This is a genomic window from Mycolicibacterium moriokaense, from assembly GCF_010726085.1.
GTDB classification, from domain to species: domain Bacteria; phylum Actinomycetota; class Actinomycetes; order Mycobacteriales; family Mycobacteriaceae; genus Mycobacterium; species Mycobacterium moriokaense.
Genome location: NZ_AP022560.1, coordinates 459,077 through 914,895, shown reverse-complemented (window position 1 = coordinate 914,895; position 455,819 = coordinate 459,077). Strand labels below are relative to the sequence as shown.

Genomic DNA, 455,819 nt, shown 5'->3' with positions numbered 1-455,819 from the left:
TGCAGCTTCCAGGTGACCACCGTGCCGGCCCCCTGGCCGCCCTCGAGCACTTCGTACGCGCTGTAGTGCGAGGAGAGGATCTTGGGCCGCACGTGGACATAGTCGGCGACAGCCGCCAACACGGTGTCGGGCGCGGCGTCAATCAGGACGGTGCTGGACGCGCTGACCTGTCCCATCGGTGCAAACTCCTAGGTCGGGGTGACATGTGTCGGTGCGGTCGCATCGCCTGCAACCGCGGACTAGCGTATATCCGTGTCTGTGACGGAGACCGACGCACGTACTGCTCACTCCGCGGGAGTCGAGCGGCTCCTGGCCAGCTATCGGGCGATCCCGCTGAACGCGACTGTTCGCCTCGCCAAACCGACGTCGAACCTCTTTAGGGCCCGCGCCAAGACCACGGTCAAGGGTCTCGATGTCTCGGGCCTCGGTGACGTCATCGCGGTCGACCCCGACAAGCGCACCGCGGACGTGGCGGGCATGTGCACCTACGAGAACCTCGTTGCGGCCACGCTCCCCTACGGCCTGTCGCCACTGGTGGTGCCTCAGCTGAAGACGATCACGCTCGGCGGGGCGGTCACCGGGCTGGGGATCGAGTCGGCGTCGTTTCGCAACGGCTTACCGCATGAGTCGGTGCTGGAGATGGACATCCTGACCGGAGCCGGTGAGGTCGTCACCGCCAGTCGGAGCCAGAATGCCGATCTGTTCTACGCCTTCCCCAATTCGTATGGCACGCTTGGGTATTCGGTTCGGATAAAGATCGAGCTGGAGACGGTGCGTCCGTTCGTCGAGCTTCGCCATCTGCGTTTCCACACGCTGACCGACCTTTTCGCGGCGATGGATCGCATCATCGAAACCGGCGGCCATGACGACAGACCCGTCGATTACCTCGACGGCGTCGTGTTCTCGGCCGACGAGAGCTACCTGACGCTGGGTTTCCAGACGGCCACGCCGGGCCCGGTCAGCGATTACACCGGCCAGCAGATCTACTACCGCTCCATCCAGCACCCGGAAGGTGAAAGACACGACCGGCTGACGATCCACGACTACCTGTGGCGCTGGGACACCGACTGGTTCTGGTGCTCAAGGGCATTCGGCGCACAGAACCCGCGGATCCGCCGGTTCTGGCCGCGGCGTTATCGGCGAAGCAGCTTCTACTGGAAGCTGATCGCCTACGACCAGAGGTTCAACATCGCCGACCGGATCGAAAAGCGCAACGGCCGGCCACCGCTGGAACGCGTCGTGCAGGACATCGAGGTGCCGATCGGACGGGCCGCCGAGTTCGTCGAGTGGTTCCTGGCCAACGTGCCCATCGAGCCGATCTGGTTGTGCCCGTTGCGGCTCCGCGACGACACCACCTGGCCGCTGTACCCGATCCGCGCGCACCAGACGTACGTCAACGTCGGTTTCTGGTCGTCGGTGCCGGTCGGCCCCACCGAAGGGCACACAAACCGCCTGATCGAACGCAAGGTCAGTGAACTCGAGGGACACAAATCGCTGTATTCCGATGCGTACTACAGCCCAGAGGAGTTCGACGAACTCTATGGTGGAGAAACTTACAAAACCGTCAAGAAGACCTACGACCCCGACTCACGACTGTTGGACCTGTACGCGAAGGCGGTACAACGGCGATGAGTGCTAGCGCGGAGAGCGGAGGAACACGTTGACCACGTTCAAGGAACCCACCACCCAGGCAACAGGCCGGCTGACGCTTGCCGAGATCCTGGCGATCTTCGCCTCGGGTCAGGTCCCGCTGAAATTCACCGCGTACGACGGTAGTACGGCCGGGCCGGAGGACGCCAAGATCGGGCTCGACCTGTTGACGCCCCGCGGCACCACGTATCTCGCGACGGCACCGGGCGAACTCGGTCTCGCGCGCGCCTACGTGTCGGGCGATCTCGAGCCGATCGGAGTGCATCCCGGTGATCCCTACGAACTGCTCAGGGCGCTGGCGGACAAGCTCGAATTCAAGCTTCCACCCCCGCGGGTGCTGGCGAACATCGTTCGCAGCATCGGCATCGAGCACCTCAAGCCGATCGCTCCGCCGCCACAGGAGGCCCTGCCCCGCTGGCGGCGCATCGCAGAGGGCTTGCGCCACAGCAAGACTCGCGACGCCGAGGCCATCCATCACCACTACGACGTGTCGAATCAGTTCTACGAGTGGGTGCTCGGGCCGTCGATGACCTACACCTGCGCGTGCTACCCGGATGCTGACGCGTCCCTGGAAGAGGCGCAGGACAACAAGTACCGGCTGGTCTTCGAGAAGCTGCGGCTGAAGCCGGGTGATCGACTGCTTGACGTGGGTTGCGGATGGGGCGGCATGGTCCGCTACGCCGCGAAGCACGGGGTGAAGGCGATCGGCGTGACGCTGTCGAAGCAGCAGGCCGACTGGGCGCAGCAGGCGATCGCCGAGCAGGGTCTGTCCGACCTGGCCGAGGTCCACCACGGCGACTACCGCGACATCCGCGAATCCGGGTTCGACGCGGTTTCGTCGATCGGGCTGACCGAACACATCGGCGTGCAGAACTACCCGGCGTACTTCCGCTTCCTCAAGTCGAAGCTTCGCAACGGCGGGCTGCTGCTCAACCACTGCATCACCCGCCACGACAACCGATCCCCCGCGACCGCAGGCGGATTCATCGACCGCTATGTGTTCCCCGACGGTGAGCTCACGGGTTCGGGCCGCATCATCGCCGAGGCGCAGGACGTCGGCCTCGAGGTGTTGCACGAGGAGAACCTGCGTCAGCACTACGCGATGACGCTGCGCGACTGGTGCCGCAACCTCGTCGAGCACTGGGACGAGGCCGTCGAGGAGGTCGGGCTGCCCACCGCGAAGGTGTGGGGGCTCTACATGGCAGGCTCACGGGTGGGCTTCGAGACGAACATCATTCAGCTGCACCAGTTCCTGGCGGTCAAGCTCGACTCGCACGGTAACGACGGCGGCCTGCCGCTGCGCCCGTGGTGGACGCCCTAACTCCGGCGATTTGTGTGCGTTCGCGAGCGGTGAGCGCTCCTGAACGCACACAAATCGCTCAGGTGCCGTCGATGCGGCGGGCGCCGAGCTCGTTTTGAAGCAGCTCCAGCGCGGCTTCCTCGGGATCGCGCCGCGGCGCCTCGGAGGTGTCGCTGCCCGCTTCGGCGAGCATGCTCTCCTCTTCGTCGTCGTGCTGCTGCGGCGGGGGAGCGACGGGCGCGGACTCCTGCGGTTCGGGAGCGGGCGCACCGGCCGGTCCCGTCTCACATCGAATCTTCCAGTCGACGCCGAGTGCATCCTTGAGTGCCTCACGGATGACGTCGGCGTTGCGCTGTTCGGTCAACCGCTTGGCCAGAGGTGCGGACTCGTGGCTGAGGACCAGGGTGCCGCCCTCGACGGCGCGGACGACCGCGCCGGCCAGCATCACCTCGGTGGTACGGCTGCGCTGGCGGACCTTCTCACGCACCGTCGTCCACATGCTGCGCACCGCAGCCGCATTCGGCTCACCCGTGACGGCCGCGGGCGGGGGCGCGACGACCACCGGGTCGGAGGGCGGCCGCACCGGCGGCGGCGACTCGGGCTTCGGTTCCGATTTCGGCGGCCCTGGCTTGGGCTCCGGTGCGGGCTCGACCGCCACCGTCGGCTCGAGGGCGGGCTTGCGCACCGGCTCGGCGGGCGCCTGTGTTTCGGTCTTGCTCTTGCGGGCGAAGACCTTCGGCGCGCCGCCCTCGGTGTCGGGGATCGACATGTCCAGCCGCGTCTCGATGCGCTCGATGCGCTGCAACAGCGCGGCCTCGGTGTCGCTGGCCGACGGCAGCAGCAGCCGCGCACACACCACTTCGAGCAGCAGGCGAGGTGCGGTGGCTCCGCGCATCTCCCCCAGCCCGGCGTGCACCACCTCGGCGTAGCGGGTCAACGTCGCGGTGCCGATCCGCGTCGACTGCTCGCGCATCCGGTCCAGCACATCCTCGGGGCCGTCCACCACACCGCGGGCGACCGCGTCGGGAACCGACTGCAGCACAATCAGATCGCGGAAGCGCTCCAGCAGGTCGGTCGCGAACCGTCGCGGATCATGACCGGCGTCGATGACGCCTTCGACGGCCCCGAACAGCGCCGCGGCATCCCCAGCCGCCAGCGCGTCGATCGCGTCGTCGATGAGGGCCACGTCCGTCGCACCCAGCAGCGCCAGCGCCCGCGGGTAGGTGACCTGATTGCCGTCCGCCCCCGCCAGCAGCTGGTCGAGCACCGAGAGCGTGTCACGGGGTGATCCGCCGCCGGCCCGGATGACCAGCGGGTACACCGCGTCGTCGACCGTGACGTTCTCCTGCGCGCAGATCCGCTCGAGCAGCGAGCGCATGGTGCGCGGCGCCAACAGCCGGAACGGGTAGTGGTGGGTGCGCGAACGGATGGTCGGCAACACCTTCTCCGGCTCGGTCGTGGCGAACACGAAGATCAGGTGCTCCGGCGGCTCCTCGACGATCTTCAGCAGCGCATTGAAGCCGGCCGTGGTGACCATGTGCGCCTCGTCGACGATGAAGATGCGGTACCGCGACTGGGCGGGCGCGTAGAAGGCGCGATCGCGCAGCTCGCGGGTGTCGTCCACACCGCCGTGGCTGGCGGCGTCCAGCTCGGTGACGTCGACGCTGCCACCACCGTTGGGCGCCAGCGCGACGCACGAGTCGCAGACACCGCACGGCGTGGCCGTCGGCCCCTGCACACAGTTCAGCGAGCGGGCCAGGATGCGCGCCGACGACGTCTTCCCACACCCGCGCGGGCCGGAGAACAAGTAGGCGTGGTTGATGCGCCCGGCCGACAGCGCGGTGGACAGGGGTTCGGTGACGTGTTCCTGACCAACCACGTCGGAGAAGGTCGCCGGTCGGTACTTGCGGTAGAGCGCCACGCTCAGCAGGCTACCGAGGCCCGGTGACTCCTCGGCGTCGCGTGTGACCAAACCGGCGGTTTCGCTACGAGTCGGTGTTCCGCGCGAACTGGCGGGACCGGCAATCAGCTGGGGCACGCCCCGGCGAGCTGATCAAGAATCCGGGCTGGATCGATGCCGGCCTCCTCGTGCTCGCGGTGCTGTTTACCGCAGGCATCGTCGCCGCCGCCACGATCAACGTCCAACAGAGCACGCCGTTGCCCGCGGTGAGGTCATCAACAAGCTGAGCTAGCCATTCAGCAACGACTCGGTGGCCGACAGCAGCACACAGGTCGCCAGGCCGTCCATCGCCTCGCGCAGCTCCGGCAGCGGCGGGAATGACGGCGCGATTCGGATGTTCTTGTCCTCCGGGTCTTTTCGGTACGGGAACGTGGCACCGGCCTCGGTCACCGCGATGCCGGCATCCTTCGCCAAGGCGATGGTGCGACGCGCCGTCCCCGGCAGCACGTCCAAGCTGACGAAGTAGCCGCCCTTGGGTTCGGTCCACGATGCGATCTTCGAGGGGCCCAGCCGGTCGGCCAAGATCTCGAGCACGGTGGCGAACTTCGGGGCGAGCAGCTCCCGGTGACGCTGCATGTGCAGGCGCACGCCGTCGGCGTCGCCGAAGAACTTCAGATGCCGGAGCTGGTTGACCTTGTCCGGCCCGATCGACTTCTTGCCCGCGTACTGCAGATACCAGGCGATGTTGCCCAGCGAGCCGCCGAAGAAGCTCACCCCGGCACCGGCGAACGTGATCTTCGACGTCGACGCGAACACCAGCGGCCGGTTCGGGTTGCCCGCAGCTTCGGCCAGGCCGAGCACGTCGATGTTGGGCTCGAAGTCGTGGGTCAACGTGTGGACCGCGTAGGCGTTGTCCCACATCAGCCGGAAATCATTGGCGGCCGTTCGCATTTGAACCAGTCGCCGCACCTTCTCCCACGAGAAGGTGACCCCGGTCGGGTTCGAGTACACAGGCACGCACCACATGCCCTTGATCGCTGGGTCGGCCGCGACGAGCTCCTCGATCAGGTCGACATCCGGGCCGTCCTCGAGCATCGGGACGGTGATCATCTCGACACCGAGGGTTTCGGTGATGGCGAAATGCCGGTCATAGCCGGGCGCGGGGCAGAGGAACTTCACCGTGGGCTCCTGCGCCCACGGACGCGGCGAATCGACTCCGCCGTGCAGCATGGTGAACGTCAGGACGTCGTGCATGAACTCCAGGCTGGCGTTGTTGCCCGCGATCAGGTTGGGCACGCTGATGCCGAGCAGCTCGCCGAAGATGGCACGCAGTTCGGGCAGCCCGTGCAAACCGCCGTAGTTGCGGGTGTCGGTGCCGTCGCCGTCCTTGAAGGTGTCCTTGCCGGGCAGCTCCAGCAGGGCGTTGGACAGATCCAGCTGGGCGGCCGACGGCTTGCCCCTGGTCAGGTCGAGCTTGAGCCCCTTGGCCTTGAGATCGGCGTAGTTACGCGTCTGCAGCTCGTGCTGGGCGCGGAGCTCCTCGAGGCCGAGCGACTGAAACGACACGGGAGCGCCTTTCATCGGATGCCGGGGATCGCCGGGAAATCAAGGGGACCCCGCGCACCCGCCAGAGCCCATTGACCCTTGCTGCCTTCCGGCCCTGGGGGAGTTCACAGGATGGACGCCGCGCGGGGTCCAGGACAAAGTCTAGTACCCGGCGCAGGCGCGGCTCGACGGGTGCATCGGGACCACAGGACCAACGGGATTCGGGGTATCAGTGTGTTCCGCTACCATGACCGGCGGAGGATTCGCCTAGTGGCCTATGGCGCTCGCCTGGAACGCGGGTTGGGTTAATAGCCCTCAGGGGTTCAAATCCCCTATCCTCCGCACCCGGACCGAGGTGCGGCTAGTTAGCGAAGAACCTGGTCGCACCTCGGTCCACAAAACCTCAAGGAGGAGTATGCGGCGCTGGGTCGCGGTCACGTGGCACGCGACGTTCTCCTGTGTCGCCGCTGTCCTCTATTTCACCTTCGTCCTGCCGCGCTGGTGGGAGCTGATGGGTGTCACGTCGCACACCCTCGGCACCGTGCTGCGCATCGTCGCAGGGGCGTTGATCGCGCTGGCGGCGCTGCCGGTCGTGTTCACGCTGCTGCGGACCCGCCGACCGGAGTTCCGCACGCCGCTGCTGGCGCTGCGGCTGCGGACCGCATCGATCGTGCTGCACGTCGTCGCAGGCGTGCTGATCATCGGCACGGCGATCAGCGAGATCTGGCTCTCGCTGGACGATGCGGGACCGTGGTTGTTCGGCCTCTACGGGGCCGCCTCCGCGCTCGCCCTGCTGGGCATCTTCGCGTTCTACCTCGCCGATATCGCCGAGTTGCCGCCGCCACCGCCGAAACCGCTGAAGCCCAAGAAGCCGAAGGAACGCCGGGGCCGCAAGAAGGACGCTGCCAAGGACGCTGAGGACGACGCCGACGCTGAGGAGACCGAGCCCGACGAGAAGCCGGCGGAGGCCACCGCGGAGGCCACCGAAGAAACCGCAGAGGACGCCGACGAAGAGGCAGAGCCGGCGAAGTCCAACGGCAAAGCGCCTGATAGCGGTACGTCTGACAAGGTCGCACCGGCGCGTCGTCGCCGCAGGCGTCTGCGCGGCGGCGTCGCCGTAGACGATTAAGAACCGCAATATCGGGCAAAATGGGCAGATGCGCATAGTTCCGATGCGTCGCGCGCTCGCGACGCCCTTGATCGCGCTTGTCGCGGTCCTGGCGCTCGTCGCGCCGGTGCATCCGGCAACATCCACCGCTGCGCCGGGTGACCCGGTCGCCGCGGCCAGCCAGGTCGAGCCCGCCGTGGCGCGTATCGACACCGAGATCTACTACCAGAACGCGATCGGAAACGGCACGGGCATCGTGCTCGACCCCTCCGGTCAGGTACTGACGAATTTCCACGTGGTGACGGGTGCCGACCGCATCACGGTGAGCGTCGCCGGCCGATCGTTTCCGGCCGAACTGGTCGGTTACGACCGCCAGCACGACATCGCGGTGCTGCAGCTGATCGGTGCAGGCGGGCTGCCCGCCGCACCGATAGGTGACTCGGCCAGCCTGGTGGAAGGTGAGCCTGTGGTGGCGCTCGGCAACGCGCACGGCAGCGACGCCCCACTGACGCAGGAGGTCGGCACCATCACCGCCTTCGGCCGCACCGTCCACGCCGAGGACACCCTCACCGGCAGCAAGGACGAGCTGACCGGGCTGATCGAGTTCGCGGCGCCCGTCGTCGCGGGCGATTCCGGGGGCCCCGTCGTCAACGGAGCCGGTCAGGTCGTCGGAGTCACGACCGCGGCATCGGTGAACTTCCGGATGGGCCCGGGCGGCAAGGGCTTCGCCATCCCGATCAACGATGCGATTGCCATCGCGAATCAGATCCGATCGGGGGCGCCGTCCGCAACGGTGCACATCGGGCCGCCGACGCTTCTCGGCGTCGGTGTGCGCACCGCTCCGTTGGACGTACCCGGTGTGCTCGTCGCCGACGTCCTGCGCGGCGGCCCGGCCGAGGCAGCCGGGTTGGCACCAGGCGACGTCCTGATCACCTTGGATGGCACACCATTGGATTCGGCCACCACCTTGACGTACGTGCTGGACCGCCACTATCCGGGCGACGTCATCGATCTGACGTGGATCGACCGCAGTGGCCAGCAGCGCACCGGGAAGGCCGCCCTCGTCCCGCACTGAATCACGTTGTCTCACAACCATTCAGCTGCGTTGAGAGTGCGTTCCAGCCCGGCAATCACCACCTCGAGTTCGAACTCGAACTGAGTTTCGGCATCGCGCTCCGACGGTGCGGCCGCCCCGAGCACTCGGCGCAACGCCGGGTAGGTGTCGTGCGGCTCCCGCGATAGCGCCTCCGAGGTTTCCGCGCGGTGCCGGTGCGCGCCTGACGCGGTCTGCGCGACGACCGTCTGCGCGGCGGATTGGGCGATGTTGGATGCGGCGGTCAGGCCGCGCCGCGCACTGTCGGGATCCAGGCCCGCCGACAGCATCGCATCGAGAAGGCGGTCGGCCAGACCCAGCGCCGCCGAGGTGCTCAGGCCTCGCAGCTGGGCGAAGTCCGTCACCGTGCCGACCCGCAACAGCCCGTCGCGGTACGCCACCGCGTACGCCCGCAGCGTGGCCCGCCAGTCGCCGTCCGCAGGCAGCTCGACGCTGGCGAGTTCGCGCTCGAACTGGTCGAGCACCATCAGGGTCAGCAGACCCTCGCGGTCACCGACGTAGTAGTGCAGCGCCTTGCGGCTCACTCCGAGCTCATCGGCCACCGCTTGCATGGTGAGACCGCCGGGGGGAAGGCGGCGCGCGGCAGCGACGATCTGGTCGCGGCTGATCCGCGGCGGCCGGCCCCTGGTTCGCGCCATCTCCGCAGCCTAGTTTTTCGCCACTCGGGAAAAAAGCCTTCCCCGCAGGGGTAGGATTTCCTATGCTGAGCGAGTGCCAAACGCCCCTTACCGGGTCGTCCAGTGGACGACGGGAAATGTCGGAAAGAGTTCGGTCGAGGCGATCGCCAAGAACCCGAACTACGAACTAGTCGGCCTTTACGCCTGGTCAAAGGACAAATCCGGCCGCGACGCCGGCGAGCTTGCCGGAATTGGGCCGTTGGGCGTCAAGGCCACCAACGACGTCGACGCGCTGCTCGCCCTCAAACCGGACGTCGTGGTCTACAACCCGATGTGGATCAACGTCGACGAGCTCGTCCGCATCCTCGAGGCGGGAGTGAACGTCGTCGCGTCGGCGTCGTTCATCACCGGACACAACCTCGGCGACGACCGCGCCCGGCTCGAGGAGGCCTGCCAGCGCGGCGGGTCGACGCTGTTCGGTTCTGGCGTTAGCCCCGGTTTCGCCGAGCTGCTGGCCATCGTGGCCGCGACCTCGTGCGACCGGATCGACAAGATCACCATCGCCGAGTCGGCCGACACCACCCTCTACGACTCCCCGGACACCGAGCGACCCGTCGGATTCGGCACAGCCATCGACGATCCCGAACTGCAGCCGATGGCCGCGAAAGGAACCGCGGTGTTCGCCGAGGCCGTGCGCCTGGTCGCCGATGCGATCGGTGTGACGCTCGACGAGATCAAGTGCGTCTCGGAATACGCGCAGACGACCGAAGACCTCGTGATGGCGTCATGGACCATCCCGGCCGGCCACGTCGCGGGTGTCTACGCCAGCTGGCAGGGCATCGTGGGCGGCAAGACCGTGATCGACATCAACGTCCGATGGAAGAAGGGCCAGACCCTGGATCCGGACTGGCAGCTTGACGGTGACGGCTGGAAGATCACCATCGAAGGGCGGCCGACGGTCAACATGGCTGTCGGTTTCCTGCCGCCCCAGGACATGATCGAGAACGCCAAGAGCATCGAGGACTTCTTCGTCCTGGGCCACATCATGACGGCGATGCCGCCGATCCACGCGATCCCGGCGGTCCTGGCGGCTGCACCGGGCATCGTCACCTACAACGACTTGCCACTGCCGCAGGCACGCGGCGTCGTCTCAACGGCTTAACGCCGACCCGCAACCTTCTTCGGGAGTTCTGACTCCCGGTAGCGCGCACCGTATTTCGGCACTGCGAGCGGACCCGCATGTCGTGCGGCAACGATCGCGTTGCGCAGCGGGCGGGCCAGGCCTGCGAAGGAGCCCATGTCGAAGAGCATCGGCGTCAGCAGCCGATCGTGCACGAACGCGAACGCGCTGCCGGTCTCCGGGTCGGCCCACCCCAGCGTCCCGCCGAGACCGACGTGCCCAAAACCCTTGAGCAGACCGGGAACCGGTGACTCGTGGTAGCCGAGGTGAAACGGCATCGGCACGCCCATGTTCAGATCGGGCCACGGCCTCGGCTTTCCGATGAGCCCCTGTGTCAGGTCCGGCGACAGGAGCTGGACGCCATCGATGCTGCCTCCATTGGCGATAGCGGCGTACATCCTGGCGAGGCCACGCGCCGTCACCACCCCATTGGCTGCGGGGACCTCCGCGTCGAGGAACGGAATATCGCCCTGCACAAGGGATTTGATACCGGGAAAGTACATCGCGCCGAGCGCACCCGAGATCGGCAACCCGGCGACCTTCGGCGCGACGAAGTCGAAGACCGGGTTCGGGCGAGTGCCCTGTGGAGCCAGGATCTGCGCGACCTTCGTCGGTGAGCCGGCCGGCGGGCGGCCGAGATGTAGGCCGTCCGTGTTCAGGGGTTCTGCGACTTCGATGCGGATGAGCTCACGCATACCCATACCGGTCACGGCCCTGGCGAGGCCGGACAGAATCCACCCGTACGTCAGCGCGTGATAAGCCTGCCTGCCCAGCTGGTGATCGACCGGTGCGGCGGCGAGGCGCTGCTCCATCAGCAGGTGATCGAGCAACTCGTCCTTGGTCACACCCTTGAGATGCGCCAGCCCGGACCGGTGCCGCAGAACGTCGCGCACGGTGATCTCGTCCTTGCCGTTCGTGCCGAACTCCGGCCAGTACCGCGCGACGGGCTCGTCGTAGGACACGAGGCCACGGTCGACCAGGCGGTGAATCACCATGGCCGCGACCCCTTTGGTCGCCGAGAACACCATCGCCCCGGTATCGGCTGTCCAGACCTGCTCCCCGGCGCGGTCCGACCATCCCGTCCACACGTCGACGACGGGTCTGCCGTCGATGTAGACCGCCAACGCCCCGCCGCCGAACCGGCGGCCCGGGAACAGTCCGGCGAAAATTCGGGCGACGTTGGCGAATCGGGGATCAGCTGCACCCTGGACCCCGCGCGGCAGACCCTCCTTGGCCCGCAGAAGTGACGCCTTCGTCATAGGGCAACAATGCGACCACCCACCGCACCGTGGGTCAGAACCGCAAAATTCAGCCGCTCACACTCATGACGTGGGCCTGCAGCTGCGCGCCCGGCGGGCCCTGGACGACGACGTCGGTCAGGATCTGCGCCTGGTCCTTCTCGACGGTGAACTCGCCCTTCTGGGGTGCATCGCCGCCGACCACCTCGTAGAACACCGTGAACGGTGTCTCCGGCAGTGGGTGCAGCCCAATGTATTTCGGCTGGATCGTGTACTTGTACGTACACGACCCGGCCGGCACACAGGTCTGCTCGGTGACATTCACCGCGACGGTGAATTCAAACGGGGTCGGCACCTTCGGCGGTGCGGGCACCAGCGTCGAGCGCGGTGTCGCGTCCCGCTGCGACGGCTTCGGCGCACCCAGGCTTCCGAAGATCATCATGGCCGCGACGCCCACACCACTTGCGACGATGGCAGAAAGCGCCAGGACCGCGAACCACTTTCGCGCGGTCGACGAAACTCGCATGTACCTACTTAACCCGAGTTTTCGTCAATGCTGGGGACGCCGCCGCTTTCCGAGGAAGACCGTCAGGACGATCGCGCCGATGCCGACCGCCGCCGCCATCACCGCCGCCACGATGAGGGTGATGTCCCTGCCGCTCAGACCCGTGGGCTTGGAATCGCTGACCAGCTGCAGGTCGTAGTCGCCCGGCAGCGGGCCTTCCGCAGGTGCCTCCATGCCCGGGAAGCTCTGGGTCTGGTGCACCTCGAACTGGGGCACGCCCTGCTCGTTCTGTTTCCATTCACCCCACGCGGGCGTCACGCCGTCGAGAAGCACCTTGTGGGCACCGCCCTGCGAGGGGTCGGGACCGACATCGACGACCCTGCGGACCACGATCGGCCGGTAGGTCGCGTCGGTGTACTTGACCTGAACGGGAACGTCGGTCAGGGTGCGCACCGGCGGTGGCGGCGGTGGCGGCGGCTGCCCAGGCGCCGGGAGATACCCGCCGCCGAAGAAGTTGCCGACCGCGATGTCGATGGGGATGCCGAGCAAATTGAGCCGCAACGCGGTGAAGTTGTACGAGCCGAGATCGCGCACCTCGGTGACGATGCGCCCGAACGGCTCGATCACCAGCGTCCGCGGTACGCCCCCGACGTCGTAGACGATCTGGAGCGGATCGGGGTACGGATTGGAGATCAACGGCCGGTAGTACTTGTCGTACTGCACCCAGTCCGGCTGCCATTGCAGCACTTTCTGTTCGACGGCCGCGAGGCTGGCGCTGGTCGGGGTGCTCGCACCGTCGGTGCTCCCGTCCGGCGACAGGATCAGATTCTTGAGCTTGTCGATCTCCTCGGGCGGCGCAGGCGGCGGAACCTCCTCGACCGCCTTGGCGTTCATCGCGCGCTCGATGTTCTCGGGCAGCGCTTCCACCCGTTGCGGTTCGGGCGTCGTGGTGACGCCCGCGGCCGGTTCGATGCTTCCGGAGTCTTCGACGGTGGTTCCGCCGACCTGCTCCGTGGTGCCCGTGGTCGTCTCACCCGACGTGGCCTCTTCCGACACCGAGGTGCTGGCGTCGGTCTCGGATGTGCTGGTGCCACTGGGCGCCGATGTGGAGGTCGTCTCCAGCGCCGCTGAACTGCTGGGAGTTGTCGACGGGGCTGACGTGGTGGCGGTCGAGGTGGTCGCGGCGGTCGAGGTGGCACCTGTGGTCGCCGCTGTCGTCGCCGGGGTGGTCGCCGCCGTCGTCGCAGTGGTCACCGCTTCCGTCGTCGCGGGGGCCGCGCTCGTCGTCGCCGGTTCGGATTCAGCCGTAACCGGCGGCGCCGCAGTCGTTGTCACGACGGGCGCCTCCGTCTCTACTTGAGTCTCCACAGGTGCTTGAGTCTCTACCGGCACCGGGGTCTGCACCGGCGCCTGCGGCACCACCGGCGGCGCAGCGGTCGGTATCTCGATTACTGGCGGCGCCTCGACGACCGGCGGCGCCGTCGCGACCTCTTCGGTAGGCACGTACGGGGTTTCCACGACCGTCGTCTCATCGACGGGTTGTGCGAGAGCGGGAAACGATGCGGCGCCCAGCGCGGTCGACGAGACGGCTGCGACGGACGCCACCGCGACGGCTACGCCGCGAGCACGTCGAACACCACGTGAATCTTGCATCGTCGTTCTCTCTCAAAACTGGTGTGCTGGCGGTCAGGCGTGGAACCGATTGCCGACGGCGCGAGCCAGACACCGGCGTCGGCAACAAATGAAGGCGGCACAACGGATGTCGACGGACCCGCGTGGGACCGGCGGGGCACCGACATCAGCCACCCCCTTCAAGCTGGTGTTCCCCCGAACGCTCCAGATCGTGGAATTCTCGCAGGTCGCGGCGGGTCCTGCCACGGATTCATCGAAATCAGCAAATTTGGACGTCTGATGGCATCCTGGCCGGGATGCGATCGCCGACATGCGGGGTTGCCTTGCGTCCTCAAGGAATAGTCCGGCTAGCTACGCGCCTGACGTCACATCGCAGCGCTTCGGGAAAGGGTTGCGGTATGCCGACGGTCACTTCAATCTCTAATACGGGACCGGGCGGCTGCCCGATCGTGAAGACTGAGAACCCGCTGGTTTGCCGCAGTCACCAGGAGGCGTAGTGGAGGGCACGCCCTTCGGTAGGTACCGCCTCGTCGAGTTGATCGGCCGCGGCGGCATGGGTGAGGTGTGGAAGGCGTTCGACACCGCGACCCGGCGGGTAGTGGCGGTGAAGGTGCTTCCCGCACAGATGGCCACCGATCCCGTCTTCGAGCAGCGGTTCCGGCATGAGGCGTTCGCCGCTGCGGGACTGAGCAACCCGCACGTCGTCCCGATCCACAACTTCGGCGAGATCGACGGCCGACTGTATGTGGACATGCGACTGATCGAGGGCCAGGACCTCGAACATGTGCTGTCCAAAGGCCCGATGGAGCCCGCCCGAGCGGTGAAGATCATCGAGCAGATCGCGTCGGCGCTCAACGCAGCGCACAAGATCGGGCTAGTGCATCGCGACGTGAAGCCGTCCAACATCCTCGTCGCCGAGGACGATTTCTCGTATCTGATCGATTTCGGCATCGCGCGCGCAACCGGTGAGACGAAGCTGACGGCCACCGGCAACGTCGTCGGCACATGGCCGTACATGGCGCCCGAGCGCTTCACCACCGGTCAGAGCGATACCCGTTCGGACATCTACGCATTGACCTGCGTGCTCTACGAATGCCTCACCTCCAGCCGACCGTTCCCCGGCGAGAGTGTGGAGCAGCAGATCGCCGGCCATCTCACCGCTCCGCCACCGCGGGTGTCGAAGAAGATTCCCGGGGTTCCGGCGGAACTCGATGCTGTGATCGCCGCCGGTATGGCCAAGGACCCGGAAGACCGCTTCGAAACGACGACCGAGATGGCCCGCGCCGCACGGGAAGCGCTCACGAAAGGCGCACAGACGCGGCCGGTCAAACCGGGTTCGGTGCCGACCGCCGCCGGGGCCGCACCGGCCGCGGAGACACGGGCCTTCGTGGATGAGGACACCGTAAAGAATTGGAACCCAAAGCAGACCCGGCCGGCCGAGAAGTTCGACCCCGGGTCGGAGCCCACGCAGGCGCGACCCGCCGAGCAGACGTCGCCGCAGTGGGCGCCGACGCAGGCGGGTACCCCCGACCACGTCGAAAAGGCCTGGGCGCCAACGCAAGCCCAACCGGCCGACCAGGGACTGCAGCCCCCGTGGGCGCCGACGCAGGCCGGCACCCCCGACCACGTTGAAAAGGCCTGGGCGCCAACGCATCTTGGTGCACCCGCCGTGCATGCCGAGAACGCGGCCGCACCGACCCAGGCTCAGCCGGTCCAGCGCCGCGAGGGATCCCCACCAGAGAAGGGCGCCGACGACGATGCGCTCTGGCCCTGGTACCGACGCACCGCGGTGATCGTTCCGGTGGCGATCGTGATGATCGTCGCCGCCGTCGCGACCATCCTCATCGTCCTCAGCGGAGACGAAGAGCCCGCCCCCAACGGCACACCCCCGGGTGCGGGGCTGAACGGCACCTTCGCCGCCCAGTTCGGTGCCCCCACCCAGCCCAATGGCCAGCCGTTCCAGGGCGCCTCGGGTGGCAGCGAGACCTGGGTGATCAAATCGGCCTGCGACGATGGCCGCCCCTGCGTGGCGAGCGCGGCGAAGACCAACGGATCTCTCAGCTCGGCAACGTCATTGGTGCTCGACGAGGTGGACGATCGTTGGGAGTCGGTGAGCGCCAAACAGGCGACGTGCCAGGGCGCCGGCTCGACAGAGATCTGGGAATCACTATCACTGCAATCGCAGCCCGACGGGTCACTGAAAGGCGAGTTCATCGTCCGGTCGACGAACCCCAACTGCGCCAGCAACCGGCCTGTCACGTTCACCCGCACCGGAGACGCCACCGAGGGCGTGTCCATCGTCGACCCCGCCACCCTGCCCCCTCGCGTGGCCTCGCCCGCGCAGGCGTTGTATGGCCGCTACCAGGAGGTCGACACCTACAAGGACGGCAACCGCAGCGCCGAAGTGAACTTCGACATCCAGACGTACTGCCTGCGCACCGGCGACCGTTGCCTGAGCTATTGGTTCAATCCGACCGACGTCAAGATCCTCGTGTTCGAGAAGAACCAGTGGGTGCTGGCCAACCGGTCGTCGGACTCAACGTGCAAGGACGGCGGCCCGGCTCACCGCGAGATCACGTTGCAGTACCCACTGCCGACCCCAGCGCAGGACCCGATCACGTTGCTTACCGGGACCGGGCACTACACCCTCACCGGCAGTTGCCCGTTCAACAGCGATTTCGACTCGCAGGTCCAGCGCACCGGCAACTAGACGAGTCCGACGTTGGGCTAAGCCGTTCTGTCACAACGCTATCGGACGAAACGCTCTATTTCTTCAGCGTGAACTGGTTGACGTCGATGAAGCCGGCCCGGAACGCATCGGCGCATCCGGTCAGGTAGCGCATATACCGCTGGTACACCTCTTCGGACTGGATCTGCACGGCCTCGTCATGATGTGCCTCCAGCGCCGCCGCCCAATGGTCGAGAGTTCTGGCGTAATGCAGCTGAAGCGACTGCCTGCGCGCGATGTTGAAGCCCATCTTCGACGCGTGGAACTCGACGATCTCGATGGCGGGCAGCTGGCCGCCTGGGAAGATCTCGGTGGCGATGAATTCATTGAAGCTTGTCATCTCTTCATCCATGACCAGCCCGCGGTCGACGATCTGCTGCGGAGTCAGCATCGTGATCGTGTGCAGCAGCATCACACCGTCGTCGGGCAGCACCCGGTGGGCCATCGCGAAGAAGTCGTCGTAACGGTCGTATCCGAAATGCTCGAAGGCGCCGATGGAAACGATCCGGTCGACGGGCTCGTCGAACTCTTCCCAGCCGTGCAACAGCACCCGCAGGGTGCGCGTGGTGTCGATCTCGTCGAAGACCTTCTGCACATGGGCGGCCTGGTGCTTCGACAGGGTCAGGCCGACGACGTTGACGTCGTACTTCTCGACCGCCCGACGCAGCGTCGACCCCCAGCCGCAGCCGATGTCCAGCAGCGTCATACCGGCCCGCAAACCCAGCTTGCGCAACGATAAATCCATCTTTGCGATCTGCGCCTCTTCCAACGGGATATCGCGCAGCCGATCAAAGTAGGCACAGCTGTAGGTCATTGTCTTGTCGAGAAACAGCCGGAAGAAGTCGTCAGACAGGTCGTAGTGGGCCTGCACCTCGGCGAAGTGCGGTGTCAGATTTTCCGTCATGACGTTTACACGCCTTTCTGGCCCCCCAGGTTCATGCAGGCCTGCAGAACCACGTAGACAATGAAACCCCAACGGGCATACCTACGTGAACGATTCTCCCCCAGCTGGCATTTCCCCGACGTAAATATTGCCAAGCCCGGCTACACGTCGCTAAACCCGGTTGCCCTCGGCGTCCCAGTGGGAGGCAACCTTCTTGCTCGGCTGGACACGGGGCGGCTCCCCCGGCATCTTCGGATAGTTCGGCGGGTACGGCAGATCGCCGAGGCCGCGCTCCTTCTCGTCGGCGCGAACCATCTCCAACAGGGGCTCGATCGACTGCTTGACCGAATCGATGTCAGCCCACGGATCCGGCCGTCCCGCAATGAAATCCGGCACCGTCGAGATGGTGTAGTCGTCGGGATCGGCCTCGCGCAGTTCGTCCCAGCTCAGCGGAGTCGACACCGTCGCGATCGGGGTCTTGCGCGCCGAGTACGCCGACGCGAAGGTGCGATCGCGGGCGTTCTGGTTATAGTCGATGAAGATCCGCTGCCCACGTTCCTCCTTCCACCACGACGTCGTGACCGCGTCCGGCGCCCGTCGTTCTACCTCGCGCGCCAATGCGATTCCCGCACGGCGCACCGCGATGAAGTCCCAATCGGTCTTGATCCGCAAAAAGATGTGCACCCCGCGTCCGCCCGACGTCTTCGGATAACCGACCAGACCGAGCTCATCGAGCAACGGTTTGAGGACATCCACCGCGACCGTGCGGGCCTCGACGAATCCGGTGCCGGGCTGCGGATCTAGATCGATGCGGAGTTCGTCGGGGTGCTCGGTGTCGGGGCAGCGCACCTGCCAGGGATGCAGCGTGATCGTGCCCATCTGTGCGGCCCAGATGATCGCCGACGGGTGGGTGACCTTGAGCGCGTCGGCCGTCCGGCCCGACGGGAAGGTCACCACGCAGGTCTCGAGATAGTCGGGATGCTTCTGCGGTACGCGTTTCTGGTAGATCTCCTCGCCCTCGATGCCGTCGGGGAAGCGCTGCAGATGCGTGGGCCGGTCCCGCAGCGCGGCGAGCATCGGACCCGACGCGACGGCCAGGTAGTACTCGACCAGCTTGCGCTTCGTACCCTCTTTACCCAGCTTCGGATAGTAGATCTTGTCCGGATTGGTGAACCGAACCTTGACGCCGTCGACATCGAGTTCTTCTGCGGGCGTTGCCATCTCAAGACTCCATGACGTCGTAGAGGTCATAGTTCAGGGGTACGTCGAGCTGATCGAAGGTGCAGCTGGTCGGTTCGCGGTCGGGGCGCCAGCGGATGAATTTGACGGCGTGCCGGAACCTCCTGCCGTGGAGGCTGTTTCCCTCCATCTGGTCGTAAGCGACCTCGCAGACCCGTTCCGGACGCACCGGGATCCAGCGCTTGTCGGCCGCGGAGTTCCATCGACTCGGGTCACCCTCGCGCAGCTCGTCACCCTCGCGTAGGGGTTCGAGGTCGGCGAGCAGCTTGATGCGGTCCTTGGTGCTGAATGACGCTGCGCCACCGACCATCTGGAGTTCACCGTCGTCACGATAGAGACCGAGCAGCACCGACCCAACGCCTGCGCCGCTCTTGTGGATCCGGTATCCCATGGCGACACAATCGGCGTCGCGGGCGTGCTTGACCTTCACCATCTCCCGCTTGCCGGGCAGATACTTCCCGTCCAGTCGTTTCGCGATGACCCCGTCGAGCCCGGCACCCTCGAACTCTTTCAGCCACTGCGCACCCTGTTCGGGGTCTTCGGTCGTGCGCGTGACGTGGCACCAGGTCTTCTGGGTCACCGCGTCGGTCAACGCGGCCCGACGCACCCGGAACGGTTCACGCATGAGCAACGTGTCCCCGGTGGCGAGCGCGTCGAAACCGACGAAGTGCGCGGGCGTCTGCTCGGCCAGCATCTTGATCCGGCTCTGTGCCGGATGCACACGTTGGCTCAACGACTCCCAGTCCAGCCGGATCCGTCCGTCGATCTCGCGCGGCACGACGATCTCGCCGTCGAGCACACACCGCGGTGCCACCTCGTCGAGCAGGGCATCGAGCAGCTCAGGAAAGTACCGGCCGAGGTCCTTGCCATTGCGCGACTGCAGCACGACGTCATCGCCGTCGCGGAACAGCAGCGCACGAAAACCGTCCCATTTCGGCTCGTAGGACCACACCCCCGCCTCGGACGGCACCTTGGCCTGGGCTTTGGCGAGCATCGGCTCGAGCGGCGGGTGCAGGGGGAGGTCCATGGTGTCCATACTCACGTAGACCTCCGACGTCGGACAATGTCATCGGTAGACCTCTCAGCGCCGTCATAGTCATCGGGTGCAGGATCGGGGTGTGTCGATATCCACCCTCCACGATCCCGACCAGCGCGCCTTCGCTAGTGACAACTACGCAGGCGCCCATCCCGAGGTGCTGACCGCGCTTGCCGCCGCCAACGGCGGGCACCAGGTCGCCTACGGCGACGACAGCTACACCGAACGCCTTGCAGACGTGATTCGCGTCCACTTCGGCGAGCGCGCCCAGACGTTTCCGGTCTTCAACGGGACAGGCGCGAACGTCGTCGCACTCACCAGCGTGCTGCCCCGCTGGGGAGCCGTCGTGACGGCGTCGAGCGCGCACATCCACACCGACGAGGCCGGCGCCCCAGAACGGATGACCGGATTGAAACTACTCACCGTCCCCACCGCGGACGGCAAGTTGACACCCGACTTGGTCGCCCGCGAAGCCTGGGGCTGGGGCGACGAACATCGCGCCCAGCCACTCGCGGTGAGCATCACGCAGGCCACCGAACTGGGCACCGTCTACACGCCCGACGAGGTGCGCGCACTGTGCGAGTTCGCCCACGAGCACGGGATGGCCGTCCACATGGACGGCGCTCGGCTGTGGAACGCAGCCGCCGCGCTCGGCGTCGGCTTCCGCGAATTCACCACCGACGCAGGTGTCGACATCCTCAGCCTCGGAGGCACCAAGAACGGACTGCTCGGCGCCGAGGCCGTGGTGGTACTCGACCCGGATGGCTCCAGCGGACTGGTGTTCCTGCGCAAGCTGACCATGCAGCTCGCGAGCAAGATGCGGTTCGCGTCGGCACAACTGCTCGCTCTTTTCGAAGACGATTTGGGTCTGCGCAGCGCCGCACACGCGAACGCGATGACACAACGCCTGCGTACTGCGCTGGAGGCGGGCATCGCGGACGGCACGCTGCGCGGTCTCGCCTTCACCCAGGACAGCCAGGCGAACGCCATCTTCGCGACGCTGCCGACCGAGGTGGCCGACCGGATCCGGGAGAGGGTTCGGTTCTACGACTGGGACCGCGCCCGCGGCGAGATCAGATGGATGACCGCGTGGGACACCACACCTGAGGACGTCGACCGTTTCGTGGACATCATCGCCGAAGAGTTCGCACGCAGCCGATGAGCGCCGAGATCTTTTTGCCTGGAACATCCTTCGCCGATGCTGTGGACGCGGTCCGTCGCGGCGAGAAGAGCTCCGAAGAAGCCGCCGACGAAATACTGCGCATGCTGACGGACCGCGAGCTGCTGTGGCTGCTCGATGGCGACAAGCCGATGGTCAAGTCCGTCGTCGACGGTGCGCGGACGCGGACGAACTTCCTCGCCGTCACAGCGGGCCGTATCGACCGCATCGGCATTCCAGGGCTGCGCTTCACCGACGGTCCGCGCGGCGTGGGCATCGCGCCGTCGACCAGCTTCCCCGTTTCCATCGCCCGAGCCGCCACCTGGGACGTCGACATCGAACGGCGCGTCGCCGCGGCGATCGCCACCGAGGCCCGCGCCCACGGCGCCAACTTCTGGGGCGGTCTCTGCATCAACGTCGCCCCGTTCCCCGGCTGGGGACGCGCGCAGGAGTCATACGGTGAAGACCCGCTCCTTATCGGCGAAATGGGCAGCGCGGCAATCGAAGGCGCGAAACCATGGGTCATCACGAGCGTGAAGCACTTCGCGCTCAACTCCATGGAGGAGGCGCGGTTTCAGGTCGACGTCAGTGCGCCGGAGGACATCCTGCACGAGCGATACCTCCCCCACTTCCGGCGAGCCGTCGAGGCCGGTGTGGATTCGGTGATGTCGTCGTACAACTCGGTCAACGGCGTATGGGCCGGCGAGAACCCGCACTTGCTGACCGAGATCCTGCGCGATCAGTGGGGATTCACCGGATTCGTACACACCGACTGGGTCTGGGGGCTGCGCCATCCGGTCGAATCCGTTGCGGCGGGCCAGGATGTGGAGATGCCGTTCCGGCAGCAGCGTGCCCATGCGCTGCCGGCAGCGTTGCGTTCCGGCGAACTGGACCGGGCCGACGTCGTGCGGGCCGGCGCCCGCGTCCTGCGCACTCAGATCGAGTTCGCGGCACGGGCACAGCCCACACCGCCCCGCTCCGTGGTGGCCGGCGCCGAACATCGCGCGTTGGCCCGCGAGGTCGCCCAGCGTGGGACCGTCCTGTTACGCAACCAAAATGCCGACGGTACAACACTGTTGCCGCTCGTCGAGCAGGATCTGCACCGCGTCGCGGTGCTCGGCCGTCTCGCCGACCGGCCGAACCTGGGCGACACGGGATCGTCGAACGTCAGACCTCCGAACACAGTGTCGGTGGTGCAGGGGCTGCGGGAACGACTGGGAAGTCATCGCGTGGTCACGGACGCGCGCGGCGCTGACGCCGCGGTGGTCGTCGTCGGCCTGACTCCCAAGGATGAGGGCGAGGCGTTGATCGCCATCGATGCCGACACGATGGCGTTGTTCGGCGGGGTCATGCGTCGGCAATGGGTCGCCAAACTGGCCAGCAGGCTGTTCAAGTTTTCGCAGCGCTGGTGGACCTTCGGCGGTGATCGGTCTGATCTGCGGCTGCACAGCGAGGACGTTGCGCTCATCCGGGCCGTCGCCGCGGCGAACCCGCGGACTGTCGTGATCGTCATCGGGGGAGGCACCGTGATTGCCGACCCGTGGGACCGTGACGTCGCCGCGGTCCTGATGGCGTGGTATCCGGGCATGGAAGGTGGCCGCTCGCTTGCGGACATCTTGTTCGGTGATGTCGAGCCGGGAGGCCGGATGCCGGTCACCACTCCGGTGCGGCAATCTCAACTGCCGCAGGTGGATTGGCGTGCCCGCGCCGTCACCTATGACCGTTGGTGGGGGCAGCGCAAGCTGGATCATGACGGCGTGACCGCGGGGTATCCGCTCGGATTCGGCCTTGGCTACACAACGTTCACGATCGCCGACCTGACACTCGGGCCTGTGGACGGCGAGCACTTCGACGCCACGGTCAAGGTCAGCAACACCGGCGATCGCGACGGACGGCACGTCGTTCAGGTGTATGCGGTGCGTGAGGTTGACGGGCGACCTGTTCGCCATCTCGTGGGCTTCACTTCGGTTGCGGTATCGGCCGGGGAGAGCGTCCCGGTCACCGTCGACTGTTCCACTCGGCCGCTGCAGCGGTGGACCCACGCGGGCGTCGTGCTGGACGGCGGCGAGGTCACCGTGGAAGCCGGCGGCTACTGCGGCGATCCGAACGCGGCCAGGTCGCCGTTGCTGTTCTGACCGCACATCGCTCGCCATACGCCCGTACAGGGTCGTCGGATGTCAGAATACGAGGCATGGCGAAGCCGTCGCGGCGCGTGGGCGCCGAAACGTCCAAGACACGCGACACCCTGCTCGATTGCGTCGAGACGATGATGCTCGAAGAGGGGTACGCGAGCGTCACGTATCGCGCCCTGGCCGCCAAAGCCGGAGTAACCCCGAGCCTGGTGCAGTACTACTTTCCCACCCTGGATGACGTTTTCATCGCGGCGATCCGGCGGTATTCGGAACGCAACCTCGCCCATCTGAACAAGATTCTGGAGAAGCGGACCGAGGATCCGCTGCGCGCGCTGTGGGAGTACAGCTGGGACGAGGCGACCGGCGCGATGATGACGGAGTTCATGGCGTTGGGCAATCACCGCAAGTCCATTCGCACGGAGATCGCCGCGGTGACCGAGAGCGTGCGCAAGCTTCAACTCGATGCGCTTGTCGCGAAGTTCGGTGCAGACGCCCGACCGTGGGGCGATCTGTCGCTACCGGCGTTGCAGCTGTTGATCTCCAGCCTGCCGAAGTTCCTCAACCTCGAGAAGGGCGTCGGGGTCGAGACCGCGCATACCGACCTGACCGAGGCATTCGAACGTTATCTGGATTCGATCGAGCCGGCCCCCAAGCGGAAACCGGCTGCCCGCAAACGGACCCGCTGACCGCGACGCTGTCTGTCTCACCGCGAACCAGGGCTGTACGTTCGTATGGCAGCGATGCCATACAATCGTATAGCCTACCGTCGCGGAAAGGACAAGATGACGAACTCCGACGAACTAGCAGAGCTCCGCAAGCGTGTGCAGTATCTCGAGGACCGGACCGCGATCCTCGACTGCGTGATGAACCAGGCGCGGGGACACGATCGTCACGACGCCGAACTCATGGGCAGCGTTTACTTCGAGGACGGCATCGACGAGCACGGACCGACGGTGAAAACCGGCCCCGAATACGGCGAGTGGGCCAATCAGGCACACTCCGCGGTGTTCGAGGATCACCTGCACAACATCACCACCCACACGTGCGAGATCAACGGCGACGAGGCCCACGCCGAGAGCTACGTGATGGGCGCCATGCGGGTCAAGGGCGGCAAGATCGTGTCCCTGATGGGCGGCCGCTATCTGGACCGCCTCGAGCGCCGCGACGGCGTCTGGAAGATCGCGCTTCGCCGCTGCACCATCGAGTGGATGATCAGCGGTGACTCTTCGGTGCTCAACTCCGGCGCGGTCCAGGGATTCATCAAGGGTAAGTGGGACCGCAGCGATGCCTCCTACATTCGTCCGCTGAAGCTGGAGAGCGAACCTGTTGATCGGTGGTGACCAGTGAAGCTCGCGGGGCGCATCGCCCTCATCACCGGCGGAGCCTCCGGCATCGGTCGCGCGACAGCGGTGCGGCTTGCGGCCGAGGGGATGCGGGTGTGCGTCGTCGACATCGACGGTGATGCCGCGTCGCAGGTGGCCCGCGCTATCGGAGGCATCGGATTGTCCTGTGATGTCACCGATCACGAGCAGGTGGATGCCGCCTTCGCATCCTGCCTTCATTCATTCGGAGGTCTCGATCTGGCGTTTCTCAACGCGGGCATCACCATCCACTGGACGGGCGACATCGGATCGCTGGACCTCGCGCAGTACCGCCGATCGGTGGGGGTGAATCTCGACGGCGTGGTGTTCGGGGTGCGCGCCGCCGTTCGCGCCATGCGGTCGCTGGAGCATGAATCGGACCGCGCGATCCTGGCCACCGCGTCGCTGGCCGGCCTGATGCCGTGGCATCCCGACCCGGTCTACTCGCTTGGCAAGCACGGCGTCGTCGGGTTGATGCGGTCGATCGCCCCGAACCTTGCCGCTGAAGGCATTGTGGCGCACACGATTTGCCCAGGTATCACCGAGACCGGTGTGCTCGGTGACCGCCGACCCCTTGTCGAACGCATCGGGGTGCCTGTGATGGAACCCGATGCGATCGTCGACGGGGTGCTGACCGCACTGAACGCGCCGGTCGAAGCCGCCGGATCCTGCTGGGTCGTGCAGCATGGGAAGGCCCCGTGGACCATGGATTTCACCGCGGTGGAGGGCCCGGACAGCCGGCTCAACGTGCCGGTGCGCCCGCGCTAGCCGACGATCGCGGGCATCGAGTCCCAGCCCCGTACCGTCGCCGTCGGGGCTCGGACGGCGTTCTCCTCGTCGATCGTCCAGTCCGGCCAACGCTTCAGGATCTCCTCCAGCGCCACCCGTCCCTCGATCCTGGCCAGCGAGGCCCCGAGGCAGAAATGTGCACCGCGACCGAAGGTCAGGTGGTTGGGATTGCGCCGGATGTCGAAGACGTCGGGGTGGTCGGACCTGCGCTCGTCGCGGTTGGCCGCACCCGCCATCAGTAGGAGCGCGCTGCCGGCCGGCACGGTCTGGCCTTGGTACTCAACGTCTTTGACGACATAACGGGCGATGTGATGCACCGGCGGCTCAAGGCGCAGTACCTCTTCGATGGCCCCTGGAATCAAGGACGGGTCCGCCGCCAGCTCGCGACGCGCGTCCGGATGATCGGCCAGCACCTTGCCGAGCCAGCCGAACAGTCGACCGACGGTCTCGGTACCGGCGTTGGCGATGACACCGAGAAACACCAGTAGCTCCTCGGTCCGCAACTTCCGCTTCTGCCCGTCGACGTCCTCGAACTCGACATTGAGCAGTTCGGTGACCAGGTCATCGGACGGGTTGTCCTTGCGCCACGCCACGTAGTCCCGAAACATGTTGCCGTTGAAGTAGTTGTCCTTCTTCACCGGCAATGGCTCGCCGGGCTTGTTGCGCAGCCGCGCTCCGGCGACCTTGCGGACGCTGCGCTGCAGCGAGTCCGGCATTCCGACCAGCATGCCGATCACCCGCATCGGCATCTCCGAACCAAGGTCGAGGGTGAAATCGAAACGGTCACCGCCCGTCAGCGGGTCCAGGCATGCCGCGCAGAACTCCCTGATCTGCTCCTCGATCGCCTTCATCTTCCTCGGGGTGAACGCCCGCGACACGAGTAGGCGGTGCACCGTGTGTACCGGAGGGTCCTCGTTGATGAAAACCCCGTCCGGCATCACCGGTTCGGCCTTGACGACCTCGAGAATGTCACCCTTGGCGTTGCTGAGGTTGTCGACGTCCCGCAGTGCCGATTCGACATCCGCGAAACGACTCAGACCCCAGAAGTCGAACTTCTCGTTGTAGTACACCGGCGCCTCGTCACGCAGCCGTTTGTACACCGGATAGGGATCCCGATCGATCTCGACGTTATAGGGGTCGTAGTACAGAACGCTCACCTGTACGATCGTACAGCACGCTATCCACGCATAGGGAGAGTCGATGGACATCGGATTCGTCAGCCTGAACACGCCGCATGATCTCGCCCCCGGCGATCTGGCAAAGGAACTGGAACAGCGCGGGTTCGAGTCGCTGTGGGTCGGCGAGCATCCTCAGATCCCGGTGTCGTCTGGGGGTGCCATGCCTTTGGCGCTGCTGCACGCACAACAGCGGATGTGGGATCCGTTGCTGTCGCTGACCGCCGCGGCACAGTCAACCACCACGCTCCGTCTCGGCACTGCCGTAGCGCTGCCTCTCGAGCACGAGTTGTTCACCTTCGCAAAGCAGATCGCGACGCTGGACCAGTTCAGCGGCGGTAGGCTGCTGCTCGGCGTCGGGGTCGGGGTACGAGCGGAACTCGCCGTCGTCAATCCGGTTCCATGGGCGGACCGTTACTGGGCGCTGACCGAAATGGTCGCCGCGCTGCGGGTGCTGTGGACCGCTGACGAAGCCGAACACCATGGCGACTTCTACGATTTCGACCCGGTGTGGTGTCATCCCAAACCGCATCAGCAGCAGGGTCCGCCGCTGCTGGTGGCGGCCACCGGACCGAGGGCTGTCGCAGAAAGCCTCCCGTGGGCCGACGGGTGGCTTCCCGGTGACGCGGCATTCGGGGATGTGTCGCAGGCGCTGAGCGACTTCCGGCGTCGTGCAGAAGACGCGGGCCGCGACCCGGCGACCCTCGACCTGACCATCATGGCCTGGGGTGACCCGTCGGCCAATCGCCTCTCGCGTTATCGCGACCTCGGATTCAACCGGGCGGTGATCGGCGGCGGTCGCCGCGACGGCAATGACCCCTCGACCACACTTCCGTTCCTCGACCGCTACGCCGCGATGATCGACGAACTGCGCTGATTCACACCGGTTCACACCGGAATTGGCCGCACCTTCTCGTTGACCAACTCAATCAGCTGGCCGTCGGGGTCCCTGACCATGGCGGCGAAGCCTCCGCCCGGGTCGGCGACCACACTCCCCCCGGCGTCGGTCACCGCCGCCTGTGCCGCCGGCAGATCGGGCACCGCGATCGAAAGGTGCGTCAACCCGGCGCCCACCATCCCACGTTCGGGTTCATCGGGTGCCGGATAGCCGGAGAACGTCAGCAATTGCAGGATGACACCGTCGTTGCGCAGGTACACCGCCTCGAACCCGATCGGCGGCGCCAGGCCGAGCAGGCCCTGGGCCATCTGGTCGGGCACGGTGAGGCGCTTCACCTCGGTGAAGCCAAGGGCGGCATAGAACTTCAGGGACGCGTCGAGGTCTCGCACCCGGAGACCGATGTGGCTGACGTTCATCGTCAGACCCCCGCCGGGCCGGGTCCGCCGTGCATGTACAGCGTCTGCCCTGAGCAGTAACTGGACGCATCCGAGGCGAAGAACAGTACGCCATAGCCGATCTCTTCGGGTTCGGCGATCCGGCCCGACCCGTTCGTCTGGCCGATCATGTCGATGTCGAATCCCTGCCGCCGCGCGTCGGCTTCAAGGCCCGGGGTACGGACCGCACCGCAGGCGATGCAGTTGACCCGCACGCCCTTTCGCGTCCATGCCGCGGCCATCGATCCGGTCAGGTTCTGCAAACCGGCCTTGGCCGCACCGTAGATCGGCGCCTGCGGCATAGCCAACAAGCCGGCTCCCGAGGAGATGTTGACGATCGCACCCTTACCCTGCGCGATCATCGGCTTTGCCGCGGCGCGCGACAGATACCACGCGCTGGACAGATTGAGGTCCAGCACCTGGTGCCACTCCTCGTCCGTCCACTTCATCAGCGACTTCGTCTCGCCGCCACCTGCGTTGTTGAGCAGCACATCGACACGTCCGAACTCGCCGAGCGCCGCATCGATCAGGGCCTGACAGTCGTCAGCCTTTGTCACGTCCGTCGGAACGGCGAGAGCCCGTCGGCCGAGCGCCTCAACCTCGCGCGCCGTTTCCTTGAGGGGCTCGGCCCTGCGCCCCGCGAGCACGACGTCAGCACCGTGTTCAGCCAGCACGAGCGCCGAAGCCCGCCCGATACCGGTGCCTCCCCCCGTGATGACGGCGACCTTGCCTGCCATCGAAAATCTGTTACTCACAGAGTCACTCCCGCCTTCCCAGTCAGATGCAATACGACTGTACAGCATGGCCCTCGACATCAGCGGATGAGTCGAGTAAATAGATGGAATGCCGCATCCCACCGATGACGTCTGGGAAGTTCTTTCGACCGCTCGCTCGATCCGGCGGTTCACCGACGAGCCCGTTCCCCCAGAGATGCTGGAACGCTGCCTGCAGGCCGCCACCTGGGCGCCGAACGGGGCGAACGCCCAGCTGTGGCGCTTCATCGTGCTCGATGCGCCCGAACAGCGTACCGCCGTCGCCGAGGCCGCGCAGATCGCCTTGCAGTCAATCGAATCCATCTACGGCATGACACGGCCAGACCCCGCCGACAACAGCCGCGCCGCGCGCAACAATCGCGCCACCTACGAGTTGCACGACCGCGCAGGCGAATTCACCTCGGTGTTATTCGTTGCGTTCAAGAACGAGTTCTCCTCGGAGTTCCTGCAGGGCGGCTCGATCTATCCGGCGATGCAGAACTTCTACCTCGCGGCCCGCGCCCAAGGGCTCGGCGCGTGCATGACCAGTTGGGCCTCGTACGACGGCGAGAAGGCGTTGCGCGCCGCCGTCGGTGTACCCGACGAATGGTTCCTGGCCGGACACGTCGTCGTCGGCTGGCCGCGCGGCCGACACGGGCCCGTCCGTCGCCGTCCGTTGTCCGACGTCGTGTTCCACAACCGCTGGGATCCCGACCACGCCGACATCACCTACGGCAGGGGCGCTCGGCCCCGGGGCAAGTGAGCGCTACCGCATCACATGCCCATACTGCTGGTGCGGGTGAACATCGAAAAGCTCACGGTAGGAGGGTGGTTGGCGTCCTCCCTCGTCGGTGATCCCGTACTTGACGGCCAGTTCGGCGCCGATCAGCGTCTGCCCGGTGACGGCCATGACCTCCGGATCGCGGAACAGCTCCCAGATCACGTGCCCGGTCAGTTCCGGCGTCTCAGCGGTCTCGAGGATGTGGCCGAACTTCTCGGGATTGCTTGCGATGATCGCGCGGACCCGGTCGGTCAGCAGCGAGCCCATCCATATCGAGACGGCGGCGATCCCGGTGTCTTTGAAGTCGAACGCCATATCGGCCGCCATCTTGTCGACACCCGCCTTCGGGACTCCGTAGGCCGGCCCGAAGGCGTAATGCACAGCACCCGACGATGACGTGAAGACGACCAGACCCTTGCCGTGCGGCACCATCAGGGGCGCGGCATACACGGTCGCCACATAACTGCTGCGCAGTCCGACGTTGAGCGTATCGATGACGTTGATCGGTTCTTCCCAGAACTTGGTGCGCCCCATCATCTCGTCGCGGATGATCGCGGCGTTGTTGACCAGGATGTCGATGCGGCCCTGCTCGCGCGCCACCTGCTCGAAGAATGCGGAGACCTGGTCGTCGTCAGCGTGATCGACCGGTACGGGGATGCCGACACCCCCCGCGGCGCTGACTATTTCGGCTGTCTCGCCGATGGTTCCGCGCACAGTTCCATCGCTCGCGACGGTGCGGCCCGTTACGTAGACGATGCAACCGTGCGCTCCCAGCGCATGTGCGATTCCGGCGCCTGCGCCGCGGCTCGCTCCCGTCACCACGGCGACCGGTCGATTCTCAGTCATGCCGACTCCTTTCAGACCACCGCACCGCCGTTGACTCCGATGACCTGTCCGGTGATGTATCCGGCGCTGTCCGAGCACAGGAACGAGCACACGCCCGCCACATCCTCGGGGCCGCCGACCCGGCCTGCCGGAATAGCCTGCGTCAGGTACTCGTCCGGCGGAAGTTTGCCTTCGGCCTGCTGCTGGCGCAGCATCGGTGTCTCAATGGCGAACGGCGGCACGGAGTTCGCGGTGATGCCGTACCGGGCGTAGTCGCGCGCGACAGTCTTGGTCATTGCGATGACGCCGCCCTTGGTCGCCGAATAGTGCCCCTGCTTCGGCCCACCCTGCTGCCCCGCGGCGGACGAGATCGTCACGACCCTGCCCCAGCCCGCTGCGACCATGTCGGACAGTGCGGCCCGGATGCTCAGGAATGTCCCGGTCAGGTTGACTGCGAGATACCTGTTCCATTCGTCGACGGTGATCTTGTCGAAGCGGGTGAAGCCGCCGATAGCGGCACTGGTCACCAGGATCGCGACGGGACCGAATTCGGCTCGGACAGCGGCGAATGCGCGCTCAACCGCTGCCTCGTCTGCCACATCGACCGCCACGGCGATGGCCTGCGCACCGCGTCCGCGCAAGTCCGCGGCGAGTTTCTCAGCGGCATCAGCGTCGACGTCCAGCACGCCGACTCGGTGACCGTCCGCGGCCAGCCCAGTGCAGATTGCCTCACCCAGACCCGACGCGCCGCCGGTCACCACCGCCACTCGACTCACCGCTGCTCCTCGCCTCGCTGTACGAATGTATAGCACACCGCGACTCGGGTAACCAATGGTTGGACATGCGGCGACGAAGCGCGAGACGACTAGGCGTAGATGGCGCCGCGCAACCAGTCCCGGTCGCCGAGGTAGCGACCCGCGAGTTGCGCTGTGCGCTCGGCGAAACCGTCGGCGAACTCGATTGCGCTGTCGGCGAAGGCATGCGATGCCACCCATGCGGTGAGTTGCAGCCTGCGCAGCATCACGAACGAGGGGATCATCTCGAGATGCTCGGCGGGTAATTTTCGCTGCTCTTGATAGCCCGAGAGCCACCCTGCGATCATCGTCTCGGCCACCGGCGTGTCCTCGATGAACGACACCACAGCGCCGAGATCGGCGAGATGCCATGACCAGCCACAGTCGTCGAAGTCGATCACGGTGATGGGACCGTTCGGGACCTGCGGGTCGATCATCAGGTTCGCCATCCGCAGGTCCGCGTGGATCAAGCCGAATCGATCTGGAGTACAACCGAATTCGCTGAGGCGGCGCTGTAGCTCCGCGACGGTTCGTTCGAGCGTGGCCTCGTCGGCGGCGCTCAACCCGGGAGCGTCGCGCCAATTACCCCATCGACCGTTGGGGCCGATCATCGAGTCGAGGTCCCAGGAGAAGCGCGTGAAGTAGGACGGTGCCTCCCACTGCTGGACGTGATCGTGCATGGTGGCGGTGATCCGGCCGAGCTGGTCGAAGCCGACCGCCTCCGGCATCTCCTCCGCCGTGCAGCCGGTGATGAACGTCACGGCGTCGACGTTGAGCGGCAGCTCGTTGCGTACCACCGCGACCACCTCGCTGCCGTCCTGCGCCGGGACGAGCTGCGGCGTCACCACGTCGGTCTGCTCGCGCAGCGCCGCCATCCAGGCCAGCTCCGAGCGGATCGCGTCCAGCGAGTGGTAATCGGCCCGGTGCACCCGCAGCACCAGCGGATCGCCGTCGTCCACCAGGTACGTGGCGTTCTCCGACAGGCTGAGCAGGCGTAACGGCGCGTCGGGGGCCCGCCCGTAGGACGGCAGGGCTGCGCGCGCGTACAGATCGTGATCGGCGGGGAGTCCTGACACTCCCACAGTGTGACCCACGCGGGCCGATGCAGCAGACTGACAGCAATCATCTGCGTATGCCGGAGGCACTGGCCGTGAGCTTCTCGAACATCATGGACTCCAACAGCTACTCGGCGGGGTCGGGTGGTGATCCGCTGATCGCCGACCGTGAACGGGTCCTCGGCCCCGCCTACCGGCTGTTCTACGACCGTCCGGTGCACCTGGTCCGTGGGCAGGGCAGCCATCTGTTCGACGCCGACGGCGAGCGCTATCTCGACGCCTACAACAACGTGGCCAGCGTCGGGCACTGCCATCCGCACGTGGTGGAGGCGGTGTCGCGGCAGATGGCGACGCTGAACACGCACACCCGTTACCTGCACCGCGGCATCGTCGAGTACTCCGAGCGGCTGCTGGCCACGATGCCCGACGAAGTGGATCGGGTCATGTACGCCTGCACCGGGTCCGAAGCGAACGACCTGGCGCTACGCGTTGCCGAGATGCGTTCCGGTGCAACGGGTGTCATCATCACCCGCGACGCCTACCACGGCAACACGGCACTGGTGACCGCGATCTCGCCGTCGCTCGGCGGTGCGACCATCATCGGGCCCAATGTGCGGATCGTCGACCCACCCGATACCTACCGCATACCCGCGGACCAACTCGCCACCCGCTTCGCGGCGGACGTGGCGCGAGCCGCCGACGATCTGACGGCGTCCGGCTACGGTGTCAGTGCCCTGATCGTGGACACCGTCTTCTCGTCCGACGGCATCTACACCGACACCTCGGCGCTCGGACCCGCCGTCGCCGAACTGCGCGCCCGCGGCGGGGTGTTCATCGCCGACGAGGTGCAGCCTGGATTCGCGCGCACGGGTGACGCGATGTGGGGTTTCGACCGCCACGGCGTCGTGCCCGACATCGTGACCACGGGCAAGCCGATGGGTAATGGCATCCCGATCGCCGCGATGGCCGCGCGTGCGGACGTGCTCGAACCGTTCGCGGTGGGTGTCGCGTACTTCAACACCTTCGGCGGCAACCCGGTGTCGATCGCCGCGGCGTCGGCGGTTCTCGACGTGATCGAAAACGAGGGGTTGATGGCCAACGCCGCGACCGTGGGGCAAGCCCTGCGGACGCATTTGGCGGAAATCGACGATCCCCGGTTGGGCGACGTCCGCGGCGCGGGCCTCTACGTGGGCGTCGAGATCGTCGCCGATCCCGAGACGAAGACGCCCGACCGCGAGCAGGCCCGTCGGCTCGTCAACGCGCTGCGGGAGCGGCGTGTGCTGATCTCGGTGTGCGGCCACGACGGCAATGTCCTGAAGATCCGTCCACCGCTGGTGTTTTCGATGTCCGACGTCGACTGGTTTGTCACCGAATTCACGGCCGCCCTCGGCATCTAGCGCCCGTGCAGTATGAAATCCGCTGCGCGCCAAGCCATCGCCATCACCGGTCCGTTGAGGTTCCCCGCGACCATGGTCGGCATCACCGAGCAGTCCACCACGCGTAATCCGTCGACTCCCCTCACACGCAACTGGCTGTCGACGACGTCGTCCTCATTCGGGCCCATGGCGCACGTGCCAACGGCGTGATAGCCGCAGTAGCCGCCGTCGAGCGCCGCGTCCACCAGCTCCTCATCACTGCTCACCTCGGGTCCGGGATACGTTTCGTGGCTTATCCGTTCGGCGATCGGCGACTGGTCGAAGATCGACCGCATCGTGCGCAGCAGGTTCGCCGTCGCCGCGCGGTCGTCCGCGGTCTGCAAGTAGTTCGGGGTGATACGCAGGGGACCGGCCGGATCCGCGGAGGTGATCTCGACAAACCCCTGCGAGGTGGGGCGCAGCACCATGCCCAGGCAGGAGATCCCCGGTTCCCGCTCGATGACGACCGGCTCGCCGGTGTTGTACGGCGGTAGCGTCCAAGGTCCCATCATGACCTGCCCGCCCGGCCGTTCGGCACCCGGTTGCGCCTTGACGAAGCCGACGACGTCGAAGGACGGCGCCGCGAGCGGACCCTTGCGAGTGGCGAGGTACTTCATGCCGGTGAGGGCCTGCCCCAGGCTGGTGGCCAGGCGCTTGTTGTAGCCCAGGTCCTCTTTCAAGCGATACCGCAAAGTGGCGCAGCGATGTTCACGCATCCTGCGGCCGACGTTCTCCCGTTCGAGGCGTACGGGCACGCCGGCGCGGGTCAGCACCTCATGTGGGCCGATACCCGAAAGCTGCAGCAGCCGTGGCGAGTTCAGGCTGCCGAGGGCGATGATCACCTCGCGGGTGGCCCTGATCTCTTCGGTGCCCTCGCCGGTCGCCACTTCGAAGCCCACCGCGCGGTCGTCGTCGAACACCACCCGCCGCGCGGTGACTCCGGTGCGAACCTCCAGATTGGGCCGACGCAGTGCGGGTTTGAGAAATGCGGTGGCCGCGCTGACGCGACGTCCGTCGCGGATCGTTGAGGTGGCATAGCCGATCCGCGCCTCGTCGGACTCGTTTATGTCCTGCACCCGGCTCAGCCCAATGCCGGTCGCGGCCTCGATCATCTCCTCGCACAAGGGGTCCGGGTCGCGCGGTACGGAAACGTGCAGCGGGCCGCCGACACCGCGGCTGGCGGTTGCCCCGAACTCGTTGTCCTCGAAGGTCTTGAAGATCGGCAGGATGTCGTCCCAGCCCCATCCCTTGTTGCCGAGACGCTCGAGGCCGTCGTAGTCCGCGCGGTTACCGCGGTTGTAGATCATCCCGTTGATCGAGCTCGAGCCCCCGATCACCTTGCCGCGCATCCACTGCTCGACATGGGGTTTGGGGCCGAACGGCGTCGTCTCGTAGTGCCACATGAACTTCTCGCTGTCGAACAGCTTTCCCGACCCTTTGGGGATGTGCAGCCACGGGCTGCGGTCGGGACCGCCCGCCTCGAGCAGCAGCACGCTGATCCCCGGGTCCTTCGACAAGCGGTTCGCCAACACGCAGCCTGCCGATCCGGCCCCGGCGATGATGTAGTCGTAGCGCGTCACTGCAGCCCCTCTTCCCACCATCCTGTACGAGCGTATAGTACGCCGAGAAGTCCGACGAAGGAACCGACTCAGTCCTCGACGGCGGGCAGCACCAACGTGTCGATCACCTGCCGCACGTATGCGGAATCGACCCGTTGCCCCCGGATCACCCGCAGCAGGCTCATCGCGGTGGCGACGTCGGCGATCAAGGCCAAGTCCTTCTCGGCGGCGATCTCGCCGCGGGCCTGGGCTTGACGCAGGATCGCCGAGATGACGCGCGGCCCCCGCAACAGCATCAGGTGATCCAGCGCGGACGCCAGTTCCGGATCGTTGGCGGCCTCGACCGCGACGCGCAGGATCAGGTCGTTCGTCACGAGGGATTCGTCGTTGCGTTTCACACGCTCGACGAGCTCGTCGAAATCCCCACGCAGGCTTCCGGTGTCGGGAGCGCTGTTGTCGAGCAGATCGGGCCGCCAATAGACCAGGGCGTCGGCCATCAAGGCCGCCTTCGACGACCAACGCCGATAGATCGCCGCCTTTCCGACCCCCGCGCGCTCGGCCACGTCGTTCATGTTGGTGGCGTCGTAACCCTTCTCCGTCAGGCAGGCCAGGGCGGCATCGAGGATCGCGGGGTCGCGCGACCGGTCCAACCGGCCGTCCGTGCGCCGCCGCAGTTTCGATTCCGACATCGCGTGAGCCCCGGTTTTCACTGCATCGCCGATTCGGTGATCGGTGCGGTATCCGCCTGCCGCTCGTCCGTTCGGCGATACCGATCGAGGATCCGGAAGGTGTTCAGCGGCCACCAGAACCAGCGGCCGAGCGCCGCCGCGATCGAGGGCGTCATGAAGGACCTAACGATCAGGGTGTCGACGAGAAGCCCGATGCCGATCGTCATACCCAACTGGCCCACCACCCGCAGATCGGACACGATCATCGACATCATGGTGAACGCGAAGACCAGCCCCGCAGCGGTCACCACGCGGCCGGTGGCACCCAAGGCGCGAATGATGCCGGTGTTCAGCCCCGCGTGGATCTCCTCTCGGAGCCGCGACACCACCAGCAGGTTGTAGTCGGAGCCGACCGCCAGCAGAATCACTACCGACAGCGGGATGACGATCCACTGCACCCCGAGCCCCAGAATGTCCTGCCAGAGCAGGACGGAAAGACCGCATGCGGTGCCCAACGAGGCCGCGACCGTCCCCACGATCACCAACGCGGCAACCACGCTGCGAGTGATCAACAACATGATCGCAAAGATCAGGATCATCGACGCGATGCAGGCGATGAGCAGGTCGGTTTTCACACCGTTCTGCATATCGGCATAGAGCGACGCGGTTCCCGCAAGCGACACCTTCGCGTTCTCCATCGGAGTGCCTTTGACCGCGTCGGCCACGGCGTCCCTGATGCCTTCGACGTGTTCGATCCCGTCGACCGAGGCGGGATCCCCCTGATGCGTGATGATCATCCGAACGGCCTTGCCGTCGGGAGACACGAACATCTTCAAACCGCGTTCGAAGTCGGGGTTTTGGAACACTTCCGGCGGCAGGTAGAACGAATCGTCGTTCTTGGCCTGATCGAAGTAGTTGCCCATCATCGTCGAGCCCTCGGCGGCCTCCTGCATCTGCTTCTGGATGCCTGCCATGGTGCTGTGGGTCGCCAACATGAAGTCGCGCATGGTCTTCATGGACGCGATCGTGGGCGGCAACACCTCGAGCATCTGCGGCATCAGCACGTCGAGTTGGTCGATGTCACCGGCGAGTCCCTCGAGCTTGCCCGCCAGTTGGTCGATGCCGTCGAGTGAGTCGAACAGTGAGCGCAACGAAAAGCAGATCGGGATGTCGTAGCAGTGCGGTTCCCAGTAGAAGTAGTTGCGTATCGGGCGGAAGAAATCGTCGAAATTCGCGATGTGGTCGCGCAATTCGTTGGTGGTGTCCACCATGTCGTGGGTCCGCGCCGTCATATCATGGGTCACCCCCACGATCTGTTTGGTGATCTCGTACATCCGCTGCATGTTGGCGATGGTCTTACTCAGCTCATCGGCCTGTTCGAGCATCTGTGCGGTGTTGTCGTTGTTGTACTTGGCCGTTTGCAGAGTTGCCGAGTTCTGCATCGCGATCTGGAACGGAATGGAACTGTGCTCTATCGGCGCTCCCAGGGGACGGGTGATGGTCTGCACCCGCTCGATGCCGCGAAGGTGGAAGACGCTCTTGGCAACTCGGTCGATGATGAGCATGTCCGCCGGATTGCGCAGATCGTGATCGGCCTCCAGCATCAGCAGTTCGGGGTTCATCCGCGCCTTCGAGAAGTGCTGCTGGGCGACGGCCATGGCGATGTTGGACGGTAGATCGGCCGGTGTGAACTTGTCGTCGTTGTACTGCGGCACATACGTCATCAGAGCGGCGAACCCGACGACCGCGACGATCGACGTCGCAACGATGACCGGCTTGGGCCACCGGACCACCACCGTGCCGACTTTGCGCCAACCGCGCGTCGCCAGCGCACGTTTGGGATCGAGCAGACCGAATCGGGAACCGACGACCAGAATGGCGGGCGCCAACGTGAGCGCCGCAGCCACAACCACCAGTAACGAGATCGCGCAAGGCAACGCCATACTGGTGAAGTACGGCAGCGTGGTGAACGTCAGGCACATACATGCACCGGCGATCGTCAATCCCGAACCCAGGATGACATGCCACACGCCGTGGTACGCGTCGTAGTAGGCCTCCACCCGATCGAGTCCCCTTGACCTGGCCTCCTGATACCGGCCGAGCAGGAAGATGACGTAGTCCGTGCCGGCGGCGATGACGAGCATCGTCACCATGCTGACCGCATACGGCGTGAGCCCGATGATGTTCAAGTTGCCCGCTGTCGCGGTAACCCCCTGCGCGGCAAAGAGTTCGATACCCACCATCACCAACGCGATGATCGCGGTGGCGATCGAGCGGTAGACGATGAGCAACATGACCAGGATGACGCCGATCGAGACGAGCGCCATCACCGCCAGGCTCTTGTGCCCCGCGATGCTCGTGTCGGCGACGAGGACGGCGTTGCCGGCGACGTGGGCTTGTACCCCCGGGGGCGCAGGCACCGAATCGACGATCTCCCGCACCGCGGCCACCGACTCGTGGCTGGGCGTGGTGCCCTGCGCGCCGGTCAGGAACACCTGAACGTATGCGGCCTTGGCGTCGGGGCTCTGCACGCCGGCGGCGGTCAGCGGGTCACCCCAGAAATCCTGCGCGAACTGCACGTGTTCGTGATCGGCCCGCAGTTTCGCCAGGATCTGGTTGTAGTACTCGTGGGCGCTGTCGCCGAGCTTGTCTTGACCCTCGATCACGACCATGGCCGTTGAGTCGGTGTCGAATTCTTTAAACACCTTGCCGATGTTCATCATTCCTTGGAACGCCACGGAGTTCTTCGGGCTCATCGACACGGAATGTTCGTCGGCGACGGTGTCGAGCGGTGGCGAGACAACGGCGAGCACGGCGGCAAGAGCGACCCAGCCGATGATGATCGGTATCGACAGCGTCCGGATGAGACGCGGGACGATCGCGCGTCGGGGCGTGGAATGCGGTTCGCTCATACGGATTTCACCAGGCAGTAGATGAACGGCTTGTACTCGTCGGTGCTGCGGTCGTCGCGCACCTGACCGTCGACGACGACGCGACACCGCAGATCGGATACGCCGGTGTCGGCCTGGGCGACGATGTTGGCCGACATCGACGGCAATGTGGTGACGATCGTGTACGACCACGGCAGGGTGGCGTCGACGTGGTGCGGTTGGCCGTTCTCGTCGAGATAGTCGACGCTGACCGGTCCGCCCTTTGTCGAACTCGAGATCTCGTAGGTGATGTTCTTCGGATTGAACGGATCGGTGAAACCACCGCCCGCCGCGACGCCTCCGGTCAGCTCATGGCCCCCGATGTCGCCGCGGATGCGCAGTACCGCGTAAGCGCCGAGCGCGACGACCACCACCAGCAGCAGCGGCATCCACGCCTTGGTGAGTAACCGAAACACTCAACCTCCTCGCCCCCGACGACCCCGCACGGAACCCGAGTTCCGTGACGGTGACCGTGGGGGACGTTACTCCGCGGTTCGGGGAGTGTCTCGTCCACGTCCCCGTGGAGGTCGTCGCCCGCTCACCGGCTGCGGTTGAGCCAGGTTTCCAGCTCCTGGGCCGTCGGCGTCAACGAGGCGGCGCCGAGCTCGGTGAACAGGTTGAGTGACGTTCACCGTGTACACCTGGCCGTTCGACCCGGCCAATAGGTCAGCGCAGGCACGTGTTCGTTCGCAGCGAAGCGCACGTGGTAGCCGCCGCCCTGGTCGATGAGGAACCTCAGCTCTGCATCACTTCTCCTTGTGTCGGTAGACATGGACGAACTGTTGGACACGTCAACGGCGCGGAAAGTTTCACGGGGACTGGGCACGGGGACAATGAGGCGATGCGACTGCCCGTGATGCCGCCGGTCTCCCCGATGCTGGCCAAGCCGGTGAAAACGATCCCGCCGGGCGCGTCGTATGAGCCAAAGTGGGACGGCTTTCGGTCCATCTGCTTTCGCGACGCCGTCGAGGTCGAGCTGGGCAGCCGCAACGAACGCCCGATGACCCGCTACTTCCCCGAACTCGTCGCGGCCGCACGCGCCGAACTACCGACACGCTGCGTCGTCGACGGCGAAATCGTCATTGCCACCGCTGCGGGTCTGGATTTCGACGCGCTGCAACAGCGCATCCACCCGGCCGACTCACGCGTGCGGATGCTGGCCGAGAAGACGCCTGCGTCGTTCATCGCGTTCGACCTGCTGGCCCTCAACGACGAGGACTTCACGCAACGGCCGTTTTCCGAACGGCGCGCCGCGCTGGTCGCCGCGTTGGCGGGGTCAGGCCCGTCGATCCACGTCACCCCCGCGACCACTGACCTGCCCACCGCGCAGCGCTGGTTCACCGAGTTCGAGGGCGCCGGTCTCGACGGCCTGATCGCGAAGCCGTTGACGATCACGTATCAGCCCGACAAGCGCGTCATGTTCAAGATCAAGCCCGAGCGGACGGCCGACTGCGTGGTGGCGGGCTACCGGGTGCACAAGTCCGGTGACGACGCGATCGGCTCGCTGCTGCTCGGTCTCTACAAGGACGACGGCACACTCGCGTCGGTGGGTGTCATCGGTGCGTTCCCGATGGCGACCAGGCGCCAGCTTTTCAGCGAATTGCAGCCCCTGGTAACGACATTCGACGAGCACCCGTGGAACTGGGCCGCCCACATGTCGGGTGAGCGCACGCCGCGTCGCAACGAGGGCTCGCGGTGGAATGCGGGAAAGGATCTGTCGTTCGTACCGCTGCGACCCGAACGGGTCGTCGAGGTCCGCTACGACCACATGGAGGGCGAGCGGTTTCGCCACACCGCGCAGTTCAACCGCTGGCGGCCGGACCGCGACCCGCGATCGTGCACGTACGAGCAGCTCGAGCAGCCGGTCACCTTCAGTCTCGGCGATATCGTGCCCGGACTCGGCGCAGACGTGTGATGCTCGCGGGGTGATGATCCGCTCGACGGCAGCGACGACCGCCCTGGTGGCCGTCGCGGTCGCGTTGGCAGGTACGGCGTGGGCGGACGATCGGCTCGACGGCGATTTCACCTTCATCAACGGGCCGATATCGAATACCTGGACCATCACCACGCAGTGCAATCCCGAAGTCACCTGCGGCGGGACGATCTCCTCGTCGACCGGGCTGATCGAACAGATCAACCGGGTGGCCGGCGGCCCGTGGATCGTCGAACGCACCGACGTCCCGAATGGGCGGGTCTGCCCCGACGGGAGCACCGGTCCCGCCGATCTGATGTATTCGTTCGACCCCGCGACGCTGGTCGGCGCGCTCAGCTTCCGGTCGAAGCCCGGCGTCTGCGGTGATCCGGATTGGACGCAGGGCGAGAACCCGATCAGCCTCGTCCCGCAATAATTTGCGATTTCGGCGTGCTGGGTCACTCTCAGCGAGACTTAACACGCCGAAGTCACAGGGAATCGGCAGTTTGGAACCGCCTGACCGGGGCACGCAACCCCTATGTCTGTAACAAGTTTTCAAGACCTCCCGCTGGCCGACCGTGACCGGGAGTGGGACGGCGGCGCCGCCGAGAAGCGGGTGCGCAAGTGGGCCGGCGCGGAGGACGAACCCAACCAGAAGTACCGCGACGCCCACGTCTGGTACGACAGCGACAACAAGGACAACTTCACCGCATACAAGCTGCTGATCGCCGACGTGGTGGACGGCAAGCTGGAGGTCGTGCCGCGCGGGGTGATGGCGGCGGGCGGCATCATGGACGGTGCTCGCGGCGGGGTTGACCTGCCCAAAGAGGATGTCGACCGGGTCAAGAGCCACCTCGCGAAGTACTACAAGAAGATGGCCGAGACGCCGCCCTGGGAGCGCAACTAGCTAGATTGCGGGGGTGAATGCAGGCAGGTTCGCCCCGAGCCCGTCTGCCGATCTGCACATCGGCAATCTGCGCACGGCGGTACTGGCATGGCTGTTCGCCCGGTCGACCGGGCGGCGGTTCCTCGTGCGCGTCGACGATCTCGACGACCGGACCTTCACCGATATCGCCAACCGCCAACTCGACGATCTTGCCGCCATCGGGATCATCTGGGACGAGGAGCCCGAGTGGCAGACACAGCATGCCGACCGCTACGACGCGGCGATCGCGCAACTGGACGAACGCGGGTTGCTGTACGAATGTTATTGCAGCCGAAAGGATATCGCGCAGGCACCGCGGGCTCCGCATGCCCCGCAGGGTGCGTATCCGGGGACGTGCCGCGACCTCACCGACGCCGAACGCTCCGATAAGCGCGCCCAACTGAACCGTCCGCCCGCGCTGCGGCTGCGCACCGACGCGATCACGTACACGGTGCACGATGTGCTGCACGGCGACTACACCGGCATCGTCGACGACTTCGTGGTGCGCCGCGGCGACGGCGTACCGGCGTACAACCTGGCCGTCGTGGTCGACGACGCGGCGCAGGGCATCGACCAGGTGGTCCGGGGTGACGACCTGCTGCCGTCGTCGCCGCGGCAGGCGTACCTCGCGGCACTGCTCGGCTACCCCGAGCCGACGTATGCGCACGTCGCACTGGTGTTGAACGAAGACGGCGCGCGACTGGCCAAACGCGACGGCGCCGTCACGCTCGCCGAAATCGGCGTCGAAACCGCGCTGCGACAGATCGCCGAATCGCTTGGCTACCAAGCGAACACCGTCGAGGATATGCTGGGCCAGTTCGACCCGGCGAAGCTGCCGCGTCACCCGTGGATCTACACCCCCCATTAACTCGCGAGCAGACGCCAACTCCCCCAAAATGTCGGCGTGTTGGGGGTTTTCGCGTCTGCTCGCGGGGCTTGAAGGGACTTAGAGGGTCACCCGACCGGTGAACGACCCTTCGCCGCCCGCTCCGCCGCGGCCAACAACTCGTCACGAAACTGCGGATGCGCGATCGCCGCGAGTGCCTCACCGCGCTCGGCGACCGTCTTGCCCTCCAACTCGGCGGCGCCGTATTCGGTGATGATGACGTCGACGTGGTGGCGCGGCGTCGTGATCACCGCACCGGGCCCGAACCACGGCACGATCCGCGACTGCAACGTGCCGTCCTTGGTGAACGTCGACGGCAGGCAGATCAGCGAGCGGTCCGACAACTCTAGCCCGGCGCCGGCCACGAAATCCTCGGCGCCGCCGATACCGCTGAACTGATCGCCGTTGAGGGTGTCGGCGACGACCTGACCCTGGATGTCGACCGCCAATGCGCCGTTGATCGACACCATGTTGTGGTTGGCGGCGATCACCTCGGGCGAGTTGACGATCTCGACCGGCAGGAACGCCACGTCGGAGTTGTCGTCCAGCCATGCGTACAGCTCAGACGAGCCGAACGCGAACGTCGTCACGCTCTTCCCGAGGTACTGCCCTTTGCGTGCGTTGCTGATCTTGCCCGCGCGATGCAGGTGCATGCAGCCGTCGGTGAACATCTCGCTGTGCAGCCCGTAGTCGCCGCCGTCGCCCTCGGCCAACAGCGTGGCGATCTGGTTGGGGATCGACCCGATCCCCGTCTGCAGCGTCGCGCCGACCGGGATGAAGCCGACGGCGTGCTGCGCGATCGCCTTGTCGACGTCGGTGGGCGGCACGTCGCCGCCGGGCAGCGCGAGCGGGGCGTCCGTCGAATGCACGAGGACGTCGATCTCGTCGACGTGCAGCGCGTGGCGATTGCCCTCACCCAACCCGAAGGTACGCGGGTAGGCGTCGGAGACCTCGACGATCAGCAGCCGATCGGAATCGGCACCGGCGCGGCGCAATTCGCCGATCGTGCCGCCGGCGTGCAGCGATAGCGAGCACCAGCCGTCGGCGTCGGGCGGCGTCGCGACCGTCGTCATCACACGCGGTCGTTGCCGCTCCAACAGCGGCCCGAAGCGCCGAAAGTCCGCGGGCGCGAACTCGATGTCGGCGCCGCTGTCGCGCAACGCCCGCTCCAGCGGGCCGAAGAAACCAGATCGGTACTGGACGCCCCTGCGGTTAAACAGCTCGGTGAGCACCGCGACCAGTGCGCCGTATACGCGCAGGTCGGTCCAGTCGTCGCGCTCGCCGAGGGCGCGCAGGAACGCCGGCGGCTGACCGGGGCCCAGCGGCATGCCCAGCGTGTCGGCGGGGTGCAAACGGGCAGCGGCCTGCTCGGCGGTGAGCTCCTCGGGCATTTCGCAAGCCAATCACGCCGACCGGCCCGCAACCAACGGCCTCAGCCTGAGCAGAATTATGTCGCAACCCCGCGCCCGATTGCTAACGTCCGCAGGTGCACCATCTACCGAGATCGTTACTCGCAGTCCTGCTGCTGGCGGCGCTGGCGCTGACGGCCTGCGGCTCATCGGGTACCACCAGCAGCAACCCCATCAAATCGGCAGGCGTGCTGCGCGTGGGCACCGAAGGTGTCTACCCGCCGTACTCGTTCCATGACGCGAGCCAGGGTGGCCAACTGGCCGGCTACGACGTCGACGTCGCCAAGGCCGTCGCCGAAAAGCTCGGCGTGGAAGTGGAATTCGTCGAGACGCCGTGGGACGCCATCTTCGCGGCGCTGGAAGCCGACCGCTTCGACATCGTCGCCAACGAGGTCACGATCACCGAGGAGCGCAAGCAGAAATACGACCTCTCCGAGCCCTACTCGATCTCTCAGGGCGTGATCGTCACCCGCAAGGACGACAACTCCATCACGTCGTTGGCGGACCTGAAGGGCAAGCGAACCGCGCAGAACCCCACCAGCAACTGGGCGACCGTCGCACGGAACGCCGGCGCCCAGGTCGAATCTGTCGACGGGTTCTCCCAGGCGATCTCCGTGCTCAACGACGGCCGGGTGGACGCCGTCGTCAACGACAGCATCTCGGTGCTGGCCTATCAGGCCGAACACCCCGACGCCCCGATCAAGGTCGCCGTCCGACTCGACGAGCGCAGCGACCAGGCGTTCGCGGCGCGCAAGGACAGCGGGTTGTTGCCCGAACTGAACAAGGCGCTCGATGAATTGCGCGCCGACGGGACGTTGACCCGGATCTCGGAGAAGTACCTCGACGTGGACCTGTCGAAGGCAGGGCCGACGAGCGCCTGGCAGCTGATCCTCGACAACCTCTGGCCGCTGGCGCGGGCCGCCATCGAGAAGACGATTCCACTGACGATCATCAGCTTCGCGATCGGTCTCGTCATCGCGCTTGTCGTCGCGCTGGCACGGTTGTCGTCGAACCTCGTGATCTCGGGCATCGCGCGGTTCTACATCTCGATCATCCGCGGCACCCCACTGCTGGTGCAGTTGTTCATCGTGTTCTACGCGCTGCCGCAGATCGGTGTGCGGATCGCGCCGTTCCTCGCCGCGATCATCGCGTTCTCGCTCAACGTCGGCGGCTACGCCGCGGAGATCATCCGGTCGGCGATCCTGTCGATCCCGAAGGGGCAGTGGGAGGCAGCGGAAACCATCGGCCTCGATTACGTTGGCGCGCTGCGGCGCATCATCCTGCCGCAGGCCACCCGCGTCGCGGTGCCGCCACTGTCGAACACGTTGATCTCGCTGGTGAAGGACACCTCGCTGGCATCGACCATTCTGGTGACCGAACTGTTTCGAACCGCCCAGAACGTCGCGGCTCCGACCTTCGAGTTCTTCGCGCTCTACGGCACTGCGGCGCTGTACTACTGGATCATCTGCCTGGTGCTCTCGTTCGCACAGAACAGATACGAGCGCCGGCTGGAAAGGTACGTGGCCAGATGACCGAATATCGCGTCAAAGCCGAAGGAGTGCGGAAAGCCTTCGGAGACTTCAAGGTTCTCAACGGCGTCTCGTTCGAGGTGGCACAGGGCACTGCGACGACGATCATCGGGCCGTCCGGTTCGGGGAAGACGACGCTGCTGCGTGCACTCAACGCGCTCGACGTGCCGGATGAAGGGGTGATCCGCGTCGGTGATGTCGAGATCGACTTCTCCAAGCCGGTCGCCAAGGATCAGCTGCGGAAGTATCGTGCGCAGAGCGGCTTCGTATTCCAGTCCCACAACCTCTTTCCGCACAAGACGGTGCTGGAGAACGTCACCGAGGGCCCGATCGTCGTGCAGAAGCGGCCGCGCGAAGAAGTCGAGGCCGAGGCCATCGAGCTACTCGATCAGGTGGGACTGGCCGCCAAGAAGGACCAGTACCCGTTCCAGCTGTCCGGCGGGCAGCAGCAGCGTGTCGGCATCGCACGGGCGCTGGCACTGAAGCCGAAGGTTGTGCTGTTCGACGAGCCGACGTCGGCGCTGGACCCCGAACTGGTCGGCGAGGTGCTGTCGGTGATCAAAGACCTGGCGGTCGAGGGCTGGACGCTGGTGATCGTCACCCACGAAATCCAGTTCGCCAAGCAGGTTTCCGATCAGGTGCTGTTCACCGACCACGGCATCATCCTGGAGAAGGGCCCGCCGTCCGAGGTGATCGGCAATCCGAAGGAGGAGCGCACCCGACAGTTCCTGGAGCGGATCCTCAACCCGCTCTGAACGCCCGAAAGCGTGCGGGAATCTGTGAGAAAGTGGCCCGATGGTGCAGCCATCGACCAGGGAAGCCGACGTCATCGTCGTCGGAGCGGGACTCTCCGGAATGATCGCGGCCCGAAAGCTGCTCGAGGCGGGCCTCACCCCGCTGGTCCTGGAAGCCGACGAACGGGTCGGCGGACGCATCCTCACCGAGGAGGTCGTGCCGGGCATCCCGGTTGAACTCGGCGCGCAATGGATCGGCGACACCCACGAGCGCATGTTCCGCCTCGCCGCGGAACTCGGGGTCGAGACCTACCCGCAGTACGACGAGGGTGAGACGTCGTACGAACTCGCCGACTCGGGGGTGTTGCGGGAGAACGAGTTTCACGCCCGCTTCGAGTCGGAGCTCAAGGAACTGGAGCTGGTGCTGCGAAGGCTCGACGTGCTGGCCGAGGAGGTCCCCGTCGAGGCGCCCTGGTCGGCGCCGCGGGCACTGGAATGGGACGCCATCACCGCGGGCGCCTGGTATGACGCGCAGGGACTTTCGCCGGTCGCGCGCACGCTGCTGGAGATCTGCACCGTCGGGATCCTCGCTGTCCCCACCGCCGAGGTGTCCTTCCTGCACCTGCTGTTCACGATCAACACGTGCGGTGTGACGTCGGAGTTGTTCGCCGAATCGGAGGGCGGCGCGCAGACCACGCGGTTCGTCGGCGGCACCAGCGAGATCCCGAAGCGGCTGGCTGCCCTGATCTCCGACCGCATCGTGCTCAATGTGCCCGTCCAGCTGATCGAGCACAGCGCGGACAGCGTCACCGTGCATTGCCGCGGCGGGCTGGTCGCGCGCGGTCGACGGGTCATCGTCGCGATCTCGCCGACGCTCGCCGGGCGCATCATGTACGACCCGCCGCTGCCGGGGATCCGCGATCAGCTGACCCAACGGCTGCCCAACGGGTCGGCGATGAAGGCGTTCTTCATCTACGACGAGCCGTTCTGGCGCAACGACGGGTTCAACGGCCAGCTCATCTCCGACGTCGGCCCGGCCCGAATGTCGAACGACACCTGCATACCGGGCGACGACCGCGGGGTGATCCTGCTGTTCCTCGAGGGCGACCAGGCCCGCACCTACGGTCGCCTGCCCGAGAGCGAGCGTCGCGAAGCTCTCACCGCCGAACTCGTCCGCCACTACGGCAGCGCCGCCGCCAAGCCCCAGTTCTATATCGACGGCGAATGGTCGGAGCGGCAGTGGACCCGCGGCTGCTACAACGCGAACCACGGGCCACACGTGTGGACCACCTACGGGTCGGCGCTGAGCACGCCGATCGGCGCAATCCATTGGGCCTCAACGGATACCGCGACCTATTGGAGCGCCTACATGGAAGGCGCGGTCGACGCTGGCGAACGCGCCGCCGAAGCCGTCATCGCCGAGCTGGGTCGCGCTGAGCACCGGTTGTAACCGCACGGCGAGAATTCGGCCGCGATCGCGCCACGGCGTTACACCCGCGGCGCGCTGGGTCACGTCGAGTAGTAGCGGCCCAGCACTTCTGCGCGCAGCTCGTCGAATTCACCCGTCCTGATCGCCGCGCGAATCTTGTCGACCATCCGGATGACGAATCGCTCGTTGTGGATCGTGCAGAGCGTCGCGGACAGGATCTCCTTTGCCTTGAACAGGTGATGCAGGTAAGCCCTGGTGTAGTTCTCGCAGGTGTAGCAGTCGCAGTCGGCGTCGATCGGCGTGAAGTCGCGCCGATACCGCGCATTGGTGATGTTGAACCGCCCCGTCGCCGAGTACACGGCGGCGTTGCGCGCCACCCGCGACGGCGACACGCAGTCGAACGTGTCGGCGCCCGCGGCGATCGCGTCGAACAGGTCGTCGGGCTCGCTGATGCCGAGCAGATGCCGTGGCTTGTCCTCGGGTAGCTCGCTGGTGACCCAGCCGACGATGGTCGCCAGGTTCTGCTTCTCCAGTGCCCCGCCGATGCCGTAGCCGTCGAACCCCACGCCGTCCTCGCCGACGATCTTCGTCAGCCCGCGCGCCGCCGCTCTGCGCAGGTCCTCGTACTGCGCGCCCTGCACCACCCCGAACAGGGCCTGCTTGGGCCGATCCGGAGCCGCAGCCGTGAGCCGGCGGTGTTCGATCACGCAGCGCACCGCCCAGTCGTGGGTGCGCTGCACCGATTGCTCCTGGTAGCCGCGGGTGTTCACCAGCGTCGTGAGCTCGTCGAACGCGAAGATGATGTCGGCGCCCAGCTGGTGCTGGATGCGAATCGAGCTCTCGGGGGTGAACCGGTGCGTCGAGCCGTCCAGATGCGACCGGAACGTCACCCCGTCGTCATCGACGTTGGCGAGTCGCTCCTTGCCCTCGGCGATGATGTCGTCGGCCTGGACGCGCTTGGTGTCCATCGCCAGCACCTTGCGAAAACCGGCGCCCAGCGAGAGCACCTGGAAGCCGCCGCTGTCGGTGAAGGTGGGTCCCGGCCAGTTCATGAAGGCGCCGAGGCCGCCCGCCTCATCGACGATGTCGGGCCCCGGCTGCAGGTACAGGTGATAGGCGTTGGCCAGGATGGCCTGCGCACCAAGACTTTTCATGATCTCCGGCAGCACCGCCTTGACGGTCGCCTGCGTGCCGACGGGAATGAACGCCGGCGTGTGGATGTCCCCACGCGCGGTTCGGATGACGCCCGCGCGCCCGGGCCGGTCGGGCAGCTCCGCGTCGATGCTGAAAAAAGGTGCCGACGAGTCCTTCGGAGCAGACGAATTCGGCGCGGCCACGTCGTAGATTCTGCACTGTGAGAACTCAGCTGCTGGTCACCGCCGCCCTCGCCCTGGCTCTGGCAGGTTGTTCGTCGGCGCCTTCCGATTACACCCCGCCGCCCGGCCAGCTGGTCGCAGGCACCGCGCAGGTCAAGGTCAACGGCCACGACGCAGGCACCACCGACGCGGTGCAGTGCAACACGACCGGGCCTCTGACCATCATCACCACCGGTGACGAGGCCAGCGGCATCACCGCGATGGTGTCCAACAAAGACGAGCTCACCGCCGAGTCCGTCTCGATCCGCGACCTCGGCGGGTTCACCGGCAGCTACAACGCCGGGCTCGGCGACAGCGCCGACGTCTCGATGTCCGGCCGCACCTACGACATCAGCGGAATCGCCGACGGCTTCGACACCGACAGCCCCAGCTTCCGGAATTCGGGAACTTTCGAAATCAAGGTTTCCTGTTAGCCATCCGGCCCGCCCCGGGTCACGTTTTCGTCTAATCCAGTGTCGCGTCCGGTGACGCGCACCATACTGCTGAAGACGATCCGCCGATCTTGTCGGGTCGCGACAACACAAAGGAGAACAGTGGTGAAGCGTGGGTTCGTGGTCGCCGTGGGCGGCATGGCTATCCTCATCGCCGGTCTGACCGGGTGTTCATCTGGCGAAAAGAAGTCTGAGACCACCGGGGAGACCTCCTCTGCCGCCGCGGCCGAGGGCAAGACCACAGTGACGATCGACGGTGCGGACCAGGCGGTCCAGGGCACGGTCGTCTGCAGCTCCATGGGGGGCAACATGAACATCGCGATCGGCGATGCCGCGACGGGTATCGCAGCGGTCGTGAGCGAGGGCGATGAGCCCACGGTGCAGTCGGTGGGCCTGGGCAACGTCAACGGCGTGACGCTCGGCTACCAGAGCGGCACCGGACAGGGCGAGGCCAAGGCCGAGAAGGACGGCAAGACCTACAAGATCAGCGGCACCGCGACGGGTGTGGACATGGCCAACCCGCTGCAGCCGGTCAACAAGCCATTCGAAATCGAGGTCACCTGCCCCTAGTCAGGCTCATTTCGGCGGCGGCGTCCCGAAAGGGGGCGCCGCCGTTGTCATGACAGGGTTCAGGCAGGCGGCAGCGTGTAGCCGGCCGCGGACTGACGCAGCTGCCAGATCTGCGCCGGGCACAGCTCGTTGACGGCCTGGTTGATCAGGTAGGCGCCCTGGTAGTAGTCGGACGTGTGGAAATCGGCCTTCACCTGGTCGACCAGTTGCGCGTAGCTCATCTTGGCCGCCACCCGGTCGCAGATGGTGTTGCCGTACCCGATCGCGGCGTCGGCGTTGGGGAAGTTGTATCCGGGCCGCACGTGCACGTTCACGAGGTATGCGACGACGTCCGCCTCGGCCGTCGGCGCCAGCGCGACCGCGGTCGCAGCGGTCGCCAGGGCGGCGGCCGCGGTGGTAAAGGCCATCTTCATGAACCGAAACCATACGCGGGCGGTGCCGGGAAAACCTACGCTATGGCTCATGAAGATCCTTGCGGCAGCGGCACTGGCGTGCGGGTTCGTGGCGGCGCCCATGGTGATCGCGGCGAACGCATCGGCTTCACCCGGCTACTGTGACGGCGCGGATTGCGTGCCATATCTCACACGCAGCGCGGTCGCCGGTGAGCACTGCGTGCAGAACACCCGCTACAACTGGGGCGTCGACGCGTCGGGCAATACGTTGGCCTGCAGTTCGGGCAGTGTCTGGATCCCGGCTCCACCGCTGGTGGGAGTTCGTACGCTGCGGTTGCCCTGCGGTGAGGAGAAGGGCGTGGCCCAGTCGCCGGACGGTGTTCCGCTCGCCTGCGTGGGCGGCGCGTGGTCCGCCGATTACAGCTGGACCTTCTACCGGTAAGTCACACACTCATAACGCGCCGATTTCTTGCGTGAGATATCTGCCCTTTCGGGGTACAACGACGGGCGTGGCAATCGATGCGTGTTCGCGACCGGTCGAGTCGCTTCGCATCGAGGTCCCCGCGGCAGCCGAGCGGCTCGCCGAAATCCGACGCAAACTGACCGGCTGGCTCAAGCCGATCGGGATGTCCAGCTCGCGCATCGCCGACATCGTGCTGGTGGTCAATGAGGCGTGCACCAACTGCATCGAGCACGCGTATCGCGACATCATCGGCGGGCGAATCCGCATCGACGCGGTGCACGACAAGGGCCAGATCGTCGTCGACATCGCCGATGACGGTGTGTGGCAGACGCCCCCGACCCAGCCGAGCACCCGCGGCCGCGGGCTGTCGATCATGCGTGCGGTGAGCACGGGCGTCGACGTCAATTCCTCGACAAAGGGCACCACGGTGCGAATGCGATTCGCAGCCCCTTAGAGTTGCGGCAGCCGCACCACCTGAACGAAGAACTCGTCGATCTGCCGCACCGCGTTCATGAACTGATCGAGATCTACCGGCTTGGTGACATACGCGTTGGCGTGCAGCTTGTAGCTGCGCAGGATGTCCTCCTCCGCCGAGGACGTCGTCAGCACCACCACTGGGATGTGGCTGAGGTCCGGATCGGATTTGATCTGCTCGAGCAGCTGGCGGCCGTCGTACTTCGGCAGATTCAGGTCCAGCAGGATCAGGTCGGGCCGCGGGGCGTTCTCGTAGACACCGCGACGGTACAGAAAGTCCAGGCCTTCCTCGCCGTCGCGTGCGACGTGAAGATTGTTCTTGATCTTGTTGTGCTCGAACGCTTCCCGAGTGATCAACTCGTCTCCGGGGTCGTCCTCGACGAGCAGTACGTCGATAGCGCGCACGGTGGCGGGCTCGGCCGTCATGCAGGTGTTCCTTCCAGGTCGGCCGCGACGCGTTCGCCGGCGGCAACGGGAATCGTGAATCGGACTCTGGTTCCCCCTTGGAAGGAGTTGTCAATCCAGATTCGGCCGCCGTGGTTTTCGGTGATCTTCTTACACAGCGCAAGGCCGATTCCGGTGCCGGTGTAGACATCGCGGCCGTGCAGGCGCTGGAAGATCACGAACACCTTGTCGGAGAACTCCTCGGGAATGCCGATGCCATTGTCGGTCACGGTGAGCGTCCACGGCGCATCGGCCTCGTCCTCGTCGCGTTCGCAAGTGACGACGATGCGTGGGGCGACCCCGTCGCGTTTGAACTTCACCGCATTGCCGATGAGGTTCTGCCACACCATCGTCAACAGCGTGGGGTCTCCCGTGATTCGCGGCAGCGGCTGCCCTTCGCGAACGATCTCGGCACCCGATTCGGCGATCGCGGTGTCGAGGTTTTCGATCGCTTCGTCCAGCGTCGCGCCGAGGTCGACCTCGGCGCGCGTCGGGTTGAGCCTGCCGACGCGGGAGAACGTGAGCAGGTCGTTGATCAGAGTCTGCATGCGCTTGGCGCCGTCGACGGCGAACGCGATGTACTCGGTGCCGCGTTCGTCGAGCTTGTCGCCGTAGCGCTTCTCGATGAGCTGACAGAAGGAGGCGACCTTGCGCAGCGGCTCCTGGAGATCATGGCTGGCGACGTAGGCGAACTGCTCGAGCTCGGCGTTGGACCGCTGCAACTCGAGAGCCTGCTCGGCCAGTTGTGTTCGCGCCTTCTGCGTGGCTTCGAGTTCGTCGATGATCCGCTGGCGCATGTCCTCGACGTCCGCCGCGATGGCCCGGATGTCCTTGGGGCCCTGGGGCACGATCTTTTCGCTGAAGTCGCCCTGGGTGATCTTTCGGCACGATGCGGCCAACGCGGTGAGCGGACGGGTGACCGCGGTTCGGATCACCACCGCCGACAGCACCGCGGCGACGATCAATGCGACGACGATCGCGGTGAAGACGGCGTTGCGCCAATTCTGCAGTGTCGCAAGCTCATTGACCGCGTCATCACGTTCCTGCTGCAGGTGCAGCAGCTGCGAGTCGAAGTTCTGCCGGAGGGTATCGAACAGGGCCTTGCCCCGCGTGGCAGTGCCGGTGTCGCCGACCTCGGGCGCGGTCGGTTTGATCTCGGTGATCAGCGGCTCGGCGTACTCGCTGCGCCACGTCGCGGAGATGCGCTCGATGTCCTCCAGATCGGCCAGCAGCTTCGCGCGCTCACCGGCATGATCCCGGATCACCTGCGCCGCATCAGCTTCGGCCTTCTGGCCGTTGACATACGGCTCCAGAAACCGCGGGTCGGCGGTGATCGCGTACCCGCGGATCGCAGTCTCCTGATCGCGCAGCGCTGCCTGCAATTGGTACGCCGCGATCCGCATCGGCCCGATCTCCGCGGTGATCTCGTTGGACACGTCGTCGTTGCGGTTCAACAGCACCCCACCGGCGATGGATCCGGCGAGCACGACGACACCCATGGCCGCCAGGACCAGGTTCTGCCAACCCTGAACGGTCGGTTGCCATTTCATCCGGTCGACGTCCGCTCGACCCGCACCACCGCGATGTCGTCGCTGATGCCGCCGACGGACTGCGCGCGGCGCTCGACGTCGTTGATCAACGCATCGACGAACTGCGCGCCGGGAACGTGCGCGTAGGATCGCGCCACCTCGAGCAGACCCGCCTCCATCAGCCGCTCGGTGCCGTGCCCTGAGCGTCCTTCGATCAGTCCGTCGGTCAACAGCACCAGGCCGTAGCCCCGTGGAAGCTCCATGATGTTCAGCGGCCATTCGTACCCGTTGAGCCCCAGCGCCGGCCCCACCTCGGGCTCCAACCACTCCACCGAATCGGGTCCGTGCAGCAGCATGCCCGGATGCCCTGCGGACACCACGTTGAAGCTCAGATCGTCGGGGGAGAGTGCCACGGACTGCACCGTCGCGAAGATGCTCGTGCCGGGGCGTTCGGTGCTCAGGATCCGCTCCAGCTGACGCATCCGCTCATTACCGCGCAGACCGGCGAACGTCAGCGCGCGCCAGCCGATGCGCAGGGCGACCCCGAGCGCGGCCTCGTTCGGGCCGTGGCCTGCCACGTCACCCACCATGACGTGCACGGTGCGGTCGGGCGTCTGGACGAAGTCGTAGAAGTCGCCGCCCAGAAGGGCGAACTGCCTGCTGGGCCGGTACTGCGCGACGATGTCGACGCCGGGGTTGTCCAGTAACAGCGGCGACGGCAGCAAACCGCGTTCGAGGCGGGCGTTCTCCTTGGCGCGCAGTTCGCTGGCATGCAGTTCCACGGCGGTCAGCTCGGCGCGTTTGCGCTCGACCGCGTACAGCAGCGCGCGGCGCAGCGTCTCGGGCTCGACACGGCCCTTGACCAGGTAATCCTGCGCTCCCGCCGCGAGGGCTGACACGCCGAAGTGCTCGTCGTGGAGACCGGTCAGCACGACGACCGGCATCGTCACGTCGTGTCGGGCGACCTGGTCCAGCGCCTTGATGCCGTCCGCGTCGGGGAGGTTGAGGTCCAGCAGCATGCAGTCCGGACGGGATACCTCCAGGTGACGACGCGCAGCCCCCATCGACGGCGCCCATACCACCTGCATATCGGGGTCCGCGTCGGCGATCAGTTCCTCGACCAGCACCGCATCGGCACGGTCGTCTTCGACGAGCAGCACCGAGAACGGCCGCTCATCGGCGGCCGGATAGTCGGACGCACTCACCACAGGGTTATATACCGAAGACAATCGCAACCACGTTTTCTCGCGCTTGTCACCGTGGCCGCTCTGACCTCTTTTTTAGTGACCCTCCGACAATAGCCGTTAACCCCTGTGCAGTCGCCCGAACCCGTATGACTACGAATTAACGGCAGCGTCGACGCGAATCCGGGTGGCGCCTCGCACACGGCGGGCACCGCATTGAGGATCTGCATTCCCGTCGCGACACTGGCCGAGCGCACGTGTTCTTCTATGGTGGCGTCGCGGGTGAAGCTGGCCAGCGACATGGAGTGGGTGCGCATCGACGGATCGCCTTCGATGGTGAGCGTCCAACCGTGCGCGGGCTTGGGCCAGTGGCCGGGGTACTCGCCGCCCACCGTCCACAGCGTTTCGATCTCGATGAGTGCTTCTCCGTTTCGGCGCCCCACCCAGTTCCAGCGCTGCCCGGCCGTCGTGCCCGCGGCCAGTAGATGGTCGAAGATCTGGTGATCCTGTTCGGCGGGGATGGCCTCCACGGAGTACACCGGAGAGGTTGCCGGGGTTGATACCGCTGCCGTGTACGGAGCTGGCGCCCTTCTCGCAGGCGGCGAGGACGCGGTCGCGGTCCCCAGGCTCGATCCGTGCGGGATGGAACAGAAAGGCAGTCGTGACAACGTTTTTGCCGCTCTCCAGCAGTCGGCATACGTCGTCGAACGCCGCGGTGCGGGGCGTGTAGATGACGCAGTCGGCGTCAAGGTCCAGGATCTGGCCGACGTCGGTGGTCGCGGTGACGCCGATCGGCTCACGGTCGACGAGCGTGCCGATGTCGACGCCGTTCTTGGTCTCGGAGTACACGAGTGCGCCGACGAGCTCGAGATCGTAGTCGTGGTCGAGAATGGCGGTGACGATCTCGCCGCCGACCGTGCCGGTACCCCATTGAATCACCCGATGCGCCACGATCGGACCGAACACCGCGCGGGCCGACGGCCTAGAGACGGCGGAGGGTCACGATGGTGACGTCGTCGTCGGTTTCGCTCGACGCCATCGCCGTCGAGATCCAGGTCGCCGTCGAATCGGCTGCGCCACCGAGTGTTTCGGCCAACCGCTCGATGCCGTCGTCGATCGGCTCATCGCGCCGTTCCACGAGGCCGTCGGAGAACATCACCAAACCCTGGCCGGGTGCGATCGCGAAGGTGCTCGCGTCATACGTCGTACCGATCGCTCCGATCGGCGGCGACAACCGGACGGGCGCGGGGACAGCCACCTGTCCTGGTCGGGTGATGTACGGGATCAGGTGGCCGGCGCACGCCGCTTCAACCGACCCCGACCCCAGATCGACGCGCGCGATGATCACGGTGACGAACGCGCGCGAGACCATGTGCAGGCAGAAATCGTTGAGCCGATCGAGCGCTTCGGCGGGGGTGTCACCGGTGAACAGATACGCGCGCAACGCATTTCGCACCTGCGCCATCGTTCCGGCGGCGGCCATGCCATGACCCGCGACGTCCCCGATCAACACGATCAACCGACCGTCGCGAGTCTCGAACGCGTCGTACCAGTCGCCGCCGACGCGCCCCCCGACGGCGGGTTCATAGTGCGCAGACAGCTGCCAGCCGTCGACGGTGGGTATCGACGTCGGCAACAGGCTGCGCTGCAGGGTCTCCGCGACGCGAAGCGCACCCCGGGTGCGGCGGTACAGCGATTCGACGAGGTGTCGCCGCAGCGACTCGGCGGATTCGACCTCGGTCGTCACCCACGGCTCGGAGCAGCGATGCACGATCTCGCGCCACCGATCGAAGGACTTGCGTGGACTCAGCCGAACCTGGTCGCCTTCGCTGGTCGCGATCGCCTTGTTGTGCGGGTCGCCGCCCCAGTCGACGGAACGCAGCACCTCGCTTCGAAACCAGATCGCATACTGCCCGTCTGGCAGGTTGATCGCCAGCGCACCGGAGGTCAGCTGCGGATCGAGGTCGAGGTCCGGCAACTCCCGGGACAGCGACTCGCTGCTGGCGATCTCGTCGCCCGCGTCACGCGCCCATGCCGCGACGGCGGCCACCGCGTCCTGCGGCGGCACCGACCCCAGTGCCTGGTACTCGCCGCCGATGTTGACCACGGCGCCGTCGGCGGGCACGAGGTCGAGAAGGTCGGGAGCGCCGAGCAGCACCGCGGTCAGCGATTCACTGTCGTCCAGCGTGGCGGCGGTGAGCTTGCTCAGGACGGCCTGCGCGGCCAGCCGCTTGTGCAGTTGTTCGTCCTCGAACTGGTCGACGAGTCGCAGCGACAGGGTCGAGCCGAGGAATTCGGCGGCCGCCCTGGTCCCGAACGGCGGGAGATGCGGACCGGCGTAGTGATGGCACGCGATCAGTCCCCACAGCCGGCCGTGCCGCAGCAGCGAGATCGACATCGAGGCCTGCACACCCATGTTCTGCAGGTACTCGATGTGGATCGGCGAAACGCTGCGCAGCGTCGCGTGTGTCAGGTCGGTCGGCTCGCCCCGATCCGGGTCGACCGCGGGCAGCAGCGGCGACGGCGTGTAGCCGACGTCGTCGATGAGCCGCAGCCAGTTCTTCTCGTACAACGCGCGAGCCTGCGCCGGGATGTCGGACGCCGGGTAGTGCAGACCCAGGAACGGGTTGAGCTCGTCACGCTTGGCCTCGGCGACGACCTCGCCGTTGTACTGCTCGTCGTAGCGGTACACCATCACGCGGTCGAAGCCGGTGAGCTCGCGGACCGAGCGCGCGGTGGCGTCGTAGAGCTCGGTCAGGGTGGCGGCGCGGTTTAGTTCGTCGATCGAACTGCGCACGGCCAGATAGGTGTTCGGGAAGGAGAACGGCCGTTCGCCGTAGGCGATTTCGACCTCGACAAGCAGCACGCCGCCCGGCTCGCGATGCAGGATGACGTCGAACGCAAGAGGCTCACCTGCCACGTCGATGACGCATTCGAGCGGGTTGCGTTGGCGTAGATCACCGGGCGCCGACGTCGCCTGTTCGACGCGGGTCGCCTCGTCGAAACCGATCAGCGATGACAGGTGCTGCCCCAGAACGCTTTCCGCGGGGCGTGCGAGAAGGTCCGCGACGTTGGCGCTGACCTGCCGTACCTCGAAGTCGGACTCCCGCACCACGGCCAGCACACCGCGGGGTTGGACACTGCCGGGAATGTGGATCGGCTCGCGCGCGCAGTTGTCGAGATCGACGGGCGTACCGACCGGCACAAAGTCTTCGGCAAAAGGCAACAGTCAAGCCCCCAAGATGGTCGAATCTTTGAGCCCGCTGCTGGACCACATCACTGGCCAGTATGCACTGTCCCTATTCGGACGCGAATTGCCCGGCCCGCCCGCGACTTTGGGCGACAAGAAAGGGGCACCCGAACTGGGTGCCCCTTCCTGGTCGAGCTGCTGTGTCAGCGACCGTTGCCGAACCTCGGGGTCGTGTCGGTGGTGGCACTCTGGTGGTTGTCGAGCACCCAACCGTGGTGGCCCAGGTCGGCTTGCGCCGGACCGGCCAATCCCAAAACCGCCGCGGCGAGACCGCTGGCAACGATGGCAGCGAATCCGAACTTCTTCATTTCGATACCTTCTTCTGTGTTTCCGCTTCTGCCGGTTCTGTGTTGTTTCGAACCGGCATAGTTGAAGGAACAGCGCAGGTCAGCGGAATAATTCCGGTGGCAGAAATTGATGCTTGGTTGGCAGAAATCGATCGGGAACCCGTGTCCGGTCATGTGCCAGCGACCACATTTCGGCAAAGCTATCGACGGGTCTCACACAGACCGAGGCCGGTGAACACCTGCGTCGGGAAGTTATGGCGGTGGCGGAGGGATTTGAACCCTCGGTGGGGGGTTACCCCACACACGCTTTCGAGGCGTGCTCCTTAGGCCGCTCGGACACGCCACCGTGTGGCAGCTTACCGACGAGGGTGCCGAGCGCCCAAACCGTCACATAATCACGGCCGGCGGCGTCATCATTTGATGACGCCGCTAGCTCGGTCATGTCCCCATAGCCGAGAGTCAAAGAGCTTTCGAGACCGAATCGACGCATGTCGGTCACGCGTGGCCAGCCACCTAACCGGGTAGCCAGCCGCTAGAAAGGTGGGCAATGAAGATCACTGTGCTCGCAGCCCTGGCGATCTCCGGGGCAATCGCGTCGCTCGTTCACGCGCCGAGCGCCGTCGCCGCCCCCGATTCCGAGTACTGCACGAGCCTGGCCAGAGCGGGATATCCGGGCGACTGCGCCACCTTGACCACCCTCGCCAAGAACGTGTGCGCCCAATACGACCAGGGTCTTGATCTGGATACCATCGTCGCTCGCCTGGACGTCATCACCAAGGATCAAGGCCTGTCGAACTACATCATGGCCGGCGCTCCGCTGTACTTCTGCCCGAAGTACGCCTCCAACTAAAACCTCACCGCTGGCTGGCGAAGAACGCCTCCAGCGGCGCCGCACACTCGGCAGCCAGCACTCCCCCGCGCACATCCGGGCGGTGCGTCAGACGCCGGTCGCGCACCACGTCCCACAGCGAGCCGACCGCCCCGGTCTTGGGTTCCCACGCCCCGAACACCAGCCGTGCGACCCGCGCCATCACCAGCGCCCCGGCGCACATCGTGCAGGGTTCGACCGTCACCGCCAGCGTCGTGCCCTCCAGTCGCCAGCCGTCGCCGAGCACCTCCGCGGCCGCCCGCATGGCCAGGATCTCGGCGTGCGCCGTCGGATCACCCGTCTCCTCACGGGCGTTGGCCGCCCGCGCCAGCTCGGTGCCGTCGGCGGCCCACACGACCGCGCCGATCGGGACGTCCCGCGGTCCGGCACCCGCCGCCGCGTCCATCGCGGCCCGGACCAGGTCCTCGTCGGTCACCAGTGCAATAACCGGCTCACCGGCCGAGACGGTCGAGCACCGCCGACAGTTCGTCGGCGAACCCCATCTCGCGCGCGATCCGCCCGATCTGCTCGTCGGCGTACAAATCCGACTCGTCGAGGATGACGGCCAGCACCGCATCTGGCAGGCCGATGTCCGAGAGCAGGCCGAGATCGCCCTCCTCGAACGGCTCGTCGGGATCCAGATCGTCCTCGCTGATGTCGTTGTCCAGCTTCTCCAGCACTTCCGCGGCGATGTCGTAGTCCAGCGCCGCGGTGGCATCCGAAAGCAACATCCGCGTCCCGGCCGGGGCAGGTCGCAGAATCACGAAAAACTCGTCGTCAACGTCGAGCAGCCCGAAGACCGCTCCCGCACTGCGTATTTCGCGAAGCTCGGTCTCGGCGGCGGACAGACTGGTCAGCGCCGCTGAGCGCATCGCGGCGCATCGCCACTTACCGTCCTCACGAATCACAGCCACGCCGAATCCGTCCGGGCGGTCGGCGGCCTGCTTCGACGCTGCGGCACGCTGTGCTCCCATGGGGGCCAACGGTAGTCGCCGACCAGGGGATTGACCAGAAATCCGCAGCATGGCTGATGCCGCGCGTTACCAGGGATGTGCCAGGGTGGAAGGGTGACGAACACACCGGTCTGCGTGATCGGGCTCGGCCTGATCGGCGGCTCCGTGATGCGCGCCGCCGCGGCCGCTGGACGCGAGGTCTTCGGCTACAACCGCTCGATGGAGGCCGTCCAAGCCGCGACGGCCGAGGGTTTCGACGCCACCGAGGACCTCGACGCAGCGTTGACCCGGGCCGCGGCGGGCGACGCGCTGATCGTGCTCGCCGTGCCGGTGCCTGCCCTGGCGCAGATGCTGGGCCACATCCGCGATCTGGCACCGCAATGCCCGCTGACCGACGTCACCAGCGTGAAAACGTGCGTCCTGGACGAGGTCCGCGCCGTCGGCCTGCTCGACCGCTTCGTCGGCGGTCATCCGATGGCGGGCACCGCGGAGTCCGGCTGGGCGGCGGGGAACGCCCGGTTGTTCGTCGGTGCACCCTGGGTGATCAGCGTCGACGACCACGTCGACCCCGACATCTGGACGCTGGTGATGAACCTGGCGCTGGACTGCGGCGCCGTGGTGGTGCCCGCCCGCTCGGACGAGCACGACGCCGCCGCCGCGACGATCTCGCACCTGCCGCACCTGCTGGCGGAAGCGCTCGCCGCGACGGCCGGTGAGGTGCCGCTGGCGTTCGCGCTGGCCGCCGGGTCGTTCCGCGACGGGACGCGCGTCGCGGCCACCGCACCCGATCTCGTCCGCGCCATGTGCGAGGCCAACGCCGATCAGGTGCTGCCCGTCCTCGACCGGACCCTCGACCTGCTCAACCTGGCCCGCACCGCACTCGCCGAGGGCAGCCCGCTGACCGAACTCGTCGACGCGGGCCACGCCGCGAGGGTTCGCTACGACAGCTTCCGCAGGCCCGAGATCGTGACCATCGTCGTCGGGGAGGACAACTGGCGCGAGGCACTGGCCGCCGAGGGCAGGGCCGGCGGGGTGATCAGATCCGCTCTGCCAACCCTGGATAGTCGAGGATGAACCCCTCGGAGTCGACGGTCACCGTGGTCTCGGCGACCGGCGAGTGCAGCTTGATGCCCCCCGGGGCACTGCTGTAGCTGATCGTCACTTCCTCGACCGAGAGCTCGGGCAAGCGGACGTACACCACCGGCAGGACCACGGACTCGTTGCGCTCGTACAGCCCGGTGCGCCGGATGGGCAGGGCGTTGAAGAACGGGCTGAAGACCACGTCGACGTCCAGCGCACCCCCGTAGGCGGCCCGGCTGGTCTCGCCGGTGTGCTGCTGGACGAGCCACATGTTCTCCTCGTCCCGCGCGATCGACAGCTGGCGTTCCCGCTCGGCGAGCGTCACGGTCATCGACAGCCGCTTGGTGGCGCCGGTTTCGTCGGTCACCAGGTCATAGGACGCGGAGAAGGCGGGATGCGACGGGGTGGCGGCGGCGACGATCCGGCCGTAGGCCTTGATGCGGTTGCCCGAGAGCTGCACCCGCACCGACTCCATCCGGGGCTCATCGTGCGCACGCCAGGTCAGAGTTGCCGGCCACGACGCCTGCTGCTCCGAGCGCGCTGCTTCACTCACTCATCTACCGTAATTGACGAAGACTCGGCTCCGACACCGGTTCCGCCGATGATCGCGACTCCAGCGCCACCTCGTCGCTGAGCAACGGCTGCGGCATCCGGCGAAGCCGTCCCGCGCCCGGCGCCGACACCCAGACCGCGAACGCGAGAAGACCGTCGAGAACCAAGGCCAGCGCCGTCACCATCAGCGCGCCGACCAGCGCCAGATAGAACTCGCGGACCTTGATGCCGTCGATCAGATACCGGCCCAGGCCGCCCAGGCTGGCGTACGCCGCGACGGTCGCGGTCGCGACGACCTGCAGCGTCGCAGTCCGCAGACCGCTGAGAATCAGCGGCATCGCGATCGGTGTTTCGACGCGCAGCAGGATTCGCCGCTCGGTCATGCCCATCGATCTGGCGGCGTCCACCACTGTTGGATCGACATTGGCGATGCCCGAGTAGGTGCCCGCGAGCAGCGGCGGGATGCCGAGCAGCATCAGCGCGACGGTGGGCGGCACCAGTCCCAGGCCCCACAGCAGGACACCGAGCAGGAGCACGCCGAGGGTCGGCAGTGCGCGCAGGGCGTTGACCCCCGTGACGACCAGGAAGGTGCCGCGGCCGGTGTGGCCGATGAGCATGCCGAGCGGGACGGCGATGAGGGCCGAGCAGACGACGGCGATCACCGTGTACTGCAGATGCTCGAAGATGCGCGCACCCAGCCCGGCCGGGCCACCCCAGTTGGCCGCGGTGAAGATGTACGCCAACGCTTCCTGCAGGAAGGTCATCGGGCTCATCCGGTCACCGCCTTGACGCGGCTCGGACGCCCCGCTCGCGCCCAGGGCGTCAACGCCTTACCGGCCAGCATGATCAACGTGTCGATGACGACCGCCAGCACGAAGATCGCGATGATGCCGGCCACGATCTGATCGCTCTTGTTGGCCTGGTATCCCTCGGTGAACCACGTGCCGAGACCGCCGACGCCGATCACCGAACCGACCGACACCATGGAGATGTTGGTGACGGCGACGACGCGCAGACTGGCGATGAGCACCGGAATCGCCAGTGGTAGTTCAACTTTCAGCATCCGCACCAACGGCTTGTAGCCGACGGCGGTGGCGGCGTCGAGCACCGCTGGCGACACCGCGTCCAGCGCCTCGGGAACGGCGCGCACCAATAGCGCGACGGTGTAGAGCGTCAGCGCGACGATCACGTTCGCCTCGTCGAGGATGCGTGTGGGAATGATCAACGGCAGCACGACGAACAGCGCGAGCGACGGGATGGTGAAGATGATGCTCGCGGTCAGCGTCGTGATGCGTCGCAGCATCGTGGTCCGTTGCACGACCGCGCCGAGCGGCACTGCGATGACCAAACCCAGCAGGACCGGGATCAGCGACAGTCGCAGGTGGATCAGCGTCAGCATCCACAGGTCGTCGAGGTGGTTCAGCAGATACCGCACGACTAACCCAGCTCCGGGATACGGCGCTGCTCCTTGAGTGCCTCGAGGACGTCGTCGGCGCGCACCCCGCCGATCAGCCGGCCCTCGTCGTCGACCGCGACGCCCAGTCCGCTCGGTGAGGACAACGCGGCGTCCATGGCCTGCCGCAGGGTGTGGTCCGGCCGGAAGAACGAGCCGCCACCGATGGTGCTGTCGTAGAGCGCCTTGCCCTTGCGGTGCAGGTCGACGCCCTCGGCGTTGATCCACGCGTAGGGCTTGCCCTCCTTGATCACGAGCGCCCACTCGCCCTGACCCAGTGACACGCTGTCGACGTCGTCCTCGGCGACGTGGCTGATCTCGTGCAGCGGCAGCCCCGTCGCGTGGAAGAACTGCAGCCCCCGATATCCGCGGTCGGCACCGACGAATGCCGAGACGTGTTCGTTCGCCGGGTTTGACAACACGAACGCGGGGTCCGCGTACTGCAACAGCACTCCGCCGCGGCCGAACACCGCGACCTTGTCGCCGAGCTTGACCGCTTCGTCGATGTCGTGGGTGACGAAGACGATCGTCTTACGCAGTTCGCTTTGCAGCCGCAGGATTTCGGTCTGCAGATCCTCGCGCACGACGGGGTCGACGGCGCTGAACGGCTCGTCCATCAAGAGGATCGGCGGATCGGCGGCCAACGCCCTGGCGACCCCCACGCGCTGCTGCTGACCACCCGACAGCTGCGCCGGATAGCGGTTGGCGAGCTTGGGATCGAGGCCGACGCGTTCCATCACGCCCAACGCGGATTTGCGTGCGCTGCGCCGTGATTCGCCGCGCAACACGGGAACGGTCGCGACGTTGTCGACCACCCGCAGGTGTGGCATCAGCCCCGCGCTCTGGATGACGTAGCCGATGCCGAGTCGCAGCTGGACAGGGTCGACCTTGGTGAGGTCCTTACCGTCGACGGTGAGCGTGCCCGAGGTCGGGTCGATCATCCGGTTGATCATCCGCATCGAGGTGGTCTTACCGCAGCCCGACGGACCGACGAAGACCGTGAGCGTGCCCTCCGGAACCTCGAGCGTCAGATCGTCGACCGCGACGGTGCCGTCGGGGTACCTCTTGGTGACGTTTTCGAAGGTGATCATTTCTGCACCGGTTGGTCGAAGCCGTTGTCCTTTATCCACTTCTCTGCCGCTTCGTCGGGGTCGATTCCTCGATTGCCCTCGACGGCGGTGTTGAGTTGGATCAGCGCCTCGGTGGTCAGCTTGGCGCTGACCGCGTCGAGCACTGTCTTGAGTTCGGTAGACATCTTCTGCGAAGCGACCAGCGGAACGACGTTCGCGGCGAGGAAGACATTCTCCGGATCTTCGAGGACCACCAGTTTGTTCTGTTCGATCGACGGTGAGGTGCTGAAGATGTTGGCCGCGGTGATGGTTCCGCTGGTGAGTGCCTTCACCGTCGCGGGGCCACCGCCGTCGCTGATCGAGACGAAGTTGGCGGGCGTGATGTCCAAGCCGTACTTCTCCTTCAGCCCCACCAGACCGGTCACCCGGGTCTGAAACTCCGATGGCGCACCGACTTTCACCTCCGCCGAATGCTTCGCGAGGTCGGCTATCGACTTGAGATTCCAGCGCTGCGCCGTCGCCTCGGTGACCGCCAGGGTGTCCTTGTCCTCCGCCGGCGACGGATACAGGATCGACAGGTCGCCGGGGAGCGCCTTGAGCAGCGCGAGCAGTACCGCATCGGGCGTCGTCGCGGTCGCCTCCGGATCGAAGTACTGCAAGAGGTTGCCGGTGTACTCCGGGATCAGATCGATGGAATGATCTTGCACCGCAGGGATATAGGTCTCGCGGCTGCCGATACCGAACTGGCGGCGGACCGTGAAGCCGTTGGCCTCCAGCGCCTGGGCGTAGATCTCGGCGATGATCTTGCTCTCCGTGAAGTCGGCCGAACCGACCGCGATCGACTTCAGATCGCCCGATATCTGTCCACCGCCGAGCGGGTTGGAACTGCCGCACGCCGACGATAACGATGCGATCAATGCGAGCAGAGCCACCAGGAACGGCAGCGATTTACCAGGGGACATATGACAGCCCTCTCGGCCTTTCGACATCTGATGGACAGTATCGACATGCAGGCGGTATCGCCGCGCTTTAGCTCAGCGTGAGTACCCATACTGGTTTCATTCGACGCCCGGAAAGGCAAAGATGGACACATGACCAGCGATCCGCCTGTCCCGCCCGACCTGCCGCCACCGCCGGTATCCGGGAGAGGCGAGCCGCCGGACCCGGTCGCCACCCCGGGCGAATACCTCGTCAAACCGGAATCGGCGCTGAAGTTCACGCGTGCCGCCGCGCTGTGGGCGGCGTTGATCGCCGGATTTCTCATCCTGATCGTGCTGTTGGTGTTCATCATGCAGAACACCGAATCCACGACCATCCACTTCTTCGTCTGGGAGTGGAATCTGCCTGTGGGCGTGGCGATTCTGTTGGCCGCAGTATGCGGAGGCCTGCTGACGGTTGCCGTGGGCACCGCGCGCATCGTGCAGCTGCGCCGCGCCGCGAAGCGCAACCTCAAGGCGCAGAGTTTCTGACTCCCGCGCCAACCCCGGCGAGCAGGCGCAAACGCCCCCTATTTCGCGGCGTGTTGGGGGTATTTGCGTCTTCTCGCGGTGAGAACTAGCGCTTCAACGTCTCGAGACCCGCGCTGATCAGCGGGCCGACGGCCTCGGCGACCTGGTCGGTGTCCTCGGCGACGCCGCCACCCTCCCGGCCCCGGTAGGCGATACCTGCGGAGATGATCGCCAGCTTGAAGTAGGCCAGCGCCATGTAGAAATCCCAATGATCCAACTCGACGCCGGCCGCGACGGCATACCGCTGCGCCAACTCGTCGGCCGACGGGATCAGCGGCGACGACCATGCCGCGTCTGCGTGCACCAGGTTGAACATCGGGTGGCGATACACACACATCAGCGCGGCGTCGCTGATCGGGTCGCCCAGCGTCGACATCTCCCAGTCGAGCACCGCGAGCACCTTTGTCGCGTCGTCCTTGTCGAGCATCGTGTTGTCGATGCGGTAGTCGCCGTGCACGATCGCGGTGCGGCTCTGCGCCGGAACCGCTTCTGCCAGAGCCGAATGCAGCCGTTTCACGTCGGCGTCGCACGGATCGTCCTCGGTGCGCACCAACTCCCACTGCCCACCCCAACGCCGGACCTGACGCTCCAGATAGCCCGTCGGCTTACCGAAGTCGCCGAGGCCGACCGCCTCCGGATCGACCGCGTGCAGGTCGGCGAGGACCTTTATCAACGCGTCGACGCACGCGTTGATGACCTTCTGGTCACCGAGCGCCTCGAGTTGATCGGTGTGCCGCACGACGCGGCCGTCCACGTACTCGACCATCTGGAACGGCGCCCCGAGCACCGAGTCGTCGTCGAGCATCGTGACCGCGCGGGCCACCGGCACCGCGGTGTCTTGCAGCGCGGCCACCACCCGGTATTCGCGCGCCATGTCGTGGGCCGACGGGGTCAGGCCGTGCAGCGGGGGACGGCGCAACACCCACTTGGACGCGTCGTCGTACACCAGAAAGGTCAGGTTGGACCGACCACCGGAGATGAACTCTCCGCGCAGGTCGCCGGAGCGAGGGATCCCTGCGGAGCGCAGGTGACGGTCCAGGGCGTCGAGGTCAAGCCCGTCCAGCGAAGTTGTCACCGGAACTGTCTACCACTGCTGGTTTCGGGGCAGCAGATCCCATACGTGCTCGGTCGCGTTGATGCCCGCCACGAACAACCTCTTCTGCCGCGACGACCACAGCATCCGGGTGATCCCCGCATAGTCCACCTGCACACACAGCAGTCGCTCGGTGTTCATGGCCCGGTGCGCCGTCGCGTTGATGACGCCACCGTGGGTGAAGACGGCAACCGTGTCCTCACGGTCAGCGGACGCCAGGATGTCGTCGATGCCCTCCGCGACCCGCGCGATGAACGCCGGCTGGTCAACCCCGCTGGGCAGGTCACCGTTGACGAGCCGCTTCATATCCTCTTCAGAGATCTCCTCGATGGGCGTGTAATGCGCGAGATCGCGGTCGTATTCGGCGAGCCGCTCGTCGATGTCGATCGCCATCCCCAGCGCGTCGGCCACCGGTTGCGCAGTCTGCCTCGCCCGGATCTGCGGGCTGCTGACGATGCGGCTGATCGGGTACCGGGCCAGCGCGTCGGGCAGCCGCTTGGCCTGCTCGATACCCTCCTGGGACAGTTCGGGGTCGGAACCCTGCCCGGGCTCGCTGCGGAGCGGCAACGCATGCCGGATGAGTAACAACTGCACCGTGACACCATAGGACGCGTGCGCGCATTCGCCTGTCCCGTGTGCAACAACTTCACGCCGTTCGAGGCCGATCGCTGCCACACCTGCCATGCCGCACTCGGGTTTCACCCGCACTCGATGTCGATGCTCGTGGTCACCGACGACGCGGTCACCATCAGCGGGCGCACGTGGATCCGCTGCACCCAGAGCGGCACGCTCGGCTGCAATTGGCTTGTCCCAGAGCAGGAGCGGGACGCCCACCAACGGGGCCGCTGCCAGGCCGACTCGCTGATCCGTCGCGAGCCAGACGCCTCCGACACCATCGCGCGGGAGAAGCTGGTGCCGACGGCCGCGGCCATGCGGCGGCTGGTGTACCAGCTGCTCGACCTCGGCCTGCCGGTCGAGCCGTTCTGGCGCCGCGACGGCGGTCTGGCCTTCGACCTGGTGTCCAGCTACAGCGAGGGTGAGCGCGTGGTGATCGGCCACGCCAGCGGAGTCATCACCATCGACCTGGTCGAGTCGCTCGACGCGTACCGCGAGACCCTGCGCGTGCGACTCGGCGAGCCGTACCGGACCATGCTCGGCCACTTCCGCCACGAGGTCGGCCACTACTACCAGAACGTCCTGGTCGAGACGGGTTCCGGCGCCGACCGATACCTGGCCCAGTGCCGGGATCTGTTCGGAGACGAACGCACCAGCTACGCCGACGCGCTGGATCGGCACTACACGTTCGGCGCACCGGAAGGCTGGCGGGAGACCTTCATCTCCGAGTACGCGACCATGCACCCGTGGGAGGACTTCGCCGAATGCTTCGCCCACTATCTGCACATCACCGACGCGATCGAGACCAGTCGCGAGGCGGGCATGGTGTTGCACGCTGACCGAATGCCGTTCGCCGCACCGCGCGATGTCGTACCGCTCGAGTCCTACGCGGACGAGCCCGTCGAACAGATGCTGTACGACTGGAAATGGATGTCGCTGTTCTTCAACCGGATCAACACCGGGATGGGTAAGAATCCGTTGTACCCGTTCGAGATTCCGCCACCCGTGGTGGCCAAGCTCGGGTTCGTGCACCGGGTGATCCGCGAAACCGCCGCCGACCAACGCCGCAAGGAGGAAGTGCCGCTGTGAGCTCAGGACGAGGTTATGCGGACGAACTGTTCGACCTGACGGACCGGGTGGTGCTGGTCACCGGCGGTAGCCGAGGGCTGGGCCGGGAGATGGCCTTCGCGGCCGCGAAGTGCGGCGCCGACGTCGTCATCGCCAGCCGCAAGTACGACGCGTGCGTAGCCACCGCGGAGGAGATCTCCGCCGCGACGGGCCGCGCCGCGCTGCCGTACCAGGTGCATGTCGGGCACTGGGATGAGCTCGACGGGCTGGTCGACGCGGCTTACGACCGTTTCGGCAAAGTCGACGTGCTCATCAACAACGCGGGGTTGTCGCCGCTGTACGAGTCGCTGACCTCGGTGACCGAGAAGTTGTTCGACGTGGTCGTGAACCTGAACTTGAAGGGCCCGTTCCGGCTGTCGGCGTTGATCGGCGAGCGCATGGTCGCCGACGGCGGCGGGTCCATCATCAACGTCAGCTCGACGGGCTCACTGCGTCCCGGCCCGCACGAGCTGCCCTACGCAGCGGCCAAGGCCGGACTCAATGCGTTGACCGAGGGTCTGGCCAAGGCCTACGGCCCGACCGTACGGGTCAACACGCTGATGCCCGGGCCTTTCCTCACTGATATCAGCAAGGCGTGGGACATCCCCGCGGTCGAGCAGGGTGCGCAGGCGTTCGCGCTCAAACGCCTCGGGCAGCCCGCCGAAATCATCGGCGCCGCACTGTTTCTCGCGTCAGATGCCTCGTCCTACACCAGCGGCTCGATCCTGCGTGTCGACGGCGGAATTCCCTGACGCTCAGGCGACCGCCGTCGCGATGTCGGCGCTGAGCGGCGCGATCGCGGCCAGGATCTGCTGGACGATCTCGTCGGGGACGCCCGCGGCGGTGAGGCTGGCGCTCAGATGCCCCGCCACCAGATTGAAGTGATGCACGGTGATGCCGCGGCCCCTGGTGCACCTGCCGCATCGGCGCGCCCGTGTACGGCTCCGGTCCACCGAGAGCGGCGGCGAAGAACTCGACCTGCTTGCCCTTCAGCTTGGGCATGTTGGTGCCGGTGAAGAAGCCGGCGAGTTCGTCGTCGGCCAGTACGCGGTCGTAGAAGTCGGCGACCACGACCTCCAGCGCCTCGTAGCCTCCGATCTGATCGAAAATGGTCGACATGGGCTGCCTCCTCGGCACATGGTTGGGCTGTGTCTGGGAGTCAACGCCATGGCCGTTGCCTCGCGGTTTCTGTCGATTGCGTCCCCGCAAAATCGAGTTCACAGTGCGGGCAACAGCGCCGTGAGGTGCCGGCTACGGCGTGACGATGTTGAAGTTCGGGTCGGGCCGGTCCACCACCGCAAGCAGCGACGGCAACGCATTCGCGTCACCGCTGATCTCCAGGCCCGGCGAATTCGCGTCGCCTGCCGCGAATGCCAACAGTCGCAACTTGCTCGCCAGGTTCACGGTGGCCTGCGCGGTCGCGGGGTCGGCGGGCACCTTGCGGTACACGAGCACCCCGTTGCGCAGCGTCAACCGGTAGTTGGTCTCGACGTCGAGGAACGTGATGTCGACGGCGATGTCGAGGTCCCACGCCTTCGGCCCGTTCACGTTGATGGCGAGCGTGTCGAACATCTGCTCCGGTGTCAGCTGACCCATGATCGACGGTGACGCGCTCTGCGTGGGGGTGCCGAAGTTCCCTTCCCGCAGTTCGGTCGCACCGGCGAGGAAGAAGTTGCGCCACACGGCGTTCTCGGCGCCGTATGCGAGCTGCTCCAGCGTGTCGGCGTACAGCTCGCGCGCCGCCGAGTGGTTCTGATCGGTGAAGATGGCGTGATCGAGTAGCGTTGCTGCCCAACGGAAATCGCCATCATCGAAGGCCTTGCGGGCGATCCCGACGACGTTGTCGATCCCGCCCATCGCTTCGACGTAGCGCGGCCCGATCGCCTCGGGCGGATGCTGCCACAGCCGGCCGGGGTTGCCGTCGAACCAACCCATGTAGCGCTGATAGACCGCCTTCACGTTGTGGCTCACCGAGCCGTAGTAGCCGTGCGTGTGCCACGCCTTGTGCAGCGCGGGCGGCATCTGGAAGGTCTCGGCGATCTCGATCCCGGTGAAGCCTTGGTTCAGCAGCCGCAACGTCTGGTCATGCAGGTAGGCGTACAGATCACGTTGCAGGGAAAGGAATTCGACGATCCGCTCCTTACCCCATGTCGGCCAGTGATGGGAGGCGAACACGACGTCGGTGCGGTCGGCGAACGTGTCGATCGCCTCGGTGAGGTAGCCCGCCCAGCCGTGCGGGTCGCGCACCAGCGCCCCGCGCAGCGTCAACAGGTTGTGTAGGTTGTGCGTGGCGTTCTCGGCCATGCACAGCGCGCGGAAAGCCGGGAAATAGAAGTGCATTTCGGCGGGCGCCTCGGTGCCCGGCGCCATCTGGAACTCGATCTCGACGCCGTCGATGATGTGCTTCTCGCCGGTCTCGCGGATGTCGAGCGTCGGCACGATCAAAGCCACCTCGCCCGTCGACCCCACCTGCCCGAGACCGCACCCCACCTGCCCGGCAGGACCCCTGGCCAGCGCCGCGCCGTACATGTAGGAGGCGCGTCGCGCCATTGCGGTACCGGCGTAGACGTTCTCCTGCACCGCGTGGTCGGTGAAGTGTTCGGGCGCGATCACGACGACCTTGCCCGCGTCGACGTCGGCCTGGGTCGTCACGCCGAGCACGCCGCCGAAGTGATCGACGTGGCTGTGCGTATAGATGACGGCTCTGACGGCACGGTCGCCGCGGTGGGCGCGGTACAGCGCCAGCGCCGCCGCGGCGGTCTCGGTGGAGATCAGCGGATCGATGACGATGATCCCGGTGTCGCCCTCGATGAACGTGATGTTGGACAGGTCCAGGCCGCGGACCTGGTAGATGCCTTCGACGACCTCGTACAGCCCCTGCTTGGCGCACAGCTGGCTCTGCCGCCACAGGCTGGGATGCACCGTGGCCGGCGCGTCGCCGTTCAGGAACGCGTAGACGTCGTTGTCCCACACCACTCTTCCGTCGGCCGCCTTGACGACGCACGGTTCGAGCGCGGCGATGAATCCGCGGTCGGCCGCCTCGAAATCGGCGTTGTCGTCGAACGGCAGACCGCTCAGGTGCTCGCGGTTGGCGGACTCGATGACCGCGGTCGGTGGCTTCTGATCCATTCCGCCACAGTATTCATCCGTCAGGAGTGGCGGGCGCGATCCTCGTACTCGCGGCGTTCGGGTTTGTCGATGGCGTCGGCGAAGATCCGGTCGGCGTTCAGTGCACGGGTGACCGCCTCGCCCAGCCGCAGCGGCAACCGTTTGGTGATGGCCATCATCACGCCGGCCTGGCGCGTGACGATCATGCGGGGCTTCGGTTTCTCGATGAGGCTGACGATGCCGGCGGCGATGTCCTCTGGTTCGGCGTTACGCATGCCGGGCATGCTGGCGACCCCGTCGATCATCCCCGTGTTCGTCAGCGTCGGCAGGATAGCGGAGGCGTGGACGCCGGTGCCGCGCAACTCCATTCGTGCGGTGTCGGTGTAGCCGAGCACGGCGTGCTTGGTCGCGCAGTAGGTCGCGATGCCGGGTACCCCGTTCAGCCCGGCCAACGAGGCGACGTTGATGATGTGCCCCTTGCCGCGCTTGACCATTCGTTGGGCGGCCAGCTTGGTGCCGAGGATGACGCCGGTGACGTTGATCGCCAGCGTCCGCTCGGTCAACTCGTCGGGTTCGTCGAGGAAGCGGCACGTCACACAGATTCCGGCGTTGTTCACCAGAACGTCGACCGGTCCCAGCTCACGCTCGACATCGTCGAGGAACGAGGTGAATGACTGCCGGTCGGTCACGTCGAGACGCGCGTAGAAGCCGAAGTCGAACTCTGAGCCGGCGTCCTTGACCGCCGCTTCGTCGATATCGCCGATGGCGATCTTGGCGCCGAGTCGGTGCAGCGTCTTCGCGGTGGCCAGGCCGATGCCCCGCGCTCCGCCGGTGATCGCGACGACTTTTCCGTTGATCTTCCCGTTCGGTCTGGATGCTCGTGCCATGGCTGCCTCTTCCCGATTCAGATGCGCAGACTAACGCTCACCGCGCCGTCGCCGGGGCAACTCAGCTGTGCTCGGCCAACCACCGCTCGGCACGACGCTTCGATGCCCGCGACAGCCAGGCATCCTGAATCAGCTCCGTGAGCTCGATCTTGCCGATCTCCGACAGCCGGCTCGCCCGCACCAGCACAGAGGGGTGGCCTTCGAAGCGGTCCGTGGTGAAGAACGGCGAATGCGGGTCCTGGATGAGCGCCAGCTTGTCGGCGTCGGACTCGACCCAGATCATGATCACGTCGGTGTAGCGCTCACCGGTCTCGGGATCTTCGGCGTCGGGCTGCGGCGTGCGGAAGAACACGAACGACTTGCCGCCGACCTGATAGATCGGGTTGCCCTTGGGGCCCTCGATACGGGTGCTGTGTGGCATCGCGGCGGCGATCTCGTGCACGTCGGCGACGCGGGCCGGGCGGTCACGCATGGCGCTCCAGGCGGTGCAGCTCGACGTCGGACAGCGCACCGTCATGCACCGTCGCGGTTATGTAGGTACAGAACTCCTGGCGCCGACGGTCCGTCGGGGAACCCGGATTGAGCAGTCGCAGACCGGTTTTGGCGCGGGTGTCCCATGGGATGTGGCTGTGGCCGAAGACCAGCACGTCGGTGTCGGGGTACATCTTGGCCATCCGCGCCTCGCGGCCGGACGCCGCGCCGGTCTCATGCGTCACCGTGAAGCGCAGGCCGCCCAGCGTGACGTCGGCACGCTCGGGGAGGCGACGGCGCAACTCGGCACCGTCGTTATTTCCCCAGCACGCGATCAACCGCTTCGCGCGGGCCTCTAGGGTGTCGAGCAGTTGGGGATCCACCCAGTCCCCCGCGTGGATCACGACATCGGCCGCTACGACTTCGTCCCACACGCGGGCGGGAAGGTCACGGGCGCGCTTGGGAACGTGAGTATCGGCGATGAGTAGAAGCCGCACACCTCAAATCTAGCGATATGCCGGCAGGTGGCCCCCTAAGTGGACGTTGTCGGCGCGAAAACCTCGATGACGCCGTTGGTTTCACGGACCGCCAGTTTGGGCAGCGGTGGCGGGGCGACGGGCAGCTGATGGCTGAGCGTGGTGCCCTGCAATGAAAATGATGTCGAGTGGCAGGGGCAGCGTAGTCGGCTCTCCATCGCATCGAGCCACAGTTTGCAGCCCTGGTGTGTGCACACCCCGGAGACGGCCTCGAGTTTTGCTTCCGCCCGGTGAACGAAGCCGTTGACCGAGCCCAGGTCGAAGGCCAGCGCAGCGCCTTCGGCCACTTGATCGCTGGCGCCGACGGCAAGCCATGCCCCGTGGCTCGGATCGAGTTCGGCCTGGGCAGGGGGCTCGGCGGGTCTGACACTGTCGGGGGCGAGCAGGCTGCGACCGACCACCAGCCCGGCTGCTGCCGACGCCGCCGCCACCGACCCGCCGATCACCACCGAGCGCCTGTCAGGCGCCGATCGCGGGCGACTCACCGACGGCTGCTCGTCGGCCATCGCGCTCGACAACCGGCGATGCAGATCGGACAGGTACTCCTCACGGGGGGCGTCGTTGCCCAGTCGGGCCACGCGCAGGTCGATCGCCATCTTCATCTGCTCGGCTTCGAGATCATCTGGGCGGGCACGTTCGGTGGCTCTCCCACGAAGCAGATTGTCGACGAAGCGGCGTACGTTCTTTTCGGTCACGAGGCCACCTCCTCACCGTTCTGCGCCGCCATCCGCAGCGCTCGGTATTGCAGCGCTTTGGCATTTGAGACGCTGACACCCATCTGATCTGCGGCTTCGCGCACCGAAGCCGCCTGCAGGAAGCGCAGTTCCAGTATTCGGCGGTACTTGTCGGGAAGCCGCTGCAGCAGCCGTCGTACCGTGTCGGGCGCGTCGCTCGCCATCTGCTCGGGTTCCGCCTCCTCAGCTGGGTAGTCCTCGATCGATGTGATCTGCCGGCCCATCCTGTCCTTCCAGTACGCAGCGAGCACCGTGCGCGCGGTCATATGCAGGTACTTACGTACCTCGGGGACGGTCGCCGATATCCTCATCGGTCGCAGCGCGGCCATGAATACTTCCGCGGTCAGATCCTCGGCGTCCGGCTGGTTGCCGACCTTGCGGTACATCAGCCGGTACACCCAGGTGACGTTGTCGCGGTACACCGAATCCCAGTTCGGATAGGCGGCGTCCGTCACCTGATGCAACCCTCCCCTCGAGCGCAGTGGCACGTCATCCGCGTCTGAAATCGCGCTCTCGCTTGGAATCACTAGGTGCCGTCCCGGACTCGACCTTGAGGAATGCTGTGGACGCGGTTAAGCGGCCACCTTCTGTTCACGAGATGCGGTGGCACTCCGGTTCACCCGCGCGTCAACCGAGTGAGGCCCCGCGCCGACGATCAGCAGGTAGAGGCAGCCGCACAGCATCGCCAGTTCGAGGCGGCCTTCGTGGAAGAAGTCCCAGATTCCGCCCTCACTCGGATAGAGCGGGGCATGGTCCCACAACAGCGGCAGCTTCGTGATCCCGAGCGCACCGACCATGTCGCCGATCATCGGCAGGGTCGCCAGCCGAGTGAACAGCCCGACCAGGATCAGCAGCCCGCACACGATTTCGAGGACGCCGTCAAAATCGGCGAGGAACGCCCCCATAGGGATGCCGGCCTTGACGAACCGGCCGGAGCCGAGCGCGTCGGGGCGAACGAATTTCAGAAGACCTTCGCCGACGAAGATCAGGCCGACATACACACGGATGAGTACGACGGCACCCGATGCGCGGGTCGTGGTCAATCGAGACAGCGAGATATCGCGTTGAGTCATGCATTGAGATAGGGCGCACGGTTACACGCCGCCTCTCCGGCAAACTCTCGCGACCGAGTCCGCGCCGTCCGGACCGCCCGAAAATGCATTCGAATTGTGAGCGCGCCCGAAGGGATTCGAACCCCTAACCTTCTGATCCGTAGTCAGATGCTCTATCCGTTGAGCTACGGGCGCATGTGTGTTCAGTTGTTGGCGGAGGCGAGAGGATTTGAACCTCCGGTCGCCTTTGAGGGCGACAACTCATTAGCAGTGAGCCCCATTCGGCCGCTCTGGCACGCCTCCTGACGTTTACCGCCGATCCGACAGAGTACACAGCCCCGATAGCGCGAAGCAAAGCAGATCAAGAGCGCGCCAGCTACCCATAAACTGAGCGGGTGACTGCCCGGCTACGACCAGAGCTTGCCGATCTACCGGCCTACACCCCCGGTATGAACGTGCCGGGGGCCATCAAGATCGCCAGTAACGAGACGGTGCACGGGCCGCTGCCCAGCGTCCTGGCCGCGATCGAGAAGGCCGCCGAGAACATCAACCGCTACCCCGACAACGGCTATGTCGAGCTCAGGGAGGCGTTGGCCAAGCACGTGAACTTCTCGCCCGAGCACATCTCCGTCAGCGGTGGATCGGTCAGCCTCTCCCAGCAGTTGATCCAGATCACATCGACTGTCGGTGACGAGGTGCTCTACGGCTGGCGCAGCTTCGAGATCTACCCGCTGCAGGTCCGCACCGCAGGGGCCACGCCGGTACACGTTCCGCTGTCGGACTACATCTTCGACCTCGACGCGATGCTGGCCGCGATCACCGACCGGACCCGGTTAATCTTCGTGTGCAACCCGAACAACCCCACCAGCACTGTCGTCGACCCCGACAAACTGGGCGCCTTCGTCGAAGCGGTGCCGTCGCACATCATGATCGTCCTGGACGAGGCGTATGTCGAATACATCCGCGACGGGTTCGTGCCAGACAGCTTCAGCCTGGTCCGCAATCATCGCAACGTCGTTGTGCTACGGACGTTTTCGAAGGCTTACGGGCTGGCCGGGCTGCGCGTCGGCTACGCCGTCGGCGATCCTGACATCGTCACGGCGCTGGGCAAGGTCTACGTGCCGTTCAACGCGACCACGGTGTCGCAGGCCGCTGCCATCGCCTCACTGGAGGCCGCCGACGAACTGATGGCCCGAACCGACGAGGTCGTGGCCGAACGTACCCGCGTCACCGATGCCCTGCGCGACGCCGGCTATACCGTGCCGCCGTCCCAGGCGAACTTCGTCTGGCTGCCACTGCCCGGCCGGACGCAGGAGTTCGCCAAGGCCGCGGCCGACAGCCGGATCATCGTGCGGCCGTATGCCGAGGACGGGGTACGTGTCACCATCGGCGCGCATCACGAGAACGACGCGTTCATCGAATTCGCCAGGAAGTGGATCGCCGCATGACCTCCGCGCGCGTGCGGTTCGACGAGTTCGTCCGTCGCGCGGACCCGATCCCCTACGACGAGCTCGAGGACTTCTGGGCGACCCTGGAAGCCGTGACGATCGACTTCATGATCGGCGAGTGGGGGGGTGACCTCGTCACGGGCCACCGCGGCGACCGGTTCCTCGGCGACCGCTGGTGGGGCACCACGTTCCGGTCCGCGTTCGACGTCGACCCGATCGTCTACCGCGACGACGACGGCACCACGCGCGCCGACACCAACCTGATGAACGGCGCCGCCAGCCTCTGGACGGAGGAGTTTCGCGGGGAGCTGACCGCGACGATGGTCTACGACGGCATGCCGATTCACGACCACTTCAAGAAGGTCGACGACGATACCGTCGTGGCGATCACCAACGGCAAGGGCGCCCTCGACTTCACCTCGGGCACCGGCCGCTACATGTACTTCTATCTGTCGCGGCTCTAGCCGTTCAGCCCGGGCGCGCGGCCCGTGTAGGCGATCAAGCGGTCCAGCACACCGGCATCGGTAGGCACGTCGATCGGGTCGTCGAAGCCGGCCTTGGCGCGGCCCTGCGGGGTGATGATGTTGCGAGCCAACCCCAGCACGTAGTCGGACAGCGAGTCCGGCGCGTTCACCTCACGTCCGATGGCGGCCGCGTAATCCCAAGCGTGGACGAGGAATTCGAGCGACAGGATGCCCACGATCACCTTGGCTTGCACTTCGTTGGTCCCGAACGACATGCCGAACGACACGGTGCCGTCGCGGCCGCGTCGTTTCCAGGCGTCCAACGCAGGCCGTCCGGCGGGGATGACTTGACGTTCCACCGAGTCCGTCCGATCGAACTCGCGGCACGGCGTCTGCTTTTCCAGGTCGACGTCGGCAATTCCGTGCAGGACATGGTTCAGCACGGCGAAGGTGGCTTCAGCGCCGTCGAGTTCGTCCGTCGGCGGCGAATCGGGTCCGGGGCGCAGGTCGTCACTCATGCGTTTCTCCTATGTCGAGCTTGCGCCTATCGTTGCCCAGATGAAGACGTACGTGCGGGTGGGGGCGACGGCGCTGATCGTGATCGGCCTCGCGACCGGGTGCCAGCGCACCACCGAGGGCAACGTCGCCATGACGACCGAGCCGGGGCCGGATTTGACGACGGAGCCGACGGCGACGGCGCAGCCGACCATTCCGGGCTTACCGGGCTTCGAGATCCCCGATATCCCTGGTCTGCCTGGGTTAGGCGGCAATGACGTCCCCGACGTTCCCCCACCGCCGAATGCGCAGACGATGACGTGCGAGGAGTACAACAGTCTCGACGAGGCCACACAGAAGGCCGTGATCCGCGCCATCCTCAAAGAAGATGGCGTGACCGACAACATGACCGAACTGACGGCGATACTCATGGCCGGCGCCATGTGCCAGTTCATGCCGGACATGACGGTCAGCGAGGTGGTGTCCGGCTCGCCACCGTGAGTCGTTAGCCTTCTGGGCCATGGGCCAGAAAAATGGGGCATACGAATCCGTCGCCGTCGAGGTCAAGGACAACGTCGCACAGGTGACGCTGATCGGTCCGGGCAAGGGCAACGCCATGGGACCCGCCTTCTGGGCCGAGATGCCCGATGTCTTCGCCGAGCTCGATGCCGACCGCGAGGTGCGGGCGATCGTGCTGACCGGTTCGGGTAAGAACTTCAGCTACGGGCTTGACCTGCTCGCGATGGGCGGCACCCTCTCCGACGTGCTCGCCGAAGGCGCCACCGCACGTCCGCGGTCCGACTTCCACAAGACCATCCTGCGGATGCAGGGCGCCATCAACGCCGTCGCCGACTGCCGCACCCCCACGATCGCCTCCGTGCACGGCTGGTGCATCGGCGGCGGCGTCGACCTGATCTCCGCCGTCGACATCCGCTACGCCAGCGCCGACGCCAAGTTCTCGGTGCGCGAGGTCAAGATCGCGATCGTCGCCGACGTGGGCAGCCTGGCGCGCCTGCCACTGATCCTGTCCGACGGGCACCTGCGCGAGCTGGCGCTGACGGGTAAGGACATCGACGCCGCACGGGCCGAGAAGATCGGTCTCGTCAACGACGTGTTCGACGACGCGGAAGCGTCGCTGGCCGCCGCGCACGCGACGGCCGCCGAGATCGCCGCCAACCCGCCGCTGGTCGTCAGCGGTGTGAAGGACGTCCTCGATCAGCAGCGCATCGCCAGGGTCTCCGAGAGCCTGCGCTACGTGGCGGCCTGGAACTCTGCGTTCCTACCGTCCAAGGATCTTGCCGAGGGGCTGCAGGCGACGTTCGAGAAACGGCCGCCGAACTTCACCGGGGAATAGGGTTCGTGGCGCCACCCACCAGCACTCGCCTCGTTGCGCGATGACGCTGGCGCGCAACGCAATTACGAAGATCGCGGTCGTCGCCCCCCGCCATGCCGAACCCGCCACGGCGTCAACAGGTTTGACGCTCGGCCATGCCAACTCCACCGAGTCGCAGATCGCGCTGCGCTAGCTGCCGCCGCAGCCACCTCCGCCGCCACAGCCACCGCCGCATCCGGCGGCGCATCCTGAACCGTAGTCGCCATGCTCGTCGCCACTGAAGCCGAGAAAACCGATGCCTGCGGCGCCTGTCGCGCCTGCGCCCCACATCCCGGGGCGCTGCCTGGCGCGCATCATCCGAATGTTCCGCGGACTGTGCAAATGCTTGGAGTGCCTGCGATAGCGCGCCTCGGCGGAATCGTCGCGACCGTCGACGCGGCTGGTCCACAACAGCCACCCCACGACCACCGCGCTTACCAAGGCCAGCACAGTGACCGCGATCACGACCACCGCCAGTGCGCTCATGAATGGATGGTAGTGCCGAAACTCTGGCGGTGGCGGAGGGATTTGAACCCCCGGACGGTTTTAGCCGTCTCTCGCTTTCAAGGCGAGTGCATTAGGCCGCTCTGCCACGCCACCGCCGATAAGGGTACGGGTTCAGACGCGCCCGAGTTTCGCGGGAGGTGCGGCAGTCTTGAGAGCGGCGCTGACACGTCGGCAGTTCTCACCCATCGCCGCAATCTGCGGCCGCGACAGCCGGCAGAGGAAATGCGTCCGCACGCCCTGGCCGTAGGTCACCATGGCTTCGCGCACGGCGGTCCTGCCCTCGTCGGTGATAGTCGCGAGGACGCCGCGGCCGTCGTCGGGACTGGCGCCGCGCCGCACCAGACCCTGTAGCTCCAGGCGGCGGATCTGGCGGGTGACGCGACTGGGCAGCGACATCAGGTTGTCGGCGAGGTCGCCCATTCGCGATGAGCCCGTTTCGGACTTGTCCAGGATGTCCAGCAACCGAACATCGTTGAGGGTCAGCTGGTGCGCATCCATCAGCGACCGGTTGAGAGTCGCATACATCCGCAACGCCGAATCGAGGAAGTTTTGCCACGACCGCTGCTCAGCGATATCCAGTCCCGGCATATCACTGGCCGTACGCCCCGCGATGATCTGCTCCATGCGGCAATGGTAAATCTCTGATGCGTTGCTGGGGCGGGAACAAACAGACTGTTTTCGCAGCGTAGTAGCCTTGTTTGAATGCAAGCGATCATGACCTCCAGCAAAGGCCAATTGACCTGGCAAGAAGTTCCCGACGTGGCGCCCGGCGACGGTGAAGTAGTCATCAAAGTCAGCGCCGCGGGGGTGAACCGGGCAGACCTGCTGCAAGCGGCGGGCAAGTATCCGCCGCCGCCCGGTGCCAGCGAGATCCTCGGGCTCGAGGTGTCAGGGACGATCGAGCGCCTGGGCGACGGGGTCACCGGATGGCAGGTGGGGCAACCGGTGTGTGCTTTGCTGGCCGGTGGAGGCTACGCCCAGTACGTCGCCGTGCCCGCCGGACAGGTGATGCCGGTCCCGGACACGGTGTCGCTGCACCACGCGGCCGCCCTGCCCGAGGTCGCATGCACGGTGTGGTCGAACTTGGTGATGACCGCGCACCTGAGGGCCGGTCAGTGGTTGCTCATCCACGGCGGTGCGAGCGGCATCGGTACGCACGGCATCCAGGTCGGCCGCGCGCTTGGCTGCCGGGTGGCGATCACCGCAGGGTCGAAGAACAAGCTGGACCTGTGCGCCGAACTCGGCGCCGAGGTCACCATCGACTACCACGACGAGGACTTCGTGGAGCGGGTTCGCGCCGAGTCCGGCGGCGCGGGCGCCGACGTGATCCTCGACATCATGGGTGCGGCCTACCTCGACCGCAACGTCGACGCGCTGGCTCCCGACGGACGTCTGGTGATCATCGGAATGCAGGGTGGGGTCAAGGCCGAGCTGAACATCGGCAAGCTGCTCGGTAAGCGCGGCGGGGTGATCGCCACCGCGCTGCGGTCGCGTCCGGTGAGCGGACCCAGCAGCAAGAGCGAGATCGTCACCGAGGTGATCGCCAATGTCTGGCCGATGATCGCCGACGGTCAGGTGCGTCCGATCATCGGCGCCGAGTTCGACATCGAGCAGGCCGGCGCCGCTCACGAGCTGCTGAACTCGGGTGAGGTGTCCGGGAAAATCCTTCTGCGCGTAGCGGATTGAGACTGGGGTCAGCCCAGGGAAGCCAGCGCGCGCACCAGCTGGTCCACTTCCGCGGTCGTCGTGTAGTGGGCCAGTCCGACGGTGACGGCGCCGCCGATGTCGTTGACGCCGATGGCATCGAGCACGCGCGATCCGGCATTCGCGATTGCCAGGACACCGTTGTCGGCCAACCGCTGCACCACCTTCTCCGCGGGCACGTCGTTGACCGCGAAACTCAGTACGGGAATACGCATTTCGGGCCGACCGATCACAATGACGGCGGGCAGCGAGCGCAGCGACATGAGCAGATAGTCGAATAGCCGATTCATGTACGACGACGCCGATTGCATTGACAGCGCAAGTCTTTCGCGACGGGTGCCGTGCGCCGACTCGTCGAGGGAGGCCAGGTACTCGATACTGGCGACGACGCCGGCGAGCAGGCCGAACTGGTGCGCCCCGACCTCCAGCCGCGCCGGACCGCGGGCGTGCGGGTTCAGCGACACCGAGCTGAAGGAGTCGATGACCGCGGGATCACGGAACACCAGCGCACCGATCGGCGGCCCGCCCCAGGCGAGCGCGTTCACCGCGACCACGTCGGCGTCGATCTCGTCGATGTCGATCAGTCGGTACGGCGCGGCCGCCGAGTGGTCGACCACCACGAGACCGCTGTTGTCGTGCACCAGCTTCGTCACCGCCCGGAGATCGGTGACCGTACCCAGCGTCGACGAGGCGGAGGCGATCGCAACGAGCCTGGTCGGAGCCGTGATCAGGCTCTCCCATTGCCAGTTCGGGAGCTCACCTGTCTCGATGTCGACCTCGGCCCACTTCACTTTGGCGCCATAGCGATTGGCCGCGCGCAGCCACGGGGCGATGTTCGCCTCGTCATCCAGGCGGCTGACCACCATCTCGTAGCCGAGCCCGACTCGTGCGGCCGACGAGTCAGCCAGCGACGTCAGCAGGACCGCCCGGTCAGAGCCGAGGACAACCCCCTCCGGCTTGGCGCCGACGAGATCGGCGACGGCCTGGCGGGCGGCGGCGAGCACCGCCGCGCTGCGCTGCGCCGAGGGGTGCGGACCGGTCGGGGTGGGCATGGAACCGCGGAAAGCGGTCGAGACGGCCCTGGCAACGGCGTCGGGCAGCAGCATGCCGTGCTGTGCGTCGAAGTGCACCCAACCGTCGCCCAAAGACGGGTGCAGCCCTCGCACCCGGGCGACGTCGTATGCCATGCCAGCCCACCTCTTAGCCTGTCGTGAAATGCACAACCGGACACCATCCCGGGCGATGACCGGCTGTGCCCAAAGCCTCCCAGCCGAGCCCGGTACGGGTCACCTGGCCAGCAATACTAGTCCAGTGCGGTTTGGGCCCGGGGCGCTCATAGGTCCGACGTTGCTGCTGCTCGAGAAGCAATCCTCGCGGGGCGGCCTGACAATTGGTCCTACCTCACGGACTAGTGTCGCTAGATACGTTTGTGTGACGAGAACCCGCATCGACATATGCGCGGAGAGGGACATGACAGCCAACAACGAAGACGACGGCATCGAGGTCATCGGCAGCGATCAGAACGCTGCGAACGACGAGGGTGACGACGGCGGCAAGTCGCTGACCGACCTGGTCGAGCAGCCCGCGAAGGTGATGCGGATCGGCACGATGATCAAGCAGCTGCTCGAGGAGGTGCGCGCGGCCCCGCTGGACGAGGCCAGCCGTAACCGGCTGCGCGAGATCCACCGGACCAGCATCGCCGAGCTGGAGGACGGCCTGGCGCCTGAGCTGCGCGAGGAGCTCGAACGCCTGACGCTGCCCTTCACCGACGAGGCGGTGCCGTCCGATGCCGAGCTTCGCATCGCGCAGGCACAGTTGGTGGGCTGGCTGGAAGGCCTGTTCCACGGCATCCAGACCGCACTGTTCGCCCAGCAGATGGCCGCACGTCAGCAGCTGGAGCAGATGCGTGGTCAGGGAGCGCTGCCCCCTGGCGTCGCCCAACCCCGCAGCGGCGCCGGGACCGGCCAGTACCTCTGACATTCGAGTAGGAATCGGCTGGTGACCCCGCGTATCGAGACGCGCGACGCCTGGGTGGAATTTCCCATCTTCGACGCGAAGTCACGCTCGTTGAAGAAGGCGTTCCTCGGGAAGGCCGGCGGGGCCATCGGCCGCAACGAGTCCAACGTCGTCGTCATCGAGGCGCTGCGGGACATCACCATGTCGCTGGAGCTGGGCGACCGCGTCGGCCTCGTCGGCCACAACGGCGCGGGGAAGTCGACGCTGCTGCGGCTGCTGTCCGGGATCTACGAGCCGACCCGCGGGGTCGCGACGGTGACCGGCCGCGTGGCCCCGGTGTTCGATCTCGGCGTCGGCATGGATCCCGAGATCACGGGCTTCGAGAACATCATCATCCGTGGGCTGTTCCTGGGGCAGACGCGCAAGCAGATGCTGGCGAAGGTCGACGAGATCGCGGAGTTCACCGAACTGGGGGACTACCTGTCGATGCCGTTGCGCACGTACTCGACCGGTATGCGGGTGCGGTTGGCGATGGGCGTGGTGACGAGCATCGACCCCGAGATCCTGCTTTTGGACGAGGGCATCGGCGCGGTAGACGCCGACTTCTTGAAGAAGGCGCAGTCGCGGCTGCAGAGTCTCGTCGAGCGCTCGGGCATCCTCGTGTTCGCCAGCCACTCCAACGAGTTCCTGGCGCGTCTCTGCAACACCGCGATGTGGATCGACCACGGCACCATCAAGATGACCGGCGGCATCGAGGAGGTCGTGCGGGCGTACGAAGGCGAGGACGCCGCACGGCACGTGCGCGAGGTCCTCGAGGAGAAGCGCTCGGTATGACCGGCCTGTTGTGCGCGGTCGTCGTCACGCACCGGCGTCCTGACGAACTGGCGAAGTCGTTGGAAGCGGTGTCGGCCCAGTCCCGAACGCCCGACCATCTCATCGTCGTCGACAACGACAACGATCCGCACGTCGCCGAATTGGTTGCCGGGCAGCCGATTCCGACGACATATATCGGCTCGCACCGAAACCTCGGCGGCGCAGGAGGTTTCGCGCTGGGGATGCTGCAGGCCCTCGCGCTCGGCGCCGACTGGGTCTGGTTGGCCGACGATGACGGCCGGCCCGCCGATTCCGAAGTACTCGGAGCGCTGCTGGCGTGCGCTGACAAGCATCGGTTGGCGGCGGTCTCACCGATGGTGTGCGACATGAACGACCCTGGGCGGCTGGCGTTTCCGTTGCGCCGTGGCCTGGTGTGGCGGCGACGGGTCGACGAACTGCGCACCGAGGCATCCGACGATCTGTTGCCGGGTATCGCGTCCTTCTTCAACGGGGCGCTGTTTCGGGCGTCGACGCTGGAGGTCATCGGTGTGCCCGACCTTCGGTTGTTCGTGCGCGGCGACGAGACGGAGTTGCACCGCCGGCTGGTGCGTTCGGGCCTGCCGTTCGGCACGTGCCTGGAGGCCAGTTACCTGCATCCGCAGGGCGGCGACGAGTTCAAACCGATTCTCGGCGGGCGGATGCACACGCAGTATCCCGACGACGAGGCCAAGCGGTTCTTCACGTATCGCAACCGCGGATATCTGTTGTCGCAGCCGGGGTTGCGACGACTGCTGTTCCAGGAGTGGGTGCGGTTCGGCTGGTACTTCCTGGTGTCACGACGCGACCCGGCCGGCCTGATCGAGTGGATTCGGTTGCGGCGCATGGGTCGTAGGGAGAAGTTCGGGAGGCCGGCACAGTGACATTCACCGACGCCGCCGCGCAGTCGAAGACGATGGCGCGCGCCTGGGGCGATTTGGTCGCGGGCTTCGGCAAGCGCGAGTTGTGGCTGCACCTGGGCTGGCAGGACATCAAGCAGCGCTATCGCAGATCGGTGCTCGGGCCGTTCTGGATCACGATCGCGACCGGCGCGACGGCTGTCGCGATGGGGTTGTTGTACTCGAAGCTGTTCAAGCTGCCGCTGGAAGAGCACCTGCCGTACGTCACGCTCGGCTTGATCGTCTGGAACCTGATCAACGCGTCGATCCTCGAGGGCGCAGAGGTCTTCATCGCGAATGAGGGCCTTATCAAACAGCTTCCGACGCCGCTGTCCGTGCACGTGTACCGGTTGGTGTGGCGGCAGATCCTGCTGTTCGCGCACAACATGATCATCTTCGTGATCATCGCGGTCATCTATCCGAAGCCGTGGAAGTGGACGGACTTGGCGGTCATTCCTGCCCTCGGGCTGATCGTGCTCAACATGGTGTGGGTATCACTGTGTTTCGGGATCCTGGCGACCCGCTACCGCGACATCAGCCCGCTGTTGGTGAGCCTGGTGCAGCTGCTGTTCTTCATGACGCCGATCATCTGGAACGAGTCGACCCTGCAGCAGCAGGGAGCTGGCGACTACGCGCGCATCGTCGAGCTGAATCCGCTGCTGCACTATCTGGACATCGTGCGGGCACCGCTGCTCGGCGCGGATCAGGAACTGCACCACTGGGTGGTGGTGATCGTGTTGACGATCGTCGGCTGGGTGTTGGCCGCTTTTGCCATGCGGCAGTACCGGTCGCGCGTGGCGTACTGGGTCTAGTTCCCTCCGCCAGCGCCGACCGGCCTCCGCCGGGGTTATCCCCAATTGCGGGTTTGTCCACAGGTGGGGGTTGGGCTGGTGGTTTCGCGGCGGCCGGGTGGTTAGTGTCGAATGTATGTTCGATCAGCGGGTGGTGGTGGCGGCCTTGGCGAGTGCGGGGCCGGCGGCGGTGGGGGCGTGGGCGCGGCTGGAAAACGCCGCGTGTGCCCAGCGGTTGTTCGCCAGCGCCGATGAGCTCGAGCGCCTGTATGCCGCCAGCGGCTCGGTCGAGCGTGAGCAGTGGTGTTTGGACAACTGGGGGGCAGTCGCGGCCTCGATCGCCGCCGCCCAACACGTGTCATTGGGGGTGGCGTCGCATCAGTTGTCGATCGCGGTGGGGCTACGCGAGCGTCTGCCGCGGGTGGCGGAGGTGTTCGCCGCCGGGGCGGTGAACTACCGGTTGGTCTCGACGGTGGTGGCGCGTACCCGGCTGGTCAAAGACCCCGACGTGATGGCCAAGCTCGACACCGAGATCGCCGCGCGCCTGCAGGCGTGGGGGCCGCTGTCGGCGATCCGCACCGCCGCCGAGGTCGACTACTGGGTCGAGCGCTATGACCCGATGGCGGTGCGGCGCACCGAATACGCCGCCCAGGGCCTCAAAGTCGACATCGACAAACCTGATGACGGCTCCGGGGCGGTGGTCGTGATCGGCCGGTTGATCGTCACCGACGGCGACGCGCTGGATCAACGCCTGGACGCGATGGCCCGTGCGGTGTGTGACAACGATCCGCGCACCCTGGATCAGCGCCGCTCCGCGGCGCTGGGCGCGTTGGGGCACGGCGCCGACCGGCTGGCCTGCGGCTGCGGCGATCCCGGCTGTGCGGCCGCCGAGCGCCAGCCCAGCGCGGTGGTGGTCCACGTCATCGCTTCTGAGGACTCGTTGACCGATGACACCCCCGCCCAGTTGGACGGGACGGTGGAACTGCCGCCGGCCGATAAGCCGCTACGCGAGATGACGATCGCCGAAGCCCTGGACCGGATGCCCGCGCCGCCGCCGGCGCCGGCGGCCAGCGCGCCGGCGATGTTGTTGGGCGGGGCGATGCTGCCCGCCCCGCTGCTGGCCGCCAAAGTCGCGGGCACCGCCAAACTCGTGTGGGTGCGCCACCCCGGCAACGCTGCGGCTGAGCCGCGCTACATCCCCTCGGCGGTGTTGGCCACCTTCGTGCGCTGTCGCGACATGACGTGTCGCTTCCCGGGCTGTGATGAACCCGCCCACCACTGCGACATCGACCACACCCTCGCCTACCCGGGCGGGCCGACTCAAGCCTCGAACCTCAAATGTTTATGCCGAAAACATCACTTACTCAAAACATTTTGGGGCTGGCACGATGAACAACTCCCCGACGGCACCGTGACATGGACCAGCCCGCAGGGACAGACCTACACCACCCATCCGGGCAGTCGATTATGGTTTCCCAGCCTGTGTCGCCCCACCGCCCCCCTCACCACCACCAACCCGGACGCACCCGCGACAAGCGAGGCTGCCCGCAGGTTGGCCATGCCGCGGCGCAGCGCCACCCGCGCTCAGAACCGCGCCAAAACCATCGACACCCAACGCGCCCACAACCACGCCGCAATCCAAGCCCAAGCCCGAGCCCACGACCAACAAGCCGACAAGACCCGAACCCGTTGGGGCGTCAACGACTACTTCCCACCCACCACCAGACCCCCACCACCCCCACCCTTCTAGAGGCGTTATCCCGCCATGTCCCACCCCGAAAGGTCCCAGGCACTTCCCAGGGTCCAGTCCGCGCCGCCGCGGCCAACCATGCGACGGAATCCGCGCGGGCAATGAGGCAGCGTGTAATCGCGCCAACAACCCACCCGCCTCGGTCCACGGCAGGTTCTCGGGTTGCGGCACAACGGTTTCCACGTAAGGCCACACCGTGCGCCATCGATCGCCGACCGCTTCGGGCACCGTCGACAGCGGCGACCACAGCTCCTGCGACCCCGCAGCCACGCGCAGCCGCACCGCCAGGTGACGCGGGTCGGTCCCCGGCCGGTGCAACTTGTAGACCACAGCATTGTGGCCGTCGCCATGAATGACGATCTCTGCACCGGACCGGGTCAGCACCCCTCGACCGTATTAGCGACGCGGCAGCTGCAGCCGGAGTCGCGCCGATACGGCTTTAGCTTCAGCGGGTAGGCGGCTGCACCCGTGCCGCGACGTTGATCCGGTTCCACGCATTGATGGTCACCGCCATCGCGATCACCTGACCGAGCTCTCGTTCCGAGAACACCTGCGCGGCCCGCTGATAGACCTCGTCGGGCACGTGGCCGTTGTGCAGCTCGGTGATCGATTCCGTCAGCGCCAGCGCGGCCCGCTCACGTTCGGTGAACAGACTCTCGGCCTCCTCCCAGGCCGCCAGCACATCTATCTTCTGCTCGCTGACACCGTGCTTACGCGCATCCCGCGTATGCATGTCGAGGCAGAACGCGCAGTGATTGATCTGCGACGCCCGGATCTTGATCAGCTCGCCGAGTTCGACGTCGATGTCCTTGGCCGACGCGCTACTCAGCGCCATCATCGCCTCATACAGCTCGGGCGACGTCTTGTAGATCTGGATGCGGTCAACTGATTCCAATGTCGTAGTCATGCCACCAACGCTAGTGCCCAAAATCCCATCTACATGGTTGAATTAAGGTATGACTTCATGGGCCAATCCTGGTAGTCGCGACCTCCACCTGGACCTCCGCGAAACCATCACCCCCGGCGTCCGCGGCGCCCGAGAACTGCTGCTCACCGCCCTGCGCGACGCCGTGCGCTCCGGCCGACTCGCCGCCGGCACCATGCTTCCCCCGTCGAGATCCCTCGCCGCCGATCTCGGATTGGCCCGCAACACCGTCGCCGAGGCCTACGCCGAACTGGTCGCCGAAGGCTGGCTCGCGTCCCGCCAGGGCGCCGGCACCTGGGTCGTCAACACCAGCCCCGCCCAGCGACCTGCCCGCCCCCGCGGGATCCGCGTCGTCCCCCGACACAACCTGATTCCCGGCAACCCCGACGTATCCGAGTTCCCTCGAAGCGAATGGGCCGCCGCGACCCGGCGCGCACTGACCAACGCACCGAACGAGGCGCTGCGCATGGGCGACCCGCGCGGCCGACCCGAACTGCGCGACGCCCTCGCCGAATACCTTTCCCGGGCGCGCGGCGTCCGCACCTCGCCGGAATCGATCGTCATCTGCGCCGGCGTCCGGCACGCCATCGAACTCATGGGCCGAGTCCTCGGACCGCAGCGCCCCATCGCCGTCGAGGCATACGGACTCTTCATCTTCCGCGACGCCCTCGCCGCGATGGGAATCTCAACCGTCCCAATCGGTCTCGACGAGGACGGTGCCGTCGTCAAGGAACTCGATCGGCTCGACGTGCCCGCCGTCCTCCTCACTCCCGCACACCACAACCCGTACGGCATGACGCTGCACCCGTCTCGCCGAACCGCCGTTGTCGACTGGGCACAACGGACCGACGGCTACGTCCTCGACGACGACTACGACGGCGAGTTCCGCTACGACCGCCAACCCATCGGGGCCCTGCAGGCGCTGAGCCCCGAGCGCGTCGTCTATCTCGGCTCCGCCAGCAAGAGCCTGTCCCCCGTCCTGCGCCTCGGCTGGATGGCGCTGCCGACCGATCTGGTCGACGCCGTGGTTGCCGCGCAGGGCGGCTCGCAGTTCTACGTCGACGGCATCACCCAGCTGACGATGGCCGAGTTCATCACGGGCGGCGGCTACGACAAACACATCCGCCGCATGCGCATGCGCTACCGACGCCGCCGCGATCAGGCGGTGCAGGCCTTGTCGTCCGGCGACATCAGCATCCGCGGCCTGGACGCCGGGCTGAACCTCACCCTGACGCTGCCCGACGGCGCCGAACGTGAGGTGCTGCAACGCGCCGGCGAGGCCGGTATCGCGCTTCAGGGCCTGTCGATCATGCGTCATCCGCAGGCCGGACCCGACGTCCCGCAGGTCGACGGTCTCGTCATCGGCTTCGGCACTCCACCCGACCATGCGTTCGGCGCGGCCATCGACGCATTGCGCGCCGTGCTCATTGCCAGCGGACTGGGTGGCTAAGCTGCCCGGGTGGCCGAGCCCCCGATGTCCCCGAACTTGAGTCTGACGACTCAGATCTGGCGGTTCATCGTCACCGGCGGTCTCTCGGCGATCGTCGACTTCGGGCTCTACATCGCCCTGCTGGCCGTCGGCCTGCACGTCAACGTCGCGAAGACGATCAGTTTCATCGCCGGAACCACTACCGCCTACCTGATCAACCGGCGCTGGACGTTCCAGGCCCCACCGAGCAAGGCCCGCTTCATCGCGGTCTGCGTGCTGTATGCGGTCACCTACTCCGTGCAGGTCGGCATCAACTACCTCTTCTACATGGCGTTGGACGAGAAGCCGTGGCGCGTTCCGGTCGCGTTCGTCATCGCGCAGGGCACGGCGACCGTCATCAACTTCGTCGTGCAGCGCGCCGTCATCTTCCGGTTGCGCTAACGGACCGATATTTCGGCTGAGCAGGACCGTGACCGGCGCACGGTACCCTCGTCACGATGTTCGACAACCTGCCGACGACCTCACGTGCCCTGACGGGGTTCGGGCGCACCGCACCGTCCGTCGCGCAGGTGCTGTCCACCCCGGACGTCGAGCTGATCGCCAAGGCCGTCCGCGAAGCCAACGACCCCGGCTCGTCGAGCCCTGCCTTCCTGCGCCGCGGCATCCTCGCGCGGGGTCTCGGCCGCTCCTACGGCGACCAGGCCTGCAACGGTGGCGGTCTGGTCATCGACATGACCGCACTGAACCGCATCCATTCGATCAGCGCCGAAACCGCGGTGGCCGACGTCGACGCCGGGGTCAGCCTCGATCAGCTGATGAAGGCCGCACTCCCGTTCGGCTTGTGGGTTCCGGTGCTGCCGGGCACCCGTCAGGTCACCGTCGGCGGGGCGATCGCGTCCGACATCCATGGCAAGAACCACCACAGCGCCGGCAGCTTCGGCAACCACGTCGTGTCGATGGACCTACTGATGGCCGACGGCGAGGTGCACACCCTGACGCCGGACGGGCCCGAAAGCGAACTGTTCTGGGCGACCGTCGGTGGCAACGGGCTGACCGGCATAGTGCTGCGCGCCAGCATCGCGATGACCCGGACCGAGACCGCCTACTTCATCGCCGACGGCGTTGCCACCAAGGATCTCGACGAGACGATCGCGGTGCACCTCGACGGCAGCGAAGACCGCTACACCTACTCCAGCGCATGGTTCGACCTCATCAGCCCGCCGCCGAAGCTCGGCCGCGCCGCGGTGAGCCGCGGCAGCCTCGCTACGCTGGACCAGCTGCCGCCCAAGCTCGCCAAGAACCCGCTGAAATTCGATGCGCCGCAACTACTCACGGTGCCCAACATCTTCCCGGTGAGCGCGATGAACAAGCTGTCGTTCATGGCGATCGGCGAGGTGTACTACCGACTCGGTGGGACCTACAGCGACAAGATCCTGAATCTGTCGCAGTTCTACCACATGCTCGACCTGGTCAGCGGCTGGAACAACGCCTACGGCCCAGCGGGTTTCGCGCAGCATCAGTTCCTGGTGCCACCCGATGCGCTCGACGAGTTCAAGGCCATCATCCGGTGGATCCAGACCCGCGGACACTATTCCGCACTGAACGTGTTCAAACTCTTCGGTCCCGGCAACCGGGCACCGCTGAGCTTCCCGATGGCCGGCTGGAACGTCGCTATGGACTTCCCCAACAAACCCGGGGTCAACGAGTTCCTCAACGAACTCGACGACCGCGTCATGCAGTTCGGCGGCCGGGTCTACACCGCGAAGGACTCCCGTGTCAGCGCGGAGCGCTTCCACAAGATGTACCCCCGGATCGACGAGTGGATCGCATTGCGCCGCAAGGCCGATCCCAACGGCGTGTTCGCATCCGATATGGCCCGACGCTTGGAGCTCCTGTAAATGGTTCTTGATGCCACTGGTAACCCGCAGACCATTCTGCTGCTCGGCGGAACCTCGGAGATCGGGCTCGCGATCTGCGAGCGCTTCCTGCGCAACGCGCGGGCGAAGGTCATCCTGGCCGACCTCCCCGGGCACCCCAAGAAGGACGACGCGATCGCGCAGATGGAGGCGGCCGGAGCCAAGTCCGTTGAGTGGATCGACTTCGACGGCGTCGACACCGCCAGCCATCCCGCCGTCATCGAGAAGGCCTTCGCAGGCGGCGATGTCGACGTGGCGATCGTTGCGTTCGGGTTGCTCGGCGACGCCGAGGAACTGTGGCAGAACCAGCGCAAGGCCGTACAGATCGCCCAGATCAACTACACCGCAGCGGTTTCCGTCGGCGTCCTGCTCGGCGAGAAGATGCGCGCACAGGGCTTCGGCCGGATCATCGCGATGAGCTCGGCCGCAGGCGAGCGCGTGCGGCGGTCGAACTTCGTGTACGGCTCGACTAAGGCCGGACTGGACGGCTTCTATCTGGGACTCGGAGAAGCCTTGCGCGAGTTCGGTGTTCGCGTGCTGGTGATCAGGCCCGGACAGGTGCGCACCGGCACGACGATCGCCTATTGGAAGGCGACCGGCGCCAAAGAGGCACCGTTCACGGTCGACAAGGAAGACGTCGCCGAACTGGCGGTCGCCGCGTCGGCGAAGGGCAAGGACCTGGTATGGGCGCCGGGAGCGTTTCGCTACGTGATGATGGTGATCCGGCACATTCCGCGCGCCCTGATGCGCAAGCTCCCCATCTAGTCATGGGTAGGGCACCGGCCGTCCTCGGTCAGATGGCGGTGGCGGTCATCATTGCGGTGACCGTGACGGCGGTGTCCCTTGTCGCGATCGCACGGGTCGAGTGGCCGGCGTATAACTCGTCGAACCAACTCCATGCGCTGACCACGGTCGGCCAATTCGGCTGTCTGGCAGGGCTGCTCGCGAGTGGTCTGGTCTGGCGACGGGGACGGCGCGTGCTGGCGCGGCTCGGGGCGCTGCTGTTCCTGTCGGCGTTCTCGGTGGTCACACTGGCGATGCCACTCGGCGCGACGAAGCTGTACCTGTTCGGCATCTCGGTCGACCAGCAGTTCCGCACCGAGTACCTCACCCGGCTCGCCGACAGCCCCGCACTGCACGACATGACCTATTACGGTCTGCCGCCGTTCTACCCGCCGGGCTGGTTCTGGATCGGCGGCCGGATGGCGGCGCTGAGCGGGACGCCCGCGTGGGAGATGTTCAAGCCGTGGGCGATCATCTCGATCACGGTCGCCGTCGCGCTGGCATTCGTGTTGTGGGCCGCGATGATTCGCTTCGAGTCCGCATTGGTGGTGACGACGGCGACCGCCGCGGCCACCCTGGCGTACTCCCCCGCCGAACCGTACGCCGCCGTCATCACCGTGCTGCTGCCACCCGTCTTCGTGCTGGCCTGGTCGGGGCTGCGCGGCGGCGCCCGTAACGGGGGCTGGGCGGCCGTCATCGGGACGGGGCTGTTCCTCGGAGTCGCGGCGCTGTTCTACACGCTGCTGCTGGCCTACGCCGCGTTCACGCTCACGATCATGGCGCTGCTGGTGTGCATTGCACGCCGCTCTGCTGGGCCGCTGCTGCGACTGCTTGTCATCGCGGCGATCTCGGGGGCGATGTGGTTGGTCGGTCTCGGGCCGTGGCTGCTGGCCGCGATCAAGGGCGAGCCCGCCGATTCCGGGACGGCGCAACACTATCTACCGTCGGCCGGTGCGGAGCTCGAGTTCCCGATGCTGCACCCCACGCTGCTTGGTGCGCTCTGCATGCTCGGCGCACTGTGGCTGGTGTGGCGTGCCCGCAGCTCGACGCGCGCGGCCGCGTTGACCATCGCCGTCCTCGCCGTCTACGCGTGGTCGCTGCTGTCAATGCTGACCACCCTCGCCGGGACCACCCTGTTGTCGTTCCGGCTGCAACCGACGTTGACGGTGCTGCTGGCCGCCGCGGGTGCCTTCGGCTTCATCGAGACGACGCTGGCGATCGCGGCGCGGTATCGGCCGGAGACCGGCAGGCGCGTCATCGCCGCCGCCGCGACGCTGGGCGCCATCGGCGCGCTGACGTTCAGCCAGGACATCCCGGACGTGCTGCGGTCCGACATCGTCGTCGCCTACACCGACACCGACGGCTACGGCCAGCGGGCCGACCGCCGCCCGCCAGGCGCCGAGCGCTACTACCGCGAAATCGACGCAAGGATTCAGGAGGTGACGGGGCTGCCGCGCAACGAGACCGTCGTCCTCACCGCGGACTACAGCTTCCTGTCGTACTACCCCTATTACGGGTTCCAGGGGTTGACGTCGCACTACGCCAACCCGCTCGCACAGTTCGAGAAGCGCGCGGAGACCATCGAGGGCTGGGCGACGCTGACCGACGCCGACCAGTTCATCGAGCAGCTCGACGCGCTGCCGTGGAAGCCGCCGAACGTCTTTCTGATGCGCCGCGGCGCCGACGACACGTACACCTTGCGGCTGGCCTCCGACGTCTACCCCAACCAGCCCAACGTGCGGCGCTACCACGTCGCCCTCGATGAGGCGCTGTTCGACGATCCCCGCTTCGAGGTGTCCGACATCGGGCCGTTCGTGCTGGCCATCCGCGTCCCCAACTAGGATCAAGCCCCGTGGCCGCAGACGGGGCAAGGAGGATGAACCACCGGAAGGCGCGCCTCGTCGCCATCGTCGCCGGTCTGGTCGGTGCGGCCCTCGCCATCGCCACCCCCCTGCTGCCCGTCACGCAGACCACCGCACAGCTGAACTGGCCCCAGAACGGCGTCCTGCAGAGCGTCGACGCCCCGCTGATCGGATACGTGGCCACCGACCTGACGATCAGCATCCCGTGCGGCGTCGCGGCGGGCCTGGTCGGGCCGGAGAACCGCGCCCGCACCGTGTTGTTGTCGACGGTGCCAAAGCAGGCGCCCAAGGCGATCGACCGCGGCCTGCTGATCGAGCGGGTGAACAACGACCTGCTGGTCATCGTCCGCAACACCCCGGTGGTCAGCGCGCCGCTGGACAAGGTGCTCAGCCCGGACTGCCAGCGGCTCGAGTTCACCGCGCACGCGGACAAGGTGACCGGCGAATTCGTCGGGCTGGTCCAGCCGCCCGACTCGGACGATGCCGGCGAACCCCTGCGCGGTGAGCGCGGCGGCTACGACTTCCGGCCCCAGATCGTCGGCGTCTTCACCGATCTGTCCGGTCGGGCACCGCCGGGCCTGCAGTTCTCCGCGACCCTGGACACCCGCTACAGCAGCTCGCCGACGCTGCTCAAGCTGCTGGCGATGATCATCGGCGTCGCGATGACGGTCATCGCCCTCGGCGCGCTGCACGTGTTGGACACCGCCGACGGCAGGAAGGTCAAACGCTTCCTACCGCCACGCTGGTGGTCGCTACGACCGCTCGACGGGGTGGTCACCGCGGTGCTGGTGTGGTGGCACTTCGTCGGCGCCAACACCGCCGACGACGGCTACATCCTGACCATGGCGCGGGTGTCCGAACACGCCGGATACATGGCGAACTACTACCGCTGGTTCGGCACCCCTGAGGCGCCGTTCGGGTGGTACTACGACCTGCTGGCCCTGTGGGCGCACGTGAGCACCAACAGCGTCTGGATGCGGCTGCCCACGCTGGTGATGGCGCTGGCGTGCTGGTGGCTGATCAGCCGCGAGGTGATCCCGCGGCTGGGGCACGCCGTGAAGACCAGTCAGGCCGCGGCGTGGACGGCGGCCGGGTTGTTCCTGGCGTTCTGGCTACCGCTGAACAACGGCTTGCGTCCCGAACCCATCATCGCGCTGGGCATCCTGCTCACCTGGTGCTCGGTGGAGCGCGGCGTGGCCACCAGCCGGCTGCTGCCGGTGGCGATCGCCATCATCATCGGCGCGCTGACGCTGTTCTCCGGTCCTACGGGTATCGCCGCCGTCGGCGCCCTGCTGGTCGCCGTCGGACCCCTGAAAACCATTGTGGCCGCGCATACTTCGCGGTTCGGCTACCTGGCTCTGCTCGCGCCGATTCTGGCCGCCTGCACGGTGACGATCATCCTGATCTTCCGCGACCAGACGTTGCTCGGCGAACTACAGGCCAACACGTTCAAGTCGGCGGTCGGGCCGAGCCTGAGCTGGTTCGACGAGCACATCCGCTACGAGCGGCTGTTCACCACCAGCCCGGACGGTTCTGTCGCCCGTCGCTTCGCGGTGCTCACGTTGCTGCTCACGCTCGCGGTGTCGGTGGCGATGTCGTTGCGCAAGTACCGGATTCCGGGCACCGCGCTGGGACCGAGCCGTCGCATCATCGGCATCACGGTCATCTCGTTCCTTGCGCTGATGTTCACCCCGACCAAGTGGACCCACCACTTCGGGGTGTTCGCCGGACTGGCCGGATCGCTGGGCGCACTTGCGGCGGTCGCGGTCACCGCGGCCGCAATGCGTTCGCGCCGTAACCGTGCGGTGTTCGCCGCGGCGGTGCTGTTCGTGACGGCGCTGTCGTTCGCGACCGTCAACGGGTGGTGGTACGTCTCCAACTTCGGGGTGCCGTGGAGCAACCAGTTCCCCGAGTGGAAGTTCGGCTTCACGACGATCTTGCTCGGACTGTCGGTCCTCGCGCTGCTGCTCGCGGCGTGGTTCCACTTCTCCGGCCGCGACGAGTCACCGCCGGGGCCGCCGACCCGGTTCCAGCGAATCATCCGCGCGCCGTTGGCGATTGCGACGTGGGCGCTCGTCGTCTTCGAGGTGCTGTCACTGACCCTGGCGATGATCGACCAGTACCCCGCGTGGAGTGTCGGCCGGTCCAACCTCTATGCGGTGGCAGGCAAGACCTGCGGCATGGCCGAGGACGTGCTCGTCGAGCAGGATCCCAACGCCGGCATGCTGAAGCCCGTCGACGTGCCGCTGGCCGACGCGCTCGGTGCGGGGACGGCAGAGGGCTTCGGGCCCAACGGAATTCCGTCCGACATCTCGGCCGACGAGGTGATGGGCGGGCCAGGCACCGCCACCAACTTCGCCGACACGCCGGAAACGGAGGACACCGCGGGCGAGGCGGGCACCGAGGGCGGCACCACCGCCGCAGCCGGTGTCAACGGTTCACGGGCCCGCCTGCCCTACGGCCTCGACCCCGCGACCACTCCGGTGATGGGCAGCTGGCGCGGCGGCACCCAACAGCCGGCGATGCTGCGCTCGGCCTGGTACCGGCTGCCGCCCCGTGATGAGGTGGGGCCGCTGCTCGTGGTCGCCGCCGCCGGGCGCTTCGACCCGGGTGAGGTCACGCTGGAGTGGGCCACCGACGAACAGGCCGCGGCGGACGAATCGGGCGGCGGTGTCGGGTTCGCCGACGTCGGCGCGGTGCCCGCGTGGCGCAACCTGCGCGCACCGATGGCCGCCATTCCAGAGGACGCCACCCAGGTGCGGCTGGTCGCCACCGACGACGACCTCAACCCGCAGCACTGGATCGCGCTCACCCCGCCGCGCATCCCGCAGCTGCAGACACTGCAGGACGTCGTGGGGACCCAGGATCCGGTGTTGCTGGACTGGCTCGTCGGGCTGGCCTTCCCGTGCCAGCGGCCGTTCGCCCACCAGTACGGCGTTACCGAGGTGCCCAAGTGGCGGATCCTGCCCGACCGGTTCGGGGCCGAGGCCAATTCGCCCGTGATGGACTACCTGGGCGGCGGGCCGCTGGGGATCACCGAACTGCTGGTGCGGGCCACCACGGTGCCGAGTTATCTGAAGAACGACTGGTTCCGCGACTGGGGTGCGCTGCAGCGGCTCACGCCGTGGTACCCGAATGCGGAACCGGCCCGGCTCGAGCTGGGGAAGGCGACGCGAAGCGGGCTGTGGAGCCCGGCGCCGTTGCGGCTGTCCTGACGCCGGGTGTAACCACATGGCGGAAATACGACCCGGCTCGCACCATGCGGTTACAACGGCGGAATCGCCTGGCCCTGGTCACACATCGGCTTTGCTCGGCCCCGCATCGTCAGCGCGGGCACTTGGGTCGCATACCATCGAGCCTCGTGCCACGCGACCCTGAAGACGGCCGGGATGAGCGGACCCATCGGTTCGCCCGGCTGATCGCCGTCGTCGCAGGAATCGCGGGGCTGCTGCTGTGCGGCCTGGTTCCGCTGCTGCCCGTCAACCAGACCACCGCCACCATCCTGTGGCCGCAGACGTCCTCCCCGGACGGTCTGATCACCGACATCACGGCGCCGCTGGTGTCCGGAGCCCCGCTGGCCCTCGACTTCTCGATCCCCTGCCAGGCCGTCGCCACCCTGCCCGACGACGGTGGGCTGGTCGTGTCGACCGTGCCGCCTGCCGGGATCGACGCCAGTCGCAACGGCATGTTCGTCCGCGCCACCGAGGACCTCGTGGTGGTGGCCGTACGCGACACCGTCGCCGCCGTCGCGCCTCGACCGGCAGTGGAGTCCGGGGCCTGCAGCACCCTGCACCTCTGGGCCAATCCCGGCGAGGTCGGTGCCGACTTCATCGGCATCCCCGGCGCCGCGGGCACGCTGCCCGCTGAGAAAAAGCCCCAGGTGGCCGGGGTGTTCACCGAGCTCAAGGTGGCGGCACAGGAGGGTCTGTCGGGCCGCATCGACATCGACACCCGGTTCATCACCTCACCGACACCTCTCAAGCTCGCCGTGATGGTGCTCGGCGTCGCCGCCGTGATCGCCTCGATGGTGGCCATGGCCGTGCTGGACCGCGCGGGCTCCCGCCGCGTCGCCCATGCCTGGCGACGATGCTGGCGGGTCGGCTTCGCGACGTGGCTGGCCGATATCGGCGTCGTCGGGACGCTGCTGCTATGGCACCTGATCGGCGCCCTGTCGTCGGACGACGGCTACAACCTCACCATCGCCAGGGTCTCCTCCGAGGCCGGCTACACCGCGAACTACTACCGCTACTTCGGCGCCAGCGAGGCCCCGTTCGACTGGTATCAGTCGGTGCTCGCGCAGCTTGCGTCGGTCAGCACCGCCAGCGTATGGATGCGCATACCCGCGACCCTGGCCGCAATCGGCGCCTGGCTGATCGTCAGCCGTCTTGTGCTGCCCCGGCTGGGCCGGCGACTTTCGCAGAACCGGGTGGCTGTCTGGACGGCGGGGGCGGTGTTCCTGGCGGCCTGGCTGCCGTTCAACAACGGCCTACGCCCCGAGCCGCTGATCGCGTTCGGCGTCATCGCTGTGTGGGCGCTCGTCGAATACGCGATCGGCACCCGACGCCTGCTGCCGTACGCGCTCGCCATCGTGGTGGCGGTGTTCTCGGTGACGCTGGCGCCACAGGGCCTGATCGCCGTCGCGCCGCTGGTGGTCGGTGCGCGCGCGGTGGCGCGGATCATCCGCAGCCGTCGCGACGGCGTCATCGCCCCGCTGGCCACCCTGCTCTCGGCGGGCGCACTGATCTTCGTGGTGGTGTTCCGCGACCAGACCCTGGCCACGGTCGCCGAGTCGGCCCGCATCAAGTACGTCGTCGGCCCGACGATCGCGTGGTACCAGGACTTCCTGCGCTACTACTTCCTCACCGTCGAGGACAGCGTCGACTCGTCGCTGACGCGTCGCTTCGCGGTGCTCGTACTGCTGCTGTGCCTGTTCGGCATGCTGACCGTCCTGCTGCGCCGCAGCGTGGTCCCCGGCATGGCACGCGGCCCGGTGTGGCGGCTGATCGGTACCACCGCGATCGGCTTGATGCTGCTGACGTTCACGCCGACGAAGTGGGCCGTGCAGTTCGGCGCCTTCGCCGCGCTGGCCGGGGCCCTGGGCGCCGTCACCGCGTTCGCGTTCGCCCGGGTCGGACTGCACAGCCGACGCAATCTCGCGCTGTACGTCACGGCGCTGCTGTTCGTATTGGCCTGGGCGACATCGGGTATCAACGGCTGGTTCTACGTCGGCAACTACGGGGTGCCTTGGTTCGACAAGCAGCCGGTGATTGCCGGATTCCCGGTGCTGACCATCTTCCTGGTGCTGGCGATCCTGACGGGTCTGCTCGCCGGCTGGCTCCACTTCCGCATGGACTACGCCGGCCACACCGAGGTCGCCGACACTCGCCGCAACCGGGCGCTGGCGTCGACGCCGCTGCTGGTGGTCGCCGTCATCATGGTCGTGCTCGAGGTCGGCTCGATGGCCAAGGGCGCGGTGCAGCGCTATCCCGTGTACACCACCGCCAAGGCCAACGTCGCCGCACTGACGTCGGGCCTGTCCTCGACCAGTTGCGCGATGGCCGACGATGTCCTCGTCGAACCGGACACCAATGCCGGTATGTTGCAACCGGTTCCGGGTCAGCGCTTCGGCGAGTACGGTCCGCTCGGCGGGGAGGACCCGATCGGGTTCACCCCCAACGGCGTCAGCGACACGCTGGAACCCGCCGAGCCCGTCACCGCCAACCCCGGCCTGGTGAACTCCGACGGCTCCCCCAACGAACCCAACGTCGGCATCGGCTACGCCGCCGGCACCGGCGGCGGCTACGGACCCGTCGGCGTCAACGGCTCCAACGTCTTCCTGCCGTTCGGTCTCGACCCCGCCCGCACTCCGGTGATGGGCAGCTACGACGAGAACACCGTTGCGGCCAAGGTCACTTCGGCGTGGTACCAGCTGCCGCCCCGGACACCCGACCGGCCGTTGGTGACGGTCGCCGCCGCGGGCGCCATCTGGTACTACGAGGAGGACGGCTCGTTCAACTACGGGCAGTCGCTGAAACTGCAGTGGGGTGTGCACCGGCCCGACGGGAGCTTCGAGGCGCTCAACGAGGTGCAGCCCATCGACATCTTCCCGCAGAAGGCTTGGCGCAACCTGCGTTTCCCGCTGGCGTGGGCGCCGCCGGAGGCCAACGTCGCGCGCATCGTCGCCGACGATCCGAACCTGTCCACCGATCAGTGGTTCGCGTTCACCCCGCCGCGTGTGCCAGTGCTGGAGACCGCGCAACAGCTGCTGGGGTCGCAGACGCCGGTGATGTTGGACATTGCGACGGCCGCGAATTTCCCATGCCAGCGCCCGTTCTCGGAACACCTGGGCGTCGCCGAGTTGCCGGAGTACCGCATCCAGCCGAACTTCAAGCAGATCGTCTCGTCGTCGAACATGTGGCAGTCCGCTCAGGACGGCGGCCCGTTCCTGTTCATCCAGGCACTGCTGCGCACCACGGCTGTGCCGAGCTACCTGCGTGACGACTGGTATCGCGACTGGGGTTCGATCGAACGCTACGACCGGGTGGTGCCGGCGTCGCAGGCGCCTGACGCCAAGATCCAGCAGGGCACGATCCGCGTCTTCGGCTGGAGCCGCAACGGCCCGATCAGGGCCCTGCCATGAGAGGGGCCATGACCAGCGAGACGCGGGTCGCCCGGTGGGTGGCGACGATCGCCGGACTCATCGGCTTCGTGCTGTCGGTCGCCACGCCGCTGCTGCCGGTGGTGCAGACGACGGCGACGTTAGAATGGCCTCAGCGGCAGGATGGTCAGAGCCAGCTGAACAACGTGACGGCGCCGCTGATCTCGCTGACCCCGGTGTCGATGACGGCGACGGTGCCGTGCGAGGTCATCCGGTCGATGCCGCCGTCGGGCGGGATGGTGTTGGGCACCGCGCCGAAGAACGGTAAGCAGGCGGCGCTGCAGTCGCTGTTCGTCACCGTCACGCCGCAGCGTGTCGACATCACCGACCGCAACGTCGTCGTGGCGAGTGTGCCGCGTGCGCGGGTGGTCTCCCCCGACTGTCAGCGCATCGAGATCACCTCCTCGGAGAAGGGCACGTTCGCGAACTTCGTCGGGCTGCGGAAGGCCGACGGCACGGAGCAGTACACGGGCTTCCCGGACCCCAACCTGCGGCCGCAGATCGTCGGCGTCTTCACCGACCTGACCGGTCCGGCACCGCCGGGACTTTCGGTGTCGGCGGTGATCGACACCCGGTTCACCACGCATCCAACGGTTTTGAAGCTCTCGGCGATGCTGCTGGCGATGGTCGCAACCGTCATCGCACTGATCGCACTGTGGCGGTTGGACCAGGTGGACGGCCGCCGGATGCAGCGCCTCATCCCCTCGCGCTGGCGGACGTTCAGCGCCACGGATGTGGTGGTGGTCGGCGGCTTCCTGGTGTGGCACATCATCGGCGCGAACTCGTCCGACGACGGCTACCAGCTGCAGATGGCGCGCGTCGCGGGCCATGCCGGCTACATGTCGAACTACTTCCGGTGGTTCGGCAGTCCCGAGGATCCGTTCGGCTGGTACTACAACCTGCTCGCGCTGATGACCAGCGTCAGCGATTCGAGCATCTGGATCCGGCTGCCCGACCTGGTGTGCGGAATCGTGTGCTGGCTCCTGCTGTCCCGCGAGGTGTTACCGCGACTGGGCCCCGCGGTGGTGTCCAGCCGGGCGGCGATGTGGGCGGCGGGCCTCGTGCTGCTGGCCGCGTGGATGCCGTTCAACAACGGCCTGCGACCGGAGGGGCAGATCGCCACCGGCGCGCTCATCACCTACGTGCTGATCGAACGGGCCATCGCCTCGGGACGGATGACGCCGGCGGCGCTGGCGACGCTGGTCGCGGCGTTCACCCTCGGCATTCAGCCGACGGGGCTCATCGCCGTCGCCGCGCTGCTGGCCGGCGGCAGGCCGATCCTGCGCATCCTCGTTCGCAGACACCGCCTCGTCGGCACCTGGCCGCTGATCGCGCCGATGCTGGCGGCGGGCACCGTGATCCTGACGGTCGTGTTCGCCGACCAGACCATCGCAACGGTGTTGGAGGCCACCAGAATCCGCACCTCCATCGGTCCGGCGCAGGAGTGGTGGACCGAGAACCTGCGCTACTACTACCTGATCCTGCCGACAGTCGACGGTTCGCTGTCGCGGCGCTTCGGGTTCCTGATGACGGCGCTGGCGCTGTTCGTATCGCTGTTCATCCTGTTGCGGCGCAAGCGAATTCCGGGTGTCGCGCGTGGTCCGGCGTGGCGGCTGATCGGCACGATCTTCGGCACGATCTTCTTCCTGCAGTTCGCCCCGACCAAGTGGGTACATCACTTCGGGCTGTTCGCCGCCGTCGGCGCCGCGATGGCGGCCCTGGCCACCGTCCTGGTCTCGCGGACGGTGCTGCGCTGGTCGCGCAACCGGATGGCGGTGGTGGCGGCCGTATTGTTCCTGCTCGCACTGTGTTTCGCGACCACCAACGGGTGGTGGTACGTGTCGAGCTACGGCGTCCCGTTCAACAACGCCATGCCGAAGATCGGCCCGGTCACCGTCAGCACCATCTTCTTCGCACTGTTCGCTCTCGCGGTGATCTGGGCCGCCGTGCTGCACTTCGCAGATCGCAGCTGGGGCGAGGACCGCGTGACCCGGGCCATCACCGCCGCGCCGATCCCCGTCGCGGCGGGCTTCATGGTGCTGGTGTTCGTGGGATCGATGCTCGCGGGCGTCGTGCGTCAGTACCCGACGTACTCCAACGCGTGGGCCAACCTGCGCGCCTTCACCGGCGGCTGCGGACTGGCGGACGACGTTCTGGTGGAACCGAATCCGAACGACGGGTTCCTGACGCCGCTGCCCGGAGACTACGGCCCGCTCGGCCCGCTGGGCGGCGTCGGGGCGACGGGATTCAGTCCCAACGGCGTGCCGGAGAAGATCGTCGCCGAGACGATCCGGATGAACCTGCCGATGCCCGGCACCGACTACGACTGGGATCAACCGACGAAACTGAAGACCCCGGGTGTCAACGGGTCGACGGTGCCGTTGCCATACGGCCTTGACCCCAAGCGCGTTCCGGTGGCGGGCAGCTACGTCGAGGGACCGCAGCAGCAGAGCCGGTTGACGTCGGCGTGGTATCAGTTGCCGCCCCGCCAAGACGCACACCCCCTTGTGGTGATCACCGCCGCGGGCAACATCACCGGCGACAGCGTGTTCAACGGGCGCACCGAGGGACAGACCGTCGAGCTGGAATACGCGCGGCCCGGACCGGACGGCACTCCCGTCCCCGCGGGCCGGCTGGTGCCGTACGACCTGGGTCCGGTCCCGTCGTGGCGCAACCTGCGGTTCCCCCGCGCGCAGATTCCAGACGATGCCGTCGCGGTTCGCGTTGTCGCCGAGGATCTTTCGCTGACGCCGGGCGACTGGATCGCGGTCACGCCGCCGCGGGTTCCGGAGCTGCGGTCGGTGCAGGAGTACGTCGGGTCGGAGCAGCCGGTCCTGATGGACTGGGCCGTCGGGTTGGCGTTCCCGTGCCAGCAGCCGATGCTGCACGCCAACGGCGTCACCGAGATCCCCAAGTTCCGGATCACGCCCGACTACAACGCCAAGCGCAAGGACACCGACACCTGGGAGGACGGCCTCAACGGCGGGCTGCTGGGCATCACCGACCTGCTGCTGCGCGCACACGTGATGGCGACGTACCTGTCCAACGACTGGGGTCGCGACTGGGGTTCGCTGCGCAAGTTCGACACCATAGTGGAAGCCCAACCCGCGACACTGGACTTCGGCACGGCCACCCACAGCGGCCTGTACTCACCGGGACACATCAGGATCAAGCCGTGACCTCGGACCACCTGCGGCTCGGCAAAGCGACCCTCACCCGCGTCGTCGAAACGCAGGTGGACAACATCCCGTTCGAGATGCTCCCGCGTACGCCACGCGACGTCTGGAATGAGGAGAGCGAGTTCACGCCCACCTACTGGACCGAGGACGGCTGGCGCATCGCCATGCAGATCTGGGTCATCGAGGTGGACGGGCTGACCGTGCTCATCGACACCGGCGCGGGCAACGACAAGACACGGCCGCTGATGGCGGTGCTCGATCATCTGCAGACCGACTTCCTGACGGTGCTGGGACGTGCCGGGTTCGCGCCGACCGATATCGACGTCGTGGTGAACACCCACCTGCACTTCGATCACGTCGGGTGGAACACCGTGCTGGACGGCGACACGTGGGTGCCGACGTTCCCCGAAGCCCGTTACCTCGTCCCGGAACTCGACTACCGGCATTTCTGCCCCGACGGCCCTGCGCAGACCTCGACGCCGCAGTCCGAGGAAGAGCAAGCGGCACAGCAGCATGTCCGAACGGTGTTCGCGGACAGCGTTTCTCCGGTGGAAGGGCAGATCGAGCTGTGGTCGGGCGATCACCAGCTCAGCGAGTCGCTGTGGCTGCGGCCCGCGCCGGGTCATACGCCGGGGGCGTCGGTGGTGTGGCTGGATGCGGGTAAGCCCGCGGTCTTCGTCGGCGACCTGACCCACTGCCCCATACAGATTCGTCGACCGAACGATCCGTGCGCGTGGGACGAGGACTTCGACGCGGCCGCGGTGACCCGGCGACGTGTGCTGACCGAGGCGTCCCGGCGTCGTGCCGCGGTGATACCCGCGCACTATCCGGGGCAGGGCGGAGCGACGGTGGTCGCGCGGGGGGATGCCTTCATGATCGACGACTGGCTGGAGCTGCCGCCCATCTGAGCTACGACGACTCGGTGGTCGTGGTCTCGGTCGTCTGCGTCTCGGACTCGTCGGGGGTGTTGGCCTCGAGGATGTCGCTGCGGCAGTCGGCGTGGGTCTGCCCGGTCTGTTCCATACAGACCAGCACCGGCTGCTGGCTCTCCGACGGCAACGCCACAGCGTCGGGACCGGGAGTGACCGTGGGACTGGAAACCTCGCCCGGGTACATCGACCAGATCGCCGCACCCGTCGTCGGCAGATGGGCACAGTAGGCCGGTGCGCCGGTTTCGGTGAGCCCGGCCTCGCCGAGCGTTCCGCACTCGGCCCCCACAACCACCACCGGCAGGGCGACACCGCCCGGTTGAGTCGTGGCAGGAGCCGTGGTGGTGGTCGGCGCGGCCTTGGTTTCTGCCGGCCGATCGCGGGAACGGTCGAACAGCACGAAGGCGACGCCAGCGAGGGCGATGAGCGCCAACGCGATGACCGCGGGCACGACGAAGCGGGGCCGGGAGCCGTTCTGCGGCTTGGCATGTCGAGGCCCCGAAACCCCGGTCGAGGACTGCGCGAGCATCGTCGGTTCGGATAGGGCGACGCCGGGGGCGGAACCGCTGGACGTCCACAGCGGGCGTGAGCCGGAGATCGTCGCGTCGGTGCGATGGGCAAGCGCACGGGCGAAGTCGATGCACTTGTCGAACCGGTCATTCGGCGACTTCGCCAACGCTTTCTCGAATGCCGTTCCGAGGTTGGACAATTCGGGACGGCGGGCGCCGATCGCAGGCGGATCGGAGGTCAGGTGCTGGCTGATCACGACCGCGGGATTCTCATGCTGAAACGGCGGAGTTCCCGTCAGCAGCTGAAACGCCGTCGCCGCCAACGCATACTGATCGGCCCGGCCGTCGATACCCTCGCCCATCAGCTGCTCCGGCGCGGCGTACGCGACGGTCCCGACGGTCATGTTCGTTCCGGTCAGGCTGTTCGTGTCGCCGATGCGCCTGGCGATCCCGAAGTCCGCCAGCATGATGCGCTCGTTGTTGGTGCCCGGGTTGGCCAGCAGGATGTTCGCGGGCTTGACGTCGCGGTGGAGCAGCCCGCGTTCGTGGGCGTAGTCGAGCGCGTCGGCGACCGCGGTGACGATGCGCACGACGTCGTCCGGGGGTAGGCCGTCGGGGTAGCTCTCGGTGAGGAGGCGGTGCGCGTCGGTGCCCTCGACGTAGTCCATCGAGATCCAAAGCTGGCCGTCGACGTCACCGCGGTCGTGCACCTCGACGATGTGCTGGTGCCACAGCGTGGCGGCGATGTCGGCTTCCCGGTTGAAGCGCTCCCGGTATTCGCTGTCGGCGCAGACGGTGGCCGAGAGCACCTTCAGGGCGTCATAGCGCGGCAGCCGCGGATGCTGGGCCAGGTACACCTCGCCCATGCCACCGGAGCCGAGCGAGCGCACGATTGTGTACCCGGCGATCTCCTGTCCGGCAGCGAGCGGCATGGGCGAATAGTAGTGGTCTCTGTCTCAACCCTCAGTGCGGAGTGCCCAGGTAGGGGAATTCGCTGAGGGTGTCGATGTGGGGACTCAACCCGCTCGGCGGGCATTCGCCCTTGGTCAGGAAGGCCAGCCGATAGTCGATGACGTCGTCGGTGAACGTCCGGCCGTTCGGGTACTTCGCTGGCTTGGACGGGTTGAACGTCAACATGTCGGGCAGGGTGCCCTCCAGGTCGATCGCGGCGACGGCCTCCTCGCGCGTGTAGTTGCCGGTGTGGCCCATCAGGTGGATGAACTGCTCGATCCAGCGTTCCCGGTCGTGCACGGGTTCGCTGGCGTTGTACTCCAGCTTGGTGTCGTCGGTGTTGAAGAAGCTGCTCACCGACGGGTGGCCGGCGCGGTCGACGTGGTTGAGCTTGCCGTCCTGCCGCAGGCTGCAGCGGCCCCAGATGCGGATATCGGGATCGGGGCGCAGGTAGGCGGTCGGCAGTTCGATCACCGTGGAGAACACGTTGGCCGTGGTGTTGGAGTCCTGACCGGTCCAGGGTGTCTTCCCGCCGAGCTCGGCAAGGTGCGGTGAGGTGAAGTTGCGCTTACCCGAGATGTCGAACAGGTTCTTGATGCCGTCGAAGTCGAAGAAGAAGGCATCGCTGCGGGCCCCGGCGAAGAACGTGAACTCGTTCGACCGGTGAATGTGCGGGGCCTTGCCGAAAGAGACCTCGACGGCATCGAAGATCTTCTCGCCGACGGCTTCCGGCTCCTCCGCCTCGTCGCCGTGGGCTAGGTAGACGTCGACGGTCTGTCGCCCGTCCTGCGGGGTCGAGAAGACGTAGCTGAACGCGATGTCGTTCTTCAGGTCGCCGTCGTTGTCGATGGCGAGCCGGTAGATGGCATCCGGATGCAGCGCATCGGCATTCGGGTTCGCGTTGAGGATCAGGACGGTTCGCGTCGAGTCGGCAGGCGATTGGAACGCATATAGGTCGCATAGGTCGAGTCGTTGGTCGCCGAGCGGCGGACCGAGGCTGAGGCCGGTGAAGTGGTTCGACACGACGTCAATGTAAGTCAATCGGGCGCCGAGCCGCAGTGGAGCGCGCAATTAGATTCATTTCGTTCACGGCGCCGTCAAAACTCTGTTATTGGTTATATCAGCTATCAGAATTGCGCGGCAGCAAGAGATTTGCGGTTGCTTTCTGCCGGACGGCAAGGGGGCGACGATGCTGCAGGCGCGCGAAGAGCCGCACACAGACGAATCGCGGCTCGAGGCTGGGCCCAGGTTCGATCAGCGCGCTTTCAATCAAGCCGCTGTGGAGGGGGCGATATTCGATCTGCTCGTCGCGATCGGTGAAGACCCGCTCCGCGAAGGGCTGCGCGACACCCCCGCCCGTGTCGCGCGCGCGTTCCGTGAGACGTTCGCCGGTCTGTACGCCGATCCCGATGACGTCCTGACAACGGTATTCGACGAAGACCACGACGAATTGGTGTTGGTCAGGCAGATACCGATGTACTCCACGTGCGAGCATCACCTGGTTCCGTTTCACGGCGTCGCTCACGTCGGCTATCTCCCCGGTGCGGACGGCCGCGTCACCGGCCTGTCGAAGATCGCGCGGTTGGTCGACCTGTACGCCAGACGCCCCCAGGTTCAGGAGCGACTCACCGCACAGATCGCCGACGCGTTCATGCGGAAACTGAAGCCCCGCGGCGTGATCGTCGTCGTCGAGGCCGAGCACCTGTGCATGTCGATGCGGGGGGCGCGAAAACCGGGCGCCGTCACCACCACCTCAGCCGTGCGCGGCCAGTTCAAAGACGATGCGGCGGCCAGGGCCGAGGCACTGCATCTGCTGCTGCGCGGGTGATGCGATGCGCACGCGGGCGGAGCTGACGGGACAACGTCCGTTCCGTGCGCTGTGGGCGATGATGCTGGGCTTCTTCCTGATCGTCGTCGACTCGACGATCGTCCCGGTGGCCAACCCGGAGATCAAAGCTCAGTTCGGCGCCGACTATCACGCCGTCATCTGGGTGACCAGCGCCTATCTGCTTTCCTTTGCCGTCTTCCTGCTCGTCGGCGGGCGCCTCGGCGATCGCGTCGGGCCGAAGAATGTCTACCTGGCCGGGCTGGCGCTCTTCACACTGTCATCGCTGTGGTGCGGACTCGCCGACTCCATCGATCTGCTGGTCGGCGGACGCGTCGCCCAAGGTATCGGCGCCGCCCTGCTCGCGCCGCAGACGTTCTCGTTGGTCACCCGCACCTTCCCGGCAGAGCGGCGGGGCGTCGCGATGAGTGTCTGGGGCGCCACCGCCGCAGTCGGCCTGTTCGTCGGCCCGTTGGCCGGTGGCCTCCTCGTCGACGCGCTGGGCTGGCGGTGGATCTTCCTGATCAACGTCCCGATCGGTGCCGTCGGACTCGCCATGGCGTGGAGGCTGATTCCCGCTCTGCCCACGCAGCGGCATCGCCTCGACATGGTCGGCGTGATGCTGTCGGGCGCGGCGATCTTCCTGATCGTGTACGGACTGCAGGAGGGGGAGCACCGCGAGTGGGCGCTACAGGTGTGGGCGACGATCACCGCCGGGCTCGGGTTGCTCGTCGGGTTCGTTGTCTGGCAGTCGATTCAACGCGGCGAACCGCTCATACCGCTTACGTTGTTCCGACACCGCGACTTCGCCCTTGCCAATGCCGGTATCGCACTGACCAGCTTCGCCGTCATCGCCGCCGTCGTCCCATTGATGTTCTACCTACAGGAGATTCGTGGGCTGTCGGCCACCCAGGCGGCGTTGACGACGACGACGATGGCAGTCGCGACCGGCGTGCTGGCCCCGATCGTCGGCAGGCTCGTCGATCGCGTCCATCCGCGAACCGTCGTCGGTCCGGGCTTCACGATGCTGACGATCGCCCTGGTCTGGCTTTCCATCGAGATGACGACGGAAACCCCGGTCTGGCGGTTGATGCTGCCGTTGACGTTGATGGGCGCTGCGGGGGCGTTCACATGGGAACCGTTGGCGGTCATCGCATCTCGGACACTGCCGGATGACCTTGCCGGTGCGGGTTCAGCCGTCTACAACAGCCTTCGCCAACTCGGTGCCGTACTCGGTAGCGCAGGCATCGCCGCACTGATGATTTCATTGATGGGCCATGCGTCCCACGAGCACGCGGCGACTCGACTACCGGATGTGCTCAAGGCGCCGTTCGCCGTCGCGATGTCCGAATCGATGCTCCTGCCGGCCGCTGCGGCAGCACTCGGGGCGATCACGACGCTCTTCTTGACAGGTCGTCCTTCTACGGTCCACGCAGAGACAGTCCAATCGAGCAGGGACGTGGGGGTTGCGTCATGACAGTTGTTGCGGGGTCGTCACATTCGAGGTTGCACGAGACAGACACGCTCACCGACGACGCTTTACGCGAGATCCTCGCCTATCCCGAGGGGCTGCGACAGCCGCGACTGCGCGCCAACTTCATTGCGAGCATCGACGGGGCGATGACGCTCGACGGGTCGGGTAGAAAGCTCGGGACACAGACGGATCGACGCGTCTTCAAACGCCTGCGTGAGGTCGCCGACGTGATCCTCGTCGGAGCGGTCACGGCAACGGCCAAGCCCTACGAGGACGTTCACCTCGACCAGGACGCACAAGCCTGGCGACTGGCGCACGGTCTGTCGTCTGTCCTGCCTGTCGCGGTGGTATCCAGCCGAGGGGTGATCCCGCCGCAGCTGCTGCACAATGCCGTGGCACCGCCCATCGTGTTCGTCTCCGCGACGGCGGACGCCGCCAGCCGGCGAGCGCTCGTCGAGTCCGGCGCTCGTATCAAGGAGCTCGCGGGTGGCCAGATACATGCTGCCGCACTGAAAGACGCGCTGGCCGAGTTGGGCCTGCACCGCGTGCTCGTCGAGGGCGGACCCACCCTGTTCTCACACCTGATGTCCGACGATGCGATCGACGAGCTGTGCATCACCACCAGCCCGATGATGGTCGCCGGACCCGCTCGACGCATCGCCTCCTCGGTCGAGCACGTGGCGATTCGTATGCAGCGCAAGGAGATACTGCTCGGCGACGACGGGACCGTCATCGTCCGATGGGTGCACCCCTAGATCGGCGTCAGACCGTGCTTGCGCTGCACCCGGTTGATCTGCTTGTCGCGCAGCAGCCGCATCGACTTGCGTAGCAACAGCCGGGTCTCGTGCGGCTGGATCACCGCGTCGATGAACCCGCGCTCCGCAGCGATCCACGGGGTCGCCATGTTGAGGTTGTAACCCTCGATGAAGTCCTGCCGGATCTTCTGCACCTCAGGCGCGGTCGGATCCGGGAAACGTTTCACGAGCAGCTGCGCCGCGCCCTCGGCGCCGATCACCGCGATGCGCGCCGTCGGCCACGCGAAGTTCAGATCGGCCGACAGCTGCTTGGAACCCATCACGGCGTACGCACCGCCGTAGGACTTGCGGATGGTGATCGTCACCTTCGGCACATCGGCCTCGACGACGGCGTTGAGGAAGCGGCCGCCGCGCTTGATGATGCCGCCCTTCTCCTGCTGGACGCCCGGCATGAAGCCAGGGGTGTCGACGACGAAAACCAAAGGCAGGTTGTAGGAGTCGCAGAACCGGATGAATCGCGCAGCCTTGTCGGAAGCCTCGTTGTCGATCGCGCCCGACAGATACATGGGCTGGTTCGCGATGACCCCGACGGGCCGACCGTCGATGCGGGCGAAGGCGGTGATGATCGCCTGACCCTGCTGCTCCGCCACATCGAAGACGTCGCCGTCGTCGAAGATGCGCAGCAGGATCTCGTGCATGTCGTAGGCCATGTTGTCGCTGTCCGGCACGATCGAGTCGAGCTCGTAGTCGTGCGGCGTCAGCTCCGGTTCGAGGCCCGGGTTGACGATCGGCGGATCGTCGAAAGTGTTGGCGGGCAGGAAGCTCAAGTAATCGCGGACGTACTGGAACGCCGCCGCCTCGTCCTCCACGACCTGATGGATGTTGCCGTACCGGGCCTGCGCGTCGGCGCCGCCGAGTTCGTCGAGGGTGACGTCCTCACCGGTGACGTCCTTGATGACGTCGGGACCGGTGACGAACATGTACCCCTGGTCGCGCACGGCCACCACCAGGTCGGTCTGGATCGGCGAATAGACCGCTCCGCCAGCGCATTTGCCCAGGATGATGGAGATCTCGGGAACGAGCCCGCGCAGCAACTCGTGGCGACGGCCCAGCTCGGCGTACCACGCCAGTGAGGTGACCGCGTCCTGGATTCGGGCACCCGCGGAGTCGTTGATGCCGATGATCGGGCAGCCGACCATCGCCACCCACTCCATCAGCCGGGCGACCTTGCGGCCGAACATCTCGCCGACCGAACCCTGGAACACCGTCTGGTCGTGGCTGAAAACGCCGACCGGCCTGCCGTTGATCCGGGCGTGTCCGGTGACTACGCCGTCGCCGAACAGGGCGTCCGGATCGCCCGGGGTCTTGCACAGCGCACCGATCTCGAGGAAGCTGCCCGGATCGACCAGCGAGTGGATGCGGGCGCGGGCACTCGGGATGCCCTTGCGCTCGCGCTTGGCGACCGCCTTCTCACCACCGGGTTCCTTCGCAAGCTCCAGCTTCTCGTGGAGTTCGGAGAGCAGTTCGGCAGTGGTCTTGTTGGTCACTTCGCCTGCTTCTCCTCTTCGCCCTGGGTGGCCTCGATCCGGTTGAGCGCCTCACTCATGTGTGCGCCGACCTTCGCAATGTACGGCTCGTCGATCGCCTGGATGTGCTCACCCCCGATGTGCACCACTTCCAGCTCGGACACGAACTCTCCCCACCCGCCGTCGGGCTTACGGGTGGCATACGCGGGCTCGAAGTAGATCGCGTCATCGTGGTAGCGGTCGGCCATGTACAGCGTGACCTTGCCGTCGTAGGGCTTGATCTCGGCGAGGTCGATGGCCCGCTGGTCCAGGTACGACGTGCGCTGGTGCTCGATGATTCCGCCGGGGATCTGCACCCCGCTCTGGCTCACGACGTCCAGCACGAACTTCACCTGGCCCTCGTCGTCGAGCGCCTCGAGCTCCTCATAGGGGATCTCGGGGATCTCGACGTTGAAGGTGCGTTCGGCGAACCGGGCGTAGCGGTCCCAGCGCTTGCGGGTCTCCTCCTTGGTCTGCAGGATCGGCTCCCCGGGCCGCACGGCGTCGATCAGGCCGACGAAGCGGACGTCGGCGCCCGCCTCTTTGAGCCCGATCGCGCAGGCGTAGGCGAGCACGCCACCGAGCGACCAGCCGGCCAGCACGAACGGCTTGTCGGGGTTGAGCTCCAGCAGCTTGGGCACGTATTCGCGGGCCCGCTCCTCGATCGACCCCTCGACGCGTTCGAAGCCGTACATCGGGGTGTTCGCGGGCAGGCGCTTGAGCAGCGGCTCGTACACCACCGTCGAACCACCGGCTGCGTGGAACACGAAAACCGGAACCTGGTCGGAGCCCTCCTGCGGCGCACGCAAAGTCCGCACGAAACCGTCGACCTTGCCGCCCTCGAGGTAGTCGCGAACCGTGGTGGCCAGTTCCTCGATGGTCTTCGCGCCACGGACGTCGTCGACGGTGATGGTGCCCTCGTCGACGCGTTCGGTGAGGCGTTCGGCGATCTTGGTCGCGGTGGCGTCGTCGATGGAGGGCAGATCGTTGAAGATCCCGCCCGGCGACTTGCCCGTCACGATCGCCCACGTCGCGAACGTCACCCGCTCGGCGGCGTCGCGCGGCGGCACGTCGGCACCGAGGGCCTCCACGACGGCCTCCTGGGTCAGCACCTTGGACGCCGCGGCCACCGTCGACTCCGACGGTCCGGTCGCCGACGGCCCGCGGGGGTCGGTCGGCGGCGGCGGGATGTCCGGGCCTGCCGGGTTGGTCGGCGGCGGTGGGATCTCGGCGTCCTGCTCGGCGTCCTTCTCGGGTACGGCGACGCCCTTCTCGGCCAGCGCCTCCTCCAACTCGGCGACCGTCGTCGCACCGCCCATCAACTCCGCCTGCTCGGCGGCGATCTCCTCGGCGGTCATCGTCTTCTGGTGCTCGGCAAGCTGGTCGACCTCGTCGCGATGCTCGATCGCGTACTGGATCAGCTTCTCCACCGCGTACAGGTTCGCGTCACGCACCGCGGTCAGCTGGATCGGCGGCAGGTCGAAGTCGTACTCGACGCGGTTCTTGATCCGCACCGCCATCAGCGAATCGAGGCCCAGCTCGATGAGCGGCACCTCCCACGGCAGGTCCTCGGGCTCGTAGCCCATCGCACCGCCGACGATCGCGCCCAGGCGCTGACCGATGGTCTCGCCGGTGTCCGGCGACCACTTGGCGAAGCCGGCACCGAGGTTCGCGCCCTGGGTCAGGTTGTCCTGCAGGATCTCCGCGTCATCCGCCGGCTCCTCGTCGGCCGGTGCGGCCGAAACCTGTTCGGCGACAGCCACTCCGGTTGCCACCGCGGTGGGCAGGCCGGCGACGGCGCCACCTCGGCTGACGACGGCGTCGTAGACCAGCGTGAACGACTCGTCGATGCGCGCGTGCACCTGAACGCTGGCACCGCCGGGATGGCGGGTCAGCGTGGTCACCAGGCGGGCACCCTCACCGGGCACCGCGCGTTGCTCGGAGGCGACCAGCTTCGCATCCGGAAGCACCTGCGCGGCAGCGGCTTTCACCAGCGCGGCGAGGTCGGCCTGTCCCTTCGGAACGAACTCCCACACGTGCCTGCCGTCGGGCATCGCGACGTGGTTGCCCGGCATCATCACCGAGCCGTCACCGGTGAACCGTGCCTCGAGCCAGTGCGGCTTACGGCGGAAGCGGGTGGGCGGGATGTTCGCGTAATCCGTCTTCGGGTCGACGGCCGGTGAGAACAGGGTGCGGAAGTCGAGGTCGTGGCCGTACACGTACAGCTGCGCCATCGCGGTGGTCATGGATTCGACCTCGTCCTGCTTGCGCGCCAGCGTCGCGATCAGCTGTGCGTCGTGCAGGCCGGCGTCGGCGGTGGTCAGACCCACCTGCATCAGCGCCACCGGATTCGGCGCCAGCTCAAGGAAAGTCGTATGTCCGTTGTCCACGGCATTGCGGATGCCCTGGGTGAAGTGGACGCTGTGGCGCAGCCCCTTCTTCCAGTAGTCCACGTCGTGGATCGGTTCGCCGCCGGGCCGGATGTATTTGCCCTCGTGCACCGTCGAGAAGTAACCGATGGTGAGCGGGCGAGGCTCGATGCCCTGCAACTCCGCGGCGAGTTCACCCAGCAGCGGGTCCATCTGCGACGTGTGGCTGGCGCCCTTGGTCTGGAACTTGCGCGCGAACTTCCCTTCCGACTCGGCGCGCGCGATGATCGCGTCCACCTGGTCGGGCGGACCGCCGATGACGGTCTGGGTCGGTGCGGCGTACACGCAGACCTCGAGATCCTTGAAGTCGGCGAACACCGTCTCGATCTCGTCGATCGAGTACTCGACGAGGGCCATCAGGCGGATGTACTCGCCGAACAGCATGGCCTCGCCCTCACCCATCAGGTGGGCGCGCGAGCAGATGGTGCGGGTGGCGTCGGCGAGAGAAAGGCCACCGGAGAAGTACGCCGCGGCGGCCTCGCCGAGCGACTGTCCGACCACCGCAGCGGGTTTCGCGCCGTGCGCCTTGAGCAGCTCGCCAAGCGCGATCTGGATCGCGAAGATGACGGTCTGCGTGGTCTCGATGCCGTAGTCCTGCGAATCGTCGAGGATCAGCTCGACGATCGAGTACCCGAGCTCGTCCTGCACGTGGGCGTCGACCTTGTTGATCCACTCGGCGAACGTCTCGTTGCGCAGGTAGAGGCTCTTGCCCATCTTGCGGTGCTGCGCACCGAAACCGGCGAGCACCCATACGGGTCCGTTGGCGACGGGCCCGTCGGCGCTGAAGACGCTCGGGTGCTGCTTGCCTTCGGCCACCGCACGCATGCCCTTGATGGCCTCGTCGTGATCACGGGCGAGGACGACGGCTCGGGAACGGCCGTGGTTGCGACGGGAGAGCGCGCGGCCGATCGACTCCAGCGACGACGCGCGGCCTTCCGGACTGTCGATCCAGTCGGCGAGTTCGGCGGCAGTGGCCTTCTTACGCGATGTCAGGAATCCCGAGACCGCAAGCGGCACAAGCGGTATGGGCTGTTCGGTGGCCTCGAGTTCCTCGCGCGCGATCTCCAGTAGACGCTTGGCCTCGTCGGTCAGGCCGGGCAGCTCGGGTTCGGCGTCAAGCCCCGCGTCGTCGTGCGCGGCGGTGTCGGCGCTGTACTCGTCCTCGTCGTCGTCGATGAACTCGCCGTACTCGTCCATCCGCACGCCGCCCACGTACACGGCGTTCGCCTCGGAGTCTGCTGCCGTCTCCGGCTCTTTCTCCGGTTCAGGCTCCGGCTCGACGAGGTCGGTTGCCAGCACCTCGCGCAGCACGAGGTGTGCGTTGGCGCCGCCGAAGCCGAAGCCGGAGACACCGGTGATCGCATGCCCGCTGTAGCGCGGCCAATCGGTGACGGTGTCGGCGACCTTCAGATGGATCGCGTCGAAGTCGATGTACGGGTTGGGCCCCGTGTAATTGATCGACGGCGGGATCTTGTCGTTCTTCAGCGCCAGCGCCATCTTGGCGAGGCTGGCCGCGCCCGCTGCCGACTCCAGGTGTCCCACATTGGATTTCACCGCACCGAGCAGGGCAGGCTTGTCGGCGGCACGTCCCTTGCCGACGACGCGGCCGAGCGCGTCGGCCTCGATCGGGTCACCGAGGATGGTGCCGGTGCCGTGCGCCTCGATGTAGTCGACGTCGCGGGGGTTGATGCCGGCGTCCTTGTAGGCCTTGCGCAGCACCTCGGCCTGAGCGTCGGGGTTGGGCGCGAGCATGCCGTTGGACCGGCCGTCGTGGTTGACCGCGCTGCCGGCGATGATCGCGTAGATCTCGTCGCCGTCGCGCCGGGCGTCGGCGAGCCGCTTGAGGACCAGCGCACCGCCGCCCTCGGCACGGGAGTAGCCGTCGGCGTCCTGCGAGAACGACTTGATGCGGCCGTCCGGCGCGAGCACGCCGCCGACCTCGTCGAAGCCGACGGTCACCAACGGGGTGATCAGCGCGTTGACGCCGCCCACGATCGCGACGTCGGCCTCGCCCGACCGCAGCGCCTTCACACCCTGGTGCGCGGCGACCAGCGAGCTCGAGCAAGCCGTGTCGACGGTGACCGACGGGCCGCGGAAGTCGAAGAAGTAGGACACCCGGTTGGCGATGATCGAACTCGAGTTGCCGGTGATCGCGTACGGGTGGGTGACGCTGGGATCCGAGAGCGCCAGGTTCTGGTAGTCGGCGTTCGACGAGCCCATGAAGACCCCGACCGCCTCGCCGCGCAGGCTCGACGCCGGGATGCGCGCGTTTTCCAATGCCTCCCAAGTCAATTCGAGCGCCATCCGCTGCTGCGGATCGATGTTGTCGGCTTCCATCTTCGACAGCGCGAAGAACTCGGCGTCAAAGCCCTTGATGTCGGACAGGTAGCCGCCGCGCGTGCGGGCCTTCGCGACGCGCTCGGCGATCCGCGGCTCGCCGAGGAATTCCTCCCAGCGTCCCTCCGGCAGATCGGTGATGGCGTCGCGGCCCTCGAGCAGCGCCTGCCACGTCTCGTCGGGGGTGTTCATATCGCCCGGCAAGCGCGTGGCGATGCCGACGATGGCGATGTTGAAGACGTCCTCGTCGACATCGCGCGACCAGTCCTCGTCCGCTGAGCCGTCGTCGACTTCCGGCTCGCCCTCGACGATGACCGTGGCGAGCGCCTCGATCGTCGGGTGCCGGAACGCCATGGTGGCCGTGACGGTGACGCCGGTGTAGTCCTCGATGTCGCTGGCCATCGCGACCGCGTCGCGGGAGGCCATGCCCAACTCGATGAGCGGCGCGTTCTCGTTGATCGCGTCGGGTGACTGACCGGTGGCGTTGGCCACCCAGTTGCGCATCCACTCGCGGAGTTCGGGGACCGTGATGTCGGTGCGCGACGGATTCAGTGGCGGCTCCGGCGCGATCTGGATCTCCGGTTGCTGCGAATCATCTTGTATGTCAGCCATATTCAGGGGTAACAGTCGTCAGTCTTTTTCGTCGGGGAAATCGTTGGCGATCTTGCCGCTGCGCAGGCTGCCGTCCAAGTAGGCGGCACGGCAGGCGCGGCGGCCGATCTTGCCGCTGGATGTCCGCGGAATCGCACCGGCCGCGGTGAGCAGCACGTCGCGCACGGTGACGCCGTGGCGCACTGCGATGGCGGCGCGGATGTCGTCCACGATCGGACCGATCTCGAGCTTGTGCGCACCCGGCGCGCGCTCACCGACGATCACCAACTGCTCCGAGGTGTCGTCCGGATCGCGCTTGAGCCCGGAGTGGGCGTTCTCGAAGACCTCATCGGGCAGCTGATTGGCGGGCACCGAGAACGCCGCGACGAATCCGGTCCGCAGCGCCTTCGTCGCCTCCTGCGCGGAGTATTCGAGATCCTGCGGGTAGTGGTTGCGGCCGTCGATGATCACCAGGTCCTTGGTCCGGCCGGTGATGAACAGCTCGCCGTCGTGGTAGGCGCCAAGGTCGCCGGTGCGCACCCAGGTGGCGTCGTCGGTGGCGCCCTCGGCGTGCGAGGGGTTGGTCCGCGACTTGAGGATGTTCTGGAACGTCTCGACCGTCTCCTGCGGCTTGTTCCAGTAGCCGGTGCCCATGTTCTGGCCGCTGATCCAGACCTCGCCGATCTGGCCGTCGGGCAGCTCGGAGGCCGTTTCAGGATCGACGATCACGGCCCACTCGGCGACGCCGACCTTGCCTGCGCCCGCCTGTGCGACGGCACTGGGCGCGTCGTCGGGAACCTCGATGAACCTGCCGCTGTTCAGCGCCTCGCGGTCGACGGACACGATCCGCGGATGGTCACCCATCGGGGTGGTCGACACGAACAGCGTCGCCTCGGCCAGACCGTAGGACGGCTTGATGGCCTGCGGCTTGAAGCCGTACGGTCCGAACGCCTCGTTGAACCTACGCACGGTGGCCGCCGAGATCGGCTCGCTGCCGTTGAGGATGCACTTCACGACCGACAGGTCCAGCGGCGGCTCACCCTCCTTGGGCACCGCGCGCGCCGCCGCGTGATCGAAGGCGAAGTTGGGCGCCACCGAGATCACGCCGCCGGTGTCGTCGGGCTTGCGCGACATCTCACGGATCCACCGGCCGGGCCGACGGACGAACGCCGCAGGCGTCATGAACGTGAAGTAGTAGCCGACCATGGGCGCCAGCACGGCGGTGATCAAGCCCATGTCGTGGAAGAACGGCAGCCACGACAGACCGCGGTCGCCCTCCTCACCGTCGAGCGCCTCGATGACCTGGACGACGTTGGTGGCCAGGTTCAGGTGGGTGATCTGCACGCCGGTCGGGATGCGGGTCGATCCGGACGTGTACTGCAGGTAGGCGATGGTGTCACGATCGACATCGACCTGTTCCCAAGTGGCGCCGACCTCGACGGGCACCGCGTCGACCGCGATGACACGGGGACGCTCCTTGGCGGGCCGGGTACGGAAGAACTTGCGCACCCCCTCGGCGGCCTCGGTGGTCGTGAGGATCGCAGAGGGCTGGCAGTCGTCGAGCACCGCGTGCAACCGGCCGACGTGGCCCGGTTCCGACGGATCGAACAACGGCACCGCGATGCGGCCCGAGTAGAGCGTGCCGAAGAACGCCACGATGTAATCGAGGTTCTGCGGGCAGAGGATCGCGACCCGGTCACCGGGTTCGGTCACCTGCTGCAGACGGGCCCCGACCGCGCGGTTGCGGGCGCCGAAATCCGCCCAGTGGAGATCGCGGGCCACCCCGTCACGCTCGACGGAGAAGTCGAGGAACCGGTAGGCAAGCTTGTCGCCGCGTACCTTGGCCCATTTCTCGACGTGCTTGACCAGGCTGCCGTTATCGGGAAACTGGATCAGTCCGTCTTTCAGGAACGGGTTGTGAAACCCCATTCTCACTCTCCTGTCGAAGGCATCGTCGTACGAGGCCGTTAGTCACAACTGCGCAGGCGCGCGCCGGCGCCAGGCCAATACCCTGCGCGTTTCGGCTTCGCGTCGCTCACCGCTCTTAGTTTTCTCTTAATGTTAGGCGACCTGCGGACGCTGTCCAAATCTCAGCGGTTACAGGTCAGCCATGTTTTGGGTGCGGAGCGTTATTGATCACACTCTGCGCCCAACCCAGTGTCCACTGCGGTGCCGAGGCACCATCAAGATTCCAGAATTGCGGCGTGTTGTACATCGCGTGGATCGGCTGGCCCGCGCCACCGCTGAGCACTTCGAGCGTCTTCGGCAGCTGCACGATGCTGAAGGCGGACTCGGGCGCCGAGCAGATCAGGTCTCCGGATGCACATATTTCATATGTGCGGTTGTTGAGCATCCCGAAGCCGCCCGGCCGCGGTCCGGTCATGTCGAGGCCGAGCTCGCCCAGCATGGGCACCTCGTCCAAGGTGATCTCCGCCCCGTGCCCGGGCGCATTGGGCCCGACCTCCTGGCCGACGCCGGGCTGGCGGCGGCCGTCGGCTATCAACGCGACCCCGAGCACCAGGTCCTCGTCGACGGGACCGCGGCCGTTGCCGATGTCGCTGGCGACGTCGCCGGCGATCACCGCGCCCTGCGAGAAACCGATCAGCACATAGCTGGTCAGCGGGCACCGGTTGTTCATGTCGGTCATGGCCCGCACCGTCGCGTCGAACCCTTCGGCACGGCTCTGGTTGTAGGACATCTGCTTGTCGGCGGCGAACGGGTTATGGAACTGCGCGGTGTAGGGCACCGTGTAGATCTCCAGCCGACTCGAGTCGAACTGCTGGCGCAGCGGGTTGGTGACGTTGAGCAGCAGCGCGATCGGGAACTGCGTCGGGTTGTACGGATCGAGCTGAGGTGAGGACTCCCAGGTGCCGGGAATCGAAATCAGCTGCACGTCCGGACAACTCGCGTCCTGGAATTCCGGCCGCGGTTTCTTGGTCGTCGGAGGTATGCCTCCCGGCGGGGCCGCCGTGGGCGGGACCGCACCCGGCGGGGTCTCCGGCTGCCGCTGCCAGACCCACACCAACACGACGACCAGTACCACGACGAGCGACACCGCCACCGCTGCGATGAGCCCCAGGATGCGGTGCCGTTTGCGCCGGCTGCTCTTGGGCATGGGGTTTCTCGTGCTCCTTGCGTGTGGTGGTCGGTGTACTCCCCGCGACGGCTAGCAGAGTCGCTCGGTCGCGATGCGAATGTAGTCGGCGGTGGCGGAGTCGACGTCGGCGGTCGATGGTGCGATCGAGGACAGGCGACCGTCACGCACGTCGCTTCGCACCAACGGCAGCACGAAATCCCACACCGCCTGATCGGTCTGTTTGGCGGCCCTGGCCTGACACACGTAGGACCCGATCGACAGGGCGGCCAGGTCGCTGGACGGTTTCACACCCGAGGCGCGCAGCGCGTCGAGGTAGCCACGTTGTTGGGGTGTCACCTGCAGAGCGTTCGACTGCCCGTGCAGCTGGGCCGGCCCGGGCGACGCACTGGCCTCGCCGTGCGCGATCGCCGTCTCGGAGGTGGGCATGCCCATGGTGGCCATCATGTCGGCACCGGAACACCCGGTCAGCAACGCCGGGACCGAGGCGACCACCAGCGTCGACGCCGAGGTTGCCAACCATCCCGAAAGCGGCGCCGAGGCGACCCATTGCCGTACCGAGCGTTGCACGACGTCCAAGGTACCGGCTGATACCCAGGAGAACCTGAGAGAGCGCGCGCGGTTTGCCGGTTTGCCGTTACTTGATCGTGGCGACCAGGTCACCCGACATCGCGGCGAGCTGGGCACTCCACGCACCCCAGTCGTTGTTGCCGGTGGCCGGGAAGTCGAAGTGGCCGTTGTGCCCGCCGACGGAACGGTAGTGCTGGTAGAACTCCTTGTTCGTACCTGCGGCGATGTCGCAGTAACCGATCATCGCCGGGGCGTCGCAGCCACCCGTCGTCGGGCTGAACACCCACAGCCGGGTGTTGTTGTCCGCGAGCAGCTGCACGTGCACGTTCGGCGAATGCCATTTCCAGCGGCCCAACTGTGGCAATCCCCACATGTTGCGGGTGTCGACGCCGCCGTACTGCTGCAGGCCGGCAGTGATGGCGCCGTCCACACCGGTGCGCTCAGGTGCCAGATATCCCGAAAGCGAACCGGCGAAGCGATACCGGTCGGGGTGGAAGGTGGCCATGGCCATCGCGCCGTAGCCACCCTGGGCCGCGCCGACGATGCCGTGGCCGCCGGGAGCGAGCCCCTTGTTGGCCGCCAGCCAGTTGGGCAGCTCCGTCGCCAGGAAGGTTTCCCATTGCTTGCTGCCGTCCTGCTCCCAGTTCGTGTACATGCTCCAGGCGCCGCTCGCGGGGGCGGCAATAGAGATGCCCTGCCCGCCGAGCGTGGACATCGCGTTGCCCGCGGTCACCCAGTTGCTGACATCGGGGGCAGCGTTGAAGGCGTCGAGCAGGACGACGGCGTGCGGCCCACCGCCGGAGAATGCGACCGGGATGTCGCGACCCATCGCCGCCGACGGAACCATCAACATTTCGACGTCGGCCTTGGCGGTCGGCGCCATCGACGTGCCTGCGGTCCACAGACCGGCCCCCAGCACCACGGTCAAGAAAATCCGGATCACGCCACGCATCAACTGCCCCACCTCACGGTCGTCTCACAGGCCCTCGCGCCAGCAGTCAACCACATCGGCACAAGCAGGCGCGCCGAAAATGGCCGACGGCGACGACCCCGAAGGATCGCCGCCGCCGGCTTAATACTATTGACGCGCGGGTCGATCAGCCTTCCGACTGAGTCGTCGCCGACGCCGGCTGAGCCTCAGTCGCACCCTCGGCCGGGGCAGGCTCCCCGACGGGAGTGCTCGGCTGCGGGGTGGCACCCAGCACGCGCTGGATGTCCGGCTTCATCTGCTGCAGCTGCTGACCCCAGTACTCCCAGCTGTGAGTGCCGGCCTGCGGGAAGTTGAACACGCCGTTCTTACCGCCCGCGGCGATGTACTCCTCCTGGAACGTCTTGTTCGTCCGCAGCGTGAAGCTCTCCAGGAACTTCGCATTGAAGTTGTCGCCTGCCGCGACGCCGGAGCCGTTGATGTCGGCGGGCTTGCCGTTACCGCAGAACACCCAGATGCGGGTGCCGTTGGCGACCAGCCTGTCGATGTTCACCATCGGGTCGTTGCGCTTCCACGCGTTGTTCGGATCCTCGGTCTTGCCCCACATGTCGTCGGCGTCGTAGCCGCCGGCGTCGCCCATCGACATGTTGACCAGCATCGGCCACCAGCCCTCGGACAGGTTCAGGAAGCCCGAAAGGGACCCGGCGTACTGGAACTGCTGCGGGTGGTAGATCGCCAGCGTCAGCGCGGCCGAGCCGGCCATGGACAGACCCACCGCCGCGTTGCGGTTCGGGTTGACGCCCTTGTTCGCCGCCAGGTATGCCGGCAGCTCCTGGGTCAGGAAGGTCTCCCACTTATAAGTGGTGCAGCCTGCCTTACCGCATGCCGGGCTGTACCAGTCGCTGTAGAAGCTGGACTGGCCACCGACGGGCATGATCGTGGCGAGACCGGAATCGAGGTACCACTCGAATGCCTGGGTCTCGATGTCCCACCCGTTGAAGTCGTCGCGGGCACGCAGGCCGTCTAGCAAGTAGACGCCGGGCGCGTTCGGCCCACCGTTTTGAAACTGAACCTTGATGTCACGTCCCATCCCTGCGGACGGAACCATGAGGTACTCGACCGGCAGACCCGGACGAGAGAAAGCCCCCGCAGTCGCCGTGCCTCCGACGGCGCTGACGAGGGCGGGCAGCACAGCCGCGGCCATTGCCGCAACCGTGAGCCGGCGCACCCACGCGCCACGGATTTTGCGAACGAACTTCATGCTTCATCTATCCCATCTGTCGTATGCCGCACGCGGAACATGTCCGACCGACCCAGCCGCGTTGCTCGGCCAGTCAACCACAACAAGCTGTGGCAGCTCCATTTGGCGTGTATCGTCCCTGGTCGCGCTCCTCAGCCCGTGAGTGTTGCGATCAGGTCTGGTTTGAGGGCCTGCAGCTGCGCACCCCAGTACGGCCACGCGTGATTACCCGCGGGCGGAAACTGAAAAGTGGCGTTGTTGCCCCCGGCCTCTCGGTAGGCCGACTGGAAATCCAAATTGCTCTTCAGAGCCATCGATTCGAGGCTGTTGGCGTTGAAAGCCTGATTCGGATCGGCGTTGACATCCAGCGGTGTCGTACCGCCCGGCGCACAGTAGATCCACAGCCGCGTGCCGTTGGCGACGATGCGCGACACCTGCTTGATCGGATCGTGGCGTTTCCATGCGCTGTCCCAGGGAGCGCCCCACATGTTGTCGACGTTGAAGCCCCCGGCGTCGAGCATCGCGACGCGGATGGCCTGCTGCATGAACAGCGCCGACGGATTCAGGAAGCCGGAAAGCGATGCGGCGTAGCGGAACTGGTCAGGGTGGTGTGCCGAAAGGATGAGTGCGGAACCTCCTGACATCGACAGACCGACGGCGCCGTTGCCGGTCGTCGAGACCCCCTTGTTCTCGGCCAGCCACGTCGGCAACTCATCGGTGAGGAAGGTTTCCCACTTATATGTATAGGGCTGGTTGTTGAAGCTCGACGGTGAATACCAGTCGGCGTAGAAGCTGGACTGCCCGCCGACGGGCATGACCGTGGCGATTCCGGATTCGAAGAACCATTCAAAGGCCTGGGTTTCGATGTCCCAGCCGTTGTAGTCGTCTCGCGCACGCATGCCGTCGAGGAGATACACGGCCTTGGCGCCGCGGATCGCCTCCGGGGCGGGTGCGTCTTCTGGTGCGGGTGTGGTTGCGGGCTGATACTGCACGCGGATGTTACGCCCCATCGAGGTCGAGTAGACGTCGAGATATTCGACGGGTAATCCCTCACGGGAGAAGGCGTTCGCCGTAGGTGTGACATCCAACACAACAGCGATCGCGGGCATTGTCAGGGCCGCCGCGCACGTTGCGATCGCGCGGCGAAGCCAGGTTCGCACAGCTCTTACCATCCGTTCGTGTGTGAGGCGCCGTGTGACCGGCGGTCCCGCGAAATGTCTATCGGCCTCATGGCCTGCCGTGTTACGGCGTTAGGGCCCCGTCGCAGGCATTCCGGTGTAGGGCTCGTCTTTCGACGGAGGCACCTCGAGGCCGCAGCGTTTCAGCTCATAGAGAGGCACGCGGTCGATCCGGTACTGCGTCAATTGATAGGCGTGCAGGAGATTCGACAGGAACCGGCGCGGACCCATCGGACCACGTATGGCGTTGAGCATCGCGTCGGTGGCCGGGCACTCGAGCGCCGCCTCGGCCTGCGCGACCCAGTCCTCGTCTAGATAGGCCGGGATGAACGGCCGCGTCTTGAGGAACGGGCCCTCGGCGACCGCCCAGTCGGGGAACAGGTTCTTGTCGTGGCCGATGCGCCCGTCCTCCAGCCGCGCGGTGTGCGCGGCCAGCGGGTTGGCAAGCCCGATCTGGTCGATCACGCGGACGTCGAGACCGACGTTCATCCCCAGCATGCCGAGATTGGTGAAAAACACTGTGTGCGGGCCGTTTCGGCGGTTGTTGTCAGCGGGCGCATCCGGCGGCGGCGGGATGGCAGGCACCACGTCCCACTGGTCGTAGTTGCCCGACGGCAACAGGAGGGCGCCGTCGGGCGTGTTGTTGATCGCGGTCATCACCGCACGCATGCGCGGATAGTCGAGGTAGTCGGCGGCGGTAAGCGGGTGCGGGTTGCCCGTCGCCTGGGCGTAGAACCGTCGCTCGTCGACGATGCCGCTGTACGTGACGCGGGTGGCGTCGTAACCCATTCCGTTCGAATTCGCCACCCACAGCGACCATCCCGCGATCGACACCCACAGCAGGCTGGTGGCGCCGACGAACAAATAGCCTGCGCCACGGGCCATTCGGGCCCCGTCGGGCAGGACGAGGGGAATCACCGCGATGGGCGCCAACATGCAGAACATGGGTGTGAGCAGCACCCGGCCGTGCATGAAGTCGCCGCCCTGGCGGATCCAGTACAGCGCTTGCAGCAGACCGCTCAAAAGCATGAAAACCACTACGGCCTGCGGGCTTTGCACCATGCGGACCCACCGTCCGCGACCAGGCGGCACCGTGTGGCGGATCCCCAACGGGCGGCCGCGGGTGACCATCACCACGGCCGCGAGTCCGACCAACAGGATCGCGGGCGCCCACAGCAGATACGGCGCATTGAAGTTGGCCAGGTAGACGAACCCCTGTGACCACTTGGCACCGGTCGCGTCCTTGGCCAGCGCGGTGCCGGGAACCAGCAAGCCGTAGTAGCCCATTCGGAAGATCTCGTACCCCACGGGCAGCAGGCCGCCCGCGACCACGATCAGCCCGCGCCGCCACCAGTCCCGCGCGGCGATCAGCATCATGACCAGTGCCAGCCCGCCGATCAACGCCAGCTCGGGCCGCACCAGAACACTCAGTCCGGCGACGAAAGCCAGTGCGCCGTCGAATGTTCGGCTGACGGTGCGAGGCTGTGGCGGCGGCGAGCCGAGGGGTTGCCTGCGGATGGTCGGCGGAGCTCCGCGCAGAATCGCTGCCCCTGGTCCGCTGGGCCCCGCCGCACGCAACGCCTGTGACCAGCAGACCATCATCCACCACAGCAGGCCGAGATAGGCCAGCACCAAACCGTTTTCGAGTCCCGACGTAGCGAAGTCCCGCGCGGGTGGCACCGCGATGTAGACGAGCGCACCGGCGGGAAGCATCAACGCCCGGCGCCCCTGCAGGCTCGGTGCGTACAGTCGCGCGGCACCGAGCATCGCGAACACGACTCCGAGCACGCTGAGGACGAGCGCGAGGAACAGCGCCACGTACTCCATCCGCACCGGCCCGCCGATCCACGCGCCGAGGTAGATCAGGTAGGTCCACACCGTCGACGTGTTCGCCTCGACGCGCTCGCCCGCGTTGAACACCGGGCCGTTGCCCGCCAAGAGGTTTCGGACGGTGCGCAGCACGATGAGTCCGTCGTCGGCGATCCAGCGCCGCTGCCAGGCACCCCAGCCGAACAGCGCCGCGACGACGACCACGCTGACCCACAGGCTCACGCGGACCGTGACGTCGTAGGGGAAGACGGGCAGCCGAGACAACCGGTCGCCGAGATTGTCCATCCAGGCGATCCGGCCGGCGATCGGGGGTCGCGCCCGCTCAGCTGAGGAAGATGGCGGCACCGATGGTTCCGATCCACGCCAGGGCCAGCAGCTGCAGCACCCGGTCCTTCAACGCGATCTCCTCCGGCTCGCCGGCCATACCGCCGTCGACGTCGACGGCGTACCGCAGAATGGCGATCACGAACGGGATCATCGACACCACGAACCAGGACGTGCCGCCGGTGTCGTCGCGTTCGAACGCCCACAGGCCGTAACAGAGGACGAGCGCCGTCGCCGACAACGTCCAGACGAAGCGCAGATACGAACTCGTGTAGCTCTCCAGCGATTTGCGGATCTTGGCCCCGGTGCGTTCGGCCAGCTGGAGCTCGGCGTACCGCTTACCGGCCGCCATGAACAGCGACCCGAACGCCATCATCAGCAGGAACCATTGCGACAGCGGCACTTCCGCCGCCACACCACCGGCGATCGCGCGGATCAGGAAGCCCGACGAGACGATGCAGATGTCGATGACGGGCTGATGCTTGAGACCGAAGCAGTAGGCGAGCTGGATCGCGATGTAGATCGCGATCACCACCGCCAGGTTCGGGGTGACGATCCAGGAGATCACCAGGGAGGCGACACCGAGCAGCACGGCCAGGGTGTAAGCCAGCCACTCGGGTACCACGCCCGCGGCGATGGGACGGAACCGTTTGGTCGGGTGGGCGCGGTCCGCCTCGACGTCGCGAGCGTCGTTGACCAGATAGACGCACGACGCGGCCAGGCTGAACACCACGAAGGCCAGCAGCACATGGATCAGGACGGAGCGGTAGTCGTAGACATACCGGTGGTCGCCGAGTGCGGCCACCGGAGCGGCGAACACCAGGACGTTCTTCACCCACTGCCGCGGGCGGAGCGCCTTGAACACCCCGGTCACCAGATTGCGGGGCGGGCCCTTCTCCTGCGCGGGTTCGTGACTCACGTGCGGTGCGCTCCCTGCACTGCTCTCGCTCGAGATGCTCATCGGACTCCTTCGCCCCGCTCTGTGACCATGGTGACCGCCTTGGCGACGGCCGCGCCGACCGCCACGCCGGTCACCACGTCGCTGGGGTAGTGCACACCGAGCACCAACCGGGACAACGCCATTGGCGGCACGAGGAGCGCAGGCAGCGGCAGGCCGGTGGCCCGGCCCAACAGAATCGACGCCGCCGTGGTCGAGGTCGCGTGCGCCGATGGGAAGCTCAGCCGGCTGGGTGTGCCGACGTTCACGGCGATCGCGGGGTGGTGCGGGCGTTCCCGTCGCACCACACGCTTGATCACCACCGCGGCCGCATGGGCGGCGAACGCACCCGCCCCGGCGGCCAGCCATGCCCGCCGCCGAGCCGGCGACAGCAGCGCGCCGAGCGCCGCGACGATCAGCCAGCCGATGCTGTGCTCGCCGAAGTGCGACAGCGCCCTCGCAGCCGGCAGCACACCCGGGCGATCGGCCAGCGCGGACTGCACGGCTAGCAGCACGGCGTCTTCGCCATGAGGGTTCTCAGCCATCGGCCTCGGGGAGCAGCACACTCTCCCACTTCTGCTTACTGGTCAGCACCGGCACCGCCTCGCGGTACACCTTGCGCATGCGGTTGAACTTGCGGGCGAGCAGCGCCTGGCGCTTGAGCGACTCACGAAGCAGCTCAGCCGCTTTCGCGCGATCACGCTGCCGGTACACGACACCGCGACCGTCGGCGGTGGTGACCGTCACGCCATCGACCTTGCATAGCGAGAACCAGCGGGCGTCCTGGGTTGCGACGTTGATCTGCGGGCGCCGATGATGCTCGGGGTCGTGCGGCCTGAGTTGGTGCAGCACCCCACGGGTCAGTCGCCACGAGATCGACAGCGGATTGGTGGGGATGGTCACCTTCTTGCGCCACTTCTTGTCCGACGGCGTCGGCAGCGCCGTCGCGCTGGGCAGTACGACGGCGTCGGGGTACTCCTCGCGCATGGCGCGCACATCCGGCAGCGCGGACTCCAGGATCGAGAAGATGTGCTCGGGGCCGGCGAGGAAGTCGTCCATCGCCTTGTTCTGGATGGCGACGGTCGAATACTCAAGGCACAGCAGGTGTTTGATGGTCGCCTTCAGATGGCTCGCCAGCAGTCCGGAGATCTTGCCGTCCCAGTGGATGGCGGCGACCACCAAGCGGTTGCGCAGGTGGAAGTACGCCTGCCAGTCGATGGCGTCGTCCTTGTCGCTCCAGGCCATGTGCCAGATCGCGGCGCCGGGCAGCGTGACGGTCGGATAGCCGTGCTCACCGGCTCGCAGTCCGTAGTCGGCGTCGTCCCACTTGATGAACAGCGGCAGCGGCTGGCCGAGCTCCTCGGCGACCTGGCGCGGGATCATGCACATCCACCAGCCGTTGTAGTCGACGTCGATGCGGCGGTGCAGCAGCCTGCTGCGGTACTCGTCCTCGTTGTTGAGCGGGTACTTGGCGAAGTTGTGGTCGTACTCGGTGTTCACGGCGTTGGTCCACATGAAGTTCTCGGAGTCGACCATCTCGCCCATCACGTGCAGGTGGCTGGGCTCCTGCAGGTTGAGCATCTGGCCGCCGACGAGTGTCGGTGTCTTCGCGAACCGGTTCAGTGCGAGCGCGCGCAGAATCGAGTCGGGCTCGACGCGGATGTCGTCGTCCATGAACAGGATCTGTTCGCAGTCCGTGTTCTTGAGCGCCTCGTACATCACCCGGCTGTAGCCGCCGGAGCCGCCGAGGTTCGGCTGGTTGTGCACCGACAGCCGGTTGCCGAGCGCGGCGGCGGCCGCGGCGAATCCCGGATGGTCCTTGACCTTCTTGGTGCCCTGGTCGGAGACGATCACCGCGGTGATCACCTCGTCCACCAACGGATCCGAGGTCAGTGCGGCGAGCGCGTTGACGCAGTCCGCGGGACGGTTGAACGTGGGGATCCCAACCGCGACGTTGGCGCGACCCGGTGCTGGCTTCGACGCGTACCAGCCCGCGCTGTGCACCGTCACCCTGGTGTTGGTGGTGATGTCGAACCAGATCCAGCCGCCGTCTTCGAACGGCGAAAGGTCGACGTCGAACTCCACCGTGGCGCGGGCGTCGGCGTCGGGTCCGCTCGACACCTCGTCACCACCGACGGTGATCCGGGCGCCGGTCGCCTTGGACCGGTACACGTCGACCCGCGCGGTGCCACTGAGCTCGACGCGCAGCACCACCGACTCCAGCGTCGACCAGCGGCGCCAGTAGCTGGCCGGGAAGGCGTTGAAGTACGTCGCGAACGACACCTCCGACTCCGCGCCGATCTCCAGCGTGGTGCGCGTCGGCGCGTGGGCGCGACGGGCGTTGGTGACCGATTCCTCGATGTAGAGCTTGCGAACGTCGAGCGGTTCGCCCGGGCGCGGCAGAATGACGCGCGCCAGGAGGCTGACCGCCCTGCTGTCTCCGGCGTCGAGCGCGCCGGACGGGATGTCACTCATGCGCTGCCGCTTTCTGTGCCGTTGGTGACCAGGGGCGCGCCGTCACGCAGATGCGGCGCGAGGATGTTCTCGTACATATTCAATGCGCTGGCGATGGCCATGTGCATATCCAGGTACTGATAAGTGCCCAGTCGTCCGCCGAACAACACCTTGGCCGAGGCCGTCTCGGCCTTCGCACGCTCCCGGTACGCGGCAAGCAGCGCCCGGTCAGTCTCGGTGTTGATCGGGTAGTAGGGCTCGTCGTCGTTGTCGGCGAAGCGGGAGTACTCCCGCATGATCACCGTCTTGTCGTCCGGATAGTCCCGTTCGGGATGGAAGTGCCGGAACTCGTGGATGCGGGTGAAGGGCACGTCGAGGTCGTTGTAGTTCATGACGGAGGTGCCCTGGAAGTCGCCGGTGTCGAGCACCTCGAGTTCGAAGTCGAGTGTGCGCCAACCCAACCGGCCCTCGACGTAATCGAAGTACCGATCCAGCGGTCCGGTGTAGACGACCGGCGCGTCGGGGTTCGCGGCGCGGAGCTCGTCGCGGACCTCGAACCAGTCGGTGTCCAACCGCACCTCGATGCGGTCATCGGCCGCCATGTTCTCCAGCCACTTGGTGTAGCCGTCGACCGGCAGGCCCTCATAGGTGTCGTTGAAGTAGCGGTTGTTGAACGTGTACCGGACCGGCAGCCGGGTGATGTTCGACGCAGGCAGGTCCTTGGGGTCGGTCTGCCACTGCTTGGCGGTGTAGCCCTTGACGAAGGCCTCATACAGTGGACGGCCGATCAGCGAGATGGCCTTCTCTTCGAGGTTCTGGGCGTCCTCGCTCTTGATCTCGGCGGCCTGCTCGGCGATCAGCTGGCGGGCCTGGTCGGGCGTGAAGTACTTGCCGAAGAACTGCGACACCAGGCCCAGGCCCATCGGGAACTGGTAGGCCTGCCCGTTGTGCATGGCGAAGACGCGGTGCTGGTAGTCCGTGAAGTCGGTGAACTGGCGCACGTAGTCCCACACCCGCTTGTTGGAGGTGTGGAAGAGGTGTGCGCCGTACTTGTGGACCTCGATGCCGGTCTGCGGTTCGGGCTCCGAGTACGCGTTGCCGCCGATGTGCGGGCGCCGCTCGACCACGAGAACACGCTTGTCCAGCTGAGATGCCACACGCTCGGCGACCGTCAGACCGAAGAAACCGGAACCGACGACAAAAAGATCGAAACGAGCTGTCATCGGCAGCAAGGGTATCCGACACCGAGGGTCCGCCCCGAATCCGACAAAGTGCTCAGGTCAAGATTGGCTCACGATTCCGCATCGTCACTTTAGTCACACCAGTAACACCAGTACCGTCGAACACGTACGAGATCTACCAGACGTAATCCATGTATTGAGGAGACTTCCGTGCCGAACCGACGTCGACGCAGGCTTTCGACAGCCCTGAGCGCAGTCGCCGCCCTGGCAGTCGCGAGTCCAGCCGCAGTAGTCGCCGTATCCGAGCTGTCCGCGAGCATCGAGCCGCAGCCGCAGAAGCGGGAGTTCGTGCAGGCCGCCGAGATCACCGACCTGCCGAACGAACTGCTGTCCGCGCTCTCGCAGGGCCTCTCGCAGTTCGGCATCAACCTGCCCCCGATGCCCACCGGTGTGCTGACGGGTACCGGCTCCAGCACGCCCACGACGCTGACGTCCCCCGGGTTGACGTCGCCGGCCCTCACGACTCCGGGGCTGACCTCGCCGTCCCTCACGACGCCTGGATTGACCACGCCCGCGCTGACCGATCCGGCGCTGGCCAACCCGGCGCTGACCAATCCGACGCTGCCCAATCCGGCGCTGACCAGCCCGACCGCCGATGCGACGGGTCTGACCACTCCGGGCCTGACCACACCGGGTCTGACCACTCCGGGCCTGACCACACCGGGCCTGGACCCCCTGGCCACCCCCGGGCTGACGCCGATCTCCTCCAGTGCGCTGCCCAACCCCGGCGAGATCCCGATCTCGGCGCCGATCGGACTGGACCCGGCGACGGGTACCTACCCGATCATGGGTGACCCGTCGCTGGCGACCATGCCGACCAGCACCGGTAGCGGTGGCATCATCGGCGATCTGTCGAGCATGGCCAACCAGCTGGGTGCCGGCCAGGCCATCGACCTGCTCAAGGGCATGGTGATGCCCGCGATCATGTCGGCGGTGAAGCCCGCGGCGGCTGCGGCTGCCCCGGCGGCCGAAGCGGCGGCAGCCCCGGCCGAGGCGGCAGCGGCGGCGGCTCCGGCCGCAGCGGCGGCGGCGTCGACCGGCGCCGGCGCATAGTCTCCGCGTGGCCCGTTAACCGCATAGTCCTGTTACCGAACGGCACCGCAGAAGCCCCTCACCCTGGCTCTGCGGTGCCGTTGCAGGTTTCAGATCAATATCGACCACCAACTGGGCCGTGTCGAAACATTAGTAACACCTGACCCATACGTAACATCAGCCTGTGTCGTGTCGCCGTCCCTTGCCGTCGATGCTGTTCACCGCCATCGCGGCGACGGCCGTCGTACTGCCGATGGCGATCTTTGGCATTCCCGGAGTAGACGATGATCCGCCGCCGGCTGCGCCACAGCTTGTGCAGCAGCCGCTCACCGGACTCGGCGGCGGCGAGACGATACGCGAGATCCATCAGGACACGCCGTTCTCGTTGGTCGCACTGACCGCGGAGGACCTGACGGGCACCTCGGCCCGGGTGCGCGCAAAGCGGGCCGACGGCACGTGGGGTCCGTGGTACGAGGCGGAGCCCATGGTCGGGGTTGGCCCCGACACCCCGGCTGTAGGCGCTGTGCAGGGCACCGAGCCGGTGTTCGTCGGCCGCACGAACACGGTGCAGATCGCGGTCACCCGTCCGGTTGAGCAGACGCCGACGCCACCGCCTGCCGACGATCGCCCGCCGCTGGGATATGTGCCCGCCAACGTCGAGCAGCCGTTCAGTCAGAACGTCAACGCCGTCTTGATCAGCCCGCCGCAGGCGCCCGTGGACGCGATACCGCTGCCGTCGGCTGTCACCGCACCCGGCGTACCGCCGCAGATAATCAACCGCGCCGGGTGGGGCGCCGATGAGTCCATGCGGTGTCCGAACCCGCAATACGACAAGGGAATCCGCGCCGGGATCGTGCACCACACGGCGGGCAGCAACGACTACGCACCCGAGGATTCGGCCGGGATCATCCGGTCGATCTACGAGTACCACACCCGCACTCTCGGCTGGTGCGACATCGCCTACAACGCATTGGTCGACAAGTATGGCCAGGTCTTCGAGGGCCGCGCGGGCGGCATCGACAAGCCCGTTGAGGGCGCACACACCGGTGGCTTCAACCGCGACACCTGGGGTGTGGCGATGCTGGGCAACTTCGACCAGGTGCCACCGACGCCGGTCCAGTTGACCAACACGGGCAGGTTGCTCGGATGGCGTCTCGGCCTGGACCACATCGACCCGCTGGGGACGGTGGTGCTGGCGTCAGATGGCAGCTCGTTCTCCAAGTTCCCGTTCGGCGCCACCCCGGCACTGCCCACCATCTTCACGCACCGCGATGTGGGCATCACGGAATGTCCGGGCAATGCGGCGTATGCGTTGATGAATGAGATCCGCAGCATCGCAGCACGATTCAATAACCCGCCGGGTCCGGCCGATCTGGCCGAGACGCTGCGCGGCGGAGCGATCTATGCCCGCTGGCAGTCGTTGGGCGGCCCGAACAGCTTCCTCGGCGCCCCGAAGTCACCCGAGGCCGCCGGTGAAGGCCAGACCCGGTACGCGAACTTCGAGAACGGCGCCATCTACTGGTCACCCACCAGCGGAGCCGAACCGGTCACCGGCGAGATCTACAAGGCGTGGGGGTCGCTGGGCTTCGAGCGCGGCGCGCTGGGCCTGCCGACCAGTGCCGAGATCCAGGAACCGCTGTGGATCGTGCAGAACTTCCAGCACGGCACCCTGAACTTCGACCGCGAAAATGGCACTGTCACACGGGTTATCGACGGCGTCGCCACCGAGCTTCCCCGATCGGTGTCCGACCACACCCCGGTGCAGTTGGAGCGGTTCACGCCGCCGATCAGCCCGGCCTAGTCAGTCACGCCCCACCAGCGCTCGAGCACTCGCGCCACACCGTCCTCCGCATTGGTTCCGGTGACCTCATCGGCTGCGGCCAGCGCATCCGGATGCGCGTTGCCCATCGCGACGCCGGTTCCCGCCCACGCCAGCATCGGCACATCGTTGGGCATATCGCCGAAGGTGACCACGTCCTGCGCCGTGATGCCCAATGGCTCCGCCACCTCGGCGACTCCACTGGCCTTGCTGATGCCCAGCGGCATGACCTCGATGAGGCCGTTGTTGGTCGAATACGTGATATCGCCCTGGTGGCCAATGTGTTTGGCGAGCTCGGCCGCCATGTCGGCGCTCTGCGCACCCGCCTTGCGGATCAGCAGCTTGATCGCGGGCGCGCTCAGCAGGTCCTCCATCGACACCTCGGTGTTGTCCGGGTTGAGCCATGCGTGCTCGTAGCCGGGCGAGCTGACGAACTGCGGGGTGGCGGCGTCGTGCGCACTCTCCCCCACCCGTTCAACGGCCAGGCCTGCCCCAGGGATGACGCGGGTGGCGATCTCGGCGAGCTCCGCGAGCAGGTCCTCCGACAGGGTCCGGGCCGACACGATGCGGTCGGTCGATGGGTCGTAGATCACCGCACCGTTGGCGCACACCGCCATTGGCGCGAAGCCCAGCGCGTCGACGACCGGCGCGACCCAGCGCGGTGGACGGCCGGTCGCCAGCACGAACCGGGTCCCAGAGTCGACCGCCGCCGTCAAGACCGCTCGGGTGCGGTCGGTGATCTTCTCGTCGTCGGTCAGCAGCGTACCGTCAACATCGGAGGCAATGAGTAAAGGTTTTGTCACCGGCGGCTTTTCGTCTGTCGCTCGGCCCGTTTGCGCGCCCGTTCGGCGAGCTCGATCTCCTCGAGCCGCCTGGCCTCTTCCATCGTCGGCGCCGACCCACCGAGCCGGTGCGGCACCCAGTACGCCCCCGCGGGGTGCGGATAGGTCTCCTGCACCATGTGCAGCAACTTGTTCATCTCTTCTCGCATCGCGGCGCTGGTCTCATCGATCGTCGCCGCGGCGTATACCGGAGGGCCGATCGCGACCGTGATCGGAATCTTCTTGCGCCCCAGGTTCCGTGGGTGGTCCTTGGTCCACATCCGCTGCGCGCCCCACACGATCATCGGGATGATGGGCACCTGCGCATCGCGCGCCATCCGGGCGGCGCCGGTCTTGAACTCCTTGAGCTCGAAACTGCGGCTGATCGTGGCCTCGGGGTACACGGCGACGAGCTCCCCCGCCCGCAACGCCTCGACCGCGGCGGCGTAGGCAGCGGCCCCGGCCTCGCGGTCGACCGGAATCGTCCCGGAATGCTTGATCAGGAAGTTGACGATCTTCACCTGCTGCATCTCGGACTTGATCATGAAGCGCAGCCGGCGCCGGACCTGATACGCAGCGAGCGCCGACGGGAACCAGTCCACGTAGCTGGTGTGATTGATCGCGACGACGGCGCCGCCTTGCTTGGGAATGTTTTCCAGGCCGAGATAGGTGATCTTGCTACCGATGACCTTGGTCGCCGTGCTGACTGCGATCTCCAATGTGCGGAAAACCGGCTCCATACGGACTACCCCGACGCTCCCGCGGACCCCCGCTCCTCGCGGCGAGCCGCTTTCTCGGCAGCCTCTTCGGCGTCCATCCGGTTCGCCTCGGCCAGCGTCGGCGCCGAACCGCCGAGCCGGTGCGGCACCCAGAACTCGCCGGGCGGATGGGGACCGTACTCGTCCTGCACACGTTCGAGCAGGTGCTGCATACGCGAATGCAGCAGGGCGGTCAGCTCGGTGGGCGGCAGCGTCGGATAGATCGGCTCACCGACGGCCACCGCGATCGGCACCTTGGGACGGCGCAGGTTCTTGGGGTGACCCTTGGTCCAGATCCGCTGGGCGCCCCAGATGATGTGCGGGACGATCGGCACGTCGGCGGCGATCGCCATCCGCGCGGCGCCGGATTTGAACTCCTTGATCTCGAAGCTGCGGCTGATCGTGGCCTCCGGGTAGACGCCGACTAGCTCGCCCTCCTTGAGTTTGCGGCAGGCCTCGTCGAACGACGCGGCACCGCTGTCGCGATCGACCTCGATGTGGCGGAGGCTGCGCATGATCGGACCCGTGATCTTGTGGTCGAAGACCTCTTTCTTCGCCATGAACCGCACCTTGCGATGCCTGCCCTGTTGGTAGGCGGGTAGACCCGCGAAGGTGAAGTCGAGGTATCCGGTGTGGTTGATGGCGATGACGGCCCCACCTTCGACCGGCAGGTTCTCGACACCGGTGACGGTGAACGTCAGCCCCTGCAGACGCCACAGCAGCCTGGCGAGTTGGATGACTGTTCCGTATACCGGCTCCACATCAGGCAGCCTAGTCGCGTGACCCGGCCTACCGAACCGGTGGCGATCCCCTCCGTCGTCAAAGACATCGCGGCGGGCCGCCCCGTGGCCGCTGCGTGGGTCAACGAACTCAGCGGCGTCACGTTCTCCGTCGCGGGCGGTGTGGAGTACGTCAAGGTCATGCCGCCGCAGTGGGCGCACCTGCTGACCGCCGAGGTGGAGCGGCTCGAATGGGCCGAGGCGTACCTGCGGGTACCGCGGGTGCTTGGCGCGGGCGACGGCTGGCTGCACACCGCGGGACTACCGGGTCGCAGCGCGGTCGATCCGCGGTGGCTGGCCGACCCACGCACCGCCGCGCGCGCGGTCGGCGCCGGGCTTCGGCTGATGCATGACACCCTGCCCGTCGCCGACTGCCCGTTCGGAGCGCCGGCGTGGGTGACCGAGGCGACGGATGCCGACCGGCTCGTGGTGTGCCATGGCGACGCGTGCGCTCCGAACACCCTGATCGACGACGACGGAAACTGCAGCGGTCACGTCGACCTCGGCGATCTCGGCGTCGCCGACCGGTGGGCTGATCTGGCAGTCGCAGAATGGTCGCTGGGGTACAACTACGGGGGCGACTGGCGCGCCGAGTTCTTCGATGCCTACGGCGTCGCACCCGACAACGACCGCATGGAGCACTACCTGCGTCTGTGGGAGGACTTCGATTGATTCTGCATCAGTTATCGCTGGATACCGAGAAGGCCTCGGACGCTTGGTATTTCGACATCCCGGCCATCTCGCAGCTCGCCGACGAGCCGCTGATGCTCGATACGCCCGTCACGGTGATCGTCGGCGAGAACGGCTCGGGGAAGTCGACGCTGCTCGAAGCCGTCGCCGCCGCATGGTCCGCGCGGCTGCGCGGCGCCGTCAAACACTGGACTCCACGCGCGGGCGACGAGGACAGCGACCTGCACTGGGCGGTGCGACTGCAGGGCGAGTTCCCGCCGCCCGCCGGCGGCTGTTTCCTGCGGGCCGAGGCGATGCACCAGTTGTTCACCGAGGTCGATCTCGGCACACCGCACCAGGTTTTCGGCGGTGCGCTCAACGCGCGCTCACACGGCGAGTCGTTTCTGGCGTACCTGTCGTCGCGAGACACCGAACGCGGCCTGTTCATCCTCGACGAGCCCGAGGCCGCGCTGTCATTCCAGTCCTGTCTGCAGCTGATGGTGCTGATGGACTCACTCGTGGTCGACGGCTCGCAGGTTTTGCTGGCGACCCACTCACCGCTGCTGGCGGCGTTTCCCGGCGCGACGATCCTCGAGTTCGGCGACCACGGCCGGCACGTGTGCGCATGGGAGGACCTGCCGATGGTGTCGCACTGGCGCCACTTCCTGGCCGCGCCGGATGCATATCTGCGGCACCTCTTCGCCTCCGGTTAGGCTGGTCCGGCACATCCTGATATCACCGAAAGGGCATTAGTGCAGGTCACCAGCGTCGGCCACGCCGGCTTCCGGATAGAAACCAGCGCCGGAAGCATCTTGTGCGACCCATGGGTCAACCCGGCTTACTTCGCGTCGTGGTTCCCGTTTCCCGACAACAGCACGCTGGACTGGGACGCCCTCGGCGACTGCGACTACCTGTACGTTTCCCACCTGCACGCCGACCACTTCGACGCCAGAAACCTGCGCGAACACGTCAACAAGGACGCCGTCGTGCTGTTGCCGGATTTCCCGGTGCCGGACCTGCGCCGGGAGCTGGAGAAGCTCGGCTTCCACCGGTTCTTCGAGACCACCGACTCGGTGAAGCACCGCGTGAGCGGACCCAAGGGTGATCTCGATGTGATGATCATCTCGCTGCGCGCCCCCGCGGACGGTCCGATCGGCGACTCCGCACTGGTGGTCGACGACGGAGCGACGGTCTGCTTCAACATGAACGACGCCAGACCGGTCGACCTCGACATGGTGCACGCCGACTTCGGGGCGGTCGACGTCCACATGCTGCAGTACTCGGGGGCCATCTGGTACCCGATGGTCTACGACATGCCTGCCCGCGCGAAGACCGCGTTCGGCACGCAGAAGCGGCAGCGGCAGATGGACCGGTGCCGCCAGTACATCGCTCAGGTGGGGGCGACGTGGGTGATTCCGTCCGCCGGCCCGCCATGCTTTCTGGATCCGGCCCTGCGCGACCTGAACGACGATCACGGCGACCCGGCCAACATCTTTCCCGACCAGGTGGTTTTCCTGGACCAGATGCGCGTCCACGGCCACGACGGCGGCCTGCTGATGATTCCCGGCTCGACAGCGGATTTCACTGGCTCACAGTTGAACTCGCTTCGCCATCCGCTGCCCGACGAGGAAGTCGCGGCCATCTTCACCACCGGAAAGGCGGCCTACATCGCCGAGTACGCCGAGCGGATGGCGCCGGTGCTGGCCGCGGAGAAGGCGAACTGGGCGCCTGCGGCGGGCGAACCGCTGATCGAGCCGCTGCGCGCGCTCTTCGAGCCGATCATGCTCGGCAGCGACCAGATCTGTGACGGCATCGGCTATCCGGTGGAACTGCGGCTGAACGGCGGCGGCCACAACGAGACGGTGGTGCTGGACTTTCCGAAACGCGCAGTGCGCGAGCCTGTTCCGGATGAGAAGTTCCGGTACGGCTTCGAGATTGCGCCGGAACTCGTGCGGACGGTGCTGCGTGACAACGAGCCGGACTGGGTCAACACGATCTTCTTGTCCACCCGGTTCACGGCGTGGCGCGTCGGCGGCTACAACGAGTATCTCTACACGTTCTTCAAATGCCTGACCGCCGAGCGCATCGCCTATGCCGACGGCTGGTTCGCCGAGGCGCACGACGATACGGCCTCGATCACGTTGGACGGCTGGGAGATTCAGCGGCGCTGCCCCCATCTGAAGGCCGACCTGTCGAAGTTCGGCGTCGTGGACGGCTCCACGCTGACGTGCAATCTGCACGGCTGGCAGTGGAACCTCGAGACCGGTCGGTGCCTGACCAGTAAGGGGCACGAGCTGAGGAGCTGCCGGTCGTGACCGGACCTCGTCAGTACTATGACGACGGCCTCATCCAGCTCGACCGTGAGGCGATCACGTTGCGCCGCTACCACTTCCCGTCGGGCACCTCGAAGATCATCCCGCTACGCGACGTCCGCGGATACACGGCCGAGTCGCTGAGCGTCCTCAACGAGCGGTTCCGGTTGTGGGGCAGCTCCAACCCCCGCCGCTGGCTTCCGCTGGACGTCTGGCGACCGATCAAATCGACGCTCGTCACCCTCGATGTGGCCGGCGCACGCACCAACCCCGCCTTCACACCGCAGCGGCCCAAGGAGTTCCTGGCCAGCCTCGACGAGCTGCTTGAGCGTTAGAACGCAGGTACGCCGTCACGGTGTGGATGCAGGGCACCGATCGCTGAGGTGAGGGGCAGGTGCAGGGCGTCCACGATGCCCGGCGCGGCTTCGCACACCCAGGGAATCGCATTGACCGCCCGCATACCCGTGGCGAGTAGTCCGTGCTCACTTGCGCTTTCACCCTCGCGGTACCCCACCTCGAACTCCCCGTCGAACGACGGCTCGCCGTCGATGAGCACCCGCCAGATTCCGTCGGTGGCTCCGGTCCGGCCAGTCGGCCACTCGGGCGCCAGATCGTCGGCCATCCGGTCGACATGCTCCAAGCTGACGACTTCCTTCCCGTCGACCACACCGATGCACTTGGCGTAGGTAGCACCGACCGTGCCTGCCGAAATGAGCCCGCACGCGGTATGCAGATCACGCGGCGTCGGGAGGAATTCACACGTTTCGCGGATCTCGTCGAACTCGACACCGAGCGCGTCGGCGACCATCGTGATCGCCGCTCCCCAGCCCCACTTGAGCACGCCCGGCTGCTTCAAACCGCCCTGGTAGTCAAGCGGTTGACCGAACCCGAACAGTTCGCGGACGTCCCATTCGACGGGATACTCCGAGTAGTTCGTGATCTCGATACCGCGCACCGAGTACACCTTGTGCGACATCGTCATCAGCGCGATCGGAAAGAGGTCGCAGCCGAATCCCGGTTCGATGCCCGACGAGAAGATCGAACTGCGGCCCGCCGCCGTCGCTTCGCGGATCGGATCCAGAAATCGCTGTGACAGGGAGCCCTTTTCGTACACGAGACCTGGTAGCGACGTGGTCACGATGTTGGCGCCCGATGCCAGGATGCGGCAGAAGTCGGCGAGCGCCTCTTTTGGCCGCGGGCCGGCAGGCGCCGCGTACATCACGCAATCCACACCCGACGCCAACAGTGCGTCCGCATCGCGAGTGGCCATGACGCCGATCGGATCGATGCCCGCCAGAACACCGACGTCCTGGCCGTCCTTGTCCTGCGAATGCACCCAGGCGCCGGCGAGCTCGAGGTTGGGCCGGTCCACGATCGTCCGGATCGCGTAGCGCCCGACTCCGCCAGTGGCCCATACCGCGACGCGATATCTCTTATCCGATGGCTGTGCCATGGGGTTTCTGCCTCTCAATCGCCCTTGCGCGAAAACATTACATCTGTAATGTCTTTTTGGGGTGAACTCCGCGAGGAATGGAGGCGCAAGGTGGGCGAACTCGATGGCAGCCTCGATGGCAAGGTCGCCATAGTCACCGGAACCAGCCGTGGCGTCGGGGTAGGCATCGCGCACGAGCTATTGCGCGCCGGGGCCACGGTGATCGGTTGTTCGCGCTCGGCGCTGGACGCGATGCCCGGCACCGAGAACAACTCCGACTGGGCTCGGCGATCGGACCAAATGGTCTGTGACCAAGCCGATTACACGGCCATCGACACGTTCGTGCAGAAGGTCGTTGATCGCCACGGGCGGCTGGACATCCTGGTCAACAACGCCGGGGGCACTGTCCCTTCGCCGTCGGTCGACGAGGTGCCTGCATTGGTGTCCCGCATCCAGGGCGCGCCGGCCAGTGACGACGACTACGAACGCAGCGCGCTCTTTCACGCCTTCGCCGTGCAGATGAACCTGATCAGTCCCCTCTGGTTCGCGATTCGCGCGTATCGACAGATGAAGACGCAGACCGGTGTCGGCTGCATCATCAACGTCTCCAGCGGCGCGGGTCATCCCGCGGGTTCACCGACGTTGGTGTCCTACGGCGCCGCGAAGGCCGGGCTGAACCAGATGACGCGCTCGCTCGCCCAGGAGTGGGGCCCCGCAGTCCGAGTCAACTGCGTTGCGCTCGGACCGACGATCACCGAGAACTTCCGGTCCTTCGTCCTGCCCAAGGACGATCCCACCGGCACCGAGTACTTCGCCAACATTCCGCTCAGGCGCGGCGGCGAACCGGACGAAGTGGGCCGCACCTGCGTCTTCCTCGCGTCCGGTACCGCCGATTTCATCAACGGGACCACGATCGAGATCGACGGCGGCATGCTGCCCGGCGTGCTGTACGACGCAGGCCTCAAGACCATCACTGACCTGCTGTGAGGACACCGAGAATGACACGGCGCATCATCCAGTTCTCCACCGGCAACGTCGGCGTTCACGCACTGCGGACGATCATCGAACGTCCGGACCTCGAACTGGTCGGCCTGCACGCGGCCAGCCCCGACAAGATCGGCCGGGACGCTGCAGAGCTGTGCGGGCTCGCCGAGCCGACCGGGGTGATCGCCACGGACGACGTCGACGCGCTGCTGGCCCTGGAAGCTGATTGCGTCGTCTACACCTCACAGGCTGAGACCCGCGCAGCCGAAGCGATGGAGGACATTGCCCGCTTCCTGCGCGCCGGAACCAACGTCGTCGGGTCATCCTTCGTCTGGCTGGTCGCCCCGGAGTTCACCGACGACTGGCTGCGGGCACCGCTCGAACAGGCCTGCCGGGATGGTAATTCGACGTTGTACATCAACGGGATCGATCCCGGATTCTCCGGTGACACGCTCGTTTACACGGCGCTGAGCCTCGCCGGTCGTGCCGAATCCATCACGGTGCAGGAAATCTGTGACTATGCCACCTACGACGACGCCGAGTTCACCGGCGTCACCTTCGGTTTCGGCACCGACCCAGAGCACCAACCGATCCTCTTCGCTGCGGGCGTGCTCGCGTCGATGTGGGGGACCCAGGTCCGCAGCCTCGCCGCGGATCTCGGTATCGAGCTTGACGAGGTGCGTGAGCGGCACGAGAAATGGGTTACGCCCGAACCGATCTCGTGCACGATGATGGACGTGGAGGTCGGCAAGGTCGCCGCGGTGCGTTTCGGTGTCGAGGGCATCAGGGACGGCGAGGTCGTCATCACTATGGAACACGTGAATCGGCTGACCGAGGCCGCCGCTCCACACTGGGCTGTCCCGCCGGATGGCCGCCCGGGCGTGCATCGCGTCGTCGTCGAAGGCGACCCCGGCATCGAGATCAATACCCACGTCGGCCTCGGCGGGACTGACCATAACCAAGGCGGCGTCATCGCCACCGCGGCGCGACCGATCAACGCCATCGAGGCGGTGTGCCTGGCACCGGCCGGCATCCTCGCCGCACACGACCTGCGGCCGCTGGATCACACCCGCGGTGTGATGTGGTGAAGTCGGCGCATGGCAGATGCAGTGCAACCGCGGCGTCCCCCAGGGGGAAACCAGCTGCGTGCCGAGCGGACCCGGCAGATGGTGATCGACGAGACCGTCCGTTACATCCTCGACGAGGGCTTCGCCGCACCGAGCGTCCGTCGCATCACCGAACGGGCCGGGGTCACCTGGGGAGTGGTGCAGTACCACTTCGGCGATCTGAACGGACTTCTCATCGCGGTCGTCGATGAGGGGTTCCGCCAGCTCACCGAAATTCTCGCAGCGGTACCCGCCACAACCGCGGACCTGCCGATCGCGCAACGCATCGAGGTAGTCGTGAACGCGGCGTGGTCGGCTTTCTCGAGCCCGACATCGATGGCGGCCATTGAGATTCTGATTGCTACGCGTTCGGGGCGAGACGCTGCAGTCAACAAGCGACTGGCGGACACCATGCGTCAACTGACCGAACTCGGCAGGCACCTCGGTGAGGGCCTGGATCCCAAGCACGCCAAGGAGATCGGCAATCACATCTGGACATGCTTGCGTGGAATAGTTGTGGCACAGATTATTTCGTCACAACCGTTGGACACGTCCAGGGACCGGCGCGCCCTGGTCGACGTCCTCACCGCCTACGTTCTGACGCACAGTGCCGAACAACGTTAGCTCTTCGGCTCGAGGACTTCGGTTCCGACAAAGGGCACCAAGGCTTCTGGCACGCGGACGCTGCCGTCGGGCTGCTGATGGTTCTCGAGGATCGCCACCAGCCACCGCGTCGTCGCCAAGGTTCCGTTGAGGGTCGCCGCGGTCTGAGGCTTGCCGTTCTCGTCGCGGTAGCGCACCGAAAGGCGTCGCGCCTGGAACGTCGTGCAGTTCGACGTCGAGGTCAGCTCCCGGTACGTCTGCTGGGTCGGAATCCAGGCCTCACAGTCGAACTTGCGCGCGGCCGACGACCCCAAATCGCCTGCGGCGATGTCGATCACGCGGTACGGCACCTCGATCTTGGCGAGCATCTCGCGCTCCCACCCGAGCAGCCGCTGATGTTCGGCCTCGGCGTCCTCTGGCTTGCAGTAGACGAAGCCCTCGACCTTGTCGAACTGGTGCACGCGGATGATGCCGCGGGTGTCCTTACCGTGGCTGCCGGCCTCGCGACGGAAGCACGACGACCAGCCGGCGTAGCGCAGCGGACCGTTCGAGAGGTCGAGTATCTCGTCAGCGTGATAGCCGGCCAGGGCCACCTCGGACGTGCCGACCAGATACAGATCGTCGGCTTCGAGGTGGTAGACCTCCTCGGCGTGCGCACCGAGAAATCCAGTGCCCGCCATGATCTCCGGGCGCACCAGCACCGGCGGGATCACCAGGGTGAAACCGGCCTCCTGCGCCAGCCGTGCGGCCAGTTGCAGCAGCCCGAGCTGTAGCAGTGCGCCGGCACCGGTGAGGAAGTAGAACCGCGCGCCGGACACCTTCGCACCGCGCTCGAGATCGATCAGTCCGAGTGCCTCACCGAGCTCGACGTGGTCCTTCGGATTCTCGATGGCGGTGGGTTCGCCGACGGTGTCGAGCACGACGAAGTCGTCTTCGCCGCCCGCGGGGACGCCGTCGATGATCACGTTCGCCAGGGCCATGTGCGCGGCGGTGAACGCCGCTTCGGCCTCGCTCTGCGCGGCCTCGGCCGACTTGACCTTGTCCGCGAGTTCCTTGGCGGCCGCCAGCAGCGCGGGCCGCTCGTCCGGGGACGCTTTGGCCACCTTCTTGCTGACCGCCTTCTGCTCCGCACGCAGATTGTCGGCGGCCGTCACCGCGGCCCGCCGGGCGGCGTCTGCGTCCAGCAGCGCATCGACGAGGCCGGGGTCTTCGCCACGGGCACGTTGCGATGCGCGCACCACGTCGGGGTTTTCGCGCAGCAGTCTGAGGTCGATCACTCGCGCAACACTACTTTTGGTTGCGGATCGGGAACATGGCGAGGTCGGGCGGCCCAGCCACAACCCCATAACATTACAACTGCATCACTTGTCACAGCGCCTGACACGCCTGTCACAATGGAGCAGATGTCTGAAGCACCAACCGTCGAATACCCGCTCGATGACGAGGCCGTCGAACCGTCGTCACGGGTGTCTTCAGGGGTGTCATGGTGGCGGAGCCTGCACGCCGCTTCGACTCGACGGGCGCTGCTGCTGACCGCCCTCGGCGGCCTCTTGATCGCCGGGCTGATCACCGCCATTCCGCAGAAGGAAGGCCCCAGCGGTCTAACTGCGAGCACGATCTCGCTGGGACCACGCGGCAACGAGACTTTCAAGCACGCGAAGGCCGGCGACTGCCTGAACTGGCCGGACCGCACGCCGGATGCCGCTCAGATCGTCGACTGCAAGGACGAGCACCGCTTCGAGGTGGCGTCATCCGTCGATATGCGGACCTTCCCGGGCAGCGAGTACGGCCCCGACGCGGCACCGCCGTCGCCCGCGCGAATTCAGCAGATCAGCCAGGAGCAGTGCTCCGCGGCGGTCAAGCACTATCTGGGCCCGCACTTCGACCCGAACAGCCGCTTCACTGTCAGCATGCTCTGGTCGGGCGACAAGGCGTGGCGCCAGTCCGGTGAGCGTCGGATGCTGTGTGGCCTGCAGCTGCCCGGCCCGAACAACCAGCAGGTGGCGTTCAAGGGCAAGGTCTCCGACAACGACCAGTCGAAGGTGTGGCCGGCAGGCACCTGCCTCGGCATCGACCCGTCCACCAACCAGCCGACCGACATCCCGACCGACTGCGCCGCGCCGCATGCGATGGAGGTCACCGGTGCGGTGAACCTGGGCGAGAAGTTCCCCGCCGGCCTGCCGCCCGAACCCGAGCAGGACACCTTCATCAAGGACACGTGCACCCGGCTCACGGACGCCTACCTGGCGCCCATTCAGCTGCGCAGCACCACATTGACATTGATCTACAGCACGATCTCGCTGCCGAGCTGGGCGGCAGGCAGCAAGCAGGTGTCGTGCAGCATCGGTGCGACCCTCGGAAACGGCGGCTGGTCGACTCTGCTCAACAGCGCCAAGGGCCCGCTGATGATCAACGGACAGCCTCCGGTGCCGCCACCGGATATCCCCGAGGAGCGGCTGAACTTCCCGCCGATCCCGATGCCCGACTCGCCGGCCGAGTCGACCTCGTCTTCGTCGTCGTCTTCGTCCTCGTCTTCGTCGTCCTCGTCATCCGACGACGAGACCGACTACGGCAATCAGACCCAGCACATGCCGGGCTCCGCGCAGCCCACCGAGACGGCAGAGCCGACCACCGATCCGGCCGCACCGGGCAACACCTTCCTCAACGCGCCGCCACCGCCGCCGGCCGCACCTGGTGCGCCGCTGCCGCCGCCTGGTCTTCCTCCTCCACCGCCACCGCCGGGGCTGCCACCACCACCGGCGCCTGAGCCCGTGCCCGCACCGGCTCCGCCGCCCGCGCCGGAACTGCCTCCGGCGCCCGCGCCACCACCGGGGCAGTAGTCGCGTGGCCGTGCGGATGAGTTCGCAACGGTTTGAAGAACTGGTCTCCGACGCGCTGGACCTGATCCCGTCGGAGCTCGCGAAGGCGATCGACAACGTCGTCGTCCTGGTCGCGGACCGCAACGCTGATGAGCCCGACCTGCTGGGACTCTACGAAGGGATCGCGCTGACCGAGCGCGACAGCTGGTACGCGGCGGGCTCGCTACCGGACACCATCACGATCTACCGCGAGGCGCTGCTGGACATCTGCGATACCGAGGACCAGGTGGTCGACGAGGTCGCGATCACGGTCATCCACGAGATCGCCCATCACTTCGGTATCGACGACGATCGCCTGCACGAACTCGGCTGGGGCTAAGCCCTTCCGTTGCCCTTTCCGGCGAGCAGACGCATAGCTCCCCGACACGCCGCGATGTTGGGGAGGTTTGCGTCTGCTCGCGCGGGAGACTGGTGCCATGAGCAGCGAGTGCCGTGACTGCGTGGCGGATGTCGAGCACTGCCACGGCACCGTCATCCATCACGCCGCGATGCGCATTGAATGCACCGAACCCGACTGTGTGACACCCGAGGTCGTGCACGCGTTCGCGATCGACTGCGAAGCCATCGGCTGCATGTGCGATGTCAGGATCGCGAAGGCGGGCTGACGCGATCAGCCCATCGGGTCGGCGGACTGCAGCGCGTCTTCTACGGGGTGGACGTCGGGCTCCGGATAGAACGGCGGCAACAACGTCCCCCACTGCACGCAGCTCCAGCGCCCGTCGGTGATCGGCGCCAGTACAACGGCTTCGGTGTTTCCGAGGTGGTGGTCGAGGGCGAAGCTGCCGTCGACACCCGCCAGCACGGCGGACGCCAGCCGGATCGCCGCGCCGTGGCTCACCATGACGATGTCACCGTCGAACGCGGCGTCGTCGAGGTAGCGCAGCCGCAGTTCGGTGACCACCGGTAGATAGCGGTCCAGCACCTGGCGGGCCGACTCACCGTCCGGCAGCCGCACGTCGACGTGGCCTTCGTGCCAACGCTGGTAGATGGCGTTGAACTCCTCGATCGCCGCGTCGTCACTGCGGCCCTCGAGCTGACCCACCTGGACTTCGTGGATGCCCTCGACTTCGTGGGTGTCCACGCCGAGTTCGTCGGCGATCTCATATGCGGTCTGCGTCGCACGTACTGCCACCGAATGCGCGATGAGGGCGGGCCGGTACGTCAGCCCGCGCGCGAATGTGCGGGCCTGGTCGCGGCCGAGATCGGTCAGCTCGGCACCGGGCGGCCTGGTGTCGAGCCGGCGCTCGACGTTGCCGTACGACTGTCCGTGCCGGACCAGCACCAGCCGTCCACTCACGGGTTCTCCTCCCCTGCTTGCCCTGATCGCGGCGGCTCGTCCGACCCCATCGGCCACGAACCGAGAAAGCGCACATCTGCAGAACGTTCAACCAACGCCTTGAGTGCCTCGGCAACGGGCGGGTCGTCGACGTGGCCTTCACAGTCGAGGAAGAAGATGTAGGTACCGAGTTCGGTTCGGGTGGGCCGCGATTCGATTCTGGTCAGGCCGATGTCGCGGATCGCGAACTCGGACAGCGCCGCTGCCAGCGCTCCCGGCACGTTGTCGAGGCGCAGCACCACCGACGTGCGGTCGGAGTCGGTGCGCGCAGGCGGCGGACCGACCGGTCCGACCAGCACGAAACGGGTGCGGGCGTTGCGCTCGTCGACGACTCCGGTGGCCAACACCTCGAGGCCGTGGCGTTCGGCGGCCAAGGGAGTGGTCACGGCGGCGTCCGCACGTCCGTTCGCCACATCGATGGCCGCTGCGGCGTTGGAGTCCGCCGCGACGAACTCGGCGTTCGGGAGACTCTTCGCGGCCCACTTCGCCACCTGGGCCCGCGCCACGGGAAACGCCGCGATCGTGGCGGGGTCGGTCGCGCCCTTTCGGACGGCGATCGTGAACGCGATGTCGAGGGTGTACTCGGCGAAGATCTGCAGCGGCGAGCCCGTCGCCAGGCTGTCCAGGGTCGGCAGTATCGAACCCTCGATCGAGTTCTCGATCGGCACGCAGGCGTACGCGGCATCGCCCGAGCGCACCATCTCCAGCGCCGCCGCCGTGCTGGTCGCGGGAATCCACTCGAAATCGGTGACCGGAACCAGTTGCGCCTCGACCATGCCGTGCAGGGCCGCCTCGGTGAATGTCCCTTCTGGGCCGAGATAAGCGATACCGGTCACAGCCCAACACTATCGGCTCGACCTGGTAATCCCATTCCGCTGCACGAAAGCCTTGCGCGATTCCAGAGGCCGTAGTTAAGTTAGGCTCACCTTATCTATGGGAGGCAGGCCATGACAGAGCCGGTGACCAAAGCCACACCGACGACCGCCGAGCGCATCCGCAGCGCCTTCGCACGTGCGGGCGGCGCGATGCTCGCGGTCGAGGGACTGGAACCCGCCGAATCTCCGGTGCACCATCTGCTCGACGACGGCTCGTTCGCGATCACCGTCCCGGTCGACGGGGCCGTCGCGCAGATGGTCGTCGCTGCGGGCCGAGCGGGTGTGCAGGCGGTGCTGGAGATGACCGACTACGCACCGCTGCCCCTGCGGGAACCGGTGCGGTCGCTGGTGTGGGTCCGCGGCCGGCTGCACGACGTGCCGCCGAGCGAGGTCGCGCCGTTGCTCGACCTGATCGCGAGCGAGGACCCGAATCCCGCACTGCTGCAGGTGAACTCGGGCAGCGTCAGCACCGACACGCGCTACGCGTTGATGCGGTTGGAGATCGAATCGGTGGTGGCCGCCGACTCCACCGGCGCCGAGTCGGTGGGGTTGAGCACGCTGTTGCAGGCCCGCCCTGACCCGTTCTGCGCGATGGAGTCGTGCTGGCTGCAACACATGGAGTCGGCGCACCGCGAGGTGGTCGCGCGGTTGGCCAGCCGTCTGCCCGCCGCGCTGCGGCGCGGACGCGTGCGTCCGCTCGGACTCGATCGCTACGGTGTGCAACTGCGTGTCGAGGGCGATGACGGAGACCACGACGTCCGACTGCCCTTCGCGAAGCCCGTCGACGACATCAGCGGACTGTCCCAGGCCATCCGCGTGCTGATGGGTTGCCCGTTCCTCAACGGCTTGCGCGCGCGTCGACTCTGAGGCTCCCCCTGGGCCGCTAGCCTGACTCCGGTGACCAGCGCCCCCAGCGACCTGACGGACCCTGCGCGCCGTGCGCTGCGCATCGAGATCGTGGTGGTGCTGGCGGTGACCTTCGGACTGTCGGCGTACAACGCGCTGCTCAACCTGATCGAAGCCGTCCTGCTCGGTCTCTCCGGACAGGTCGTCGCGCTCAACCCTCGACGTTCGCCATTCGACCTGATCGACCTCGGGCTCAACCTGGCCTGGGTCTTCCAACTACTGGCATGGGGCGCGCTCGGCGTATATCTGTTGTGGCGCAGCGGCTTTGGGCCCAGCCAGATCGGACTCGGCCGACTGCAGTGGCGTCCCGATCTCCTCGGCGGGCTGGGGCTGGCCGCGTTGATCGGCCTGCCCGGCCTGGCGTTCTACCTGCTCTTCCGAGTGCTCGGCATGAACGCGGACGTGGAACCCGCCGAGCTCTACGACACCTGGTGGCGCATCCCGGTGCTGCTTCTCGTCGCGTTCGCCAACGGGTGGGCCGAGGAAGTGATCGTCGTCGGGTTCCTGTTCACCCGGCTGCGCCAGCTGAGCGTGAGCCCTGTCGCGGCGGTGATTCTGACGAGTGTGCTGCGCGGCCTCTACCACCTCTATCAGGGCTTCGGCGCAGGACTGGGCAACCTGGTGATGGGCCTGGTGTTCGGCTACGTATACGTGCGGACCGGCAGGCTGTGGCCACTGATCGTCGCGCATGCGGTGATCGACGCGGTCGCGTTCGTCGGCTACGCGCTGGCCGCCGGCCACCTGACTTGGCTGCAATAGGGCGCGACCGACGTACATTTCTTGCTGTGGACGTCAACCGGCAGCAGCCCCCGGGTTTTGACCCGCGCCGCCGCCGGGAGCCGTCGCAGGTGATCAGGCGTGATCCCAACTACCGGCCGTCACCGAACCCGCAATGGCCACCGAACCCGCCGACACCTCCCCGCACACCGCCTGCCCCACCACCGCGCAGGCCGCCCCCGCCGCAGGGCCGTCGGCCCGCACCGCCGCGACGGCCCGCGCCGCCACCGCCACCCCCGCAGGCACGTCCCCCCGCGCCGCCCGCGCCGCCGAAGCCGAAAAAGCCTCGGCGCAAACGGCGTTGGGGCCGCGTGCTGCTCGCTCTGCTGTTCGTCGTCGTCGTCGCTGTGGTGGCGGGTGGCCTGTGGATGGACTCCAAGCTGCACCGCATCCCGGCGTTGGCCGACTACCCGGAACGGCCGGCCGCGGGCGCCGGTACGACGTGGTTGCTCGTCGGATCGGACAGCCGGCAGGAGCTGACACCCGAACAGCAGGCCGAACTGAATACCGGCGGCGATCTCGGCACCGGCCGCACCGACACGATTCTGCTGGTGCACATCCCCGGCTTCGGCTCGAGCACCCCGACCACGATGGTGTCGATCCCGCGGGACTCATATGTCGAGATTCCCGGCTACGGCAGCGACAAGATCAACGCGGCTTTCGTCGAAGGCGGCGCACCGCTGCTGGCACAGACCGTCGAACAGGCGACGGGGCTGCACATGGACCACTACGCGGAGATCGGTTTCGACGGGTTCGCGGTGATGGTCGACGCGGTGGGCGGGGTGACCATGTGCCCCGACCAACCGATCGACGACCCGCTGGCCGGCATCAATCTGCCTGCGGGTTGCCAGAAGCTCGACGGCCGTACCGCACTCGGATACGTCCGCACCCGCGCCACCCCGCGAGCCGACCTGGACCGCATGGTCAACCAGCGGGCGTTCATGTCGGCCCTGCTGCGGCGCGCCACCAGCCCGGCGGTGTGGCTGAACCCGCTGCGCTGGTATCCGATGATGCACGCGGCCTCGGGTGCAGTCACCGTCGGCGAGCAGGACCACATCTGGGATCTCGCGCGGCTCGCGTGGGCCATGCGCGGCGACGTCACCACCACAACCGTGCCGATCGGCGAATTCAGCGGCGGCGACTCGGGATCCGTCGTCGTGTGGGACAGCGAGGTCGCAGATCAGTTGTTCGCCGCACTGAAAACCGACGCCCCGGTGCCACAGGATGTTCTCGACGCGCAACCATGACACGCCTAGCAAATATAATTTTCTTTATGTAATCGCCGTCACAACGGATTACCTTAGTTAGGTCACGCTGTCCTTGCTTAGGCCGACCTTCGCTGACAACCCCCTCTGACCTGCTATATCCTCGTGATCATGACGACCGCCGACGCGCAAGAAACCAAATTCAACGCCCTTTTGCAGGAACAGATCCGTAGCGAATTCGGCGCCGCTCAGCAATACATCGCAATGGCCGTCTATTTCGATGCCGACGATTTGCCGCAATTGGCTAAACACTTTTACGCCCAGGCGGTCGAGGAACGCAATCACGCGATGATGCTGGTGCAATACCTGCTCGATCGCGACGTCCACGTCGAGATCCCCGGCGTCGACGAGGTTTGCAATTCGTTTGCCACGCCGCGCGACGCGCTGGCCATGGCGCTCGACCTGGAGCGCACGGTGACCGAACAGGTCAGCCGACTGGCCGGCGTCGCCCGCGACGAGGGCGACTACCTCGGTGAGCAGTTCATGCAGTGGTTCCTCGCCGAGCAGGTCGAGGAGGTCGCGCGGATGACGACGCTGGTGCGCATCGCCGACCGGGCCGGTGCGAACCTCTTCCACCTCGAGGACTTCATCGCGCGTGAGATGGCGACCGCGGCAATCGATCCCGCCGCGCCCAAGGCGGCAGGCGGCGCCCTCTAATCCTGCGGCACCCCGGTCAGCCCGTTCTGCAGCCAACCCTTGGTGCGGCCGGGATGGTTGGTCGCCACCCAGGCGACGCCGAGATCGCGGCAGAACTGGACATCCTCGTAATGGTCGACGGTCCAGCAGTACATGGCCCGCCCCTGCGCCGCCGCGCGGTCCACGAGTTCGGGGTGCTCACGCAGCGTCGAGATCGACGGGCCGACCGCGGTGGCGCCGACGGTCGTCGCGGCGCTGCCGCCGAGAAATCGGGACGTCTCGCCGAGCAGCACCGTCGGCAGCATGGGCGCCGCGCGCCGGATCCGCCATACGGCCGCGGCCGAGAACGACATCACCACCGCGCGGGACAGGTCGGCCGATGCAGGCGACGCGACGCCGTACCGGTGCAGTAGCGCAAGCACCTTGCTCTCGACCAAGGCGCCGTACCGGACGGGGTGCTTGGTCTCGATGAAGAGCTTCACCGGGCGGTTCCAGTCGAGGACCAGCTTGACGAGGTCGTCGAGGGTGAGCAGGCCGGTGCCCTCCGTGCTGTCGGGGGCGTTCGGATGCCAAGTGCCGTAATCCAATTCGCGCAGCTGCGCCAGGGTCATCTCGCTGACGAGTCCGCTGCCGTTCGACGTCCGGTCCACCCTGCGGTCATGCACGCAGACCAAATGACCGTCGCGGGTCAGCCGCACGTCGCACTCGACGCCGTCGGCGCCCTCCCGCAGTGCCAAGTCGTAGGCCGCCAGGGTGTGCTCGGGTAACGCCCCGGACGCGCCCCGGTGCGCCACGACGAAGGGATGGTCGGCGAGCGTGCCGTCGCCCGAGTTCATAGCCACCTATGCTGCCGGGTTCTGCCCTTCGGACTCAACCGCTGTGGCTTTCTCCGGCGTCTTCTCCACTTCGGTGTCGGACTGCTTCAACCGGTCATCGGGCACAATCACCCAGCGCTTCGACGGCTTCTCGACGGGCTGGCGTTCGAACCCGTCGAACACCTTCATCGCCAGCAGCACCGCCGCGAGCCCCAAGAGATAGGCCACGATCGTCGTCACCGTGTTGTTCGCGATCGCCTGGGCCTCGGTCGCGAAGCTCGTGGCGATCGAGAACACCGACAGGACGGTGCTCGCGACCCACACCAGCCACCACGTGACAATGGACCGGCGCAGCCAGTTGAACCGTTCCTCGACCTGCGCGAGCTCGATGACGAACACCGGTGCCCACGCCAGATTGGCGACCGGCACCAGGCAGCCCACTCGCAGCTCCGAAACCGACCGCGGTTCCGAGTGCCCTCGGTAACCGTATGCGGCCGACCTGCGGCCGATGAGCCAGTTCGTCAGCACCACCGCGCTGGCGACAACCATGAATATGGCGAGGACGCTGGCGACCACCCCCAGCCACGTCACGCCGCCGGCGACCCAGGGGTTCAACAGCCTGCTGCGGTTGACGATGAGAAGCGCATAGCGCACCACATGTAGGAACGCCGCGGCGGCGAGCACAGCCATCGTGGCGATCAGCGTTGCCCGCACCGCGTTCGCAGAGGGCCCTGGCCGGGCCTCGACCTGCTGCCGATCGGTCTGGTCAAAGTGGTCGACGAGGCCCCAGCGCGGAATGAACGCATAGCGCGGGGTCGGGCCGAGAGGCCGCGGACGTCGGCGTGGCGGTGGCGGCGCACCCGGACGCACGGCGATCCAGCGATAGCCAGGGGGGAGCCGCGGCGGGGTGCGAGGTGCCCGGCCCGACGGTGGGGTCCCGAGTCCGGCCGGCCGCCACTGCTGGGTCGCGTCGGGCCCCGAGGGCGCCAGTAGCGCGCCGTTGCAGCGCGGGCACCAGTCCCTCCTGCGGTCGCGGACGTTCCACCGCGTCCCGCACGTGGAACACACCTGGATCATCCGACCAGCCTAGCCAGGGTTTGTCGTAGGTCGCTCAGACGACGCCGGCTCCGCCGTCGTCGGTGACCACCGGACGGCCCGCGCCGGCCCATGCCAGCATCCCGCCGCTGACGTTGATCGGTGAATAGCCGTTCTGCGCCAGATACTGCGCGACCCGCTGCGAGCGCCCGCCGCCCATACACGTGACATAGAGGGTGGCCGAGGAGTCGATCTCGTCGATGCGGTCGGGGATCTGTCCCATCGGGATGTGGAGGGCGCCCGGCGCATGGCCGCGCTGCCATTCGTCGTCCTCGCGGACGTCGAGCAATATCACCGAATCGTCCAGCGTCGTCGGGACGTCGGCGATGTCGGCCTGGGGCACACTGTCGGACTCCATCCGTACATGCTGACATACCCCCAGTTACGGCGAAGGGGCCAGCAATTCCGAGCTATCCACAATTTCCACAGGTTCATCCACAGGCCCGTAGCCAAGACAAACCAATCCTGAGCCGCTGAATCTGTGCGTCTGCTCAAGATCACTGTGGATAACCTGAGACCTAGATGACGCGCCGATTAACAGCCGCAACGAGTCCGAGCGAAATACCTCGCTGGACTAACCATTGAATTCGGGCGGCTATCTGCGGGTTTCGTACCCGCGCGACACACCGTTAAACCCCGTCATGCCCCGATTTCTTCCCTTTGACACGAGGGGTTATGATCGGCGTCACAACTGGGCGTTGTGACCGATCTCACCTGGGTGAGGATATCGATCGTGCAGGTCAGGAGCTGTTGATGGCGTCACATCCAATGGGGCAGGGGTCCGCAGTGCCGCCATCTGAATGGCCGGCCTCGACGAACATCTACACCCGCGCGCAGCTGATGGCATGTCTGCGCGCCGGCGTGATCGCCCTCGTGTTGTTGGGTGTGCTCGCGTGGATCGTGCTGACCTGACCGCCGCTCTTACCGCAAGAAAAAACGGGCCTGCTCGATGAGCAGGCCCGTCCTCGTTCGGGTGGTCGACTACTTGGGTGGGTAGACGCCCATCTGCTTGCCCTTGTCGGTCTGCCAGAAGATGTCGGCGATCTCGTCGATCGTCTTGAGCAGCTTCTCGGCGACCGCGGCGTCGAGCGACTTCTTCACGTCGCCGGCGCCCTTGACGCCCTCCCAGAACAGCTGGTGCAGGTTCGGGAACTGCTCGAAGTGGTCCTTGGTGAAGAAGTCGGCCCACAAGACCATGAGGTGATGCTTGACCTCCTCGGCCTGGCGCTCCTTGATGATGATGGCGCGGGTCTTGAAGTGCTCGTCGTCGGAGTCGTGATACTTCTGGATCGTTTTCAGGCAGGACAGCGCCTCGATCTTGGCCTGCGCGGGGTCATATACGCCGCAAAACAGGTCGCAGTGGGCATGGGCAGGGGTCGCGTTGTTCATAAGTCGTTGCAGCATGGCCTTAACCTACCCTTCGGATGTGGCGCGCAACCATCCTCCACCCCGTTGGCCATTGCGTTTGTTCAGAGTCGTCGAGGATTCGATGCGGCCGACGCTGAATCCGGGCGACGGACTCGTCGGCTGGCGGGGCGGCACGCCCGCGGTCGGCCAGTTGCGGGTGTTCCGCGACCCGCGGCGGTCCACGCGGTGGCTCGTGAAACGCGTCGGCGAGGTATACGGAGAAGGTCCGGGCGCGATATTCGAGGCCCGGTCCGACAATCCGGCCGCACCCGGCGCGGTCGACTCCCACGAATTCGGCTGGGTGTCCGCGGCGGGCTCGTACCGCGTCGTGAAAACGATCCGCGCCCCGCGGCGGCGCGGCTGACCTGTGTGTCCACTTGCGCGCCGGTCCAATCCTGCCGCATTCTGAATTCATCGACCCACAGTCGTGTCGGGCGAAGTTTGCCGAGCAACGATGGTGCGGGAGGCGAGATGGATATGGGGTCTGGTCGGGCGATCGAGATCGCCCCGTTTCATTCGCATGGATCGCTCAAGGGCTTCGTGATATCGGGCCGCTGGCCCGACTCCACCAAGGAGTGGGCACAGCTGTTGATGGTGGCCGTCCGAGTCGCTTCGCTGCCCGGATTGCTCTCCACCACAACGATTTTCGGTGCCCGCGAAGAGTTGCCAGACGAGCCCGAGCCCAACACCGTCGGCCTCGTCGTCGCCGAGGGCACGGTCGTCGGCGAATCAGCGGTGCCGCCAGGGTATTTCGCGGAACACCAGCCACCGGCACTGCTGATGCTGCACCCGCCGTCGGAGACCATGCCGTCGCTGCCCGAGTGCTCGGGCGCAGCATCGGGATGCGTACTACTGCCCGGCCTTCCCCACCTCGGCCTGGAACATCGCGCCGCGTGGGTGGAAGCAGAAGCGGACGGCACCGTGACGTCGATGGTGAGCAGGGTGGGCGTCGATCCGATCAGCCACCCCGATACGGCGATCCTCGCCATGCTCCTTGCCGCATAAGGGTTTTCGAACCGAGACCGAACTAGTGCCCTGAACAGCGGATTCGGGTAGCCGAAATCGCTGCGCCGACTGGCGTGCCGCTACGTCCGTCGCTACTCTCGGAGGAGTCAGCGAAGGGGAGTAGCCCCCAATCGTCGTGTCGACATACTGGCGCAAGCCCGGCCGACGAACCGCATCCGGACCTCCGGGGCGGTGGGCGAGACCTTCGACCGAAGTCGAGTGGACCGCGAGCATCAGGCCCGCCGACGACGCGTCGAAAGGTCGTACCCGAAATGCTCACCGCAATCCTGATCAGTCTCGCAGTTGTCTTCGTTGCCGAGTTGGGCGATAAGTCGCAGCTGATCACCATGACGTACGCATTGCGCCATCGCTGGTGGGTGGTCCTGTCGGGTGTCGCGATCGCGGCCATGCTCGTGCACGGGCTCTCGGTGGCCATCGGCCACTTCCTCGGTCTGACTCTTCCTGAACGACCGATCGCATTCGCCGGCGCCATCGCGTTTCTGCTGTTCGCGGTGTGGACGTGGCGGGAGGGTCGCAATAGCGACGACGACGATGTCCGTGTCGCCGAACCACGCTTCGTACTGTTCGCGATCGTCTCCTCCTTCGTCCTCGCCGAACTCGGCGACAAGACGATGCTGGCGACGATCACCCTCGCCAGCGACCACAACTGGGCGGGCGTCTGGATCGGCGCGACGGCAGGCATGGTGTTGGCCGACGGCGTCGCCATCGCCGCAGGCGCCGTGCTGCACAAGCGACTGCCTGCGCAGTTCCTGCACAGCCTGGCCAGCGTCCTGTTCCTGGTGTTCGGCCTCTGGCTGCTCTTCGAGGGCGCCCTGGGGCTGCGCTGGGTGGCGGTGGCCATCACCGGGGCGGTTGTCGTCGGGGCGGGCACCCTGGCGCTGATCGGCGTCAGCAGGCGGCGGCAGTCCGCCAGGGCCGCCGCTGCGCTTGAATCGCCCTCGATTGAATCGCCATAGCGGGCCGTCTCAGGCCAATCCGCTGGCTATCGAATCGCCCGCCCGGCGGACCGGTTTGCGGGGGGCGTCCCGCTAACTGGCGCCCGGCGGCGGTGGCGCCTAGAGCACCCGGGCGATCCTTTATTTGCGTTCGAAAACAGCAAACTCCCAGGCGGCGCCAAAACGCCCATGACGGGCGTTGCCCGTGGGGAGAACCGCGATTCCTGTGACAAACGGGTCCCGCTACTGGTCAAATCGATCACGGATGTCGTGATCTTATTTGCCCGACCGCACGCTGCGAGCTCCGCGATTGAGTACCCTGTGGGGGTCACTACGTGTAGGGGGACGCGTGTCTATCGCGTGAGCGATCAAGTTTTCCCGAGTTTGCACTTGGGTTTGCGCACAAGTCTCGCTACGATGATCAGCAAACACCGCCGCCAAGAGTCCGCTCGTCTAAGCATCTGGAGGTCAATGCTATGAGCAAGACGTTCGCCGCCCGACTAAACAGACTGTTCGACACGGTCTACCCGCCCGGTCGCGGCCCGCACACGTCCGCCGAAGTGATCGCAGCACTCAAGTCCGAGGGCGTGACGATGTCCGCTCCGTACCTGTCGCAGCTGCGCTCCGGCAACCGCACCAACCCGTCCGCAGCCACCATGGCCGCACTTGCCAACTTCTTCCGTATCAAGCCGGCGTACTTCACCGACGACGAGTACTACGAGAAGCTCGACAAGGAGCTGACGTGGCTCGCGAACATGCGCGACGAGGGCGTTCGCCGCATTGCGGCGCGCACCGTCGGGTTGTCCCCCGAGGCCCAGCAGGACATCGTCCAGAAGGTCGATGAGCTGCGTCGCCGGGAGCAGTTGGACGATTAGCCTGTCGTAAGCCGTCTTACGGCTGTCGGCGAAGTCGCCACGCTCTCCTGTTTCACACCGGGAACCCCGGATCAGGCCTGCGCGCCCTCTGATCGCATGAGCGCGCGGTACTGCAGCGCAATCTCCAGAATCCACTCGCGGTCCGAGTAGACGCTGGGCTGGCGCAACCATCCGAGGCCCGGAAACTCCACACGCTCATCTTCGGGTGCACCCTCGCGGCCGGTGTAGATCCACTCCGCGATGGCGCGCGCCTGCTCCTCGGGCGGCACACCGGGCGATTCGATCTCGGCGTCGTCGTCGGACTCGTCGTCGGTGTCGTCACGATCGGGTAGGGCACGGCCGGTGTCGACCCGCTTCCTGCGGACGTCCGCGGCGCTCGCCTCCAGGAACAGGGCGTCCGAGATCAACGACATCCGTTCGGCCACCCGGAACGCCAGCGGTCCGCGGGGACGCTCGCCGATGCCGACATCCGGCTGGCGCCGCCCGAGTTCGTCCAGCAGCGGCCGAATGACCCTCAGTTCGCGACGGGCCCCGAAATAGTCCTCCACGCTGGGCAGCAGAGCACCCGCGGCGACGACGAGCATCGCGCACCCCAGCAGCGTGACCGCGGCGCCCACCCCGACCGGGCCGGCGGTGCCGACCGCCCGTAGGAAGAAGTAGGCCGCCACCCCCACGATCAGGGCAATGCCGACCGTGAACACGAACAGCGCGCGGCCACGACGGCTGCGGTTCGAGTAACGCAATCCGGCCCACGCCACCAACGACAGCGCCATCAGCACGTACAGGAGCGGCATCAGCCACGGCAGCGAGTTCCCGCCCGACGTCAGGTTGTGCCGCAGGTACTCCTCGGGTGACATCTCCGGTTGCTGGCCCGCGGAGAAGAAGGCCACCAGGCTGACCACCGCGATGACGGCCGCAACGCAGTACTGGACGATCGCGATCCTGCGGACGACAGCGGGCTTACGCCCTGACGAGACGGTGGTGATCATGACGCAGCTGCCCGCCGCGCACATCACCAGCGCCACCTGAGACAGACCCATCGAGATGTTGGGCCACCGCAGCAGGTTGTCGATCAGGAGCGTGAGCGGCTCCCAGTTCAGCGCCGCGACCAGTCCGAGGCTGCCGAGCGCCAGGATCATCGCGGTGCTCACCAGCGATTGCTTGTTGACCAGCGCCCATCCGATACGGAGTCCGGTGGCCAGCCCGAGCAGGCCGGCGATCACCCAGACGATCAACCAAACGCCTCTCCGAGCCGGACCTGGACGATCGAGGCACGATCGGAGGGCAACCGACCCAACCGATACAGCAGCAGCGCCGCGAAGTCCTCGGCCTCCTGCTCGGCGTCCTCACCGTTGGGCCCCATACAACCGGTGCGCTGGTTCAGCATGTATCCGATCAGCTCCGAGCTGGCGAACTCCGTGTTCTCGAGGGCGGCCTCCACCACCGGCATGCCTTCATGTCCGAGAACCAGGTGGCCCAGCTCATGCGCGAGGGTGCGGTCCCAAGCCGGCAGACCCTTCTGGATCAGAAACACATCGCGATCGGCGTACTGCCGCCACTGCCCGCACACTCCGGGCGGCAGATCGGCGGTCTTCAGCTCGATCGGACGCCCCCTGTCCTGGCTGACCGCATCGACGAGCCTGGTGAGCGAGACCTCTCCTTGCCGGGGTGCGAGGTCCAATACCGCCCCTACGGCGCGGGTGACGCTGCGGCTGGCAGGCATGATTCCCCCTTTTTTCGACGAGTCCACTATGCGCTGTCGGCGCCTCCGCGGCAGCAGTTCCTCGTCAGTTTCCCCACATTGGTGGGTATCAGCATGCCCGCACACGCAGGTGCGTGCCAAGGGATCAGGCAGGCCGTGACTGGTCGGGACAGGTCCGCGCGGGAAAAGCACCGGACGATAGTGTTGTGCTGCATCGACAACGTGACCGGGAGAAGCTGGGATGAGCCTGTTCAAGCGCAAAACCCGCGCTACCCGCAAGGCCGAGGCTCGCGCGATCAAGGCGAAGGCGAAGCTCGAGGCCAAACTTGCGGCCAAGAACGAGGCTCGCCGCATCAAGGCCGAACACCGGGCCGAGACGCGAGCGCTCAAGGCGCAGCTGCGGGCGCAGCGCGAAAGCGATCGGGCCGCGCTGAAGGTCGCCGATCTGCAGCTGAAGGCGGCACGCGAAGGCAAGTTGTTCTCCCCCACCAGGATTCGCCGATTCCTGACGGTCACACGGCTGCTCGCCCCGGTCGTCGTGCCGCTGGTATATCGGGCATCGATCGCCGCGCGCGGTTACATCGACGAGCGGCGTGCCGACCGGTTGGGTGTGCCGCTGACCCAGCTCGGCCAGTTCTCCGGCCACGGCGCACAGCTGTCGGCCCGAATCGCCGGCGCTGAGCAGTCGCTGCGCCTGGTCGCCGAGAAGAAGCCCAAGGACGCCGAGACGAAGCAGTTCGTCGCCGCGATCACCGAACGCCTGACCGATCTGTCGGCGGCCGTCGCCGCGGCGGAGAACATGCCGGTGGCCCAGCGCCGCGCGGCCCACGCCGCGATCGCCGGCCAATTGGACGGGATCGACGCCGACCTACTGGCCCGGCTCGGCCTGTCCTGAGATGACGTCCGCCGCGGCTGGTTCCGTCGCCCGCGTACGCGGGGTGGCGACGGGCCTGCTGACCGCGGCACTGGCGCTGGCCGCTCACGGGGCGGGCGGCGGCGCGCTGCCGACCGGCGCGGCGACGGCGCTACTCGCCATCCTCGCCGCGACCGCCGGAGCGGTGGCCACCTCGATTCCTCGCGCGGGCACGCCGCGGATCCTGCTGTTGCTGCTCGCTATCGGCCAGCTGCTCGGCCACCTGCTGCTCAGCGTCGTCGGCCACCACCACACCGGTGCGGCCGCCCCGCCCGCCGCCATGATGCTTGCCGCCCACGTGGTGGCGATCGTCACCGGCGCCGTCCTCATCGGCGTGGGCGAACACTTATGGCGCGCCCTCTCCCGCGCCGTTCGCACGGTCGTGCGCATCGTCTGCGCCGTCGCCGTACGGGCCATCACTGTTGCGCGTCGGGCCGATCAGCCGCTGCGCGCCGCGCTCCTGCTTGCCGCTTCGGTGTCGCATCGGGGTCCGCCGGTCAGCCTCGCCCGCTGACCGAACGATCCCAACGACACAAGAAAGCACAAACGAATGAAACCCACTGCTGGGGTAGCCTCGCGCGCCCTGATCCCCGTCGTCGTGACCTCTGCGATGGTCTCCGTAGGACTGCTGACCGGTACCGCGTCCGCATCCGCCCATGTTCACGCCGATTCCGACAACGCCGCGCCGGGAAGGACCGCCGTCGTCACGTTCCGGGTGCCGGGCGAATCTGAAACCGGTGCGTTGACAACGCAATTGAAGGTCGACCTGCCGGATGTCGCGTCCGCGCGGACCGAGGTCATGCCGGGTTGGACCGCCCACCTGGACCGTGCACCTGATGCCGGTACCGTCTCGGCCGTCACCTGGACCGCGGCCCCTGGCACAGGCATCTCGTCGGATCAATTTGCGCTGTTCCGGATCTCGGTCAAACTGCCCGAGGGCGACGCCGTCAGCTTCCCCACCACGCAGACATACTCCGACGGCACCGTGGTGCGCTGGGATCAGCCGCCGCTGGCTGACGGCAGCGAGCCCGAATACCCCGTCCCGACGCTCGCGCTGGGGGATACTCAGGCCGCAACGGCCGACGACCACCCCGTCGCGATCGCGCAATCGGCGGCCACGGACAACTCGGCTCGGTGGCTCGCGGGCGGCGCATTGGCGGTCGCCGCGATCGCGGTGGCCGGGACAGTGCTGGTCAGGAGACGATCATGAAACACCTTGTCGCTGTGATGGTTCTGGCGTTGGCGCTGGTGTCCGGAACCCTCGGCAACGCAGGTGTCGCCGCGGCGCACGCCGCCCGTGTCGCGACCGACCCGGTGGAGAATGCCTCGCTGACCGAGGCTCCGCCGAAGGTCGGCGCGATGTTCAACGAGGCGATGAACCCGCAGTTCGCCGCGATGACGGTCGTCGGCCCCGACGGCAATCTGTGGTCCACCGGCGAGGTGAAAGTAGACGGCGCCGTCGTCAGCGTCGGGTTGCGTCCGCTGGGCCCGGCGGGCACCTACACGGTGAACTATCGGGCCACGTCGGCCGACGGCCATGTCGTCTCGGGCTCGTGGTCGTTCGAGCTGACGGTGCCGGGGCCCGGCGCGTCGGAGGCACCGGCCGCGGACGCGCCGACAAGTACGCCGGCGAACGCGTCGGGAAATGCCAAGGAGAACAACGGCATTCCGGTGTGGCCCATCTACGTCGGCGCCACGTTGATCATCGCGGTCGGTGCTGTGTGGGCGGTGCGGCGCCGGACGTGAATCGGCGAACGCTGGTCGGCGCGGCCCTGGTGGTGGCAGCAGCGTCCGGCGTCGCGTGGGCGCTCGCGTACCCGCAGGGCTCGCTGCCGGTGACGCTGGTCCGCGCGGTCGCCGCCTGCGCGGCGGTGGTCTGCCTCGGGCTCGCCGTGGTGCCGATGCTCGACGACGAGCGGTACCGCGGCCAGCTCATCGGCCGCGCCACCGCGCCGTTGACCGCAGCCAGTGCGCTATGGCTGGTGGCCGAGTTGGGCCGGTTGATCGGGATGGCCGCGCAGGCTGCGGCCATCCCGGTCTGGCGGCTGGGTGTACCGACGACGCTCGACTTCGCACTCGATACGGCGGGGGGCCGCGCGGGCACTCTCGGCGTGGTGGTGGCGGCGGCGCTCTGTCTGGTCACGCTCGTGGCGCCCAGGACGCCGCCGCTCAATCTCGTGGCGGCAGGCCTCGCCGCCGTGGGCGTGACGGCCAGGCTGGTCACCGGTCACTTCTATGACAGTGCGCTCGGTGGTCTTGCGGTGGCCGTCCACATCCTGGCCGCGGCGCTGTGGTGCGGCACGCTGGCGGGCCTGGTGCTCACCGTCGAGCATCGCGGTCAGTGGGCCCGGGTGTTGCCGCGGTTTTCCCAGCTGTCCTTGTTCTGTGTGCTGGCGCTGCTGCTGGGCGGCATTGTGGGAGCCGTCGAGCGGCTCGGATCACCCGACGAGTTGTACGCCACCGGCTACGGCAGGCTGCTGTCGGCGAAGATCGCCGTCGCAGCTGTCCTGGTGCTGATGGGCTGGCGAAACCGCACGATCTGGCTGCCCGCCGCGCGGGCCCACCGCAGCACCGCCGTCGTATCGCGATCGCGATCGCTGGTCGAATTGGCGGTGATGGCCGTTGCGCTGGTGCTGGCGGCCGCACTGGCCGCCACCGGTTAGCGCCATATTCGACCTGGCATGATGGGGGCCACTGCCGGTTACCGACGCTCAGGCCGGACACGCGAGAACTGCAAAGGAGCAGCAGATGGCAGACCAGCAGGACCGCCCCGACGAAGGGGCGCAGTCCACGCCGCCACCTGGACCCCCGCCGCCCGCGGCCCCTGCTGAGCCGCCGGCCGCCCCGCCGCCGGCGAAGAAGGCCCCCGCGAAGAAGGCAACTGCCAAGAAGGCGCCTGCGAAGGCTGCCAAGAAAGCACCGGCGAAGAAGGCGGCGAAGAAGGCCCCGGCCAAGAAGGCTCCCGCCAAGAAAGCACCAGCGAAGAAGCTGGCCGAAACCAACGGCGACCTCACCGCAGCGGCCAAGGAAGCCGCAGCCAAGGCGAAGGCGACGGTCGCGACCGCAAGCAATCCCGTGTCGGGTCCCGCGCCGGTGCCATTGGTCGGACCCGAGCCGTCGCGGCTGCCGATCGCCGCGGCCATCGCGGCGGGTGTGCTGGCGATCATCGTGGTGCTCCTGATCCGTCGCAGCTCCAGCGAAAGCTGACCCGAAACGGGCTTGACCCTCACGCGACGTCAGGGTCGATAGTGGCGTACGACGATGCCGAGTCCGGGTTGGCCCAATTCGTCCACGACATCAACGTCAGAAAATCCGCTGGCTAGCATCGAGCGGTGAGTATCGAACCCCGCCCCACCGCCGACCTCGTCGACGAGATCGGACCCGACGTCCGCAGTTGCGATCTGCAACTGCGCCAGTTCGGCGGACGCTCACAGTTCGCCGGGCCCATCACGACGGTGCAGTGCTTCGAGGACAACGCGCTGCTGAAATCCGTACTGTCCGAACCGAGTGACGGCGGGGTGCTGGTCATCGACGGCGACGGCTCGGTGCACTCGGCGCTCGTCGGCGACGTCATCGCCGGCCTCGGCGTCGACAACGGATGGGCCGGCCTCATCATCAACGGTGCGGTACGGGACTCGTCGACGCTGCGCACGCTCGACATCGGCATCAAGGCGCTGGGCACCAATCCGCGTAAGAGCACGAAAACCGGTGCCGGCGTGCGAGATACGGCCGTCGAGTTCGGCGGCGTGGTGTTCGTTCCCGGCCACGTGGCCTACAGCGACGACGACGGCATCGTCGTGGTCGAACCGTAGCGATTTGTGTGCGTTTAGGAGCGCTGAGCGCTCTCGAGCGCACACAAATCGCTGGGGGTGCGGTGCTTGCTGAAGGCCAGCGCCTCGTCGTCGACCTTGCCCCGCCGAATCAGGCGCAGGTCCAGCAGGTAGTTCTGCTTGAGCCGCCACGGCGTCACGTCTCCGGCCTTGGGCAGGTAGTCCAGCGCACGCAACACGTAACCGGGCGTGAAGTCCATCAGTGGACGTTCGTCGACCTTGTTACCGGGGTGCTGCGGCTCGACCTTGTCGAAACCCTTGGCGTCCATGTAGTTCAGGACCCTGCAGACGAACTCGGATACCAGGTCGGCCTTCAGCGTCCACGACGCGTTGGTGTAGCCGATGGTGAACGCCATGTTCGGGATGTGCGTCAGCATCATGCCCTTGTAGGCCATCGTGTCGTTCAGCGTGATCGGCTCCCCGTTGCGGGAGAGCTCGGCACCACCGAACAGCTGCAGGTTCAAACCCGTTGCGGTGACGATGATGTCGGCCGTCAGCTCCTCACCGGAGGCCAGCTTGATGCCGGTCTTGGTAAACCGCTCGATGGTGTCGGTGACGACGTCGGCCTTGCCCTGGCGGATGGTCTTGAACAGATCGCCGTTGGGGGCGAGGCACAACCGCTCGTCCCACGGGTTGTACCTCGGGCCGAAGTGCTTTTCGACGTCGTAGCCCTCGGGCAGGCGTCGCTGCGCCATCGTCATCAACGTCTTGCGCATGAACTTCGGGAACTGCCGGGAGATCCGGTACTGCAGAAACTGCATCACGATGCTCTTCCACCGGTTGAGGACGTAGGCCGGCTTCTCCGGCAGCGCCTTGTTCGTCCGCACCGTGAAGGGGTCCACGTCGGGCAGCGCGCCGATGTAGGTCGGCGAACGCTGCAGCATCGTGACGTGGGCGGCACCCGAATTCGCAAGGGCGGGAATCAGTGTCACCGCGGTGGCGCCGCTGCCGATCACGACGATCTTCTTGCCGGTGTAGTCCAGATCCTCCGGCCAGTGCTGGGGATGGATGATCGTGCCCTCGAAGTCGTCGGACCCAGCGAACTCCGGTGAGTAGCCCTGGTCGTAGTTGTAGTAGCCACTGGCGGCGAACAGGAACGACGTCGTGATCTCGACTTCCTCGCCGTCGCGATCGACGCGCAAAGTCCAGCGGTTGTCCTCGTCGGACCAGTCCGCGGCGAGCACCCGATGGTTGTAGCGGATGTGCTTGTCGATGCCGAACTCCGCGACCGTCTCCTTGAGGTACGCCATGATCGACGGCCCGTCGGCGATGGCCTTCTCCGACGTCCACGGCTTGAACCGGAACCCGAGGGTGAACATGTCGGAGTCCGAGCGGATGCCCGGGTACTTGAACAGGTCCCAGGTGCCGCCGAGATTCTCCCGGCGCTCCAGGATCGCGTAGCTCTTGTTCGGGCTGCGGTCCTGCAGGTGCCAGGCGGCGCTGATGCCGGAAATGCCGGCGCCGACGATGACGACATCAAGGTGTTCGCTCATGGTCCCGGAGCGTACCAACGGTGTGTCGAGATAGTCAACAGTGTGTCGAGAACCTCGACAGGGTGTAAAGTCGGCAGGCGTGACCACCGCCAGCCAGGCCCGCGCGACCCACGGTCGACGCTCCACCCGACCCTCGGGGGACGACCGCGAGCAGGCGATACTCGCGACCCTGGAGCGCCTGCTCGAGGATCGACCGCTGGCGGAGATATCGGTGGACGACCTGGCCAAGGGCGCTGGCCTGTCCCGGCCGACGTTTTACTTCTACTTCCCGTCGAAGGACGCGGTGCTGTTGACGCTGATGAGCCGCATCATCGACGAGGCTGACCGAAACGCCGATGAGGCGATGGGCGGTATGGACCCCTCAGTCGACCCCGCCGGAGTGTGGCAGGCCATCAACGCCCTGTTCCGGACGTTCGGCTCGCATCGAGCAGTCACCCTGGCGGGGGCTGCGGCACGACCGACGAACGAGCAGATGCGCGCGCTGTGGTCGCGGTTCATGCAGAAGTGGATCGACCACACCACGGAGTCCATCGAGGCCGAACGGGCCCGAGGCGCGGCGCCGGAGACGATCGCCGCGAAGGACCTCGCCACGTCGTTGAACCTGATGAACGAGCGCACCATGTTCGCGGCGTTCGCCGCCGAGCAGCCTTCGGTTGCCACCGAGCAACTCGTCGACACCCTCGCCCACATCTGGGTCACCAGCATCTACGGGACGACTCGCCACTAGTCGTACTCCGATGCGAACATATGTTCGTGTCACGCTCCGACGCGTGCATCCTGCACGCTGATCTCGACTCGTTCTACGCATCGGTCGAGCAGCGGGATGACCCCGCGCTGCGCGGCAGGCCGGTGATCGTCGGCGGCGGCGTCGTGCTCGCCGCCAGCTATGAGGCCAAGGCCTACGGCGTGCGCACCGCGATGGGCGGCCGCCAGGCCCGCGCGCTCTGCCCGCACGCCATCGTCGTGCCTCCGCGGATGTCGGCGTACTCCGAGGCCAGCCGCGCCGTCTTCGCGGTCTTCGACGACACCTCGCCCATCGTCGAACCGCTCAGCGTGGACGAGGCCTTCCTCGACGTCTCCGGGCTGGCTCGGGTCTCGGGCACCCCCGTGGAGATCGCCACCCAGCTGCGGTCGGCGGTCCGCGAGCGGGTCGGCCTACCGATCACCGTCGGCATCGCCCGCACCAAGTTCCTGGCGAAGGTGGCGAGCCAGGAGGCCAAACCCGACGGACTGCTACTGGTGCCGCCCGATCGTGAACTCGCCTTCCTGCATCCGCTGCCGGTGCGACGACTGTGGGGTGTCGGGGTCAAGACAGCCGAGAAACTGCATGCGCACGGCATCGAGACGGTGGCCGACGTCGCCGAGTTGTCCGAGTCGACACTGGCCTCACTTGTCGGCGGCGCGATGGGCTATCGGTTGTACGCGCTGTCACGCAACATCGACCGGCGCCGAGTGGTGACGGGGGTGCGCCGTCGTTCGGTCGGAGCGCAGCGGGCCCTCGGCAGACGCGGCAACACGATGTCCGCGGCGGAGATCGACGCGGTGGTGATCAACCTCGTCGACCGGATCACCCGCCGCATGCGCAAGGCGGGTCGCACCGGTCGAACTGTGGTGCTGCGCCTGCGATTCGACGACTTCAGCCGCGTGACGAGATCGCACACCATGTGTCGGGCGACGGCGTCGACCGACATGATCCTCGACACCGCCCGCGCGCTGGTGGCCGGCGCCGCGCCGCTGATCGCCGAGCGTGGCCTCACGCTCGTCGGTTTCGCGGTGTCCAACATCGACCGCGAGGGCACGCAGCAGTTGGAGCTGCCGTTCGAAGCGAAGGCGGACCGGGTCGCCCTGGATGCCGCCGTCGATCAGGTGCGCATGCGGTACGGCAACGCCGCCGTCACGCGCGGTGTGCTCCTCGGCCGCGATCCGGGCCTGGAGATGCCGCACCTCCCCGACTAGCTGGTCGCCCAGTCCAGGAGCTTGTCGGCCGACCACGTGTTCACGATGCGTTCGGCGGGCACCCCGGCGTCGAGCGCGCGCTGGGCGCCGTAGCCGAGGAACTCGAGTTGGCCGGGGGCGTGGGAGTCGGTGTCGATCGAGAACAGGCAACCGATCTCAAGCGCGAGGTTCAGCAGGCGCGTCGGCGGGTCGCGCCGTTCGGGCCGCGAGTTGATCTCAACGGCGGTGCCGTTCTCGAGGCAGGCCGTAAACACCTTCTCCGCATCGAATTTCGACTCCGGACGCATGCCGCGTCCTCCGGTGACCAGACGCCCGGTGCAGTGGCCGAGCACATCGGTGTGCGGATTGGCGACGGCCTTGAGCATGCGACGGGTCATCGACGCCTCGTCCATGGCCAACTTCGAATGCACGCTGGCCACCACGACGTCGAGCCGCTCCAGCAGGTCGTCGTCCTGGTCGAGGGAACCGTCCTCGAGGATGTCGACCTCGATGCCGGTGAGGATGCGCATCGGCGCGACGACCTCGCGGATCTCATCGATCACGTCGAGCTGATGACGTAGCCGCTCGGGTGAGAGCCCATTGGCAATCCGCAGCCGCGGCGAATGATCGGTCAGCGCACAGTACTCGTGGCCCAAATCCCTGGCCGCCAGCATCATCTCCTCGATCGGTGCTGACCCGTCGGACCAGTTCGAGTGCACGTGTAAATCACCGCGCAGGGCACTGCGGATGTCACCCCCACCGAGATCGGCTGCATTCGACCGCAATTCGACGAGCACATCGGGTTCCCGACCCGCCCACGCCTGTGCGATGACCTTCGCGGTCTTGGGTCCGATCCCGGACAACGACTGCCAGCTGTTCGCCGCGCCATGACGTTCGCGCTCGGCATCCGACAGCGCCTCGACGATGTCGGCGGCGTTGCGGTAGGCCATCACGCGGCGAGGATCCTCGCGCGCCCGGTCCTTGTAATAGGCGATCTGACGCAGGGCGGTCACCGGGTCCATGGGTCCAGTGTGCCCCGTAGGCGCACGCGCTATACAGGGCTACAGGTCGTTGCCGGCGTAGGACAGGTTGAAGCTCTTGTTGGTCAAGGGGAAGTCCGGGACGATCGTGTCAGACATCGCGACCGGCAGCGCAGGCCAATTGAACCAGGACGGGTCGACGATCTTGGCTCGGGTCAGGTTCCCGTCGCCGTCTATCTCGACGCGGTGGACGATGGTGCCGCGCCAGCCCTCGACGATGCCGATACCGCTCGACTGTCGGAAGCGGTCGCGCTGTGTCCGGTATTCGACTGGCCCGCTGTGCGATTCCACGAGCACGCAGGCCAGCTCGACGGATGCGGCGAACTCGTCGCGCCGGACCGTGTAGCGGGCGAGCACATCCCCGTCGGTGGCTCCGACCTCCGTGACGGGCAGCGCGGTCGTCGGGTGCTCGATCCTGGCGTCGGTACGCACCCCACTGGCGCGGGCGGGATATCCGAGGCAGCCCAGTGCGCGCGCGTCGTCGCCGGCGAGCACGGAGGTGCCCGCGAACCGGTCGTAGACGACGCTGTTGTCCAACGTCAGCTCGGCCACCTCGGCGAGGTCCGCGGCGATGTCGCGCAGATCGGCCGGATCGGGCAGCTCCCGCACTTCAACACCGCCGGGATGGATCGCGCCCCGCAGCAGCCGGTGACCGGTCACCTCGGCGTTCAGTCGCAGCAGGCGTTCCCGGATCCGCTGCGCATGCGAATTGGCGAGTGAGAAGCCGACGTCGTTGGCCAACGCACCGAGGTCGGCGGCGTGGTTGTAGAGCCGCTCGAGTTCGACGACCAACGCCCGTAGCCGGTGCACCTCGTGGGGCAGTGCGATACCCAGCGCGTCCTCCACGGCCAGGCTGTGCGCCAGCGCGTGGCCGGCCGAGGTGTCACCGCTGACGCGTTCGGCGAGATCCACCGCGCCGGTTGCAGGCCGACCCTCGAATAGCTTCTCCAGTCCACGGTGCACGAACCACAGCCGTGCCTTGAGCCGCAGCACGGTCTCGCCGACGACGGAGAAGCGGAAGTGCCCCGGTTCGATCAGCCCGGCATGCACGGGCCCCACCGGGATCTCGTAGACGCCGGTGCCCTCGACTGTGACGAACGGAAAGCTTCCCGCCGACTCGAATCCCGGTGCGGGTCCGGCGTCTCGGCGCATCGGACGCCAGCCCTCCGGCCAATGCGCATGCCGTACCAGCCGACGCGGCCGGGGATGACCGGCGGGCCGAATGCCGTACAGGTCCGCCATTTCCCGCTCGAACCGACCGGCTGGAAACGACATGTAGGCCAGCGAGGGCACAGCCGGATTGCCAGGCGGCAGAATGCATTCGAGCTCGACACGGCGGTCGGGTGCGGCGGCAAGGAACAGATACACCACCCGCAGCGCGTCACCGTCGTCGTGTGCGGCCACCAACGCCAGCCGAAACCCGGACCGGAAGAGTTCTTCGGCCTTGTCCTCGATCAAGTCCCGAGAAATCCGGTGCCGCACAAACTCGCTCACCGAAGACCTCCGAGTAGATCCGCGGCAGAGGTGAACAGACCGGTGAGCGGGCCAGCCGTGACACCGAGCGCCAGCGACGCGGTCGCGCCCACCACCAAAGCCGCCGCGACGGACGCGGGCACGGCGATCGCAGGTGCGTCCGCGGCCGCGGTGCCAAACAGCATGCGTCCCGAATTTCGCACCAACGCCGTGAATGCGACCGCCACCAACAGCATCGCCGCTGCCAGCACCCAGGCCATGCCGGCGTCGGCGAGCGAACGGGCGATGGCCAGTTCACTGGCGAACATCGCAAACGGCGGCAGGCCGAGCAGCACGATCAGCCCGATCGCGAACGAACCGCCGACCAGGCGTGAGCGCCGCACGACACCTGTGATGTCGTCGATCGCGGTGGAGTCGTGCGCAACCTGCAGCTGACCGCCCGCCAGGAACAGCACCGTCTTGCCGACGCCGTGCGCCAGCACATGCAGCAGCAGGGCCGCGATCGCCAGCGAGGTCCCGGCCGCGGCGGCGATCGCGATCAGCCCCATGTTCTCCATCGAGGAGTACGCGAGCATGCGCTTCACGTCGCCGGTGACGTTCAACATCAACGCCGCGATCAGCAGCGTCGCCAGCCCCACGATCACCAGCCCGTTGCGCATGAACCACGGTCCGGTGGCGGCGTCGACGATCGGCTTGATGCGCAGCACCACCGAGAAGGCCACCGCCAGCAGCACGCCGCTCATCAGCGCGGACACCGGGGCCGGAGCCTGGCTGTGCGCGTCGGCCAGCCAGGTGTGGAACGGGAAGAGGCCGGCCTTGGCGCCGTAACCGATGAGCAGCAGGCCCCCGGCGAGCCGGGTGACCCCCGGATCGAGGCTCACGGCGTAAGCGGTGAGCACGTCGAGATTCAGCGCGTGCGCATCCGGTGCCCCTGCGTGCTGTGCTGCGAAGTACACGATCACGGTGCCCAGCAAGGCCAAGGCGATGCCGACCGAGCAGATCATCACGTACTTCCACGTGGCCTCGAGCGCGGTGCGGGTGCGACGGTGTCCCACCAGGAAGGCGGTGACGACGGTGGTCGCTTCGATGGCGACCCAGATGACCCCGATGTTGTTGGCGCACACCGCTAATGCCATCGCCGAGATGAACCCGGGTGTCAACACTCCGTAGAGCCGGGCGCCGCCTGCGTCGGTGTGCTCGTGCGTGAGCTCGGCACCGATGTAGCCGATGCCTGCCCATGTGGTGAGGGTGGCCACCACGCCGATGACGATCAGCATGGTCACCGACAGCGCGTCGGCGCGCAGCAGGCCACTCAGCACCACGTGCTCGGTGTGGTCCAGGCGGGCGGCCAGCATGATGCCGGAGAGCAGGACCGTGGCGGCCGCCGTCATCGACAGCATGGCCGTCCAACGACGCCATCCGACAAGGAGATTCACCAACGCCGCAACGGCGGGGGCAAGTATGGGCGCGACAATCCAGCTGGTCATCAGTCCCGCAGCTCCTGCAGGTGATCGAGGTCCGCTGCGCCGAATGCACGACGCAACCGTCCGGTAAGGACGCCGATGATCAGCACCGCGAACAACACGTCAAGCGATGCCCCGAGTTCGACGATCAACGGCACGCCTGCGGTGAGCAGAAACGCCGCCGCGGTGATTCCGTTGTCGAGCATGAGGAATCCTGCCGCCTGCGAGACGGCATGACGGCGCGTCACCATCACGAACAGTGCGATCAGGATCACCGCGAACGCCGCGGGCACCGCGTTGACGACGGCGTCCGGCTGGAGATCCACCAGAGGACGGGTGATCGCGAACGCCGCGACGGTCAGCACTGCGGTGATCAGCAGCGAGGTGGCGGTGTTCACCAGCGGCGTCGCCTCCCGGTGCGCCTCCTGCTCGGCGGCCAGCGCCCGCCTCAGCAGCCACGGCAACACCACGGCGCGCAGCAGCAGGACCGCGCAGCCGACAGCCACCAGTTCGGTGTGGCCTTCGTGCAGCCCCCGCACGATGGGAATGGCCGCCAGCGTCACGCCCTGCCATGCAAGCAGATTCACGATGGTGCGGAGGTCGCGACGCCACACGATGAGGATCGCCGCGAGAACGAGTCCGCCCGCGGCGAAGTCGATGAGCATCACGAAGTTGGCGTAACTCATGGCGCCCCCTGAACCGTGAAGAAGTTGGCCGCGGTCACCGCGAGCAGGGCGAGGAGGAACGAGCCCGCCAACAGCTCCGGCACACGGAACAGGCGCAGCTTGGCGATGAACACCTCGGCGCTGGCCAGCAGAACCGCTAGCACAGCAACCTTCGCGACGACGGCGGCTACCCCGATGACGACCGCGGCGGCGGACGGCTGGGTACCGGCAATCCCCCACGGCAGGAACAGGTTCGCCAGTAGCGCCAGCAATACGGTCAAGCGCATGGCGGACGCCCACTCTACCAATGCGAGCCGTGGCCCCGCGTATTCAAGGATCATCGCCTCGTGCACCATCGTCAGCTCGAGGTGGGTCGCCGGGTTGTCGACGGGCAGCCGTCCCGTCTCGGCGATGATCACGATGACCAGGGCGACGAACGCCAGCACGCCCGTCACGGATGCCACCTGAGCGGGATGCTGTATCGAGTTGGTCACCAGTGCACCGAGATTCGCAGATCCGGCCGGAATCGACAGTGCGAAGACCGCCAGCAGGATCGTGGGCTCGACCAGAGCGGCGATGGTTATCTCGCGGCTGGCACCCATTCCGCCGAACGACGTGCCGGTGTCGATCCCGGCGAGGGTGAGCGCGACGGTACCGAGGAACAGCAAGCCGACGACGACGAACAGGTCGGCGCTGGAATCGAGTGGTGATCCCGTCGCCACCACCGGAATGAGCGCGGCGATCACCAGCGTCGTGCCCGCGAGCACAGCCGGTGCGGCGGAGAACACCACAGTCGTGCCGTGCGGGGTGATCTGTTGCTTCCCAAGCTGTTTGCGGATGTCGCGCCAGGGTTGCAGCACGCCGCCGCCTGCCCGCCCCTCCCAGCGCGCACGGACCTGCCTCATCAGCCCGATGACCAGTGGTGCACCGAGGGTGACCGTGGCCAGCTGGGCTGCGCCCGCGACGTAGGACATCAGGCCCATAGCGCCACCACCAACACGACCAGCACGCCGAGCGCACCGTAGGCGAGGTAGACGTGCACGCTGCCGGTGTGCGCCCGACGCAGCAGATTCGCCGCGGCGCCCACGGCCCGAATCACCGGCATGTAGAGCCGCTCCTCGACGGCATCGACCACCCGACTGCGGTATCGCACCGCTTCGACCATGTACTGCGACTCGGCGAAAGGCGTGACCTCGATGTCGGTATCCGGGCGCAGCACATCGTCGAACACCCGCTGCAGCGGCTCGGCGAATGACGTCGCGGTGTACTGCATCCGGGCGGTCAGATCCTCGGCGCCGCATGCCCACAGCGGCAGCTCCTCGGCGGCCGGGCGACTCCACGAGCGCCATTGGCTCAGCACCACGGCCGCCAGCACCGCGATCACCAACACGGCGGCAATCACGATCGGTGCGATCGAGCCCGTCACACCCGGCAGCCGAATCACCGCACCGAAGTCGGTGAATTCGACCGCGGCGGCCGGCAACGTCGAGAGCACTCGGCGCAGCGCGGGTGCCACCACGGCCGGTGTCACCCCGATCAGGACGCACACGACGGCGGCGGCCGTCATACCCGACACCATGGTGCGCGGGGATTCTTTTGCTGCGGAGGCTGATTCGGACCGCGGCCGGGCGAGGAAGCCGATCCCGAAGGCCTTGACCATCGCCGCCACTCCCAAGCCGGTGGTCAGGGCGACCGCCCCGACCGCCAGCGGAGCGGTCAGGGCAACCACAGTGTCATGTCCAGGGGCGGCGTGGACCAGTGATTGGACCAGCAGCCACTCGCTGACGAAGCCGGCGCCCAACGGCAGCCCGGACGCCCCGAGCGCGGCCACGCCGAACAACGTTGTCGTGGCAGGCATCCGCCGGGCCAGCCCACCGAGCCGGTCGAGGTCGCGCGTGCCGGTGGCCGCCAGCACCGAACCCGCCGCCATGAAGCCGAGACACTTGAACGCCGCATGGCCGACGACGTGCAGCGCCGCTGCGGCCACGGCGATGGTCGCGGGCGCGGACGCACCGGAACTCGCGAACAGTGTCGCCCCACCAAGCGCGACGGTGATCAGCCCCATGTTCTCGGTTGTCGAATAGGCCAGCAGCCGTTTGAGATCCGTCGCCACCGACGCCTGCAACACGCCGTAGATCGCGGACACGACTCCGACAGCGAGCAACGTCAGCCCCCACCAACGCGGCCCGGGACCGAGCAGCTGCAGATCGATGCGCACGATGCCGTAGATGCCGAGAGCGACCATCGTGGCGCTCATCAGCGCCGACACCGGGCTGGGCGCCTCCGGGTGCGCGCGCGGCAGCCACGCGTGCAGCGGCACCAGGCCCGCCTTCGAACCGAACCCGACGAGCGTCAGCAGGAAGACCGCGGTGCGCGCACCGTCCGACACATCGGTCAGGTCGGCGAAACGGTTCGCTCCACCCGCCGCGGACAGCACCATCAGCCCTATCAGAATGGCGACGAAACCGAGCTGGGTCATCACCGCGTACACCAGCGCCGCGGATCGCACCTCGGGGCGCGTGTGCTCGGTCAGCACCAGCACCAGCGAGCCGATCGCCATCAGTTCCCACGCGAGCAGGAACGTCGACACCGACCCGGCCGCGGGCACCAGGAGCATCGCCGCCACGAACAGTGGCAGGACCGCCGCGGCCGTTCGACTCAGATGGTGGGCATAGCCGACGGCGTAGACGCCGACCGGCACCGCGACCGCCCCGATAAGCGCCATGAAGAACCCGCCGAGCGCGTCCAGGTCCAACTGCACTCCGGACAGGGGCAACAACCATCCGATGTGCACGGACCGCGCCTCGCCGAAGACGCCGACCAGGCCCAGCCACACCCCCGCGGCGCCGATACCGGCGGTGCACAAGCCGACAACCACGCTGAAAAGGTTGCGGGACAAGTGCTTTTGCTCAGCCCCCGACGGGGCGGCAAGGGTGGCGGTCACTTACCGGTCACCGACCGCAGCGCGTTGACGATCTGATCCGGCGAGGGCGGGCAGCCCGGTATCTCGACATCGACCGGCACCACGTCGCCGACCGCGCCCGCCACACCGTAGGCGTCGGCGAACACGCCGCGGTTCAGCGCGCAGTCGCCGCAGGCGATCACAATCCTCGGCTGCGGGGTGGCCGCGACGGTGTTGCGCAGCGGATCGGCCATGTTGTGCGTGACGACTCCGGTGACCAGCAGCGCGTCCGCATGCCGCGGAGAGGCGACCAGTCGCGCCCCGTACTGCTCGGCGTCGTACACCGGACCGAACGCAGCGCCGATCTCGACTTCGCACCCGTTGCAGGACCCAGCGTCGATATGGCGAATCTGCAGCGAACCACGCACGCCTGCGGGCGGTTTGGCCACCGTCTCAGGCTTGGGCCCTTTCGGTTCGACCACACGGCCGACCCGAAAGATCTTGCGAATCCAGCTCATTGCTCACCATCGCCGCGAAGGTCGGCCAGCACGGCAACCCGATCACTGAGCACGGTTGTCAGCACCTTGCGCGCCACCGTGAGCAGCTCGGCGATGTCAGGTGAGGCGATCGAATAGATGACGGTGTTCCCGTCCTTGCGCGTGGTCACCACCCCGGCCCGGCGGAGCACACCCAGCTGCTGGGACAGGTTCGACGATTCGAGGCCGACCTCGGGCTGCAGTTCACCGACGGATCGGTCCCCCTCGGCCAGCAGTTCCAGGATCCTGACGCGGGCCGGGTGGCCGAGAGTCTTGAAGAAGTCGCCCTTGAGCTTGTACAGCGGCTGCGGCTCCACGGGCTCTCCTGAAGGTTTGTTGTTTCTTTCGATCTACAAGTTGAAGAATTTATCAGATAGTAGATCGAATAGAGCCATCGGCCAAGGGCTTCAACCGGCTGAGGGTCGGCTAACTCATGGCCACGACGGGTTCCGGCCGGTCATCGCCACGATCCGGTCCAGCACGGGAGCGTCGTCGGCAACCGGCACCGCCCGCTCGAACAGCCCTTCCACCGGCTCCTCGGCGGCGATCTGCTCGACGTGCGGTAGCACCGCCTTGGCGGTGGCCGCGTCGATGTCGTAGAGCTGGCCGGTGGCTCGGGCCAGATCCCAGCCGTGCACCACCACCTCCGTCAGCGCCACCATGCCGGCCACCTCGCCGGGGAAGTCGACACCGCCTGCCCGGCTCATACCCTGCCAGGCCGCCGGATCGCCGAACGCCGCCGCCAGCTCCGCCAGACGCTTCGGGTAGGCCGTGCGCCAGTCGTCGTCGAGCTTGTCGTCGAAGGTCGGCGGGGTGTCGGTCAGCGGGCCGAAGTCCTTGCGTGCCGCCGCGGTGAACGCCAGCGCGAGGCCACCGACGTGCGCCACCAGGTCATCGACGGGCAGCTTTTCGCAGGGGGTGGGCGCGGTCAGCTGATCGTCGGTCACGTTGGCCAACACCTGGGCTGTGCGTTGGCAGGCTGAAGTCATATCGATCATGTCCGTACTGACCGGCGCGGCCGCCGAAATTCATCGTTCGCCGAGGATTTCGGTCGCGCCCTCGACCAGAGCGGACACCTGGTTCTTCGCGCCTCCGACGAAGAACAGCATCTCGTCACCGGCCTCGAGCGCGTCGTCCGGCGACGGGAACACGATCCCGCTCTCCCGGATCACGACCGCCAGCGCGGTGTTCCTCGGCAACGGCAGCTCCCGCATCCGCCGACCCACCAGCGGATCCCCTTCGGGCAGCGTCAGTTTCGCCAGGCTCACCTGGCCCTGGCGCAGTTCCATCAACCGCACGACGTGGCCGATGTCGATCGCGCCCTCGATCGCCGCAACCAGCGCGGCGGGCGCCGAGACGGCGACGTCGACGCCCCACGCCTCGGTGAACAGCCAGGCGTTCCGCATGTCGTTGACGCGCGCCACCACCCGACCCACGCCGAACTCCGTCTTGGCCAACAACGACGCGGTCAGGTTCGCCTTGTCGTCGCCGGTCGCGGCGATCACCACATCGCAGGTCTGCAGTCCCGACTCTTCGAGCGAAGCCAGCTCACACGCGTCGGCCAACAACCAGTCCGCTTCGGGCACGGTGTGCGGTTCGTAATGGCGGACGCTGTGCTCGATCAACAGCACCTTGTGGCCATAGCCCACCAGTTCCTGGGCAACGGACCTGCCGATCGCACCGGCGCCGGCGATGCCGACGCGCATCTTCTGCCGCTCGTCGACATGGCCCGACTCCTCGGTGCGTCGCCGCAACAGTCGGAACACGCGTTCATAGTGGCACCCCGCGGGCGTGCACCGCTCGGCGACCGCTCGTCGCTCCCGTACGCCGCCGCCGTGGTAGGTGTTTACTGCACGCCGCACCACCCGCCCCGATCCCCCGACGAGGATGCAATGTCTTTGCAGCAGCTTTACCTGGTGCTGCTGGCTGGTGGGCTGGTGTTGCTGGCAAGCATCGCCGTCACCCGACTGGGCAGCCGGGTGGGGCTGCCCAGCCTGTTGCTGTTCCTCGGTGTCGGCGTCATCGTCGGCGAGGACGGGCTGGGGCTGCAGTTCGACGACTATCTGCTTGCCGATCACCTGGGCACGGTGGCGCTGGCGGTCATCCTGATCGAGGGCGGTCTGACGACACGGTTCTCCGACATCCGTAAGGTGCTGGCGCCCGCCGCATCGCTGGCCACCGTCGGCGTCGGGGTGTGCGTGGCGGTCACCGCCGCGGGCGCGCACCTGCTGCTCGGCATGGACTGGCAGCTCGCGCTGCTGCTGGGCGCTGTGGTGTCGGTGACCGACGCCGCCGCCGTCTTCTCTGTGCTGCGCGTGGTGCCCCTGCCGCGCCGGGTCGCCGGGCTGCTCGAGGCGGAGTCAGGGTTCAACGACGCCCCTGCGGTCATCCTCGTGCTGATGTTCAGCGTCGTACCGCTGGAACTGTCGTTCGGACATGCGCTCGCCGAGCTGGCTTACGAGTTGATCGCAGGCGCCGCAATCGGTTTGGCGTGCGGATTCCTGGGCTCAATTGCGTTGCGCCGCATTGCACTTCCGGCTTCCGGCCTCTACCCGCTCGCGACCTTCGGGCTGGGCATGGTTGCCTTTGCCGCGGGCGGCAGCGCCCACGCCAGCGGCTTCCTCGCCGCGTATCTCTCGGCCGTCGTGCTCGCCAACTCCGGCCTTCCGCACCGGTCGGCCACCCGCTCGTTCGCCGAGGGTCTCGGCTGGCTCGCCCAGATCGGCCTGTTCGTCATCCTCGGCCTGCTCGTCGATCCCAGCGATCTGGGCGCCGAGCTGGTGCCTGGCATCGTGATCGGTCTGGTGCTGCTTCTGATCGCCCGACCGCTGTCGGTGGTGATCGCGCTCCTCGGATTCAAGGTGCCATGGCGCGAGCAGGCCTTCATATCCTGGGCCGGTCTGCGCGGCGCGGTCCCGATCGTGTTGGCGACGTTCCCGATAGTCGGCGGTGTCCAGGGCAGTGTCCGGCTGCTGAACATCGTGTTCATTCTGGTCGTCGTTTACACCTTGGTGCAGGGGCCGTCCCTGCGCCCGCTCGCACACCGGTTGGGATTGATACCGAAGGATGCGACGCGGGAGATTCAGGTGGAGTCGGCGCCGCTGGATGTGCTGGAGGCCGAGCTGTTGACCATGACGGTGCAGGAGCATTCCCGTCTGCACAACGTCACGGTCCTCGAGCTGCGACTGCCCGATCCCAGCGTGATCACGCTGATCATCCGCGACGGCCACACCTTCGTCCCGCAGCCCGACACCCGCATCGCGGTGGGCGACGAACTGTTGATCGTCACCACGACCAAGACCAGGGCGGCCGCCGAACGCCGCCTACGCGCGGTGAGCCGGCGCGGCAGGCTGGCGCACTGGTTCGACGAATACGGGGAAGCGGATTAGCGCCCGGCGCTCACAGCACGTCCCCAGCGACGCGGGACTAGCCTCGGTGTAGTGAGATTCGCCTTCAAGACTTCCCCGCAGAACACCACCTGGGCCGACATGCTGGCCGTCTGGCGTGCCGCCGACGACATCGAGGTCTTCGAGTCCGGCTGGACTTTCGACCACTTCTATCCGATCTTCTCGGACTCCACCGGCCCATGTCTGGAGGGCTGGATCACGCTCACCGCGCTCGCCCAGGCGACGGAGCGGTTGCGGGTGGGGGTGCTCGTCACCGGCATCCACTACCGCCACCCCGCCGTGCTCGCCAATATGGCCTCCGCACTGGACATCGTCTCCGGCGGTCGGCTGGAACTCGGGATCGGCGCCGGCTGGAACGAGGAGGAGTCCGGCGCCTACGGCATCGAACTCGGGTCGATCAAGGAACGCTTCGATCGGTTCGAGGAGGCGTGTGAGGTGTTGACGAGCCTGCTGTCGAAGGATTCGACGACGTTCGACGGAAAGTTCTATCAGCTCAAGGACGCTCGCAACGAGCCGAAGGGCCCGCAGCAGCCGCACCCGCCCATCTGCATCGGCGGCAGTGGCGAGAAGCGCACGCTGAAGATCACCGCGCGTTACGCCCAGCACTGGAACTTCGTCGGCGGACCGCCGGAGGAGTTCGCCCGCAAGCGCGACGTGCTCGCCGGGCACTGTGCGGACATCGGCCGCGATCCCGCGGAGATCACGCTGTCGGCCCACGTCCGGCTGGACGACGAGCGCAACTACGGCAAGGTCGTCGAGGAGGCCGCGGCGCTGGGCAAGGAGGGTCTGGACTTGGCCATCATCTATTTGCCGCAGCCACACGACCCGGCCGTTCTCGAGCCCCTCGCAAACGAGATCAGGGCGTCCGGACTGCTCGACGACTAGCGCCGTTGACGGTCACAAAAATATAACGATTTGGCAAAGCAGGGATCAAACGCCCGTCAACGGCGTCGCCGATCCCTGCGAAGTTCGCTAGACGCCGTAGCGGAGGAGCTCGTCAGGCGTGATAAGGCGCTCGGCCTTGGCCGGGAACTCGCGGCTCTTCAGGGGATGGCGGAACAATGACCAGGCGATTCTGTTCACCCGAGACCGTGTTATCCGGTTGAGGTACACAGTAGTGACTCCTGCGTCGATACCGATTAGCTGCCCGGGGCCTTACCCTAGCGCAACGCCCTCTGTCAGTCATTAGATACCGCAGAGTTGGCAAACTGAACGAGGCGCGCCGGTAAATAATCTGCTGTTTCTAGTGATGCTGATGTTACTGAAGTGACTTCCAATTGTGCCCTCCGGGGCCCAAAACGACGCCGCCGCGGGTCGCCTCCTCAACCCGTCGCGCGAGCAGACGCGACACGCCCTCATTGCGCGGCGTGTCGCGGGGTTTCGCGTCTGCTCGCGGTCAGCGCTGGGGGACGGCCGTCGGCTTGATAGGCGCGGGCAGCGCGGTCTTGCCCATCAGGTAGCGGTCCACGCCTGCGGCCGCGGCGCGGCCCTCGGCGATCGCCCACACGATGAGCGACTGCCCCCGGCCCATATCGCCCGCCACGAAGACCCCGGGCACCGTCGTCGCGAAGTCCTTGTCGCGCGCGACGTTTCCGCGGTCGGTGAACTCGACGCCGAGGTCGGTCAGCAACCCCTCACGCTGCGGGCCGACGAAGCCCATCGCCAACAGGACGAGATCGGCCTCCAGCTCGAAGTCGGTGCCGTCGATCTTCTCGAACTTGCCCGCCCTCATCTCGACCTCGTGGCCGCGCAGATGCGTCACCTTGCCCTCACTGCCGAGGAATTCCTCGGTGTTGACCGAATAGACGCGCTCGCCGCCCTCCTCGTGTGCCGAGGACACCCGGAACATCAGCGGGTAGACCGGCCACGGCGTCGAATCGGCGCGCTCGTCCGGCGGGCGCGGCATGATCTCGAACTGGTGCACGCTCTCGGCGCCCTGTCGATGCGAGGTGCCCAGGCAGTCCGCGCCGGTGTCGCCGCCACCGATGATGACGACCTTCTTGCCCTTGGCGGTGATCGGCGGCTGGCCGTCCTCATCGACGACGTCATCGCCGTGTTGTACGCGGTTGGCCCACGGCAGGAACTCCATCGCCTGATGGATGCCGTCGAGCTCCCGTCCCGGGATGGGCAGATCACGCCAGGCCGTCGCGCCGCCGGCGAGCACCACGGCGTCGAACTCGGAGCGCAGCTGCTGGGCGGTGATGTCGACGCCGACGTTCACGCCCGGCCGGAACTCGGTGCCTTCGGCCTTCATCTGCTCGAGGCGCCGATCGATGTGGCGCTTCTCCATCTTGAACTCGGGGATGCCGTATCGCAGCAGACCGCCGATGCGGTCCTCGCGTTCGAACACCGTGACCGAATGGCCGGCACGTGTGAGCTGTTGTGCCGCAGCAAGACCGGCGGGCCCGGAGCCGACGACGGCGACCTTCTTGCCGGTCCGCACCTGCGGCGGCAGCGGGACGACCCAACCCTGCTCGAAGGCGTTGTCGATGATCTCGACCTCGACCTGCTTGATGGTCACCGGATCCTGGTTGATGCCGAGGACGCAGGACCCTTCGCACGGTGCGGGGCACAGCCGCCCGGTGAACTCGGGGAAGTTGTTGGTGGCGTGCAGCCGCTCGATCGCGTCGCGCCAGCGGTCGCTGCGCACCAGGTCGTTCCACTCAGGGATCAGGTTCCCCAGCGGGCATCCGTTGTGGCAGAACGGAATGCCGCAGTCCATGCAGCGCGACGCCTGCACGCGCAGGGTGTCGTGGGAGAAGTCCTCGTAGACCTCTTTCCAGTCGAGCAGTCGCAGCGGGACGGGCCGTCGGGCCGGGGTCTCGCGCTTGGTGTGCTTCAGAAAGCCGCGGGGATCAGCCACCGGCGGCCGCCATGATCGCTTGGTCGACGTCCTCGCCGGTGCGTTCGGCCTCGGCGATGGCCTCGAGGACCCGCTTGAAGTCGCGGGGCATGACCTTGGTGAAGTGCTTCACTGTGTTGTTCCAGTCGCTCAAAATACGCTGTCCGACAGCGGAATCGGTGGCGTCGACATGCGCTTGGAGCATGCCCTGCAGCCATTGGAGGTCCTCGTCGTCGAGGCCCTCCAGTTCCACCATCTCGGCGTTCAGGTTCTCGGGCAGCTTGTTGTCCGGGTCGTAGACGTAGGCGATACCGCCGGACATGCCCGCCGCGAAGTTGCGCCCGGTCGGACCGAGGATCGCGATCTTGCCGCCGGTCATGTACTCGCAGCCGTGGTCACCGACGCCCTCGACGACAGCGTGGGCGCCGGAGTTGCGGACGGCGAACCGTTCGCCGACCTGCCCGCGGATGAACGCCTCACCGCTGGTGGCACCGAACAGGATCACGTTGCCCGCGATGATGTTGTCCTCGGCGACGTAGTCCTCGGGCGCGTTGTCCGACGGGCGCACCACGATCCGTCCGCCCGACAAGCCCTTGCCGACGTAGTCGTTGGCGTCGCCGTACACCCGAAGCGTGATGCCCTTCGGCACGAAGGCGCCGAAGCTGTTGCCCGCGGAACCGTCAAAGGTGATGTCGATGGTGCCGTCCGGAAGCCCCTGACCGCCATAGGCTTTGGTCACCTCGTGGCCGAGCATGGTGCCGACGGTGCGGTTGACGTTGGCGATTGTTGTAGAAAAACGGACCGGCGAACCGGAATCCAGCGCCTCCCGGCACATCACGATCAGCTGCTGGTCCAGCGCCTTGTCCAGACCGTGATCCTGACGCGAGCTGCAGTAGAGGTCCTGGTTCATGAAGGCCGACTCGGGCTCGTGCAGCACCGGCGACAGGTCCAGCTTGTGCGCCTTCCAGTGCTCAGCCGCCTGCGTCGTGTCGAGCGCGCCGACCTGACCTACCATCTCGTTGACCGTCCGGAAGCCCAACTGGGCCATCAACTCCCGGACCTCTTCGGCGATGAACATGAAGAAGTTCTCGACGAACTCGGGCTTGCCGGTGAACCGCTGGCGCAGCACCGGGTTCTGGGTGGCCACGCCGACGGGGCAGGTGTCGAGGTGGCAGACGCGCATCATGACGCAGCCCGACACCACCAGGGGTGCGGTGGCGAAACCGAACTCCTCGGCACCGAGCAGGGCGGCGATGACCACATCGCGACCCGTTTTGAGCTGACCGTCGACCTGCACCACGATTCGATCGCGAAGACCGTTGAGCAGCAACGTCTGCTGGGTTTCGGCCAGGCCGAGTTCCCATGGCGCGCCCGCATGCTTCATCGAGGTCAGCGGGGTCGCACCGGTGCCGCCGTCGTGGCCGGAGATCAGCACGACGTCGGCATGCGCCTTCGACACGCCCGCCGCGACGGTGCCGACGCCGTTCTCGCTCACCAGCTTGACGTGCACGCGCGCCTGCGGGTTGGAGTTCTTCAGGTCGTGGATCAGCTGCGCGAGATCCTCGATCGAGTAGATGTCGTGGTGCGGCGGCGGGGAGATCAGCCCGACGCCTGGCGTCGAGTGCCGGACCTCGGCCACCCACGGGTACACCTTGTTGCCCGGAAGCTGCCCGCCCTCACCAGGTTTCGCACCCTGGGCCATCTTGATCTGGATGTCGGTGCAGTTGGTCAGGTAGTGGCTGGTGACACCGAAGCGGCCGGACGCCACCTGCTTGATGGCGCTGCGCCGCCAGTCGCCGTTCTCCTCGCGGTCGAAGCGGTTGACGTGCTCACCGCCCTCACCCGAATTCGACCGTGCGCCAAGGCGGTTCATCGCGATGGCCAGCGTCTCGTGGGCTTCCGCCGAGATCGAGCCGTAGCTCATCGCACCGGTGGAGAAGCGCTTGACGATCTCGCTGGCCGGCTCGACCTCGTCGAGCGGCACGGGCGGACGTTCGCCCTCCTTGAACTTCAGCAGACCGCGCAGCGAGGCCATCCGCTCGCTCTGATCGTCGACCAGCTTGGTGTACTCCTTGAAGATCGAGTACTGGCCGGTGCGCGTCGAGTGCTGCAGCTTGAACACCGTGTCCGGGTTGAACAGGTGGTACTCGCCTTCGCGGCGCCACTGGTACTCGCCGCCGACCTCGAGCTCGCGGTGCGCCCACTCGTCGGGCCGGTCCAGATACGCCAGCGCATGGCGCGCGGCGACGTCGTCGGCGATGTCGTCGAGGTCGATGCCGCCGACGGGGCACGTCAGGCCCGTGAAGTACTCGTCGAGCACCTGCTGGCTGATGCCGATGGCCTGGAACAGCTGCGCTCCGGTGTAGGACGCCAGGGTGGAGATGCCCATCTTGGACATCACCTTCAGCACACCCTTGCCCGCGGCCTTGACGTAGTTGGCCTTGGCCTGGTCGCTGGAGATACCCGAGATCACGCCGCGGTCGACCATGTCCTCGATCGACTCGAACGCCATGTAGGGGTTGATGGCGGCGGCGCCGAAGCCGACCAGGCACGCCATGTGGTGGACCTCGCGGGCGTCGCCGCTCTCGACGACGAGCCCAACCTGGGTGCGGGTCCGGTCGCGCACCAGGTGGTGATGGACGGCCGAGACGCTCAGCAGCGACGGGATGGGCGCCATCTGCTCGTTGGACTCGCGGTCGGACAGCACGATGATGCGCGCACCTTCGCGAATGGCCTCCGAGACCTTGGCCCGGACGTTGTCGAGTGCCTCCTTGAGCCCCTGTCCCCCGCGGTTCACCGGGTAGAGACAGCGGATGACGGCCGCACGCAGACCATGCTTGTGGCCGCGGATCTCGTGGTCGGGGTCAACGCAGATCAGCTTCGACAATTCGGCGTTGCGCAGGATCGGCTGCGGCAGCACGATCTGGCGGCACGAGTCGGGGCCCGGATTGAGCAGGTCGCCCTCCGGCCCGACGGTGCCCTGCAGGCTGGTCACCACCTCTTCGCGGATGGCGTCCAGCGGCGGGTTGGTGACCTGAGCGAACAGCTGCTGGAAGTAGTCGTAGAGCATCCGCGGCCGCTGGGACAACACGGCAACCGGGGTGTCGGTGCCCATCGAGCCGAGCGGCTCGGCCCCGGTGCGCGCCATCGGGGCGACGAGCAGGTTCAGCTCTTCGTAGGTGTAGCCGAAAGCCTGCTGGCGCAACACGACTCGGTGATGCGGCATCCGCACGTAGTCACCGGCGGGTAGGTCCTCGATCTTGAACAGACCGGCGTCCAGCCACTCCTGGTACGGATGTTCGGCGGCGAGTTCAGCCTTGATCTCCTCGTCGTCGACGATGCGGCCCTGCGCGGTGTCGACCAGGAACATCCTGCCGGGCTGCAGGCGCATCTTCTTCACGACGGTCGACGGGTCCAGATTCAGCACGCCGGCCTCGGAGGCCATCACGACGAGGCCGTCCTTGGTGACCCAGATGCGCGACGGACGCAGGCCGTTGCGGTCCAGGACCGCGCCGATCACGGTGCCGTCGGTGAACGTCATCGACGCGGGGCCGTCCCACGGCTCCATCAGCGACGCGTGGTACTCGTAGAACGCCCGCCGGGCCGGGTCCATCGACTCGTTGCGCTCCCAGGCCTCCGGGATCATCATCAGCACCGCATGCGGCAGGCTGCGGCCGCCGAGGTGCAGCAATTCGAGCACCTCGTCGAAACGGGCGGTGTCCGACGCGCCCGGGGTACACACCGGAACGATCTTGTCGAGGCCCTGCGCGCCGAAGACGTCGGTCTTGATCAGCGCCTCACGTGCGCGCATCCAGTTCTCGTTGCCGGTCACGGTGTTGATCTCGCCGTTGTGGGCGATGCGCCGGAACGGATGGGCCAGCGGCCAAGACGGGAACGTGTTGGTCGAGAACCGCGAGTGCACGATGCCCAGCGCGCTGGTGAGCCGTTCGTCCTGCAGATCCAGGTAGAACGCCTTGAGCTGCGGCGTGGTCAGCATGCCCTTGTAAACGAAGGTCTGCCCGGAAAGGCTTGGGAAATAGACGGTTTCGCGTCCGGGGCCATCCTGACCGGGCCCCTTGGTGCCGAGTTCGTGCTCGGCGCGCTTACGCACCACGTAGGCGCGGCGCTCCAGCTCCATGCCCGACGCCCCGGCGAGGAACACCTGGCGGAAGGTCGGCATCGCGTCGCGGGCCAGGGCGCCCAGCGACGAGTCGTCGGTGGGGAGCTCGCGCCAGCCCAGCACCTCGAGGCCCTCGGCCTCGGCGATCTTCTCGACCGCTTCGCAGGCGGTGGCGGCGTCCTTGGCGGACTGCGGGAGGAAGGCGATGCCGGTCGCGTAGCTGCCGTACTCGGGCAGGTCGAAGTCGACGACCGCGCGCAGGAACTCGTCGGGGACCTGTATCAGGATGCCCGCACCGTCGCCGGTGTGGGGCTCCGCGCCCTGAGCACCGCGGTGCTCGAGGTTCACCAGCGCCGTGATCGCCTTGTCGACGATGTCGCGGCTGCGGCGGCCGTACATGTCCGCGACCATGGCCACGCCACACGCGTCATGCTCGAACGCGGGGTTGTACAGCCCTTGACTGCTGGGCGCCATTCCCACCTACCCTTTTCCGCACGCCTAACGAAGATTCCGCTGGCCAACCATCGACGACGGCCTTCTTGCCGTTCCGGCGAGGGAGGTTCCTTCGTGCAGCACTGAACGACGGCCCAAATTCCCACTCGCCACAAGTGGACAAAACGATATGACAAACGAGGCGTGACATGCCAACTTAGGACGCCCTAACCGCCAGGTCTCCGCGTGCCCGCGGAGCGGCCGAGGCGGGCGGCGAAATGCACCGAAACGCGTTGTTCCCATTGGCATTTCGGCCAAGCGCCCGAATGGCATCCACATTGCGAAACAAGTCACCCCTACCGATACCTCGCCTCACTTGTTTGCTGAAACACAAGCTTAGGGGTTTACCCAGCGCCGCCGGGTTCAAACAAGTTTGCACAAAGCCTAGCCAGATTCTTAGAGAACGGCCCGCACACTCACCTCGGGGCGAAGGTCCAGCCTGCGCAGCAACTGGGCGTTGGCCGCCACCACCACGGTCGAGGCTGACATCAAGATCGCACCGACCGACATCGGCATCACGAACCCGATCGGCGCCAGCACACCCGCCGCCAGCGGCACCGAGATCAGGTTGTATCCCGCTGCCCACCAAAGGTTCTGCTTCATCTTGCGGTAGGTCGCCTTGGACAGCGCGATGACCGAGAGCACCGACCGCGGGTCCGAGCTCGCGAGAATCACACCGGCAGAGGCGATCGCCACGTCGGTGCCCGCGCCGATCGCGATGCCCACGTCCGCCTGCGCGAGCGCAGGAGCGTCGTTGACGCCGTCGCCGACGAACGCCACCTTCAACCCCTCCTGCTGGAGCTCGGCCACCTTCGCGGCCTTGTCTTCGGGCCGCACACCTGCGAACACGCGGTCGATGCCGAGATCGTCGGCCACCGATCGGGCCACCGACTCGGCGTCGCCTGTGATCATCACCACCTCGATGCCCACCCGGTGCAGTGCGTCGACGGCCTGACGGGACTCCGGACGCACCTCATCGGCCAGCTTGAGCGCCCCGGCCACCACGCCGTCGACGAGCACATGCAGCACGATCGCGCCCTCGTCGCGCCACGGCAGCACGTCGGGCAGCTCGTCCTGCCCGGCCTCGTCGAGCAGGCGGGGGCCGCCGACCCGGACCCGCTGCCCGTCCACCACCGCCTCGACCCCGACCGCAGGCGACGAGCTGAACCCCGACGACCGGGGGATCGCCAGCTCTCGTCTGCGGGCGGCCTCGACGATCGCGTGGGCCAGCGGATGCTCCGAGTCGGCCTCCGCGGCCGCGGCCAGCGCCAGCACGTCGTCCTGCGCGCGGCCCGAGCCGGCGGCGATCGCGGTGACCGTGGGCTCACCCTTGGTCAGCGTCCCCGTCTTGTCGAACAGCACCGCGCCGACGGTGCGCATGCTCTCCAGAGCCAGCCGGTCCTTGATCAGGACGCCGCCGCGCGCGGCGCGTTCGGTCGCGATGGACACCACCAGCGGGATCGCCAGCCCCAGCGCGTGCGGGCAGGCGATCACCAGCACCGTGATGGTGCGCACCACGGCCTCCTGGGGCTGGCCCAGCAGGCCCCATACGGCGGCGGTGACGACCGCAACCCCCAGCGCGAACCAGAACAGCCAGCCGGCCGCCGTATCCGCGATCCGCTGCGCCCGCGACGACGAGTTCTGCGCCTCGGTGACCAGTCGCTGGATGCCCGCCAGCGCGGTGTCGTCGCCGACGGCGGTCACCCGCACGCGCAGGCCGGAATCGGTGGCGACGGTGCCCGCGACGACGTGGTCGCCTATGCCGCGGCGCACGGGACGGGACTCGCCGGTCACCATCGACTCGTCGACGTCCGCGGTTCCGTCCACGATCTCGCCGTCGGCGGGGACGCTGCCGCCTGGCCGCACGACCACCACGTCGCCGACGCGCAGCTCCGACGGCGCGACGGTCTCGGTGGCATCGCCGACCACACGCTCGGCCTCGTCGGGCAGCAGTGCGGCGAGCGAGTCCAGCGCCGAGGTGGTCTGCGCCAGCGACCGCATCTCGATCCAGTGGCCCAGCAGCATGATGACGATCAACAGCGCCAGCTCCCACCAGAAGTCCAGCTGGTGGTGCAGCAGGCCGAGACTGGCCCCCCACGACGAGACGAACGCCACGGTGATGGCCAGCCCGATCAGAAGCATCATTCCCGGTGCGCGAGAACGGATTTCGCTGACAGCGCCGGTGAGGAACGGTCGGCCACCCCACGCGTACATCACCGTGCCGAGCACCGGGGACACCCATTGCGCGCCGGGGAACTGCGGGACGGTGTAGCCGAGGATCATCGCGAACATCGGCGAGAACGCGACCGTCGGCACGGCCAGCACGAGCATCACCCAGAACAGCCGCCGGAACGCGGCGACGTGATCGCCGTGTGCCGCATGACCGCTGCGGCCTTCGTGGTCCTCATGACCGGTGGACATCTGGTGCTGTGTGTGGCCAAGCTCGGTCATGGCGATGAGTATATACCCCAGGGGGGTATATAGGCCAGGGGTCGCCCGTCACGCTGTATCGCGATGTCACACCCGTTGAACACCCCGTTGGGCCGCTTCGGCATCGTGACGTCGTCCGACGGCCCCGACGGTTGTGTCGCGTCCATCCCCGCCGGGCAGATGTTCAATCCGCTGACCGGCGCCTTGACGATCGCCCCCTTGGCGATGCTCGTCGACCATGTCGGCGGCCTGGTCAACCACCGCCGTCGCGCCGACGGCGAGTGGACGCTCTCCAGTGAGCTGTCGCTCGAGGTCCGCCCGGATGCGGTCGACGTCATCGCCGAGGCGCCCGACGTACCCGTGGCGGCGACGTCGAAACCGTTCGGCGTGAAGAGCGACGTCGCCCTTGCGCTCTGCGAGTTCACCCACCGAGACGTCACGCTGGCCACCGCCACCGTGCGGTCGTTCTACATCAGCGCGCCGGGAGACCTCGCCGAGTTCCCCGACGGTCCGACCGGTCCGTTGCCGCCCGGCACGCTGAGCGATCGGATGGCGGTCCGGGTCGCCGAGAGCGGCGGTGCGGCGAAGGTCCTTCAGCAACTGGCTGACCCGGTGCTGAACAACAGCCTCGGCATCGTGCACGGCGGCGTGTCCGCCATGGCACTCGAGTTGGTAGCCTCCGCCGCGATCAACGAGGGCCGCGAGGACCAGCCGCTGCGGACCGCGTCGCTGCGGGTGAACTACATCCGCCAGTTCGTCGGCAGCCCCGAATCGCGTTATGTCGGAACGGCTTTACGGGTGGGACGTCGCAGCGGTATCGGCGAGGCGCAGGCCATCGGTCCCGACGGTAAGGCGGCCATCGTCGCACGGCTCACCGCGTACGCCTGACCGTCGAAATCCACGATCTCAGGAAAAGTTCGAGAAGAAGTCTGCAAGACGGGGGTTTCGACGTAAGCATGTGGCATGACCTCAACGGCGCCCAGGACACCCCTTCTTCACGCCACCTCGTTGATCGACGGTGAAATCGTCGAGCAGAACGACCTCGGGTCGCTCACCCGAGTCACCGCCGACACACTCCCGATCCTGTCCGGTCTGTCGATCAAACGGGCCGTCATCAACCCCGGCGCGATGCGCACACCGCACTGGCACGCCAACTGCACCGAGCTCACCTACTGCATCTCCGGCACCTCGCTGGTGTCGGTGCTCGACAGCTACTCCAAGTTCTCCAGCTTCACGATCTCGGCAGGCGAGATGTTCCACATCGACTCCGGGTCGCTGCACCACATCGAGAACATCGGTGAGGAGCCGGCGGAGTTCATCCTCGCGTTCCGCAGCGAGCGTCCCGAAGACTTCGGTCTGGCAGCGTCTCTCGGCGCGATGACCGACGCCGTGCTGGGCAACACCTATGATCTGCCCGCCGCCGACTTCGCCAAGATGCGCCGCGACACCACCGACCGAAAGTTCGCCGCCCGCGCAGGGGATCCCGAGATTCCGTCGACGGCGCGGTTCGACGATCCGCACAAGTTCGCCGTCGAGGCGCAGAGCCCTGCGATCGGCGTCGCGGTCGGTTCGGCACGGCTGGCCCGCGCGCAGTACTGGCCGGCGCTCAAGGACATATCGATGTACTCGCTACGGATCCGCGAAGACGGTATGCGTGAACCGCATTGGCATCCCATCACCGCCGAAATGGGCTACGTCCACAAGGGTTCCGGGCGCATGACCGTGATGGGCCCCGACGGGTCCCTAGACACGTACTACCTCAGGGAGGGCGACGTGTACTTCATCCCGCGCGCCTACCCGCACCACATCGAGGTCGTCGATGCACCGGACATCCACTTCGCGATCTTCTTCGATCAGCCGATGCCCGGCGACATCGGTTACCGCGCCTCGGCGAGCGCGTACTCCAGGGAGGTGCTGGCCGCGACGTTCAACATGCACATCGACGACCTGCCCGCCTTCCCGTTCACCAAGACCGACCCGTTGATCGTCAACCGGTGCAATCCGGTGGATCCGGTCGCGGCCGGTTAGCTACTTGGCCGAGGACTTCTTCGCCCGGCCCGCGGCGGCCTTCTCCGTCTTGGCGCCCGCGTTGGCCAGCTTGCCGCCCGAGTTCTCGAGGTGCGCACGGACGAACCACTGGAACTTCTCCAGTTCGCCCGCCTGGCTGATGAACAGGTCCTGCGAGACCAGGTCGAGGTCCTCGAGGCGGTCGATGGCCTTACGGGTGTCCTCGATTACGCCCGTGTACACCAGGTCCAGCGCCGCAAGATGCGCCTGCACCGTGTCGCGCTCGACCGAGTAGTCGTCCCAGGTGCGGTCGTTGATGATCGCTCCCGGTGTGCCCTTGGGTGAGGCGCCCAGCGCCGCGATCCGCTCGGCGACGTCGTCGGCGTATCCGCGGACGAGTTCGACCTGCGGGTCGATCATCTCGTGCACGCCGATGAAGTTCGGTCCCACGACGTTCCAGTGCACGTGCTTGAGCGTCAGGTGTAGGTCGTTGTACCTGCTGAGTGCCTTCTGCAAAATCTCAGCGACCTCGGCGCCCTGCTTGTCGGACAGTCCGGGAATGGTGAACGCAGTCATCGAATGGCTCCTTCGCGTAATCGATCTCCCGCGACGTGTACCCGCATGCCTCGACGCAAAACCCCAGATGGAATGCCCGTCACATATCGGCGAGCTTCGGTATCGCCTGCCTCGGGCCGAATCGCGGATTCACCGCAAGACCACTGACTTCCAAGAGCCGGACCGCGCGGTGGCGGTGCGGGCGCAGTGGCTCGAGCAGCTCGACCATCGCGGGATCGTCGATCGGATGTCCGAGCAGGCTCCAGCCGATCATCTTGGCCAGATGGAAGTCGCCCACCGACAGCGCGTCGGCATCCCCGAACGCGCGCTGCGCGATCTCGGCCGCGGTCCACTCTCCCACGCCGGGCAGCGACATCAGCGCCGCTCGCGCCTGCGCCGGCGGGCGACCGGCCAGCCGTTCCAGCGAGTCGGCCCGCTGGGCGCAGCCCACGATCGTGCGGGCGCGGCCGGGGTCGACGTTGGCGAGGTGAAACTCCCACGACGGGATGCGCCGCCACACCTCGGCCGTCGGCGGCACCCGCATGTGCGTGGGCGCAGGACCGGGCGCGGGCGCCCCGTACTTCGTGACCAGCGACCGCCACGCCCGCCGGGCGTCCTTGCCGTAGACCCGCTGTTCCAGCACCGCAGGAACAAGCGCCTCGAGCACCCGGTCGGTGCGGCCCAACCGCAGGTACGGGACCCGTCGATGGGCGGCGGCGATCGTCGGCTCGGCAGGAACGAAGTCCGACGCGTCGTCGTCATACCCGAGCTGGCGCGGCAAAGATTCGGTGAATTCCGTTGCGCCGCAGCCCCAAGCCTCACACTCCACGGTGTCGGGTGCGGATTTCGTGATGCGAGCCGTGACGGGGCCGCTGCGCATCAGGCTGGTGCGCCAGATCGCGCCGTCGGCGGAGTCGTGGTAGCACGGGTCGGCACGGCCGCGGCGCAGCGGCGACAACGTCAGTCCCGGACTGGCCGGACCCGCGAAGACGACGCTGACCGAGCGGTACACCCGATCAGGCTATGCGACCGAGACGACAGCCTTGTCCGGATAGAACGCCAGATGACCGGCGATCGCGGCCACTGCGGGGTAGGGCGCCTCGTATGTCCAGATCGCGTCCTCGACGGTGTCCCCGCCTTTGGTGACGACGTGGTAGTAGCTCGCCTCGCCCTTGTACGGGCAGTACGTCTGTGTGTCGCTCTCGCGCAGAACCGAGGCCACGACGTCGCCCCTCGGGATGTACTGGACAGCGGGATACGTCGACTCCTGCAGGGTCAGCGCGTTGTCGGTCTCGGCCACCACCTCACCGTTGACGCTGACGGTGACGTGCGCACCGGTCGGCTCGACTGTGATGGGGTGGGCCGCGGTGGGCTCCAGGACGGGTCGATCGCTCATGTGATGACCAACGTGGCGGCACCGCTCAGGATTCCGGTGCCGCTGGCTACGATCGCCGCATGAGTGAACACGGTCCCGCGACCGCCGAGGCTTCAACCGACATCGCCGCCGACCCGGCGACGGTATATGCGCTGATCACCGACCTGTCCACGCTCGCATCGCTGGCCGAGGAGGTCAACGCGATGCAGTGGCACAAGGGCGACCGTGTCGCACCCGGCGCCGTCTTCAAGGGCCACAATCGCCAGGGCAGCAGGAAGTGGACCACCACCTGCACCGTCACCGAGGCCGAGCCGGGACGGACGTTCGCCTTCGACGTGAAGAGCCTCGTCATCCCCGTCGCGCACTGGCGCTACGACATCACCGCCACCGACGGCGGGTGCACGGTCACCGAACGCACCTGGGACAAGAGGCCCGGATGGTTCCGCACGCCTGCGGGCATCGCGACAGGGGTACGCGACCGTGACAGCGCCAACGGCAAACACATCGAGCTGACTCTGCAGCGGCTGAAGGAACGCGCCGAACGGGCGTAGCTGTCAGGGGCGGCCGGCGATCTTGTCGGCGACCACGGCGATCGGCGACGTCCTCTTGATCCCGCGGGCCTCGTGCCAGTCGGCGGCCTTGTACGCCAGATACATCCCGCGTACGCCGATCCATCGCAACGGCTCGGGTTCCCAGTCGCGTGATCGGTGGCCGACCCACGGCAGCTCGGTGAGCGGTGTCTGCCGTCCGAGCACCAGGTCGGTCAGGGTGCGGCCGGCCAGGTTGGTGGCGGTGACGCCGTGTCCGACGTAGCCACCCGCCGCGCCCAAACCCGTTACCTTGTCGAAGGTTACGCATGCCTCCCAGTCGCGCGGCACGGCCAGCACACCGCACCACGCGTGCGCGATCGGGATGTCGCGGGTCTGCGGCAGCGCCGCGTGCAGCACGGAGGTGAGATGCACGATGGTGCGTTCCGGCACCCGGCCGTCGACATCGGTGCGGGAGCCGAAGCGGTAGGGCACGCTTCGGCCACCGATCGCGATGCGATCGTCCACGGTGCGTTGGGCGTAGAAGAAGCCGTGCGCGGTGTCGCCGAGCGTCTCGCGACCCTGCCAGCCGATCGTCTCCCAAATCTCCTGGGGGATCGGCTCTGTCGCGATCATCGAGCTGTTCATCGGAAGCCAGCGCCTGCGCAGCCCCGGCAGCTTGGCGGTGAAGCCCTCCGGGGCGCGCAACACGACGGGCGCGCGGACGGTGCCCAGTGGGGTCCTGACCCGCCCCGGCCCGATCTCGATTGCCGGTGTTCGTTCGTAGAGGTCGACGCCGAGCCGTTCGACCGTGTCGGCCAGGCCGCGCACGAGATGGGCCGGCTGAATCCGTGCGCAGTGCGGGTTGTGATAGGCCGACACCACGCCGTCGATCCGAATACGTTGCGCCGACTCCTCTTTCGTCAGCTCGGCGATTCCGTCGACCTTCCAGGACCGTTCTTCTTCGACCTCGGCCGCCAGCCTCGACGCCTGGGCGCGGTTGCGGGCCACGTGCAGTGTGCCGCCCTTGACGATGCCCGCGTCGATACCTTCACGTTCGGTGACATCGATGACCTCATCCACCGCGTCGTTGAGGGCCTGCTGCCAGGCCAGGACGCTCTCCCGGCCGTACTGCTTCGCCATCCGGTTGCGATCGCCGGGCACCAGCCCCGACAGCCACCCCCCGTTGCGGCCCGACGCGCCGAACCCGGCGAACCGTCCCTCCACCACGACGATGCGCAACGTCGGGTCGGCGCGTTTCAGGTAGTACGCCGTCCACAGCCCGGTGTAGCCGGCGCCGACGATGCAGACGTCGGCGTCGCGGTCACCCGGGAGCGCTGGACGGACGGCGGGAAGCTGGTCGTACCAGTGCGAGATGCGGCCGTTGACAGGACTGACAGTTGACACCTTCTGATTCTGGCAGGGCCGGCCAGTGGTCTAATCGGCAGATGACCGGCCTCGACCGCACAGGCGCGGTTTTCGTGTTGACGCTTGGCGACGACGAGAACCGCTTTCACCCGGATCGGCTGGCCGCCATCAACGCCGCGCTCGACGAGGTCGAGGCCGCCGACGGCGCCAAGGCGGTCGTCACAACGGGTGTCGGCAAGTTCTACTCCAACGGACTGGATTTGGACTTCATGGCCGCCAACCCGGACGCCGCCGAGGCGAACCTGAACGACGTCCACGCGTTGTTCGCGCGCGTGCTGGCGTTTCCCGCACCGATCATCGCCGCGGTGCAGGGCCACGCGTTCGCCGCGGGCGCGATGCTGACGCTGGCACACGACCAGATCGTGATGCGCGCCGACCGGGGTTACTTCTGCCTGCCCGAGGTCGATCTGGGCATTCCGTTCACCGCGGGCATGAATGCGCTCATTCGGTCGCGGCTGCCGAGCGCCACGGCGCACGAGGCGATGACGACCGCACGCCGCTACGGCGGTGAGGACGCGCAGCGGGCAGGCATCGTGGCGGCCACAGCGGGCGAAGGTGAGGTGCTCGGTACCGCGGTCGCGCGGGCCGAGGCGCTCGCCCCGAAGGCGGGCGCGGTGTTCGGGGCGATCAAGGCCCGCCTCTACGCCGAGGTCATCGCCGAGTTGAAGACCAGCTGACTCAGAACGCGTAGCGGTGGTATTGCGCCATGTACCGCAGGGCCGGTGCCAGCGACATCACGGCTGCCATCGCACGGTAGTACCAGGCGACCTCTGCGAACGACGCGGAGTCGAACGGCGATTGGAAAGCCAGCAGCCGCACACCAGGAACAACGTCCACGATGTCGTCGGGTCCGTTGATCGCCCAATAGAGCGTCGCCCCGGACCGGCGGACCACCGCGTTGAGCCACTGCGACCGGATGCCCAGCCGGTTGAACGCGTCGAACTGCAGTTCCCCGGATGGGAAGGCGTCGACAATGCGCCGAAACAGGGCGACACCGTCGGATTCGGTGAGGTACATGGTCAGCCCCTCGGCGATCATCAGCGTCGGCCGGTCCGAGCGCACGTCGGCCAGCCACGCCGGATCGGTCACCGATGCGGCGACGACGTGGTAGTGGTCCCGACTCGGGAAGAGTTGCCTGCGCAGGTCGGCGACGTCGGGATAGTCGACGTCGTACCACTCGACCCCGGGACCGGGATCCAGCCGGAAGGCACGTGCGTCCAGGCCGCAGCCGAGGTGCAGAACCGTCGCTTCGGGATTGACCGCCAAAAACTGCCTGGCCCAGTGGTCGAAGTGGGCGCTGCGGGTCGTGACCGACGGCGAATTGGCTTTGGTGATCGTCGTCTTCGACCAGTCGTAGTCGATGCGGTCGACGATGTCCTTGGCCCACCTGTCGCCCAGTATCGGCTTCGACAGGTCGGCGTCCAGCGCCTTGGCGTAGACGGTGGCCAGCATGGTCTGCGGTGCACCCGACAGGTCGACGTGCAGTTTCTCGCCCACACATCCGAGGCTAGACTCGCCGCGATCCGAACCGCCAACGGCTGAACACTGTACGGCGTGGCGTTCAACGAATAGCGTTGACATACATGCGGATCGACGTGCACGCCCATTATTGGACCGAGGCCTATCTGGACCTGCTCGCCGGTCTCGGCAAAAGCGACACCGCCACCCAGCGCGGGATCGGCGCGGGCGACGGCGACGAGGTCAATGCGCGGCTGCGGTTGATGGACCGTGCGGGTGTCGATCTGCAGGTGCTCTCGGCCGCCCCGCAGTTGCCGTACTCCGCCGACGCCGACGGGGCCGTCGCCGCGGCCCGCCGGGTCAACGACGAGTACGTCGCGCTGGTCTCCGCGCATCCCGACCGCTTCCGCGCGTTCGCGGCCACCCCGATGCCGCACATCGACGCCTCGATCGCCGAAATAAACCGTGCCCTAGATGAATTGGGCATGGTCGGTGTCACGATGAACACCAGTGTGCTCGGCCGCGCGATCACCGATCCGGACTTCGAGCCGATCTTCGCCGAACTCGACTCCCGCAACGCGGTGCTGTATCTGCACCCGGCGGGCAACGGCGCCTGCTCACCGCTGGTCACCGATCACAACATCACGTGGATGGTCGGTGCGCCGTTCGAGGACACCATCGCGGCGATGCAGCTGATCACCTCCGGGCACCTGCAGAAGTACCCCGGGGTGAAGATCATCTGCTCACATCTGGGCGGCGCACTGCCGATGTTCACGCGGCGGGCCGACGATCACCTCGTATGGGAGGCACCCGACACCCCGGAGCCGCCGAGCCAGGCCGTGCACCGGCTGTGGTTCGACACCGTCACCCATTGCCACGGCCCCGCTTTGCGTTGCGCCATAGACTCTTTCGGCGCTGACCGGATTCTGCTCGGTACTGACTTCCCCTACGAGGACGGCGACACCTTCGTGCGCGCAGTCGACTACGTGATGGAGGTGGCCGACCCCGGCGAGGCGCACGCGATCCTCGACGCGAACGCCATGGCGCTGTTCCACCTCACCTAGGCGGCCATACCTAGGCCGCCATCGCCAAGTCCTCGGTGAACACCGTTTCCAGGGTGTCCAGGTCGCCCGTCTGCGCGGCCACGGTCAACGCCACCACCAGACGCCGCCGATCCGCGCCGCTGGGTTCCTCGCGCCGTTCTGCGGCAAGATGTTTGCGGGCGCGACTGACGAGTTGACGCGCGTTCGCCTGGCTCACCTCGATGATGGCCGCGACCTCCGCGTACGAATAGTCGAAGGCCTCCCGAAGCACATACGCGGCGCGCTCGGGCGGTGACAGCCGCTCGAGCAGAGTGAGGGCCACGAACTCCAAAGCCTCGCACTGTTCGACGCAGTGCAGTGGATCCGCCTCGTGGTCGACGGGATCGGGCAGCCAACGGGTGACGTGGGTTTCGTGACGTGCGCGTGCCGACTGCACCGAGTTGAGCGCGAGCCGCTTGGTGGTGGTGGTCAAGAAGGCGATCGGATCCAGGACGACGCTGCGGTCACACAGCTGCCACCTCAGCCAGGCGTCCTGCACGATGTCCTCGGCCTCATCGCCGTCACGCAGAACGCGAAAGGCGATGCTGTACAGCCGATCTCGGCATTCAAGGAACGTCACTGCGGCCTCCTCGAGCGTCGCGTTCATGGCAATCCTTCGTTTGAGTAGGTCCATGAGGGCGTCAAACAGCCGAGCCGCCGCCGTCGACATGCAGGGTCGAGCCGGTGATGAAGCTGGCTCGTGGTGACGCGAGAAATAGCACCGCCTCGGCGATTTCGGCGGCATGCGCGGTCCGGCCCAGCGGCAGTGCGCGGCCGAGCTCCTCGTTCGTCTCGCCCCATTCGGCCGCCACACCTTCGGTGCGGGTCGGGCCGGGCGCGACGGTGTTGACCCGCACGCCATGCTCGCCGAACTCGGCGGCCCACGTTCGGGTCAGCGACTCCAGCGCCGCCTTCGACGCGCTGTAGCCGGATGCCCCGGCGACGCCCTTGGAGGCGACCATGGAGGTGACGTTGACGATGCTGCCGCGGCCACGTTCGAGCATGCCCGGCACCAAGCCGGCCACCAGGAAGTACGCACCGCGGACGTTGGTGTCGAAGATCGACTCAAACACGGTGACGTCCTGCTCGACGGTGGCGGCGCCGGTGAAGTTCGCCGCGTTGTTCACGACGACGTCGACGGCGCCGACCTGCTGCACCAGCGAGTGCACCGACTCCATGTCGGACAGGTCAGCCTGGACGAAGCGCGCCTTCTCACCGAGCCGGGCCGCCGCCTGCTCACCGCGCTCGCGGTCACGGCCGGAGATGATCACCGTGGCCCCTTCGGAGGCCATCAGCCTGGCCGACTCCCAGCCGATCCCCGCGGTGCCACCGGTGATCAGTGCGACGTGATCTGCAAGTTCCACACTTTCATCGTCGCGAGCGCGACCGCGTAGCGGACCCTTGAAAGTCCGTAGTCGAACCGTGGTCCGCTAGGTGACCTCGGCTCGCCCGCGCAGCTGCCGACGCGACTTGATGCCGAGCTTGGCGAAGACCTTGCGCAGGTGCCATTCGACGGTGTGTGCGCTGATGAACAGCTGGGCGCCGATCTCCTGGTTGGTCAGCCCGGAGCCTGCGAGCTGGGCGATCTGCGCCTCCTGCGCCGTCAACCCCTCCCCTGATCCCACCGTCTGCTTACGGGTCTTCTCGCCGGTGACCAACAGCTCGCGCCGGGTCCGCTCGGCGAACGCCTCGGCGCCCATCCGGACGAACATCTCGTGCGCGATGCCCAGCTGTTCGCGTGCGTCCACCCGACGGTGCTCGCGGCGCAGCCACTCGCCGAACAGCAGATGCGCGCGCGCCAGGTGAACGGTGATCCGGGTGCGCCCGAACCGTTCGATCGCCTCCCGGTAGTGGTCCTCCGCGGTCTGCCCTTCGGCCAGCAGCGCACGGGAACGGGCAAGCGCCCCCAGCGACCACTCGGTTCCGCAGGCCGCCGTCTCCTCGAGCCGCTCCATCGCAGCGTGTGCCACGTCTAGGTTGCCGCTTCTGGCGGCCGCCTCGATGAGCTCGACCAGGGTCCATTTGTAGAAGCCGAGATCTTCGCTCTCACAAGACAGTTGAGCCGCAGCCAACGCCTCCTCGTAACGGCCGAGGCCGTTGTACAGCGTCGCCTTGGCCGAGCCGTACATGCCCACGACACGACCCTCCCCGCGCGCTCTCGCCCGTTCCGCAGCCGCCTCGAGGAGTCGCTCCGCCTCGGCCTCGCGGCCGCGCCAGATGGCGACGGAGATCGCGTGGTAGCGCAGCGGCTCGTATCCGGTCGCGGCACTGATCGCCTCGGCCTCTTCGAGCAGCGTCGCCGCCGCGTCGATTTCACCCGCGTAGACGTAGACACCGGCGCGGGTGGCGAGGGCGAGCGGCAGCACGACCAGCGCACCGGCATCGCGCGCGAGCCGGACGGCGGTGGTGGCCAACCTGTGCCACAGCTCGTCATCCCACAGCTCACCCGTCGCCGATTCCTGGGCGATCGGGAACGCCAGCCAGAACCACCGGGTGACGTCGTCGTCGCCACGTTGAGTCGCGTCGAGGATCTGGGTGATCGCCTCACGCAGGATCGGCAGGCTCGGCGCGTGACCTTCGGTGATGCGGATCGCGAGCCCGTCCAGCAGCAGATCGTAGGGCCGCGGATGTTGTGCCGGCGGCGCGTGGCGCGCCGGTTCGGCCACCACCACCGGGCCGCCGTGCGGGCACAACCGGCCGGCGTACATGGCGGCGCCGAGCGCCTGCAGGTACGTTTCGCGAGCGAGCCCGGCGTCGAGTCCCTCGAGTCCCCTTGCCGCTTGCAGCAGGCCGAGCGCGGTGTCGGCGACCGGTGTCCCGTCGTGTTCGGCGGCCCGGCTCTGCACGAATGCGATCTGGGCGCGGAGCCGGGCGACCTGCGCGCGCTGCAGGTCGTCGAGCGGGCTCAACTCCGCCATCGCCAGCATCTCCTGCGCCGCGTCGGGTGAGGTGGCCGCGAACTTCGCCTGGGCGGCGGCCAAGGCTCGCGCGCCGCGCCGCACCGGGTCGAGTGTCAGCTCGGCGGCCCGCTCCAGGAACGCGGCTGCGGCGGCCACCCCGCCCTTGCCCTGCGCCCGCTCGGCCGACCGCTCCAGTTCGTCGGCCACCTCCTCGTCGGTGCCGATCGTCGCGATCGCGCCGTGCCAGGCGCGCCGATCGGGGTCCGACTCCGGATCCGTCGCCTCGGCCAGTGCCCGATGCACCTCACGACGTTCATCGACGTCCGCCGCGCGGTACGCCGCCGACCGGATCAGCGGGTGCCGGAACCGCACGCGGGCGCCGATCTCGATCAGTCCCTCGGCCTCGGCATGCGCGGCGACGTCGGTGGTGATCCCGAGGCTGCGAGCCGCCCGGATCAGCAGCGCCTTGTCGCCGACCGGTTCCGCGGCCGCGGTGAGCAGCAGGCGTTGGGTCGGCATCGGCAGCGATTGGATGCGCCGCAGGAAACTCTGCTCGATATGCCCCGCGGGTGGGCGCGCGTCGGGACGGCCGAAGCCGCCCTCCGCCGCGGCGGGATCACGCGGCAGCTCGAGCAGCGCCAGCGGGTTGCCGCGTGCCTCGGCAACGATCCGATCGCGCACGCGGTCGTCGAGCCGACCATGGATGACCGAGTCGAGCAGCGCACGCGCGTCGCTGTCGGACAGACCGCGAATCGCCAACTCCGGCAAGCCCTTCAGCTCGTCATCGGTGCCGTCGCGGACCGTGAATACCAGCGCGACGGGTTCGGCGAGCAGGCGGCGTGCGACGAAGGCGAGCGTCTGTGCCGAGACGCGGTCGAGCCACTGCGCATCGTCGATGACGCAGAGCAGCGGTTGGTCCGAGGTGGCCTCGGCCAGCAGGCTCAGCACCGCGAGGCCGACGAGGAACCGCTCCGGCGCGGGCCCCGCGCTCTGTCCGAACGCGATCGCCAGTGCGTCACGCTGGGGGGCCGGCAGCCGGTCGAGACGGTCGAGCATCGGGGCGCACAACTGGTGCAGGCCCGCGAATGCCAGATCGAAGTCGGCTTCGACGCCGGCCGCCTGCGTCGTGCGGAACCCGGTCGCGCGGTCGGCGACGTAGTCGAGCAGCGCGGTCTTGCCGACACCGGACTCGCCGCGCATCACGAGCACCTGGCTTTGTCCGGTGCGGGCAGCGTCGAGCACCCGGTCCAGCGCCTCGCACTCGTCACTTCGTCCGAGCAGGCGCTGATCGCTGCCAGCCATGACTACCGCCCGATCTTGATGCCCGGATTCAGGCTAGCCGGTGGCGCCCTCCGTGGCAGAGGCGTCTTTGCGCTTGGCCTTGCGCAGGCCGACCCAGAATCGCGCGGCCTCCCGGATCGACTCCTCGACGGGCCTTGGCTCCCAGCCGAGTTCCGTCTTGGCCTTGGTGCAGTCGACGGGCGCCTCCGCGCGCATGAGGCGCAGCGATCCCAGCGACAGTTGTTCGTCGGTGCCACGCAGCGTGGCCTTCACCGTCCCGAGCGCCGCCAACGCGTACGCGAGCGGCAACGGAATCGACTTCGTGGGCGCGGGCACACCGGCAGCCTCGGCGGCGATCCGCACGACCTCGGCGTTGGTGATCAGCTTCTCCGAGATCAGATAGCGCTCGCCGACCCGGCCGCGTTCGGCCGCCAGCAGTAGGGCGCGCGCCGCATCGTCGATGCCGACCGCCTCGAGCTCGATCTTGTCCATCACGAACGGCAGCTTGCCGAATGCCGCGCCCGCGATGATCGCGCCGTGCGGGGTCCGGCCCCAGTCTCCCGCGCCGTACGTCGTCGACACGCACATCGCGATGGCGGGCAGGCCGTGCTCGCGTGCGTAGGACAACACGAGCTCCTCGGCCTGCACGCGCGACCGCACGTACGGCGTCAGTCCCTTGCCGCCGTCGGCGATGATGTCGTTCTCCGTGGCGACGTGTCCGCGCTTGCGGCCGACGGTCACGTAGCTGCTGGTGAAGATAAACCGGTGCAGCCCAGCGTCTTTCGCGATCTCGAGCACATTGCGTGTGCCCTCGACGTTCGTATGGAACAGCGGGGCGGGATCGCGCAGCCAGCCGCGGGTGTCGACGACGCAGTAGTAGACGTCGTCGACCCCGGCCATCGCCGCGCGCAGGGTGTCGTTGTCCCAGATGTCGCCGATGAACCGGGTGACGTCGATGTCGTCGATGCCGATGGTGTTGGCGGATTCGCGCACCATGACGCGCACGTCCGCTCCGCTCTGCACGAGCTGGCGGGTGACGTGGCTGCCGAGATAACCGTTGGCGCCGATGACAAGTGCGGTCACGGCTGCCCTCCGTACTTCTTCAGCCACTCGGCCGCCTCATCCGGCAGCGTGCCGAGCTCCTCGGCCTTGCGGCACCACTTCATCGCCGCCTTCGCGAACCGCAAGGGGTTGTAGACGTCCTCCTGGCGGCACCACAGGCCGTCGCCTGCGTAGGTGATGATCGAGATGTTGGTGGCGCTGATGATCGTGCCGTCGCCCGGGTCGCGCATCGGGTTGTCGAGCTCGCAGATCACCCTGCCCGTCGCCTCGTCGAAGACCTTCCACAGCGCCGGGAACGACGTCATGTAGCTGCCGGGGAAGGACTCCATCGTCGCCCAGATCCAGGGCCGCACCTCCTCGCGGCCGCGCATTGTGCCCGCCGCGTGTTCGACGTAGGTCACGTCGGGTGTGTACTGCTCAACCCACGGATCCCAGTCCCTGGTCTGGGCGGCGTGGTCGACCGTCGCCTCGAACTTCTCGAACGCCGCGGCCAGCTCGTCGCGGCTGAAGGTAGGGGTCGTCACACTCAGAACTAGAACACGTTCTACTGCTGTTTGTCGAGCATCGGGCGGGATCATAATTCCGTAATCTCTGCGCGGAACACCGACGTCGCGCCGACGGTTATACAGGCACTATGACGCAGCAATACAACAAGAATCCCGCCGCGGTGGCCGCCTTGTCGCCAGAGCGGTACCACGTCACGCAGGAGAACGGCACCGAGCGGCCGTTCACCGGTGAGTACTGGGACAACCACGAACCCGGCATCTACGTCGACGTGGTGTCCGGCGAACCGCTGTTCGCGTCGGTCGACAAGTTCGACAGCGGCACCGGCTGGCCGAGCTTCACCCGGCCCGTCGACCCGGCCAACGTGGTGGAGAAGCGCGACTTCTCCCACCTGATGATCCGCACCGAGGTCCGGTCCGCCAACGGCGACAGCCATCTCGGTCATGTGTTCAACGACGGGCCGCGGTCCGAGGGTGGGTTGCGCTACTGCATCAACTCCGCTTCGCTGAAGTTCATCCACCTCGACGATCTCGACGCCGCGGGTTACGGCGAATACAAGAAGCTGTTCACGAACCAGGAGGCACAGGCATGAGTGAGTACAAGAAGGCGATTCTGGCGGGCGGCTGCTTCTGGGGCATGCAGGACCTGATCCGCAAGCAGCCCGGCATCGTCAGCACCCGGGTCGGTTACACCGGTGGCGAGAACGACCACCCGACGTACCGCAACCATCCCGGCCATGCCGAGGCCATCGAGATCATCTACGACCCCGCGCAGACCGACTACCGCGCGCTGCTCGAGTTCTTCTTCCAGATCCACGATCCGACGACCAAGAACCGGCAGGGCAACGATGTCGGCACCAGCTACCGGTCGGCGATCTTCTATCTCGACGACGAACAGAAGCGCACCGCGGACGACACCATCGCCGACGTCGACGCGTCGGGGCTGTGGCCGGGCAAGGTCGTCACGGAAGTGACTCCCGCAAGCGAGTTCTGGGAGGCCGAGCCCGAGCACCAGGATTATCTGGAGCGCTATCCGAACGGCTACACCTGCCACTTCCCGCGGGCCGGCTGGAAGCTGCCCAAGCGGGAGACCGTCTGACTATTTCCCGTGGGCCCGTAACTGATAGAGCCCACGGGTGACGGCCACGGTCTGGCCGGCTTCGTCACGGACCACCGCCTCCAGCGCGAAGTCGGCCTTTCCGTTTTCCGAGGCTTCGGTTTCGACGCGGCGCACTTCGTCGTCCGCGAGGGACGCTTCGGCCCGCAGATCCGAACGAGCCATCCCGACGAACTCGATGTCGACCTTCTTCACCAGCGGGTAGTACTTGGTGGGATCGAAGCTCGCGATCGCGATGATCCCGCCGAGGATCTCGGCCACCGCGAACTGGACGCCGGCGTACACGACGCCGAAGTGGTTGCCGTTCTCCGCCAACGGCACAGTGGCGGCCGCGAACCCGCGACGCGCCTCAGCCGCCTTGATACCCAACTTGTGCGCCGCGGGGATGGTCGCCGCCATCCCGTCGTTCATCATGTCGACGAGACTCATACGACGAAACTAGCCGACAGACCTCACCGTCGACGCAGTGTGACCAGCCCGCCGGCCTTCGGGGTGAAGGCGATACCGCGGAAGTGAACCTTCTCGTCGGGGGCGTTATCGGTCTCGATCACGAACTCCCGCAAGATCGTTCGCAGCACCACGTCCAGCTCGGCGTTGGCGAACGCCGCCCCGATGCACCTGCGCGTGCCACCGCCGAACGGCACCCACGCCGTCGGCGTCCTGGTGTTCAGGAACCGGTCGGGGTCCAACCGTTCGGGATCGGGAAACACCTCGGGATCGGCGTGCACGTGGGCAAGCGCGAGCATCACGGTGTAGCCGCGCGGAATCCGCCACTCGCCGAGGTCGAAATGTGGTGCCAGCACATGGCGTCCGGAGAAGTCGATCACCGTGCGGTTGCGCTGCAACTCCTGGATGAAGGCCTGGCGGTACTCGTTGCCGCCCGCGTCGTTCTCCTCCACCAGCTTGGCGAGGATGTCGGGGTGGCGACGCAGCCGCTCGAATGCCCAGCCCAACGTCGATGCGGTGGTTTCGTGGCCCGCACCCAGCAGCGTCAGCAACTCGTCGGAGACGTCCTGATCCGACATCGGCGTGCCGTCCTCATAAGTGCTGCGCAACAGCAGCGCGAGGATGTCGGTGCGTTCCTCGAACCGCGGATCGGACCTCGCCTTGTCGATCAGCGCGAAGACCGTTCGGTCGAAGTTGCGGCGGAACTCGGTGAGCCGGCCCCACGGGCTGTAGCGGGTCGTGTTGAACGACGGCTCCGGCAGCGTCGCCATCCGCGAACCGAGTTCGGCCCACGGCGGGATGATCTCGCGCAGGTAGTCCAGTTCAGCGCCGTCGGCACCGAACACAGCGCGCAGGATCACGCTGAGCGTGATTCGGTTCATCGGCTCGAGCGTGCGAAACTCCTTGCCCTCCGGCCAGTTTGCACTCTCGCGCAGCGTCTCCTCTTCGATGATCTTCTCGTAGTTCTTGATGCTCTGGCCGTGGAAGGGCGGCGCGAGCAGTTTGCGGCGCGCCCGGTGCTCCGTGCCGTCCAGCGCGAAGACCGAACCCGGTCCGAAGATCCGGCTGAGGTTCGGCTGGACGTTGATCAGGTCGTCCGTGCTCGCCAGGAAGACCTGCCGCACGAGCTTCGGATCCGAAACCACCACGCTGTGACTGAAGAACGGCACGTTGATGGCGAACACGGAGCCGTAGCGCTTCTGCGCGTAGCTCAGGAACCGTCGGCGGAAGCCTGCCAGCAGGACTCCTTGGACCGCCTTGGGCAGGCGCACGACGGGCGGCATCTTCCCCTGGGTCGTCGGGGCTTCGGTGTCGATGGTCGCTGCGTCAGTCATCGCCTCTCCTCTGCCCGCGGGCCGCGCTCTCCCGACGGACTATCTGGTACTACGCTGTACCGTAGCTTTGTGTAGTACGGTACCGGTTAGTACCACCCCTTCGCAAGGGGTCGGATGGAGGCGAGATGACGACTGCGCTCAACCAAGGTGTGCGTGATTCGCAGTCGGGTGACACCCCTGACCCGTTCCGCGACCGGTTACTGGACGGCATGGCCGCATCGATCATCGAGCGCGGATTTCGCGACACCACCGTCGCCGACATCGTCCGGCACGCCCGCACCTCCAAGCGCACCTTCTACGAGCGGTTCGCCAGCAAGGAAGAGTGCCTGATCGAGCTGCTCCGCCGGAACAACGAGATCCTGATCGCAAACATCCGCAACGCCGTCGACCCCGAGGCGGACTGGCAGGAGCAGATCCACCAGGCCGTCAACGCCTACGTGGGCCACATCGAAGCCAGGCCCGAGGTGACGCTGAGCTGGATCCGTGAGCTTCCCGCACTTGGCGCCGTGGCCCAGCCGCTGCATCGGCAGGCCATGGAACACCTGACCGACATGCTGGTCGAGCTCAGCGACAGCCCCGGGTTCCGGCGTGCGCACATCGCGCCGCTGTCGCGCCCGCTGGCGCTGATCGTGTTGGGCGGTCTGCGTGAACTGACCGCGCTGTTCGTCGAGGACGGTCGAGATGTACGCGGCATCACCGACCACGCGATCACTGCGGCGACGGCGATCCTCGGCCCACGCTAGCGCAGGATCAGCCGCGCCGACTTCTCCAGTCGCTCAGCGATTTCCGCGTACGACGCATAGCCCATCCCGCTGCGGACCAGCGCGCCGGCGTACAGCAACTCCAACGAGTCGATGACGTCCGGATCGATACCCGGCCCGAGCGCCAGGGTTAACCGGTCGCGGATGTCGCGCCCGATACGCAACCGCAGCGCCTCCACGTCGGGGTCCTTACCCAACAGCGCGGTGGTCACCGCGCCCGCGAACTCCGGCTCGTCGGCGACCAACAGCGCGATGTGGCGGAGCACCTCGATGACGCGCGTAGCCGGGTCACCGGAGTCGTGTGCGGCGGGTGGGGACGCGGCGAGCCTGCGCCAGAACACCTCGGCGACCAGGTGCTCCTTCGACGAGAAGTAGGTGTAGGCCGTCGCTGCTCCGACACCCGCTTCGGCGGCCACCCGACGCACGGTCAGAGCGGCGAAACCATCTCGGTGAAGGAGCTCGACCGCGGCCCTGCCCAGACGATCAACAGTGTCAGCCTGCTTGGCGGTCAGACGGCGCCGAGTCGACTCCAAGGTCGCGTCGGACACATGTCCGGACGCTACTACAACTGCCATTGACCAGCAACGGTAGGTTGGCCTCCATGAGCGTTACTGAAACCGCCCTCCCCGAGGCCGCCGCCCGCCTGTTCGCACTCGCCGACCGGGTGACCGGTTTCATGCCCGCCGACGAGGGGCGCGCGCTGTACGACACCGCCGTCCGGTATCTGGGCGACGGCATCGGCGTCGAGATCGGTACGTACTGCGGCAAGTCGACGGTCCTGCTCGGCGCTGCGGCCCAACAGAGCGGCGGTGTCATCTACACCATCGATCATCACCACGGCTCCGAGGAGCATCAGCCGGGTTGGGAGTACCACGACGAGTCGATGGTCGATCCGGTGACCGGACTGTTCGACACGCTGCCGACGCTGCGGCACACACTCGACGCCGCCGGGGTAGACGATCACGTCGTCGCGATCGTCGGCCGCTCGACGACGGTGGCCCGTGGATGGCGAACTCCGTTGCGGTTCTTGTTCATCGACGGTGGCCACACCGAGGAGGCCGCGCAGCGCGACTTCGACGGCTGGGCGCGGTGGGTGGAGGTCGGCGGCGCGCTGGTCATCCATGACGTGTTCCCGAATCCGGACGACGGCGGCCAGGCGCCGTACCACGTCTACCGCAGGGCGCTGGACACCGGCGACTTCCGCGAGGTGTCGGCGACGGGGTCGATGCGGGTGCTGGAGCGCATGTCCGGCGTGCCCGGGGAAGACCTGTGACGCGCTAGCGATCGCTGGTCGCGCACTCGCAGTCGTACTCGCCCTCGAGACCGCGGGGCAGGTCCGCGCCGCGGAAGATGCCACTGGCCGCCGTCGTGCGCGACAACGCGTCGGCCGCGAGGATCATCGCCGCACCGGTCCACGTGGTGCGCTCGACGGGCCACCGCTTGCCGTCGGCATACACCAGACCGGTCCAGTACGACCCGTCCTCTTCGCGCAAGTGGTGCATCGCGGCGAACTGCGCGTGTGCCCGGGCGGTGTCGCCGATGGCGTCCAATGCCATTACCAGCTCACAGGTTTCGGCTCCGGTGACCCACGGCCGGTCGTCCACGCAACGGATACCGAGCCCGGGCACGACGAAGTCGTCCCAGCGTTCGTCGATGCGTGTCCGCGCGGCAGCGCCACGCACGGCGCCACCCAGCACCGGGTAGTACCACTCCATCGACCAACGGTCCTTCGTCACGAAGGCGTCGGGATGCTCGGCGATCACGTGTCCGAGCCGGCCGACCGCAAGTTCCCACTCCGGCTGCGGATCGTCGAAGTAGTCCGCGAGCGCCAGCGCACACCGGAGGCTGTGGTAGATGCTGGCACATCCGGTCAGCAGCGCTTCGTTCTCCAGGCCCGACGGGCTTCTGGCCCAAGCGATTTCGCCGCCGCTGAACTGCATGTCGAGCACGAAGTCGACGGCCTTGGTGACGACGGGCCACATCGTCTCGGCGAACCGCCGGTCCTCGGTGATCAGCACGTGGTGCCAGACGCCGGTCGCGATGTAGGCGCAGAAGTTACTGTCGCTGTTGGCATCCTCGATGACGCCGTTGCGCACCTGGATGGGCCACGAGCCGTCGGGCCGTTGCATATTGCGGCACCACTCGAATGCGCCGCGCGCGGGCTCGAGAAGTCCGGCGGCCGTCAGTGCCATCGCGTTCTCGACGTGGTCCCAGGGATCGGTGTGACCGCCCTCGAACCACGGAATGGCTCCAGAGGACTCCTGCGTGTCGGCGATCGATCGGGCGGTCTGACGGCATTGCGCCGGCGTCAGAACACCGGGCACGCCGGGCACGTTAGGAGACAGCAACAGGTACCACCGGTTTCTTGAAATACATCGCGACGCTCTTGCCGATCAGCGGGTTCAGCACCGACTCCGCCGTCCGCGTGAGCCAGGGTCGGCTCATCATGTCCCACACCAGCAGCTTGTGATACGCCTGCACCGCTGGGTGATCCGACTTCTCAGTTCCGACAGCGCATTTCAGCCACCAGTACGGGGCGTGCAGCGCATGCGCATGGTGGGTGCCGGTGAGTGTCAGGCCGTGGGCGAGCACCTTGTCCCGCAGCGCGTCGGCCTTGTAGATCCTGATGTGCCCGCCCTCGTTGGCGTGGTACTCGTCGGACAGAATCCAGCACACCTTCTCGGGCAGCCACCGCGGCACCGTGATCGCCAGTGCACCACCGGGTTTGAGGACTCGGACGAGTTCCGCGATCGCCCGGTCGTCCTCGGGAACGTGCTCGAGGATCTCCGACGCGATGACGCAGTCGAACGTGCCGTCGTCGTACGGCAGGTCCAGCGCGTCGCCCTTGACGACCTCGGCCTTGGCCGACGCCGGGACCTCGCCCTTGTCCTTCATGGCCTTCAGGATCTCGTCGACGTTGTTGAGATCCTCGACGTTCTGATCGAAGCCGATGACGTCGGCGCCGCGCCGGTACGCCTCGAAGGTGTGCCTGCCCGCGCCGCAGCCGACGTCGATCACCTTCGTGCCCGCGCCGACACCGAGCCGGTCATAGTCGACGGTCAGCATTTCGCGACCCGCTCACATGCCTGCTCGTACACCGCCACCGTCTGCGCCGCAACGGATTCCCAGCTGAACACGTCCAGCGCACGCTGGCGGCCGTTGGCGCCCAGCCTGCGCAGCTCCAGCGGCGAGTCGAGGAGTTCGCCGAGCACCCTGGTCAGCTCGTCGACGTCGGCAGGGGTCACCAACCGCGCACATTCACCGTCAGCGCCGACCACCTCGGGCAGCGCGCCCGCACGGCTTGCGACGATCGGTGTGCCGCTGGCCATCGCCTCCACCGCAGGCAGCGAGAAGCCCTCGTAAAGCGAAGGGATGCAGGCGACTTCGGCCGACGCCAGCAGGTCGGCGAGTTCGGAATCGGTGAGTCCGCTCGAACTGTGGACGATGTCGGAGATGCCGAGCTCCGCGATCAGCTTCTCGGTCGGGCCGTTGGGTTCGAGCTTGGCGACGAGCTGCAGTTCGAGGTCGCGTTCGACGCGCAGCCGCGCGACGGCGTTCAGCAGATGCGCGACGCCCTTGAGCGGCACGTCGGCACTTGCGATCGCGATGATGCGGTTACGCACCCGTCGCTCCGCAGGTTTGAACAGTTCGGTGTCGACGCCCAGCGGAACGACGTGCAGCTGGCTCGGCGTCACACCGAAGTCCTCGGCGATGTCGGCGGCCGACGTCGAAGAGACGGTCAGCAGCTCGGGGATCCGTCGCGCCACGTCCTTCTGCATCTCGGCGAATCCGTACCAGCGGCGCACCAATGGCTTGCGCCACCACGGTGCCGCCGCGACGTCCAGCACGCGGTCCCTGGTGATCGGATGGTGCACCGTCGCCACCACCGGCAGTCCGATGTCGGCGATCTTCAGCAGACCAGAGCCGAGGCACTGGTTGTCGTGGACCACGTCGAAGTCGTCGCGGCGCTCGGCCAGCACGCGGGCGGCACGCAGGCTGAAGGTCTTCGGCTCCGGGAAGCCCGCGGTCCAGGTCGTCAGCAGCTCGCGAAGATCGATGGTCGTCTTGATCTCGTTGGGCCACGGAATGCGGAACGGGTCCGGCTCGCGGTAGAGGTCGAGGCTGGGCACCTTGGTCAGGCGCACCCGCGGATCGAGGCCCTCGGGGTACGGCTGGCCGGAGAACACCTCGACGTCATGGCCGAGCTCGACGAGCCCGCGGGACAGGTGGCGGACGTAGACCCCCTGCCCTCCGCAATGGGTCTTACTCCGGTACGACAACAGAGCGATGCGCATCTTCAACCCACGACGATGCGCGCTGGCGGACACGTCCAGGCCCGGTGAGCAGGACAAATCACATCACTCAAAGACCCCGAACCTTTCTGGACATGTGTCCAGACTATAGTTTGACTAGCTATCGGACGCAACGCGTCCCTACTGCTCTGACTACCACATACGGTGCGGTGCGCGCTCTCCGACCTCTATCCGTCGGGCGCGCGCCGAGGCCACCACTACTGCTGTTCTGGCGGGAATCCCCCGGTGGCGACGGGACCCCACCGCGTCGGTGTGACGCGAATCAGACACTTGCCCTGATCGACCATCGCGTGTCGGTACTCATCCCAGTCGGGATGCTCGCCGGAGATGGAGCGGAAGTAGTCGACGAGCGGTTCGACGGCGTCCGGCAGGTCGATTACCTCGGCATCGCCGTCGACCTGGACGTAGGCTCCGTTGAACTCGTCGGACAGCACGGTGATGCTCGCACGTGGCGTGCGCCGGATGTTGACGGACTTGGCCCGCTGCGGATAGCTCGCGATCACGATGCGGCCCTGATCGTCAACGCCACCCGTCACCGGCGAACTCTGCAAGGAGCCGTCCGATCGAAATGTGGTGAGCACCATGCGATGTCGCGGTCTTACGAACTCCAGCAGCTCAGGCAGGTCGACAGCGTCGGCGGTCGCGTACTTTCTGGCCATGACCCAACACTAGCGACGGGATAACGATGGAAGCCTTCGAGAAGCTCGTCTCCAACCTCGACTACCCGATGTACGTCGTCACCACCCGCGCGGGCGAAGAGCGCTCGGGCTGCCTGGTCGGGTTCACCAGCCAGGTGAGTATCGGGCCGCCACGGTTCCTTGTCGGGCTGTCGGAGAAGAACCACACCTATCGGGTGGCCCGCCACGCGACACACCTGGCCGTCCATCTGCTGCCACGACGACACCGCGAACTGGCGCGGTTGTTCGGCAGCGAGACCGGCGATCACGTGGACAAGTTCAGCCGATGCGGGTGGCGGCAGGGTCCGCACGGGATGCCGATCCTCGACGATGCGGCGGGCTGGTTCGTCGGTGAGGTACTCAACCGCTACGCCCTCGGCGACCATGTCGGCTTCCTGTTGGAGCCCGTCGACGGAGACGCCCCCGACTCGTTCGAGCAGCTCGTGACCTTTTCCGATGTTCGAGACCTGGAGCCCGGACACGAAGCGTGAGCCTCGTGGACAACTTTCGTCACGTGTCATAAGCCGGCATTATGATTCGAACATGCGTTCGGATAAAGAAGTACTCATAGAGGCGCTCGATGCCATCGAAGCCGGCTGCCGCGCAGTGGAGGTGTTCCCGTTGGAGACGTTGTCACGTTCCGACGGTCAGGCCCTGCTGGCGCGGCTGGACAAGCTGGACCAGAGGATCGTCGCCGTGCACCGGCGGCTCAAGGGCCGGCTGATCACGACAGCGCGGATGTCTGCGTAGCGGACGATTAGTCGGTCTTGCGCTTGAGCGTCCACGCCGGGATCCAGTGCGTCACCGCTTTGCGGCGGGCGCCGTAGGCGATCTCGTAGGTGACCAGGCCCCACCAATAGCCCTGTTCGCAAGTGCCCCAGCACGTCAGCTTGCCCTCGACGATCGAATGCAGCTGCAGTCCGGCCGGGTTGTAACCACCGGTCCGATGGGGCTCGCGCGGGAACAGGGCCGCGAGGTCTACAAGCACCGTGACGGGCGGGTCGACGCGACGGAACGCCGGCGCTACCGGCTGCCCGTTGTAGCCGATCGACTGGAGCTCACCCACTATTCGATCATACGTTCGAATATGGCAGCACGAATGCGAACGGTCGCGGGAAGCCCAGGCCGGTCAACCGCGACTCCCGCACCGCCGCGACGTCGACCGACCGCACCTCCCCCGACGACGGTTCGTAGCACCTCAACGTCTCTTCGGAGGCGTCGACGATCAACACCCAGTGCCGTGGGATCACCCGCCCAACGAGCATCGCCACCGGCAGTCCGCTCCGCGCGGCGGCTATGACATCACTCAGGCTGTCGCGGCGGCCCCAGAAGAGACGGCCCCAGAACAGAGGGCCCCGGAACAACCGCCAGCGATACCAGACTCCCGCCGTCGCCCCCTCGGCGGTGAGTGCGCGCGCCACACCCCACGGCGTGGTGCCGAGCCGCCGCGGCCAGATCCGGTTCACGTCGGCGTGCACGCGTCGCTGTTCGGCGTCGAACAGAGCGGCCCCGGACACCGGGTCGGCCAACGCGGCATGCCGGCGCGGATCGAGCAGCGCGCCCGCCATCAACGCAACCGACGGACCACACGTCACCGCGTCGCGTTGGCGCAGCCGCAGGACCCCGAGCTTCATCCGCTCCAGTGTGGCATCGGCCGGTCCAATTCCATTCGGCGAACATGGGCCATTCCCAACTCCCACAGCGCAATTCCTGCCAATTGGCAATCAATTTCTGCCATCGGAATTAAATCTCTGACCTCCTGGTTTACAAGATCAGCTGCAGCGCGAACCGCGACATCATGCCACGGCTCGAAATACGAAAAGGAAGAAAGAAGAAGGCTCCAAAAATGAAGAAGTTTGGATTCGCCACCGTCGCCGCGAGCGCACTGACCGCCGCCTTCCTCGGGTTGGCCGCACCGGCTCTGGCCGCGCCGTCCGGGCCCGGCAATGCTCAAGACACGATCAGCGATCTCCAGGCGCACGGCTACACCGTCATCGTCAACCACATCGGTAATACGCCGCTCGACCAGGCGAGCGTCGTCGCGATCCGGCCCGGCCATACCTTCAGCCGGACCGACAGCAGCGCACCGGGTGAGGATCTCAGCACCACGCTGCTCAGCAAGACGGTCTACGTCGACGTGAAGTAGCGCGAGCTGAACTAGCCCCTCACCTCGGCAAGCCTCCCGATGCCTCCCCCTTGGCATCGGGAGGCTTGCCCGTTTCCGTGAACATTTGTTTCAGTTTGCCGGTCGGCGGCTAATCGAAGACCCTATGGGCTTCGACATCACCCCGACCGCGGCGCAGCACGACCTGGCACGCCGCACACACGAGTTCGCCGAGAACGTGGTCCGGCCGGTCGCTGCCGAATACGACCAGCGCCAGGAGTTTCCGTGGCCGGTCCTCGAGGAGGCGGCGACGCAGGGCTTCTACAGCCCGCTGTTCTACCGCGACCTCATCGGCGATCCGACCGGCCTCTCCCTGCCGATGTTCATGGAGGAGTTGTTCTGGGGCTGCGCCGGGATCGGCCTGGCCGTGGTGATGCCCGCCCTCGCCCTCTCGGCGATCGGCCAGGCGGCGTCACCGGAACAGATGCTGCAATGGGCACCGGAATGCTTCGGTACGCCAGGCGATCTCAAACTCGCCGCCCTGGCCATCTCCGAACCCGAGGGCGGCAGCGACGTGCGCAATCTCCGGACCACCGCCCGCCGCGACGGTTCCGGGCCGGACGCCGACTGGATCATCAACGGCCACAAGATGTGGATCGGCAACGGCGGCATCGCCAACGTCCACGTCGTCAACGCCGTCGTCGACCAGGAGCTCGGGCACAAGGGTCAGGCGCTGTTCATCGTGCCGGGCGGCACCCCCGGCTTGGAGCTGGTCCGCAAGCTCGACAAGCTCGGCTGCCGGGCATCGCACACCGCCGAGCTCAAGTTCAACGACGTCCGAGTCCCTGCGGCCAACCTTCTCGGCGGACAGGAGCGGCTCGAGCACAAACTCGCCAAGGCGCGCGAGGCGATCGAGGGCGGCACCCGTTCCGGCTCCGCCACGCTTGGAACCTTCGAGCAGACACGACCGATGGTGGCCGCCCAGGCCCTCGGAATCGCGCGGGCCGCACTGGAATACGCCACCGACTACGCCAACCGGCGCGAAGCGTTCGGCGCGCCGATCATCGACAACCAGGGCATCGCGTTCCCGCTCGCTGATCTCGCCACCGCCATCGACGCCGCACGCCTGCTCACCTGGCGCGCCTCGTGGATGGCCGCCAGTGGTATCCGGTTCGAGCGCGGTGAGGGGTCGATGTCGAAGCTGGCCGCCAGCGAGGTCGCGGTGCGGACCACCGAACGCGCCATCCAGACCATGGGCGGCTGGGGCTACGTCAAGGACCACCCCGTCGAGAAGTGGTATCGGGACGCCAAGCTGTACACCATCTTCGAGGGCACCAGCGAGATCCAGCGCATCGTCATCTCCAACGCCCTCGGCGCCGCCGCCGGTAAGCCGCCCCTGCACGTCGACCTCGAACCCACCGGTGGACCCTTCAACCGGATGTTCGGTCGCGGAACGCCGGCACGTACCCAGGCCGGCAGCGCCGCGCTCGCGATGAAGGACCGCATTCCTGCCCCGATCATGCGGTTGGCGATGAAGGTGTTGCAGCCTCCGCGCAAATGACCTACAGCACCTGCTCGGACGGCGGCGACGCCGCGCTGGTGTCCATCTCGGTGCCCGCGGGTGTCATCTCCGCCTCCAATACCGTTACCGCGGAGGCGAATTCGGGTCGCACCCAGAATCCGGAATGACCACAGATCGGCGGATAGGTGCCGTCGGGCCGCACGGTCAGCGCCTCGACGTCGAGCACCCGGAAGTCGACATCCACCAGCGCGTCCGTCATGGTGTGGTTCGTCTTGTCGCTCACCCACGACCCGATCGGATCGGACGACGCCCACAGGTTGATCCACCGAGACCGTTGTCGCACAGCCACTCTCGGCAACGCGCCGGTCCCGAAGTACGCAGGGAAGTTTCGCGCGTACAGCCGACGCAGCGGTGAACCGAACGTCAACAGCGCCACCCGTGCCCTGCTGTCGTCGTCGTACTGCAACAACGTCGCCGCCGCGATCACGGTGCCCTGACTGTGCGCCGCGATCACCACCCGCGTATCGGGTTGGTCGGCGAGCACCCTGAGCCGATCCAGCAGTTCGGGCACGGTGCGCTCGGCATAGCACGGCGGCGTCAGCGGATGGTTCGCGCGCGGCCAGAACGTGATGACGTCCCAGAGCACGGCCACCACCCGGCGCATCTGACGGTCCCGATATGCCTGCACCGCAACGAGAACCAACCCGACCGCCAAGGACAGCGTGATAACGACGCTCGCCCTGGTGATCGTCGGCGAATACCCCGGCAGCGCCTCGAAGCCACCTCGCTCCGACACGTACCAGCCCGTCAGTGCCGCGATCACCACGACGGCCACCAGCGCCACCCCGCCGATCAACGTGACGCCCATATCGGTCAACGAGGCCACCGCGCGGGCCCGAGCGACCTGCCTGGCCCGCGCGTCGTTCTCCGCGGTACCCGGATAGTCGGCGAGCACCGAGGGCAGTGCGGCCGTCGTCCTTCTCGGCAGGACCACGCCCCACACCACGAGCACCACGGCGATCACCACCACGATCATCACCACGACGGTCACCGCCACCCAGAGATAGGGCGGTGGGACGATCAGCGGCGATTCGGCGTTCAGCGCCCTGACCCTGTCGGCGAACGGCGCGGCGGTGTTCCCCAGTGTGGTGGCCCGCTTGCCGATCGCCGCGTTGGCGGCCGCGGTGGAGATCACGGCGTCGCCGAGCACCTGGGCGATCCACAAGCCGATACCCACGCTGAACGCGCCGCCCATGAGCCAGGCGATCAACGCGACGAACGGCGCCGTCAGGCCGCGCAGCGTCGGACGCCACGCGGGGTCGGACGGCCTCGGTTGGCCACGCATCGACAACGCGGTGAACACGAACAGCAGGATCAACAGCGCCACTTGCACGCCGAGCAGGACGTAGATCGCCCCGCGCAACCCCGGAAAGTGTGTCGGCGGATGCGGATAGTCGACATCGGTGATCGCCACCCACACCAGCGATAGGACCAACAGCCCCAACGAAATCCAGCGCAGCGGCAGCAGCGGCCGCGTCAGCTGGTCGGCGCCACTGCCGCCCCGCGCGGTCGCCCGGTTCCAGGCCGTGGCCAACACGGCGATCGTGAGGATGACGCCGTTAGCGATCAGCAGGGCCGTCCCGACCGCGGCGGGTGTGGTGCTCAGAGGTGCTGCGAGTGTGAGCGCGGCGACCCCTGACGTCCATGCCATCACGTGGCAGGCTCGCAGCCGCAGCACCGACGGATCGATGCACCAGAACGTGTCCGATTCGAGCGGCACCTCGTCGGCTGTCACCACCGGATTCGGCGGCCTGCCAACCTCTCTCGTGTTCTCCCTGCCGAGCCGCCACAACGCGATGATCACCAGGACCAGCGGGAGGGCGCTCAGCGCCACCTGTGTCCCTCGCGGCAGCGTCGCGAGCCACGACAGCGGGCCCCACTGCGCCGCGCACTGCGGTAGGGCGACGCACTGCCACACCGTCACGTCCATGACCGCCACAGCGGTCGCCAGCATCAGCGTCAGGGTGAACGACAGTGCGATCAACCTCAGCAGCCCCACCGCGACAGACGCGGCACGGCGCTGCGCGGCGACGGGCGGCAGCATCCAGTGCGCGAGGTTGATGAAGATGAAGGGCAGGAAAAGCAGCCAGACCGCGCGGCTCGCGCGTCCGGACGTCAGGCCGCCCCACGAGTACGCCTCGACCACGCGACGCCATGCCGATCCACCCTCGGTGCGCTGGGCGTCGTCGATCCACGGCTGCCTGCGGTAGAAGCCGGCCGACTTGTCGCCCGCCTGCAGTTCAAGGAATTCGGCGGGGCAGCCCAGCAGCGCCTCGGGCGGTGTTCCGGATACGCCGTGCACCCGGAGTTCGACGACGGTGCCGGCCTCGGCCATCTCTTCATGGTCGCGCGAGGTTTGGCAGATGTTCCAGCGGGCACGCCACAAGAGGCTCATCAATCTCCAGGAGGATGCGATGCGAGCAGTCACGTGGCAGGGACGGCGGAAGGTTTCCGTCGATACGGTGCCCGATCCGGTGATCAAGGAACCCAACGACGCGATCATCCGGGTCACGAGCACGAACATCTGCGGGTCCGATCTGCACCTCTACGAAGTACTCGGCGCATTCATGAACCCCGGCGACATCCTCGGGCACGAGGCGATGGGAGTGGTCGAAGAAGTCGGCCGCGATGTCGACAACCTCGCCGCCGGCGACCGCATCGTGATCCCGTTCAACATCAGCTGCGGGCAGTGCTTCATGTGCGACCACGGCCTGCAGAGCCAGTGCGAGACGACTCAGAACCGCGATCAGGGCACGGGTGCGGCGCTGTTCGGCTATTCGACCCTCTACGGCGAAGTCGCAGGCGGGCAGGCCGAATACCTGCGGGTCCCGCAGGCGCAGTACACCCACATCAAGGTGCCCGACGACGCACCAGACGAACGCTATGTGTATCTCTCCGATGTCCTGCCCACCGCGTGGCAGGCCGTCGAGTACGCCGATGTGCCCGAGGGCGGCACGCTCGTGGTGCTCGGCCTGGGCCCCATCGGTTCGATGGCGTGCCGCATCGCGTCGCACCGCAAGAAGGCAACGGTGATCGGTGTCGATCTGGTCCCCGAGCGGTTGGACCGTGTCCGCCAGTACTGCTCGGAGGTCGTCGATCTGCGACGCGAGGACGCCGAAGAGGTGGTCAAGAGCTACACCGGGGGCCGGGGCGCCGATGCGGTCATCGACGCCGTCGGCATGGAGGCGCACGGATCGCCGGTGGCCGAGGCGGCGCAGACCGCCAGCGGCTTCCTGCCGTCGCCGGTCGGACGCGTCGTGATGAAGCACGCCGGTGTCGATCGCCTCGCGGCGTTCAACATGGCGATCGCGCTGGTGCGGCGCGGCGGCACGATCTCGCTGTCGGGTGTGTACGGCGGCGCCGCCAGCCCGGTGAATCTGATGACGTTGTTCGACAAGCAGATTCAGCTGCGCATGGGGCAGGCCAACGTCAAGAAGTGGATACCGGACATCATGCCGCTGCTCACCGACGACGACCCGCTCGGTGTGGAGCAGTTCGCCACCCACCGGTTGCCTTTATCGGCCGCACCCGATGCCTACGAGACGTTCCAGAAGAAGCAGGACGGCATGGTGAAGGTGGTCCTGACCCCCTGATGACCAGCCACGACGCAGGCAGGTGATACCCGTGGTTTCAGGTCGCGCACTTCTGGCAATCATTACCCGCGGGCAAGTTCAATGGAATCGACGGGTGGGATGACAATGGAGTTTCTTGCTCAGGGCAACGAGGGGGGCGGTGCCGCACTCGGTGAGGTCATCGGCATGTCGGCCGTTGCCATGGTCGTCGCGATCCTGCTGCTCTGGATCGGATTCCTGCACCGCACGCGCCGCATCACGTGGTTGAACAACCTCGCCGAGTGGGCGGGCCGCCGGTTCAAGCGCCCGCCGTGGGTGGCGCTCCCGATCGCGCTGTTCATCACGACGATCATCGCGGCGCTGTTCGGCTTCATCTGGGACGTCAGCCTGCACATCGGCAAGGGCCGCGATCCGGGACCGCTGGCCAACCCCGCGCACTACTACATTCTGTTCGGCCTGTTTCTGTTGTTCGTCGCCGGCTGCCTCGCGTGCGTGCTGCCCTACGAGAAGCCCGGTCCGTATGCCGTCCGGATCACGCGCGACTGGTATGTCCCCGTCGGCGGGCTGCTCATGGCCGGCTGCGGGCTGTACGCGCTGACGGGTTTCCCGCTCGACGACATCTGGCACCGCATCTTCGGCCAGGACGTCACACTCTGGGGACCTACTCACCTGATGATGATCGGCGGCGCCGGCTTCTCGACACTGACCGCGCTGTTCCTCGAGCACGAGGGACGCAAGGCCGCAGGTGAGAACGCGCCTAAGGACGGACCGGGTCTCAAGTTCATCCAGTACCTGGCGTTCGCCGGCATCGTCATCGGCATGTCGGTCTTCCAGATCGAATTCGACTTCGGCGTACCGCAATTCCGTCAGGTGTTCGAACCGATGCTGATCGCGACCGCGGGGGCGTTCGGCCTCGTCGCCGCACGAATCAAGTTGGGCCGCGGCGCGGCCGTCATCGCCGCGCTGCTCGCGATCGGATTGCGCGGCGGCGTCGCGCTGCTGGTCGGCCCGGTGCTCGGCGCGCCGATCAACTGGTTCGCGCTGTACCTCGGGCCGGCGATCGTCATCGAATTGATCGCGCTGACACCGCTTCTGAAACGACCGATCCTGTTCGGCGCCGTCAGCGGTCTCGGCGTCTCCACCGTCGGTCTGTGGCTCGAGTCGCTCTGGATCGACGCCGTCTACGCCTATCCGTGGCCGACCAGCATGTGGCCCGAAGCCCTGGCGATGGCCGTCCCGACCACCATCCTCACCGGTACCTGCGGGGCGATGATCGGCATGGTGCTGACCGACCAGAAGCTGCCCCGACGGGCGGTCAGCGTCGGCTTGGTGGTGCTCACCGTGTTGGCGATCGGCGGGGCAACCGCCAACGGGCTGCGCTACACCGTGCCTGAAAGCGCCAACGCCACAATCACTCTCACCGAAGCTCCCGCCGTCAACGGTGAGCGACACGTGACCGCTGACGTGCGGATCACTCCTGCCAACCTGATCAGCGACGACCCCAATTGGGTGTCGGTGCTCAGCTGGCAGGGCGGACTCGCCAACCAGCGCGGCATCTTCATCGACCACCTGCAGCAGGTCGGTCCGGGGCACTTCCGGTCGACGCAACCCATGCCGGCGTCGGGTTCGTGGAAGACGCTGTTGCGTGTACACGACCACAAGACGCTGACCGCCGTGCCGATCTATCTGGCGGGTGATCCGGGAATCGGCGCCGAAGAAGTGCCGGCCGAGGCGACGATGACGCGGCCGTTCGTCGCTGAGATCACCATTCTGCAGCGCGAGCGCAGCCCGGACACCCCCGAGGTGTTGTGGTTGATCGGTTGCCTGGTCGTGCTGACCTGCACGCTGATCCTGATCGCGGGTCTCTCGTGGGGAGCAGGCCGGCTCAACCGCGGCGAGCCGACAGCCAGTAAGACTGAACTGCAACCGTCAGTGCAGGCATGAACGACGTTGTCGTCCTCGCCCACCACTCGGTGCTGCTCGCCATACCGGCATTCGCCCCGGCGTTCGTAGTGGTCGGCGTCGTCATCTACATCGCCATGCGCGACCGTAAGAAAGGCGACGAGCCTCACGGTGAAAGCTCTGGCCCGGCACGCAAAGATGGTGCACCGTGAGGAAAACAACCATTCTCTCCGTGCTGATGACCGCTGCGCTGCTCGCCGCCGGCTGCGGCGGCAACGAGGGCGAGGAGCCCACCGACGCCGGCCCGTCGGCGACGGCGGTCAACCCGTCGGAAATGGCCGACCAGCAGGCGCCACCCGCCCGGATCGTCGTCGACGTCACGATCGAGGGCGGAAACGTGACGCCTGTCAACGAGCAGTTGGAGGCCACGCTCGATCAGCCGATCATCATTCGCGTCAACAGCGACGTCGCCGATGAGCTCCATGTGCACTCGAACCCGGAGCACACGTTCAAGATCGAGCCCAAGGCGGGCCAGGCGTTCCAGTTCAGCGTGAATGTGCCCGGAAAGGTCGACGTGGAGTTGCACCAGCTGAAGAAGACCATCGCCACCATCACCGTCCGGTGACCGCGGACCGGTCGATCGCCGTCCTCGCCCATGGCCTGGGCGGTTCGACCGACCTTCCGATTCCGTTCACTTACGCAGTCATCGGCGCGGCCTGGGCGCTCACATTCACGTTCGCCGTTGTCGCCCTGGCCTGGCGCACACCGAAATTCGATCCGGACAAGCCCGGCCGCGAACTGCCCGCGTGGGTCACCACAGCTGTCGATGCGCCGGTCACCCGCTGGGCGGTCGGCCTCCTCGGCCTGGCTCTCGCGGTGTGGGTGGGTCTGGCCGCGTTCTTCGGTCCGCAGGACGCCGACAATCCGCTGCCAGGCGTGTTCTACGTGCTGCTGTGGGTCGGCCTGGTGGCGGCGTCGCTGCTGCTGGGACCGGTGTGGCGCGTGCTGTCGCCGGTGCGCACGGTACATCGGTTGCTCGGCGGCCGATCGCTACGCGGATATCCGGAAGCCCTGGGTTACTGGCCGGCGGCGCTGGGCCTGTTCGCATTCGTGTGGCTCGAGCTCGCCAGCCCCGATCCGGGTTCGCTTGCCGCGATACGGCTTTGGCTGCTGATCTACCTGGCCGTGACCCTCGCGGGCGCGCTGTGCTGCGGTACGCGGTGGTGTGCCCGAGCCGACCCGTTCGAGGTGTACAGCATCGTGGTGTCGCGGCTGTCGGCGCTTCGGCGCAACCGTGGCGGCCGCATCGCGATCGGCAACCCGTTCGACCATCTGCCATCGCTGCCGGTGCGGCCGGGCATCGTCGTGGTGCTGTCGGTGCTGCTGGGGTCGACGGCCTTCGACAGCTTCTCAGCGCGGCCGCAGTGGCGCACCTTCGTCGAGCAGACCGCCGGGTCCGCCGCGACCGCCACCCTGATCAACACTGCGGGCCTGGCACTGTTCGCCAGCGTGGTCGCGGGCACGTTCTGGCTGGCGGCCAGGGCGACCGGGGGGGTCGATTCAGAGCAGCGCCGCCGGCTGCCCGGGCAGATGGCGCACTCGCTCATCCCGATCGTCGTCGGCTATGTGTTCGCCCACTACCTGACCTACCTGATCGAACGAGGGCAGCAGACGGTCTACCTGCTTGTCGGCCTGGACGCCGACGTGAACTACTTTCTGTCCCTTCACCCTTCGCTGCTCGCGAGCATCAAGGTGGGCTGCGTGGTGGCCGGTCACATCGCTGGGGTCGTCGCCGCGCACGACCGCGCGCTGCGCCTGCTGCCCAAGCCGCACCAGCTGACGGGACAGCTCGCGATGATGCTGGTGATGGTCGGTTACACATTCACCGGGCTGTACCTGTTGTTCGGCGGGTAAATTTCTACTCATGCGGGCGTTGATCATCACCGACGTTCAGAACGACTTCTGCGACGGCGGTTCGCTGGAGGTCCGTCGCGGCGCCGAGGTCGCCAGCCGCATCAGTGAGTTGCTGCACGGCGACCACGGGTACACACACGTGGTCGCCACCAAGGACTTCCACATCGATCCCGGTGAACACTTCTCCGACCACCCGGACTACGCGGTGTCGTGGCCGCGCCACTGCGTGGCGGGGACACCAGGGGCCGACTTCCATCCGGATCTCGACACCACCGCGGTGGAGGCCGTCTTCCACAAGGGCAAGTACTCGGCCGCCTACAGCAGTTTCGAGGGAGTCGACGACGACGGCACCCCGCTGGCGGACTGGCTGCGTCGGCGGGGCGTCGACGAGGTCGACATCGTCGGCATCGCGACGGACTACTGCGTCCAGGCGACGGCCCTCGACGCCGCGAAGGTCGGCTTCAAGACCAGGGTGCTGCTCGACCTGACGGCAGGTGTCGCGCCGGAGTCGACAGCCAAGGCCGTCGAGAACCTGCGGGCCGTCGGCGTCGCCGTCGCCTAACCGCGGGTGGGGTCCGCGGGCCGCCCCGTCCACTTCGGCGGACGCCCGGCCAGATGGGCGCGCACACCCTCCTTCGCGTCGTCGTGACCCATGAGCGCGAGGTGGATGTCGGTTTCGCGACGGCCCACGGCGGCGCGGTCGAGATCGAACGAATCCCACAGCAGCCGCTTGCTGGCCGCGACCGACATCGGCGCGGTGTTCTCGGCGATGTCGCGCGCCAGTTCCATGGCGGCGGGAAGCACCTCGTCCGCGTCGAGCATGCGGCTGCCCAGCCCCAGCGCCACCGCTCGGCGGCCATCGAATGTCGCACCGGTCAACAGGATTTCGGCGGCGTTGGCGATCCCGACCAGACGCGGCAGCACCCAGTGCGAGTAGGCGTCGGCGACGACGCCGCGACGCACCTGGACGACGCCGTAGCGGGCATCGGCGGCGAAGAACCGGATGTCGCACTGCAACGCCAGCGTCAGACCCAACCCGATGGCGTGGCCGTTGACCGCGGCGATCACCGGTTTGGACAGCGTCCAGGCGGGCACGTCGATACCGGCCGCGGTGAACCCGGACCCCGGCGCGGCGAACGTGTCCTCACCCTCGCCGAGGTCGGCGCCCGCACAGAAAGCGGGTGGCGTGCCCGTCAGCACGATGACCCGGACCTCGTCGTCGCGCTCGCAGGTGCGGTAGGCGTCCGCGAGCTCGTCGCGCATCCCATCGCCGACGGCATTGCGCTGCTTCGGCCGGTTCAGCGTGATGGTTGCCACGCCGCCATCGATGGTCAGCAGCAACGTCCGGTATTCGAGTGAGGAACTCATTGGTTGCAATGCTGTCGCATTGGGCATTCCCTAACGTCGCCTTCGTGCGCATCCGTGTCGTCCGTGTCGATATTTATGGGAGCCGCAACCTTGACTCAAGCCGCAAACCCGCAGGTCAACGCCCAGTTTGAGGTCTGGCCGGGTAAGGCCTACCCGCTGGGTGCGACCTATGACGGCACCGGCACCAACTTCGCGCTGTTCAGCGAGGCCGCCGAACGGGTGGAACTGTGCCTGTTCGACGACGACGGCTCCGGCAACCTCACCGAGACCCGGCTGACCCTGCCCGAGGTCGACGGCTTCGTCTGGCACGCGTTCGTGCCCAACATCGAACCCGGCCAGCGCTACGGCTACCGGGTGCATGGTGCCTACGACCCCGCCGCGGGTGCTCGGTGCAACCCGAACAAGCTGCTGCTCGACCCGTACGCCAAGGCCATCGAGGGCACCTTCGAGTGGAACCAGTCGCTGTTCGGCTACAACTTCGGCGACCCCGACAGCCGCAACGACGACGACTCGGCCGCCAGCATGCCCAAGTGTGTCGTCATCAACCCGTACTTCGACTGGGGCGTCGACCGCCCGCCCGGCCACGAGTACGCCGACACCGTCATCTACGAAGCCCACGTCAAGGGCCTCACGCAAACGCACCCGGACATCCCCGAGCAGATCCGCGGCACCTACGCCGCCGTCGCGCACCCGGTGATCATCGAGCATCTGAAGTCGTTGGGCGTCAACGCCATCGAGCTGATGCCCGTGCACCACTTCGTCAACGACTCCACGCTCATCGAAAAGGGTCTCTCGAACTACTGGGGCTACAACACAATCGGGTTCCTGGCGCCCGATCCGAAGTACAGCTCCAGCCCGAATCCCGGTGGGCACGTGCAGGAGTTCAAGGCGATGGTCCGCGCGCTGCACGAGGCCGACATCGAGGTCATCCTCGACGTGGTCTACAACCACACCGCGGAGGGCAACCACCTCGGGCCGACGCTGTCCATGCGCGGCATCGACAACGCCGCGTACTACCGCCTGGTCGACGATGACAAGCGGTACTACATGGACTACACCGGCACGGGCAACAGCCTCAACGTCGGCCATCCGCACACGCTGCAGCTGATCATGGACTCGCTGCGGTACTGGGTGACCGAGATGCACGTCGACGGCTTCCGGTTCGACCTGGCATCCACACTGGCCCGCGAGTTCTACGACGTGGACCGGCTGTCGGCCTTCTTCGAACTCGTACAACAGGATCCGACGGTCAGCCAGGTGAAGCTGATCGCCGAACCGTGGGACGTCGGACCCGGCGGATACCAGGTCGGCAACTTCCCGCCGCAGTGGACGGAGTGGAACGGTAAGTACCGCGACACCGTCCGCGACTACTGGCGCGGCGAGCCCGCCACGCTGGACGAGTTCGCGTCACGGCTGACGGGCTCAGCCGATCTGTACGAGAACACCGCGCGCCGACCGGTGGCCTCGATCAACTTCGTCGTCGCCCACGACGGCTTCACGCTGCGGGACCTGGTGTCCTACAACGAGAAACACAACGAGGCGAACGGCGAGGACAACAACGACGGCGAGAGCCACAACCGGTCGTGGAACTGCGGCGTCGAGGGTCCCACCGACGATCCGGAGATCAACGCGCTGCGCGCCCGTCAGCAGCGCAACTTCCTGACCACGCTGCTGCTGTCGCAGGGTGTGCCGATGATCGCCCACGGCGATGAGCTCGGCCGCACCCAGCAGGGCAACAACAACGTGTACTGCCAGGACAACGAGCTGTCCTGGATCGACTGGGCGAGTGCCGATTCCGACCTGATCGAGTTCACCCGGTCGGTGTCTGGGCTGCGCGCCGCACACCCGGTGTTCCGGCGGCGACGGTTCTTCTCCGGCCGCCCGGTGCGCCAGCGCGGCGGCGAGAAGCTACCCGACATCGCGTGGTTCGCCCCAGACGGTTCGGAGATGAGCGACGAAGATTGGGAGTCCGGGTTCGCCAAGTCGATCGCGGTGTACCTCAACGGGCACGGCATACCCGACCTGGACGTGCGCGGTCAGCGCGTGATCGACGATTCGTTTGTGCTGTGCTTCAACGCCCACTACGAGCCGATCGAGTTCGTGCTGCCTGCAGAGCAATTCGGTACCGCGTGGGTGCCGGTGATCAACACCGCGGCGGCCGGCGACGAGGAGGCCGAGCGCTATGACGCCTCCGCGAAGGTGTCCGTCGACGCCAGGTCGGTGTTGGTGCTGCAGTCGGCTCCGGCCGACGAGAAGTAGTCAGCGCTCGACGTCGAAGAACGACTCGCCGTCCTCGGGGGTGCCGTCGATCTGCCCACGGTCGGTGCCGTGCCGCTCCGGATCGATGCGGTCGAGCGCGTCGTCGGAGAGCTCGACGGTCTCCCGGTCGGTGTCATCGGCATCGCGGGGGTCGACGTCGTCGGGTCCGATGTCGGGGACCTCGTCGGCGAGACGCTCGTCGAGCGTCTCGTCCTCTTTAGCCTCGATCCACTTCTCCGGCGGGTCGACCACCTCGTCGCCATCATCGTTGCGCACCTCGTCGGAGTCGAGCTGCTCCTCGGGCGTGAGGGGGTTGTCGTCGGATACGTCGCGTGCCATGCCTGCCATCTTGCCCGAGGGCCGCGCGGCTAAACCGAAAAGGCGGCGAATAACGGAAACATCGCAGAAGCGTTGCGCGCCAGCATTCTTCCCGTCCAAGTTCCCCATACCGTACCGATCCGTATGGTACGGTCACGTCTTATTAGCAACCGCGGCCGCTGCGTCGGCGCAGAGTAGTTTTCTGTGCCGCCGGCCGGGCGGGCCGGAGTAGGAGCCGATGAGCGGCGGCACCTCCCGGCGGCCGCGGTTGCTAATACTTTTCCGGCGGTCGAAGCCGATCAGACGCGCAGATTCGTTGCCGACTCAATTTTCGCGAGCGTAAACAACGTCGTATGCTCCCCCCATGACGCAGGCGCGCAGCCCGCTGACGGCCGACGACTGGGTCCAGGCGGGGTTCGCCCTCCTCTCGGAGGGCGGGCCGAGCGCGCTGAAAATCGGTCGGCTGTGCGAACGCCTGCAAGTCACCAAGGGCAGCTTCTACTGGCATTTCGCCGACATGTGCGCATACCGCACCGCGCTTGCCGATGCGTGGGCCAACCTGCACGACCAATGGCGCCGCCGGATCGAGAGCTTTCGCGACGTCAAGGGCCGTGAACGGCTCGAGGAGATGGTCCAGTCCCTGCTGCGGCCCGACCACTGGGCGCTCGAGCGGGCGATGCGGATGTGGGCGCTGACCGACGAGACCATCCATCGCAGCGTCCGCCAAAGCGATGAGCGGGTGCTCTCCGAAGTCCGGCGGGCGTTCCTCGATTGCGGATTCGACGAGGAAGAGGCGGCCTGGCGCTCGTCGGTGCTGTTCGCCACCGGCATGGGCCTGGTGCACGAGACGCCGGTGGTTGAGGACGCGCCCGCACCGCTGGACGGCCGCGTCCTGGACCTCATGCTCCGTCGATAGGCCGGTTTCTCTTGCGATTTCGGCGTGCTTAGTCTCGCTCAGCGGTACTTAACACGCCGAAGTCGCCGTCAACCGACGATGCGGGCGATCGATTTCAGCGGAATCGGCAGCCAACTCGGCCGGTGCCGGGCCTCGTAACCGGCCTCGTACACCGCCTTGTCGAGCTCGTACGCGAGGAGCAGGTCGCCCGCGTCGCGCGGGTCGGCACCGGAAACCTCCGCGTAGCCCTCGCAGAACGAGCCCGCGTTGCGGTCCACCCATTCGCGGGCCCGCGCGGCGAGCTGCCGGTCACGATCCTCGTCTCGCGAGTCACTCGAATGGTCGATCAGCCGTTGGTATGCCGCGTATTCGTAGGACCGCAGCATGCCGGCCACGTCCCGCAGCGTCGAGTCGGGCTGCCTGCGCTCGTCGAGCGGTTGGCCGGGCTCGCCCTCGAAGTCGATCAGCAGCCACGACTCCGGGGTGCGCAACACCTGGCCGAGATGCAGGTCGCCGTGGATGCGCTGCACGACGATCTTCTCCTCGGCGAGCTTGCGGTAGCGCTCCTCGATCAGCTCCACGAATTCCTCGAGTTCGGGCACCGCCTTCGCGACCGCCGACAACCGCTCGAGCATGGTGTCGGTCGGGAACGCGACGATCGATGTCTCGAGGCTGTCGGCCAGCGTCGCGTGCACAGCGGCGACCGCTTCACCCAGCCGGAAGGACTCGCCCGCGAAGTCGCCGCCGACCTCGTCGGCGTACAGGTCGCCTTCGGCGAACAGATCGCGCGTGCTCGCCAACGCCATATCCCAACCCTCGGCGGAGTTGGCCGCGAACTCGGTGACCATGCCGAGCGCACAGGGGTCCCCGTCGGACGTCGTCGTCTCGAACGAGCCGAGCAGGCGTGCCACATGCGGATTCCCCGCCCGCGCCAGCACCCGGTTGAGCTCGATGTCCGGATTTATCCCCGGCGTGATGCGTCGAAAGATCTTGAGAACGGCGTCCTGCTCGAATACGACGCTGGTGTTGCTCTGCTCAGCGCCCATCATGTGTGGCGCGACGTCGAGCGGCAGGGTGACGTCGGGCTCCTTCTCGAAGCGCACCATCGCGTCGGCCGCGCCGACGGTCGCCGACGAGTCGATCAACGACAACAGGTACTGCCCGGCCGTCGGATCGTAGAGCGCGTCATAGGCGGTGCGGTCGCCGTCGCGACCGATGGTCGCCACGTCGGCGTACTCCTCGATGGGTCCGGCGTCGTTCCACTGCACGATGATCTGGTAGCGCTCCGACGAGCCGTCGGTGTACGACGCGTCGACCAGGACGAGGTCCAAGTCGTCGCGCAGCGGGACGGTGACAGCCGGCTCGGCGGAGGCGAGCTCGCGGCTGCGCCCCGCGTACCAGCGTTGTAGCGGTAACCATTGGTCGAACGGGAGATTCACGGTGTAGCTCCAAGTTCCGGTTCAGGTTCTCGCAGTGCGAACCAGTAGAACCCGTGACCTGGCAGGGTGAGCAGGTACGGCAGCTGGCCGATGCGCGGGAACTCGACGTGCCCGGTCATCTCGATGGGTGTGTACCCGTTCCAGTGCTGCAGATTCAGCTCGATGGGCTGCGGGAAGCGCGACAGGTTGTTGACGCACAGCACGGTGCCGCCCTGTTCTTCGCTTTCCATCTCGCGAACGTACGTCAATACCGACGGATTCGACCCGCCAAGCTCGCGGAAAGTACCGACGGCGAACGCGTCGTGGCGGCGACGTACGGCCAGCATCGTGCGGGTCCAGTTCAGCAGCGACGTCGAGCTGTCGCGCTGTGCCTCGACGTTCACCGATTGGTAGCCGTAGATCGGGTCCTGGTTGGGCGGCAGGTACAGCCGGCCGGGGTTGGCGGTGGAGAAACCCGCGTTGCGGTCGGGGGTCCACTGCATCGGGGTGCGCACGCCGTCGCGGTCGCCGAGCCAGATGATGTCGCCCATCCCGATCTCGTCGCCGTAGTAGAGCACCGGTGAACCGGGCAGGGACAGCAGCAGTGCCGTGAACAGCTGCATCTGGTTGCGGTCGTTCTCGAGCAAAGGCGCGAGACGCCGCCGGATGCCGACGTTGGCCTTCATCCGGGGGTCTTTGGCGTATTCGGCGTACATGTAGTCGCGCTCTTCGTCGGTGACCATCTCGAGCGTCAGCTCGTCGTGGTTACGCAGGAAGATGCCCCACTGCGCCATCTCGGGGATGGGCGGGGTCTGCGCCAGGATCTCGGAGATCGGGAACCGCGATTCACGCCGAACCGCCATGAAAATCCTTGGCATCAGCGGGAAGTGGAACGCCATGTGGCATTCGTCGCCGCCGGTGTCGGGGTCGCCGAAGTACTCGACGACGTCGGCGGGCCACTGGTTGGCCTCGGCCAGCAGGACGCGACCCGGGTACTCGTCGTCGATCACCTTGCGGCAGTGCTTGAGGAAGGCGTGCGTCTCGGGCAAGTTCTCGCAGTTGGTGCCCTCGCGCTCGAACAGGTACGGGACGGCGTCCAGGCGGAAGCCGTCGATGCCGAGGTCCAGCCAGAAACGCAGGACGTCGAGCATCGCCTCCTGTACTGCGGGGTTGTCGTAATTCAGGTCGGGTTGGTGCGAGAAGAAGCGGTGCCAGTAGAACTGCCGCCGCACCGGGTCGAAGGTCCAGTTGGACTCCTCGGTGTCGACGAAGATGATTCGGGCGTCCTGGTACTTCTCGCTGGTGTCGCTCCAGACGTAGAAGTCGCCGTAGGGGCCGTCGGGGTTGCGACGCGATTCCTGGAACCACTCGTGCGAATCCGACGTGTGGTTCATGACCAGGTCGGTGATGATGCGGATACCGCGGCGGTGCGCTGCGTCCAGGAGTTCGACGAAGTCCTCAACGGTGCCGAACTCAGGGAGCACCTTGTAGAAGTCGCGGATGTCGTAGCCTCCGTCGCGCAGCGGAGAATCGTAGAAGGGCGGAAGCCAAAGGCAATCGACCCCAAGCCATTTCAGGTAGTCCAGGCGTTCGGTCAGCCCGCGCAGGTCCCCGATGCCGTCGGCGTTGGAGTCGTGGAATGCGCGTACCAGCACCTCGTAGAAGACGGCGTGCTTGAACCAGGTGCGATCCTCGGGCAGCGCCCGCGCATGTTCGAAGTCTTCGGCGCTCGGATGCTCAACCACGCCGTCCTCGACGTGGCTGCCTTCCGTGGGGTCGTGGTCGCTAACGTCCATACAGTCTTCAAACCTACCCATGTCCGTTGAAGTTGAACCGCCCGAAATCTGGGCATTGTAGGTTCCCCCGCGCGACGTATTCTGCTCGCGTTTTCGCGCCGCGCAAGTGGTGATTTGTGTGACAGAACCCCACATTCGGTGGGGGTGCTCGGCTGGTGTGGGGGTTGTATGCGCGGGATGGACCGATGGCCGGTGTCTGGCGGTGACGTGCCTGGTAGACGGCGGTGTCTGACGGTCTGTTCGACGACGTCGGACCGGTGGAATTAGTGCATTTGGCGGCTTTTCAGGTCCGGTAGCATTTTCCGCGTGACGCCTGAGGGGGCTCGGCGGGGTTCAGCGGGGGAGCTGAATGCCGAGCGGAGCGACTGTGACTGAGGATTTGCGCGTCGATACCGCGTTGGTCCGGCAGTCGGGCGCGAAGTTGCAGACGATCGCCGGATTGATCCCGGAGGCGCCTGCCCCGTTCAGCCCGGCGGGCACCGATGCACTGTCAACGGCGATCGCGGGCAAGGTCGCCGAGGTGGTCGATCCGGTGATCGCCCAGATGCCGATCACCAAAGAAGAGCTGACCCGCTACGCCCAGAATGTGATGGCCGCGGCGGACCGCTACGACGCGACCGATCGGCAGATTGCAGAGGACATTCTCAAGCGGTTGGGTCTGCTGGACGAGACAGTGGGAGCGGGCGGCGGTGCGCCGGGAACGCCCGTGTCGGGCGGGACGCCGGCTGCGGCTCCGGCGGCCGGAGCGGGGCAGACGGACCAGATGGGCCAGCTGATGCAGATGCCGATGCAGCTGGCTCAACAGGCTGCTCAGATCCCGATGCAATTGGCGAGCATGGCGGCGGCGATTCCCCAGGCGATCATGCAAGGCGTGCAGAGCGCCGCGCAGCAGGCGAGTCAAATGGCAGAGATGTCAAGCGAAGAGCGTCTCGCCGACGAGGATCCGAAGCTCGATGTCGAGGAGCAGCCCAAGGAGAGGGCGGAGCCGCGGTCCGACGAAGCGGCGCCGGGTGGCTCGAGTGCCGAGCGGGCGCCGGAACCTGCGCCGCAAGAATCCAAGCCGGAGCCGCCTTCCTCGCCGAAGCCCGCGCCGACACGTCCGGCCGAGGCGACGATCAGGGTCGCGCTGTGAGCTTTCAGCCGCCCGGCGGTACGCCCCCGCCTGGCAGTCCACCGCCCGGCGGTCCGCCGCCCGGGAATAATGTTCCGCCGCAAGGCTATCCGGGGTCCCAGCAGCGATGGCAGACATGGGGCGCTGGCCCGCCGACGAAGAAGGGCGGCAACGGCTGGAAGTGGGGCATCGGAGCGCTGGCGCTGCTGGTCGTCATCGGAGTTACTGTGGCAGTGACGATTTCGGTAACAAAAGACCGTGGTGACGACGGTGCGGCGTCGACGGGCGAGACGTTCGGGTTGGCGAGCGCCGACGACAAAGGTCCGGTCAGCATCATTACCGAGGATCCGAGCTGTACAGCATGGGGCCCGATCGTAAGGACACTCGCGCAGGAACAGCGCAACGGTTGGGACCAGCGGGATCGTTCAATCCCGGCTACCCAATGGACACCCGCGCAGCGAACGCAGTACGAAGAAGTTGCCGGTGCCATGCGTCGGGCAGCCGACCAATCGGTACCGCTGGTAAAGGTCACGCCACACAGGGTGATGCGTGAGCTTTACCAGCAGTTCATCGCTTACGCACATGCCTACGTTGACGCCATACCCACCTATAGCGAGACCGACAACCTCCTTGCGGGCGTCGCCGGGGGGATCTCAAATGCATTGACAGACATATGTACTGCAATTTCCTATGGCTCTGCTGAGGCGCGTGCTCCACTTGTGGATGCACCGCCGAATCCGACCGCGATCGAACCGCCTACCGAGCCCGGTGGCGCCACGTTGTTCCTTAGCGCTGTCGATCGCACATGTCCGGATCTGATTGAAACTCTCGAGCAATTCGACGAGGACACCGCTGAGTGGCAAGCGATGGACTCAAATGTCCCCGCTAGTGACTGGAACCCGGAACAGCGCAAGATAATAGAGGGCGTCATTCCAGTGATGACTGGGTTGGCTCACCATCTCGACGAACTAGGCCTTCGCAGTAACAATCCCACCCTGCAGGATTTCGCGTTGCTCGCTGCGCAGTATCGCCGCGCATACGCGAATGCACTGCCGTCATATTCGACACCCGATTCCTACCTAGCGGCGGTGTCAGCGGACATCACTTCTGCCGTCGCCGATGCGTGTAGAGCGTCGGACGCGTAGCGGATGGCTATCGGCAGGCCAGCTGATCCCTGTGGAATGGCTGCACCGCCAGCGTGGCCAGACGTAGATGAGGATGCGTTGGGTACCTGCGCGGAGACCTTCGAGTCACTTTCGACCACAGTTGGCTCGCAACTCGACGCGGTAAAGGAGCAGCGACTCCTTATGTTTAGCGGCGTTGGCATCTGGTCAGGCATGGGCGCAGCGGCCGCCAATATCGGCCTCGACAGACAGATCGTTGACCTAGAGGGCCTCAAAGATCGACTCGACTCTTCTGTGAAAATTTTCAGGGACAGCATGGCCACGGTGATTAACGCCAAGAACGCGGTCATCGCAAACGTCGAGAAAGCGAACAACCTGATTAGTGTCGTCGAGGACACCAAAGGCGCGGATTCTGAGAAGAAGTCGGCGATTCAAGCCATCATCGATGCCACTCGCAGCGAGAACGTGGACATCGTTGATACTGCTGGATCGCGCATTTCGGGAAAGCCTGTGGAAGGTCGCAGCGATTCGGTAGCTAGCGATGCCAACAATCACGAAGATAACACTGTTGATGACGCTTCCGCAGAGGGTAGCCGGATTCGTGCGAGCAACATGTCTTTCGGCGACCACGCAAGCCTTGCTCCTGCGCCAGGGGCGTCGACTCCACTCCCGGCAGCACCGAATTCACGGGGGTCGGGCGGGAGTGATACCAGCAAGATGCCGTCAGTGGACGAACCTGCCAAGGTCTATAGCCCTCCGCCACCGGCACCGACCGTGCCAGCCTCGGGTGAAAGCGACACGGTCAGGAGGCCATCTCTGACATCGAATATGGAGGGTCCTACCGCTGGCATGCCTCCCGCTGTACCAGGGCCAGCGATACCCGGGGTCCCTCGGGTACCCGGAATGCCCAGTGCGCCTTCGACTCCGAGCGCGCCATCAGCTCCGAGCATCGGAGTACCTTCGAGCCCGCTGTCGACCCCTTCGACACCCTCGCCATCCGCGCCCAGCGTGCCGAGTACCGCTGGCGCGGCGCCCGTTACGCCCCAACAACAGCTGACCGAGTTCCACAGAGCAATGGCCGAAGCCGCAACGAAAGCCGCCCAAACACCAATCCTGCCAACCCAACCGGCAACATCGCTTGGCTCCGCTCCGATCGCACCGCCATTGACGACACCACCGGTCCTCGACGCGCCACCCGCTCCTACCCAAACGCCCGTAACATCGGCTCCTGCTGCTGGCGCCCCAGCGCCAGTCGCGCCACCACCCGGGCCGTCGGCACCGGCTCCAGGTTCGCCGATACCCCTGGGCCCGCCTCCAACGCCGTCGCCCGCGGCACCCGTCGCATCAGCAGGACCCGTCGGCCCGTCAATGCCAGTCGCCGCCGCCGGCCCCAGCTCTGTGGGAGCCCCTGCACCAGTTCCGGTTTCGGCCGCGCGCGCCCATCGTGAAGCCGCTGCTGTAGCGGCGACAGCAGGCGCTCTGCGCCGTCGTGCCCCCGGCACCGATCCCGCGATGTTGGCTCAACGTATCGCCGCCGCCCTCAACGTCGGTATCACCGATGTCGGATTCTTCTGGATAACCGGCCTGGCGAAGGACGGAACCATCGTCGTCGCCAACAACTACGGACTGGCCTACATACCTGAGGGAGTGAACCTGCCCGAGCACGTCAAGATGGCCACCGCCGACGAATCCATCCCCGCCAGCGTCCGCGCCGCTTGGACGACGTATCCTATTCTCGCCCTTCATGGTTGGGCCCAATACCACAACACCGATCTGCGCGCTGTCATCGCCACCGAAGACCAGTTCAAGGGATTCGACCCGGGTACCCCGAAGATCGTCCTACGGCCGGATGACATCCCCGAGAACGGGGCCATCACAGGGCGGCACCGCCTACAGGTCATCGCCCCCGACGCCGCGATGAAGCTCGCCGCTGTGAGCGGTTCCGGCTTGGCCGACCTACTGCCTCCACCCTCAACCGACGCCAACGCGCCCGAGGATCGACGATCTCAGCTGTGGTTCGAGGTGTTTCGTCCACTGTTGAGCAACGTTCCTGACCGCGCTGCCGTGCAACTCGCGGCGTTCGTGACCTATGCAGACCACGCACGAGAGCTTGCATTGCACCTCGCACACACCGCCGCCGATCCTGCCGCTCAACGTGCCGCCATTGCCGATTGGATCTACTGGCAGCACCTGAGTGTGCTGATGTCCGACGCCGTGAACAGCGAGGGCACCGTATGAGCATCATCAACGCGTTCCTGTCCACGTGGTCGCACACACGACGGAGTTTCGGGGCTGGGACGCCTGTCCGCGGTGCGCAATACAGCAGCGATCGTCTAGGCCACGCCGAATCTATTCTCGCGTCCGCGGCACCCGGATCGCATTGGTCCGGATCAGCCGCCACCGAGTACGCCGCGGCGAATACCAAACAACGCCACGCAATTGGACACTTCGCTGCGGTCGACCACCGCTTCCGTTCAGAAGTCGATCGATCCGCAGACGTTACCGATGCCCGTCGCCGCGATCTCGACACCGTCCGCAAGCAAGTGATCGACGCCGCCGCGAACACGCCTCAGGGCGAGACTGGGGAACGGCTGCGACTCGCGATCGCTCAGAAAGGATTCGAGCAGCTCCGCGAGATCATCCACCGCTCAATCGCCGAATCCCGCGATATCGCCCAGAGAATCCGCGGTCTCCGCGATGAGTACTTAGCGTTGGATTTCCAACAGACACCCGAGCATGAATCCGCGATCCGGGGCGTCGATTTCAAGACCGACACTCCCGACGAGCCACCACCGCTCATTCCGGGCCAGCCAGTCGACCCCGCCTCGAATCCCTTCATTGGCGACGAACGGTTCGGCTACTGGGTAAACATGAACCCATTGCCCTCCAACGGAACGCGACCCCCTCCATTGACACGTCAGTACCATCCGTTCCCGGAAGGCACGCCGCTGAAGATTGGCGGCACGACGGGCTGGTACACGCCGGGGAAGAGCTGGGCCGCCGACCCACCGGCCGGCAGACTCGAAGAGCAGTACCGGTTCCGGATTGCCGGCCACGAGGCAACGACATACACGAAGATGGTCCACGAGAACGGGCGCTGGCAGCAGCAACGCTGGGTTCAGAACGTCTACGAGTACCAACAGCACAACCGGGTCGTCGACAGCAATGAGCAGTCGATGACGTTCATGGATATCAGGTGGAAACCTATTGATCTCAACGAGATTGCGGTGCTGTCAGCCAAGAACGCGGATATCACCTACTACCTGCCCGATGGCTGCGGCGGCCAGTTCACGTATCAGAACGGCGTTCCTATCGGTGGCTTGCGCGGGCTTCCCCCGTCACCGCCGATCATGACGCGACCGCGGTGACCTATCCCGGGACCCGCCTAACGTCGGGCAGACGGCGCCTCGTCAGGATCTTCGGAGTCCAGTTCGTCCCAATGCACCCACTCCGGTAGCGGAGTCGGTGGCACGCCGCGGAAATACGGGCGCTGCAGGCTCAGATCAGGCCGATCGCGGTAATGCGCTCTGCGAGAGCGAATGACGTACACGGTCACAATCGCCGCTAACCCACACAGGATGAACGCGATCAGAGCAATCTTGAGTATCAGCAGCAACACGTCGTCCCCAGACCCATCACCGCACTGACTCTACCGCCGCCCGGCGTGGCCAGATCCCGACGATTGTTGTCCGTCCGGCAACTGTCCGGACCTGCCGCGACTCGGCAATGTGACGGTATGACCAACGACCAGCTGTCCGTGCCGGGAGATCCCGTCGAGTGGAACCTCCCGGACTCCGAAATCTGTTCCACCGCCCTTCGATTGACGGCCGACGTGTCCCCGCCCTTCCTGACCAACCACTGCGTCCGCAGCTACCTGTTCGGGCGCGAACTCGCTGCCGCCAAAGGCTTACGCAGCGACATCGACTATGACGACGAACTGTTCTTCCTCGCCTGCATCCTGCACGACCTCGGCATCACCGATTACGCCCTCGGTGACCAGCGCTTCGAAGTTGACGGTGCCGACGCCGCCGCCCGCTTCCTCCGTGAACGATCGGTACCCGAGGATCGCGTCACCACCGTGTGGCAGTCCATCGCCCTGCACACCAGTGTCGGCTTGGCTGAACGATTCGGCCCAGTGCAGTCCGTCTGCTTCGTGGGCATCTCGCTCGACATCGACGGCAGGGCCAAGGACCTTCTCTCGCCCGGGTTCGCCGATCGGGTGCACACCGCCTGGCCGCGACACGACCTCGGATACGCGATCTCCTCGGCCATCGCCGAGGGCACCCGGGCCAATCCGATGAAAGCTCCCCCGTTCTCGTTCCCCGCCCACTTGAACGAGGTGTTAAACGGGACCTCGTTCACATTCCTCGACCTGGTCGCCGCCTCGGGGTGGGGTGACCAGCCCCTGAGGAGTAGCAGCATGACCTGACCTGCACACATGTCGCAATCGGAAACCCGCCGGTGTCGAAATTCGTGATGGACACCGGGCCATGCGAGGCCAAGCATGGATGCCGCTAGGAGAGGCGGTTTGGGAATGACGATCAGTGTGGCTGAACGCGCGGAGCTGCGCACGGCCGTGGGCGAGCTGCTGGCCGACAAGTGCACCGAAGAAGACGTGCGCCGCGTGATGGGCAGCGACGAGGGGTTTGATCGCGACTTGTGGACCCACCTTGCCGAGCAGGGCGTTCTCGGCATGCTTGTCGACGACGACCATGGTGGGCTCGGCTTCGGCGCTCTGGAACTCGAAGCCGTCGCTGAGGAGACCGGCGCCGCCCTCCTGCCGGCACCCTTCATTTCCAGCGCGGTGCTGTCGGTCGCGCTCATCCAGGCCGCCGGCTCGGATGACGACAAGCAGCGGCTGCTGCCCGGCCTCGCCGACGGCACCTCGATCGGCACCGTCGCGCTCACGGGCAAGTCCGGCACGTGGACCGCAGACGGCGTCGACGTGCAGGCCAACGCCGACGGCACGCTCACCGGCACCGCCCACTACGTCACCTGGGGTCAGGTGGGGGACGTCGTACTCGTGGTCGCCCGGGCCGCAGACGGTATCGGCGTGTACGAAGTCACCGGTGACTTCGAGCGCACGGCCGCAACGGTTTTCGATCCGACGGTGCGCCTGTCCGCCTTCACCTTCACGAACACCCCCGCACGCCGCCTCGGCACCGCGGGCTGGGACGCCGTGCAGACCGCGCTGGACTATGCGGTCATCGCGTCGGCGGGCGAGCAGGTCGGCGGCGCCCGCAAGATCTTCGACATGACCGTCGAATACCTCAAGACCCGCGTCCAATTCGGCCGCCAGATCGGTAGCTTCCAGGCGCTCAAGCACATGGCCGCCGATCTGCTTCTCGAGGTAGAGAACGCCACCTCTGCCGCACAACACGCGGCTGCCGAGAAAGCTGCGAACAGCGAGACATCCGACGGCGCAACCGCATTGGCCGGATTCACCTGCGCCGAGGCGTACGAGACCATCGCCATGAACGCCATCCAGATGCACGGCGGCATCGGCTTCACCTGGGAGCATCCCGCCCACCTCTTCCTGCGGCGGGCGCGCACCGGACTTCAACTGTTCGGTGGTCCGCGCCTGCATCGCGAGCGCTACCTCACCTCGAAAGGTGCCTGACATGACGACCCAAGAACTGCCGACACCTGACGAACTCCGCGCCGAGGTCCGGGAGTGGTTGCGCGACAACTGGACTCCTCTGCCCAAGTCCGATGACCCCTGGGTCTCGTCACCCGAGCGGATCGCGTGGTTGGAGAAGGTGCTCGAAGCCGGCTACGCCGTGCCGACCTATCCCGCCGAGTGGTTCGGTCGCGGCTACCCGAACAAGTTGGCCAACGTCATCGGGCAGGAGTTCGCCGCCGTCAAGGCTCCGGGCTCGCGCCAGGACAAGTACAACATCCCGGCCAACACCGTGCTCGCGCTCGGCACCGGCAAGCTCAAGAACGACCTGCTGCGCGACTTCCTCGTCGAACGCGCCCGCACCTGCCTGCTCTACAGCGAGCCAGGCGCCGGCTCCGACCTCGCCAGCGTGCGCACCACCGCCGTGCGAGATGGCGATCAGTGGGTTGTCAACGGCCAGAAGGTGTGGACGTCGGGCGCACAGACCGCCGACTACGCGCTCCTGCTCGCCCGTACCGACTGGGACGTGCCGAAGCACAAGGGGCTGAGCCTGTTCATCATGCCGATGAAGCAGCCCGGCATCGAAGTGCGCCCGCTGGTGCAGATCACCGGCGAATCCCACTTCAACGAGGTGTTCATCAACGACGCCGCGGTGTCCAACGACTACCTCCTCGGTGGTGAGGGCAACGGCTGGCGGGCGCTGCAGACCGCGCTGGCCTATGAGCGCTCCATCATGGGCGACAGCGGACGCGGTTCGCGAAACCGCAAGGCCGACAGCCTGATCGAGCTGGCCCGCGAACACGGCAAGCTCGATGACCCCGCCGTGCGCTATCCCCTGGCCAAGGTGCTGGCCATGCGCGAACTCAACAGGCTCAACAATGCCCGCGCGAAAGCCAGTACGTCAGTGGGCACCTCGAGCTCGATCATGTCCCTCGGCAAGCTCGCGATGTCGAAGATCCTGCACACCGAGGCCGCGATGAAGACACAGATCATCGGCGCCGAGGCGCTGCTGGCCGGGCCCGATAATCCGGTGGCCGACGACGTCAACTTCCTGACGCTCAACGCGTTCTTCACCTCGATCGGCGGTGGCACCGACCAGATCCAGCGGAACATCATCGGTGAGCGCGTGCTCGGCCTGCCCAAGGAGCCAGAGGCCGATCGCGACATCCCGTTCCGACAGGCCCGCCGGAGCTGACCCAGATGGCCGACTCCTACGATCCCCCGCTGAGCGGCACCCGGATTCTGGACCTGACCTCGGGGCCGATGACCGCCGTCGGGCGCCTGTTCGCCGACCTGGGCGCCCACGTGACGGCGCTCCACGTGCCCGGCATTACCGCCGACGACGATGTCGTGGGCCCGCACGTCGACGAGGTGCCGATCCAGACGGCGATTAACCGCCACGGCATGCCGGTGGTCGACGTCGAGGGCCCGGCGGAGTTCGAGGGACTGCTCGCCGGCGCTGACATCCTCATCGAGAACACCCGGCCGGGATCGGCCGCCGAAACGGCGTTGTCGGTGCGTCGCCTCCGCGAGCGGTATCCGGCGCTGGTGATCCTGTCGATCAGCGACTTCGGCCGCGACAACGACTACCGCGGTTGGCAGGGCACCACCCCGGTTTTTCACGCGCTCTCGAGCGAGTTGTCGAGGTCGGGCATTCCCGGCCGGGAGCCGCTGATACCTCCGGCGGAGCTGCCGTATCACGTCGCCGCCGCGCAGGCCGCCGTGATGACGGCGGCCGTCTATCTCGACCGGTTGCGCACGGGCGAGGGCGATCTGATCGACTTCTCCGTTCTCGACGGCGCGATGCAGACCCTCGACCCGCCCTTCGGCTCGGCAGGAAGCGCTTCGGCGGGCGTCGCGGTCAGCGCGCAGCAGCGCGATTTCAACGCCGAACAACAGCGCTACCCGATCATCGCCTGCAAGGACGGCCACGTCCGCATGTGCGTCCTGGCCAAGCGACAATGGCATGGCATGTTCAAGTGGATGGGCAGTCCGGAGGAGTTCGCCGACCCGTCCTACGACAAGCTCGGAAAGCGTTTCAGGTCACCGGAACTGCTCGCCACGATCGAACGCTTCTGCGCGGACAAGACTCGCGCGGAGTTGGAGGCGCAGGGCCAGGCCCACGGCGTGCCCACGGCGGCAGTGCTGACACTGTCCGAGGCGTTGAACGCCGAACACTTCACTGCGCGTGGGTTTTTCCGCGACGTCGGCCTGGCCGCCGGTGTGGTGGCCCCAGTTCCGGTGGGCGTCACCGAAATCGACGGTCACCGCGCCAGCGCGCTCAATGCGCCGAATCCGGCGCAGGCTGACCGGCCTACCGAAGCGCCGCTGTTGAAGACACGCGATCGTCGTGGAGAAGGACTGCCGCTGGAGGGTATTCGCGTCCTGGACCTGGGTGTCATCGTCGTCGGCGCCGACACCGGCAGGCTGTTCGGCGATCTCGGTGCCGACGTCGTCAAGATCGAACACTCCGCGCATCCCGACGGCCTGCGGATCGGTAAGCCGACATCGATGACCCAGCCGTTCGCCGCGGGCCACCGCAACAAGCGGTCGATCGGCATCGACATGCGCACCGCCGAAGGCCGGGAGTACGCGCACCGGTTGGTGAAGATTTCCGACGTCGTGCTGACGAACTACAAGCCGGGCGTGGCCGAGGCGCTCGGCATGGACTACGCGACGCTGAAGGAGATCAATCCGGGCATCGTCGTCGTCGACAGTTCCGCGTACGGGCCGAACGGCCCGTGGGCCAAGCGCCTCGGGTACGGTCCGCTGGTTCGCGCCGCCGTCGGTTTCACGAACCTGTGGACGTATCCGGACGACCCGGACACCTTCTGCGACACCGTCACCGTCTACCCGGACCACGTCGCCGCCAGGATCGGCGCGCTGTCGGCGATCGCCCTGCTGTTGCGCAGGGAGCGCACCGGTGCGGGCGGGTCGGCCAGCATCTCGCAGGCCGAAGTCATGCTCAGCCACCTCGCGGCCGACATCGCCGCCGACGCCTTGCAGAGGGGCGGGCGCGCCGGGGCCGACGCACCCGCCGACGACGCCATCTGGGGACTCTTCCCCGCCGCCGGTGAGGACAACTGGATCGCGATCACCGCACGGGACGAGGCCGACCGGGAGGCGTTGTGCACGGTCGTCGGCGCAGCCGATCTGGAGGCCGTCCGCGCCTGGACGGCGCAGCGCTCGAAGACCGAGGCGATGGAGATCCTGCAGAACGCGGGGGTGCCTGCGGGCGCCGTGATGCACGCCAACGAGCTCCCCGGCTGGAGGTATTACGAACAGCGGCGCGCGTTCCGGGAAGAGCTGCATCCGCACGGAGACGTCCCGTTCATGATGGAGAACGTTCAGATCCACTGCGACCATGTGGCGGATCCGCCGCTGGGGCAGGCACCGCTGTTGGGTGAGCAGACCGCCGAGATCGCAGCCGAGCTGCTCGGCCTCGACGCCGCGGAGATCGAGGAGCTGCACGAACGCGGCGTATTGGAGACCCCGCCCGTCTCGTAGCATTCGAGGTGGCTACTACCACTTTCGAGCGCGGCAGGGATGGACATCGACTTCACCAGGCTCCGGTACTTCGTGGCTGTCGCAGACGAGCTGCACTTCAAGCGGGCCGCCGACAAGTTGATGATCACGCCGCCGCCGCTGAGCAAGCAGATCAAACTGCTGGAGAAGGAACTCGGCGGGCCGTTGTTCGAGCGCGGCTACCACGATGTGCGGCTGACACCTCTGGGCCAGCGTCTGCTCGGTCCGGCACGCGAGATTCTGCGACAGGTCGAGGACTTCAAGGCGACAGCCGCACAGACGGTGAAGGGCCAGTTCCCGATCCGGGTGAGCGCCACCGCCTATGCCCCGTCGGATCTGATCGCCGCGCTGGAGGGGATCCTCGCCGAGCTGCCCGGCCCGACCGAGTTCACCGTGCCGGGATCGGCGGCGGAGGTCACCGCCAAGCTGATCGCCGGCCAGGCGGAACTGGGTCTGATCCACCTGCCCGCGAGTGACAAACGCTTGCGGTACAAGGTGGTCGCCCAATACCAAGGCGCGATCGCGGTTCGGTTCGACGATCCGTTGGCCGCCAAGGATCTGGTGGCCATCGAGGAGTTGTGCGATCGGGAAGTGGTCATCGACGTCGCCCGTCCCAACCCGGTGGTGCTGGCCGGATTGACGCGTCAACTGAACCGCAGGGGCGTCCACCGCATTGTCCGTACGACGAATCAGCGGGGCGGCGAGGTCGAGATGGCGACCCAGGTGTTCAACCGCCACCTCGTCGCGGTGGTCAGCTACGCGCCGGATTCGTTCATCGGCAAGATGTTCTCCCCGCCGGAGTTCAAGTTGATCCCCGTCGATGAAAGCACCTGGGCACCAATTGAACTCGCGCTTGCATGGGTGCCTGAACGGCTTCGAGGCAGGGCAGCCGAGATCGAGTCGACGGTGGAACGCATCGCCGATGCACTGGGGCCGGTGCGGCGCGGCGCATGACCTGACTGCATGGCCAGCGCCACATCCACACCGTCGGTAGGGCAGGCTGGTGTCGACGATGACCGACCCCCGCCCCACCGCCACCACCGACGAGTCGCTGAGCCTGTCCGCGCTGAGCGCTAAAGGCGACGACGCCGACGAGTTGTTCGGCTCCTTCGCCGCATGGGCCGAGTCCAAGGGCACTGCGCTCTACCCCGCGCAGGAAGAGGCGCTGATCGAGCTGGTCAGCGGGGCGAACGTGGTGCTCGCCACGCCGACGGGCTCGGGGAAGTCGCTGGCCGCCACCGGCGCGCTGTATGCCGCGCTGGCAGCGGGTCGGCGCAGCTACTACACGGCGCCGATCAAGGCCTTGGTGAGCGAGAAGTTCTTCGCGCTGTGCGACGTCTTCGGCGCCGCGAACGTCGGCATGCTCACCGGAGACGCGGCGGTGAACGCGGGCGCGCCGATCATCACCTGCACCGCTGAGGTGCTCGCCAACATCGCGCTGCGTGAGGGTGCCGAGGCGGACATCGGTCTCGTCGTGATGGACGAGTTCCATTTCTACGGTGACCCGGACCGCGGCTGGGCGTGGCAGGTACCGCTGCTGGAGCTGCCGAGGGCCCAATTCCTGCTGATGTCAGCGACACTCGGCGACGTCACGTTCCTGCGCGAGGACCTGACGCGACGCACCGGTAGGTCGACGGCGCTGGTCGCCAATGCCGAACGCCCCGTGCCGCTGCACCACTACTACGCGACCACACCGATGCACGAGACGATCACCGACCTGTTGGAGACGAAGCAGGCGCCGATCTACGTCGTCCACTTCACCCAGGCCTCGGCGCTGGAACGCGCGCAGGCACTGATGAGCGTGAACGTGTGCACCAAGGAGGAGAAGAAGGCGATTGCCGAATTGATCGGTGGTTTCCGGTTCACGTCGGCCTTTGGGTCGACGCTGTCGCGCCTGGTGCGCCATGGCATCGGTGTGCACCACGCAGGCATGCTGCCCAAGTATCGGCGGCTGGTGGAACAGTTGGCCCAGGCCGGTCTGCTGAAGGTCATCTGCGGTACCGACACCCTCGGCGTCGGCATCAACGTGCCGATCCGGACCGTCGTCTTCTCCGCGCTGTCGAAGTACGACGGCACGCGCACGCGTCTGCTGACGGCCCGCGAGTTCCATCAGATCGCCGGTCGGGCGGGACGGGCGGGTTACGACACCGCGGGGACCGTCGTCGTGCAGGCGCCCGACCATGAGGTGGAGAACCTCAAACAGTTCGCCAAGGTCGCCGATGATCCGAAGAAGCGCCGAAAACTGGTGCGCCGCAAGGTGCCCGAAGGCATGGTGCCGTGGAGCGAGTCGACCCAGAAGCGGCTGATCGATGCGCCGCCGGAACCGTTGACGAGCAATATGCGCGTGTCGACGGCGATGATCCTCGACGTCGTCGACCGCCCGGGCGATCCGTTCGCGGCCATGCGCCGCCTGCTCACCGAGAACCACGAGCCACGGAAACGGCAGCTTCAGCACATCCGCGAAGCGGTCGGCATTGCGCGTTCGTTGTTGCAGGCCGGCGTGATCGAGCGTCTCGACCAGCCCGAGCCGGACGGGCGGCGCTATCGACTCACGCTTGATCTGCCACCCGATTTCGCCCTCAATCAGCCGCTGTCGACGTTCGCCCTGGCCGCGGTCGATGTGCTGGATCCGGGCTCGGAAACCTATGCGCTGGATGTGGTTTCGGTGATCGAGGCAACGCTCGAGGACCCGCGCCAGGTCCTGGCGGCGCAGCTGAACAAGGCGCGTGGCGAGGCGATCGCGGCGATGAAGGCGGAAGGCATCGAGTACGACGAGCGGATCGAACTGCTGGACGAGGTCACGTATCCCCGGCCACTCGAAGAGCTGCTCGAGCACACCTTCGAGGTGTATCTGCAGAGCAATCCGTGGGCTGCGGACGGGCACCTGTCGCCGAAGTCCATCGTGCGGGAAATGTGGGAGCGGGCATTCACCTTTCGTGAGTACGTCAGCGTCTACGGGCTGACGCGCTCCGAGGGGGCGCTGCTGCGGTACCTGTCCGACGCCTTCAAGGCGCTTCGGTCCGGAGTGCCCGCCGCGGCGCGGACCGAGGAGCTCAACGACATCGTCGAGTGGCTGGGCGAGCTTGTGCGGCAGGTAGATTCGAGCCTGCTCGACGAGTGGGAACAGTTGATCAGCCCGGATCAACCGCTGGATACACCGGTAGCGGTGCCTGCGCGCCCGCGTCCGCTAACCGGCAACGAGCGGGCATTCACCGCGATGGTCCGCAATGCGCTGTTCCGGCGGCTCGAACTGTTCGCGCGCCGCCGCTGGTCCGCCCTCGGTGAGTTGGACGCGGCGTCGGGATGGACGGCTGAGCGCTGGGAAGACGTCGGCGAAAATTACTTCGCCGAGCACGACCAGGTGTTGACGGGTGCGGACGCTCGCGGGCCGGCGCTGTTGATCATCGATCGGCAGCCGGGCGTGTGGCGGGTTCGGCAGATCGTCGACGACCCTGCTGGCGACCACGATTGGGGTTTCGTGGTCGAGGTGGATCTCGAGGCTTCTGACGAGGAGGGCGCGGCCGTGCTGCGCGTCGTCGACGCGGGACGGCTCGACTAAACCGTCTCCGTCCACGCCGGTGGGCCTTTACGATCAGCCCATGACGACGTTCGCGCTGGTTCACGGCGCGTGGCACAGTCCGTGGTGCTGGGAGCGCGTCGCACCGCTCCTATTGGAGGCGGGCCATGACGTGGTCGTCCCCGAGTTGCCGAGTGAGGACGGCGCGGCGGACTTCGACCGCTATGCAGATGTGGTGTGTACCGCCCTTCGTGCATACGACGACGTAGTGGTGGTGGCCCACTCCTTGGGCGGCGCCACTGGCGCACTGATTCCTGACCGCCGCCCGGTGCGGCATCTCGTGTACCTGTGCGCCGCGGTCCCCCAAGGTGGAGTTGGCTTGTTCGACCAATGGCAGGCCCAGCCCGACATGGTGGCGGCGGATTTCTCCGACGGCTGGCTAGCGGCGTTGAGTGACCCCGATGAGCAGTTGCGAACAACATGGGTTGACCGCGATTTCGCGCGCAAGGTGTTCTACGCCGACTGCGACGAGGCCACCGCGGCTGAGGCATTCGACCACCTCCGCCCACAGTCGGGATACCCGTGGACACTGCCGTGCTCACTGACCGAGCATCCGTCGGTGCGCTGCACCTCGGTGGTGTGCAGCGACGATCGGATCATCAACCCGGCCTGGTCGAGGCGCGCAGGCCGCGACATCGGCGCCGACGTCGTCGAGCTGCCGGGCAGCCATTCGCCGTTCCTGTCCCAGCCGTCGGCGGTCGCCGACGTATTACTCCGCGTCGCGGAGGCGAGTTAGCCCACGGGCGCGCGCACTCCAAGCACCGGCCGACCTACTGTTCCATTCGAGCGATCCCCATGCAGTGCGACGTAGTACAGAAGTTCGTTGCCGCCAATAGCCGCGTCTACCTTGCTAGTAGAGCTGCTACCACCGACGGGTTCTTGTAGAACACATCCAGTTCCACAATCAACCCGACACGGACCGTGAACACCTCGGCCATGCTCATCTCGACGCTCTCCCCAGACGCACGTGCGCTAAAGGTCAGGCGGTAATGCAATACGACTTTGTCGCCGTCTGCGATGAACTGCATTTCTGGGCTCGGTGTGAGCTCGAGTCCCTGAGCAATCTTGGTGATGAGATCGACAAAGCCCGCTGGGCCGAGGTAGTCACCGCTATACGGCACATCTCCCGCTGCATGAACGACGAACTCGTCGTGCAGTAGGCACAACGCATCGTCTAACCTCTGATCTCCAAAGGCATCGACCAACTTCATCACGACCGCCCGACTAGCCTCAGTTTGGGCGGTCATCGGACACCTCCACGCTCGCCGGAAACTGCCACACGAAGCCTGTCCCGCGCGGAACAGTCGGGCCCCGAATCGGTCCAATCGGTCCGGCTCCGCACCCCCGTGGCGCCTTCCGAAGCTCGGAGGTCTGCCCTATGACGCCGGACTGAGATCTCAACCAACAACGCGGTGTTCAATCTCGGCTGTAGGCAGCAAAACGACGATGCCGCACGCGCGACTAGCGATCGATCCCGCCGTGACCCGAGCGGACCAGCGCGTTGCGCGGCCGCAGAAAGCCGGGCTGCTGGAGCTCTCGAATGGCACGCTTTGTGCCCGAGGGGATCACGCGCTTGAAAAACACATCCGCGTCAAATGTCGCCCGGACGTCGTCCACAAAAGACCTCGGCAAGCCGAACCGAATACGGCCCTGGCTGACATCTATCAAGTCCGCTCGGCGCACCGCCTCGACCAATGCGGCATACCGGCGATGCGGACCGTACCTGAGCAGCCGGTGATGCTCAGCGACGATGAGCGCCAACTCATCTGACCATTCCTGACGTCCGGTCTCAGCCAGCCACGCGTCCTGCGCCTGGATCGACGGAACCAAATAGTCGAGAGTGTCGAACGCGGCCAGGTCGTGGAACGCCGACGCGATCGCCAGCTTGTCGTCGCGGTCGGGCTGATCCGGCGTGAGCGCGCGGGCGAAGTTGATCACCCGGTACACGTGCGCCTTGTAACCGTCGTAGCCCGCGTCGTCACCGTGGGCGCGATGGCGATGGGATTCGAGGATCTCCTCAGCCGGCGGTGATCTCCGCAGAATCTCGGGCGTCGCCACTACCCAGCCTCGTCAATTGTTCTTGCCACAATTGGTGTTCGACGGTTTGGTCGGCCATACACACGAGTTGATCTCGGTCGTGCTCTCGTAGCCCCCACCGACGAACACGCCGTAGGCATCGCCGTGGGTGCCGGTGTACGTCGCGCCGCCTCCTCCGCCGCCACCGCCCGCGTTCTCGACGACAACGGTCCAGCCCGCATCCTCGAGCGCGGTCTTGTACGCGTCCATGACCTCAGCCGGCGATCCGTTGACCAGGAAGTGCTTCTGGACACCGCCGTCGTAAATCCATGCCGGTCCGTCCTTCCGCTGACTGTTCGCCGGTATCGGGATCATCGACGGCAGATCGGAGCCTGCGGTTGTCGGCACGGCAGTCGCCGCGGCCGACGTGGAAGTCCCCGTCTCCGAAACGGTTTCGGTCACCGTCGTCGTGCTCGACTCACCAGACCCGCCACAGCCCGCCACCGCCAACCCGACGGCCAACAGCGTCGAAGCCACTACATAACGCGCCACACCCACTCCCATTCTGGTCATCGAGAAGGTACCGGCACTGTCCATGCGCTGCCCTGCTCGCGATCGAGCACCGTCTCACCCTTGTTCTTCAACGCGAAGATGTACACCAACAGGCTCACCCCGATGACCACCGTCACGTACACGATGAACAACGTGACGTGATCCGGTTTGGACGCCTGATACAGCATCGGGGCGGTCCCGCCGAAGGCGGAGTTCGCCAGCGCATAGCCCAAACCCACTCCCAGCGCACGGATGTCGGCGGGGAACAGCTCCGCCTTCACGATCGCATTCACCGACGTGTACCCGGTGATGATCACGTAACCGACGGCCAATAGGAGGAACGCCGTCACCGCCGACGTCGTCTTCGGCAGATACGTCAGCAGGATGTACGTGTAGAGCACGCCGGCGGCTCCGAAGAAGACCAGCAGTGGCTTACGTCCGATCCGATCACTGATGAGACCACCCATCGGCTGCAGCAGCATCAGGAAGATCAGGCCCAGCAGGTTCACCCACGTCGCCGTCAACGCGCGCTCAGATCCAAAGGAGGACTTGACGATTGCGGGTGCATTCACGCTGTAGGTGTAGAACGCGACGGTGCCACCCGCCGTAATGAGGAACACCAGCAGCAGCGGGCGCCAGTGCCTCGTGAACAACGTCTTCAAGGAACCGGCGCCGGTGTCCGCACCCGTGCGGATGGCCTCCAGGTGCGCATCGCTGAGCGACTCATCCATCGAGCGTCGGATCCACAGCACCACCAGCGCCGCGACGCCACCGATGAAAAATCCTATCCGCCAACCCCAGTCGTGCATCGCGTCGTCGTCCAGGAAGTGCAGCGCGATCAGCAGTGTGAACTGCGCCAGGACGTGTCCGCCGATCAGCGTCACGTACTGGAACGACGACAGGAAGCCGCGCCGATTCGCCGTCGCCGCCTCCGACATGTACGTCGCCGAGGTCCCGTACTCCCCGCCGGTCGCGAAGCCCTGCACCAGGCGGGCCAGCACCAGGATCACCGCGGCCCAGTAGCCGAGAGTCTCGCGCGTCGGCATGATCGCCACCACGAACGAGCACGCCGACATGAGGGTGACGCTGAACATCAGCGCCGCCTTGCGCCCCCGTCGATCGGCGAACCGGCCGAAGAACCACGATCCAACCGGGCGCATGACGAACGTGACCGCGAAGATCGCGTAGATGTACACCGTGGAGTTGGTGTCGGCCTTGTCGAAGAACTGAGCCTCGAAGTACGACGCGAAGACCGTGTAGACGTAGACGTCGTACCACTCGACGAGGTTGCCCGCCGAACCCTTGATCGTGTTGAGCACCGCACGGCGGGTGCTCGTGGGCGCCCGCGTCGGCCCTGATTGAACGGTTTGCGGCGTCGCCTCACTCATCCAGTCGACGCTAGCTGCGCGTGCCGCACGATCAAGGGAGTTTGCGCTCGGCGGCCAGAACCGCTTACCTGATGGAATGCCTGAACTGAATCGTCGCCGCGTCATGCAGATCGCCGGCCTCGGCGCTCTGGCGGCCTCCGTGTCCCTGCCCACCGCCAACGCGCAGCCGTCGACCAGCGACTATCGCTTCATCGACGACTTCGACGGCCCGGCCGGCTCGGCCCCCGATTTCTCCAAATGGGAGCCCGCGTACGAGCGCGAGTCCATGGAAGATCCCACGTTCTGGGAGCTCCCCGAGAACGTCGGCCAGTACCGCGACGACCGGCGGAACCTCTTCCTCGACGGCAAGTCCAACCTGGTGCTGCGCGCCGCCAAGGATGGCGACACCTACTACAGCGGCAAAGTCTTCGGTAAGTACCGCGGCGGCATCAACACCACCTGGGAAGCCCGGGTGAAGTTCAACTGCCTGACCCCCGGGTGCTGGCCGGCCTGGTACCTGGCCAACAACAACCCCACCAACGGCGGCGAAGTCGACATCATCGAGTGGTACGGCAACGGCAGCTGGGCTCCCGGAACCGCCGTCCACGCCAACCTCAACGGCGGCGAACATGTCAGCCACACCATCACACCCGACAGCGCGTGGCATAGATGGCGCACGCAGTGGACCGAGGACGGCTTCAAGTTCTGGCTGGACCACACCGAGGGCGCGGCACCGTACTTCACCGTCACGCCCGACCAGCTGCCGAACTACCAGTTCAATACGCCCGGCTACACACTGTTCCCGATCCTGGGCCTGGCGGTCGCCGGGTCGGGTGGCGGCGATCCCAGCGGCGGCACCTACCCCGCGGAGATGCTCGTTGACTGGGTGAAGGTCTGGTAGCCGGCCGTAGCGGGAATAGGTACGCCCCGGCACGGACTTGAGCTTTACGTAGCCGACGATGGGAGCCGCGATGAAGTTCGGCATATCCACCTTCGTCACTGACGACGGCATCGACCCCGTATCGCTGGCGCGCGCCGTCGAGGAACTGGGGTTCGGACAGGTGGCGCTGCTACTGCCCACCAAGCCGCTGGACGAGTCGTTACGTCTGCTCGACAAACTTGCTGCGCACGTCGCGGACTATCGCGGCTGAAACAGGCTCAGGTGTTCTGGGCGGCGACCCGGGCACGCTCCTTCATCGACGCGACCACTCCGCCGTCGTTGAGGATGTCAGTGCCCGTCAGATAGCCGGCCTTGGTGCTGGCGCAGAAGGCGAGCAGATCGGCCATCTCCTCCGGCTTGCCCCATCGCGGCACCGCGGCGTCGGTGACCATCGCGCCGGCGCCGGCCTGCTCCTCGAGCCTGCCCATCTCGGTGTCGATGGATCCTGGGGACACCGACACGACGCGCAGTCCCCGACTGTTGAACCTCTCGCACTGCGAGCTGGCGTACCACCGGACGAAGCTCTTGCTCACCGCGTACGCGATGCCGGACCGCGCCTCCTCGCCGGCGATGTCGCAGGCCGCCAGCATCGCCGCCATGAAAGCGGACTCGTCGGCGAACGCCGTCGGGAAGTGCGCCGCCGGGATGAGTTCGTCCGGCAGCAGGTGGGCCGCCATCGACGCCACATTGACGATCGCTGCGCCCTCGGGAGCGGCCGCGTAAAAGACCTCATTGACGTTGAGCGTGCCGATGGCGTTGGTCCTCATGACGTAGTCGGCGTCGCCCATGCTGGGGCTGACCCCGGCAGTGTGGATCACCGAGGCGACCGTTCCAAGACCTAATGCATTGTCGAACAGTCCGCTGACCGCGTCGCGATCGGTGACGTCGCAATTCACTGCCGTGGCCGTGACCCCAAGGTCCTTCAGCGTCGCCGCGGCCGCGTCGAGGCGCTCCTGCCTGACATCGCACAGCACGACGGTGTGGTCCTGGCCGACGACTTTCGCGGTGGCCTGCCCCATGCCGCCCGCACCGCCCGTGATCACCGAAACTCGAGTCATGTGTGGACCGTATACGCAGTGTGGCGACGTTACAGTCTTCGGGTCGGGTGTATCAGAGCCGCCCGGACGTTTCACCATGACGTAGGGTGGTTACTCGGACTAAGTAGCCGGACGGGTCCCGACTCTGGAGTGATGCCGAATGCCTTCGATCAAGAACACTGTGGCTGCGTTCGCAGTGGCCGCGGGCCTCGCGGCAACAACGCTCGGCCTGGGCGCGACCGTGGCGATTGCCCAGCCGCCGCCGGGAGTTCCTGCCCAAGGTGAGATTCCGCCGCCTAACGCGCCGCCGAAGACCACCGACTTCTGGCTCGGTGAGCCCGTCGTGTGGACGTCCATGTGGGGCGGCCGCTGGGGCGTCTGGAAGAACGGCCAGTTCCTCACGCTGTCGTCGAACATCGTCACCGGCGGCGGATAGGTCAACTTTGTGACACTCGGCCGAGCGGTCGATTGTCGACGCGCCCGGCCGAAGTGATCACGACACCTCAGCGGATCTGCGGATCGGGCGGATTCTCCGCCGCCCGGCCCGTTGCCGCGTCACGGATGTGATCGACGGTCGCGGTGACCATGCCCATCGTCTTGAGCACTCCTGGACTCGGCGGGGTGTCGGGATGCGGGCGAGTCGGGGCGATCTTCTTCGCCGCCTCCAGCTTCTCCCCCATCTTCACCAGATCCTCGCGGGAGATCGCGGCTTCGAAGGCCGGCCACACCACGTCCTGCTCGAAGGCGATGTGCTCACGTCCGGCCTTGACGAACTCCTTGAGCGCCTCCTGATAGTCAGGCTCACCCGGAACGCCGTCCTCGAGCCGCTGCAGGAGCCGCTTTCCCTCCTGCTCCTGCTCGATTGCCTTGTCGGCCAACGCATCTCCATCCTCGAGCAGCTCACGCACGGCCGGCCAGAAGAACTGCTCCTCGATCGCTTCGTGCTGCGACTCCGCGATCACGAGATTCGTCACCATCGTGCCCAGACCGCTTTCTGTGGCCCCGCTTCCGCTGGGCGCGCCGTCAAGCACCTCGAGCATGCCCAGCACGCTCTTGTGGTCTTGACGCAGAAACGTCAATGCGTCCATGTTCGAGTCCTTTCGGCTGCAGCGACACTCACGACGTGGCGGTGTGCTGCTCGTGGGTAAACGGCTTCTCGGCCTCGATCGCGGGCTCCCCTTCGGGATTGGCCTCGGCGCCGGTGTTCTCGCGCAGCGACGTACCCAGCCACTGCTCTTCCGGGTTCTCGACGTACTCCCACTCGATGCCTTCGGGCCACGGACCCTGGCCTTCGTTCCACGGACCGCGAACCGAGCCGTCGCCGTTACTCATGTTGAAGGCGACGTTCTGGAACCGCGGGTCGCCGGGCAGCTGGCCCGGCGGGAAGTTCACCGGGAGCTCGTTGAGCGCGGCGGTGAACTGCTGGTAGTGCGCGATCTCCCGGGTCATCAGGAACGTCAGCGTGTCCTGCACCCCGGGATCGTCGGTGAACTGTTTCAGGTACTCGTAGACCACCTTCGCGCGTGACTCGGCGGCGAGGTTGTTGCGCAGGTCCACGGTGGGATCACCGTTGGCGTCGATGAATGCGCCGGTCCAGTTGTTGCCTGCGGAATCCTTGACATCAGGGCCACCGCCGCTGAGCACCAAGAACATCGGATTCACCGCGACCTGATGGATCGCCTGTTCGCGACCGTCCTTGCTAGCCACCGCGGGCATCCAATCGCACCGCTGATTGGCGATCTTCAGATCGTCGTTGAGACCATCGAGCAGCATCGTGATGGTTGCCCCGACCATCTCGAGGTGGCTCAGCTCCTCGGTGGCGATATCCATGAACAGGTCGTACATCTTGGGATTCTTGTCCCTGAGCACAAACGCTTGAGTGAAGTACTGCAGCGCTGCAGTGAGTTCGCCGTTGGCGCCGCCGAATTGCTCCATGAGAAGGCTGGCGAAGCGCGGATCCGGCTGGGATACCCGTACCTCGAACTGCAGATCTTTGTTGTGTATGAACACGACATCTCCCGACTGAATAGATATGAGGGCCTCGGTCCGCTGGGCTGTAGACCGAGGTAACACTCGCTTACCCGGGGTCGTGTGGCGCAAACGGAGGAATCCGAATCGTTTGTGCGAATTTCAAGATCGGCCAACGTATTCCGAAGTTGTCTCTCACGCTGCGGCGTCACGCAGTATCTGCTGCAGACGCTCGAGTGGTGTGCCGGGTTCGAGCCAACGTTGCTGACCCCGGTCTGTGGTTGGCCCAGCGGACGGGGACGGTGGCGGCGGGGCGGTGGCCTCCGGCGCAGTCGGAGGCGGTGGCGGTGCCACCTGTGCGGCTTGGATCTTCCGATCGAGCCGCGAAAGTGCGTCGTTGCGGAGCGTACGTCGCTGCGGATCCGGGTCGGTGTTGCCGGCGAAGCACCCCGGTGAGGCTTGCTCGACCACCGACCGCGCATCGAGGTAATGGGCGACTGCGGATCGGCCGTCGAACCGCGCGGCCGCGCGGTCACCCAGCGTCTCGCGGACGAATGCGAGGTTGACCCGCGTCGCGCAGGACTCCGACCGGGCCAGGCTCTGGCTGTATTGGCGGTCTGCCTCCCCGAGATCGTTCTCGAGCACCGCAAGGCCGCCCGCGGCGAAGTGGACCTTGGCCGGCTCGATCACGTTGAAAACCATCAGCGTGTCCACTGCGCGGCGTAATTGGGCGGTGTCCCGCTCGGCAAATGCCGAGGCGGCGGAGCCTCCGGCGACGACGACCCACAGTGACTTGACGATCACCGCGATGAGAAGCAACGCCACCGGCGCGGAGAACACCAGCAAGCGACGGCGTAGCCGCGACCGTGCCTCGACGCTCATGGGATCACGTCCACGCCGACGTACCTGCTGCGACGGACGTCGCGCAGCACCAGGTAGAGCTCGATCAAAATAAGGACAGCAGCGCCCAGCGCTGGCAACCAGTACGTTTCGGTGTGGCTGCCCGCGGAAGCTACGACCGCCGTCGGCTCGGTCGCGCCGCCCGCCTCGGGCAACTCCGCGGTCGGCAGTGCGCCACCGGAGCGCGCGATGTACGGCACCCCCAACTGATCGGCTACCGTTCGCAGCGTGACTTCGTCGACAGGCGATCGTGCGATATCGCTGCCGGGGATGCGACCTCCCGCCGACGTGCCGTAGCCGAGCACGGCGCCGCCGTCGACCGAATCGGCTGGCAGAGCGAATTCCCTTGCGGGAAGTGATGATTCGGGAGCACCCGCCCCGAGGTAGAAGACCAGTGTGGTGGCCCGCGGATATTGCTGGACCGCGCTGATCAGCTGGTATCGCAGCACGGTGCTTGCCGCGCCGGCGTTGGTCTGGGTGACGCCGTCCTGCCGGTAGGCGTAGAGGTCGATGGTCTGCGCGATCGGCCGCAGGCTCCAGGTATCCGCCGACAGCGGCCACTCCAACGACGGGGCCGACGAGAATCCGATAACCGCGAATCTGGCCCGCGGATACCGGTCGATCAGAGCCTCGATGTCGTCGCGCGCCAACTCCATCCGGCTGTGGCCATCGATGTCTTCTACCGCCATGTTCGGTGAGCGGTCGACGACCAGGAAGACGGTCGGTTCGGTGTCGCCTGCGCTGCGCGGCGCGGATTCATCACCTTCGGTGATCACTACGCGCATAGCCGCGAAGACGAGCAGAAGTGCCGCGAAGGTCACGAGCAGCCAACGCCACAACATTGTCCGGCTGCGTCCCGACGCGCGCCACCGGCGCAGCGCGATGAACTGCGCCGCGACGAGCACCGCCGCCGTCACGAGCAGTAGTGGCGGTAGGACCGGATGCAGCGTCATCGCCGTACCACCAGTGGCCAGAGCGTCAAACCCATCAAGGCCACCAACGCCAATAGCAATGGCACATCGGGTGTTTCGGCGGCCTTGACGACCGCGGCGACCGTCGCAGTTGGTGGCGGCGGGTGATCCCTGATCTGGGCCAGATCGGCTGCGGTAGCGGAGTTCGCCGGAAGCGAGCGTCCGCCGCTCTCGCGGGCCAGCGCCTCCAGCGCACCGCCCCCCGGCCCTGTCATCAGGACGTTGACCTGGACACTGCCTGCCTCCACCAGGTCGCGAACCGCGTCGGCGGTGAACAGGGCGGGGCGGGTCTCGCCGGTTTTGCGGAGCGATCCGGGTCCGACGTAGATGAGCGAGCGGCGTTGTGCCGCATGTTTATCGAATTCCGGGAATCCGGTGACGCACAGCGCCATGACGTCTTCGACGCCGCCGGCGTAGTTGACGTACGAGACCGCCGGCGTCCACCTGGCGTCGTCGCCCGCCTGTTCGGATGCCGCCGCGAAACCGTTGAATTGCTCCGCGGCATATTGGTAGTCGCGGGTCATGGGCACGATACGGCGATTGGCTGTGGTCAATCCGATGCGTTGGGTGCTGAACCCGGTCACACGCTCGGCGAAGTAGCGCAGGGTCGCGCGGACAGCCGGGTCGGTCGGTGGTGCGCCCATGCACAGCATGATGTCCTCGGGCTGAGCGGCATCGGATTGTCGTGCAGTCGAGGGCAACCCGGTTGGGCGGGCCGCGGCGACGACAGCGGCGCCGAAGATCACCGTCAGCAGGATGATTGCCGCAATGGTGGTCAGCGTGCGCAGCCAGGCGGCGCGGCGGTACTCGGGCAGACGGGTCAGCCGCTCGACATTGGCCAGCAGGCGCAACCGCCGGCGCTCGGCGTCCATCGGCTTCAGCGCCGCCGCCGCGACACACGCCGCCAGGCCGAGACACCCGGCGATCGCGACCACCCACCAGGTCAACTCCACGTGTGGATCAGCTCCTCGGCGGAGTCGGTGACGGCCCCGACGTCGATGGTCGAGTCGGCGTTGAACTGCGCGTCGATCAGCTCGGTCAAGACTGGTGCGGCCGACGCCAGCTCACCCGCGGCGATGGCATCCACCTGCATGTATTCGGCGCGAGATCCCGTGGCGGCGTGTAGAAATGCACGCAGTTCCCGGCTGACGGCCGCCGCAGCGGGGGCTGCGGCCAGTTCGCCTGCCCGGTAGCGTTCGCCGATGGCGCGCACCGCGCGGGCGGACCGTCGTTTGACCAGTTCGCTGCGGGCGGCTCCGATGACCGGCAGGTCGCGGATCCGTCGCTCCGGCATGGTGAACAGGAAAACCGCTGCGTACCAGCCGATCAGGATCACCGACAGCAGGATTGCGAGCCACAGCCACCACGACGAGTACGGCGTGGGGCCGCTGACGAAGCGGATCAGCTCATCGGACACGGGCGTATGTTCCGGTCATCGCTGTCAGCCCCGCCCTGATTCCCCTGCTGCCGGTGAATCGCGCGTGGGGCACGCCGTGGGTCGTCAGGAACGTCGAAAGCTGCTCCCGCCGATCGAATTCGGCGCGCCGATAGGCGTCGATCACCTGCGCGCCCAGCGTCGCACCACCCATCACGACGCGGCCTCCGACGACGTCATAGCCGTCGCCCTCGTCGTCGACGGATCCGATGGCGTCCATATCGGCGACCATCGCCCACATGACGTCGTGCTGGGCGGTAAGCCGGGTCAACACCTCCCCGAGGCCGTCATCGACCTCCGGCTCATCGGACACCACGAAGATCAGCAAGCGTCGTCGAGAATGCCGTGCCACCCAATTCAGTTGTGTCACCACACTGCTCGGGGCGGGTGCGGTCGTCGTGTGGTGATGGAACCGATGCAGCATGCTCTCGATGTGCGTCTCGCCGCGCCGCAGGCGGATGTCGACGCAGCCGCGGACATCACCGAACACCATCCCGATCTCGTCGGCCCGGCGCAGGGTGATCAGGCCGATCGCACCGATGACGTTCGATGCGACGTCACGCTTGCGCTCGCCGGAGGGCGCCTGCGCAACCATGTTTCGGCCCGCGTCGGCGATCACCAGGATCTTATGGTGCTTCTCCGAGACGAAGCGCTTGATCAGGACGTGCCCGGACCGCGCGGTGGCTTTCCAGTCGATGTCGCGGACGTCGTCACCCGGCACATAGGGCCGCAGGTCGTCGAACTCGAGGCTGCGGGTGTGCACGAGTGCGTACCGGCCACCGTCGAGCAGTCCGGTGGTGTCGCGACCGAAAAACCGCTTGGCACTGTCGAGATGCTTGCCCATGACCTCACGGCACCCGCACCGCGTCCAGCACAGCGTCGATCACCACGTCGGGCGTGATGTGCAGGCTGGCCGCCTCGAACCCGAGGATCAGCCGGTGCCGCAGCACGCGATGCGCGAGGCGCGCGATGTCGTCGGGCACGACGTGGTTCCTGCCGCGGACGACGGCCAGAGCGCGCGCGGTGCGGCAGAACGCGATCGTCGCTCTCGGGCTCGCCCCGTACTCGATCAACCGGGCGAGATTGGCCGGCAGATACCGCTCCGGCGCCCGTGTGACGTGCACCAGTCGACTCGCGTACTCGATCAGCGCACGGTCCATGTGCACGGTCTGAACAAGACTCTGCACGCGGCGGATCTCGTCGAGCCCCACTGCGGGTGGCACGCGGTGGTTCTGCTCGTAGAGTCCGGCATCCATCCGCATGACGACCTCGACCTCGTCATCGACGGACGGATATTCGACCAGGTCCTTGAGCATGAACCGGTCGGTCTGGGCCTCCGACAACGGGTAGGTGCCCTCCTGCTCGACCGGGTTCTGGGTGGCGATGACCAGGAAGGGTTCCGGTATCGGGTACTCCACCCCGGCAATGGTGGTCTGACGTTCCTCCATCGCCTCGAGCATGGCGCTCTGCGTTTTTGCGCTGGAACGGTTGATCTCGTCGAGCAGCACGATGTTGGCGTGGACCGGTCCGAGTTGGGTGGCGAAGGTGTTGGTGGCGGCCTCGTAGATCTGGGTACCGATGATGTCGCTGGGCAACAGGTCGGGGGTGCATTGGATGCGCCGGAACACGCCGTGGATCGATTCCGCGACGACGCGGGCGGCTGTGGTCTTGGCCAGGCCGGGAACGCTCTCGATCAGCAGGTGGCCGCCCGCGAGAAGGGTCACCAGCAGCGACTCGCGCAGTCGGTCCTGGCCGACGACCTTTGCTGAGAAGGCGGACGATACCGCTGCTACCACTCGTTCGGCTTCGGCCAGATCCCGCTGGTCAAGCCTGGGTAGCGGCGCGGTCATGGATACCTTTCTCGCGGGACAAGTCCCGCATGGGTACCCCGCCGCGCGGATCTCACGCCTGCTTAGGCACGACCTCGACCGAAGTACAGCTCCTGGGTCGCGATGCAGACCAGCTGCCCCGCCCGGTTGTACATGGTCGACGTCGTCAGACCCCTGCCCGCGACGCCACTCGGCGAAACCTGATCGGACAACACCCAGTCCGACAGGTCGACGGGCCGGTGAAACCACAGCGCATGGTCGATCAGTGCGTTGAACGAACCGATGGGCGTCTGTTTCCTCCGCGCGAGCGCGACCTCGACCATCGTCGTGCCCGACAGATAGGTCAGCAGACAGCTGTGCAGCACCTCGTCGGACACGACGGATCCGTTGGGGCGCCACCACATTCGCATCCGCGGCGGCGGTTCCGGCATATCGACGACGAGACGCGGAGGTGGATCGACGTAACGCAGATCGAAAGGCTGCGGTCGCACCCAGTGGCCACCGAGCTCGTCGGCGTATTCCGCCAACTGCTCCTGGATCGGCTGGAGCTCATCCGGGTCGGGGACCTCAGGCATCGGCTGGTAGTAGTCCAGCGACTCGATGGGCGCACTGAACGAAGCGAGCGCTTCGAGCAGGATCTGGCCGTTCTGGCGCGCCGTGATCTGACGAGTCGACAACGTGCCGCCGTCACGGGCCGCATCGACGTGGATGTCGACGGGCTCGCGCGCATCGCCGGCCCGGATGTAATAGACGTGCACGCTGTGCGGCGTCCGGCCGGGCGCCGTCCGGCTCGCCGCCATCAGCGCCTGGGCGGCGATGTGCCCGCCCGCGATATGGTGCACCGGATTATCCAGCTGGGTGGCGCGGAACTGGTGGTCGCCGACACAGTCGACGTCAAGGGTGGCGATAACGTCAGCAAGCGACGGCGGGCGATATCTCACCCGGGCATCATGCCGCACCGCCCCGAGCGAGCTACGGTCGGCGAAGCGTCATGAGAGTGATCTCACTCGGCGCGAACACCCGGAAGGGTGGACCCCAGAAGCCGGTACCGCGACTCGTGTAGAGCTGCGTCGTCTCGCCGTGACGGCTCAACCCGGCCACCACCGGCTGGTCCAATCGGACAAGGAAATTGAACGGCCAGATCTGTCCGCCGTGGGTATGGCCGGAGATCTGAAGATCGACGCCGGCGCGCACCGCCTCCGGGACCTGTTTGGGCTGATGTGCCAGCAGCAGCACCGGCAGTGTGCGGTCGGCTCCCGCGAGCGCGGCCTCGACATCCGCTTTGTGTCCTTGACGCGACGCCTCGGCCGTCGCGTCGTCCACGCCGGCGACGATCAACCGGTCACCGCCACGTTCGACGACGACGTGGCGATTGTGCAGGGCGGACCACCCCATGCTCTCCATGTAGTCCAGCCACGCCTGCGCCTCGGTGAAGTACTCGTGATTGCCGGTGACGTACACCCGCGCCTCGGCGGCCCGCACCGACGCCAACGGGCTGACCTGCCGCTCGCGCATGTCGACCGTCCCGTCGGCGAGATCACCGACATGGCACACCACGTCGGCGTCGAGCTGGTTGACGCGCTTCACCACGGCCGCCGACCACCGGGCCCGATCGATCGGCCCGTAATGGGTGTCCGTGATGATCGCGACGCGCAGACCGTCGAGACCGGCACCGAGCCTTGGCATCTCGACGTCGACCGTCCTGACGCGTGGCACCCGCATCGCCTCGAAGAACCCCCACGCGAGCAGCGCCACCGCGACCGTCAGCACGACCGCGGCCACTAACCGCGATCGCACCGGATCCTCGACTCCCGCAACGAACAGCAGCAGTCCGAGCACTTGGCCCAGCACCGACCAGGCGAACAACACCCAGACCCCGCCGAGAAGGGCGTCGCCAGCGACGGCGGCCCAGTCGACGTGCCTGCGCCCGTGGCCGAGCACCATCAGCAGCGGCAGCGCTGCCGCGGCCACGGCGAAGACCAGCGTGCCGGTCACGAGGACAGCCGGCGGCCACGCCGAGCCCGCGACGACCAGCGTCCACCACGGCACGCCGAACAGCAGCAGCATGAGGGTGATGACGACGGCCACCCGGCGCACATGCACACTCGACCGCCGAGGAGGGTCGAAGGCTTCCTCTACTACGTCTGCGGGATCGGTCATCGCATTCGACGTTACCTACGATCTGGCCCCTACACCGGCGCCAGGCGGTCCGCCCACGGCATGGCCTGCTCGAGTTGGGCCGCCAACCGGATGAGTAACGACTCGCCCGCCAACGGCGCGACGAACTGGACACCGAGCGGCAGACCCGCCGCGGTCCAGTGTAACGGCAGCGAAATCGCCGGTCGCCCAGTCAGATTCGCCAGTTGCGTGTACGGCACCCAGCCCAGGTTCTTGTCCACGAAGCTGTCCACGATCTTGGTGAAGCGCAGCGCGCGGGCAGTGCGTGTCTTGATGAGCAGCTCTGCACCGCGTTGCAACGCGGCAGGCAGCTCGAACTCACCGATCTTCGGTGGTGGCGTCGCCAACGTGGGCGTCATCAGCAGGTCGTAGGACTCGAAGAAAGTGGTCAATCGGCGGGTGTGGTCGTGGCGGCGCTGGACGGCGGCCACATAGTCGACGCCGCGCGTCGCGCGTCCGAGCGCCGCCATGATCAGGGTGTCGAACTCGAACCCGTCGTTGCCCGCACCGGTCGCGCGCTTGGCCTCGGCGACGTTGAACGCGGCGTAGACAAACCAGCCGAGCAGAAAATCCCTGGCGAGTGCGGCGTCGTCGAAAGGGGCCTGCGGCAATTCGTCGACGTGGTGGCCCAGCTCGGCCAGCTTCGCGGCAGCCGCCTCCACGGCGGCGACGGCCTCGGGATGCGGCGACGGGTTGATGGCCGACGGCACCCGCACGCCGATCCTCAGCTTGCCGGGATCCGCCCCCACGTTGGACGCGAACGGGGCGTCCGGCAGCCCCGGCACGTACGGCCCGAACGGTTCGCCGCCACTGATGACGTCGAGCATCGCGGCGGTATCGCGCACCGTTCGCGAGACGACACCCTGCACACCCGCCCCGTGCATGGACTCGCCGGTGGCCGGACCCATCGGCGTCAGCCCACGACTCGTTTTCAACCCGACGAGACCGCAGCAGGCGGCGGGAATGCGGATCGACCCGCCGCCGTCGTTGGCTCCGGCACACGGCACGATGCCCGCCGCGACGGCGGAGGCGGACCCGCCCGACGAGCCACCCGGCGTATGGCCGAGATTCCACGGATTCCGTGCGGGCCCCCACGCGACGGGCTCGGTGATCGCCTTCGCGCCGAACTCCGGTGTGTTGGTCTTGCCGAAGATGACCAGCCCGGCGTCGATCCAGCGCTGGACGACGGTGGCGTGCTCGGCGGCTGGCAGCGACATCAATGCACGCGATCCGGCCGAGGTCGGCAGCCCGGCGTAGTCCTGCCCGAGATCCTTGATGAGGAAGGGGACGCCGGCGTACGGACCGCTGAGTTCGGCTGGTGGCACCGCCGGGATGTCGCGCACGATGGCGTTGATCCGCGGGTTCACCGCCGCGGCTCGCTCACGAGCAAGGGTCAGCAGTTCCGCCGGAGACACCTCGCCCTCCGCGACGAGTTTCGCCAGCCCGGTGGCGTCGTACCGCCGGTACTCCTCGAAGTTCATCGTCTGAGACTAGAGCGATTTCGGCGTGTTAAGTCTCGCTCAGCGTGACCCAGCACGCCCAAATCACCGGAGTGGGTTGTACTTGTCCCACGCCCGACCGACGAGTGGAGAGAGATGAGCCGACTGAACCCCGCCGAGACGATCATCCGACTCCCCGACGAGATCCCGTGGGAAGTCCCGCCAGGCGCACCCCCGCAGTCGGTCGAGGAGGCGGTGCTGGCAGGTAGCGAGACCGAGGACGGCCAGTATCTGGTCCTCATGAAGTGGTATCCCGGTTTCATGAGTGCCCCGCACTTCTATCGCACCGATCGACTGTGTGTGGTGCTCTCGGGCGTCTGGTGGTGCAACAGCGGAGCCGACTTCGACCCGCAGTCGGCGATGCCCGCGCCGGCGGGATCTTTCGTGAAGCGCGTCGCGGGTACACCGCACTACGACGGCGCCCGCCCCGATGCCACCGAGCCGGCGGTCATCGCCGTCACCGGAATCGGGCCCGTCGACCAGACGTGGGTGGACCCGTCGCAACCCCCGCTCCGCCGTATCTGAATTTGCGATTTCGGCGTGCTAAGTCTCGCTGAGCGCGACCCAGCACGCCCAAATCACTGGGGTGGGGCGACGCCGTCGACGAGATTCCAGGCCAGATAGCCGAAGTTGGGCAACTGCCGCACCGGACCGGCGGTGGCGAATTGCAGACTGCCCAGTTGCTCTTGTAACGCAACACATTTCGCCTCGAGCGCCTCCCGCCCCGTCGTTACCCCCTCGGCGTCGGTCCATCGGACGTCCTGCGCGTAGGTGCGGTCGATTGCCGCGCTCCGCTTGGCCTCATCGCGTTCGTTGAACACCTCGAGGAGGTTCGCCAGCATCAGGGTCTCGATCGGGTCGGACATCAGGGTCTCCTCGGTAGGGGCTGCGGTGAGATCGTCGCATCTCATAACCCCTGGGTGTGCCGGATCAATACCGCGACGCGTTCTACTTCCTGATCTCGGTCATCTGGTTGGACCTCCTGATACTTGCCCCTCGGGACGGTTCGACGTGGCTATCGTGCTGCCATGAGCCTCGTCACCTACGAACTCGACGATCACATCGCCACGATCACGCTGAACCGCCCGGAGGCCCGTAACGCGATCAACGGTGCTGTCCGTCGTGATCTGAACGCGGCCTGGGACCGGTTCCGCGATGACGAGGACGCGTGGGTGGGGATTCTGACCGCCAACGGCGACGTGTTCTGCGCCGGCGGTGATCTCAAGGACGGCGAGGGTTCGGTGGGCACGTTCGGGGGCACCTTCTGGGAGAAGCCGACGATCAACTCGTTCGAGAGCGGGATGGAGCTGTTCAAGCCGACGGTCGCAGCCGTCCATGGTCCGTGCGTCGGCTACGGTCTGACCGGAGTTCTGTTCTGCGACTTCGTGATTGCCTCCACCGCTGCCACGTTCTCCTTCCCGGAGGTGACGCTCGGAGTACCCACCATCGTCGGGGCGATCCGCCTGCCCGAGCGAGTGCGTTGGGCCGACGCCATGGAGCTGCTGCTGACCGGGGCACCGATGACGGCTCAGCGCGCCAAGGAGATTGGCTTGGTGTGGCGCCTCGTGGAACCCAATGAGTTGCAAGCGCAGGCCCGCTCATGGGCGCAGACGCTCACGCGGGCGGCTCCCCTGGCGCAACGCGCCACCAAGGAGGTGGCGTGGCGCACGGCGAACATGGGCTGGATCGAGTCGGTTCGCTTCGGCGAGACGATGCGCAAGGTGGCCGCCGCCACCGAAGACGTCGCCGAGGGAATCAAGGCGTGGCAGGAGAAGCGCCCACCGCAGTGGCGCGGACGCTGATGACCCGGTCCGAGTACGAGCGCATCCGCGCCGCACACCTCGATGCGGTGCAGGCGGCGCTCGACGATCACGTGGGCCGCCTCGACTGGACGGCCGAACAGATTCGGCGCCATCGCGACCAACGGCTGCGCTCGCTCCTCGCCTACGCCCGCGAACGTTCGCCGTTCTACGCCGACCGGCTACGCGGCGTCGACGTCGAGCAGGCGACTGCTGCCGATCTCGCCTCGATTCCGATGCTGACCAAGGCCGAGGCACAAGGCGAGTGGGATGCGATCGTGACGGCGCCCCACCTCAATCGTGAAGCAGCAGAACATATCTTGAACACCCAGACCTGGTTCTCCTACACGCCGCACGACGAGCAGGTGTTCAGCTCCGGCGGCTCCAGCGGGGTGCGCGGCGTCTACGTCTGGGACTGGCAGTTTTTCATCACCACCGCATGTCTTGCCTGGCGCATGCAGGCCCGCGACGAGCGGCGCAGCGACCCAGTGTCCAATGCGCGGCTTGCGGTACTGACCGCGGGACTGCCGCCCCATGCCAGCACACCGCTGTTCGACGTCCCCGCCATCGCGGGCATGCAGACCGCCGTCATCGAGGCGGGCGCACTGTTCGACGAAGTACTGGCCGCAGTCAAGGGTTATGCGCCGACCCACCTCGTCGGATACGCCAGCGTCATCGGCCGGCTGGCCCGTGCTTCGCTCGCGGGCGACCTGCCAATCCGGCCGACGCGGGTGAGCACCAATTCGGAGCCGCTGTTGCCCGAGGACCGCGAGGCCATCGTCACCGCCTGGGACCCGACCCTGCACAACCTTTGGGGTTCAACGGAGATCGGTGTTCAGGCGGTGTCCTGTGGACACGGACCCGGTCTGCACATCTGCGAGGACGAGGTTATTCTCGAACGCGTCGACGACGCCGGCACACCGGTGGCTCCCGACGCACCGGCCGTCCGCACCCTGGCCACCGGGCTGTCGAACCGCACATTTCCGTTCATCCGATACGACCTCGGCGACGAGATCACGATGCTCACCGAACCATGTCCATGTGGCAGCGCGTTCGCTCTGGTGGCCGACATCAGCGGCCGTCACGACGACGATTTCACCTACGGTCCACATACGGTTCCCGCCAGTGCTTTTCGCCATGTCCTCGGCACGGATTCGCGCATCGTCGAGTACCAGGTGGTGCAGACCGAACGTGGCGCCGACGTGTTGGTCGTCGCCACGGCCGATGTGCAGTCATTGGTACCGGACCTGGTGTCGGCGATGCAGCGGCACGGGATCGCCGAACCATCCATCCGGATCAGCGCCGTCGAGACGCTGGGGCGCAATCAGGCCAGCGGCAAGCTCAAGCGATTCGTCCCGCTGCCAGCCCGCTGAACCGCGATGACTAGTTGTTCTCGGTCATGACGTTGGTAGCAGGCGTGTTGGCTTGATGTGAGGAGAACCTCCGGGTGAGGTGTGGCTTGTCGAAGGCCCATCACCACCCCGGAGGTTCTCGTGTCCCACCGTAATGCCCGCACCACGCTGCACGGCCGAATGCTGATCGTGCAGCGCCACCAGCAAGGGTGGCCGCAGGCCCATATCGCCGCGGCGATGGGCATCTCCCGCAAATGCGTCCACACCTGGATCAGCCGTTATGCCGCTGAAGGTGAGGCCGGACTGCATGACCGGTCCTCACGACCGCACCACAGCCCTCGCGGACCTCGGCGCGGGTGGAGCGCCAGTGATCGCCGCGCGGCGCAAACATCGTCGGGGCCAGGACTGGCTGGGTCCTGAACTGGGCATTGCGCCCCGGACCGTGGGACGGATTCTGCGCCGTCGCGCTGTGCCCTACCTGCGTGACTGCGATCCGATGACCGGTGCGGTGATCAAGTCGTCGAAGGCCACGACACGACGCTATGAGCGACAACGGCCTGGCGAGCTGGTGCATGTCGATGTCAAAAAGCTCGGTCGTATCCCCGACGGGGGTGGGTGGCGCGCTCACGGGCGTAGTGAACAGGTCCGCAGGCGCGGTATCGGGTATGACTACGTGCACTCGATGGTCGATGACCACAGCCGGCTGGCGTACTCAGAGATCCATGCCGATGAGAAAGGTCCGACGTGTGCCGGGTTCATTGCTCGGGCGGCGCAATACTTTCAATCGCAGGGCATTTCGCGTATCGAGCGCGTGATCACCGACAACCATCTGAGCTATCGGCGCTCGGCCCACGTCGCTGCCGTCATCGACCAACTGCACGCCAAACACCTGTTCATCAAGCCGCACTGCCCATGGCAGAACGGCAAGGTGGAACGCTATAACCGCACCCTGCAAAGCGAATGGTCCTATCGCCGGGTGTTCGCCTCCAACGCAGACCGCGCCCGAGCACTTGCGCCCTGGGTCGAGTTCTACAACACTCAACGCCGCCACAGCGCACTCGACGGGGTACCACCCATCAGCCGACTGCAACCAACGTCATGACCGAGAACAACTAGTGTTTCGGTCGTGGTCGATGACTTGTGGACCGCCGCGACCCGGCACCCGTTCCTCGACGCGGTGCGCAAGGGCACCATCGCCGACGCGGCTTTCAACCGATGGCTGAGCCAGGACGTGCTGTTCGTCGCCGACCTGCTCACCTTCCAGGCGCGGCTGCTCGCACGGGCGCCGCGCCCCGCTCAGGGTGTGCTCGCGGGCGGATGCGTCGCCCTGGTCGACGAACTGGACTGGTTCGAGGTGCAGGCCGACAAGCGCGGCATCGACCTCGACGAGCCGGCACTGCCGGCCACGCTCGCATACCGGGAGCTGCTGCAGCGGCTCGATGACGTGCCCACCGACGGGGCGCTGACAGCGCTCTGGGCCATCGAGCGGGTGTACCTGCTCGCGTGGTCGTCGGCGATCTCGGACACGTCGCCGTTCCTCGAGTTCGTCGACCATTGGACCACCCCCGAATTCGCGTCGTACGTCGACGGATTGGGCGAACTGGCGAGCCCCGACGCCCACGCCGACCTGGTCGCCGAGGTGCTGCAACACGAAGTGGCTTTTTGGGAGATGGCGCTGTCATGAGTCTTTCGAAGAGATTGTGGAACGACAACCGCGATGTGGCCGACGACGCCCTGGCGCATCCGTTCGTTCGAGGGCTCGGTGACGGTTCCCTGGATCGCGATGTCTTCGCCGGTTACGTCGCACAGGATGCGTTCTTCCTCGAATCCTTCACCCGCGCATACGCTCTGGCGCTGGCCCGCAGCACCGACACCCCCACACTGATCGCGCTGGCCGGGTTGATCGCCGGGGTCGCCGACGAGTTGAAGCTGCACAACTCCTACGCCGCGCGCTGGGGCATCGACATGGCCGGCGTCGAGCCGTCGCCGGCAACGCTGGCCTACACCGACTTCCTGCTCGCCACCGCCGCCACATCTGACCTCGGCGTGATACTGGCGGCGATGACCCCGTGCATGCGCCTGTACGCCTGGCTCGGGGCCTCGTTGGACGCGGATAAAGCCGGACCGTACGCGGAATGGGTGCAGACCTATGCCGATTCCGGGTTCGACGGCCTGGCGTCGCAGCTCGAAGGCCTCCTCGATCAACACGCCGACGACAATGCCGCCGTCGCAACGGCGTACCGGCGCGCGATGCATCTGGAAGTGCAGTTCTTCGAAGCGGCGTTCTCAGGCTGACAGGCGCAGCAGGTACGCGCCCGCCTTCGTCACCGCGCGCAAGTCACCGCGCGTTTGTCACGGGTGCACACCGACGAACCCGATGTCGCGAAGCCAGCAGTGCGCGACATCGGCGACCTCGCGCCAGCGGTGATCGATGGTCAGCGAATGGCCCGCGCCCTCGAATTCGTGGAAGTCGGTGACGGCCGACGACTTCGAGTACTGCTCGAACGCGGCTCTGGCGGTGGCGAGCGGCACCGTGTGATCGGCAGTGCCCCCGGTGATCAGCAATGGACCACGCCACGCATTGGCCGTGTCGACCTTGGCGGGCGAGTTCGAATTGAAATTCGCCGTCTCGACTTCGAAGAGCGGTTTGCCCGGCGACGGGATCGACCACTGTTCCCACAGCGCATCGGATTCCGCTTCCGTCAGCGTGTTTCCGAACCCGTACCGAAACTGCTCGCGGGTCAAACCCTTCGCCCGACTCCAGTTGAGCGGGTTACCGACAACCGGGAATGCGGACTTCAACTGCGCGACCGGCAGAGCCCGTACGCCCTTCATCGGAGCCGGGTTGATCGCCACAGCGGCTGCCACCTTGTTCTGACCCAGCAGCAGCTGGGCGATCAGGCCACCGAGTGAGTGGCCGATGACGACCGGCGGACTCGAAAACCGCTCGATCACCGCCGCGAAGTGGTCAGTGAGCTGATCGAGCCCGTATCCGGCCTGCGCGCTCGGGTTGTCTCGCGTCGCACCGACGGTTGCGGCCTCCCCAGGCCAGCGCGGTGCGATCGCCTCATACCCGTTTGCGGCGAAATGGTCGATCCACGGCTGCCATGCCGCATGCGACACCCACAGCCCGTGGATCAGGACGATGTCCGCCGCCACAGTCTTCACCTACCCCTCCAGGCAACGACCTATTTGCCGACGAACGTATTCGGAGGGTGTTGACGGTGAGTGGACGCTTTGTGGATGCCGGTGTGCGGATATCGCTTGCCGGCATCAGGGCAGGTCAGCCAGGAATTCGTCGGCTCGCGCGCCGAAGAGTCGTGCACCACGCTCGATCGACAGAGCGCGGGCGGCTTCAGCGGCCGAACGCACCGCGGCGGTGGGCTCCCCGCGCGCGTGCAGCAGCCGCGCGCGCAGCAGCATGATCAGGCCCTCCGGGTACCGCTGGCCATACGCATTCAGGTAGAACTCGGCGCGGCTGAGCGCTGTGGCGGCATCGTCGACGGACCCGGCGGCCAGATGCATCTCCGCGAGCAGCCCGTACCAGGTGGCCACACACGTCCGTGGCGGATCGAGGAGGTTCGCTGCGATCAGGCGCTGGGCCTCCGTGATGTTCGCGCGCTGATCCTGTCCCTTCAGCACCCGCGCCCAACACCGCGCCAGCCGCTGGTATGTCCCGAGGAAGACGAAGGAGAAGCCAGGATCCACCGCGATCCCGCGCTCTGCGCCACGCAGCGCCCACTCGGGGTCGCCGACCAGCACCGCGGTCCTCGAAACCAGGGTGGCCCACACGGTGGTGCGGTAGGGGTTGTCGGCAGCGGCCTCGAGGATGTCAAACAATTCGTGTGCCGCCTCGACGTCTCCGTGTACCGCACCGATCTCCGCCAGCACTCCGATCATGAGCGCTTCCAGGTCACCTCTCACCGGGTCCTGCTCACGCTGCGCGAGACCCTCGAGCAGGATCTCTCTGGTTTGGCTGAGGTAGCGCATCGCATCTCCGACGTTGCCCAAGTCGTACTGGTGAACGCCCCAGGCCTGCATGCCATATGTGCGCACTATCGGGTCGGACGACTCATACCCCTGTTCGAGCATTCGCCGGGCCAGGGCACCACTGCGATCGAACTCGACTGCCTGGTGGTGCGCGGTCCAGCGAGAGAACTGAAACGCGGTGGCCTCCACCTCTTTCCCGAGGGAACGTGCGAGGTTTTCGGCGCGCTCGAGTAGGTCGAGAGCCGCGGTACCGTACATGGTCCGCATACCCACCACCGCGGTCAGTAGCGACAGCGCGATCAGTTCCACCGCCGTCAGTCCTGCGTCCCGAGAGATCTGAACGGCCGAACGGAGTTGTTGCTCAGCGGCTTCCAGAGCTGACTTCGTCATGGCGACGGTGCCCGCCCGGATGAGCGCACCTGCCGTGCGCGCCGAGTCGGCCAGCGGGCCGGCCGACCACAGGTGATAGGCGAGGCGTTCGGTGACGAATTCTCCGCCCGAATCGACACGCTCGAGCGCGTCGGCGATGCGCAAATGCAATTGGGTCGCCCGGCCCGGCGGCGTGGTCCCGACGACCGCCTCACGGACGAGGTCGTGGGCGAAGCGAAATGTGTAGGGGTCGTGGGGAATCGGCGTAATCAGTCCGAGGCCTTCGAGCAGCTCCAGTCGATCGAGGCAGGTCGGCACCTCGACGTCGACGACTCGGGCGAGCAGACCGATGTCGAATCCCCGGCCGATGAGCGCCGCCACCTCCAGCAGACGTTTTACCTCGTCGTCGACATCGGCCAGTCGATCCCAGACGACGTCGCGCACCGTCGCGGGAACGTCGGCCCGCCGGGCGGCGTCAGCGGTCAACGAGTCGGTGTTCGCCAGCAACCTGGACAGCTCGCGCACGAAAAACGGATTGCCGCCCGTGCGGGCGTAGATGTTCCGGGTGGCCTCGACACCCGGGTCGCGGCCGGTTTCCCGGCGCACGAGTTCGGAAACCTCGGCGAGGTCGAGCGGGCCGACGCGGATGCGGCGGTGTCCGGGGACCCGGCTCGCCGCCGCGAGCATCCTTGCCAGCTCCGTACCGGGAGTCGGCGCGCGGTCGCGCAGCGCACCGACCACCACGGTGCCCGCGGGCAGGCGTGCCGCCAGATGGGAGAACAACTGCAGGGAGGCCACGTCGGCCCAGTGCAGGTCATCGATCACGAGCACGAGGGGGCCTTGGGTCGCCGCCTCGGCCACGACGCCGACGACGTGCTCGAACAGGCGGAATTGGCCACCGCTGTCGAGTAGCAGCGCCCCACCGAGGACTCCGTCGCGCGGGCCGACGAGGCGGCCTAGCTCGCTGTCGAGCCACCTCTCCTTGGCCGCTGCTGGCAGGGTGTCCACGAGCGCGTGCATCGCCTGCACCCACGGCCACATCGACGGCGTTCCGTCTCCCTGGAGACAGTGACCCCAGACGACGCGTGCGCCGCACCGTTCCGCTTCTGCCGCAACCTCTTCCAACAACCGCGTCTTGCCGACGCCCGGCTCGCCTTCGATGATCACAAGCCCAGATCCCTTGGCGAACACCGAATCCATGGCCGGGTGCAGCACGGCGAGTTCCTCGACGCGGCCCACCAGTCCCGGCGCGGCCTCCGCCGGCCTGCCGGGCGACTCGGTTGCCACCGTGCCGGTATCGGTCGTGGGGGCCTGAGTGAGGACCCGCTGGTGCGCGTCCTCCAGGACCTGACCGGGATCCAGACCGAGTTCTTCGGCGAGTCGCTCCCGCACCGTACGGAAGACCGCGAGCGCCTCAACCTGTCGCCCGGCCGCGCCCAGGGCGGTGATGAGGCTCGCGTGCACCGGTTCATGCAGGGGCGCCATCCGGACGGCCAGCTGAAGTGCCGCCAACATACGCTCCGGCCGACCCAGCGATACTGCGAGTTCCGTTGCCGCCGTGCAGGTGTCGAAGAACTCGTTGTTGAGTCCGGCGAAGACGGCCATGGCCGCGGGCCCCTGCGGAAGTCCGTCCGCGGCGGGTGCGGTCCACAGACCCAATGCCCCGACGTACTCGTCGAGCGCCGCAAGCCGGCGGTTCGCGGCCAGCTCGACTTCGGCGGCGGCGACGAACTCGCGGAACCGGACCAGGTCCAGGGCCGCGGGCCCGGGCGCGAACAGGTAGCCGTTGCCCCGCCGCAGGAGATAGGAACCCGTACCCCGAACGGGCAGCGCGGGTTCGAGTAACCGCCGCAGCGCGCCGACGTATTTGTGTAGAACGTTGACCGCGCTGGCGGGTGCCCCCTCACCCCAGATGAGGTCGACGAGCTCGGCCGTGCTCGTCGGCTGCCCCACCCGGGCGAGGAGCAGCGCCAGCACAGCGGCCTGCTGCGGTGGCCCTGGATCCAGTTCGACACCGTCGCGCCAGACCCGCAGCGGACCGAGGATCTGTAGGCGCAGCGAAACGACGGGGAGGGGCGCGTCGTCCGCACGAACGTCGACGGGATCACCAGGCACAGCCACGTCCGTCACTTCCCGCTCGATACGACCGACTGCGTACGGCGCGAGCTTACTTTCCCGGCCCCCTTCGCCACCCGCGCTAGCGCATTTCGACCGTGTTCTGGCGCAGGCGCAACCGGCCTCAATTTGAATTCATCGCATCGCCAGGCCGTCGTGGTGCGCCGATCCCGTCCGCCGCTGACCGACAGGCGAGCGGAGTTTCTGCGCTCCGCGTCATGAAGACGCTGGTGGGCGGCGCACCAGTCCGTCGATCCGCTGTGTTGCATCAGCACGTGTGCACGTTAAGGTCCACTCGTCGGCCTCAGTGAACAGGCCGGTAGAAAAGTTGAGAACTTCATGACTGCACCAGCAGATACCTCGTTACTCGAAGAGCGGGTCGGCCACTACTACCAGATGGGCGGCACCTACCTGGTGGGCCGCGAGAAGCTGCGCGAATACGCGCGTGCCGTGCAGGACTACAACCCTGTGCACTGGGACGTCGCTGCCGCCGCTGAGATGGGGTATTCCGACGTCACCGCACCGCTGACATTCACCTCGACACCCGGTATGAGCTGCAATCGCCGGATGTTCGAGCAGATCGTCGTCGGCTACGACACCTACCTGCAGACCGAAGAGGTCTTCGAGCAGCATCGCCCGATCGTGGCGGGCGACGAACTGACCGTCGACGTCGAACTGACGTCCGTCCGCAGGACCGCGGGCAGAGACTTCATCACCGTCACCAACACCTTCACCGACACCGCGGGCGAGGTGGTGCACACACTGCACACCACCGTCGTCGGCGTGACCTCCGAGGACATCAATGCGGAGGTCAAGGTGGCCGTCCAGAACGCGATGATGCACGACATCAACATTTTCGACGTCGGCGCCGAGGACAACTACGTGAAGGAGGTTCGCCCCCCTGGCGAGCTTCGGATCTCCGACGGCGGGCTGACCCGCAAGCCAGGGACACCCTCCTTCGACGACGTACAGGTTGGCTTCGAACTACCCGTCCATCACACCCGACTGTCCCGTGGCGACCTCGTGAACTATGCGGGCGTATCCGGCGACGCCAACCCGATCCACTGGGACGAGTCGATCGCCAAGGTGGCCGGGCTACCCGATGTGATCGCCCACGGAATGCTCACCATGGGCCTGGGTGCCGGCTACGCGTCGACGTGGCTACGCGACCCGGGCGCGGTCACCCGCTACACCGTGCGGCTGTCGCAGCCCGCGATCGTGTCGGCCAAAGAAGGCGCCGACATCGAGTTCAGCGGCAGGGTCAAGTCGCTGGACCCGGAGACCCGCAGCGGTGTCGTGGTCGTCGCCGCGAAGTCCGCCGGTAAGAAGATCTTCGGCATGGCGACGCTGAACGTCCGCTTCAGCTGATTAGACGAGTGCCTCTTCGGGCTCGCGCTGGATCGGCTTCGGCCAGGGGCTGGGAACCGGCCGCGGCCGCACCCACTTCGGCCACCAGAACCACCTGCCGAGCAGGGTGGCCAACGAGGGGGTCATCAGCGAGCGGACCACCAAGGTGTCGAACAACAGGCCGAGGCCGATGGTGGTACCGACCTGCCCGATGGTGATCAGCTTGCTGACGCCCATCGACATCATCGTGAACGCGAACACCAGACCGGCAGCGGTGACGACGGAGCCGGTGCCGACCATCGCCCGGATGGTTCCGGTCTTCAGGCCGGCGTGGATCTCCTCCTTCATTCGGGAGACCAACAGCAGGTTGTAGTCCGCCCCGACGGCCAGCAGCACGATGACCGACATCGGCATCACCAGCCAGTGCAGCGGGATCCCGATGATGTGCTGCCACAACAACACCGACAGACCGAACGAGGCGGCCAGGCTCAGCACCACGGTGCCGACGATGACCGCGGCGGCGGCCACCGCCCGGGTGAGGATCGTCATGATCAGGAAAATCAGAATCAGCGCCGCCACCGCCGCGATCAGCAGGTCGTAGTTCGCACCGGTTTGCAGGTCGTTGTAGGTGGCCGCACTGCCGCCCAGATAGATCGTCGAGCCCTCCAGCGGGGTGCCCTTGATGGCGTCGGCGGCCGCGACCTTCAGCGGTTCGATGCGCGAGATGCCCTCGGGGGTAAGCGGATCGCCCTGGTGGATGATCGTGAAGCGCACGGCATGGCCGTCGGGCGAGATGAAAAGCTTGATGCCGCTGAGGAAGTCGGCGTTGGTGAACGCCTCCGGCGGGAGATAGAACGAGTCGTCGTTCAGGGACGCATCAAACGCATCCCCCATCGCCGTCGAATCCTCCTGCTGGGCCATGTTCAGATCCTGCTGTGCCTTCTGGATCTGGTACTGGTTCAGGATGATCTGCTTCTGATTCTTCATCGTCTGAATCTGCGCAGGCATCACCGCAACCATCTGCGGCATCAGCTCCGCCATGCGCTGCATGTCGGGAACCATGTCCTGGAAGTCGTCGGACATGACGTTGATGCCGTCGAGGCTTTCGAAGACCGACCGCATGGACCAGCAGACCGGAATGTTGGAGCAGTGCGGCTCCCAGTAGAAGTAGTTGCGTATCGGCCGGAAGAAGTCGTCGAAGTCCGCCAGGTGGTCCCGCACCTCGCCCATGTGGTCGGAGGTGTTGGCCATCTTGTCGGCCATCCGTTGTGACACCTCGGCCAGATCGCCTTGGATGCTCATCATCTCGGTCATCGCGTCGATGCTGACCTGGAGGTCGTCGGCCTGTTTGAGCAGGTTTTCCAGATTGCGCTGCATGTAGTCGTTGTTCATGATCTGGCCGGTGCCGCTCTGGCTGAGCGTGTACGGGATCGTGGAATGCTCGATCGGTTTGCCGTCCGGCCGCGTGATCGTCTGGACCTGCGCGATACCGTGCACGCGGACAAGGGCTTTGGCGATCTTGTCGATGACGAGGAAGTCCGCCGGGTTACGCAGATCGTGGTCGGTCTCGATCAGCATCAGATCCGGATTCATCTTGGCCTGCGTGAAATGCCGGTCCGCAGCGGCGTATCCGATGTTGGCCGGGACATCGTCGGGCAGGTACTTCCGGTCGTTGTAGGCGGTGTGATACCCAGGCAGGGCGAGCAGCCCGATCAGCGCCACCGTGATGGCGAACACGAGGATCGCGCCCGGCCAGCGCACCGTGGCGGTGCCGACCTTGTGCCACAGCCGGGACTGTCCTATCCGCTTGGGTTCCAGCACCTTCCCGAAGCGGCTGCACACCGTGATGATCGCGGGGCCGAGGGTCAGCGCCGCCGCGACCACCATCGTCATACCGATCGACAGGGGCAAGCCCAACGTCTGGAAGTACGGGAGCCGGGTGAAGTACAGGCACAGGCTGGCGCCGGCGATCGTCATGCCGGAGGCAAGCACCACATGCGCCGTTCCACGGAACATGGTGTAGTACGCGGTTTCCCGGTCCTCGCCGTTTCGGCGCGCTTCGTGATATCGGCCAATCAGGAAGATGGCGTAGTCGGTGGCCGCGGCGATCGCCATCGTCACCACCATGTTGATCGCGAACGTGGTGAGCCCGAAGACGTTGTGGTAACCCAGGACCGCGATGATGCCGCGGGCCGAGAACAATCCCAGTGCCACCATCGTCATCACAACCGCCGTGGTCACCACGGATCGGTAGACGATCAGCAGCATGACGATGATGACGGCGAAGGTGAAGAGCTCGATGGTCTTCATGCTCTTGTCGCCGACCACGGTCAGATCGGCACTCAGTGCCGAGGGACCGGTGACGTACACCCGCAGACCCTCGGGAGCGTCTGCGCCCTCGGCGATCTCGCGCACCGTCTTAACGGATTCGTTGGCCAGCGCCTCGCCCTGGTCGCCGGAGATGTAGACCTGGACGTAGGCGGCCTCGCCGTCCACGCTCTGCGCGCCGGTCTCGGTCAACGAGTCGCCCCAGAAGTCCTGGACGTGCTGCACATGCTTGGTGTCGGCGCGTAACCGCTCCACCAGACCGTCGTAGAAGCGGTGCGCCTCGGCGCCCAGGGGCTCGTCGCCCTCGAGGACGATCATCACCGAGCTGGAGGTGTCGTACTCCTCGAACACCTTGCCTACGCGTTTGGTCGCGATCATCGACGGCGAGTCCGACGGGCTCATCGACACCGCGCGCATCTTGCCGACGTCGTCGAGCGGCGGAACCACGGTGTTCATCAGGGCGATGATCGCGATCCACGCCACGATGATCGGGATGGCGAATTTCCGGATCAGGCGCGGCAGCCGCGGTTGGGCCCGGTGCCCGGCGACCGGAAGGGCGTCGGTGTCGACGTCGGTTGGGTCTTCGACGGTGGCGCTCATGCCGACTTCACCAAGCAGTAGGTTTCGGCGTTCACGCCCGTTGCGGTCCTTTCATCCTTGACCTCGCCATCGACGGTGACGCGGCAGGTGATGCTGTCCCCGTCGCCCTGTGCCAGCAGGCTCACCGACGCGGCTGCGGCATCCGTCTCCAGCGAGATCGACCAGGGCAGCGGAACGTCCGGCGCGCGCTGCGGCTTGCCGTCGAGGTCCATGTAGTTGATGACGGCGGAGTTGCCCGACCCGAACACCTCATAGACCACCACTTTGGGGCTGGTGTCCTCGGCGGTCCCCGCACCGATCGGCGTGACCACCACCGGATGTGCGCCGAACACCGCGCGCAGCTGGCTCACCGCGAGGGCGCCCGCCGCGACCGCGGCCACGATCAGGATCGGTAGCCACGCCCTCCGAAGCACCCGCGTCATCGCGTCTGCCCGCAAATATTGATTGCCAGCTGCAGCGATGGAGCAGGACGACAGTCGTAGACAACGGTCATCGCGTGGCCTTTCGGCATTGAGAACGGCAGGCGGAACTGGCGCCCGATCTTGGTCTAGAGAGATAACCTAACCAAATAAGTGGATAGGATCAATCCGAATGGATTGCTTGCATCCACTTTTAATGTTGCCTTGATTACACTCGGCGCGATGGAGACCTCGATGGAAGCGGATCGCCCGCTGCGAAAGGATGCCGAACGCAACCGGCAGCGCATCCTCGCGGCGGCCCGCGATCTGTTCGCGACGAGGGGCCTGGAACCCAATCTCAACGACATCGCCCACCATGCCGGTGTCGGCGTCGGCACCATCTACCGCAGGTTCTCGACCAAGGAGGAGTTGCTCGAGGCGCTCTTCGAGGACGCCATGCACCAACTCGCCGATCTTGCCGAAGAAGCGCTGCGCCAACCGGATTCGTGGCAGGGCTTCTCCTGGTACATGGAGCGGATGTGTGAGATGACGGCCACTGACCGCGGCGCCCGCGAGATCGCCTTCAGCAAGGCCTACGCCGGCGAGCGGGTTCGGGCCGCCCAGGAACGTCTGAAACCGCTGCTGGCCCAGCTCGTCGAGCGAGCGCAGGCCGACGGCCACCTGCGCGCCGATATGGCACCCACCGACATGCCGATCTGCGGCCTGCTGTCCGGCACCGTCACCGAGTTCGCCGGCCACGTCGGCGGCGACCTGTGGCGGCGTTACGTCGGCCTCCTGCTCGACGGCATGCGCCAACGCGACGACCAGGAACCCCTGCCGGTGGCCGCGCTGGACTCCGACCAGCTCGACGGCGCCATGAGCACCTGGGAACCGGCGGGCCCCTGCAGTCGGATGAGACCGTCGGCGACCGACTAGCGCAGAGCAGGTGGATTAAGTCGCCGCAGCGGGTACGGCTTAGCGATGAAGACTCGTCCGGGAGCTGACTCGAGATGACCGGCGATCGTCCCAAGGTACTGGTCATCGGCGGCGGCTTCGGCGGGTTGTTCTGTGCCCGCCGACTCGGCCGGGTGGACGTGGACGTGACGCTGCTCGACCGCACCGCCTGCCACGTGTTTCAGCCGCTGCTGTACCAATGCGCGACGGGGACGTTGAGCATCGGCCAGATCAGCCGGTCGCTACGTGAAGAATTCGAGCATCACCGCAATGTCCAGACGCTCCTCGGTGAGGCGGTCCGGCTCGACCCCAGCGCACGCCGCGTCACGGCCCGTCGCCCCGACGAATCGCAGTTCGACCTCGACTACGACTACCTCGTCATCGCGGCCGGGATGCGCCAGTCTTACTTCGGCAACGAGGAATTCGCCGCCTGGGCGCCCGGGATGAAGACGCTCGACGACGCGCTCAGCATTCGGCGGCGCGTGTTCGCGGCGTTCGAAATCGCCGAATCGCTGCCCGCCGGTCCGGAGCGCGATCAATGGCTGACCTTCGCCGTCGCGGGTGCAGGGCCCACGGGCGTCGAACTAGCCGGACAGATAAGGGAACTCGCGACCCGCTCGCTGGCCAACGAGTTTCACAGCATCGAACCCGAAGAGGCCCGGGTGCTGCTGTTCGACGGTGGCGATCGTGTGCTCAAGAGCTTCACCCCGGCGCTCACCGACCGGGCGACGCGGGTGCTCGAGGAGTTGGGTGTCGAGTTGCACTTCGGTGTGCACGTCTCCGACGTCCGGCGCGACGGTGTGACGGTGAGCCCGAAAGACGGTGGCCCCAGCAGGGATCACGCCACGCGCACCGTCCTCTGGACGGCAGGAGTCGAGGCGGTGCCCTTCGCGCGACATGCCGCGGAAGTGCTGGGCGCCGACACCGACCGGTCGGGGCGCATTGCCGTGAATGCCGATCTGTCGGTGGCCGGGCACCCCGAGGTGTTCGTCATCGGCGATCTGGCCGGCCGCGACGGCCTACCGGGCGTGGCCGAGAATGCCATGCAGGGCGGACTCCACGTCGCCGCGTCCATTCGGCGGGATCTCGATGGGCGCGGGCGCAAGGCCTTTCGCTATCGCGACCTCGGTTCGGCGGCGTATATCAGCCGAGGCCACGCCGTGCTGCAGGTCGGGCCGATAAAGATGAGCGGCGCCCTGGGCTGGCTCGGCTGGGGCTTGATCCACATCGCGTTCCTCACGGGCGTACGCAACCGGTTCAGCACGGTCGGAACGTGGTTGGCGACGATCGCACGGGCCAATCGGAGCGACCGCTCGTTCATCCTCGGCGGATCGGGCCATCCCGAGGAGCCCTACACCTGGGAATCGCCGGTGCATCAGGGGAAGCGCTCCGCTGACCAATGACCGTTCCGGTTACGACGGAACGAGTCGGGGTACGGGAGCAGACATGACCACACCCGATGAGCACGCCGCGTCCAAACCCGTCAAGGACGAGGACGTCCTGGCGCCCGCCACACCTGGCGCTGAGGCGCTTCCGTTGCCCGAAGACGAAGTCGATAAGCCCTCGGCTACGTGATCCTGTGACGCAGCGTGGCCGCCTTCCTGGTGAGGTGGTTGCGTTCGGCGACGGTGTGCGCCTGCGCGGCGGCCTGCGCGTAAAGATCTGCGGCCGAGTCGAATTCACCTGTCTTCTCACGTAGATGGGCGAGCGCGGCGGTATAACGCGGCAGCGTCGGGTCGAGCTCAGCGAGCGCCGCCAGCCCCGCCTGCGGCCCATCGGCCTCTCCGACGGCGACGGCACGATTGAGCCGTACCACCGGACTGTCCGTGAGCGCGACGAGCTCGTCGTACCACTCGACGATCTGCACCCAGTCGGTCTCGCCGGCGCTCTGCGCGTCGGCGTGCAGCGCGGCGATCGCGGCCTGCGCCTGATACTCGCCGAGCCGGTCGCGGGCGAGCGCTGCCTGCAGCACCGCGACGCCTTCGGCAACCAGGTCTCGGCGCCACAACGTCCGATCCTGCTCGGCCAGCGGCACGAGGCTGCCGTCGGCGCGGGTACGGGCCGGCCGCCGCGCATGGTGCAGCAGGAAAAGCGCGAGCAGGCCCGCGACCTCTTCGTCGTCGGTCATCCCGGCCAGCTGGCGGGCCAGCCGGAGCGCTTCTTCGGCGAGATCGACGTCGCCGCTGTACCCCTCGTTGAAGATCAGATACAGCACCTTCAACACCGTGCGCAGGTCGCCGGGACGATTGAGCCGAACCTCGCTGACGGTCCGCTTGGCCCGGCTGATCCGTTGTGCCATCGTCGCTTCGGGCACGAGGTAGGCCTGCGCGATCTGTCGAGTGGTCAGACCCCCGACGGCGCGCAGCGTCAGCGCTATGGCCGACGACGGCGTGAGGCTCGGATGTGCGCACAGGAAGTAGAGCTCGAGGGTGTCGTCGGTGGATTCGACCGGCCCGGGCGGCGGCTCGTTGAACACCTTCTCTTCACGAAGGTGACGCGAGATATCGGAACGAGTGAGGTCGAGGAAGCGCCGCCACGCGGTAGTGATCAGCCAGCCCTTGGGATCGTCGGGTGGGTTAGCGGACCCCGTCACCCATGCCTCCCAGGCCCGGATCAGCGCCTCCTGCACAGCATCCTCGGCGGCCGTGAAGTCGGCGCCACGGCGAACGAGCGCGGCCAACACACCGGGAATCAGGTCCCGGAGTCGCGCTTCGTCGACCGCGGCGGCGGACATCACTCGGCGGGAGGAAGGTGGTCGCCGCTCATGAACGGTCGTACCTCGAGCCACTCGTGGATCGGCTTCCCGCCGGCGCCGGGCGCCGCCGACAACTCTCCGGCCAGTTCGACGGCACGCTCATAGGAGTCGACGTCGACGATCATGTACCCCGCGATCAGATCCTTGGTCTCCGCGAATGGCCCATCAGTCACGGGTGGCTTGCCCTCACCGTCATAGCGCACCCAGGCCCCCTCGGGCATCAATGCCTGGCTGTCGACGTACTCGCCGCTGTCTCTGAGCCGGTCGGCGTAGTCCTGCATGTACTGGATATGGGCCCTGACCTCGTCAGGCGCCCATTGGTCCATCGGCACATCGTTGACCGACGCCGGCGCGCCCCGGTAGTGCTTGAGAAACAGGTACTTGGGCATGGCTTCCTCCCTATCAGTGTGGCGACCGTTGTTGATCGCTCACCCCTGGGACGGAGCCGTCACGGTGTCCTCGACATCCCGTCCGGCCTAGACCTCAGGTGTGCCGGGAAGGCCCATCGTGCCGTTGGTGTTCGGCACCAGAGACGGCGCCGGTATGCCGCCGTCGGCCGCATTGTCGCCGGGGATGCCGTCGTCGGCGACGGGACCCCATGCGCCACCACCGCAGAAGGGAGGACTCTGCGAGCTTCGTCGCTCACGTCAATACTGCGGGCGCTGCGGGCTCTCCCCTCGGTTGGGAGGCAACCCCTTCCAGCTGCGAGTGCTTCCGTCCTGGCCGGCGCGATCACGCCGTCCCACGATGGGCAGATGCACCATCACAGACACATCGTGCGGAGCGCCGCGGCCCTCGCCGCCGCCATGGGTATCGGCCGATTCGTGTACACGCCGATCCTGCCGCTGATGACAACGCAGGCAGCTCTTGCCCCGCACACCGCAGCAGCATTGGCAACAGCCAATTACGGGGGCTACCTTGCCGGCGCGCTGGCCGGTTCCATCTGGCCAAGAGCCGCACACTCCGTCCGTGTCTGTCGCGTCTCGCTTACCGTGCTCGTAGCCAGCCTGGCGGTAATGCCTCTGGCCACCAACGCAATTGAGTGGTTGGCGCTGCGAGCCCTGACAGGACTCACCAGCGCGCTGGTGTTCGTGATCGCCGTCAACACCCTGCTGCAGCATCTGCACGGACAGCCAGCCCATCTGGCCGGCTGGGGACTAGGCGGGGTTGGCGGCGGCATCGCGCTGTCTGCAGTTCTGGTGCTGGCCAGCAGGCACTGGCAGCTGGCGTGGTTGACCTCGGCGGCTGCGGCCGCCGTATTGGCCGCCGTCGCATGGGCGATGCGCGCGGCGCCAGAAGCCCCGTCGCCGGGGACACCGCCGAACGATGTCGAGGCTCGTCCGCCGCACCGCGCCTTCGCACTGCTCGCCGCGAGCTACACCCTGGAGGGCGTCGGATACATCATTGCCGGCACGTTTCTCGTCGCCGCCGTGGCTCAGGGCGCACCCCATTGGCTTGGCGGCGGAACGTGGTTGGTCGTCGGTCTTGCGACTGTGCCGTCGGCCGCACTGTGGGCCGCGCTCAGTGCTCGGTGGTCGCACCCGGGACTGCTCGTGGCGGCACTTTGCGTGCAGGCTGTGGGGATCGCCATCGCAAGCTGCTTCGGCGGGGTAGCGGCCGCACTGATCGGAGCGGTGCTCTTCGGTGGCACGTTCATCGGTGTCAGCACGCTCTCGTTGGCGGCCGGCCGACTGCTCCGGTACCCGCGAGCTGTCGCACTGCTGACCGTCGGCTACTCGGTCGGTCAAATCGTCGGTCCCGCGGCGGTAAGCCCGTTGCTGCATGAAGGATACCGGCCAGCTTTGCTGGTGGCGGCGGTCACCGTACTAGCTGCGGCCGTCGTCGCGGGCCTGATGCGGATCGTCGGCAGGCAACCAGATCGAAGCGTCGCCGAGACTGAAATCCCCGACACCCCGCGTGAATTCGTCTATCAAAGCGTGGACCGACGGATTGTCCTCACTGCGCCGCCACACGAGCGACCATGTCCATAACGGTGACGGATCGACAACCGGCCTCCGCACGAGATCTCTCGGCAGCGGCTCGTCCTGTCCCTTCGGGTTGTTGAGGACGGGGCAACCCAACCCCCGCACATGCTCGAAGAACGTGGGACCGGTGACACCACCGTCGTCGGTCCGCATGATGCGAGCACCGGTGGCAGCGGCGAACTGCTCGCCGTATCGATTCCACGACGACCAACTGGCGGCGTCGGCATCGACGAGAACCACGGTGTCGCGTGCCTCGACGGGCGACTCATCGGAGCCGGCTTCGAGCGCATACAGCCGATCCACCCCGATGAGCCGAGCGTGTAGCGACAGTGACTCCAGGTCACTGTTCTGAACCCAACAGATTGCGAGGTCGAGGTTGCCTTCGGCCACCCGTGCGGCCTGTGCGTGAGACGGCATCACCCAGGTGTCCACACGCAACTGTGCGACTCCTGCCGCGCGGTCGACCCAGTCAGTCGGACACCAGTTCACGTAGCCGATGCGGACGGGTTGAGATGCTCCGAGACCGCCTGCCCGCCTGCGCAACTCGTCTGCTGCGGTGATCAGCGCTCGCGCATCCGGAAGCAACGCCGTGCCTGCGGGTGTGAGTACGACGGAGCGCCGGTCCCGGTCGAACAGCGTCACTTTGAGGTCGCGTTCCAAAGCCTTGATCTGTTGAGACAGCGACGGACCGGCAATGCGTAGACGTTGAGCCGCGCGACCGAAGTTCAGCTCCTCGGCCACGGCGACGAAGTATCGCAGCTGCCGCAGCTCCATCGGCCCAGCCTAGTAGTCCCAGCCTCTCAGCAGGGAGCCGTTTCGTCGCGTCTGCCAGGCATGACCGCTGTCCTCACCACGTTGAGCCACGCATACCGCGAGGAACGAGGAAAGGGACGATCATGAATACTTCGACTCGAGTCGCCATCATCACCGGTGCCTCCCAGGGCATCGGTGCCGGACTGGTGCAGGGGTACCGCAACCTGGGCTACGCCGTCGTCGCCAACTCCCGACATATCGGCGAGAGCGACGACCCGATGGTGCTCACAGTTGCAGGTGACATCTCGGCGCCAGGCGTCGGCCAACGCATAGTCGACGCCGCGATGCAACGGTTCGGTCGTGTCGACACCGTGGTCAACAACGCCGGTATCTTCATCGCCAAACCGTTCACCGAATACACCGACGCCGATTACGAGGCGATCACCGGAGTGAACACGCGAGGCTTCTTCGAGGTCACCCGTTCCGCATTGAAGGTGATGCAAGCAGGCGGCCACATCGTCACCATCTCCACCAGTTTGGTCGACCAGGCCAGTTCGAAAGCGCCGTCGGCGCTGGCTTCGCTGACGAAGGGTGGACTCAACGCTGCGACCAAGGCGCTGGCAGTCGAGTACGCCGGTCGCGGGATCCGGGCCAACTCGGTCGCTCTCGGGGTGATCAGCACACCGATGCATGACCCGTCGACGCACGAGGCCCTGGCATCGCTGAATCCCATGGAGCGACTCGGGCACGTCGACGACGCCGTCGACGCGGTGTTGTACCTCGAGCAGGCCGGCTTCGTCACCGGCGACATCGTGCACGTGGACGGTGGTCAAAGTGCAGGACGCTGACGGGATTCTGCGCGCGCTGCTGGACCAGTGGAAGAACGGGATCGACGCTCACGATCCGGCATTGGTGGCCAGCGTATTCAGCGACCAGGCGATTTTTCAGGGGCTGCGCCCGTACAGCGTTGGGCCGCAGGGAGTTTACGACTACTACGACACGCAGCCACCGGGGATGACGGTCGACTACCAGATCCTGGAATCCCGTCGGCTCAGCTTCGATATGGCGCTCGGCTACGTGGCTGCGGAGTTCGCGTATCACGACCGGGAGTCCGTACACCTGCGTATCGGCGTCGTCGTCATCCGCACGAGCAAGGACTGGCAGATCGTGTCCTACCAGGCCAGTCCTGCGCCGAAGTGACCTCAGGTGGGGCGGGCCACTCCCGCGAGCTTTTGAATGAAGCGAATCTCGTTGTCGTCGTGGGCCCGTCCGTCAGGGTGGATGAGATCGCTGAACCATGTCTGGGGAAGCGTGGTGTACGGCTTCTGCCACGAGTCCCACGGATAGTAGGTCTGCGTCCGTCCGGCGACGAAGCCCCAGTTGTACGCGCCGACGTTGCGCCGCTTGGCGATCGGAAGAATCCCCTCCACAGTGCTGCCCAGCTGTCGGGCCAGGTACTCGGTGCAGATGATGGGCCGTCCCAGCGGGGTGAGCTCGTCGATGCGGGCCTCGAACTCGCCGGGATCGCCGTAGCTGTGGAAGCTGATCACGTCCGAGAGCTCGAGTTGCAGGCTGGCGATCGAGCTGCGGCCGGCGGGGTCCCGCCAATGGCCCTGCCACACACCGCTGGTCAGCGGTTGAACCGGATTGACGGCCCGCACCCATTGGAAGACGTGGGGCAGGAACGCCTCGACGAGTTCCAGCTTGTCCGGGTGTTCCACATTTTTGTAGTCGCGCGCCGGATTGTCCGGCTCGTTCCAGACGTCCCAGCCGAGGACGCGCGGATCGTTACGGAACAGTCCCACGACGCCGGTGACATAGCTCTGCAGGACGCGGGTGTACGCCGGATCCTGCAACCGGTGCGCCCCCGGACTCTGCACCCAGCCGGAGTTGTGCACCCCCTTGATCGGCGCGCGTTGACGGCCCGCCCGCGGTAACGGATCCCAGCACGAGTCGAACAGCACGAAGAGCGGCTTGATGTGGTGGCTCGCCGCGATCGCGACGAACTCGGAGAGCCGGCGGCTGAACCCCGCCCGGTCGGTGGCCCACAGCTGATCATGGAGGAACACCCGCATCGTGTTCATCCCGATGCGCCTGGCGACGCTGAGCTCGCCGTCGATACGTCGCGGGTCGTACGTGCCCGCCTGGAACATCTCGATCTGGTTGACGGCGTTCGAGGTGACGTAGTTCGCGCCGAGTAGCCAACCCTGAGCCTCGTACCAGGCGTGAGCACGCTCAGCCGACCATCGACCTTCCGCAGCCGAGGCGAGGGGGATTTTGGTCAGTGCCGCGGCTGCTGCCAGGTACAACGGCAGTTTCAGGGCGGTTCTGCGGTGCACCTTGTGACAATAGGGTCCGCGAACGGTTTCACCGACCCGCATGTCTGATGTTGCAACACAACAGGTTTCGAATTGTTATCGAAACGCGGACGGAGAAGATTGCTCACCGGACCAGTGGCACCCCGTCGAGAAGGATCTGCTGACGGGTCATGAACCGTGACTCGTCGGACAGCAGGTAGCGGGCGGGGTACGCGACTCCCACAACGCTGATTCATCTCGACGGTTTCTCACGACCGGACTCGTTCGTCATCCCGACGGCCTCGGTCGGGATCGTGCCCCCTATCGGCGCGACCCGGAATAACCCGCGGGGCCACCCTCGTTGCCGCAGGAATGCCCGAAGCCAGAACACGTCGAATGCGGCGCTGGGAGATGGACGGTATCGGCCGCGATCGGTTGGCGCTGAGAGAGGTCTCGGTGCCCGAACCTGGAGCCGGCGAGGTCGTGGTCGAGGTGGCGGCGGTATCGCTGAACTACCGCGACAAGATGGTGGTCGAGACGGGACGCGGCTTGCCGCTGCAGTTCCCGTTCACCCCCGGATCGGATCTGTCCGGAACGGTGGTCGCGGTGGGCGACGGCGTCACCCGGTTCACGGTTGGCGACCGCGTCATCTCGACGTTCACCCCCGGCTGGCGCGACGGCCGCCGCGGAGGCGATGCACGCACTCCCTCGTACCGCACACTTGGCGGCTTCTCCCCCGGCGTGCTCGCCGAGTTCGTGCGCTTCTCCGAGGAGTGGTTCGTGCGCGCGCCGGCCACGTTGTCGCCCGCCGAGGCCAGCACGCTGCCCTGCGCCGGTCTCACCGCGTGGTTCGCGCTCGTCGAACGTGGTGGCGTACGCGCCGGTGACGTCGTGCTGGTCGAAGGCACCGGTGGCGTATCGCTGTTCGGTATCCAGATCGCCAAGGTGCATGGTGCACAGGTAATCGTGTCCGGAAGCGCGACCAAACTCGATCGCGCCCTGGCCTTGGGCGCCGATCACGGAGTGGACCGCAACCGGCCGGACTGGGTCGAGGCGATCTACAAGCTCACCGCTGACCACGGGGCTGACCACGTCCTGGAGATCGTCGGCGGTGCCCACCTCGGCACGGCTGTGCAGGTCACCGCCGTCGGCGGCACGATCCATCAGATCGGGGCGTTGGAAGGGTTCGAGATCAGCGCGCCAGTGATGCCATTGATGTTGAAGGACATCGTCATTCAAGGCATCGGAACCGGGCACCGGCGGGCACTCGAACAACTCGTCGACGCGGTCGACCGTACCGGGCTGAGGCCGGTCATCGACCGGCGGTACCCGATGACGGACCTTCCCGACGCCCTGGACCGGCTCGACCGCGGACCGTTCGGCAAGGTGGTCATCGAAATAGGCAGCTGAGGACGGCGTTGCCACTAATCATGTTGTGCGCAGACGTGAGTCCGGCGCGTGGTGCCCAAGAATGGAGGCGGCCCTCACCGCGGTCTCAAGGCGCGCAGGCGTGTGCGTGGGCACGCGGCCTTACGATGATCCGATGGCAAAGCGCAACGCCGCCCCACCGTCGGACCCGGCCACGGAACAGGTCGAGGACTCGAAATCGGCCCTCACCCGGGCCCGCATCCTCGATGCCGCGGCCCACGTCCTGTCCGCGAAGGGGTATGCCGGTTTGCGCCTCACCGACGTCGCGGAGCGGGCGGAGCTACGCGCCCCGGCCATCTATTACTACTACGCATCACGCGACGACCTCATCGAAGAAGTGATGTGGGTGGGCATCGCCGACATGCGCGAGCACGTCGCCGCCGTCCTGGACCAACTCCCCGACGGCACAGCACCGATGGAACGCCTCCTCACCGCCGCGGAAGCCCATCTGCGCCACGCATTGGAGATCTCCGACTACACCACCGCATCGATCCGCAACGCCGGACAGGTGCCCCTCACGATTCGCAAACGCCAGATCCGCGAGGAGGAACGCTATGGAGAGATCTGGCGCAAGCTGATCAATGATCTGGCACGCGACGGACAACTACGCGCCGATTTGGACTTCTACATTGCGCAGATGCTCGTCCTGGGCGCCCTCAACTGGGCCGTCGAATGGTGGCACCCCCGGCGCGGTTCCATCGACGCGGTGGTCGCCAACGCGCAATCAGTGATCCGACACGGCCTGGGCGCCAACGTGTAGGCCATAGCTGCCCTACCCCAAATTTTAATCCGCAATAAATTCTGACTATGCTGTCGCAATGACCACGCTCAGCGACGAAGAGGCGTTCCTGGTTCAGACGGTGCGGGAGTTCATCGACCGCGAGGTCAAGCCCACCGTGCAGGAAGTCGAGCACGCCAACGCGTATCCGGAGCGCTGGATCGAGCAGATGAAGCAGATCGGGATCTACGGCTTAGCCGTGCCCGAGCAATACGGCGGTTCGCCGGTGTCGACTCCCTGCTATGCCCAGGTCACCCAGGAGTTGGCGCGCGGATGGATGAGCCTGGCCGGGGCGATGGGCGGGCACACGGTGGTCGCTAAGCTGCTCGCGCTGTTCGGCACCGAGGAACAGAAGCAGACCTATCTGCCGCGGATGGCCACCGGCGAGGTGCGCGCGACGATGGCGCTGACCGAACCCGGCGGCGGCTCGGATCTGCAGGCGATGACGACGGTCGCCAAGGCCGACGGTGACGATCTGGTGATCTCAGGTGCGAAGATGTGGATCTCCAACGCCAGGCGCTCACAGTTGATCGCCTTGTTGTGCAAGACCGATCCGAACGCCACACCCAAGCACAAGGGCATCTCTATCGTGCTGGTGGAACACGGCCCCGGTCTGACGGTGTCGCGGGATCTGCCGAAACTCGGCTACAAGGGCGTCGAATCGTGCGAGCTGGCCTTTGACAACTACCGCATTCCGGCCACGGCCATCCTGGGCGGCACCCCTGGTAAGGGATTCGCGCAGATGATGAAGGGGCTGGAGACCGGGCGTATCCAGGTGGCCTCACGGGCGCTGGGGGTGGCCACCGCCGCGCTGGAGGACTCGCTGGCCTACGCCCAGCAGCGGGAGAGCTTCGGCCAGCCGATCTGGAAGCACCAATCCATCGGTAACTACCTGGCCGATATGGCCACCAAGCTCACCGCGGCGCGCCAGTTGACCTGGTATGCCTCCGAGAAATACGACAGCGGCGAACGCTGCGATATGGAGGCCGGCATGGCGAAGCTGTTCGCCTCCGAGGTCGCCATGGAGATCGCCCTGAACGCCGTGCGTATTCACGGTGGCTACGGCTACTCGACCGAATACGACGTCGAACGCTACTTCCGCGACGCGCCGCTGATGATCGTCGGCGAAGGAACCAACGAGATCCAGCGCAACGTAATCGCCTCCCAGCTGGTTTCGCGAGGCACAATCTGACGTCTCGTCACTAGCATCTGACCTATGGCCCCAGGCAGCCGCAGACAGACCCCTGATGAGTCAGATCCGAAATCCGTGCGCACCAGGGCGCGGATCCTCGACGCGGCGGCACATGTGCTGAGTGTCAAGGGCTACGCCGGGACCAGGTTGACCGACGTCGCGGACTACGCCGGGCTGCAGGCGCCCGCCATCTACTACTACTTCCCCTCGCGTGAGGACCTGATCGAAGAGGTCATGTTCGCGGGCATCGGCGATATGCGTCGCCATCTCCAGGAGACGCTCGACAATCTGCCCGACGGCACCGAACCGATCGAGAAGATCATGGCCGCGGTGGACGCACATCTGCGCCACGAACTCGAGCTGTCCGACTACGCCACGGCCTCCATCCGCAACTCCGGTCAGATTCCGGAGCATCTGCGCACCAGGCAACAGAAGGAGGCCAACGCCTACAACGCGTTGTGGATGAAATTGTTCACCGAGGCCGCCGACGAAGGACAGCTTCGGTCAGACCTCGACACCCGCATCGCACTCGCACTGGTGCTCGGTGCTCTCAACTGGTCGGCGGAGTGGTGGAATCCCCGACGGGCCTCGGTCGACACCGTCGTGGCCAACGCTCAGAGCATCGTCCGCGCCGGCCTGAGCCCGGCCACCGCACCGGCTCGCCGTAAGCGCACCAACGGTTCACGCCGCTAGCCCGCTCGGGCTTTTCCCCAGTTTTGATTCTATGTTAAATTAATTGAGTGAACGAAGCTTATATCGTCGACGCTGTCCGCACTCCCGTCGGGAAGCGGGGCGGTGGACTTTCCGGGGCTCACCCCGCCGACATGGCGGCGCACGTCATCCAAACGGTGGTGGGGCGCCACGACATCGACCCCGCCGCCATCGACGACGTGATTCTCGGCTGCCTGGACAACATCGGCTCCCAGGCCGGCGACATCGCGCGTACCGCCGCGCTGGCAGCGGGACTGCCCGAATCGGTGCCCGGTGTCACCATCGACCGGCAGTGCGGATCGGCCCAGCAGGCAGTGCATTTCGCCGCGCAGGGCGTGATGAGCGGCACCGCCGATCTGATCGTCGCGGGCGGCGTCCAGAAGATGAGCCAGTACCCGATCCTGTCGGCATTCGGCGCGGGCGAGCCGTTCGGCTCGAGCGACCCGTGGACGGGCTGTGAAGGCTGGCAGGCCCGGTACGGCGACCAGGAGATCTCACAGTTCCGCGGCGCGGAACTGATTGCGGCACACTGGAAGCTGACGCGCGAAGACAACGAACGCTTCGCACTGGAAAGCCATCGGCGCGCCTTGGCAGCCATCAAGGACGGCCACTTCGCACGTGAGATCACGCCCTTCGCGAACGCGACCGTCGACGAGGGACCCCGGGCCGACACGTCGTTGGAGAAGATGGCCACGCTGCCCACCCTCATCGAGGGCGGGGTGCTGACCGCTGCTGTCGCCAGCCAGATCTCCGACGGCGCAGCTGCGCTGCTGATCGCTTCGAAGGACGCCGTCGACCGCTTCAAGCTGACCCCGCGGGCCCGCATCCACCACATGTCGGTCCGCGGTGCCGATCCGGTGATGATGCTGACCGCACCGATACCCGCGACCCAGCATGCCCTCAAGCGTGCCGGCATGTCGATCGACGACATCGACGTCGTCGAGATCAATGAGGCGTTCGCCCCGGTCGTCCTGGCCTGGCTTGCCGAGCTCGGCGCCGACCCGGCCAAGGTCAACCCTAACGGTGGCGCCATTGCGCTCGGCCATCCGATCGGCTGCACCGGCGCCCGATTGATGACGTCGATGCTGCACGAGCTGGAGCGCACGGGCGGCCGCTACGGCCTGCAGACCATGTGCGAAGGCGGTGGCCAGGCGAACGTCACCATCATCGAACGGATCTGAGGCATGCTCCGCACTCTCTACGAACCCGATCACGAGGCGTACCGCGAGACGGTCCGCGAGTTCCTCGCCCGCGAAGTGGTTCCGCACCAGCATGATTGGGACGCCGCGCGATGGATCGACCGCGAGGTGTTCGCCCGTGCGGCGAAAGCGGGGATCTACGGCCTACAGATCGGCGAGGAGTACGGCGGCTCCGGCGAACCCGACTACCGATACCGGATGGTGGTGTGTGAGGAAGTCGCCCGAATCAATGCGCTTTCTTTCGGTTTGACGGTCAGCCTGCAGGATGACCTCGTCCTGCATTATCTGCTTGACCTGACCACTGATGAGCAGCGCCAGCGCTGGCTGCCCGGATTTGCGACCGGCGACATCATCGGCGCGCTCGCGATGACCGAGCCTGGAACAGGCAGCGATCTACGCGGCATCCGCACCACCGCGCAGCGGGACGGTGATCGCTGGATCCTCAACGGACAGAAGACCTTCATCTCCAGCGGCATCATGGCCGATTTGGTGGTGGTTGCCGCCCGAACGGGCTCGGCGGGCGGCTCGCGTGACCTGAGTCTGTTTGTGGTGGAACGTGATACGCCCGGTTTCGAGCGGGGACGCAAACTGGACAAGATCGGCCTGCCCGCACAGGACACCGCCGAACTGTACTTCCGCGACGCGGAGGTTCCCGCCGCGAACCTGATCGGCGAGGAAGGTTACGGTCTGCAGTATCTGATGAGCCATCTGCCCCGTGAACGTCTCGGGGTGTCCGCCATGGCAATTGCCACCACACGGGCGATCTTCGACATGACCGTCGACTACTGCAAGCAACGCCACGCCTTCGGTGCGCCACTGACCGACAAGCAGCACGTGCGTTTCGAGCTCGCGGAGATGGCGACCGAGATCGACATCGCCCAGTGCTACGTCGACCAGTCTGTGCGCGCCTACAACGCGGGTCAGCTGACCGCGGTCGACGCTGCCAAAGGCAAGTGGTCGATCAGCGAGCTGCAGAAGCGAGTCCTCGACAGGTGCCTGCAGTTGCACGGCGGCTATGGCTACATGACCGAGTATCCGGTGGCCCGGGCGTACATGGATACCCGCGTCCAGACGATCTACGGCGGCACGACCGAAATCATGAAAGAGATCATCGGTCGCGACGTGGTGGCCTAGCGGACCATCACGGAATTCTTGCGACGGGGCCGCGCGGTCAGATCCGCGCGGCCCCCACTAGTTCGCCGACTTCCACGAACTTGGCCCGCGGGCGTGCCGCGGCGGCCCCGCGGGCCCGTTCCGCGGCGTCGATCGCCAGCCATCCAGCCCAATCGACCGCCTGCACACCGCGTCTGGTCAACAGCTCGCTGATGTCGTCGTCCGACCTCCGACGCAGCTTGCCGGCCGCGAAGTCCTCCATCAGATGGCCGACTGTCTGCTGCGCGCACGTACGGTTGGTGCCGATCACGCCCTGCGGACCTCGTTTGATCCACCCGGCGACGTACACGCCGGGTAGCGGTTCGCCAGCGTCGACTACCCGTCCTTCGTCGTTGGGCACGCGGCCCTCGGCTTCATCGAACGGCACACCGTCGATGGCCGCCCCGCGATAACCGATCGACCGGAACACCAACCCGGTCTCGATAATTCCGGTCTCCAGGCGAACACCCTCGACGTTCTCGGTGCCGACGAGTTCCAGCGGTGGCGCGGAAAAGACCAGAGCCACGACACGATTCCCAGGAGTTCGGGGGCGCATCGCATACTCGGTGATCAGGTCATACTTCAGCGCGCCATCGAGATCGTCGGGGCGTTCCCCGAGCTCACCCCGCACGACCACGTCGACGCCTGGCAGCTCCCCGAGCGCGATCAGCTCGCCCACCGAGAACGCTCCGTGGGCCGCGCCGCGCCGCGCCAGCAGCACGACTTCCTGGACCGCGCTTGCGGCTAGTGCCCGCAACGAATGGTCGGCGATGTCGGTCTGCGCCAGCGTCTCGGTGTCGGAGACGAGGACACGTGCGGCGTCCAGGGCGACGTTGCCGTTCCCGATGATCACAACGCGGGAGGTGCCGAAGTCGAATTCGTGATGAGCATGGTCGGGGTGTCCGTTGTACCAGGCGACGAAGTCGGCGACGGCATGGTGACCGGCCAAATGCTCGCCGGGAATCCCGAGATCGCGGCTGCGTGAGGCGCCCACCGCGTAGATCACCGCGTCGTGGTGTTCGGTCAGTTCGGCGTGCGTGACGTCGCGACCCACCTCGACATTGAAGTGGCAGCTCACCCGGTCGCTCGCCAGAACCGGCTCGAACACCGACACGATCTGCTTGGTCGCCTGGTGATCCGGGGCAACCCCAGAACGAATCAGGCCGAACGGCGTCGGCAGTCGATCGAAGAGGTGCACCTCGACGCCTGGCGTATGCACGAGTTCGGCCGCTGCGTAGCACGCCGCCGGGCCCGAGCCGACGATGGCGACGCGCAGCGCACCACGCTCGAGGGGTCGGGGTGCCGGCTTCGCCTGAGTATCACGCACTTTCAGTGCGGTCTTGTCGAAGTACGCCGCGTTGATGTCAAGGAACCTGCGCTGGCCCGCGGGCAACTCGTCCTCGTGGTAAATCGCGCCGACCGGGCATTCCGCCATGCACGCCCCACAGTCGACGCAGGTGTTCGGATCGATGTAGAGCATCGGTGCGGCGGTGCCGTTGGGTACCGGGCGTATGCAGTCCACCGGGCAAACCGGTATGCAGCTGGCGTCCGTGCAGCAGTTCTGCGTGATGACGAAGGTCAAAGTCGTTCTCCGATTAGTTCTCGATACCAGGCTTCACGTTGGCTTAGCGGGTTGATTCCACGCACCAGGTGCATGCGATCAACCCGTTAAGAGCCGCCGATCAGTCTTCGAAAGACACCGCGCCCGTGGGGCAGTTGGCGATTGCGTCCTCGACGGCCGCGTATTCGCTCTCCGGTGGGTTCTCGTCGATGACGACGCCCAGGCCGTCCTCCCCGACCTCGAATACCGCCGGCGCCGTCATCTCGCACATTCCGATGCCTGAGCACTTGGTGTGGTCCACACGCAGCTTCATCACATCAGCTTCCTCATGATGCGCAGTGCCCGATCGGTGTACGGCGGATACATCAGCGACGGGTCCGGCTTGGCGGGCTTCGCCAACACCGCCCGGCGGTGACTGAGCGCCTCGAAACCCCACCGTCCGTGATAGGCACCCATCCCGCTGGCACCGACTCCGCCAAACGGCAACTGAGGCACCAGACAGTGCATCGCGATGTGGTTGATCACGGCGCCGCCCGAGGGCACGACGTCGATGATCTCGCGTCCACGCCGCTGGGAGCCTGTGAACACGTAGAGTGCCAACGGTTTCGGACGTGAGTTCACGAACCGTATGGCCGCATCGACTGAGTCCACTCGGAGCACCGGCAGTATCGGGCCGAAGATCTCTTCGCCCATCACGGGATCGGCCGGAGCCGGATCGACGACCACCGTCGGTTGGATCCGCAAGCTGTCGACGTCCCAATTTCCGCCGGTGACAACTGTTCCCGTGGTACTGGAGATCAGCGAGACGAGCCGGTCGAACTGCCGCTGGTTGACGATGGGCAGCGACGGGTCCGGCTCGGCCGAGCGGAACTCGGCGATCACCTTGACGACCTTGCTGACGAGTTCGTCGGCGATCCTCGAGTCGGCCAGCACATAGTCCGGGGCTATGCACGTCTGCCCGGAGTTCAGCAGTTTGACCCACGCCAACCTGCGTGCCGTCACGTCCAGGTCGGCATCGGCAGTCACGATCACCGGACTCTTGCCGCCTAGCTCGAGCGTCACCGGTGTCAGGGTCGGGGCGGCGGCGGCCATGATCTTGCGCCCGACCTCCGTACCGCCGGTGAACAGCGCGTGGTCGAATCCCTGAGCCAGCAGGTCCTGGGTGGTCTGCGCGTCACCCTCGACAACGCGGATGGCGTCGCCGTCGAGATACTGCGGCACCAGCCGGGCCAGCAGCGCCGAGGTCGCCGGCGCCAACTCGGAAGGCTTGATGACCGCGCAGTTCCCCGCCGCGACGGCGGCCACCAGCGGACCCAGGCTCAGGTACACCGGGTAGTTCCACGGCCCGATGATCAGGACGACCCCGAGCGGGTCGTACTGCACCCAGCCTCGTCCGGGCCGCTGCGCCAACGGCAACGGCTGGCGGCGGCGGCGCATCCACTTGCGAAGGTGCTTGCGCGCGTAGGCCGCTTCGCCCTTCGTCGACGCGATGTCGCCAAGCCACGCCTCGTGCGCTGGGCGGCCCAGATCCTCGGCCAAGGCTGCGGCGATCGCCGGTTCTTGTTCGTCACAAAGCCGTTCGATGGCCGCCAGCTGGTCGATGCGCCATTGCACCGGCCGGGTACGACCCGTCTCGAACACTGTGCGCAGGTCTGCGGCCACTGCCGAACCTGCGGCTTCGGCTTGCAGGTGAAGAGTCATGGTATTCCTCAGATTTCAGGGGCGGCGACCACTCCGGATGCGACGGCTCCGCTGATGCCGCCGTCGATCACGAGCGGGTGGCCGTTGATCCACCTCGCCGCGTCCGAGGCCAGGAACAGGATGCCGTCGGCGATGTCGTCCGGATATGCGTGGCGGCCCAGCAGTTCCTTGACACCGTCGAGGGTGTCCTTGCCCATCGACTCTTCGAAGTCCACCAGGATGGGTGTCTCCACGGGCCCGGGCAACACCGCATTGATCCGAAAGCCCATCTGCGCCACCGCAAGTCCCATGCTCATGGTGTAGACGGTGGTGGCTTCCTTCGAGAAGTTGTAGGCGTTGCCCTGCTGCGGGTTGGCCTTGAACCAGGCCTCCGCGTCCTCGAACGTGTCGGTGGCGAGCAGATCACGGATCGCCTCCAGCCGCAGCGGCCAACCGAAGCCTGCAGTGGAGGACACGATGGTGATCGTCCCGCCCGGCACCAGCCGCTCGAAGAACGCCTCGGTCAGATGGCGCACCGCGAACGTGTTCACCGCCATCACGAGATCGGCAGGGGCGGTGCCGGGGATTCCGGCGATGTTCATCAAGCCGTCGAACTCGCCTTCCAGCGATTCGAGAGCGGCGTCAATGTTGCGCGGATTGGCCAGATCGACGGTGATGTGCTCGGTCACCGCCGCCGAGGGAGCGTTCCGATCCAGCGAGTACACCAACGCACCCGCATCGAGGAGCTTGCGTGCGGTCGCATCGCCGATCCCGGAGGCAGCACCGGTGACAACGTAACGCTTTCCAGCGAATTCAGACATATGGCAGGACTCCTAGTCGAGGGTGTAGGGCAGGGATTTCACGGCGTGCACGAAGTTGCCCGTCAGGTACTCCGGCTCGCCGACCCGCAGGTTGGGCACCCGCAAGATCAGCTCCCGGAACATCGCCGTCAGCTGCATCTTCGCCAGGAAGGCGCCCATGCAGAAGTGTGGTCCGCCACCGCCGAAACCGTTGTGCGGATTCGGTTTACGCAGGATGTTGAAGGTGTAGGGATCCTCGATCACCCGCTCGTCGCGGTTTCCGGAGGAGTACATCAGCACCACCCAGTCGCCTTCGCGAATGTGCTGCCCGTGCAACTCGGTGTCCTGGGTGACCGTGCGACGGAACGTCATCACCGGGCTTGCCCAGCGGACGAACTCCTCGACGGCCAGGGCGATGCGGCCGTCGAAGTCCTCGGCCAGCAGCGCCCGCTGCTCCGGGAACTGCTGCAGCGCCATAGTGGCTAACGTGATCGTGTTGCGGGTGGTGTCGTTGCCTGCCACGGAGAGGAGCACGAAGAAGGCGCCGAGTTCGTCGTCGGTCAGGCTGCGCCCGTCGACCTCGGCCTGCACCAACTTCGACATCAGGTCGTCGGTGGGTGCCTCGCGGCGCTGCTCGGCCAGTTCCAGCCCGATGGTGAGCAGACCGACCAGGGAGTCGGTGACGACCTCTCCGGGCTCTCTGCCCGCCGCCACGTCGGCGTCTGCCCAGGACACCATGCCGTCGGCGTAATGCGCGGCCTCATCACGCTTTTCGGGCGGCAGCCCGACCATCTCGTAGATCGTCCACATGGGCAGCCGTTTGGACACCTGCTCGACGAAGTCGCCGCTGGTGGTCTTCAGCAGGTCGTCGACGATCTGGACGGCCTGTGCCGTCACCTGGTCCTGGATCTTGGCGACCTGACGCGGGGTGAACACTGAGCTGATCAGGCGGCGCAGGCTGGAGTGGCGGTCACCGTCCATGCCGAGGAACGACTCCGCGGCGTCGAGCAGGTCCTCGGGGATGGCCTCGATCTGGACGCCCTGCGCCGAGGAGAAGATCTCGGGATTCTTGCTGACGTAGGCGATGTCCTCGGCGCGGGTTATCGCCCAGACTCCGTCGACGGGGGCCGGGATCACCGTGCCTTCGATCGGCGGGTGCCAGGAAATCGGGCGTTCATCGCGAAGGATCTTGAAGGATTTCTCCCGCTCGTCGGCGGTCTGCGCCCAGAAGCTGGTCGGGGAGATGCTGATGGGGTCGTACGGCGGGCGGGCGGTCTGGGCCTGTACTGCAGTCATTTTGAGACCTCCAGGTAACTGTTGATGAGAAGTCGTTTTGCCAGCTTCCCCGTGGGCGTGCGTGGAAGCTCCTCGGTGAAGTCCACCGAGCGCGGCGCCTTGTAGTGCGCAATCCGTTGGCGCACATAGTCGATGATCTCCTGCTCGAGCTCGTCCGAGCCGGTGATCCCGTCGCGCAGTTGCACGACGGCCTTGACCTGTTCACCCATCTCCGGATGCGGCAGACCGATTACGGCCACATCGGCGATGCACGGGTGCAGCGCCAGCAGGTTCTCGATCTCCTGCGGGTAGATGTTGACTCCGCCGGAGATGATCATGAACGCCTTGCGGTCGGTCAGGAACAGATAGCCGTCCTCGTCGACGTATCCCACATCGCCGACCGTGGACCAGTTGCTGTGCTGCGGATGCCGGGACTCGGCGGTCTTGGCGGGATCGTTGTGGTACTCGAACGGGGTGACGTCGCGTTCGAAGTACACCGTGCCGATCTCGCCGGTCGGCAGCTCCGCTCCGTCGTCGTCACAGATATGCAGAACGCCAAGCGCTGCCCGGCCGACCGAGCCGCGCTTCTGCTGCCACTCCGGCGTCGTGATCACCGTCGTCCCATGCTGTTCGGTGGCCCCGTAGTACTCGACGAGAACGGGACCCCACCAGGAAATCATCGCGTCCTTGACGTCGGGTGGGCAAGGTGCCGCGGCGTGCACCGCCAACCGCAGGGACGAGACGTCGTATCGCTCGCGTTCATCGTCGGGCAGCTGCAGCATCCTGATGAACATCGTCGGCACCATCTGGGTGACCGTCACGCGATAGCGTTCGATCGTCGCCAGCGCTTCGGTGGCGTCGAAACGCTCCATCAGGACGACGGTGGCGCCGAGGGCGAGAACGCCGCCGCACCACTTCAACGGCGCCGTGTGATAGATCGGCGCAGGGGACAGGTAGACGTCGTCCAGCGTAATTCCGAACGCATGCTCCAGCATCCCGATCAGCGGGTCGCCGGGCTGATCGACCTCGATGTCCAACAGCCGCGGCTTGATCCCCTTGGGCCGTCCCGTCGTTCCCGACGAGTACAGCATCTCGGCTCCGCGGGGCTGACCCGGTAGCGGCGGCCGGTCGCGGTCCAGCAGCTCCACATAGCTGTCATGGCCGGCGACGGGTCCGCCGAATGCGTACCGCTTGCGCACCGCTGGGGTCAGCGGTACGAGTTCGGCGGCGAGATGGCTGATCCCCGCCGAGGCGAACAGCACCTGCGCACCGCTGTCGTTCACGATGTACGCGGCTTCCTCGGGCGCGAGGTGCCAGTTCACCGCGGTGATGTAGAGCCCCGATCGGATTGCCGCCCAATACACCTCGAGGGCTGCCGCCGAATTGTCGGAGAGCAGCGCGATCACGTCTCCGCGTCGCAGTCCCATGTCGTACAGCGCCGACGCCACCGCGGCGGAGCGCTGCTCGAGTTCGGCGTAGGTGGTGACCGCTCCGGATCCGGCCATGACGATCGCCGGGTGATCGGGCCTGGTGGACGCGTGCGTACCGGGGAACATGCGGTCAGACCAGCAGGTCGTCGCGGCCGTCGTTCTTGAGCCGGTCGATATAGACCGGATAGAGCTTCTTCCCCAACGGTGCGAGCTTCAGGAGGCTGGCCATGTCTCCGTCGACCTTGATCTTCCGCTTCGCCATCGCCAAGGGGAGGTTGACCTTGCCCTGCCAGTAGGCGTTGCCGGTGTCTGCGGTCATGGCCATGGTCGCCGTCGGTGCCGGTCCTCCGTCGAGGCCCTCCCGGATGCTGCGGTTGGCCATGTCGATGACCACCAAGGCCTCCGGTTCGGTGAAGTCGAACGCGATGACCAGCCCGGTGTCGACGAGCTTGGGTCCGATCTCGGCGTCCTCGAACGCCGTCTCGAAAATCCCGCCGATATAGCGCGTGACCTCGGAAGAGTTGGCGAACCCCATCGTTCTCCTTAATTTATTCTATATTCAAAACCGGGTATGAGTATGGTCACACCATCAGGCCCATAAGTCAACTTACGAAAGCCGGCGGATCGGTTGTTCATCGGAGGATCAGGACGATGCAGACGAGGCCGACGACGACGAACCACACCTGGGCCCACCTCTGCAGCGGCGTGCCTCTGAGCTCCATGAAATCCATGGCGACGAGCGCCGCCTTGCCGAAGGCGATCACCGCGGCGCAGGCGGCCGCGACGCGCGGGCTGAGCACCTCGTGAACCGATCCCGTCGTGAAGACCAGCGCCACAAGGGTGAGTGCGACGAGTACCCCGTAGACGACGATGACCCGTCGGCGCGCCGCGATCATGCGTGGCTCCCGATGTAGACGAACGAGAAGATGAGAATCCACAGCAGATCGACCATGTGCCAGTACCCCGCGGCGCTCTCGGCGAAGCGCCGACTGACCGGGCGCCCCGCGCGCTCGGCGCGCCACCACGTCATCAGCAGGACGCTGCCGATCACCACATGCATCAGGTGCAGGCCGGTCAGCACGAAGTAGTACATGAAGAAGGTCGACGACGTCAGCGTGTGGCCAGCGCCGATCTCGATTGCGTACTCGATCGACTTGACGAGCGCGAACGCCGCCCCGAGAAGCAGTGCCGACCCGATCAGCGGGCGCGACACGGTGCCGGCCCGATGGTTCTGCACCGCACGCACGACGAGGTAGGAGGAGGTCAGCAGGATCAGCGCATTGACGAGGCCCAGCCAGATGACGAGATGCGCGGCATCGGAATGGAATTCGCTGCGGTTGTTGCCGAACTGCCACAGGTAGGCGACGAAGAAGAACGCGAACACCGTCATGTCGGCGAAGACGAACCCCCAGAACGGGGTGTCGCTGGCCAGGCGGTGCTGCTGCGGCTGTGCGGTCCGCTCGGCGTACGTCGTCATACGGTGAGCCCTACGTCGTCGGCGGCGGGTACATCGGCGGCGTCCTCGATGGCGCGCTGTCGCACCAGCAGACCCATGGCAAGCAAGAAGACCGAGTAGGTTGTGAGCGCCAGCCAGAAGATCAGGACGCCGTTCCACGTGAACGGTCCGCGGTGGAAGACCAGCGCCAGCACGTCGAACGTGAACGTGAATCCGATCCAGCAGTTGAGGTATCCGACCCATCGCGGAATCGGCGAGCGAGGGTCGCGGAGTGCTGAAGCAGCGATCGCCAGGTTCTGGATGATGAACGGCGCGACAGGCGGGATGAACAGCAGCCACGCCAGATCGTTGAGCAGAACGGTCAACTCAGGGCTCCGGGCGGGGCGGAAGGCCGCGACCGCCATGATCAGCATCGGTACCAACAGCATCACCGCGGTGACCGACCCGGAGACCAACTGCACCAACGACAGCAGCCGCGCTTCGCGTGAGCCGGTGAGCATCAGGTGCGAGATCGCGCCCACCAGCGGGACGACCAGAGAAATGCCGATCGTGGCGACGGCGAACCCGATCGATACATGCATGCCGGACCCGTAGAAGGCAGTCACCTCGTCGGGCGAGTTCGACGGTCCCAGCGGAAACGGCAGCACGCCCGCGATCAGCCAGCCGGCCAATGTCACGGCGAGGGTGAGCGGGCCGCACCACCCGCACACCAGCAGGACGCTGTTGCGTGTCATGGCTGCACCGCTGCCGGCCGGTACGCCGCAACGATCTTGTCCACCACCAGCTTTGCGGTTTCTGCGCATGCGGTGGTGCCGCCGTTGGCGTACTCCTTGACTCCGTCACCGACGTTCCACAAGCCTTCGATGGGGGTGTCGTGCGGCAGGTCGGAGCCTGCGACCGCGCGCTGCGGCGGCCAGCCGTCCCGGGTCACGGCGACGTTGAGGATGCGCGCCCGTTCGTCGAAGTTCTCGATGTTGTCGCGCAAGTCCTGCAACAGGAGTTCCGTCTCGGCTTCCTCGTCGAACTCCCCAGTCGGGTTGTCGGGAACCGAGGTTCCGACGTAAAGGTTCCAACCCTCCGGAGCCATCTCCGGGCAGAGGTCGGTGAAGTTCGCGATGTAGGCCAGACGGCGCGACTTGGAGAAGCTCAGCATGCCGGGGACGTCGACCAGTCGTTCCCTGCTGGCGAAGTTGACCGAGATCATCGAGGTGGGCCGGTCGCCATGCTTGACCAGTTCCTGGTAGTCGGCGGGCACGTTCTCGGCGCCCAGCAGTATCACCGTGGCCGCGGGCCCGACATCGCTGACCACCACCGGGGCGGTCACCTGCACGGCCTGCCCGTCACGCAGTACCTCGACGCCGGTGACCTTCCCCCCGTCCGTGAGGATCTTGGTGGCCGGCGTGGACAGCCAGATGGTGCCGCCATCCCGTTCAACCGCTGCCGCCAACGACTTCCACAGCCCGATCGTCCCTTCTGGGTGGAATCCGAACCGCTTGAACGCACTCTTGCGAGTGAAGTACGTCAGGAAGACCCGCGCAGGCAGGTCCTCGGACCCGACGGCGAAGATCGAGGCACACATGTTGCGGAAGATGCCGTGCACGCCTTCGTTTTTCGTGTACTTCCGCACCCAGTCGGCGGTCGACAGTTCGTCCTCGGGCAGGCCCGAGTCGTTGCGGGCCGCGCCGATCCCCTGGACCAGCTTGGCTCCCTGTCGGGTCAGCTTGCCCAGTAGGAACCCCCAACCGCCGCCGGTGACGTCGACGTCCTTGCCGGCGACGCGGTACAGGATCGGCGGCTTCGGTTCACGGATGTCGAAGGCCGCCCCGACTTCTTCGCAGGTCTGCTGCGTGACGCCACCGACCTCGATGACGATGGCGCCGTTATTGACCTTGAACCCGTCGATCTCGTCGGTCGACGCCCGCCCGCCGACCTTGTCGAGGCTCTCGACGACCAGTGTCCGGTAACCCTGGTGTGCGAGGCGCGCCGCGGTGAACAGTCCGCCCGCCCCTGCGCCGACGACGATGACATCGAAATCGTTCTGCGACATGACTTCTCCTAGTACGACCGTGGCAGACCCAGCGAGGTCTGAGCGACGAAGTTGAGCACCATTTCCCTGCTGACGGGCGCGGTGCGCATCAGCCGGGTGATGAACCACAGTTGCGACAGTCCGTACTCGTGGGCCAGTCCGTTGCCGCCATGGGTTTGGATCGCCTGATCGAGCGCCTTCAACGCGGCCTCGGATGCGGCGAACTTGGCGATGTTGGCCGCCTCACCGGCCGGTTCCCCCGCGTCGAACAGCTCGGCGCTGCGCACGGTGGCCATCCGGCCCAGTTCGACGGCGATGTGCGACTCGGCCAGCGGATGTGCCACGCCTTGATGCGCGCCGATCGGCGTGTTCCACACCTTGCGCGCTCTGGCGTAGTCGGCGGCCTTGCCGATGGCGTAGCGGCCGATACCGCTGCACAGTGCGCCGACGAGGATGCGTTCCGGGTTGAGCCCGTCGAAGACCTGCCGTAACCCGTTGCCTGCCAGACCGATCAACGCTTCTTCACCGACCTGCACGTCATCGAGGAAGACGGTGAACTGCTTGTCGGGGGACACGATCGACGTGTCGATCTGCTGGTAGGTGAGCCCGGGCGCGTCGGTGGGCACGACGAACAACGACAGCTTGGACTTCTCCGGCGTCGAATGCTCCGCGTCGCGGGTGACCAATAGGATCGCGTCACACTGGTCCACCGCCGAGATGTAGTACTTGGACCCGGAGATGGACCACCCGGTGTCGGTGCGGGTGGCGGTGGTCTTCACGTTGTGGCTGTTGGATCCCGCGTCGGGTTCGGTGAGACCGAACGCCATCTTGCGGGTGCCTTCCGCGATGTCCGGCAGCCACGCCTGCTTCATCTCATGCGATCCGTGGTGCGCCAGGATGCTGCCGCAGATGGCCGGCGAGATCACCCAGATCAGCAGCGGCATACCGTGTGCGGCAAGCTCTTCCACGACGACCACGGCCTCGGACATGCCGCCACCGCCGCCACCGTATTCCTCGGGCAGGTGCAGACCGAGCAGGCCGGCGGCTCCGAGGTCTTTCCACAGCTCCTCGATGTCGCCACCCGAGCTACCCCGTTCCAGGAAGTATTGCGGGCCATAGCGTTCCGCGATTCCGGCCACGCTTTCGCGGATGGCGCGGTGTTCGGCGCTGTCGGTGGTCAATCCGGGCATGGTTGCTACCTTCCGGTGAACTTTGGTTTGCGTTTCTGCGGGAATGCGGTGATCGCTTCCGCCGCGTCGGCACTGTCGGCGGTGTACTTGATGACGCGCGTTTCGGCGGCGAACTGGGACTGCAAGTCGTTGGACCAGCTCTCGCGCAGCAGCTTCCGCATCGCGCCGTAGGCCTTCGTCGGTCCGTTCGCCAGTTCGGTGGCCAGTGCCATGGCGCGATCCCGTAGTTCGTCGGCGGGCACGATCTCGTTGATCAGCCCCCACTCCAGAGCCTCGGTGTCGCTGATCGGGGTGTTGCGCAGGTAGGCCTGCGCCGCCCGCCGTGGCCCGATGAGACGCGGCAGGTGCCAGGTGCCGCCGCCGTCGCCGGACACTCCGAGCCCCGCGAAGGCGGTGATGAAGCGGGTGCCCTCGGCGGCCAGGACGAGGTCCGCGGCGTACACGTAACCGAGTCCGCCACCGGCGACGGCGCCGTGTGCGGCCGTCACGATCGGGACGTCGAGCCGGCTGAGCAGGTCGAAGCCCTGATGGAACGGGACAGTCATCGACTGGATGAGATCGCCGAAGCCCTCCGAGATGTCCGTTTGGAAGAAGTCGATGTCGCCGCCAACGGTCAGCGCCGGGCCGTTCCCACAGATCAGGACCGCACGGACGGCGTCGTCTTCGGCGATACGGCGAGCCACCTCCAGCGTCTCCTGCGCCACCGTCATGTTGATCGCGTTGTGCACCTCGGGCCGGTTCAGGCAGACCGTCGCAACGCCGCCGGTCACCGAGTAGTCGATGGCCTGAAGGCGTCCAGGACCGTCCAGTGCGGCGTGCCAGGCCGCGGTGTCGGTGAGCTGCCGCAGCGCGGTGATGCGGCCGTCGGGGGCGAACGCGAGGATATGGACGAACGCGGCGTTCAAGGGATTGCCTGTGCGACGGGCCTTTCCGACGTAGTTGCCGGTGACCATCAGGCGCCCGTCGTCGAGGCCCTCGAAATTGCTGGGCTGCGCACGTACCCGGAAGTGCTCGCCGATGCGCCACCACAGGTTGGTCTGCATGGCCTCGGCGCCGACGTGTTCGCCGCCCATGCCGAGCGGCAGGCCCTCGGCGGCATGCCCGACGAAGTCGGGGTGCAGCAGGGCATTCAGTGCGTCACGATCGCCGGCACCCAGCGCCGTGTAGAGGTTCTGCGCCGTTACCACCCGGGCGTCATGGCTGACCTCAAGCGACATAGCGGATGACCGATTCGATGACTGCGGCCGGTTTCTCGGAGCCGTCGATCTCGATGGTGGTGACCATGGTGGCCTGCGCGCCGCCATTGACGGTGGCGACCTCGGAAATCGTTGAGCGCGCACGAATCTTCGCACCGACCGCTACGGGGGAGATGAAGCGGACCTTGTTGAGGCCGTAGTTGATCGCCATCGTGACACCGTCGACTCGGTACAGCTGGTACATGAAGTGGGGCAACAGCGACAGGGTGAGCAAGCCATGCGCGATGGTGCCCCCGAAGGGGCCCTTCGCCGCCCGCTCGGGGTCGACGTGGATCCACTGGTGGTCACCGGTGGCGTCGGCGAACAAGTTCACCCGGTCCTGGGTGACCTCGAGCCAGTCGGTGGGGCCGAGTTCGGTCCCGGCAGCGTCGATGAAGTCTTGCAGCGTCGGATAGATCTCCATACGGCCTCCTGAGTTTAGGGCTCGCCTCCAGCATGAGTTTTTAATTTCAATTCAACTCATGAGATACACGTCAGCACCGCTCCCAAGGCCCACCGTAGCAGATTTTCGATTCTCTGTTAAATTATTGTGACAACCGGTGAGGGAGCGCGCACATGAAGTCTCAGGTCGAGCCGTCGCGGTACATTCCCCGCACCCCCGAGACCCTGCTGGACACCGCCGGGCACACCGTCACCAGGATCCCGCTTCCCCTGCCGTTGCCGGACCTCAAGGTCGTGAACGCCTACGCGATCGGCACCGGTGCCGGGGTCACACTGATCGACCCGGGGTGGGCGTCGGCCGAGTCGGAAGCGACCCTGATCAATGGACTGGCGGCGCTCGGCTACACCCCGTCGGACGTCCGCGGCATCCTCGTCACCCACGCGCATTGGGACCACTACACCCAGGCGGTGAAGTGGCGCGACCAGCTAGGGGTCGAACTGATGCTGGGTTCCGAGGAGCGTCACAGCATCGCGGGATTCGATCCGCTGGAAGGGGTGCACCCAACCCAGGTGCCGATGTTGGTGCGGGCCGGCGCTCCAGAGCTCGCCGCGGCGGTAGCGGCATTGCAGTGGGAGCCCTACGAACGCGATATGCCGTTCACGGCCCCGGATCGCTGGTTGCAGGACGGCGACACGTTCGATGCAGGCGGCGGGGTGAGCGTCACCGCGCGTGCCACGCCCGGTCACACCCGAGGACACATGGTCTTCGAAACATCGGGCTTGGCGTTCACCGGCGATCACCTGCTGCCCCGAATCACCCCGTCCATCGCGTTCGAACGCGCACCAGAGCAGTTGCCGCTGCGGTCATTTCTCCAGTCGCTTCGGCTGTTTCTCGATCTCGAAGACCTTCGCATGCTGCCCGCGCACGGCGACACCGACCACTTCACCCGCCGGCGCTCCCAGGAGTTGCTCGACCACCACGACCAGCGGCTGACGCTGATCACCGACCTGGTGGCCGCCGGTGCCTCGACCGCGTTCGCGGCGGCCTGCCGCATGCGGTGGACCCGGCACGAACGCGCGTTGGCCGAGCTGGACACCATCCATCAGATGGCGGCTGTCCTCGAGGTGCAGGCGCATCTCGAGCTGCTGGCGAGCACGGGTGTGCTGTGCACCGATGAATCCTGCGAAGTGAGCACCTTCGCCGTGAGTTCCTCCCGCGAGCAGACGTGAACACCCCTTAAATCGGCTGATTTTGGGGGTTTTCGCGTCTGCTCGCTGAGCTCAACCGGCGGCCCACCCGGACTTCCACATGCCAGCGGTTGAACACGAGGACGGACCACTGGCGCGGTGACGACACCGTCGGCGTCATGCGCGCGGATGCGGGTGCCGTCAGCATCTGCTGACCTCCTCGACCAATCGGAACTTCTGCACCTTACCGGTCGGGGTTGTCGGCAGCGCATCGGCGTCGTAGAACACCACCCGCTTGGGCACCTTGAATCGCGCGAGGTTGCCGCGACAGTGCTCGAGCACGTCCGTCTCGGTCAGCTCTGCACCCAGCGCGGGAACGACGACTACACAACCGATTTCGCCCCAGCGTTCATCGGTCAGTCCGAACGCGAATGCTTGGCTGATTCCCGGATGCCGCTGCAGCAGCTCCTCGATCTCCTTCGGCATCACCAGTTCGCCGCCGCTCTTGTAGAGCTCCTTGCTGCGGCCCGTCAGCTCGAGATAGCCGTCCGCGCGCACCACACCGAGGTCGCCGGAGAACAGCCGGCCGTCGCGCAGCGCCGCAGACGTCTCCGCAGGGCGGTTCCAATAGCCGAGCATCGTTGCTGGCCCGTGGGACACCAGTTCTCCGTCGACCGACTCGTAGACGACCAACGCGTCGGTGCCGGGAACCGATGCGGCGCCCGCGAGCTTCGGGCGGCCCACCGTCTCCGATGTCAGGTGCAGGGGGTCCTCGGGCAGGGTCAGCGTCATCGCCCCGCCGCACTCGGTCATCCCGTAACCGGTCACGATCTCGTCCACGCCGAAGTCACGTTCCACTTGCTGCCACAACCAGATCGGCGCCGGCGCCGATCCGCAGAGCACCGCCTCCAGCGAGCTGAGGTCATAGTCGCGGCGGGCCGTCGACTGCACCATCGCAACCGCCATGGTCGGTACGCACAGGATGTCATTGGCCCGGTGCCGTTCGATCCCGGCGAAATAACCCTCGGCGGAGAAGGACGGCTGCGGCACGATGGCTCCACCGACGAACATCACCGACAGCAGACCCTCGACGTAGCCGAACATGTGATAGCACGGCAGCGAGAACAGGATTCGGCGACCGTCCTGATAGCCGCGGGTCAACGCGGACGCGTACGCGGTGCGCAGCACGCTGTCGTGCGATACCAGCACGCCTTTCGGCGATCCGGTCGTCCCTGAGGTGTACAACATGTCGCCCGGCGCATCCGGGGCCACGGCGAGCTCCGGTGCCGGCCCAGCGGTCGCCACCAGATCGGCGACGGTGCGCACCCCCGGGCGCGCGGTGCCGTCGGTGTCGAGCAACACGACGCGATACGCTGCCAGATCGCTATCCCACTGCGGCGCAATCTGATCCAACATCGCCTGGTAGTCGAGCGTCCCAAACCCCGTCATGGTCACCAGCACCCGGCAACCGGAGTCGTCCAGCACGAATCCGAGCTCGGTCGCCTGGTACAGATAGTTGAATGGCACGGCGATGGCGCCTGCGCGGGCGATGGCGAACTTCACGGTGACGAACTCCGGATAGTTGGCCATCACCATGCCGACCCGGTCGCCCGGCACGACGCCGAGCTCGACCAGGCCGGCCGCGATGCGGCGCGACTGTTCGGCGACATCGGCGTAGCTCAGCGTCACGTCGTCGGTGATGACGAAGGGCCGCGCACCGTACCGACGCGCGCACTCGTCGAGCCAACCGGCGAGGCTGCGCGGCTGCCACACCGGAAATCTGTCACGCAGCTGTTGCCGGCACTCCTCGATCTCCGCGACGGTTCTCATAACTCCTGCAACTCACCACGCAGTACCGCGTCGCGGAGCTCGAACTTGCGCACCTTCCCGGTCGGTGTGACCGGAAACTCGGTGTCGGTGACGAACCACCGGGACGGCACTTTATAGGGGGCAAGCCGCGACTGTGCCTGGGCGACAAGTGTTCTCTTCACGGCTTCGGGCTCCCCCGCACTCCGGAAGACCGCTGCGACGACCTCGCCCCACCGGTCGTCTGGGATGCCGACCACCGCGAGGTCGGTCACCGCGTCATGTCCGGCGAGCTGCTGTTCGACATCGGCGGGCGCGATGTTCTCTCCGCCGCGGATGATGATGTCCTTGAGCCGGCCGGTGACGGTGAGGTTTCCGCGCTCGTCCATCGAACCCAGGTCGCCGGTGTGGACGAATCCATCGGCATCGACAGCCGCTTTCGTCGCCGCCGGATCGTGGAGGTAGCCGACCAACTGTTGGTAGCCCCGCGCACAGATCTCCCCCGGCTCGCCCAACGCCACCACGGCCCCGGTGTTCGGATCGACGATCTTGCAGTCCACCTGGGGCAGCGGACGTCCCACCGTGGTGAGGCGTTCCGAACGGCTGTCGCCGGGACGGGTCATCGACAACACCGGCGCCAGCTCGGTCTGCCCGAACAGGTTCAGCACGGTGGCACCGAAAACCTCGGTGGCACCGTCGATCATCGTCGGGGGAACCAGGGCCGCCCCGCCCATGATGATCGCGATCTGCGAGCCCGGAGTGTCCGCCGCCCGTTGCGCGGCCAGCAGGGCGTCGAGGACCGCGGGGACGTAGAACAGCACATCGGGTTGTTCGGCGTGCAGGGTGGCCAGCGCGTCTGCCGGCGTGAACCGTTCGATCAGCACCGCGGTGCCGCCCAGCCACAGCGGGCCCAGCGTGGCGATCACACATCCGGCCGTGTGGAACATCGGCAACGGGTTGACGCAGACCGCGCCCTGGGGCGCTTCCGCCGCGGTCAGGGTCAGTTTCGCCACGTTCACCAACGCCTGGTGGGTGAGCAGGACGCCCTTCGGACGGCCGGTGGTTCCGGAGGTGTACTGCAGCATCGCGATGTCGTCGGCGCCGACCTGCGCGACCGCCGAGGGATCCGGCTCGGAGGCTCGCCATTCGTCGGCGGACAACGAGATCCGTTGCAGACCTGGGATTCCCGCGCAGACGCGCTCGGCGACCTCGGCCATCCGGTAGTCGCGACTGACGTCGGCGTGCAGCAGCACCTTGGCGCCCGAATGGGTGAGCGCGTATTCCAGTTCGGCGTCGCGGAGCACCGGGTTCAGGGCGACCAACACCATCCCGGCCAACGCAGCGCCGTACTGGATGATCGGCCATTCCACGACGTTCGGCGCCCACAACGCGACGTGGTCACCCCGGGTGGCGAGCCGCGACAGTGCGGTCGCCACCCGGGTTGCCTCGTCGTACAGCTGCCGGTAGGACAGCCGTACCTCTTCCCCGGTACCGTGCCGGGTCCCGACGAGTGCCTGCCGGTCCGGGTACTCGGCACTTCGTTGTGCCAGTACCTCTCCCACCGACGCCTGTACCAGATCGACTGTGCGGTCGGCCGGCCAGTACGACTGCTGCAGGCAACGCTCGACGGTCACCGGCTACACCGGGTTGGTACCGAGTTTGGCGTTGGCCATATCGCTGATCTCGCTCCACCGGCCGGTGATCTCTTCCAGCGTGGGCGGTGCGGAGAAGGTGACACCGTCGTTCTGGAACAGCGCGTGCCGTTGCACCAGGCCGCCGCCGACGACGAAAACCGAAGCGGTGTCGTGGTTCTCCTCGCTGACCAGGTAGCCGACCGCGGGGGCGACAAGCTCCGGATCGAGCTTGTCCAGCACTTCCTGCGGTGCGATGTCGGCGGTCATCCGGGTGGCGGCCAGCGGCGCGATGGCGTTGGCGGTGATGTTGTACTTCGCACCCTCGATGGCGAGGGTGTTGATCAACCCGACCAGACCCGCCTTGGCGGCGCCGTAGTTCGCCTGCCCGAAGTTTCCGTACAGCCCGCTGGTGGAGGTGGCCACCACGACCCGGCCGAACTGCTGTTCCCGGAAGTGGGTCCACGCCGCGCGGATCACGTTGAAACCGCCGTAGAGGTGGACCTTCAGCACCGAATCCCAGTTCTCGTCGGTCATCTTGTGGAAGGCGCCGTCGCGCAGGATGCCTGCGTTGCTGACGACGCCGTGGACCGCGCCGAACTCGCTGAGCGCGGTCTCGACGATCTCCGCCGCGCCCTCAGCGGTGGCCACCGACGAATAGTTCGCGACCGCGCGGCCACCGGCGGCGCGGATCTCCTCGACCACCGAATCGGCCATGCTGGTACCCGACCCGGTTCCGTCGCGGGCACCGCCGAGATCGTTGACGACGACGAGCGCGCCGTTCGACGCAAGGAAGCGCGCGTACGAGCGGCCGAGGCCACCTCCGGCTCCCGTGACGATGACGACTCTGTCTGCTACACCTGGCACTGCTCGAACTCCTCTGTTTCTAAATGGGTCTAGTGTTTGCGTTCGCGGGTGACCACGGAGACGAAGGACACGCAGCCGCCGGGCCGGCCTCCGAGGTTATGTGTGAGGGCGGTATGCGGGTCGGCCAGTTGGCGTTCCCCCGCCTGGCCGCGGAACTGCAGCCACGCTTCGTAGAGCATGCGTAGACCACTCGCACCGACCGGATGGCCGAAGCTCTTCAATCCGCCGTCGGGGTTGACCGGCAGGCGGCCGTCGGCGTCGAATTCGCCTGCCAGCACGTCCTTCACGGCCTGACCGGGTGCGGTGAACCCGAGATCCTCCATGAGCACGATCTCGGTCGGGGTGAAGCAGTCGTGGACCTCGGCGAGCGACAGCTGCGTACGAGGATCGTCGATTCCGGCCTGTGCGTAGGCATCTTTGGCGGACCTGATGACTTCGGGAAAGCTGGTGTAGTCATACGCCGGATCCAGCGCTCCGCGGCCCGATGCGGCGATCAACGACAACGCCGAGACATACATCGGTGTCTCGGTGTACTCGTGGGCCCGGTCGGCCGGGACGATCAAGGCGCATGCGGCGCCGTCGGAGACCCCGGAGCAGTCGAAGACGCCGAGCCGGCCCGCCACCTTTGCGGCAATGGCGATCGTCTCCTTGGCGACCGGTGACCGGAACTGCGCCTTCGGGTTTCGCGACCCGTTGTCGTGGTTCTTCCACGCCACGTGGGTCATCGCGTCCCGCATCTCGTCGGGATGTGTGCCGTACTTGGCGCAGTAGGCCGGATCGAGCATCGAGAACGCCGCGGGTGCGGTCATGGAGATCTCGGGTGCCGTGCCGTCGCCCGGCGGGTCCTGGCGCAGCAGCCCGGAGAACCCGGAGTCCTTGAGCTTTTCGACCCCTACCGCCATGACGACGTCGTAGGCGCCGGCGGCCACGGCGTAGCACGCGTTGCGGAACGCCTCCGAGCCGCTGGCGCACATGTTCTCCACACGAGTGACCGGCTTGTCGTCGGAGCCGAGTGGACGGCTGAGGGTCAGCCCGGACATTCCGGAGCTCAGGGTGCCCAGCCAGTAGGCGTCGACGTCATCGCGGGTGATACCCGCCGAGTCGAGGCACTCGGTGTAGGCCTCCAGTACCAGATCCTCGATCGACGCGTCCCACCGTTCTCCGAATCGGCTGCAGCCCATGCCGATCACCGCGACCCGTCCCGCGATCCCGTTACTGGCCACTGGTGAGCACCGCCTTCCAGAAGTAGTCGTGGACATCGCCGGCGGTGAACAGGCGGCGGAAGCTGAACCGCACCCGGGCACCGACGTGCAGCGCGTCCGGATCGGCGTCGGCAACCTCCACCGTGCAGCGCCCGCCACCGTCGACGTCGACGACGGCCTGGATCATCGGCGGCGACGGTGAATACGCGAGCCGGTCGACGGTGTAGGTGACGACGGTGCCCTCCAGCCCGGCCACCGGAGCCGGCGTCATCCGGTCGACGGCAGCGCAACGCCGGCACACCCTGGCTGGCGGGATGTGGACGAAATCGCAGTCTTGGCAGCGTGTTCCGGTGAGGCCGTACTTCCATCCCGCGCCTCGGGAGGAGGGCGGCGCCGCCGGCCGGTCCGGTTCGGGGCGACGCGGCGGCTCGAGTTCGACCAGCCCGCGCCAGGACAGATAGGTGAGCGCAGGCGCCGGCAACCCACCCTCGCATTGCTGTGCAAGGGGTACCCGCTGCCGCGCTGACGGTAGCTTTCCGGTGGCCCGTAGCACCATGGCGTCACACCCGTCGGTGGCTGACAGCACCAGGATGGTGTCACCCGGATCGGCGGCGTCGAGCGCGGCGCTCAGGGCGATCGCGGCATCGGCGGCACCGCTGAAGCCGACCGGTGAGGTGACCACCGACTTTTGCCCCTTGACCAAGGTGGCGGCGCGCTTGACGATGGCCGTGTTCGGACAGACCAGTGCGACGTGGTCCGCATCGGTGATGGCGGCGGCATTCAGCGCATCGGCGGCCGTATCCCGAATCAGCCGCGTATATCGCTCGGCCCCGAAGCGTTCCTCCCACTGCTGCCCGGTCACCGAATCCGGTGCCCGCCAACGATCCAGGAACTCCTCCGTACGTGATGCGGTGCCCAGCACCTCGGCGATGGGCTCACCGTCGCCGAACAGCAGCGCCGCTGCGCCGTCGCCGCCGGACTTCTCGTCGGCGGACCCGGGCCGGCCGACCCGCACGTCGCCACTCACCGCCAGACCGCCCGATTGTGCGGCCCAAGCGATCGCGGCGAAGGCGCTGCGACCGGTGCCGCAGAGGTCGGCTGCCAGTATCTGCTCGGGTAGTCCGAGCGCGGCGTGGATGGCGGTGGCGTTGGTCTTGTCCGCGTAGGCGGGCGTGCTGGTAGCGAAGAGAACCGCATGCGGGGCAGCTTGGTTGGCGAGCGCTGCGGTGGCTGCGGCGACGGCCATGGTGGTTGAGTCCTCGTCGTAGCCGGCGATCACGCGGCGGCCCAGCCGGTGCCGTGGCACGTACGTCGCGTAGCTCAGCAGCCCGATCCTCATGACACACTCCGGAACACCGCGGCGATACCCTGGCCGCCGCCGATACACATGGTCTCCAGGGCCAGTCCGCCGCCGCGCCGACGCAGTTCGTGCAGCATCGTGGTGAGGATTCGCACTCCGGTGGCGCCGATCGGATGCCCGAGTGAGATGCCGGATCCGTTGACGTTCAGGCGGTCGTCGACCTCGTCGAGCTTGATGCCCCACCCGGACAGCACGGCTAATACCTGAACGGCGAAGGCTTCGTTGATCTCGATCAGGTTCAGGTCGTCGAAGCCGAATCCGGTTCTGCTGAAGAGCTTTTGCACCGCGTTGACCGGGCCGATGCCCATGTGAGACGGCTCGCAGCCGGTAGCGGCCCACCCTTCCAGGAACCCGAACGGTTCCAGACCCAGCTCCTCGAGGCGGTCTTCGGAGACCACGAGGCACGCGGCGGCGGCATCGTTCTGCTGGCTGGAGTTGCCCGCCGTCACGGTGCCGCCGGGAACAACGGTGCGCAGCCGCGACAACGTCTCGACATCGGTGTCCGGGCGGACGCCCTCGTCGGTGTCGAAGATGACCGGATCACCGCGGCGCTGCGGAACTTCGACGGCGACGATCTCGTCGGCGAAGACCCCGGAACGTTGTGCCGCGGCGGCGCGCTGATGACTGCGCACCGCGAACTCGTCGGCGGCTTCGCGGCTGATGTTGTAGTCGGTCGCCAGGTTCTCCGCGGTTTCGATCATTCCGCTGATCGGTCCGAAACGCCATGCCGGCTGCGACATCTCGCGGCCACGGTCGAGCCGGTCGTAGAGCGTCTGGTTGCCGGATCGGGCGCCCCACCGCACGCTGGTGGTGTAGTGCTCGATGTTGCTCATCGACTCGACACCACCGGCAAGCACCACGTCGGCCGCGCCCGTCTGCACCGTCATCGCTGCCGTGATGACGGCCTGGAGCCCACCGCCGCACCGCCGGTCGATCTGCAGCCCGGGAACACTCACCGGGAGCCCGGCGTGCAGTGCCACCCACCGGCCGATGCACGGCGCCTCGGAGTTGGCGTAGGACTGAGCGAACACCACATCCTCGATGCTCGCAGGATCGATATTGCTGCGCATGACAACGGCTTTGACGACCTGCGCGGCCAGATCCTCAGCGCGCAGCGGTCGCAGGGAGCCACCGAATCCACCGACAGCGGTGCGCAGCGGCCCGACAATTGCGGCCCTTCTCATGCGTCGCCCCGCCAACGGTCGGCCGACGGATCGAGCAGGCTCTCGAGCCGCTCCTCAGACAGCCACACGATGCTCTCCAGTTCGAGTGCGTCCAGGAACCGCACCCGGCCGGTGCGTAAATCCTCCAGTCGCAGCCGCGGCGAGTTGCCCGCCACGTCGAACGTCACCGATACCTCCGCGAACTCGCTGCCGATGACCGGCCCGTGCGTCGGATCGTGATGAATACCCATATCGAGCCTCAAATCAGGAACCCCAGGGTTGGGATCGGCTTGTCGTTGTCGACGAGGACCACTTTCTTGTAGGCCAGGCGCAACTCGCCGTTCTCGCGTCGGATTCGGTAGGTGGTACGGCCACCCCATATCTCGTTCCCGCGGGCGCGCGACTCGAGGACGAGGAAGTTCGCCCCGACCTCCAGGTCGACCCCACCGAGCGGGTTGGGGCGTCCGCCGAGGAATTCGATGTTGGTGATGAGCCGGCGCAGGTTCGACGGCGGAGCCTGCGCGTAACGGCGGCCGGTGCGGGTCTGCTTCAGGCGGGTCGAGATCCGGCTGCGGTTGTCGAAGATGATCGACATCTGCCGGTTGGGATCGGCGTCCGCACTACCGGCGGGCACCCAGTACAGCGCATCGTCGGTCCACAGCGCTTCCCATGCGTCGTAGTCGCTCTCGTCGGCGTAGCGGGCCTCACGGTAGAGGAACTGCTCGACCTCGACGCGGTCGTACTCCTCGGGGACGGGAACCAGATCGGTGCTCATCGCGGTCGTCACGGCGTCTCCATCAGTTTCTTGTACTGCGACCAGAACGCACGCATCCCGGTCTCGTCGGTGGCGGTGCCGACGGGATGGCCACGCTCGTCGATGTATTCGCGGTTCAGCCCGCGACGGATGTCGAGCCATTCGGGCGTGCGGGCCTCAAGCCCCTGCTGGTTGCGTTCGTACATCTCGGTGTCGTCGGCCAGCAGCATGCCCGCGGGGCCCACCGACCCGATGCACTGGGAAACCATGCGCCGGTTCAGTTCCGGGGCACCGGCGAGCTGCACCGCGGTCGAGTACTGCACGCATTCGTTCACCGCGACCGGCTGGATGTTGAACACCTGGATCTCGGCGATGAACAGGTTCGGGAAGATCATCACGTGCGGTGCGCCCTCGATGAGGATTCGCTCCGCGTCCTGTCCATACCTTGCGCGCATCGCCGCGACGTAGTCGGGCACGCGCGATTCGGTGGTGCCGAACCACCGCATCGGCGTGGCGTGCTTGCGGAACTCCGGACGCAGGTCGTTCTCGCTATGCCCGTTGCCGAGGTCGCGGGTGACGGCGGTCGACGAGTCGCTGTAGAGCGGCCCGATGGTGCTGCCGGTCACCCCGAAGATGGAGCCGTGCACGAATTGCGGGTGATATCCGTCGGTTTCGTTCTCGGCGGGGATCTTCCAGTTCGAGCGGGACCGGTGCTGCAGCCAGCCGGCGTTCAACTCGACCTTGCCCTCCGGCGACAGCCGGGCCAGCCGGTCGATCTCCCCTGCCGCGTCACCGAGGTGCTCGATCAGGCTCGGGCCGTCGGCGGCGAAGCTGCCGAAGACGAAGCCCTGATAGGAATCCATCCGCGGCACCCGGCCCATCGGGAGATCGAGCTTGCGCTCGCCGTAGCCCTTGAAGAACGGGAACCCGATCAGGTCGCCGTTGTTGCGGAACGTCCATCCGTGATACGGGCAGCGGAACGTTCCCGAATTGCCCTTCGCATCGTCGCAGACCTGGTTGCCCCGGTGCGAGCACCGGTTGAGCAGGAGGTGGACCTGCCCGTCCCGGTCGCGGGTCATGATGATGTCCTGCAACCCGAGTTTCTTGCGGACGTAGTCGTTGGGTTCTGGTACTTCGCTTTCGTGGCCGACGAAAACCCAAGAGCGGTACCAGATCTTCTCCAGTTCCTCGGCGAAGATCGTCGGATCGGTGTACAGCGACCCGTGCACTCGATCGCGTTGGATCAACTGGTCGTACCGACTGCCGACTACCGATGTCATGCGCGCACTCCTTGGGTTTGTCCGAAGATGGGACGGCGCTTCTCGCGGAAGGCTGCGATGCCCTCTGCGAAGTCGTCGCTGCCGAACAGCCGCGCCTGGTGCACGACCTCCCGGTGCAGAACGGCGGACGGGCTCAGGGTGGGTGCCTCGCTGAGCATCGCCTTGATGACCGCGAGTGCTTCGGCTGGCTTTTCGGCCAACCGGCGGCCGTCCTCCAGTGTCGCGTCAAGGACCGCGCCCGGTTCGGCCAGCGCGTCGACCAGACCCCAGTCGAGGGCCTGCTGAGCATCGACAGGCGTTGCCAGCGTCAGCATTTGGCGCGTTTTCGGAATGCCGATGCGGCGGGGCAATGAGACGAACACTCCCATGTCGCCGGCAAGGCCGACGTTGGTGAACGTCGTGGCGAACCGGGCGTCGGTGGCGGCGACGACACGGTCGCATGCGGCGGCCAGGGAGGCGCCCGCTCCGTAGGCGGCGCCCTCCACGGCCGCCAGGACGGGCTTGGGGGTGGCCCAGATCGCCCGGATCACCGCCTGCGCCAATTCGGCGCGCTCGGTCGCGGCTTCGGTGTCCATCCGCTCCATGGTCGAGATGTCCCCACCGGAGCAGAACACGGTTCCGGCGCCGGTGAGCACGATGGCCCGCACCGACGAGTCGGCATCCGCGGCCTCCAGCGCCTCGCGCAGGGCGATACGCAGCGGCATGTCGATGGCGTTGCGGACCTCGGGGCGGTTGATCGTCAGGATCCTGACCGCGCCCTGGTCCTCGATCAGTACGGTCATTTGCCGGTGTACCTCGGTGGCCTGCGCTCGATCACCGCGCGTAGCCCTTCCAGCGCATCGGCGGTGCCGGACAGTTCGGACACGGTGCGGGATTCCTCGGCCAGGCGCGCCTCCACCGGTGCCCCGAGGCCGGTCCAGACCAGCCGCTTGGTCGCCGACAGCGCCAGGGTGGGCATGGCCGCCAGCTGGGTGGCGAGTTCGTCGGCGCGGGCGGTGAGCAGTTCGTCGTCCACGACCTCGGTGATGAGCCCGATGTCGGCGGCCTCGTCGGCACTCAGGGTCGGGTTCGTCAGCAGGATGCGAAGTGCCTGCCGCAGACCGACCAGCTGGGTCAAGGTGACCGATGAACCGCCGTCTGGGGCCATCCCAACGCGCACCGCGCCGGAGAAGAACTTGGCTGAGCGGGCGGCGACGACGATGTCGGAGGCACACACCAGTCCGAGTCCGCCTCCGCCTGCGGCGAATCCCTGCACGGACGTCACCACCGGAACCCGCAGCTGGATGAGCGCCGCGGTGGCGAGCTGCAGCCAGGCCGTCGCCTCCCGGAGGTAGTCGGGGAGCGCTTCGCCCTTGGATTCGAACGTGTGAATGTCGCCGCCGGCGCAGAAGTTTCGGCCCTCGCCGCTGAGCCGGACCACGCGGACCGACGGGTCGGCGTGGCACTGCAGGATCGCGTCGTGCAGCGCCTTGAGGGTCTCGACGTTGAGCCCGTTGGAGATGTCGGGCCGGTTGAGGTGCAGTCGCGCGATACCGGTCTCGTCGACGGCGAGTAGGACGTGCGCGTCGGTGGTGGTGGTCACGTACGGGCCTTCCTGGAGTCGAACTCCGCGGCGCTGGCTGCGCCGTTGCCGATGATGTGCTGGACGACGGCGTCGACCTCGTTGGTCAGCGCCTGGTCGAGAGTTCCGCGTAATCCGCTGTCGACGAGGTGCTTGATCGTGGTGACAGCGCGACGGCTGCGGCCGGCGAGCGCTTCCAGGAACGCCTCGACCCCCGCGTCGAAGGTCTCCTGCGGGTATGCGCGGTAGGCCAGGCCCAGGGTGACGGCGTCGCTGCCGGAGAGCCGGTCCCCCGACAGCAGCGTTCCCATCGCCTGTTGCCGACCGATGAGCCTGGGCAGCCTCGCGGTGCTACCCCCGCCGGGGATCATCCCGAAGCGGATGTGGTTGTCGCTGATCCGCGCGGTTTCACTGACCAGCACGATGTCGGCGGCCTGCATGAGCTCGAATCCGCCTGCAGCGGCGACTCCCTCCACCGCGGCGACGACGGGTACCGCGACGTCGGCGACCTTGGCGCAAGCCTGCCGGAACGCGACGAACAACGTCTTGAGCGCCTCTGCCCCGGCGGCGCGCAACCGCTCGACCTCGTCGAAATCACCACCCGCACAGAAGTTTCCGCCGGATCCGCGTATCACGATGACGTTGACGTCGTCACGTCGGCCCAGATCCGTCAGGGCCTCTTCCAGTTCGGCGGCCAGCGCTGTGGTGACCGAGTTCATCCGGTCCGGCCGGCTGAGGGTGATCCGCCCGATCGATCCGTCGACTGCGACCGCGACCGCACTCACATGCATCTCCCGCCGCCGACCTCGATGACTGCGCCGGTGACGTCGCCGGACCGAGTCCCGACCGCGACCTTGCCGTCGAGCGACGTCATATGGGCTCCTGAGGGGTGGTGGACAAATTTAATCTCAATTTCTAATCTAGGTTAAACCAACGATGGGGTTTTACTCAACCACGCGGCGAGGAGCAACGGACATGGACCTGGGACTGAAGGACTCGCGCGTGGTCGTCACCGGCGGCGCATCGAACATCGGGCGTGGGATCGTCCATGAGTTCGCCGCGGAGGGCGCCCGCATCGTCATCAACGACATCGACGAACCGCAGGCAGAGAAGGTGCGCAGCGAAGCGCTGGAACGCGGCGCGGCCGACGTGCAGATCGTCATCGCCGACCTGACCGTCCCCGGCGCCGCAGAATCGGTGGTCGGCGCGGCGGTCGAGCAGTGGGGCGGCATCGACGTGCTGGTGAACAACGCGGGCTGGAGCGTGCCGGGCTTCGTCGCCACCGATACCGACCGCGACAAGTGGCAACGCACCATCGAGATCAACTTCTTCAGCGCGCTGGCCGCCACCCAGGCCGCGATCGGGCCGATGAAGGACGCCGGCGAGGGCGCGTTGGTGTTCATCGCCAGCGATGCCGCGTTCGGCCAGATCCGCCAGGGTGTGTACGGCGCCTCCAAAGCGGCGATGGTGGCACTGGCCCGCACCACCGCACGGGAGCACGGCAGGCACGGGATCCGGTCAAACATCGTCTGCCCCGGTCTGGTGATTCCCGAGGGGCCGGATGCCGTGGGCGCGACCAGTCTGTGGGCGGTCGGTCAGGACGAGGTGTTCAACCCCAAGCAGATCGACTTCATGCTCAAGGACACCCCGATGCGTCGGCTCACCACGGCAGAGGACGTGGGTCGGGCGGTGCTGTGGTTCGCCTCCCCGCGGGCGGCACGGCAGGTGACGGGGCAGATGATCTCGGTCAGCGGCGGCTACACGATGCCCTAAGGGGGTCTGGTCGCAGCAGCATCCCAGAATTCTGGGATGGACTGGACGCTCGCGATCGTCGGAGGCTGGGGCCGGGCCGAGGATCGCTGGCTATCCAGTAGGGAGTTTCATGACAACCCGCACCGTGTCGTCTGTGTCACTGCGGATCAAAAGAATTCTGATTGCCGCCGTCGCGCTGGCTTCAGTCTCGAATCTGGGCGTGGTCGTCACCGCGAATGCCCAGGCGCCACCACCGCCCCCACCACCGCCGCCGGCATGGGACTGCATGCTGCCGTGGGCGAACGTCTTGCCGAGATGCAACGGCGCCCCGCCGCTTCCGTGCGACCGCGTCCATGGCGGCCAGGGAATTCCTGGCTTCTGCTAGCCGGTGAAGCCCTCGCCGTGTGTCGACTGGTCGTGGTGGGTGTAGGTCAGCGGGATCTGTAGTCCTGCGGCGATCTTGCTCAGCATGGCAATCCGCTCACGGGCGGCCGCCCCGGTCCTCTTTCGGTGCTCGCGGATCGGATTGGACCAGGGCACGCGGTCGGCCAGCATCGCGACACCCACGTTGAGTCTGGTGAGGGCCTCGAACACGCGTACGCGGCGCGCGATGTTGTACCCGAGCGGTTCGAACATCGTGTCCTTCAGCATCGCCTCGATCTGCTCGTATCCGAAGACCACACCGGCCGGCGCGAACGCGATGCTCGCCGTGATCTGGTTGGCGTACTTGGCAATCACCTTCTTGAGCCAATCAGGCAACGTGTCGGTGAGGGTCTGCAGGTGTTCCGGCCCGGCGATGGCGTCGATGAGTTCCGCCCGCCACGGAGACGGGTTACCGCCGCGGGCGAGCACGTAGTTCAACGATTTGATCAGGTCCAATCCCGTCGGGGAGTACAGCCGCTCGGGTGCACCCCACAACCGGCCCGCGAACGAGGAGTACTCGGCGAGATCCTCGAGCTGCTGTGCGGTGAGCTTGCGTCCGAACGCGTGGTCCACGAGACGACCGAGCAACATGCCGCTGCCGAACCCCAGCAGCGACGTCACCGGAATGGGTTCTCCGAACTTGAGATAGACGTCGTCGCCCCATTTGCGCCGTAATCCACGGCTGGCCAGTCCGTGCATCAACCGCACCCGCACGACGTCCTGGAACGCCTCCGAGTGGCGATCGAAGATGTCGGGCAACGTGAATTGCGCGAACACGCGGGCGGTTTCGATGAAGCGGCGCGGGCCGTCGTCGGCGAAACGCCCGGTGGCCCCTGTCGACGCGGAGATGTCGCCTGTCATCGCGGTCTCGTATACCGCCCATCCGCGGATGATCGTGGTCGCCGCTGCAGTGCTCGACATCGCCAGCATCCGGCCCCGCTCGGCGGCGACGAGATCGAACTGGCTCGGCAGCTGATCAAGATGTTCGAAGAGGTCGACCAGTTCCTGCGGGGGGTCGTCGACCGTGTCGATGCCCTGCGTCAGGGCTTGTTCGAACATTGCCCGGCCCTTTTCGTGACCGATGCGCTCGAACGCATCGACCACACCGACCATGTACTCGTCGCCCTGCCAGAAGTAGTCGTCGCGCAGGCGGGTCATCTCGTTGGGCTCGACCTCTTTGTCGATGTCGATCCATTCGCCGAACATGAACTCGCGCATCTGACGCCACTGTGCGGCGAAGTTGTCACGGCCCGGTGGAATGGGCCGCAGCGGTCGGTCGGGGTGATTCCGCCGGTTGAAGTCGACGTTCTCACGGACGATAGCCGGACGCTCACCGGTCACAGTCATGCAGCAATCCCATCCGATAGAGGGCACTGATATTGACGTTAGCCTGGACCGTCGCTCATGTGAATAGCGGTTCCCGAACGGATGGGCTCTACAGAGCAGGTGACCAGCGGCGATGTGCTGCGCTAGCCGACAGAGTGACCGGACTCCAGAACCCGCCCATCGGCGGCTTGGGCACCCTGCGGGGCGACCAACAGCCTGCCCAGCAGCGCGACGGTGCTCGCGATACCACCCACCACGGTGAGTGCAGCGAGGTGCACGAGCAGCATCGGCGGATCCTCGATGCCGTGCCGCACCGACAGGTACAGGATTCCCGTCCCGAACAGACCGGCCGCGAACGCCATCGGGATGAGTGGGATCAGCGAAAGGTAGCCGATCCCGTCGAGCAGGGGCACCAGCCGGTAGACCAGGATCCCGCTGACGAGGGCGGACATCGCGTTGGTGAAGCCGAGGAAGATCGGATAGCCGAACACCACGAAGGGCTGGCTGTCCTGGTAGGTGTAGACGCCCAGGACGCTGACGTACGTCATCTCGGCGACGATGGCCATCACGACAATGAAGGCGTACATCTTCCAGACGGAGTTCATGCTCGGACGGCGCTCTAGGTATCGAGCGATGAACACCGTCGCGCCGCCGTAGAACGCCAGGTAGGCCCCCGGCACCCAAACCGGTTGTGCGCTACCGAAAGTGGTGTAGAGGTTCCACTGCCCCTCTTCTAGGAACCAGAGTCCGTAGAGATGGTCGAACAGCGGCTCCATCAGGCAGGTGAGTGTTCCGCCGATTGCGACGCACAGCGGCCAAACGGTTCGCTCCCGGCGACACAGATTGAGTACCCACACCGCGACGATCGCCGCCAGCCCCCAGGTGAGGGTCGTGGCGATCCACTGCCCGACCTCGCTGACCGGGGCGTCGATTCCGTCCGTGACCACGGGAGCCATCCACGCCATACGCCTACCCTAATCTATTCTGTATTAGATTATTAGGGGTCCGCGGCAACGGAATCCCACGGGTACGCAATCCGAACTTCTCGACCGGCTATACGTGGGCAGGCTGGGTGGCCCTGCGCAGCATCGCGTGCTGATATTCGTCGAACCAGATCTCCTGGTAGGTCGAATGCGTGATCCGGCCCTGCGGGTCCTGCCATCGATAGACGCTGTCGCGGAACGAGCAGTTGGGCCACGCTGGAATCGACGCGGCCGCAATGGCTTCCCCGCGGAAGAAGTATTCTTCGCCGACATCGTCGACAGCGGTGATCTCCTGCTGCAGCGCCATGTGCAGTCGCGGGTGGTACTCGAGCACGTTGCGGCGCACCGATGTAATGGCCCGAGTCTCCTCGCCGCGCTGGACCCATGCGAAGTGATGAGAAGGGCGGTCGCCGACGTTGTACAGGCCCCGCCAGGCCGGATCGGTGTCCAACGGCTCGAAGCTGATCTGGTTGAAGATCAGGTCCGGGCCGAAGTACATCGGCGACCAGCCCACCGGCGGAACCGGCACGGCTCCACGCTTTTCCACGCGCACCTGCCGCCACGACCGGTCGCGAGGCGCATAACAGTCGACGGCGTACGTCTCACCATCCAGCACGAGCTCACCGGTCATGTGCATGAACTGCTCGGAACCGCCCGGCTGGCTGCTGCCGTCGTGATGATTCTCCTCCCCCGGCATCACGTGACCGCGGGCCAATAGCGGAGTCACCGCGTCCGCGATCAGATCGAACGACATCCGTCCGTCACCGGCGCGGTAACGCAGTGCCGCGGTCTTGCCTGGTTCGGTGAAGTCGATGGTCAGTCCGTTCGCGGTGGCAATCGTCCCGCCGTCCACGGTGGGCCAGGGCATGGTCATCTCGTAGTCGAGGTAGGCCATGTCAGCGTGTTCGACATTGTCGGTGCCCTGGAATATGCACACCCCGCCCTGGGTGAGTGGGAACGCCGGCATGTACCGCACATAGATGAAGGCACCGATGGCGGCCTCCGGCACCGAGAATCCGAAGTAGTGGGTATGGATCGTGTGCGGATCCCAGGACTCACCGGCCTGCGGCAGCGGAAGCAGCAGATCCGTGGCGCCCGGATGAGTATGAACAGTCATGTTGCACAACCTCTTTCACTGAATTTGTGCGCGCCCGCCCAGCGGTACAGCCGACACGGGCGTTTTCACACCGTAACGGCGCGTGAACGTAGTATCAATGCTGAATATCTGTTCATCCGAGAGAATGCGCCCATGGACCCCGAGAAGTCTGCGGCCGGCCTGACCCGCACCCAGCGTCAGCAGCAGCGCACCCGTCGACGGTTGCTCGATGCCGGCCGGGACCTGATCGCCGCCAAGGGCGTCGTCGGACTGCGTGTGCAGGACGTGACCGAGCGCGCCGATGTCGCTCTCGGTTCCTTCTACAACTACTTCGCCTCCAAAGACGTTCTCGTGCAAGCGGTCATCAGTGAGACGCTGTCCGATCTGGCCGTCGAGACCGTAACGGGCCTCGACGACGACGCCGACCCGGCCGAGACGGTGGCGATGGCGACCCTTCGGGTGGTGGGCCTGGCCCGTCGCGAACCCGACCTCGCCCGGTTGATCGTGAACATCGCGCATTCGGAGGCGCTGTTCAGTGACGCGGTGCATCCGCCGGCCAGAATGGCAGTGGAACGCGGCGTGGTGTCCGGACGATTCGTCGTGGCCAACGTCGAGGTTCTGTTGACCGCGGTGATCGGCGGAGCATTCGCGCTGATCCGCGAGATCCTCGACGGCCGCCACGGCCCGAATCCAGAAGCGGCCTTCGCCCGTCATGTGCTGTGCTCCCTCGGCATCCGTCCGGACGAGGCACTCGCCCTCGTCACCCAGGTGGCCGAGAAACTCAACGATTGACCTCGACCACGCTATCGCCCTGCGTCACAACGCCATTGACGCGGTCGCCAGGAGCCTGCCCGTCGTCGGCGACACCGAAAATCGCCGCTTTGAGTAGGCCGACTTTGGACTTGATGAACACCTCGTCGTCGGGCCGAGCGACCGCGAACGACAGGATCCAGACGGCGGTCAGGGCGAGCCCCAGCGTGACCAACCAGGCGAGATGGGTCACGAACAACGGGGCATTACGGTTGAGCGCGGTCCACACGGGCCAAGCAGTGGCACCGTTGGCGATACCGTCGGCCATCGGAATGAACGCGATGACGAGCGCCAACCGCCAGCCCGGCAGATGCGGTGCGAACTTGTAGATCAAGGCGCCTGCCGTCATCGGCATGATCGGGTTCACGCAGACCCACCACAGCGGCAGTCCCCAGAAGTTGAGCGGCTGTGGACCGTAATACTCGTAGGCCCCCAACAGCACGCCGGGGCTCTCCAAGAAGATGTTGATGAAGACGTCGATCAGGTAGAGCTGGAAGAGGCCTTTCCTCGTCACCCCGGTGGTGTAGACCCGGTAGGCCAGATATGCCAATCCGCCGACGTACCAGATGTAAACGAAGTTGATGTACAGCGGAAAGTCGCGGCCCATCGAGGAGAACGTGGTCAGCGTCGCGCCCTCCCGGATGTAGCAGAGCCCAAGGGTGTCGACGATCGGTTCGAAGAGGCACGCAATCCCACCCCCGATGAGGCAGAACGCGAGAAGCGGGCCACGACCGGTGACCAGGTGCTTGATGGCGAAGAACACGCCGACCACAACCGGAATGCCCAGGAAGACGGTGAACAGCATCTCGGCCATGAACGGCACCTGCGTGGTCGGATGAGCGGGGACCGGCGGGGCCGCGAGCAGCAACTCGTAGGCCGACAGCTGAGGTGTCATCCAGGAATCCTCAATTCGTTCCAGCGCCCGGACGACGTGGCCGGGTCGCACTAAGAGCAGGTGACGGGGGCCACAGTAGCGGCCATTGATCCGGTTATCAAGAATGAAAGTTGATTCACTCTGACGGCGGCCGGCGACGGGGCGCATCCTCGACGTGCAACCATGGACGCGTGACCGCGGAACCAGTGGGCGTCGGCCGACGTGAACGGCGAAAGGCCCGCGCTCGTGAGAACCTGCTTCAAGCGGCGCGACAGATCATCGCCGAAACCGGGGTTGGCGGTTTACGTATCGGCGACGTGACCGACCGCGCTGACCTGGGATTCGGCACGTTCTACACATACTTCGAATCCAAGGAAGCACTGGTGGAGGCCGTCGTCGCGGACACGCTGACCGGACTCGCCAGCTCCATCGGCGCAACCGCCGTCGCGGCCACCGATGCGGCCAGGGCGGCGGCAGAGGCCTATCGTCGGTTCCTCCGCTTCGCCACGTCGGAACCCGAACTGGCGCGCGTGGTGGTCGAACTCAACCGAGCTGATGCCGCCTTCGAGGATGCGGTCCGGCCGTGGGCCCGCGAGACTCTCGAGCACGGTTGCAGCAGTGGTCAATTCGCGATCGATGACATCGAACTGGCGCTGGTGTCGATCGCCGCCGCCGCGCTGGCCGCCATCCGCGCCATTCTGTCCGGCGTTGTTGCGCCGGGGCCGGAGACGGAATCCCGGGGCGCTGAGATGATGCTGCGCGGGTTCGGGCTCGACCCCGCCTCCGCCCACAAGATCGCCTGGCTCGAACTACCAGACATCGACGAAGCTCCGTAGCAGTACTCAAACCGGCTGTACCACGGGCTGATTCGGTGACGGCCGCGTTTTGAATCCGCAGCACGGTGACCGCCTGGCCAATCTGTTCAAACTCGATTCACCAATCGGTATTGATTTTTAACTCAAATTAATGGACGATCGCCCGTATGACCTCCACCACATCCCTGCCCGGACGCACGGTGCCGCGTGAGACCGACTACGTCATCATCGGCGCAGGTCACAACGGGTTGACCGCCGGCTGCTATCTGTCGAAGGCCGGACACCGGGTGACCGTCGTCGAGGCCTCCCCACAGATCGGCGGCATGACGACCACCAACGCGATCATCGAGAAAGCGCCGAACCATTTGTTCAACGAGGGCGCCATCCAGGCGACGGGGATCTTCGGTCTCTGCGGCATCGCCGACGAGCTGGAGCTGCACAAGTACGGCCTGCGGATGATCTCGGTGGACCCGGCGCACGTTCAGCTCGCTCCCGACGGCAGCTCGCTGGCCATCTGGAAGGACGCCAGCAAGACCGCCGACGAACTACGGCGCTTCTCCCCCAAGGATGCCCGCGCCTGGCTCGACCTGGCCAACGCCCTGGATCCGGCGATGCGGATCGTCGTGGCGTACATGAAGACTCACCCGTTGCGACCGTGGACCAAGGAGATGGCCGCCGCGGTCGCCAACGCCGCCCGTCACCCGAAGCGACTGTGGTCACTGCGCCACTTCGCGACCGCGTCGCACACCGAGTTCCTGGAAGAGACGTTCGAATCGGAACTGCCCAAGGGCGCGCTGGCCGCGATGGCGGCGTTCTCGCAGATGCGGCTCGACATGACCGCGTGGGCGATGATCTACCTCGGCGTCGTGCAGAAGACACCCAACCTGATGCCGGTTGGCGGAACCGGTTCGCTCCCCGCCGCCATGCACCGCTACCTGATCGCCCACGGGGGCACCGTGCACACCAATAGTCGGGTGCAGGAGCTCGTCGTGTCCGGTAACAGGGTCACCGGTGTGCGTCTGGACAACGACCAGCTCATCACCCCGCGCAAGGGCGTGATCAGCACCTGCAACCCGGTCATCACCCTCAACGAGTTGCTGCCCGAGGGGGCACTGGAGCGCAAACTGGCAGTGCGCGCCAAGGACATTCCGCTGCGCAAGACACATGCCACCTCGTTGAAGATCAACGTCGCCCTCGACGGACACGTCTCGATGAAGCGGCACGAGAAGTGGCGCGGCAATGACCTCGACCTGCGTCGCCACCTCGCTGCATGGCACACCCTCGAGGAGCAGGACGCCGCATGGAACGCGGTGGTTCGTGGCGAGTGGCCGGACCCAGTTCCGGTGAGCTGCTCAATGATTCCCTCCGCTGTCGACCCCTCCCAGGCGCCCGAAGGCGGCAGCACGTTCTACTTGTGGTCCGGGGTTATACCCGTGACCCCCAACGTGCCGTGGGACGATGTCCGCGACAAGGTCGGCGACGCGGTGCTGCGCGACTGCGCCCAGTACTACGAGGGACTCGACAGCCTGGAGATCGACCGCGCGGTGCTCGGCGGTCCCGACATCGAAGAGCGCTTCAACGCCCCGGCGGGCAACGTCTATCACGTCGACCCGCTGATCACCCGGTTCGGACCACTGAAGCCGGCACCGGGGCTGGGCGCGTACAAGATGCCGATCGACGGCCTGTACCTCAGCGGCGCCGGAACACATCCGGTCGGCGGGGTGTGTGCACTACCGGGCAAGCTCGCCGCGCAGACCGCGATGCGGGACCAGGAGAAGTAGCACCATGCGCCCGGCCTCCGATGTGACGGACACGATCGGCCCGGATCGCGCCTGGCATGACGCCGGCGTCGTCTCCGCCGTCGCGAAGTCTTTCGTCGGAGCGTCGCGCCCACAGTTCCTCCCGGGCGGTGGCGCCGCGACGGCGGATCCCGGCCGTACCGGTGCGGTCACCGTGTGGGCGAGTCTCGGCGTGCTCTGGGTGGTGTTCATCGGCCAGGTGTTCATCCGCTGGATGACCAGTACTGATGGATCATTCGGTCCCGCAACCATTCCCGGCCCCGATGAATTCGACACCTGGCGTCTGGTCGCGATGCGGGTCATCGAGGGGATCAGTGTCGCCATCATGGTCGCGATGGCGTGGATCTGCCTCGTGCGGCCGTGGTTGCAGAATCGTCGGATCGGCCTTGACGGCATGCTTTTCATCGCCGCGACACTGGCTGCGCCGATCGACCCACTGATCAACTACTTCCATTGGACGTTCGCCTGGAACTCCCACGCGATCAACTGGGGGTCGTGGGGACATCTGTTCCCGCTGTCGAACGCGCCGCACTACGCCGAGGGATTTGTGTGGTTCGTTCCGCAGTACGTATACCTGGGACTGGGGTTCGCCATGATCGAGTGCGGAGTGATTCTGATACTGCGCCAACGGTATCCGGCGATCTCCAATGTCAAAGCCTTCGGGATTGCCGCGGGGCTGACGTTCCTGGTGGACGTGTGCGTCGAGTATCTGTTCATCCTGACCGAGATCTACGCCTACCCGCGGACGATCGGAGCCTTCACCCTGTTCGCGGGCAGCCAGTATCAGTTCCCGGTCTACGAGAGCCTGTTCGTCACCGCCTACGCCACCGGCTTCACCTTGCTGCGCATGTCGGCTTACGACGATCCCGGCGGTCTTTCCTTCGTGGAGCGGGGTATTCACCGTGTCCGTCCCCGAGCCCGGTTCCTGGTCCGCCAGCTGGCCCTCGTCGGCTTCTGCGCCTTCTGGGCCGCCGTCACCTACTTTCTGCCCTGGAGCTGGCTGTCGGTATCGGTCGATTCCGATGTCACCGGCCTACTTCCGTCCTACTTGTTGCCATCCCGGTTGTAACCCAGCAACCCGAACAATCCCTACTACCGAAGGACCACCATGGCACTGCAGAACCAGACCGATCCGCAGCAGGCGGCCGTTGCACTCGCCGAGGCCGTCACCCGGCACCTGTCCCCCGGCACCGCTGTTGAGGTCACCGACGTCACGATTCCCCATTCCAACGGAATGTCCGGGGAGACCGTGCTGTTCGACGCGAACTGGGACGGTACCGCCCATGCACTGGTGGCCCGGGTCCAGCCGGCGGGCCCGGCGGTGTTCCCGCGCTACGACCTGCAGCTGGAGTTCGACGTGATGCGCGCGCTCGGTGAGCACAGCACGGTGCCCGTCCCCCGGATGCTGTTCAGCGAGAAGGACTCCGGCCCGCTGGGCGCACCGTTCATCGTGATGGAACGTGTCGACGGCCGCGTGCCGTCCGACGATCCGCCGCACACCGTCGAAGGCTGGGTCCTCGACCTGGCACCCGAGCAGCAGGCCACACTGTACGACAGCGCACTGTCTCAGGTGGCGGCGATCCACGCCGTCAACATCGACGCGGTCGGCCTGAGTGCGCTGCGCACCCATCCCGAGGCGGGATTCGACGGGCAACTGGCACTGTGGGAGAAGGCATTTGCGTGGGCGGCCGAGGGTGAGGCGAACCCCACGGTCGAGAAGGCGCTGGAGTGGGTCCGTGAGAATCGACCGGCCGGCGCGGAGTCGGCGGTGCTCACCTGGGGTGACGCGCGGATCGGGAACGTGATCTTCGACGACGACCTGCGCGCGGCCGCGGTGCTGGACTGGGAAATGCTGTCGGTGGGTCCGCGCGAGCTCGACCTCGGCTGGTGGTTGTTCCTGCAGCGCTACTACACCGAGGGCATCGGTGCGCCTGCGCTGCCCGGGTTCCTCACCGCGACAGAGACTCTCGATCGGTACACCGAACTGACCGGAGTCGAGGTGGACCCGGACGTGGTGGCGTTTTACGAGGTGTTCGCCGCGACCCGGCTGTCCATCCTGATGCATCGGGCCGGCAACCTGATGATCCAGGCCGGGTTCCTTCCGCCCGGTGCGCCGATGCGGCTCTCCAACCCGGCCAGCCAGACCCTGGCGCGGCTGCTCGGTCTGCCCGCGCCCGAGGGTGAGACGCAGAGCTTCGCGGGGAACCGCTGAATGGACGTCGTTCAGCACGGACCGGAAGCCGAACTGCGCCAGCGCCCTGAAAGGGACGAATGGTGGCAGGACAGCGCATTCCTGGTCTTCAATGACCGCGACGCCGGCATCGGGGGCGTCTTCCGCATCGGGCACGAACCCAACCACGCGGGTGGCATTTCCGCACTGTGGTTCGGTCTGGTCACCCATGACGGAGCCCGGTTCCGCCGCAACACCAGCAACCGGCTGGGCGAAGCCGACCTGCTGCCCGACGGGTTCGGGGCGCTCGACGGGCGGTACCGGATCACCCACGACGGTGAACGGCTGCATTACCGCGTCGAGGACGAGCACTGTCGCGCCGAGCTGACCGTCGAAGACTTCTATCCGCGTACCGACTTCTTCCCCAAGAGTTCCGGTTCGCTGGTGGACGAGTTCGCCAGCTCGCACTTCGAATGTTCCGGCGCGATCACCGGCACGATCGAGCTCGACGGTCGCACTTTCGAGGTCGACGGCCTGTGCCACCGGGACCGTTCCTGGGGTCTTCGGCGCTGGGACACGCTGCTCAATCACCGCTGGATCCCCGGCACCGTCGGTCCCGAACTGTCGTTCGGCTCGATCGCCTGGCACGCCGTCGACGGCAGCATCCGCCAGCTGGGCTACGTCGTGCGCGACGGTGAGATCACCTACGCCGACGATGTGGACATCGTGGTGCACATGGAAGTGGACGGCACCAGCTACCGCGGTGCTGTGGCGACGTGGACATTCCCCGGTGCGGAACCATTTGTGCTCCAGTGCGCGCCGTATGACGCCATGGTGTTCGAGCACCACAACGTCGGCGATGTCGATGCCATCTGCGAGATCGAGATCGATGGAAAGCCCGGGTTTTGCGACCTCGCGGTGTCCACCAACCCGCGGCTCGGCAGCGGCCCCATCACCGCCGCCGTGCGGGCCATCACCACCGACGGGCTGACCCGCCGGACCTGAGATCTAGACCGAGGCCAGCCTTCGTGGCGAACCCTTCAGCTGCGCAATGAGATCGGACGCGGCGTTCTCGCCCGCGACTGTGGCGGTGCACATGTTCGACGATGACCTGAAGACGCCTGCCAGCCGGATCCGAGAGGTGATGGCCGCTTGCCGCGCCTGGAACTGCCCGAGTTCTTTGTAAAGCCCGGGCCGGCTGTAGACGATGACCTCGTTCCACCGGGCGATCCGGGTGTAGTCGACGGTGTCGGTGAGACCGGGGATCACCTTCTCCATCCGGCTGAGTATCTTCGCCCGGATGGTGTCGTCGTCCTCGTCGATGATCCGCTCGGCGAACTCGGTCATGGTCAGGATGTCGAGTAGGCCATGGCCTTCGGGCGCGCGGCCCGGTGCTTTGTTGTGCTCACAGGTGAAGCCCATGATGTCGGGGTCGACCGGTTCGGGGATGTTGATGACCGACGCGACGATTCCCTTGGGTTTACGGGTGACGCCGGTGTTCATCACGACGCACTTCGTGTACCGCAGGCTCCGCAGGAACCCCTCCGACACCGCGTCGAAGTGACCGGGCACCAGGTCCGGGATGGTGTCGCCGCGCGCCGAGATGACCGCTCCGGCACCGGAATCGGTGTGGGTGACGCCGTCCGCGTCCGTCCAGATGACGGTGACCCCGTCGGCGGTCTCGGTGATCTCCTGCACCGTCGCGCCCAGCCGGATGTCCAACCCCGCGGACAGCCGGTCGATGTAGGTGGAGTAACCCTCGCGGAACGCGTAAAGCTTGCTGCCCAGGATGTTGTAGAGCATGAAAAACAGTTCGAGATTGGAGATCGCGTCTCCGCGCACCCCGAGGACGCCGCGGACCGTGGAGTTGATGACGTAGTCATACACCTCGCCGGAAAGTCCGAGGTGCAGCGAGCAGTACTCCCGCGGCGTCATGGTGTCGAAAGCCGAGGCGCGCGAGAGGTCCTCGTAATTGAGCAGCTTGCTCGCCCGGGTGGCGTCGATGCCGAACCGCGCCATCAACGCCTTGGACTTCATCGAAACCAGCGGTGTCTTGAGCACGTCGAGGAACAGGTGATCTGAGCGCAGGTTATGGATGACGCCGTCACGCGCGAAGCCAATTATCGAGCCAGCCGGGATCAGGTCTGGGCCGCTGCCGATCTCGTGCGCCAGCTTGACGACGGGCTCGTAGGCGCTCGGCAGGATGGTGGCGCCCTCCTCCATCAGGTACCCCTGCTCGCGGTGGGTGTGGATCATCCCGCCCGTGCGATCCCGCTTCTCCAGAATGACCGACGAAATACCCTGCTGGCGAAGGCGATAGGCCGCGGTCAGGCCGGAGGGTCCCGCACCGACGATGAATACGGGGCCGTGGTCGGAGAGGTTCGTGGTCACTTTCGTGTTCCCTTTCGAGGTGGTTTCCCATGGGCCATCAGGGATGGCAGGACGAAATCCGTCACCAGCGCACGCTCAGCATCCGCATCGAGGTCCTCACGCAGAATCAACATGAGGTACACGCCGCGCAGCCACTCGACGACGCGATCGTCGGAGACTTCGGGGCGGATCTCCCCCTCAGCACGGCCGCGGGCGAGCATCGGTGCGAGCACGTCCAAGACGATGGTGTGCATCGCCGATTCGTGACCGGTGATCAGTCGGTGCAAGGACACCGTCGCCGTGGTGTCGAGCAGGTGATGCAGCTCGGGGTCAGAACGCGCGGCGTCGACCGTCGCGATCGACGTGTCCAACAGCAGTTCGGCGAACGGTGCGTCACGGTCGGCGATGGGGCGGATGGTTTCGCCCAGTTCGCGCAGCCTGCTCACGATCGCAGCCTCGGTGATCTCCGGCCTGGTCAGACCCAGGCGGTAGACGCCCGTTCGTCCGATGCCCGCCTCCTTGGCGATGTCCTGCATCGTCGTCCGGTCGACCCCGAAGCGGGCGAAGCAGCGGCGTGCAGCGGCGACAACCCGCTCGAGCAGGACTGGATCGTCAATTTCAGGCAGCATGGTCAACATTTAACCCCCCACCGGTGGTTGGTGGTTCGGGTTCCGGCGTCGACCGGGCGCCGCTGTATTCCTCCTGCAGCTGATCGAGATACTGGTTGGCGCACAACGGTTTTCCTGGTTGCCCGCAGTACAGGCTGCCCTGCTGATACGACGGCAGCTCCGGGATGCTGTCGCGTCCCCCCGTCATGGACATCCAATCGTTGGGTATCTGGTAGGCCACCAGGGTGGTGAAACCTGCCCAACCACACACCGCCAGCGTGGACAGCACCGACTTGAGCCAAGGGGCGGCCCGCAATGTGTCCACGTCGCGGTCCACCGCACACCGCCCATTGGCGTCACGGGAGTCGCGCAACCAGGTGAACATCAAGCAGTACGACGAAATGAACAAGAGCTCGGTCAGCGGAAGGCGATGGGTGGTGTCGGACCACAGAGTCAACGCACTCGGTGAGGACACGTACGTGTAGACCCCGGTCCTGTTCCACACGGTGGCTATGCACCCGAAGACCACCATGAAGGTCACCAACACCACGATGTAAAGCGCGACAGAAGCGAGGCGCGGGAACTTTCTGCGCAGCAGGTCGAGGTAGGTGCAGCCGACGATGGCCGCACCAACGCCGAGCCAGATGTAGGCGGGCATGCACCACGCGAGGCTCCACGCCCAACGGTCACCCTGCGGGGCGGCGAACCCGGGGAACTGTGCGGCCCAGGTGCCGAGGTTGAGTGAGTGGGCGTTCATCGCCCACGTGGGGTTGAACATCTGACACAGGACGTCAAGCACGGACGCGAAAAGCCCACCGAGGAACAGCTTTCCGTCCAACGTGATGGCGCGGTCCCGGTACGCAGGGCGCAGCAGCGTGTACCAGAGCAGGAACACGAACACCGACAGGCTGATCACTTCGGTCACCCGGATGACCCATCCGTAGGCGTACGGATCGGGACCCGGATCGACGGGTGTGGCCTGCGGTGACAGCAACCACCGGGCCCAACAACTCAACGCAAGGATCACCAGGAGCGCGCCGAACGTCGCCCACAGCCAGACCTTTCCCGACAGCCTGGCAGGCGCCTCAACAGGGCCCGCGGCCCAATCGGTGTCCGCCGAAACAGTCGTGTCACGCACTGGAATCTCCCTCGCCCGACTAGCCTCGTGGAATGTAACACGTGGAACAAACCGTGTACAGCGTTCCAGAGAACCGATGCGTTGAGTTGCTGCTTTCCGAACGATCCTTCGCCTGGGGCCGCAGCCAGAGACCTGTTTGCCTTGGCCTACAACTCGATTCGCGCCGCAGTGGCCGTCAGCGGTAGCAGGCTCCCCCGCCTGGCGGACTGCACGATGCCGGCCCTAGCACCTGCCAACTCAGATCTATCCACGGCGGTGACAGCCAGGTTCGGGTGGGTTCGATGAGGAATCGTAGGGCGCCGCGCTCACAGTAGGTGAAGCTGTCGGGCGTCACCGCGCAGGTCGTGCCCTGGTGGGTGAGGGAACTGCGTGGCGGGAGCGGCTGCTGCGCTTGGATCGGGGGAAAGCGGACGCTCATCGACCAGTCGTAGTGCACTGCGCGGTCACCGTCGATCCAACCGATGTGACTGGTCCCCTGGGGTGCGCCGGGAATGACGCCTGCGCAACCGAAGCTTCCCAGAGCCCAGATTCCACAGGTCTGCCCGGTCGGGGCCTTGAACCAGACTCCGCCAGGAAGGACGAACGGGCTGACATCCGGGTGGTCGTAGTATCGGATGTCCGGCCACGGATCTGGCTGTGGGACAACCTGTTCGGGGTCAGCAGCCGCTGGTGTTGCCGTTGCGATCGCCGCCGCCAGCGCGGCCGCGAAGGCGAGCACCCGATGGCCGTGGCGCCGGATCAACCCGCACCGCCGCGTTGGCTTCATTGGTCAGCACCTCCGCATGACTGTCGACTTCGTGGACGGGTTTGATGACGCCGGGCGGTCACGTGATGCGGTGGGTCACGCCGTAGCAGGCGGCGTTGCCGATGTCGAGCGTGTTCTGACAGATCAGCTTGCCCCGGTAGAAGATCCTGACCGTGACCCATTTGGTGGGGTAGGCGTTCTGGCGCCAGTCGGCTCGCACTTGGCTACCGTCCGGCGGCGGTCCCAACGGCGCGCGGACATTGACGTCGGCGCGCCAGGGCAGCGTGACGGCGGGCGCGAATCGTCGGCCGGCGACGTCCTGCCACTCGATATTGGCGACGGCGATCCGATCGGATACCACCTCGTAGGTGACCACGTCGTCGGCCCAGGCGACCGGAGAGGCGCCAACACCATAGGCGCACAGCGTGATGACACTCGCAACCCACGCTGCCGCACGGCGGATCGAAGCGGTGCTCATGGGCCGACCATCACAACGACCGCCAGGCTGTAGCCCGATTCCGGATCGTTGAGCATGCTGACGCCGTAGTCGGTGTAGGCACAGTCCGGCAGGGCTTTGTATCCCTCGATGAGCACACCCCGGATCGCGTCGCCCTCGACCTTTCCGGCTCCCTGTAGGGAGATCACCTTGGTACCGGTGATCCCCACATCCTTGGCGATCGCCGTCGGCTCCGGCTTGTCGGCGGGGACGTTCTCCGCGGTGTGGTTCAAATAGTCGCGCGTCGAGCGGTTGACGATATCCGCGGCCAGTTCGGCCTTGGGGTTGTAATTCAGTGCGCCGCAGGGCGCAGCTGTGCGTGCGGAGTTGATCACCTCGGCAAGCGCCTGGTGCGGATCCGCCACGGCGGTCGGTGCACACGACCAGCCCGCAACGGCGAACGTCGCGGCGATTGTGGAAACCGTCGCCGCCCGTCCGCGACCACTACTCCGCGGGCACCGTTCAACGGCAGACATCGGACCTACTGATCTTGTTACCCCAACGTTGGGTGTGCAGGAACGACGGACCGGTGAACCATGTCGGCTGGCGCGCTTTCAGCCCGTTGCTGACGTTCGACAACTGCTGCCACAGCCCGTAGAAGCTGTCGCCCTGATAGATGGGGAAGTACATGTCTCCCGCGGAGTCGTACGCCTGAGTCAACGCCTGGGCCCGCGGGGCCAGGAACGCCAACGACTGATCGATGTTGGCTGTGACGACGTTGAATCGCTGCTGTACCTCGGGCGCATCGAAATTGCCGTTGTGCCGGATGATGGCGTTGTTCAGCGCCTCGATCTGATCCTTGAGTTCGAAGAACTGTGCATTGAACCACTCGCACATCTCGCGTTCGGCCGTGATATCCCGGTCGGTGACGGAGTTCCGAAACTGGTCGTAGGGAAACGGGAACTTGGGCTCCCAGCCGCTGGACGACGGCACCACGACCGGAAGTGGTTGCGGCAGCCCGTCATGATCGGGAAGCGGTTGGGCGCCGGCGGCAGGTAGCGGCGTTCCCGCAAGCACGCCGACGGTTGCTACCGCTGCCACCACGGCGCGTCGGGCACGCCTGCCGACGTTTGACCGCACAGTCCCGGTATCCAACTCCACCGCTACTTTCCGAGTGCGGCGTCGATACCGCCGACATCCGTGATCTGCCAATTGTTCTTGCTGTCCAGAGTCACGCTGTAGGTGGCGGTGGACTGCAGCCCGTCGGGTGCCTGCATCGTCTTGGTCAAGACGCTGACGAAGGCGTCGACCACATAGATTCCACCGTTGTCCGAACGCACCTTCGCCGCCAGCGGACGGGCACTCGACTTCCATTGCAGCGGAGCGAGAATCTCCTGCATCGAATCAGCGGCGGTGCTCAGCTTCTCATTCAGCTCCGGCGACGTCCCGTTGACCAACTTGGTCTTCCACGCAGCGAAATCCTGGTAGTCCATCTGTGCGGCGTTGACCGCATAGTCCAGGGCCACCGACTCGGCATGGCTGCGATCTTCGGCCGCGCGGGCCTCGGTATTCAACTTGTCCTGTGCACCGATGTACAACCACGCCAGGACGGCGACGGCGACCGCCAACGCGATGGTGATCGCCCCAAAGACCAACCCCCGCAGGGAAATCGCAATCTGGCGTGTCTGCTTTGTCGGTCGGTCGGCATGCTCAGGGTCCCGTTCGGGTTTGGTCGCGGTCTCGGTCCCCGCACGTTCATCTGCCGGCGGTGCGGTGTCTTCAAGTTTCTCGGTATCGGTGATCGACATTGGTTCTCCTGGGTTTTCGGGGGGTTCGTGGTCTGATTCAGCGGTCGGGGATGGTGACACGGAGGGTGATCGCCCCTTCCTCCGGTATGCCTGACAGCGCGTTGGACAGCATGCGTCCGGTGTCGAAATTCATCAACGCGCCTGCGATTCCGCGAAATTGGGGAGTGAGCGCCTGGGTCAGGACCTTCACATCGGGACCTCGGCTGTCTAGAAACGCCTGAATGCGTTCGAGAAACTTCCCGAACAGATCCATGTTCACGGGCGTGTTCCAGGCGACCGTGTTCATCATTCCCCTGAATGTTCCTGCCACACCGTCTCCTGCCGCTCGAACGTGCGGTTCGATTTCGGCCAGCGTCGGCCCCACCCAGTCCGCGTTCTGCAGGAGCGTCTGGAAGTTGGCGAGGACTTCCTGCCCCCTGCCGTCCATGCTCACGGTCATGTTCCGCAGGAGCTGACTGGCGCGGGTGAGATTCGGCAGCACCGCGTCTGGATCGGGCAGCGCCGCATCAGCCTCGTTGACCGTACGTGCGAGCTGGCCGGGGTCCAGTTGGTTGAGGACCCGCACCACGCTGGTGGACAGCTCCGAGATGGACGGCGGCACCACGATCTCCTCCGTCGAGATGTGCTGGCCGTCCTTCAGAACCGGGCCGCCGTCGGTGCGGGGCATCAGACCGATGTAGGCCTCACCGAGCGCCGACAGATTGTCCAGGCGGACTTCGCTATCGATAGGGATTCGGTGGTTTCCGTCGACGTAGAAGTCGACGGTGGCCGCGTTGACCGACGCCTGCACTGTGGTCACTTTGCCGACCGGGACACCACGCAGCAGGACGCTCGAGCCGGCGACGAGACCCTTGGCGTCTGGAACATCCATAGAGAGTTCGAGTCGGTTGTCGGGCGCAGCCGCATGGACTCCGAAGGAGGCGATGTAGCTGAGGGTGATCACGACGATCACCGCGAAGGCGCCGAACGACAGGACGTTCTTCACTGTTCTCATGGCGTCGCCCCCAGGATCCGCAAGACGTCCTGCACATTTCCGATCAGCTCACGGCCGTCGGGCGTCTTGATCGAGGTGATGTTGATCGCCGGGTTCTTGTCCGCAGGAAGGAAATCCTCGAGGAACAGTCGGCGCCAGGCGGGCACCTCGGATTCGACGTTCCACTTGGTCTGCTGGACCGCCCCCATCGCGTCGGCGAGCGAATTGAGCATCGGGACCAACCAGAAGCCACCGCTGTAGATGCTGCCGATCGAGGGCAGCACGGTGCCGATGTAATTCGCCGCCTGGGTGCCCCGGTCGAAACCGGTCATGCCCGCAGGCGAGAACCAGTACTCGTAAACAGACTGGTGCCGGTACATGACATCGGTCGTCCTCGCGACGCCATCAAGCCACAGATCGACCGTCTCGAGGTTGTTCGACAGCTCGGACAAGTCGCCGGACACCCGTTCCACCATCGCCCGCAATTCCTCATTGCGAGCGGGAGTCACCTTGTTGACTCCGAGGATAGTGTTCTGGATTCGCTGGATCGAGCCGCTACCCACGAAATTGGCCAAGTTCGCGATGGTGTCCTCGAGTTGTGGGGGTGAAGTGGTTTGCGTCACGGGAATTCGGCCACCGTCATCGAGCGGTCCGGCGGCGGTGTCACCGGGGGCTGGCCGCTCGAGTGCCACATAGGTGTCGCCGAGCACCGTGGACTGCTGGAGAGTGGCGCGGATGTCCGCTGGTAGCGAGACGTTGTTGTCGATGCGCGAGTACACATCGACGCGATCGCTCGCCAGCTCGATGTGATCGACGCCCCCGACCACCGTCCCGTCGAGCACCACCTTGGCCCGGTCGGGGAGGTTCAACACATTGTCGAACTCGATCACGACGTCGTATCCGTTCGAGCCCTTCGCGCCCGGCTGTGGCAGGGAGTTGACGCTGATGGACGCACACGACGTCAGCAGCACGGCGAGCGCCGCGCCCGTTGTCGCTTTCCATATCCGCCGCGTCATGGCCGGTTCGCCTGCATCAGGACGTACTGGAGCAGCGCGACATCGACGGCGTACGGCACGCCGTTGACATCGGCACAGCTTCCGGGCACCGAACTGTTCATGAAGCCGCATAGCGCGAGGCCGTCATGTGATCGCACGCGAAACATCGGCGGCCGGTAGGCGATGTTGAACATGTTGAACTGTTTGCCGTTGTAGTGATTGGCGATGGAGTTGATCCACCACGGCACCGGATCCAACAGCGCCGCAAAGGCGTTGGCGTGTGGGCTGACCTTGCGCACAGTGGCACTCAGTGTGTCCAGCGTGAGCTGTGTTTCCTCGCCCAGCCGAGTCTCCACGACAGCTACAGCCTCGATGAGCGGGCCAAGGTTTCCGAGTTCGGTCTTTCCGGAGAGTCGGGTCGTACCGTCGAGGGCGGTGGCGATATCCGCGGTCGTCGTCCTGGCGTCCAGCAGGATCTGCTTCAGCGGGTCCCGCATGTCCTTCAGAGCCGTAGTCAACTCGGCGAGGTTCGCAATGATCGAGCCGATGTCGCTGATCGACTGATCGGGACTGTCCAGCAACGCCGACGTTCTGCTGACGAGCTGTCCCACCTCGGCGCCGTTGCCCTGAGCCAGCTGGTCGATCCCGCGCACAGTGTCTGCGATGTTCGTCGACCCTTCGGGGTTGATCGCGTCGAGGAACGTGTCCGCCGAACCGATGACCTCCGACAGGGTCTTCGGCGACATCGAGCGGTCCAGCGGCACACACTCCCCGGCCTTCAACTGAGGCCCGCCGGTGAAATTGCCTACCAGTTCGAGGGAACGGTCGGCGAGGATCGATGGCGATCGGATCACCGCCTTCACGTCAGCGGGCAGGGTGCGTTCTTCGGTGATGGCGAATTCGACGCGGACACTCTGCGAACCGACAGACAAGGAGGTGATCTCGCCGATCCGATAGCCCATCTGGGTCACCGGGTTGCCGACATAGAGCCCGATGGTGTCGGGCATCATCGCGCAGTACGCGGCTTGCGCCGAACCGTCAGTAGTAGTGCAAGAGGTTCCGGCAGCCACCACCGTCGCGGCCACCATGACGGTCGTCGCCACGCGCTTTCTGATACGCATCGGTGTGCTCCCCATCAGCACGGACTTCCCGGCATCGGGATGCAGAGGTCTGTGGCGAGCAGCTCCGGCCGGGCATTCTGTGCGTCGAGGACACGCTCGATCTTGTCCCGCACACGCCGCAATCTCGGAATGATCCTGCTGTTGTTGTCCGCCCACCGCCTGAACCTGTCCTGCCATTCCCGGACTTTCTCGATGAACTCCTCACGATGGTTCACCCAGAACCGCCCGAAGGGCTCCAGGAACGCATCGCCGATGTCGCCCATTCCGCTCAGCGCACCCGCGAAGCCCTTGCCGTAGAGCACCAGCGTCTGCTCGAGGATGGCGATCTTCGATACGAGTTCTTGGAGCTTTCCGGTGAACTGGCTGAGTTCACGGATGTATTCGTCGGAGATGTTGAGGATCTCGGCGATCTGTCCGCGCTGTCGTTCGATGGTGCCCGTCAGGGCGTTGCCGGCGTCGATGATCGCAGACAGCGTCTCGGTGTTCGTTCCCGTCAGGCCGGTTTGAATCTGGTTCAGCGATTCGTTGATGGGCTTGGGATCGACACGGTCGGTGACCTTCGTCGCGTCGGTCAGGGCCTGCATCAGGTTGTACGGTTCGGCTACCCGTTCCGCCGGAATGGGTTTGTTCCCCAACGGCTTATCGCCGAGCGAAACAAGATTGACGTAGTAGCCGCCGACGATCGTCAGCATGCGCACCTGCACCTGGGACTGGTCGCCGACGAACGCGTTCTTGTCGACTGTGGCGCGGACCCTCACCTGTTCGGGCTCGATCGCGAGGTCTTTGACCCTTCCCACGGTGATCCCCGCGATCCGGACATCGTCGCCAGGCCGGATCGCGGCAGCGTCGGTGGTGTAGAAGACCATCGTCTGCTCCCCTGGGGGGCTGACATATACCGCGGCCGCGGTGACGCCCACCACCGCCACCATCAGCAATGCGGTGATACCCCAGAACATCTGGCTGGAAAGGAACTTCAGGGATTGCACAGGACCACCCGCTGACCGTTGAGCAAGATGTCCAGCGATTCCGGCAAGCGTGCCTGCCCTCGGGAACACGGCAGCGGTGTGCCGGGTTCGGCCGCGGGTTGCACGTTGTCCCACATCACGGGGATGCGCTTGAACGCGTCGCTGTAGTCGTCGAAGACGGTGATCGCGCGATCAAGTCCCTCATCGATATCCGCTTCTCCTGGTTTGAACCCCATGTTCTGCAGCAGTCGAACCGCGGCTGAGGTGAACCCGGGACCGTACAGCTCCGACTTGCGGAACTCGTCGAGCACGGTCAACGACGCGTCGATCGGGCGGTTGAGCCAGTCCAGAATCTGGACGAAATCCGTCGAGTGTCCGCCGAACGTCTCTGCCAGAGTCGAAAGATTGCGCATCAGCGTCGCCACCACCTCCTGGCGGTTGGAGACGAACTCGGTGAGCTTCCGGATGCTGTCCAGCATCGGCCCCAGACCGCTGCCGTCGCCGGACAGGAAGTTCGCCGCGTTCTCGGTGAAGACGTCGATGTCCTCCGGACTCAGCGTGGCCAGCGCTGGCTGCAGCCCGTTGAAGAGTGTTGTGATGTCGAAGGACGGCTGGGTCTGGCTAAGCGGCACGTGGCTGACGACGTCGGGCGGCGATTGCTGTTCGGACGGATCGACGACGTCGATGTAACGCAACCCGGTGAGCGCCTGATACTTGACGGCCAGCCGGGTGCCATTCACCACCGAGTACGTGCTGTCGAGACTCAACTTGACCACGGCGATGCTCTGACCCGCCTTGCGTTCGAGATTGACCGCCATGACTTTGCCGACGCGCACACCACGTACGCGTACGTCAGAGTCGACATGTAGGCCAGATACATCGGTGAAATCCGCTGTATAGGTTCGGGTTTCACTGGCAACCGGCTGGCGTAACACGTTGACGATCACGATGAAGATGACCGCTGCGACCGCGGCGCACAGCAGAAACCGCCACAGCGCCCCCCACGGTTTGATCATCACGGCCCTCCCAGCGCGTTGACAGGGGCCTGTACCCCGGGAAGGTTGTCGAGCAGGATGTGCACCTGCAGTGCACGCTGTTCAGGTGAACCGGCGTAAAGCTTTTCGAATCGTGTTCGCAGTTCCACCATCGTGTCTCCGATCCCGGCGGGCGCGACCAGACCAGGGACGGTGTCGCTGATGGTCTTCACCAGGTCCACGGCGGGCAGCAGATCACTCGGATGTGACGACAAGAGCTTGCCCACTGCACCGAAGAAGGAGTTCGCGAGGAGGTCCAGTGTCGCCCGCGACCTTGTCTCCCAGAACTCCTGCGATTGGGGCTGACCGGGGACCGGAACCTCGCCCTCGCCGGGGAGCGCCGCCGCACCCGACACGTTGAAGGTCACGAATCCGCCGCGCTGGTTGAAGCCGTAGCCGGCCGCCGTTGCGGCGTCGACGAAACCGGGGAACACCACGCTGATACCGGTTGCATTGCGCAACAGTTGCTCAGTGCTCACCGTTTGCACCTTGGTGATCGCCTCCGCCGTCACCACCATCGTCTCCAGAAGCGGATTCAGCGCATCGGTGTATCGAGTGGCCTTGTTGATCACGCTGATCAACTGCGGCGTCACCACTCCTCCAGTGATCTCACCGAGACGGGCGAGCAGGGTCTGCAGCGTGAAGTTCCCCTTGGGCACCGTCGTGATCTGCATGCCGTCGCGCAGGGGGGAACCACCTTGTCCAGCAATGAGATTGAGCCCTGTCACGCCGAAGTAGTTGGCCGGACGGAAATCCACGACCATCGCGTCGGTCAGCCCCGCGGTAGGTGTCGACTGCAACTCGGTGTCCAGCCGGACAGCGCCACCCGGCATGTTCGACACCGCCGTGACCTTTCCGACCTCGACCCCGTGCAACAGCAGGGGTGTACCGATGGACACCCCTTGGCCGACGTACGGCAGATCCAGCACCACATCGATCTGTCCGACCGATCGGCCGGCGAAGGGGTTGAACACCGCCAGCAGCACGGCAACGGTCACACACAGCGTGAGCGCGGTGCCGATGAGTTTCAGCCTCCGCGCTTCGGCCTCCGCCGACAGTCGAAACAGCATCGTCGCGACCCTTACCCCTTGAACACGAATTCCGGGCGCAGGCCCCACAGCATGATGGTCGTCGCGAGATCCAGCACCATGATCGTCACCAGGCTCGACCGGATCGCGCGACCGGAGGCCTCACCGACGCCGACGGGGCCGCCCGAGGCGAAAAACCCGTAGTAGCAGTGGATGATGGTGACTGCGGTGCAGTACACGACAGCCTTCAACAGCGAGTAGGCGAGGTCGGTCGGCGTCAGGAACTGTACGAAATAGTGGTCATAGGTACCGCCGGGCTCACCGTAGAAGATCCGTATCACGGTGTCGCAGGTGACGAAGCTGATCGCAAGTGTCAGAAGAAATCCGGGGATCACGCACATCAGCCCACCAACGACGCGCGTGCCGACGACGAAGGGAATGGAGCGCAGGCCCATGGCTTCGGCCGCGTCGATCTCGTCGGCGATGCGCATCGACCCGATCTCGGCCGTCATCCGGCAGCCGGCCTGGGATGCGAAGGCCACACCCGCCACCAGGGGCGCCATTTCGCGTACGTTGCCCCACCCGCCGATCACGCCGGCGAGGGCTCCGAGGCCGATGAGGTGGAGCGTTGCGTATGCCTCGATCGCCACGATCGCTCCGACCGTGACACCGAGGATCGCCAGTACGCTGACCACTCCGCCGTCGACGATGATCGATCCGCGCCCCCATGCGAGATTGTTCATCACCAGCATCGTTTCGCGGCGGTATTTCCGAACGGTGATGGGCAACATCCAGAACGTCTGGAATACGAACGTCACCCATTGCCCCGCGGTCTCCATGGTCCGCGACACGGCCCGCATGGGTGCGCGCAACAGGTGCATGGGCTTCGACGGCGCGGACGTCGTGTGCTGGGCGGGCGCAGCCATCACGCCACCGCCATCGGAAAGAACATCGTCTGCAACTGCGTGATGGCCAGATTCACGATCACGATCAACAGGACGTTCAACACCACCGACGCATTCACCGCATCGGCGACACCGCGTGGACCGCCCTTGGCCTCCATCCCGCGCTGCGCCGAGATCACTGCAACGATGCCCGCGAAGACGAAGCCCTTGGCAAGGGTGAACCAGACGTCGACCATCTTGGCGAACGCTCCGAAGGAGAGCCAGAAGCTACCGGGCGTCACGTCGTTGACGAGCGTTGCGATGAGGAACGCGGCTCCGACCCCCATCGCGATGACGATCACGACCAGGATCGGGGTGATGAGCATCAGCGCCAGGAACCGCGGCACCACCAGTCGCCGCACCGGATCGATTCCGAGTGTCCGCAGCGCGTCGAGTTCCTCCCGTATCGCGCGTGCACCGAAGTCAGACGCGATGGCCGCCGCGGCGGCACCTCCCATCAACAGGCCGGCCGTGACCGGTGCACCCTGCCGAAGGACCGCGACGCCCGTGGCGGAGCCGACCAATGAATTGGCGCCGACCTCGTTGACGAGGCCCGACAGTTGCACCGCCACCATGGCACCGAACGGGATCGCCATCAGGACCGCGGGCAAGGCGGTGACCTTGAGCAAGGTCCATGCCTGGATGATGAGCTCGCCGAACGGCAACTTCAGGGTCAGGGTGTCGGTGACGGAGTACCGCAGCACCGCCGCCGCCAGGAGCACGCCACGGCCCGTCGTGCCCGCGCTCTGCGTCGGTATGGACGTTACTTTCGACACGGCCTTGTGCACGCCGGTGCGTACCGCGTCAGTCGCGACCTGAAGCCTGCCGGGCGGCTGACTGCGGTCGGGTGCGGTGTCCGCCTTGACCTTCGGGCGGTCGAGGACAGCGACGCCACCCGTGTTAGCTGGAACCGCCTCGGCGTTCGGATAGCTAACGGGTGCCTGGTCGCGGGGATGATCCGGTTCGGCCTCAGCCGACGCCGGCTGGACTTCTAGCTGGTCGCGATCAGAGCGACTGGTCAACGGTCATCCTGAGGTCGGTCCGTCACCAATGCCATAAAAGCTCCCCTGCTTCCGGCTGCTGTCATCCCGGCGATCTTCGCCGCCCACGCCCCGATATTACTTCTAATTAAAATTAAAATTCGGAAGTAAAAAAATTTTGCTGCGTCGAGCCCGCTAGCACTGGCGCCTATTTGGCTGGCCATACGGGTCTCCTGTTCTCCGTGGTTCTACTTCTATCTGCTGTTAGCACCGGCCGCCACGTTGGTCGGCGTCCGCCGAGGTGCTTCTTATCGAGCGGCATCCCAGCCGACTCGGGGACTGATGGTATGGCGTGGGTCATAGTGAGTCAACCCGCGTGACGTGAGCCGCCAGGCTTTTGTCCGCCCAGCTGGAGCGATCTACCGCCGAAGCCCGAAGTGATCGCTGCCGCCGCGCCGCGACATCCGAAACTCGTTGCAGTGGTCGGTAATTGAGAAGCGCGCCGGCGCGCGCCGAAACGGGGAGCGTGCCGACCGTCATCGATTGACCGCACCGATATCGAGATAACTGATGATCAGCCGCTCCAGGGCGTCCCTGAACACCTCGTCGTCCTCGCTGGCCGCCACCAACCGGTCTCGCACCCGATGGACCGCCGGCGCCTCGCCGTCTGACCGCACAAAGTCGCTGCCTGAACGACCACCTCGGGAGGTCCGGTAGAGCGCGCTTCCCAGGGCCAGGCTGAACGCCGAGACCAAGAGGTTGGTGGCGTTGGCACCGTTGACTCCGTTGCGGTGCAGTAGCGCGAGCACCTGGTCGCCGATCTGGGTTGCTACCGGCCCGGCCAGGGCTCGCTCGCCGGCCGCACGCGCCAGCCCGGGGTGCGCAAGTAGCAGCTCGTATAGACCACCGAAGCAACGGAGCAGCTCGGCGCTGATGTCCCCGCTCGGATCGACCAACGGGACAACCCGCAGAGATTCGTCGACGACCACGTCGACCAAGCCGGATTTGTCTGGCAGATAGCGGTAGAGCGCCATCGGCGTCACGCCCAATTCCTGTGAGAGGCGGCGCATGCTGAGCGCTTCGATGCCCTCGGCGTCGGCGATCCGCACCGCCGCGCGTACCACCGCCTCGCGCTTCAACCCCGCTCGTGCCATTCATGCACCTCCGAAAAACTGGCAGTTGCGCCAGCGAAAGTATACGCCGTACACTTCGTTTTTATTCTGAGTTCGAAACGTGACAGGAGTCTCCATGCCGCACGACTTGGTGTCAAAGCACACCGGGGCGAACGCGCTGCACATGGCGTCCCCGCCCGATGCCACGTGGAGTTCTGTCAACCTCGCCGAAGCTGTACCGGGAGTCATGACACCCCTGACCGCCAGCGTCTGGGTGCCTGCCAGTGAACTGGGGCTTCGCGAGCCTTTCGTCGGGATGGGAGCGCTGCCTGCCCGGCGCGGTGCCATTCCACGGGACCCAGCGGAGCGCATAACGGGCGCCTTCTACGGTCGCATGGCCGTACGTGTCGACTTCCTCTGCGAGATGGGCGATCTCATTCCGGGCCACTCCGGTGAAGCGCTGGCCCGTGACTTCTTCGGCTTCGTGCCACCGGACTTCCGCAGCCGTCCCTCCAATCGGCGGTTGCCGTTCATCGCCGCCCGCTATCCGCGGACCCTGCTGACAATCGGGCGCAGGATCGACCGGTTGCGGGCCGACACCGATATCTGGTGGCGACAGCAGACCTCCGATATGCCCTGCAAGGACCTGATGCGGGCACGGCAGTCGGCCGCGGAAGCCCGCGACCGATTCTTCGACGCTCTTGCCGCGCAGGCCGTTATCTCAGCCACCCTGATCCAGCCCCTGCAGGATCAGCTCTCGAAGTTGGCGGCGGCCACCGGCGTCGACTCCGCTGCGCTGCTACGCGGCTGCTCGCACGAGGAGGGTGCCGTACTCGACGATCTGTGGGCCGCGTCGCGCGACGTCATCGACGAAGCCGAGTTCATCCGTCGGCACGGCTACCACGGTCCTGGGGAGGGTGAGCTCGCAACGCGGGTCTGGCGGGAGGATCCCGGGGCGGTGCACGCCCTGGTGCAGCGTTACCGCATCAAGCCCGACTCAGAATCCCCACACGCCAAGGCCTTTGAAGGGCCTCGCCAGCGTGCCGAGGCTGAACGGAAGCTCTTCTCCTCGTTGAGCGGCGCAGACGCGGTGCGGGCCCGACTCGTGCTCCGTCTGGCCCGCCGCTACATTCCGCTGCGGGGCACCGGCAAGGTGTCGTATCTGCAGTGCCTCGACGTGCTGCGGGCAAGCGCTCGCCAGATCGGCGCGCTGTTGGCGGATGCCGGTCGCCTCGCCGATGAAGAGGACGCCTTCTACCTCACCATCGACGAGCTCACGGGCACCACCGTCATCGATCCCCGCGCAGATCTGGCAGACCTGGTCACGGCACGGCGTGAGGAGCGGCAGCGGTACCAATCGGTGACCATCCCCAGCGCCTGGACCGGACGACCGACACCGCAGCCGGGTCATCAGGCCGACGCTTCCACCGACACTTCGTTGTCCGGGATCGGTGCGTGCACGGGCATCGTCGAAGGCCGCGCCGTGGTCGTGACCGATCCTGCCGAGGCCGACATCGCCGACGGCGACATCCTCATAGCCCATACGACCGATCCCTCCTGGGTGTCGCTGATGTTCCTCAGCGCCGCACTCGTCGTCGACATCGGCGGCCTCATGAGCCACGCGGCCGTCGTCGCCCGCGAGCTCGGCATCCCGTGCGTGATGAACACCAAGACCGGCACCGAGATGCTGCGCACCGGAGACATCGTCAGAGTCGACGGAGGTGTCGGAACCGTACACGTACTCCAGACAGCGCCAGCTGCTTGATTCCCCCACCCCGGAAGGACATTTGATGACCGAAACCCTTACCACCGAGGCCTCCCCACACGCGGGCGGTGTTTCCGCGTGGGGACCGCTGGCCACGGCGATTCACGCCGATGCCGCCGGTCCCGGCGACCCGACCTGGAAGGACAACGCCTACCTGTCCTTCTGGGATGTGGAGGCGGAGGTGTACGGCAGCATCCACGTCTCGACCTCCCCCAATGACACCCAGGCAAGTCGGGCCCGTTTCTCCATCCGGCTGGGAACCGCGATCGTCGAGATCATCGAGGAGCTTCCGGCTGGTTCCTTTTCCAGTGAGTCGGTGACGTTCGGGCTGGAGGGGACCATCACCGTCGACCATCCCGACGTGAAGGTCTTCGTCGGTAACGCGCCGTTGTGGACACCTGCGGACTTCAGCCTCAACGACCTGATTCCACCGCTGGTACCGGGTAAGCCGCTGCAGCATTTCCAGCAGGCCTGCACGCTGCGCGGGACAGTCGTGCACGCAGGACGCACCTGGCACCTCAATGCGACGGGGATGCGCGACCGCACTTGGGGTTTCCGCGACGAGGCCGCACAGTGGGTCGAATACGCGGGCCTGGTCGGCGTCATCGACGGAGCGTTCCTGTCGGCGATGAAATTCCTCGGAGCCGACGGAACCCTGCGTTCGGACGGCTATTGGGTCGACGACAACGGCGCCGTGCTGATCACCGACATCCGCTTCCGCCGCAACGCTGCCGCCCAGTTCCTCTCCGGCACAATCACCTTGGCCGATGGGCGCACCAAGACCGTCACTATGACGAGCCGCAAGGCCGGCTTCTTCGTCCCGATGGGCCGCGAAACCGACGGACCCGCCTTCGGCACCTATGACGACTTCATGACCCTGCAGAGCGGCGAATCCGACGGCGCGGGCTTCGTCGAACAGGGCATCGTCCACCGGGTGTCCTGACAGCTACCCGCATGACCACGACCAGACAGGAATCGGCAATGGACATGGAACAGCTCCGACTGCTCCGGACACTACGGCTGAAGGGGCGGGTGCTCGCCGACGATCTGCCCGCCGCCACCGGGCTTACCGACGCCGAATGTGCCGAGCTGACCGGTCAATTCATCGCTGCAGGCCTCGTCGAGGAGGCCCGCGACCGGCTCAAGCTCACGGTGGAGGGACGCGACCAGCTGGCCGGTGAGCTCACATCCGAGCTGGAGACGATCGACAGCGATCAGATCAAGGCGCTCTACGACGAGTTCGGCAGGTTCAACACCGAACTGAAGTCGCTGATGACCCGCTGGCAGCTGAAGGACGCGGAAACACCGAACGATCACAGCGACGCCGACTACGACCAGGCCGTCATCGACGGGCTCACGGCGCTCGACGCCGACTTCCGCGGCCTGCTGGCGCGCATCGTCGCAGCCGCGCCGCGCCTCGGCCACTATCCAGCGCGATTTGCAAACGCGCTCGATCGCGTGAATGCCGGCGATCACTCCTGGTTCGCGAAACCGTTGGCGGACAGCTATCACACCGTCTGGTTCGAACTCCACGAGGACCTCATCGGTCTGGCCGGGCTGTCCCGCGCCGAAGAAGCCGCAGCGGGGAGGGCGGAATGAGCGCGCCGACCAACAACACCACCCGCCGGGTCCAACCCCTCTGCGCGGAAGGAGATCTGCCACGCGAGACCATCGGCGGCAAGGCCTGGAGCATCCAGAAGATGCTGTCGCTGGGTATTCCGGTACCACCCGCCTTTGTGTTGACCACCGACGTGTGCCGGGAATACCACGGAGCGGGCCGCCGCCTCCCCACCGAGCTCGGTAACGAGTTGCGTTCGGCGATGGCGGAACTCGAGCAGGCCACCGGCCGCTCCTTCGGACACACCAGCAAGCCCCTGCTGGTCTCGGTCCGATCCGGTGCCGCGATTTCCATGCCGGGCATGATGGACACCGTCCTCAACCTCGGTATGACGCCCGCCGTGGAAGCGGCACTGGCGGCAGAGACATCGGACTCCGGCTACGCCGCGGACACACGCAGGCGATTCGTCGAACAGTTCGAAAAGGTCGTCGGCTCAACGCCTCCCGAAGACCCGTGGGCGCAGCTCGAGCTGGCTATCCGCGCCGTCCTGGATTCGTGGCACTCCAAGCGCGCAGCGGCGTACCGGCAATCCCGGGGCATCTCCGAGACGGGCGGAACCGCGGTCACCGTACAGGCGATGGTGTTCGGCAACCTCGACGACGAATCCGGCACCGGGGTGCTCTTCACCCAAGACCCGTTGACGGGTGCTTCCGATCCCTATGGCGAGTGGCTTCCTCGCGGACAGGGCGAGGATGTCGTCTCCGGCCGCGCGGATGCGCTGCACCTGGATGAACTCGCCACGCAGCTGCCGGAGGTGCACCGCGATCTGCTGGCCGCCGCGGCGGTGCTCGAACGTGAGGGCCGCGACGTTCAGGACATCGAGTTCACCGTGCAGAGTGGAACGCTCTGGCTGCTGCAGGCACGCTCCGCGAAACGGACGCCGCGAGCCGCCCTGCGCTGCGCGACACGCTTTCAACGCAATGGCCTGATCAGCATTCCCGAGGCACTCGACCGCATCACTGTCGACCACATCCGTGCACTCCTGCGGCCGCAACTCGATCCCGCCGCGGTGTCCGCATCCCCTCCGGTGGCCTCCGGCAAGTCGGCATCGCCCGGTATCGCCACGGGTGTGGTGGTCACCGATGCCGATGAGGCTGAACAACTCTCGGACGAAGGACAGCAGGTCGTGCTGGCACGGCCCACCACCGACCCGGACGATGTCGCGGGCATGGCGGCGTCGGTGGCAGTCGTCACCGAGATCGGTGGATCCACCTCGCACGCCGCGGTGGTGTGCCGGGAGATGGCCGTGCCGTGCGTCGTCGGCTGCGGCATCGACACCGTGACCGCACTCGCCGGTCAGACCGTGACCGTGGACGCCGACTCCGGCACGATTCACCTCGGTGAGTTGCCAGTGCGGCCACCGGTCTCCGGCGACGACGAAGACCTCAACCTGGTCGAGCGTTGGGTGCGGGATGCGCTGGGAGAGCCCGACCCCACCATCGACATCGTGAGCCTGGTGACGCGGTACCAACGACAGGATGGAACTCGGTGACGACCCTCGATGCAATGTTCGAGTCCCTGGACACGACCGATTCGCGACCGGGACAGACCTGGACCACCGGTAACGTCGCCGAGGCGTTCCCCGGTGTGTTCACCACCTTCGGTCTCGAATTCGTCTTCACCGCAATGGAGATGGCGTTCCGTCGGATGTTCCGCGACCTCGGGGTCTATACGTCGAAGGAACTGACGATCCCCGACCGGGCCGAAGACTGTTTCTGGGCGGTGTTCGACGGGTGGGCCGCGGGCAACATCGACAAGTTCCGTGATATCGCCAATCGGATGCCGGGCACCACCGCCAGCGCAGTCGAACAACAGCTGTTCGGGTTCGTCCGCCCAGAAACCGTCGACCAGAACACCTTTCGACGCTACCCTGCCGTCTTAGCCAAGGCCCCCCGCTGGCTGATCACGACTCCGAAGCGCCACGACGCCATGTTCGCCGAGCTGCGCAGGTGGCGCCTCGAGAAGCTGTCGCACATCGCCGAGATGGACGAACGTGCCTGCCTGGCAACGATTGCGGATGCGCAGGCCCGATTCGAGGACATCATGAGCACCCACATGGGCGTGGCGATGGTGAGTTCCTCGCTCGCGGAGAAGGTCGCCGCCATCGCCGACGCCGCCGGGCGCCCCGGCTTGGAGGCGGCGCTGCTGTCGGGTGTCGGATCGGACGAGAACGAAGTCGCCCATGATCTGTGGGCGCTCGCCCATGACCAGATCACGCTGCGCGAGTTTACCGACCGGCACGGCTATCACGGCCCCAACGAAGGTCAGCTGTCCGGGGTCACCTGGCGGGAGGACCCGACACCGGTGCTGGCCCGCCTCGACGACTACCGCGCCATCGCCGCGGACAGTCCGCGCGCACCGCGCGCCCGCAGCGCCGCCCAGGCCGCAACCCGCGCCGCGGCACTCCGCGAACTGCTGGCCGAAACGCCGCGCCTGAAGCGACCGGTCGTCGCTGCGGTGGTGAAACTCGCCGCGCGCTATCTCGCGCTGCGCGAGCAGGGTAAGGCGGGCTATTTGCTGACCTTCGACGTGGCCAGGGCCGCGGCCCGCCGAGCGGGAACGCTACTCGTCGAACGCGGAGTCATCGAGCAGGCGGAAGACGTCTTCCACCTCCGGTACCAGGCACTCGCGGCGGGGATTCGCACCGACCAGCGCGCGCTCGTTCAGGCGCGAGCGGCTGAATACCGAGCGCGACAATCGCTTCGGCTGCCGAAGTCATGGTCGGGAATGCCCGAGATCGTCAGGACCTGCGATGAGGACCGGACACCCCTCGAAGCCGGGGAGGTGCTCACCGGCGTCGCGGCAAGTGGTGGTGTGACTCAGGGTCGCGCTCGAGTGGTGCGCGACCCCGACGCGGTGGATCTCGACGACGGCGACATCCTCGTCTGCGAGACGACCGACCCGGCGTGGGTCCCGCTGTTCCTCGTGGCCGGTGCCGTCGTCACAGACCACGGCGGCCTGCTGAGCCACGGCCCGATCGTCGCTCGCGAGATCGGAATCCCCTGCGTGTGCGGCACCGAGGTGGGCAGTCGCCGGATCACCGAGGGCCAATTGATCCGGGTGGACGGCGACCGCGGCACCGTCGAGGTCCTCGAGAGCTGTCCATCGGTCGCGCCGTGACCGCCGTACTCAGCGCGTACCTGATCGCAGGTCGGGTGGTATCGAATCCCCCAGACGTCTACATCGACGAGACGGCGGCCCGCACCGTCGCCCAAGGCATCGATGACGGAGTGGGGGCCGAGAACCTCGGCTTCGCCAACGTCTATCTCTCCGAGCGCTGGAACCTCAAGGAGGCCGGCGTCATCCTCGGCGCCGTGGGCGCTCGAACCCATCGGGTCGGACTAGGAACGGGATTGGTGTCACCCGCCAGGCGGCACGTGTTGCACATGGCCGCATTCGGGGCGACGATGCACGCCGCATTCGGGCCTCGGTTCCTGCTGGGTCTCGGTCGCGGCGACCACGCGTACCTCCGGCACGAAGGTCTGCGGACCGCAGGCTTCGACGCGGTGGTGGACTACGTCTCCATCCTGCGTCGACTGTGGGCCGGAGAGACGGTGACCTACGACGGCCCAGCGGGCAGCTACCGCGGTATCAAACTCGGCGACACGTACCACGGTCCCGCACCCAAGGTGCTGTATGGGACCTTCGGTATGCCGAAAGCGGCTGAGGCTGTTGCCAAAGCATTCGACGGCGTCATCCTGCCGCCGATGATGTCGCCGCAGGCGTCCGCCGCCGCGGTGACAAGGCTGCGCGGTGCCTGCGAGGCCATCGGCCGGGATCCGTCCTCGCTGCACATTGTCCAATGCGTCGTCACCGCACCGGATCTGGGCATCGACGAGACGCGCGCCCTCGCCCACGCTCGCGCGGTCACCTATCTGCAGGCGCCGGAGTACGGTGCGGCTCTGGCGAAGGTCAACGACTGGGAATTCGGGCCCGTCGAACGCCTGCGGGCAGCCCTGGCACAGGCAAAAGGCGGCGACGAACTCGTCGACACCGCCTTCCATCGGATCCAGCTGCTCGAGGCCGCCGCACTCGTGCCCGACGAGTGGATGACGTCGTCATGCGCGTTCGGCACCGCCGCACAATGCGTCGACAAACTCCACGAGTTCAGGCGCGCCGGCGTCGACGAGATCACCACTTACGGAAGCACTCCGCGCCAGAACGCCGGCCTGCTGGCCGCCTGGCAGAACACCCCGGCCGGGAGCCTCACATGAGCATCGACCTGTACGCGCCAAATCCGATGCACCGCGAATCGGGACCCGACGACGCATGGTCGACGATCAACACACGGGAGAACTATCAGGGCGTGATGAGCCCGCTCGGCGCCACCCTGTGGCTACCGGTCAGCGATCTCGCGGTCAACGGCACCTTCTATGACCTCGGCGTGCTGCGTCGCAGCGAAGTGACTGTCGGCACCACACCGTCGGAGTCCTCGTCGACGGTGTTCTACGGGCGATACACAGCCAGCATCAACTACTTTCGCCGCATCAGCGACCTGATTCCCGGTCAGTCCGGTGCGGCGTTCGAGGAGCAGATCTTCGGCTCATCACGCGACGGGGTGCCGGACACCTCATCCAAACGGCGCTATCCCGTGGTGGCGGTCAAAGCGCCCCTGGCGGTAGTCACTCTGCCGCGACGCATCCGGCGGATGTCGAAGGAGGTCGACGCCTGGTGGAGGTTGGCCACGTCACCGGCGGGGATGGCCCGGCCGGTCCAGACGCAGTTCAGCCAATCGCTGCAGATGCTCGAGTACGCGATGCGCGTCCACGTCGCCGGCACATTCGTCGCACAGGGCGTGTTCGACGCCTTGCGCGGGCTCGCCGAAGCTGCCGGCCGGCCCGGACTACACCTCGAGCTGTCCACCGGCTACGGGCAGATGGTTGAGACCGCGTTGGTGGCAGCACTCAACGAGGTCGCACTCGGGCAGATGAAGACCTCGGACTTCCTGTCGGAGTATGGCTTCCGATGCGCCGGCGAAATCGAGGTATCCAACCCGTCATGGCGCGAGCGTCCCGATTTGGTCGAGCGAATGGTGGAGAAGTACCGCGCGGCCCCGGAGCGCCAGGACCTCACCACGGCCGCTGCAGCAAGGACGCGAGCACGCAAGCAAGCCGAGCGCGAACTGTTGGCTGCGCTGCCGCGCCGCAAGCGGTTCATCGCAAGGCTGTTGATCAGACTGGCCGCCACCTATATTCCGCTGCGCGAAGAAGGAAAGGCGGCACTGGCCAAGGGATTCGACGGCGCACGGGCCGCCTGCGCGGTTCGCGGTGCTGAGTTGGCGGCGGCGGGGGTCATCGATGACGCCCGCGACGTCTTCTACCTGACCCTCGACGAGATCCTGGGTACGCCGCCGCCGAACGCGCGCGACCTGGTGGCGGTGCGCCGGGAACTGCGCGCCGCCTACGAACAGATCGATGTTCCCGATGCGTGGGTAGGTCCGCCCGTCCCGGTGCCGGTGACGTCCCGGAGCGAGCAGCAGGTCGAGAAGGTAACGGGCGTGGCAGCCGCACACGGTGTCGCCGAGGGGTTCGCCCGCGTACTTGCTTCTGCCGAGGACCTCGACGACCTGGAGCCCGACGAGATCCTGGTCTGCCGGACAACCGATCCCTCTTGGGCATCGGCGTTCCATCTCGCGGCGGGCGCAGTGATCGACATCGGCTCGACGTCGTCGCACGGCGCGATCGTGGCCCGCGAAATGGGGATGCCGTGTGTCATCGGCACCGGAGACGGCACCCGTGTCCTGCGCACGGGTGACCGTATCCGAGTCGACGGCAGCGCCGGGGTGGTCACCGTGCTCGAACGGGCTGGCTAGGCTACCGCTCGTCCGGGGAGGGCAGCATCGATGGCCGATAGTCCCGTTCGATGACGCCGTAACCGACATCGCCGTCGGGACCGACCACACGCACCGTGCTCTGCGTGATGATCAATGGGTCCGGTTGGCTCGCGAGATCTACGCCGATGATGTTCTCGTTGGGGGACAAGAAGGTCATCGTGTATCCGTGCAGCCATTCGGCACGCATCCGCAACGGCCCGACCTCCCGAGCCATCGTGATCGACAGCTGGTGTGGCTGGTGGGTCTGAAACGACTCCAATCCGGTGACCCGGACGTCGGCCCCCGTCTCGCAGGTTCCTTGCTCGAATACCGTGAACACTCGGTGGTCGACGGTGCCGTCGCTGCGCCAATTGACCAAACCGTTTGCCACCCGGTCGGATTCGGGGAACACCACCACGAAGAAATTCAGGCCACCCAGTCGGCTGACATCGCGGAGACCACTGGAATGGTCGCGGTGTGCCACCCCGCGCAGACTTGTACGCTCCCCGGCAACACGCAATTCGCCGTCGGCGTGAAAACCCTGAGTGTGGTGAAAGGCTGCCCACGACAGCTCGTCGATCTTCGGTTCCGGCGCACCGAGCGCACGGCCCATATCCCATACCGGCGCGGCGGCCGTCAGTTCGACATCGAAGGCGAACGGTTGCGCCGGCCCCGCACCGACGGGGCGCGTCGACATGGTGAGGAGATCGGTTTTCTCACCCGCGCCGTCGAACTGTAACCGCCAGCGCCGCAACGGCTCCACGCACGTGATTTGCAGATTGCCGGTCGCCGGACCCCGGTTGTCGGGAGCCCGCCCCCACGACCGGCCGACCAGCAGTCGACCGTCGGGCAGCATGGCGATCGTCTGCGCCCACCACAGATCGAGGTCACCGGGCCAACGCCCGACGTGTACGAAGACGCCGACACCACGCTCGGCCGACCAGACGTGAAAGTACATGGTCTCGCTCCACCCGGGCTGGTCCGCGGGCGGAACGTGCAGTAGATCGTCCGCACCGTCCACCGCGAACGGATTATCACCCGTCCGGATGCGTGTGCCGTGGGTTCCGGAAGCTGGGGTCATACCCGCAGCTTCTCACGCTGCGGCACAACGGCTTTCACCCGGGCAGCAGGTAGCTGGGCAGGTCGGCATACGAGGTGCCGATGAGCCCCAGCCAGTTGAACGGCAGGTGGTAGACGAACACCAGCGTCACCATGCAGAACCCCAGCACCGCGAAGTTGCGGACGTGCGGTTGCAGCGACGACCGCCACCGTTCGACACCGACCTCGATGGGCGAGAACCCTACGGGTCGCTCGTCGGCCTCGATGCGGGCCCAGGTGAACACGCAGCCCACGAAGGCCACCAGGATGGATTCGTAGATCGGGAACTGGTGTACCTCGCCGGCCCAGAGCGTCAACGGCTCATAGGTTTTCGCGAAGGCGTAGGCGTGGGTGGTCCTGATGACGAGGTTCTCGACGACGAAGTCGAAGATGAACTCGAAGATGAAGATGAACACGAACAGCCGGAACTTGGTGATGTTCGGCCACCGACGACGCACCCGCTTGGCTTCGTGGCAGGCCACGATGGCGACACCGGCGCAGAAGTAGATGTACATCGGCGGACCCCAGATCAGCGACTCCGCATATCGCGTGGGTGCCCCCGGGTTGTGGAATGGCAGAAAGCGCACCCACACTCCGCGGTTGACGTTCGCGCTGTTCCACGCGAACAGGTACTGCTGCACGTTGAGGAACGCGTCCGCGACGAAGCAGATGATGCCGCCGATGACGAACTTCCCGTCGAGGCTGAGCCGTCCGGTCTCGCGGAGCGGCTTGACGACGCAGAACCACACGAACGCGACCATCACCGCCAGGCTGATCGCCTCGAACACCCGCAGGGCGATCAGCCGCCAGTCCGCCATGACGTCGGGCCCGATGCGGGGTGCGGGGGTGAAGTCCTCGCCCGAGGTGACCCAACGGGCTATTACATAGACACACACGACGAACCACACGGCGCCGATCAACGCCAGGAACGTCGCAGGACCCTGCCGGCCCAGCGGTGGCGGATCGGATTCCGCACTCGAATCGAGGACCTGGTCGCCGGATCCGACAGTCAGAGACATTGAGAAGCCCCTCGGGGTGACAAATTGTGTATTTTGTAATCGTTGGTCGGATAGTGTCAACGCTCACACCGATTTGTCAATAGCCGGTCATCACCCGGGGTAATCTGCCGAGGTGACGCAATCCACGCGCGCGGAGGTGCGCAGGCGGATTCTGGACGCGGCCCGTAAGCTGCTGCGCTCCAAGGGCATTCGCGGCGTCACGATGACCGAAGTGGGGCGCGTCGCGGGCTGCAGCCGCCAGCTTGTCTACAAGGTGTTCTTTGACCGGCGGGAACTGCTGCTGGCCGCGGTCACCGACCGCATCATCGAGATCGCCGACGAGGCGGCGGCCGGTACCACCGTGCCTGGCGAGACGTTTCACGAGTCGTTCGTCGAACTGTCGGTGAAGGTGATCGAAGCGCTGCGGAACGACCCCGAATTGACCGCAATGTGGGGCGACGGCAGTCCGATCACGGCCCACGAGGCCCTGTGGGCGCCCGAACTCACGGAGCGTGCGCTGCAGTTCTGGCGACCGTGGCTCGATTACGGCCGCAGTCACAAACTGCTGCGCGACGACCTGTCCAACCAGGATCTCGCCGACTGGCTGCATACGGTCTACGCGTCCATCATCTTGCGCCGCAACATTCCTGAGCAACAGGAGCGGATCCTGATCGAACGCTTCGTGATGACCTCGCTGACGATGGCGACCACGCCGACCCGGTCTTGACACAACGCGACGTGGAACCGAGTATTGACTTTAACCTAGAATAAAAAAGTCGATTCGAAGGATTCTCATGTCGGAAGACGCCCGTCCGAGCACCGCCGCCAGAACGCCCCGCGAGGCCGACGTCATCGTGGTCGGTTCCGGCCACAATGGGCTGGTCGCGGCCGCCTATCTGGCGAAGGCCGGGCTCGATGTGCTGGTCGTGGAGGCAGCCGCTACGGCGGGCGGCATGACGTCGACGAACTCCTTCGCTCCGGAGGCGCCGGAATACACCCTCAACGAGGCGTCGATCCAGGCCTCGCTGTTCCGCACCACGACGATCAACGACGACCTCGAACTGTCGACGAAGTACGGGCTGCGCCAGACCGTCATCGATCCCGCCCACTTCCAGCTGGCCGCCGACGGCAGCTCGCTCGGCCTCTGGCGCGACCCCCGCAAGACCGCGGCCGAGCTGGAGTACTTCTCCAAGAAGGACGCGCGTGCCCTGCTCGAGCTCTACGAGGTGATCGACGCCGCGGTCGAGATGGGCCTGCCCATGATGCAGACCAACGTGATCCAGCCCGACATCAAGGCGATCCTCAAGTCCGCCAAGGGTTTACTGAAGAACCGCAAGCAGCTCGCCGCGTTGGGTCGCTGGATGTCCAGCTCGCAGACCGAGGCGGTCGAGGAGAGCTTCGAGCACGACATGATCCGGGCGCCGTTGCTGACATCGCTGCCGTTCATGCCGTTCGACGCCGATCTGTCCGGCTGGTCGCTGATCTACCTCGGCGTGCTGTCGAAGTACGGCGTCGCGATGTTCCACGGCGGCACGGGCTCGTTGCCGAAGGCCCTGATCGGGGTGCTCAAGGACAACGGCGGCGACATCATCACCAGTTCGCCGGTGGAAGAACTGCTCATCACCAACGGCCGCTGCACCGGCGTGCGGATCCGCGGCGGTGAGGAGATCCGGGCCCGCCGCGGCGTCCTGACCGCATGCAGCCCGAAGACGACACTGACCCGACTGCTCCCCCGCGGCGTCCTGGAGCCCAAGAAGCAGGTCGCGGCCGACCACATCCCCACCCGCAAGCGTGGGATCGCCGACGCCAAGATCAACGTCGCGCTGTCCGGCCGCATCGACATGTCCAAGCACGAGAAGTGGCGCGGCGACGGTATCGACCTCCGTATCGCCTGCAACTGCTACCACACCTACGAACAGGCCAAGGAGGCCGCGCGAGCCTGCGTTCGCGGCAAGGTGCCCGACGCGATTCCCGGGCTCGCCCAGGTCACCAACGCGTTCGATCCGTCGATGTCGCCTCCGGGCAAAGACCTTTGGTGGTTCTGGACGGGCCTGACGCCGTCGTTCCCCGAGGACGGTTGGGACGTGGCGCGCAAGCAGATCACCGACAGCATCATCAAAGACGCCGACGAGTACTACAAGGGCGTCGAGGACCTCCAGGTCGCGGTGCGGCCACTGGTGCTGCCCGACATCGAAGAGCGGTTCTGGGCCATCGACGGTTCGGTCTACCACGTCGATCCCACGATCAGCCGCTTCGGACCCAACAAGCCCGTCGCCGGTTTCGCCGGCTACCGCACACCGGTCGAGGGACTGTTCCTCACCGGGTCGGGGACGCACCCGGTGGCGGGTATCAGCGGTATGCCCGGCCAGAACGCCGCGCGGACGATGCTCAAGCAGTTCCACCTCGAGGACAAGGGCGGCCGGCTGGGTGCGCTCAAGGACCGACTCTTGCGCGAGCGCAAGAGAGCGGCGCTGACAGCCGATCCGTACTCGTCGGGGCCCAACGATCCCTTCCCAGGCCAAGAGTGACGGGTCCGCGCGTCGGCGCCGACCTGTGATGGGTTGATGGCCAAGAAGTTCGGCACCCCCTCGACGAACGGCGAGGGGGCCGATTCGAAGTCGCATCGCACCCGCACCCGCATTCTCGACGCCGCCGCACATGTGCTCAGCGTCAAGGGCTTTGCGGGTACACGCCTGACAGACGTCGCCGAGTACGCACAGCTGCAGGCACCCGCGATCTACTACTACTTCCCGTCGCGCGAGGACCTCATCGAAGAGGTCATGTACTGCGGGATCAGCGATATGCGACGGCATCTGGAGCAGAAGCTCGACGAGCTGCCACCGGACGCCACCGCCATGGACAAGATCATGACCGCGGTGGACTCCCATCTGCGTCACGAACTGGAGCTGTCGGACTACACGACGGCGTCCATCCGAAACTCCGGTCAGATTCCCGAACGTCTGGGCGTCAGACAGAAGAAAGAGGAAGCTGCCTACGGCCGGATCTGGCAGCAGCTGTTCGCCGACGCGGTCGCCGATGGCGAGATTCGTGCCGATGTCGACGCCAGGATCACCCGGTTACTGGTCATGGGTGCGCTCAACTGGGCCGCCGAATGGTGGGAGCCCAGTCGGGGCTCGGTGGACGGCGTGGTGCGGACGGCCCAAACCCTGGTACGGACCGGCTTGTGCCCGGTTAGGTGCGAATCGGGCTCTGGCGAAACAGCTTTCGGCGACTGCGCTCAGCCGTAGAGGGTGCCGTGCCACAAGGCCACCAGCGGTCCGAGTGCGGCTTCTTCGTCCACCAGCGAGGGCTCCACGCCGAGGCCCGCTATGTAGAGGACGCGCTCGGTCCCCCAGAAGAGCATGGCGGCCAGCGTTCGGCCCGACTCCGATGACGTGATCTTGCCTGCCGCACGTTCACGCTCGATTTCTTCGGCGCCGGCGCTGACAAACCGTTCCACGATCTGTAGCCAGAGCGCATTCAACTCCGGGTCGGAATGCCAATGATGCGCCGCGGCCTGCAACACAAGTCGGTGCCGATGCCACGCCGTGGTGACCGCGCGGAGGCTGCGCTCCAGTGCCTCCTCGGGCGAATCCTCCTCCGCGCGGCTGAGAAAGGGCTGCACCGTCTCGAAGATGTCGTCCATCGCCTGCGTGAGCAGACCGCTCAGAACCGAGAACTTGGACGCGAAATAGAAATAGAAGGTTGTCCGCGAGACTTTCGACTCGGTGAGGATGTCGGCCACGCTGATGTCGTTGAACGACTTGCGGTCCAACAGGCCCAGCGTGGCGGAGAGGATCTGATCGACCGGACGTACACCGTCTGTTTCGACAGACCTGAACCGCTTGGCGTAGCGGCGCGAGGTCTCGGTCATGCCCCGACATTACTTCCCGCGCGGGCGACGCACGTCCTGGGCCGATGAACATGTTTAATCTCAATTCGAAATAGGTGTACACAGTGTACGGACACTGTGTTAACGTGATGCAGTCCACACGTGGTCGTGACTGTGAGTTCGATACCGAGACGCGTTTACGCAGCTAAACCCCCGGCCACTGCTTCTCAAGGAGGTCAACAGCGATGGATCGCTTCCTCGCCACCAGTTGGTGGCCACTGGTCAGCGACAACCAGGGGTGGCCGCCCCATATGCAGCCGGCACCCGGCGATTTCGAGGCCAGCACCACGTCCGAGATCGTCTTCTTCTTCATCGCCGGCGCCGCGGTGGTCATCTTCGCGACGCCGTGGGCGATCCGCGCCGCGGTGCGCAGCCGTAACTGGATCCCGATCATCGTCCTGACCAGCGGCCTGATCTGCAGCCTGCTGGAGCCGATGCTGGACCTACTCGGCCACCTGCACTGGGCGAAGAACCTGGTGCCCGCCTTCACCAACTTCGGCATCACCGTGCCGGCGCTGATCCCGCTCTGCTACGTGGCGTTCCTCGGCCTGGAGGCCTACTTCTGCTACTTCGTGATCCGCAACGGCGCACACCGCAACGTGTTCTTCATGCTGCTCGGATTGGGTATCGCCACCGATGCGCTGATGGAGACCATCGGCATCAACCTGGGCGTCTACCTCTACTACGGTGTTCAGCCCTACGAGTTCCTCGGCTTCCCGTACTGGTGGGGCTTCATCAACGGTGGTTCGTTCGTCACCATCGGCGCGATCCTGGCCTTCGCCGTCCCGCGCCTGAAGGGCAAGAGCAAGGCGCTGCTGTTCCTGGTCGCGCCGTTCGGCATGATGGTCGCCTACTTCGGTGTCGGCTCCATTCACATCCTGGCACTCAACTCGACCATGCCTGTCTGGATGAAGTGGGTCTTCACCACCGCCATGATGGCGATGATGGTCGGCTGGATGGCCATCCTGCACAAGCTGGTCGGCCGGCCTGATCATCTGCCCGCTCCGCGCTGGACCCTGTGGCGTGTCTTCGTCTACGGCAAGTTCACGCCCAACAAGGCGACCCGAATGGCCATGTGGCAGAAGATGTGTGAGGAGGGTGGCGTCAAGCCCGGCGACGGTATCGCGACCAATCCGGAGGATCCCTCGCAGGCGCTCATCGTCGGCCCGACCGTGATTCCCAACGCAGCCAATCAGGAACGCGTCCCGACGACGGTCTAACAGCACGCCATACGGGCCGGCGGCAACGTCTCACGACGTTGTCGCCGGCCTGTTCTACTTAGGCGGTCGCATGGTCGATGCAGTCCACTCTCAGATCCGAGACCGTCATCGCCTCGTCGAAGCGCAGACAGTGGTAGCTCCGCAGTTCGCGGCCCGTCGTTCCCAGGTGCACACACGTGCTGCAGGCGCGGACGACCGGAAGCATCTGCGCGTCATGGAGTTTCCTCATGACTACCAAAAGCGAGTCGAGTAGCTGTTCGGCTTCGGCACGGTCGAGCTTGGAGGTGGCGATCTCGGCCGGTGCAGTCCACCGGGACAGTTCGGCCGCGGTCTTGCGGCCCTCCGCGGTGAGAACCAGGTCGCGTCGCCGACGGTCGCCGGGATCCGGCGTTCGCAGCACCAGCCCTTTGCGGATCAGCGCAGCGATCGCATCGCTGACGGTGGGATCGGCCACGTTGAGTTCGCGTGCCAGCGTGGTGCTGCGCGCGGCCGGCGGCGAGCCGACGAAAAGCCAACCAAGGACCCGCATCTGGGTGCTGGACAAGTCATGCTTCTCGGCGGCCCGCCGAGCCAAGACGTGCAGAGCGTCACCGATCCGGTCGAGCGCGGCGACGATCTTCGAATCGAGACTCCGATGGCGTTCCCCATCAGATCTCAGAGCAGGACCTCGTTCAGCTTGCCGGTGGCGACGTCGAAGACGAAGCCCCGCAGCGATTCATGCTTTGTGACGAACGGGCTGGCCTCGATGCGGCGCAGCGACTGGCGCACGTCTTCCTCCACATCGGGGAAGGCCTCGGCGGCCCATTCGGGTTTCAGACCCGTCTCTTCCTGGATCGCCTTCTTGAAGTCGTCGTCGGTGAAAGTCAGCATGCCGCAGTCGGTGTGGTGGATCAAAATGATCTCTTTAGTGCCCAGCAGCCGCTGGCTGATGGCCAGTGAGCGGATCTCGTCATCGGTGACCACACCGCCGGCATTGCGAATGACGTGGGCTTCCCCGTCCTTGAGGCCCAGGATCCGATACACATCGAGCCGGGCGTCCATGCACGCCACCACCGCGACATGCTTGCTCGGCGGCAGCGGCAACGGACCCTTGAAGGTGCTCGCATAGACCTCGTTGTTCTTCAGGTATTCCTCGGTGACCGTCACTGAAACCTCTCTCGTGTGTTTGCTGGTGGTCCAGGTTCGTGTCAGAGACTAGTAGCGGCGCCTCGCGGTCCCGACGGTGCGAATCATCGTGATCGTAATGCTTAGGAGTCCTTGGGGTCTGACGCATCATGGGTGCGGTCGCGTCATCAGCGCAGCTCAACGCGACTCGGTTCACAGCCCATGACCGCCGAGGAACACACATGCCCAAACTTTCCCGCAGCGATTGGTACGACCTCGCCCGTGATACCAACTGGAACTTCCGATACGTCACCGAGGAGGAGGTGTTCCCTGAGGAGCTCTCGGGAACGCATCGCGTCTCCACCGAGGGGTGGCTCAAATGGGACGAGCCGTACAAGATCGGTTACCGCGAGTACGTGCACAACCAGGTCACCAAGGACACCACCACCTACTCGCTGAAGAACGCCATCGGCCGCTCCAAGCTGTTCGATCAGCTCGACCCGGGATGGAAGTCGGTGATCGTGGCCCACTACGGCGCGATCTCCATGCCGGAGTACCTGGCGTCCATCGGCGAGGCGCGGATGGGACGGTTCGGCCGGTCCGCCGCCTGGCGCAACACCGCCACCTTCGGCACCCTCGACGAGGTCCGCCACGGCCAGATCCAAACCTTCTTCCCGTACGGCCTCCTCGACAAGGAGCCGCGAGGAGACTGGGCGCTCAAGGCATTTCACACCAACAACTGGATCGTGCTCGCCGTGCGATACCTGTTCGACGACATGTTCGTCGCCAACGACGCCCTGTCCATCGCGTTGCAGCTGACATTCACCCTGGAGACCGGGTTCACGAACCTGCAGTTCCTCGGCATGGCCGCCGACGCCATCGACGTGGGCGACCTCGAGTTCGGAGCGCTGATCAGCTCCATCCAGACCGACGAGGCACGGCACGCCCAGCAGGGCGAGCCGACCATCAAGGTGCTGATCGACAACGGTGAGACCGAGTGGGGTCAGTTCCTCATCGACCACATGTTCTGGCGGTCCTGGCGGATCTTCGCCCTGCTGACCGGGCTGTCGATGGATTACTACACCCCGCTGGAGAGCCGCCGGATGAGCTTCAAGGAGTTCATCGAGGACTGGGTGGTCAAGCAGTTCGCCGACCAGTTCCGTGACTATGGACTCGAATTCCCCTGGTACTGGGACGAATTCATCAACGAGCTCACGTGGTATCACCACGCCATTCACCTGGGCGTGTGGTACTACCGGCCTACCGTGTGGTGGAACCCCGACGCGGGTGTCTCCGAAGCCGAACGACTGTGGCTGGAGGAGAAGTACCCCGGCTGGAACCGAGACTTCGGCAAGAACTGGGACGTCATCACCGAGAACGTCCGCAACGGTGACATCGCGGCGACCCTGCCCGAGACCCTGCCGATCACCTGCAATCTGTGCCAGCTGCCGATCGTCCGGTCGGCGGGTGTGACCGTCGGCGCCCACACCGACGCCGCACCGCTGACGCATGTGCACAACGGCCGCAAGTACCTCTTCTGCTCCGAGCCGTGCAAGTGGATCTTCACCCAGCGGCCCGACCGATTCGCCGGCCACCAGTCGCTCATTGACCGCGTCCTCTCGGGTGAGATCAGCCCGCCGGACCTCGGCACCGTCCTGCAGTACTTCGGGCTGTCCGCCGAGGAACAGGGCCAGGACGCCGACAACTACGCATGGGCACTCAACGGCAACGGAACGAAAGGCTGACACGATGGCACTGCTTCCGCTGACGGCCTGGTTCGAGGGCGACGTACTCGAACTGCTCATCCCGGTCGACGACGGCGACACCGTCGAAACCGTGACCGGGGCGATCGCGCACCACGTCGTCGGGCACCGCGTCGCCAAGCGCGACGCCCCGATTCGGTTGCGCCACAACGGCAGTGTCCTCGACCCGCAGGTGGCCATCGGCGCTGCAGGGGTCGGGCCGCTGGATCATGTCGAGGCGTTCTATGACTAGTGCGGGCACCTGGACGCCGGTGGCCACCCTCGATGATCTGTGGGAAGGCGAGGTGGCCGAGTTCTACGTCGGTGACCGGCCGATCCTACTGGCGCATCTGCGCAGCGGCGACATCCGGGCGTACGACGGGGTGTGCCCGCACGCCGGATTCCCGCTGGCCGACGGCGAAGTCGAGGGCGACGTTCTGACGTGCAGCGCGCACAGTTGGGAGTTCGACCTCGACACTGGCACCGGGGTGAACCCGACCAATTGCCAACTCATCAGCCACCCGGTTCGCCTGGAGGGCGACCAGATCACCGTTTCGCTCACCGGAGGTGAACACCGATGACTGCAGCCGCAGAACAGGACAAGCTCGTCGGGCCCGTCGTGCGGGGTTTCGACCCCAACGTCGTCGCGGCCGTGACCGAAGCCATCTACACCGACAACCCCGGTGCCGACATCACCGTCGACGACCATGCCGGCTACGTGCGCATCCACGCCCCGCGTTTCCTTCGGGTCACCCGCGCAAGCCTGGAATCGGCAGCGGGCGAAGCGTTTCCGCTGCACACCCTGGAACCGGCACTGGTCGGATTCGCCGGACGCATCCGCTACGTCGGCGACGACGAGCTGCACTGGTACCTGGACCGAGAGGACTGAGCACATGACCACCGCGAAGCCGCGAACGCTGAAAACCTGGAGCATCGCCGGGGACACCCGGCGCAAGCCCACCGAGTACGAGGCCGTCACCGGCCGGTTCCACTACCACTTCAACCGCCAGCCTGCCCCGTTCGATCTCGACCCCGGCGCGGCGATCAACCGGTGGTACGTCAAGCACCGCGAAGGTTCCGCGCTGCAGGCGCAGGACTGGGAGGGCTTCCGCGATCCCGCCGCGTTGAACTACCGCCGCTACATCGCGTTGCAACACGACCGCGAGATCTATGCCGAAGGAGTTGTCGACCACTACGAGGCGCTCGACGAGGACAGCCAGCTGAGCCCGGAGTGGGTGGACACGCTCGCCCGCGTCTACGTGCCCGTCCGCTACCTCTTCCACGTCCTGCAGATCACCAGCCTCTACGTCGGCCAGCTCGCGCCGAGCGCCTACATCACCAACGCGGCGTTCTTCCAGGCCGGTGACGAGCTGCGCGCACTGCAGTGGGTGGCGTATCGAGCCAAGTCGCTGTCGCTGACCCACGGCACGCATTTCGCGAATACCGAAGAGACACGGCGTGTCTGGGAAACCGACCCGGTGTGGCAGCCCGCCCGTGAAACCCTGGAGCGGCTGCTGGTGGCCTACGACTGGGGCGAGGCCTTCGTGGCGTTGAACTTGGCCATCAAGCCCGCGCTGGACGCCCTGTTCAAGGAGGCGTTCGTCGAACTGGCCAACGAGAACCGCGACGGGCTGACTGCGGCCCTGCTGCAGGAGTCGCGCGTCGACACCACGCGTAACCACGCCTGGCATACCGCGCTGGCCCGCTACGCGGTGGCCGCGAACCCCGACAACCGCGGGGTCATCGACGGCTGGGTCGAGAAGTGGCGCCCGCTCGCCGACCGCGCGGTCAACGGGCTCTCCGCCGCGTTCACCAACCCCGAGGCAGTCCGTACCCAGGTCGCGACGTCGGTGGCGGCGTTCACCGCGAAGTGGGCGGAATAGCATCTGCATGCCCGACGTTGCCGCCCGCAGAGAGCTGCGGCGTACGGAGGCATTGAATGAAGATCGGAATCATCGGAGCGGGGCAGATCGGCGGCACGCTCACGCGTCGGCTGACGGCACTCGGACACGAGGTGGCCGTGTCGAACTCGCGCTCTCCTGAAACGCTCGCGGAGCTGACACGCGAAACCGGCGCGACAGCAGTATGGGCCAAAGACGCCGCGGCCGATGCCGACCTCGTCGTCGTGAGCATTCCGCAGAAGAACGTTCCGGACCTGGCCGACGGCATCGTCGACGCCCGTAAGCCGGGCGCCCCGGTGATCGAGACCAACAACTACTACCCGCAGCAGCGTGACGGAGAGATCGCCGGGATCGAGGATGGTCAGGTCGAAAGTGCCTGGGTTGCAGAGCAAATCGGCGCCCCAGTGTACAAGGTGTTCAACGGGATCTGGTGGAAGCATCTGCTCGAGAAGGGAGTGCCGAGCGGCACACCGAACCGCATCGCGCTCCCGGTGGCCGGCGAGGACGGCCCCGGTCGGGAACTGGTCCACGGCATCGTGGACGAACTCGGATTCGACCCGGTCGATGCCGGTCCGATTTCGGAGTCCTGGCGCCAGCAGCCCGGAACACCGGTCTACGGCAAGGATTTCGACGTGGACAAGACCATCAAGGCACTGGCCGGGGCTGAGCCCAAACGGACGTCGGAGTGGAGCGCCCGTACGGCCTGAGCCCTATTTGAGGTCGGCCGCCATCGAGTCGGGGCCGACCAGAAATCGATACTCGACAAAACGGTGCGAGCTCACGAGGCGAACTCGTCGCCCGCCTCTTCTTCGACCATTTGGTCCCGATCCTGTAAGTCAGGCCCTCCGGCCGGACGGAACCGACCGAAAGACGTCATCAGTAACACCACCATTCCGGCCGCGGCGCCGACGTAGAACCAGCCGAGCGGTGCCTGTGAGCGCTCAGGCAGCCAGGCCATCAGGGCCGCCGAGAGAGTGATCCATACGTAACAGAAAGCGCTGACCATTCCCGAGACGAGGCCGAGGTTGCGGGTGAACACCCCCATCGCCAGCCCCTTGCTCAGCGGGTCGAGCACTCCGATGGCCAGTGCCGCGATCACCGCGCCGCCGGCAATCGCCACTGCGGAAAGACCGACGAGTTCTGCGGACACCAGCATGATCGCGCCGCCCACTGCGAGAATCACGGACCCCGCGATGGCCAACCGTGCCGTGGTGGTCCGTTGGGCCAACGCTCCACACGCCGCCGCGCCGAGGAAGTTCGCCGTGCCCACCCCGAGGGCTATCAAACCGTAAGTGCTAGAGGTGAATCCGAGGCCGATCACGTAGAGGAACGGTCCGACGACGGCGAACATGGCCTGAGCCGACGTGACTACACCGAACATCGTCGCGAAGGTCACGAAAGACCGGTTCCGCATCGCTTGCCCCACAACGCCGGCGGCTGCGCGCAGGTCGATCGGCGATCGGCGACCGTGCTCTAGGGTTTCCGGCAAGGCCACGGCGACGAGCGTCCCAACGATCGCGAGGAAGCCCGCGAGCACGACGAACACCGTTCGCCACGACGCGAAGTCGGTGATGAATCCGCCAATCGCGGGCGCGAGTATGGGAGCTGCGCCCCACGCCGCCCCGAGCAGCCCCAGGACCGAGACCAGCTTGGCACCGCGGAAGCAGTCCGCCGCCATGGCGGCCGCCAGCACCATGCACGTTCCGGCGCCGAGGCCCTGCACGAACCGCAGCCCGATCATCATCTCCAGGCTGACAGTCAGCGCGCAGCCGATGCTCGTCAGCGTCATCACTGCCAGTCCGGTCACCAGCACGCGCTTGCGGCCAATCGCGTCGGCGATCAGTCCGGCGGGCAACACGATAAGCGTCATCCCCAGCATGTAGGCGGTGACGGTGTTCTGCACCACGACATTCGAAGCCGCGAACTGCTCACCGATTTCGGGCAGTGCAGGGGTGTAAAGATCGAAGGCAACCTGGTCGAGCGGTGCGATCAGAACGAGGAGGCCGATGATTCTCCGCGCCGCGAAAGTGCTGCGCTCACCCTGGGGTTGGTTCATCCTTTCGCGCCGCATCTTCGTTCGGCGATGAGACGTGCCGCTGTCATCACAAGTTCCGTTCTCCGCGGTCACCAGTGGTGGTATGACTGCAAAGTACGGAGTTCGCCCGATCGGCGAGGTATTTTTCGAATTCGCCCGTCAGCGCCGGGGTGTGGTGGTGATGTGCACGTGGTCGTAGTGGCCGTAACCGGATCCGGCCGGACCGCTCGGCGTGTAGTACGTGCCGCGCCAGATCACATCCTGTAGCCCGAACCGACCGGCATTGGCCAGCGCGAACTCCATGATCTGGTTCCCCAGCGCGATGCCCTCGGGGCTTTCGGCGTTCGGAATCATGATGTCGATCGCCAGACCGCTCGGGTGCCACGGCTTCGAGTCGGGCCGGACACCGCCGATCTCAGCGATCTGGGGGAACCGCTGGCTGACGGCGCGCGCAGCGAGGACGGTGTTGGGCTGAAGCCCCGCCTCCGGCGCGACGCCGACAGGCAACGCCTCCGGGATATCGGGGATATCCATCAGTGCAGCCACAGGGGGAGGTGCGGCCTCGGGTGGCGGTGGGGCAGGCATCGCGTTGAGCATCGGATCCGCCGGAGGGGGCACCGCCGCCGGCGGTGGCGGCGGTGGCGGCACTGCGGCGGCGTTATCGACCACCGCCTGCTGGGCCGGCGTCAACGCTGCGTACTGCGCCTCCGCAGCGGAGATCTGGCGTAGCAGTTCTTTCCACTTCGCCTGAAGCTCTGCACCCACCGCGGCGGATTTCTCGGCCGCGACCCTAGCCTCGGCGGCTGATGCCTCTGAGGCCTTCGCGGCGGCCGCCGCACGCTCACGCGCTGCCTGGAAGGCCTTCATCTGCTCGGCCGCCTGGGCGGTGATCACCCGCTGCAGAGACAGCTGGTCGATCAGATGTTGCGGCGAGCTCGCGGTCAGCACCGCCGCGAACTGGCCGGTGCGTCCGCTCATATATGTCATCACCGCGACCTTGTCGGCGGCGGCTTGACGGGATGCGAGCTGGGCATTGGCGGCGTCGAGGGCGGCCATGTCGGCGCGATGGCGGTCTTCGGCGGCGGTCTGAGCAGCGAGTTTGTCTTCGGCATCGCGTTGGGCGGCGGTGACGGCTTCGCGAGTCTCGATCGCCTGACGGGACAACTCATCGAGCTTGGCCAGCGCATCGGCCGCCGGGTCCGCGTGGACGACGCCCGCGATCGACACCACCAGCACGAGGATCCCCGCCGCAAATCCCCCCGCCGCTTGGCGAAGCGATTGGCGCGCCCGACCCATTCGGATTGTCACGATCCTTCGTTGCATGGACCAAACCGTGGTCCGCTACGGATGTCCCGGACAGGTTATGAAGTGGCGCCGACGATGTCTAATCGGACGTCAATAAATTCGTCGCCGCCGAGAGGCGACCTGGGATTTGTCCCAGGATTCGTATCAATTGGGCCCTGTCCTCTGGAGTTGGCGGTCTCCGTCGAGCGGGGGCAGTTGGAACTCTGATCGCGGGGGTGGGGGCCTCCGCCACAGTGACGCCAGCTAAGTGCCGATGCGCCGTCAGCTCGCTGGTGCCGAGACGAGCACGCGGCCGGGGGTCGCGCCGGTGGACTTCATGCCGCTTTCGAAGGTGACCTCACCGTTCACCATGACCAGGTCGATTCCGAAAGCCCTGACCACTCGGCGGAACTCGCCTCCCGGCAGATCCTCTAGGACTTCGTACTGCTGGGAGTAGCCGAGTTCATTCGGGTCATAGATCATCAGGTCCGCTGCGAACCCGGGCAGTAGCGCGCCCCGATCGGTCAGGTTGAGAATGCGCGCCGGCAGCATGCTGAACTTGTGATGCAGTTCTTCGAGGGTGAACCGTTTCTCCTGCAGCGCCAGCCACTGCAAGAGATCGGTCGAGAAGTGGCCGCCGCAGAAGAAGCGGATGTGCGCGCCGCCGTCTGACGTGCCCGCGATGACGCGCGGATGCCTGTACATCTTCTCGAACAGCGCAGGGTCCTGACTCATCGCCTGCACAGTCCGGAATTCCATCTCGCAACGCGACTCGACCGCGATGTCGAAGAACGCATCGACCACGTGGACTCCGGCCTCCTCGGCGATCTCGGAGAACGTCTTGCCGATGCGCGGATCGTTCATGTCCGGTAGCGAGATCAGCTTGAGCAACTCCAGCGGACCACCCGCAGAAGTCATGAGGTCGATCGAATACTTCGCTTTGATTGCTGCGCGCCAGGCGGGATCGGCCGCCTTTTGGACGCGGGCCTCGATATCGTCTTCGAGTTCGCTGAATGCGGCGAACTCGGGCACCACGTCCCAGGTGTTCCAGTCGAGCAGCCGGCTCTCATTCCACGCGCGGAACGCCAGCGCTTGCGAGTAGACGTCGAGTCCTTGCTCTTCGCAGTGATCGAGCCAATTCAGCACCCGATCGATCTCTCCTGGAATGTGGTCGAACGGCACGATGATGTTCTGGATGACCGGTCGGCCGGAGATGCGTGCGAGCTGCTCTGCGATGTGGTTGTTGTCGATGGCCATGGGTAGGTCGACCAAAGCCTGGATAATGCCGTAGTCCATGTCGCGCAGCACCTCGGCCAGCGCGTAGGCCGTCGACTCATCGGCAGCGTCAGTGGGCATCGGAAGCCCGTGGTCCTTATGCGAGTTGAACTCGTTGAGTTTGGAGAACGCGAATCCAATTGCACCGGCCTCCAATGCTTCCCGCAGCAGCCTCTTCATCTCCGCGAGCTCCGCATCGGTGGGCTGGCGATCGCGAGCGTCTTCCGGCGATCCCATGACGTAGATCATCAACGAGTTCAGCGGGATGTAACTCGCGACGTTGACGCCCTTGCCCAACCCGTTGACGACATCGAGCCACTCTGGGAACGACTCCCAGTTGAACGGCAGGGCCTCACGCAGCGCGGCGGTCGGAATCTGTTCGGTGGTCTCCATCATGCCCATGTAGCGCTCCTGCACCGCGTGGTCCTGCTTGCAGGGAGCAAACCCGAACCCGCAGTTCGAGACGACCGCGGTCGTCATCCCGTGGTAGCCCGACGGCGTGCAGTAGGGGTCCCAGAAGATCGCGCCGTCATAGTGGGTGTGCACATCGATCACGCCGGGGGCGACGATGCGGCCGGTCGCGTCGACGATGCGGGTAGCCGTGGCACCGGCGAGACCGCCCACCTTGGCGACCTTGCCATCCCGAATTCCGATATCGACGACCTTGCGTGGAGTGCATGTGCCGTCAATTAGAGTGCCGCCCTTGATGATCACGTCGTAGTCGTTGCCATTACCGGTCACTGCCACTCCTTGGTTGTTCCTACTTGGGCTAGGCGTCCGTGGCGGTGATCGCCATGCTCGGACATGAGGACTCCACTTGCCTGGCCACGTCGTCGGCCAGCAAGGTATCGGTCGCGAATGCGATTCCGTCATCGTCGAAATCGACGGCGGCCGGGGCGATTCCAGCGCACTGACTCGATCCCTGGCAGAGGTCTCCGTCGATCGCGATGCGCTTCACACCGCGCCTCCCCTGCGGCGATGCAGGATTCGGCCGGGGAGGCCACCCTTGAGTCCGACGCTGAGATGAAACTGATGGCGAGGCGTCCAACCGGGTCGCGGCTGGATGTTGAATCGCTGAGCGATCTTCGTCAGCACGAATTGCGCCTCGAGATAGGCCAATCCGACTCCGATGCAGTGTCTCGGCCCGCCACCGAACTGCACCCATTGGAATCGGTGCTGAGTGTCCTTGCGCTCGTCAAGCCAACGCATCGGGTCGTACCGCTCGGGGTGGTCCCAGAATGCGGGGTGCCGGTTGATGGTGTATGCGCTGACGCCGACCTGACTGCCCGCCGGTATGCGATACCCGGCCACCTCGTCCTCCTCCAGCGCCTGCCGCGTCAGCAGCAGTGAACCCTGGATGCGCTGCGCTTCATCGAAAGCGGCCCTAGCGTATTGCATTTGGGTGAGGTCATTGAACGAGTCGTAGTTTCCGGTGTAGGCGTCGGCCTCGGCGCGCAAGGCCTCCATCGCCTCCGGGTTCTGAGCGAGCATCGCCACCGTCCACGCGAGTGCGGAGGCCGTCGTATCGAATCCGCCGAACCACAGGCCCATCAGCTGATCGACGAGGTTTTCGTGCTCGAGGGGCTCACCGTCGTCGACACCGATGTTGAGGAGGGCGTTCAGCACGTCCGGGGCGTCGGTGGGGTTGGCCCGCCGATTGGCGATGGCTTCCTCGATGCGGTGCCGAATCGCCTTCACCGCTTGCTTTCCTGTGTGCGCGTGCGGAACCGGAAGCCACGATGGTGCCCAGAACATGAGCATCAGACCGCCCATGTAATTGGTCTGCACCCGGAAGTTGTCGACCAATGCAGGTATTCCCTCGTCGGAAACCGACGATGAGAACATGGACCGCTGCACGACCATCATCGTCAGAATCGAAAGCTCGCGATAGACATCGACCTCGTCGCCGCTGTCGGCGATCGACTCCCAGCGCGACAGGGCGTCCTCGACCGAATCGCGAAGAATCTGGGTAATTCCATTGAGGTTTCGGCGGGAGAAGGCCGGGTTGAGTGCCTTGCGGTTACGCCGCCACGGCTCGCCGTCGGCCACCGGGATGCTCTCGCCCAGCGCCGGCACCAACGCCCGCGACATAACCCCCTTGTGGTACCGGCTGTAGTCGAGCAACCAGCTGCCGACGAACTTCGGATCGTTGACGACGGTCGTCCCGCCGACACCGAGCGGCAATGTGTAGACGTCGCCGTACCGTGCAACACAAGCGGTGAGCAGTTGGAATGGGTCCCGTGCACGAGCGGCCAGCAGCGCGAGCCGTGCAATCCCCGGACCCGGGGCCCTCCGGCCTGCAGTCCGCGGTGTGTGGTTCGCGGTCGACGCGCTGTCCCGCTCCCCATGTTCTGCGATGGCCAAGTTCTTACCCGCCTGGTGGATCTACTCTGAAACGCACCGGACGTGCTCGATGCTATTACGCGAACTGCACTAGTTCAATAGTTGATATGCCAGTTTACGTATCCCAACCCTGAACCTGGCTTACCGCCCGCGCAGCACGTCGTGGTCGTCGATGGCGGTAAGGATGCGGCGCAGCATTTCGGCCGCGGTCTCCTCGGGCTGCATTTCCGGCAGGAACTTCGGGGGGTACAGCGTGGTGGTCCACATCGCCAACGCGCCGGGTAGCTGTTGCCGATACATCTCTCGCGCCTGTGCCCGCGGCGGAGCCTGGCCGCCCGCATCGGCAAGCCGATCGAGGTAGGTGGCGATCAGCGCATCCTCCCACTCACGCCGCTGCTCGATGCTCAGTGCTGATGACAGCGCGTAGGACAGATCCCGCGACCAGTGTCCCGCCGAAATGCATTGCCAGTCACAGAGTCCCATCCGCCCCTTGCCGGTGATGTACCAATTGCCGAGATGGGTGTCGCCGTGGATGAGTGTTCGCGGCAGTCTGTCGTGTGCATCGACCGAAGCCTCGAAGCTACGCCAGAGTTGTTCACCCCGCCCGACCAGCCGAGCCGGCGTCAAACCCATTTCGTCTGCGCGACGCTGACCACGTAGGTGGTAGCGGCGGATCATTGAGATGGCGCCGGTGGCCTGCCACCACTGTGGGTACGTACGCAGCCAGGGCGGGTGCCGGTTCTCGATGAGCTTTGCACTCTTCGCATGCAGCTGGGCGAGTTGCATGACGATGTCGTCGGCCTGCTGGCGCGTGATCGCGGTGGTCGGTGTGCAGAAGGTGGCCGCCCTAGTGCCCACCAGATCTTCGAGCAGATGAATGGCGCGGTACGAATAGCGCTGCGTGGCACTGTAATACCCGTGCGGCGCTTCCAGTTCGAGCAGCGGTCGCAGTTCGTTGTAGAAGCCGGCCTCGGCCGGTGCGGTGCCACTGAGGCCGTTGCTGATCCGAGTGACCAGTGTCGGCGCGCTCTTGACGAAGATCGTCTTGGGCAACCTGCTGGGATCGCCGACCGCGCTGTAGTGCAGCAGTAATCGCGCACGCACCGATGTGCCGGAAGAATGGCGCTCGACTGAAAGGGCTTCCACCCGCGCGGCACCCAAGTGAGGCCGTAGCACGCGATTGAGGAAGGCGGCGGTAAGGCTTTCGATGCGGCCGGGGACGGTCGCGTTTGTCCGCATCGGCCAGCGTCGCACACGGTCCACAGCCGTCGCTGCCGCCATAGGCCCCATCGCCCCCGCGATCTTCAGCAAGGTACCGGCGGACGGCGAGTCGCCGATGGCAGGCGGGCCGCCGACGCGGTCCCGACGAGGGTGGCTTTGCGTCCCGGTCACGAGGGTCGACACCGCCGCGCCAGCACCCACGCTTCGCGTGCCTTCATGTCGCTACGTTAACGCATCCTTTGCGTAAGATTTCCTGCTGCTAGTATTTTGCGGACTCCTTCGCCCACCTCCATCGTATGGATCAACAGGCGGGACGCCAGACAGCTGCCGCGGTACGGCGCAGATTGACACCGACACCTAGCCCTTGTCGACACCAATGCACGCCGCCCGTCGATCGGCATGCCCATCAAGGCTGGGCAACGTCCTCAGGTGAGTTCGCCCCACTGATCGATGCGCGGTTGGTCAGGCAGAGATCGCGAAAGACCTGCGCCCGTCGGGTGAGGCGGACTCCGGCCACTCGCGCGACGACAACCGGTGCGGTGCGGAGTTTCTCGCGTATGGGCACTGCTTTCACCTGATCGTTCCAGTGCGCAGGTGAATGCCCGACGGGTGGGGCGAACAGTGAGTAGCCCAAACCGCGGTGGACCATCGCCCTGATCAGATCAAAATTGCCGAGTTCGTACCGCGGGGTCAGGGAGAGTTCGGCTGATTGCAGGACCCGCTCCAGCATCTTTGGAGCAGGCGGGGTTGTCAGGACGATGAGGGGTTCGGCGACAAGGTCGCGCAGCGAGATCGAGGCCTTCGCGGCAAGAGCGTGGGCGACAGGCAGCAGCGCGTGCGGGTTCGATTGGTACACGACGTCCAGGTGCAGGTTTGCGGGCAGATCGATGTCGAACAGGAGCGCAAGCTCAACCCGTCCGTCGGTGAGTGCCGCAACGAGTTCATCCTGGGTCGCGGAAACCGGGTCGACGTGAAGTTCGGGGTAGCGTCGCGACAATTCGGCCAGCAGCTGCGGAAGAAGCGAAGGACTCATGGCGTCGTAGCATCCGATGGACAGTCGACCGGTGAGTTCGTCGTCGAGCACCCCCGCCAGCCCCCTGTAGGTCGTCAGCCGCTCTCAACAGTTCACGTGCCCGGGGGACAAGCGCCCGTCCGCTCGCGGTCAGTTCGAGACCTCGGCCCCGGTATCTGACGAGCAATTGCGTGCCGACCGCACGTTCCAAGTCGTACAGGGCCGCCGACATGGCCGACTGAGTCATGACGAACTGCGCAGCGGCCTGCGTCGTCGAACCCGTCTCCGCCGCGGCGACGAAGTACGCGAGTTGCCGCAACGTGAACTGAGGTGGTGCGCCAGCTTCCACAGTGGAATTTCCTCTGAATTTACTATGAAACAGTTGTTCGAGATAGCGTCCCGGGGAGTGGTGGACTTCGGATCTGGCGTGGTTCACGCGTTGCGATCAACGAGTCATGTTGAACGCTAGGTGATTTGGTGTTGTTTGACAAGTGCTGCCGCGGCGTGTTTTGTCTCGATGACGGCGCGTAGTTCGTCCATGGAGACATCGGAAAGATAGCGGCGGGTGACCTGCCACTCGTCGTGGGCTTCGATGACTACCGCGGTGGCCAGGCGCAGGAACGCTGCGGGGTTGGGGAAGATCTCCACGACATCAGCGCGGCGCTTGATCTCCTTGTTGAGCCGTTCGATGGGGTTGTTCGACCAGATCTTCTGCCAGTGCGCCCGCGGGAACGCGGTGAACGCCAGCACGTCGGTCTTGGCCTCGCCGAGCATGGCCGCGACTTTCGGGAAGCTAGGGGCCAGGGTGTCGGCGACGCGGTCCCACTGGGCGGCGACCTCGGCGGGGTCGGTGTGGGCGAAGATCGTCTTGACCGCCGCAGTCACCGCCGGCGCGTGTTTGGCGGCGACCGCGGTGTGCAGGTTACGCATGAAATGTACCCGGCACCGCTGCCACGATGAACCGGTGAACTGCTGCGCCACCGCGGCTTTGAGCCCGGCATGGGCGTCGGAGATCACCAGATGCACCCCAGTCAGGCCGCGGGCTTTCAGCGACGCCAGAAACTCTCGCCAGAACTCGAAGGACTCACTGTCACCGACCGCAGTGCCCAGCACTTCACGGGTGCCCTCGAGGGAGACCCCGGTAGCCACCACCAGGGCCTGAGAGACGACGTGCGCCCCGATACGCACCTTGCAGAACGTCGCGTCGCAGAACACGTACGGGAACTGCGTGTGGGTCAAGCTGCGGGTCCGAAACGCCTCGATCTCCTTATCCAGGCCCGCGCAGATCCGTGAGACCTCCGACTGGAGACCCCGCCGCGACGCCCATCGCCGCGACCAGGTCATCGACACTGCGGGTCGACACGCCGTGCACGTAGGCCTCCATGATCACCGCGTGTAACGCCTTGTCGATACGGCGGCGCCGCTCCAACAGCGACGGGAAGAACGACCCAGCCCGCAGCTTGGGGATCTGCACCTCAATATCGCCTGAGGTGGTCGACACTGTCTTCGGGCGGTGCCCGTTGCGGTGCACCGTGCGTTCGTCACTGCGCTGATAGCGGCCCGCGCCGATCGTGGCGGTGGCCTCGGCCTCGATGAGCTGCTGCAGGCCGGCGCGGATCAATTCGGCAAACACTGCGCTCGCATCAGCGGACTTGAGCGCGTCGAGCTGGGCAAGCAGGGCAGAATGATCCTGGGTCATCGCGTCGTGTGTCTTCCTGTTGAGTCACTTGGTAGGTAACTCACTGACCACTACGCGATGGCCCACCCCAACACCGGCAACGACACACCCAGCACCATCGGCCTCAGCTCCCGAAACCCCACCACACCAGGGGACTTACCCTTGTTCGACAATAGCTTGGTTCGACGCGATACTCAGCTCATCGACATCCCGTCGACGCGACAGGTGACCGTGAGTAATCCGATCTGTCGCCCGAAATCCGCACCCGCATTACACGGACACTGGGTCAACCGTCGACTGAGCCAACTGGATCCAGAAGTCGACTACGTCGAGATGGTCCGGTTGATGACCGACTACCGGCTCAATCTGTTCGTGTTCGATCTGCTGTATGCCGTTGCGTTCCACTACATCACGCTGCCCGCGGCTGGTTCGCGGGCGATCGCCGGAACCGGCAAGGCCGAGCATCATCCGCAGACCCGCTTCCTCGACACGGCGAATTCCATGCTGACCTGGTTGCTCCTCGGTCCCGGTCACCCCGACGTACGCGCGTCTGTACGGCGCATCCAGCGGATGCACGAGGGCGTCGCGCGACGATTTCCCGAGTCCTTCGAGCTGGAGGAGGACTTCAACTACAGCTACGCGGTTTTCGCAATGGGCGCGGCCCGGCTACGCGAGTTCGCCGGGGCACCGCCGAGCCCCGGGCGCGAACTCGTCGCATTCCACCACTTCTGGCGCGACATCTCCGAACAGCTCCACAGCACCACCGGACCCACCGCCAACTTCCCGGCGACGGTCGAGGACATGATCGCCTTCGCGGAGTCGTTCGAGGCCCGCGAGCACGCGCCGACCCCCGACGGCAGGGTGGTCTCCGATACGATCATCGCCCAGTTCACCGCGCGCTACTTCCCGGGTCGACTCCGGCCGCTCGGCAGAGCCATGGTGCTGGCCTTCGTGTCCGAGCGCGTGCAGCGTCGCCAGGGCGTCACCCCCGCCAGCCGTGTCCTCGTCGGTGCTGTCCGACTCGCCTTCCGCGCTCTGTTCTTTATCCAGGACAGGGTCTTCATTCCTCCGCGGATGCCACTGTCCGAGGTCCTCAATTCCCGGGAATGGCAACAACATCGACGGCACTGGCGTCAGCAGGAGCACCGCGCACCGACCGCAGTCGGTGTGGCGCTTGACGAGGTCTAGCCGCGACTGTTCAACCAGGCAACCGCACGGTCCCGATAACTGATGATGCCCTTGTAGTCGGCCATGTCGTCGGGCAGGTCGGCCAGTACCGCCGCTGAGCGTGCGCGCCAGGCCGGGACGGTGACCAAGTCGACGAACGGCAGCATGTAGGTGCGGATCAGGAAGCAGATCGCCCCCGACTCGGGGAGTCGGATGAGGTGCTGCACTTCGACCCGCAGATGCACCAGGCGACCGAACTCGTCGTCGTCGACGGTCTGGATCATCACGCGGTCTGGGCCCCACTCGTGGTAGAGCTCGGTCGAGACGTCCAAGCGGCGACCGATGGTGAGCGTCCAGTTGGTGCGCCGGTAGACCTCCCGCGGCTGCAGCCGCATCAAGAACTCGCGCGCGCGGGTGATGACGCCGGTCTCGCGCAGCCTGGGTACGGGACCGTGGATCTCGAGGAACGTCATGCCGACGTCGAACCCGAACGACCAGTCCGCGGCGAAGGTCACCACACCCGCGTCGCCGAACAAGTCGCCATCGCGCTGGTCGAGCAGCACGATGTCGTCTTGCACCTGGCTGGCGATGTAGGCCAGCGGCTCGGCCGGTAGCGTCGACTCATCACCCAGGACGAAATCCTGTGTGATTCCTAACCTTTCGTTACGCCAGTGCCAGGCGTCGCCGGAGCGGGTCAGCGACATGACATCCGGATAGGACTTGACCATCTCGCCCATCAGGAAGAGCATGGTGTCCCAGCACGCGACACGCATGTGCGGCAGCACGGCGTAGCGACTGGGGTCCTGAGCCAGGATCTGTTCCCGCTGCGTCAGTTCGTGTTCGTACTCGCTGTCGATGTCGATGATGCGCTCGCCCCACTGGCCGGCGGGCGTGGGCACGACACCACCTGCGGGCTCGACATTGGTGGAGTATCGGTACTGATCGGTGGGGAACGGAAACGGGAACGTCGCAAGCAGATCGGGTGCGGACACCAGGGATGCGGTCACAGCTTCAACTCCAATTCCGATGAGGCCGCGCGAGATACGCAGGCCATGATGGCGTCGCCGGCAGCCTTGTCGGCGTCGGTCAGATACATGTCGCGGTGGAGGACCTCGCCGCTGGAAACGGTGAGTCGGCACTCGCCGCACACCCCCTGACGGCACAGGTTCGGGATCTCGTGGCCGTTGGCCTCCAGCGCCTCGAGCAGCGAGACCCCCGACTCGACGGCGATGGTCGTTCCCGAGTTCGCGAGCTTCACGGTGAACGGCTCACCGGGGTCGAGGGCGCCGACTCCGAAGCGCTCGAGGTGGATTCGGCTCTGCGGCCAGCCGCTGTCGACGGCCGCGGCCACCACGTCGTCGATGAACGTTGTGGGCCCGCATATATAGAGGTGCGCGCCGAGCGGTTGCGTCGACAACACGTCGGGCAAAACCGCGAGGAAGTCGGCGCGCTGGGTGAAGATGCGAGCGGCGTCGGTCAGTGCGGCGATGTCGTCGAGGTGGGCACCTCGGCCTGGTCGGTGCAGGTAAAACAGTTCGACTTCACGGCCCCACTGCCGGGCGCTGCGCAGATGGGAGACCATCGGTGTGACACCGATTCCCGCCGCGATCAGCAGGTGCTTGCGCGCCCGCTGGATCGGTGCGAAGCCGCTGCGCGGCGGCAGCACAGACACCGGATCGCCCACTTCGAGGGCATGGATCCATCGCGATCCCCCGGCGCCGTCGGGTAGTTCCAGCACTGAGATCTCGTACTGCGTGGGCTGCACCGAGTCTCCGGTCAACGAATAGGCATTCGCGGCGCCGCCGCACTGCACCACGATGTGGCTGCCCGGGGTGAACGACGGCAGCGTTCCCCCATTGGGCCTGGCCATGGTCAGACTGCGGACATCGGGCACCGAGTCGTCGACGGCGGTGACGACGAGATCGAGGGTGGTCATGCCGTGTCCACCAGGCGCTCGGCGTCGACCGTGAAGCCCAGGTGCGCACCCTGCCGCCGTGAAACGTGGTAGTACACCAAAAGATTGCGCTCACATCCGCTGCACACGATGGTGTCCTCCAATGGCGCCGTCACGCTGGTGCGGGCGTCGCAGTGCACGCAGAGGACCGTGCGCTGCTCGACGTCGGTGGTCGCGAAGGTCATCTCGTCGTCGGCGACGTCGCACCGCACGGCGTGCGCGCGCACCTGCAGGCATTCGTGGGCCGGACCCGCGGCCATGAGCCGCCACCCGACGCGAGCGTCCGCGAGGTCGGCGTCGACTGCCGCGACGGCTTCCGCGGCGTCACCGACGCGATGGACGCGGACCTGCGCCTCGGGGCGGACGGCTGCGAGTTGCGCGCACCAGGTATCGACGACGGCGCCGGCTTCCGCTCCGATAGCCACCACTGTCCAGGTCGCGCCGGTCAGATCGGCGTCGGGCAGCGTCGGAGCGACCGTCCAGGGCGGCACACTCGTCAGTTCAAGGGCGGGTTTCACGTATGGACACCTCCAGTTGACGCAGTTCACCCATAGGTAACCAAGGTCGCGTTTCAGGAACGTGAAACTGGTGTCTCAGACATTTGAATCTCTGAGCTGGTCAGCTGGCCCGCCGCAGAGGCGCCGACTGCACGCTTGTTGCCGGGGCGTCTCGGCCGATGCGTGCAACAAGCGTGCACTCGGCGGCTTCAGCGGCGCGTATCTACCAGTCGGGGCGTCAGCACCTGAACTCCGCCGATGATTGGCATCGACTCGGCCATCTCAAGGGCATATCAACTGGCAAACGCTGCTTGCAGGGCCCCGCACTGCCGCGCGAAGAAGTTCTGCGCCACTGGAGTTTTAGAGGCGATGATGTCGAATCCGTGGAAGGCTCCCTCGACGACGTCGAGCTCACAGCTCACGCCCGCGTCGCGCAGCCTATGCGCGTATTCCACATCCTGGCCGTAGAGCGGGTCCACCGTTCCCACGCCCACCCACGCGGGAGCCAGATTGGACAGGTCGTCGTGCCGCGCCGGCACCGCAGCCTGGCGATCGGCACCCGTGAGATACGCATGCCACCCCAACCGATCGCTCTTCTCGCTCCACATTCGGTAGTGCGGACTCTCAAGGCCCGGACGACTCGACGGGCGATCATCGACCATCGGATAGACCAGCAACTGGAACAACGGTGTCACTTCGCCGCGATCTCGCGCCAACAGTGCCAGCGCAGCTGCTAGACCGCCACCCGCGCTGGCGCCGCCGATCGCGATCCGGCCAGCATCCACCCCGGGCAACCTCGCCAACCACGTCAGCGCGGAGTAGCAGTCCTCAAGCGCGGCTGGATAAGGATCCTTTGGAGCGAGCCGGTAGTCGACTGACGCGACCGGAACGCCGACGCTGCGAACGAATCGCCGACACAGCTTGTCGTCCTGGGCGGCCGTTCCGATGACGTATCCGCCGCCATGGATCCACAGCAGTGCGCCCCCGTGCGTGCACTCCCGCTCGGGCCGGTAGAGCCTGACCCCTGCGCTTGGGGTGATCGAGAGGACCTCGACACCCTCGCGCGCGGACGGCGCGAATCGGGCCAGGCGGCGTATCACCGGCAGCGTCACCTTGTTGAACGGCGACCGCGGAAGCATCCGGGCGATACTCCTCAAGTCAGGGTGGTAGTGCTCAGACTGGATACGTGACACCGGTCAACTCCTCGGACACAGACCACAAACGTTGCTGCACCTGTTGGTCGTATGACTTCTTGCTCGAACGGACGAGAGTCGGGTAACCCGCCATCTCGAGGAATCCATCCGGACCCCAGTACTGGCCACCCCGCACGTCAGGCATCGTCGCGGCGTACAGCTGTGGCAATGCGCCCTTCGCCGGATCCTGACCGATGAAACGGTCCCCGAACTTCTGCATCGCCCGTATCGGACCTCCCATGTTGCGGAACAGATCGGACTTCGTATAACCCGGGTGGGCAGTCACACTCACCAACGGCGCGCCCGACTTGACCAGCCGCCGATGAAACTCGTAGCAGAACATCAGGTTCGCCAGCTTCGACTGGGCGTAGGCCAGCGCGCTGTTGTAACGGCGTTCCCACTGAAGATCATGGAAATGGATGGCACCGCCGAGCTTGTGGTCCAAACTCGCCACGACCACCACACGAGCCCCGTCGACGTCGAGCATGTTCTCGAGCAGCAGTCCCGTCAGCGCAAAGTGGCCAAGGTGATTGGTGGCGAACTGCAACTCGAACCCGTCAGGTGTCGTCGTCCTGGGCGGGAACGCCACCGCGGCATTGTTGATGAGCAAGTCGATCCGCGGGTACGCAGCCCGGAGTTCAGCCGCCGCGGTGCGCACCGATTCGAGCGAGCCGAGATCAAGCTCTTGGACGGTTACTTGCGCCTGCGGGACCCACTGACGAATCTTCTCGCAGGCCGCGTTGCCCTTGTCCACGTTGCGCACGGCCAGCACCACCTGCGCGCCGCGTTCCGCGAGGACCCGTGCGGTGTCAAAACCGAGGCCCGTGTTGGAGCCCGTCACGACAGCGACCCGACCAGACTGATCCGGAACGTCCTCCTCCGACCACTTACGCTTCCCCATCCACCGACCTCTCCCTGTTCCAAACATCCTGCCGGCAGAGCCTTCCTTGACTCTGATTGCGCTCCCGTCGAGGCTAGCGGCGGTGCCGAATCTCGTTGTGAGAGCACGAGACACAGCTCGATAACGTCGATTGCCACCCTTGAATCGTTCGCCGTCATCTCGACCATGCCGTCGTCACGCCCGGTGAATATCTCACCGGACAGTCAGGTCCAGGAGCTCCAGACGCCGGTGCGGGCAACAGCTTCGATGATGGCGTCCCATCCGCAGACAGCATAGAAATCGGAGTCCCCGATGCGGTGTACGTGCGACTCAGCGCGCGTCTGCTCGTACAGCGGGTACGGATCCTGGATAGCCTCCGTGCCGATGAACCGGTTGGGATCCATTAGCGTGTCCGCCGTTTCAGCGTCGCCGTCACCGCCGCATACGCCAACACCATCGGCTCCTGATGCCATCGGCGACTCCTTCTATAGGCGTTCACCGCCCCGTCGACTCGTTGAACATTGTTGCAGATTATGTCACTATGTACTTACGTTGCATTGAAACTCGACCGTGGCTTCCGACGCGTCGATGCGGCGATGCGTCTCGTACGTTTCATCGCGCCGCCGTGTTGCCCCTTCCCCCAGTTCCATTTTCCGAGAGGGATTTTCATGCCAGTCGTGATGCAAGATGACCTCGAGATCGCCTACGAGATCATCGGCGAAGGTGAGCCGTACATCCTGACCGGCGGCGGACGTTTCAGCAAGGACGCCGGCGGGGTGCGTGAGCTGGCCGAGGCTATAGCAGACCGGGGCAAGAAGGTCGTCATCTACGACCGGCTCAACTGCGGCGCATCCGCAGTGTGCTTCGAGGGTGACTCGGAGTCGGTGATGCAGGCGGATTCACTCGCCCGGCTCATCTCGGACCTCAATCTCGGCCCCACGGTGTTGCTCGGGGGTTCGGGCGGTGCGCGGATCTCCTTGCTTGCGGCCGCACGACACCCTGACATCGCTCGCGCAGTAGTGATGTGGTGGCCCAGCGGCGGTGCGTTCGGCAGCATGTCGCTGGCGGAGGTCTATAACTTTCCCTCGATTCGTGCGGCGTGGAACGGGACGATGGCAGACGTCGCCGACCTTCCCACGTGGGCCGAAGTCATTGAGCGTAATCCGCGAAACCGGGATCGATTTCTCGCGCAGGACAAACAAACGTTCATCGAGACGATGGAGCGGTGGGCGCACGCCTACTGCGCTTGCGGTAACCCGTTGGTGGCCGGACTGACCGACGAGGAAGCGGCAGCTATCTCGCTGCCGGTACTCGTCTTTCGCAGCGGGAAGAGCGACTACTACCACACTCGGGCGACCTCCGAGCGTCTCGCGGCCAATCTGCAGAACGCCGAGATCATCGACCCGGTCTGGGGTGATCGCGAGTTCCTGGATCGATTCGAGGACAGCCGGGACAACGGCGTGTCGGTGTGGAAGAACTGGAAGCAGCTCGCACCTCAGATCGTCGACTGGGCGGAGGCCAGGCTCGACTGACGTGTAGCCGTGAGGCCCGGGTGCTCGATGGTCACACTCCGTCCGCTTTCATGCGACCCGTTAGGCGATGGCGCCGCCGTCTTTCAGCGCCTCGTCACCGAGATTTGCGCCGGGTAGGTTCGGATAGCCGCTCGGGTTTGACCGCGTCGGCGCGGCCGAGCCCTCTGTCACCACAGCAAGTCTCGGTGCTGTGTGCCCGACCCGCGGCTGGTGGGCCTACCGAGCGCCTTTCTCCTGCGCGTCAGAACACCCGCACCTGGCCCTCGAGCGCGGGCACCGTTTCGGGCAGGTGGTAGGTCGCAATGCCGTTGCGGAACATGACGGCCTCTCGCGCGTGCTCTGGCAGGTGCTTGACCAACCAACGGGGGTCGTCGAACGTCCAGTGCGGGTAATCAGAGGAGAACAGCAGGATCTTCTCGCACTCCATCCACTCCAGCGCGCGAGCGAGTTCGGTCTTGTCCTCCGGATAGTCAAGCGGTTGAGTGGTGAACTTGATGTGGTCCTTGATGTATTCGGAGGGCTTGCGCTTGATGTCGAGCCACGACTTACGTGCCTCGTAAATGGCGTCCATCCGCCACATCAGCGGCAGGATCCAGCTGAACGCGTGCTCGACCAATACGATCCGAAGCGTCGGGAAGCGGTCGAACAAGCCATCGAAGATCATGCTCATCACTTGAGATGCGGCGAGCAGCGAGTACGTGACCATGAAGTCATGGTTGTAGCTGGGGAAGCCGACGGGCGGCATCGGCAGTTCCTCGTGGTGGCTGCGCGACAGATGGCACGTCACCGTGATGTCGTGTTTGGTGGCGGCCTCCCATACCGGGTTGTACTTCGGGTCACCCCACGGAGGCCGCGGCTCGGCCTTGATGAGAATCTGGCTCATGTATTCGTGTCCAGCCCAGCGTTCGATCTCGCGCGCCGCGTCGTCGGGTGCCTCGATCGCGGCGCAGATGGATCCGCGCCAGCGCTCGTGCCAGTTGTTGTGACCATCCAGCCAGTGCGCAGCTTGCCAGTCGTTTAGGGCGCAGCTCATTGCGTGATTCACCTCGGGAAAGCGCGAGGGATAGGAACCGGGTTCGAGGATCGCGATGTCGGCGCCGGCCGCCATGATCAGTTGCTTGAAGGCCAGGTCCGGATCACTGCCGGCGAACTCGCCGTCGGCGGGAAACGAATCCACCCGCATTGCGTACGCGTGCGCGTAATCGGGCGCGTCGTAGTAGATCTGGTCGCCGACCTTCCGTGACAGGAAGTACTTGCTGCGCCACGGTTCGGGGATGTACTGCGTCAGAACCCCGGACCTGGGAACCGGGTGTACATCCGAGTCGACGCAGCGAACTGCGACGCGCTCCGCTGCGGTCTTGCGTTCTGTCACCGAGATTGTCATCGCGGCCTCCTCGTCACGTGTTGTCGATTGAAACCCGCACGCCGGCGTCCACGTCGATTGCGTACAGCCGTGCGGCGTTACGCCAGCACAGCTTGTCGCGCTGCTCAGTGGAGAAGGTCCGCGGAACGGTCAGGTCATTCAGCGTGGGCATCCGTGTCGATTCGCCGACGCGGCAGCCTTCGCGCACGCAGTGCAACCGGAATCCGTGGCCCCTCTCGCGAGCCGTGCACGCGCAACTGCCGCTCATGTCACACCTCCCGGCAGTGGATCTTGCCGATGTCATCAGTTGCAGACGTTCGATCGGATCGCCTCCTGCTGTAAGAGCAGTCGGCGGGCCTCGGTGCGTTGACGATAAGACATTTTTTGATCTAATGTATATTTTCGGGCGGGCTGTTCGACAATCCCATCACCGGATGCGGCGAGCGCGCAGCATCAGCTCGCGCCGCCGAGGGGCACTCAGGCTAGGGGTAAGTCATTACTTCCATCGCATCGAGTTCGCCGAGGGGCTACCACCGCCACAACATCTCGCAGCCAGCCTTCTGGGAGTTGAGTTTTCGCGAGCGCGACGACATCTTCGCTGAGCTGCGCGCAGAGGACGGATTGACGTGGCACGAGCCGTTCAACTCTCCCTTTCCACATGAAGAGTCGGGCTTCTGGGCGGTCACCAAGCACGCCGACGTGAAGTTCGTGAGCATGAACAGCGACCTCTTTGTGTCGAGCGAGGGCATCTCCATCGAGCCGATGCCGGCAGAGATCCAGCGGGCGACCGCGTTCTTCCTCACGATGGATCCGCCGCAGCACACGCGATATCGCCGCTTGATCAGTTCGGCGTTCACTCCACGGCAGGTGCGCAAAATCGAGCAGCAAATTCGCGCCAACGCACGCGAGATTGTCGACGATCTGCTTGTTGCACTGCAGGACGGAGTCGAGGTCGACTTCGTCGCCGAGTGCGCGTGCAAGCTTCCGATGCACACGATCTCGGACATGATCGGAATCGATCGCGCGGATCGAGACGCCATATTGATGGCAGCCGAGGCGCTGTCCGGGGCGAGCGACGACGACTACACCGCGTCCGAGGACAAAGCGATCCACATGATGACGCAGTTTGGAGTGCTAACCCAGGCTGGCATCGATTTGGCTCAGCGACGTCGGGTAGAAGGTCGCGAAGACCTGATGACCAACATCGTCAATGCCGAGGTCGATGGACACCGGTTGACTGACGACGAAATCGGAGCGTTTCTCGTATTGCTGTCGGTTGCAGGCAGCGACACGACGAAACAGGCGACGTCTCACACCCTTAAGGCCTTGATGGATCACCCAGAGCAACTCGCCTGGCTGATGGACGATTTCGATAATCGCATCGATACAGCGATCGACGAATTCGTCCGCTGGGCGACACCCGTGCTGTCCTTCGCACGGCACGCGGCCGTGGACACCGAGGTCGGCGGAACACCCGTGCGGGCCGGCGAAAAGGTCGGCCTCTTCTACTGTTCGGCAAACCGCGACGCCGCAGTGTTCGACGACCCGCATGCGTTCCGTTTGAATCGTACGCCTAACAGCCACTTCGGTTTTGGTGGCGGCGGCACTCACTTTTGTCTTGGCAGTCAGTTGGCTCGGATGGAGTTGCGCAGCCTGTTCTTTGAACTGCTCACCCGCCTGCCGCAGGTGTCAATCGGCCCACCCGAGTACCTCAAAAGCAGCAGCGTCATCCACGGCATCAAACGGATGCCACTTAAGCGAGTTTGACATGCACCGTCATGTCGAGAACACACCACGTGTAACCGACGTAAAGATGCGAGCGCGAAAGCAGGTGACTGGCAAGCCTTTACCGGAACACCTCATCCGGCGGCGTCGTCGACTCCAAAGATGAACCGGTCGGCGATGCGGTGCTCGTTGCGGATCGACATCTCTTGATTGGTATTGAGCCAAAGCCCCTCGAATCCACGCGAGTGCATGCCCGCGTGGATGGCATCGATATTCATGAGGTCTTGCGTGGGCAGCTCACCCCAGCCGTCATGGTCTTGCCAGCGCTCGAACTCTAACCAGCTGGTCTCAGGGACCTCGCCGGGCGCGAAATGCTCAAGCGAGAACATCTCGAACACACAGCGATTGGGGTCTTCGGCGTCGGGAAGCATCCGGTAACCCAGCACGCACGACTTCTCCACAAGGATGACCAGCGTCGGGAAGACATGCCAGTCGCCGTTGCCCGCGAAGTACTCCTCCATCGACATCTTCGGATAGTCGACACCCTCGGCGATGGCTAGCTCTTCACACATCTGGTGGTAAATCATGAAGGGCGGGATGGGACCGGGCTCTATGTCGGCCATCTGCTGTGCAACTCGGTAATCGCGCTCGGTGACCAGCGAATTGATCTCGAGATACTGATACTGCATCCCATTGGCGAAGACTTTCGGCGAGGCCTGCAGCTCCTCGCGAGCCGCCCCACCAGTGCTATCGGGACGCGCGGTGTAGATGAAACGCGAGTGGTTCCGGTACACAGTAGTCGGGGTATACGGCGCGTAGATGTACTCCTGCGGTTCGGCTGGCGAAGTCGAAGGACGCACGCCCTGGTCAGCCCTGACTGTCTGCGGGTGCGTACCCGGTGAGTGATATCCCTCGATGAACGCGTCGATGACAGTCTTGTAATTGGCTGCCAACGGGGTTCGCTTCCGCCACCGGAACCGCATGTCGTGCAAGCGGAACGGCGCAAGCGCCGTCGGAAGCGGATCGAGCCAGTCGAGCAGCTTCGGAGGATCTTCGGCCATGGTGATGAACACCCAACCGCCCCAGGTGTCGACCGATACCGGCCGCAACGCCCACTGCTCACTCGGCCGACTGAGAAACTCGTCGCGAGACGGAACGAACGACGAACGACCGTCGAGTGCATACCGCCAGCCGTGGAACTCGCAACGCAGGTCGCCGCCGAGGGTACAACCTTGACCCCGCACCAGTTTCATCCCGCGATGGGCGCATGTGTTGTAGAACGCCTTGATGCTCCCATCCTTCTGCCGCACCACCATGATCGACTCCTTGCCGATCGTGTACTCGTGATAGCTGCCTGGATCAGGGATTTCCTCCTCTCGACAGGCCGGCTGCCACACCTGCGTGAAGAGGCGGTCGAGTTCGAGTTGGAGGAACTCGCGGTCGATGTAGCGGCCCTTGGGGACGAAGGTCTCACCACACGCGTAACGCGGGGGTACTTTGCCCGTTGCCGTCAGATCCGTTGCCTCGTCGATGGCGGTCATCGGCTACTCCTTCCGAGGCCCGACCGTGCGAGCCGCTTGTCGAAGCTGTGGATTTCACCCACCTCCGTTTGGAGATTCGCAATCGAAGTCGCCCTAGGTAGCGGGGAACGTCCCGGCATCGCCAACTGGCAGATCCAACACGAACATTGATCCTCCAACCTCGGCTACACCCGTGATCGTACAGAACAACTGGACCAAAATTGTCCTATTGATCATCCACTGCTAGGTTCTGGCCGTGGCCCGCATCGCCGTCGCCAAGGAAGTCGCCGCACCAGCCTCGGCTGTTTGGGAGGTACTCGCGGACTTCGGCGACATCGGCTGGATACCCGTCGGGGACCGCGTCGACGTCGACGGGGACGGCATCGGCATGAGCCGGTCCATCCACGGTGCGGCAGACAAGCCGATAGTCGAGACGCTGACCCATCTTGACCCAGATCGCATGGAGCTTGGCTACTCCATTAGCAACAACCCACTGCCGGTGTCCCGGTTCGAGGCGACTGTCACGGTACGGCCCGCCACGGGCGGATCCACGATCGTCTGGAATGTGGACTACGACCCGCTCAGCTCCTCTGAATCGGACGCCGAAACCGCCAGCCGGGCCGTCGAATCCGTATACGCAATGATGGCGAGTTGGCTCGGGGACGCGGCGGCGAACCGAAAGTAGGTGTGTCCCTGCGGCCCGACTGGACTCGAACGGCTGCCGCAGACAACGCTATCGACTCAGGTCGTCAAGCTGCCCAGCGGCAAAGCATCTTACGCGGACCAGTTCGGCGGTAAGTCAGCCCCACCGCAGCCCATCGCACCGCAGGGCCGCACGGCCGCGCGTCACGATTCACGTCGGCCGCGTCGAGCATCGCGGAGGCGCGGTCATAGCGAGATGGGAACGCTAGACGGCCCACGCACCGAGCTAGTGTGCACGAACTTCACGTTGCTCTCGTCGACACCCCACGTAGGGAAACGCTTCAGGGTCTCTTCGAGCGCAACTCGCGCCTCCAACCGCGCCAGTGCCGCACCCAAACAGAAATGCGAACCATGTCCGAATGTGACGTGACGTATGCCGGTTCGCGTCACGTCGAACTCGTCTGGGCGCTCGTACTGGCGCTCATCGCGGCCCGCCGAGCCGGTCAGCAGCGTCACCTTCGACCCAGCGGGGACGACCGTGTCGTGGTACGTGGCGTCACGGAGGGTGAACCGGCCTTGGACAGGTGACGGAGCATCGTATCGGAGCAGTTCCTCGACCGCGCCGCCGATCAAGTCCGGGTCGGCGACCAACTTCGCTCGCTGGTCCGGATTGCGCGCCAGGGTCAACGCCGCCCAGCCGAGCAGCCGGGCGACGGTTTCGTTACCCGCAACGTTGATCATCGCGATGAACATCAACAACTCGCCGTCGTCCAGCCTGCGCGGAGTTGACTCGGGCACAACGAGATCCGCGTTCATGAGATCACTCACGACGTCGGTCGTGCTGTGTCGGCGGCGAAGATCGATCTGCTCCTGATAGTAGCTGTACAGCTTCACCGAGGCTTCTATCCCCTCGGCGCTGATCTCCGTGCTGCCCTCATCACGATGCAACTGGGCGTCCGACCACTCGCGCAAGTTGTCATGGTCTTCTTCGGGAAAACCCAGCAGCGAGCTGATCACCATCACCGGTAGCTTGGCGGAGAAATCCTCGACGTAGTCAAACCCATCGGTGCCGATGAAGGGATCCAGGTAGCCCCTGCAAAGGTCGCGGACATGGTCCTCCAACTGGGCGATCCGATTGCGAAAGAACGTTCGGTTAACCATTTTCCGCAGAAACGTATGGTCCGGGGGGTCCATCATGATCATCGGCTGAGGCGCAGGCAATGGTTCCTCGCTGATCGTGTCGAGGATGATGCCGTGCTCAGACGAAAAGGTCTCCGTGTCAAGCGATGCCGCCAAGACATCGTCAAATCGGCTCAGGGCGTAGAAGTCGTGTTCGGGGTTGTAATAAACAGGTGATTCGTCACGCATCCGTTTCCACGTCGCATACGGGTCGGCATGCAGCGCACGATCGAACGGATCCCAGCGCAGATCTGTGGTCGTCATGGAACCACCATCCTTCCGTCCCGGAACACTATGACAGAAAGTGTCTCAACGCACTATTGGTGCGCTAGCATCTTTGGACCCAGTCGGGAAAGTCTCGAGAGGAAACCAAGTGGAAACGCGAGAACTGGCCCACGTCGTTTACGAGAAGGACGGGGCGGTCGCGCGCATCATCCTCAACAACCCAGATCGCGCCAACGCCCAAACCTCGGAAATGGTGCACAGTGTCAACGAGGCGCTCGACGACGCCCAGTACGACTACGGCATCAAGGTCGTCATCATCAAGGCCAACGGCAAGGGGTTCTGCTCGGGTCACATACCCGACGGCAGTTACCCCGAGTTCAAGGCGGAAAGCGAGGTGTCCGGCAAGATCTGGCGCTCGGCGGCGCAACTGTTTCTCTGGCCCGTTCTGAAACTGTGGGAGTTTCCCAAGCCTGTCATCGCGCAGGTGCACGGGTACGCGATCGGAGGCGGCACCACCTGGGCGCTGATCCCCGAGCTCACGGTGTGCAGTGACGATGCGTGGTTCCAAATGCCGCTGGTTCCCGGGTTCGGCTTGCCCGGGTCGGAGACGATGTTCGAGCCGTGGGTGTTCATGAACTACAAACGGGCCGCCGAGTACCTCTACACCGCCCAGAAGATCACCGCGCAACAAGCTCTGGAGTTCGGTTTGGTGAACCGCGTCGTTCCAGTCGACCGGCTGGAGGCAGAAGTCGAAGAACTAGCGGCCAAGATCGCTAAGGCGCCGCTCATCACTTTGCAGGCCACCAAAGCCGGCATCCTGCGGGCCTGGGAGACCATGGGGTTTCGGACGCATCAGCAGGCGAGTAACGACCTTCAGGCGGTCGTCACGGGATCCAAAGAGTTTATGGACTACATGGTCGCGCTGATACAGAAAGCCGCTAAACCTGCCGACCGAATCTGAGGGGCCGCAACACGATTGTCTATCCCTTCACGGTGTGACTCGCATTTGAGCGCATCATCGAAGGGATCAGCGGTCGGTTGATCGTCGGCAAGCTGGCAGCTTCAGTCCTTTTCGCGTTCTTGACGAGTCGGTGCCCACCCAGCCCTACGACTCGCCGCGAATGCCTCGCGCCCACCAGCGGGCGGCCAGTTCGGCGCGCGCTTCTCGAGGAACGCGGTGAACGCTTCGATCTGCTCGGCCGTTCCCATGGAGGCCCAATACCCAGACACGTCCACGGGCGGTAGCGCACGAGCCATCTCGCGCTTCATCGCAGTGCGAGCTGCCGGACCCGTCTTGCGCACTCGATCCAGCAGGGCGGCAGTCTCTTCCGCGAGCGAGTCGTGCGGTACGACCTTGCCGACCAGCCCCAATCGCTCGGCCTCAGCTGCCTCGATCCACTCGTTACCGTAAATGAGGTGGTTCGCCCGCAGCGTGCCGATGCGCTGCGGCATTCTGGCAGCGACGAATGCCTCGTAGACACCGCGTGTCAGGTCGGGCACACGTAGCCGAGCACGATCGGAGGCGATCACTAGGTCGGCGTACAAGGACATCACCAAGCCGCCGCCGAGCGCCATTCCGTTGATCGCGCATACGACGATCTTCGGAATCTTGCCTAATGTCTCGAAGGGCGTCGCATCGTACGCTTCGGTGAACATGTCCCAACGCCGGTCCGGATTGTTGTCCGCGCCCATGTCGCCGCCCGTGCAGAACGCGTCACCAGTCCCGGTGATGACGAGGAAGTTGAGCGCCGGCTCGTCGGCCACGATCATCGCCGCCCGTTTGATCCCGTGATAGCCGTCAACAGTCACGGCGTTCCGCTTCTCGGGCCGGTTGATCGTCACGGTCAACACATCACCGTCGATCCGGCCGGAAAGTTCAGCGGCTTGTAAGTCCACCTCGCTGGGTAATTCGGTCACGAGATCACCGCGATCAGCGCCTGAATGTCCATCCCCACTTTGTCGTTGGCGATGGAGTACAACCATTCACCCTCGTCCACCATCGCTTCGTCCTCGATGTGAAATTCGGTTATCTCCGCTTCGGTGATCGCATCACCGGGCTTGGATAGTCGAACGTCGGTCACACGGTCCTCCTGATGGTCTCCAGCAGTTGGGCGGCTCCCGGCCGGCAGGCGGCCTCGAGAGTGGCGGCGCGCGGCACAGGGGTGTACGTACCGGCGACGCGCTGAATCGGGGCGCGCAAGACCCCGAACAGTTCCGTACCCACGCTCGCGGCGATCTCGGCGCCAGGACCACAAAAACCGACCGACTCATGCGCGACGACCAGCCGGGTCGTCTTGCGTACCGACGCCAGCACCGTCGGCAGATCCAGCGGCACCAGCGTGCGCAGATCCACTACCTCGACCGAGATCCCTTCGGCTGAAAGTTGTTCCGCCGCTTCGAGGGCGGCGTGCACCATGACGCCGTAGGTCACGACGGTGACGTCAGAGCCTGACCGCTTCACGTCGGCCTGACCGAGCGGGATAACGTAATCGGCCACCGGCACCGGACCCTTTCCGCCGCCGTAGTAGAGCTTCATGGACTCGATGAACAGGCAGGGGTCCTCATCGACTAGACACGCGTTAAGCAATCCGGCGGCGTCGGCAGAGGTGCTGGGCCACACGACCTTCACCCCCGGGGTGTGCATCGCCCACGCTTCGAAGGCCTGGGAATGTTGGGGTCCCGCAGCAGTTCCCACCATCGTCCGGATCACCATCGGCGCACCCTGACGGCCGCCAGACATATACCGCACCTTCGCGGCGTGGTTGGCGATCTGATCCATGGCGACACCTAGGAAGTCCATGAACATCAACTCGGCGACCGGTCTCAGTCCGCCGAGCGACGCGCCAACTGCTGCTCCGATAATGGACGACTCTGCGATCGGAGTGTCGAGCACGCGGTCCTCACCATACTTGGCCGACAGCCCCGCGGTGATCTTGAACATCCCGCCGCCGGAGGCATCGCCGATGTCCTCGCCGAGCAGCACGATCGAATCGTCGGCGGCCATGGCACGGTCCAGAGTCCGGTTGATCGCCTGCACCAAACCGAGATCTTCGGTCTCGCCACCCGGCAGCTCAAAGCGGGGTTGATCAACGTCGGAAACCTCAGAACCGTTAGCGGCGAACACATCTCGGGTCAGTTCATCGACGCCCACTGGGGCGGACTTGACGGCTGCCGCGAACGCGGCGTCTAGCTCCGCGACGACCTGTGCGTCGATCGCGTCCAGGTCGGCGGCCGCAGCCGCGCCCTCATCGATCAGGCGCTGACGGAAACGCGCGAAGGGCGGGTCTGCACGCTTGGCAGCGAGCTCCTCTGGGTCCGCGTAACCCATCGCGTCACCGAAGTAGTGGCCCTGCAGCCGATAGGCGACGGCCTCGACGAACGTGGGTCCCTGCTTGCGTCGCGCACGGTCCACTGCCGCCGCGACGGCGTCGTGCACCGCATACGGGTCGGTGCCGTCGACGGTCACTCCCGGCATGCCGTAACCCTGCGCTCGGTCCGACAACCGTTCGGACCGCGTGTACCGATCGAAAGCGGTGCCTTCGGCCCAGGAGTTGTTCTGACACAAGAAGATCACGGGCAGTGACCAGACTGCCGCCATGTTCATCGCCTCGTGGACGAAGCCGATGCTGGTGGCACCGTCACCGAAGCTGACGAGTACCACCTGTCCGGTGTTCCGGCGTTCGACGGCCAACGCGATTCCGTTCGCGATCAGCGGCCCTGCGCCGACGATGCCCGTGGTCCAGGCGATCCCGTGTTGCGGGTCGTGGATGCCCATGGCGCCGGCTTTGCCTTTCGACAGCCCGTCCCGGTGGCCTAACAATTCGGCGAAGTATCCGCGGAGATCGATCCCCTTCGCCAGTACATCGCCCAATCCTCGGTACGTCGTGACCAGCTGGTCACCCTCGGACAGCGCCAACATCGCGCCGGCTGACATCGCTTCCTGGCCGTCCACGGGCCAGTAACTCATCGCGGCCTCACCGGACGACAGCGCTTTGCGAACACGCTTGTCGCCGTGGTGAACCCTGCTCATAAGCCGGTAGAGGTCCAGCGCGCGATCACCCGTCCGCGACGACGTTTCATTCTGCAGTGAAGACGACATCCACACTCCTCGGCGGTCCGGCCGAACGAACTATACAGTATGACGTTTTGTGTCCTATCGTATTGGCGAGTACTTCGGCGCCCATCGTGAATGTCGCCGGGTTGCCCTACGAGAGGGCGAAGTCGACGCGGCGCGAAGTCGGCCATCGCGGTGACCGGCACAGTCGGACAGCGACCGTCTCTTCGGCTCGGGATGAGGACGCGATGCATCCGACAGTCGGTCTTGACTGTGGCGGAATCGCGTAACATGAGGTCGCGGCAGCGAGGCCTGCCCGCGAGCCCCCAACAGGCAAGGAGCGCCCATGGCGACCTCACCGGGGCCGGTGGAAGTCAATGACGAAGACCTCCACACGCGCGACCAGATATTGGAGGCAGCTCTGCTCTGCTTCGCGCAGCTGGGGATCCAGCGCACAAGTATTCAGGACGTCGCAAACATGGCCCGCGTAGCGCGCGGAACCGTCTACCGCTATTTCGAGGATCGAAAGGTGCTCGTGGAGGCGGCCATAAGGCTGGGCGGTCAAAAGTACTATCGCACGGTCGCGGCTGCGATGGCCGACAAGCAGAGCCTGGCCGAGCAGTTGGGCGCGATGGCCGAGGCGCAGGCGTTGATTCTGCTGGAACACCGCACCCGAAACCGGTTGATGGCTGACGACGCCGAGTTCATGCGGCACATGTTCTCCGACGGCGACTCGGTCGTTCGTCGATCGACCGAGTTCCTCAAGCCTTACGTCCGCGAGGCGCAGGAGCGAGGCGAGGTCGGACCGAGGGTCGACATAGACGAGGCCAGCGAGTGGCTTGCCCGAATGATGCATTCTCTCTCGACAGTCAATGGGGCTCAATCGTTCGATATGACCCAACCCGACACTGTTGGAAGATTCGTCGAGACGTTCGCGGTCAACGGTCTGCGCTGACGTCGTTGACGCGGAGGGCGGCTCGCCCAAGTTCATTCGCCGAGGCCGCACCGGTCTCGACATCGGGTGCGCGACACGACTGTAGTCCTCTACAGCCGACGCCAGCCGCGAGTATCAAGACACCAACTGACACTTTTCCGGTCAACTGAACAATTTTTGGTCTACTGTTCCCCGAGGGATGGCAGCGGGCCTGTGCTGTCGAGCCAGTCAGAACGGGAGGAGACCATGACGGAAATCTGTCGCGAAGCACGAATGCTGATCGACGGGCGACCAAGTCCTGCCTCCACCGAGCCGATATACATCAACCTCAACCCGGCGACCGAGCAGTCATCGGCGCCGACGACATGGACGCAGCGATCGTCGCGGCACGACGTGCCTTCGATGGCACTGCCAGGCCGAATTCCACTGTGGCGCAGGATGAGATCTTCGGACCGGTCATCGTGATGAGGCCGCACGTGTACTACGGCATCGACGCCTCCGTCGGCGGCTACAAGCAAAGCGGAATCGCACGGGAAATCGGCGTCGCAGGGTTCGAGGAGTACCTCCAGATCAAGTCGATCGCCATCGGAGCCTCATGACCGGACACACGCTCGCCGGCAAGCGCATCGTCGTCGTGGGAGCCTCCGCCGGCATCGGAAAAGCGTTCGCCACCCGAGCCATCGGCGACGGTGCGCGACTTGTTGTGGTAGCCCGTCGCGAACTTCCCGCCGACGTGCTGTCCGGCGCGGCAGCCGCGACATCGTTGTCCGCCGACATACGCAATCCACACGACTGCGCGCACGTCGGGCGAACCGCAGCAGCGGCGCTCGGACAGGTCGATCTGATGCTGATCACCGCTGCCTATGCTCCGCTGAAACTATTCGCCGAAATGGATGTCGACGACTGGACGAAAGTGTTGGCAACCAACGTGATCGGTGTTCATCAGCTCATCCAGGCCCACCTTCCCGTGTTAGCGCCTTCCGCGATCGTTGCCGTACTCTCGTCGGACTCGGTGCGCCATCCGCACCGTGCGCTCGGCGCATATTCCGCCAGCAAGGCCGCCATGGAGCGCAGCCTGGTCGCCTGGCGGTTGGAACACCCCGGGCTGCGGTTCAGCTGTGTGGAGATCGGAGCGACAGTTCCCACCGACTTCGTGTCCGAATTCGACCCCGAGCTTCTCGGAATCGCCGCCGGCGAGTGGATTTCCCGCGGCCTGGTGCCGGCGACGCACATGACCCCGGAGGGCGTCGCCGACACCATGGCCGGCATCTATGCCAGTGCGCTGGAAAATCCGGAGGTGGGGGTGGACCACCTCACGCTCAAGTCTCCCGCACCTCCGATGAGCGTATGAGAGTCTCCCCGCTGCTGGTGTGGCACAGAGAACGATCCTGCCCTCCATTCGACTCCACCGATACAAGATCCGAATGGGAATCGGATGACTCAGTGCACCATTCGATTTCCGCTCTCGCCGAAATGATTCACCGGGGCCAGCGTTCGCTATGACCTGACGGCTGCAGGACGGTCATATCGCTTGCTGTTCGACAGCGTGATGGATGGTACGCACGGTGGGACGGAAGCCCAGCCGACGCGCTAGTGCACCATCGATCTGCAGATGCCAGGGATGCTCCAGTGCGTTCGACGACGGTTCCATGGCGCCACCGGCAATCTCGACGAGTTCATAAAGCGACATCGGCGCGTCATCGGTGATGTTGACGACGCGGCCGTCGAACGCTCCGGTAAGTGCGAGGCGGATCGCGGCCGCGACGTCGCGGTGATGGATGAGGCTCATCCGCTGCGCTGGATGAAACCCGGCGTTCGCGGCGTGCTCCGGTAGCGCTTCCAAGTGCCCGTCGCGGTCGCCGTAGACGAAGCCGTAGCGCTGGATCGTCCATGTCAGACCACTACTCCGTAAAGAGTTTTCGGCGGCGAGCTTGCTCCCCGGGTACGCGTGCTTTGGGTCGACGGCGTCGTCCTCGCGGCCCGGACGGGTGCTCTCGGCGTCGTAGACGTGTGCGGTGCTCGCCATGATGAAGCGCGCACCGGGTGCGTGCTCTTGCGCCGCACAGATGAGATTGCGGGTCCCGTCGACGTTCACCTTCCAGATCAGGTCGGCGTTCGTTGTCCGAAACGCCGCGGCCAGATGGACGATTGCTTCAACACCGGTGACTGCAAGTGCGAGCGACTCGACATCCGAGAGATCGCCGATCGCTTCGGTCGCGTCTCGAGACACCGATCCCGGTCGACGCACCAAAGCACGGCAGTCGTGGCCGTCTTCCACCAGGCGCGGCAGCAGCCGGGCACCCACCAGACCGGTCGCGCCGGTCACCAAGATCTTCATGACGATTCCTGTCGTGAACGTTGTTCGAGTCGCTCGGTCGCGGTTCGTAATACCCGTATCGCGGTCTCGATGTCGTGGGCGTCGATACCGTCGAAGGCCACCGAATGTATTCGGCTTAAGTCGGGCAAGTCGCGCCACAGCGCTTCCCCAATCTCGGTGATGCGCAACAGCTTTTGTCGCTGATCAATGCTGTCGGGAATCTGCTCGACCAGCTGCTTGCGCACGAGAGTGATGGCGACTGCGCTCAGCGTTGCACGTTCGACCTGCAGGATGCGCTGCAGGTCACGTTGCCGAGTAGGTCCGTCGTTCACCAGGTGATACAGCACGTACCACTGGGTCGCCCCGAGGTCGAAAGGACGAAGCGCGTCCTCCATGGCGATACGTGCTGCGAGGTAACACCGCTTGGCCCACGCTCCGATCGTGTCGTGGCGAACAGCACGAACTTTGTCAGGCACCAGACAATACTGTCAGGTAGCTGACAATATTGTCAAGCCAGCTGCAGACCTAGGACTTCGCCATGTTGGCAAAGCGCGACAAGTGCAACTGATGCGCAACGGTGATCGTCTTCGTCGGGCCGTTGCGGTGCTTGCCCAGGATCAGATCTGCTTCGCCGCCGCGCGGATCGTCGCGCTCGAACGCATCCGGGCGGTGCAACAGGATGACCATGTCGGCATCTTGTTCCAAACTGTTGTGGACGCTGATCAGGTCGGCGACGAAGTTGTGCGTGCCGTCGACGGTGCCGTCGTAGACGTCGTGCTCACCGATACTCGTGATCTCGACAACCGTGTCCCAGAAGACGTCGTTCGTCGCTAGGTCATGGAGCGAGGTGTCCTCGAGGAGAGCTGCCGCCGAATGCAGTCGGCGGCGACTCGGCGCGTGCTTCCACATCGTCGACCCGCAGAACTTGCTGCCCATGGCCGCTGCGAACTGTCGGTGCGTCATCTTGGTATCGACGAGGCCGGCCCGGACCTGCCTCCACACTTCCTTCGGAACGGTGTCCTGATTTGTGTTGCGCACCTTGCCCTCAAGCTTGGTGACAATGTCGCGGGCAGCTCGTGCCTTCATCCCGTTGACACCGACGTGCCTAAGGAATCGCAGCTGGTTCTCCGCACCGGAGATGTGCAGGTGCCACCCATCCCGATAGCCCGCCTTGCGGACTCTCTTGACCCGGCCGAACACGCCGACCCGGGCCAGCAGCCCAGAAACGTCGTCGATGAGTCGACGGCTCGACGAGCCATAGTAAATACGCGCTCTGTCGTTCTTGGCATCCCACCAGACCGAGCCGTCGGTCGCCCACAGGTGCTTGATAAAGAGCGCCACCTGATCATTCGGGAGCGCGAAAACCTCCGCAGGAACGAACTTTTCGTAACTGCGCTTGCCGAACAGACCCAACCCGTCCAGCCATGCGGCGATCGGGTTGCGCTTCCCGTGCGTCAATCGGTATGGCGCAGGCAGCCGTAGGGTCGTCACCCTTGCCGCGGCGTAGTCGTCGCGGGCCGGTTCCATCCCGAAGTGCCGCGCCGCGCTCGACACCGTGGCCAGGTTGAGTTCGTCGATGCTCGCGTACCGGATCGGCTGGTTCTTCACACACGAGCCGTCGCCGATCATGTGCGCCAGCAGGACGACCTCGTCCTCTGGAAGCCGGTGCGTCTGAACCGGCTCCGGCACCCGACGCGGCACCGCCAACCGGTCACCGACCTTCAACTCTCCCAACGGCGTCCAGCCGTCGAACGTCATTAACGGGTGGTTGGCCGTCGCCTCGACCTCGCGGCCGGAGGCCAATCTCAGCTTGAAGACTTCCTTGTGGCCGCTGTAGAAGACGTTCGTCATCGGGCGGGCCACCATGCGCTTGCGCTCATCGAGCGACCACACCAACGGCCGCTCCCCCGTGCGCATCAACTCGCCGAACGTCACCTCGGCCCCGGTGTCCGCCCGCAGGATTCGCGTGTTCGCGGTGAGGCAACCCGACTCGCGGAGGTCCGAGATCATCGGCCGCTTGTCCGTGCGCTGCTCGGGCCCGCGGTTCAGCTGGCTGATCGCCACCACCGGAACGTCGAGTTCCTTCGCCATCAGCTTCAGGCTGCGCGAGAAATCCGATACTTCCTGCTGACGCGATTCGTACTTCTTGCCCGACGTCATCAGCTGCATGTAGTCGACGACGATGAGCCGGAGGCCCGCCTTCTGGCTCAACCGCCGTGCCTTCGCACGGATCTCCATCATCGTCAGGTTCGGCGAATCGTCGATGAACAACGGCGCTTCGCTGATCTCACTCATTCGGCGCGCCAACCGAGTCCAGTCGTCGTCGCTCATCCGACCCGAGCGCATGTCCGCCAGCTTGATCTTTGCCTCGGCCGACAACAGCCGCATCACGATCTCGGACTTGCTCATTTCGAGCGAGAAGATGACGCTCGCCATCTGATGCTTGATCGAGCACGATCGCAGGAAGTCCAGCCCCAGCGTCGAATTGTGTGTCGGCACCATCGCGGGCCCGGCCAGATACAGGTGGTCAGCATTGGCCACCTCAACACAACGAACCGGAACGCTGTCGACCCGCCGCACGGCGTCGATCCCCCACGCCGACTGCCGTCTGCCGCCGATGGACGCCAGTAACGGCGCACGCGTCGCACTGATGATGTCAACGCCGGGTCGCAGCGCAGTCGTGATCTGTACACCTCGCTCGGTCGGCCACTGATGCATCGCATCCGCGACAAGCACCGTGCCGTCGGCGAACTCGACCTCGTAGCAGGGCCGGCCGAGCATGACCTCCGTCGCCGCCACCACCCGCGTCGGCTCACCGTCCACGCCGAGCAAATGGTCGCCCACCGCGACGTCACCCATCATCGTCCAACCCGTCGGCGTGGGCAGCGGAGTATTCAGCGCCAGCGCCTTACCGACACCCGGCCGCGCCGCGATGATGATCATCTGACCGGGATGCAGACCGTTGGTCACCTCGTCGAGATCGGTGAAACCCGTCGGCACGCCGCGCGCTATCCCGCCCTGCGAGGCGATCGCGTCGATCTCATCCATCGTCGGCTGCAGCAGCTGCTCCAGCGGAACGAAGTCCTCCGACGTCCGGCCCTCGGTGACGTCGTAGATCTCGGCCTGCGCGCGGTCCACGATCTCGGTGACATCCGCACCCTCCGCCCCGGCGTAGCCGTACTGCACGACGCGCGTGCCCGCTTCCACCAACCGGCGCAGCAAGGCCTTCTCCGCGACGATGCCCGCGTAGAACCCAGCGTTGGCCGCGGTCGGCACCGTCGAAATCAGCGTGTGTAGATACGGGGCACCGCCGATACGCCGCAGCAGCCCGCGCCGATCCAGCTCGGCCGCCACCGTCACCGCATCCGCCGGCTCCCCGCGGCCGTAGAGGTCGAGGATCGCGTCGTAGACGTTCTGATGCGCGGGCCGATAGAAGTCGCCCGGGCGCAGCCGCTCGAGGACATCGGCGATCGCGTCCTTGCTCAACAGCATGCCGCCCAGGACCGCCTGCTCGGCGGCGGCGTCCTGCGGAGGCTGGCGACCGAAGTCTTCACTGGGAGGTGGGACGTCCATGCCTGAATGACCGAGATCATCCACTACAGCCACGGAGCTACACCTCCCATGATTCAGTTCGAACGTAGGTTCGATACGCGTCTACCGTGACTGTAAGCTCGGCCTCGGACAACCGCTCCCAATCGGTCGCCCAAACTGCCTTGCGACGGCCAACGCTAGACGTTGCTGGAAGCGTCGCAAACCCGCCCTGTTCATGGAGTTGTGGATGGCCTGTGGATAGGTCTGGACAGGCATGTTGAGTCGCTGGGGAAAACCTGTGTATGAACCGCTTAGTTCAGTGCATCCGCGCAGATAGCCGCACCATAAACCGCCTGGGATTCTGTGGATGGGAATTCCCTCGGCGTGTCGTGTTGGGTTGCCATCTCGGGCGTGTTGTGTTTCCAGATGTCGCCGCGCAGGTTAACGGGCGGTTAGCTTCGCTGTCAGCTAACTATCGGCTGGAGTTCGCCAGCACGCACAGCAACGGCCGGGTGAGGATCGAACCCGTCCTCAACCCGGCCGTATTAACGCTGGTGTTAATTTCCTCCGACGACGCTCAGCGACACCGAAGCCGTCACTTCGGGGTGCAGACGCACCGTGACGGGATGTTTGCCCGTCGACTTGATATGGGCCTTCGGTAGCTGCACCGTGCGCTTGTCGAGATTCGGGCCGCCGGCCTTCTTGATCGCGGCAACCACGTCCGCACCCGTGACGGAGCCGAACAGCTTGCCGGTGTCCGTGGCCGCCTTGACCGTCAGCTCGATGTCGCCGAGTCCCTCGATCGCGGTCTTCAGTTCGCGCGCGTGCTCGAGGCCCTGCACGGCCTTGGCCTCGCGGGCCCGGCGGATCTCCTCGGCCTGGCGCTCGGCGCCACGCGATGCCACGACGGCCATGCCGCGGGGCAGCAGGAAGTTCCGGCCGTAGCCGTCCTTGACTTCCACGATGTCACCGGAGATGCCCAGGTGCTCCACCTCGGTGGTGAGAATGAGTTTCATATCTGTGTCTTCCTAGATGTCTCTGGCGGGCCTACCGCGTCGACGAACTGAACGGCAGCAGCGCCACCTCGCGGGCGTTCTTCACCGCAATCGCGATGTCGCGCTGATGCTGCACGCAGTTGCCGGTCACGCGGCGGGCGCGGATCTTGCCGCGCTCGCTGATGTAGGTACGCAGCAGTGCGGTGTCCTTGTAATCGATGACCTGGTTCTTGCCCTTCTTGGAGCAGAACACGCACTTACGGGTCTTGACCGGCTTCTCGGGAGCCGGCCGCCTCTTGGTCGAGGACTTGGCCATGTGTCTATCTCTTTCTGGAATTGCTGATCAGTAGTTAGGTCAGAAGGGTGGCTCGTCGTCGGCGCCGCTGAACGAACCTGACGCGGGAGCGCTGCCCCACGGGTCGTCCTGCTTGCCGTCGGAACCGCCGGCCGCAGCGCGGGAACCCCCGCCGCCGAAGCCGCCACCACCGCCGCCGCTGCGGCTGGCCTTGTTCACCTTGGCCGTCGCATAGCGCAGCGACGGGCCGATCTCGTCGACCTCGAGCTCCACCACCGTGCGCTTCTCACCCTCACGGGTCTCGAAGGAGCGCTGCTTGAGCCGCCCCTGCACGATCACGCGCGACCCGCGGGTCAGGCTCTCGGCCACGTTTTCCGCCGCCTCGCGCCAGATGTTGCAGCGGAGGAACAGCGCTTCGCCGTCCTTCCACTCGTTGGTCTGACGGTCGAAGATGCGCGGGGTCGACGCCACTGTGAAGTTGGCGACGGCCGCACCCGACGGCGTGAACCGAAGCTCGGGATCGGCGGTCAGGTTTCCGACGACCGTGATGATGGTGTCACCAGCCACGAGTTCCTCCTGGAGTTTGGCGGTGTGCAGTCGCAGGCGAGCCTACGGAGCCGCTCCGACGAACGTCACCCTTTAGTGCTTGTCGGTCCGAAGCACCTTGGTCCGCAGCACGGACTCGTTCAGGTTGAGCTGGCGGTCCAGCTCGGTCACTGTCGCGGGTTCGGCCTTCACATCGACGACGGCGTAGATGCCCTCGGCGTGCTTGGCGATCTCGTATGCCAGCCGGCGACGACCCCAGATGTCGACCTTGTCGACAGTGCCGCCGTCCTTGCGGACCACGTTGAGGAATGTCTCCAGCGACGGAGCGACGGTGCGCTCGTCGAGAGTGGGGTCAAGAATGACCATGATTTCGTATGGACGCATGAGAACCTCACCACCTCCTACGGTCTAGTACGGCCACGGTCGTTCCGTGGCAGGAGGGTTACCTGCGTCGGCAACCGGCCCAGGCTACAGGAATGCCTGCTGATCTGCGAAATCGCGCTGCTCGCCGGGCCGCGACCATCGGCGCCATTGCGGGTTGGCCGATACTGGGACGGGCCTGCACGCGTATCAGTCGAACCTCCGGAGGAGACACCTAGTGACCGACCGCGATGACGAGTTGCGGAGAAGGCTCGGATGGACCGGCCCCGAGGCCACCGACCACGAGGCCGACGACCCGGAACCGGCCCCGGCTTCCACGTGGCAGGTGCAGGAGAGTCCACGCGACGACTCACCCCCGACCGAGACCTGGGACGCGGTCCGCGGCCCGACACCCGAAGCGCCGACAACGGATTCGGGTCCTCCGCCTCATTTCAGAGCTCCCGAGGACCGGGGTGGCAACTTCCGTCAACCGCCGCCCCGCTATGGCCCACCCCCGGGAGTACCACGCGGCACCGGACCGCTGCCGCCTCCGCCCGCACCCGGACCGTGGGGTCAGCGGCCACCCCCGCAGCAGTATCCGCCCTTCCAGGGCGGTCCACCGCCGGGCCAACCGTGGGGTCCCGGCGGCTACGGTCCCGACAACCCCATGGCGCCGGCCTCCTACGCCGAGCGGATACGACCTGACGAGCTGGTTCGACCCCGTCGTGTCCCACCGGGTCGCGGGTGGCGTCTGGCGCTGTACAAGGCCACCTTCGGGGTCCTCAATCTGGGCCCGGGTCCTGACGAGATCCGCGAGGCGGAGCTCATCGCGAAGATCCGCGCGCCGATGCGGGGGCACTTCAAGGTCGGCGTGATGGGCAAGGGCGGGGTCGGCAAGACCACGGTGTCGGCGAGTATCGGTTCGGTCTTCGCCGAACTGCGCCAGGACGACCGCGTGGTGGCCATCGATGCCGACACCGCGTTCGGGAAGCTCGGCAGCCGCGTCGACCCCCGGGCACAGGGCTCCTATTGGGAGCTGGCGTCCGATCAACACATCGAGACGTTCGCCGACATCCGAAATCGGGTGGGCAACAACGCCGCCGGCCTGTTCGTTCTGGCCGGCGAGGGAACTCCGGCCCGTCGGCGCGTGTTGGATCCGGCGATCTACCGGGAAGCGACGTCTCGACTGGACCGGTATTTCACGATCTCGATCATCGACTGCAGCTCCACCATGGACAGTCCGGTCACCCAGGAGGTATTGCGCGACCTCGACGCCTTGATCGTGGTCTCGTCGCCGTGGGTCGATGGCGCGGCCGTGGCCGGCCAGACCCTGGATTGGCTGGCCGCACGGGGGCTCACCGCTCTGCTGCAACGCACGGTCGTCGTGCTCAACGATTCCGACGGCCACGCTGACAAGCGGACGCGTTCGATTCTGGCGCAACAGTTTTCGGGTCAGGGCCAGGTCGTCATCGAGGTGCCTTTCGACGGACATCTGCGGCCGGGTGGCGTCATCGACCGCACCGCCGAGATGTCGACGGCGACGAGGCGTCGCTTCATCGAGGTCGCCGCCGCACTTGCCGAGCACTACCCGACCCAGGACGACCGCAGCCGAGACCGCCACTGATCAGTGCAGCTGGTCGATCAATGCTTCGATGTCTCGGACGGCGTCGGCAGACACGGGTTCCTCTGCCTCGGCATTGATGATGTCCTGCTCGGAAACGCCTGCGGCTTGGGCGGTTTCGAGGATGGTGAGATTGGCGCCGCGACGCGCCGCGTACAGCCGCTGCCCGACGGTGGCGTGCGGCGCGCGGGCAGCGCGCAGCATGAGTTGGTCGTAGCGTGTGCGCACCGCACTGAGCGCTTTGATCAACGCCGGTGACACCTTGCTGATCCGGGCCGCCCTCGCCGCCACCGCCTCGAGCTGTCGCAGATCCGCGAGGATTTTGGTGGCGCGGGGGGTGAAGTCGGGATCCTCGACGGGCGGCAGAGCATCGACCGCGGTGCCGAAGGTGTTCACCGCGGTGACCACCGCCTGTGCGATCAGCGGGATGTCGTCGCCGATGTGTCCGGGTGATTCGCCCGGGTGCTCGGCGTTGACCGACTCGCCCCGCCGCAGCCGTGCGATCGTTCCCGGCGGCCATTGCAGCACTTCTTCGAGCTTTGCTCGGGTGCGCTCGCGCGGCCAGCTGCGGCCCTTCTCGAACGCGATCAGCGCGCCGGCGTTGATGATCCCGTCCGCCGCCAGGCTGCGCTGGCTGATGTCGAGCTCGCGGCGGCGGGCCGCGGCGGCCGCGCCCGCCCGCAGCATCCCCGGATCCAGGACGTCGGTCGACTCCGGGTCGGTCATCAACGGGCGTTCCTCGGGCGTTCACGGGGGTGGATCGGCACGGCAATCGTAACTGCCGTTATGGCCACCGCTACGACTTCCTTCGGCGTGGCTACGACTAATCCGTGGCGAAGCTACGCCCCACGGACGCTGGCGCTGCATTCCGTCCGCCAATCGCGCCTGATCCCTCTGCGCACCTTTTCCCAGATCAGCCGCCGGATCTCAGACTGGTCCGCCTATCCAGCATACGAAGGCCCCTCAACTTCTGTAGCGCTAACTGTTGCATCGCTACGGTTTATTGGTTAGCTTTGCGTCATCGCGCGGCACACCGGCCGCACGGCGCATGGGGGGACAACGGCATGAACACAACGCACTGGGACGAGACGCCGGTGGGTGCCTGCACACAGGATCCCGAGCGGTGGACGACCTCGGCGGACGAACAGGCCAAGGCGATCTGCCGGGCATGCCCGCGCCGTTGGCTGTGCGCCCGCGACGCGTGCGAGTTACCTCGCGCCGAAGGTCTGTGGGCCGGCATCGTGATCCCCGAAGGGGGTCGCGGCAGAACGTTTGCCCTGCGCCAGCTGCGGTCGCTCGCCGAGCGCAACGGCCAGCAGGTCCGCGCACGTCGCTACTACTATGCGGAAACCGCCTGACTTGTCGCCCGCCGCCGCGATGGGGGGTCGGCGGTGGGCGACTACCAGGTGTCGATGAAGCGTCGATCCGGGCGGCGCGGTTCGTGCATGGTGGCCGCCGCCAACGTGTCGATGATGAGCCGGCGGGTGTCGGCCGGGTCGATCACATCGTCGATCTCGAAGAGCTGAGCGGCGTTGAGCGCCTTGGCATTCTCCTGGGCCGCTGCGGTGGCCTGACGCACCCGCTCCTCGCGTTTCTCCTCGACGGCGATCGCCTCGAGCTCCTTGCGCAGACCGAGTCGCACCGCACCTTCGAGTCCCATAGGCCCGAGATGCGCCCCCGCCCACGCAACGGTGAGGACGGGTTCGTGCAAGCTGCCGCCCGTCATCGCTTGCGCGCCAAGGCCGTAACCGCGACGCATCACCACCGCCACGACCGGCACACTCATAGCGGCCCCGGCGACGAGCATGCGCGACGCGCGGCGCACCAGCGCCTCGGCCTCGGCCGCGGGACCCACCATGTAGCCCGGGCCGTCGATCAGCGAGACCACCGGCAGCCCGAAGGTGTCGCACAGTTGCAGGAAGCGCGCCGCCTTGTCCGATGCGGCCGCGGTGATCGCGCCGGCCATCACCATCGAGTTGTTCGCGATGATGCCAACAGCGCGCCCGTCGATTCGCGCCAGCGCCGTCACCATCTCGGCGGCGAATCGCGGCCGCAGGAACGTCACCGACCCATCATCGGCCAGCGTCTCGATGATCGGATTCACCGGATAGGCACGGCGTGCCCGCTCGGGAACCATTGTGCGCAAGGCTGTTTGGTCGCCTGCGTGACCCGGTGCGGTCGTGCCCTGGAAGTAGGCGAGCAGCCGTTTGGTGACGGCGACCGCCTCCGCCTCGTCGGCGACGACGACGTCCACCACGCCGTTGGGCTCCTGCATGCGGATCGGGCCGACCTCGTCAGGGTGGACGTTGCCGAGCCCGCCGCCCGCGATCATCGCCGGCCCGCCCATACCGATGGAGGTGTCCTCCGTCGCGACGATCAGATCCGAACAGCCGGCAATCACGGCGTTGCCCGCGAAGCAGCGGCCCTTGACGATCGCGATGCGCGGCACCAGACCCGACAGCGCGGCCCAGAGCTTGAACGCGCGGGTGTCGAGGGCCGAGACGGTGGGGTAGTCGGTGTCGCCCGGTCGTCCCCCGCCGCCCTCGGCGAAGAACACCGTCGGCAGGCGCATGCGCTCGATGAGTTCGAAGAGGCGGTCCTTCTTGCGGTGGCCCAACGAACCCTGCGTACCGGCGAGCACCGTGTAGTCGTAGGACAGCACTGCGCAGGCCGCGCGGTCCTCGCCGAAGAGATCGCCGTTGATGCGTGCGGTGCCTGCCACCAACCCGTCGGCCGGGGTCCTCGCGATCAGGTCGGCAAGGTCGCGCCGGTGGCGCTGGGCGGCGATCGCGAAGCGGCCGTATTCGACGAACGAGTCGGGGTCGACTAGATCGGCGATGTTCTCCCTGGCGGTGCGACCGTTGCTCGCGTGCCTGCGTTCGACGGCGTCGGGCCGCGCCGCATCCTCGGTCAGCGCTCGGCGCTGCAACAACTCGGCATAGTCGGCGCGAATCGGGTCGTTGGGCATGGGTGGTGATGCTAACAAGCTGTGATACTTAGCACCCTATTAGTTAGTGTGCTATCTATCGGAGTACGGTGGGTGTTATGACTGTCATGGACGCGGCCGTCGATCCCCTCGCCCTCGAACGGCAGGTGTGTTTCGCGTTGGCGGTCACCAACCGTGCGGTGTTGGCGGTCTACCGTCCGCTGCTCGAACCGCTCGGCCTCACCCACCCGCAGTACCTCGTGATGCTCGCGCTGTGGGATCACCACAAGTCGAATGCGGAGCGGCCACTGACGGTCAAGGAGATCGCCTCGACGCTGCAATTGGATTCGGCCACGTTGTCGCCGATGCTCAAGCGGCTGGAGGCGCTCGGGTTCATCACCCGCTCGCGCAGTGCAACCGATGAACGTGCCACCGACGTCCGGCTGACCAAAGTGGGTATCCAGCTGCGTCGCCGCGCGCTGAAGATTCCGCCCGCGGTGGTGGAACGCCTCGGCGTCGGCCTCGACGAACTCGAACAGCTGCACGACGTACTCACCCGTGTCAATGCTGCGGCGCTGGCGGCGGGAACTCTCGATGAAAGGAAGGATCCGCGATGAACTCGACGACGAAGAGGCCGGGTCCGCTGCAGTACATCGCCTACATCTACGGCAAGCGTCTGCCCGACTCGATGCGCATGTGGGTGGCTCACGACCTCGCCGACCACGGAGCTGTCCGGCGGCACATGATCCGCATGGCGATACCGCCGTTCCTGGTGCTCGCCCCGTTCTGGTTACTGCCGGCGTCGCTCTACGTGCACATGGAGATGACGGTGCCGATCTACATCTGGGCCCTGCTGATGGCGCTCGCACTGAACAAGGTGTGGCGGCGCTATCGGCTCGCACAGCACGGTTGGGACCCCAACCTGGTGGACGAGATCAACCGCAAGAAGAACGCCGCCATGCACGAGGCCTACGCCCGCAAGTACGGGCCGCGTCCGCAAGAGGCGCGCTGGCAGGCGAACAGCAGCCCGTTCTAGGCGTAGAGCGAGTCGACGACACGGGTCGCGGTGGCAAGGTCGACGCCCGTCTCGTCGCGATAGGCCTTGATCGCGCCTAGCTTGTTGCCTGCGGCGACCAATTCCCGCACCCGTGCCGACACTTCGGTGCGGGAGAGCGCCGCGAGATCGGGCATCGGCACCCCGGTCTGCTCGTAGAGGTGCTTCACGAGTTGTTCGAGAGCGCCGAGGCGCGCGTAGATGTCGTTGGTGGACGTCACCGGCACAGTCTGACACCAGAGTTATCCACAGGCAGGCCGAAACCTGCGCCTGACCTGTCGGCGTCCGCGTTTAGCGTGCAAGGCATGACGAACTGGATAAACACGGTCAGTCGTGGCCACGTCGAGCGTGGGGTGCGCGGGCGTTTCACACAGGCCAACCACGGCAAGCCGCACATGTTGCGCAAGATGGAACGGGGCGACTGGATCATCTTCTATTCGCCGAAAACCGACTATCCAGAGGGTGATCCGCTGCAGGCCTTCACCGCTATCGGACAAGTCGTCGACGATGAGCCCTACCAGACCGAAGTGGCGTCCGACTTCCAGCCGTGGCGCCGCAACGTCGACTTCCTCGAGTGCACCGAAACGCCGATCCGGCCGCTGCTGGAGAAGCTGAACTTCATCGAGGACAAGTCGCGGTGGGGCTACAAGTTCCGGACGGGGGTGTTCACGATTGACGACCACGATTTCGAAGTGCTCCGTTCGGCGATGACGGGCTCGAGGTGAGGCCTACTGTGTTCGGGTGAGCAACATCGACCCGGCGCCTGCTGAAGTCGCCTGTGCGCCATCGGCATTCACGGGCGTGCTGCACGCTCGGGAAGTGCCGCTGGGCGGCCCGCGGGCGATCCGGGTCCGCCGGACCTTGCCGCAGCGGGAGCGGTCGCTGATCGGGGCGTGGTGCTTCGCCGACCACTACGGACCGCATGACGTCCGCAGCGGTCCCGGCATGGACGTGCCGCCGCATCCGCACACCGGTTTGCAGACGGTCAGTTGGCTGTTCAGCGGGGAGGTGGAGCACCGGGACAGTGCCGGTGTGCACGCGATGGTGCGGCCGGGTGAGCTCAACTTGATGACGGCGGGCGCGGGAATCTGCCACTCCGAGGTGTCGACATCGGCGACCACCGTCTTGCACGGCGCGCAGCTGTGGGTGGCGTTGCCCGACGCCGCCCGCGACACCGGCCGCGACTTCGCGCACTTCGCCCCGGAGCCGCTGTCGCTGGGCGATGCCACGCTGCGGGTGTTCCTCGGCGAGCTCGCCGACGTTCGTTCGCCTGTGCATACGTTCACGCCGCTACTCGGTGCGCAGCTCGACCTCGAGCCGGGCGCCGACCTGAGGCTCGATGTTGACCGCGACTTCGAGCATGGCGTGCTGCTCGACCAGGGCAAGGTCGAGGTCGCGGGCACCGCCCTCAACGTCGCCGATCTCGCGTTCCAGCCCACGGGCTGCGACCAGCTGCACATCGTCAACCGCGATGACGGCCCCGCTCGCGTCCTGCTGCTGGGCGGCACACCGTTTCCCGAGCAGTTGGTGATGTGGTGGAACTTTGTCGGCCGCAGCCACGAGGACATCGCGACGTACCGCCAGCAGTGGCAGGAACACGACGACCGGTTCGGCTCGGTCGAGGGCTACGTCGGGCCGACGACCCGGCTGCCCGCGCCTCCCCTACCGAACGTGACGTTGCGACCGCGTCCGAATCCCGCGCCCTAAGCCGCCTCGGCGAAGGTGAACGACGTCCCCACGGCGTTGGGCACGAACGCGTCGGGCAGCGCCGCCGCCAACCGATGCTGCGCCTTCCAACCAGTGCAGTGTGCGGGAACCAGGACGTCGGGCCGCAACTCGCGGAACGCGTCGACGGTCGGTTCGATGATGGGCTCGAAGGCCTTTCCGCCGAGGTGGAACCCACCGAGCAGGGCATGCAGGCGGTCCACGCCGGTCAGCCGCAGGGCGTGCCGCGCGATGTTCACCGCGCCGGCGTGACCGCAGCCGGTCAGTACCACCAGCCCCCTGCCGCGGACATGCACCACCAGCGCCTGCTCGTCGAGCACCAGCGGGTCGGGCTCCCAGCGACCGTCGCGCAGCGCCTGGTGGCCCGGCAGCCCGCGCTCGAACTCCGTGGTGCGGTCCACCTCGCCGGTGATCAGCACCGATCCGTCGAGGAGCAGCGACGGCTGGCGCCGCTCGATCACCTCGAACCCCTCGGCCTCCAGCGCTGTGCGGCTCAGCGTCGGCAGTTCCAGCGCGGGCGCGTTCGGCAGTGCGAACCGGCGCCGGCTGAACACCAGCGGGTGCACCGCGAGGGGCAGTCCGCTGCGGCCGCGGAGCCGTGCCAGCCCGGGGAAGCCGCCGTCATGGTCGGGATGGCCGTGGCTGAGCACGACGGCCTCGATCGCCGACGCGTCCAGATCCATACGTGCGAAGTTGGTCGCCATACCCTCCGGTGAAATGCCTGTATCGAAAAGCACTGTGTGCGTTCGATTCTCACGACGCGTCGTCACCAGCGCCGAGAAACCGTGCTCGGCGATCAGTCCCGGCGTCGAGCGGCCCTCCTCGAACTGCGGGGCTGCCACCGGCGCCACCTTGCCCATCCCGGTCCGGCGGGCCGGACCCACGTCGGTCATCAACATGTCGTAGCTGTTGTCCACCAACGTCGTGATCACGAGTTCGTCGACCGGCGCGAGTGCGATCGGGTCAACCGCGGTGCCCTCCGCTCGACGGGGTGCGGAGGCCAGGGCGTCTGCGGCGGTGCCGCCGTCGTCACACATGGCTCCATCTTGCGCTGCCGGGTATAGAGGAGGAATGGCAACCGACAAGACCGGCGCGACCACCACCGTCAGCCAAGAGGCCGACCGCTTCACCATCTCCGTGGACGGCACCGTCGCCGGCTTCACCGAGATCGTCGACCGTGACGGTCGGCGCACCTTCACCCACACCGAGGTCGACGACGCGTTCCAGGGCCGCGGCCTGGCCTCGATCCTGATCGCCGAGGCGTTGGAGCAGACGCGCGACGCCGGCCTGCGGATCGTGCCGGTGTGTTCGATGGTCGCCTCCTACGTGAAGAAGCATCCCGAGTTCGACGACGTGGTCGACGCCGCCGACGCGTAGCAAACCCGGGGCCGCTATCGTCGTCGCCGATGACGACTCGGGACAGTGCTGTCGACACAGCGCAGCGCGGCGGCACGCCAACGGCCTTCTTCACGCCGGACGGCGACCTGTTCGCGCCCACGCGGATTGCGCGCGGGCCATGGGGCCAGACGATCAGCGGCAACTACCTCGGCGGGCTGATCGGTCACGTCATCGAACGCGACGCCGGGGAGCCCGACCTTCAGCCGGCTCGCCTGACCGTCGACCTCTTCCGGCCTGCGGCACTCGCGCCGCTGCGCATCGACACCACCGTCGTCCGGCAGGGTCGTCGCCTGAAACTGGTCGACGCCGTTGCCGTTCAAGGCGACACCGTCGTCGCGCGGGCCAGCGCATTGTTTCTGCGCCGCGGTGAGCAACCGGTCGACGAGATCTGGACTTCACCGATCACCATGCCGCCACCGCCGCCGACACCGGATCCCATCCCCCGCGGGCTGCATTCCCTGGTGTGGACCTACGGCAAGGAGGAGCACACACCGGGTCCCGGCTTCGGGCTCGTCGCCTGGGAACACACCGGCCCCAAACACATCTGGGTGCGCGACATCCGTCCGCTCGTCGACGGCGAAGAACTGACCCCGTTCACCCGGGCGTCGATGGCCGGTGACATGGCCAGCTCGCTAACCCATTACGGCCCAAACGGTTTGCAGTTCATCAACGCCGACTACACGTTGACGCTCAGCCGCCTGCCGGAGAGTCCGTACATCGGTCTGACCGCGATGACCCACTCCAGTCACGCCGGGGTGGCGACCGGTGTCGCCACCATCGTCGACGAGTTCGGCACGATCGGCAGTGCGACGGCCACCGCGCTGTCTAACCCCGGCTTCGATCCCCCGCACCCGTAGAAGCGTCCGAAATCGCCGAAACTACGGTTTCTGACGGGATTCGGCTGAAATCCGTCAGAAACCGTAGTCTCGAGCGCTCGAATCGCTCTAGCTGATGCCGACGACCTCCTGCGCGATCTCCGCAACGCGGGTCTGCGCGGCGGACACCAGGCGCGCCCGGTTCTTGTTCGCTTCCTCGTACGCGATGATCGCGCGGATGTCGGCCGGCGACTCCAGCTCCTTCACCGCGGCGACGGCGTCGTTGAGATTCAGCTCGTCGTAGTCAGGGATCGGCAGCTCCTCGACGTCGAGGACACCGGTTGCAGCGCGCGCGTTGTGCAGCGCATCCGCGGCCTGCTCGGCGCCCTCATCCCGGACGACGCCCTCGGCGGTCTGCAGCGCCGCATCGCGCGATGCGCCGATCGCCTTGAGCGCCACCTCGCCGGCATGCTGCGCGCGGCGGACCAGGTCATCGACGGCCGGGCCTGCCGAACGCAGCAGCTCCGCGACCCGATCGGCCGACTGCACCGACCACTGTCCGGGCAGGCCGACGATCTTGACGGCCGTACCCGCCGCGGCCTGCAGCGGTGTGCGGCGCAGCGCTGCGGGTCCGCCGAGTGCGTCCTCGGCCAGCACCGTGGTCAACCAGTTGACGGTGGCCGAGTGCGCGGTGATCAGGCGGTCGGCCAGCTCCTGGACGTCGGCGTTCTTCGCCGCGACCGCGAGCGCCTTGATGTAGCGCGACCGGTCGAGCAGCTGATCCTCGAGCGCGAGGTCGCCGAGCAGGGCCTCGTCGAACGGCTGTGCCTGCTCGGTCAGCGCCTTCACCGCGGCGGCGGCGCGGCCAAGGAACGGGCCGATGGTGTCCGGGAAACCGCCGAGGTCACGGATCGCCTTCTCGATCGCCTCGGCGCGGATGCGCCCGTTGTTCGCGTTCTGGGTCAGTTCCTTGCGCACGGCCTCGGTGCGTGCCTGCGCAACGCGGGTCTCGGCGACCTGAATCTCGGTGTGCGTCAAGTCGAGAACGGTACGCAGTTGGTTGATCAGAGTGGTGTGGGTCGTGCTCGTCATCGTTGAATCGCCCCTTAAGCGTTGACGGTTTGAGGTCGGCGCTGGGGTGCACCTGTCCGTTGGCTACCCGACGCACCGGGCAGCCCAACATTCAGGTGTGTGAGATAAGTCGCACCGCGCTCAGCGCGGCTTGAGCACTAGCACTGGGATCTCGCGATCGGCCCAGCTCTGATACGTGTCGAAGTCGGCGTAGGCGTCCACCAGCTTGGGCCACAGCCGCGCCCGCTCCTCCGGACTCGCCACCTCTGCGCGCACCGCCCGCCGATCAGTGCCGATCTCGATGTACACGTCGGGGTTGGCCACCAGGTTGTGGTACCACTGCGGATGCGTGTCGCGACCGCCCTGCGACGCGACGATGATGACGTCGTCGCCGTCGGTGATGTACACCAGCGGTGACACGAACGTCTTCCCGGACTTGCGCCCGGTGTGCTCGAGAAGCAGCGTCGGCACCGGCTTCTTCAACCCCGCGCCGATGCGCCAGTTGGCGCCGATCTTTCCGCCCGAGCGCCGATACACCCACACGTGAGCCTTGCCCGCGTACTTCATCGCCTTGGCGACCAACGGCGAATTCAGTTGCTTGGGCTTGTTTTTCGGATCCATCGGGGTCCCCTTAGAGGTATTGGGCCGTGCTGCCGCCGACGGGCATCTCCGGCATGCCGAGCTTGCGATGGTCCCAGCTGCGCATCCTGCTGGGCACCACCCGGACGCAGATCCGGTTGTGCATCATCTGGTCGACGAACGGGCGCATCTCGTCGGTGTATGGGCCGGTGTAGCGCTCCCACACGCTGATGCCAACGCGCAGAACGGTTTCCGGGTCCTCGACAATCTCGGCGGTGCCGTCGATCGAGACGCCGCGCAACGTGTCGTAGGTCTTGCCGTCCTCGATCATGACGGTGATCGTCGGATCACGGCGCAGGTTCACCGCCTTCTGCGACTTGGCCTTGGTCTCGAACCAGATCTCTCCGTCGACGACGGCGTACCACATCGCGACCAGGTGCGGCCGCCCGTTCGGCAGCAGGGTGGCCATGGTGGCCGTACGGCTGCGCTCGATGAACTCAGCGATCTCGTCATCGCCCATCACGATTTTTGAACGTTCGTTCTTGCCCACGAAGCCGATCTTGTCAGGTCGTCGTTGCGGTGACTGTCACCGGGATGCCGTTGAGTGCGCCGTTACCCGACGGCTCGTCGATGAACGTCGGTGGGGACAGCACGTTGGTGTTGACCCCGGGCGACCCGTTGGCGACGGACATCCGGGTGCCGGGCTTGCCGTGGCCCCAGCCGTGTGGCATCGACACCACGCCGGACATGATCGCGTCCGTCACTTCCGCGGCCACCTCGATGGTTCCGCCCGCCGAGGTCACGGTGACGACGTCGCCCGTCGACACTCCGCGTTTGGCCGCATCGTCGGTGTGGATCAGCAGGGTGCAGCGGTCGCGGCCCTTCATCAGCGGCCCGACGTTGTGCAGCCAGGAGTTGTTCGACCGCAGATGCCGTCGGCTGACCAGCACCAACTCGTCCGGCGCCCGGTCAAGGCGCTGCGCCAGCCGCGGCAGGTCGTCGAGCAGATACTGCGGGGCGAGCCGGATCTTCTTGTCCGAGGTGCCCAGCACCTCGGGGACGCGGGCCACCATCGGGCCGAAGTTGATGCCGTTGGGGTGCGCCTTCAGCTTCTCCAGCGTGAGGCCGTCGGGATTCTCGCCGTACCGGTCGCCGAAGGGGCCGGTGCGCAGCGTGAGGTCGAGGATCCGTTCGGGGCCGCCGTGGTCATAGTGCTTGCGGATCTCGGCGCCGTCGAGGCCGACGGTGAAGGCCATGTAGTCGAAGAACCCGTCGTCGATCGCGGCGACGTCGACGTCCTCGGCCGGGGTACCGGTGCACAGCCCCGTCAAGCGGATGAGGATCTCCCACTCCTCGGGGGCGTCGGGGTCCGTCCGGTTGAACACCGGTGCGGAGTAGTTGGCGATGGAGTTGATCGCGAAGTTGAGGATGAGGTCATCGTGGTGTGGTTGTTCCAGCGGCGACGGCGCGGGCAGGATTACGTCGGCGTGCCGAGTGGTCTCGTTGAGCCACAGGTCGACGGAGATCATCGCGTCGAGGGTGGGCAGCACCTCGTCGAGCTTGTGCCCCGCCGGGGTGGACAGCACCGGGTTGCCCGCGACGGTGATGAGCGCCTTGATCTGGCCCTCCCCCGGCGTCGCGATCTCTTCGGCCAGACACGACACCGGTACCTGTCCGAGGACCTCCTTGGCGCCGCGCACGCGGGTGCGAAACCGGCCGAACTCCGGTGCGCCGTCCTCGAGGCCGGGGATCGGTTGCACGGTCACGGACCAGGCCGCTGCGCGCGGGAACATCGACCCGCCGGGCTTGTCGAAATGGCCGGTGAGGATGTTGACGACGTCGACCAGCCAGCTGGCGAGGCTGCCGAATTCCTGGTTGCACAACCCGATTCGGCCGTAGACGACCGCGCGTTCGGTGCGTACGAGCTCGCGGGCCAACCCTCGGGTGCGCTCGGCGCTGATACCCGTGACGCCGGCGACGCGCTCCGGGGACCAGTCGGCGGCCACCTCGCGCATGCGGTCGAGCCCGTCGATGTACGGAGCCAGCTCACCGAGGTCGACCAGGCCCTCCTCGAACAGGGTGTGTGCGACGGCCAGCAGGAGCGCGGCGTCGGTGCCGGGGGTGATCGGCAGCCACTCGTCGGCGCGCGCCGCGGTGGCGGTGCGGACCGGGTCGATGACAATGACCTTGCCGCGCTTGCGAATTGCGCCGATGATGCCCATCACGTCGGGCGCCGCCAGGAGTGATCCCTGCGATGCGGCGGGGTTTGCGCCCATCACCACCAGCAGATCGGTCCGCTCGATGTCGGGCACCGGGAACGTCCACCAGCCGCCGTACATCAGATGCGACGACAGGTTCTTCGGCCACTGGTCCACCGTCCCGGGCGAGTAGGACAGCGGGATGCCCGACATGCCCAGCAGGACGCCGGTGTAGCGGCCGAGTGAGAACGAGTGCGCCAGCGGGTTTCCCGTGTAGCAGGTGACCGCGCCGATGCCGTACCTCTCGACCACCGGTGCCAACAGCTCGGTGCAGCGCCGGAATGCCGCGTCCCAGCTGACTTCCTGCCACTCTCCGTCCACCTTGATCATCGGGTGACGAATCCGGTCCGGGTCCTCGTGCACCACCCCCAGACTCGCCCCCTTGGGGCAGATGTGCCCGCGGCTCCAGACGTCGTCGGGGTTACCGCGGATGCTGGCGACCCGTCCGTCGACGACCTGAATCTCCAGTCCGCACATGGCTTCACAGAGCGGACACGTGTAGAGGTGCCGGCCGTCCTCGCCGACGCCGGCCAACAGGTTCGTCTGTCCGGTGGTCACTGCGGTCATCGCTCCTCCGCTCTTCCGCGAAATAGCGTTCCGGGTCGTGAGCTAGGCCGAATTGCAGCCCGGAATGCTATTTCGCGGCGAAACCCGCTTGTTGTGACACACTGTAACGACAAACGGCGGACGGGAGGGCGCGAATGGTGCACACGACCGAACGCCGTCACCGGCGCCAGGGGTCGCGTCGAGACCCGTCCATCGACGCCGCGGTTCTCGCCGCGACACGGCGCCTGCTGGTCGAGCGCGGCTATGCGGCGACGACCATCGACCTGATCGCCACCACCGCGCAGGTGAGCCGTCCCGCCGTGTACCGCCGGTGGAGTTCCAAGGCCCAGCTGGTGCACGAGGCGCTCTTTCCCGACCTCGGCCCCGAACCTCCCGCCGACGACTTCGTCGCCGAGATCAACCGACTGTGCCGCGGCGCCATGGCCATGTACGGCGACCCGGCCGTGCGTGAGGCAATTCCCGGTCTGCTCAACGACTTACGCGCGGACCGACGGATGCGGCGCCTCCTCAGCGACCGGCTCGAGGCCGCCGCACGCAGCCAGCTCGCCGAGCGCATCGATGTGGCGGTCACCGACGGCACCGCCCGGTACGGCGTCGACGCCGACACCGTCATGGACGTGATCGCGGGCGGTGCCTGGTACGCGGTCTGCGTGCGGCACGTCAAGGACATCGATGCCGCAGCCGCGCGGCTCAGCGATCTGGTGCTGCGCGGCGTCCTGGCCTGACGTCCCCCGGTCACAGGTACATGCCAGCAGGGGCGCTGGCGCGGTAGCGGCCGTTGCCCACCTCGATGAGCAAGGCCGCGGTGGTGATCTCGCCGCCGTCCGTGGAGAGCACGGCGCGACGGACGATCTCGCGCAGATCGCTACCGCTGGTGTCCTCCGGCAACGCGGCGACCACCGCCGCGGTGTTCACAGCGTCACCACCCGGCATGTTCGCGACGAGGGCGGTCAGGATGCGGGCCGCGTCAGCGCGGGTCGGGTACCCCACTTCGACGATGGCGTCGAAGCGGCCCGTGCGGATCGCCGCCTTGTCCAGAGTCGCGGTGTCGTTGGTGGATGCGAGGGTGAGGATGCGCGCCTCGGCGGCGATATCCATGGCCTGCAACAACTCCGAGAGCCCACCCCTCGCCCCCGCGTGCCGATCGCTGCACCACAGATCGACATCTTCGAGGATGAGCAACACGGGCCCGCCGAGGCGTTGGGCCTCCTCGACCACCGCGGACAACAAGTGCTCGCCGGCCTTCGCATCGACGTAGATGGCGGTGAACTCGCCCGCCGTCTCGGCGGCGATGACCGCGCTGACAGCCGACTTCCCCGTTCCGGGTGGTCCGCACAGCAGCACACCCCGCCGGGCGCCGAGACCGTGGGCGTTGAGCAGCTCGTGGCGGTCCCGCACGGCGGTCACACCGAGGTCGATCTCACTCCACACCTGTGGGTCGACGATCACGGTGTCCCGGGTGAGTGTGGTGGTCAGGTCGATCACCGTGAGGCACAAACCGCCCTTGAAAGTCGCGCGGACCGCGCGCCCGCGGTACGGGTTGAGCTCGTTGGCGCGGGCGGCCAGACGGTCCAGCACCGCACGGGCGGCGTCCTGGTACCCGCGGGTGACGTAGGCGCTGACTTCCGCTGAACGCATGACGGTTTCGCGGGCTTCGATCGCGATCACGCATCCGGTATCCGGCAGCAGCGTGCCCGCCGGAAAGTGGACGCGCAGGCACTGGGGATGGCGGTAGAGGACGTCGCCGATCTCGGTCTGCGTCCACTTGGGCGGATACGAATACTCGCCCGGCCCGACCTCGACCACGTCGTCGTACATGGCGATCCACTCGGCCAACGCCACCGCGGTGGTCAACCGCGACACCGGATGCAGGGGGCGGTCCTCGTCGATGAGCTGTCCCGCATCGGCGACGCCCAGGCATCGCGCGGTGAATCGCTCCGCTGACTCGCCACGCTCGGGCTGGGCCGCCACACCGACCAACAGCTCCCCGAGTGCGCGCAACCCCGGCCGCACATCGTGGGGCAGGTCGTCGAGGTATGCGCCGACGTCGGTGATGAGCCGGCGGCGCGACTCAACGCCGTCGAAGGTATCGGCGGTCGGTTCGGTCAATTGGTCGTCAGTCAGTGTCATCGATCTAAGTGGTCATCGGATTCGGGCAGAACCGAAAAGGGTCGCACCCGATCCGCAGATCGACAACTTCTTTTTAGTGCGTGACTACGGCCAGGGGTTGTAGCCGCCGGGCATGTTCTGCAGCATGCCCAGGCAGGTGCCGAGATGCCGGCCAGGAATGCACGGGATGCCGTTGACCGTCGGGGTGCCGGTGCCGGGGGCAGCGCACTGCCCGGTGAAGGGATCGGTGTAGAAGCTCGGCGGGCATGCCCCGGCAGGAGCCGCGGTGACGACGGGCGCGACGGCGAACGCACACGCGCAGCCGACGGCGACGGTCCATCTGGCGATTGAATTCTTCGATGCCATCGTCGCGCCTTCTTTGGGGGTGGAGTTTCATCGTAAACACAAAAGCCGCGACCCGTTCGGGTCGCGGCTTTTCGCGCGGCAGCTTAGATATTCGCTAGCCGAGATTGTGGGCGAAGGGGGACTTGAACCCCCACGTCCCGAAGGACACTGGCACCTGAAGCCAGCGCGTCTGCCATTCCGCCACTCGCCCCAACAACCGGGGAAGACTATCACGCACGGCGGCCCGCTCCCCAACCGCGGAGGTCGGCACCGGTGGGCATCGCCGGCCGCGCACGGTGTGCTGACCTGGCGCGATCGGATTCTCACAGTTCCGTTGGTCCCGCTGCGACGTGCTAGGCCGATACCATGCAACCAGCAACTGTGGCCAGGCGACACGCGGTGGAGGACCATCGCGGGTATGAGAGTGACCATCTACGAGACCAACAACGAGTGAGGCGGGCGGTGACATGGGTCTGGTCGACCGTTTCGAGCGCAAGCTCGAGTCGACCGTCGGCGACGCATTCGCCCGGGTGTTCGGCGGATCGATCGTTCCGCAGGAGGTCGAGGCGATGCTTCGCCGGGAGGCCGACAGCGGTGCGCGCGAATTGGCCGCAGGACGAGTTTTGGCGCCAAACGACTACGTCATTACCCTCAGTGTGCCTGACTATCAGAAGGTGAGTGCCGACCCGGACCTCACATCGGCGACTTTTGCCAAGCACTTGGAGGGATACATCCATGAGCAGGGATGGCAAACGTATGGTGATGTGGTCGTCAGGTTCGAAGAATCATCCAGCCTGCACACCGGACAGTTTCGCGCGCGGGGGGCGGTCAATCCTGACTCCACCGGTGGCGATCCCACCCCACCACCACGAACACTTTCGTCCAACGCAGAATCAGGAGTACCGATGAGCGACAACCCGACGCAGTACGGCGGCCCGGGACCGGGGCGGCCCGCCGACGAATACTACGACGACCGATACGGCCGGCCCGAGGACCGCGGGCCCGAGCCGCGTGGCCCCTACCCGCCGCAGGAGCAGGGCGGCTACCCACCGCAGCGCGAGGCCTACCCGCCGCGTCAGGGCGGCTACCCCGAGCAGGGGGGCTATCCCGATCAGGGCGGTTATCCGCCGTCGTACGAGCAGCGTCCGCCCGCCGGCTACGGCCCGCCGCCCGGCGGCGGTTACCCGGACCAGGGTTACCGCCAGGCGCCCGGTGGGTACGGACCCCCGCCCGCCCAGCCGGGATACGGCCCTCCTCCCGGTCCGCCCGCGGGTGAGTACGACTACGGCCGTCCGCCGGCACGACCCGAGGAGGGCTACGGCAGGCCCGAGCCTCGGCCGGCGTATCCGGATCAGGGCGGCTACGGCGACCAGGGCGGCTACCCGGATCAAGGCGGCTACCCCGATCAGGGCGGCTACGGCGGACCGGCCTACGGCCGCCAGGACCAGGGTTACGCCCAGCCTGACTACGGCCGGTACGGCGATGCCGGTGCCGGCTACGCCGAGCCCGGGTACGGCGAACCCGCGGGCGGCTACGACTACGGCCAACAGCAGGGCTACGGCTACGGCCAGGGCGACTATCCAGCCGCAGGCGCCACCGTCACGCTGCACCTCGACGACGGCAGCAACCGCACCTACCAACTGCGTGAGGGCACGAACGTGATCGGCCGCGGGCAGGACGCTCAGTTCCGGCTGCCCGACACCGGCGTCTCCCGTCGCCATCTGGAGATCCGCTGGGACGGACAGGTCGCGCTGCTGTCGGACCTCAACTCCACCAACGGCACGACGGTCAACAACGCGCCGGTACAGGAGTGGCAGCTGGCCGACGGCGACGTGATCCGTCTGGGCCATTCGGAGATCGTCGTCCGCGTGCACTGAGGCTCGGCCGAGCTATAGCAGATCGGTCGACGGGGGATGCTGTGGCTTCACCCTCATGTCGCTGGCTGTCCAAGTATCGTGACGTTGCCGAAGGTGACTTGGTTTGTCGTCGATGCGACGTTGACGAATGGGGACGGAGAGGACGTCAGATGCAGGGGTTGGTACTGCAACTGACACGCGTCGGCTTCCTATTGCTGCTGTGGTTGTTCATTTGGTCGGTGCTGCGGATCCTGAGGACCGATATCTATGCGCCGACCGGAGCGGTCATGGTGCGGCGGGGACTGCCGTTGCGGAGTTCGCTGCTGCCCAATCGGGGTCGACGCAATGTCGCACGTCAGCTCGTCGTGACCGAGGGGGCGCTCGCGGGTACCAGGATCACGTTGGGAAGTCAGCCTGTCCTGATCGGCCGGGCCGACGACTCGACGCTGGTCCTCACCGACGATTACGCCTCGACACGGCATGCCAGGCTGTCGCCTCGAGGTTCGGAATGGTACGTAGAAGACCTAGGATCGACCAACGGCACATACCTCGACAGGGCCAAGGTGACGACTGCGGTACGCGTTCCGATGGGCACGCCGGTTCGAATCGGCAAGACAGTGATTGAGCTGCGCCCGTGACACTGGTGCTTCGATACGCCGCGCGCAGCGACCGTGGCCTCGTCCGGGCGAACAACGAGGACTCCGTCTACGCCGGGGCGCGGTTGCTCGCCCTCGCCGACGGCATGGGCGGTCACGCCGCGGGTGAGGTCGCCTCCCAACTGGTGATCGCCGCGCTCGCCCACCTCGACGACGACGAGCCCGGCGGCGATCTGCTGAGCAAGCTGGACGCCGCGGTGCGGGAGGGCAACTCCGCGATCGCAGCGCAGGTCGAGGCCGATCCCGAACTCGAGGGCATGGGAACCACGCTGACGGCGATCCTGTTCGCGGGCAACCGACTTGGGCTCGTGCACATCGGCGACTCCCGCGGCTATCTGCTGCGCGACGGCGAACTCACCCAGATCACCAAGGACGACACCTTCGTTCAAACCCTGGTCGATGAGGGCCGCATCACGCTCGAGGAGGCGCACAGCCATCCGCAGCGCTCGCTGATCATGCGCGCGCTCACCGGCCACGAGGTCGAACCCACCCTGATCATGCGGGAGGCCCGCGCAGGCGACCGCTATCTGCTGTGCTCCGACGGGCTGTCGGATCCGGTCAGCCAGGAGACCATCCTCGAGGCGCTGCAGATCCCCGACGTGGCCGAAAGTGCCGACCGCCTAATCGAATTGGCGCTGCGCGGCGGCGGCCCCGACAACGTGACGGTCGTCGTCGCCGACGTCGTCGACTACGACTACGGCCAGACCCAGCCGATCCTGGCGGGGGCGGTGTCCGGCGACGACGACCAGTCCGCGCCACCCAACACCGCGGCGGGTCGCGCGTCGGCCTTCAATCCGAAACGCAACGTCGCTAAACGTATTGAACCGCCCCCCGAGGAGCCGGTTCGTGCACCGAGATCGCGGCGGCGAATATTCATCGCCGCCGCGGTTTTGATTCTGGTGGTGCTGGCCGGCCTGGCCATCGGCCGCGAGATCATCCGGAGCAACTACTACGTCACCGCACACAACGGCACCGTGTCGATCATGCGCGGCGTGCCGGGGTCGATCCTCGGCCTGCCACTGCAGGAAACGTATAGACACGGGTGCCTGACCGCCCGAAACGAACTCAAACTCATCGCACCCGGGCAGGACACGCCCGGGTGTCAACTTTTTCGGGTCAGCGATCTGAAGCAGAGCGAGCGCCAGCAGGTGGAAGCCGGCCTGCCGACGGGCTCGGAGGACGAGGCCATCGTCCAGATCAACAAGCTCGCTCAGGAGTACGTGCTGCCGGTCTGCGCACCGCCTGCGCCGCCGCCTTCCCCGGCGCCGAAAACCAGCCCGGTGCCGCATTCGCCGGCACCGACGAATTCGCCTGGGCTGCCGAACAATCCGCCCGACAATGTCACGACCGGGGCGCAAACCGACGATCCCGCGACCCCCGCGCCGGAGACGCCGCGCACGGTCACCAAGCCTGCGTCGCCTGCTCCGTCGCCCAGTCCCTCCCCGTCCGCCTCCCCCGGTGCCACGTCGCCCGCGCCCCCGCCCGCCCCGCCGACGCCACCACCCACACCGGCGCAGACGGTCACCGCCCTGCCCCCACCACCGCCGGAGCCAGGGACGAACTGCCGGGAATTGTCATGACGACCCAGCCGCAGTCACCCGTGGCCGTCGTTCCCCCGCTGCCGAACCGGCGCAACGCCGAACTCTTCCTGCTGGGTTTCGCCGCCTTGATCACGACGCTGGCGCTGCTGCTCGTCGAGGCCAACCAGGAACAGGGTCTGCGGTGGGATCTGGCGCAGTACACCGCCGCGTACCTCGCGCTGTTCATCGGTGCCCATCTCGCGGTGCGGCGCTTCGCCCCGTACGCCGATCCGCTCCTGCTGCCGGTCGTCGCGCTGCTGAACGGGCTGGGATTGGTGATGATTCACCGCCTCGACCTCGCCGAGGGCGCTCTCATCGAGCATGGCCTCGGCGGCACCGCCGACCAGCAGATGCTGTGGACATTCGTCGGCGTCATCGGCTTCTCGCTCGTCGTGATCTTCCTGCGCGATCACCGCATGCTCGCCCGGTACGGCTACGTATGTGGGCTGACCGGTCTGATCCTGCTGATCATCCCCGCGCTGCTCCCCCGCTCGATGTCCGAGCAGAACGGCGCGAAGATCTGGATTCAGTTCCCGGGCTTCTCGATTCAGCCCGCCGAGTTCTCGAAGATCCTGCTTCTTGTCTTCTTCGCCTCGGTGCTGGTGGCCAAGCGCAGCGTGTTCACCAGCGCCGGCAAGCACTTCCTCGGCATGGACCTGCCCCGGCCGCGCGACCTCGCGCCGCTGCTGGCGGCCTGGATCGCATCCGTCGGCGTGATGATCTTCGAGAAGGACCTCGGCACGTCGCTGCTGCTGTACGCGTCATTTCTCGTCATGGTCTATGTAGCCACCGACCGCTTCAGCTGGCTGGTCATCGGCTTGGCGCTGTTCGCAGCGGGAAGCGTTGCGGCGTACTACCTTTTCGGCCACGTGCGGGTGCGCGTGCAGAACTGGCTGGACCCGTTCGCCGACCCCGAGGGTACCGGCTACCAGATGGTGCAGTCGATGTTCAGCTTCGCCACCGGCGGCATCTTCGGCACCGGGCTGGGTAACGGGCAGCCGAGCACCGTGCCCGCAGCGGCGACGGACTTCATCATCGCCGCCGTCGGTGAGGAGCTCGGTCTCGTCGGCCTGGCCGCTGTCCTCATGCTGTACGCCATCGTGATCATCCGCGGCCTGCGCACGGCGATCGCGGTGCGCGACAGCTTCGGCAAGCTGCTGGCCGCCGGGCTGGCGTCCACCCTGGCGATCCAGCTGTTCATCGTGGTGGGCGGCGTGACGAAGCTGATACCGCTGACCGGGCTCACCACACCGTGGATGTCCTACGGCGGCTCCTCGCTGCTGGCGAACTACCTGCTGCTGGCGATCCTGGTCCGGATCTCCCATGCCGCGCGCCGTCCGATCGTCACCACCCAGCAGCCGGCGACGCCGATCGCCGCGGCCAGCACCGAGGTGATCGAGAAGGTATGAACGCCTCGCTCCGCCGCATCGCCGTCGCCGTCATGGCCCTGGTCGTGTTGCTGCTGGCCAACGCGACCTTCACCCAGGTCTTCACCGCCGACGGGCTGCGTAGCGACCCCCGTAACCAGCGCGTTCTGCTCGACGAATACTCGCGTCAGCGCGGCCAGATCTCCGCGGGCGGCCAGCTCCTGGCGTACTCCGTGTCGACCAGCGGGCGGTTCCGGTTCCTGCGCGTCTACCCGAATCCCTACCCGTATGCGCCCGTCACCGGGTTCTACTCGCTTCGCTACTCCAGCACCGGTCTGGAGCGCGCCGAGGACAGCATCCTCAACGGCTCCGACCAACGCCTGTTCGGACGGCGGCTCGCCGACTTCTTCACCGGCCGCGACCCCCGCGGCGGCAACGTCGACACCACCATCAATCCCCAAGTGCAGCAAGCGGCTTGGGACGCGATGAAGGACGGATGCGACGGCCCGTGCAAGGGCTCGGTGGTGGCGCTCGAGCCGTCGACCGGCAAGATCCTCGCGATGGTGTCCTCACCGTCGTACGACCCGAACCTGCTGGCCACACACAACGTCGACGAACAGGCGGCCGCCTGGCAGCAGCTGCGCGACAATCCCGACTCGCCGCTGCTGAACCGCGCGATCTCCGAGACCTACCCGCCCGGTTCCACGTTCAAGGTGATCACCACCGCGGCGGCGCTGCAGCGTGGCGCCACCGAGAACACCCAGCTGACCGCCGCGGCTCGAATCCCGTTGCCGGACAGCACCGCAACGCTGGAGAACTTCGGTGGGTCGTCGTGCGGCAACGGCACGTCGACGACGTTGCGCGAGGCGTTCGCACGGTCGTGCAACACCGCGTTCGTCCAACTCGGCCTCGACACCGGCAAGGAAGCCCTGCGGTCGACTGCGCAGTCGTTCGGACTGGACACCACTCCCCCGATGATCCCGCTGCAGGTCGTCGAGTCGACCGTCGGACCCATCACCGACGCCGCGGCGCTGGGCATGTCGAGCATCGGCCAGAAGGACGTCGCGGTGACCCCGCTGCAGAACGCGATGATCGCCGCGGCCATCGCCAACGACGGGGTACTGATGCGGCCCTACCTGGTCGATAGCCTTAAGGGACCCGACCTTGCCAGTATCGGGACGACGGCGCCGCAGGAAGAGCGGCGAGCGGTGTCGCACGAGGTCGCCGATACACTGACGGATCTGATGGTCGCCGCTGAGCAGGTGACGCAGCAGAAGGGAGCCATCGCCGGCGTGCAGATCGCTTCGAAGACCGGCACTGCGGAGCACGGCACCGATCCGCGCAACACCCCGCCGCATGCCTGGTACATCGCATTCGCCCCTGCGCAGGCACCCAAGGTCGCCGTCGCCGTGCTGGTCGAGAACGGGGGCAATCGCCTGTCCGCGACCGGAGGGGCGCTGGCCGCCCCCATCGGACGTGCCGCGATCGCCGCTGCGCTGAGGGAGGGCACATGAGTGCCCTGGTCATGAGCTCTCGGGTCGGAGGCACGACGTGAGCCCCCTTGCCGGAGGCGAGAAATGAGTCCGCGCGTCGGGGCGACGCTGTCGGGCCGCTACCGGCTGCAGCGGCTGATCGCCACCGGCGGTATGGGGCAGGTCTGGGAGGGGATCGACTCCCGTCTGGGGCGTCGCGTCGCGATCAAGGTGCTCAAGGCCGAGTACTCCGAGGACGCGGAGTTCGTCGAACGCTTCCGCGCGGAGGCGCGCACCGTCGCCATGCTCAACCACCCGGGCATCGCAGGCGTGTACGACTATGGCGAGACCGACATGGACGGTGAGGGCCGCACCGCCTACCTGGTGATGGAACTCGTCAACGGCGAACCGCTGAACTCGGTGCTCAAGCGCACCGGCCGCCTGTCGCTGCGCCACGCGCTGGACATGCTCGAGCAGACCGGCCGCGCCCTGCAGGTCGCACACTCCGCGGGCCTGGTGCACCGCGACGTCAAACCCGGCAACATCCTGATCACGCCGACCGGCCAGGTGAAGCTCACCGACTTCGGCATCGCCAAGGCGGTGGACGCCGCCCCGGTGACCCAGACCGGCATGGTGATGGGCACCGCCCAGTACATCGCGCCCGAGCAGGCGCTCGGCCACGACGCGACGGCCGCCAGTGACGTGTACTCGCTGGGAGTTGTCGGCTACGAATCTGTTTCGGGCAAGCGGCCCTTCACCGGGGACGGCGCGCTGACGGTGGCGATGAAGCACATCAAGGAGACGCCGCCGCCGCTGCCCGCCGATCTGCCGCCCAACGTGCGCGAGCTGATCGAGATCACCCTCGTCAAGAACCCCGGGATGCGCTACCGCTCCGGCGGCCTGTTCGCCGACGCCGTCGCCGCCGTGCGTGCGGGCCGGCGCCCGCCGAGACCCAACCAGGCGCCGTCACTCGGGCGCGCCACACCCGCGGCCGTCCCGTCGGCCGCCCAGGCGCGGGCCGCCGCAGACCTGACCGGACGTGCCCCGGCGACAGTCGCCCGGCCCCGCCCGACCACCGGAAGCCATCGCACGCCCCCTCCCCCGGCGCGCGGCACGTTCTCATCGGGCCAGCGGGCGCTGCTGTGGGCCGCAGGCGTGCTCGGCGCCCTCGCGATCGTCATCGCCATCCTGATCGTGCTCAACGCGCAGGACCGTAAGGACCAGGAGCAGCTGCCCCCGCCGACCATCACGAACACGATCACCGAGACCACGCCGTTCTCGCCGACAGCGATGCCGGATTGGACCGGACAGGGTGCCATCCGTCATGGTGGAGCAGAATTCGGGGTAACCCGACACAATGCGATGGCGGCCCCGGCAAAGGTGCAGGGGACGCTCTCGACCACGGAGGAGCTGGGCCGGCGGTCCTCACCTCCAGAACAGACATCACGATGACCACCCCGCAACACCTGTCCGACCGGTACGAACTCGGCGAGATTCTGGGCTTCGGAGGCATGTCCGAGGTCCATTTGGCGCGCGACCAGCGGTTACACCGCGACGTCGCCGTCAAGGTGCTGCGCGCGGACCTGGCCCGCGACCCGAGTTTCTACCTGCGCTTCCGCCGCGAGGCCCAGAACGCTGCGGCCCTGAACCACCCCGCCATCGTCGCCGTCTACGACACCGGTGAGGCCGAGACCCCCAACGGTCCGCTGCCCTACATCGTCATGGAGTACGTCGACGGGGTCACCCTGCGCGACATCGTGCACACCGAAGGGCCGATGGAACCGCGGCGGGCCATCGAGGTCATCGCCGACGCGTGCCAGGCGCTCAACTTCAGCCACCAGCACGGGATCATCCACCGCGACGTCAAACCCGCCAACATCATGATCAGCGAGACCGGTGCGGTGAAGGTGATGGACTTCGGCATCGCCCGCGCACTGGCCGACGCCAACAGCGTCACCCAGACCGCCGCAGTGATCGGCACCGCGCAGTACCTGTCCCCCGAACAGGCGCGCGGTGAGAAGGTCGACGCGCGTTCGGATGTGTACTCGTTGGGCTGCGTGCTGTACGAAATCCTCACCGGCGAGCCACCTTTCGTCGGTGACTCGCCCGTGGCCGTGGCGTATCAACACGTCCGCGAAGATCCGGAACCGCCATCGCGGCGGCACGAGGGCATCACCCCCGAACTCGACGCCGTCGTCCTCAAGGCGCTGGCCAAGAACCCCGACAACCGGTATCAGACCGCCGCCGAGATGCGCGCCGATCTGGTGAAGGTGCACAGCGGTGAGCAGCCCGATGCGCCGAAGGTGTTCACCGACGCCGAGCGCACCTCGCTGCTGTCGGCGCCGCCCAGCGATCACCGGACTGACCGGATCGATCCCGTAGTGCGGGCGCAGCCCCGGTACTACGAACGGGAGCGGCGCAGCTCGGTCACGCGGTGGCTCATCGCGGTCGCGGTGCTGGCCGTGCTGACGGTGGTGGTGACGCTGGCGATCAACATGTTCGGCGGCACCACACGCGACGTCCAGGTGCCCAATGTGAGCGGGCAGGCGTCGGCGGACGCGATCGCCGAACTCCAGAACCGCGGATTCCGGACCCGCACCCAGCAAAAGCCGGATTCCAAAATCGCGCCCGACCATGTGATCGACACCGATCCGGCCGCCAACTCGTCGGTGGACGCCGGCGACGAGATCACCATCAACGTGTCCACCGGTCCCGAGCAGCGCGAGATTCCCGACGTCAGGAGCCTCACCTACGACGAGGCGGTCAAGAAGCTCACCGATGCGGGGTTCGAGAATTTCAGGCCGTCGTCGTCGCCGTCGACCCCTGAGATGAAGGACAAGGTTCTCGGCACCAACCCGCCGGTGAACCAGACGTCGGCGATCACCAACGAGATCACCATCGTGCTCGGCGCGGGTCCGGAGACCCGTCCGGTTCCTGACGTGAAGGGCCAGTCGCAGGACAGCGCGGTGCAGATCCTGACCGCGTCGGGCTTCACCAAGACCATTCCGGTCGAAGTCGACAGCACCGATCCGGCCGGACAGCTGGTCGGCACGAATCCGCCTGCGGGGCAGACCGTTCCGGTCGACACGGTGATTCAGCTGCAGGTGTCGCGGGGCAACCAGTTCGTCATGCCCGACGTGCGGGGGATGTTCTGGACGGACGCCGAGCCGCGGCTTCGGGCGCTGGGCTGGACCGGCGTCCTCGACCGGGCCGCCGATGTGCAGAACAGCGGCCAGCGCACCAATGCCGTGGTGACGCAGAGCCCCTCCCCGGGCACCGGGGTGAACTTCGACAGCCGGATTACGCTGAGTTTCGCGTCGTAGCCGCGGCGACGGCCCCGGCCACTTCGTCCTCGAGCCGGCGCACCAGCGCCTCGTCGGGCGCGGTACCGCAGTAGCCCAGCCAGTTCGCCAGCATCCGATGACCGCCTTCGGTCAGGATGGACTCGGGGTGGAACTGGACGCCGTGGATCGGCAGTTCAATGTGGCGCACCCCCATGACGACGCCGCCCTCCGTGCGCGCGGTCACCTCGAGTTCGGCGGGCATCGTCTCGGGAAGAATGGTCAGCGAGTGGTAGCGCGTCGCCGTGAACGGGTCCGGAAGGCCTTGCAGCACACCGCTATTCGTGTGATACACGGTGCTGGTCTTGCCGTGCAGCAGCTCGGGTGCCCGGTCGACGGTGCCGCCGAACGCCACGCCGATGGCCTGGTGGCCGAGGCACACGCCGAGCAGCGGAGTGCTCGCGGCCGCGCACGCCTTGACGAGCGGGATCGATGCGCCGGCCCGCTCGGGAGTGCCGGGACCGGGGGAGAGGAGCACACCGTCGAACCTCGCCGCGACATTATCGATGTCGGCGGCGGTGGCCAGACGGTCGTCGTCGTTGCGCCAGACCTCGGCGTTCACCCCGAGTTGGCCCAGGTACTGGACCAGGTTGAACACGAAGCTGTCGTAGTTGTCGACGACCAAAACCTGCATCGGACCAGGTTACAGCCCCGCGATTTGTGTGCATTCCGGCGCGCTCACCGCTCCTTAGCGCATACAAATCGCTCTAGTAGCCGACCGGGCCCGCCGGTTTGGCGAACTGCATGCGCACGGGTCCGGAGTGCCCGGCAAGTTCCACCTGCGCGCGGGGCTCCTCGCTGTAGCCCAACCCGAACCGCACGACGTACTGCCGGTACAGCGTCACGAGGGGAGCGGCAGCCAGGGCGGCCTGCATCGCCTGCGCGTCACCGATCGCCGTGATGACGTAGGGCGGGCTGTACGTGCGTCCGTTGAGCAACAGCGTGTTGCCGACGCAGCGCGGCGCCGACGTCCCGATGATGCGTTGGTCTTGCATCTGGATGCCCTCCGCGCCGGCGCTCCACAGCGCGTTCAGCACGGCATCGATGTCCTGCTGGTGCACGACGAGGTCGTCGGGAGCGGCGTCGCGGGGGAATCGGCCCTGGGCGTCGCGCTGAGCGTCGTTGAGCGTGACCACCAGGCCCGGTCCGCGCATCGGCTCGAGGCCGGCCTCGACGGCGAGCTTGGCCGACCGTTCGGTCATTGCCACCAGGGCCGCATCGGCCCCGGGCGTCCCGCCATGGTGGGTGTCCAGCGTGTTCACCAGCGAGTCGCGCTCTGCGGTCAGCCGATCCACCGACTGCTGCGCCTCTCGGACGAGGTCGACGAGGCGGGGAGCGTCGCTGCGCCTGATCTCGTCGCCGCCGGAGACGCCGTGCGTCGCCGCCAGCAGCAGCCCGGCCAACAGACAGACCACCGGCACGCCGAAGCGCCATCCGGACTTGGTCGTCGGCGCCACTGACTGGCCTCCTGGGGGACGGTGCCTGCGCATGGCCTGCGATAGGCTACGTACATCGTCGCACCGTGTGACGCCGTCTGTCCCGAAGGTACCCATGCCCAAGTCCAAGGTTCGCAAGAAGAACGACTTCACCATCAGCCCGGTGAGCCGGACGCCGGTCAAGGTCAAGGCCGGGCCGTCGAGCACGTGGTTCGTTGCGTTTTTCATCGGCCTGATGCTGATCGGGCTCGCATGGCTGCTGGTGTTCCAACTGGCGGCGTCCGCCATCCCGTTCATGGCCGACCTCGGCCCGTGGAACTACGCGATCGCGTTCGCTTTCATGATCAGCGGTCTGTTGCTAACGATGCGCTGGCGCTGAGCGACACACTGCGCGGTATGTATTCAACCCCGTCGCCGAGCGTTACCCGTTTAGCAACCTCCCGGACACCAGATCACACCGTTGTGATTCATCCCCATTGGGGATAGCACTTGTGGATAAGTTCATTAGCCACGGTAAAAGGGTGTGGACAACCCGTGCAGCAAACTGAGTGGAGCCCCTCCCCACTGGGCATCGCCGCGTGCGCCGTAGGTGGACTTATCTTGGCTGCGGGCGCTGTGACCCTGATCACAGACCCTCCGGGGCGGGTTTTGGTAGGCGTTGCCGCAATCGGCTTACTTGCGTTTGCAACCTTGTCCTGGCGGGCGCGGCCGAAGCTGGCAATCAAAAATGACGCCCTCGTCAGCCGCGGACTGTGGCGTGAGACCGAACTGCGGCAACCCGACATCAAGCTGATCCGCATCACGGAGTTCCGCAGGATCGGCCGAAAGACGCGTCTGCTCGAGATCGACACGGTTGACGGTCGGCTACTTGTCTTCACCCGGTGGGACCTGGGTACCGACCCGCTGCACGTGCTCGACGCCCTGACGGCCGCCGGTTTCGCCAGCTCCTAGCGTCAGGCGATGGTGATCGACTCGACGACGACCGGATCGGTCGGCCGATCACGCTGATCGGTCGGCGTCGACGCGATCGCATCGACGACCTTCTGCGACTCCGGATCCACGACCTCACCGAAGATCGTGTGCTTGCGGTTCAGGTGCGGCGTCTTGCCGACCGTGATGAAGAACTGCGACCCGTTCGTGCCCGGGCCCCGGTTCGCCATGGCGAGCAGGTAGGGCTTGTCGAACTGCAACTCGGGGTGGAACTCGTCGGCGAATTCGTAGCCCGGGCCGCCTCGGCCGGTGCCCTCGGGATCGCCGCCCTGGATCATGAAGCCGTCGATGACCCGGTGGAAGATCATGCCGTCGTAGAACGGGCCCGACGATCCGCCGGAGGCGTTCCCGGTGCTGTAGTCCTTGGTGCCCTGTGCCAGTCCCACGAAGTTGGCGACGGTCTTGGGCGCGTGATTTCCGAAGAGGGCGATCTTGATGTCGCCGCGGTTGGTGTGCAGCGTCGCAGTCGCTGTCTGAATGGGGCTCGTCACGGCATGTCAGTGTGCCACGCCCCGTTCGCCGTCCAACGGGCACCGCTGTGTTGCCGTTGGTGGCAGTCTGGTAGCTATTCCCTTTCAGCCCGCGAGAGAGGTGCACTATGCCGTCGAAGACGTCGAAGACCGAGACCCGATTGACCCCCGGGCAGCGCCTGTCCCGAGGCCTCAAATATTCGGCTGTCGGTCCGGTCGACGTCACGCGCGGCGCGGTGGGCCTCAGCCTCGACGGGGCGCAGTCCTCGGCGGCGTGGCTCGGCGACCTGTACCGTCGCAGCCGGCTGAAGAGTCAACTGAGCCAGGAGTTAGCGGCCGCGCAGGAAACCATCGCGCAGGAGTTGGCGGCCGCGCAGGAGGTCGTTTCGAACCTGCCGCAGGCGCTGCAGAAGGCGCGCACGCGGCGGCGCAAGCGGCCGCTGCTGCTGGCCGCGGCCGGCCTCGTGGTGCTGGCCGGGGGAGCGGTGGCGTTCACGATCGTGCGCCGTTCGACGCAGCCGGACCCGTCGCCGCTGCCGCCCAGTGTCGAGGTTTCGCCCAAGCCCTGAAGGGCTTAACGCTTCAGCGGGCTGTAGAAGACCAGCCCGTTGCCCTTGTTGTCGTAGACCACGGCGCGACGTTCGTGTGCGTCGTCATACGGACCCTTCACGATGCCGCCGCCGCTGGCCTCTATGGCTTTCGCCGCGGCGTCGACGTCCGCGGTCTTGATGCCGACCACCACCTGACCGTGGATGGGGTGGTCCACCGCGGTCGCCAGGGCGAGCGTGACGGGTCCGCCGTCGAGGGCTGCGAAATGGGTACCGTCGCGGAACTTCAGTGGCATCCCGAGGGTCTCGCTGTAGAACTGGATCGACTCATCCAGGTTGTCGGTCGACAGCACAATCATCTTCACTTCGTAGTCGCTCAATCGAGCCTCCTGTTGCCAGATCGCTTTTCGCAACGATTCTGGTCCAACTCTTGCTGGGGCTCCAGGGTCCGTGTAGGGCCTTTCGGCCCTTTTCCTGTGCCCCGCGACGCGGTAACCCTTCTTACAGTCGTCGCAGTTCGGGGGTTTGAGAACATGGAGAGAACGATGGTTGACCGCCTCGTGCCCGAGGTCGAATCCCCATGCGCGCCGGAGTTTCCCGACATCTCGGTGCATTCCGACGGCTCACTGCGCGCGAGCGACGCCTACTACATCGCGCGTGCTGTGGGCCGCGTGCTGCAGCATCGCGGCATCACCGGGGGCGCAAGGGTGCGGGTGACCACCACCGGTGGCACGCAGCAGCTAGTGCAGGTGAACCTGTCCGTGCGCGGCGTCCCGACCCGAATACAGGTCCTCACCGCAGGACTGGGTGACCTGCCGACGGCGCTGTCCCGACTGGACCGACAGATCGTGCGGGTGTGGGGCCCGTGGCGGCCCCGGCCGTGGCCCGACCTCTCCCGCCGTCTGCTCGCCGCCGGCGACGATGCGCAACTGGTCCGCCGCAAAAGCTTTGTCCTGCAGGGGATTACACCGCTCGAGGCGGTGGCGGTGATGGACGCGATGGACTACGACGTGTATCTGTTCTCCGACTTCGAGGCCGGGGAGGACGCGGTGGTGTATCGCGCCGGACCGTCCGGCCTCCGGCTGGCCCGTCAGCACCAGATGTATCCGCCCGGATGGTCGTGGTCACCCGCGGCCGCAACCCCGCCCGTTCCGCTGGTCGTCAACTCCCATCCGGTCCCGACGCTCACCGACGCAGAGGCCGAGGATCGGATGCGTGAGCAGAATCTGCATTTCTTGTTCTACACAGACCCCGGCACCGGGCGGGGCGGGTTGCTGTATCCGCGCTACGACGGCGGCCTCGGGTTGATCGTCCCGGCCAGCAGCGAATGACTGGATTGAGTGGAGCCTAGGGGATTCGAACCCCTGACTTCTGCCTTGCAAAGGCAGCGCTCTACCAACTGAGCTAAGGCCCCTCGACGGGATGATTCAGGCCGGCACGTCGGCCGCCGCGTGCCACACCTCGACTCCGTGCCGAGACCGCCAGAGCGTCACGGCGACAATCGCCGCGACCGCCGTGGCGAGCAGCACCACAACCCTCATGGTGTGAACCTTTCCGTGGGGCTAGGAGGACTCGAACCTCCGACCTCTTCGTTATCAGCGAAGCGCTCTAACCGCCTGAGCTATAGCCCCGTTCTGCCGGTACGGCCGAGCGACGAGACTACCGCAATCGTAAGCTCCCGCCCAAACCGCGGATGTGCGGGTGAGCCTGGGGTGAGCACCGTCACCGCGTCGGACCGTTGACTCTGCGCTCACGGCGTCAAGCCCGCGACTTTCGCAGCCGTGAGCGCAGAGTGAATCAGTCGCGGTCGGCCAGTGTGACCTCGACGCCGCCGACGATGTCGGTCGTGAGGTTGTAGATGAACGCGCCGACGGTCGCCATCGCCGTCAGCAGCACGATGTTGACCAAGCCGATCAGCGCCGCGCCGCCGAATATCGTTCCGCTGGACACCAGCTCACCACCGGACGTACCGCTGGCGCTGGTCAGCAGGTCGCCGACGTTGCTGTTGAGCTTGCTCCAGACGCCCATACCACCGAGCACCAGGTACAGGAATGCGACGGCGATCATCCAGACGAAGAACAACGCGACGGACAACACCGCCGAGACCTTCAGCACGCTCCACGGGTCCACCCGTCGGATCTGCATGCTGGCGCGAACAGGCCCTTGGTGACGGGTGCCCACCTGCAGCCGGCCCCCTGGCCCGCCGGGACGGCCCGCCGGCTCCTGTCCCGAGCGTTCCGTCGGCTTGCGCGCCGGCGTGCGCGGCGGACCGGACAGGTCGGGGATCTCGCTGGCGTACTCGGGCCGCGCTGGTGTCTCCGGACGCGGCTCGGCGCGTGTGGGTGGTTCAGGCCGAGCGGGCTGCTCCGCACGCGCGGGCGGTTCAGGCCGCGGGGGCTGGTCGCCTCGTGGACCCTCCGGCCTCGCGGGCCCTTCCGGCCGCGGCGATTCGGGCGGATCCGCCCTCCCGGCGGCGTCCTGCTCCTGCGCCGTGCCGCCACTCAAGAACCGGTTGAGCCGAGCGTCCATCCCGGGGGAGTGGGCCGTCGGACCGCCGTTCCCGCGCCGCGGCGTCTCCGGCCGGGCGGGACCTTCCGGTCCCCGATTCGCGGGCTTCGGCGCGCGGCCCCGCTGCCACGGCGGGACGTCGGCGGGGTCAGCGATGCGCTCGGGGCCCGGTCCGCTGGGCTGCGGACCGCGCGCCGGGGCAGCACCGCTCGGGGAGCCGCCCTCTGGAGCGGGACCCGAACCGGAGCCGTTGGCGCCTCCCTCGGCCGCGCGCGGATACCCGGGCTCGTTCGGTGAGCTCACCTACGGCTCCTAACTGGTCACTACTGGTCACACTTGACGGGGCTACTCGCCGACGTCGGTGTTGACCTCGTCGGTGCTGTCGCCTTCCTCGGCGTTGCGCGCGATGGCAACCAGTGTGTCGCCCTCTCCCAGGTTCATCAACCGAACACCCTTGGTCTGCCGCCCGGCCTTGCGCACCTGGCGAGCCGCGGTCCGGATGACACCTCCACCTGAGGTGATGGCGTACAGCTCCGTGTCGTCATCGACGATCAACGCTCCGACAAGACTGCCACGCCGCTTGTCGAACTGAACCGTCAACACCCCTTTGCCGCCGCGGCCCTGAACCGGGTACTCGTCGATCGCGGTCCGCTTGGCGTAGCCGCCGGCCGTCGCGACCAGCAGATACGTGTCCGGGCGCACCACGTTCAGCGACAACAACCGGTCGTCCGCGTTGAACCGCATGCCCTGCACACCGGAGGTGGCGCGGCCCATCGGACGCAGCGCCTCATCGGTTGCTGAGAAGCGGATCGACTGGCCCTTGGCGGACACCAGCAGCAGGTCGTCCTCCGCCGAGCAGAGCACCGCACCGACCAACTCGTCACCGTCACGCAGATTCACCGCGACGATGCCGCCGGAGCGGTTCGAGTCGAAGTCGGTGAGCTTCGACTTCTTGACCAGACCGTTGCGGGTGGCCAGCACCAGATACGGCGCATCCTCATAGCTCTTCAGCTGGATGACCTGTGCGATGCGCTCCTCCGGCTGGAAGGCCAGCAGGTTGGCGACGTGCTGGCCGCGCGCCGTCCGCGACGCCTCGGGCAGGTCGTACGCCTTGGCCCGATAGACCCGGCCCTGCGAGGTGAAGAACAGGATCCAGTCATGGGTGGAGCAGACGAAGAAGTGGTTGACGATGTCGTCCTGCTTCAGGCCCGCGCCCTGCACACCCTTACCGCCACGCTTCTGGCTGCGGTAGAGATCGGACTTGGTCCGCTTGGCGTACCCGGTCTCGGTGATCGTGACGACGACCTCTTCGCGCGCGATCAGGTCCTCATCGGAGACGTCGCCGTCCGCGGCGACGATCCGGGTCCGGCGGTCGTCGCCGTACTTGTCGACGATCTCCTTGAGCTCGTCACGCACGATGGCGCGCTGGCGCTCCGGCTTGGCCAGGATGTCCTCGAGGTCGGCGATCTCGGCCTCGATCTTGGCGAGGTCGTCGATGATCTTCTGACGTTCCAGGGCGGCCAGCCGGCGCAGCTGCATGTCGAGGATGGCCTGGGCCTGGATCTCGTCGATGTCGAGCAACTCGATCAGGCCGGCCCGGGCGACGTCGACGGTCTCCGACGCCCGGATCAGGGCGATCACCTCGTCGAGGGCGTCGAGCGCCTTGACCAGACCGCGCAGGATGTGGGCCCGTTCGTTGGCCTTGCGCAACCGGTAGGTGGTCCGCCGGACGATGACGTCCAACTGGTGGTTGACGTAGTGGCGGATCAGCTGGTCGAGCCGCAGTGTGCGCGGCACGCCGTCGACGATGGCCAGCATGTTGGCGCCGAAGCTGGTCTGCAGCTGGGTGTGCTTGTAGAGGTTGTTCAGCACCACCTTGGCGACGGCGTCGCGCTTGAGCTCGACGACGATGCGCAACCCGACCCGGTCACTGGACTGGTCCTCGATGTTCGAGATGCCGGCCAGCTTGCCGTCGCGGACCTGCTCGGCGATCGAGGTGATGAAGTTGTCGTGGTTGACCTGATACGGCAACTCGGTGATCACGATGCCGGTGCGGCCGCGGCTGTCCTCTTCGATCTCGCAGACGCCGCGCATCCGGATCGACCCGCGCCCGGTGGTGTAGGTGTCGGTGATGCCCTGCGAGCCGACGATCAGGCCGGCGGTCGGGAAGTCCGGGCCCTTGACCCGTTCGCAGACCGCGGCCAGCGTCGCCTCTTCATCGGCGTCGTGGTTCTCCAGGCACCAGAAGACGGCCTCGCCAAGCTCGCGAAGATTGTGCGGCGGCATGTTGGTGGCCATGCCGACGGCGATGCCACCCGAGCCGTTGGCGAGCAGGTTGGGGAACCGGCTCGGCAGAACCGTCGGCTCCTGCACACGCCCGTCGTAGTTGGGGATGAAATCGACTGTCTCCTCGTCGATTTCACGCAGCATCTCCATCGCCAGCGGAGTGAGGCGGGCCTCCGTGTACCGCATGGCCGCTGGCGGATCGTTGCCGGGCGAACCGAAGTTGCCCTGACCGTCGACCAACGGGTAGCGCAGCGACCACGGCTGGGCCATCCGGACCAGGGTGTCGTAGATCGACGAGTCGCCGTGCGGGTGGTAGTTGCCCATGGTCTCGGCGACCGAGCGCGCCGACTTCGCGTGCCCGCGGTCGGGCCGGAAGCCCGAGTCGTACATGGCGTACAGCACGCGGCGGTGCACCGGCTTGAGGCCGTCGCGCACCTCCGGCAGCGCGCGGCCGACGATGACGCTCATCGCGTAATCGATGTAGCTGCGCTGCATCTCCTGCTGAATATCGACAGGCTCGATGCGATCGGCGTCGCCGCCGCCCGGGGGCAACGTGGTATCAGTCATGTGTTTTCAGCCTTAAATCGTCACTATGCGAATCAAACATCAAGGAAACGAACGTCTTTCGCGTTGCGCGTGATGAAGCTGCGGCGCGCCTCGACGTCCTCGCCCATGAGAATGGAGAACAGTTCGTCGGCGGCTGCCGCGTCGTCCAGGGTGACCTGGCGCAGCACCCGCACCGACGGATCCATGGTGGTTTCCCACAGTTCCTTGGCGTCCATCTCGCCCAGACCCTTGTAGCGCTGGATGCCGTCGTCGACGTTGATCTTCTTTCCTGCCTTACGGCCGGCTTCGAGCAACCCGTCGCGTTCCCGGTCGGAGTAGGCGAACTCCGGCTCCGCGCGCTGCCACTTGAGCTTGTACAGCGGCGGCTGCGCGAGGAACACGTGGCCGTTCTCGATCAGCGGCTTCATGAACCGGAACAGCAGCGTCAGCAGTAGCGTCGAGATGTGCTGGCCGTCGACGTCGGCGTCGGCCATCAGCACGATCTTGTGATAGCGCAGCTTGGAGATGTCGAATTCGTCGTGAATGCCCGTACCGAGCGCGGTGATGATGGCCTGGACCTCGGTGTTCTTCAGGACGCGGTCGATGCGGGCCTTCTCAACGTTGATGATCTTGCCTCGCAACGGCAGGATTGCCTGGAACATCGAGTCGCGACCGCTCTTGGCCGAGCCGCCTGCCGAATCACCCTCCACCACATACAGTTCCGACTTGCGCGGATCGGTGGAGCGGCAGTCCGCCAGCTTGCCGGGCAGCCCGCCGATGTCCGTGGCGCTCTTGCGGCGCACCAGTTCGCGGGCCTTGCGGGCGGCGATGCGCGCCTGCGCGGACGAAACTGCCTTGTTCACAACGGTTTTCGCCTCGGCCGGGTTGGCCTCAAACCAGTGGCTCAGCTGCTCGTTGCAGATCTTCTGCACGAACGACTTCACCTCGGTGTTGCCCAGTTTCGTCTTGGTCTGACCCTCGAACTGCGGTTCGGCGACCTTTACCGAGATCACCGCGGCCAGGCCCTCGCGGATGTCGTCACCGGTGAGGTTCGGGTCCTTGTCCTTGAGCAGCTTCTTGTCCTTGGCGTACTTGTTCACCACGGAGGTCAGCGCCGCGCGGAAGCCCTCCTCATGGGTGCCGCCCTCATGCGTGTTGATCGTGTTCGCGAAGGTGTGCACCGACTCCGAATAGCCAGCGTTCCACTGCAGCGCGATCTCGACCTCGTGACCTTCACCCTTGCCCGAGAAGTCGACGATGCTTTGGTGGATGGGCGATTTCGTCCGGTTGATGTGTTTGACGAAGTCGACCAGGCCACCGGGGTAGTGGAAGGTGCGGTGCTTCACCTTGTGCGGCCCCGCCGCTTCGGCGGCCTTCTCCTCGGCCGACTTCGGGGCCTCGGCGGTGTCGCTGACGACCTCGTCGGTGACCTCGTCTGCGGTGACCCGCTCGTCGGACAGCGTGATGGTCAGGCCCTTGTTGAGGAAGGCCATCTCCTGCAGACGACGCGCGACCGTCTCGAAGTCGTAGTTGGTGGTCTCGAAGACGTTGGGATCAGCCCAGAACCTGATGGTGGTGCCGGTCTTCTTCGTCTTCTCGCCCTGCTTGAGGGTTCCGGGGATGGAGTTGTCGTAGGTCTGGAACCACTCGTAGCCATCGGTGCAGATGTCGGCTTCCAGCCGAGTGGACAGCGCGTTGACCACCGAGACGCCCACGCCGTGCAGGCCGCCGGAGACGCTGTAGGCGCCCTCTTCGAACTTGCCGCCTGCGTGCAGCACCGTCATCACGACGTCGACGGTGGGGATGCCGGTCGAGTGCATGGCCACCGGGATGCCGCGGCCGTTGTCGGTGACCTCCACGCCCCCGTCGTCGAGGAGCCGGACCGCGACCTCGGTGGCGTAGCCGGCCATCGCCTCGTCGACCGCGTTGTCCACGACCTCCCAGATCAGGTGGTGCAGCCCTCGTTCACCGGTGGACCCGATGTACATACCGGGTCGTTTGCGGACGGCTTCGAGACCTTCAAGGACCTTGATCGAATCGGCACCGTATTGTTCCTGGGCTTTCTTCTTCGCAGCAGCCACGCGGAGGCTTCCCTACTCTCTTTGGGGGTGGGGCTCAGGCGGTTATCTGTCACCGCCGGCAAGTCATGAAAACAGTCTACCGTTAGGTACCGTCAGCACCGACTCTGAGGCAGCGTTTCTACTCACCTATTTGCGCCGTAAATGGAATTTTTCGATCGAAGGTGCGTCAAGACGCTTGAGAAAGCCCCCCGCGGCGTTCTCGCGGCTCTCAGCCAACAGCGGAAACCGGCCGTCAACCATACGTGTCGCGGGGGCCCCGGCCGGCGATGTGATACCGGCCTTTGCGCCACGACGGGGCGACCGGTCCGACGATTTTCAGGGACTTCACCACCCCGTCGCCGACGGCTGCGGCGATCTTGGCCAAAAGTTGCGCCTGCACCATCCGCAACTGGGTGGCCCAGGCCGTCGACTCCGCCGAAACCGTGAGCACCCCGTCCTGCAATCCGGTCGGGGTCGCGTGGGCTGCGATCTGTTCGCCGACCACCGCGTTCCACCGTCCGAATACCGACCCCTCTGCCACCCGGTCGGACCAACCGCGGCTGCGGGCGAGGTCCCGGGCGACCGAAGCGAGCAGCTGCGGGTCCCGCGAGTCGGGGCCGGGCCCCGACCAGCGGCGCCGACTGGTGCCGGCGACTTTACGTGGCCGGGAGCTGCGTCCGCGGCCCACGTCCTTCCCTTGACTGCGGGCCGCGCCGCGCGCCTCTTCCAGGGTGCGCCGCACCAGATCCATACCCTTTAGATGCGCCAGGTGTGCCGGGGGTTCCATGTCATCGGTACTCATTGCCGATCCTCGTTCGCTCGAGTTCTCGCTTGTACCTGGGAAATCCGGCCCGTGTCGTCGTCAGTCATGGTGATCTCGATCTTGTCCGCGTCCCAATCCTGCGGGATGTCCTCGTGCACCGCGGCGGTGACCAGCACCTGTTCGGCCGATGCTGCGACATTGGCCAGCGCCTGCCTGCGGGCGCTGTCGAGTTCGGCGAACACGTCGTCGAGCAGGAGCACGGGGTCGCCGCCCTCGGCGCGCAGGAGTTCGTAGGCTGCCAACCGCAGCGCCAACGCCATCGACCACGATTCACCATGGCTTGCAAAGCCTTTCGCGACCTGATCGCCGAGCCGCAACTCCAGATCGTCCCGGTGCGGGCCCACCAGGCAGACGCCGCGTTCGAGTTCGGCGTCCCGGCGGCGCGCGAGAGCATCCAACAACGCCGCCTCGAACAGCTCTGCGTTCCCGGTTCCTGCGGCGGCCTCGCTTTCGACCAGCTCGACACCGCTGCGGTACCGGATAGCGGCCGGACGCGAGGCAGGCGCCAGCAGTTGATAAGCCTTCTCCACCTCCGGTGCCAACTGGTTGACCAGGCCGACCCGCGCCGCGATCAGCCGCGAACCGTGCGCGGCGAGATGACCGTCCCACACATCGAGGGTGTCGAGCATGCTGCGATCACCGCGGTATCTCGCGCCGGCGGCGCTCTTCAACAATGCGGTGCGCTGTTTCAGCACCTTCTCGTAGTCGGCCCGGATGGCCGCCACCTGCGGCCGTCTGGTGGTCGCCAGTTCGTCGAGGTATCTGCGCCGTTCGCTGGGATCGCCCCGTACCAGGGCGAGGTCCTCCGGTGCGAACAGCACCGCCCGCAGCGCGCCTAGGATTTCGCGCGCACTGCGGACGGGGGAGCGGTTCAACCTGGCCTTGTTGGCACGCCCAGCATTGATCTCCAGGTCGACCGCGAGTTCCCGCCCATCGTTCACCACGATGGTCGAGACGACCGCGCGCTGGGCGCCGGCCCGGATGAGCGGTGCGTCCGTCCCGACTCGGTGTGAACCCAGCGTTGACGAATACCACAGCGCCTCAACGATATTCGTCTTACCGAAGCCGTTCGGGGCGACGAATACGGTGCGGCCCGGTGCCAGGTCGATCTCGACCCGTGCCCAGGACCGGAAGTCGGTCAGTGCAAGGTTCCTGATGTACAACTATCCGGACTCGCTTATCCTTGTCACGGCGTGGCCGCCGAACTGGTTCCGCAACGCCGACACCGCCTTCATCGTGGGCGAGTCCTCTTGGCGCGACGCAAATCTCGCGAACAGCGACGCCGCGATCACCGGCATGGGAACACGGTGGTTGATCGCCTCCTCCACGGTCCAGCGGCCCTCGCCGGAGTCTTCGGTATAGCCGGTGATGTCGTGGAATTCCGGGTCTTCCTTGAGCGCCTTGGCCAGCAGCTGCTGCAGCCAGGACCTCACCACGGTCCCGTTGGTCCACGCCTGGATGACGGCCTGGGTGTCCTCGATCAGATCCTCGGCCGCCAGCAGTTCATACCCCTCCGCATAGGCCATCATCAGGCCGTACTCGATGCCGTTGTGGACCATCTTCGCGTAATGGCCGGCGCCGACGGGTCCGGCGTGGACGAATCCGTCCGCCAACTCGCCGGGGGGACGCAATGTGTCGAAGATCGGCATGACCCGGTCGACGTCTTCTTTGCTGCCACCCACCATCAGGCCGTAGCCTTCGGTCAGCCCCCAGATACCGCCCGACACGCCGGCGTCAATAAAGGCAATACCCTTGTCTCCCAAGAGTTTTGCGTGCGGAGCGTCCTCGGTGTAGCGGGAGTTGCCGCCGTCGATCACCAGGTCACCGGGGCTGAGCACCTCCGCCAGTGAGGTGATGGTCTCATCGGTGATGTGGCCCGACGGCACCATCACCCACACCGCACGGGGAGCGTCGAGTGCCTCGGCGAGCGCCGCCAGCGTCGGGACGTCGGAAACTTCCGGTCTCGGGTCGTAGCCGATGACTTCGTGCCCGCCCTCGCGCAAGCGCTGGCGCATGTTGAAACCCATCTTGCCCAGACCGACCAGACCCAATTGCATGTGCGCCCCCGTCGTGGCGTTCAGGCCGGTCAGCCAGGAAGCCGCACCGGCATCAACAGATAGACGTAATCGCTCTGCGCCGCCGGGAAGGGTCCCGTCGCGCCGACATTCCCATCACCGTCGGTCGCCGGCCGCAACACCGCTGGCCGACTGGGTGTCGTGAACCCGAATGTCACGCGCTCGGAGTGCAGCGACCCCAACCCGTCCGTGAGATACGTCGGGTTGAATGCGATGGTCAGCGGCTCACCTGCGAAGGTGACCGGCAGATCTTCTTCCGCGCGCCCGACGTCATCCGCACCCGCAGACAGCCGCAGGACGTCGTCGGCGAATTCCATGCGAACCTGCGCGCCACGGTCGGCGACCAGCGCGACGCGTTTGATCGCCTCGGTGAGCTCGGCCACGCCTATGGTCGCGATCGCCGTGTGTTCCGTCGGCAAGAGCTGACGGAACTTCGGGAACTCCGCGTCAAGCAGTCGGGTGGTGCTGCGCTTCCCGTTGCTGCGGATACCGAGCAACCCTTCCTTTCCGACATCGGCACCAGAGCCCAACGCCAGGTGGACCTCGGATCCGTCGATGCCGGCCTTGGCGGCTTCGGCCAGCGTCTTGGCGGGAACCAACACCGCGGCCTCCGTGTCCGCCGATGCGGTCGACCATGTCAACTCCCGAACCGCAAGCCGGAACCGATCGGTCGCCGCCAAAATCACGTTCTCACCGGAAATCTCGACGCGGATACCGGTCAGCATCGGCAGTGTGTCGTCGCGGCCGGCCGCCACCGCCACCTGGCCGATGGCTTCGGCGAACAGTTCAGCCGAAACGACACCTGTCTCGTCAGGTAGGGCAGGCAACGTCGGGTAATCCTCAACCGCCATGGTCGGCAACGAGAACCTGGCGCTACCGCAGGTCAACGACACCCGGGTGCCCTCCACGCTGACGTCGATCGGCTTGGCCGGCAACGCTCTGGTGATATCCGAGAGCAGTCGTCCGGATACCAAAACGCTTCCAGGAGAAGCTATTTCGGCTGCCACCTGCACCTCGGCCGACACTTCGTAGTCGAACCCGGAGATGGTCAACCCGTCCTCGGAGCCGGTGAGAAGCACACCCGCCAGGACCGGAACGGTCGGCCGGTTCGGCAGGTTGCGCGCCACCCAGGCCACGGCATCGGCGAAGTCTTCGCGCACCAGACGGAACTTCAAATCGGTGACACCAACGGTTGTGGTCGCCACGTCCATACAGTCCCTTCGATCAAACTCACAATAAGCGCTAAGCAGCGGTTTCCTGGTGTCTCAACACGTCTTCGACCGATGCGTCGTGACGACCGTAAACGGCTGTCGCTGAACCACCGTAGAGCTTTCGGCCCCAAGTTGAAAGCTAATCGATCACGCCGACATTCGGGTGGTCGAGCGGGCTCGGCGAGCACGTTTTTGGGTGTTCCCCAGCGGGCTTCTTCGAAGAAGTTTCTAGGGAGATATACGAGCAACAGTATTAGGGCCTGTGGAGACTGTGGATGAATCGGTGTCTTCCCTGGATGCCGACTGTACGGCCCTGTGTAGTTCCTGTGGATGGAGTCGGGGTAGTCATCGGGCTGCTGTGGAGATGCCGGCGGTTGTGAAACAAGCGGCGAGTCATTCGACGGTTGATCCCAAGTTGTCCACATGAATGTGCACAAGGGCGACGTGTGACAACTGATGCCGGCGGGACGCAAGTTTTTTGAAGATTTTTTCGTGCAGCGTGATTTCTGGGCGCGGTTGGCCTTGTTTCGGCGCCGCGGAACGGGTTTGGGGGCGTGGACGGACGAAGCTCAGCGCTTGGCGCGCTGCCGGATTCGCGTCGTGAGTTCCTTGACGTGATCGAAGACCTCGCGGCGTTCAGCCATCTCGCCGCGGATCTTCTTCTCGGCATACATGACCGTGGTGTGGTCGCGACCGAATGCCTGGCCGATCTTGGGCAACGACAGATCGGTGAGTTCGCGGCACAGGTACATCGCGATTTGGCGGGACTGTGCGAGGGCGCGTGTCTTACCGGGGCCCCGCAGTTCCTCGACGGTGGTCTCGAAGTACTCGGCCGTCGCCGCCATGATCGCCGCGGTGCTGATCTGCATGGTGGTCGCGTCGGAGATGAGATCGCGCAGCACGATCTCGGCGAGCGACTTGTCGATCGACGTCTTGTTCAGCGAGGCGAACGCGGTCACACGAATCAGTGCGCCCTCGAGTTCGCGGATGTTGCGTTCGATGCTGCTCGCGATGAGTTCGAGAACGTCACCGGGCACATCGAGGCGATCCATCTGCGCCTTCTTGCGCAGGATAGCGATGCGGGTCTCGAGCTCGGGCGGCTGAACATCGGTGATCAGACCCCACTCGAATCGAGTGCGAAGCCGGTCCTCGAGTGTCGCCAGCTGTTTCGGTGGCCGGTCCGAGGAGATGACGATCTGCTTGTTCGCGTTGTGCAGCGTGTTGAAGGTATGGAAGAACTCCTCCTGGATACCTTCCTTGCCCTCGATGAACTGGATGTCATCGACCAGCAGAACGTCGATGTCGCGGTAACTGCGCTTGAACGACGCCTTGCGGTCATCGCGCAGGGAGTTGATGAAGTCGTTCGTGAATTCCTCGGTGGAGACGTACTTGACCCGCATCCCGGGGAAGAGGCGCTGGGCGTAGTTGCCTGCCGCGTGAAGCAGGTGAGTCTTACCGAGGCCGGATTCACCCCAGATGAAGAGCGGGTTGTAAGCCCGGGCAGGCGCCTCGGCGATCGCGAGCGACGCGGCGTGCGCGAACCGGTTGGAGGCACCGATGACGAAGGTGTCGAAGGTGTACCTGCGATTCAGGTTGACTGCGGTCGACTCGTCGGCGACATCGCTCTGCGCGCGGCGGGAGAAGTAGGTGGGCCAACTCTCCTCCGCGCTGGCGAGCGCGGCCTGGTCCTCGTCGATGTCGTCGTCGATGTCGTCGGCCTCGGCGACTGTCGGGGCAGCGCCGTATCCGTTGAGTCCCCCGTCGTCGGGTTCGTTGGTTTCGGGTGCGGCGATACGAACGCCGAGTTCCACGCGCTGACCGAGCTGACGGCTGAGCGCGTTGATGATCGGCTCACGCAGGTGGCGTTCGATCTCGTTCTGGACGAACGGGGTGGGAACGGACAACAGGGCAAAGCCCTCCGTGATGACCAGAGGTTTGACCAGCTTCAGCCACGCCCTTTGCTGCGGCGTGAGCACCGTGCCGGCGTCACCGTTCGCCACTCCGACCGCTTCGATGTCACCGTTGAGTTCGGCTACGACCGTGTTCCAGATGGCTACGAAAGGTGGATCGGGGTCAGCTGTCAATGACGCGTACCCCCTTGCCGGCCATTTCAGGGAAGGCCAAAGTGACGATGACGAACTGTCCACATAGTTATCCACAGGTTGTGGAGATCTGACAGTCGTCGTCGTTCGGTTGTCTACGGGCTGAGATTCCGCTGGCCGGGGCTCGTCACAGGGGGTGCTGCCGGTCTGTGGGCTCGCGACTTGGTGGGCATCTCCGCTTCGTTGTCTGTCGCCGTTTCGTTATCGAAACGACATTGGCAGAAGCTAACAGTTTTCTTCGCGAGTGCCAACCGTTCTGCAACATTGATCTAAGGGTTACTTTGGCCCCGCCAAAACACGGTGGCAGCTGTGGCGAATGTGACGATCCGGGGGTCGGTTGAGGCGGGCCTGATCGCGGTTTGACCTAGGGAAATCTCGTCAGTACCCTCGAACAGTCGCCCGAACGTGGCGGCACGGCTGCGACCCACGGATTTTGTGGGGACCGCGCCGGCTAAGCAAGACGGACGAGCTTACCAACGGCAACCGCGTCCCACCGGCATGACTGTGCACTGGTGTGGGCCGTGGGTGCCAGACGGAAACGAGGAGAGACAGCCGTGGCCAAGGGCAAGCGGACTTTTCAGCCGAACAACCGGCGCCGCGCGCGTGTGCACGGATTCCGGCTGCGGATGCGGACCCGGGCAGGCCGGGCGATCGTGTCGAGCCGGCGTTCCAAGGGTCGCCGCAAGCTGACTGCGTGATCCCACACAGGGTCTAGCAGTGCTTCCGGCGCGGTACCGGATGACGCGGTCGTCCGAGTTCGGTGCCACGGTCAGCCAAGGGGTGCGCACGGTGCAGCCCGATCTCGTCGTGCACACATTGCGCAACGCGGCGGACGACGAAGGCCCGCGGATCGGACTCGTCGTCTCCAAATCCGTTGGGAGCGCGGTACAACGGCACCGCGTGGCCCGACGGCTGCGCCACGTCGCGCGTACGGTCATCGACGAACTTCAGCCGACGGACCGGGTGGTCATTCGGGCGTTGCCGGGCAGCCGGTACGCCATCTCGGCACGACTCGAACAAGAGTTGCGGACCGCGTTGCGCCGCACGCTGGTGAAGGCGGGTTCCTCGGGAGCGCCACGGTGAGGCGGTCGATCGGGTCGTCCGCTGCTCGAGCGCTGATCTATGTCATTCAGCTGTACCGGCACATGATTTCTCCACTGCGGCCGGCGACGTGTCGTTTCATGCCGACCTGTAGCCAGTACGCGGTCGACGCGTTGACGGAGTACGGCGTCGTGAAGGGTGGATGGCTGGCGATGGTGCGGCTGCTGAAATGCGGGCCGTGGCATAGGGGAGGATGGGACCCGATACCGGAGCGCCGCGGCGGTTCACATGAATCGTGCGGTGACGCAGACGAGCACCGGGTAGGTCCGGATGCAGCCGACGATGTGCCGGGTACCCGGACATCGCGAGCAGAGAGCGAGACGCGTGTTTAATTGGTTCAGCCTGGACATCATCTACTACCCGGTGTCGGCGATCATGTGGGTTTGGTACAAGGCCTTCAGCTTTGTGCTCGGCCCGACCAACTTCTTCGCCTGGGCGCTGGCGGTGATGTTCCTCGTCTTCACCTTGCGCGCGATTCTCTACAAGCCGTTCGTCAAGCAGATCCGCACCACGCGGCAGATGCAGGAGCTGCAGCCACAGATCAAGGCGCTGCAGAAGAAGTACGGCAAGGACCGCCAGCGGATGGCGATGGAAATGCAGAAGCTGCAGCGCGAGCACGGGTTCAACCCGATCCTCGGCTGCCTGCCGATGCTGGCGCAGGTGCCGGTCTTCCTTGGCCTCTATCACGTGCTGATGTCCTTCAACCGGACCCAGACCGGCATCGGGCGCCTGGGGCTGTCGGTGGCGGAGAACCGGTCGCTCGGGAACTACGTGTTCAGCGCCGAGGACGTCGGCCACTTCCTGGACGCGAACCTGTTCGGCGCGCCGCTGGGCGCGACGATGATCCAGCAGCACGGCCTCGAGGCGTTCACGGAATTCAACCGGTGGGCGGTCGTCGGCGTCGGGGTGCCGCTGATGCTCCTGGCGGGCATCGCCACATACTTCAACAGCCGGGCGTCGGTCGCGCGGCAGAGCCCGGAAGCGGCGGCGAACCCGCAGACGGCGATGATGAACAAGCTTGCGCTGTACGTCTTCCCGCTCGGCGTGGTCGTCGGCGGGCCATTCCTTCCGCTGGCCATCATCATCTACTGGCTGTCCAACAACGTCTGGACCTTCGGACAGCAGCACTACGTGTTCGGGATGATCGCGAAGGAAGAAGAGGCGAAGAAGCTCGAGGCGAAGGAACGTCGCGCCCAGAACGCGCCGCCGCCCGGGGCGAAGCCGAAGAAGCAACCGAAGGCGGCCGCGGAGCCGACAGAGATCACGACGAGCGACGGCGCCGACGTCGAGGCATCGTCGTCGGATAACGGATCGACCCCCGCCAAGGCGACCGGGGGGAGCCCGGGCAAGACGGCGTCGGGTACCGGCAGCCGAAGCCCGCGGCCGGGTGCGACGCCGCGGCCGGGCGCACGGCCCAAGAAACGGAAACGTTGACCGGCCCTCAGTAGGCACCGCGGCGTAGACGTCCGCGGCCGAAGGGCGACAGGACAACCCGAAGACGACCGGTGTGACACCGGAGGACAGGGAGAGACACATAAATGACTGACGCTGAAACGACCGAACGCAGCGAGGAATTGGTAGAGGCCGCCGAAGAGAGGGTCGAAGAGGGGGCCGAAGAGAACACCGCCGCCGCATCGGGGGGGGACGATCTGGAAGAGCGGTTGGTGGCCGAGGGCGAGATCGCCGGTGACTACCTCGAGGAGTTGCTCGATCTCCTGGATTTCGACGGCGACATCGATCTGGACGTCGAAGGCGACCGTGCGGTCGTCAGCATCGACGGCGGCGCCGACCTCAACAAGTTGGTCGGCCGCAAGGGCGAGACGCTCGACGCCCTGCAGGAGTTGACGCGGTTGGCGGTCCACCAGAAGACCGGCGAGCGCAGTCGTCTGATGCTCGACATTGCACGCTGGCGCCGCCGTCGCCGCGACGAGTTGGCCGCGCTGGGTGACAAGGTCGCGCGGCGGGTCCTGGCCACGGGCGAGCGCGAAGAGCTGCCCCCGATGACCCCGTTCGAGCGCAAGATCGTGCACGACGCGGTCGCGGCAGTGGATGGTGTGCACAGCGAGAGCGAGGGCGTCGAGCCGTCGCGCCGCGTTGTCGTCCTGATCGACTGAGCGCGCCAGAGTTACATCCGTGTAGTTCGGGTGTAGTTCGACGCGACGGTCCCGCGAAGATCCGGAGGATGTTTCACGTGAAACATGACGAGGTGTCGACGGCGCCGAAAGCCGCAGACATCTTGTTCGGATCCGCCCTGCCGACTGCGCGGCGCTACGCCGAGATCCTTGCCGGCGCCGGAGTGGAGCGGGGGCTGATCGGTCCCAGGGAGGTCGACCGGTTGTGGGATCGCCACCTATTGAATAGCGCTGCGATCGCCGAACTGGTCCCGGCCGACGCCCGGGTTGCCGACATCGGTAGTGGCGCCGGGCTGCCCGGGATACCGTTGGCGTTGGCGCGCCCGGACCTCCGGGTGACGCTGATCGAACCCCTGCTGCGCCGCAGCGATTTTCTGCACGAGGTCATCGACGAGCTCGAGATCGACGTGACGGTCGTGCGCGGCAGGGCGGAGGAACGGACGGTGCGGCAACAGGTGGGGGAGATGGACGCGGTGGTCTCGAGGGCGGTCGCGTCCCTGGACAAGATCACGAAGTGGAGCCTGCCGCTGTTGCGACCGGGTGGCGAGATGTTGGCCATCAAGGGGGAGCGTGCGGAAGAAGAAGCCCGCGAGCATCGGCGTGTAATGACGTCGCTCGGGGCTGTCGATGTGAGGGTGAGGAAATGCTGCGCGGATTTCTTGGATCCACCCGCGACCGTCGTCGCGGCGCGTCGGCGGAGTCCGGACGAGCATCGGCCGACGGCCGGGACGCGGCGATGAGTCGCGCGCCGGAACCGGCCGATCCGGGAGCGGTGCGTGGCGATGTTTCACGTGAAACAACTGCGCCGAATGTTTCACGTGAAACGTGGGACGGCGGCGTCCCCTCGGTGGAGGTGCCCGCCGAGGTGTGGCCCGAGGCACCCGCCGTCGACACCCCCATCGGCGCGGAAGCGGAGCGCGCGGTCCGACTGCTGCACGCCGCGTCCAAGAGCGGGCTGCCGCGCCCGGAGAAGCAACGCGTCTTCACGATCGCCAATCAGAAGGGCGGCGTGGGCAAGACGACGACCGCGGTCAACATCGCGGCCGCCCTGGCGCTGCAGGGGTTGCAGGTTCTGGTGATCGATCTGGATCCGCAGGGCAACGCCAGCACCGCACTCGGTGTCGAGCATCGGGAGGGGACACCTTCTTCCTATGAGGTGTTGATCGGGGAGATCCCGCTCGAGACGGCGATGCAGCGCAGCCCGCACAGCGAGCGCCTCTACTGCGTGCCGGCGACCATCGACCTGGCCGGCGCGGAGATCGAGTTGGTCAGCATGGTGGCGCGGGAAGGCCGTCTGCGGACCGCCCTCGCCGGGCTGAAGAATCACGACTTCGACTACGTGTTCATCGACTGCCCGCCGTCGCTGGGACTGCTCACGATCAACGCGCTCGTGGCGGCGCCGGAGGTGCTGATCCCGATCCAGTGCGAGTACTACGCCCTCGAAGGCGTCGGCCAGTTGCTCCGCAATATCGAGATGGTCAAGGCGCACCTCAATCCGGAGCTCAACGTCTCGACCGTGATCCTCACGATGTACGACGGGCGCACGAAGCTCGCCGATCAGGTGGCCGATGATGTGCGCGCCCACTTCGGCGACAAGGTGTTGCGCACCGTGATCCCGCGCAGCGTCAAGGTGTCCGAGGCGCCCGGCTACGGCATGACGATCCTCGACTACGACCCCGGTTCGCGGGGTGCGATGAGCTATTTGGACGCCAGCCGCGAGATCGCGGAGCGGCGATGAGCAGTGGGTGTATGAGCGCCGGATCTAAATGAGGAGAGCGTAATGACTCAGCCCAAGAACAAGCGCAGCGGTCTCGGCCGGGGCCTGGCGTCGCTCATTCCCACCGGACCCTCCGACGGCGAGCAGTCGTCGCTCGGCCGGATGGGTGACGCGGCCGCCGACGTCGTGATCGGTGGACCGGTCAATGTGTCGGGCGCCGTCTACCGCGAAATCGATCCGGCCGCGATCGACCCCAACCCGAAGCAGCCGCGCCAGGTCTTCGACGAAGAGGCACTCGCAGAACTCGTGCACTCCATCAAGGAGTTCGGGCTGATGCAGCCGATCGTCGTGCGCGCTGTCCCCGGCGAGTCGACGCAGCGGTATCAGCTCGTGATGGGGGAGCGGCGGTGGCGGGCCGCACAGCAGGCCGGGCTGGCGACCATCCCGGCGATCGTCCGTGAGACCGGCGACGACAACATGCTGCGCGACGCGCTGCTCGAGAACATCCATCGTGTGCAGCTGAACCCGTTGGAAGAGGCCGCTGCCTACCAACAGCTGCTCGACGAGTTCGGGGTCACCCACGATGAACTGGCCGCCCGCATCGGACGGTCGCGACCGCTCATCACGAACATGATCCGCTTGCTCAGGCTGCCGATCGCCGTACAGCGGCGGGTGGCCGCCGGCGTGCTGTCCGCCGGCCATGCCCGCGCGCTGCTCTCCCTCGAGGGCGGTCCGGAGAAGCAGGAGGAGCTCGCCGCGCGCATCGTGGCCGAGGGTCTGTCGGTGCGCGCCACCGAGGAGGCCGTCACGTTGGCAAACCGTGCCGAAACGGCGACCCCCTCGGCGCCGCGGCGCAAGCCGATCCAGATGCCTGGACTCCAGGATGTTGCTGAGCGGCTGTCGACGGCATTCGACACCCGCGTCACCGTCGCCCTCGGCAAACGCAAGGGCAAGATCGTGGTCGAGTTCGGGTCGGTGGACGACCTACAGCGCATTGTCGAGCTGATGAGCCCGTCCGAGCGCTGACCGTCCACCCGCGGTAATTACGTCACTGTGACACATACCCTGGAGAGGGGGCCCGTGGAGGTCGGCTCTGCACGGAAACACCGTGCGCACCAACGACTTTCGGCATCACCGTCGTTCGGGAAGGATGACGACGGCGATTTTGGGCCATCTGCGCCGCGCCCTTCTATCCTGGAGTGGCAGCCGTGCGCAAAAGCACCGTGCGGAACCCGGAGAAGCTAGTGCCGTCACGTATCACGCCCCTGCGGCTCGAAGCGTTCGAGCAGCTGCCCAAGCACGCCCGCCGATGCGTGTTCTGGGAGGTGGATCCGTCGACCCTGCCGTCCACCCAATCGAGCGGCAGCCAGCTGTGGGACCCCGAATTCGAGAAGGAAGCCTGGCTGTCGATGGTCATGCTCGAATGGGGTGCCTGCGGTCAGATGGCGGTGCAGTGCCCCGAGTCGATGGATGACGACCCCGCGCTGACGGGAGACGAGCCGTGCCTGGGCTACGCGTTCTATGCGCCGCCGCGCGCGGTCCCGCGGGCCCGGCTTTTCCCGTCGGGTCCGGTTAGCGCCGACGCGGTGCTGCTCACCACGCTGGGGGTGGAGCCGTGCGATGACGCCGACGGGTTACCGCGC

The 455,819-nt window shown here is 66.2% G+C and carries 441 protein-coding genes, 8 tRNA genes, 1 other RNA gene and 8 pseudogenes (2 of these 458 running past the window's edge); 203 read left to right on the top strand and 255 right to left on the bottom strand.

The features are described from left to right. Positions 1–176, bottom strand: partial view of an SRPBCC family protein gene (locus tag G6N43_RS04385; protein ID WP_083154829.1) — the beginning only. It extends 262 nt beyond the left edge of the window; the window shows 176 of its 438 coding nt (coding positions 1–176); the start codon lies at positions 174–176; its stop codon lies off the left edge, out of view. Positions 177–252: 76 nt separating this feature from the next. On the opposite strand from G6N43_RS04385, the gene G6N43_RS04380 reads away from it, so the two are divergent. Further along, complete coding sequence (locus G6N43_RS04380; protein ID WP_083154832.1) at positions 253–1,632, top strand: FAD-binding oxidoreductase; 1,380 nt, start codon at positions 253–255, stop codon at positions 1,630–1,632. 28 nt (positions 1,633–1,660) lie between these two features. Further along, positions 1,661–2,971, top strand: a complete 1,311-nt coding sequence (locus tag G6N43_RS04375; protein WP_083154834.1) for a class I SAM-dependent methyltransferase — start codon at positions 1,661–1,663, stop codon at positions 2,969–2,971. 58 nt (positions 2,972–3,029) lie between these two features. On the opposite strand, the gene G6N43_RS04370 is transcribed toward G6N43_RS04375, so the two are convergent. Beyond that, positions 3,030–4,871, bottom strand: a complete 1,842-nt coding sequence (locus tag G6N43_RS04370) for a DNA polymerase III subunits gamma/tau (protein WP_083155004.1) — start codon at positions 4,869–4,871, stop codon at positions 3,030–3,032. 74 nt (positions 4,872–4,945) lie between these two features. Here G6N43_RS04370 and G6N43_RS04365 point away from each other — a divergent pair, with 74 nt between their 5' ends. Continuing rightward, positions 4,946–5,137: a hypothetical protein gene (locus G6N43_RS04365; protein ID WP_083154837.1), complete on the top strand. Its 192-nt coding sequence runs from the start codon at positions 4,946–4,948 to the stop codon at positions 5,135–5,137. Position 5,138: 1 nt separating this feature from the next. On the opposite strand, the gene G6N43_RS04360 is transcribed toward G6N43_RS04365, so the two are convergent. Both G6N43_RS04360 and ffs read right to left on the bottom strand, forming a co-directional pair. Beyond that, on the bottom strand, positions 5,139–6,416 hold the full coding sequence (locus G6N43_RS04360; RefSeq protein ID WP_083155006.1) for an aspartate aminotransferase type Ic: 1,278 nt from the start codon (positions 6,414–6,416) through the stop codon (positions 5,139–5,141). Positions 6,417–6,454: 38 nt separating this feature from the next. Next, positions 6,455–6,551, bottom strand: an RNA gene (gene ffs / locus G6N43_RS04355) — signal recognition particle sRNA small type. Positions 6,552–6,651: 100 nt separating this feature from the next. On the opposite strand from ffs, the gene G6N43_RS04350 reads away from it, so the two are divergent. From G6N43_RS04350 to G6N43_RS04340, 3 genes are all read left to right on the top strand, one after another. Beyond that, positions 6,652–6,737, top strand: a tRNA-Ser gene (locus tag G6N43_RS04350). 73 nt (positions 6,738–6,810) lie between these two features. After that, on the top strand, positions 6,811–7,524 hold the full coding sequence (locus tag G6N43_RS04345; RefSeq protein WP_083154839.1) for a lipid uptake coordinator LucA: 714 nt from the start codon (positions 6,811–6,813) through the stop codon (positions 7,522–7,524). 28 nt (positions 7,525–7,552) lie between these two features. Further along, positions 7,553–8,578 carry a S1C family serine protease gene (locus G6N43_RS04340; RefSeq protein ID WP_083154841.1) on the top strand — a complete coding sequence of 342 codons (1,026 nt, stop codon included), beginning with the start codon at positions 7,553–7,555 and terminating at the stop codon, positions 8,576–8,578. Positions 8,579–8,589: 11 nt separating this feature from the next. Here the strand turns inward: G6N43_RS04340 and G6N43_RS04335 are convergent, their stop codons facing one another. Continuing rightward, on the bottom strand, positions 8,590–9,255 hold the full coding sequence (locus tag G6N43_RS04335) for a TetR/AcrR family transcriptional regulator (protein WP_083154842.1): 666 nt from the start codon (positions 9,253–9,255) through the stop codon (positions 8,590–8,592). 73 nt (positions 9,256–9,328) lie between these two features. On the opposite strand from G6N43_RS04335, the gene G6N43_RS04330 reads away from it, so the two are divergent. Further along, on the top strand, positions 9,329–10,396 hold the full coding sequence (locus G6N43_RS04330; RefSeq protein WP_083154843.1) for an NAD(P)H-dependent amine dehydrogenase family protein: 1,068 nt from the start codon (positions 9,329–9,331) through the stop codon (positions 10,394–10,396). On the opposite strand, the gene lipL is transcribed toward G6N43_RS04330, so the two are convergent. Genes lipL through G6N43_RS04315 form a run of 3 tightly spaced genes read right to left on the bottom strand, consistent with a single transcriptional unit; the run spans position 10,393 to position 13,810 of the window. Further along, positions 10,393–11,673: an esterase/beta-lactamase LipL gene (lipL, locus tag G6N43_RS04325; RefSeq protein ID WP_083154845.1), complete on the bottom strand. Its 1,281-nt coding sequence runs from the start codon at positions 11,671–11,673 to the stop codon at positions 10,393–10,395. The two genes, G6N43_RS04330 and lipL, sit on opposite strands and share 4 nt — an antisense overlap. A gap of 49 nt (positions 11,674–11,722) precedes the next feature. Continuing rightward, entirely contained in the window at positions 11,723–12,178 is a 456-nt protein-coding gene (locus G6N43_RS04320) for a hypothetical protein (protein ID WP_083154847.1), read from the bottom strand. 24 nt (positions 12,179–12,202) lie between these two features. Then, positions 12,203–13,810, bottom strand: a complete 1,608-nt coding sequence (locus G6N43_RS04315; RefSeq protein WP_083154849.1) for a hypothetical protein — start codon at positions 13,808–13,810, stop codon at positions 12,203–12,205. A 475-nt stretch (positions 13,811–14,285) separates the two neighbouring features. On the opposite strand from G6N43_RS04315, the gene G6N43_RS04310 reads away from it, so the two are divergent. Then, positions 14,286–16,499 carry a serine/threonine-protein kinase gene (locus G6N43_RS04310; protein WP_083154851.1) on the top strand — a complete coding sequence of 738 codons (2,214 nt, stop codon included), beginning with the start codon at positions 14,286–14,288 and terminating at the stop codon, positions 16,497–16,499. A gap of 55 nt (positions 16,500–16,554) precedes the next feature. Here G6N43_RS04310 and G6N43_RS04305 read toward each other — a convergent pair whose 3' ends face one another. The 3 genes from G6N43_RS04305 to G6N43_RS04295 form a co-directional block, all read right to left on the bottom strand. Further along, a complete protein-coding gene (locus G6N43_RS04305; protein WP_083154853.1) occupies positions 16,555–17,421 on the bottom strand; it encodes a cyclopropane mycolic acid synthase family methyltransferase in 867 nt (288 codons plus the stop codon). A 150-nt stretch (positions 17,422–17,571) separates the two neighbouring features. Next, positions 17,572–18,621: a non-homologous end-joining DNA ligase gene (gene ligD, locus G6N43_RS04300; RefSeq protein ID WP_083154855.1), complete on the bottom strand. Its 1,050-nt coding sequence runs from the start codon at positions 18,619–18,621 to the stop codon at positions 17,572–17,574. Between the two features lies 1 nt (position 18,622). Beyond that, positions 18,623–19,675: an ATP-dependent DNA ligase gene (locus G6N43_RS04295; RefSeq protein WP_083154857.1), complete on the bottom strand. Its 1,053-nt coding sequence runs from the start codon at positions 19,673–19,675 to the stop codon at positions 18,623–18,625. Positions 19,676–19,757: 82 nt separating this feature from the next. On the opposite strand from G6N43_RS04295, the gene G6N43_RS04290 reads away from it, so the two are divergent. From G6N43_RS04290 to G6N43_RS04270, 5 genes are all read left to right on the top strand, one after another. Further along, positions 19,758–20,837, top strand: a complete 1,080-nt coding sequence (locus G6N43_RS04290; RefSeq protein ID WP_083155008.1) for a threonine aldolase family protein — start codon at positions 19,758–19,760, stop codon at positions 20,835–20,837. After that, complete coding sequence (locus G6N43_RS04285) at positions 20,834–22,969, top strand: beta-glucosidase family protein (protein WP_083154859.1); 2,136 nt, start codon at positions 20,834–20,836, stop codon at positions 22,967–22,969. Before G6N43_RS04290 ends, G6N43_RS04285 begins: the two co-directional genes overlap by 4 nt. 56 nt (positions 22,970–23,025) lie before the next feature. Then, a complete protein-coding gene (locus G6N43_RS04280) occupies positions 23,026–23,652 on the top strand; it encodes a TetR/AcrR family transcriptional regulator (RefSeq protein ID WP_083154861.1) in 627 nt (208 codons plus the stop codon). A gap of 96 nt (positions 23,653–23,748) precedes the next feature. Then, on the top strand, positions 23,749–24,306 hold the full coding sequence (locus G6N43_RS04275) for a nuclear transport factor 2 family protein (protein ID WP_083154863.1): 558 nt from the start codon (positions 23,749–23,751) through the stop codon (positions 24,304–24,306). A gap of 3 nt (positions 24,307–24,309) precedes the next feature. Then, positions 24,310–25,095 carry an SDR family oxidoreductase gene (locus tag G6N43_RS04270; protein WP_083154865.1) on the top strand — a complete coding sequence of 262 codons (786 nt, stop codon included), beginning with the start codon at positions 24,310–24,312 and terminating at the stop codon, positions 25,093–25,095. Here G6N43_RS04270 and G6N43_RS04265 read toward each other — a convergent pair. Beyond that, positions 25,092–26,273 carry a cytochrome P450 gene (locus G6N43_RS04265; RefSeq protein ID WP_083154867.1) on the bottom strand — a complete coding sequence of 394 codons (1,182 nt, stop codon included), beginning with the start codon at positions 26,271–26,273 and terminating at the stop codon, positions 25,092–25,094. The two genes, G6N43_RS04270 and G6N43_RS04265, sit on opposite strands and share 4 nt — an antisense overlap. 43 nt (positions 26,274–26,316) lie before the next feature. Between G6N43_RS04265 and G6N43_RS04260 the strand changes: the two genes are divergently transcribed. Next, positions 26,317–27,168, top strand: coding sequence for a TIGR03619 family F420-dependent LLM class oxidoreductase (locus tag G6N43_RS04260; RefSeq protein ID WP_083154869.1), 852 nt, complete (start codon positions 26,317–26,319; stop codon positions 27,166–27,168). An 11-nt stretch (positions 27,169–27,179) separates the two neighbouring features. Here the strand turns inward: G6N43_RS04260 and G6N43_RS04255 are convergent, their stop codons facing one another. Together G6N43_RS04255 and G6N43_RS04250 are read right to left on the bottom strand one after the other, a co-directional pair. After that, a complete protein-coding gene (locus G6N43_RS04255) occupies positions 27,180–27,605 on the bottom strand; it encodes a VOC family protein (RefSeq protein ID WP_083154871.1) in 426 nt (141 codons plus the stop codon). Between the two features lie 2 nt (positions 27,606–27,607). Continuing rightward, positions 27,608–28,378, bottom strand: a complete 771-nt coding sequence (locus G6N43_RS04250; RefSeq protein ID WP_083154873.1) for an SDR family NAD(P)-dependent oxidoreductase — start codon at positions 28,376–28,378, stop codon at positions 27,608–27,610. 88 nt (positions 28,379–28,466) lie between these two features. On the opposite strand from G6N43_RS04250, the gene G6N43_RS04245 reads away from it, so the two are divergent. Then, positions 28,467–29,138 carry a nitroreductase family protein gene (locus G6N43_RS04245; RefSeq protein ID WP_083154875.1) on the top strand — a complete coding sequence of 224 codons (672 nt, stop codon included), beginning with the start codon at positions 28,467–28,469 and terminating at the stop codon, positions 29,136–29,138. Positions 29,139–29,141: 3 nt separating this feature from the next. Here the strand turns inward: G6N43_RS04245 and G6N43_RS04240 are convergent, their stop codons facing one another. The 3 genes from G6N43_RS04240 to G6N43_RS04230 form a co-directional block, all read right to left on the bottom strand. Further along, complete coding sequence (locus G6N43_RS04240) at positions 29,142–30,002, bottom strand: SDR family NAD(P)-dependent oxidoreductase (RefSeq protein ID WP_083154877.1); 861 nt, start codon at positions 30,000–30,002, stop codon at positions 29,142–29,144. Positions 30,003–30,013: 11 nt separating this feature from the next. Further along, on the bottom strand, positions 30,014–30,757 hold the full coding sequence (locus G6N43_RS04235) for an SDR family NAD(P)-dependent oxidoreductase (protein WP_083154879.1): 744 nt from the start codon (positions 30,755–30,757) through the stop codon (positions 30,014–30,016). Positions 30,758–30,846: 89 nt separating this feature from the next. Beyond that, complete coding sequence (locus G6N43_RS04230) at positions 30,847–31,851, bottom strand: phosphotransferase enzyme family protein (protein ID WP_083154881.1); 1,005 nt, start codon at positions 31,849–31,851, stop codon at positions 30,847–30,849. Positions 31,852–31,925: 74 nt separating this feature from the next. Here G6N43_RS04230 and G6N43_RS04225 point away from each other — a divergent pair, with 74 nt between their 5' ends. After that, positions 31,926–33,227, top strand: coding sequence for an aspartate aminotransferase family protein (locus tag G6N43_RS04225; protein ID WP_083155010.1), 1,302 nt, complete (start codon positions 31,926–31,928; stop codon positions 33,225–33,227). Here the strand turns inward: G6N43_RS04225 and G6N43_RS04220 are convergent. The 4 genes from G6N43_RS04220 to G6N43_RS04205 form a co-directional block, all read right to left on the bottom strand. After that, complete coding sequence (locus tag G6N43_RS04220; RefSeq protein ID WP_110810482.1) at positions 33,224–34,825, bottom strand: GMC family oxidoreductase; 1,602 nt, start codon at positions 34,823–34,825, stop codon at positions 33,224–33,226. The genes G6N43_RS04225 and G6N43_RS04220 overlap by 4 nt on opposite strands. 68 nt (positions 34,826–34,893) lie before the next feature. Next, positions 34,894–35,493 carry a TetR/AcrR family transcriptional regulator gene (locus tag G6N43_RS04215; RefSeq protein WP_083154885.1) on the bottom strand — a complete coding sequence of 200 codons (600 nt, stop codon included), beginning with the start codon at positions 35,491–35,493 and terminating at the stop codon, positions 34,894–34,896. 17 nt (positions 35,494–35,510) lie between these two features. Next, positions 35,511–38,384, bottom strand: a complete 2,874-nt coding sequence (locus tag G6N43_RS04210; RefSeq protein ID WP_083154887.1) for an MMPL/RND family transporter — start codon at positions 38,382–38,384, stop codon at positions 35,511–35,513. Continuing rightward, positions 38,381–38,818: an MmpS family transport accessory protein gene (locus tag G6N43_RS04205; protein WP_083154889.1), complete on the bottom strand. Its 438-nt coding sequence runs from the start codon at positions 38,816–38,818 to the stop codon at positions 38,381–38,383. Before G6N43_RS04205 ends, G6N43_RS04210 begins: the two co-directional genes overlap by 4 nt. Before the next feature lie 425 nt (positions 38,819–39,243). Here G6N43_RS04205 and G6N43_RS04200 point away from each other — a divergent pair, with 425 nt between their 5' ends. The 4 genes from G6N43_RS04200 (at position 39,244) to gluQRS (ending at position 42,107) form a co-directional block, all read left to right on the top strand. Continuing rightward, the gene (locus G6N43_RS04200) at positions 39,244–40,317 is read left to right on the top strand and encodes an ATP-dependent DNA ligase (RefSeq protein WP_083154891.1); all 1,074 of its coding nucleotides are present in this window, start codon (positions 39,244–39,246) and stop codon (positions 40,315–40,317) included. 13 nt (positions 40,318–40,330) lie between these two features. Beyond that, entirely contained in the window at positions 40,331–40,750 is a 420-nt protein-coding gene (locus tag G6N43_RS04195) for a hypothetical protein (protein ID WP_083155012.1), read from the top strand. 102 nt (positions 40,751–40,852) lie between these two features. After that, positions 40,853–41,221 (top strand): hypothetical protein, encoded by a 369-nt coding sequence (locus G6N43_RS04190; RefSeq protein WP_083154893.1) that lies wholly within the window; start codon positions 40,853–40,855, stop codon positions 41,219–41,221. Positions 41,222–41,234: 13 nt separating this feature from the next. Next, a complete protein-coding gene (gene gluQRS / locus G6N43_RS04185) occupies positions 41,235–42,107 on the top strand; it encodes a tRNA glutamyl-Q(34) synthetase GluQRS (protein WP_083154895.1) in 873 nt (290 codons plus the stop codon). An 86-nt stretch (positions 42,108–42,193) separates the two neighbouring features. Here gluQRS and G6N43_RS04180 read toward each other — a convergent pair whose 3' ends face one another. Beyond that, positions 42,194–43,516, bottom strand: coding sequence for an acetyl-CoA hydrolase/transferase family protein (locus G6N43_RS04180; RefSeq protein WP_083154897.1), 1,323 nt, complete (start codon positions 43,514–43,516; stop codon positions 42,194–42,196). A gap of 95 nt (positions 43,517–43,611) precedes the next feature. Here G6N43_RS04180 and G6N43_RS04175 point away from each other — a divergent pair, with 95 nt between their 5' ends. From G6N43_RS04175 to G6N43_RS04165, 3 genes are read left to right on the top strand one after another with little or no spacing between them, the layout of a single operon-like run. Further along, positions 43,612–45,066 (top strand): ABC transporter permease subunit, encoded by a 1,455-nt coding sequence (locus tag G6N43_RS04175; protein ID WP_083154898.1) that lies wholly within the window; start codon positions 43,612–43,614, stop codon positions 45,064–45,066. Next, positions 45,063–45,818 (top strand): amino acid ABC transporter ATP-binding protein, encoded by a 756-nt coding sequence (locus G6N43_RS04170; RefSeq protein WP_083154900.1) that lies wholly within the window; start codon positions 45,063–45,065, stop codon positions 45,816–45,818. The genes G6N43_RS04175 and G6N43_RS04170 overlap by 4 nt, the downstream gene beginning before the upstream one ends. A 40-nt stretch (positions 45,819–45,858) precedes the next feature. Beyond that, positions 45,859–47,247 (top strand): flavin monoamine oxidase family protein, encoded by a 1,389-nt coding sequence (locus G6N43_RS04165; protein ID WP_083154903.1) that lies wholly within the window; start codon positions 45,859–45,861, stop codon positions 47,245–47,247. Positions 47,248–47,306: 59 nt separating this feature from the next. Here G6N43_RS04165 and tgt read toward each other — a convergent pair whose 3' ends face one another. Next, positions 47,307–48,563 carry a tRNA guanosine(34) transglycosylase Tgt gene (gene tgt, locus G6N43_RS04160; protein WP_083154905.1) on the bottom strand — a complete coding sequence of 419 codons (1,257 nt, stop codon included), beginning with the start codon at positions 48,561–48,563 and terminating at the stop codon, positions 47,307–47,309. 17 nt (positions 48,564–48,580) lie between these two features. On the opposite strand from tgt, the gene G6N43_RS04155 reads away from it, so the two are divergent. Together G6N43_RS04155 and G6N43_RS04150 are read left to right on the top strand one after the other, a co-directional pair. Then, positions 48,581–49,015, top strand: a complete 435-nt coding sequence (locus G6N43_RS04155; protein ID WP_083154906.1) for a lipoprotein LpqH — start codon at positions 48,581–48,583, stop codon at positions 49,013–49,015. Between the two features lie 123 nt (positions 49,016–49,138). Next, positions 49,139–49,603 carry a lipoprotein LpqH gene (locus G6N43_RS04150; protein ID WP_083155014.1) on the top strand — a complete coding sequence of 155 codons (465 nt, stop codon included), beginning with the start codon at positions 49,139–49,141 and terminating at the stop codon, positions 49,601–49,603. Positions 49,604–49,662: 59 nt separating this feature from the next. Here G6N43_RS04150 and G6N43_RS04145 read toward each other — a convergent pair whose 3' ends face one another. Next, on the bottom strand, positions 49,663–50,016 hold the full coding sequence (locus G6N43_RS04145; protein WP_083154908.1) for a DUF732 domain-containing protein: 354 nt from the start codon (positions 50,014–50,016) through the stop codon (positions 49,663–49,665). 49 nt (positions 50,017–50,065) lie between these two features. Here G6N43_RS04145 and G6N43_RS04140 point away from each other — a divergent pair, with 49 nt between their 5' ends. After that, positions 50,066–50,437 (top strand): hypothetical protein, encoded by a 372-nt coding sequence (locus G6N43_RS04140; RefSeq protein WP_083154911.1) that lies wholly within the window; start codon positions 50,066–50,068, stop codon positions 50,435–50,437. A gap of 67 nt (positions 50,438–50,504) precedes the next feature. Then, positions 50,505–50,912 carry an ATP-binding protein gene (locus tag G6N43_RS04135; RefSeq protein ID WP_083154913.1) on the top strand — a complete coding sequence of 136 codons (408 nt, stop codon included), beginning with the start codon at positions 50,505–50,507 and terminating at the stop codon, positions 50,910–50,912. On the opposite strand, the gene G6N43_RS04130 is transcribed toward G6N43_RS04135, so the two are convergent. From G6N43_RS04130 to G6N43_RS04100, 7 genes and pseudogenes are all read right to left on the bottom strand, one after another. Beyond that, a complete protein-coding gene (locus G6N43_RS04130) occupies positions 50,909–51,358 on the bottom strand; it encodes a response regulator (protein WP_083154915.1) in 450 nt (149 codons plus the stop codon). The genes G6N43_RS04135 and G6N43_RS04130 overlap by 4 nt on opposite strands. Then, positions 51,355–52,926, bottom strand: a complete 1,572-nt coding sequence (locus G6N43_RS04125) for a sensor histidine kinase (protein WP_083154917.1) — start codon at positions 52,924–52,926, stop codon at positions 51,355–51,357. The genes G6N43_RS04130 and G6N43_RS04125 overlap by 4 nt, the downstream gene beginning before the upstream one ends. Next, complete coding sequence (locus G6N43_RS04120; RefSeq protein ID WP_234810179.1) at positions 52,923–54,110, bottom strand: PP2C family protein-serine/threonine phosphatase; 1,188 nt, start codon at positions 54,108–54,110, stop codon at positions 52,923–52,925. The genes G6N43_RS04125 and G6N43_RS04120 overlap by 4 nt, the downstream gene beginning before the upstream one ends. Positions 54,111–54,232: 122 nt before the next feature. Continuing rightward, positions 54,233–54,992, bottom strand: a pseudogene (locus G6N43_RS04115) (dihydrodipicolinate reductase); the annotation flags it as partial. A gap of 79 nt (positions 54,993–55,071) precedes the next feature. Further along, positions 55,072–57,294 (bottom strand): SpoIIE family protein phosphatase, encoded by a 2,223-nt coding sequence (locus tag G6N43_RS04110; RefSeq protein ID WP_234810180.1) that lies wholly within the window; start codon positions 57,292–57,294, stop codon positions 55,072–55,074. A gap of 188 nt (positions 57,295–57,482) precedes the next feature. Continuing rightward, the gene (locus tag G6N43_RS04105; RefSeq protein ID WP_083154922.1) at positions 57,483–57,800 is read right to left on the bottom strand and encodes a hypothetical protein; all 318 of its coding nucleotides are present in this window, start codon (positions 57,798–57,800) and stop codon (positions 57,483–57,485) included. 81 nt (positions 57,801–57,881) lie between these two features. Then, a tRNA-Ser gene (locus G6N43_RS04100) sits at positions 57,882–57,972 on the bottom strand. Between the two features lie 201 nt (positions 57,973–58,173). On the opposite strand from G6N43_RS04100, the gene G6N43_RS04095 reads away from it, so the two are divergent. After that, on the top strand, positions 58,174–58,476 hold the full coding sequence (locus G6N43_RS04095; RefSeq protein WP_083154924.1) for a DUF732 domain-containing protein: 303 nt from the start codon (positions 58,174–58,176) through the stop codon (positions 58,474–58,476). 4 nt (positions 58,477–58,480) lie between these two features. Here the strand turns inward: G6N43_RS04095 and G6N43_RS04090 are convergent, their stop codons facing one another. Both G6N43_RS04090 and G6N43_RS04085 read right to left on the bottom strand, forming a co-directional pair. Then, a complete protein-coding gene (locus G6N43_RS04090; protein WP_083155018.1) occupies positions 58,481–58,933 on the bottom strand; it encodes a nucleoside deaminase in 453 nt (150 codons plus the stop codon). Between the two features lie 13 nt (positions 58,934–58,946). Continuing rightward, a complete protein-coding gene (locus tag G6N43_RS04085; RefSeq protein WP_083154926.1) occupies positions 58,947–59,468 on the bottom strand; it encodes a tRNA adenosine deaminase-associated protein in 522 nt (173 codons plus the stop codon). 93 nt (positions 59,469–59,561) lie between these two features. Here G6N43_RS04085 and G6N43_RS04080 point away from each other — a divergent pair, with 93 nt between their 5' ends. Continuing rightward, a complete protein-coding gene (locus G6N43_RS04080; protein ID WP_244960511.1) occupies positions 59,562–60,521 on the top strand; it encodes a prephenate dehydrogenase in 960 nt (319 codons plus the stop codon). Here G6N43_RS04080 and G6N43_RS04075 read toward each other — a convergent pair. Genes G6N43_RS04075 through G6N43_RS04055 form a run of 5 tightly spaced genes read right to left on the bottom strand, consistent with a single transcriptional unit; the run spans position 60,484 to position 64,564 of the window. Next, positions 60,484–61,080, bottom strand: a complete 597-nt coding sequence (locus tag G6N43_RS04075; RefSeq protein WP_083154930.1) for a putative glycolipid-binding domain-containing protein — start codon at positions 61,078–61,080, stop codon at positions 60,484–60,486. The genes G6N43_RS04080 and G6N43_RS04075 overlap by 38 nt on opposite strands. Positions 61,081–61,084: 4 nt before the next feature. Further along, positions 61,085–61,843 (bottom strand): ABC transporter permease, encoded by a 759-nt coding sequence (locus G6N43_RS04070; protein ID WP_083155020.1) that lies wholly within the window; start codon positions 61,841–61,843, stop codon positions 61,085–61,087. Positions 61,844–61,848: 5 nt separating this feature from the next. Beyond that, a complete protein-coding gene (locus G6N43_RS04065; protein ID WP_083154932.1) occupies positions 61,849–62,514 on the bottom strand; it encodes an ABC transporter permease in 666 nt (221 codons plus the stop codon). A 2-nt stretch (positions 62,515–62,516) separates the two neighbouring features. After that, positions 62,517–63,623: an ABC transporter ATP-binding protein gene (locus tag G6N43_RS04060; RefSeq protein ID WP_083154934.1), complete on the bottom strand. Its 1,107-nt coding sequence runs from the start codon at positions 63,621–63,623 to the stop codon at positions 62,517–62,519. Beyond that, positions 63,620–64,564 carry an ABC transporter substrate-binding protein gene (locus G6N43_RS04055; RefSeq protein ID WP_083154937.1) on the bottom strand — a complete coding sequence of 315 codons (945 nt, stop codon included), beginning with the start codon at positions 64,562–64,564 and terminating at the stop codon, positions 63,620–63,622. The genes G6N43_RS04060 and G6N43_RS04055 overlap by 4 nt, the downstream gene beginning before the upstream one ends. 129 nt (positions 64,565–64,693) lie before the next feature. Here G6N43_RS04055 and G6N43_RS04050 point away from each other — a divergent pair, with 129 nt between their 5' ends. Further along, positions 64,694–65,071, top strand: coding sequence for a LapA family protein (locus tag G6N43_RS04050; protein WP_083154939.1), 378 nt, complete (start codon positions 64,694–64,696; stop codon positions 65,069–65,071). An 85-nt stretch (positions 65,072–65,156) separates the two neighbouring features. Here G6N43_RS04050 and G6N43_RS04045 read toward each other — a convergent pair whose 3' ends face one another. Next, a complete protein-coding gene (locus G6N43_RS04045; protein ID WP_083154941.1) occupies positions 65,157–66,185 on the bottom strand; it encodes a phosphotransferase family protein in 1,029 nt (342 codons plus the stop codon). 9 nt (positions 66,186–66,194) lie between these two features. Next, positions 66,195–66,797, bottom strand: a complete 603-nt coding sequence (locus tag G6N43_RS04040; protein ID WP_083154943.1) for a histidine phosphatase family protein — start codon at positions 66,795–66,797, stop codon at positions 66,195–66,197. 18 nt (positions 66,798–66,815) lie between these two features. On the opposite strand from G6N43_RS04040, the gene G6N43_RS04035 reads away from it, so the two are divergent. Together G6N43_RS04035 and G6N43_RS04030 are read left to right on the top strand one after the other, a co-directional pair. Beyond that, complete coding sequence (locus G6N43_RS04035; protein WP_083154945.1) at positions 66,816–67,907, top strand: zinc-binding metallopeptidase family protein; 1,092 nt, start codon at positions 66,816–66,818, stop codon at positions 67,905–67,907. Beyond that, positions 67,904–68,677: an SDR family NAD(P)-dependent oxidoreductase gene (locus G6N43_RS04030; protein ID WP_083154948.1), complete on the top strand. Its 774-nt coding sequence runs from the start codon at positions 67,904–67,906 to the stop codon at positions 68,675–68,677. Before G6N43_RS04035 ends, G6N43_RS04030 begins: the two co-directional genes overlap by 4 nt. A gap of 3 nt (positions 68,678–68,680) precedes the next feature. Here the strand turns inward: G6N43_RS04030 and G6N43_RS04025 are convergent. From G6N43_RS04025 to G6N43_RS03980, 10 genes and pseudogenes are all read right to left on the bottom strand, one after another. Then, positions 68,681–69,044 (bottom strand): annotated as a pseudogene (locus G6N43_RS04025) (group I truncated hemoglobin). 132 nt (positions 69,045–69,176) lie between these two features. Next, on the bottom strand, positions 69,177–71,054 hold the full coding sequence (locus G6N43_RS04020) for an alkyl/aryl-sulfatase (RefSeq protein WP_083154950.1): 1,878 nt from the start codon (positions 71,052–71,054) through the stop codon (positions 69,177–69,179). Positions 71,055–71,074: 20 nt separating this feature from the next. Continuing rightward, positions 71,075–71,920: an SDR family oxidoreductase gene (locus G6N43_RS04015; protein WP_083154952.1), complete on the bottom strand. Its 846-nt coding sequence runs from the start codon at positions 71,918–71,920 to the stop codon at positions 71,075–71,077. A 61-nt stretch (positions 71,921–71,981) separates the two neighbouring features. After that, complete coding sequence (locus G6N43_RS04010; RefSeq protein ID WP_083154955.1) at positions 71,982–72,392, bottom strand: MmcQ/YjbR family DNA-binding protein; 411 nt, start codon at positions 72,390–72,392, stop codon at positions 71,982–71,984. Continuing rightward, positions 72,385–72,888, bottom strand: coding sequence for a metallophosphoesterase family protein (locus G6N43_RS04005; RefSeq protein ID WP_083154957.1), 504 nt, complete (start codon positions 72,886–72,888; stop codon positions 72,385–72,387). The genes G6N43_RS04010 and G6N43_RS04005 overlap by 8 nt, the downstream gene beginning before the upstream one ends. A 35-nt stretch (positions 72,889–72,923) precedes the next feature. Next, positions 72,924–73,622 carry a Rieske (2Fe-2S) protein gene (locus G6N43_RS04000; RefSeq protein WP_110810483.1) on the bottom strand — a complete coding sequence of 233 codons (699 nt, stop codon included), beginning with the start codon at positions 73,620–73,622 and terminating at the stop codon, positions 72,924–72,926. Continuing rightward, positions 73,619–74,149: an RNA polymerase sigma factor gene (locus G6N43_RS03995; RefSeq protein ID WP_407664881.1), complete on the bottom strand. Its 531-nt coding sequence runs from the start codon at positions 74,147–74,149 to the stop codon at positions 73,619–73,621. Before G6N43_RS03995 ends, G6N43_RS04000 begins: the two co-directional genes overlap by 4 nt. Positions 74,150–74,233: 84 nt before the next feature. Beyond that, positions 74,234–74,734, bottom strand: a complete 501-nt coding sequence (locus G6N43_RS03990; protein WP_083154961.1) for a DoxX family protein — start codon at positions 74,732–74,734, stop codon at positions 74,234–74,236. Positions 74,735–74,835: 101 nt separating this feature from the next. Further along, positions 74,836–74,908, bottom strand: a tRNA-Arg gene (locus tag G6N43_RS03985). 16 nt (positions 74,909–74,924) lie between these two features. Further along, positions 74,925–75,016 (bottom strand) — tRNA-Ser (locus tag G6N43_RS03980). 92 nt (positions 75,017–75,108) lie between these two features. On the opposite strand from G6N43_RS03980, the gene hisC reads away from it, so the two are divergent. Together hisC and G6N43_RS03970 are read left to right on the top strand one after the other, a co-directional pair. Next, positions 75,109–76,161, top strand: coding sequence for a histidinol-phosphate transaminase (hisC, locus tag G6N43_RS03975; protein ID WP_083154963.1), 1,053 nt, complete (start codon positions 75,109–75,111; stop codon positions 76,159–76,161). Then, positions 76,158–76,625 (top strand): DUF4334 domain-containing protein, encoded by a 468-nt coding sequence (locus tag G6N43_RS03970; RefSeq protein ID WP_083155024.1) that lies wholly within the window; start codon positions 76,158–76,160, stop codon positions 76,623–76,625. Before hisC ends, G6N43_RS03970 begins: the two co-directional genes overlap by 4 nt. Here G6N43_RS03970 and G6N43_RS03965 read toward each other — a convergent pair. Continuing rightward, positions 76,622–77,143, bottom strand: coding sequence for a TIGR03086 family metal-binding protein (locus G6N43_RS03965; protein WP_083154965.1), 522 nt, complete (start codon positions 77,141–77,143; stop codon positions 76,622–76,624). The two genes, G6N43_RS03970 and G6N43_RS03965, sit on opposite strands and share 4 nt — an antisense overlap. 40 nt (positions 77,144–77,183) lie before the next feature. On the opposite strand from G6N43_RS03965, the gene G6N43_RS03960 reads away from it, so the two are divergent. From G6N43_RS03960 to G6N43_RS30835, 3 genes are read left to right on the top strand one after another with little or no spacing between them, the layout of a single operon-like run. Then, the gene (locus G6N43_RS03960) at positions 77,184–77,621 is read left to right on the top strand and encodes a hypothetical protein (RefSeq protein WP_083155026.1); all 438 of its coding nucleotides are present in this window, start codon (positions 77,184–77,186) and stop codon (positions 77,619–77,621) included. 19 nt (positions 77,622–77,640) lie between these two features. Beyond that, a complete protein-coding gene (locus G6N43_RS03955) occupies positions 77,641–78,474 on the top strand; it encodes a crotonase/enoyl-CoA hydratase family protein (protein ID WP_083154967.1) in 834 nt (277 codons plus the stop codon). A gap of 40 nt (positions 78,475–78,514) precedes the next feature. Continuing rightward, positions 78,515–78,646: a hypothetical protein gene (locus G6N43_RS30835; protein WP_263991824.1), complete on the top strand. Its 132-nt coding sequence runs from the start codon at positions 78,515–78,517 to the stop codon at positions 78,644–78,646. Here the strand turns inward: G6N43_RS30835 and G6N43_RS03950 are convergent. The 3 genes from G6N43_RS03950 to G6N43_RS03940 form a co-directional block, all read right to left on the bottom strand. Continuing rightward, positions 78,643–78,978: a hypothetical protein gene (locus tag G6N43_RS03950; RefSeq protein ID WP_083154969.1), complete on the bottom strand. Its 336-nt coding sequence runs from the start codon at positions 78,976–78,978 to the stop codon at positions 78,643–78,645. The genes G6N43_RS30835 and G6N43_RS03950 overlap by 4 nt on opposite strands. A 24-nt stretch (positions 78,979–79,002) precedes the next feature. After that, positions 79,003–79,092 (bottom strand) — tRNA-Ser (locus tag G6N43_RS03945). An 18-nt stretch (positions 79,093–79,110) separates the two neighbouring features. Next, a complete protein-coding gene (locus G6N43_RS03940) occupies positions 79,111–79,623 on the bottom strand; it encodes a MarR family winged helix-turn-helix transcriptional regulator (protein ID WP_083154971.1) in 513 nt (170 codons plus the stop codon). 78 nt (positions 79,624–79,701) lie between these two features. Here G6N43_RS03940 and G6N43_RS03935 point away from each other — a divergent pair, with 78 nt between their 5' ends. Then, positions 79,702–80,685, top strand: a complete 984-nt coding sequence (locus G6N43_RS03935; protein WP_083154973.1) for an NAD(P)H-quinone oxidoreductase — start codon at positions 79,702–79,704, stop codon at positions 80,683–80,685. An 8-nt stretch (positions 80,686–80,693) separates the two neighbouring features. Here G6N43_RS03935 and G6N43_RS03930 read toward each other — a convergent pair whose 3' ends face one another. Continuing rightward, the gene (locus G6N43_RS03930; RefSeq protein WP_083154975.1) at positions 80,694–81,890 is read right to left on the bottom strand and encodes a cysteine desulfurase-like protein; all 1,197 of its coding nucleotides are present in this window, start codon (positions 81,888–81,890) and stop codon (positions 80,694–80,696) included. A gap of 283 nt (positions 81,891–82,173) precedes the next feature. On the opposite strand from G6N43_RS03930, the gene G6N43_RS03925 reads away from it, so the two are divergent. From G6N43_RS03925 to G6N43_RS03905, 5 genes are all read left to right on the top strand, one after another. Beyond that, a complete protein-coding gene (locus G6N43_RS03925; RefSeq protein WP_083154977.1) occupies positions 82,174–82,680 on the top strand; it encodes a bacterial proteasome activator family protein in 507 nt (168 codons plus the stop codon). A gap of 18 nt (positions 82,681–82,698) precedes the next feature. Then, on the top strand, positions 82,699–83,493 hold the full coding sequence (gene wzt / locus G6N43_RS03920; protein ID WP_110810484.1) for a galactan export ABC transporter ATP-binding subunit Wzt/RfbE: 795 nt from the start codon (positions 82,699–82,701) through the stop codon (positions 83,491–83,493). Continuing rightward, entirely contained in the window at positions 83,490–84,392 is a 903-nt protein-coding gene (gene glfT1, locus G6N43_RS03915) for a galactofuranosyltransferase GlfT1 (protein WP_083154981.1), read from the top strand. The genes wzt and glfT1 overlap by 4 nt, the downstream gene beginning before the upstream one ends. Further along, positions 84,389–85,219 carry a galactan export ABC transporter permease subunit Wzm/RfbD gene (gene wzm, locus G6N43_RS03910; RefSeq protein ID WP_083154983.1) on the top strand — a complete coding sequence of 277 codons (831 nt, stop codon included), beginning with the start codon at positions 84,389–84,391 and terminating at the stop codon, positions 85,217–85,219. The genes glfT1 and wzm overlap by 4 nt, the downstream gene beginning before the upstream one ends. A gap of 115 nt (positions 85,220–85,334) precedes the next feature. Beyond that, entirely contained in the window at positions 85,335–86,948 is a 1,614-nt protein-coding gene (locus G6N43_RS03905; protein ID WP_163657980.1) for an HNH endonuclease signature motif containing protein, read from the top strand. Between the two features lie 445 nt (positions 86,949–87,393). Here the strand turns inward: G6N43_RS03905 and G6N43_RS03900 are convergent, their stop codons facing one another. Beyond that, positions 87,394–87,855: a carboxymuconolactone decarboxylase family protein gene (locus G6N43_RS03900; protein WP_083157534.1), complete on the bottom strand. Its 462-nt coding sequence runs from the start codon at positions 87,853–87,855 to the stop codon at positions 87,394–87,396. Positions 87,856–87,904: 49 nt separating this feature from the next. On the opposite strand from G6N43_RS03900, the gene pdxR reads away from it, so the two are divergent. The 9 genes from pdxR to G6N43_RS03855 all read left to right on the top strand — a co-directional run bounded on the left by pdxR (position 87,905) and on the right by G6N43_RS03855 (position 104,608). Next, the gene (gene pdxR / locus G6N43_RS03895; RefSeq protein WP_083157533.1) at positions 87,905–89,323 is read left to right on the top strand and encodes a MocR-like pyridoxine biosynthesis transcription factor PdxR; all 1,419 of its coding nucleotides are present in this window, start codon (positions 87,905–87,907) and stop codon (positions 89,321–89,323) included. A gap of 24 nt (positions 89,324–89,347) precedes the next feature. Continuing rightward, a complete protein-coding gene (locus G6N43_RS03890; protein WP_083157537.1) occupies positions 89,348–89,743 on the top strand; it encodes a GtrA family protein in 396 nt (131 codons plus the stop codon). Positions 89,744–89,799: 56 nt separating this feature from the next. After that, a complete protein-coding gene (locus G6N43_RS03885) occupies positions 89,800–91,200 on the top strand; it encodes a decaprenylphosphoryl-beta-D-ribose oxidase (protein ID WP_083157532.1) in 1,401 nt (466 codons plus the stop codon). Further along, entirely contained in the window at positions 91,201–91,983 is a 783-nt protein-coding gene (locus G6N43_RS03880) for a decaprenylphospho-beta-D-erythro-pentofuranosid-2-ulose 2-reductase (RefSeq protein ID WP_083157531.1), read from the top strand. A gap of 2 nt (positions 91,984–91,985) precedes the next feature. Next, complete coding sequence (locus G6N43_RS03875; protein ID WP_083157530.1) at positions 91,986–93,842, top strand: galactan 5-O-arabinofuranosyltransferase; 1,857 nt, start codon at positions 91,986–91,988, stop codon at positions 93,840–93,842. 35 nt (positions 93,843–93,877) lie between these two features. Continuing rightward, positions 93,878–97,078, top strand: a complete 3,201-nt coding sequence (locus G6N43_RS03870) for an arabinosyltransferase domain-containing protein (protein WP_110810568.1) — start codon at positions 93,878–93,880, stop codon at positions 97,076–97,078. A gap of 146 nt (positions 97,079–97,224) precedes the next feature. Continuing rightward, complete coding sequence (locus G6N43_RS03865) at positions 97,225–100,503, top strand: arabinosyltransferase domain-containing protein (RefSeq protein WP_083157528.1); 3,279 nt, start codon at positions 97,225–97,227, stop codon at positions 100,501–100,503. An 8-nt stretch (positions 100,504–100,511) separates the two neighbouring features. Further along, complete coding sequence (locus G6N43_RS03860) at positions 100,512–103,700, top strand: arabinosyltransferase domain-containing protein (protein WP_234810317.1); 3,189 nt, start codon at positions 100,512–100,514, stop codon at positions 103,698–103,700. Continuing rightward, positions 103,697–104,608, top strand: coding sequence for an MBL fold metallo-hydrolase (locus G6N43_RS03855; protein WP_083157526.1), 912 nt, complete (start codon positions 103,697–103,699; stop codon positions 104,606–104,608). The genes G6N43_RS03860 and G6N43_RS03855 overlap by 4 nt, the downstream gene beginning before the upstream one ends. A gap of 1 nt (position 104,609) precedes the next feature. Here G6N43_RS03855 and G6N43_RS03850 read toward each other — a convergent pair whose 3' ends face one another. Both G6N43_RS03850 and G6N43_RS03845 read right to left on the bottom strand, forming a co-directional pair. Beyond that, a complete protein-coding gene (locus tag G6N43_RS03850; RefSeq protein WP_083157525.1) occupies positions 104,610–106,070 on the bottom strand; it encodes a serine/threonine-protein kinase in 1,461 nt (486 codons plus the stop codon). A 31-nt stretch (positions 106,071–106,101) separates the two neighbouring features. Continuing rightward, positions 106,102–107,112, bottom strand: a complete 1,011-nt coding sequence (locus tag G6N43_RS03845) for a DUF4331 family protein (protein WP_083157524.1) — start codon at positions 107,110–107,112, stop codon at positions 106,102–106,104. A gap of 166 nt (positions 107,113–107,278) precedes the next feature. On the opposite strand from G6N43_RS03845, the gene folE reads away from it, so the two are divergent. The 3 genes from folE to G6N43_RS03830 are packed head-to-tail and all read left to right on the top strand — an operon-like array spanning position 107,279 to position 110,143. Beyond that, positions 107,279–107,917, top strand: a complete 639-nt coding sequence (gene folE / locus G6N43_RS03840; protein ID WP_083157523.1) for a GTP cyclohydrolase I FolE — start codon at positions 107,279–107,281, stop codon at positions 107,915–107,917. A gap of 4 nt (positions 107,918–107,921) precedes the next feature. Then, positions 107,922–109,391, top strand: a complete 1,470-nt coding sequence (locus G6N43_RS03835; RefSeq protein WP_083157522.1) for an MFS transporter — start codon at positions 107,922–107,924, stop codon at positions 109,389–109,391. Continuing rightward, positions 109,388–110,143, top strand: a complete 756-nt coding sequence (locus G6N43_RS03830) for a dihydrofolate reductase family protein (RefSeq protein WP_083157521.1) — start codon at positions 109,388–109,390, stop codon at positions 110,141–110,143. The genes G6N43_RS03835 and G6N43_RS03830 overlap by 4 nt, the downstream gene beginning before the upstream one ends. Here the strand turns inward: G6N43_RS03830 and G6N43_RS03825 are convergent. The 13 genes from G6N43_RS03825 to glf form a co-directional block, all read right to left on the bottom strand. Continuing rightward, positions 110,140–111,690 (bottom strand): acyl-CoA carboxylase subunit beta, encoded by a 1,551-nt coding sequence (locus G6N43_RS03825; protein WP_083157520.1) that lies wholly within the window; start codon positions 111,688–111,690, stop codon positions 110,140–110,142. The genes G6N43_RS03830 and G6N43_RS03825 overlap by 4 nt on opposite strands. Then, positions 111,687–117,086, bottom strand: coding sequence for a polyketide synthase Pks13 (gene pks13 / locus G6N43_RS03820; protein ID WP_110810567.1), 5,400 nt, complete (start codon positions 117,084–117,086; stop codon positions 111,687–111,689). The genes G6N43_RS03825 and pks13 overlap by 4 nt, the downstream gene beginning before the upstream one ends. 18 nt (positions 117,087–117,104) lie before the next feature. Beyond that, positions 117,105–118,994 carry a long-chain-fatty-acid--AMP ligase FadD32 gene (gene fadD32 / locus G6N43_RS03815; RefSeq protein ID WP_083157518.1) on the bottom strand — a complete coding sequence of 630 codons (1,890 nt, stop codon included), beginning with the start codon at positions 118,992–118,994 and terminating at the stop codon, positions 117,105–117,107. 175 nt (positions 118,995–119,169) lie between these two features. After that, positions 119,170–120,180: a carboxylesterase Culp6 gene (gene culp6, locus G6N43_RS03810; RefSeq protein WP_083157517.1), complete on the bottom strand. Its 1,011-nt coding sequence runs from the start codon at positions 120,178–120,180 to the stop codon at positions 119,170–119,172. A 51-nt stretch (positions 120,181–120,231) separates the two neighbouring features. Then, entirely contained in the window at positions 120,232–120,729 is a 498-nt protein-coding gene (locus tag G6N43_RS03805; protein WP_110810566.1) for a DUF732 domain-containing protein, read from the bottom strand. A gap of 67 nt (positions 120,730–120,796) precedes the next feature. Then, entirely contained in the window at positions 120,797–121,681 is an 885-nt protein-coding gene (locus G6N43_RS03800) for an alpha/beta hydrolase-fold protein (protein ID WP_083157535.1), read from the bottom strand. Positions 121,682–121,826: 145 nt separating this feature from the next. After that, the gene (locus G6N43_RS03795; protein WP_083157516.1) at positions 121,827–122,918 is read right to left on the bottom strand and encodes an esterase family protein; all 1,092 of its coding nucleotides are present in this window, start codon (positions 122,916–122,918) and stop codon (positions 121,827–121,829) included. A gap of 131 nt (positions 122,919–123,049) precedes the next feature. Continuing rightward, complete coding sequence (locus G6N43_RS03790) at positions 123,050–124,069, bottom strand: alpha/beta hydrolase (protein WP_083157515.1); 1,020 nt, start codon at positions 124,067–124,069, stop codon at positions 123,050–123,052. Between the two features lie 78 nt (positions 124,070–124,147). Further along, on the bottom strand, positions 124,148–126,250 hold the full coding sequence (zomB, locus tag G6N43_RS03785) for a terminal beta-(1->2)-arabinofuranosyltransferase (protein ID WP_407664879.1): 2,103 nt from the start codon (positions 126,248–126,250) through the stop codon (positions 124,148–124,150). Beyond that, the gene (locus G6N43_RS03780; protein WP_083157877.1) at positions 126,228–127,190 is read right to left on the bottom strand and encodes a decaprenyl-phosphate phosphoribosyltransferase; all 963 of its coding nucleotides are present in this window, start codon (positions 127,188–127,190) and stop codon (positions 126,228–126,230) included. The genes zomB and G6N43_RS03780 overlap by 23 nt, the downstream gene beginning before the upstream one ends. Beyond that, positions 127,187–127,711 carry a phosphatase PAP2 family protein gene (locus G6N43_RS03775; protein ID WP_083157878.1) on the bottom strand — a complete coding sequence of 175 codons (525 nt, stop codon included), beginning with the start codon at positions 127,709–127,711 and terminating at the stop codon, positions 127,187–127,189. Before G6N43_RS03775 ends, G6N43_RS03780 begins: the two co-directional genes overlap by 4 nt. Then, on the bottom strand, positions 127,704–129,641 hold the full coding sequence (locus G6N43_RS03770; RefSeq protein WP_163657978.1) for a glycosyltransferase: 1,938 nt from the start codon (positions 129,639–129,641) through the stop codon (positions 127,704–127,706). Before G6N43_RS03770 ends, G6N43_RS03775 begins: the two co-directional genes overlap by 8 nt. Next, positions 129,638–130,852 (bottom strand): UDP-galactopyranose mutase, encoded by a 1,215-nt coding sequence (gene glf / locus G6N43_RS03765; RefSeq protein WP_179967964.1) that lies wholly within the window; start codon positions 130,850–130,852, stop codon positions 129,638–129,640. The genes G6N43_RS03770 and glf overlap by 4 nt, the downstream gene beginning before the upstream one ends. A gap of 159 nt (positions 130,853–131,011) precedes the next feature. Between glf and G6N43_RS03760 the strand changes: the two genes are divergently transcribed. Both G6N43_RS03760 and G6N43_RS03755 read left to right on the top strand, forming a co-directional pair. Further along, the gene (locus tag G6N43_RS03760) at positions 131,012–131,914 is read left to right on the top strand and encodes a hypothetical protein (protein WP_083157755.1); all 903 of its coding nucleotides are present in this window, start codon (positions 131,012–131,014) and stop codon (positions 131,912–131,914) included. A 190-nt stretch (positions 131,915–132,104) separates the two neighbouring features. After that, positions 132,105–133,694 carry an N-acetylmuramoyl-L-alanine amidase gene (locus G6N43_RS03755; protein WP_083157756.1) on the top strand — a complete coding sequence of 530 codons (1,590 nt, stop codon included), beginning with the start codon at positions 132,105–132,107 and terminating at the stop codon, positions 133,692–133,694. Here the strand turns inward: G6N43_RS03755 and G6N43_RS03750 are convergent. From G6N43_RS03750 to G6N43_RS03740, 3 genes are read right to left on the bottom strand one after another with little or no spacing between them, the layout of a single operon-like run. Beyond that, positions 133,691–134,515 carry a Cof-type HAD-IIB family hydrolase gene (locus G6N43_RS03750; RefSeq protein ID WP_083157757.1) on the bottom strand — a complete coding sequence of 275 codons (825 nt, stop codon included), beginning with the start codon at positions 134,513–134,515 and terminating at the stop codon, positions 133,691–133,693. The genes G6N43_RS03755 and G6N43_RS03750 overlap by 4 nt on opposite strands. Beyond that, positions 134,512–135,273 carry a lysophospholipid acyltransferase family protein gene (locus G6N43_RS03745; RefSeq protein WP_083157758.1) on the bottom strand — a complete coding sequence of 254 codons (762 nt, stop codon included), beginning with the start codon at positions 135,271–135,273 and terminating at the stop codon, positions 134,512–134,514. The genes G6N43_RS03750 and G6N43_RS03745 overlap by 4 nt, the downstream gene beginning before the upstream one ends. Before the next feature lie 5 nt (positions 135,274–135,278). Further along, positions 135,279–136,052: a lysophospholipid acyltransferase family protein gene (locus G6N43_RS03740; protein ID WP_083157759.1), complete on the bottom strand. Its 774-nt coding sequence runs from the start codon at positions 136,050–136,052 to the stop codon at positions 135,279–135,281. An 18-nt stretch (positions 136,053–136,070) separates the two neighbouring features. On the opposite strand from G6N43_RS03740, the gene G6N43_RS03735 reads away from it, so the two are divergent. The 4 genes from G6N43_RS03735 to G6N43_RS03720 are packed head-to-tail and all read left to right on the top strand — an operon-like array spanning position 136,071 to position 139,386. Continuing rightward, the gene (locus G6N43_RS03735) at positions 136,071–136,742 is read left to right on the top strand and encodes a phosphotransferase (protein WP_083157760.1); all 672 of its coding nucleotides are present in this window, start codon (positions 136,071–136,073) and stop codon (positions 136,740–136,742) included. Then, a complete protein-coding gene (locus tag G6N43_RS03730) occupies positions 136,739–137,452 on the top strand; it encodes an AAA family ATPase (RefSeq protein ID WP_083157775.1) in 714 nt (237 codons plus the stop codon). Before G6N43_RS03735 ends, G6N43_RS03730 begins: the two co-directional genes overlap by 4 nt. Positions 137,453–137,491: 39 nt before the next feature. After that, positions 137,492–139,054: an MBL fold metallo-hydrolase gene (locus G6N43_RS03725; RefSeq protein WP_083157761.1), complete on the top strand. Its 1,563-nt coding sequence runs from the start codon at positions 137,492–137,494 to the stop codon at positions 139,052–139,054. Continuing rightward, positions 139,051–139,386: a hypothetical protein gene (locus G6N43_RS03720; protein ID WP_083157762.1), complete on the top strand. Its 336-nt coding sequence runs from the start codon at positions 139,051–139,053 to the stop codon at positions 139,384–139,386. The genes G6N43_RS03725 and G6N43_RS03720 overlap by 4 nt, the downstream gene beginning before the upstream one ends. On the opposite strand, the gene G6N43_RS03715 is transcribed toward G6N43_RS03720, so the two are convergent. After that, positions 139,383–140,504, bottom strand: a complete 1,122-nt coding sequence (locus G6N43_RS03715) for an NAD(P)H-dependent amine dehydrogenase family protein (RefSeq protein WP_083157763.1) — start codon at positions 140,502–140,504, stop codon at positions 139,383–139,385. The genes G6N43_RS03720 and G6N43_RS03715 overlap by 4 nt on opposite strands. A 90-nt stretch (positions 140,505–140,594) precedes the next feature. On the opposite strand from G6N43_RS03715, the gene G6N43_RS03710 reads away from it, so the two are divergent. From G6N43_RS03710 to G6N43_RS03700, 3 genes are read left to right on the top strand one after another with little or no spacing between them, the layout of a single operon-like run. After that, positions 140,595–141,470 (top strand): SDR family oxidoreductase, encoded by an 876-nt coding sequence (locus G6N43_RS03710; protein WP_234810344.1) that lies wholly within the window; start codon positions 140,595–140,597, stop codon positions 141,468–141,470. Between the two features lie 11 nt (positions 141,471–141,481). After that, complete coding sequence (locus G6N43_RS03705) at positions 141,482–142,555, top strand: NAD(P)H-dependent amine dehydrogenase family protein (RefSeq protein ID WP_083157765.1); 1,074 nt, start codon at positions 141,482–141,484, stop codon at positions 142,553–142,555. A gap of 9 nt (positions 142,556–142,564) precedes the next feature. Next, positions 142,565–143,197, top strand: coding sequence for a TetR/AcrR family transcriptional regulator (locus G6N43_RS03700; protein ID WP_083157766.1), 633 nt, complete (start codon positions 142,565–142,567; stop codon positions 143,195–143,197). On the opposite strand, the gene serS is transcribed toward G6N43_RS03700, so the two are convergent. Continuing rightward, positions 143,194–144,453 (bottom strand): serine--tRNA ligase, encoded by a 1,260-nt coding sequence (gene serS, locus G6N43_RS03695; RefSeq protein ID WP_083157767.1) that lies wholly within the window; start codon positions 144,451–144,453, stop codon positions 143,194–143,196. The two genes, G6N43_RS03700 and serS, sit on opposite strands and share 4 nt — an antisense overlap. A 117-nt stretch (positions 144,454–144,570) precedes the next feature. On the opposite strand from serS, the gene G6N43_RS03690 reads away from it, so the two are divergent. From G6N43_RS03690 to G6N43_RS03680, 3 genes are all read left to right on the top strand, one after another. Beyond that, entirely contained in the window at positions 144,571–146,016 is a 1,446-nt protein-coding gene (locus G6N43_RS03690) for a septum formation family protein (protein ID WP_083157768.1), read from the top strand. A 4-nt stretch (positions 146,017–146,020) separates the two neighbouring features. After that, positions 146,021–146,374, top strand: a complete 354-nt coding sequence (locus G6N43_RS03685) for a metallopeptidase family protein (RefSeq protein ID WP_083157769.1) — start codon at positions 146,021–146,023, stop codon at positions 146,372–146,374. A 97-nt stretch (positions 146,375–146,471) separates the two neighbouring features. Next, positions 146,472–146,660, top strand: coding sequence for a hypothetical protein (locus G6N43_RS03680; RefSeq protein ID WP_083157770.1), 189 nt, complete (start codon positions 146,472–146,474; stop codon positions 146,658–146,660). Between the two features lie 5 nt (positions 146,661–146,665). Here G6N43_RS03680 and G6N43_RS03675 read toward each other — a convergent pair whose 3' ends face one another. Next, positions 146,666–147,352 (bottom strand): histidine phosphatase family protein, encoded by a 687-nt coding sequence (locus tag G6N43_RS03675; protein WP_083157771.1) that lies wholly within the window; start codon positions 147,350–147,352, stop codon positions 146,666–146,668. Next, positions 147,349–148,227, bottom strand: a complete 879-nt coding sequence (gene pheA / locus G6N43_RS03670) for a prephenate dehydratase (RefSeq protein WP_083157772.1) — start codon at positions 148,225–148,227, stop codon at positions 147,349–147,351. Before pheA ends, G6N43_RS03675 begins: the two co-directional genes overlap by 4 nt. 111 nt (positions 148,228–148,338) lie before the next feature. Between pheA and G6N43_RS03665 the strand changes: the two genes are divergently transcribed. From G6N43_RS03665 to G6N43_RS03645, 4 genes are all read left to right on the top strand, one after another. After that, on the top strand, positions 148,339–149,133 hold the full coding sequence (locus G6N43_RS03665; protein ID WP_083157773.1) for a DUF2470 domain-containing protein: 795 nt from the start codon (positions 148,339–148,341) through the stop codon (positions 149,131–149,133). A 30-nt stretch (positions 149,134–149,163) separates the two neighbouring features. Next, positions 149,164–149,931: a CPBP family intramembrane glutamic endopeptidase gene (locus G6N43_RS03660; RefSeq protein WP_163657976.1), complete on the top strand. Its 768-nt coding sequence runs from the start codon at positions 149,164–149,166 to the stop codon at positions 149,929–149,931. An 89-nt stretch (positions 149,932–150,020) separates the two neighbouring features. Then, on the top strand, positions 150,021–151,196 hold the full coding sequence (locus G6N43_RS03650; protein WP_407664934.1) for an LCP family protein: 1,176 nt from the start codon (positions 150,021–150,023) through the stop codon (positions 151,194–151,196). A gap of 129 nt (positions 151,197–151,325) precedes the next feature. Beyond that, on the top strand, positions 151,326–151,871 hold the full coding sequence (locus G6N43_RS03645) for a ferritin (protein WP_083157243.1): 546 nt from the start codon (positions 151,326–151,328) through the stop codon (positions 151,869–151,871). Here G6N43_RS03645 and G6N43_RS03640 read toward each other — a convergent pair. Genes G6N43_RS03640 through G6N43_RS03630 form a run of 3 tightly spaced genes read right to left on the bottom strand, consistent with a single transcriptional unit; the run spans position 151,868 to position 154,118 of the window. Beyond that, on the bottom strand, positions 151,868–152,686 hold the full coding sequence (locus tag G6N43_RS03640) for a glycerophosphodiester phosphodiesterase (protein ID WP_083157196.1): 819 nt from the start codon (positions 152,684–152,686) through the stop codon (positions 151,868–151,870). The genes G6N43_RS03645 and G6N43_RS03640 overlap by 4 nt on opposite strands. Positions 152,687–152,692: 6 nt before the next feature. Beyond that, positions 152,693–153,742, bottom strand: coding sequence for a DUF4328 domain-containing protein (locus G6N43_RS03635; RefSeq protein WP_083157197.1), 1,050 nt, complete (start codon positions 153,740–153,742; stop codon positions 152,693–152,695). 34 nt (positions 153,743–153,776) lie between these two features. Beyond that, positions 153,777–154,118, bottom strand: coding sequence for a rhodanese-like domain-containing protein (locus G6N43_RS03630; protein WP_083157198.1), 342 nt, complete (start codon positions 154,116–154,118; stop codon positions 153,777–153,779). A gap of 395 nt (positions 154,119–154,513) precedes the next feature. Between G6N43_RS03630 and G6N43_RS30370 the strand changes: the two genes are divergently transcribed. Beyond that, positions 154,514–154,672, top strand: coding sequence for a hypothetical protein (locus G6N43_RS30370; protein WP_165761911.1), 159 nt, complete (start codon positions 154,514–154,516; stop codon positions 154,670–154,672). A 69-nt stretch (positions 154,673–154,741) separates the two neighbouring features. Here the strand turns inward: G6N43_RS30370 and sodN are convergent, their stop codons facing one another. Then, a complete protein-coding gene (gene sodN, locus G6N43_RS03625) occupies positions 154,742–155,164 on the bottom strand; it encodes a superoxide dismutase, Ni (protein WP_083157200.1) in 423 nt (140 codons plus the stop codon). 55 nt (positions 155,165–155,219) lie between these two features. On the opposite strand from sodN, the gene G6N43_RS03620 reads away from it, so the two are divergent. The 4 genes from G6N43_RS03620 (at position 155,220) to G6N43_RS03605 (ending at position 158,003) form a co-directional block, all read left to right on the top strand. Further along, a complete protein-coding gene (locus tag G6N43_RS03620) occupies positions 155,220–155,531 on the top strand; it encodes a S24/S26 family peptidase (RefSeq protein WP_083157201.1) in 312 nt (103 codons plus the stop codon). 107 nt (positions 155,532–155,638) lie between these two features. Continuing rightward, entirely contained in the window at positions 155,639–156,172 is a 534-nt protein-coding gene (locus tag G6N43_RS03615; protein ID WP_083157202.1) for a peptidase, read from the top strand. Between the two features lie 272 nt (positions 156,173–156,444). Then, a complete protein-coding gene (locus tag G6N43_RS03610) occupies positions 156,445–157,149 on the top strand; it encodes a TMEM165/GDT1 family protein (protein WP_083157203.1) in 705 nt (234 codons plus the stop codon). 455 nt (positions 157,150–157,604) lie between these two features. Beyond that, on the top strand, positions 157,605–158,003 hold the full coding sequence (locus G6N43_RS03605) for a transcriptional regulator (RefSeq protein ID WP_083157204.1): 399 nt from the start codon (positions 157,605–157,607) through the stop codon (positions 158,001–158,003). Positions 158,004–158,074: 71 nt separating this feature from the next. Here the strand turns inward: G6N43_RS03605 and G6N43_RS03600 are convergent, their stop codons facing one another. After that, positions 158,075–159,238 carry a hypothetical protein gene (locus G6N43_RS03600; RefSeq protein WP_083157205.1) on the bottom strand — a complete coding sequence of 388 codons (1,164 nt, stop codon included), beginning with the start codon at positions 159,236–159,238 and terminating at the stop codon, positions 158,075–158,077. After that, positions 159,235–159,726: an ImmA/IrrE family metallo-endopeptidase gene (locus G6N43_RS03595; protein WP_083157206.1), complete on the bottom strand. Its 492-nt coding sequence runs from the start codon at positions 159,724–159,726 to the stop codon at positions 159,235–159,237. Before G6N43_RS03595 ends, G6N43_RS03600 begins: the two co-directional genes overlap by 4 nt. Before the next feature lie 220 nt (positions 159,727–159,946). Here G6N43_RS03595 and G6N43_RS03590 point away from each other — a divergent pair, with 220 nt between their 5' ends. The 7 genes from G6N43_RS03590 (at position 159,947) to rraA (ending at position 164,430) form a co-directional block, all read left to right on the top strand. Beyond that, positions 159,947–160,600 carry a DUF6474 family protein gene (locus G6N43_RS03590; protein ID WP_083157207.1) on the top strand — a complete coding sequence of 218 codons (654 nt, stop codon included), beginning with the start codon at positions 159,947–159,949 and terminating at the stop codon, positions 160,598–160,600. A gap of 1 nt (position 160,601) precedes the next feature. Next, positions 160,602–161,132, top strand: coding sequence for a hypothetical protein (locus G6N43_RS03585; protein ID WP_083157208.1), 531 nt, complete (start codon positions 160,602–160,604; stop codon positions 161,130–161,132). 36 nt (positions 161,133–161,168) lie between these two features. Further along, on the top strand, positions 161,169–161,828 hold the full coding sequence (locus G6N43_RS03580; RefSeq protein WP_083157209.1) for a YcnI family copper-binding membrane protein: 660 nt from the start codon (positions 161,169–161,171) through the stop codon (positions 161,826–161,828). Continuing rightward, the gene (locus G6N43_RS03575) at positions 161,825–162,364 is read left to right on the top strand and encodes a copper resistance CopC family protein (protein WP_083157210.1); all 540 of its coding nucleotides are present in this window, start codon (positions 161,825–161,827) and stop codon (positions 162,362–162,364) included. The genes G6N43_RS03580 and G6N43_RS03575 overlap by 4 nt, the downstream gene beginning before the upstream one ends. Further along, a complete protein-coding gene (locus G6N43_RS03570) occupies positions 162,340–163,281 on the top strand; it encodes a CopD family protein (RefSeq protein WP_083157211.1) in 942 nt (313 codons plus the stop codon). Before G6N43_RS03575 ends, G6N43_RS03570 begins: the two co-directional genes overlap by 25 nt. 85 nt (positions 163,282–163,366) lie before the next feature. Beyond that, on the top strand, positions 163,367–163,825 hold the full coding sequence (locus G6N43_RS03565) for a hypothetical protein (RefSeq protein ID WP_083157212.1): 459 nt from the start codon (positions 163,367–163,369) through the stop codon (positions 163,823–163,825). A gap of 125 nt (positions 163,826–163,950) precedes the next feature. Further along, the gene (gene rraA, locus G6N43_RS03560) at positions 163,951–164,430 is read left to right on the top strand and encodes a ribonuclease E activity regulator RraA (RefSeq protein WP_083157213.1); all 480 of its coding nucleotides are present in this window, start codon (positions 163,951–163,953) and stop codon (positions 164,428–164,430) included. A 14-nt stretch (positions 164,431–164,444) separates the two neighbouring features. Here rraA and G6N43_RS03555 read toward each other — a convergent pair whose 3' ends face one another. Further along, positions 164,445–165,941, bottom strand: coding sequence for a flavin-containing monooxygenase (locus G6N43_RS03555; RefSeq protein ID WP_083157214.1), 1,497 nt, complete (start codon positions 165,939–165,941; stop codon positions 164,445–164,447). Positions 165,942–166,020: 79 nt separating this feature from the next. Here G6N43_RS03555 and G6N43_RS03550 point away from each other — a divergent pair, with 79 nt between their 5' ends. Both G6N43_RS03550 and dinB read left to right on the top strand, forming a co-directional pair. Next, a complete protein-coding gene (locus G6N43_RS03550; protein WP_083157215.1) occupies positions 166,021–166,668 on the top strand; it encodes a TetR/AcrR family transcriptional regulator in 648 nt (215 codons plus the stop codon). A 20-nt stretch (positions 166,669–166,688) separates the two neighbouring features. After that, positions 166,689–167,897, top strand: coding sequence for a DNA polymerase IV (dinB, locus tag G6N43_RS03545; RefSeq protein WP_083157216.1), 1,209 nt, complete (start codon positions 166,689–166,691; stop codon positions 167,895–167,897). On the opposite strand, the gene G6N43_RS03540 is transcribed toward dinB, so the two are convergent. From G6N43_RS03540 to G6N43_RS03495, 10 genes are all read right to left on the bottom strand, one after another. Further along, positions 167,894–168,898 (bottom strand): PHP domain-containing protein, encoded by a 1,005-nt coding sequence (locus G6N43_RS03540; RefSeq protein WP_083157217.1) that lies wholly within the window; start codon positions 168,896–168,898, stop codon positions 167,894–167,896. The genes dinB and G6N43_RS03540 overlap by 4 nt on opposite strands. 39 nt (positions 168,899–168,937) lie before the next feature. Beyond that, entirely contained in the window at positions 168,938–170,410 is a 1,473-nt protein-coding gene (locus tag G6N43_RS03535; protein ID WP_083157218.1) for a hydrogenase large subunit, read from the bottom strand. Then, a complete protein-coding gene (locus G6N43_RS03530) occupies positions 170,407–171,876 on the bottom strand; it encodes a proton-conducting transporter transmembrane domain-containing protein (protein ID WP_083157219.1) in 1,470 nt (489 codons plus the stop codon). The genes G6N43_RS03535 and G6N43_RS03530 overlap by 4 nt, the downstream gene beginning before the upstream one ends. Continuing rightward, the gene (locus G6N43_RS03525; RefSeq protein ID WP_083157220.1) at positions 171,876–172,538 is read right to left on the bottom strand and encodes a hypothetical protein; all 663 of its coding nucleotides are present in this window, start codon (positions 172,536–172,538) and stop codon (positions 171,876–171,878) included. Before G6N43_RS03525 ends, G6N43_RS03530 begins: the two co-directional genes overlap by 1 nt. Beyond that, positions 172,535–173,491 carry a respiratory chain complex I subunit 1 family protein gene (locus G6N43_RS03520; RefSeq protein WP_110810551.1) on the bottom strand — a complete coding sequence of 319 codons (957 nt, stop codon included), beginning with the start codon at positions 173,489–173,491 and terminating at the stop codon, positions 172,535–172,537. The genes G6N43_RS03525 and G6N43_RS03520 overlap by 4 nt, the downstream gene beginning before the upstream one ends. Next, positions 173,491–175,395, bottom strand: a complete 1,905-nt coding sequence (locus tag G6N43_RS03515) for a proton-conducting transporter transmembrane domain-containing protein (RefSeq protein ID WP_110810552.1) — start codon at positions 175,393–175,395, stop codon at positions 173,491–173,493. Before G6N43_RS03515 ends, G6N43_RS03520 begins: the two co-directional genes overlap by 1 nt. Before the next feature lie 62 nt (positions 175,396–175,457). Further along, positions 175,458–175,937, bottom strand: coding sequence for an NADH-quinone oxidoreductase subunit B family protein (locus G6N43_RS03510; protein ID WP_083157223.1), 480 nt, complete (start codon positions 175,935–175,937; stop codon positions 175,458–175,460). Beyond that, a complete protein-coding gene (locus G6N43_RS03505; RefSeq protein WP_083157224.1) occupies positions 175,934–176,272 on the bottom strand; it encodes an ArsR/SmtB family transcription factor in 339 nt (112 codons plus the stop codon). Before G6N43_RS03505 ends, G6N43_RS03510 begins: the two co-directional genes overlap by 4 nt. Positions 176,273–176,386: 114 nt before the next feature. Continuing rightward, positions 176,387–176,953, bottom strand: coding sequence for a TIGR03086 family metal-binding protein (locus tag G6N43_RS03500; protein ID WP_083157225.1), 567 nt, complete (start codon positions 176,951–176,953; stop codon positions 176,387–176,389). A 30-nt stretch (positions 176,954–176,983) separates the two neighbouring features. Then, positions 176,984–177,661, bottom strand: coding sequence for a potassium channel family protein (locus tag G6N43_RS03495; protein ID WP_083157226.1), 678 nt, complete (start codon positions 177,659–177,661; stop codon positions 176,984–176,986). A gap of 186 nt (positions 177,662–177,847) precedes the next feature. Here G6N43_RS03495 and G6N43_RS03490 point away from each other — a divergent pair, with 186 nt between their 5' ends. Further along, entirely contained in the window at positions 177,848–179,344 is a 1,497-nt protein-coding gene (locus G6N43_RS03490) for a potassium/proton antiporter (RefSeq protein WP_083157244.1), read from the top strand. Positions 179,345–179,395: 51 nt separating this feature from the next. Continuing rightward, complete coding sequence (locus G6N43_RS03485) at positions 179,396–180,247, top strand: LLM class F420-dependent oxidoreductase (protein ID WP_083157227.1); 852 nt, start codon at positions 179,396–179,398, stop codon at positions 180,245–180,247. Between the two features lie 511 nt (positions 180,248–180,758). Here the strand turns inward: G6N43_RS03485 and G6N43_RS03480 are convergent. The 3 genes from G6N43_RS03480 to G6N43_RS03470 form a co-directional block, all read right to left on the bottom strand. Continuing rightward, complete coding sequence (locus G6N43_RS03480; RefSeq protein WP_083157228.1) at positions 180,759–182,225, bottom strand: glutamate synthase subunit beta; 1,467 nt, start codon at positions 182,223–182,225, stop codon at positions 180,759–180,761. After that, positions 182,218–186,798 (bottom strand): glutamate synthase large subunit, encoded by a 4,581-nt coding sequence (gene gltB, locus G6N43_RS03475; protein WP_083157229.1) that lies wholly within the window; start codon positions 186,796–186,798, stop codon positions 182,218–182,220. The genes G6N43_RS03480 and gltB overlap by 8 nt, the downstream gene beginning before the upstream one ends. A gap of 414 nt (positions 186,799–187,212) precedes the next feature. Then, the gene (locus G6N43_RS03470) at positions 187,213–189,267 is read right to left on the bottom strand and encodes a heavy metal translocating P-type ATPase (RefSeq protein ID WP_083157230.1); all 2,055 of its coding nucleotides are present in this window, start codon (positions 189,265–189,267) and stop codon (positions 187,213–187,215) included. A gap of 63 nt (positions 189,268–189,330) precedes the next feature. Here G6N43_RS03470 and G6N43_RS03465 point away from each other — a divergent pair, with 63 nt between their 5' ends. Both G6N43_RS03465 and G6N43_RS03460 read left to right on the top strand, forming a co-directional pair. Continuing rightward, positions 189,331–190,134 (top strand): PaaI family thioesterase, encoded by an 804-nt coding sequence (locus G6N43_RS03465; protein WP_083157231.1) that lies wholly within the window; start codon positions 189,331–189,333, stop codon positions 190,132–190,134. 75 nt (positions 190,135–190,209) lie between these two features. Continuing rightward, positions 190,210–191,274: a cupin domain-containing protein gene (locus G6N43_RS03460; protein ID WP_083157232.1), complete on the top strand. Its 1,065-nt coding sequence runs from the start codon at positions 190,210–190,212 to the stop codon at positions 191,272–191,274. On the opposite strand, the gene G6N43_RS03455 is transcribed toward G6N43_RS03460, so the two are convergent. The 3 genes from G6N43_RS03455 to G6N43_RS03445 form a co-directional block, all read right to left on the bottom strand. Further along, positions 191,275–191,829 carry a Dps family protein gene (locus G6N43_RS03455; protein ID WP_083157233.1) on the bottom strand — a complete coding sequence of 185 codons (555 nt, stop codon included), beginning with the start codon at positions 191,827–191,829 and terminating at the stop codon, positions 191,275–191,277. A gap of 79 nt (positions 191,830–191,908) precedes the next feature. Continuing rightward, the gene (locus G6N43_RS03450; protein WP_083157234.1) at positions 191,909–192,820 is read right to left on the bottom strand and encodes a DNA-3-methyladenine glycosylase family protein; all 912 of its coding nucleotides are present in this window, start codon (positions 192,818–192,820) and stop codon (positions 191,909–191,911) included. Positions 192,821–192,829: 9 nt separating this feature from the next. Next, positions 192,830–193,204 (bottom strand): DUF427 domain-containing protein, encoded by a 375-nt coding sequence (locus G6N43_RS03445; RefSeq protein WP_083157235.1) that lies wholly within the window; start codon positions 193,202–193,204, stop codon positions 192,830–192,832. A 59-nt stretch (positions 193,205–193,263) separates the two neighbouring features. Between G6N43_RS03445 and G6N43_RS03440 the strand changes: the two genes are divergently transcribed. Further along, positions 193,264–193,734 (top strand): SRPBCC family protein, encoded by a 471-nt coding sequence (locus G6N43_RS03440; protein ID WP_083157236.1) that lies wholly within the window; start codon positions 193,264–193,266, stop codon positions 193,732–193,734. A 3-nt stretch (positions 193,735–193,737) separates the two neighbouring features. On the opposite strand, the gene G6N43_RS03435 is transcribed toward G6N43_RS03440, so the two are convergent. Next, the gene (locus tag G6N43_RS03435) at positions 193,738–195,117 is read right to left on the bottom strand and encodes an NAD(P)/FAD-dependent oxidoreductase (RefSeq protein ID WP_083157237.1); all 1,380 of its coding nucleotides are present in this window, start codon (positions 195,115–195,117) and stop codon (positions 193,738–193,740) included. A 41-nt stretch (positions 195,118–195,158) separates the two neighbouring features. On the opposite strand from G6N43_RS03435, the gene G6N43_RS03430 reads away from it, so the two are divergent. Next, positions 195,159–195,815 carry an enoyl-CoA hydratase-related protein gene (locus G6N43_RS03430; RefSeq protein ID WP_083157238.1) on the top strand — a complete coding sequence of 219 codons (657 nt, stop codon included), beginning with the start codon at positions 195,159–195,161 and terminating at the stop codon, positions 195,813–195,815. A 1-nt stretch (position 195,816) separates the two neighbouring features. Here the strand turns inward: G6N43_RS03430 and G6N43_RS03425 are convergent, their stop codons facing one another. After that, positions 195,817–196,590, bottom strand: coding sequence for a class I SAM-dependent methyltransferase (locus tag G6N43_RS03425; RefSeq protein WP_234810303.1), 774 nt, complete (start codon positions 196,588–196,590; stop codon positions 195,817–195,819). A gap of 131 nt (positions 196,591–196,721) precedes the next feature. Between G6N43_RS03425 and G6N43_RS03420 the strand changes: the two genes are divergently transcribed. Next, positions 196,722–197,660 carry an amidohydrolase family protein gene (locus tag G6N43_RS03420; protein WP_083157240.1) on the top strand — a complete coding sequence of 313 codons (939 nt, stop codon included), beginning with the start codon at positions 196,722–196,724 and terminating at the stop codon, positions 197,658–197,660. Positions 197,661–197,670: 10 nt separating this feature from the next. Here G6N43_RS03420 and G6N43_RS03415 read toward each other — a convergent pair whose 3' ends face one another. The 5 genes from G6N43_RS03415 to G6N43_RS03395 all read right to left on the bottom strand — a co-directional run bounded on the left by G6N43_RS03415 (position 197,671) and on the right by G6N43_RS03395 (position 203,445). After that, complete coding sequence (locus G6N43_RS03415) at positions 197,671–198,285, bottom strand: sigma-70 family RNA polymerase sigma factor (RefSeq protein WP_110810549.1); 615 nt, start codon at positions 198,283–198,285, stop codon at positions 197,671–197,673. Between the two features lie 34 nt (positions 198,286–198,319). Further along, positions 198,320–199,042 carry an SDR family NAD(P)-dependent oxidoreductase gene (locus G6N43_RS03410; protein WP_163657972.1) on the bottom strand — a complete coding sequence of 241 codons (723 nt, stop codon included), beginning with the start codon at positions 199,040–199,042 and terminating at the stop codon, positions 198,320–198,322. A 66-nt stretch (positions 199,043–199,108) separates the two neighbouring features. Continuing rightward, positions 199,109–201,880 (bottom strand): helix-turn-helix transcriptional regulator, encoded by a 2,772-nt coding sequence (locus G6N43_RS03405; RefSeq protein WP_083156941.1) that lies wholly within the window; start codon positions 201,878–201,880, stop codon positions 199,109–199,111. A gap of 33 nt (positions 201,881–201,913) precedes the next feature. Next, positions 201,914–202,942: an NAD-dependent epimerase/dehydratase family protein gene (locus G6N43_RS03400; protein ID WP_083156940.1), complete on the bottom strand. Its 1,029-nt coding sequence runs from the start codon at positions 202,940–202,942 to the stop codon at positions 201,914–201,916. Beyond that, positions 202,939–203,445, bottom strand: a complete 507-nt coding sequence (locus G6N43_RS03395; protein ID WP_083156939.1) for a nuclear transport factor 2 family protein — start codon at positions 203,443–203,445, stop codon at positions 202,939–202,941. The genes G6N43_RS03400 and G6N43_RS03395 overlap by 4 nt, the downstream gene beginning before the upstream one ends. Positions 203,446–203,555: 110 nt before the next feature. Between G6N43_RS03395 and msrB the strand changes: the two genes are divergently transcribed. Both msrB and msrA read left to right on the top strand, forming a co-directional pair. Continuing rightward, complete coding sequence (msrB, locus tag G6N43_RS03390) at positions 203,556–204,017, top strand: peptide-methionine (R)-S-oxide reductase MsrB (RefSeq protein WP_083156938.1); 462 nt, start codon at positions 203,556–203,558, stop codon at positions 204,015–204,017. Further along, positions 204,014–204,523: a peptide-methionine (S)-S-oxide reductase MsrA gene (gene msrA, locus G6N43_RS03385; protein ID WP_083156937.1), complete on the top strand. Its 510-nt coding sequence runs from the start codon at positions 204,014–204,016 to the stop codon at positions 204,521–204,523. Before msrB ends, msrA begins: the two co-directional genes overlap by 4 nt. Here msrA and G6N43_RS03380 read toward each other — a convergent pair whose 3' ends face one another. Together G6N43_RS03380 and G6N43_RS03375 are read right to left on the bottom strand one after the other, a co-directional pair. Next, a complete protein-coding gene (locus G6N43_RS03380; protein ID WP_083156936.1) occupies positions 204,524–204,970 on the bottom strand; it encodes a YiiD C-terminal domain-containing protein in 447 nt (148 codons plus the stop codon). A gap of 23 nt (positions 204,971–204,993) precedes the next feature. After that, complete coding sequence (locus G6N43_RS03375; protein ID WP_083156935.1) at positions 204,994–206,322, bottom strand: cytochrome P450; 1,329 nt, start codon at positions 206,320–206,322, stop codon at positions 204,994–204,996. 125 nt (positions 206,323–206,447) lie between these two features. Here G6N43_RS03375 and G6N43_RS03370 point away from each other — a divergent pair, with 125 nt between their 5' ends. Then, complete coding sequence (locus G6N43_RS03370; RefSeq protein ID WP_083156934.1) at positions 206,448–207,065, top strand: TetR/AcrR family transcriptional regulator; 618 nt, start codon at positions 206,448–206,450, stop codon at positions 207,063–207,065. On the opposite strand, the gene G6N43_RS03365 is transcribed toward G6N43_RS03370, so the two are convergent. Continuing rightward, a complete protein-coding gene (locus G6N43_RS03365; protein ID WP_083156933.1) occupies positions 207,062–207,631 on the bottom strand; it encodes a TetR/AcrR family transcriptional regulator in 570 nt (189 codons plus the stop codon). The two genes, G6N43_RS03370 and G6N43_RS03365, sit on opposite strands and share 4 nt — an antisense overlap. 53 nt (positions 207,632–207,684) lie before the next feature. On the opposite strand from G6N43_RS03365, the gene G6N43_RS03360 reads away from it, so the two are divergent. After that, entirely contained in the window at positions 207,685–208,356 is a 672-nt protein-coding gene (locus G6N43_RS03360; protein ID WP_083156932.1) for a class I SAM-dependent methyltransferase, read from the top strand. Between the two features lie 4 nt (positions 208,357–208,360). Here the strand turns inward: G6N43_RS03360 and G6N43_RS03355 are convergent, their stop codons facing one another. From G6N43_RS03355 to G6N43_RS03340, 4 genes are all read right to left on the bottom strand, one after another. Further along, on the bottom strand, positions 208,361–209,416 hold the full coding sequence (locus tag G6N43_RS03355) for an MMP endo-(1,4)-3-O-methyl-alpha-D-mannosidase (protein WP_234810278.1): 1,056 nt from the start codon (positions 209,414–209,416) through the stop codon (positions 208,361–208,363). Between the two features lies 1 nt (position 209,417). Further along, positions 209,418–210,149 carry a class I SAM-dependent methyltransferase gene (locus G6N43_RS03350; RefSeq protein ID WP_083156930.1) on the bottom strand — a complete coding sequence of 244 codons (732 nt, stop codon included), beginning with the start codon at positions 210,147–210,149 and terminating at the stop codon, positions 209,418–209,420. Then, positions 210,143–211,378, bottom strand: coding sequence for an MMP alpha-(1->4)-mannosyltransferase (locus tag G6N43_RS03345; RefSeq protein WP_083156929.1), 1,236 nt, complete (start codon positions 211,376–211,378; stop codon positions 210,143–210,145). Before G6N43_RS03345 ends, G6N43_RS03350 begins: the two co-directional genes overlap by 7 nt. A gap of 215 nt (positions 211,379–211,593) precedes the next feature. Then, positions 211,594–212,055: a PPOX class F420-dependent oxidoreductase gene (locus G6N43_RS03340; protein ID WP_083156928.1), complete on the bottom strand. Its 462-nt coding sequence runs from the start codon at positions 212,053–212,055 to the stop codon at positions 211,594–211,596. A 26-nt stretch (positions 212,056–212,081) separates the two neighbouring features. Here G6N43_RS03340 and G6N43_RS03335 point away from each other — a divergent pair, with 26 nt between their 5' ends. Both G6N43_RS03335 and G6N43_RS03330 read left to right on the top strand, forming a co-directional pair. Beyond that, complete coding sequence (locus G6N43_RS03335) at positions 212,082–212,564, top strand: flavin reductase family protein (protein WP_083156927.1); 483 nt, start codon at positions 212,082–212,084, stop codon at positions 212,562–212,564. A gap of 52 nt (positions 212,565–212,616) precedes the next feature. Continuing rightward, positions 212,617–212,823, top strand: coding sequence for a hypothetical protein (locus G6N43_RS03330; RefSeq protein ID WP_083156926.1), 207 nt, complete (start codon positions 212,617–212,619; stop codon positions 212,821–212,823). Positions 212,824–212,830: 7 nt separating this feature from the next. On the opposite strand, the gene G6N43_RS03325 is transcribed toward G6N43_RS03330, so the two are convergent. Together G6N43_RS03325 and G6N43_RS03320 are read right to left on the bottom strand one after the other, a co-directional pair. Continuing rightward, a complete protein-coding gene (locus tag G6N43_RS03325; protein WP_083156925.1) occupies positions 212,831–213,139 on the bottom strand; it encodes a hypothetical protein in 309 nt (102 codons plus the stop codon). 7 nt (positions 213,140–213,146) lie between these two features. Next, positions 213,147–213,707: a hypothetical protein gene (locus G6N43_RS03320; protein WP_083156924.1), complete on the bottom strand. Its 561-nt coding sequence runs from the start codon at positions 213,705–213,707 to the stop codon at positions 213,147–213,149. A gap of 212 nt (positions 213,708–213,919) precedes the next feature. Between G6N43_RS03320 and G6N43_RS03315 the strand changes: the two genes are divergently transcribed. Then, positions 213,920–214,219 carry a hypothetical protein gene (locus G6N43_RS03315; protein WP_083156923.1) on the top strand — a complete coding sequence of 100 codons (300 nt, stop codon included), beginning with the start codon at positions 213,920–213,922 and terminating at the stop codon, positions 214,217–214,219. 124 nt (positions 214,220–214,343) lie between these two features. Next, the gene (locus G6N43_RS03310; protein WP_083156922.1) at positions 214,344–215,738 is read left to right on the top strand and encodes an acyl-CoA dehydrogenase family protein; all 1,395 of its coding nucleotides are present in this window, start codon (positions 214,344–214,346) and stop codon (positions 215,736–215,738) included. Position 215,739: 1 nt separating this feature from the next. Here G6N43_RS03310 and G6N43_RS03305 read toward each other — a convergent pair whose 3' ends face one another. Continuing rightward, positions 215,740–218,154: an alpha/beta hydrolase family protein gene (locus tag G6N43_RS03305; protein WP_234810277.1), complete on the bottom strand. Its 2,415-nt coding sequence runs from the start codon at positions 218,152–218,154 to the stop codon at positions 215,740–215,742. Positions 218,155–218,173: 19 nt separating this feature from the next. Here G6N43_RS03305 and G6N43_RS03300 point away from each other — a divergent pair, with 19 nt between their 5' ends. The 6 genes from G6N43_RS03300 (at position 218,174) to G6N43_RS03280 (ending at position 223,709) form a co-directional block, all read left to right on the top strand. Then, positions 218,174–219,352 (top strand): zinc-dependent alcohol dehydrogenase, encoded by a 1,179-nt coding sequence (locus tag G6N43_RS03300; RefSeq protein ID WP_083156946.1) that lies wholly within the window; start codon positions 218,174–218,176, stop codon positions 219,350–219,352. A 99-nt stretch (positions 219,353–219,451) separates the two neighbouring features. Continuing rightward, the gene (locus G6N43_RS03295; protein ID WP_179967962.1) at positions 219,452–221,275 is read left to right on the top strand and encodes a hypothetical protein; all 1,824 of its coding nucleotides are present in this window, start codon (positions 219,452–219,454) and stop codon (positions 221,273–221,275) included. After that, on the top strand, positions 221,272–221,445 hold the full coding sequence (locus G6N43_RS30365) for a hypothetical protein (RefSeq protein WP_165761907.1): 174 nt from the start codon (positions 221,272–221,274) through the stop codon (positions 221,443–221,445). The genes G6N43_RS03295 and G6N43_RS30365 overlap by 4 nt, the downstream gene beginning before the upstream one ends. Positions 221,446–221,471: 26 nt before the next feature. Continuing rightward, positions 221,472–221,858, top strand: a complete 387-nt coding sequence (locus tag G6N43_RS03290; protein WP_083156945.1) for a hypothetical protein — start codon at positions 221,472–221,474, stop codon at positions 221,856–221,858. Next, entirely contained in the window at positions 221,855–223,147 is a 1,293-nt protein-coding gene (locus tag G6N43_RS03285; protein ID WP_083156919.1) for a hypothetical protein, read from the top strand. The genes G6N43_RS03290 and G6N43_RS03285 overlap by 4 nt, the downstream gene beginning before the upstream one ends. Positions 223,148–223,157: 10 nt before the next feature. Then, entirely contained in the window at positions 223,158–223,709 is a 552-nt protein-coding gene (locus tag G6N43_RS03280) for a nicotinamidase (protein ID WP_083156918.1), read from the top strand. Here G6N43_RS03280 and G6N43_RS03275 read toward each other — a convergent pair. After that, complete coding sequence (locus tag G6N43_RS03275; RefSeq protein ID WP_083156917.1) at positions 223,706–224,542, bottom strand: enoyl-CoA hydratase/isomerase family protein; 837 nt, start codon at positions 224,540–224,542, stop codon at positions 223,706–223,708. The two genes, G6N43_RS03280 and G6N43_RS03275, sit on opposite strands and share 4 nt — an antisense overlap. Positions 224,543–224,590: 48 nt before the next feature. Between G6N43_RS03275 and glgX the strand changes: the two genes are divergently transcribed. Further along, on the top strand, positions 224,591–226,774 hold the full coding sequence (gene glgX, locus G6N43_RS03270) for a glycogen debranching protein GlgX (RefSeq protein WP_083156916.1): 2,184 nt from the start codon (positions 224,591–224,593) through the stop codon (positions 226,772–226,774). Here glgX and G6N43_RS03265 read toward each other — a convergent pair whose 3' ends face one another. Then, complete coding sequence (locus G6N43_RS03265; RefSeq protein ID WP_179967961.1) at positions 226,775–227,122, bottom strand: hypothetical protein; 348 nt, start codon at positions 227,120–227,122, stop codon at positions 226,775–226,777. Between the two features lie 334 nt (positions 227,123–227,456). Between G6N43_RS03265 and G6N43_RS03260 the strand changes: the two genes are divergently transcribed. Continuing rightward, positions 227,457–228,008 carry a TetR/AcrR family transcriptional regulator gene (locus G6N43_RS03260; RefSeq protein ID WP_083156914.1) on the top strand — a complete coding sequence of 184 codons (552 nt, stop codon included), beginning with the start codon at positions 227,457–227,459 and terminating at the stop codon, positions 228,006–228,008. A gap of 68 nt (positions 228,009–228,076) precedes the next feature. Here G6N43_RS03260 and G6N43_RS03255 read toward each other — a convergent pair whose 3' ends face one another. Both G6N43_RS03255 and treS read right to left on the bottom strand, forming a co-directional pair. Beyond that, complete coding sequence (locus G6N43_RS03255) at positions 228,077–229,426, bottom strand: maltokinase N-terminal cap-like domain-containing protein (RefSeq protein ID WP_083156913.1); 1,350 nt, start codon at positions 229,424–229,426, stop codon at positions 228,077–228,079. Next, positions 229,423–231,201, bottom strand: a complete 1,779-nt coding sequence (gene treS, locus G6N43_RS03250) for a maltose alpha-D-glucosyltransferase (RefSeq protein WP_083156912.1) — start codon at positions 231,199–231,201, stop codon at positions 229,423–229,425. Before treS ends, G6N43_RS03255 begins: the two co-directional genes overlap by 4 nt. Positions 231,202–231,568: 367 nt before the next feature. Here treS and G6N43_RS03245 point away from each other — a divergent pair, with 367 nt between their 5' ends. Beyond that, complete coding sequence (locus tag G6N43_RS03245; RefSeq protein WP_179967960.1) at positions 231,569–232,333, top strand: WXG100 family type VII secretion target; 765 nt, start codon at positions 231,569–231,571, stop codon at positions 232,331–232,333. Then, positions 232,330–233,457, top strand: coding sequence for an ESX-1 system-associated protein (locus tag G6N43_RS03240; RefSeq protein ID WP_234810275.1), 1,128 nt, complete (start codon positions 232,330–232,332; stop codon positions 233,455–233,457). Before G6N43_RS03245 ends, G6N43_RS03240 begins: the two co-directional genes overlap by 4 nt. A gap of 1,180 nt (positions 233,458–234,637) precedes the next feature. Here the strand turns inward: G6N43_RS03240 and G6N43_RS03235 are convergent. After that, positions 234,638–234,850, bottom strand: coding sequence for a hypothetical protein (locus G6N43_RS03235; protein ID WP_133056586.1), 213 nt, complete (start codon positions 234,848–234,850; stop codon positions 234,638–234,640). A gap of 98 nt (positions 234,851–234,948) precedes the next feature. Between G6N43_RS03235 and G6N43_RS03230 the strand changes: the two genes are divergently transcribed. From G6N43_RS03230 to G6N43_RS03190, 9 genes are all read left to right on the top strand, one after another. Then, positions 234,949–235,674, top strand: a complete 726-nt coding sequence (locus tag G6N43_RS03230; RefSeq protein ID WP_083156909.1) for an EspK C-terminal domain-containing protein — start codon at positions 234,949–234,951, stop codon at positions 235,672–235,674. After that, on the top strand, positions 235,671–236,804 hold the full coding sequence (locus G6N43_RS03225) for an EspA/EspE family type VII secretion system effector (RefSeq protein WP_083156908.1): 1,134 nt from the start codon (positions 235,671–235,673) through the stop codon (positions 236,802–236,804). Before G6N43_RS03230 ends, G6N43_RS03225 begins: the two co-directional genes overlap by 4 nt. 368 nt (positions 236,805–237,172) lie before the next feature. Continuing rightward, on the top strand, positions 237,173–237,865 hold the full coding sequence (locus G6N43_RS03220; protein WP_083156906.1) for an HD domain-containing protein: 693 nt from the start codon (positions 237,173–237,175) through the stop codon (positions 237,863–237,865). Positions 237,866–237,970: 105 nt separating this feature from the next. After that, on the top strand, positions 237,971–239,056 hold the full coding sequence (locus G6N43_RS03215) for an acyl-CoA dehydrogenase family protein (RefSeq protein WP_083156905.1): 1,086 nt from the start codon (positions 237,971–237,973) through the stop codon (positions 239,054–239,056). A gap of 1 nt (position 239,057) precedes the next feature. Then, positions 239,058–240,251 carry an acyl-CoA dehydrogenase family protein gene (locus G6N43_RS03210; protein ID WP_083156904.1) on the top strand — a complete coding sequence of 398 codons (1,194 nt, stop codon included), beginning with the start codon at positions 239,058–239,060 and terminating at the stop codon, positions 240,249–240,251. 5 nt (positions 240,252–240,256) lie between these two features. Beyond that, entirely contained in the window at positions 240,257–242,563 is a 2,307-nt protein-coding gene (locus tag G6N43_RS03205; protein ID WP_083156903.1) for a CaiB/BaiF CoA-transferase family protein, read from the top strand. Between the two features lie 39 nt (positions 242,564–242,602). Continuing rightward, positions 242,603–243,535 carry a LysR family transcriptional regulator gene (locus tag G6N43_RS03200; protein ID WP_083156902.1) on the top strand — a complete coding sequence of 311 codons (933 nt, stop codon included), beginning with the start codon at positions 242,603–242,605 and terminating at the stop codon, positions 243,533–243,535. A gap of 58 nt (positions 243,536–243,593) precedes the next feature. Continuing rightward, on the top strand, positions 243,594–246,140 hold the full coding sequence (locus tag G6N43_RS03195) for a DEAD/DEAH box helicase (protein ID WP_083156901.1): 2,547 nt from the start codon (positions 243,594–243,596) through the stop codon (positions 246,138–246,140). A gap of 40 nt (positions 246,141–246,180) precedes the next feature. Next, positions 246,181–246,894, top strand: coding sequence for an alpha/beta fold hydrolase (locus G6N43_RS03190; protein WP_133056585.1), 714 nt, complete (start codon positions 246,181–246,183; stop codon positions 246,892–246,894). A 106-nt stretch (positions 246,895–247,000) separates the two neighbouring features. Here the strand turns inward: G6N43_RS03190 and G6N43_RS03185 are convergent, their stop codons facing one another. From G6N43_RS03185 to G6N43_RS03170, 4 genes are all read right to left on the bottom strand, one after another. Then, on the bottom strand, positions 247,001–247,405 hold the full coding sequence (locus G6N43_RS03185; protein ID WP_083156899.1) for a nuclear transport factor 2 family protein: 405 nt from the start codon (positions 247,403–247,405) through the stop codon (positions 247,001–247,003). 214 nt (positions 247,406–247,619) lie between these two features. Beyond that, positions 247,620–248,216 carry an HD family phosphohydrolase gene (locus G6N43_RS03180; RefSeq protein ID WP_083156898.1) on the bottom strand — a complete coding sequence of 199 codons (597 nt, stop codon included), beginning with the start codon at positions 248,214–248,216 and terminating at the stop codon, positions 247,620–247,622. A gap of 12 nt (positions 248,217–248,228) precedes the next feature. Continuing rightward, positions 248,229–248,771: a hypothetical protein gene (locus G6N43_RS03175; RefSeq protein ID WP_244960510.1), complete on the bottom strand. Its 543-nt coding sequence runs from the start codon at positions 248,769–248,771 to the stop codon at positions 248,229–248,231. Continuing rightward, positions 248,744–250,114: an MFS transporter gene (locus tag G6N43_RS03170; RefSeq protein WP_083156896.1), complete on the bottom strand. Its 1,371-nt coding sequence runs from the start codon at positions 250,112–250,114 to the stop codon at positions 248,744–248,746. Before G6N43_RS03170 ends, G6N43_RS03175 begins: the two co-directional genes overlap by 28 nt. A 76-nt stretch (positions 250,115–250,190) precedes the next feature. On the opposite strand from G6N43_RS03170, the gene G6N43_RS03165 reads away from it, so the two are divergent. Both G6N43_RS03165 and G6N43_RS31010 read left to right on the top strand, forming a co-directional pair. Further along, positions 250,191–250,994 (top strand): glycoside hydrolase family 16 protein, encoded by an 804-nt coding sequence (locus G6N43_RS03165; protein WP_083156895.1) that lies wholly within the window; start codon positions 250,191–250,193, stop codon positions 250,992–250,994. A 70-nt stretch (positions 250,995–251,064) separates the two neighbouring features. After that, a pseudogene (locus tag G6N43_RS31010) lies at positions 251,065–251,163 on the top strand (LLM class F420-dependent oxidoreductase); the annotation flags it as partial. Between the two features lie 88 nt (positions 251,164–251,251). Here G6N43_RS31010 and G6N43_RS03155 read toward each other — a convergent pair. After that, positions 251,252–252,091, bottom strand: coding sequence for an SDR family oxidoreductase (locus tag G6N43_RS03155; protein WP_083156893.1), 840 nt, complete (start codon positions 252,089–252,091; stop codon positions 251,252–251,254). Positions 252,092–252,230: 139 nt separating this feature from the next. Between G6N43_RS03155 and G6N43_RS03150 the strand changes: the two genes are divergently transcribed. Continuing rightward, complete coding sequence (locus G6N43_RS03150; RefSeq protein WP_165761905.1) at positions 252,231–252,506, top strand: hypothetical protein; 276 nt, start codon at positions 252,231–252,233, stop codon at positions 252,504–252,506. Between the two features lie 67 nt (positions 252,507–252,573). Here the strand turns inward: G6N43_RS03150 and G6N43_RS03145 are convergent, their stop codons facing one another. The 11 genes from G6N43_RS03145 to G6N43_RS03095 all read right to left on the bottom strand — a co-directional run bounded on the left by G6N43_RS03145 (position 252,574) and on the right by G6N43_RS03095 (position 262,832). Further along, complete coding sequence (locus G6N43_RS03145; RefSeq protein ID WP_083156892.1) at positions 252,574–253,158, bottom strand: hemerythrin domain-containing protein; 585 nt, start codon at positions 253,156–253,158, stop codon at positions 252,574–252,576. Positions 253,159–253,186: 28 nt separating this feature from the next. After that, positions 253,187–254,080, bottom strand: a complete 894-nt coding sequence (locus tag G6N43_RS03140) for a manganese catalase family protein (RefSeq protein WP_083156891.1) — start codon at positions 254,078–254,080, stop codon at positions 253,187–253,189. 153 nt (positions 254,081–254,233) lie between these two features. Next, complete coding sequence (locus tag G6N43_RS03135) at positions 254,234–254,920, bottom strand: hypothetical protein (protein WP_083156890.1); 687 nt, start codon at positions 254,918–254,920, stop codon at positions 254,234–254,236. Then, positions 254,917–255,891, bottom strand: a complete 975-nt coding sequence (locus tag G6N43_RS03130) for a VWA domain-containing protein (RefSeq protein WP_083156889.1) — start codon at positions 255,889–255,891, stop codon at positions 254,917–254,919. Before G6N43_RS03130 ends, G6N43_RS03135 begins: the two co-directional genes overlap by 4 nt. Continuing rightward, complete coding sequence (locus G6N43_RS03125) at positions 255,888–256,862, bottom strand: hypothetical protein (RefSeq protein ID WP_083156888.1); 975 nt, start codon at positions 256,860–256,862, stop codon at positions 255,888–255,890. The genes G6N43_RS03130 and G6N43_RS03125 overlap by 4 nt, the downstream gene beginning before the upstream one ends. Further along, positions 256,853–257,326, bottom strand: coding sequence for a hypothetical protein (locus tag G6N43_RS03120; protein ID WP_083156887.1), 474 nt, complete (start codon positions 257,324–257,326; stop codon positions 256,853–256,855). Before G6N43_RS03120 ends, G6N43_RS03125 begins: the two co-directional genes overlap by 10 nt. After that, complete coding sequence (locus tag G6N43_RS03115; RefSeq protein WP_083156886.1) at positions 257,316–258,188, bottom strand: DUF58 domain-containing protein; 873 nt, start codon at positions 258,186–258,188, stop codon at positions 257,316–257,318. The genes G6N43_RS03120 and G6N43_RS03115 overlap by 11 nt, the downstream gene beginning before the upstream one ends. A gap of 4 nt (positions 258,189–258,192) precedes the next feature. Continuing rightward, positions 258,193–259,194, bottom strand: coding sequence for an AAA family ATPase (locus G6N43_RS03110; protein WP_083156885.1), 1,002 nt, complete (start codon positions 259,192–259,194; stop codon positions 258,193–258,195). Positions 259,195–259,256: 62 nt separating this feature from the next. Next, on the bottom strand, positions 259,257–260,114 hold the full coding sequence (locus tag G6N43_RS03105) for an acyl-CoA thioesterase (RefSeq protein ID WP_083156943.1): 858 nt from the start codon (positions 260,112–260,114) through the stop codon (positions 259,257–259,259). 31 nt (positions 260,115–260,145) lie between these two features. Next, the gene (locus G6N43_RS03100) at positions 260,146–261,333 is read right to left on the bottom strand and encodes a metallophosphoesterase (RefSeq protein ID WP_083156884.1); all 1,188 of its coding nucleotides are present in this window, start codon (positions 261,331–261,333) and stop codon (positions 260,146–260,148) included. Positions 261,334–261,362: 29 nt separating this feature from the next. Further along, complete coding sequence (locus G6N43_RS03095) at positions 261,363–262,832, bottom strand: amidase (protein WP_083156883.1); 1,470 nt, start codon at positions 262,830–262,832, stop codon at positions 261,363–261,365. A gap of 114 nt (positions 262,833–262,946) precedes the next feature. Here G6N43_RS03095 and G6N43_RS03090 point away from each other — a divergent pair, with 114 nt between their 5' ends. Beyond that, the gene (locus G6N43_RS03090; protein WP_083156882.1) at positions 262,947–263,375 is read left to right on the top strand and encodes a cupin domain-containing protein; all 429 of its coding nucleotides are present in this window, start codon (positions 262,947–262,949) and stop codon (positions 263,373–263,375) included. A 53-nt stretch (positions 263,376–263,428) separates the two neighbouring features. On the opposite strand, the gene G6N43_RS03085 is transcribed toward G6N43_RS03090, so the two are convergent. Beyond that, on the bottom strand, positions 263,429–263,716 hold the full coding sequence (locus G6N43_RS03085; protein WP_234810273.1) for a nuclear transport factor 2 family protein: 288 nt from the start codon (positions 263,714–263,716) through the stop codon (positions 263,429–263,431). 162 nt (positions 263,717–263,878) lie between these two features. Here G6N43_RS03085 and G6N43_RS03080 point away from each other — a divergent pair, with 162 nt between their 5' ends. The 5 genes and pseudogenes from G6N43_RS03080 to G6N43_RS03060 all read left to right on the top strand — a co-directional run bounded on the left by G6N43_RS03080 (position 263,879) and on the right by G6N43_RS03060 (position 268,296). Then, entirely contained in the window at positions 263,879–264,652 is a 774-nt protein-coding gene (locus G6N43_RS03080) for an enoyl-CoA hydratase/isomerase family protein (RefSeq protein WP_083156881.1), read from the top strand. Next, on the top strand, positions 264,652–266,022 hold the full coding sequence (locus G6N43_RS03075) for a phenylacetate--CoA ligase family protein (RefSeq protein ID WP_083156942.1): 1,371 nt from the start codon (positions 264,652–264,654) through the stop codon (positions 266,020–266,022). The genes G6N43_RS03080 and G6N43_RS03075 overlap by 1 nt, the downstream gene beginning before the upstream one ends. Before the next feature lie 120 nt (positions 266,023–266,142). After that, positions 266,143–267,103, top strand: a pseudogene (locus G6N43_RS03070) (IS481 family transposase). 24 nt (positions 267,104–267,127) lie between these two features. Then, on the top strand, positions 267,128–267,685 hold the full coding sequence (locus G6N43_RS03065; protein WP_083155933.1) for a TenA family protein: 558 nt from the start codon (positions 267,128–267,130) through the stop codon (positions 267,683–267,685). Next, entirely contained in the window at positions 267,682–268,296 is a 615-nt protein-coding gene (locus tag G6N43_RS03060) for a TenA family protein (RefSeq protein ID WP_083155931.1), read from the top strand. Before G6N43_RS03065 ends, G6N43_RS03060 begins: the two co-directional genes overlap by 4 nt. Positions 268,297–268,353: 57 nt before the next feature. On the opposite strand, the gene G6N43_RS03055 is transcribed toward G6N43_RS03060, so the two are convergent. Further along, positions 268,354–269,169, bottom strand: coding sequence for an alpha/beta hydrolase (locus G6N43_RS03055; RefSeq protein ID WP_234810217.1), 816 nt, complete (start codon positions 269,167–269,169; stop codon positions 268,354–268,356). Between the two features lie 105 nt (positions 269,170–269,274). Then, positions 269,275–272,481, bottom strand: coding sequence for an ATP-binding protein (locus tag G6N43_RS03050; protein WP_083155964.1), 3,207 nt, complete (start codon positions 272,479–272,481; stop codon positions 269,275–269,277). Positions 272,482–272,814: 333 nt separating this feature from the next. On the opposite strand from G6N43_RS03050, the gene G6N43_RS03045 reads away from it, so the two are divergent. After that, on the top strand, positions 272,815–273,843 hold the full coding sequence (locus G6N43_RS03045; RefSeq protein ID WP_083155929.1) for a fused (3R)-hydroxyacyl-ACP dehydratase subunits HadA/HadB: 1,029 nt from the start codon (positions 272,815–272,817) through the stop codon (positions 273,841–273,843). Here the strand turns inward: G6N43_RS03045 and G6N43_RS03040 are convergent, their stop codons facing one another. After that, positions 273,844–276,750: an MMPL/RND family transporter gene (locus tag G6N43_RS03040; protein ID WP_083155927.1), complete on the bottom strand. Its 2,907-nt coding sequence runs from the start codon at positions 276,748–276,750 to the stop codon at positions 273,844–273,846. Further along, positions 276,747–277,172, bottom strand: a complete 426-nt coding sequence (locus tag G6N43_RS03035; protein WP_083155925.1) for an MmpS family transport accessory protein — start codon at positions 277,170–277,172, stop codon at positions 276,747–276,749. The genes G6N43_RS03040 and G6N43_RS03035 overlap by 4 nt, the downstream gene beginning before the upstream one ends. Before the next feature lie 219 nt (positions 277,173–277,391). Between G6N43_RS03035 and G6N43_RS03030 the strand changes: the two genes are divergently transcribed. The 3 genes from G6N43_RS03030 (at position 277,392) to G6N43_RS30830 (ending at position 279,677) form a co-directional block, all read left to right on the top strand. Continuing rightward, a complete protein-coding gene (locus G6N43_RS03030) occupies positions 277,392–278,084 on the top strand; it encodes a TetR/AcrR family transcriptional regulator (protein WP_083155923.1) in 693 nt (230 codons plus the stop codon). A gap of 74 nt (positions 278,085–278,158) precedes the next feature. Then, positions 278,159–279,505: an NAD(P)/FAD-dependent oxidoreductase gene (locus G6N43_RS03025; RefSeq protein WP_083155921.1), complete on the top strand. Its 1,347-nt coding sequence runs from the start codon at positions 278,159–278,161 to the stop codon at positions 279,503–279,505. 43 nt (positions 279,506–279,548) lie between these two features. Beyond that, entirely contained in the window at positions 279,549–279,677 is a 129-nt protein-coding gene (locus G6N43_RS30830; protein ID WP_263991808.1) for a hypothetical protein, read from the top strand. Here G6N43_RS30830 and G6N43_RS03020 read toward each other — a convergent pair. Next, complete coding sequence (locus G6N43_RS03020; protein ID WP_083155919.1) at positions 279,670–280,836, bottom strand: RNA polymerase sigma factor; 1,167 nt, start codon at positions 280,834–280,836, stop codon at positions 279,670–279,672. The two genes, G6N43_RS30830 and G6N43_RS03020, sit on opposite strands and share 8 nt — an antisense overlap. Beyond that, positions 280,836–281,246 carry a YciI family protein gene (locus tag G6N43_RS03015; protein ID WP_083155917.1) on the bottom strand — a complete coding sequence of 137 codons (411 nt, stop codon included), beginning with the start codon at positions 281,244–281,246 and terminating at the stop codon, positions 280,836–280,838. Before G6N43_RS03015 ends, G6N43_RS03020 begins: the two co-directional genes overlap by 1 nt. On the opposite strand from G6N43_RS03015, the pseudogene G6N43_RS30930 reads away from it, so the two are divergent. Next, positions 281,148–282,641, top strand: a pseudogene (locus G6N43_RS30930) (YbfB/YjiJ family MFS transporter); the annotation flags it as partial. The gene G6N43_RS03015 and the pseudogene G6N43_RS30930 sit on opposite strands and share 99 nt — an antisense overlap. 42 nt (positions 282,642–282,683) lie before the next feature. On the opposite strand, the gene G6N43_RS03005 reads toward G6N43_RS30930, so the two are convergent. Continuing rightward, entirely contained in the window at positions 282,684–283,616 is a 933-nt protein-coding gene (locus G6N43_RS03005) for a LysR family transcriptional regulator (RefSeq protein WP_083155914.1), read from the bottom strand. Positions 283,617–283,738: 122 nt separating this feature from the next. Between G6N43_RS03005 and G6N43_RS03000 the strand changes: the two genes are divergently transcribed. Then, positions 283,739–284,443, top strand: coding sequence for an SDR family NAD(P)-dependent oxidoreductase (locus G6N43_RS03000; RefSeq protein ID WP_083155912.1), 705 nt, complete (start codon positions 283,739–283,741; stop codon positions 284,441–284,443). Continuing rightward, positions 284,430–284,795 carry a nuclear transport factor 2 family protein gene (locus G6N43_RS02995; RefSeq protein ID WP_083155910.1) on the top strand — a complete coding sequence of 122 codons (366 nt, stop codon included), beginning with the start codon at positions 284,430–284,432 and terminating at the stop codon, positions 284,793–284,795. The genes G6N43_RS03000 and G6N43_RS02995 overlap by 14 nt, the downstream gene beginning before the upstream one ends. A 2-nt stretch (positions 284,796–284,797) precedes the next feature. Here the strand turns inward: G6N43_RS02995 and G6N43_RS02990 are convergent, their stop codons facing one another. Next, positions 284,798–285,934 (bottom strand): glycoside hydrolase 5 family protein, encoded by a 1,137-nt coding sequence (locus G6N43_RS02990; protein ID WP_179967959.1) that lies wholly within the window; start codon positions 285,932–285,934, stop codon positions 284,798–284,800. A 354-nt stretch (positions 285,935–286,288) separates the two neighbouring features. Here G6N43_RS02990 and G6N43_RS02985 point away from each other — a divergent pair, with 354 nt between their 5' ends. From G6N43_RS02985 to G6N43_RS02960, 6 genes are all read left to right on the top strand, one after another. After that, positions 286,289–287,302, top strand: coding sequence for a zinc-dependent alcohol dehydrogenase family protein (locus G6N43_RS02985; RefSeq protein ID WP_234810215.1), 1,014 nt, complete (start codon positions 286,289–286,291; stop codon positions 287,300–287,302). A gap of 133 nt (positions 287,303–287,435) precedes the next feature. After that, positions 287,436–288,080 (top strand): TetR/AcrR family transcriptional regulator, encoded by a 645-nt coding sequence (locus G6N43_RS02980; protein WP_083155962.1) that lies wholly within the window; start codon positions 287,436–287,438, stop codon positions 288,078–288,080. A gap of 58 nt (positions 288,081–288,138) precedes the next feature. Further along, complete coding sequence (locus G6N43_RS02975) at positions 288,139–289,290, top strand: acyl-CoA dehydrogenase family protein (protein WP_083155904.1); 1,152 nt, start codon at positions 288,139–288,141, stop codon at positions 289,288–289,290. A 114-nt stretch (positions 289,291–289,404) separates the two neighbouring features. Continuing rightward, positions 289,405–289,983, top strand: a complete 579-nt coding sequence (locus tag G6N43_RS02970; RefSeq protein ID WP_322790423.1) for a TetR/AcrR family transcriptional regulator — start codon at positions 289,405–289,407, stop codon at positions 289,981–289,983. Between the two features lie 47 nt (positions 289,984–290,030). Beyond that, entirely contained in the window at positions 290,031–291,182 is a 1,152-nt protein-coding gene (locus G6N43_RS02965; protein ID WP_083155900.1) for an acetyl-CoA C-acetyltransferase, read from the top strand. 3 nt (positions 291,183–291,185) lie between these two features. Further along, the gene (locus G6N43_RS02960; RefSeq protein ID WP_083155899.1) at positions 291,186–292,334 is read left to right on the top strand and encodes an acyl-CoA dehydrogenase family protein; all 1,149 of its coding nucleotides are present in this window, start codon (positions 291,186–291,188) and stop codon (positions 292,332–292,334) included. A gap of 37 nt (positions 292,335–292,371) precedes the next feature. On the opposite strand, the gene G6N43_RS02955 is transcribed toward G6N43_RS02960, so the two are convergent. The 14 genes from G6N43_RS02955 to G6N43_RS02890 form a co-directional block, all read right to left on the bottom strand. Next, positions 292,372–293,934 (bottom strand): FAD-dependent oxidoreductase, encoded by a 1,563-nt coding sequence (locus G6N43_RS02955; protein ID WP_083155897.1) that lies wholly within the window; start codon positions 293,932–293,934, stop codon positions 292,372–292,374. 100 nt (positions 293,935–294,034) lie between these two features. Next, positions 294,035–294,226: a ferredoxin gene (locus G6N43_RS02950; RefSeq protein ID WP_083155895.1), complete on the bottom strand. Its 192-nt coding sequence runs from the start codon at positions 294,224–294,226 to the stop codon at positions 294,035–294,037. Beyond that, the gene (locus G6N43_RS02945; protein WP_083155893.1) at positions 294,226–295,614 is read right to left on the bottom strand and encodes an aldehyde dehydrogenase family protein; all 1,389 of its coding nucleotides are present in this window, start codon (positions 295,612–295,614) and stop codon (positions 294,226–294,228) included. Before G6N43_RS02945 ends, G6N43_RS02950 begins: the two co-directional genes overlap by 1 nt. Positions 295,615–295,622: 8 nt before the next feature. Beyond that, the gene (locus G6N43_RS02940; RefSeq protein ID WP_083155891.1) at positions 295,623–296,414 is read right to left on the bottom strand and encodes a coniferyl-alcohol dehydrogenase; all 792 of its coding nucleotides are present in this window, start codon (positions 296,412–296,414) and stop codon (positions 295,623–295,625) included. Positions 296,415–296,426: 12 nt separating this feature from the next. Continuing rightward, a complete protein-coding gene (locus G6N43_RS02935; RefSeq protein WP_083155889.1) occupies positions 296,427–297,689 on the bottom strand; it encodes a cytochrome P450 in 1,263 nt (420 codons plus the stop codon). Continuing rightward, positions 297,686–299,224 carry an acyl-CoA synthetase gene (locus G6N43_RS02930; protein ID WP_083155887.1) on the bottom strand — a complete coding sequence of 513 codons (1,539 nt, stop codon included), beginning with the start codon at positions 299,222–299,224 and terminating at the stop codon, positions 297,686–297,688. The genes G6N43_RS02935 and G6N43_RS02930 overlap by 4 nt, the downstream gene beginning before the upstream one ends. Before the next feature lie 4 nt (positions 299,225–299,228). Then, a complete protein-coding gene (locus tag G6N43_RS02925) occupies positions 299,229–299,633 on the bottom strand; it encodes an SCP2 sterol-binding domain-containing protein (RefSeq protein WP_083155885.1) in 405 nt (134 codons plus the stop codon). 97 nt (positions 299,634–299,730) lie between these two features. Then, positions 299,731–299,994: a cytochrome C oxidase subunit IV family protein gene (locus tag G6N43_RS02920; protein WP_083155883.1), complete on the bottom strand. Its 264-nt coding sequence runs from the start codon at positions 299,992–299,994 to the stop codon at positions 299,731–299,733. Next, positions 299,991–300,575 carry a cytochrome c oxidase subunit 3 gene (locus G6N43_RS02915; RefSeq protein ID WP_163657961.1) on the bottom strand — a complete coding sequence of 195 codons (585 nt, stop codon included), beginning with the start codon at positions 300,573–300,575 and terminating at the stop codon, positions 299,991–299,993. Before G6N43_RS02915 ends, G6N43_RS02920 begins: the two co-directional genes overlap by 4 nt. Further along, positions 300,572–301,288: a hypothetical protein gene (locus G6N43_RS02910; RefSeq protein ID WP_163657959.1), complete on the bottom strand. Its 717-nt coding sequence runs from the start codon at positions 301,286–301,288 to the stop codon at positions 300,572–300,574. The genes G6N43_RS02915 and G6N43_RS02910 overlap by 4 nt, the downstream gene beginning before the upstream one ends. Further along, on the bottom strand, positions 301,285–302,601 hold the full coding sequence (locus G6N43_RS02905; protein WP_083155879.1) for a phytoene desaturase family protein: 1,317 nt from the start codon (positions 302,599–302,601) through the stop codon (positions 301,285–301,287). Before G6N43_RS02905 ends, G6N43_RS02910 begins: the two co-directional genes overlap by 4 nt. 8 nt (positions 302,602–302,609) lie before the next feature. Next, complete coding sequence (locus G6N43_RS02900; protein WP_083155877.1) at positions 302,610–303,770, bottom strand: acyl-CoA dehydrogenase family protein; 1,161 nt, start codon at positions 303,768–303,770, stop codon at positions 302,610–302,612. 5 nt (positions 303,771–303,775) lie between these two features. Continuing rightward, positions 303,776–304,987 (bottom strand): enoyl-CoA hydratase-related protein, encoded by a 1,212-nt coding sequence (locus tag G6N43_RS02895; RefSeq protein WP_083155875.1) that lies wholly within the window; start codon positions 304,985–304,987, stop codon positions 303,776–303,778. Further along, a complete protein-coding gene (locus tag G6N43_RS02890; protein WP_083155873.1) occupies positions 304,977–305,429 on the bottom strand; it encodes a MaoC family dehydratase in 453 nt (150 codons plus the stop codon). The genes G6N43_RS02895 and G6N43_RS02890 overlap by 11 nt, the downstream gene beginning before the upstream one ends. 152 nt (positions 305,430–305,581) lie before the next feature. Here G6N43_RS02890 and G6N43_RS02885 point away from each other — a divergent pair, with 152 nt between their 5' ends. Continuing rightward, positions 305,582–306,637, top strand: a complete 1,056-nt coding sequence (locus G6N43_RS02885) for an MBL fold metallo-hydrolase (protein WP_083155871.1) — start codon at positions 305,582–305,584, stop codon at positions 306,635–306,637. A 159-nt stretch (positions 306,638–306,796) separates the two neighbouring features. Here the strand turns inward: G6N43_RS02885 and G6N43_RS02880 are convergent, their stop codons facing one another. From G6N43_RS02880 to G6N43_RS02825, 12 genes are read right to left on the bottom strand one after another with little or no spacing between them, the layout of a single operon-like run. Continuing rightward, positions 306,797–308,425, bottom strand: a complete 1,629-nt coding sequence (locus tag G6N43_RS02880; RefSeq protein ID WP_083155869.1) for a class I adenylate-forming enzyme family protein — start codon at positions 308,423–308,425, stop codon at positions 306,797–306,799. Further along, the gene (locus G6N43_RS02875) at positions 308,422–310,035 is read right to left on the bottom strand and encodes a class I adenylate-forming enzyme family protein (protein WP_083155867.1); all 1,614 of its coding nucleotides are present in this window, start codon (positions 310,033–310,035) and stop codon (positions 308,422–308,424) included. The genes G6N43_RS02880 and G6N43_RS02875 overlap by 4 nt, the downstream gene beginning before the upstream one ends. A gap of 3 nt (positions 310,036–310,038) precedes the next feature. Beyond that, the gene (locus G6N43_RS02870) at positions 310,039–310,899 is read right to left on the bottom strand and encodes an SDR family oxidoreductase (protein WP_083155865.1); all 861 of its coding nucleotides are present in this window, start codon (positions 310,897–310,899) and stop codon (positions 310,039–310,041) included. 29 nt (positions 310,900–310,928) lie between these two features. Beyond that, positions 310,929–312,122 (bottom strand): acetyl-CoA acetyltransferase, encoded by a 1,194-nt coding sequence (locus G6N43_RS02865; protein WP_083155863.1) that lies wholly within the window; start codon positions 312,120–312,122, stop codon positions 310,929–310,931. Further along, positions 312,112–313,440: an OB-fold domain-containing protein gene (locus tag G6N43_RS02860; RefSeq protein WP_083155861.1), complete on the bottom strand. Its 1,329-nt coding sequence runs from the start codon at positions 313,438–313,440 to the stop codon at positions 312,112–312,114. Before G6N43_RS02860 ends, G6N43_RS02865 begins: the two co-directional genes overlap by 11 nt. Beyond that, positions 313,437–314,645, bottom strand: a complete 1,209-nt coding sequence (locus G6N43_RS02855; protein ID WP_083155859.1) for an acetyl-CoA C-acetyltransferase — start codon at positions 314,643–314,645, stop codon at positions 313,437–313,439. The genes G6N43_RS02860 and G6N43_RS02855 overlap by 4 nt, the downstream gene beginning before the upstream one ends. Further along, positions 314,642–314,875: a hypothetical protein gene (locus tag G6N43_RS02850; protein WP_083155857.1), complete on the bottom strand. Its 234-nt coding sequence runs from the start codon at positions 314,873–314,875 to the stop codon at positions 314,642–314,644. The genes G6N43_RS02855 and G6N43_RS02850 overlap by 4 nt, the downstream gene beginning before the upstream one ends. An 8-nt stretch (positions 314,876–314,883) precedes the next feature. Then, positions 314,884–315,399, bottom strand: a complete 516-nt coding sequence (locus G6N43_RS02845) for an aromatic-ring-hydroxylating dioxygenase subunit beta (protein WP_083155959.1) — start codon at positions 315,397–315,399, stop codon at positions 314,884–314,886. Positions 315,400–315,407: 8 nt separating this feature from the next. Beyond that, on the bottom strand, positions 315,408–316,658 hold the full coding sequence (locus G6N43_RS02840; RefSeq protein ID WP_083155855.1) for an aromatic ring-hydroxylating oxygenase subunit alpha: 1,251 nt from the start codon (positions 316,656–316,658) through the stop codon (positions 315,408–315,410). Continuing rightward, positions 316,655–317,440 (bottom strand): enoyl-CoA hydratase/isomerase family protein, encoded by a 786-nt coding sequence (locus G6N43_RS02835; RefSeq protein WP_083155853.1) that lies wholly within the window; start codon positions 317,438–317,440, stop codon positions 316,655–316,657. The genes G6N43_RS02840 and G6N43_RS02835 overlap by 4 nt, the downstream gene beginning before the upstream one ends. Continuing rightward, the gene (locus G6N43_RS02830; protein WP_083155851.1) at positions 317,437–318,240 is read right to left on the bottom strand and encodes an enoyl-CoA hydratase/isomerase family protein; all 804 of its coding nucleotides are present in this window, start codon (positions 318,238–318,240) and stop codon (positions 317,437–317,439) included. Before G6N43_RS02830 ends, G6N43_RS02835 begins: the two co-directional genes overlap by 4 nt. Continuing rightward, on the bottom strand, positions 318,237–319,004 hold the full coding sequence (locus tag G6N43_RS02825; protein WP_083155849.1) for an enoyl-CoA hydratase/isomerase family protein: 768 nt from the start codon (positions 319,002–319,004) through the stop codon (positions 318,237–318,239). The genes G6N43_RS02830 and G6N43_RS02825 overlap by 4 nt, the downstream gene beginning before the upstream one ends. Positions 319,005–319,194: 190 nt before the next feature. Here G6N43_RS02825 and G6N43_RS02820 point away from each other — a divergent pair, with 190 nt between their 5' ends. Continuing rightward, positions 319,195–319,992, top strand: a complete 798-nt coding sequence (locus G6N43_RS02820; RefSeq protein ID WP_083155847.1) for an SDR family NAD(P)-dependent oxidoreductase — start codon at positions 319,195–319,197, stop codon at positions 319,990–319,992. Between the two features lie 360 nt (positions 319,993–320,352). Here the strand turns inward: G6N43_RS02820 and G6N43_RS02815 are convergent, their stop codons facing one another. From G6N43_RS02815 to G6N43_RS02805, 3 genes are all read right to left on the bottom strand, one after another. Beyond that, the gene (locus G6N43_RS02815; protein ID WP_083155845.1) at positions 320,353–321,741 is read right to left on the bottom strand and encodes an oxygenase MpaB family protein; all 1,389 of its coding nucleotides are present in this window, start codon (positions 321,739–321,741) and stop codon (positions 320,353–320,355) included. A gap of 122 nt (positions 321,742–321,863) precedes the next feature. Then, complete coding sequence (locus G6N43_RS02810) at positions 321,864–322,685, bottom strand: hypothetical protein (protein ID WP_234810214.1); 822 nt, start codon at positions 322,683–322,685, stop codon at positions 321,864–321,866. 88 nt (positions 322,686–322,773) lie between these two features. Then, a complete protein-coding gene (locus G6N43_RS02805; RefSeq protein ID WP_083155843.1) occupies positions 322,774–323,820 on the bottom strand; it encodes a DUF7064 domain-containing protein in 1,047 nt (348 codons plus the stop codon). A 132-nt stretch (positions 323,821–323,952) separates the two neighbouring features. On the opposite strand from G6N43_RS02805, the gene G6N43_RS02800 reads away from it, so the two are divergent. After that, on the top strand, positions 323,953–324,591 hold the full coding sequence (locus G6N43_RS02800; protein WP_083155841.1) for a TetR/AcrR family transcriptional regulator: 639 nt from the start codon (positions 323,953–323,955) through the stop codon (positions 324,589–324,591). Here G6N43_RS02800 and G6N43_RS02795 read toward each other — a convergent pair. Next, positions 324,581–325,504, bottom strand: a complete 924-nt coding sequence (locus G6N43_RS02795; protein ID WP_234810213.1) for a hypothetical protein — start codon at positions 325,502–325,504, stop codon at positions 324,581–324,583. The two genes, G6N43_RS02800 and G6N43_RS02795, sit on opposite strands and share 11 nt — an antisense overlap. 170 nt (positions 325,505–325,674) lie before the next feature. Between G6N43_RS02795 and G6N43_RS02790 the strand changes: the two genes are divergently transcribed. From G6N43_RS02790 to G6N43_RS02770, 5 genes are all read left to right on the top strand, one after another. Next, positions 325,675–326,319, top strand: coding sequence for a TetR/AcrR family transcriptional regulator (locus G6N43_RS02790; RefSeq protein WP_234810212.1), 645 nt, complete (start codon positions 325,675–325,677; stop codon positions 326,317–326,319). A gap of 146 nt (positions 326,320–326,465) precedes the next feature. Then, positions 326,466–328,079: a phytoene desaturase family protein gene (locus tag G6N43_RS02785; protein WP_083155836.1), complete on the top strand. Its 1,614-nt coding sequence runs from the start codon at positions 326,466–326,468 to the stop codon at positions 328,077–328,079. Between the two features lie 4 nt (positions 328,080–328,083). Then, the gene (locus tag G6N43_RS02780; RefSeq protein ID WP_083155834.1) at positions 328,084–329,166 is read left to right on the top strand and encodes a spirocyclase AveC family protein; all 1,083 of its coding nucleotides are present in this window, start codon (positions 328,084–328,086) and stop codon (positions 329,164–329,166) included. Between the two features lie 39 nt (positions 329,167–329,205). Beyond that, positions 329,206–330,309, top strand: coding sequence for a phosphotransferase family protein (locus G6N43_RS02775; protein WP_083155832.1), 1,104 nt, complete (start codon positions 329,206–329,208; stop codon positions 330,307–330,309). Continuing rightward, positions 330,310–331,272: a DUF7064 domain-containing protein gene (locus G6N43_RS02770; protein ID WP_083155830.1), complete on the top strand. Its 963-nt coding sequence runs from the start codon at positions 330,310–330,312 to the stop codon at positions 331,270–331,272. It abuts the gene before it with no gap. 3 nt (positions 331,273–331,275) lie between these two features. Here the strand turns inward: G6N43_RS02770 and G6N43_RS02765 are convergent, their stop codons facing one another. The 17 genes from G6N43_RS02765 to G6N43_RS02685 form a co-directional block, all read right to left on the bottom strand. Beyond that, positions 331,276–332,658, bottom strand: coding sequence for a protoporphyrinogen/coproporphyrinogen oxidase (locus G6N43_RS02765; RefSeq protein ID WP_163657957.1), 1,383 nt, complete (start codon positions 332,656–332,658; stop codon positions 331,276–331,278). Continuing rightward, positions 332,655–333,266, bottom strand: a complete 612-nt coding sequence (locus G6N43_RS02760; RefSeq protein ID WP_163657955.1) for a TetR/AcrR family transcriptional regulator — start codon at positions 333,264–333,266, stop codon at positions 332,655–332,657. The genes G6N43_RS02765 and G6N43_RS02760 overlap by 4 nt, the downstream gene beginning before the upstream one ends. After that, on the bottom strand, positions 333,256–334,383 hold the full coding sequence (locus G6N43_RS02755; protein WP_163657953.1) for a spirocyclase AveC family protein: 1,128 nt from the start codon (positions 334,381–334,383) through the stop codon (positions 333,256–333,258). The genes G6N43_RS02760 and G6N43_RS02755 overlap by 11 nt, the downstream gene beginning before the upstream one ends. A gap of 175 nt (positions 334,384–334,558) precedes the next feature. Beyond that, on the bottom strand, positions 334,559–335,149 hold the full coding sequence (locus G6N43_RS02750) for a hypothetical protein (RefSeq protein WP_234810211.1): 591 nt from the start codon (positions 335,147–335,149) through the stop codon (positions 334,559–334,561). Positions 335,150–335,207: 58 nt separating this feature from the next. After that, entirely contained in the window at positions 335,208–335,606 is a 399-nt protein-coding gene (locus tag G6N43_RS02745) for a hypothetical protein (protein WP_234810210.1), read from the bottom strand. Next, positions 335,603–336,100, bottom strand: a complete 498-nt coding sequence (locus G6N43_RS02740) for a hypothetical protein (RefSeq protein ID WP_234810209.1) — start codon at positions 336,098–336,100, stop codon at positions 335,603–335,605. The genes G6N43_RS02745 and G6N43_RS02740 overlap by 4 nt, the downstream gene beginning before the upstream one ends. After that, positions 336,087–336,665: a hypothetical protein gene (locus G6N43_RS02735; protein WP_083155948.1), complete on the bottom strand. Its 579-nt coding sequence runs from the start codon at positions 336,663–336,665 to the stop codon at positions 336,087–336,089. The genes G6N43_RS02740 and G6N43_RS02735 overlap by 14 nt, the downstream gene beginning before the upstream one ends. Positions 336,666–336,727: 62 nt before the next feature. After that, a complete protein-coding gene (locus G6N43_RS02730; protein ID WP_083155822.1) occupies positions 336,728–337,372 on the bottom strand; it encodes a hypothetical protein in 645 nt (214 codons plus the stop codon). Between the two features lie 37 nt (positions 337,373–337,409). Further along, a complete protein-coding gene (locus tag G6N43_RS02725) occupies positions 337,410–338,366 on the bottom strand; it encodes an MlaD family protein (RefSeq protein WP_083155820.1) in 957 nt (318 codons plus the stop codon). Then, positions 338,363–339,361 carry an MlaD family protein gene (locus G6N43_RS02720; protein ID WP_179967958.1) on the bottom strand — a complete coding sequence of 333 codons (999 nt, stop codon included), beginning with the start codon at positions 339,359–339,361 and terminating at the stop codon, positions 338,363–338,365. The genes G6N43_RS02725 and G6N43_RS02720 overlap by 4 nt, the downstream gene beginning before the upstream one ends. Beyond that, on the bottom strand, positions 339,358–340,461 hold the full coding sequence (locus G6N43_RS02715; protein ID WP_234810208.1) for an MlaD family protein: 1,104 nt from the start codon (positions 340,459–340,461) through the stop codon (positions 339,358–339,360). The genes G6N43_RS02720 and G6N43_RS02715 overlap by 4 nt, the downstream gene beginning before the upstream one ends. 14 nt (positions 340,462–340,475) lie before the next feature. Then, positions 340,476–341,417, bottom strand: a complete 942-nt coding sequence (locus tag G6N43_RS02710; RefSeq protein ID WP_083155945.1) for an MlaD family protein — start codon at positions 341,415–341,417, stop codon at positions 340,476–340,478. A 17-nt stretch (positions 341,418–341,434) separates the two neighbouring features. Next, a complete protein-coding gene (locus G6N43_RS02705; RefSeq protein WP_083155818.1) occupies positions 341,435–342,442 on the bottom strand; it encodes an MlaD family protein in 1,008 nt (335 codons plus the stop codon). Continuing rightward, complete coding sequence (locus tag G6N43_RS02700; protein ID WP_179967957.1) at positions 342,442–343,530, bottom strand: MlaD family protein; 1,089 nt, start codon at positions 343,528–343,530, stop codon at positions 342,442–342,444. Before G6N43_RS02700 ends, G6N43_RS02705 begins: the two co-directional genes overlap by 1 nt. A gap of 11 nt (positions 343,531–343,541) precedes the next feature. Continuing rightward, positions 343,542–344,414, bottom strand: coding sequence for an MlaE family ABC transporter permease (locus G6N43_RS02695; RefSeq protein ID WP_407664873.1), 873 nt, complete (start codon positions 344,412–344,414; stop codon positions 343,542–343,544). Next, positions 344,414–345,220, bottom strand: coding sequence for an ABC transporter permease (locus G6N43_RS02690; RefSeq protein ID WP_407664933.1), 807 nt, complete (start codon positions 345,218–345,220; stop codon positions 344,414–344,416). Before G6N43_RS02690 ends, G6N43_RS02695 begins: the two co-directional genes overlap by 1 nt. A gap of 728 nt (positions 345,221–345,948) precedes the next feature. Next, the gene (locus G6N43_RS02685; protein WP_083155816.1) at positions 345,949–346,566 is read right to left on the bottom strand and encodes a TetR/AcrR family transcriptional regulator; all 618 of its coding nucleotides are present in this window, start codon (positions 346,564–346,566) and stop codon (positions 345,949–345,951) included. 232 nt (positions 346,567–346,798) lie between these two features. Here G6N43_RS02685 and G6N43_RS02680 point away from each other — a divergent pair, with 232 nt between their 5' ends. From G6N43_RS02680 to G6N43_RS02650, 7 genes are read left to right on the top strand one after another with little or no spacing between them, the layout of a single operon-like run. After that, positions 346,799–348,289, top strand: coding sequence for a PEP-utilizing enzyme (locus tag G6N43_RS02680; protein WP_083155940.1), 1,491 nt, complete (start codon positions 346,799–346,801; stop codon positions 348,287–348,289). 25 nt (positions 348,290–348,314) lie between these two features. Then, positions 348,315–349,232, top strand: a complete 918-nt coding sequence (locus G6N43_RS02675; RefSeq protein WP_083155814.1) for a DUF7064 domain-containing protein — start codon at positions 348,315–348,317, stop codon at positions 349,230–349,232. An 11-nt stretch (positions 349,233–349,243) separates the two neighbouring features. Continuing rightward, the gene (locus tag G6N43_RS02670) at positions 349,244–349,888 is read left to right on the top strand and encodes a hypothetical protein (protein ID WP_234810206.1); all 645 of its coding nucleotides are present in this window, start codon (positions 349,244–349,246) and stop codon (positions 349,886–349,888) included. Further along, positions 349,885–351,399 (top strand): pyruvate, phosphate dikinase, encoded by a 1,515-nt coding sequence (locus tag G6N43_RS02665; protein ID WP_083155812.1) that lies wholly within the window; start codon positions 349,885–349,887, stop codon positions 351,397–351,399. The genes G6N43_RS02670 and G6N43_RS02665 overlap by 4 nt, the downstream gene beginning before the upstream one ends. Continuing rightward, entirely contained in the window at positions 351,396–353,027 is a 1,632-nt protein-coding gene (locus tag G6N43_RS02660) for a PEP-utilizing enzyme (protein ID WP_234810205.1), read from the top strand. The genes G6N43_RS02665 and G6N43_RS02660 overlap by 4 nt, the downstream gene beginning before the upstream one ends. Further along, a complete protein-coding gene (locus G6N43_RS02655) occupies positions 353,024–354,121 on the top strand; it encodes a TIGR03857 family LLM class F420-dependent oxidoreductase (protein WP_234810204.1) in 1,098 nt (365 codons plus the stop codon). The genes G6N43_RS02660 and G6N43_RS02655 overlap by 4 nt, the downstream gene beginning before the upstream one ends. Then, a complete protein-coding gene (locus G6N43_RS02650; RefSeq protein ID WP_083155810.1) occupies positions 354,118–355,719 on the top strand; it encodes a PEP-utilizing enzyme in 1,602 nt (533 codons plus the stop codon). Before G6N43_RS02655 ends, G6N43_RS02650 begins: the two co-directional genes overlap by 4 nt. A 1-nt stretch (position 355,720) precedes the next feature. Here G6N43_RS02650 and G6N43_RS02645 read toward each other — a convergent pair whose 3' ends face one another. Continuing rightward, positions 355,721–356,800, bottom strand: a complete 1,080-nt coding sequence (locus tag G6N43_RS02645; protein WP_083155808.1) for a DUF7064 domain-containing protein — start codon at positions 356,798–356,800, stop codon at positions 355,721–355,723. 34 nt (positions 356,801–356,834) lie between these two features. Beyond that, a complete protein-coding gene (locus G6N43_RS02640; RefSeq protein WP_083155806.1) occupies positions 356,835–357,836 on the bottom strand; it encodes a spirocyclase AveC family protein in 1,002 nt (333 codons plus the stop codon). A gap of 112 nt (positions 357,837–357,948) precedes the next feature. On the opposite strand from G6N43_RS02640, the gene G6N43_RS02635 reads away from it, so the two are divergent. The 3 genes from G6N43_RS02635 (at position 357,949) to G6N43_RS02625 (ending at position 361,063) form a co-directional block, all read left to right on the top strand. Continuing rightward, the gene (locus G6N43_RS02635; protein WP_083155804.1) at positions 357,949–358,542 is read left to right on the top strand and encodes a TetR/AcrR family transcriptional regulator; all 594 of its coding nucleotides are present in this window, start codon (positions 357,949–357,951) and stop codon (positions 358,540–358,542) included. A 67-nt stretch (positions 358,543–358,609) separates the two neighbouring features. Beyond that, complete coding sequence (locus tag G6N43_RS02630) at positions 358,610–360,343, top strand: phytoene desaturase family protein (protein WP_083155802.1); 1,734 nt, start codon at positions 358,610–358,612, stop codon at positions 360,341–360,343. A 132-nt stretch (positions 360,344–360,475) separates the two neighbouring features. Continuing rightward, the gene (locus tag G6N43_RS02625; RefSeq protein ID WP_234810218.1) at positions 360,476–361,063 is read left to right on the top strand and encodes a TetR/AcrR family transcriptional regulator; all 588 of its coding nucleotides are present in this window, start codon (positions 360,476–360,478) and stop codon (positions 361,061–361,063) included. Here G6N43_RS02625 and G6N43_RS02620 read toward each other — a convergent pair. Then, a complete protein-coding gene (locus G6N43_RS02620; protein ID WP_083155798.1) occupies positions 361,054–361,689 on the bottom strand; it encodes a TetR/AcrR family transcriptional regulator in 636 nt (211 codons plus the stop codon). The genes G6N43_RS02625 and G6N43_RS02620 overlap by 10 nt on opposite strands. 203 nt (positions 361,690–361,892) lie before the next feature. Here G6N43_RS02620 and G6N43_RS02615 point away from each other — a divergent pair, with 203 nt between their 5' ends. Continuing rightward, positions 361,893–362,927 (top strand): hypothetical protein, encoded by a 1,035-nt coding sequence (locus G6N43_RS02615; RefSeq protein ID WP_083155796.1) that lies wholly within the window; start codon positions 361,893–361,895, stop codon positions 362,925–362,927. Positions 362,928–362,985: 58 nt separating this feature from the next. Here the strand turns inward: G6N43_RS02615 and G6N43_RS02610 are convergent, their stop codons facing one another. Next, complete coding sequence (locus G6N43_RS02610; protein ID WP_234810203.1) at positions 362,986–363,471, bottom strand: MarR family winged helix-turn-helix transcriptional regulator; 486 nt, start codon at positions 363,469–363,471, stop codon at positions 362,986–362,988. A gap of 110 nt (positions 363,472–363,581) precedes the next feature. Beyond that, the gene (locus G6N43_RS02605) at positions 363,582–364,073 is read right to left on the bottom strand and encodes a beta-class carbonic anhydrase (RefSeq protein WP_083155792.1); all 492 of its coding nucleotides are present in this window, start codon (positions 364,071–364,073) and stop codon (positions 363,582–363,584) included. A gap of 200 nt (positions 364,074–364,273) precedes the next feature. Here G6N43_RS02605 and G6N43_RS02600 point away from each other — a divergent pair, with 200 nt between their 5' ends. From G6N43_RS02600 to G6N43_RS02575, 6 genes are read left to right on the top strand one after another with little or no spacing between them, the layout of a single operon-like run. Continuing rightward, complete coding sequence (locus tag G6N43_RS02600; RefSeq protein ID WP_083155936.1) at positions 364,274–365,776, top strand: aromatic/alkene/methane monooxygenase hydroxylase/oxygenase subunit alpha; 1,503 nt, start codon at positions 364,274–364,276, stop codon at positions 365,774–365,776. Between the two features lie 4 nt (positions 365,777–365,780). Then, positions 365,781–366,026, top strand: coding sequence for a toluene-4-monooxygenase system B family protein (locus G6N43_RS02595; RefSeq protein ID WP_083155790.1), 246 nt, complete (start codon positions 365,781–365,783; stop codon positions 366,024–366,026). Then, entirely contained in the window at positions 366,019–366,354 is a 336-nt protein-coding gene (locus G6N43_RS02590; protein ID WP_083155788.1) for a Rieske 2Fe-2S domain-containing protein, read from the top strand. The genes G6N43_RS02595 and G6N43_RS02590 overlap by 8 nt, the downstream gene beginning before the upstream one ends. Next, entirely contained in the window at positions 366,351–366,662 is a 312-nt protein-coding gene (locus tag G6N43_RS02585) for an MmoB/DmpM family protein (protein WP_083155786.1), read from the top strand. Before G6N43_RS02590 ends, G6N43_RS02585 begins: the two co-directional genes overlap by 4 nt. Before the next feature lie 4 nt (positions 366,663–366,666). Beyond that, complete coding sequence (locus G6N43_RS02580) at positions 366,667–367,656, top strand: aromatic/alkene monooxygenase hydroxylase subunit beta (RefSeq protein WP_083155784.1); 990 nt, start codon at positions 366,667–366,669, stop codon at positions 367,654–367,656. 56 nt (positions 367,657–367,712) lie between these two features. Next, complete coding sequence (locus G6N43_RS02575) at positions 367,713–368,381, top strand: NADPH-dependent F420 reductase (protein ID WP_083155782.1); 669 nt, start codon at positions 367,713–367,715, stop codon at positions 368,379–368,381. A 71-nt stretch (positions 368,382–368,452) separates the two neighbouring features. Here G6N43_RS02575 and G6N43_RS02570 read toward each other — a convergent pair whose 3' ends face one another. The 9 genes and pseudogenes from G6N43_RS02570 to G6N43_RS02530 all read right to left on the bottom strand — a co-directional run bounded on the left by G6N43_RS02570 (position 368,453) and on the right by G6N43_RS02530 (position 378,543). Further along, positions 368,453–369,730 carry a multidrug effflux MFS transporter gene (locus G6N43_RS02570; protein ID WP_083155780.1) on the bottom strand — a complete coding sequence of 426 codons (1,278 nt, stop codon included), beginning with the start codon at positions 369,728–369,730 and terminating at the stop codon, positions 368,453–368,455. 138 nt (positions 369,731–369,868) lie between these two features. Beyond that, on the bottom strand, positions 369,869–371,005 hold the full coding sequence (locus G6N43_RS02565) for a coiled-coil domain-containing protein (protein WP_083155778.1): 1,137 nt from the start codon (positions 371,003–371,005) through the stop codon (positions 369,869–369,871). Positions 371,006–371,275: 270 nt separating this feature from the next. Beyond that, positions 371,276–373,009: an N-acyl-D-amino-acid deacylase family protein gene (locus G6N43_RS02560; RefSeq protein ID WP_163657951.1), complete on the bottom strand. Its 1,734-nt coding sequence runs from the start codon at positions 373,007–373,009 to the stop codon at positions 371,276–371,278. Between the two features lie 28 nt (positions 373,010–373,037). Further along, a complete protein-coding gene (locus G6N43_RS02555; protein ID WP_163657949.1) occupies positions 373,038–373,226 on the bottom strand; it encodes a ferredoxin in 189 nt (62 codons plus the stop codon). Further along, the gene (locus G6N43_RS02550; RefSeq protein ID WP_163657947.1) at positions 373,223–374,632 is read right to left on the bottom strand and encodes a cytochrome P450; all 1,410 of its coding nucleotides are present in this window, start codon (positions 374,630–374,632) and stop codon (positions 373,223–373,225) included. The genes G6N43_RS02555 and G6N43_RS02550 overlap by 4 nt, the downstream gene beginning before the upstream one ends. Before the next feature lie 120 nt (positions 374,633–374,752). Beyond that, positions 374,753–376,003, bottom strand: coding sequence for a phosphotransferase (locus tag G6N43_RS02545; protein ID WP_083155773.1), 1,251 nt, complete (start codon positions 376,001–376,003; stop codon positions 374,753–374,755). A gap of 235 nt (positions 376,004–376,238) precedes the next feature. Further along, positions 376,239–376,865, bottom strand: a complete 627-nt coding sequence (locus G6N43_RS02540) for a LysR substrate-binding domain-containing protein (protein WP_083155771.1) — start codon at positions 376,863–376,865, stop codon at positions 376,239–376,241. Then, positions 376,774–377,193 carry a LysR family transcriptional regulator gene (locus tag G6N43_RS31005; protein ID WP_163657943.1) on the bottom strand — a complete coding sequence of 140 codons (420 nt, stop codon included), beginning with the start codon at positions 377,191–377,193 and terminating at the stop codon, positions 376,774–376,776. The genes G6N43_RS02540 and G6N43_RS31005 overlap by 92 nt, the downstream gene beginning before the upstream one ends. Positions 377,194–377,309: 116 nt before the next feature. After that, a pseudogene (locus G6N43_RS02530) lies at positions 377,310–378,543 on the bottom strand (IS256 family transposase). A gap of 156 nt (positions 378,544–378,699) precedes the next feature. Here G6N43_RS02530 and G6N43_RS02525 point away from each other — a divergent pair. Continuing rightward, positions 378,700–379,710, top strand: coding sequence for an oxygenase MpaB family protein (locus G6N43_RS02525; RefSeq protein ID WP_163657941.1), 1,011 nt, complete (start codon positions 378,700–378,702; stop codon positions 379,708–379,710). Here the strand turns inward: G6N43_RS02525 and G6N43_RS02520 are convergent. The 6 genes and pseudogenes from G6N43_RS02520 to G6N43_RS30600 form a co-directional block, all read right to left on the bottom strand. After that, positions 379,707–380,684 (bottom strand): heme-dependent oxidative N-demethylase family protein, encoded by a 978-nt coding sequence (locus G6N43_RS02520; RefSeq protein ID WP_083157514.1) that lies wholly within the window; start codon positions 380,682–380,684, stop codon positions 379,707–379,709. The two genes, G6N43_RS02525 and G6N43_RS02520, sit on opposite strands and share 4 nt — an antisense overlap. A gap of 8 nt (positions 380,685–380,692) precedes the next feature. Beyond that, positions 380,693–381,625 (bottom strand): PDR/VanB family oxidoreductase, encoded by a 933-nt coding sequence (locus G6N43_RS02515; RefSeq protein WP_083157511.1) that lies wholly within the window; start codon positions 381,623–381,625, stop codon positions 380,693–380,695. Then, a complete protein-coding gene (locus G6N43_RS02510) occupies positions 381,622–382,161 on the bottom strand; it encodes a dimethylamine monooxygenase subunit DmmA family protein (RefSeq protein WP_083157510.1) in 540 nt (179 codons plus the stop codon). The genes G6N43_RS02515 and G6N43_RS02510 overlap by 4 nt, the downstream gene beginning before the upstream one ends. Positions 382,162–382,433: 272 nt before the next feature. Beyond that, entirely contained in the window at positions 382,434–383,324 is an 891-nt protein-coding gene (locus G6N43_RS02505; RefSeq protein ID WP_407664932.1) for an alpha/beta hydrolase, read from the bottom strand. After that, positions 383,314–384,234 carry an SDR family NAD(P)-dependent oxidoreductase gene (locus G6N43_RS02500; RefSeq protein ID WP_083157508.1) on the bottom strand — a complete coding sequence of 307 codons (921 nt, stop codon included), beginning with the start codon at positions 384,232–384,234 and terminating at the stop codon, positions 383,314–383,316. The genes G6N43_RS02505 and G6N43_RS02500 overlap by 11 nt, the downstream gene beginning before the upstream one ends. A gap of 212 nt (positions 384,235–384,446) precedes the next feature. Then, positions 384,447–384,617, bottom strand: a pseudogene (locus tag G6N43_RS30600) (cytochrome P450); the annotation flags it as partial. A 264-nt stretch (positions 384,618–384,881) separates the two neighbouring features. On the opposite strand from G6N43_RS30600, the gene G6N43_RS02490 reads away from it, so the two are divergent. Next, entirely contained in the window at positions 384,882–385,745 is an 864-nt protein-coding gene (locus tag G6N43_RS02490; protein WP_083157506.1) for an alpha/beta fold hydrolase, read from the top strand. A gap of 241 nt (positions 385,746–385,986) precedes the next feature. On the opposite strand, the gene G6N43_RS02485 is transcribed toward G6N43_RS02490, so the two are convergent. Both G6N43_RS02485 and G6N43_RS02480 read right to left on the bottom strand, forming a co-directional pair. Beyond that, positions 385,987–387,129 (bottom strand): amidohydrolase family protein, encoded by a 1,143-nt coding sequence (locus G6N43_RS02485; protein ID WP_083157505.1) that lies wholly within the window; start codon positions 387,127–387,129, stop codon positions 385,987–385,989. 13 nt (positions 387,130–387,142) lie between these two features. Continuing rightward, positions 387,143–387,280, bottom strand: a complete 138-nt coding sequence (locus tag G6N43_RS02480; protein ID WP_163657896.1) for a hypothetical protein — start codon at positions 387,278–387,280, stop codon at positions 387,143–387,145. A gap of 395 nt (positions 387,281–387,675) precedes the next feature. On the opposite strand from G6N43_RS02480, the gene G6N43_RS02475 reads away from it, so the two are divergent. Then, entirely contained in the window at positions 387,676–388,875 is a 1,200-nt protein-coding gene (locus tag G6N43_RS02475) for a cytochrome P450 (RefSeq protein ID WP_275989131.1), read from the top strand. A 92-nt stretch (positions 388,876–388,967) separates the two neighbouring features. Here G6N43_RS02475 and G6N43_RS02470 read toward each other — a convergent pair whose 3' ends face one another. Further along, positions 388,968–390,374: an aromatic ring-hydroxylating oxygenase subunit alpha gene (locus G6N43_RS02470; RefSeq protein ID WP_083157503.1), complete on the bottom strand. Its 1,407-nt coding sequence runs from the start codon at positions 390,372–390,374 to the stop codon at positions 388,968–388,970. A gap of 235 nt (positions 390,375–390,609) precedes the next feature. Between G6N43_RS02470 and G6N43_RS02465 the strand changes: the two genes are divergently transcribed. Then, positions 390,610–391,038, top strand: coding sequence for an SRPBCC family protein (locus G6N43_RS02465; RefSeq protein ID WP_163657939.1), 429 nt, complete (start codon positions 390,610–390,612; stop codon positions 391,036–391,038). A gap of 203 nt (positions 391,039–391,241) precedes the next feature. Here the strand turns inward: G6N43_RS02465 and G6N43_RS02460 are convergent, their stop codons facing one another. Next, positions 391,242–392,438 (bottom strand): cytochrome P450, encoded by a 1,197-nt coding sequence (locus G6N43_RS02460; protein ID WP_083157501.1) that lies wholly within the window; start codon positions 392,436–392,438, stop codon positions 391,242–391,244. A 109-nt stretch (positions 392,439–392,547) separates the two neighbouring features. Here G6N43_RS02460 and G6N43_RS02455 point away from each other — a divergent pair, with 109 nt between their 5' ends. After that, the gene (locus tag G6N43_RS02455) at positions 392,548–393,360 is read left to right on the top strand and encodes an enoyl-CoA hydratase-related protein (protein ID WP_083157500.1); all 813 of its coding nucleotides are present in this window, start codon (positions 392,548–392,550) and stop codon (positions 393,358–393,360) included. A gap of 101 nt (positions 393,361–393,461) precedes the next feature. Here the strand turns inward: G6N43_RS02455 and G6N43_RS02450 are convergent, their stop codons facing one another. The 4 genes and pseudogenes from G6N43_RS02450 to G6N43_RS30995 form a co-directional block, all read right to left on the bottom strand. Beyond that, positions 393,462–394,316 carry an enoyl-CoA hydratase/isomerase family protein gene (locus tag G6N43_RS02450; protein ID WP_083157499.1) on the bottom strand — a complete coding sequence of 285 codons (855 nt, stop codon included), beginning with the start codon at positions 394,314–394,316 and terminating at the stop codon, positions 393,462–393,464. Then, positions 394,313–394,480 carry a biotin/lipoyl attachment domain-containing protein gene (locus G6N43_RS02445; protein WP_163657937.1) on the bottom strand — a complete coding sequence of 56 codons (168 nt, stop codon included), beginning with the start codon at positions 394,478–394,480 and terminating at the stop codon, positions 394,313–394,315. The genes G6N43_RS02450 and G6N43_RS02445 overlap by 4 nt, the downstream gene beginning before the upstream one ends. After that, positions 394,477–395,403, bottom strand: a complete 927-nt coding sequence (locus G6N43_RS31000) for an alpha-ketoacid dehydrogenase subunit beta (protein WP_234810316.1) — start codon at positions 395,401–395,403, stop codon at positions 394,477–394,479. The genes G6N43_RS02445 and G6N43_RS31000 overlap by 4 nt, the downstream gene beginning before the upstream one ends. A gap of 216 nt (positions 395,404–395,619) precedes the next feature. Beyond that, positions 395,620–396,318 (bottom strand): annotated as a pseudogene (locus G6N43_RS30995) (thiamine pyrophosphate-dependent dehydrogenase E1 component subunit alpha); the annotation flags it as partial. Between the two features lie 481 nt (positions 396,319–396,799). Here G6N43_RS30995 and G6N43_RS02435 point away from each other — a divergent pair. From G6N43_RS02435 to G6N43_RS02425, 3 genes are all read left to right on the top strand, one after another. Further along, the gene (locus G6N43_RS02435; RefSeq protein ID WP_083157497.1) at positions 396,800–397,408 is read left to right on the top strand and encodes a TetR/AcrR family transcriptional regulator; all 609 of its coding nucleotides are present in this window, start codon (positions 396,800–396,802) and stop codon (positions 397,406–397,408) included. A 344-nt stretch (positions 397,409–397,752) separates the two neighbouring features. Next, complete coding sequence (locus G6N43_RS02430; protein WP_083157496.1) at positions 397,753–397,986, top strand: hypothetical protein; 234 nt, start codon at positions 397,753–397,755, stop codon at positions 397,984–397,986. Further along, positions 397,983–398,738 (top strand): SDR family NAD(P)-dependent oxidoreductase, encoded by a 756-nt coding sequence (locus G6N43_RS02425; protein ID WP_083157495.1) that lies wholly within the window; start codon positions 397,983–397,985, stop codon positions 398,736–398,738. The genes G6N43_RS02430 and G6N43_RS02425 overlap by 4 nt, the downstream gene beginning before the upstream one ends. 171 nt (positions 398,739–398,909) lie before the next feature. Here the strand turns inward: G6N43_RS02425 and G6N43_RS02420 are convergent, their stop codons facing one another. The 7 genes from G6N43_RS02420 to rpsF all read right to left on the bottom strand — a co-directional run bounded on the left by G6N43_RS02420 (position 398,910) and on the right by rpsF (position 405,455). Continuing rightward, the gene (locus G6N43_RS02420; RefSeq protein ID WP_083157494.1) at positions 398,910–399,725 is read right to left on the bottom strand and encodes an NAD-dependent epimerase/dehydratase family protein; all 816 of its coding nucleotides are present in this window, start codon (positions 399,723–399,725) and stop codon (positions 398,910–398,912) included. Further along, entirely contained in the window at positions 399,722–400,180 is a 459-nt protein-coding gene (locus G6N43_RS02415) for a MarR family winged helix-turn-helix transcriptional regulator (RefSeq protein WP_234810315.1), read from the bottom strand. Before G6N43_RS02415 ends, G6N43_RS02420 begins: the two co-directional genes overlap by 4 nt. A 49-nt stretch (positions 400,181–400,229) precedes the next feature. Further along, positions 400,230–403,310: a replicative DNA helicase gene (locus tag G6N43_RS02410; protein WP_179967956.1), complete on the bottom strand. Its 3,081-nt coding sequence runs from the start codon at positions 403,308–403,310 to the stop codon at positions 400,230–400,232. A 482-nt stretch (positions 403,311–403,792) separates the two neighbouring features. Next, positions 403,793–404,251 carry a 50S ribosomal protein L9 gene (gene rplI / locus G6N43_RS02405; protein WP_083157491.1) on the bottom strand — a complete coding sequence of 153 codons (459 nt, stop codon included), beginning with the start codon at positions 404,249–404,251 and terminating at the stop codon, positions 403,793–403,795. A gap of 31 nt (positions 404,252–404,282) precedes the next feature. Then, positions 404,283–404,546, bottom strand: a complete 264-nt coding sequence (rpsR, locus tag G6N43_RS02400) for a 30S ribosomal protein S18 (RefSeq protein ID WP_083157490.1) — start codon at positions 404,544–404,546, stop codon at positions 404,283–404,285. Positions 404,547–404,585: 39 nt separating this feature from the next. Further along, the gene (locus G6N43_RS02395; RefSeq protein ID WP_083157489.1) at positions 404,586–405,092 is read right to left on the bottom strand and encodes a single-stranded DNA-binding protein; all 507 of its coding nucleotides are present in this window, start codon (positions 405,090–405,092) and stop codon (positions 404,586–404,588) included. A 72-nt stretch (positions 405,093–405,164) separates the two neighbouring features. After that, positions 405,165–405,455, bottom strand: coding sequence for a 30S ribosomal protein S6 (gene rpsF, locus G6N43_RS02390; RefSeq protein WP_083157488.1), 291 nt, complete (start codon positions 405,453–405,455; stop codon positions 405,165–405,167). Between the two features lie 214 nt (positions 405,456–405,669). Between rpsF and G6N43_RS02385 the strand changes: the two genes are divergently transcribed. Beyond that, entirely contained in the window at positions 405,670–407,055 is a 1,386-nt protein-coding gene (locus G6N43_RS02385; protein ID WP_083157487.1) for a MinD/ParA family ATP-binding protein, read from the top strand. Here the strand turns inward: G6N43_RS02385 and G6N43_RS02380 are convergent, their stop codons facing one another. Beyond that, positions 407,056–407,778, bottom strand: a complete 723-nt coding sequence (locus G6N43_RS02380) for a helix-turn-helix domain-containing protein (RefSeq protein ID WP_083157486.1) — start codon at positions 407,776–407,778, stop codon at positions 407,056–407,058. A gap of 338 nt (positions 407,779–408,116) precedes the next feature. Between G6N43_RS02380 and G6N43_RS02375 the strand changes: the two genes are divergently transcribed. Further along, a complete protein-coding gene (locus tag G6N43_RS02375) occupies positions 408,117–408,410 on the top strand; it encodes a WhiB family transcriptional regulator (RefSeq protein ID WP_083157485.1) in 294 nt (97 codons plus the stop codon). 41 nt (positions 408,411–408,451) lie between these two features. On the opposite strand, the gene G6N43_RS02370 is transcribed toward G6N43_RS02375, so the two are convergent. Next, positions 408,452–410,020, bottom strand: coding sequence for an acyl-CoA carboxylase subunit beta (locus tag G6N43_RS02370; protein WP_083157484.1), 1,569 nt, complete (start codon positions 410,018–410,020; stop codon positions 408,452–408,454). A 77-nt stretch (positions 410,021–410,097) separates the two neighbouring features. Between G6N43_RS02370 and G6N43_RS02365 the strand changes: the two genes are divergently transcribed. After that, complete coding sequence (locus G6N43_RS02365; RefSeq protein ID WP_083157483.1) at positions 410,098–410,595, top strand: MarR family winged helix-turn-helix transcriptional regulator; 498 nt, start codon at positions 410,098–410,100, stop codon at positions 410,593–410,595. Continuing rightward, the gene (locus tag G6N43_RS02360) at positions 410,592–411,014 is read left to right on the top strand and encodes a DUF5313 domain-containing protein (RefSeq protein ID WP_083157482.1); all 423 of its coding nucleotides are present in this window, start codon (positions 410,592–410,594) and stop codon (positions 411,012–411,014) included. The genes G6N43_RS02365 and G6N43_RS02360 overlap by 4 nt, the downstream gene beginning before the upstream one ends. Here the strand turns inward: G6N43_RS02360 and G6N43_RS02355 are convergent. Continuing rightward, the gene (locus G6N43_RS02355) at positions 411,011–411,253 is read right to left on the bottom strand and encodes a hypothetical protein (protein ID WP_083157513.1); all 243 of its coding nucleotides are present in this window, start codon (positions 411,251–411,253) and stop codon (positions 411,011–411,013) included. The two genes, G6N43_RS02360 and G6N43_RS02355, sit on opposite strands and share 4 nt — an antisense overlap. 84 nt (positions 411,254–411,337) lie before the next feature. On the opposite strand from G6N43_RS02355, the gene G6N43_RS02350 reads away from it, so the two are divergent. Next, positions 411,338–411,757 (top strand): EVE domain-containing protein, encoded by a 420-nt coding sequence (locus G6N43_RS02350; RefSeq protein ID WP_083157481.1) that lies wholly within the window; start codon positions 411,338–411,340, stop codon positions 411,755–411,757. Positions 411,758–411,773: 16 nt separating this feature from the next. After that, positions 411,774–412,739 carry a pirin family protein gene (locus G6N43_RS02345; RefSeq protein WP_083157480.1) on the top strand — a complete coding sequence of 322 codons (966 nt, stop codon included), beginning with the start codon at positions 411,774–411,776 and terminating at the stop codon, positions 412,737–412,739. On the opposite strand, the gene G6N43_RS02340 is transcribed toward G6N43_RS02345, so the two are convergent. After that, on the bottom strand, positions 412,736–413,794 hold the full coding sequence (locus G6N43_RS02340) for an MBL fold metallo-hydrolase (protein WP_083157479.1): 1,059 nt from the start codon (positions 413,792–413,794) through the stop codon (positions 412,736–412,738). The two genes, G6N43_RS02345 and G6N43_RS02340, sit on opposite strands and share 4 nt — an antisense overlap. A 34-nt stretch (positions 413,795–413,828) precedes the next feature. Between G6N43_RS02340 and G6N43_RS02335 the strand changes: the two genes are divergently transcribed. Both G6N43_RS02335 and G6N43_RS02330 read left to right on the top strand, forming a co-directional pair. Next, positions 413,829–414,134, top strand: coding sequence for a GNAT family N-acetyltransferase (locus G6N43_RS02335; RefSeq protein WP_083157478.1), 306 nt, complete (start codon positions 413,829–413,831; stop codon positions 414,132–414,134). 29 nt (positions 414,135–414,163) lie between these two features. Beyond that, positions 414,164–415,012, top strand: a complete 849-nt coding sequence (locus tag G6N43_RS02330; RefSeq protein WP_083157477.1) for an acyl-CoA thioesterase domain-containing protein — start codon at positions 414,164–414,166, stop codon at positions 415,010–415,012. Positions 415,013–415,099: 87 nt separating this feature from the next. Here the strand turns inward: G6N43_RS02330 and G6N43_RS02325 are convergent, their stop codons facing one another. The 4 genes from G6N43_RS02325 to G6N43_RS02310 all read right to left on the bottom strand — a co-directional run bounded on the left by G6N43_RS02325 (position 415,100) and on the right by G6N43_RS02310 (position 419,445). Beyond that, positions 415,100–416,062, bottom strand: a complete 963-nt coding sequence (locus G6N43_RS02325) for a coiled-coil domain-containing protein (RefSeq protein WP_083157476.1) — start codon at positions 416,060–416,062, stop codon at positions 415,100–415,102. 120 nt (positions 416,063–416,182) lie between these two features. After that, positions 416,183–416,662 (bottom strand): nitroreductase family deazaflavin-dependent oxidoreductase, encoded by a 480-nt coding sequence (locus G6N43_RS02320; RefSeq protein ID WP_083157475.1) that lies wholly within the window; start codon positions 416,660–416,662, stop codon positions 416,183–416,185. A gap of 10 nt (positions 416,663–416,672) precedes the next feature. Beyond that, positions 416,673–417,170 carry a pyridoxamine 5'-phosphate oxidase family protein gene (locus tag G6N43_RS02315; RefSeq protein WP_083157474.1) on the bottom strand — a complete coding sequence of 166 codons (498 nt, stop codon included), beginning with the start codon at positions 417,168–417,170 and terminating at the stop codon, positions 416,673–416,675. A gap of 13 nt (positions 417,171–417,183) precedes the next feature. Beyond that, positions 417,184–419,445 carry a molybdopterin-dependent oxidoreductase gene (locus G6N43_RS02310; RefSeq protein WP_083157473.1) on the bottom strand — a complete coding sequence of 754 codons (2,262 nt, stop codon included), beginning with the start codon at positions 419,443–419,445 and terminating at the stop codon, positions 417,184–417,186. A gap of 134 nt (positions 419,446–419,579) precedes the next feature. Here G6N43_RS02310 and G6N43_RS02305 point away from each other — a divergent pair, with 134 nt between their 5' ends. Continuing rightward, positions 419,580–420,170 (top strand): TetR/AcrR family transcriptional regulator, encoded by a 591-nt coding sequence (locus G6N43_RS02305; RefSeq protein ID WP_083157472.1) that lies wholly within the window; start codon positions 419,580–419,582, stop codon positions 420,168–420,170. A 10-nt stretch (positions 420,171–420,180) separates the two neighbouring features. On the opposite strand, the gene G6N43_RS02300 is transcribed toward G6N43_RS02305, so the two are convergent. The 3 genes from G6N43_RS02300 to G6N43_RS02290 all read right to left on the bottom strand — a co-directional run bounded on the left by G6N43_RS02300 (position 420,181) and on the right by G6N43_RS02290 (position 422,110). After that, entirely contained in the window at positions 420,181–421,575 is a 1,395-nt protein-coding gene (locus tag G6N43_RS02300; protein ID WP_083157471.1) for an ATP-binding protein, read from the bottom strand. Between the two features lie 84 nt (positions 421,576–421,659). Continuing rightward, the gene (locus G6N43_RS02295) at positions 421,660–421,920 is read right to left on the bottom strand and encodes a hypothetical protein (RefSeq protein ID WP_083157470.1); all 261 of its coding nucleotides are present in this window, start codon (positions 421,918–421,920) and stop codon (positions 421,660–421,662) included. A 107-nt stretch (positions 421,921–422,027) separates the two neighbouring features. Beyond that, positions 422,028–422,110 (bottom strand) — tRNA-Leu (locus G6N43_RS02290). 256 nt (positions 422,111–422,366) lie between these two features. On the opposite strand from G6N43_RS02290, the gene G6N43_RS02285 reads away from it, so the two are divergent. From G6N43_RS02285 to pknB, 7 genes are all read left to right on the top strand, one after another. Continuing rightward, the gene (locus tag G6N43_RS02285; RefSeq protein WP_083157469.1) at positions 422,367–423,776 is read left to right on the top strand and encodes an FhaA domain-containing protein; all 1,410 of its coding nucleotides are present in this window, start codon (positions 422,367–422,369) and stop codon (positions 423,774–423,776) included. Between the two features lie 149 nt (positions 423,777–423,925). Beyond that, positions 423,926–424,393, top strand: coding sequence for an FHA domain-containing protein FhaB/FipA (locus G6N43_RS02280; RefSeq protein ID WP_083157468.1), 468 nt, complete (start codon positions 423,926–423,928; stop codon positions 424,391–424,393). Continuing rightward, entirely contained in the window at positions 424,390–425,991 is a 1,602-nt protein-coding gene (locus tag G6N43_RS02275) for a PP2C family protein-serine/threonine phosphatase (protein ID WP_163657934.1), read from the top strand. The genes G6N43_RS02280 and G6N43_RS02275 overlap by 4 nt, the downstream gene beginning before the upstream one ends. After that, the gene (locus G6N43_RS02270; protein ID WP_163657932.1) at positions 425,988–427,400 is read left to right on the top strand and encodes a peptidoglycan glycosyltransferase RodA; all 1,413 of its coding nucleotides are present in this window, start codon (positions 425,988–425,990) and stop codon (positions 427,398–427,400) included. The genes G6N43_RS02275 and G6N43_RS02270 overlap by 4 nt, the downstream gene beginning before the upstream one ends. Continuing rightward, entirely contained in the window at positions 427,397–428,872 is a 1,476-nt protein-coding gene (gene pbpA / locus G6N43_RS02265) for a D,D-transpeptidase PbpA (RefSeq protein ID WP_083151562.1), read from the top strand. The genes G6N43_RS02270 and pbpA overlap by 4 nt, the downstream gene beginning before the upstream one ends. A gap of 63 nt (positions 428,873–428,935) precedes the next feature. Then, entirely contained in the window at positions 428,936–430,282 is a 1,347-nt protein-coding gene (locus G6N43_RS02260; protein ID WP_083151565.1) for a serine/threonine-protein kinase, read from the top strand. After that, positions 430,279–432,153 carry a Stk1 family PASTA domain-containing Ser/Thr kinase gene (gene pknB, locus G6N43_RS02255; protein WP_083151567.1) on the top strand — a complete coding sequence of 625 codons (1,875 nt, stop codon included), beginning with the start codon at positions 430,279–430,281 and terminating at the stop codon, positions 432,151–432,153. The genes G6N43_RS02260 and pknB overlap by 4 nt, the downstream gene beginning before the upstream one ends. On the opposite strand, the gene G6N43_RS02250 is transcribed toward pknB, so the two are convergent. Both G6N43_RS02250 and G6N43_RS02245 read right to left on the bottom strand, forming a co-directional pair. After that, on the bottom strand, positions 432,131–432,805 hold the full coding sequence (locus G6N43_RS02250) for an aminodeoxychorismate/anthranilate synthase component II (protein WP_083151570.1): 675 nt from the start codon (positions 432,803–432,805) through the stop codon (positions 432,131–432,133). The genes pknB and G6N43_RS02250 overlap by 23 nt on opposite strands. A gap of 73 nt (positions 432,806–432,878) precedes the next feature. Then, entirely contained in the window at positions 432,879–433,661 is a 783-nt protein-coding gene (locus G6N43_RS02245; protein WP_083151572.1) for a DUF881 domain-containing protein, read from the bottom strand. A gap of 61 nt (positions 433,662–433,722) precedes the next feature. On the opposite strand from G6N43_RS02245, the gene crgA reads away from it, so the two are divergent. Both crgA and G6N43_RS02235 read left to right on the top strand, forming a co-directional pair. After that, positions 433,723–433,986, top strand: a complete 264-nt coding sequence (crgA, locus tag G6N43_RS02240) for a cell division protein CrgA (protein WP_083151575.1) — start codon at positions 433,723–433,725, stop codon at positions 433,984–433,986. 155 nt (positions 433,987–434,141) lie between these two features. Beyond that, complete coding sequence (locus G6N43_RS02235) at positions 434,142–434,558, top strand: PH domain-containing protein (RefSeq protein WP_083151578.1); 417 nt, start codon at positions 434,142–434,144, stop codon at positions 434,556–434,558. A 2-nt stretch (positions 434,559–434,560) separates the two neighbouring features. Here the strand turns inward: G6N43_RS02235 and G6N43_RS02230 are convergent, their stop codons facing one another. Beyond that, positions 434,561–435,088, bottom strand: coding sequence for a peptidylprolyl isomerase (locus tag G6N43_RS02230; RefSeq protein ID WP_083151581.1), 528 nt, complete (start codon positions 435,086–435,088; stop codon positions 434,561–434,563). 107 nt (positions 435,089–435,195) lie between these two features. On the opposite strand from G6N43_RS02230, the gene cwsA reads away from it, so the two are divergent. Continuing rightward, positions 435,196–435,636, top strand: a complete 441-nt coding sequence (gene cwsA / locus G6N43_RS02225) for a cell wall synthesis protein CwsA (RefSeq protein WP_083151584.1) — start codon at positions 435,196–435,198, stop codon at positions 435,634–435,636. A gap of 5 nt (positions 435,637–435,641) precedes the next feature. Here cwsA and G6N43_RS02220 read toward each other — a convergent pair whose 3' ends face one another. Next, complete coding sequence (locus G6N43_RS02220; protein WP_083151586.1) at positions 435,642–435,995, bottom strand: VOC family protein; 354 nt, start codon at positions 435,993–435,995, stop codon at positions 435,642–435,644. 165 nt (positions 435,996–436,160) lie between these two features. Between G6N43_RS02220 and G6N43_RS02215 the strand changes: the two genes are divergently transcribed. Continuing rightward, positions 436,161–436,946 (top strand): sigma 54 modulation/S30EA ribosomal C-terminal domain-containing protein, encoded by a 786-nt coding sequence (locus tag G6N43_RS02215; RefSeq protein ID WP_083151589.1) that lies wholly within the window; start codon positions 436,161–436,163, stop codon positions 436,944–436,946. Positions 436,947–436,956: 10 nt separating this feature from the next. On the opposite strand, the gene G6N43_RS02210 is transcribed toward G6N43_RS02215, so the two are convergent. The 10 genes from G6N43_RS02210 to dnaA all read right to left on the bottom strand — a co-directional run bounded on the left by G6N43_RS02210 (position 436,957) and on the right by dnaA (position 449,208). Next, a tRNA-Ala gene (locus G6N43_RS02210) sits at positions 436,957–437,029 on the bottom strand. Between the two features lie 143 nt (positions 437,030–437,172). Further along, positions 437,173–437,246 (bottom strand) — tRNA-Ile (locus tag G6N43_RS02205). Between the two features lie 166 nt (positions 437,247–437,412). Beyond that, entirely contained in the window at positions 437,413–438,426 is a 1,014-nt protein-coding gene (locus tag G6N43_RS02200) for a DUF3566 domain-containing protein (RefSeq protein ID WP_083151591.1), read from the bottom strand. Positions 438,427–438,468: 42 nt separating this feature from the next. Then, complete coding sequence (gene gyrA / locus G6N43_RS02195) at positions 438,469–440,976, bottom strand: DNA gyrase subunit A (RefSeq protein ID WP_083151594.1); 2,508 nt, start codon at positions 440,974–440,976, stop codon at positions 438,469–438,471. 32 nt (positions 440,977–441,008) lie between these two features. Next, a complete protein-coding gene (gene gyrB / locus G6N43_RS02190; RefSeq protein ID WP_083151597.1) occupies positions 441,009–443,036 on the bottom strand; it encodes a DNA topoisomerase (ATP-hydrolyzing) subunit B in 2,028 nt (675 codons plus the stop codon). Positions 443,037–443,268: 232 nt separating this feature from the next. Next, positions 443,269–443,817 (bottom strand): DUF721 family protein, encoded by a 549-nt coding sequence (locus G6N43_RS02185; RefSeq protein WP_083151600.1) that lies wholly within the window; start codon positions 443,815–443,817, stop codon positions 443,269–443,271. Next, entirely contained in the window at positions 443,814–445,001 is a 1,188-nt protein-coding gene (gene recF, locus G6N43_RS02180; RefSeq protein ID WP_083151603.1) for a DNA replication/repair protein RecF, read from the bottom strand. Before recF ends, G6N43_RS02185 begins: the two co-directional genes overlap by 4 nt. Then, a complete protein-coding gene (gene gnd, locus G6N43_RS02175; RefSeq protein WP_083151605.1) occupies positions 445,002–445,895 on the bottom strand; it encodes a phosphogluconate dehydrogenase (NAD(+)-dependent, decarboxylating) in 894 nt (297 codons plus the stop codon). Positions 445,896–445,924: 29 nt separating this feature from the next. After that, positions 445,925–447,118, bottom strand: coding sequence for a DNA polymerase III subunit beta (gene dnaN, locus G6N43_RS02170; protein WP_179967955.1), 1,194 nt, complete (start codon positions 447,116–447,118; stop codon positions 445,925–445,927). 575 nt (positions 447,119–447,693) lie between these two features. After that, positions 447,694–449,208, bottom strand: a complete 1,515-nt coding sequence (gene dnaA, locus G6N43_RS02165; protein ID WP_083151609.1) for a chromosomal replication initiator protein DnaA — start codon at positions 449,206–449,208, stop codon at positions 447,694–447,696. 572 nt (positions 449,209–449,780) lie between these two features. Here dnaA and rpmH point away from each other — a divergent pair. From rpmH to G6N43_RS02120, 9 genes are all read left to right on the top strand, one after another. After that, positions 449,781–449,924 carry a 50S ribosomal protein L34 gene (rpmH, locus tag G6N43_RS02160; protein WP_083151611.1) on the top strand — a complete coding sequence of 48 codons (144 nt, stop codon included), beginning with the start codon at positions 449,781–449,783 and terminating at the stop codon, positions 449,922–449,924. A gap of 19 nt (positions 449,925–449,943) precedes the next feature. Then, positions 449,944–450,309: a ribonuclease P protein component gene (gene rnpA / locus G6N43_RS02155; RefSeq protein ID WP_083151613.1), complete on the top strand. Its 366-nt coding sequence runs from the start codon at positions 449,944–449,946 to the stop codon at positions 450,307–450,309. Next, on the top strand, positions 450,306–450,659 hold the full coding sequence (yidD, locus tag G6N43_RS02150; RefSeq protein ID WP_083151616.1) for a membrane protein insertion efficiency factor YidD: 354 nt from the start codon (positions 450,306–450,308) through the stop codon (positions 450,657–450,659). The genes rnpA and yidD overlap by 4 nt, the downstream gene beginning before the upstream one ends. After that, the gene (gene yidC, locus G6N43_RS02145; protein ID WP_083151619.1) at positions 450,652–451,761 is read left to right on the top strand and encodes a membrane protein insertase YidC; all 1,110 of its coding nucleotides are present in this window, start codon (positions 450,652–450,654) and stop codon (positions 451,759–451,761) included. Before yidD ends, yidC begins: the two co-directional genes overlap by 8 nt. A 104-nt stretch (positions 451,762–451,865) precedes the next feature. After that, a complete protein-coding gene (locus tag G6N43_RS02140; RefSeq protein ID WP_083151622.1) occupies positions 451,866–452,441 on the top strand; it encodes a Jag family protein in 576 nt (191 codons plus the stop codon). A 68-nt stretch (positions 452,442–452,509) separates the two neighbouring features. Further along, on the top strand, positions 452,510–453,199 hold the full coding sequence (gene rsmG, locus G6N43_RS02135; protein ID WP_083151625.1) for a 16S rRNA (guanine(527)-N(7))-methyltransferase RsmG: 690 nt from the start codon (positions 452,510–452,512) through the stop codon (positions 453,197–453,199). Continuing rightward, entirely contained in the window at positions 453,196–454,197 is a 1,002-nt protein-coding gene (locus tag G6N43_RS02130) for a ParA family protein (protein WP_083151628.1), read from the top strand. The genes rsmG and G6N43_RS02130 overlap by 4 nt, the downstream gene beginning before the upstream one ends. Before the next feature lie 42 nt (positions 454,198–454,239). After that, positions 454,240–455,202: a ParB/RepB/Spo0J family partition protein gene (locus G6N43_RS02125; RefSeq protein ID WP_083151630.1), complete on the top strand. Its 963-nt coding sequence runs from the start codon at positions 454,240–454,242 to the stop codon at positions 455,200–455,202. A 218-nt stretch (positions 455,203–455,420) separates the two neighbouring features. Beyond that, positions 455,421–455,819: the 5' portion of an acetyltransferase gene (locus tag G6N43_RS02120; RefSeq protein WP_083152002.1), read on the top strand. Its footprint extends 354 nt past the window's final position; 399 of the gene's 753 nt are visible here — the first part of the coding sequence; it begins with the start codon at positions 455,421–455,423; its stop codon lies beyond the right edge, outside the window.

Coding starts and splice junctions, on each gene's coding strand:
- G6N43_RS03605 (WP_083157204.1), top strand. CDS start 157,605: ATGAGCAAGACGTTCGCCGCCCGACTAAACAGACTGTTCGACACGGTC.
- G6N43_RS03035 (WP_083155925.1), bottom strand. CDS start 277,172: ATGACGCGGGTGCTTCGGAGGGCGTGGCTACCGATCCTGATCGTGGCC.
- G6N43_RS03965 (WP_083154965.1), bottom strand. CDS start 77,143: ATGAGTGACGACCTGCGCCCCGGACCCGATTCGCCGCCGACGGACGAA.
- G6N43_RS03290 (WP_083156945.1), top strand. CDS start 221,472: ATGACCGCTGCGCTGCTCGCCGCCGGCTGCGGCGGCAACGAGGGCGAG.
- fadD32 (WP_083157518.1), bottom strand. CDS start 118,994: ATGGGGTTTCACAACCCGTTCCTGAAAGACGGACTGATCCAGTTTCCC.
- G6N43_RS02905 (WP_083155879.1), bottom strand. CDS start 302,601: ATGTCGCAGAACGATTTCGATGTCATCGTCGTCGGCGCAGGGGCGGGC.
- G6N43_RS02260 (WP_083151565.1), top strand. CDS start 428,936: ATGAGTCCGCGCGTCGGGGCGACGCTGTCGGGCCGCTACCGGCTGCAG.
- G6N43_RS03875 (WP_083157530.1), top strand. CDS start 91,986: ATGGGTAGGGCACCGGCCGTCCTCGGTCAGATGGCGGTGGCGGTCATC.
- G6N43_RS03370 (WP_083156934.1), top strand. CDS start 206,448: ATGACGACTGCGCTCAACCAAGGTGTGCGTGATTCGCAGTCGGGTGAC.
- G6N43_RS03145 (WP_083156892.1), bottom strand. CDS start 253,158: ATGGACGCATTGACGTTTCTGCGTCAAGACCACAAGAGCGTGCTGGGC.
- treS (WP_083156912.1), bottom strand. CDS start 231,201: ATGGACGTTAGCGACCACGACCCCACGGAAGGCAGCCACGTCGAGGAC.
- G6N43_RS03525 (WP_083157220.1), bottom strand. CDS start 172,538: ATGAGTTACGCCAACTTCGTGATGCTCATCGACTTCGCCGCGGGCGGA.
- G6N43_RS03375 (WP_083156935.1), bottom strand. CDS start 206,322: ATGACTGACGCAGCGACCATCGACACCGAAGCCCCGACGACCCAGGGG.
- G6N43_RS03905 (WP_163657980.1), top strand. CDS start 85,335: ATGTTCGATCAGCGGGTGGTGGTGGCGGCCTTGGCGAGTGCGGGGCCG.
- G6N43_RS02645 (WP_083155808.1), bottom strand. CDS start 356,800: ATGACCCCAGCTTCCGGAACCCACGGCACACGCATCCGGACGGGTGAT.
- G6N43_RS31000 (WP_234810316.1), bottom strand. CDS start 395,403: ATGGCCGCCGACGATTCGATCGTGCTGCTCGGCGAGGACATCGGCGAT.
- G6N43_RS02740 (WP_234810209.1), bottom strand. CDS start 336,100: ATGTCTGCCGTTGAACGGTGCCCGCGGAGTAGTGGTCGCGGACGGGCG.
- G6N43_RS03340 (WP_083156928.1), bottom strand. CDS start 212,055: ATGGCCAGAAAGTACGCGACCGCCGACGCTGTCGACCTGCCTGAGCTG.
- G6N43_RS02380 (WP_083157486.1), bottom strand. CDS start 407,778: ATGACCGACCCGGAGTCGACCGACGTCCTGGATCCGGGGATGCTGCGG.
- G6N43_RS04275 (WP_083154863.1), top strand. CDS start 23,749: ATGACGAACTCCGACGAACTAGCAGAGCTCCGCAAGCGTGTGCAGTAT.
- G6N43_RS02805 (WP_083155843.1), bottom strand. CDS start 323,820: ATGACTGTTCATACTCATCCGGGCGCCACGGATCTGCTGCTTCCGCTG.
- G6N43_RS30835 (WP_263991824.1), top strand. CDS start 78,515: ATGACGCTGGCGCGCAACGCAATTACGAAGATCGCGGTCGTCGCCCCC.
- G6N43_RS03880 (WP_083157531.1), top strand. CDS start 91,201: ATGGTTCTTGATGCCACTGGTAACCCGCAGACCATTCTGCTGCTCGGC.
- G6N43_RS02930 (WP_083155887.1), bottom strand. CDS start 299,224: ATGTTCCCCGGTACGCACGCGTCCACCAGGCCCGATCACCCGGCGATC.
- G6N43_RS04340 (WP_083154841.1), top strand. CDS start 7,553: ATGCGCATAGTTCCGATGCGTCGCGCGCTCGCGACGCCCTTGATCGCG.
- G6N43_RS02980 (WP_083155962.1), top strand. CDS start 287,436: ATGGCAAAGCGCAACGCCGCCCCACCGTCGGACCCGGCCACGGAACAG.
- G6N43_RS03465 (WP_083157231.1), top strand. CDS start 189,331: ATGTCACACCCGTTGAACACCCCGTTGGGCCGCTTCGGCATCGTGACG.
- G6N43_RS02815 (WP_083155845.1), bottom strand. CDS start 321,741: ATGACTGTGACCGGTGAGCGTCCGGCTATCGTCCGTGAGAACGTCGAC.
- rpsF (WP_083157488.1), bottom strand. CDS start 405,455: ATGCGTCCATACGAAATCATGGTCATTCTTGACCCCACTCTCGACGAG.
- G6N43_RS02285 (WP_083157469.1), top strand. CDS start 422,367: ATGGGTCTGGTCGACCGTTTCGAGCGCAAGCTCGAGTCGACCGTCGGC.
- G6N43_RS03580 (WP_083157209.1), top strand. CDS start 161,169: ATGAAACCCACTGCTGGGGTAGCCTCGCGCGCCCTGATCCCCGTCGTC.
- G6N43_RS02620 (WP_083155798.1), bottom strand. CDS start 361,689: ATGACCGAGACCTCGCGCCGCTACGCCAAGCGGTTCAGGTCTGTCGAA.
- G6N43_RS03200 (WP_083156902.1), top strand. CDS start 242,603: ATGGACATCGACTTCACCAGGCTCCGGTACTTCGTGGCTGTCGCAGAC.
- G6N43_RS03080 (WP_083156881.1), top strand. CDS start 263,879: ATGAGCCTCGTCACCTACGAACTCGACGATCACATCGCCACGATCACG.
- G6N43_RS02615 (WP_083155796.1), top strand. CDS start 361,893: ATGGATCGCTTCCTCGCCACCAGTTGGTGGCCACTGGTCAGCGACAAC.
- G6N43_RS03615 (WP_083157202.1), top strand. CDS start 155,639: ATGGATATGGGGTCTGGTCGGGCGATCGAGATCGCCCCGTTTCATTCG.
- G6N43_RS03925 (WP_083154977.1), top strand. CDS start 82,174: ATGACAGCCAACAACGAAGACGACGGCATCGAGGTCATCGGCAGCGAT.
- G6N43_RS03265 (WP_179967961.1), bottom strand. CDS start 227,122: ATGGCAGGCATGGCACGCGACGTATCCGACGACAACCCCCTCACGCCC.
- G6N43_RS02705 (WP_083155818.1), bottom strand. CDS start 342,442: ATGATCAAACCGTGGGGGGCGCTGTGGCGGTTTCTGCTGTGCGCCGCG.
- G6N43_RS03225 (WP_083156908.1), top strand. CDS start 235,671: ATGAGCATCATCAACGCGTTCCTGTCCACGTGGTCGCACACACGACGG.
- G6N43_RS02860 (WP_083155861.1), bottom strand. CDS start 313,440: ATGAGGATCGGGCTGCTGAGCTACGCGACGTACGTGCCACGGCACCGG.
- G6N43_RS02270 (WP_163657932.1), top strand. CDS start 425,988: ATGACGACCCAGCCGCAGTCACCCGTGGCCGTCGTTCCCCCGCTGCCG.
- G6N43_RS03705 (WP_083157765.1), top strand. CDS start 141,482: ATGACACGGCGCATCATCCAGTTCTCCACCGGCAACGTCGGCGTTCAC.
- G6N43_RS02750 (WP_234810211.1), bottom strand. CDS start 335,149: ATGAAGCCAACGCGGCGGTGCGGGTTGATCCGGCGCCACGGCCATCGG.
- G6N43_RS03295 (WP_179967962.1), top strand. CDS start 219,452: ATGACAATGGAGTTTCTTGCTCAGGGCAACGAGGGGGGCGGTGCCGCA.
- G6N43_RS03095 (WP_083156883.1), bottom strand. CDS start 262,832: ATGAACTTCGAGGAGTACCGGCGGTACGACGCCACCGGGCTGGCGAAA.
- G6N43_RS03350 (WP_083156930.1), bottom strand. CDS start 210,149: ATGCTGACCGTCGACTATGACCGGCTCGGTGTCGGCGCGGGCACGAAG.
- G6N43_RS04015 (WP_083154952.1), bottom strand. CDS start 71,920: ATGGCACGAGCATCCAGACCGAACGGGAAGATCAACGGAAAAGTCGTC.
- G6N43_RS04095 (WP_083154924.1), top strand. CDS start 58,174: ATGAAGATCACTGTGCTCGCAGCCCTGGCGATCTCCGGGGCAATCGCG.
- G6N43_RS02715 (WP_234810208.1), bottom strand. CDS start 340,461: ATGCGTATCAGAAAGCGCGTGGCGACGACCGTCATGGTGGCCGCGACG.
- G6N43_RS04295 (WP_083154857.1), bottom strand. CDS start 19,675: ATGGACACCATGGACCTCCCCCTGCACCCGCCGCTCGAGCCGATGCTC.
- lipL (WP_083154845.1), bottom strand. CDS start 11,673: ATGACGAAGGCGTCACTTCTGCGGGCCAAGGAGGGTCTGCCGCGCGGG.
- G6N43_RS02785 (WP_083155836.1), top strand. CDS start 326,466: ATGACCTCCACCACATCCCTGCCCGGACGCACGGTGCCGCGTGAGACC.
- G6N43_RS03185 (WP_083156899.1), bottom strand. CDS start 247,405: ATGACCGCCCAAACTGAGGCTAGTCGGGCGGTCGTGATGAAGTTGGTC.
- G6N43_RS02900 (WP_083155877.1), bottom strand. CDS start 303,770: ATGCCCGGATTGACCACCGACAGCGCCGAACACCGCGCCATCCGCGAA.
- G6N43_RS02360 (WP_083157482.1), top strand. CDS start 410,592: ATGAACTCGACGACGAAGAGGCCGGGTCCGCTGCAGTACATCGCCTAC.
- G6N43_RS02760 (WP_163657955.1), bottom strand. CDS start 333,266: ATGCTGCCTGAAATTGACGATCCAGTCCTGCTCGAGCGGGTTGTCGCC.
- G6N43_RS04345 (WP_083154839.1), top strand. CDS start 6,811: ATGCGGCGCTGGGTCGCGGTCACGTGGCACGCGACGTTCTCCTGTGTC.
- G6N43_RS02500 (WP_083157508.1), bottom strand. CDS start 384,234: ATGGGGAAGCGTAAGTGGTCGGAGGAGGACGTTCCGGATCAGTCTGGT.
- G6N43_RS02540 (WP_083155771.1), bottom strand. CDS start 376,865: ATGAGTCCTTCGCTTCTTCCGCAGCTGCTGGCCGAATTGTCGCGACGC.
- G6N43_RS04195 (WP_083155012.1), top strand. CDS start 40,331: ATGATCCGCTCGACGGCAGCGACGACCGCCCTGGTGGCCGTCGCGGTC.
- G6N43_RS03165 (WP_083156895.1), top strand. CDS start 250,191: ATGCCTGAACTGAATCGTCGCCGCGTCATGCAGATCGCCGGCCTCGGC.
- msrB (WP_083156938.1), top strand. CDS start 203,556: ATGACGCAGCAATACAACAAGAATCCCGCCGCGGTGGCCGCCTTGTCG.
- G6N43_RS03680 (WP_083157770.1), top strand. CDS start 146,472: ATGAGCAGCGAGTGCCGTGACTGCGTGGCGGATGTCGAGCACTGCCAC.
- G6N43_RS03040 (WP_083155927.1), bottom strand. CDS start 276,750: ATGAGCGCCACCGTCGAAGACCCAACCGACGTCGACACCGACGCCCTT.
- G6N43_RS03575 (WP_083157210.1), top strand. CDS start 161,825: ATGAAACACCTTGTCGCTGTGATGGTTCTGGCGTTGGCGCTGGTGTCC.
- dinB (WP_083157216.1), top strand. CDS start 166,689: ATGTTCGTGTCACGCTCCGACGCGTGCATCCTGCACGCTGATCTCGAC.
- glgX (WP_083156916.1), top strand. CDS start 224,591: ATGGGAGCCGCAACCTTGACTCAAGCCGCAAACCCGCAGGTCAACGCC.
- G6N43_RS02975 (WP_083155904.1), top strand. CDS start 288,139: ATGACCACGCTCAGCGACGAAGAGGCGTTCCTGGTTCAGACGGTGCGG.
- G6N43_RS04280 (WP_083154861.1), top strand. CDS start 23,026: ATGGCGAAGCCGTCGCGGCGCGTGGGCGCCGAAACGTCCAAGACACGC.
- G6N43_RS03665 (WP_083157773.1), top strand. CDS start 148,339: ATGACAGAGCCGGTGACCAAAGCCACACCGACGACCGCCGAGCGCATC.
- G6N43_RS04020 (WP_083154950.1), bottom strand. CDS start 71,054: ATGGATCAGAAGCCACCGACCGCGGTCATCGAGTCCGCCAACCGCGAG.
- G6N43_RS02310 (WP_083157473.1), bottom strand. CDS start 419,445: ATGACCGCAGTGACCACCGGACAGACGAACCTGTTGGCCGGCGTCGGC.
- pks13 (WP_110810567.1), bottom strand. CDS start 117,086: ATGGCTGACATACAAGATGATTCGCAGCAACCGGAGATCCAGATCGCG.
- G6N43_RS03690 (WP_083157768.1), top strand. CDS start 144,571: ATGGAGCAGATGTCTGAAGCACCAACCGTCGAATACCCGCTCGATGAC.
- G6N43_RS03260 (WP_083156914.1), top strand. CDS start 227,457: ATGACGCAGGCGCGCAGCCCGCTGACGGCCGACGACTGGGTCCAGGCG.
- G6N43_RS03835 (WP_083157522.1), top strand. CDS start 107,922: ATGCGCACGCGGGCGGAGCTGACGGGACAACGTCCGTTCCGTGCGCTG.
- G6N43_RS02430 (WP_083157496.1), top strand. CDS start 397,753: ATGGACGCAGCGATCGTCGCGGCACGACGTGCCTTCGATGGCACTGCC.
- G6N43_RS30365 (WP_165761907.1), top strand. CDS start 221,272: ATGAACGACGTTGTCGTCCTCGCCCACCACTCGGTGCTGCTCGCCATA.
- G6N43_RS02925 (WP_083155885.1), bottom strand. CDS start 299,633: ATGGGGTTCGCCAACTCTTCCGAGGTCACGCGCTATATCGGCGGGATT.
- G6N43_RS03230 (WP_083156909.1), top strand. CDS start 234,949: ATGTTGGCTCAACGTATCGCCGCCGCCCTCAACGTCGGTATCACCGAT.
- G6N43_RS03870 (WP_110810568.1), top strand. CDS start 93,878: ATGAACCACCGGAAGGCGCGCCTCGTCGCCATCGTCGCCGGTCTGGTC.
- G6N43_RS02845 (WP_083155959.1), bottom strand. CDS start 315,399: ATGAGCACCGATCTGGTTCCCGTCCCCGAGGAGTACGACCGCGTCGAG.
- G6N43_RS02365 (WP_083157483.1), top strand. CDS start 410,098: ATGACTGTCATGGACGCGGCCGTCGATCCCCTCGCCCTCGAACGGCAG.
- G6N43_RS04335 (WP_083154842.1), bottom strand. CDS start 9,255: ATGGCGCGAACCAGGGGCCGGCCGCCGCGGATCAGCCGCGACCAGATC.
- pbpA (WP_083151562.1), top strand. CDS start 427,397: ATGAACGCCTCGCTCCGCCGCATCGCCGTCGCCGTCATGGCCCTGGTC.
- G6N43_RS03790 (WP_083157515.1), bottom strand. CDS start 124,069: ATGGTAAGAGCTGTGCGAACCTGGCTTCGCCGCGCGATCGCAACGTGC.
- G6N43_RS03495 (WP_083157226.1), bottom strand. CDS start 177,661: ATGCGCGTCGGCATCGCCGGCGCCGGTGCGATCGGCAGGTCCGTTGCC.
- G6N43_RS04245 (WP_083154875.1), top strand. CDS start 28,467: ATGCCGCATCCCACCGATGACGTCTGGGAAGTTCTTTCGACCGCTCGC.
- G6N43_RS03850 (WP_083157525.1), bottom strand. CDS start 106,070: ATGCCGCTCGCTGCCGGACAGGAGATCGCCGGGTACACAATCGTGCGC.
- G6N43_RS03640 (WP_083157196.1), bottom strand. CDS start 152,686: ATGAACTCGGGCGACGGCACGCTCGCCGACCATCCCTTCGTCGTGGCG.
- G6N43_RS03330 (WP_083156926.1), top strand. CDS start 212,617: ATGCGTTCGGATAAAGAAGTACTCATAGAGGCGCTCGATGCCATCGAA.
- G6N43_RS03110 (WP_083156885.1), bottom strand. CDS start 259,194: ATGACCGCGCCGCTACCCAGGCTTGACCAGCGGGATCTGGCCGAAGCC.
- G6N43_RS02325 (WP_083157476.1), bottom strand. CDS start 416,062: ATGACGAGCACGACCCACACCACTCTGATCAACCAACTGCGTACCGTT.
- G6N43_RS04010 (WP_083154955.1), bottom strand. CDS start 72,392: ATGCGTGACCGCCCGGCCCGCGTCGCCGACGTGCACGAGATCGCCGCC.
- G6N43_RS02490 (WP_083157506.1), top strand. CDS start 384,882: ATGCCAGTCGTGATGCAAGATGACCTCGAGATCGCCTACGAGATCATC.
- G6N43_RS04200 (WP_083154891.1), top strand. CDS start 39,244: ATGCGACTGCCCGTGATGCCGCCGGTCTCCCCGATGCTGGCCAAGCCG.
- rsmG (WP_083151625.1), top strand. CDS start 452,510: ATGTTTCACGTGAAACATGACGAGGTGTCGACGGCGCCGAAAGCCGCA.
- G6N43_RS03860 (WP_234810317.1), top strand. CDS start 100,512: ATGACCAGCGAGACGCGGGTCGCCCGGTGGGTGGCGACGATCGCCGGA.
- G6N43_RS03795 (WP_083157516.1), bottom strand. CDS start 122,918: ATGAAGTTCGTTCGCAAAATCCGTGGCGCGTGGGTGCGCCGGCTCACG.
- sodN (WP_083157200.1), bottom strand. CDS start 155,164: ATGCTGCAACGACTTATGAACAACGCGACCCCTGCCCATGCCCACTGC.
- G6N43_RS02685 (WP_083155816.1), bottom strand. CDS start 346,566: ATGGCACGAGCGGGGTTGAAGCGCGAGGCGGTGGTACGCGCGGCGGTG.
- G6N43_RS03155 (WP_083156893.1), bottom strand. CDS start 252,091: ATGACTCGAGTTTCGGTGATCACGGGCGGTGCGGGCGGCATGGGGCAG.
- G6N43_RS03420 (WP_083157240.1), top strand. CDS start 196,722: ATGCGGATCGACGTGCACGCCCATTATTGGACCGAGGCCTATCTGGAC.
- G6N43_RS02595 (WP_083155790.1), top strand. CDS start 365,781: ATGGCACTGCTTCCGCTGACGGCCTGGTTCGAGGGCGACGTACTCGAA.
- G6N43_RS02945 (WP_083155893.1), bottom strand. CDS start 295,614: ATGACTCTTCACCTGCAAGCCGAAGCCGCAGGTTCGGCAGTGGCCGCA.
- G6N43_RS02675 (WP_083155814.1), top strand. CDS start 348,315: ATGACCGAAACCCTTACCACCGAGGCCTCCCCACACGCGGGCGGTGTT.
- G6N43_RS02880 (WP_083155869.1), bottom strand. CDS start 308,425: ATGAGAACCGTCGCGGAGATCGAGGAGTGCCGGCAACAGCTGCGTGAC.
- G6N43_RS03530 (WP_083157219.1), bottom strand. CDS start 171,876: ATGACCAGCTGGATTGTCGCGCCCATACTTGCCCCCGCCGTTGCGGCG.
- G6N43_RS02780 (WP_083155834.1), top strand. CDS start 328,084: ATGCGCCCGGCCTCCGATGTGACGGACACGATCGGCCCGGATCGCGCC.
- G6N43_RS04190 (WP_083154893.1), top strand. CDS start 40,853: ATGTCTGTAACAAGTTTTCAAGACCTCCCGCTGGCCGACCGTGACCGG.
- msrA (WP_083156937.1), top strand. CDS start 204,014: ATGAGTGAGTACAAGAAGGCGATTCTGGCGGGCGGCTGCTTCTGGGGC.
- G6N43_RS03540 (WP_083157217.1), bottom strand. CDS start 168,898: ATGGACCCGGTGACCGCCCTGCGTCAGATCGCCTATTACAAGGACCGG.
- G6N43_RS02320 (WP_083157475.1), bottom strand. CDS start 416,662: ATGGATCCGAAAAACAAGCCCAAGCAACTGAATTCGCCGTTGGTCGCC.
- G6N43_RS02280 (WP_083157468.1), top strand. CDS start 423,926: ATGCAGGGGTTGGTACTGCAACTGACACGCGTCGGCTTCCTATTGCTG.
- G6N43_RS02770 (WP_083155830.1), top strand. CDS start 330,310: ATGGACGTCGTTCAGCACGGACCGGAAGCCGAACTGCGCCAGCGCCCT.
- G6N43_RS02140 (WP_083151622.1), top strand. CDS start 451,866: ATGACTGACGCTGAAACGACCGAACGCAGCGAGGAATTGGTAGAGGCC.
- G6N43_RS04180 (WP_083154897.1), bottom strand. CDS start 43,516: ATGCCCGAGGAGCTCACCGCCGAGCAGGCCGCTGCCCGTTTGCACCCC.
- G6N43_RS03590 (WP_083157207.1), top strand. CDS start 159,947: ATGAGCCTGTTCAAGCGCAAAACCCGCGCTACCCGCAAGGCCGAGGCT.
- G6N43_RS03275 (WP_083156917.1), bottom strand. CDS start 224,542: ATGCCCAATGCGACAGCATTGCAACCAATGAGTTCCTCACTCGAATAC.
- G6N43_RS04050 (WP_083154939.1), top strand. CDS start 64,694: ATGACCAGCGATCCGCCTGTCCCGCCCGACCTGCCGCCACCGCCGGTA.
- G6N43_RS03150 (WP_165761905.1), top strand. CDS start 252,231: ATGCCTTCGATCAAGAACACTGTGGCTGCGTTCGCAGTGGCCGCGGGC.
- G6N43_RS03770 (WP_163657978.1), bottom strand. CDS start 129,641: ATGAGTGACATCCCGTCCGGCGCGCTCGACGCCGGAGACAGCAGGGCG.
- G6N43_RS02650 (WP_083155810.1), top strand. CDS start 354,118: ATGAGCATCGACCTGTACGCGCCAAATCCGATGCACCGCGAATCGGGA.
- G6N43_RS02725 (WP_083155820.1), bottom strand. CDS start 338,366: ATGAGAACAGTGAAGAACGTCCTGTCGTTCGGCGCCTTCGCGGTGATC.
- G6N43_RS03745 (WP_083157758.1), bottom strand. CDS start 135,273: ATGGAGCCGGTTTTCCGCACATTGGAGATCGCAGTCAGCACGGCGACC.
- G6N43_RS02665 (WP_083155812.1), top strand. CDS start 349,885: ATGAGCGCGCCGACCAACAACACCACCCGCCGGGTCCAACCCCTCTGC.
- G6N43_RS02920 (WP_083155883.1), bottom strand. CDS start 299,994: ATGATCGCGGCGCGCCGACGGGTCATCGTCGTCTACGGGGTACTCGTC.
- gyrA (WP_083151594.1), bottom strand. CDS start 440,976: ATGACTGATACCACGTTGCCCCCGGGCGGCGGCGACGCCGATCGCATC.
- rplI (WP_083157491.1), bottom strand. CDS start 404,251: ATGAAACTCATTCTCACCACCGAGGTGGAGCACCTGGGCATCTCCGGT.
- G6N43_RS03585 (WP_083157208.1), top strand. CDS start 160,602: ATGACGTCCGCCGCGGCTGGTTCCGTCGCCCGCGTACGCGGGGTGGCG.
- G6N43_RS04130 (WP_083154915.1), bottom strand. CDS start 51,358: ATGACGGCCGAGCCCGCCACCGTGCGCGCTATCGACGTACTGCTCGTC.
- G6N43_RS03090 (WP_083156882.1), top strand. CDS start 262,947: ATGAGCCGACTGAACCCCGCCGAGACGATCATCCGACTCCCCGACGAG.
- G6N43_RS04055 (WP_083154937.1), bottom strand. CDS start 64,564: ATGTCCCCTGGTAAATCGCTGCCGTTCCTGGTGGCTCTGCTCGCATTG.
- G6N43_RS03635 (WP_083157197.1), bottom strand. CDS start 153,742: ATGATCCAGGTGTGTTCCACGTGCGGGACGCGGTGGAACGTCCGCGAC.
- G6N43_RS03045 (WP_083155929.1), top strand. CDS start 272,815: ATGACTGCACCAGCAGATACCTCGTTACTCGAAGAGCGGGTCGGCCAC.
- G6N43_RS02580 (WP_083155784.1), top strand. CDS start 366,667: ATGACCACCGCGAAGCCGCGAACGCTGAAAACCTGGAGCATCGCCGGG.
- G6N43_RS03885 (WP_083157532.1), top strand. CDS start 89,800: ATGTTCGACAACCTGCCGACGACCTCACGTGCCCTGACGGGGTTCGGG.
- G6N43_RS03405 (WP_083156941.1), bottom strand. CDS start 201,880: ATGGCTGGCAGCGATCAGCGCCTGCTCGGACGAAGTGACGAGTGCGAG.
- G6N43_RS03115 (WP_083156886.1), bottom strand. CDS start 258,188: ATGGGCAAGCATCTCGACAGTGCCAAGCGGTTTTTCGGTCGCGACACC.
- G6N43_RS04140 (WP_083154911.1), top strand. CDS start 50,066: ATGAAGATCCTTGCGGCAGCGGCACTGGCGTGCGGGTTCGTGGCGGCG.
- G6N43_RS02895 (WP_083155875.1), bottom strand. CDS start 304,987: ATGTCGCTTGAGGTCAGCCATGACGCCCGGGTGGTAACGGCGCAGAAC.
- G6N43_RS03780 (WP_083157877.1), bottom strand. CDS start 127,190: ATGAGCATCTCGAGCGAGAGCAGTGCAGGGAGCGCACCGCACGTGAGT.
- G6N43_RS02910 (WP_163657959.1), bottom strand. CDS start 301,288: ATGACACGCAACAGCGTCCTGCTGGTGTGCGGGTGGTGCGGCCCGCTC.
- G6N43_RS02590 (WP_083155788.1), top strand. CDS start 366,019: ATGACTAGTGCGGGCACCTGGACGCCGGTGGCCACCCTCGATGATCTG.
- G6N43_RS03075 (WP_083156942.1), top strand. CDS start 264,652: ATGACCCGGTCCGAGTACGAGCGCATCCGCGCCGCACACCTCGATGCG.
- G6N43_RS02330 (WP_083157477.1), top strand. CDS start 414,164: ATGACGACTCGGGACAGTGCTGTCGACACAGCGCAGCGCGGCGGCACG.
- G6N43_RS02305 (WP_083157472.1), top strand. CDS start 419,580: ATGGTGCACACGACCGAACGCCGTCACCGGCGCCAGGGGTCGCGTCGA.
- G6N43_RS02485 (WP_083157505.1), bottom strand. CDS start 387,129: ATGACAATCTCGGTGACAGAACGCAAGACCGCAGCGGAGCGCGTCGCA.
- G6N43_RS04240 (WP_083154877.1), bottom strand. CDS start 30,002: ATGACTGAGAATCGACCGGTCGCCGTGGTGACGGGAGCGAGCCGCGGC.
- G6N43_RS04215 (WP_083154885.1), bottom strand. CDS start 35,493: ATGTCGGAATCGAAACTGCGGCGGCGCACGGACGGCCGGTTGGACCGG.
- G6N43_RS02695 (WP_407664873.1), bottom strand. CDS start 344,414: ATGGCTGCGCCCGCCCAGCACACGACGTCCGCGCCGTCGAAGCCCATG.
- glfT1 (WP_083154981.1), top strand. CDS start 83,490: ATGACCGGCCTGTTGTGCGCGGTCGTCGTCACGCACCGGCGTCCTGAC.
- G6N43_RS03430 (WP_083157238.1), top strand. CDS start 195,159: ATGACCGGCCTCGACCGCACAGGCGCGGTTTTCGTGTTGACGCTTGGC.
- G6N43_RS02460 (WP_083157501.1), bottom strand. CDS start 392,438: ATGACGACCACAGATCTGCGCTGGGATCCGTTCGATCGTGCGCTGCAT.
- G6N43_RS02700 (WP_179967957.1), bottom strand. CDS start 343,530: ATGCTGTTTCGACTGTCGGCGGAGGCCGAAGCGCGGAGGCTGAAACTC.
- G6N43_RS03970 (WP_083155024.1), top strand. CDS start 76,158: ATGACCTCCGCGCGCGTGCGGTTCGACGAGTTCGTCCGTCGCGCGGAC.
- G6N43_RS02885 (WP_083155871.1), top strand. CDS start 305,582: ATGAAGTCTCAGGTCGAGCCGTCGCGGTACATTCCCCGCACCCCCGAG.
- G6N43_RS02300 (WP_083157471.1), bottom strand. CDS start 421,575: ATGACACTGACTGACGACCAATTGACCGAACCGACCGCCGATACCTTC.
- G6N43_RS04125 (WP_083154917.1), bottom strand. CDS start 52,926: ATGAAATGGCAACCGACCGTTCAGGGTTGGCAGAACCTGGTCCTGGCG.
- G6N43_RS02745 (WP_234810210.1), bottom strand. CDS start 335,606: ATGAGCACCGCTTCGATCCGCCGTGCGGCAGCGTGGGTTGCGAGTGTC.
- G6N43_RS02335 (WP_083157478.1), top strand. CDS start 413,829: ATGGCAACCGACAAGACCGGCGCGACCACCACCGTCAGCCAAGAGGCC.
- G6N43_RS03445 (WP_083157235.1), bottom strand. CDS start 193,204: ATGAGCGATCGACCCGTCCTGGAGCCCACCGCGGCCCACCCCATCACA.
- G6N43_RS03320 (WP_083156924.1), bottom strand. CDS start 213,707: ATGAAGCTCGGGGTCCTGCGGCTGCGCCAACGCGACGCGGTGACGTGT.
- G6N43_RS02835 (WP_083155853.1), bottom strand. CDS start 317,440: ATGACCGTACTGATCGAGGACCAGGGCGCGGTCAGGATCCTGACGATC.
- G6N43_RS03470 (WP_083157230.1), bottom strand. CDS start 189,267: ATGACCGAGCTTGGCCACACACAGCACCAGATGTCCACCGGTCATGAG.
- G6N43_RS03175 (WP_244960510.1), bottom strand. CDS start 248,771: ATGGACAGTGCCGGTACCTTCTCGATGACCAGAATGGGAGTGGGTGTG.
- G6N43_RS02250 (WP_083151570.1), bottom strand. CDS start 432,805: ATGCAGGTTTTGGTCGTCGACAACTACGACAGCTTCGTGTTCAACCTG.
- G6N43_RS03630 (WP_083157198.1), bottom strand. CDS start 154,118: ATGGAGTCCGACAGTGTGCCCCAGGCCGACATCGCCGACGTCCCGACG.
- G6N43_RS03300 (WP_083156946.1), top strand. CDS start 218,174: ATGCGAGCAGTCACGTGGCAGGGACGGCGGAAGGTTTCCGTCGATACG.
- G6N43_RS02890 (WP_083155873.1), bottom strand. CDS start 305,429: ATGGAGATCTATCCGACGCTGCAAGACTTCATCGACGCTGCCGGGACC.
- G6N43_RS03345 (WP_083156929.1), bottom strand. CDS start 211,378: ATGCGCATCGCTCTGTTGTCGTACCGGAGTAAGACCCATTGCGGAGGG.
- gnd (WP_083151605.1), bottom strand. CDS start 445,895: ATGCAATTGGGTCTGGTCGGTCTGGGCAAGATGGGTTTCAACATGCGC.
- G6N43_RS04255 (WP_083154871.1), bottom strand. CDS start 27,605: ATGAACGTCAGCCACATCGGTCTCCGGGTGCGAGACCTCGACGCGTCC.
- G6N43_RS02960 (WP_083155899.1), top strand. CDS start 291,186: ATGCTCCGCACTCTCTACGAACCCGATCACGAGGCGTACCGCGAGACG.
- G6N43_RS04305 (WP_083154853.1), bottom strand. CDS start 17,421: ATGACGGAAAATCTGACACCGCACTTCGCCGAGGTGCAGGCCCACTAC.
- G6N43_RS02125 (WP_083151630.1), top strand. CDS start 454,240: ATGACTCAGCCCAAGAACAAGCGCAGCGGTCTCGGCCGGGGCCTGGCG.
- G6N43_RS04170 (WP_083154900.1), top strand. CDS start 45,063: ATGACCGAATATCGCGTCAAAGCCGAAGGAGTGCGGAAAGCCTTCGGA.
- G6N43_RS03335 (WP_083156927.1), top strand. CDS start 212,082: ATGGAAGCCTTCGAGAAGCTCGTCTCCAACCTCGACTACCCGATGTAC.
- G6N43_RS03015 (WP_083155917.1), bottom strand. CDS start 281,246: ATGCCCAAGTACCTGTTTCTCAAGCACTACCGGGGCGCGCCGGCGTCG.
- G6N43_RS03085 (WP_234810273.1), bottom strand. CDS start 263,716: ATGTCCGACCCGATCGAGACCCTGATGCTGGCGAACCTCCTCGAGGTG.
- G6N43_RS03000 (WP_083155912.1), top strand. CDS start 283,739: ATGAATACTTCGACTCGAGTCGCCATCATCACCGGTGCCTCCCAGGGC.
- rpsR (WP_083157490.1), bottom strand. CDS start 404,546: ATGGCCAAGTCCTCGACCAAGAGGCGGCCGGCTCCCGAGAAGCCGGTC.
- G6N43_RS03900 (WP_083157534.1), bottom strand. CDS start 87,855: ATGACTACGACATTGGAATCAGTTGACCGCATCCAGATCTACAAGACG.
- G6N43_RS02515 (WP_083157511.1), bottom strand. CDS start 381,625: ATGACCACCCTCGATCTCGTCGTCACCGCCGTCGACGACTCGGTGCCC.
- culp6 (WP_083157517.1), bottom strand. CDS start 120,180: ATGCCCAAGAGCAGCCGGCGCAAACGGCACCGCATCCTGGGGCTCATC.
- G6N43_RS03595 (WP_083157206.1), bottom strand. CDS start 159,726: ATGCCTGCCAGCCGCAGCGTCACCCGCGCCGTAGGGGCGGTATTGGAC.
- G6N43_RS03775 (WP_083157878.1), bottom strand. CDS start 127,711: ATGGCTGAGAACCCTCATGGCGAAGACGCCGTGCTGCTAGCCGTGCAG.
- G6N43_RS03610 (WP_083157203.1), top strand. CDS start 156,445: ATGCTCACCGCAATCCTGATCAGTCTCGCAGTTGTCTTCGTTGCCGAG.
- G6N43_RS02480 (WP_163657896.1), bottom strand. CDS start 387,280: ATGCCCACGCTGAATGACCTGACCGTTCCGCGGACCTTCTCCACTGAG.
- G6N43_RS02850 (WP_083155857.1), bottom strand. CDS start 314,875: ATGGGTATTCATCACGATCCGACGCACGGGCCGGTCATCGGCAGCGAG.
- G6N43_RS02855 (WP_083155859.1), bottom strand. CDS start 314,645: ATGAGAAGGGCCGCAATTGTCGGGCCGCTGCGCACCGCTGTCGGTGGA.
- G6N43_RS02915 (WP_163657961.1), bottom strand. CDS start 300,575: ATGACGACGTACGCCGAGCGGACCGCACAGCCGCAGCAGCACCGCCTG.
- G6N43_RS02295 (WP_083157470.1), bottom strand. CDS start 421,920: ATGGCATCGAAGAATTCAATCGCCAGATGGACCGTCGCCGTCGGCTGC.
- G6N43_RS03460 (WP_083157232.1), top strand. CDS start 190,210: ATGACCTCAACGGCGCCCAGGACACCCCTTCTTCACGCCACCTCGTTG.
- G6N43_RS02940 (WP_083155891.1), bottom strand. CDS start 296,414: ATGTCTGAATTCGCTGGAAAGCGTTACGTTGTCACCGGTGCTGCCTCC.
- G6N43_RS04320 (WP_083154847.1), bottom strand. CDS start 12,178: ATGCGAGTTTCGTCGACCGCGCGAAAGTGGTTCGCGGTCCTGGCGCTT.
- G6N43_RS02565 (WP_083155778.1), bottom strand. CDS start 371,005: ATGGGTCGGGCGCGCCAATCGCTTCGCCAAGCGGCGGGGGGATTTGCG.
- G6N43_RS02670 (WP_234810206.1), top strand. CDS start 349,244: ATGACCACGACCAGACAGGAATCGGCAATGGACATGGAACAGCTCCGA.
- G6N43_RS02730 (WP_083155822.1), bottom strand. CDS start 337,372: ATGTCGATCACCGATACCGAGAAACTTGAAGACACCGCACCGCCGGCA.
- G6N43_RS02420 (WP_083157494.1), bottom strand. CDS start 399,725: ATGAAGATCTTGGTGACCGGCGCGACCGGTCTGGTGGGTGCCCGGCTG.
- G6N43_RS04210 (WP_083154887.1), bottom strand. CDS start 38,384: ATGAGCGAACCGCATTCCACGCCCCGACGCGCGATCGTCCCGCGTCTC.
- G6N43_RS04085 (WP_083154926.1), bottom strand. CDS start 59,468: ATGGGAGCACAGCGTGCCGCAGCGTCGAAGCAGGCCGCCGACCGCCCG.
- G6N43_RS02720 (WP_179967958.1), bottom strand. CDS start 339,361: ATGACGCGGCGGATATGGAAAGCGACAACGGGCGCGGCGCTCGCCGTG.
- pknB (WP_083151567.1), top strand. CDS start 430,279: ATGACCACCCCGCAACACCTGTCCGACCGGTACGAACTCGGCGAGATT.
- G6N43_RS03360 (WP_083156932.1), top strand. CDS start 207,685: ATGAGCGTTACTGAAACCGCCCTCCCCGAGGCCGCCGCCCGCCTGTTC.
- G6N43_RS03500 (WP_083157225.1), bottom strand. CDS start 176,953: ATGATCGATATGACTTCAGCCTGCCAACGCACAGCCCAGGTGTTGGCC.
- G6N43_RS02800 (WP_083155841.1), top strand. CDS start 323,953: ATGGACCCCGAGAAGTCTGCGGCCGGCCTGACCCGCACCCAGCGTCAG.
- G6N43_RS03425 (WP_234810303.1), bottom strand. CDS start 196,590: ATGCTGGCCACCGTCTACGCCAAGGCGCTGGACGCCGACCTGTCGAAG.
- G6N43_RS02215 (WP_083151589.1), top strand. CDS start 436,161: ATGGTTGACCGCCTCGTGCCCGAGGTCGAATCCCCATGCGCGCCGGAG.
- G6N43_RS02820 (WP_083155847.1), top strand. CDS start 319,195: ATGGACCTGGGACTGAAGGACTCGCGCGTGGTCGTCACCGGCGGCGCA.
- G6N43_RS02775 (WP_083155832.1), top strand. CDS start 329,206: ATGGCACTGCAGAACCAGACCGATCCGCAGCAGGCGGCCGTTGCACTC.
- G6N43_RS03990 (WP_083154961.1), bottom strand. CDS start 74,734: ATGACTCAACGCGATATCTCGCTGTCTCGATTGACCACGACCCGCGCA.
- G6N43_RS04260 (WP_083154869.1), top strand. CDS start 26,317: ATGGACATCGGATTCGTCAGCCTGAACACGCCGCATGATCTCGCCCCC.
- G6N43_RS02370 (WP_083157484.1), bottom strand. CDS start 410,020: ATGCCCAACGACCCGATTCGCGCCGACTATGCCGAGTTGTTGCAGCGC.
- G6N43_RS03005 (WP_083155914.1), bottom strand. CDS start 283,616: ATGGAGCTGCGGCAGCTGCGATACTTCGTCGCCGTGGCCGAGGAGCTG.
- G6N43_RS03935 (WP_083154973.1), top strand. CDS start 79,702: ATGCAAGCGATCATGACCTCCAGCAAAGGCCAATTGACCTGGCAAGAA.
- G6N43_RS03220 (WP_083156906.1), top strand. CDS start 237,173: ATGACCAACGACCAGCTGTCCGTGCCGGGAGATCCCGTCGAGTGGAAC.
- G6N43_RS04145 (WP_083154908.1), bottom strand. CDS start 50,016: ATGAAGATGGCCTTTACCACCGCGGCCGCCGCCCTGGCGACCGCTGCG.
- G6N43_RS03170 (WP_083156896.1), bottom strand. CDS start 250,114: ATGAGTGAGGCGACGCCGCAAACCGTTCAATCAGGGCCGACGCGGGCG.
- G6N43_RS03555 (WP_083157214.1), bottom strand. CDS start 165,941: ATGAGCGAACACCTTGATGTCGTCATCGTCGGCGCCGGCATTTCCGGC.
- G6N43_RS04070 (WP_083155020.1), bottom strand. CDS start 61,843: ATGACCTTCCTGCAGGAAGCGTTGGCGTACATCTTCACCGCGGCCAAC.
- G6N43_RS03830 (WP_083157521.1), top strand. CDS start 109,388: ATGACAGTTGTTGCGGGGTCGTCACATTCGAGGTTGCACGAGACAGAC.
- G6N43_RS02950 (WP_083155895.1), bottom strand. CDS start 294,226: ATGAAGCTGCGTGTGGACCACACCAAGTGCTCAGGCATCGGAATGTGC.
- G6N43_RS02585 (WP_083155786.1), top strand. CDS start 366,351: ATGACTGCAGCCGCAGAACAGGACAAGCTCGTCGGGCCCGTCGTGCGG.
- G6N43_RS02795 (WP_234810213.1), bottom strand. CDS start 325,504: ATGACACCTCAGCTGTCGGCCTACGAGTTGCTGCTCGCGGCCCCGCCG.
- G6N43_RS30830 (WP_263991808.1), top strand. CDS start 279,549: ATGACCACACCCGATGAGCACGCCGCGTCCAAACCCGTCAAGGACGAG.
- G6N43_RS03645 (WP_083157243.1), top strand. CDS start 151,326: ATGACGACCGCCGACGCGCAAGAAACCAAATTCAACGCCCTTTTGCAG.
- G6N43_RS03565 (WP_083157212.1), top strand. CDS start 163,367: ATGGCAGACCAGCAGGACCGCCCCGACGAAGGGGCGCAGTCCACGCCG.
- folE (WP_083157523.1), top strand. CDS start 107,279: ATGCTGCAGGCGCGCGAAGAGCCGCACACAGACGAATCGCGGCTCGAG.
- G6N43_RS03380 (WP_083156936.1), bottom strand. CDS start 204,970: ATGAGTCTCGTCGACATGATGAACGACGGGATGGCGGCGACCATCCCC.
- G6N43_RS03930 (WP_083154975.1), bottom strand. CDS start 81,890: ATGGCATACGACGTCGCCCGGGTGCGAGGGCTGCACCCGTCTTTGGGC.
- G6N43_RS03210 (WP_083156904.1), top strand. CDS start 239,058: ATGACGACCCAAGAACTGCCGACACCTGACGAACTCCGCGCCGAGGTC.
- G6N43_RS02985 (WP_234810215.1), top strand. CDS start 286,289: ATGCGGCGCTGGGAGATGGACGGTATCGGCCGCGATCGGTTGGCGCTG.
- G6N43_RS03280 (WP_083156918.1), top strand. CDS start 223,158: ATGCGGGCGTTGATCATCACCGACGTTCAGAACGACTTCTGCGACGGC.
- G6N43_RS03520 (WP_110810551.1), bottom strand. CDS start 173,491: ATGTCCTACGTCGCGGGCGCAGCCCAGCTGGCCACGGTCACCCTCGGT.
- G6N43_RS03700 (WP_083157766.1), top strand. CDS start 142,565: ATGGCAGATGCAGTGCAACCGCGGCGTCCCCCAGGGGGAAACCAGCTG.
- G6N43_RS03960 (WP_083155026.1), top strand. CDS start 77,184: ATGAAGACGTACGTGCGGGTGGGGGCGACGGCGCTGATCGTGATCGGC.
- G6N43_RS03190 (WP_133056585.1), top strand. CDS start 246,181: ATGACGACGTTCGCGCTGGTTCACGGCGCGTGGCACAGTCCGTGGTGC.
- G6N43_RS03060 (WP_083155931.1), top strand. CDS start 267,682: ATGAGTCTTTCGAAGAGATTGTGGAACGACAACCGCGATGTGGCCGAC.
- G6N43_RS02600 (WP_083155936.1), top strand. CDS start 364,274: ATGCCCAAACTTTCCCGCAGCGATTGGTACGACCTCGCCCGTGATACC.
- G6N43_RS03755 (WP_083157756.1), top strand. CDS start 132,105: ATGCTGTTCACCGCCATCGCGGCGACGGCCGTCGTACTGCCGATGGCG.
- G6N43_RS02710 (WP_083155945.1), bottom strand. CDS start 341,417: ATGTTCTGGGGTATCACCGCATTGCTGATGGTGGCGGTGGTGGGCGTC.
- G6N43_RS04285 (WP_083154859.1), top strand. CDS start 20,834: ATGAGCGCCGAGATCTTTTTGCCTGGAACATCCTTCGCCGATGCTGTG.
- G6N43_RS03715 (WP_083157763.1), bottom strand. CDS start 140,504: ATGGCACAGCCATCGGATAAGAGATATCGCGTCGCGGTATGGGCCACT.
- G6N43_RS02470 (WP_083157503.1), bottom strand. CDS start 390,374: ATGACCGCCATCGACGAGGCAACGGATCTGACGGCAACGGGCAAAGTA.
- G6N43_RS04060 (WP_083154934.1), bottom strand. CDS start 63,623: ATGATCACCTTCGAAAACGTCACCAAGAGGTACCCCGACGGCACCGTC.
- G6N43_RS04315 (WP_083154849.1), bottom strand. CDS start 13,810: ATGCAAGATTCACGTGGTGTTCGACGTGCTCGCGGCGTAGCCGTCGCG.
- G6N43_RS03440 (WP_083157236.1), top strand. CDS start 193,264: ATGAGTGAACACGGTCCCGCGACCGCCGAGGCTTCAACCGACATCGCC.
- G6N43_RS03315 (WP_083156923.1), top strand. CDS start 213,920: ATGAAGAAGTTTGGATTCGCCACCGTCGCCGCGAGCGCACTGACCGCC.
- G6N43_RS02130 (WP_083151628.1), top strand. CDS start 453,196: ATGAGTCGCGCGCCGGAACCGGCCGATCCGGGAGCGGTGCGTGGCGAT.
- G6N43_RS02575 (WP_083155782.1), top strand. CDS start 367,713: ATGAAGATCGGAATCATCGGAGCGGGGCAGATCGGCGGCACGCTCACG.
- G6N43_RS03030 (WP_083155923.1), top strand. CDS start 277,392: ATGGAGACCTCGATGGAAGCGGATCGCCCGCTGCGAAAGGATGCCGAA.
- G6N43_RS03955 (WP_083154967.1), top strand. CDS start 77,641: ATGGGCCAGAAAAATGGGGCATACGAATCCGTCGCCGTCGAGGTCAAG.
- G6N43_RS02350 (WP_083157481.1), top strand. CDS start 411,338: ATGACGAACTGGATAAACACGGTCAGTCGTGGCCACGTCGAGCGTGGG.
- G6N43_RS02375 (WP_083157485.1), top strand. CDS start 408,117: ATGAACACAACGCACTGGGACGAGACGCCGGTGGGTGCCTGCACACAG.
- G6N43_RS02185 (WP_083151600.1), bottom strand. CDS start 443,817: ATGAGTACCGATGACATGGAACCCCCGGCACACCTGGCGCATCTAAAG.
- G6N43_RS03305 (WP_234810277.1), bottom strand. CDS start 218,154: ATGAGCCTCTTGTGGCGTGCCCGCTGGAACATCTGCCAAACCTCGCGC.
- G6N43_RS03100 (WP_083156884.1), bottom strand. CDS start 261,333: ATGACCGATCCCGCAGACGTAGTAGAGGAAGCCTTCGACCCTCCTCGG.
- G6N43_RS02630 (WP_083155802.1), top strand. CDS start 358,610: ATGTCGGAAGACGCCCGTCCGAGCACCGCCGCCAGAACGCCCCGCGAG.
- G6N43_RS03130 (WP_083156889.1), bottom strand. CDS start 255,891: ATGACGCTGCATCCGGTCCTACCGCCACTACTGCTCGTGACGGCGGCG.
- G6N43_RS03415 (WP_110810549.1), bottom strand. CDS start 198,285: ATGAACGCGACGCTCGAGGAGGCCGCAGTGACGTTCCTTGAATGCCGA.
- G6N43_RS03940 (WP_083154971.1), bottom strand. CDS start 79,623: ATGGAGCAGATCATCGCGGGGCGTACGGCCAGTGATATGCCGGGACTG.
- G6N43_RS03215 (WP_083156905.1), top strand. CDS start 237,971: ATGACGATCAGTGTGGCTGAACGCGCGGAGCTGCGCACGGCCGTGGGC.
- G6N43_RS03195 (WP_083156901.1), top strand. CDS start 243,594: ATGACCGACCCCCGCCCCACCGCCACCACCGACGAGTCGCTGAGCCTG.
- G6N43_RS03950 (WP_083154969.1), bottom strand. CDS start 78,978: ATGAGCGCACTGGCGGTGGTCGTGATCGCGGTCACTGTGCTGGCCTTG.
- G6N43_RS02640 (WP_083155806.1), bottom strand. CDS start 357,836: ATGTCTCTGACTGTCGGATCCGGCGACCAGGTCCTCGATTCGAGTGCG.
- G6N43_RS03205 (WP_083156903.1), top strand. CDS start 240,257: ATGGCCGACTCCTACGATCCCCCGCTGAGCGGCACCCGGATTCTGGAC.
- G6N43_RS03510 (WP_083157223.1), bottom strand. CDS start 175,937: ATGAGCTGGATTCGCAAGATCTTTCGGGTCGGCCGTGTGGTCGAACCG.
- G6N43_RS04165 (WP_083154903.1), top strand. CDS start 45,859: ATGGTGCAGCCATCGACCAGGGAAGCCGACGTCATCGTCGTCGGAGCG.
- ligD (WP_083154855.1), bottom strand. CDS start 18,621: ATGGCAACGCCCGCAGAAGAACTCGATGTCGACGGCGTCAAGGTTCGG.
- gltB (WP_083157229.1), bottom strand. CDS start 186,798: ATGGCGCCCAGCAGTCAAGGGCTGTACAACCCCGCGTTCGAGCATGAC.
- G6N43_RS03890 (WP_083157537.1), top strand. CDS start 89,348: ATGTCCCCGAACTTGAGTCTGACGACTCAGATCTGGCGGTTCATCGTC.
- G6N43_RS03800 (WP_083157535.1), bottom strand. CDS start 121,681: ATGCGTGGCGTGATCCGGATTTTCTTGACCGTGGTGCTGGGGGCCGGT.
- pdxR (WP_083157533.1), top strand. CDS start 87,905: ATGACTTCATGGGCCAATCCTGGTAGTCGCGACCTCCACCTGGACCTC.
- G6N43_RS02435 (WP_083157497.1), top strand. CDS start 396,800: ATGGCGACCTCACCGGGGCCGGTGGAAGTCAATGACGAAGACCTCCAC.
- G6N43_RS02810 (WP_234810214.1), bottom strand. CDS start 322,685: ATGGCGTGGATGGCTCCCGTGGTCACGGACGGAATCGACGCCCCGGTC.
- G6N43_RS02340 (WP_083157479.1), bottom strand. CDS start 413,794: ATGTGTGACGACGGCGGCACCGCCGCAGACGCCCTGGCCTCCGCACCC.
- G6N43_RS03020 (WP_083155919.1), bottom strand. CDS start 280,836: ATGTCCGCCGCCGCGGTCGACGAAGCGCGACTCCGGGACCTGATTCCC.
- G6N43_RS03025 (WP_083155921.1), top strand. CDS start 278,159: ATGACCGGCGATCGTCCCAAGGTACTGGTCATCGGCGGCGGCTTCGGC.
- G6N43_RS02570 (WP_083155780.1), bottom strand. CDS start 369,730: ATGAACCAACCCCAGGGTGAGCGCAGCACTTTCGCGGCGCGGAGAATC.
- crgA (WP_083151575.1), top strand. CDS start 433,723: ATGCCCAAGTCCAAGGTTCGCAAGAAGAACGACTTCACCATCAGCCCG.
- cwsA (WP_083151584.1), top strand. CDS start 435,196: ATGCCGTCGAAGACGTCGAAGACCGAGACCCGATTGACCCCCGGGCAG.
- G6N43_RS30370 (WP_165761911.1), top strand. CDS start 154,514: ATGGCGTCACATCCAATGGGGCAGGGGTCCGCAGTGCCGCCATCTGAA.
- G6N43_RS04105 (WP_083154922.1), bottom strand. CDS start 57,800: ATGACCGGACACGGGTTCCCGATCGATTTCTGCCAACCAAGCATCAAT.
- G6N43_RS02935 (WP_083155889.1), bottom strand. CDS start 297,689: ATGACTGCAGTACAGGCCCAGACCGCCCGCCCGCCGTACGACCCCATC.
- G6N43_RS02425 (WP_083157495.1), top strand. CDS start 397,983: ATGACCGGACACACGCTCGCCGGCAAGCGCATCGTCGTCGTGGGAGCC.
- G6N43_RS02245 (WP_083151572.1), bottom strand. CDS start 433,661: ATGCGCAGGCACCGTCCCCCAGGAGGCCAGTCAGTGGCGCCGACGACC.
- G6N43_RS03135 (WP_083156890.1), bottom strand. CDS start 254,920: ATGAGCGTCGAGGCACGGTCGCGGCTACGCCGTCGCTTGCTGGTGTTC.
- G6N43_RS03455 (WP_083157233.1), bottom strand. CDS start 191,829: ATGACTGCGTTCACCATTCCCGGACTGTCCGACAAGCAGGGCGCCGAG.
- G6N43_RS02840 (WP_083155855.1), bottom strand. CDS start 316,658: ATGACATCGGTAGTCGGCAGTCGGTACGACCAGTTGATCCAACGCGAT.
- G6N43_RS03310 (WP_083156922.1), top strand. CDS start 214,344: ATGGGCTTCGACATCACCCCGACCGCGGCGCAGCACGACCTGGCACGC.
- G6N43_RS03490 (WP_083157244.1), top strand. CDS start 177,848: ATGTCTTTGCAGCAGCTTTACCTGGTGCTGCTGGCTGGTGGGCTGGTG.